Below are 456,157 nucleotides of genomic sequence, written 5' to 3'. Positions count from 1 at the left end.
ACGGAAAACCGCTACGCACTTTTCCTGGAATTGCTCTAGCTGTTGAACGCTGACGCGACCTGGTGCTGCTGCGGCACTTGGCCGTTCGGCGTCAGCTTGTCGACGATGCCGGGCAGGGCCGCGGATAGCTGTTTGAGCAGTTCCTGCTCGTCGAGCCCTGTCCGTTGGGCGATCTCGCGAATGACCTGCGGTCCGATCGCGTTGCCCAGCTCATTGGCATTGATCGACTGGTTCTGCCCTGTGCCGACCCAGGAGTCCGCGACATTGCCATGGCCGGCATTCCTAAGCTTGTCGAGCAGGCCGCCCAGTCCGCCGAGCAGGCCGCCGTCACCCGAGGCGGTTCCGACGGGTGTGGGATCGGCCGGCGCGGGAGCTTGAGGCTGGTCCGGCTGTTCGGCACTTCTGCCGCTCAGCATCTTTCCGACCAGCAGCGCACCGAGCGCGATCATCAGCGGTTTGGTGATGTTGCCGCCGGGAACGGCGTTGTCAAAAAGTCCCATAGTGGATCCTCCATTTCAACCAAGCCCAGCCCGTCGCCAACAATGGCGCATTCGGGCGGAATTTCAAGCTGGCTTGAGCTTTTGACAATCATATGAAAATGTCCGGTTGGCGGAGGGATGGAGAGGAAAAAATGGGTATCATCAGCTGGATCATTCTCGGCGTCATCGCCGGCTTCATCGGCAGCAAGATCGTCAACAAGACCGGTCAGGGCATGATCATGGATATCGTGCTCGGCATCGTCGGCGCCATTGTCGGGGGCCTGATCTTCAGCGCCTTCGGTGCTTCGGGCGTCACAGGCCTCAATATCTACAGCCTGATCGTCGCCGTGGTCGGCGCGGTCGTTGTCCTCTGGGCCTACCATCAGTTCAGCGGCAAGCGGACGATTTAGACGTGATCGGCAGATTACCAGCTCTGCCGAATCCTGAATTGCGGTAATCCGCCGTCGGTGCTGCCTGCGCCCACGGCTTTGGAATCTACAATGCCGGTGCGCCGCCGCGGATCAGGCGACCACGGCCAGGCGACGCTTGCGCTGATCCAGCGACACGATGGTCAGCCCGCTGCAGACGACCAGCAGGATGCCGCAGACCGCCAGTGCATTGGGGAATTGCCCGAACACCAGCAGGCCCGAAATGACGGCCCAGACCGTGAAGCAGTAGTAGAACGGCGCTACCGCTCCGGTCGGCCCGACGCGATAGGCCATGAAGATGAAGAAGTGGCCGAAGATCAGGAAGAAACCGGCTCCCGCCATCAGCAGCAGGTGGTGCGCCTCCGGCGCCACCCAGTGCTCGGAAACCAGATGCGCGGCGCCGGCGCCGATCAGGACCACGACGACCGCCGAGATCGCCACGATCATTCCTGGCACTTCGGCGGTGATCTTGCGGCCCGCCAGATCGCGGGCGGCGGCGAATGTCGCGTTGCCGAGCGCCAGCAAGGCGTAGACCGAAATGCCTTGCATGGTCGGCTGCGCCACCATCAGCGCGCCGATGAAGCCCAGCCCGATCAGCGCCATGCGCTGGCCGCCGATACGCTCACCGAACAGGATCGAGGATCCGACCAGCATCAGCAGCGGTGTTATCTGCCCCAGCGCGGTGGAATCGGCGATCTGCATGTTGGCGAGCGCGACGACATAACAGAGGATCGCCGCCAGCTCGAGCAGGTTTCTGCCCAGCACCCGCTTGTCGAAGATCAGCGGGACCTGCTTGCCGTAGCCGAGCGCAAACAACAGCGGAAAGCCCCATAGCGCTGCCGCGGCACCACGCAGGAAGAGCACTTCGTAGGAGGGCAAACCGGCAGTGGCGAGCTTCATCATCGTGTCGTTGACCAGATATGACCCGGTCGAGACGATCATGAACAGCGGGCCGCGAATGGCAGTCGGGATGAAATGCATCGGCGCAGGAAATCAGACGCGGATCGCCGCCGCAATGGGCCATGAACCGCAACAAATCCGACAGTGACGGATGCCCGGGCTTGCGGAATCCTCCCGTCGTTCCGCCAGGGTTTCGCCCATTCCATTTTCAATGGCGGGTCCCTATATCAACGCCATATCCCCGCAATCGGATCATGGGTTCTGGCCGAGTGAGATGGCGCTTGGCCAAAAGACGCTTGTGTTTTTTGGCCTTTCTCGTTAATCGCCCCGCATTCGACTGAACTGAAGGTCCAGGCCGTCCAAGGAAAGAGACTATGGCAAAAGGTAAATTCGAGCGCACTAAGCCTCATGTGAACATCGGCACGATTGGTCACGTTGACCATGGCAAGACGTCGCTGACGGCTGCGATCACCAAGTATTTTGGCGAATACAAGCGCTATGACCAGATCGACGCGGCGCCGGAAGAGAAGCGCGCGCGGCATCACGATCTCGACGGCTCACGTCGAATACGAGACGGCCAACCGCCACTACGCGCATGTCGACTGCCCCGGCCACGCCGACTATGTGAAGAACATGATCACCGGTGCCGCGCAGATGGACGGCGCGATCCTGGTGGTGTCGGCCGCCGACGGCCCGATGCCGCAGACCCGCGAGCACATCCTGCTTGCCCGTCAGGTCGGCGTGCCGTCGATCGTGGTGTTCCTGAACAAGGTCGACCAGGTCGACGACGCCGAGCTGCTCGAACTGGTCGAGCTCGAGGTTCGCGAATTGCTGTCGAAGAACGAATTCCCCGGCGACGACATTCCGATCGTCAAGGGTTCGGCGCTGGCAGCGCTCGAGGATTCGAACAAGACGATCGGCGAGGACGCGATCCGCGAGCTGATGGCTCAGGTCGACGCCTACATCCCGACGCCGGTTCGTCCGCTCGACAAGCCGTTCCTGATGCCGATCGAGGACGTGTTCTCGATCTCGGGCCGTGGCACGGTCGTGACCGGCCGCGTCGAGCGCGGCGTGGTCAAGGTCGGCGAGGAGCTGGAAATCATCGGCATCCGTCCGACGACCAAGACGACCTGCACAGGCGTGGAAATGTTCCGCAAGCTGCTCGATCAGGGCCAGGCTGGCGACAACATCGGCGCGCTGCTGCGCGGTGTCGACCGTGAAGGTGTCGAGCGCGGCCAGGTTCTGGCCAAGCCCGGCACGGTGAAGCCGCACAAGAAGTTCGTGGCCGAAGCCTACATCCTGACCAAGGACGAAGGTGGCCGTCACACGCCGTTCTTCACCAACTACCGTCCGCAGTTCTACTTCCGCACGACCGACGTGACCGGCATCGTGTCGCTGCCGGAAGGCACCGAGATGGTGATGCCTGGCGACAACATCACGGTCGATGTCGAGCTGATCGTGCCGATCGCCATGGAAGAGAAGCTGCGCTTCGCCATTCGTGAAGGCGGCCGCACCGTCGGTGCCGGCATCGTCGTCACCATCAAAGAATAATCGAGACCGGCTGCTGCCGGTTCGATAAGAAAAGGGTGGTCTTCGGGCCGCCCTTTTTCGTTTCGTGCGCTTGGCAGCGCAAGTATTGCGAGGGTTGGTTCAAAGCTGTTGCAAGCGCCATGGCTGCAACTAGTATGGATTGCATAGAGGGGGCTTTGCCAACAGTGGTTCCAAGGCGCCGTTTCGACGGGAAGGCATGGTGGTGGCGAGCGCTGGTCAGCATCGCGCTTGCGGTCGCCACGGGGCTGGTCTCCTTTGCAGCGCATGCCGGAGACGAGACATCGGACATGATTCCGTCGATGCGTTTTGTCGTCGTGCGCAGCAGCGCCCCCGGTTGCGAACCAAATTGCCCGGAATGGATTTCGGCGGAAGGCACCATAGAGGCGGACACGCCGGCGCTGTTCAAGCGCGCGCTCAGGATGCTCAAAGGCCGACAACTGCCAGTCGTCGTCAACTCTCCCGGCGGCAATGTCGACGCTGCGCTGGCGCTAGGTCAGATGATCCGCGAGAACAAGCTCGATATAGCCGTCGGCACGACGGCGCTTTCCGGTTGCGCGCCGGAGATCAGGGACTGCAATGTGGGCAAGGGTGTCGACTATCTCGGCATGGCTTATGACAGTGGCGCCATGTGCAATTCGGCCTGCCCGCTGATGTTTTCTGGCGGTATCCGGCGCGTGGTCGGGGATTTCGCCTATCTCGGCGTCCACCAGATCACCACCACCTACCAGCGGGAGAAGTTGCTGTACCGGACCACCTACCGGATCGTGAACGGCAAGAAGAAGATCATTAGCACCAAAGTGATCAGCCGGAAGGACGCAGGCAGCTACAAGACCTACGAAATGAGCAAGGCGGTTGAGGAGCGGCTCTCGGCCTATCTGAAGGAGATGGGGATAGGCGATGGTGTGCTTGAAACGATGAAGAACACGCCGGCCAGCGAAATCCATCAGCTGGTTCTGGAAGACATGCTCGGGATGAATCTCGTCACCTCCCTTGATTCCGTCGATCTCTTCACCGCCGGAACCGTCTGCGAGGCAAATCCAGTGCCGGCGAACTGCCGGGAGATGCCGGGTAACAAGGACGCGAGGCGGGCCGACGTCCCGACCATCGAGGCCAACACTCCTCCTCAACCGACCGGGACCGAGCCGCCCAAGGGCTCGGAAATGCGCTTCATCATCGTGCGCGGCAGCAACCCGCTTTGCAATCCCGACTGTCCGGAATGGATATCGGCGGAAGGCACGATCACCGGCGACACGCCAGAGTGGCTGCGCGCTGCACTCGATGCCGCGGGCGGGCGGAGGCTGCCGATCGTGATCAGTTCGCAAGGCGGCGACGTCGAGGGCGCGCTTGCCGCCGGCAGGCTGATCCGCGAACGCAAGCTCGACGTGGTCGTCGCCCGCACCGATTTCGTCGACTGTGAACCCTCGGCGAATTGCCTGGCCAAGGATGGCGTCCACACCGGTCTCACCATCGATTCAGGGGCCGAATGCGCTTCTGCCTGCCCGATCATGGTTGCTGCCGGCGCCAGGCGCCTCGTCGGGCCGGATGTACGCCTCAGCGTGGGCTCGCTTGAGCAGCCGCAGAAGATCAAGGCCTATCTCAAGGAGATGACGATCGGGCCCGGCCTGTTTGCGGCCATGCAACTCTCCACGAGCCAACGACAGCTCGATCAGGACACAATGCTGAAATTCGGGTTGGCGACCGGGCGCCAGTCCGCGGACGAGTTGACCGGCGCCACCATCTGCAAGTCGGCGCCGAAGCCGGACAACTGCCGGGTCATGCCGTCAGCCAACGCCGAGGCCGACGCGCACGCGAAGCTGTAGCGCGTCCGGACTGGCCATCGAGGCAGGTTGAGCCGTCCTCGGTATTTCCGCTATCGTCATCGTCACCATCGTTTCGGGGGCCGGACAGAGGAAGCGAAATGAGCCAGGACGTTCCGACACTCTACGAATGGGCCGGCGGCAGCGAGGCACTGAACCGGCTGACGCAAACCTTCTACGACAAGGTGGCACGAGATCCGGTCGTTGGCCCGGTGTTCAAGCACATGTCGCCGGATCACCCCGCCCACGTCGCGGCCTTCATCGGCGAGGTCTTCGGCGGACCGAAAACCTACAGCGAGGAATTTGGCGGCCACCGCGAAATGGTCATGCACCACCTGGGCAAGCATTTTACCGAGGAGCAGCGCCGCCGCTGGATCAATCTTCTCGCCGACGCGGCGGATGAGGTCGGCCTGCCGGACGATCCCGAATTCCGTTCAGCCTTCATGGGCTATGTCGAATGGGGATCGCGGCTGGCCAAGATGAATTCCAATCTCGGCGAGACCTGCGATCCCGAGACCGAACCGATGCCGGCCTGGGACTGGGGCGTGCCTGGCGGGCCGTACCGGGTGCCGGACGCAAAGTAGGCTGGTCGTCGACTATCCCGATTTCTGGCGCAGGGGTTAAGGCATGTTTGCTGCAAACCGCTCTTTACAGAGCGTGCGGAAGCTTTTAGGAAGCCCCTGCTGCGCCGAGGCGCGCGTGTACGGGCATAGCTCAGTTGGTAGAGCGGCGGTCTCCAAAACCGCAGGTCGTAGGTTCGAGCCCTGCTGCCCGTGCCATTTTTCCAAGATGGCAGTACAACGATTTTTTTCGGGCGGCCTTTGAAAATCGGCGACCCGCTTGCCATATTGGGCCGATTGGGGCATAAAGGCGCCATAGCCGGGACGGAACGACTGGATGGTTCCGAGGCGGCGTTTGGTCATAAAGCGGGCACTTGCCACTTGCGTGGATCAAGAATCGGTTTTATGTAGACGAAACAGACACGCGACGCGTGAAGCTGGGAAGCCGGCTTTACGCGTCTGATTTGCATGGGCGAAATGATTGCGCTGATTCGGCGCGAGATTGGGCTCAGGCGGCACGTCCCGGCCAGCGGGATCATCCAGGGGGCCCGGCCAACGGGTCTTGAACACAGGCGGCATATGGCTTCGAAAACCACAAATCCTTTCGTCTTTCTCCAGCAGGTTCGCGCGGAGACAGCCAAGGTGACTTGGCCGTCTCGCCGCGAGACGATGATCTCGACGATCATGGTCCTGGCCTTCGCTGTGATCGCGATGATCTTCTTCTTCACCGCCGATCAGCTCATGGGCCTCGCGGTCGAGCAGATTCTGGGCATTGGACGTTAAGTCCGGCGATTACGGAGAAGTCGTAAAAATGGCTACGCGCTGGTACATCGTCCACGCCTATTCGAACTTCGAGAAGAAGGTCGCCGAGGACATCGAGAACAAGGCCAAGCAGAAGGGCCTGTCTGCCGATATCGAGCAGATCGTGGTGCCGACCGAGAAGGTCGTCGAGGTTCGTCGCGGCCGCAAGGTCGACGCCGAGCGCAAGTTCTTCCCGGGCTATGTGCTTCTGAAGGCCAACTTGACCGACGCCGTGTTCTCGCTGGTCAAGAACACGCCGAAGGTCACCGGTTTCCTTGGAGATTCCAAGCCGGTGCCGATCACCGAGGCGGAAGCGCAGCGCATCCTGAACCAGGTGCAGGAAGGCGTCGAGCGGCCGAAGCCCTCGGTCACCTTCGAGATCGGCGAGGCGATCCGTGTTTCGGATGGTCCCTTCGCGTCGTTCAACGGTTTCGTCCAGGAAGTGGACGAGGAGCGGGCGCGGCTCAAGGTGGAAGTTTCGATCTTCGGGCGCGCCGTGCCTGTCGATCTGGAATTCGGACAGGTCGAAAAGGGCTGATCCGAATCCCTGATGCCGGTCTGGCGATCAGGGGAGGCGGTGCGGCAGCGCGCGGCCTCGAGAACGGTGGGAGGCGAAGGCGGCTTTAGCCGGCCGCAAGAACCGCACCACCAGACTGCAACCGCCGGTGTTTCCCAGATCGTGGGGCCGGCATAGACAAAGGCAGGAAAAGAGATGGCTAAGAAAATTGCAGGCCAGCTCAAGCTCCAGGTCTCCGCGGGATCGGCTACGCCGTCGCCCCCGATCGGCCCGGCGCTTGGTCAGCGTGGCATCAACATCATGGAGTTCTGCAAGGCGTTCAACGCGCAGACCCAGGAAATGGAAAAGGGATCGCCGGTTCCGGTCGTCATCACCTATTACCAGGACAAGTCGTTCACCTTCGTCATGAAGACGCCACCGGTGAGCTACTTCCTGAAGAAGGCCGCGAACCTGAAGTCGGGCTCGAAGGAACCGGGCAAGGTCAAGGCTGGTACCGTTTCGCGCGACAAGGTTCGCGAAATCGCGACCGCCAAGATGAAGGATCTGAACGCGAACGACGTCGAAGCGGCCATGCGTATGGTCGAGGGCTCCGCCCGCTCGATGGGTCTGGAAGTGGTGGGCTAAGATCATGGCAAAGATTGCAAAGCGTGTATCGAAGACCCGTGAAGGCATCGATCCCAACAAGGCTTACGCGCTCGGTGATGCGCTGAAGCTGCTCAAGGATCGTTCCTCGGTCAAGTTCGACGAGACCATCGAAGTCGCCATGAACCTCGGCGTCGACCCGCGTCATGCCGACCAGATGGTCCGCGGCGTGGTCAACCTGCCGAACGGCACCGGCCGCTCGGTCCGCGTCGCCGTGTTCGCCCGTGGCGACAAAGCTGAAGAGGCCAAGGCCGCCGGCGCCGACATCGTCGGTGCCGAGGATCTGGTCGACATCGTCCAGAAGGGCACGATCGATTTCGATCGCTGCATCGCCACGCCGGACATGATGCCGCTCGTCGGCCGTCTCGGTAAGGTGCTCGGCCCGCGCGGCATGATGCCGAACCCGAAGGTCGGCACCGTCACCACCGACGTCGCCGCGGCCGTCAAGGCCTCGAAGGGCGGCGCGGTCGAGTTCCGCGTCGAAAAGGCCGGCATCGTTCATGCCGGCGTCGGCAAGGTCTCGTTCGACGTCAAGGCGCTGGAAGAGAACATCCGTGCCTTCGCCGATGCGGTGACCAAGGCAAAGCCGACTGGCGCCAAGGGCAACTACGTCAAGAAGGTGTCTGTCACCTCGACGATGGGCCCGGGCCTCAAGCTCGACGTCTCGACGCTCGCCGCGTCCTGATTGGACCATTTGGATCGGCCCCTCGAAGGCCGGTCCGTGACTGAATTCCGGGCCTTGGATTTATCCTGGGCCCGGTACCGGAAGCCGGAAGGCTTCCGGACATCCTGTCCGAGATTGCGGGCGGCCCGAGTCTTGATTCAAGAGGAGGGCCTTAATTCATGTGGGCCTGCATGAGACGGGTGAAAACCGGACAACGGAGCAACAAGCTCCAATGAAAGGTTCGAACCGTGTTTGCCTTTTGTCTGCGCATCGCCGGCTTGTCCGTCGATGTGGCGAAAGGGGGCAGGATCCTCGAGCGTCGTTCGGGAGATCCGTTACTGGATGGCCCGGCCGGCAAAAGGCAACCCGACGCCTGTCCTCGAAAATGGGAATGTTCCCATCAACAGGACTGGGGTCAACTGGAGATAGGCAGTGGACAGAGCGGAAAAACGCGAACTCGTCACGGGCCTGAATGATGCGTTTTCGGGCGCAGGTTCAGTCGTCGTGGCCCACTATGCCGGTATCACCGTCGCGCAAATGAACGACCTTCGGTCGAAAATGCGCGCCGCCGGTGGCACCGTTAAAGTCGCGAAGAACCGTCTCGCCAAGATCGCTCTTCAGGGCACGGACTCCGCATCGATCATCGACCTGTTCAAGGGACAGACGCTGATCGCCTATTCGGAGGATCCGATTGCGGCGCCGAAGGTCGCGTCCGATTTCGCCAAGGGGAATGACAAGCTCGTCATTCTCGGCGGCGCAATGGGCACCACCTCGCTCAACGCCGACGGTGTGAAGGCACTCGCCACACTTCCGTCGCTGGATGAGCTGCGCGCCAGGCTGGTTGGCATGATCGCCACGCCGGCAACCCGGATCGCCCAGATCGTCAATGCGCCAGCGGCCTCGGTCGCGCGCGTCATCGGCGCTTACGCCCGGAAGGACGAGGCGGCATGAGGCCGTTCCTCGCTATCAAAAACACACGTTCGAACCTAACGAAGGAATACAACAATGGCTGATCTCGCAAAGATCGTAGACGACCTTTCGAAGCTGACCGTCCTCGAGGCGGCTGAGCTGTCGAAGCTTCTGGAAGAAAAGTGGGGCGTTTCGGCTGCCGCTCCGGTCGCGGTTGCCGCTGCTGGCGGCGCTGCCGCTGCTGCTGCCCCCGTCGAGGAAAAGACGGAATTCGACGTCGTCCTCACCGACGCCGGCGCTCAGAAGATCAACGTCATCAAGGAAGTCCGCGCCATCACCGGCCTTGGCCTCAAGGAAGCCAAGGACCTGGTCGAAGCGGCTCCGAAGCCGGTCAAGGAAGGCGTTTCCAAGGCCGACGCCGACAAGTTCAAGGCCCAGCTGGAAGCAGCCGGCGCCAAGGTCGACCTGAAGTAAGCGTATCAAGCGGCGGGCGGCCTCGCGCCGCCCGCCACTCCCTTGGGTGACCAGGGAGGCTGCGTGACGCGAGATGTACGAAAACCTCTTTCCTGAGGGCCGTAAACCGGCCTTCAGGAAACGGGTTTTCTCCCGTTTTAGCCGGTAGCCGCCAAGCAATTGGAAAGGCGGCCGGAGAACAGACAGAGAGCCGCCGCCCAGGTGGCTAAGTATGCAAGACGAACCGCGGCGAGGTTCGTCCCGAGTTTAGAGCTAAGGAGCGACGATGGCCCAGACCCAGACTTTCAATGGCCGCAGACGCGTACGCAAGTTCTTCGGAAAGATCCCGGAAGTTGCGGAGATGCCGAACCTCATCGAGGTTCAGAAGGCATCCTATGACCAGTTCCTGATGGTGGACGAGCCCAAGGGCGGACGTCCGGACGAAGGGCTGCAGGCTGTTTTCAAGTCGGTCTTCCCGATCTCCGATTTTTCCGGCTCCTCCATGCTGGAGTTCGTGAAGTACGAGTTCGAAGGACCGAAATTCGACGTTGACGAATGCCGCCAGCGCGACCTGACTTATGCCGCGCCGCTGAAGGTGACGCTGCGCCTCATCGTGTTCGATATCGACGAGGATACCGGTGCCAAGTCGATCAAGGACATCAAGGAGCAGGACGTCTATATGGGCGACATGCCGCTCATGACCTTGAACGGCACCTTCATCGTCAACGGCACCGAGCGCGTCATCGTCTCGCAGATGCACCGCTCGCCGGGCGTCTTCTTCGACCACGACAAGGGCAAGTCGCACTCGTCGGGCAAGCTTCTGTTTGCCGCCCGCGTCATCCCCTACCGTGGCTCGTGGCTCGACATCGAGTTCGATTCCAAGGACGTCGTGCACGCCCGCATCGATCGCCGCCGCAAGATCCCCGTGACGTCGCTGCTGATGGCGCTCGGCATGGACGGCGAGGAGATCCTGTCGACCTTCTACAACAAGATCACCTACAAGCGCGCCGGCGACCACTGGCGCATTCCGTTCAACGTCGAGCGTTTCCGCGGCCTCAAGGCCGTCGGCGACCTGGTCGACGCCGACACCGGCGAGATCGTCGTAGAGGCGGGCAAGAAGATCACCGCCCGCCAGGCGCGTCAGCTCGGCGAGAAGGGTCTCAAGGCGATCAAGGCGACCGACGAGGATCTGCTGGGCAACTACCTGGCTGAGGACATCGTCAACTACGCCACCGGCGAGATTTTCCTCGAGGCCGGCGACGAGATCGACGACAAGACGCTCAAGGTGCTGCTCGGCACTGGCGAGCAGGAGATCCAGGTCCTCGACATCGACCATGTCAATGTCGGCGCCTATATCCGCAACACGCTCGCCGTCGACAAGAACGAGAGCCGCCAGGACGCGCTGTTCGACATCTACCGTGTCATGCGCCCGGGCGAGCCGCCGACGCTCGAGACCGCCGAAGCCATGTTCAACTCGCTGTTCTTCGACAGCGAGCGCTACGACCTGTCCGCCGTCGGCCGCGTCAAGATGAACATGCGCCTCGAGCTCAAGGCCGAGGACACCGTGCGCGTGCTGCGCAAGGACGACATCCTGGCCGTGGTCAGGACGCTGGTCGAACTGCGTGACGGCAAGGGCGAGATCGACGACATCGACAATCTCGGCAACCGCCGCGTGCGTTCGGTCGGCGAACTGATGGAGAACCAGTACCGCGTCGGCCTGCTTCGCATGGAGCGGGCGATCAAGGAACGCATGTCCTCGATCGAGATCGACACGGTCATGCCGCAGGACCTGATCAACGCCAAGCCGGCGGCCGCCGCCGTGCGCGAGTTCTTCGGTTCCTCGCAGCTGTCGCAGTTCATGGACCAGACCAATCCGCTGTCGGAGATCACCCACAAGCGTCGTCTCTCCGCGCTTGGACCGGGCGGTCTGACCCGCGAGCGTGCCGGCTTCGAGGTGCGCGACGTGCACCCGACGCATTACGGCCGCATCTGCCCGATCGAGACACCGGAAGGCCCGAATATCGGTCTGATCAACTCGCTGGCGACCTTCGCGCGCGTCAACAAGTACGGCTTCATCGAAAGCCCGTACCGCAAGATCGTCGACGGCAAGCTGACCAATGACGTCGTCTATCTCTCGGCGATGGAAGAGGCCAAGCACCATGTCGCGCAGGCCAACGCCGAGCTCGACAAGAACGGCGGCTTCGTCGACGAGTTCGTCATTTGCCGCAGCGCTGGCGAAGTGATGATGGCGCCGCGCGAAAACGTCGACCTGATGGACGTGTCGCCCAAGCAGATGGTGTCTGTTGCCGCGGCGCTCATCCCGTTCCTCGAGAACGACGACGCCAACCGCGCTCTGATGGGCTCGAACATGCAGCGTCAGGCCGTGCCGCTGGTGCGCGCCGAGGCGCCGTTCGTCGGCACCGGCATGGAGCCGATCGTCGCCCGTGACTCGGGCGCCGCCATCGGCGCCCGCCGCGGCGGCATCGTCGACCAGGTGGACGCGACGCGTATCGTTATCCGCGCCACCGAGGATCTCGACCCGGGCAAATCCGGCGTCGACATCTACCGGCTGATGAAGTTCCAGCGTTCGAACCAGAACACCTGCATCAATCAGCGTCCGCTGGTGCGCATGGGCGACCGGGTCAACAAGGGCGACATCATCGCCGACGGTCCGTCGACCGAGCTCGGTGATCTGGCGCTCGGCCGCAACGTGCTGGTCGCGTTCATGCCGTGGAACGGCTACAACTACGAGGATTCGATCCTGCTCTCCGAGCGTATCGTTGCCGACGACGTCTTCACCTCGATCCACATCGAGGAGTTCGAGGTCATGGCCCGCGACACCAAGCTCGGTCCGGAGGAAATCACGCGCGACATCCCGAACGTCTCGGAAGAAGCGCTGAAGAACCTCGACGAAGCCGGCATCGTCTACATCGGTGCGGAAGTTCAGCCCGGCGATATCCTGGTCGGCAAGATCACGCCGAAGGGCGAAAGCCCGATGACGCCGGAAGAGAAGCTTCTGCGCGCCATCTTCGGTGAAAAGGCTTCCGACGTGCGCGACACTTCGATGCGCATGCCTCCGGGTACCTTCGGCACGGTCGTCGAGGTGCGCGTGTTCAACCGCCACGGTGTGGAGAAGGACGAGCGCGCCATGGCGATCGAGCGCGAGGAGATCGAACGCCTCGCCAAGGACCGTGACGACGAGCAGGCGATCCTGGATCGCAACGTCTATGCGCGTCTTTCCGACGTTCTCGTCGGCAAGGAAGCGATCGCTGGACCGAAGGGCTTCAAGAAGGGCTCGACGCTGTCCAAGGACACGCTCGACGAGTATCCGCGTTCGCAGTGGTGGCAGTTTGCGGTGGAGAACGAAAAGCTCCAGAGCGAACTGGAAGCCCTGCGTGGCCAGTACGACGACTCCAAGAAGGCGCTCGAACAGCGCTTCATGGACAAGGTCGAGAAGGTGCAGCGCGGCGACGAAATGCCTCCGGGCGTCATGAAGATGGTCAAGGTCTTCGTGGCGGTGAAGCGCAAGATGCAGCCCGGCGACAAGATGGCCGGCCGTCACGGCAACAAGGGTGTCGTGTCGCGCATCGTTCCGGTCGAGGACATGCCTTTCCTCGAGGACGGCACGCATGCCGATATCGTGCTCAACCCGCTGGGTGTGCCGAGCCGCATGAATGTCGGCCAGATCCTGGAAACGCATCTGGGCTGGGCTTGTGCCGGCATGGGCAGGAAGATCGGCGAGCTGATCGACACGTATAAGGCTGCCGGCGACATCAAGCCGCTGCGCAAGACGTTGGAAAGCTTCATGCCGTCCAACGACCGCAACGAGCCGGTCCGCGAATATGACGACGAGAGCATCGTTCGCCTCAGCGAGCAGATGCGCCGCGGCGTCTCCATCGCGACCCCGGTGTTCGACGGCGCGCATGAGGCTGACATCAACATCATGCTGGAGCAGGCGGGCCTGCACACCAGCGGTCAGTCGCAGCTCTATGACGGCCGCACCGGCGAGCCGTTCGATCGCAAGGTGACGATGGGCTATATCTACATGCTCAAGCTTCACCACTTGGTGGACGACAAGATCCACGCGCGTTCGATCGGCCCGTACTCGCTCGTCACCCAGCAGCCGCTGGGCGGCAAGGCGCAGTTCGGTGGCCAGCGCTTCGGCGAAATGGAGGTCTGGGCGCTGGAAGCCTACGGCGCCGCCTACACGCTGCAGGAGATGCTGACGGTGAAGTCGGACGACGTCGCCGGCCGCACCAAGGTCTACGAGGCGATCGTGCGTGGCGACGACACGTTCGAGGCAGGCATTCCCGAGAGCTTCAACGTGCTCGTCAAGGAAATGCGGTCGCTTGGCCTCAATGTCGAGCTGGAGAACACCAAGCTCGACGAAGCTCCGGTTCGACTGCCGGACGCAGCCGAGTAAAGGCTATGGCGCGTCGCGGAATGCCGCGGCGCGTCCACGAAATTCGACGGCCGGTGGGCCGACCACTCAGCGGGCATTCGGCCCGCGTTAGATGCAAGGGGTTTTCGAGGACCCCGAAAAGGAGAACGGCATGAACCAAGAGGTCATGAATCTCTTCAATCCGCAGGCGCCTGCGCAGGTGTTCGATTCCATCCGGATTTCGCTTGCCAGCCCTGAGAAGATTCTGTCCTGGTCGTTCGGCGAGATCAAGAAGCCGGAGACCATCAACTACCGCACCTTCAAGCCGGAGCGTGACGGTCTGTTCTGCGCGCGCATTTTTGGCCCGATCAAGGACTATGAATGCCTGTGCGGCAAGTACAAGCGCATGAAGTACAAGGGCGTCATCTGCGAGAAGTGCGGCGTCGAAGTCACGCTGTCGCGCGTTCGCCGCGAGCGCATGGGCCATATCGAGCTGGCGGCACCCGTCGCCCATATCTGGTTCCTGAAGTCGCTGCCCTCGCGCATCGGCACGCTGCTCGACATGACGCTGAAGGACATCGAGCGCGTCCTCTACTTCGAGAACTACATCGTCACCGAACCTGGCCTCACCGCGCTGAAGGAGCACCAGTTGCTCAGCGAGGAAGAGTACATGATCGCCGTCGACGAATATGGCGAGGATTCCTTCACCGCCATGATCGGCGCCGAGGCCATTCATGACCTTCTGGCGGGCATGGACCTGGAGAAGATCGCGGGCGACCTGCGTTCGGAACTGGCTTCGACCACGTCCGAGCTGAAGCAGAAGAAGTATCTGAAGCGGCTCAAGGTCGTCGAGAACTTCATGGAGTCCGGCAATCGTCCGGAATGGATGATCATGAAGGTCGTTCCGGTGATCCCGCCGGACCTGCGCCCGCTGGTTCCCCTGGATGGTGGACGCTTCGCGACATCGGACCTGAACGATCTCTATCGTCGCGTGATCAACCGCAACAACCGCCTGAAGCGGCTGATCGAGCTGCGGGCGCCTGGCATCATCGTGCGCAATGAAAAGCGCATGCTGCAGGAAGCCGTCGATGCGCTGTTCGACAACGGCCGTCGCGGCCGCGTCATCACCGGCGCCAACAAGCGTCCGCTGAAGTCGCTGTCCGACATGCTCAAGGGCAAGCAGGGCCGGTTCCGTCAGAACCTGCTCGGCAAGCGCGTCGACTATTCCGGCCGCTCGGTCATCGTCACCGGTCCGGAGCTCAAGCTGCATCAGTGCGGCCTGCCGAAGAAGATGGCGCTCGAACTGTTCAAGCCCTTCATCTACGCCCGCCTCGACGCCAAGGGTTACTCCTCGACAGTCAAGCAGGCGAAGAAGCTGGTCGAGAAGGAGCGTCCGGAAGTCTGGGATATCCTCGACGAGGTCATCCGCGAGCATCCGGTTCTCTTGAACCGCGCGCCGACGCTGCACCGCCTCGGCATCCAGGCGTTCGAGCCGATCCTGATCGAAGGCAAGGCGATCCAGCTTCACCCGCTGGTCTGCACGGCCTTCAACGCCGACTTCGACGGCGACCAGATGGCCGTTCACGTGCCGCTGTCGCTGGAAGCGCAGTTGGAAGCCCGCGTGCTGATGATGTCGACCAACAACATCCTGCACCCGGCCTCCGGCGCGCCGATCATAGTGCCGTCGCAGGACATGGTTCTGGGTCTCTACTACCTCTCGATCGTCAACCAGAACGAGCCGGGCGAGGGCATGGTGTTTGCCGACATGGGCGAACTCCAGCACGCGCTCGAGACCAAGGCTGTGACCTTGCACGCCAAGATCAAGGGCCGCTTCCGCACGGTCGACGCCGAAGGCAAGGTCGTGTCGAAGATCCATGACACCACGCCTGGCCGCATGATCATCGGCGAGCTTCTGCCGAAGAACGTCAATGTGCCTTACGAGACCGCCAACCAGGAGATGACCAAGAAGAACATCTCCAAGATGATCGACACCGTCTACCGCCATTGCGGTCAGAAGGAGACGGTCATTTTCTGCGATCGCATCATGGCGCTCGGCTTTGCTCATGCGTGCCGTGCCGGCATCTCGTTCGGCAAGGACGACATGCTGATCCCGGACACCAAGATCAAGTTGGTGTCGGACACCGAGGCCTTGGCCAAGGAATACGAGCAGCAGTACAATGACGGCCTGATCACACAGGGCGAGAAGTACAACAAGGTCGTCGACGCCTGGGCCAAGTGCTCGGAAAAGGTCGCCGACGAAATGATGGCCCGCATCAAGGCGGTCGAGTTCGAGGACAATGGCCGTCAGAAGCCGATGAACTCGATCTACATGATGTCGCACTCCGGTGCGCGTGGCTCGCCCACCCAGATGCGCCAGCTCGCCGGCATGCGCGGCCTGATGGCCAAGCCGTCGGGTGAAATCATCGAGACGCCGATCATCTCGAACTTCAAGGAAGGCCTGACCGTGCTCGAGTACTTCAACTCGACCCACGGCGCCCGCAAGGGTCTGGCCGACACCGCCTTGAAGACGGCGAACTCGGGTTACCTCACCCGTCGTCTGGTCGACGTGGCGCAGGACTGCATCGTCAACTCCGTGGATTGCGGCACCGACAAGGGCCTCACCATGCAGCCGATCGTCGATGCCGGTCAGGTCGTCGCTTCGGTCGGCCAGCGCGTGCTGGGCCGTACATCGCTCGACGACATCACCCATCCGGTGTCGGGCGAGGTTCTGGTCAAGGCCGGAACGCTGATGGACGAGCGTGACGTCGAGCAGATCGAAAAGGCCGGCGTGCAGTCGGTCCGCATCCGCTCGGCCCTGACCTGCGAAGTCAGGATCGGCGTCTGCGCGGTCTGCTACGGACGCGATCTGGCCCGCGGCACCCCGGTCAACCAGGGCGAAGCCGTCGGCGTCATCGCGGCGCAGTCGATCGGCGAGCCGGGCACGCAGCTCACCATGCGTACCTTCCACATGGGCGGTACCGCGCAGGTGGTGGATAGCTCGTTCCTTGAAGCCTCCTATGAGGGCAAGGTCGAGATCCGCAACCGCAACGTGGTGCGCAACTCGGACGGCCAGCAGATGGTCATGGGCCGCAACATGGCGGTGCTGATCCTCGACGAAGCCGGCAAGGAGCGCGCGACGCACCGTGTCACCTATGGTTCACGTATCTTCGTGGACGATGGCGACAAGGTGAAGCGCGGTCAGCGTATCGCCGAGTGGGATCCCTATACCCGTCCTGTCCTCACTGAAATCGAGGGCAAGGTGTCGTATGAGGATCTGGTCGACGGCATTTCCGTTCAGGAAACGGCCGACGAGTCGACCGGCATCACCAAGCGTGAGGTCATCGACTGGCGTTCGACGCCGCGCGGCAACGACCTCAAGCCCGCGATTGCCATCCTGGACTCCAAGGGCAAGGTCGGCAAGCTGTCGAAGGGCGGCGATGCCCGCTTCCTGCTCTCGGTCGAGGCCATTCTCTCGGTCGAGCCGGGTGCCCAGGTTCGCCCCGGCGACGTCTTGGCGCGTATCCCGATGGAAAGCGCCAAGACCAAGGACATCACCGGCGGTCTGCCGCGTGTTGCCGAACTGTTCGAGGCACGTCGTCCGAAGGATCACGCCATCATCGCCGAGATCGATGGCACGATCCGCTTCGGCCGCGACTACAAGAACAAGCGCCGCATCATCATCGAGCCGCACGACTCGACGCTCGAGCCGGTCGAGTACCTGATCCCGAAGGGCAAGCCGTTCCATCTCCAGGACGGCGACGTCATCGAGAAGGGCGACTACATCCTCGACGGCAATCCGGCGCCGCACGACATCCTGGCGATCAAGGGCGTGGAGGCACTTGCTTCCTACCTCGTCAACGAGATCCAGGAAGTCTACCGCCTGCAGGGCGTGTCGATCAACGACAAGCACATCGAGGTGATCGTTCGCCAGATGCTGCAGAAGGTCGAGATCACGGTGCAGGGTGACTCGACCTACATCCCGGGCGACCACGTCGACGTGATCGAACTGGAAGAGGTCAACGAGCGTCTGGTCGAGGACGGCAAGAAGCCGGCCGAAGGCCAGCCGGTGCTGCTCGGCATCACCAAGGCATCGCTGCAGACGCCGTCCTTCATCTCGGCCGCCTCCTTCCAGGAGACGACCAGGGTGCTGACGGAAGCCGCGGTTGCCGGCAAGACCGACATGCTGCAGGGCTTGAAGGAAAACGTCATCGTCGGCCGGCTGATCCCGGCCGGTACCGGCGGCACGATGAGCCAGATCCGGCGCATCGCCACCTCGCGCGACGAACTCATCATCGACGAGCGCCGCAAGGCCTCCGGTGTGGAAGTCGCCGAGCCGATGCTGGCGGACATGACGACCGCCGCGCAGTAAGCGGGACGGCAAAAATCTCAGGCAACAGAAGCCGTCGGGGCAACCCGGCGGCTTTTTCGTTTTCAAGATCGGAGGAAAGCAGATGAACACGAAGACCTGGACGGCTGTCGACAACTACATCGTTTCCTCGCTGTTCGAGGCGGATCCCGTTCTCGACGCGGTTCTGGCGGCCAACCGCGACGAGGGCCTGCCGGCGATCGACGTCTCGGCGGCGCAAGGAAAACTGCTCTCGCTGCTGGTGCGCATCAGCGGCGCGAAAAAGGTGCTCGAGATCGGCACGCTGGGCGGCTATTCGACCATCTGGATGGCGCGGGGTCTGCCCGCCCAGGGCAAGGTCGTGACGCTCGAACTCGATCCGCATCATGCCAGCGTCGCGCGTTCGAATTTCGAGCGGGCCGATGTCGCGGACCGCGTGGAATTGCGCGTCGGTTCAGCGCTCCAATCGCTCGCCGCACTCGGTGGCGAGAATGCCGGCCCGTTCGATCTCGTCTTCATCGATGCCGACAAGCCGAACAACCCGAACTATCTGTCCTGGGCCTTGCGGCTGTCGCGCTCCGGAACGGTCATCGTCTGCGACAACGTCATCCGTGACGGCGCCGTGCTGGATGAGGATGGCCGCGATGCCAATGTCGAAGGCGCACGCGCGGCGTTTTCCTTCATCGGCGGCGACAAACGCCTGGACGGCACCGCCATCCAGACCGTCGGCGCCAAGGGTTATGACGGCTTTGCCATCGCGATCGTCGACTGAGGCCAGGGGGCACCCGGTGACCTTCAGTCGAAAAACGCTTCCACCACATTGCGCTTGCCCAGCATGAACGCGTCGGCCACGTGCTGGAGTGGCGCCAGGTCCACATCCGACGTTCGGGCGTGGACGATCTCGGCAAATCGCCGATAGAGCATCGGATATTCCGCTTCCGGCTCCTCGTGTCCGATATTGCCATCGACGGCGAGCTTCGAGCCGCCACCCGAGAGCACCATCTGTCCAGCATCCGTGTCGGCCAGGATGTCCCAGCTCTGCGGTCCGGTCTGCAACCAGTCGAGATCCATCGTCACATCGGATCCGTTCGCCGCGCGGAAGACGACCTGGGCCGCGATCGGTGCATCACGGTTCTCCGGAAAATCGAGCACGGCCGAGGTGATGTACATGGCCGGCAGGATGTAGGTTGCGATCGACAGCGCGTTGATGCCGGGATCGAAGACGCCGAAACCGCCAGGCTGCCAGATCCAGTCCTGGTTCGGGTGCCAGCGGCGCACATCTTCCTTCCAGACGATCGCCGCCGATTTGATTTTGGTCGAAGCCAGGAATGTCCGCGCCGCTTCCACCGCCGGCGCGTAGCGCGAATGCCAACTGGCGAACAGCGAGACGCCTTGTTTCGTCGCGAACGCCTTCAGGTCCTCGACCTCGCTGACCGTGGCACCAGGCGGTTTTTCCAGGAAGACGTGCTTTCCGGCCTCGATCGCCTTGCGCGCGGAATCGTAGCGGAACTGCGGCGGCATGCACAGCGACACCGCGTCGAGTTCGGGAACCGCGCCAAGCATTGTCTCTATATCGGGGAAATTCGCGATGCCGTCGACCTTGCCGTGCCGGCTGGCCGCCGCGATCAGCTGGTAGTCCCGATCCTTGGCCAGTGCCGGAAGGTGTTGGTCGCGGACGATCTTGCCGACGCCGACAATGCCGATTCTTATGGGCGAGATGGATGAGGACATGAGGCTCCGCCGGGTTTGGACGACTGCGCGTCTCTTAGCAGATCGGCCATGACGGGCAAGCGTCGACCATGCCAGCTATCCGAACGAATCGGCACCATGGCGCAGGGCAGGCGAGGGGCATCACGCCTGCGATCAGATCGGCACGTCGAAGGTCACGATCGACACTTCGCCTTCGAGTGCGCCCTGGAAGGCCGAAAGATGCGGCTCATCGTCGGGCTCGCCCTCCATGTCGCCGATCTGGTCGAGTTCGGCTTCGGCGTAGCCTTCCGCCGCGAGCGATTCGAGCGCGCGGCGGACGGCCGAATCGTCATCGGGCGCCACCAGCATGACATGCACGCCTTCCGGCGTGCCGCCTTTCTTCTTCCACACCCGGCCGGTGATGATGGTGACCGGGCGTTCTTCATTGTCGTTCACGGGCCGATTCCTCCGCGGCGAGGGATTGTCTGTGTTCATGCGGCCATTTTCGCACGAAGCAAGGCCCCGCAACAACCAAAGGCCGGTCACTTTCTTCCTCGGCCTTGCAAAACGGCGAAAGAAAATTACATGCGGTTTTCGCATGGCTGCCAAGCCCCGGCTTCGATGCAATATTTGCCGCTGCGGGGTTGACGGTTCGCGGGCTTACGAGTAGAAGCCGCCCAGTCAGAACCGATGTGAGGCTCTCCCTTCCGAAGCGACACGCTTTGGAGTTTGCCTCAAACAGGGTTCGTTTTACGAGCGAAAAGACATTTCCGGCGTGCACGAAGCGGTTTCCGCTTCCTCTGCGATTTGTTCGGGCAAGACCGCGAGGCGCGGTTTGTGGCCCGAATTTGCGTATGGAAATGACGCTTTGAGCGAGCCTTGACCGGCACGAGACACGGAATTGAGAGACAAGAGGGTTTAATGCCTACCGTCAACCAGCTGATCCGCAAGCCGCGCATTGCGCCGGTGAAGCGCAACAAGGTCCCGGCCATGCAGCAGAACCCGCAGAAGCGGGGCGTCTGCACGCGCGTCTATACGACGACGCCGAAGAAGCCGAACTCGGCGCTGCGCAAGGTGGCCAAGATCCGCCTGACCAATGGTTTTGAAGTGATCGGTTACATCCCCGGCGAAGGTCACAACCTTCAGGAACACTCCGTGGTCATGATCCGCGGCGGCCGCGTCAAGGATCTTCCGGGCGTGCGCTACCACATCATCCGCGGCGTGCTCGACACGCAGGGCGTGAAGAACCGCAAGCAGCGCCGTTCGAAGTACGGTGCCAAGCGTCCGAAGTAAGATTTTCCGGCCTTGGCGCTTTCCGGCGCAAGGCTACGAGATTGAGAGACAAAAGCCATGTCGCGTCGTCACAGTGCAGAAAAGCGTGAGATCAACCCGGATCCCAAGTTCGGCGATCTGATCGTCACCAAGTTCATGAACGCCGTCATGTATGACGGCAAGAAGTCGGTTGCCGAGACCATCGTCTACGGCGCGTTGGACCAGGTCCAGTCGAAGACCAAGCAGGAGCCGGTCACCGTCTTCCACCAGGCGCTCGACAATGTCGCGCCGCATGTGGAAGTGCGTTCGCGTCGCGTCGGCGGCGCCACCTACCAGGTTCCGGTCGACGTTCGTCCCGAGCGCCGCCAGGCGCTGGCGATCCGCTGGCTGATCGCCGCGGCCCGCAACCGCAACGAGACCACCATGGTCGACCGCCTCTCCGGCGAGCTGATGGACGCGGCCAACAACCGCGGCACCGCCGTGAAGAAGCGTGAAGACACCCACAAGATGGCTGAAGCCAACCGCGCTTTCGCACACTACCGCTGGTAAAGCGCGAACAGGACTGAGAGGCAGCTACGATGGCCCGCGAATACAAAATCGAAGACTACCGCAATTTCGGTATCATGGCGCATATTGACGCCGGCAAGACGACGACCACCGAGCGCGTCCTCTATTACACGGGCAAGTCGCACAAGATCGGCGAAGTGCACGACGGCGCTGCCACCATGGACTGGATGGAGCAGGAGCAGGAGCGCGGCATCACCATCACGTCCGCCGCGACCACGACCTTCTGGAAGGGTCGTGATGGCAAGATGCACCGCTTCAACATCATCGACACCCCCGGACACGTCGACTTCACCATCGAGGTCGAGCGTTCGCTGCGTGTGCTCGACGGCGCCATCGCGCTGCTCGACGCCAATGCAGGTGTCGAGCCGCAGACGGAAACCGTCTGGCGCCAGGCCGACAAGTACCGCGTGCCGCGCATGATCTTCTGCAACAAGATGGACAAGATCGGCGCCGACTTCTACCGCTCGGTCGAGATGATCGGTTCGCGCCTTGGTGCGCAGGCTGTCGTCATGCAACTGCCGATCGGCGCCGAGACCGAATTCAAGGGTGTCGTCGACCTCGTCGAGATGAACGCACTTGTCTGGCGCGACGAGACGCTCGGCGCTGCCTGGGACGTCGTCGAGATCCCGGCCGACCTCAAGGCGCGTGCCGAGGAATATCGCGAGAAGATGATCGAGGCCGCCGTCGAAATGGACGAGACGGCGCTCGAGAACTACCTCGAAGGCAAGATGCCGTCGAATGACGAGATCCGTTCGCTGATCCGCAAGGGCACGATAGCGGTCAAGTTCTACCCGATGTTCTGCGGCTCGGCCTTCAAGAACAAGGGCGTGCAGCCGCTGCTCGACGCCGTTGTCGAATACCTGCCGTCGCCGGCCGACGTTCCGGCCATCAAGGGTGTCGATGCCAAGACCGACGCCGAGATCGAGCGTCATGCGGACGACAACGAGCCGCTGTCGATGCTCGCCTTCAAGATCATGAACGACCCGTTCGTCGGTTCGCTGACCTTTGCCCGCATCTATTCGGGCAAGCTCTCCAAGGGCGTCTCTGTCGACAACACTGTGAAGGGCAAGAAGGAGCGCATCGGTCGCATGCTGCAGATGCATGCGAATTCGCGCGCCGACGTCGAAGAAGCTTTCGCCGGCGACATCGTCGCTCTGGCTGGCCTGAAGGACACGACCACCGGCGACACGCTGTGCGATCCGCTGCACCCGGTCATCCTCGAGCGCATGGAATTCCCCGATCCGGTCATCCAGATCGCCATCGAGCCGAAGACCAAGAACGACCAGGAAAAGATGGGCCTCGCCCTTCACCGCCTGGCTGCCGAGGATCCGTCCTTCCGCGTCAAGACCGACGAGGAAAGCGGCCAGACCATCATCTCCGGCATGGGCGAGCTGCACCTCGACATCATCGTCGACCGCATGCGTCGCGAGTTCAAGGTCGAAGCCAATGTCGGCGCGCCGCAGGTGGCTTATCGCGAGACGATCACCCGCAAGCACGAGCAGGACTACACCCACAAGAAGCAGACCGGCGGTACCGGCCAGTTCGCGCGCGTCAAGGTTGTGTTCGAGCCGAATTCCGAGAGCGAGGACTTCGTGTTCGAGTCCAAGATCGTCGGCGGCGCGGTGCCGAAGGAATACATCCCGGGCGTCGAAAAGGGTATCCAGAGCGTCATGGGCGCTGGTCCGTTCGCCGGCTTCCCGATGATCGGCGTCAGGGCGACGCTCATCGACGGCGCCTACCATGACGTCGACTCCTCGGTGCTCGCCTTCGAAATCGCATCCCGCGCATGCTTCCGTGAGGCTGCACCCAAGCTCGGCGTGCAGCTGCTCGAGCCGATCATGAAGGTCGAGGTGGTGACGCCGGAAGACTACGTCGGCAGCGTCATTGGCGATCTGAACGGCCGTCGTGGCCAGATCCAGGGCCAGGAAGCGCGCGGCGTGGCCGTCGTCATCAACGCGATGGTGCCGCTCGCCAACATGTTCAAGTACGTCGACAACCTGCGCTCGATGAGCCAGGGCCGCGCGGCCTACACGATGCAGTTCGATCACTACGAGCCGGTCCCGACCGCGGTCGCTCAGGAAGTCCAGAAGAAATACGCGTAACTCGAAAGAGCTGCCGCGGTAACGCAATTCAAAGCCCGCATGGGCGAGCAGGAAATGGAGACATCACATGGCAAAAGGTAAATTCGAGCGCACTAAGCCTCATGTGAACATCGGCACGATTGGTCACGTTGACCATGGCAAGACGTCGCTGACGGCTGCGATCACCAAGTATTTTGGCGAATACAAGCGCTATGACCAGATCGACGCGGCGCCGGAAGAGAAGGCGCGCGGCATCACGATCTCGACGGCTCACGTCGAATACGAGACGGCCAACCGCCACTACGCGCATGTCGACTGCCCCGGCCACGCCGACTATGTGAAGAACATGATCACCGGTGCCGCGCAGATGGACGGCGCGATACTGGTGGTGTCGGCCGCCGACGGCCCGATGCCGCAGACCCGCGAGCACATCCTGCTTGCCCGTCAGGTCGGCGTGCCGTCGATCGTGGTGTTCCTGAACAAGGTCGACCAGGTCGACGACGCCGAGTTGCTCGAACTGGTCGAGCTCGAGGTTCGCGAGCTTTTGTCGAAGAACGAATTCCCCGGCGACGACATTCCGATCGTCAAGGGTTCGGCGCTGGCAGCGCTCGAGGATTCGAACAAGACGATCGGCGAGGACGCGATCCGCGAGCTGATGGCTCAGGTCGACGCCTACATCCCGACGCCGGTTCGTCCGCTCGACAAGCCGTTCCTGATGCCGATCGAGGACGTGTTCTCGATCTCGGGCCGTGGCACGGTCGTGACCGGCCGCGTCGAGCGCGGCGTGGTCAAGGTCGGCGAGGAGCTGGAAATCATCGGCATCCGTCCGACGACCAAGACGACCTGCACAGGCGTGGAAATGTTCCGCAAGCTGCTCGATCAGGGCCAGGCTGGCGACAACATCGGCGCGCTGCTGCGCGGTGTCGACCGTGAAGGTGTCGAGCGCGGCCAGGTTCTGGCCAAGCCCGGCACGGTGAAGCCGCACAAGAAGTTCGTGGCCGAAGCCTACATCCTGACCAAGGACGAAGGTGGCCGTCACACGCCGTTCTTCACCAACTACCGTCCGCAGTTCTACTTCCGCACGACCGACGTGACCGGCATCGTGTCGCTGCCGGAAGGCACCGAGATGGTGATGCCTGGCGACAACATCACGGTCGATGTCGAGCTGATCGTGCCGATCGCCATGGAAGAGAAGCTGCGCTTCGCCATCCGTGAAGGCGGCCGCACCGTCGGTGCCGGCATCGTCGTCACCATCAAAGAGTAATTTGGACTTAAACCGATCTGTCGCGGGCGCCGGAGTTGCCCGCGCCGCGCCAGAACAAGGAAGTGACGCATGAACGGACAGAATATCCGCATCCGCCTGAAGGCGTTTGACCACCGCGTGCTCGACGCCTCGACGAAGGAAATCGTGTCGACGGCCAAGCGCACTGGTGCAAACGTCCGCGGCCCCATTCCGCTGCCGACGCGGATCGAAAAGTTCACGGTCAACCGGTCGCCTCACGTCGACAAGAAGAGCCGCGAGCAGTTCGAGATGCGCACGCACAAGCGTCTGCTCGACATCGTCGATCCGACCCCGCAGACCGTCGATGCTTTGATGAAGCTCGATCTGGCCGCCGGCGTCGACGTCGAGATCAAGCTCTAAGGGAATGAGAGCGCGGTAAGGGGCGGTGTCCCTGGCCCGGAACTCTAAAGGAATTGAACCGATGCGTTCAGGTGTGATTGCAAAGAAGGTGGGAATGACCCGCATCTATAATGATGCCGGGGAACATGTTCCCGTCACCGTTCTCCAGATGGAGAACTGCCAGGTCGTGGCACAGCGCACGCAGGAGAAGAATGGCTACACCGCCGTTCAGCTCGGCGTTGGCCTCGCCAAGGTGAAGAACACGTCGAAGGCGATGCGCGGCCATTTCGCGACCGCTTCCGTCGAGCCGAAGGCGAAGGTTGCCGAGTTCCGCGTCTCCGCCGACAACATGATCGACGTTGGCGCCGAGATCACGGTCGAGCACTTTGTCGCCGGCCAGAAGGTCGATGTGACGGGCACGACGATCGGCAAGGGTTTCCAGGGCGTCATCAAGCGCCACCACATGGGTGGTGGCCGCGCGACGCACGGTAACTCGGTCTCGCACCGTACGCACGGTTCGACTGGCCAGCGCCAGGACCCGGGCAAGGTGTTCAAGGGCAAGCATATGGCTGGCCACATGGGCGACACCCGCGTCACCACACAGAATGTCGAGATCGTCTCGACCGACGCCGACCGCGGCCTGATCCTGATCCGCGGTGCGGTTCCCGGATCGAAGGGCGCCTGGATCCTGGTCCGCGACGCGGCCAAGGTGGCGCTGCCGGCCAATGCGCCGAAGCCCGCCGCGATCCGCGCTGTTGCGGCAGCTGCGAAGAACGAGGCTCCGGCCACAGAGGGAGCGGAATAATGGATCTCAAGATCACAACGCTCGGCGGTAAAGACGCCGGCAAGGTGGAACTTTCCGACGGAATTTTCGGCCTTGATCCGCGCGAGGACATCCTGCAGCGCGTCGTGCGCTGGCAGCTTGCCAAGAAGCAGCAGGGCACGCACAAGGCCAAGGGCCGCGCCGAAATCGCGCGCACCGGCGCCAAGATGTACAAGCAGAAGGGTACGGGCCGCGCCCGTCACCACTCGGCACGCGCTCCGCAGTTCCGCGGCGGCGGCAAGGCCCACGGCCCGGTCGTTCGCAGCCATGAGCACGAACTGCCCAAAAAGGTTCGTGCGCTTGGCCTCAAGCATGCTCTCTCGGCCAAGGCCAAGAGCGCGTCGATCATCATCATCGACGAGTTGAAGCTGACCGAGGCCAAGACGAAGGCGCTGATCGCGAATTTCGCGACGCTGGGCCTGACCAACGCCTTGGTGATTGGCGGCGCCGAGCTTGACAAGAACTTCAAGCTGGCAGCCACCAACATCCCCAACATCGACGTGCTGCCCATCCAGGGCATCAACGTCTACGACATTCTGCGCCGCGGCACGCTGGTCCTTTCGAAGGCCGCCGTCGAGGCTCTCGAGGAGCGCTTTAAATGACCGACCTCCGTCACTACGACGTGATCGTCTCGCCGGCGATCACCGAAAAGTCGACCATGGCCTCCGAGCAGAACCAGGTCGTCTTCAACGTCGCCAAGAAGGCGTCGAAGCCAGAAATCAAGGCCGCCGTCGAAGCGCTGTTCGGCGTCAAGGTGATGGCCGTGAACACGCTTGTCCGCAAGGGCAAGATCAAGCGCTTCCGCGGCACGATCGGCCGCCAGAGCGACGTCAAGAAGGCGATCGTGACGCTGGCCGACGGCCAGTCGATCGACGTCGCGACGGGTCTCTGAGCAAGGCCGCGAGGACAGGACAATGGCACTTAAGAAATTCAACCCGATAACGCCGAGCACCCGCCAGCTGGTCATCGTCGACCGCTCGGGCCTCTACAAGGGCAAGCCTGTCAAGGGCCTGACCGAAGGCCTGACCAAGTCGGGCGGCCGCAACAATCACGGCCGCATCACGGCCCGCTTCATCGGCGGCGGTCACAAGCGTTCGTACCGCATCATCGACTTCAAGCGCCGCAAGTTCGACGTTGTCGGCACGGTCGAGCGCATCGAATATGATCCGAACCGCACCGCCTTCATCGCGCTGATCAAGTATGATGACGGTGAGCTGTCCTACATCATCGCTCCGCAGCGTCTGGCTCCCGGCGACAAGATCGTGGCCGGCGAAGCGGTCGACGTGAAGCCGGGCAATGCGATGCCGCTGGCCTCGATGCCGGTTGGCACCATCGTCCACAACATCGAGTTGAAGCCGGGCAAAGGCGCCCAGGTCGCCCGGTCGGCAGGTGGTTACGGCCAGCTGGTCGGCCGCGACCAGGGTATGGCGATCCTGCGCCTCAACTCGGGCGAGCAGCGTGTCGTTCACGGCTCCTGCATGGCCACCGTCGGTGCTGTGTCCAATCCGGACCACGGCAACATCAACGACGGCAAGGCCGGCCGCACGGTTTGGCGTGGCAAGCGTCCGCACAATCGCGGCGTGACCATGAACCCGGTCGACCACCCGCATGGCGGCGGCGAAGGCCGCACCTCTGGTGGCCGTCATCCGGTCAGCCCGTGGGGCAAGCCGACCAAAGGCAAGAAGACGCGGTCCAACAAGGCGACCGACAAGTTCATCCTGCGCTCGCGCCATCAGCGCAAGAGCTAAGAAGAGGTAACGCCAAGTGACTCGTTCTATTTGGAAAGGCCCCTTCATCGACGGCTACCTTCTCAAGAAGGTGGACAAGGTTCGTGAAGGTGGTCGCAATGAGGTGATCAAGATGTGGAGCCGTCGCTCCACCATCCTGCCGCAGTTCGTCGGCTTCACCTTCGGTGTCTACAACGGCCAGAAGCATGTTCCCGTCGCGGTGAACGAGGACATGGTCGGTCACAAGTTCGGTGAATTCGCTCCGACGCGGACCTATTACGGTCACGGCGCGGATAAGAAGGCGAAGAGGAAATAATCATGGGCAAGGCCAAAGCTCCGCGCAGGCTTGCTGACAACGAAGCGCGCGCCGTGTTGCGCACGATCCGTATCAGCCCGCAGAAGCTGAACCTGGTTGCCGCGCTGATCCGCGGCAAGAAGGTCGCGACAGCGCTTTCCGATCTCGAATTCTCGGCCAAGCGGATTTCCGGCACGGTCAAGAAGACGCTGGAATCGGCAATCGCCAACGCGGAAAACAACCACGACCTCGACGTCGATGCACTGATCGTGGCGGAAGCCTATGTCGGCAAGTCGATCGTCATGAAGCGGTTCCACGCTCGTGGCCGTGGTCGCGCCAGCCGTATCGAGAAGCCGTTCTCGCACCTCACGATCGTCGTTCGTGAAGTCGAAGAAAAAGGGGAGGCCGCATAATGGGCCAGAAAGTCAATCCGATCGGTCTTCGCCTCGGCATCAACCGCACCTGGGATTCGCGCTGGTTCGCGAACACCGGCGAGTACGGCAAGCTGCTGCATGAGGACATCAAGATCCGCAAGTATCTTGAGAAGGAGCTCAAGCAGGCCGCGATCTCGAAGGTCGTGATCGAGCGTCCGCACAAGAAGTGCCGCGTCACCATCCATGCCGCACGCCCGGGTCTGATCATCGGCAAGAAGGGCGCCGACATCGAGAAGCTTCGCAAGAAGCTGATGGAGATGACGAAGTCCGAGACGCACCTCAACATCGTCGAAGTGCGCAAGCCGGAAATCGACGCGACCCTGGTCGCCCAGTCGATCGCCCAGCAGCTCGAGCGCCGCATCGCGTTCCGCCGCGCCATGAAGCGCGCAGTGCAGTCGGCCATGCGCCTCGGTGCCGAAGGCATCCGCATCAACTGCGCCGGCCGTCTTGGCGGCGCCGAGATCGCGCGCATGGAATGGTATCGTGAAGGTCGCGTGCCGCTGCATACGCTGCGCGCCGATGTCGACTACGGCACGGCAGAGGCGAATACGGCCTACGGCATTTGCGGCGTCAAGGTCTGGGTATTCAAGGGCGAGATCCTCGAGCACGATCCGATGGCTTCGGAGCGTCGTGCGACCGAGGGTGATGCTGCGCATGGCGGTGGTGGTGATCGCGAACGCGGTCGTCGTCGCGAAAACGCCTGAGACATTTAGGAATTTGGAGTTAGAACGATGCTGCAGCCAAAGCGCACAAAGTTCCGCAAGCAGTTCAAGGGCCGTATCCATGGTACCGCAAAGGGCGGCACCAACCTGGATTTCGGTGGTTTCGGGCTGAAGGCGCTTGAGCCGAACCGCGTCACCGCGCGTGAGATCGAGGCGGCCCGCCGCGCGATCACTCGCGAAATGAAGCGCGCTGGCCGTGTCTGGATCCGTATTTTCCCGGATGTGCCGGTCACCTCGAAGCCGACCGAAGTCCGCATGGGTAAGGGCAAGGGCGCGGTCGACTACTGGGCGGCGCGCGTCAAGCCGGGTCGCATCATGTTCGAGATCGACGGCGTCAATGAAGAAACCGCCCGTGAGGCGCTGCGTCTCGGCGCGGCCAAGCTCTCGGTCAGGACGCGCTTCGTACAGCGCATCGCAGAATAAGGACGGGCTGATCATGAAAGCCGAAGACATCCGGACCAAGACCCAGGACCAGCTGACCGACGACCTGGCCAGCCTGAAGAAGGAGCAGTTCAACCTGCGCTTCCAGAAGGCCACCGGCCAGCTCGAGAAGACCGCGCGCGTGAGGCAGGTTCGCAAGGACATTGCGCGTATCAAGACCATCGCTGCGGAAAAGTCCGCGGCCAAGAAGGCTTAAGGACGAAAACCATGCCAAAGCGCATTCTGCAGGGCACCGTCGTCAGCGACAAGAACGAGAAGACGGTTGTCGTCAAGGTCGAACGGCGCTTCACGCATCCCGTGATGAAGAAGACCGTGCGCATGACCAAGAAGTACAAGGCGCACGACGAGAACAACGCCCACAAGGTCGGCGACCAGGTGTTCATCCAGGAATCGAAGCCGATTTCCAAGGACAAGCGCTGGATCGTCGTGTCCTCGGACCAAGCCTGACCTCTGGGCGTAAACAACGAATTTTGGACAGACCGGGGAGGGGCTTCGAGCCCGTCCCGTTAGAAAAGAAGAAGGCGGCCAGTCATGATTCAGATGCAAACAAACCTCGACGTGGCGGATAATTCCGGCGCGCGTCGTGTCATGTGCATCAAGGTGCTGGGCGGCTCGAAGCGGAAATACGCTTCCGTGGGCGACATCATCGTGGTGTCGATCAAGGAAGCCATTCCGCGCGGCCGCGTTAAGAAGGGCGATGTGATGAAGGCGGTCGTGGTTCGCACGGCCAAGGACATCCGCCGCCCGGACGGCAGCGTGATCCGTTTCGACAAGAACGCGGCCGTTCTCGTCGACAACAAGAAAGAGCCGATCGGCACGCGTATCTTCGGACCGGTTCCGCGCGAACTCCGCGCCAAGAACCACATGAAGATCATCTCGCTCGCGCCTGAAGTGCTGTAAGGAGCCGGACCAATGCAAAAGATTAGAAAAGGCGACAAGGTCGTCGTGCTGGCCGGCAAGGACAAGGGCCGTTCGGGCGAAGTCCTCTCGGTTCAGCCGAAAGATGACACCGCGCTGGTGCGCGGCGTCAACATGATCCGTCGTCACCAGAAGCAGTCCCAGTCCCAAGAGGGCGGGATCATCACCAAGGAAGCGCCGATCCAGCTGTCGAACATCGCGCTGGCCGACCCGAAGGATGGCAAGCCGACCCGCGTCGGTTTCATCTTCCAGAAGGACGGCAAGAAGGTGCGCGTCGCCAAGCGCTCGGGAGAAGTCATCAATGGCTAAGGCTCAAACCAAGCAGGCGACTGCCAACAACACGCCGCGCCTCAAGCAAGTCTATAACGAGACCATTCGCAAGGCGCTGCAGGAGCAGTTCGGCTACGACAACGACATGCAGGTTCCGCGCCTCGACAAGATCGTGCTGAACATGGGTGTCGGCGAAGCGACCGCCGATTCGAAGAAGCCTTCGGTCGCGGCCGAGGACCTGGCGATGATCGCCGGCCAGAAGGCCGTCGTCACCCGCGCTCGCAATTCGATCGCTGGCTTCAAGGTCCGCGAGAACATGCCGATCGGCGCCAAAGTCACGCTGCGCAAGGAACGTATGTACGAGTTCCTCGACCGCCTCGTGAACATCGCGCTGCCGCGCGTCCGCGACTTCCGCGGACTGAACCCCAAGAGCTTCGATGGCCGTGGCAACTACGCCATGGGCATCAAGGAACACATCGTGTTTCCGGAGATCAACTACGACAAGGTTGATCAGATCTGGGGCATGGACGTCATCGTTTGTACGACTGCGAAGACGGATGACGAAGCCAGGGCTTTGCTCAAGGCTTTCAACTTCCCCTTCCGCCAGTAACGGCAGCGAGAAAAGGAAAAATCTGAAATGGCAAAGACCAGCTCAGTCGAGAAGAACAACAGGCGCCGCAAGCTTGCCGACCAGTACGGTCCCAAGCGCGCCGCGCTGAAGGCGATCATCATGGATCAGTCCAAGCCGATGGAAGAGCGCTTCCGCGCTCAGCTGAAGCTTGCTGCCCTGCCGCGCAACTCGGCCAAGATCCGCATCCGCAACCGCTGCGAAGTCACCGGCCGTCCGCGCGCCTACTATCGCAAGCTCAAAGTATCGCGCATCGCGCTTCGGGATCTCGGCAATAACGGCCAGATCCCGGGCCTGGTCAAGTCGAGCTGGTAAGGAGGACATAACATGTCATTGAGCGATCCTCTCGGCGATATGCTGACCCGCATCCGCAACGCCTATGGCCGCAAGAAGTCGAGTGTCTCGACGCCGGCCTCGCGTCTGCGCACCCGCGTCCTCGACGTGCTGAAGGCTGAAGGCTATATCCGCGATTACAGCCAGACCGACTTCGACAACGGCAAGTCCGAAATCGAAATCGAGCTGAAGTATTTCGACGGTGCTCCGGTAGTGCGCGAAATAGCCCGCGTTTCGAAGCCCGGCCGCCGCGTTTACGTTTCGGCCAAGTCGATCCCGCACGTCGCCAACGGCCTCGGCATCGCCATCCTTTCGACACCGAAGGGCGTGATGGCCGACCACGAAGCACGCGAGCAGAACGTCGGCGGCGAGATCCTCTGCCAGATCTTTTGATCTGGCAGCTCACCGCAAATTGGAATCCGGTCTGCGGATCGTTCCGAAGACAGAGACCTGAAACAAGAGAAGTGACGAGGACAACAAAATGTCTCGTATTGGAAAGAAACCCGTTTCGCTGCCGCAGGGCGTGACCGCGACCGTCAACGGCCAGACCGTGACGGCGAAGGGCCCCAAGGGCGAGCTGAAGTTCGTGGTGAATGACGAAGTGCTGGTCAAGATGGAAGGCAGCGAGATCGCTGTCCAGCCGCGCGACCAGACCAAGACAGCCCGCTCCAAGTGGGGCATGTCGCGCACGCAGATCGTCAACATCCTGCAGGGTGTCAAGGACGGTTTCGAGAAGAAGCTCGAGATCACCGGCGTCGGCTATCGCGCTGCCTTGCAGGGTAAGAACCTGCAGCTGGCCCTTGGCTTCAGCCATGATGTCGTCTACGAGACGCCTGCCGGCATCACGATCACCGTGCCGAAGCCGACCGAAATCACCGTGGCCGGCATCGACAAGCAGCAGGTCGGCCAGGTTGCCGCGGAGATCCGCGAATACCGTGGTCCCGAGCCTTACAAGGGCAAGGGTGTCCGTTACGCCGGCGAGAAGATCGTCCGCAAGGAAGGCAAGAAGAAGTAGTCGGCTTGGCCCTGAAAAGTCGCAGGCTTTTCGGACAGGACCAAGCCACGGAAGTGTAACGCCGCGGGGAGCGGTCGCGGGAGGCGTTTCGCCTACCGCATATGGCGGCCCCCGTTTTTTGAAGGCAAGGAAGACATCATGGGTACCAAGGAAGCCATCCAGCGCCGTGCGCAACGCGTCCGCCGCCAGATCAAGAAAGTCGCCGGCGAGCGTCCGCGTCTTTCGGTGCACCGCACGTCGAAGAACATCTACGTCCAGGTGATCGACGACGCCAAGGGGCACACCATCGCTGCCGCCTCGACGCTCGAGAAGGACCTCAAGGGTTCGCTCAAGACCGGCGCCGACACCGCCGCCGCCGCCGCGATCGGCAAGCTGATCGCCGAGCGCGCCACCAAGGCCGGCATCAAGGAAGTCGTCTTCGATCGTGGCCCGTACATCTATCACGGCCGCGTCAAGGCGCTGGCCGAGGCAGCTCGCGAAGGCGGTCTCAGCTTCTAATGCATGATCCCGAAAAGTTGCAGACTTTTCGGACAAGATCATGCAAAGGAGAAGTTCACCGCTGACGACCCAAAAGTGGCGTCAGCAATCAGCAACCCGTGCTTCCGGAAAAGAACAAGGAACAGGATATGGCACAGGAACGTAGGGAAGGCGGCCGCGGCCGCGAGCGTGAAGAGCGCGACGATGGCATGGTGGACAAGCTCGTCCACATCAATCGCGTCGCCAAGGTCGTCAAGGGTGGCCGCCGCTTCGGCTTCGCCGCACTCGTCGTCGTCGGCGACCAGAAGGGCCGTGTCGGCTTCGGTCACGGCAAGGCGCGCGAAGTGCCGGAAGCCATCCGCAAGGCGACCGAATCGGCCAAGCGCGACATGATCTTCGTGCCGCTGCGCTCGGGCCGCACGCTGCATCACGACGTCGAAGGACGCTGGGGTGCGGGCCGCGTGCTGCTGCGCGCCGCCAAGCAGGGTACCGGCATCATCGCCGGCGGCCCGATGCGCGCCGTCTTCGAGACGCTCGGCATGCATGACGTGGTCGCCAAGTCGATGGGTTCGTCGAACCCCTACAACATGGTTCGCGCCACCTTCGACGCGCTGAAGAGCCAGATGCATCCCAAGGATGTGGCTGCCGCGCGCGGCATCAAGTATTCGACCCTTCAGGCCCGCCGCGGCACCGCCGTTGCGGCTGAAGAATAGTCGATCTGACCAGGGATTTTGACCATGGCCAAGAAAGCAACCAAGACCATCACCGTTGAGCAGATCGGCTCGCCGATCCGCCGTCCGAAGGAACAGCGCGCGACGCTGGTCGGCCTCGGCCTCAACAAGATGCACAAGCAGCGCACGCTGGAAGATACGCCCTCCGTGCGCGGCATGATCGCTGCCGTCCAGCATCTCGTCCGCGTCGTGGACGAGGGCTGAGCCAGAGCGCAGGAGAAGCAAGATGAAACTCAACGATCTGCGTGACAAGGACGGCGCGACGCACTCCAAGAAGCGTCTCGGCCGCGGTATAGGCTCCGGTTCGGGCAAGACCGCCGGTCGCGGCGTCAAGGGCCAGAAGGCGCGCTCCGGCGTTGCCGTCAACGGCTTCGAGGGTGGCCAGATGCCGCTCTATCGGCGCCTGCCGAAGCGTGGCTTCAACAACATTTTCGCCAAGAGCTTCGTTGTCGTGTCGCTGGCCCGCATCCAGGAAGCCGTCGATGCCAAGAAGCTTGACGTCAAGGCGACCGTGACGGCCGAGGCGCTTGTCGCCGCCGGCGTCATCCGTCGCGTCAAGGATGGCGTGCGCGTGCTGTCCGATGGCGAACTCAAGGCCAAGCTCGCCTTCGACGTCGCTGGCGCCTCCAAGGCCGCGATCGAGAAGATCGAAAAGGCCGGCGGTTCGGTCAAGCTGCCGGAAAAGGCAGCTGCCGAGTAACGGCAATTTGAAGCGCGGTCGGCAAGAGTGGCATTCGTTTTTGCTTTCGATCGCGCTTTGATCTGCTCAATTTAGCGGCCGCGTCAACGCGGCCGCTTGCATGTTTACAGCCCGGAGCTTATCTCGTGAGCTTCGGTGAAACGCACCGCCTGACCCCACGGGCCATCAAGCGTTACCAAGCGGAGAATCAGGCATGGCTTCGGCTGCTGAACAACTAGCCTCGAATCTGAATTTCTCGGCCTTCGCCAAGGCGGAGGACCTGAAGAAACGCATCTGGTTCACCATCGGCGCGTTGCTCGTCTACCGTCTCGGCACCTACATCCCGCTTCCCGGGATCAATCCCGACGCCTTCGCCCATGCCTTCTCCTCGCAGAGCAAGGGCGTGCTCGGCATGTTCAACATGTTCGCCGGCGGTGCCGTGCAGCGCATGGCGATCTTCGCGCTCGGCATCATGCCCTATATCTCCGCCTCCATCATCATGCAGCTGATGACCTCGGTCATTCCCTCGCTGGAAGCGCTGAAGAAGGAAGGCGAACAGGGCCGCAAGGTCATCAACCAATACACGCGCTACGGCACCGTGCTCCTGGCGCTCGTGCAGGCCTATGGTATTTCGGTGGGACTGGAGAACGGCAACGGCATCGTCAATGATCCCGGGATGTTCTTCCGTCTCTCGACCGTCGTCACGCTGGTCGGCGGCACCATGTTCCTGATGTGGCTCGGCGAACAGATCACCGCGCGCGGCATCGGCAACGGCATTTCGCTGATCATCTTCTCCGGCATCGTCGCCGGCCTGCCGCGCGCCATATCGGGGACACTGGAACTCGGCCGCACCGGCGCGCTGTCGACCGGCCTGATCCTGGCGATCATCGTGCTGGCCATTGTCGTCATCGCGCTCATCGTCTTCTTCGAGCGGGCTCAGCGCCGCCTGCTGATCCAGTATCCGAAGCGCCAAGTCGGCAATCGCATGTTCCAGGGCGATACCTCGCACCTGCCGCTCAAGCTCAACACGTCGGGCGTCATCCCGCCGATCTTCGCGTCGTCGCTGCTCTTGCTGCCGGCGACCGTCGCCGGTTTCTCGCAGGCGACCAACATGCCGGCCTGGGCCAGCACCATCCTGGCCTCGCTCGGCCACGGCCAGCCGCTCTACATGGCATTCTACGCGGCGATGATCGTGTTCTTCGCCTTCTTCTACACTGCGATTGTCTTCAACCCGAAGGACACCGCCGACCAGCTCAAGAAGCATTCGGGCTTCATCCCGGGCTACCGGCCGGGCGAGCGCACCGCCGATTACATCGATTACGTTCTCACCCGCATCACCGTCGTCGGCGCCATCTATCTGGTGCTGGTGTGCCTGCTGCCGGAGTTCCTGATCTCGGCGACTGGCGTACCATTCTACCTCGGTGGCACATCGCTTCTGATCGTGGTCAGTGTCACGCTCGATACGGTTGCGCAGATTCAGGGTCACCTGATCGCGCACCAGTATGAAGGGCTGATCAAGAAGTCGAAGCTGCGCGGGGGGAAGAAAGCCAGATGAGGTTGATTTTGCTTGGGCCGCCGGGGGCGGGCAAGGGGACACAAGCACAAAGACTGGTAGAAAAACACGGCATACCCCAGCTCTCGACGGGTGACATGCTGCGTGCTGCCGTCCAGGCGGGTACCGAGGTCGGCAAGCGTGCCAAGGCGGTGATGGATGCCGGCGAGCTGGTCTCCGACGCCATCGTCAACGCCATCGTCGCCGAGCGTATCGATCAGGCCGACTGTGCCAGGGGGTTTATCCTCGACGGCTACCCGCGTACGCTGGTGCAGGCCGATGCGGTTGAATCGATGCTCTCGGAGCGTGGCATCGGCCTCGACACGGTTGTCGAACTCGTCGTCGACGACAGGGCCCTGGTCGGCCGGATCGTCAAGCGCGCCGATGATGCCAAGGCGGCCGGCCAGCCGGTGCGCAAGGACGACAATCCGGCCGTGTTCGAAGAGCGCCTGCGGGAATACTACAAGAAGACCGCTCCGCTGACCGGCTACTATTACGCCAAGGGCAAGCTCAAGACTGTGGACGGCATGGCCAGTATCGACGCGGTAACCGCCGAGATCGAAGCCGTGCTCGCGGCGGCTACAAAGGCGCGGTAAGGGAATTTAAAGATTGAGCTTGACGGAGACGGTTCGCTGCGGTATGGCGGCCCGTCTTCCTGTCAGATGCGCACTTTGCTTGTCCGCAAGGGCAAGGTAGTCGCTTTGAACTGGAAACTCCCGCAAGGGCCGGCCTCCACCGGACGCGGGGCAATGTGGACAGCGCCGGACCTGCCTTGTTTTCGAGGGTTGGCCGGCCCATATGGAGAAGAGAAGAACATGGCTCGTATAGCCGGCGTCAACATTCCGACCAACAAGCGCGTCGTCATCGCGCTTCAGTACATTCACGGCATTGGCAAGAAGTTCGCCCAGGAGATCGTCGACAAGGTCGGCATCCCGGCCGAGCGCCGCGTCAACCAGCTGACCGACGCGGAAGTGCTGCAGATCCGCGAGACCATCGACCGCGATTACCAGGTCGAAGGCGACCTGCGCCGCGAAGTGTCGATGAACATCAAGCGCCTGATGGATCTCGGCTGCTACCGCGGCCTGCGTCATCGCCGCTCGCTGCCGGTTCGCGGCCAGCGCACCCATACCAATGCTCGTACCCGCAAGGGCCCGGCCAAATCGATCGCGGGCAAGAAGAAGTAAGAGAGTGAGTAGCTGGTAGTGGGTAGTGGATTGCGGCGTTGACGCCTGCACTGTCACTACTCACTAATTCACTGCTCACTTTTCCAGGTGGAGCCGCTGGCATTACGGCGGTGTAGAGATCAATTGAAAGGACTACCATGGCCAAGGAAGCCGCACGTGTTCGCCGCCGCGAACGCAAGAACATCTCGTCGGGCGTTGCCCACGTCAATTCGACCTTCAACAACACGATGATCACCATCACCGACGCGCAGGGCAATTCGATCGCCTGGTCGTCGGCCGGTGCCCAGGGCTTCAAGGGTTCGCGCAAGTCGACCCCGTTCGCCGCCCAGATGGCTGCCGAGGACGTTGCCAAGAAGGCCCAGGAACACGGCATGCGCATGCTCGAAGTCGAGGTCTGCGGACCAGGCTCCGGTCGCGAATCGGCGCTGCGCGCCCTGCAGGCGGCCGGCTTCACCATCACCTCGATCCGTGATGTGACGCCGATCCCGCACAATGGCTGCCGCCCGCGCAAGAAGCGCCGCGTCTAAGCAATTTATCGAACGCCGCGTGAGCGCCCAGAGCGTTCCTCCACGGTATTCCAGGTCGCCCGCCACGATTGGATAGTGGCGGGTCAACGGAAGGAAAGCATCATGATCCAGAAAAATTGGCAGGAACTGATCAAGCCGAACAAGATCGAGTTCTCGTCGAAGAAGAAGACGCTGACCACGCTGGTCGCCGAGCCGCTCGAGCGCGGCTTTGGCCTCACCCTCGGCAACGCGCTGCGCCGCGTGCTTCTGTCTTCGCTGCGCGGTGCGGCCGTCACCGCCGTGCAGATCGACGGCGTTCTGCATGAATTCTCGTCCATCGCCGGTGTGCGCGAGGACGTGACCGACATCGTCCTCAACATCAAGGAAATCGCCATCCGCATGGAAGGCGATGGCCCCAAGCGCATGGTCGTGCGCAAGCAGGGCCCGGGCGCGGTTCTCGCCGGCGACATCCAGACGGTTGGCGATGTCGAGATCCTCAACCCCGACCACGTCATCTGCACGCTGGACGAAGGCGCTGAAATCCGCATGGAATTCACCGTCGACACCGGCAAGGGCTACGTGCCGGCCGAGCGCAACCGAGCCGAAGACGCGCCGATTGGCCTGATCCCGGTCGACAGCCTGTATTCGCCGGTGAAGAAGGTCTCCTACAAGGTCGAGAACACCCGCGAGGGCCAGGTTCTCGACTATGACAAGCTGACCATGACCATTGAGACCGACGGTTCGATCTCAGGCGAGGACGCGGTGGCTTTCGCCGCCCGCATCCTGCAGGACCAGCTTGGCCTGTTCGTCAACTTCGACGAGCCGCAGAAGGAAGTCGCCGCCGAAGCCGTCACCGAACTCGCCTTCAACCCGGCGCTGCTCAAGAAGGTCGACGAGCTCGAGCTTTCGGTGCGTTCGGCCAACTGCCTGAAGAACGACAACATCGTCTACATCGGCGATCTCATCCAGAAGACCGAAGCCGAGATGCTGCGCACCCCGAACTTCGGCCGCAAGTCGCTGAACGAGATCAAGGAAGTGCTGGCGGCGATGGGCCTGCACCTCGGTATGGAAGTGCCGGATTGGCCGCCGGAAAATATCGAAGACCTCGCAAAGCGTTACGAAGACCAATATTGAGCATGAACTCCAAGGATCGGCGGCGCGAGCCGCTCGATCCGACGGTCGTGCGGAAAACCATCAGAGGCCGTGGCCTCTTGAACAACTGAAGAAGGAAAAGAGCCATGCGCCACGGTTTCAAAGGCCGCCGCTTCGCCCGCAGCATAAGCCACCGCAAGTCGATGTTCGCCAACCTGGCGGTGTCGCTGCTCGAGCACGAGCAGATCGTCACCACCTTGCCGAAGGCGAAGGACCTGCGTCCGATCGTCGAGAAGCTGGTGACGCTCGGCAAGCGCGGCGACCTGCACGCCCGCCGCCAGGTGATCGCCCAGATCGGCAATGAAGGCGTCGTCAAGCGCCTGTTCGACACCATCGCCCCGCGCTATGCCACCCGCAACGGCGGCTACCTGCGCATCATGAAGGCGGGCTTCCGTCACGGCGACAATGCCGCGATGGCGGTCATCGAGTTCGTCGACCGCGACACCGACGCCAAGGGCGCCGGCGACCGCGCCCGCCTCGAGGCGGAAGGCACGGACGAAGCCGCGGCCGCATAAGGTTTCGTCTTTTAGATTGAATTCAAAAGGGGCCCGCGGGCCCCTTTTTCATATTCTGCACGCGCCAGAGCGTACCCAAACTATTGATTGGCGCGAAAATAATCGGATTTCAGCGGCTTAGCCTTTCATTTTGCACATTCGTCGGGACAATGCGCCCGAACTCGCTTGGAGGATTCGCAATGCGCGCCAAAAGACTGTCCCTTGTTCTGCTCTGCGCCTTCATGGTGTTCGCAGCCGCACCGGCAGTCCGGCAGGCGCTGGCCGAGGACGCCGCCAAGCCAGCCGATCCCGGGCTCTCCGATGTGCTGACCGACTTGCTGCATGGCGTCGAAGGCGAGAATGCCACTTCCGGCCCGGACAAGCGCGTGCCGTTCGGCCGCGAGGAGGTCCAGCTTTCCTTCGCGCCGCTGGTCAAGCAGACGGCGCCTGCCGTGGTCAATGTCTATGCCTCGCAGACGGCCAAGGTGACGTCACCCTTTGAAGGCGACCCCTTCTTCGAGGAGTTTTTCGGCCGTGCCCAGCCGCGCGCGCAGTCTTCGCTGGGGTCGGGCGTGCTGGTCGATCCGAGCGGTGTCATCGTCACCAATTTCCATGTCATCAAGGACGCCGACGAGGTCAAGGTGGCGACCGCCGACGGCCGCGAGTTCACCAGCAAGGTGATGCTGAAGGACGAGACGCTCGACCTTGCCGTGCTCAAGATCGAGTCCGACAAACCGTTCCCGGTGATCGCCATCGGCGATTCCGACGCGCTCGAGGTGGGCGACCTGGTGCTGGCCATCGGCAATCCCTTCGGCGTTGGCCAGACCACCACCAGCGGCATCGTTTCCGCGCTTGCGCGCAGCCATATCGGCGTCTCGGATTCGGGCTATTTCATCCAGACCGACGCCGCTATCAATCCCGGCAATTCCGGCGGTGCGCTGATCAACATGGGCGGCCAGCTCGTCGGCATCAACACCGCCATCTACAGCCGCAGCGGCGGCTCGATCGGTATCGGCTTTGCCATCCCCGCCAACATGGTGCGGGCTTTTGCCGATGCCGCCAAGGCCGGTCTCGATTTCTTCGAACGCCCCTATATCGGCGCCGAGTTCGAAGCGGTGACACCGCAGATCGCCGAATCGCTCGGCATGGAAAAGCCGACCGGGGCGCTGGTCTCCTCGGTCGACGCGTCGGGTCCCGCCGGCAAGGCAGGGCTGAAGCCCGGCGATGTCGTGCTGCAGATCAACGGCAAGCCGGTCGAGAGCATCGAGGCGCTGGACTATCGCATGGCGACGCTGTCGATCGGCACCAAGGCGAATTTCGCGATCCTGACCAAGGGCCAGCAGGCGGCGATGGATATCGCGCTGGAGCGTGCGCCGGAGGGTGCAAAAGCCTCGGAAGTGACATTGCATGGCCGCAGCCCGTTCTCGGGCGCCAAGGTCTCGGAACTGTCGCCGCGGCTTGCCCAGAAGCTCGGCCTGCGGACCGATCTCAAGGGCGTGACCGTGATCGACATCAACCGTGATTCGCCGGCCGCCGATTTCGGCTTCCAGCCGGGCGACATCGTGCGCGAGGTCAACGGCACGACTATCGATACGGCAGCTGTCCTGGCACAGGTCGCCCAGCAGGATACGCGCTGGTGGCGCTTTACCGTCGAGCGCGGCGGGCAGATACTACGCCAGGTGTTGCGTTACTGAGTTCGATCCCCTGAAGGATCGCGCTCCAAACCTAAAAGAAGTGCATGGCCGATCTGTTCAGCGTTGACGAACCGGAAAAGGTGTCGCCCGGGCGGCCGCTGGCCGACAGGTTGCGTCCGAAGAACCTTGGCGAGGTCGTCGGCCAGGAGCATCTGACGGGTCCCGACGGCGCGCTGACCCGGCTGATCGGCTCCGGTTCGCTGGGCTCGATGATCTTCTGGGGGCCGCCCGGCACCGGCAAGACCACGGTGGCGCGATTGCTTGCCGGCGAGACCAGCCTTGCGTTCGAGCAGATATCCGCCGTCTTTTCCGGCGTCGCCGATCTGAAGAAGGTGTTCGAGGCGGCCAAGCTGCGCCGCGCCAACGGCCGCCAAACCCTCCTTTTCGTCGACGAGATTCATCGCTTCAACCGAGCCCAGCAGGATTCTTTTCTTCCCGTCATGGAGGATGGAACGGTTGTCCTGGTCGGCGCCACGACTGAAAACCCGTCCTTCGAACTCAACGCGGCCTTGTTGTCGCGCGCGCGGGTCATGGTCTTTCATTCGCTCGGCGAAGACAGCATCGCCATGCTGATGACGCGGGCGGAGGAGACCGAGGGCAGGGCGCTGCCGCTCGATGACGAGGCGCGAGCGATGCTGATCCGCATGAGCGATGGCGACGGACGCGCATCGCTGACGCTTGCCGAGGAAGTCTGGCGCGCGGCCAAGCCTGGCGAGATATTCGATCCCGAGGGGCTGCAGCGCATCGTGCAGCGCCGCGCGCCGATCTACGACAAGGGCCAGGACGGCCACTACAATCTGATCTCGGCGCTGCACAAGTCGGTGCGCGGCTCGGATCCGGATGCCGCACTCTACTATCTCGCGCGCATGTTCGATGCCGGCGAGGATCCGCTCTATCTCGGCCGCCGGCTGGTGCGCATGGCGATGGAGGACATCGGGCTGGCCGATCCGCAGGCACTGGTCGTCGCCAACGCCGCCAAGGATGCCTATGACTATCTCGGCTCTCCGGAGGGCGAACTCGCTTTCGCCGAGGCCACTGTCTATCTCGCTACCGCGCCGAAATCCAACGCCGTCTATACGGCTTTCAAGGCAGCTACGCGGGCCGCGAAGGAACATGGCTCGCTGCTGCCGCCGAAGCACATCCTCAACGCGCCGACCAAGCTGATGAAAGAGGAGGATTACGGCGCCGGCTACCGATACGACCATGATGAGCCGGACGCCTTTTCAGGCCAGGACTATTTTCCCGAGAAGATGGGTCGACAAACCTTCTACGATCCGCCCGAGCGTGGTTTCGAGCGCGATATTAGAAAGCGGCTCGACTACTGGGCAAAGCTGCGCAAAGAGCGGGAATAACCGGTTTGCGTGGCCCGGTGGTCGTCACGCTTCGGGACGAGGCTTCGCCCTGGGGCATTTCAACTTCGGTCGTCCTCCATATACTGTTCGCCGCGACACTGGCATTGATGCCGTTGCCGAAGCGGCCGACCGGGCTGGAGGACGAGCGGGTGTCGGTCGACATCCTGACGCCTGAACAGTTCGAGGCATCGACGAAACCGCCGCCGGCCCCTGCGGCTCCAGCGGTACCGGAGGCGCGGGCGGCAGAGCCACCACCTGCTTCGAACCCGCCCAAAACTCAACCGCCCGTCGCGCCTGCCATGATTCGTCCGACGCGGATGCTGTCGGCCAAGACCCTGGCCGATCCGCGTAGCAAGCAGGCGCGCGCCGATCTCGAGACCTTCGCATCCGACGAGCGCATGGTGCAGCTTTGCAATCTGGAGGCCATGGATCAGATCCGCCAATGGCGCGCGGATTTCCGGCCAGAGCAGGTGGTCCCCTACGCAACCGCCGAGGAAAAGATCACCGACACGACGATCGCCGCTGACGGTGCGGCTTTTCGCAGCCGTAGAAACTGGTACAGTTTGAAGTTCAAATGCCAGCTTGCGCAGGACGGCGAAAGTGTCATTGGCTTTGAATTCCTGGTCGGCGATCCCGTGGCCAGGGACAAATGGGACGAGCTTGGCTTGCCGGAAGTGCATTGACAGCCCGGCAGGCTTCACCAGGCAGCCAGCCCGGCCAGCTACCATGGCCGTTGTGCGGTGATCCAAAAGACCTTATCAAGGCGCACGGTCGGGCGGTGGCCGTTGCCATGATTTGGGCACCTCATTCGCAACAGGATCGCGCTTCGCGCGTAGAAAAATGACAAAAAACCTTCGCAAATCCCTTCGCAAGTTCGCCATTGCCATCCCGCTTCTTGCCCTTGGCTTCTATTTCATCCCGATCCTGACGACGATCTTCATCGTCTGTGGCCTGATCGACGTGCTGCGCAACGACAGGAAGGATCTGGCGCTGTTCAGCGGCTACTTCCTTGGCAACGGGCTCTTCACCTGGTTGCTTTCACCCTTCAACCTGTTGGTCGATCTTCTGTGCTACAGAAATCCGGGCGTGTGGAAGCTGGAGCAGTTTCCCGCCGACTATCAGCGTGAAGTCAACGAGGTCCTTGATGTCTTCAAGGCGCGCAAGGATGAGATCATCGCCGATATCGACGCCAATTTCGGCGCCGGCCGGCGCGGCATGTATGTCTACCAGTGGTATGGCAAACACAGGATAGACAACGTTGAGGAATTCAATAAGGATTTCAAATACATCAAGACGATTGCCGTTTCCGTCTTCAGCAAGCGCGAATCGACCTCCTGGCATTTCGGGCCGCTGCGGCTCAGCCTACGCATCCTCTACAATCTGATCCCGGTGAAAGCTGAGATTTTCGTCGAATGCGGCAACGTCAAGAACTACTGGTACGACAATCCGCAGTTCATTTTCGACGACACGCTGCTGCATCGCTCGGTCAACGAGTATGATGGCCGCCGCTACTGCGTTTTCATGGATATTATCAGGCCGTCCCCGGTGCCTCGCCTGATCGCAGGCATGCTCGCGGTCGTCTCGGTGAGCGTCGAGCGCATCAATTCGATGTTCTACAAGAACTGGAAAATGATTGGCTCCACAAAGCCAAAGAAGGTCGAAACCACCTGAGTTGAATATCTATTGGTGCTGTCGGCGAAGCCGGCAGCATCCCACCATGGAATTTGGCGCAATTCCATGAAATGCAGACGACTTTCCGCAGGGAATTGCGTCAAGACAAGAGCCGCTGCCGGCGCCGGTGTATTGAGGGCCGCCAGGCTATGCTCCTCCAAGACGGGCAGCTTTAGCGTTGCGTTGGTTCAGACCTCGACCTCTTTGGGCTACCGACAATTCATTATATGAACTGTGTAGCAGGATTCGCATTTGCCCGAATGGCTACGGCTGCGTCAGGGCGTCTCGATTCTGCCGTCGGCAGTTCTGTCCCTCTTCCTTCCTTGGCGGATCCAAGTGTCAAAGAACAAAGTCTTCGGATTCTGGACGGGAGCCTACATATGCACCGTGATGCTAGGCATTGCCATCAGCGCCGCGTACATAAAGCTTGAAGAACCAGTCTATTATTGGGACAACGCTGCTTATTTCAATGTGTTCAACCGGCAGGGGGCGCTCCTGGTCGAGAACCCCTTGGACTGGCTGAGCCAGTTGGCCACCTCCATCGCCACGGAAGATTATGGTGTGGCGATCCTGGTGCCGTTGATGCCCTTTCACATCGTCTTCGGTGGTTCGAGGCTTTCCTTCGTTGCTGGAATAGTGTCGGTCTACCTGGCTCCAGCGGCTCTCTTCATAGGCAGGATAAGTTATCTCGAGGCGGTTTCCGAAGCACCTTCTCGAAGCTGGCCAGCCGTCTGGATCGCGGCCTTGCTCTACACGCCGTTCTGGGCGCCGACACTTCGTGGAATGCCTGATGTTGCCGGTTGCCTCGCTCTCACCGCGGCAACCTATTTCCTGTGGAAGTCCAAATTCCTGACCCGCGAACCGGTGGTGAGCGGAATATCCGTCGGCGCGAGCCTATGGTTGGCGTTCACGCTGCGTCGCTGGTACGCCTACGCCGCTATCGGGGTTGCCCTTTCCGCGGCGTTCCTGGGTTTGCTGCGGATCGCAAGGGACCGAGACCTTCCGGCGTTCCGTGCGGCGGTAGGGGGTGGCCTGTGCGCGACCTTCGTTATCGCCGCAACCGCATTGAGCTTTCAACTGCCGCTGATCGCCAGAATTGTGGGAACGAGCTACGGCGACCTCTACAGCGGATACAAGACGACCTTTGTCACCCAGCTCGGTGAAATGGGGAGCCGGCTCAGCTATGTAAATTGGCTGCTGATCATTGCCGGGCTTTACATCTCCATTGTCCGCCGCAACAGGTTCTCCCTATTCTGCGCCATCGTCTCGATGCTCACATTTTTGATTTTCACCCGGACGCAGGATCCGGACCGCCATCATTCACTGCCGATGTTTCTTTGGCTTTTTCCCGCATACGCCCAGGCCATCGTCGCGATCGTTTCCGTACCCGCCTTGAAATCGCGATGGTGGACCGCCGGCATGGCGGTCGTCGCTGGACTCGCTTTCTTGGGCACATTTTTCCCGACGGGTCGTCAACTCCTGTCTCCGGTCGATTTCGTTTTTGCGCGAGAGGCCACGCTCCCGCTCCATCTCGACAATCTCCCCGAATACAGGCGCATGATCGATGATCTGACCAGCAGATTGGGACCAGAGGATCGCTTTTCGGTTTTTGCCTCGGGAGCTGTGATGAGCGATGCGCTGTTGTTCGGGATGGATCGGGACCTCGTTCCTCATGTCGGCTGGATTTGCCAGGTGGACAGTCGTGATGGGTTTCGGCCGGACGCATTGCAATCCAGATTTGTGATTGTGACCGACCCGCCGGTTACTCATCTGCAACCAGGCGCGCAGATTTGCGTCACGCTTCCGAACCAATATATTCTTGACGGGCAAGGCATCGGTGCCGCCTACAAGCGCGTTGCGCGGTACCAATTGTCCGGCGCCGTTACCGGCTATCTGTATGAGCAGATTCGCCCCGTCACGCAGCAGGAACTCAACGCGCTGTACGGCGAATTCCGGAAGGAATATCCGGACTGGACAACGCCTGTCTGGTGAACCGCGATCTGGCGATGATCGCCCGATATCGCGCAACCTGGGAAGCGCGTTTCCTGACGCGGTCGACTGTCCGTGGTATCCCGAAGCGTCACCGGCTCCAAGGGCACCGGATTCAGGGGCACCGGATTCAGGGGCACCGGATTCAGGGGCACCGGATTCAGGGGATTGACGCCGGCACCCTCGCACCGGCAGCAACGGCTACGTTCAATCTGGCCTCTTGTTGTTGTCGGCGGCAGCATCCGTGCCGGCATCCGCCATTTGACCAGTATGGGCGCTCTGCGCCTCGTCGCCCCCAACTACCCCCGGGGCACGATGGCGATCAACATCATCGGCTCCTTCGCGATGGGGCTGTTGTGGGAGCGGGGGGCCACGCTGCCCGCGTTCGGTTACGCACTGGCCAGTGTCATTGTCGCCATTGTCGCCCTGTTTTTGGGTCTTTGGTTTGTAAGAAGCCTGCCATAAAGCACGCCTTGGCGTGCTTTATGGTTTTGGGCGGCATGCATTAGTGCTATTGCCGCGCCAAGCGCGGGCCAAGAGCCCTGCTCGGGAAACGGACAAGCGAAAAAACATGGCAGGCGTTGAACAGATCACGGTGGAGGCCGGCGAGGCGGGCATGCGGCTCGATCGCTGGTTCAAAACGCATTTCCCGGGTCTTGGCTTCGGCCATCTGCAGAAACTGCTGCGCTCCGGCCAGATCCGCGTCGATGGCGGCCGGGTCAAGGCCGACACCCGTGTCGAGCCGGGCCAGATGGTGCGTGTACCGCCGCTCGAGGTGGACAAGAAGGGCGAGAGCGCGCTGACGGGTCACTCGATCCGCAACCAGGGCGACGCCGATGTACTCGCCAAGATGCTGATCCATGAGGACCCTAAGGTCTTCGTCTTCAACAAGCCGGCGGGCCTCGCCGTTCAGGGCGGCTCCGGCGTCACGCGCAATGTCGACGACATGCTGGAAGCCTGGCGCAACCAGAAGGGCGAGAAGCCGCGGCTGGTGCATCGGCTCGACCGCGATACGTCGGGCGTGCTGGTCGTCGCCCGCACCAGGCTGGCCGCCATGAAGCTCTCCGAGGCGTTCCGGGCGCGGGAAACCAAGAAGACCTACTGGGCGCTGGTCAAGGGCGTGCCGCCCAAGCGAGAGGACAAGATCTCGACCTGGCTGATCAAGGAGGCTACGCCGGACGGCGACCGTGTGCGCGTCGCCGCCCATGGTGAAAAGGGCGCCGACCATGCCGTGTCCTACTACCGCATCATCGAGCAGGCGGCGCAGACCATGACCTGGTTGGAGATGGAGCCTTACACGGGACGCACCCACCAGCTCCGCGTCCATGCCGCCTATATCGGCTGCCCGATCATCGGCGATCCGAAATACTTCGAAGCCGACACCAACTGGGATTTTCCCGGCGGCATTCAAAACCGCCTGCACCTGCACGCGCGCCGCATCATTATTCCGCACCCGGACAAGGGCGTCATCGACGTCACCGCGCCGATGCCGCCGCATATGCGCCAGAGCTGGAACCTGATCGGCTTCGACGACGCCAGCGCTGAGGATTGACCGTGAGCGACGCCACCGACGCGCTCGATCGGCGCGACACGGTCGACATGGCGGCGGCCGCCATCATGGTCGGCCTGACCTTTTCCTGGGGCCTGAACTACGTCGCCGCCAAGATCTCCTATGCCGGCTACGACCCCGTCTTCCTGTCGATCGCACGTTCGGTCATCGGTGGTTTCTGCGTCTTTCTCTGGTGCCGCTGGCGCGGCATTGCGCTGTTCACCAGGGATGGGACATTGCTGGCCGGCATCGCGGTCGGCGTGCTTTTCGGCATCGAGTTCCTTTGCCTCTATGTCGGCCTGGAGCACACGACCGTGGCCCGCAACACGCTGCTGGTCAACTCGATGCCGTTCTGGATGCTGATCGGCGGCCATTTCCTGCTCGGCGAACAGATCACCACGCGCAAGTTCCTTGGCCTGCTGTTGGCCTTTGCCGGTCTTGCCACCGTTTTTTCCGACAAGCTCGGCGGTGGCGGAGACATGCTGTTCGGCGATCTCCTAAGCCTTGTTTCCGGGTTTTTCTGGGCATTGACCAATATCCTCATCAAACGATCGAAACTGGTCGAGGCAAGCGCGGAGAAGCTGCTGCTCTATCAACTCGCCGGCGCCGCAATCGTTGGCGTGTTGGTGATGCCTCTCGCCGGCCCGCCGGTTCGCGATCCAGCCTTGGTGCCGACATTGGCACTGCTTTTCCAGGCGATCTATATCGTCGCCTTTACCTACGTGCTGTGGTTCTGGCTGCTGCGCCGCTATCCCGCCGCGGGCCTGTCTAGCTTCACCTTCCTGTCGCCGGTCTTCGGTGTTTTATGCGGTGCGATCATCTTGAACGAGCCGCTGACCATCCGCATCTTTCTGGCACTTGGCTTGATTGCGGCGGGGCTGATCATCGTCAACCGGCCGGCACGCAAGCTGACACCGGTGTGAGAAAGTTTCTTCATGCGTGACATCCTCAACGACCTCGAAGCGGGCAAGTATCTTTCCGATCCGGATCCGGTGCGTCGCGCCCAGATCCAGATGAAGACACCGCTGCCCAAACGCTTCTACAAGGAGGTCTCGTTCGCGCCGGTGGAAGCCGGCTTTGCCGTGCAACTCGACAGCAGGCCGGTGCGCACGCCGGGCAAGGCTCTGCTGGCGCTGCCGACCGAGGCGGCCGCGGCGCTGGTTGCCGCCGAGTTCGCCGAACAGGGCGAGACGATCAATCCGGTGACGATGCCGGTGATGCGGCTGGTCAATACCGCCATCGATGGCGTGGCCAGCGATCTGCAGGCGGTGCTGGAAGACATTCTGCGGTTTGCCTCGTCGGATCTGCTCTGTTACCGCGCCGACGCCCCGCAAGGGCTGGTCGAGCGCCAGAACGAGCAGTGGGATCCCGTCATCGACTGGGCACGCACCGCATTTGGGGTTCGCTTCAACCTTGCCGAAGGCATCATCCATGTCGAGCAGCCGCGCGAAACCATTGCCGTGCTGGGCAGCCATATGGCTCAGCGCACCGAGCCGCTGCGCCTAGCCGCCATTCATGTCATGACTTCGCTGACCGGGTCGGCATTGCTGGCGTTGGCTGTCGATTTCGGCGAGCTCGACGGCGAGCAGGCCTGGGCCGCCGGCCATGTCGACGAGGACTGGCAGATCGCGCAGTGGGGACAGGACGCCGAAGCAGTCGCGCGTCGTGCCGCCCGCAAACGAGACATGATGGCCGCCGTCAAATTGCTCGAAGCGCTGCGGGCCTGAGCGCTTCGCGCCGCCTTCGCACTGCACCTAATACCAAAGTCATAATCCCATCGTCGCGGTGCCTTTCCCCGGCGCTTTCTGCCATTTCTCTTGTGCTGGCTGCGTTTTTTGAGTCCGCGTTCGGAGGAGAACGCGGACGGTGGCGCACAGCATCGAGGACTGGGTCTCACGGGAGGATAACTCAATGGCAATGGCATCGACCGCCCGCGGAACGAGCCGCGGCATGACGCGGGAGGAGAAGAAGGTCATCTTCGCTTCCTCGCTCGGCACCGTTTTCGAATGGTACGATTTCTATCTCTACGGCTCGCTGGCGGCTTTCATCGGCTCGACCTTTTTCAGTCCGACGATTCCCGAGGCAACGCGCAACATCTTCGCGCTGCTGGCCTTTGCCGCCGGCTTCCTGGTGCGCCCGTTCGGCGCGTTGCTGTTCGGTCGCATCGGCGACCTCGTCGGTCGCAAATATACGTTCCTGGTCACCATGACGATCATGGGTCTGTCGACCTTCCTGGTCGGTCTGCTGCCCGGCTATGCAACCTTGGGCATCGCGGCTCCTGTGATCCTGATCGTCCTGCGCATGCTGCAGGGCTTGGCGCTGGGCGGCGAATATGGTGGTGCGGCGACCTATGTCGCCGAGCACGCGCCCGATGACCGCCGCGGCTTCTACACCTCATGGATCCAGACGACAGCGACACTCGGCCTGTTCCTGTCGCTGATCGTGATCCTGATCGTGCAGGGATCGTTGAGCAAGGAGACGTACGCCGCCTGGGGCTGGCGCATTCCTTTCATCGTCTCTTTCCTGCTGCTCGCCGTTTCGATCTGGATCCGGTTGTCTCTCTCGGAGTCCCCGACCTTCCAGAAGATGAAGGACGAAGGCAGGGGCTCCAAGGCGCCGCTCTCGGAGGCCTTTGGCCAGTGGAAGAACGCCAAGATCGCGCTCCTGGCGCTGCTCGGCCTCACCGCCGGTCAGGCCGTCGTCTGGTACAATGGCCAGTTCTACGCGCTGTTCTTCCTGCAGAACGTGCTGAAGGTCGATGCCCAGTCGGTCAACATCATGATCGCCATCGCGCTGGCGCTCGGCTCGATCTTCTTCGTCGTGTTCGGCTGGCTCTCCGACAAGATCGGTCGCAAGCCGATCATCATGGCTGGCCTTGCGCTCGCCGTCGTCTGCACCTTCCCACTGTTCAAGGCGTTGACCTGGGCCGCCAATCCGGCGCTCGCCAAGGCACAACAGAGCACTCGGGCAACGGTGACGGCGGCCCCCGGCGACTGCAGGTTCCAGTTCAATCCGGTCGGAACCGCGAAATTCACGACGTCCTGCGACATCGCGACTTCGTTTCTGACCAAGAACTCGGTTCCGTACGACGTGGTGTCGACGGCTACGCCCGGGACGGCTGCGTCAGTCAAGATTGGTACAGAGACGGTGGCGTCCTACGACGCGGTCGCCGCCGGCGATCAGGCCAAGTCCAAGGACGCGGCCTTCGTCAAGGCCGTCAACATGTCCCTGCAGGACAACGGTTATCCGCTGAAGCGTGCGGCGACCAAGGTTGCGGACCAGAAACTCGATGCGTTTGTTGCCGCGAACCCGGAACTGAAGCTGGACGCTGCCGCAATCCGAGCCGGTGAGAAGGCGACCGTGCCGATTGATCAGGCGGTCAAGGACAAGCTCTTGACCATCGACGAGGCAGCGGGTGCACCCGAGGTCACCGTCTACAACATACCGGGCGGCGGTGCCTTTGCCATGTTCGCCGATCCGGCAGCGGTGAACTGGCCGATGACAATCGGCATCCTGTTCATCCTGGTGCTGTTCGTGACCATGGTCTACGGGCCGATCGCGGCGATCCTTGTCGAGATGTTCCCGACCCGCATTCGCTACACCGGCATGTCGTTGCCCTATCACATCGGCAATGGCTGGTTCGGCGGCCTGCTGCCGGCGACGGTGTTCGCGCTCAGCGCCTACAAGGGCGACATCTACTACGGCCTTTGGTATCCGGTGGTGATCGCGGCGTTCACGCTGGTCATCGGCATGATCTTCGTCAAGGACACGCTCGGAACAGACCTGCACACCAAGCAGTAGAGCCGGTCGGCCGATACGAACGAAAAGCCCGGCGCGAGCGATCGCGCCGGGCTTCTTCATATGAGATCGACGTGGAAGGGCTTCAGCTCTTCCGTTGCGGGTTTTCTGCCTCGACGGCGGCCTCGTGATACCAGCCATCAAAATCGGTATGCTCGCCGCGAAGCGCGGCAAGCTCTGCCGCGAATTTGGCCTTGGCGCCTAAAGTTAAGGCAGACTTGCGCGCTGCCAGTGGGAACATCAGGATTTTCGCCGACGGACGCGACTGCGTGACTTGCATTGCCGGTCTCCCTACTTTTTCAGAAGCTAGCCGATTCAATTCTCATCAAAATAGGTTCTGCGAGTCATTTAGGCAATATGCCTACGAAAAGATCATTATTTGCCTAGCATTTAAGCAATATTGCAGTTTGGACGATCTTGACGCATTGCTGAGACGGCTCAGCAAAATCAAAGCCTTGGCATGACCATTTTGCCGCACCCCGCGAAAGCCGAGTGGCACACGAATTGCTTTTTAATCATCGGCAGGCCGGCCTGTTTCGGCCATGCATCGACATCGCCTGCTTGCGGTGTCCAAGCAACGAGAGGCTCTAGAATGACCAAATACAAGCTCGAGTATATCTGGCTCGATGGATACACCCCGGTCCCCAATCTTCGCGGCAAGACGCAGATCAAGGAATTCGCCGAGTTCCCGACGCTCGAGCAGCTGCCGCTGTGGGGCTTCGACGGGTCCTCGACGCAGCAGGCCGAGGGGCACAGCTCCGATTGCGTGCTGAAGCCGGTCGCCGTCTATCCGGATCCGGCCCGCACCAACGGCGTGCTCGTCATGTGCGAAGTCATGATGCCCGATGGCGTTACGCCGCACGCATCCAACAAGCGCGCCACCATCCTCGACGACGAAGGCGCCTGGTTCGGCTTCGAGCAGGAGTATTTCTTCTACAAGGATGGCCGTCCGCTCGGCTTCCCCGAGAGCGGCTATCCCGCACCGCAGGGTCCGTACTATACCGGCGTCGGCTATTCGAATGTCGGCTCCGTTGCGCGTCAGATCGTCGAGGAGCATCTCGATCTCTGCCTTGCGGCCGGCATCAACCACGAAGGCATCAACGCCGAAGTGGCCAAGGGCCAGTGGGAATTCCAGATTTTCGGCAAGGGTTCCAAGAAGGCCGCCGACCAGATGTGGATGGCCCGCTATCTGATGCAGCGCCTGACCGAAAAGTACGGCATCGACATCGAATACCACTGCAAGCCGCTCGGCGACACCGACTGGAACGGCTCGGGCATGCATGCCAATTTCTCGACGTCCTATATGCGTGAAGTCGGCGGCAAGGCCTATTTCGAAGCGCTGATGGCGGCCTTCGACAAGAACCTGATGGACCACATCGCCGTCTACGGCCCGGACAACGACAAGCGTTTGACCGGCAAGCACGAGACCGCGCCGTGGAACAGGTTCAGCTATGGCATCGCCGATCGCGGCGCCTCGATCCGCGTCCCGCATTCGTTCGTCAAGAACGACTACAAGGGCTATTTGGAAGACCGCCGCCCGAACTCGCAGGGCGATCCCTACCAGATCGCCTCGCAGATCCTGAAGACGATCGCTTCGGTGCCGGCGAGCGCAGAGGTTTCGGCCGCCGCCTGATCCTCTTTGTGGCGCGGGCAACTCCGCGCCACACACGGATGCTCATTGTGGAAAAGGCCCGGACGGAAACGCCCGGGCCTTTTGCCGGATTGGCCCGGAGCGTCGAATTCCCCCAAAAAAAGTCAGGTTGAAAAGGGACGAGCAACTTTGGCGAAACCAGGGGCTTTGGTCGGCGCCTCTTGCCGCCACTCGTCTCGTGCGTTTCCGAGTTTCGTTGAAAAAGCCCGGAAAACAGCCTGTTTCAGCTCGTCCGTACACCAACGATCCTTATATAAGCCACTGTTCATACATCGAAATCAGCGATTTATGCCTCCATCTGGTGGCGTTGACAGGCCACGCCGCCGCATGCGTATTCGTGGCCTCGGGGTTACGCCAAAGCGATGCTGTTCGAACGGGGCGGGGGTTTCGTGAACGACGGCATTGGCGGGGGCGCCGGACGAGCGGGCATTGCAGCCTGAGGCAGTGTGCCGCTCGCTCCTGGCGTTTGATTGCGCCCGAAAGGCCATCCGCCAACTTGCTTGAACGGGGCGCTGGGTGGGTCTTGCCACCTTGACCTGGGGTCTTCTGCCTGCGGCCACAAAGCCTGGCTGCTCCAGCTGTGATGCGTCCCCAAAAAAAGCAAGTTGACCATCGTTGCGGGCTGGCCGCACGCCATCCATTGATGGGGCCCGTTGGATCAGCAAAAAAGCCCTTGAAGGGGGAAATCCTTCAAGGGCTTTGAAACACCTTCCGAACGGAACCTTACACCGAATAGTACATGTCGTATTCGACTGGGTGCGGGGTCATTTCGAAGCGCATCACTTCGGCCATCTTGAGCTCGATATAGCTGTCGATCTGATCGTCGTCGAAGACGCCGCCGGCCTTCAGGAAGCCTCGGTCCTTGTCGAGGCTCTGCAGCGCTTCGCGCAGCGAACCACAGACGGTCGGGATCTTCTTCAGCTCCTTCGGCGGCAGGTCGTAGAGATCCTTGTCCATCGGCTGTCCCGGATGGATCTTGTTCTTGATGCCGTCGAGGCCGGCCATCAGCATGGCGGCGAAAGCGAGATAGGGGTTCGCGCCCGGATCCGGGAAGCGGACCTCGACGCGCTTGGCCTTCGGTGAACTGCCGAACGGGATGCGGCAGGACGCCGAACGGTTGCGCGCCGAATAGGCGAGCAGCACCGGCGCCTCGTAGCCCGGCACCAGACGCTTGTAGGAGTTGGTCAGCGGGTTGGTGAAGGCATTGATCGCCTTGGCATGTTTGATGATGCCGCCGATGTAAAACAAGCAGCTCTCCGACAGACCGGCATATTCGTTGCCGGCGAAGGTCGGCTTGCCGCCCTTCCAGATCGACTGGTGGACGTGCATGCCCGAGCCATTGTCGCCGAAGATCGGCTTCGGCATGAAGGTCGCCGTCTTGCCATAGGCGTTGGCGACCTGGTGCACGACGTACTTGTAGATCAGCATCTTGTCGGCGTTGCGGACCAGCGTGTCGAACTTGATGCCGAGCTCGTGCTGGGCGGCGGCCACCTCGTGGTGATGCTTTTCGACGCGGACCCCCATTTCGGCCAGCACCGTCAGCATTTCGGAGCGCATGTCCTGTGCCGAATCGATCGGCGGCACCGGGAAATAGCCGCCCTTGATGCGCGGGCGGTGGCCGAGATTGCCGGTCTCGTAATCGGTGTCGTCATTCGACGGCAGTTCGGTCGAGTCGAGCCTGAAGCCGGTGTTGTAGGGATCGGCCTTGTACTTGACGTCATCGAACACGAAGAATTCGGCTTCCGGACCGACATAGATGGTGTCGCCGATGCCTTCCGACTTCATGTAAGCCTCGGCCTTCTTGGCCGTGCCGCGCGGATCGCGGTTGTAGGATTCGCCCGAGACCGGATCCAGGATGTCGCACAGGATGACCATGGTCGACTGCGCGAAGAACGGATCCATGTGGACCGTGTCCGGATCGGGCATCAGCACCATGTCGGACTCGTTGATGGCCTTCCAGCCGGCGATCGAGGAGCCGTCGAACATGACGCCGTCGGCGAACATGTCTTCCTCGACCTCGACGACATCCATGGTCACGTGCTGCAGCTTGCCCTTCGGGTCGGTGAAGCGCAGGTCGACGAATTTCACGTCGTTGTCCTTGATCTGCTTCATGATGTCTTTGGCTGTCGTCATGTCATGTATCCCTGTGTGCTGACGTTTTTTGATGGATGACGTTTCTTAGAGGATGGCCGGGTCGGATCAAACCGCGTCCATTCCGGTTTCGCCGGTGCGGATGCGCACGACTTCCTCGATGTTGGAGACGAAGATCTTGCCGTCGCCGATGCGGCCGGTCTGGGCCGCCTTGCGGATGGCCTCGATCGCGCCTTCCACGGCATCGTCGCCGAGCACGACCTCGATCTTCACCTTGGGCAGGAAGTCGACGACATATTCGGCGCCGCGGTAGAGTTCGGTGTGACCCTTCTGGCGCCCGAAACCCTTGGCCTCGGTCACGGTGATGCCTTGCAGTCCGGCCTCCTGAAGCGCTTCCTTCACTTCGTCCAGCTTGAATGGCTTGATGATCGCTTCGATCTTTTTCATGTAAAAAGTGGCCTCCACTGCCAAAAAAACGGGTTGTGAGCCCCCGCTTGCGCCTCAATCAAGCACGAACTGTGCCAGTCGGAGGGAACAGAAGCGGTGTGATACGATTTCAAATCCATGTCACCCCCAGATGCAAATTCGCGTCGTTCGCTGCATTGGAAGCGGCATGAATGGCCGTAGCCTATCCGGCGCCACCGTGCATGTCTGCCCAATGTCTGGGCAAATTGCTCATCTGGCGGGCAGCTTGGTGCCTTCGATCCTCGCGCTGATCGACGTGGTCATGACAGTGCCAGCTCCTCCCTGTTTGCGTCGGATCGAAAACTGGACAATGCTTGATCGAATGCGGATCGGCAATCCATGAGCCACGAACTTCTTACTTCCGCCGAGATGGGCGAAGCGGATCGGCTGACAATTGCAGCGGGTCCAACCGACGGCATTGGATTGATGCGCCGTGCAGGGCAAGCCGTCGCGGCCGAAGTGCTCAGGCGCTATCCTGCGGCGGCGCACGTCCACGTGTTGTGCGGCCCGGGCAACAATGGTGGCGACGGCTACGTCGTCGCTCGCATCCTGGCTGGCAGCGCCACCACGGTCTGGGCGTCTGGCCCGCCGAGGCCGGATAGCGACGCGGCACTCGCCGCCGCGGAATGCCCAATCAAGCCCCGGCCGCTATCGGATTTTGATGCAGGTCTCGGCTCGATCGTGGTCGATGCGCTTTACGGGGCTGGGCTGTCCAAGCCGCTGTCGGGCGAGGCCGCCAGGGCGGTCGATCTGGTCACCGACCTGCATCTGCCGGTTGTCGCGGTCGACCTGCCTTCCGGCATCTCCGGCGACAGCGGCAAGGTGCTCGGCACATCGTTTTCAGCCGACCTCACCGTGACCTTTGCGCGCAAGAAGCCCGGCCATCTGCTCCTGCCGGGCCGGGAACGATGCGGAGAGATCGTGCTCGCCGATATCGGCATCGGCGCGCAGATCATTGCAAGGCTCCAGCCCCGGACATTCGAGAACGGACCGGCACTTTGGTTGCGCGATTTGCCGGTGCCGGCCGTCGACGCGCACAAATACAAGCGCGGCCATGTCGGTGTCTTTTCCGGTGGCCCCGATGCCACGGGCGCGGCGCGGCTCTCGGCGCTCGCCGCTGCCCGAAGCGGGGCAGGGGCGGTGACGGTTCTGTCGCCGGGCAACGCCATGCAGGTCAATGCCGCGCACCTGACTTCGATCATGTTGCGCAGGGCCGACGACGCTGCCGACATTGAGACATTTGTCGGCGAGCGCCGGCCATCGGCCTTTGTTCTCGGGCCCGGCTTTGGCATCGGTGAAAAAACCCGGGCGTTCGCGCTTGCGCTACTCGCGTCGGGCCAGTCGGCGGGCGCCTCCACCGGAATTGACGGCCTGGTCTTCGACGCAGACGCGATCACTTCGTTTCGTGAGGCGCCAGATATTTTGTTCGACGCCGCCCGCAGGCCGGACGCGCCCGCGCTGGTGATGACACCGCATGAAGGCGAGTTCGCCAGGCTGTTTCCTGATATCGCCGATGACAATGCCTTGTCGAAGCTGGACAAGGCACGCGAGGCTGCCGCAGCCGCCAATGCCGTCCTCGTCTACAAGGGCGCCGATACGGTGATCGCCGCTCCGGACGGCAGGGCAGCGATCAATTCCAATGGCGCGGTGTGGCTTGCCACCGCAGGGTCGGGCGACGTGTTGTCCGGCATCACGGCCGGACTGCTTGCCCAGGGCGTGCCGGCTTTCGAAGCGGCCTGCGCGGCGGTCTGGATCCATGCCGAGGCCGGGAGTCGGTTCGGGCCGGGACTGATCGCCGAGGATTTGCCGCTGGCACTGGTGCCGGTGCTGCGCGAACTGGTTGCTGCCGAAAGCGGGCGCTGATCAACCGCAACGCCCGCGACACCAGTTCACAGCGGGATGTTGTCGTGCTTCTTCCAGGGGTTCTGCATGTCCTTGTTGCGCAGCATGCGAAGCGCCCGGGCGATACGGCGGCGGGTCGAGTGCGGCATGATCACCTCGTCGACATAGCCGCGTTCGGCAGCTACGAAAGGCGACAGGAAGCGGTCCTCGTAAGCCTTTGTATGGGCGCCAATTTTTTCGGCATCGCCGATGTCCTTGCGGTAGATGATCTCGACCGCGCCCCTGGCGCCCATCACCGCGATCTGCGCCGTCGGCCAGGCATAGTTCATATCGCCGCGCAGATGCTTTGACGCCATGACGTCATAAGCGCCGCCATAGGCTTTGCGGGTGATGACGGTGATCTTCGGCACGGTCGCCTCGGCATAGGCGAAGAGCAGCTTGGCGCCATGCTTGATCAGCCCGCCATACTCCTGCGCGGTGCCCGGCAGAAAGCCGGGAACATCGACGAAGGTAACGATGGGAATAGAAAAACAGTCGCAGAAGCGCACGAAGCGTGCCGCCTTGCGGCTGGCGTCGGAATCGAGCACGCCCGCCAGCACCATTGGCTGGTTGGCGACGAAGCCGACCGTGCGGCCCTCGACCCGGCCGAAACCGGTGACGATGTTCTTCGCGAAACTCTGCTGGATCTCGAAGAAATCACCCTCGTCGGCGACCTTCAGGATCAATTCCTTGATGTCGTAGGGCTTGTTGGCATTGTCGGGGATCAGCCGGTCGAGCGACATGTCGTGGTCGGTGACCGACTGGTAGCATTCGATCTCGGGGACCTCGGCCGTGTTGGAAGCTGGCAGCAGGTCAACCAGACGGCGCATCTGCAAGAGTGCTTCGACGTCATTGTCATAGGCGCCGTCGGCGATCGAGGATTTCGTCGTGTGGACTGAAGCACCGCCGAGGCTCTCGGCGGTCACCGTCTCGTTGGTCACGGTCTTCACCACGTCCGGCCCGGTGACGAACATGTAGGAAGTGTCGCGCACCATGAAGATGAAATCGGTCATGGCGGGCGAATAGACGTCACCGCCGGCACAGGGGCCCATGATGACGGAGATTTGCGGAATGACACCCGAAGCGAGCACGTTGCGCTGGAAGATTTCGGCATAGCCGCCAAGGGCTGCTACGCCCTCCTGGATGCGCGCGCCGCCGGCATCGTAGAGACCGATGATCGGCGCCCGGTTGCGCAGCGCCATCTCCTGCACCTTGATGACCTTTTCGGCATGGGCTTCCGACAGCGAGCCGCCGAACACGGTGAAATCCTTGGCGAAGAGATAGACGGGACGGCCGTTGACCGTGCCCCAGCCGGTGACGACGCCATCGCCGGCGATCTTGGTCTTCTCCATGCCGAAATCGGTCGAGCGATGCTCGACATACATGTCGAACTCCTCGAACGAACCTTCGTCGAGAAAGACCTCGATGCGTTCGCGCGCGGTGAGCTTGCCTTTCTTGTGCTGGGCGTCGATGCGCGCCTGGCCGCCACCCATGCGGGCGATGTCGCGCCGCCGCTCGAGTTCCTTCAGCACGTCCTTCATCGCTCGGTCCCCAGAAAACGGAAGCTGCGTTTGTGGTAATGATGCCCGTCGGGGAGCGCAAGCGTCGGCTTTTGGTCCGCTTTTGCTGCGCTGCAACATCGAGCCCTTGCATTTCGGGGCGAACTCAGCCATATGCAGCGACATAGGCGCTTGGGCCGGACTCACCGGCCTTCTCGACGAATGAGACTGGTTGCGTCTGTTTTCCCTCTTTCCGGTATATCGGCCCCTCTTTCCGGTACATCACAAAGCGGCGAAAAAGCCCCGTGGCATGACGCCTGCGGGCACGACAGCGCAGCCGCGCGGACAGTCCTGTCCGCCGCCTTGTCGTTCCATGACAGTTTATCCGACGGCAGGTTGCGCCCTGCCGCCATTGATGTTTGCGGCCAGAGGCCGCGTGAAAGAAGATTATTTTGACCAACGAAAACACTTTGCCCGGCAACGAAACCGCGGAACTCTCCGGTTTCGCGGCGCTGGGAATTACCGGTGCGCTGCTCAAGGCCACCCACAATGCCGGTTTCACCGAACCGAAGCCGATCCAGATGCAGGCGATCCCGCCGCAGCTGGAAGGCCGTGATATTTTCGGCATAGCGCAGACCGGCTCCGGCAAGACCGCGGCCTTCGCTCTGCCGATCCTGTCGAAGATCATCGCGCTCGGCACCAAGCGGCGCGCCAAGACGACCCGGGCGCTGATCCTGGCGCCGACCCGCGAACTCGCCGTGCAGATCGAGGACACCATCAAGATCCTCGCCAAGGGCGCGCATGTTTCGACGGCGCTCGTGCTGGGCGGCGTCTCACGCTTCAGCCAGGTAAAGAAGGTTGCTCCCGGCGTCGATATCCTCATCGCCACGCCCGGCCGGTTGACCGATCTGGTGCGTGAGGGCGACCTCATCCTCTCCGACACCAAATGGCTGGTGCTCGACGAGGGCGATCGCATGCTCGACATGGGCTTCATCAACGACGTCAAGCGCATTGCCAAGGCGACCGCACCCGATCGCCAGACGGCGCTGTTCTCGGCCACCATGCCGGACGAGATCGCTGAACTGGCCAAGGGCCTCTTGAAGAACCCTGTCCGTGTCGAAGTCTCGCCGCAAAGCACCGCGGCCGCCGAAATCGTCCAGGGCGTCGTCTTCGCCCGCACCAAGCAGAAGCGCCAGGTGTTGTCGACGATGCTCGCCGACGCGGCGATGAAGTCCGTCATCATTTTTTCGCGCACCAAGCATGGTGCGGACCGGGTGACCAAGGACCTAGAGCGCGACGGCTTCAAGGCCGCCGTCATCCACGGCAACAAGTCGCAAAATGCCCGTCAGAAGGCATTGAATGACTTCCGCGACGGCTCGGTACGCATCCTGGTCGCAACCGACATCGCGGCGCGCGGTATCGACGTGCCCGGCATCAGCCATGTCGTGAATTTCGATCTGCCGGACGAGGCCGAAAGCTACGTCCATCGCATCGGCCGCACCGGCCGCAACGGCATGGATGGCATCGCGATCACGCTTTGCGATCCTTCGGAGAACAGCAAGCTGCGTCAGGTCGAGCGGATCATCCGCACCAAGCTGCCTGTTGTTGCCGACCACCTCGGCAGCCCCGATCCGGCACGCAATCCGGCGGAAAAGAACGAGCGCTTCGAACCCGCCAACGATCGCAGCGACCGTAATGGTCGCCGCGACGGCCGGCGGCCGGGCGGCGAAAAGAAGCAGAACCACAGCTTCGGCAAGAAGCGCTTCGGCGACAAGCCGGCGTTTGCCGGTGAGCGTAAGCCGGAAGGTGCAAAACCCTTCAAGGGCAACAACAAACGCCGCTTCGGCGGCAAGCGTCCGGCGGCGCGGGCTGCTTGATACGTCTCATGGCGGTCGGCCAATCCGGGTGGTTGGCTGGTGACTGACTAAGCGAAGAAAAGGGCTGATGAAGCAATGCTTCATCAGCCCTTTTCGTCTTGAAGTCTACTTCGCCACCGCTGCGATCCAGACGGCAATCCGTTGCGCCAGGAACGCCGTGGTGGATGGCGACAACGCGTCGCCGGCGATGACATGATTGTCGGGATCGCCAGTGCTTTCGATGGGGACCAGCTCATGCGCTCCACCCCAGCGTGAGGCGATTTCGCGGGTCCGGTCGGGCCGCACCACTCTGTCCAAATCCGAGAAGATGAACAAAGCCGGGATGGTCGCCTTCTCCACGGGCGCGCCATAGGCAAGCTCCGTCAGGGCCTGCATCGGCATTGTCGCGGCGATCGGATATCGGCTGGTCCAGAACTTCTCGTGCAGCGCGTTGCGCGGCACGAAGCTGCGTTCCTTACCGGCGACGAGTTCGGCGATCTGCTTGCCCCATGGCATGGTCAGGATCTCGGCGCCGGATGCCTTCACGCCGAAATTGGGCGAAATGAATGCAATGGCCGCTACTCCGTCCGAAGCTCCGGGCTGCGTTGCGGCCCAGGCCGCCAGCGAGCCGCCGGTCGACGTCGAGATGACGACCACCTTATCGCCGATCGCCCGGCCGATGGCGAGCGCCTCCTCATAGTCGTTGATCCAGGCATTGACGCTGCCTTGCGTCATCGCATCGCCGTCCTGCCCGTGACCGGTGAGGCGGGTGTAGAACAGGTTGGCGTCGAGCTGGTCGGCAACGTCGTCGGGCAAGGGCCGGACCTCGCCCTTCGATGCGGAAAAACCGTGGATGTAGACGATCGACAGCGGCGTCTTGGCGTGCACCATCGGGTTCGCCCAGACGATCTCCTTTTCCAGCCCGTCGCGGATACCGGGCACGGCGGCTTCCACCTTTGCCACATAAGCCTGTGGGTCGTCACCGATGACGGAAGGATCGAAACGGATCGTGGTGTCGACGGGTACGCGTGGACCCAATAGGAAGGCCAGTGCAAGGACGGCGATCAGGCCCAGCACAGCAAGCACGATCCGTCGCCCCATCGCAGACTCCACGCAACAATATTCAAACTATGGCCATGAACAGGCAACGGCCGTTCAGGCAGCCATGCCACCAATCCTGTGGGCATCTACTGGTTGGGCGGTTTGCGCTCGTAATGCAGCGGCCGTGCCTTCCAACTGGTCGTCAGGGTGATCACCCATCTGCATAGCGGCCTTGGCAGCATGCCGAGAAATTTCAGCGGCCAGCTCGTCCGGTACGGGAAGGTGACTTCGAAGCGGCCGGACTTGATTCCCTTCACCATGCGGCGCGTCGCGCGGCCGACCGGCATCAGGCCCGGCATCGGCAGCATGTTCTTTTCGGTCAATGGCGTGTCGACGAAACCGGGGTTTATCACCTGGACGCGGATGTTCATCTTGTCGAAATCATATTTCAGCGACTCGGCCAGGATGTTGATCGCCGCCTTGGTGCCGCCATAGGCGGCCGTGGTCGGCCAGCCGAAATAGGCGGTCACCGAGCCGACCAGGACGACATGGCCACGCGCGCGCACCCGCATATACTCGACCACAGGCACCAGCCCATTGATGATACCGAAATAGTTGACCTCGAAGGAGCGGCGGAAGTCGCGGACAACGAGGGACTCTCCGGGTGTCGCGATATAATTTCCAGCATTGAATATGGCGAGCACAATCGGCCCGAGGTCCTTCTCGATCGCGGCGACCGTTCTTGCCATGCGCAGCTCGTCGGTGACGTCGCAGGGAAAGGACACGACCTTGCCCGGCATCTGCGCGGTCTCGACGATGAGCGTGTCGATCGGATCGTTGTCCAGTGCTGTCACCGCCACGGCATAGCCTTGTGACGCCAGATCCCTGGCCAGCGAGCGGCCGATACCGCTGCTGCCGCCCGTGACCCAGGCGACGCCGTGTTTCGGATCGGCCCGATAGAGTGTCATGCTGCGCCCTGCCGAGTTGTTCGTGCCTTGCTCTAGCGGCGAAGAAATCGAATGAAAAGAGTGCTTCTCGACGCCGGGTGCAAATGAACTGTCCTGTGTCCATCCGGTCCCCAGCGACATCCATACACCGCAGCGCCGGAAATGCGACTGGACCAGACGAATTCTTGCCTTGAAACCGCAGCGTTGGGTTTCTAGGGTTTCGGCGCACGTACACAAGGAATCCTGAATGCCCCGTTCTGTGATCGACGCGATCGGCAACACGCCTCTGATCCGCCTCAATAAAGCTTCCGAAGAGACCGGCTGCGAGATCCTGGGCAAGGCCGAGTTCATGAATCCGGGACAGTCGGTCAAGGATCGCGCCGGCCTTTTCATCATCCGCGACGCCGAACAACGCGGCCTGTTGAAGCCGGGCGGTGTCATCATCGAGGGGACGGCCGGCAACACTGGTATTGGGTTGACGCTCGTCGCCAAGGCGCTCGGCTATCGCACCGTCATCGTCATCCCGGATACGCAGAGCCAGGAAAAGAAGGACACGATCAGGCTGCTCGGTGCCGAACTGATCGAAGTCCCCGCCGTGCCTTACAAGAACCCCAACAACTACGTGAAGCTGTCGGGGCGGCTGGCCGAGCAGATGGCGAGGAGCGAGCCGAACGGCGCCATCTGGGCCAACCAGTTCGACAATGTCGCCAACCGAGATGGCCATATCCGCACCACGGCCGAGGAAATCTGGGCCCAGACCGGCGGCAAGGTCGACGGTTTTGTCTCGGCGGTGGGGTCGGGCGGTACGCTGGCCGGTGTCGGGCTCGGACTGAGGGCCAAGAGCAAGAACGTCAAGATTGCGCTCGCCGACCCTCTCGGCGCCGCCCTCTACAGTTTCTACACCAGCGGCGAACTAAAGTCTGAAGGCAGTTCGATCACCGAAGGCATCGGGCAGGGGCGCATCACCGCTAATCTCGAAGGCTTCACGCCTGACTTCTCCTACCAGATCAAGGATGAGGACGCGCTGCCGATCGTTTTCGACCTGATCCAGGAGGAAGGCCTGTGCGTCGGCGGCTCGACCGGCATCAACATTGCCGGCGCGATGCGGCTGGCCAGGGAATTGGGCCCGGGCCACACCATCGTGACGATCCTCTGTGACTACGGCACGCGCTACCAGTCGAAGCTGTTCAACCCCGAATTCCTGCGTGACAAGAAGCTGCCGGTGCCGGGCTGGATGGAACTGCAGAGCAAGATTTCGGTGCCGTTCGAAAAGGTCGCATGATGGCGCACAAGACAGAAGCGCTGTTTCGCGACGACGCCTATCTCAGGACGGCTGACGCCACGGTCGTCGCCATCAATGAGCGCGGCGGCATCATCCTCGACCGGACCATCTTTTATGCCACCTCGGGCGGTCAACCGGGCGATTCCGGTTATCTCGAACGCGCCGATGGTAGCCGCATCGCGATCGCCGCCACGATCACCGGCGAGACCAAGGACGAGATCATCCATGTCCCGGCACCGGAGCAGGCCACGCCGCAGATCGGCGAGCGGGTGAACCTGGCGATCGACTGGGAGCGTCGGCATCTTCTGATGCGCATGCACGCTGCCTGCCACCTGCTCACCGTCGTCTGTCCGTTCCCGATCACCGGTGCGGCGGTTTCCGAGGACGACAGCCGTGTCGATTTCGACATTCCCGACGCCAGCTTCAGCAAGGAGGAGGTGACGGCGAGCCTGATGGATCTGGTGCGGGCTGATCATCCGATTTTCACCAGGTTGATCAGCGACGAGGAATTGGCCGCGAATCCCGGCCTGGTGAAATCCAAGAATGTCCGACCGCCCGTTGGCACGGGGAAGATCCGCCTGGTCTGCATCGGCGAAAGCGCCTCGGTGGACAGCCAACCCTGCGGCGGCACCCATGTGAAGAGCACCGGCGAAATCGGCGAAATCCACATCGGCAAGATCGAGAAGAAAGGTCGGGAGAACAGGCGCTTCCGCATCCGCTTTGGTCCGATGCCGGCGGCCTGATACGACAAACTTTGCCTGAACCGGAATAGAGAGAAACAAAATGGCCGAAGACAGTCCTTTCACCGTCGATGCGGACTGGCTGCAGGAGCGCCTGGGTCAGCCGGGCCTGACGATCATAGACGCCTCCTGGTATCTGCCGGCACAAAAACGTGACGCGCGCGCCGAGTATGATGCAGCCCATATTCCAGGCGCCCGTTTCCTGGACCAGGATGCCGTTTCGGATCCAGACGCCGCCTTGCCGCATACGCTCGCGTCGCCGCGGCATTTTGCCCAGTATGTCGGCGCGATGGGCGTTTCGGCCGATGACACCATCGTCGTCTATGATGGCCCGGGTTTCTTCTCCGCACCCCGGGCATGGTGGATGTTCCGCATCATGGGCGTTTTCCAGACCTATATTCTGGACGGCGGCTTCGACGGCTGGAAGGCGTCCGGCCGGCCGGTAACGGCCGAGCCGACCAAGATCGCGCCAAGCGTCTTTCATGCCGATTTCGACGCCGGTCGCGTCATCGGTCTGGCCGACATGCGCCGGGTCGTCGATAGGAAGGCAAGCCAGATTGCCGACGCCCGCGGGCCGGGCCGCTTTACCGGCGCCGAACCCGAGCCCCGTGCCGGCATTCGCTCCGGTCACATGCCAGGCGCACGCAATATCCCCTATTCGGCGCTTTCCGAAAACGGCACGCTGCTGCCGAAGGACCGTTTGCGCAAGGTGATGGAGGACGCCGGTATCGACCTGTCCAAACCCGTCGTTACATCCTGCGGTTCCGGCGTCACCGCCGCGGTGGTCACGCTGGCGCTGGAGACGCTTGGCCATACCGACAACAGGCTTTATGACGGCTCATGGACCGAGTGGGGCGGGCTGTCCGATACGCCGGTCGTGACCGGCCCAGCCGGCAAGGAATGAATTGATGGAAGATGGCGTGTTGCAGGATATTGAAGTCACGGTGACTTTTCTCGAAATGCATGCTCCACCCGCCGCCTCGCCACCAGTGCCCTACAACCGCCAGGTCGCATTGCTGAAGACCAGGGACATACCCTTGCATTTCTACCGCTACCTGATGGACCGGGTGGGGCGCAAATGGCACTGGGTGAATGTTCTGAGGCTGAATGACGATGAGCTGTCGGCCGGAATCCACCGCGAGGATCGCGACATCAGGGTGCTCTACCTCGACGGTTCGCCGGCAGGCTTCTTCGACCTCAAGCCGCATCTGCCGGAGGAAGTCGAACTCGCTTATTTTGGCATGATGGAACACGCCACCGGGCAAGGCATCGGCCGCTGGTTCCTTGGCTCGGCGATCGCGGCAGCATGGTCGTATGGGCCGAAAAGGGTGACGGTGCAGACCTGCACGCTCGACCACCCCGCAGCCCTGCCGCTCTACCAGAAGCTCGGTTTCAAGCCGGTCGCACAGAAGAAGGAAGTCGTGCATCCCTTGCCTTTTGCCGAGCGCTCGGCCAGCGTGATGCGGCCGTAACTCCAGCTGGAATCTGACCGCCGCTTCGACGATTTCGTCAAGGAGTTGTCGAATTGATTAGCCGGCTTAAGTTTGACGATGCTGGTGATCCCTATCGAAGGTCGACGGGGACCGATCCCCAAGTCGGATCGGCTCCCGGATGGTTGGCGGGAATCGGGTGGGAAGCCCTGTCGCGAGCACGTAATTTCCGGTCGACAGCACCGGAGATATTGCCATGACCATCCAGTTCACAGCTCTGCCGACCGAAAATGTAAGGGCCTTGCAGCGCGGCGGCCCCGATGCCTATGGCCGGCCGCCCGAGCGGAAAATCTCTGACGGTGACGGCATGCCTTGCCGGCATTGCCTCAGGAATATCGCCGCCGGCGATGTCTACCTCATCCTCGCCTACCGTCCGTTTCCGAACCCTCAGCCCTATGCCGAAACGGGGCCGATCTTCCTGCATGCCCAGGAATGCGAGCGTGCCGTCGGGGCTAGGCTACCGCCGGAGATTCTCGACAGCCCGGACTATATCGTGCGCGGCTATGGCAGCGATGATCGTATCGTCTACGGCAGCGGCGGCATCATTCCAACCGACGCTATTGTGACGCGGGCAGAAACCTTGTTCGAGCGTGAAGACATTGCCTATGTGCATGTCCGCTCGGCGCGCAACAATTGTTACCAGTGCCGCATAGAGCGCGCATGAGGTCCAGGGATTGGCGGCAGAAAGCTTCTGTCGCACTGCTGTCGCATGGACGCGCTAGAAAGAGATTGTCGATCGATTGGCCGACCGCGGATGAACCGGCGGCAATCTCGATATCGAGGAAGCGGGGCCTTGGCTCCGCTTTTTTGTTGCCTGCGTTCAGCCCAAGTCATCGCCGCAAAGAAAAGCCCGCCGGCATGCCGACGGGCTTCGACTGTTTGCCTGGAGGGGCTTAGTTGAACTTGTACTTCGCGCCGATGCGAACGGTCTGGAACGAGGCCTTGTCGGTCAGCGTGCCATCCGGCGCACCGAATTCGGACGAGAAATCCTTCTTGCCAAACTGCGAGTAACGGTATTCGAGACCGACGGTCATGTTGCTGGTGACTGCGGTTTCCAGGCCGCCACCGATCGTGAAGCCGCTCTTGCCCCAATCGATGATGTCGCCGATCGGATCTGATGCCTTGAGGTCGAAATGCTGGTAGCTGTAGCCGCCGATTACGTAGGCCAAGGTCGACTCGTTGACCTTGGCGCCGACGCGGGCCAAAGCATCGAAGCCGTAGTCGGAATCGAGTTTGACGGAAGTGCCGAAAATGTCGAGTTTCGATCGAATTCCAGAATAGCGACCGTCGATTTGCACGCCGGCGACCCAAGTGCCGAAATCGTAGTCGTAGCCCGCGCTCAACTCGCCAAACACACCTTCGCTGCCAATGCCGTTGACATCGAGAGTGCCGCCACCAAGGTCGACGCCCAAGTCGTGGACCGCCGTGCCGGCTCCGAGCGCGCCACCCGCATAGAAACCGGTCCAGTTGTAGGCCGGGGCAGCAAATGAAGCGCCGCCACCGTTCTGCGCACCGAAGCGATAGTTCGCGGCGATATGGAAGGTGTGGGAGGACGGTTCCCCGTTCAACGAAGCGCCACCCAGATCGATCAGCGACTTGTCGCCAAAGTTCGCGTACCGGTATTCGGTCTTCAGCGTCCAGTTGCCGCGCAGCACGGTTTCCACGCCGACGCCGAGCACGTAGCCGCTGCGGTTTTCTGTAAAGTTCAACCCATCAGCACCGCCCGATCCATCAAGCTTGAAATGCTGCCAGCTGTAGCCGCCGAGCACGTAGCCGAGCGTGCTGGGGTTGAGCAGATAGCCAGCGCGCAGGCCGACGTCGAAACCGTAAGAATTGGTCAGGTCGATGTCGGCGCCTGGGACGCTGATCGACGGGCCGATATTCCCGAAATTGGCATCGATAAAGCCGCCGAGGAGGAAGCGTTCGTTGACCATATAGTCGTAGCCAGCGGTCAGCTCACCGAATACGCCATTCCCACCGACGCCGTTGAGGTCGAACACTGGAGCGACACTGAACTTGTGCACGTTCGCGCCGAACCCGCCACCGATGCCGACATAAGCTCCGCTCCAGTTAAAACCGGATGCTTCCACCGGCTGCACGACGTCGGCCGCATGCGCGGCTGACATAAGTGCCGCCGCCGAAACCGCACCGAGAAGAATAGATTTCGCTGGAACGCGAACAAACATAGCCCGTACCCCTAATTAATAAGCCCAAGATGTTTCTAGCAGGGAGATGGCCAATACAGGTATGACAAAAATGCAACAATGGGGGGCGAAGTGCCGTTACGGCACGTGCTTCAATGGATCTTCTGGGAAGCAGATTTGGCGCATCATCGCCAAAGAAAAAGCCCGCCGGAGCAAACCGGCGGGCAAGAGTATAAGTTGACTTTTTCTGGGTGTATTAGGCCGCTAGCACTGCTTTCGGCTCGACCAGTTCATAGCCGAGCGCTTCGGCGACCGCGCGGTTGGTGATCTTGCCCTTGTGGACGTTGAGACCGTTGCGCAGGTGATGGTCGTCGACCAGGGCCTTCAGGCCCTTGTCGGCGAGCTGCAGGCCGTAATGCAGTGTCGCGTTGTTCAGCGCATGGGCCGAAGTGACCGGCACGGCACCTGGCATGTTGGCGACGCAGTAGTGGATGACGCCGTCGACTTCGTAGGTCGGCTCGGCATGGGTGGTCGCGTGCGAGGTCTCGAAGCATCCGCCCTGGTCGATGGCGACATCGACCAATACCGAGCCCTTCTTCATGCCGGACAGCATTTCGCGGGTGACGAGCTTCGGTGCGGCAGCGCCCGGGATGAGCACGGCGCCGACGACGATGTCGGCCGAGAAACATTCTTCCTCGAGCGCCTCGACGGTCGAGTAACGGGTGTGGACCCGGCCGGCGAAGAGGTCGTCGAGCTGGCGCAGCCGCGGGATCGAGCGGTCGATGATGGTCACGTCGGCGCCAAGGCCGGCGGCCATGCGGGCCGCGTGGAGGCCAACGACGCCACCGCCGAGCACGGTGACCTTGCCTGGCAGCACGCCGGGTACGCCGCCAAGCAGCACGCCGCGGCCGCCATTGGCCTTCTGCAACGCCGTGGCGCCGGCCTGGATCGACAGGCGGCCGGCGACTTCCGACATCGGCGCCAGCAGCGGCAGCCCGCCACGATCGTCGGTCACGGTTTCGTAAGCGATTGCCGTCACGCCCGAAGCGAGCAGGCCCTTGGTCTGCTCCGGATCCGGGGCCAGATGGAGATAGGTGTACAGGATCTGGCCTTCGCGCAGCTGCGCCCATTCATTGGGCTGCGGCTCCTTGACCTTGACGATCATGTCCGACTTGGCGAACACGTCGGCTGCCGTCTTGGCAATGGTGGCGCCGGCGGCGCGATAGGCGTTGTCATCGGCGCCGATGCCGGCGCCTGCGCCGGCTTCGACCAATACTTCATGGCCATGGGCGACATATTCGCGGACCGAGCCCGGCGTGAGGCCGACACGGTATTCGTGATTCTTGATTTCCTTGGGGCATCCGACGCGCATTTTCTTCTCCTGATCCGGGCCCTCTGGGGCTCACTCCCTGTATTGCTTCAGTGAACCATGAATCGGCGCGCAGGTGTTTGCGAATGCGCTTGCAGGAGAGCGCGTCCTTCGATAATCGTTGCGCAAAATACACTGATATTCGCAGGAATCACGAAGAATGCCGCTCGACAGGATTGATATCGCCATTCTGGAGACATTGCAGAAGGATGGCCGGATGCCGAACGCAGCCCTTGCCGAAAAGGTGGGCCTGTCGCAGTCGGCCTGTTCGCGCCGGCTCGACAATCTGGAAAAATCCGGAACCATCCGCGGTTATCACGCCCGGCTTTCCAACGCAGCCCTTGGCCACCAGATGACTGCAATCGTCCACATATCCCTGTCCGGCCAGTTCGAGAAGACGCTGTCGGATTTCGAGGCGGCGATCAAACGCTGTCCGAATGTGCTGTCGTGCCACCTGATGTCGGGCGAGTACGACTATATCCTGAGGGTCGCGGCCAAGGATCTCGTCGACTACGAGCGCATTCACAAGGAATGGCTGTCGGCGATGCCGCATGTAACGAAGATCAATTCGTCCTTCGCCTTGCGCGAAATCGTCGACCGGACGGCCATGGGGCTGAAGCCGGAAATGGCCTAGAGCCCCACCGATACCTCGTTCCTATGGCCATCTGAAGGCGTTTTCTGCGCTTCCGGTGCTCATGGACCCAAATGTCCGCTGCGCTCCGGTTCTCGAAAACACCTCGATATGACTCACATGAACGAGCTTCGAAACGGGCTCCAACTTACGCCGTGGCAGCCTCCGTCACGATCCGGTCCATGGGGATGTCGTGCCACTGCGGATAGATGGTGGCGATGCGCTGCAATTCGTAGCCGACGCCGATGACCAATGGCTTGAACGACATGGCGGCCAGCGTGCGGTCGTAGAAGCCGCCGCCATAGCCCAGCCGATAGCTTGCGGGATCAATGCCGACAATGGGTGAGATGACGATGTCCGGCAGCACCGGATCGCCTTCGGCCGGGATCGGTATGTTCCAGACACCTTTTTCCAGGCGGTCGCCCGGTTTGTAGGTGCGAAAGATCAACGGCTGACCCTTTTCGACGACGATGGGCAACGCGGTGCGACCGCCACGTGCGTTGATCGACGCAATCCATGGCCGCAAATCCGGTTCGCCGCGAAACGGCCAGTAGAGGCTGACCATCCGGCCTGCCATGCCACCGATCACGGCGTCGAGGCCTTCCGCGATGCGTTGCGACATTGCCGTTCGCGCATCGGCGGAAACGGCAAGGCGCGCCGCGATCAGGCGTTCACGCTCGGCCTTGCGCCAGCGTCTGACGTCGGTCCAGTCGCCGAGCGGTGCCTGGAACGCGGGATCGAGTTCATGCATGAAGCAGGGCGGCGAGGCATACTGTGCCGGACCCTGTTCGTCATGATCTTTAGCCATGCTTCACCTCATCTCGTGTTCGATGACGCTATACCTCGCGATACGATACAACATGTGCATTCACGACATGAAACGACGAGTCTCGCGCACTGTCCCGCCATTGTTGCATTGCACAAAAACACCTACATCTAGCCAGGCAATCTTGCCCATCAAGGGTGAATGAAATGAGCGATGCCAGACATCATGTCGTCGTCGTCGGTGCCGGGTTCGGCGGCCTCGAATTCACCCGCGCTCTGGCTGGCGTGCCGGTGCGCATCACCATGATCGACAAGCGCAACCATCATCTGTTTCAGCCGCTGCTCTATCAGGTGGCAACCACGGCGCTGGCAACCTCGGAGGTGGCCTGGCCGATCCGCCATCTCCTGCGCAAGCGCAAGGATGCGACCACGCTGCTGGCCAATGTCACGGGGGTCGACCGGACCGGCAGACGTGTTTTGCTGGAGGATGGCAGCGCCGTCACTTACGACACGCTGGTGCTCGCCACCGGCGCGCGCCATGCCTATTTCGGCCATGACGAATGGGAGCCTTTCGCGCCGGGCTTGAAGACGTTGGAGGACGCCACCACCATCCGGCGCCGCATCCTCCTGGCCTTCGAGCAAGCGGAGCGGGAACCCGACCCCGCCAGGCGCCAAGCGCTGCTGACCATTGCCATCGTCGGCGGCGGGCCGACAGGCGTCGAACTCGCCGGAACCATTGCCGAACTGGCGCATGACACGCTGCGCGGCGAATTCCGCAACATCGATACGCGCCAGACGCGCGTGGTGCTGATCGAGGCCGGCGACCGCATTCTGGCCAATTTCGCGCCGAAGCTCTCCGATTATGCCGGGAAGGCGCTGGAACGGCTTGGTGTTGTGGTCGAACTTGGCCGGGCCGTTACGCGCTGCGATGCCGAAGGGGTGGTTTTTGGCGACACGGTTCTGCCGGCCCGCACGATCCTGTGGGCAGCCGGGGTTGCCGCTTCGCCAGCCGCCGAATGGCTGGGAGCGAAGGCGGACCGGGCCGGCAGGGTATTGGTCGAGCCTGATCTCAGCGTGCCCGGAAGCCCGGAAATTTTTGTCATCGGCGACGCAGCACTTGTGCTGCCCGACGGACGACCGGTGCCCGGCGTGGCGCCTTCCGCCAAGCAGGAGGGACGGCATGTTGCCGCGACCGTCAGGGCCAGGCTTGCCGGCGATACGAGCCCGCGGCCTTTCCACTACAAGCACGCCGGTGATCTGGCGACGATCGGCAAGCGCGCCGCCGCGATCGATTTCGGCTGGATCAAGCTGACCGGCTGGCTCGCCTGGTGGCTGTGGGGCATCGCCCATATCTATTTCCTGATCGGTTTCCGCAACCGGCTTGCGGTTTCGCTGAGCTGGCTATGGATATACGTCACAGGCCAGCGCAGCGCCCGGCTGATCACACAGGGTGACGACGACAAGACCTGACTTTCTTCACCGCGCTTTTCATCCGGCCGTCATCTGTTGCTGATGGATTGGCGTGCCGATGCGTGCGACTTCTTGAGTGGACTTGAGCCGATTTCGGCGCGAAGTTCGCTTCGGGGCAGGGCTTGTCAGGTCGTCGAAGAAGGAGAAACCATGTCGCAACTGCTCCATCCCGTCTCTCGCCGTGGTCTCCTTGCGGGGGCCGCCGTCACAGGGGCGCTAATCATGCTTCATCCCTTCTCCGCCCGTGCGCAGGCCAACCAGGCGCATCTGAGAATCATGGAAACCACCGATATCCATGTGAACGTGCTGCCCTATGATTACTACGCCGACAAAGCCAATGACACGATGGGCCTGTCGCGCACGGCGTCGCTGATCGATGCGGTGCGCAAGGAAGCCGCCAATTCGATGCTGATCGACAATGGCGACCTTTTGCAGGGCAACCCGATGGGCGACTACATCGCCTATGAGAAGGGGCTGAAGGAGGGCGATCTCCATCCGATCATGAAAGGCATGAACCTGCTCGGCTACGAGTGTTCGACACTTGGCAACCACGAGTTCAACTACGGCCTGTCTTTTCTGGACAAGGTGCTGGCCGGCGCCAATTTCCCGTTTGTCTGCGCCAATCTGATCCGGGGCACCGTGCTTGCCGCCAACCCACGCGACGACAAGCTCTACCTCAAGCCCTACATAATCCTGGACAAGAAGATCAAGGACGGGTCAGGCGCGGAGCAGCCGATCAGGATCGGCATCATCGGCTTCGTACCGCCGCAGATCATGGTCTGGGACCTCAAGAATCTCGAAGGCAACGTCAAGACGCGCGACATCGTCGAGGCGGCGAAGGCCTGGGTGCCGCAGATGAAGGAGGAGGGCGCCGATATCGTCATCGCGCTCTCGCATTCCGGCATCGACGTCAAGCAGGGCGACATGATGGAGAACGCCTCGTTCTTCGTCGCCGGTGTCGAAGGCATCGACGCGGTCTTCACCGGCCACCAGCACCTGGTCTTCCCCGGCAAGAAGGATTTCCAGGCGCTCGAGGGCGTTGACGCACAGAAGGGGACGCTGCAGGGCAAGCCCGCCGTCATGGGCGGTTTCTGGGGCTCGCATATGGGCCTGATCGACCTGATGCTGGAACGCGACGGGTCGAAGTGGAAAGTGGTCTCGGCGACGTCGGAGGCACGGCCGATCTTCGAGCGGGTCGACAACAAGAACAAGCCGACTGTCCCGGACGACAAGCGCATCATCGCCGCTCTCGGGCAGGACCACGAGGCGACGCTCGCCTATGTGCGCCGCCCTGTCGGCAAGACCTCGGCTCCACTCTATTCCTATTTCGCGCTGGTGGCCGATGATCCGTCGGTGCAAATCGTCAACCAGGCGCAGAGCTGGTATCTCAAGGATATCCTGAAGAGCACCCAATGGAAGGACCTGCCGACCTTGTCGGCGGCGGCGCCCTTCAAGGCCGGCGGGCGCAGCGGCGCCGACTACTACACCGACGTGCCGGTGGGCGATATCGCAATCAAGAACGTCGCCGACCTCTATCTCTATCCGAACACGGTTCGCGCGGTTGAGATCACGGGTGCGCAGGTGAAGGAATGGCTGGAGATGTCGGCCGGCATCTTCAAGAAGATCGAGGCAGGGAAGGCCGACCAGCCGCTGATCGACACCGAATTCCCATCCTACAATTTCGACGTGATCGACGGCGTCAGCTACAGGATCGACTTGTCGCAGCCGCCGAAATACGACGCCAAGGGCGGGATCGCCAATGCCGGTTCCAATCGCATTGTCGACCTGAAATTCGACGGCAAGCCAATTGATCCAGTCGCGAAATTCGTCGTTGCGACCAACAACTACCGTGCCGGCGGCGGCGGCAATTTTCCCGACATCAATGCCTCGAAGATTATCTACGAGGCGCCGGACACCAACCGCGACGTCATCGTCCGCTACGTCGTCAGCCAAGGCACCATCAACCCCTCGGCGGATGGCAACTGGTCGTTCGCGCCGTTGCCGGGAACCAGTGTCGTCTTCGAAACGGGTGTCAAGGCAAAGGACTTCATTGCCGATGTGAAGTCGCTGAAGATCGAGCCGGCCGGCGAGGGTGAAGCTGGTTTTGCCAGATACCGCATCCTTCTCTGATCCGGTCGTCAAAGCCGGAGGCGGTCAGATTTGGTCGCATCCCCAAGCCCCAGTCGGCCACGTGGCCAATGCTTCACAGGGCGATGTCGAGATCATGCCGATATTGCCGCTGGCAAGGAAGTCGACGTGCGTGCCCAGCCTACGCCTTGTAGACCACCTGGCGCACGTCGATATAGCTGGTGCGGAAACCGGCCTCGCAGTAATGCAGGTAGAATTCCCACAGCTTCTTGAAACGATCGTCGAAGCCGAGCGGCACGATCTTCTCCCACGACTCCCGGAAGCGCTGGCGCCATTCTGCAAGCGTGCGGGCATAGTCCTCGGGGAAAACGTGTTCGCGTAAATGGGCAAGGCCATGCGTGGCGCCAAGCGACTTCAAGATGGACGGCGTTGGCAGCATGCCGCCCGGGAAGACGTAGCGCTGGATGAAATCCGGCCTGGCGCGATAGGTGTCGTAGGCGGCTTCGTTGATGGTGATGATCTGGAGGCCGGCAGTGCCGCCGGGCTTCAGGCAGGTCTTCATCTTGGAGAAGAATACCGGCCAGTATTTCTCGCCGACCGCTTCGAACATCTCGATCGAGGCGATGCGATCGTAGGTGCCGGTTTCGTCGCGGTAATCCTGCAACTTGATGTCGACTTTGTCCGTCAGCCCGGCCCTGGCGATGCGCGCCTTGGCGAAGTCATGCTGCTCGCGGCTGATGGTCAATCCGGTAACCCGGCAGCCGATTTCGCGTGCCGCGAATTCGGCAAAGCCGCCCCAGCCGCAGCCTATCTCCAGCACATGATCCTTTCCGCCGATGCCCGTATCCCTGGCCAGCGCCCGGTACTTGGCGGCCTGGGCGCTCTCGAGATCATCGGCGCCATTGGCATAAAGCGCCGAGGAATAGGTCATGCTCGGGTCGAGCCATTCATTGTAGAAGGCGTTGCCGAGGTCGTAATGCGCCGAAATATTGCGCTTCGACCCTGTGCGTGTGTTCTCGTTGAACCAGTGGCGGATGCGCTGGACCGTATTGATGAGCCAGCTGGCGCCGCCCGCGACGCGTTCGCCAATCGCCGAATTGACCACGAACAGTTCGAGGAAGCTGGTGACGTCAGGGCTTTCCCAATCGCCGTCCATATAGGATTCGGCAACGCCGATCGTGCCACCGGAAAAGGCGCGGCCCGGCAGGCGCCAGTTCTTGAGCACGAGTTCGGCGTCGGGACCCGGCGCCTTGCCGCCGACGAGAACGGCGCGGCCGTCTGGCATTCTGACCTTCAGCGAACCGCGCGGCAGGTTCATGGCCGCCGACAGTACCATGCGCGCCTTGGCCGGCAGTCCCTTGACGATCTCGGCGAAGTTGAATTCATCGAGCCTGACCGCGTCGCCCGGCGCTATGCCGTGATGTTCCCCGTGTCCCATTCCATGCCCCTGGATCTCCGTGGTGTCGGTGCAATTGCCGAGCCACGGTTCTCTTGGATCATCCGCCGGGTTCGAACGCCTTGCCTCGACCGGCAGCTTGCGAATCCGGCGACAGGCGGGCTCGAACAAAGCGCACACCCCTTTTGGCCAGAGCTTCAGCGCTTCCAGTGAATGCCTGCCACAATCATCCACGTCATGAGGGGGAACTTCAAGAGGCATGCCGAGAGCTGAACTGTGCCACGCGGCGCCGGCATCCGACGCCTTGTGTAAGGTTGCAGCCCGAAATCAAAAACCCCTATGGCAGCAGCAGCGCTGGTGCGATAGCTTTAGCCATGCGTTATGTAATTGTCATTGCCGCCATCGCGTTCTTCCTGATCTGGGACGGCCTCTACAATCAGGGCCGGTATCTCGACGTCACGGTCAGGGAGGTTTCCCATGCGGTCCGCTACGTCACCGGCAAGACCTAGACATCCCCTTCAAATTGGGCAGCTGAGGTCCAGCATCGGTCGAGGCGCGTCGCAAGGACGCGTGGCGCCATGACCGGTTGACGCGAAGAGACCGCCGTCACAAAAGACCCCGACATTCAGATCGAGGAGGCGGGATTGATCCGGCATATCGTTTTCTTCAGCGCAGGGCGCAAGGAAGATGTGGAAGCAGTTCGCACGGGTCTGCTGGCGCTTGGCGATATTCCTCATTCCAGCCTCTTCGAGGTCACGTTGAACACCAAGGTCGACCCGCTGTCGGATGAAGTCGATGTCGTTGTCTACGCGGAATTCGCCGATGATGCGGCGCTGGCCGCCTACAAGGCGCACCCGCTCTATGCGCAGACCACCAGCAAGGTCAAACCAATGCGCGAACTGCGCTATTCCGCCGATGTCGTGGCCGGAAGCTGATCCAGCGCTTGCTCCAGAAGGTGCCGTTCGCGGCGCCCATGAAGTAGCCGGGCAGCACGTGAAGGCCGCCGGGAAGGTTATTGGCCTTCCGCCAGGCCCTCAATTCGGTTAGCGCGACGCCAAAGGCAAAGTCCACGCGATGCCGCCGCCGGCGATCAAGTCTTGAACCGATCTTCCGAATGATGCACATCGCGCTTCCATGACCTCATCAGGCATTCATCCGCTCGATCATCTGGTTCTGCCGACGCAGAGCCTCGATGCGGCGCGCGCCCGGCTCAACGCACTTGGCTTCGTCGTTGCGCCGGCAGGCATCCATCCGTTCGGTACGGAAAATTGCTGTGTCTTCTTCGCCGACGGCACCTATCTGGAGCCGCTCGCGATCGGTGATCGGCAAGCGGCGGCGAGGGCCTGCGCCGAGGGCAATGTCTTTGTCGCGCGCGACTGCCTTTATCGCGAAAGTCGTGGCGATGAGGGATTTTCCGCAGTGGTTCTTGGCACGGACAATGCCGATGGCGACCATGAACGCTATGTCGAAGCCGGCCTGTCGGCGGGAGACACGCTGAGCTTCTCGCGAGCCTTCACCGACACGGCGGGGAAAAGCGATACGGCGTCGTTCAAACTCGCCTTTGCTGCGGCTCATGGCCAAACGGACGCATTCCTTTTTGCCTGCCAGCGCATCAATGCCTCGAAAGTGGACCGCGCAGCATTGCAGGCTCACCCCAATGGCGTCGACGGAATTGTCGAGGTGATTGCAATCAGCGGCGCTCCCGCCGAGCAGCATCGGCTGATTTCAGTGGCGGTCAACGACCCGTCCGCCGATGCGCAAGGCGGCGCTTTTCATCTGCCGAATGCGGTCTTGACCGTGCTGGACGCCGCTTCTTTCACGGCGCGCTTTGGAATACCGGCCGGGGCGCCATCGGAATTGCGCTTCGCGGCCGTGATATTTTCGATCCGTGACATTGGCGCCGCCGCAAGCCTGCTTGCGGCCAACGCCATCCAGCACGATATGTCGGGCAATGACATCATCGTGCGGCCGGCATCCGGGCAGGGCGCGGCTTTCATCTTTCGGGAGATACAATGAACAACCCCCTGGCGCCCAATTCGTCGGTAACCGTCGGCAATGTCGTCTTCGACAATGCGGCACCCCTGGCGCTGATCGCCGGTCCATGCCAGTTCGAATCGCGCCAGCACGCCTTCGACATGGCCGGTGCGCTGAAGGAACTGACCGGCAGGCTCGGCATCGGCCTCGTTTACAAGACGAGCTACGACAAGGCCAACCGTACCTCGCTTTCGGCGACGCGGGGCGCCGGCATGGACGCCGCACTTCCCGTCTTCGACGAGTTGCGCAAGGAATTCTCGCTTCCCGTGCTGACCGATGTTCACACCGAGGAACAGTGCGCGATCGTTGCGCCGCATGTCGATGTGCTGCAGATACCGGCCTTCCTGTCGCGCCAGACAGATATGCTGGTCGCCGCCGCAAGGACGGGCAAGGTCATCAATGTCAAGAAGGGGCAGTTCCTTGCCCCCTGGGACATGAAGAACGTGGTCGCCAAGATCACCGGTTCGGGCAACGCCAATGTGCTGACCACCGAGCGCGGCGCTTCTTTCGGCTACAACACGCTGGTGTCGGATATGCGCGCTCTGCCTGTCATGGCCGAGATCGGCGCCCCGGTGATCTTCGACGCCACCCATTCGGTGCAGCAGCCGGGCGGCCAGGGCGGGTCGTCTGGCGGCGAGCGCCGCTTTGTCGAGACGCTGGCCCGCGCGGCCGTTGCCGTTGGGGTTGCCGGCGTCTTTATCGAGACCCACCAGGACCCAGACAATTCGACCTCGTCCGACGGCCCGAATATGCTGCCGCTGAAAGACATGCCGGCACTTCTGGAAAGGCTGATGGCCTTCGACAGGATTGCAAAGGGCTGAAAAGCCAACGTCTTGTAGCAAACAAACCCCAGTTGTACGCTTGTCCGGCAAATAAGCATTTGGCAGGAGGAAGCCATGTCCGTAGCCCGCGTCACCGAAATCACCTCGTCGTCCAGCAAGAGCTTTCAGGACGCCATCGAGCAGGGAATTGCGCGCGCCTCGAAGACCCTGAAGAACGTCGAGGGCGCTTGGATTCAGGACCAGAAGATCGTTGTCGAGGACGGCAAGATCGCGGCCTATCGCGTCAACATGAAGGTGACTTTCATCCTCGCGGAGTGATCAGGCAGCCGCCAAAAAAGTCGGGAACTTTCGCCGACGCCCCTCATTGTCAGGCAGAGTTCAACGACAACGAGGAGTATGATTATGACAACCCAGACAGGCCACACCGAAGCCATTGCCGCTTCGCGGGTGATCGGCACCAGCGTCTACAACACCCAAGGCGACAGCATCGGCAGCATCGAGGACGTCATGCTCGACAAGACGTCGAACGGCATCATGTTCGCTGTGATCGGGTTTGGCGGCTTTCTCGGCATCAGCGAAAAGTACCATGCCATTCCATGGGCGAGCCTCGACTACGACGAGGATAGGGGTGGCTATGTCGTGCCCTTCACCAAGGAACAGCTGAAGGCAGCGCCTGCCCATTCGATCAACGAACTGGCCGGCGCGGATGGCGAGAGCGCGCGCGACGAATCCTATCAGTATTACAAAGTCAGGCCCTATTGGCATTGACGCCACAATTGAAAAAGGGGGTCGTTTCGACGGCCCCCCTTTTCGATTCAACGCAACGCTACTCGCTAGTGTGCAAGGCCGGCAAAGGCGCGATGGCCTTTGGCGGTGACTGCTGATTGTCGCACGACGTCAGGAACGCCGCGGCGATCAGGAACAGACTGACGATACCGCTCAACTCAGACATGGCGAAACTCCTCCTGTTTCGCCCCGCGCGACAACATCTATAACCCGGAATGCGCGTCTGGTGGCATGACTTATGATGACGGAAACTTGCGCTTCGTGAATCGAGCGAACGGCAATATTCGGCCAGCGCCCGATTGCCTTTTGCGTCGCTTTGGCTAAGACGGGCGCGACCCTTTCTCCAGATCAATCGAGGACATCGCAATGACCGCCATCATCGATATTGTCGGGCGTGAAATCCTGGACAGCCGTGGAAACCCGACCGTCGAGGTCGATGTCGTTCTCGAAGACGGTTCGATGGGCCGCGCCGCGGTGCCGTCGGGTGCCTCGACCGGCGCCCACGAAGCCGTCGAGCTTCGCGACGGCGGCGCCCGCTATCTTGGCAAGGGCGTGCTCAAGGCCGTCGAAGCTGTCAACGGCGAACTGTTCGAGGCGATCGGCGGCATGGAGGCCGAAAACCAGATCCATATCGATCAGACCATGATCGAGCTTGACGGCACGCCCAACAAGAGCCGGCTCGGCGCCAACGCCATCCTGGGCGTTTCGCTGGCGGTGGCGAAGGCCGCGGCCGATGCCGCCGGCCTGCCGCTCTATCGCTATGTCGGCGGCACCAAGGCGCATATTCTGCCCGTGCCGATGATGAACATCATCAATGGCGGCGCGCATGCCGACAATCCGATCGACTTCCAGGAATTCATGATCCTGCCGGTCGGCGCGCCGACGCTGCGCGAAGGCGTGCGCTGGGGTTCGGAAATCTTCCACACGCTACGCAAGAAGCTGAAGGGGGCCGGCCACAACACCAATGTCGGCGACGAGGGTGGCTTCGCGCCGAACCTGAAGAGCGCGCCGGTGGCGCTCGACTTCATCATGGAATCGATCGAGAAGGCCGGATTCAAGCCGGGCGAAGAGATCGCGCTCGGCCTCGATTGCGCCGCGACCGAGTTCTTCAAGGACGGCAACTATGTCTACGAGGGCGAGAAGAAGACGCGTGACCCCAAGGCGCAGGCCAAGTACCTCGCCAAGCTCGCCGCCGACTACCCGATCATCTCGATCGAGGACGGCCTTGCCGAGGATGACTGGGAAGGCTGGAAATATCTGACCGACCTGATCGGCAAGAAGACGCAGCTTGTCGGCGACGATCTCTTCGTCACCAACACGGCGCGCCTGCGCGACGGCATCCGCATGGGCGTTGCCAATTCGATCCTGGTCAAGGTCAACCAGATCGGCTCGCTGACCGAGACGCTCGACGCGGTCGAGACCGCACACAAGGCTGCCTACACCGCCGTCATGTCGCACCGTTCGGGCGAGACCGAGGATTCGACCATCGCCGATCTCGCCGTCGCCACCAATTGCGGACAGATCAAGACCGGCTCGCTGTCGCGGTCGGACCGCATGGCCAAATATAACCAGTTGATCCGCATCGAAGAAGAACTCGGCAAGCAGGCGCGTTACGCCGGCAGATCGGTGATCAAGAGCTGATCCGGCCCGCACATCGTCGATACAGAGAGGCGGGACATCCCGCCCTTTTTCATTGTGCGCCCGGCATGGGGCGGCCCCCGTAACCGTCCGTTAAGCACAATCAGGTGAAAAAGGCTTCGAGCCGTTTGAGTTCGCGGCCACGGGGAATCGGTCATGTGGACGCGTCAGCACAAGCAGAGAAACACCGGGCGCCTGATCATTCCCTCGCTGTGCGTGGTGTTCCTGGCCTATTTCGGCTTCCACGCCTATCACGGCGAATTCGGCATCAATTCGAAATACAAGCTGGAGGCCGAGACGGCCGCGCTGCAGGGTCAGCTCGATGCGATCAAGGCGCGCAGGATGGAGCTTGAGCGGCGCGTCAAGCTCATGCACGATGGCACGCTGGAGAAGGACATGCTCGACGAGCAGGCGCGTAAGGCGCTCAATCTGTCCCAGGCCGATGAGATCACCATCATGCTGCCGGCTCCGACAAAATAACCGATATCAGGTTAATCACCAATATTTTCAATGATTTTAATTGCTTAGGTGCATGCCAGCTATGCAATTTCGACATGGCGGAACGCCTTTCTACGTGTTAGCCTCCCATAAATCGAAGGGGAGGGCGATCTCCCCGGAGCAGGTTCATCTTGCTCCAGTGTCCGCAAAGAGACGCCAACAGGGAGTGATGCATGGCCACCGCAGCCAGAAAAGCGCCTGCCAAATCGAAATCCGACGGCAAATCCGGTCTGTCGGCACCCAAGCCTGCTGACTTCACCAAGGACGAAGAGCTTGCCGCCTACCGGCACATGCTGCTCATCCGCCGCTTCGAGGAAAAGGCCGGCCAGCTCTACGGCATGGGCTTCATCGGTGGCTTCTGCCACCTCTATATCGGCCAGGAAGCCGTCGTCACCGGCATGAAGATGGCGCTGATCGACGGCGACCAGATGATCACGGCCTATCGCGACCACGGTCACATGCTGGCGATGGAGTTGTCGCCGCGTGGCGTGATGGCCGAGTTGACCGGACGCCGCGGCGGCTTGTCGAGGGGCAAGGGCGGCTCCATGCACATGTTCTCCAAGGAGAAGCATTTTTATGGCGGTCACGGCATTGTCGGTGCGCAGGTGTCGCTCGGCACGGGTCTGGCCTTCGCCAACCGCTACCGCGACAACAACAATGTCTCGCTGACCTATTTCGGCGACGGCGCCGCCAACCAGGGCCAGGTCTATGAAAGCTTCAACATGGCCTCGCTGTGGAAGCTGCCGGTGATCTACATCATCGAGAACAACCGCTACGCCATGGGCACCTCGGTTTCGCGCTCTTCAGCGGAGACAGACTTCTCGCATCGCGGCGCTTCCTTCAAGATTCCCGGCATTCAGGTCGACGGCATGGACGTACGCGCGGTCAAGGCCGCCGGCGATCTCGCGACCGAATGGTGCCGCGCCGGCAATGGCCCGCTGATCCTCGAAATGCAGACCTACCGTTATCGCGGCCACTCGATGTCCGATCCCGCAAAATACCGGTCGAAGGAAGAAGTGCAGAAGATGCGCTCCGAGCACGACCCGATCGAGCAGGTCAAGGCGCGGCTGATCGAGAAGAAGTGGGCGACCGAGGACGAGCTCAAGACCATCGACAAGGAGGTTCGCGACATCGTCGCCGATGCCGCCGAATTTGCCCAGAACGATGCAGAGCCGGATCCGTCCGAGCTCTGGACCGATATCGTATTGTAAGGGGAGGGCCAGGACATGCCGATCGAAATTCTCATGCCCGCTCTCTCGCCGACCATGGAAGAGGGCAATCTTTCCAAGTGGTTGAAGAACGAGGGCGACAAGGTCGTCGCCGGTGACGTCCTCGCCGAGATCGAAACCGACAAGGCGACGATGGAGGTCGAAGCCGTCGACGAAGGTACGCTGGGCAAGATCGTGGTTCCCGCCGGCACCGAAGGCGTCAAGGTCAACGCGGTGATCGCCGTTCTGCTGCAGGACGGCGAGAGCGCCGCCGATGTCGCCAAGTCCGCGGCTCCTGCCAAGGCGGAAGCGCCGGCAAAGGCGGAAGCGCCGGCCCAGGACAAGGCGGAGGTGGCAAAGCCAGCCGCCGCACCCGTCGCGGCTGCCCCGAAAACGGAAATTGCCGCCGATCCGGACATTCCGGCCGGTACCGAGATGGTCTCGACCACCGTGCGTGAAGCGCTGCGCGATGCCATGGCCGAGGAAATGCGCCGCGACGGCGATGTCTTCGTCATGGGTGAGGAAGTCGCCGAATACCAGGGCGCCTACAAGATCACGCAAGGCCTGCTGCAGGAATTCGGACCGCGTCGCGTCGTCGACACGCCGATCACCGAACATGGTTTTGCCGGCGTTGGCGTCGGTGCGGCGATGGCCGGCCTGAAGCCGATCGTCGAGTTCATGACCTTCAACTTCGCCATGCAGGCGATCGACCAGATCATCAACTCCGCCGCCAAGACGCTCTATATGTCGGGCGGCCAGATGGGCGCGCCGATTGTGTTCCGTGGGCCGAACGGCGCCGCGGCCCGCGTCGCCGCCCAGCACTCGCAGTGCTATGCCGCCTGGTACAGCCACATTCCGGGCCTGAAGGTCGTGATGCCGTATACGGCCGCCGACGCCAAGGGTTTGCTCAAGGCGGCGATCCGCGATCCGAACCCGATCATCTTCCTCGAGAACGAGATCCTCTACGGCCAGTCCTTCGACGTGCCGAAGCTGGACGACTTCGTGCTGCCGATCGGCAAGGCGCGCATCCACAAGGCAGGCAAGGACGTCACCATCGTCTCCTTCGGCATCGGCATGACCTATGCCGTCAAGGCTGAAGCCGAGCTGCGCGGCATGGGTATCGAGGCCGAGATCATCGATCTCAGGACCATCCGTCCGCTCGATCTCGACACCGTCATCACCTCGGTCAAGAAGACCAACCGGCTGGTCGTGGTCGAAGAAGGCTACCCGCAGAATTCGGTCGGCGACCATATCGCCAACCAGGTCTCGCAGCGCGCTTTCGATTTCCTCGACGCACCGGTCATCACCATTGCCGGCAAGGACGTGCCGATGCCCTATGCGGCCAACCTCGAAAAGCTGGCATTGCCGAACGTCGGCGAGGTCATCGAGGCCGTCAAAGCCGTCGCATATCGCTGAACCGGGCGGGAGGACAAAATGCCAATCAACATCACCATGCCGGCGCTATCGCCCACGATGGAAGAAGGCAATCTGTCAAAATGGCTGGTCAAGGAAGGCGACAAGGTTTCGCCGGGCGATGTGATCGCCGAGATCGAGACCGACAAGGCGACGATGGAGGTCGAGGCCGTCGATGAGGGTACGGTTGCCAAGCTGGTCGTGCCGGCCGGAACCGAAGGGGTCAAGGTCAACGCGCTGATCGCCGTGCTTGCCGCCGAAGGCGAGGATGCGGGCGCCGCCGCCAAGAGCGGTGGCGATGCCGCGCCGGCGAAAGCCGAGGCACCGAAGGCTGAAGCTGCCAAGGCTGAAGCGCCGCAGCCCGAGGCGCCAAAGACCGAGACATCGAAGCCCGAGCCCGCCTCGGCAGCTCCGGCCGCCAACGGTCATGCGGCTGGCGACCGCACCTTTGCATCGCCGCTCGCGCGCCGCATCGCCAAGGAGGCGGGGGTCGATGTGTCGGCCGTGACCGGCACCGGCCCGCATGGCCGGGTGGTGAAAGCAGACGTCGATGCCGCTATCGCCGGCAGTGGTATCAAGGCAGCGCCCGCCGCCAAGGCTCCGGCTGGCGCACCAGCCGCCGCGCCGGCAGTAAAGCCGATGTCGGACGACCAGGTGCTGAAGCTGTTCGAGCAGGGCTCTTATGACCTCGTCCCGCATGACGCCATGCGCAAGACCATCGCGCGGCGCCTGGTCGAAGCCAAAACCACCATCCCGCATTTCTACCTGACGCTTGACTGCGAACTCGATGCGCTGCTTTCGCTGCGCACGCAACTCAATGCCGCCGCGCCGGTGAAGAAGACCGACAAGGGTGAGGCCCCTGCCTACAAGCTGTCGGTCAACGACATGGTGATCAAGGCGATGGCGATGGCGCTGAAGGCGGTGCCGGATGCCAATGCCTCCTGGACCGAGAGCGCCATGGTCAAGCACAAGCATGCCGATGTCGGCGTTGCCGTGTCGATCCCCGGCGGCCTGATCACGCCGATCATCCGGCATGCCGACGAAAAGACGCTGTCCGTCATCTCCAACGAGATGAAGGATCTGGCGAGCCGCGCCCGCAGCCGCAAGCTGAAGCCGGAAGAATATCAGGGCGGCACCACGGCCGTCTCCAATCTCGGCATGTTCGGCATCAAGGACTTCGCCGCGGTGATCAACCCGCCGCATGCGACGATCCTGGCAGTCGGCGCCGGCGAGGAGCGGGCGGTGGTCAAGAATGGCGAGATCAAGATTGCCACCGTGATGTCGGTGACGCTGTCGACCGATCATCGCGCCGTCGACGGTGCGCTGGGGGCCGAACTGCTGGTCGCCTTCAAGAAGCTGATCGAGAACCCGATGGGCATGCTGGTGTAGGAAAGGAAAAGGCTGTGCGGATATTCTTCACCAGCCTTTTTGCCTTTCTCATTTCCGGGTTGGCCGGCGGGCTGATCGCGCAATGGTTGGCCGTCGCCACCGGCGCCGAGGAAGAATACATCATCGTCTTCATGTTCTCGGTGCTGGTGACTTTTGTCGTCACCTTCGTCTTCTTCGTCGCGCAATTGACGAACGATCCGGTCGCGGCCGTGGCGACGGCGGGAAAGTGGACGCTGATTGTATTTGTGGCGCTGCTTCTCCTCTTGGTCGCGCTGATCCTCTACAGCGACAGCAGCGCCGCGGTGGTCAGGAGAGACATGCCGGTGGTTGCCGGTCTTGGTCTGCCGGGCCTGGTGACGATCATCATCCATTGGTTGTTCGTGCGCTGGCGCGTGAAGCGCGGTGTGGCCGACACAAAAGCAGGTTGAACGGATGAAAACGGTTCTTTGTTACGGCGACTCCTTGACATGGGGCTACAATGCCGAAGGCGGGCGTCATGCGCTCGAGGATCGCTGGCCAAGCGTGCTGCAAGCTGGCCTTGGCGAACGCGTTCAGGTTATCGCCGACGGCCTCAACGGCCGCACCACCGCCTTCGACGATCATCTGGCCGGGGCCGACCGCAACGGTGCACGGCTGCTGCCGACGGTGCTGACGACGCATGCGCCGATCGACCTGATCGTCATCATGCTCGGCGCCAACGACATGAAGCCGTGGATCCATGGCAACCCGGTTGCGGCCAAGCAAGGTATCCAGCGGCTGATCGACATCGTGCGTGGCCACGATTATCCGTTCGACTGGCCGGCGCCGCGGATTCTGATCGTTTCGCCGCCTCTTGTCAGTCGCACCGAAAATGCCGACTTCAAGGAGATGTTCGCCGGCGGGGATGACGCCTCGAAGCAGCTTGCACCGCAATACGCAGCACTCGCCGACGAAGTCGGTTGCGGCTTCTTCGACGCTGGCACGGTGGCGCAAACAACACCTCTCGACGGTGTCCACCTCGACGCCGAAAACACGCGAAACATCGGCAAGGCGCTGACGTCGGTCGTGCGCGTCTTGCTGGAATTGTGATTGAAGGAGAAAAACCCGTGGCTGAGAACTACGACGTCATCATCATCGGCTCCGGTCCCGGCGGCTATGTCACTGCGGTGCGTTCCGCCCAGCTCGGCTTCAAGACGGCCATCGTCGAGCGCGAGCATCTGGGCGGCATCTGCCTGAACTGGGGCTGCATTCCGACCAAGGCGCTGCTGCGCTCGGCCGAGATCATGCACTATTCGGATCACCTGAAGGATTATGGCCTGAAGCTCGACGGCGGCAAGATCAGTGCCGATACCGCGGCCGTCGTCGATCGGTCGCGAAAAGTGTCGCTCAGGCTCAATGGCGGCGTCGCCTTCCTGATGAAGAAGAACAAGGTCGATGTCATCTGGGGCGAGGCCAAGTTGTCGAAGCCCGGCGAGATCGTGGTCTCCAAGACGGCCAAGAAGCCGATGGAGCCGCAGCCGCCGGTGCCGAAAGGCATCAAGGGCGAGGGCACCTACACCGCCAAGCACATCATCCTGGCGACTGGCGCGCGGCCGCGCGCGCTGCCCGGCATCGAGCCGGATGGCAAGCTGATCTGGACCTATTTCGAGGCCATGGTGCCCAAGGAGATGCCGAAATCTCTGCTGGTAATGGGCTCGGGCGCAATCGGTATCGAATTCGCCTCCTTCTACCGCACAATGGGCGCCGACGTGACCGTGGTCGAGCTGCTGCCGGCTGTGATGCCTGTCGAGGATGCCGAAGTCTCGAAATTCGCGCAAAAGCAGTTCGAGAAGCAAGGCATGAAGATCATCCTCGAGGCCAAGGTGACCAAGGTCGAGAAGGGGGCGAACTCGGTCACCGCGCATGTCGAGATGAAGGACGGCAAGGTCGAGAAGATATCAGCCGACCGCATGATTTCGGCCGTCGGCGTCCAGGGCAATATCGAGAATCTCGGCCTTGAGGCGCTCGGCGTGAAGACGGACCGTGGCTGCGTTGTCGTCGATGGTTACGGCAAGACCAATGTGCCTGGCATTTACGCCATCGGCGATGTCGCCGGCCCGCCGATGCTTGCCCACAAGGCCGAGCATGAGGGCGTCGTGTGCGTCGAGAAGATTGCGAACTTCCCGGGTGTTCACGCCATCGACAAGCTCAAGATCCCCGGTTGCACCTACTGCAATCCACAGGTCGCCTCGGTTGGCTTGACGGAAGCCAAGGCCAAGGCCGAAGGCTGGGATATTCGCGTCGGCCGCTTCCAGTTCGCGGCCAACGGCAAGGCCATCGCGCTTGGCGAAGACCAGGGCTTCATCAAGACCATCTTCGACAAGAAGACCGGTCAGTTGCTCGGCGCGCACATGGTCGGCGCCGAAGTCACCGAATTGATCCAGGGCTTTGTCGTGGCGATGAACCTCGAAACGACCGAGGAAGAGCTGATGCACACGATTTTCCCGCACCCGACGCTGTCGGAGATGATGAAGGAAAGCGTGCTCGACGCCCATGGCCGCGTCTTGAACGCATGATAGATTCGCCGCGGGAGACTCAGCTTCGAAAGCCGCAGGGTCGCGACGGCGAGGCGGTTCGTTTCCGGATGCATTTTTACTGGCGCAAGGAGAAGGCATATGCACTTGAACGGCGTGGGCTGGATCGCAGCCATCATCATCGGCGGCCTGGCAGGCTGGTTGGCCGAAATGGTCATGAAGAGCAACACCGGCATATTCATGAACATTATCATGGGGATCCTTGGCGCTGTGGTGCTGAACGCCATCCTGCAGGCGCTCAACATCGGCGTGTTCGGCGTCGGCTGGACCGCCTATCTGATCACCGGCTTCATCGGTGCCTGCCTGTTGATCTGGGTCGGTCGTCTGGTTCGCCGCTAGTCGATATCGCTCCGGCTATGCGAAAACGGTTGTGGCGGCATGCGCCGCTGCAGCCTTTTTCTTTGAGCTGAAAAGTCCTAGATGACGTGAAAGTGACGATCGCCGACGGCGGTCGCGAGAAAAACCCAGGGTTCAGATGGTCACTGTCCTCGACACGATCGCCAACGCGCCGCGGCTGCGGCACCCCGAGAAAGCGCACAAGCCCGACCAGGAAGTCCTGCGCAAGCCGGACTGGATCCGCGTCAAGGCGCCGGTGTCGAAAGGCTATGCCGAGACACGCGAGATCGTGAAATCGCACAAGCTGGTGACCGTGTGCGAAGAAGCCGGTTGCCCGAACATCGGTGAGTGCTGGGAAAAGAAGCACGCCACCTTCATGATAATGGGCGAGATCTGCACGCGCGCCTGCGCCTTCTGCAATGTCGCCACCGGCATTCCGACCGCGCTCGATCCAGACGAGCCGGCCCGCGTCGCCCATGCCGTCAAGCAGATGGGCCTTACCCATGTCGTCATCACCTCGGTCGACCGCGACGATCTCGCCGATGGCGGCGCGCAGCACTTCGCCGATGTCATCCGTGAGATTCGGGCGGCAACGCCTCTGACGACGATCGAAATCCTGACGCCGGATTTCCTGCGCAAGGACGGCGCGCTGGAGATCGTCGTGGCGGCCAGGCCCGACGTCTTCAACCACAATCTCGAAACCGTGCCGTCGAATTATCTGAAGGTCCGGCCGGGCGCCCGCTATTTCCACTCGATCCGGCTGCTGCAGCGGGTCAAGGAACTTGATCCGTCGATCTTCACCAAGTCCGGCATCATGGTGGGGCTGGGCGAAGAGCGGAACGAAATCCTGCAGTTGATGGATGATCTGCGCTCGGCCAATGTCGACTTCATGACCATCGGCCAGTACCTGCAGCCATCGAAAAAGCACCATCCGGTGATCCGCTTCGTCACGCCCGAGGAGTTCAAGTCCTTCGAGACGATCGGCAAGACCAAGGGCTTCCTGCTGGTGGCGTCTAGCCCGCTGACGCGCTCGTCGCATCACGCCGGCGACGATTTCGCCAGGCTGCGCGCGGCGCGCGAAGCGCAGCTCGCGAAATCGCTCTGATGCGTCTTCGACGCGACGCGCTCTAGAGCCGGGTTCATGCCGAAATTCGAAGCCACCCGCCACGTTGCCCATACGCCTGAGCAGATGTTCGCGCTGGTCGCCGACATCGAGACTTATCCGCAATTCCTGCCGCTTTGCGAAGCGCTGACGGTCCGCTCGCGCAAGGAGCGTGACGGACGCACCATCCTCGTCGCCGACATGAGCATTGGCTACAAGGCGATCCGCGAGACCTTCACCACGCAGGTGCTGCTGAAGCCCGACGAGAACGCCATCGATGTGAAATACATCGATGGCCCGTTCAAATATCTGAGCAATGTCTGGCGTTTCGAGCCAGACGGTGCCGGCTGTGTCGTGCGCTTCTTCATCGACTACGAATTCAAGAGCCGCATCTTGGGCGCGCTGATGGGCACGATGTTCGACCGTGCCTTCCGCATGTTCGCCGAGGCTTTCGAAAAGCGCGCCGACGTCATCTACGGCAAGACACCGGCGGCCTGACTCTCGCCAAGCGTCTGCAAGCCGAGCTTGAGCGCATGGTCGACCGTTTGCCGGCGGATGAAGTCACGGCCATTGTCGGCAAACAGCTTGTATTCGGCCGTCACGGGCTGGCCGTTCACCGCAACGCCGAACCAGACCAGGCCGACAGGCTTTTCCGCAGAACCGCCACCTGGACCGGCAATGCCGGTAACGGCCAGGGTCAGCCCTGCGCGTGAACGGGTGAGCGCGCCCTTTGCCATCTCGATGGCTGTCTCGCGGGAAACCGCGCCATGCGCGTCGAGCGTGGTTGTTCGCACGCCGAGCATGTCCATCTTAGCTTCATTGGAATAGGTGATGAAGCCGCGATCGACCACGGCCGAAGAACCGGCGATGTCGGTCAGCGCGGCGATGATCATGCCGCCGGTGCAGCTTTCGGCGGTCGCCAGCATGATGCCCCGCTCGCGGCAGGCCTCGAGCAGGGCGATTGCCGGGCCGCTGTCGGTCATTCCGGAACCTCGCCGGGAAACACCACGCTGGCGGTGGCGATCGCCGCAATGCCTTCCTCGCGGCCGACGAAGCCGAGCTTCTCGTTGGTTGTCGCCTTGATCGAGATTCGGTCGGCGGAAATGCCCAGCATCAGGGAAAGAACCGCCGTCATCGCCTCGCGGTGCGGGCCGACACGCGGTGCCTCGCAGATCAGCGTGATGTCGGCATTGGCGATGCGCCCGCCGCGCTCCCGCACCAGTCTTGCCGCATGTTCGACGAATATCCGCGACGCAGCGCCTTTCCACTGCGGATCGGACGGCGGGAAGTGCGTGCCGATGTCGCCGGCCCCGCAGGTCGCCAGCAGCGCGTCGGTCAGGGCGTGCAGGCCGACATCGGCGTCGGAATGGCCCGACAATTTCCTGTCGTGCGGAATGGCGACGCCGCAGAGCGTGACATGGTCTCCCGGCTCGAAGGCATGGACGTCATAGCCGTTGCCGGTGCGGATATCGGGGAAGTGTGCCCGCTCGCTGGAAAGTCGCTGGTGCGCCATGGCGATGTCCCGTGCCCATGTGAGTTTGATATTGTCCGGCGAGCCGGGAACGAGCTTCACCGGCATTTGCATCCATTCGGCAATCGACGCGTCGTCGGTAAAGTCGGTTTTGCCTCGGTTATAGGCTTCTTCATGCATCGTCATGATCGCGAGGAAGGGAAAGCCTTGCGGCGTTTGCGCCGCGTGCAGCCCGTTTCTGGGGACTGTTTCGCCAACCATGCCGCTGGCCGATTCGCGTTTCAGCGTGTCGGCAACGGGCAGGGCGGGAAGCGCGCCTTCACGCTCGCCGATGGCCGCGATGGTGCGGTCGATGAGATCCATGTCGACAAAAGGGCGCGCGGCGTCGTGGATGAGGACCTTGTCCGGCGCGTAGCTTCTTAACGCGTGCAGCCCGAGCCGAACCGAATCCTGCCTAGTCGCGCCTCCGGCGATTGCCGTCACCCGATCGGCATCGGTGCCCACCGCCTGCCGAAAAAGCTCCTGGTCCTCGGCATGAATGGCCACGACGATCCGGCCGATGAGCGGGTGCGCCAGAAAAATATCGATGACACGAGCGATGACGGCGCGGCCGGCAATTCGTTGATATTGCTTCGGGCCATCGGCCTGTCCGGCGCGCGCGCCGCGGCCGGCCGCGACGATAACCACCGCGACTTTGCCACCCGGATCCGAAGCCTGATTTTCAGTTGCGCCAATCATTTAGTCTGGTCCTAGTCGCGGCCAAGGCCGAAGGCCAGCATTTTCCCAATTGCGCCTTAATGTGGCGTCATTCCGCGTTGCACATTTCTCTCGATCTGGCTAGAGAATGTGCAGCGAATGGACATGCTTGGTTTTTGTGCATGGTTAACTTGATCAGATTGGCCGCGCCTCTCGACGTCGGCGGTGTGAGAATCCGGAACCGCGTCTTCCTCGCGCCGATGTCTGGGATTACCGACGAGGCGTTCAGGCAGCGCGCCCATGCGCATGGCGCCGGCCTGGTCGTGTCCGAAATGGTGGCCAGCGGCGAACTCGCCAAGGGCAGGGCCGGCTGCGACCTGCGCATACGTCATTCCGGCCTGCCCGTCCATATGGTGCAGCTTGCCGGCCGCGAGGCGATCCATATGGCCGAAGGCGCACGGATCGCCGCCGGCGAGGGCGCCGACATCATCGACATCAACATGGGCTGCCCGGCCAAGAAGGTCACCGGTGGCTATGCCGGTTCGGCATTGATGCTGGACCTCGACCACGCGCTCTCGCTGATCGAGGCCGTGGTCGGCGCGGTCAAGGTGCCGGTCACGGTCAAGATGCGGCTGGGTTGGGACGAGGCGGCACTCAACGCTCCCGTCCTGGCGCGCCGTGCCGAGCAGGCGGGCGTCAAGATGGTCACGGTCCATGGCCGCACACGCTGCCAGTTCTACCAAGGTAAGGCGGATTGGCGCGCCATCGCTCGCGTCAAGGAGGCCGTATCCATCCCGGTCGTCGCCAATGGCGATGTCTGCTCCCCGGCTGAAGCCTCGGTCATTCTCGAACAGTCCGGCGCCGACGCAGTGATGGTCGGCCGCGCCCACTATGGCGCGCCGTGGGTCGCCGGCAGCATCGCTGCGGCTGCCGCCGGGGCATTTTCGCCCGGCATTCCCGAGACCCCGCAAGCGCTCGCCGACTATGTCGTTGCCCATTACGAGGACATGCTGGCGCTTTACGGCGCCGAGAGCGGCCTGCGCCAGGCCCGCAAGCATCTGGGCTGGTATCTTGATCGACATGCCGGGTGCGTCGCTGGCGACGGTAGAAAGGCGATAATGACCGCGTTCGAACCAGCCCGTGTCATCGCCTTGCTACGCGATGTGTTTTCGCGCGATCCGCAAACCATGAACCTGCGGAGTGCCGCATGACCGCCACCGCTAGCCAGAGCGTTGAAATGGCGGATGCCGCCCAGATCGTGCTGAATACGATCCGCCGCCCGGTGATCATGATCAGCGAGGAAGGCTTCATCACCTTCGCCAACGCCGATGCTGAGGATTTCTTTCGCTCCAGCGCGACCATGCTGGCGCGCAACACCCTGTCCAAGCTCATACCCTTCGGCAGCCCGTTGCTGACGCTGGTCGACCAGGTGCGCGAGCGCCGCGCGCCCGTCAACGAGTATCGCGTCGACGTCTCGTCGCCCCGCCTCGGCATCGAGAAGGTCGTCGATCTCTATGTCGCGCCGGTGCCGGAGTTTCCGGGCTCCGTCGTGGTCATGTTTCAGGAGCGGTCGATGGCCGACAAGATCGACCGGCAGATGACGCATCGCGGCGCGGCGCGCTCGGTGACCGGCCTGGCGGCGATGCTGGCGCATGAGATCAAGAACCCGCTTTCCGGCATCAGGGGGGCGGCCCAACTGCTCGAACTGTCCGCCTCCGATGAGGATCGCGCGCTGACGCGGCTGATCACCGACGAGACGGACCGTATCGTGTCGCTGGTCGATCGTATGGAGGTTTTTTCCGACGAGCGGCCGATCGATCGCTATCCCGTCAACATCCATGTCGTGCTTGATCACGTGAAGGCAATCGCAAAGAACGGTTTCGCGAAGAAAATCAAGATATTGGAGGATTATGATCCATCATTGCCTCCAGTATTCGCAAACCGCGACCAACTGATCCAGGTGTTCCTCAACCTGATCAAGAACGCCGCCGAGGCAATTGGCAGCGATCCGCAGGGCGAAATCGTGCTGTCCACCGCCTTCCGGCCCGGTATTCGGGTTTCGGTCCCGGGCACGCAGGATCGTGTATCGCTGCCGCTGGAGTTCTGCGTGCGCGACAATGGTTCCGGCGTCTCGGAAGATATCCTGCCGATCCTGTTCGATCCCTTCATCACCACCAAGCCGAACGGCTCGGGTCTCGGGCTGGCGCTGGTCGCCAAGATCGTCGGTGAGCATGGCGGCATCATCGAATGCGATTCGACGCCGCGCGCGACAACGTTCCGGGTCCTGATGCCGGCCTGGAAGGAAACGGCGCTGGGCGCCGATCAAGACGGCGAAGGAGACCGCAAATGACCGTTCGCGGCAATATTCTCGTCGCCGACGACGACGCGGCGATCCGCACCGTACTCAATCAGGCGCTGTCGCGTGTCGGTCACGAGGTGCGCGTGACCTCCAACGCCTCGACGCTGTGGCGCTGGGTGGCCGCCGGCGAGGGTGACCTCGTCATCACCGACGTCGTGATGCCGGACGAGAACGCTTTCGACATGCTGCCGCGCATCAAGAAGGCGCGGCCGGAACTGCCCGTCATCGTCATGAGCGCCCAGAATACGTTCATGACGGCGATCCGCGCTTCCGAAACCGGCGCCTACGAATATCTGCCGAAGCCTTTCGACCTCACCGAACTCCTCAACATCGTCAACCGAGCGCTGTCCGAGCCCCGGCGGCCCAAGATCGATGCCCGGCAGGAAGAGCAGCCCGAAACGATGCCGCTGGTCGGCCGTTCGGCGGCCATGCAGGACATCTACCGTATGCTGGCGCGCATGATGCAGACCGACCTGACGGTCATGATCTCGGGCGAATCGGGCACTGGCAAGGAACTGGTGGCGCGCGCGCTGCATGAATATGGACGCCGTCGTGGCGGTCCGTTCGTTGCCATCAACATGGCGGCGATCCCGCGCGACCTGATCGAATCGGAATTGTTCGGCCACGAGAAGGGCGCCTTCACCGGCGCTCAGAACCGCTCGACCGGCCGCTTCGAGCAGGCAGAGGGCGGCACGCTTTTCCTCGACGAGATCGGCGACATGCCGATGGAGGCGCAGACGCGCCTGCTGCGCGTCCTGCAGCAGGGCGAGTACACGACGGTCGGCGGCCGTACGCCGATCAAGACCGATGTGCGCATCGTCGCTGCCACCAACAAGGACCTGCGCACGCTGATCAACCAGGGCCTCTTCCGCGAGGACCTTTTCTACCGTCTCAACGTCGTGCCGCTCAGGTTGCCGGCGCTGCGCGAGCGCTCCGAGGACGTGCCTGATCTGGTGCGCCATTTCTTCAAGCTTGGCGAGATGGAGGGGCTGCAGACCAAGCGTATCTCTTCCGGCGGCATCGAATTGATGAAGCGCTATCCATGGCCAGGCAATGTGCGCGAGCTGGAAAACCTCGTTCGCAGGCTCGCCGCGCTTTATTCGCAGGACGAGATTTCCGCTGAGATCATCGAGGCGGAGCTCAAGACAGGGGAACGCCCGGTGGTGCCAGGCGCCGGCAACCTCATTCCCGACGATCTTTCCATCGGCCAGGCGGTGGAGCACTTCCTGCAGCGCTATTTCGCCTCCTTTGCAGGCGAATTGCCGCCCGCTGGCCTCTACGAACGTATTCTATCCGAAGTCGAATACCCGTTGGTGCTGGCTTCGATGACGGCAACCCGCGGCAACCAGATCAAGGCCGCGGAGCTTTTGGGCCTCAACCGCAACACCTTGCGCAAGAAGATTCGCGAGTTGGGCGTCAACGTCTATAAGTCGTCCCGCCAGGCCTGAGCCGGCGCCGGGCACACGATCTTTTTCAGGGGACCGAACGGGGAAAGAGTCCCGTCGCTGTCACACTTGTTGCATAATCGCCACAATGCGTTGCATAGATCGGACGCAATCATTGGCTCTACACGGCGACATGGCTCCGCAGACACCTGTACCCAACCAACCGCTTTTCAGCGAACCAGGCGCGCGCGACGGACGCCGGCTACTGGCGCTGCCAGGCGTGATCGCGGTCGTCGGCGCCCTGATCATGGCGGCTATCTCGTTCGCGATCCTGGTCGGTGCGACACCGATCGCGCCGGACGCCAAGGCGACGTGGGCGCTGATCGCTCTCAACGCCGCCTTCGTGCTCGTTCTCATCGCGCTGGTCGGGCGCGAGGTGCATCGCATCGTCATGGCCCGCCGCCACGGCAAGGCGGCTTCCCGGCTGCATGTGCGCATCGTTGCCATGTTCGCGCTGGTTGCCGCCATTCCCGCCATCATGGTGGCGATCATCGCCTCGATCACGCTCGATATCGGCCTTGATCGCTGGTTCGAGATTCGCACCAAGACGATCGTCAATTCTTCGTTGTCGATCGCCGATGCCTATGTCCAGGAAAACGCCCGCAACCTGCAGGGCACGACTCTGTCGATGGCCTACGATCTCGATGCCTCCCGCACGCTGTATGGCCTCGATCGCACCGGCTTTCTCGACCTCATGAACAAGGAAGCCGTGGGCCGCTCGCTGGCGCACGCCGCGCTGATCAAGCCCGACGGCTCCTTCGTCATGAGCGCCAAGACCGATGCCGATTTCGCCATGCCGGAACCGCCGGAAGGAGCGGTTGCCACCGCCACCGACGGTAAGCCGGTGCTGATCGAGCCGCGCACGCGCAACATCATGGGCGCCATCGTCAAGTTGCGCCAGATCGAGGGCCTCTATCTCTACACCATCCGTCTGGTCGACCCAGAGGTGATCAAGGCGCGGCAGATCGTCAGGTCCAACACCGACGAGTATCGCAATCTCGAGGACAACAGGCGCACCTCGCAAGTGGCATTTGCGCTGCCCTATCTGTCGCTGACCCTGATCATCATCCTGTCGGCAATCTGGACCGGCATAGCCGTTGCCGACCGACTGGTGCGGCCAATCCGTCAGCTGATCGGCGCTGCCGATGAAGTCGCGACCGGCAATCTCGACGTCGCGGTGCCGGTGCGGCCATCCGATGGCGACGTCGCCTCGCTCGGCGATACGTTCAACAAGATGCTGCTGGAGCTCAAATCACAGCGCAACGAGATCCTGTCGGCGAAGGACCTGATCGACGAGAGGCGGCGTTTTTCGGAAGCCGTGCTTGCCGGTGTCACCGCCGGCGTCATCGGCGTCGACCCCTACGGCATCATCACCATCGTCAACCGTTCCGCCGAATCGATGCTGGCCATTTCCGCCAGCGCGGCACTCGGGCAGAACCTTTCCGCGATCCTGCCTCATGTCGGCCGCGTCTTCGAGATCGGCCGTAAGTCCGGCAAGCCGGTCTATCGCGAGCAGGTGACCTTCTATCGCGCCGGTGCCGAGCGGACCTTCAATGTGCAGGTCACCATCGAGGCCGGCGACGACGGCTCCGAGGAAAAGTCCTACGTCGTGACGGTGGATGACATTACCGACCTGGTTCAGGCCCAGCGTTCGTCCGCGTGGGCCGACGTGGCGCGGCGCATCGCCCACGAGATCAAGAATCCACTGACGCCGATCCAACTTTCCGCCGAGCGTATCAAGCGCCGCTACGGCAAGGTCATCACCGAGGACCGCGAAGTTTTCGACCAATGTACCGACACGATCATCCGGCAGGTGGAGGATATCGGCCGCATGGTCGACGAGTTCTCGGCCTTTGCCCGCATGCCAAAGCCCGAGATGAAGGCCATCGACCTGCGCGAATCGCTGCGCGAGGCTTCCTTCCTGGTCGAAGTCAGCCGTGCCGACATCACCTTCGAGCGGATATTCGGCAATGAGCCGCTCAAGGGCACTTTCGACAGCCGGTTGATGGCCCAGGCCTTCGGCAACGTGATCAAGAATGCCGCCGAGGCGATCGACGGGCTGGAACAGAACGACGGTTCGCACGGCATAATCCGGATTCAAGCCGGGCGCCAGAATGGCGCGATTCGCATCGACGTCATCGACAATGGCAAAGGCCTGCCGCGCGAGAATCGCCAGCGATTGCTGGAGCCTTATATGACCACACGCGAAAAGGGCACCGGGCTTGGTCTCGCTATCGTCAAAAAGATCGTGGAGGACCATGGCGGCAGGCTGGAACTCCATGACGCGCCTGCGGACTTCCATGGCGGGCGCGGCGCGATGATCAGCATCATCCTGCCGCCCGCGGCCGGCACGCTGCCGCGGGGCGAAAGCAGGGCGGACCACGAAAGAGAAACTGAAAAGGTCGGTAATGGCGTCTGATATTCTCATCGTCGATGACGAGGAAGACATCCGCGAACTCGTCGCGGGCATCCTGAGTGACGAGGGTCACGAAACCCGTACGGCATTCGATGCCGACAGCGCCCTGGCGGCCATCGCCGATCGAGCGCCGAGGCTGATCTTCCTGGACATCTGGCTGCAAGGTTCGCGCCTGGACGGGTTGGCGCTGCTGGACGAGATCAAGACCATGCACCCGAACCTGCCCGTGGTGATGATTTCAGGCCACGGCAACATCGAAACCGCGGTTTCCGCCATCCGTCGCGGCGCCTATGACTTCATCGAGAAGCCGTTCAAGGCCGACAGGCTGATCCTCATCGCCGAACGTGCGCTCGAGACCTCGAAATTGCGCCGCGAGGTTTCCGATCTCAAGCTGCGTAGCGGCGAGACCTTCGACCTGATCGGCATGTCGTCGGCGATGAGCCAGTTGCGCCAGACCATCGAGCGTGTCGCGCCGACCAACAGCCGCGTGATGATCGTTGGGCCCTCCGGTTCGGGCAAGGAGCTGGCAGCGCGCGCCATCCATACGCTTTCGGCCCGCAAGGGCGCGCCGTTCGTGACGCTGAGCGCCGCCAACATCACGCCCGAACGCATGGAGATCGAACTGTTCGGCACCGAATCGAACGGAGTCGAGCGCAAGGTGGGAGCGCTGGAGGAAGCCCATCGCGGTATTCTCTACATCGACGAAGTGGCCGACATGCCGCGCGAAACGCAGAACAAGATTTTGCGCGTGCTGGTCGAACAGCAGTTCGAGCGGGTGGGCGGTACAAAGCGGGTCAAGGTCGATGTCCGCATCATTTCCTCAACCTCGCAGAACCTGGAGGCGATGATCGCCGACGGGCGATTCCGCGAGGATCTTTACCATCGGCTCGCCGTGGTTCCGGTCATGGTGCCAGGGCTGGCCGAACGGCGCGAGGACATTCCCTATCTCGTCGACAATTTCATGAAGCAGATCGCCCGCCAAGCCGGCATCAAGCCGCGCCGCATCGGCGACGATGCGCTGGCCGTGCTGCAGGCGCACAACTGGCCGGGCAACGTGCGTCAGCTCCGCAACAACGTCGAGCGGCTGATGATCCTGGCGCGCGGCGAGGATGTCGACGCGCCGATCACCGCGGATCTGCTGCCGTCCGAAATCGGCGATGTCATGCCGCGCACGCCCAACCAGTCGGACCAGCACATCATGGCGCTTCCGCTGCGCGAGGCACGCGAACAGTTCGAAAAGGACTATCTGATCGCCCAGATCAACCGGTTCGGCGGCAACATCTCGAAGACGGCCGAGTTCATCGGCATGGAGCGCTCCGCTTTGCATCGCAAGCTGAAGTCGCTGGGCGTCTGACGCGCGGCGTCCATCGGCCGCGCCTGGGCCAAGCATTTGCCGGTTACGGCGGCGGCGGAATCGCATAAGAAGGCCCGAGAATTTTCCAGGGGTCGCCAATGCCGCGCATTGCCTATGTCAACGGGCGCTACGTCGCTCATGCGGACGCTTCCGTGCATATCGAGGATCGCGGCTATCAGTTCGCCGACGGCGTCTACGAGGTCTGCGAGGTGGCGCGCGGCTTCATCGTCGACATGCCCCGCCACCTTGCCCGGCTCAACCGCTCGCTGACCGAACTGTCGATCGCCTGGCCGGTGACGCGCAACGTATTGCCGCTGATCCTGCGCGAAGTGGTCAACCGCAATCATGTCGCCAACGGCCTGGTCTATGTCCAGGTGACGCGCGGGGTCGCCAGCCGCGATTTCGTTTTTCCGTCGGCGGACACGAAGCCGGCTCTGGTGGTGACCGCCAAGAAGGCGGATCCTGCCGCCGGCGCGAAACGGGCCGAGACGGGTATCGCGGTCATCACCGTGCCCGAGAACCGTTGGGATCGCGTCGACATCAAGAGTACCGGTTTGCTGCCCAATGTATTGGCCAAGCAGAAGGCCAGGGAAGCCGGTGCCCAGGAAGCCTGGTTCGTGGACACGGATGGCAACGTCAAGGAAGGCGGCTCGTCGAATGCCTGGATCGTTACCAGGGATGGCGTTCTGGTCACCAGGCCGGCCGAACATGGCATTCTGCGCGGCATCACGCGCACCACCATGTTCGAAGTCGCGGCAAAGCTCGGCCTGAAGATCGAGGAGCGTGGATTTTCCGTTGCCGAGGCCAAGGCGGCTCGCGAAGCATTCATCAGTTCGGCGACGACTATTGCCATGCCGATCGTGACCATTGACGGTGATCCCATAGCCAATGGAGACCCCGGCTCAATAACACTTTCGTTGCGGCAGGCCTTTTTTGACATTGCGGAAAAAAGTCCAGCCTGATAACCGCACAGGTGGAATGAACATCAATATATCTCGTTCTGCTTGTCGTTACTGACGGCAAGAGGGTGTTTGCGCGCTTGACATGTGCCCGGTAATTTGGCGCATTGGCTGCAAACCGAAGGGGATCGGCGAAAGACAAAAACAATGGCGGAACGATCGCAAAATCTTCAGGACCTGTTCCTGAATTCAGTTCGCAAGAGCAAGAACCCGCTCACCATCTTCCTCATTAACGGCGTGAAGCTGACCGGCGTGGTCACCTCCTTCGACAATTTCTGCGTCCTGTTGCGCCGCGACGGCCACTCCCAGCTCGTCTACAAGCACGCCATTTCCACGATCATGCCGAGCCAGCCGGTTCAGATGTTCGATGGCGAGGAAAGCCAGGGCGCCTGATTGCCACGTGAGAGAGACGCGGACGGCACGGTTCGCGGAAAATCAGCGCATCATCCCGGGACGGAAGCGGAAGCCCCGACCCGGGCCGTTGTCATTGTGCCTGTGCTTTCCCGCCAACCGCGCAATGACGATGATACGAGCCGTCCCCGGCTGACACGCTCGGCCGAGGCGCGCCACGACGAAGCAGTCGGCCTTGCCCGCGCCATCGACCTTGATCTGATCCATACGGCGGTCGTCACCGTCAACGACCCGCGTCCGGCGACATTGCTGGGCAGCGGCAAGGTCGAGGAGTTCGCCGGGATCGTCAAGGAAGGGCATGCGGAAGTGGTCATCGTCGACCATCCGCTGACGCCGGTACAGCAGCGCAATCTCGAGAAGGAATTCAACGCCAAGGTGCTGGATCGCACGGGGCTGATCCTGGAGATTTTCGGCGAGCGGGCGCGCACCAAGGAAGGCACGCTGCAAGTCGAGCTTGCCCATCTCAACTACCAGAAGGGCCGCCTGGTGCGCAGCTGGACCCACCTGGAGCGTCAGCGTGGCGGTGCCGGCTTCCTCGGCGGCCCCGGTGAAACGCAGATCGAATCCGATCGACGGCAGTTGCAGGAAAAGATCATAAAGCTGAAGCACGAGCTGGAAACGGTGCGCCGCACCCGCGACCTGCATCGCGCCAAGCGCAAGAAGGTGCCGTTTCCGGTGGTGGCGATCGTCGGCTACACCAACGCCGGGAAGTCGACGCTGTTCAACAAGCTGACCGGGGCAGGGGTGCTGGCGCAGGACATGCTGTTTGCCACGCTTGATCCGACACTGCGCCGCGTGCGGCTGCCGCATGGCACGCCGATCATTCTTTCCGACACGGTGGGCTTCATTTCGGACCTGCCGACGCATCTGATCGCGGCGTTCCGCGCGACCTTGGAAGAGGTCGTAGAGGCGGATCTCGTTATCCATCTGCGCGACATTTCCGATCCCGATACGGCGGCGCAGGCCGAAGATGTCGAACGCATCCTCGCCGACCTCGGCGTCGACGCCAGCGACACCAAGCGCGTGATCGAAGTCTGGAACAAGATCGACCTGCTGGACGAAGGCAACAGGCAACGGCTGCTCGCCGACGGCGCCGGCGGCGGCAAGGAGCCGCCAATCGCCGTATCGGCGGTATCGGGCGAAGGCATCGATGCGCTGAAGGCGATCATCGAAACGCGGATAGCCGGCGAGCTGCGAGATCTGACGGTGACGATCGAGCCGGCCCAGTTTGGCCTTCTCGATTGGCTTTACCGCAATGGCGATGTCGTTTCGCGAACCGACAATGACGACGGCAGCGCCACCATCTCGCTCCGGGCCACGCAAAGCGCCCGTGAAGAGATCGAAAGCCGATTGCGCCGCAGAAACAATGGCTAACGCGCAGCAATCCAGGAAGAAGTGCTACTTCGCGTTTTTTGCTTCCTGCCAGAGCGCTTCCATTTCCTCCAGGGTAGCTTCCTCCAGCGAGCCGCCTGCCTTTTCCAGGGCCTGCTCGACATAGTGGAAGCGTGAGCGGAATTTCTCGTTGGTGCCGCTCAGCGCCGCTTCCGAATCGAGCTTCAGGTGACGCCCAAGATTGACGACGGCAAACAACATGTCGCCGAACTCGTCCTTGATCTCAGCCGTTTCACCCTTGGCCAGAGCCTCGCGCAACTCCCCGATCTCTTCCTCGATCTTGTCCAGGATGGGAGCAGCCTCGCTCCAGTCGAAGCCGACACGGGCGGCCTTTTCCTGAAGTTTCAAGGCTCGCGTCAAGGCGGGCAGGGCGACCGGAACACTGTCCAGGAATCCCTTGCCATTGTCCTCGGGGTCGAGGCCACGCGCGAGGCGGGCTTGCCGCTTCTCGGCATTCTCCTGCGCCTTGATCTTCTCCCACATGCCCTTGGCCATGCCGGCGCTGCGAGCCTTCTCGTCGCCAAAGACGTGTGGATGGCGGCGGATCATCTTGGTGGTGATGGTCTGGACCACATCGGGGAACGCGAATTCACCGGCCTCCTGCGCCATCTGGGCATGGTAGACGACCTGCAGCAGGAGGTCGCCAAGCTCGTCGCGCAGGTCGTCGAGATCGCCGCGCGCAATGGCGTCCGCCACCTCATAGGCCTCCTCGATCGTATAGGGGGCGATGGTGGAGAAATTCTGCTCGATGTCCCACGGGCAGCCGGTCTTCGGCGCGCGCAACGCCGCCATGATCTCGATCAGGCGTGAAATGTCGTTCGATGGCGTCATGCGGCGGATGCTATCGCGCGAACCGCCGCGCGGCCAACGCTGTCAGCCGGCGAGGGGGGCTTGTCCACAGTTGCACCGTACCCGCTTCGTCAGTCCAGCACGGAAACGATCGCCTTGGCGAGGTCATCGATGCCGTCCTCGGGCAGGCCCGCCACGTTGATGCGGCTATCGCCGACCATGTAGACGGCGTGCTCGGCGCGCAGCCGTTCGACCTGCGCTTCCGTGAGGCCAAGCCTGGAGAACATGCCGCGATGGCTGGCAACGAAGTCGAAACGGTCGGAATTGGATTGCCAGCGCAGCGCCTCGGCGAACGCGACCCTGAGCCTCAGCATACGCAGGCGCATCTCTTCGAGCTCGGCTTCCCAGTCGGCACGCAGCGCGGCGTCTTCCAGCACGATGCGCACCGCGGCCGCGCCATGGTCCGGCGGCATCGAATACATGGCGCGTGCCGCCGACAGCATCTGGCTCATCGCGACGTCGGCCTGCGCGCCGTCCCTGGCCAGGACCATCGCCGCGCCGACACGGTCGCGGTAGACGGCGAAATTCTTCGAGCAGCTCGACGCGACGACCATTTCCGGGACTTTCGCGGCCAGCAGCCGCAAGCCGAGGGCGTCGGCCTCGAGACCGTCGCCAAAGCCCTGATAGGCGATGTCGACAAACGGCAGCAAGTCACGCTCGACGATCAGATCGGTGACGGCCTCCCACTGAGCTGCGTCCAGATTGGCGCCGGTCGGGTTGTGGCAGCAGCCATGCAGCAGCACCACGTCGCCGCGGTTGGCCGTCCGCAATGCAGCCAGCATGTCGTCGAAACGAACGGCACCCGAGGCCGCATCGAAATAGGGGTATTCGCGAATCTGCAGGCCGGCGGCACGCATCACCGGCATATGGTTCGGCCAGGTCGGGTCGGAGACCCAGACCGTCGCGTCCGACCGTGTGCGCTTGAGCAGTTCCGCCACCAGCCGCAGCGCGCCGGACCCGCCAGGCGCCTGTGCCGCACGGATACGCGCCATGTCGGCACCCGGACCGAAGGCGAGCTTGGCCATCACGGTGTTGAAGCCGGTATCGCCGGCAAGGCCGAGATAGGTCTTGGTATCCTGTCCTTCCAGCAGCCGCTTTTCGGCCTCGCGCACGGCGCGCATGACCGGCGTCTTGCCGTCGCGATCCTTGTAGACGCCGACGCCGAGGTCGACCTTGCCAGGGCGTGGATCGGCGCGATAGAGGCCGATCAGCGCAAGAATCTTGTCGGCGGGAGCTGGCTGCAGGTGTTCGAACATCATTATGGTTCCGTTGGCGCGGCGGAGTGATACGCAAATTGGCCAGGTTTCACCAGCGGTTTCGGTGCGCCGACACGAAAAGCGGCACCTGTCGGTATAGCTTCCACCTACTCAGAGAAAGCATTCTCCATGCTCGTCCGTCTGACCATGATCTGCGCCGGCGCCACGGCGGCGACCCGGAAAGGATCGTTTCCTTCGGATGAACCGCTGGAACCACGATCGCTGACATTGGCAAAGGCGATGCGCGGGACGCTGCGCCGCGCCGACCGTGTGTTGACGGGCCCGGCGCTTCGCGCCTGTCAGACCGCTGAGGCGCTATCGCTGGATGCGACTGTCGATACGATGCTGGCGGACCAGAATTGCGGACGATGGGCAGGCAAGAGGTTTGACGAGGTGCAGGCGCTACACCCGGACGAGATCATCGCCTGGCGCACGGATCCGAATACGGCCCCGCATGGTGGTGAATCGCTGGCTGAAGTTGCCCAACGGGCCGCTGATTTGATGGATCGATTGATCGCCGAACGTGGTCACACGATCGCCGTGACGCATGCCAGCGTCATCCGCGCCGCGATCCTGCATGTTCTCAGCGCGCCGCTTGCCGCCGGTTGGAAAATCGACATCGAGCCGCTGAGCATCACCGATTTTCGCAGCGACGGCCGCAGATGGGTGTTGCGCGCCTGCGGCGTGAGCGCTCCCAAACGGGCAAGTCCGCGTCGGGACTGAAGAGCAGCGCTGGATATCGGCGAAGAAAAGGACAGCCGCCGGGATTAGAATCCCCACATGCTCCGTAAACAGGGCATGAAACCGTCGATGCCACGCTTTGACATCATAGGACAACTCGGGTCGCTGCGGCGCTACGCGCGTTCGCTGGCGCGCGACGGCGTCGAGGCCGAGGATCTCGTGCACGACGCGCTGGTGCGCGCCTATGAGCGTCGCGGCACCTTCCGCTCGGGCGGAAATCTGCGGGCATGGCTGCTGTCGATCGTCCACAACACCTTCATCGACCGCATGCGCACGCGCCGCTCGGAAGCGGCACGTCTCGAACAGGCCGGATATCTGGCCGACGGCAGCACGCCGGCGCCGCAGGAACATTCCGTGCGCCTGGCGCAGGTGCGCGAAGCCTTTTTCAGCCTGCCGGAAGAACAGCGCTCGGCGCTGCATCTGGTCGCCATCGAGGGGCTCTCCTACCAGCAGGCGGCAAATGCCAGTGGCGTGCCGCTGGGCACGCTGATGTCGCGTATCGGCAGGGCGCGCGCGGCCCTGCGCCAGCTGGAAGAGGCGCCGGCGCGGGGCAAAAATCATCTCAGGATCGTGGGAGGTGACACATGACCGCTCTTGTGGACCCGGTTACGGACGCAGATCTCGACGCCTATGTCGACGACCAGCTCGACGTTAGCCGCCGCATCGAGGTCGAAGCTTTCCTGTCCGCGCGTCCGGAGGCGGCCGCGCGCGTGATGTCCGATCTGCGCATCCGCGACGAACTGCGCGTGGCGCTGGCCGGCTCCGAGGGCGTGGCGCGACCCGCGACTGCCGATGCCGCGCGGCGGCTGGAGAGGGGACTTGGCCGGGGCCGAGTCTTCGGCATGTTGCAACGCACGGCGGCGGTCGCCGCTTTCGTTGCCGCCGGCTGGCTGGCAAACGGCATTGTCGGGCCGATGTCGGTGACCAAGGTGGTCGCTTCGCCGCAGCCGCCCGCCTATGTCGACGAGGCGGTACAGGCACACAGGACGACGCTGCTGCGCGAAAACATGCCCTCGCAGACCGAGGCGCCCAATTACAATGCCGGCGAGATCCGCGCCGCCACCGCCATCGTCATGCCATCGCTGCCGAAGGACTGGAAAGTCCGCGACGTGCAGATCTATCCGTCGCGCTTCGGCCCGAGTGTCGAAATTGCGGTTGAAACGAAGGAGATGGGCCTGGTGTCGCTGTTCGCGATCCGGCCGGGCACTTTCGATGTGGTCAAACCGACCGTCGCGCCCTCCGGCGATATCTCCTCGGCCTACTTCCAGATCGGCGATGTCGCCTACGCGGTTGTCGCGAAGAGCGAGGTTCACGATCTCGACCGCGCCGCCGAAACGCTCGCCAGAACGCTTTACTGACCGATCCTCAAAGGAGACCTGAAAATGAATACGCCCAATCTTGGATACCGCGTCGGCGCGGGCGCCCGGACCGGAGCCGTCTATGACGAGGGCCTGCGCCAGCACATGCTGCGCGTCTACAATTATATGGGCCTCGGCCTGGTGGTTACCGGCCTTGTCGCCTTCCTGGTGTCGTCGACGCCCGCCCTCTATGTGCCGATCTTTTCCAGCCCGCTGAAATGGGTGGTGATGCTGGCGCCGCTCGCCTTCGTGCTCCTGTTCTCGTTCAAGATGCAGACCATGTCGGCGGCAAGCGCGCAGGCAATGTTCTGGGCCTTTTGTGCCGTCATGGGCCTGTCGCTGGCCTCGGTGTTCCTGGTCTTCACCGGAACCAGCATCGCGCGCACCTTCTTCATCGCCGCTACCATGTTCGGTGCCACCAGCCTCTATGGCTACACGACCAGGCGTGACCTGACCCAGTTCTCGTCCTTCCTGATCATGGGTCTGATCGGCGTGGTGATCGCCAGCATCGTCAACATCTTCCTCGGCTCGACCGCGCTGCAGTTCGCCATCTCGGTGATCGGCATCGCCGTGTTCATCGGCCTGACCGCCTGGGACACGCAGACGATCAAGGAGCAGTATGCGGAGAATTTCGATGCGGAGTCGCGGCAGAAGCTTGCCGTCTTCGGCGCGTTCTCGCTCTATCTGAACTTCATCAACATCTTCCAGCTGCTGTTGAATTTCACCGGCGAGCGGGAATAGTCCGGACCATAGCTGGAAACAGCTGCCATGATGCCGTGGCCGGAGGGAAACCTCCGGCCACTTTTCATTTGAGACGGCGCCCGGCCGGTGGCGCTGTCAACGTTCATCGCGACCGTGTGAAAGGCAAATGCGTCCGCTGCCTTGAGTTCACGCCTTGCCATTTGCTAGCCTGCCGGCCACGCCAGACGAACCGCGAGGACATATGGAACAGGACAGCCTGACGCTTCATGGCGAAGGCATATCGGCGACCATTGCCGGGCAGGGCGCCGAACTGGTTTCGCTGCGGGATGCGCAAGGATTTGAGTTTCTGTGGCAGGCCGGACCGGCCTGGCGGCGCCATTCGCCGGTGCTGTTCCCGATCGTCGGCAGGCTGAAAGGCGATCAGCTGCGCCATCGCGGCCAGGCCTATCCGATGACGCAGCACGGCTTCGCCCGCGACAAGCCGTTTATGTGGGCGGAGAGGGGGCCTCGATCCTGCACGCTGGTGCTCACCGATGACGCGGAAACCCGAACGCACTACCCGTTCGCATTCCGCCTGGCTGTGACCTATACGCTGGGCGAGGGTCAACTCGACATAGGATTAGAGATCACCAACACCGGCGACGAGCCGTTGCCGGCCTCGATCGGGGCGCATCCGGCATTCAACTGGCCACTTCTGCCCGGTGTGGCCAAAACGGATTATCGGCTGATCTTTTCCGATGACGAGCCAGCGCCGATCCGCCGGCTGAAGGATGGCCTGCTCACCGCGACGCCGCAGCCAACGCCTGTCAAAGGCAATATCCTCGAGCTCTCCGAAGGGCTTTTCGAGGACGACGCCGTGATCATGGACCGGCCGGCCAGCAACAGCATTCGCTACGGCGCCGGTCACGGTCCGGCGATTGAGGTCTCGTGGCAGGGACTTCAGGAACTGGGCATCTGGTCCAAACCCGGCGGCGCACCGTTCCTGTGCATCGAGCCTTGGCACGGCATTGCCAGCCCGCTGGATTTCGATGGAGAGTTCATCGACAAGCCGGGCCTGATGCTGATCGCGCCGGGCGCGAAGCGTTCGTTGAGTTACCGGATCAGGCTGGAGCAGGGGCCTCGGTAAAGTTTCCTGCAGACCGGACAGGGGGCATATTCGACCTCAGGTCGGGTTTCAAACCTGCCGGACCACGGCGCCGATCACATTGACGAGAAGGCGCGCGGCGATGAGCGCCGACAGGCCGTCAATGTCGGCTGGCGGATAGAACTCGACAAGATCGAATCCAGCGATCCTCGCCCGCTTGCCGAGGCCTGCGATGAGATCGATGACCTGCGTATAGGTGAGGCCGCCAGGCGTACGCGCGGCCACGCCAGGCATGAAGCCTGGGTCGAGACTGTCGCAGTCGAAGGTGACGACGACCCGCGCGCCTTCCGGAATATGGCTGAGCGCCGCTTCGACACCTTGGGCGTGGACCTCGCGGGCGGTGACGAAACGGCTGCCATAGTGCCGCGCCGCTTCGATCTCCGTGAGGCGTGCGCTGCCGACGCTGCGCAGTCCGACCTGCACCATGCCGGCGACATGCGCCATCTCGCTCGCCCGGCGCATCGGGCTGGAGTAGCCGTGGCGTTCGCCATGCACTTCGTCACGCCAGTCGATATGGGCGTCGATCTGCAGGATCCAGACAGGCCCGTGATCCGCGAAGCCGGCGAGGAAGGGACTGACCACGGAATCGTCCCCGCCGAGCAGGATGGGCACGGCGGGCAATGACAGGACTTCGCGCATCTTCGCCTCGATCCGGGCGCGGTTGCCGGCATTGTCATGCATGATGGTCAGGATGTCGCCGGCGTCGACGCAGCAGATCGGCCTGCCGTCGAACAACGGGCCGCCGAGATCGAAATCCCAATGCTCGAAGAGCTCGGCATCATCCTGGCTTGCAACACGGATGGCATCGGCGGCCAAGGCGTGGCCGCCGCTGTCTTTGCCGGGATAGGTGCTGCCGTGACCGGCACCGAAGATCACCGCACGGGGCACCGTGCCATCGGCGAGGCGATCGGGCAGGCCGAGAAAGGAAGATCGAGTGATCATCTGATTGCCTTGAAATCCAGCCGAAGCCTGATGAGCAGTTTGGGACAGGGTAATTGCTTCGCTGGCCGGATTCCATTGCCGAAATCGCCGTCCGGAGGGTTCCGCCGGTCTTGGCTTTGAGGCACCTTTTGGCTGGGACATTGAGGGTCCTGATCAGGCAGAAACGTATGTCAATCTGACCACGTCCTTGCCGATCCGGTCGCTGGCCACGAGGCGGAGCGGTGGCCGGGGACCAGCGAAGAACGGCTTGCCGTGACCGAGCACGACAGGATGGAAGTAGAGTCGATACTCATCGATGAAACCGGTCAGGCTTCGCGCCAGGTCTGGTCCGGAAACGGAGATCTCACCCGTCAGCTGATCTTTCAGCCTGCGTATCGCAGCCTCCGCGTCATCAGCGACAAGCGTGGCGTTAGGGCCGACCGACTTCAGCGAGCGCGAGACAACCCATTTCGGTTGCCGTCGCCATGCCGCCGCGAACTCGCGTAAATCCGGCGTCCACTCCGGATGGTCTTCATCCCAATAGCGCTTGACCTCATACATGCCGCGACCGTACACGCTGCCCGTCAGGCCGCGCACGTGCTCGATCCAATGACGGAAGAGCGTGGCATCGGGCCCAAATGCCTGGTGGTCGACATAGCCATCCAAGGACAGGTTCATTCCGAAGACGAGCTTAGCCATGGTGCCTCATGACAAAACGCACACCCCCGCCTGGCATTGGGCCGCATAATGGCCGCGAACTGCAAATGATGCTCCAGGGCGAGAAACCAATGGCGTTGTTCGCGGCAGAACCTGGTATGGATGCAGAAGACATCGGTGATGCGCATTTCAAACCCTTTGTCGATGATGGACGTATCCTCAAGTTCTCCTATATTGATCCTGAAACCTCTATTGAGGAACGTCGCTACTGCCTGCCAACAGAGGAGTGGCGCTGTAAGCTTAGCCAGATGATCTCACGAATGTGTCGCAACGGGGCGGCCTTTAACGTCTTCACGACGAATGATTTAGCGAGGATAGAAGGCACTCTTCTTGGCTACCCAAAGGACAGTATTGAAGCGTTCATTGCACATGCTACGGCGCTGAAAATCTAGAACTCCAAAACAGATTAAATGGCTGCCGCCCGTCTGTTGGCGCTGTCCGGCGCGGGCCCGTGCTGGCTGCCCCTCGAGGTCGCGGCCATGGCGCATTTGGGGCCGCGGTTCTCGAACTACCAATGGTGCGCGAGCCATCAACCTGCACCAGCTCGCAGAAAGTCGCATAAGATAGATTATGGAACTAGCGCATGGGGCGTAGCTCGAGAATTGCTGCGGTTTCGGCCAGTGACGGCACCATGCCGGCACTTCACGACCTCGAACCCATCGTCCAACGTTCGAGCGGCGACTGGAACAGCCGGCTGAGCTGCTGTCTCTATCGTTCTGACTCGTATGGGATTTCTATCACCATGCCATCATAGGCCGGTTCGACATTGTCAGGCGTCTCGGTCATCACGGCGGTGTAATCGAGCGGCACGTGCATGTGCGTCAGCACGGCGTTCCCAGGCGAAAGCGCCTCGATCCAGTCCAGCGCCTGGCCAAGCGAGAGATGGCTTGGATGCGTGTTGTATTGCAAAGCGTCGATGACCAGCATGTCGAGGCCTCGCAGCCGCTCGGCGGTGGTCTTGGGAAAGTCGCTGACATCGGGGCAGTAGGCGAGCCCGCCGATGCGGAAACCCAGCGAAATGATGTCGCCATGGATCTGGGGCAGCGGCTCGAAGGTGAGGGCACCCCCCTCTCCTTCAACCACAACCGGCCTGGCATGGTCGATGATGTGGGCGTCGACGATCGGCGGATAGGAGCTGCCCGGCGGCGTCTCGAAGCAATAGCCGAACGCCTCGCGCAGCCGCAGCATGGTCGGCTCGTCGGCATGGATGTCGATGCGATGCCGTTGTTCTAGCACATAGCCGCGCAAATCGTCGATGCCGTGGATGTGGTCGGCATGCGGATGCGTGTAGATCACCCCATCGATGCGCCTGACTGAAGCCATCAGCATCTGCTCGCGGAAATCCGGCCCGGTGTCGATGACGACCGTGGTGCGGCTGCCGCTAGCGGCGATGCGCTCGACAAGCGCGGCCGTGCGCATGCGCCGGTTCCTCGGATTGGCGGGGTCGCAATTGCCCCAGTCGCCGGTGATGCGCGGCGTGCCTGGCGACGACCCAGAGCCGAGAATGGTCAGGCGCAGCCGGTCGCTCATGCCTCGGGTGCCCGCTGGTCCGGGCGTGGCATCTTTCCAAACAGCCGAAAGAAATTGTCGGTGGTCAACGCAGCGATTTCAGCCGCGGTGACGCCGATCGTCTCCGCCAAAACCTTGGCGGTCTGCGCGACATAGGCCGGCTCGTTGCGCTTGCCGCGAAACGGTACCGGCGCAAGGTATGGCGCGTCGGTTTCGACCAGCAACCGGTCGTGCGGCACGTCGGCGGCGATGGCGCGCAATTCGACGGAGTTCTTGAAAGTCAGGATGCCCGAGAACGACACATAGCCGCCTAACGACACGCCGACCTCGGCGAGCCGCCGTCCCGACGAAAAACAATGCAGGATGAAAGGGAAGGCGCCCTTCCCTGTCTCGTCTTCGAGAATGGCGGCCATGTCGTCGTCGGCGTCGCGCGAATGAATGACGAGAGGCAGCCCGGTCTCGCGGGCGGCGGCGATATGGGCGCGAAAACCCTGCGCCTGCGCATCGCGTGGTGCCTTGTCGTAGAAATAATCGAGCCCCGCTTCACCGATCGCCACCACCTTTTGGTGAGCGGACAGGCGGACAAGGTCGGCAGCGGTGACGTCGAGCTCCTCGGCGGCATTGTGCGGATGGGTGCCAACGGAGCAATAGACTTCGTCGAAAGTCTCTGCAATCTCAAGGACTTGTTGAAACCGCTTCACGCGCGTTGAGATCGTCACCATACGGCCGATGCCGGCCGCCTTGGCGCGGGCGACAATGGTCGCCCGCTCCTCGGCGAAGTCCGGAAAGTCCAGATGACAATGGCTGTCGACGAGCATCAGGCGTTCGCGTCCGTCTGTTCGACATAGCGCGGAAACACGCCCTCTGGCGCAGGCAGCGCCGTGCCGGACACAAGCGCATGGTCGGCGTGGACATGCACGAAATCGCGATCGTCCGCCGGCACTGCCAGCAGGTCGAGCAGCTTGCCGGCCGAGCCCGGAATGAAGGGCTGGCATAGAACCGCCACGCGTCGCACCACTTCGGCTGTCGTCCACAGCACCGTTTCCATGCGCTCCGGATTGGTCTTTTTGAGCGCCCAGGGTTCCTGTCCGGCGAAATACCGGTCGGCTTCCGCAACCACGCCGAAGATCGCCGCCAGTGCCAGATGGATGCCCTGTTCGGCCATTGCCTTGCGCGCTGTGGCGAGGGCGTCGACCGCTTGATCCAGGATCACCTTGTCGGCCTCCGCCAGATCGCCGCGCTTCGGCACCACGCCGCCGCAGTTCTTGGCGATCATCGACAGCGAGCGCTGCGCCAGATTGCCGAGACCATTGGCCAGATCCGCATTGGTGCGGTTGACGATCGCTTCATGGCTGTAGCTGCCGTCCTGGCCGAACGGCACTTCGCGCAGGAAGAAGTACCGCACCTGGTCGAGGCCGTAATGCTCGACCATGGTGAAGGGGTCGATGACGTTGCCGACCGATTTCGACATCTTCTCGCCGCGGTTGAACAGGAAGCCGTGGCCGAAGACGCGCTTCGGCAGCGGGATGCCGGCCGATATCAGGAAGGCGGGCCAATAAACCGCGTGGAAGCGCACAATGTCCTTGCCGATGATGTGCGCATCGGCCGGCCAAAACCGCCAATTGTCAGCTTTTTCATCGGGATAGCCGATACCGGTAATGTAGTTGGTCAGCGCGTCTACCCACACATACATGACATGCTTTTCGTCGCCAGGTACCGGCACGCCCCAGTCGAACGTGGTGCGCGAGATCGACAGGTCCTTCAGTCCCGACTTGACGAAGCTCATCACCTCGTTGCGTCGCTCGGCCGGACCGATGAAGTCGGGCTGGTTTTCATAAAGCGCGATGAGCTTGTCCTGGTAGGCCGACAGGCGGAAGAAATAGCTCTCTTCCTCGACCCATTCGACCGGGGTTCCCTGCGGCCCGTAGCGGACATTGTCGGGGCGGACCTCGGTCTCTTCCTCGCCGTAGTAGGCTTCGTCACGCACGGAGTACCAGCCGGCATAGCCGCCCTTGTAGACGTCGCCATTGGCGGCCATCGCCTTCCAAATCGCCTGCGAAGCCGCGTAATGCCGCTCCTCGGTGGTGCGGATGAAATCGTCGTTGGAGGCGTTGAGCGCGGTCGCCATGCGCTTGAACTCGGCCGAGTTGCGGTCGGCCAGGTCGCGCGCCGAAATGCCTTCCTTCTTCGCCGTCTGCAGCATCTTGATGCCGTGCTCGTCGGTGCCGGTGAGGAAGAAGACCTGCTTGCCGTCGAGCCGCTGGAAACGGGCAAGCGCGTCGGTGGCGATCAGCTCGTACGCATGGCCGATATGCGGCTTGCCGTTCGGATAGGAAATCGCGGTCGTGATGTAGAATGTGTCGCGTGACATGAATGAACCGTCATGAATGTCTGAATGGAAGCCGTGGCGGTGGATATCGCATCGGAATGGCGATTGCCATCCCGAGACCAATGCATGCCGCCCAAAAGTGGCCCCGGCATTGGGGCAACGGCATGCACCAAAAAGGCCGTCACATTCGCATTGCAGAATTCAGGCGGTCGATCATGGTCAGGGCGTGCTGCTTCTTGTCGAGATTGTAGGTGTCCGTCTCAGATATAGCGTCCAAGGCCTCATGCCAAGTATCGGAGAGCGTTTTGGCCCGCTTGAGATCGCCAGCCTGCGCTGCCTGGCTTGCCGCGTCCGACAGAAGGTCCAGCGCCCGGCGGTTGAAGATGTCGAACTGGATCGCCTGGTCCCTGCCCGCGACGGCCTCGGCCAGGCGGTAGGCACCGGCAATATCGCTCTTTCCCGTCGCCACCAGGCCATCGAGCGTCTGCGCGATTTCCAGCCCGCCATACTGCGTCAGCAGGATCGCGCTGCGCGCGCTTCCCCCTGCCCGCTCGACCAGCGCGGCTCGCGCGGCCGGATCGTCGGGTGGTGGCGGGTCCGCTGTCTCCAGCACTGCCATCAGTTCGTTGGCGTCGAGCGGCGTGAATCGAACCACCTGGCAGCGCGAGCGGATCGTCGGCAGCAGACTGCCCGGCGCATGGACGATGAGAATGAACAGGGTCCGTGCCGGTGGTTCTTCGAGATTCTTCAGCAAGGCATTGGCCGCATTGGCATTCATGTCGTCGGCCGGATCGACGATCACCACCCGGTAGCTGCCGTCGTGCGAAGTCAGCGACAGGAAGCGGCTGACCTTGCGGATTTCGTCGACGGTGACGACGGTCTTGAAGCTCTTGGTCTTGTCGTTCAGGGGGCGGGTCAGATGCAGCACCCCCGGATGCGCACCGGTGGCGATCTGGCGAAACAGCGGCGAGGCCGGATCGGGAACCGCAAGGTTACCGGGCGCCTGGTCGAAAGCCGGATGCTTTAAAAGGTGGTGGGCAAGATGGAAGGCGAGCGTCGCCTTGCCGATGCCGACCGGCCCGGCGAAGATCAGCGCATGCGGCAGCTTTCCCGCGCGATAGGCGGCGGCGAGCATGGTGGCGGCCTGCCCGTGCCCGACCAGACGCGGCGTTTCGGAGGGCTCCGGCACACCGTCCAGCGTATCATGCTGTTCCGGCGCAATGCGTTCGAAGATCATACCGGTGCGACCTGCCTGTTGCGCTCGGGCGCCCTTGCCTCCAATGCCGCGAACACGGTCGCGGTGACGACATCCTCCACCGTGTCCGGATCGGCTGACGCGTCGACGACGATGCAGCGTTCCGGCTCTGCCGCCGCGATCGCCAGGAACGCTTCGCGGCGGGCCTGGTGGATGGTCAGCGTCTCCTTTTCGAAGCGGTCGGCGGCGGCGTCACTGCCGCGCCGCCATGTCGCGCGCTTCAAACCCTCGGCCGGGTCGATATCGAAGATCAGTGTCATGTCGGGCATCATGCCGTTGATGGCGACCTGTTCCAGCATGGCCATGAATGCCGGATCGATCCCGCCCGTAACGCCCTGATAGACACGCGAGGAATCCAGGAAGCGGTCACAAAGCACGATGGAGCCGCGCTCGACCGCCGGACGGATGACCTGCTCGACATGGTCGGAACGCGCGGCGGCGAAGAGCAGCGCCTCCATCTTCGGCCCGAACGGTTCGGCGGCGCCCGAAAGCAGCACATGCCGGACCGCTTCGGCGCCCGGCGAGCCGCCCGGTTCACGCGTGCGCAGGACATCATACTTCTTGGCGCGCATCTTTGTGGCCAGCCGCTCGATCTGTGTCGACTTGCCTGCGCCTTCGCCGCCTTCGAAGGTGATGAAAAATCCGCGCGCCAACCGAGAGGCCTTTATTCCTGTTTGAGTGGATTGTTGCGCTCTAGATAGTCCGCGTTCGGGGAAACGTCCATGCCGTCGGTGCTATCGCAGCCAGCCGATCGCCAATTCCTTGACGGCATCGAGCGCGCGTTGCGGCAGCGTGCCGACGCCGATCGACTCGGCTGCGAACAAGGGTGTCTCCTGGCTCAGCGTGTCGCCGATCCAGACGCGCAGTGCGCCCACCGGCTGCCCCTCCTCCACCGGTGCGGCGACCGGGCCGGTATAGACGATCCTGGCCGTCAGCTTGTCGCGGTTGGTGATCGGCAGGAAGATGTCGATCGGACCTTTTGCCTTCAGCGTCACGCCGGATTTCGCACCGCCAAAGACCTGGGCCTCGCCGACCACCTCGTCCTTGGCGAAAATCTCGGTCTTCTCGAACGAACGAACGCCCCAGTCGAGCAGTTTGCGCGCCTCTTCTGCGCGCTCCTTGTCATTGGCCAGCCCACTCATCGCCGCGATCACCCGCGTGCCGTCGTGGCTGACCGAAGCGACGATGCCGAAGCCAGATGTCTCGCTTGCGCCGACAGCCAGGCCGTCGGCGCCGATGTCCATCGCCAGCAACGGGTTGCGGTTCCTCTGCGAGATCTTGTTCCAGGTGAAATCCTTCAGGCTATAGTAGCGATAGTAATCCGGGTATTCGCGCCACAGATGCAGGGCGAGCTGCGCCAACTCGCGCACATTTGTCTGCTGGCCATCGGCCGGCAGGCCGGTCGAATTGACGAAAGTCGATGTCTTGAGGCCGATCTGGCGCGCGCGTTCGGTCATCTCCCTGGCAAAATTGTCCTCGGATCCGGCCATGCCTTCGGCTATGACAATGCAGCCGTCATTCGCGGCCTGTACGGTCACCCCCTGGATCAGGTCCTCGATCCGGATCGCCGATTTGAGCTTGGCGAACATCGTCGAGGTCCCCGACGGCGCGCCGCCTGTGCGCCAGGCGTTTTCGCTGACCACGAACGTATCGTCGAGTTTGAGGCGGCCGGACTTGAGGGCGTTGAAAACCACTTCCATCGTCATCAGCTTGGCCAGTGAGGCCGGTGGAATGGGTTTGTCGGCATCCTTCGAAAACAGCACCGTGCCGGTGTCGGCATCGATCATGAAGGCCTGTGCGGCCTTGGTTTCGAATAGCTGCGCTTGGGCCGGCGAAAGCGTAAGCAGGAGGCCGAGGAGAAAAAACCCGGCGAAAGGCTGTAGCAAGCGAAACTGCATGAAACGCGACCCATTGGCCGGCCCCTCCGGCGTGCCGAAACTATCGAGCTTTTTCGGCGAGGGATCAACTGCCGGCGGAAAGCCGGCTCCTGGATCAGTCGCGCACGACCAGCGCATCCGGCGCGCCGTGCGACCATGCCGCCTTCAACAACTCGTCCAGGCCGCCATGGCCGTCCGGATAGAGGTTGACCGCATACCAGTCATTGCCGTCGAGATCGGAGCGCTGGATTTCTATTCTGCCGAAGGGCTTCAGCGCCGAGGCCACACGTTTGGCTTCGGTGGCATCGTCGAACGTGCCCGCGGCGACATAGTCGGAGCTGGACGGCGCCGCTTGGTTGCCGGTCTTCTTCCACGACCGCAGGATGTCGGCGGGCGCCATGCCGCTTTCGTCCAGAGCGGCAAAGACATCCGCGCGATGGACGCGTTCATCGGCATAGGACAGCGAGGCCATGGCGAACGGCGATTGCGGCGGCAAGCCGATCTCCGGCCGTTCCGGCACGATCGGTCCGAAATCGGGCAGCGCCAGATCGCCGAAGACCGGCTGCGCGGACATCTGCCCCTCGACCGGGGTCGCGGCATCGGTCAGCTGACCCGGAAACGGCACGGCGGCCGCGCCGACCGGAAGGCTGGGCGAAGGCCCGTTCATGGCCACCATGACGCCGGTCGGCAAGCCATCCGAGGGATCCGGTATGCGGTTGCCTGGATGATAAGAGGCCATCAGATACTGGTCGTCATTGCCGTCGAGCGGGGCGCGGCCGACATATTCGACCTTCACCTTTGCGGTGCCGACCTTGTCGTAGTCCAGCATCTGCGCGGCTCGCTCCGAGACGTCGATGATGCGGCCCTCATGGTATGGGCCGCGGTCATTGACGCGCACGATCACCGAACTGCCGGTTTCGAGGTTGGTGACGCGGGCATAGCTGGGCAGCGGCATGGTCGGATGCGCCGCCGTCAGATGCGCCATGTCGTAGACTTCGCCGTTGGCGGTCAGCCGGCCATGGAAGGCGTCACCATACCACGAGGCCAGACCCACCTTGGCGTACCTCTTGTCTTCCTTGGGATAATACCACTTGCCGCGCACCTGATAGGGCTTGCCAAGCTGGTCGCGGCCGCCGCCGCGCCGCATGAAGGCAGCGCGCGGACTCGCCTTCACGCCATATTCGGTCTCGGCGAAATATTCCTTGGAGCGGGTCTTCTTGTAGACCATCCCCTTCGGCTCGGGCTGCGACGCGCAAGCGGCAAGCAATGCAGCGGACGCTGCAAGCAACGCAACCGTGGCAACGCGACGAAGACGCGGGTGCGTCACAGCCTGCATTCTTGATTGTCCCCTAAAGTCTCAACCAAAGACGTCGTATCCGACCATCAGAAGAGCCAAGCACTCACTCGACAATGCCAACGACGTCCCGGACCCCGATCCTTTGTGCGCAGGAATTGTTTATCACGGTATTAACCGATTGTGGCCGGAACCGGGCAAGATTGTGACGCCGCTTGCCGGATCCCAGGGCTCCGGCAAAGGCCCGTTTCAGCCAAGCCGGTTGACAGGCCTTCGCCGGGCACACTAGAGCAGTGGCCGGCAGTCACTGGAGGGATGGCCGAGCGGTTTAAGGCACCGGTCTTGAAAACCGGCGTGGGCGCAAGTTCACCGTGGGTTCGAATCCCACTCCCTCCGCCACAAAGTCAATGAATCAGGTATTTAGGCAAACTTTGCCTGCCGACGAAACGCAAAAATTGTGGAAAGTGACAGATACGGCATCCGCCCAACCGGCGAAATCGTCACGATTAACGGATCGTTGACCGCGCTGTCCTATTCTGAGACAGCGCGGTCAGATCCCAACCGGACTGCGCAGGCGGCTTCGGCAACCAGCACCCGCCCGCATTGTCGGAGCCGCCGCTACACTCTGGAATAAATACCAGCAATGGTTGAATCAACCGTTACTGCAGTTGTTGAAATTAGAACGAATATCCGCCGTCTTGCCGCCATCCACCGCCGGCGCCCCGGTTCAAAAATGGCAAGCTTCTCGCTGTAAGAGAGCCGTACCTTCTATACCGCAACCATTGTCATCCAGCAGGATGACAACAGCAGTGACGGCGGATCGCCTTCCAGCCCGGCTCCATGCAGCAGCGAAAGGCAGGGAGCCGGGTTGACCTTGTCGAATCTAGATGCGCTCGGCCTCCGGCAGGCGTACGATGAACTCGCGGGAGGGCATCTGGGAGGAGCCCTTTATGTTTGAGGTGCGGAGCTTTGTCGCCAAGATGGTGAAACGTGAGCGCATGGCTGCCAAGCAGCGCGTGACGCTGCCGATGGTGAAAACACTCGCCGATCGGCCGGTTCACATCAAACCCCGGCCCGCCAAGAACAGACCGGCTCCGCCGCAGCATCACGCCGCCAGCAACATGTAGGCTTTCAGACGCCTGCACTTTCCACACAGGACCGAGCTTGAGGATTGAGCGCCGGCGCTCGATCCTTTCGCCCTCTTTCTCCGGAACCCTGGTGCGGTGCCGGGGATATTTGCGACGTACCGGGACTGGCGGGCCTATATCACCAGGGGACGGTGCGGCCGAGATAGTCGACATAGGTCAACCCTGGGGTTCCTCGCTTGGCAAGCAAGACGTTCACGAGGCTCGGCACACTCTCCTCGATGCTCAGCCGCCCATCCGGCCCTCCCAACTTCGTACGGACCCAGCCGGGCGCCATCAGCACCATGGCACGCGGTGTTGCGGCATGGCGGGCCGCGAAGCTTCGCATGAACATGTTCAGCGCTGCCTTGCTGCCGCGGTAAACCTCACGTTGACCCGTCTCATTGTTGGAGATGCTACCCTGCCCGGATGACATCACGCCGATCAGGCCGGTCGCCGGGACAAATGGCTCCAGGCTCTCGAGGACCCGCATCGGGCCGAGTGCATTTGTGACCATTACCCGCACGAACTCGTCGGTCGCCACATCGGCGATCGTTTCAGCCGGGTTATTTGTCACGCCGGCATTGACGAACACTATGTCGAACACCCTGCCCGACAGCCGGTCGCGCAAGGCCGCGACCTGATCGGGCTCGCAGATGTCGACCGTCTCGATTTCGAGCCGGCCTTCGAACTCGTCTGTGAGGTCGTGCAACTTGGTCTGGCCGCTGCCTTTCCGGATCGTGCCGACGACGTTCCAGCCTTTCCTGAGGAACTCGGCCGCCATTGCGTGGCCGAGGCCGCGCGATGCGCCGACGATGAGGACAGTATTCGACTGGGTGTTCAAGACGCTGGGATGACCGCAGATATGGGCAACCGGAGACCATGCGCCAGACGCGCCAAATTCAAACTATGGTTGCATCCGACGCTATATCCGCCAAAACAGCTGGGATAAGGCTGTGCCATGGACAATGTGGACCTGAACCTTCTCGTGGCGCTGGACATCTTGCTTGCCGAAGGCAGCGTGACAGGGGCGGCCCGCCGGCTCGGCTTGAGCACCTCGGCGATGAGCCGAACGCTCACACGACTTCGTGCAGCCACCGGCGACCCGCTGCTCGTCCGGGCCGGACGCGGGCTCGTGCCCACACCGCACGCCACGGAATTGCGCGACCGCGTCCATGAACTTACCCGGGATGTGCGATCGGTTCTGCGGCCGCAAAACATGCGTGTGGACCTGGCCACACTCGAATTGACGTTCACCATTCGCGCCAGCGAAGCATTCCTGGAGTTCCTTTCCGGCCCGGTCGTGATTGCGGTTACCCGTGCGGCGCCCCGTGTCCGACTGCGCTTCGCACCCAAGCCCGACAAGGACGCGCGTCCGCTTCGGGAAGGTCTCATCGATCTGGAGATCGGTTTGCTTGGAACGTCCGCGCCCGAGATACGCACCCAGTTCCTGTTCCACGACAAATATGTCGGCGTGGCCCGGGCCGGACATCCGCTTCTGACGGGCGCTGGTGTCAGCCCCGAACGCTATGCCGCCTGTAAGCATGTGGTGGCATCCCGGGAAGGAAATGTCGTCGAGCCGATCGATGGAGCGTTGGTGAAGCTTGACCTTGGACGCACCGTCGTGGTTGTCGTGCCCGGCTACCCCGATGCAATGCGGATCGTGCGCCAGTCGGATCTGGTAGCGACCGTGCCGCGCTCGTGTTTCGGCAACGCTGGCGCGAGCGACCACGCCGTCGCGACGGGTCTCGAGAGCTTCGAGCTCCCGCTTCCTGTTCCGGAGTTCAAAATATCGGCGATGTGGCATCCTCGCATGGACGCCGACCCGGCCCATCGTTGGCTGCGCGATATCGTGATGTCGGTCTGCCGGGCGGCCTATCCGCGGCGATGAAGCATGATTGCGCAGCGATCGCGAGCTCACATAACGCCAAGGCGCTGACTTGCTCAGTCCGGCTGCTGTGTGCGCTCCGCGATGGCAAATGCCTGCAGGTTCCTGGCCTTGCCGATGTCCTGATCGGCGTTTGCGATGATCGAGAAGAAGGCTGCTCTGGCAATATCCTTCTTCGAGGCCTTGGGGTGCGCTTTCCGGGCGGCTTTGACAAGCTGCTTGGGAGACATGTCGGGCGTGACGATCCTCATGAGGGTGTCGCCGATCGCACTCATTTCACTTGCGTCCATGATGGGCGTCCCTGTGCTGACCGCATTGGCACAATAGCAAGGACAACTCGCGACCGGCAATATGGTTCTGGAAATGAAAAACCCCGCCGGCAGGGACCGGAGGGGTTAGTCCTGGGAGGCCGCGCGTTGCGCTGCGTTCGACAAGCGCGCGCCGACCAAGTAGCGCCAGGCTGCGACATGGATGTGACACCGGCGAGTGCATGGGCAAGCCGGGAGCACGACACAGGCGGGCGGCATCAAGCCTTTGGAAAGGAGAAATGTGGTTCTGTTCGGAAGCTGAAGCGCGGGTGGCGCTGGCCAAAGGCAAGGCGATAAGCGGTCGAATGGATATCTTTGGCATCAAGGGGCTGTTGATCTGCGCGCTGATCTTCATTCCGTTCGAGCATCTGTTCGCCGAGCGACCGCAAAAAATCCTGCGCAAGGGCCTGGGTGTCGACCTGATCTATGTGCTGTTCAACGGCCTCGTCGTAAAGGCGGTAATAATCCTGATAGCGGCCAACACGCTCGAAGCCGCTGCAATGCTGGTCCCGCAATCGGTAACGCAGGCGGTCGGCGGCCAGCCCCTCTGGCTGCAGGTCGCCGAAATCATCCTGATTACCGATATAGGCGTCTACTGGGCACACCGTGCGTTTCACGAAATCCCCGCGCTTTGGAAGTTCCATGCAGTCCATCACGGCATTGAGGAACTGGATTGGCTGGGTGCATTCCACTCTCATCCCGTCGACGCCATAGTCACGAAGGCAATTTCGCTGACACCGATCTTCTTTCTCGGATTCTCCGAGGCCTCCATCGCCGTCTTTTCCGTCATCTACTTCTGGCACACGCTGCTTGTTCATTCGAACTTGCGGATTCCGTTCGGTCCCTTGAAGTGGCTCGTCGCCGGCCCGCAGTTCCATCGCTGGCACCATGCCAACCAGCGCGAAGCCTACGACAAGAACTTCGCCGGACAGTTGCCCTTCCTCGACGTGGTGTTCGGCACGTACAATGCGACTGGCAACAAAGTGCCTGAGAAATACGGCGTCGATGATCCCGTCCCCTCCAGCTACTTCGGACAGATCGGCTATCCGCTGCGGCGCCGCAGGAAACGATCGAATCGGGCAGAGCCGAATGGCGGCGCGCTCGACGAAAATCAGCCGGCGCGAAACAGCGGGGATCGGGCGCCAACAGGTGCGGTCAATATCGGCCGTTAGGCAATACAATCTCCCCTGTCGTGTCGCCTGATGGCAGCAGAAATTCCCTCGCGGGTTGGTCTCGGCGGATGCCGGCGATAAATGTAGGTCCTGCGCAATTTGCCACGAGGCTGTTTTCGGCATGGATTATCGCGACGACGATCTCACGAAATTCGAAGCGCATGGCGCCGCTCCTTTGCCGGCCGCGGCGGACGAAGGCCAGGTTGAGCACGAGGGTGCAAAAATCTGGTACGCGACGTTTGGGACGGGGTTTCCCGTGATCCTGTTGCATGGCGGCCTTGGCCATAGCGGCAATTGGGGATTTCAGGTCCCGACATTGGTCGAGCACGGCTATCAGGTCGTCACCATCGACAGCCGTGGCCATGGACGCAGCACGCGCGACGAACGGCCGTACAAATACGAGCTGATGGCCTCGGATGTCCTGGCGGTGATGGATCGCCTGCACTTGAACAAGGCTGTCGCAGTGGGTTGGAGCGATGGCGCCTGCGTTGCCCTGATCCTTGGCATGAAGGCCGCCGATCGCATCGCGGGCGTGTTCTTCTTCGGCTGCAATATGGATCCCAGCGGCACGAAGGAATTCGAGGCCAGTCCGGTCATCGAGCGGTGTTTCAGCCGGCACAAAAAGGACTATGCCGAGCTGTCGGCCACGTCGGATCAATTCGACGCGTTTGTCAACGCCGTCGGCCTGATGATGAAGAGCGAACCCAATTATGGCGTCACCGAACTGGGACAGATCGGCGTGCCCGTGGCGGTCGTCCAAAGCGAGCATGACGAGTTTATCAAGGACGAGCATGCGATCTATCTGGCCCGCAGCATACTGGGATCGGAATTGGTCATGCTGCCCGACGTCAGTCATTTCGCGCCCTTGCAGCGTCCCGACCGGTTCAACCGCGTGCTATTGGCTTTCCTCAAAAAAATTCGTCCTTGAGCCCTGTCGCACCGCTTCCGGAATCCCAGCTCTGGGTCAGGCACGCGGGACGCCATCTCGCCTGCGAGGCTTTTCACGTCGAATCGGCTAAGCCTTGCGGTATGAACGAGACCTCACTCTATGCGCCGGTGAAGCGTTTCCTCGAAAACCTCGACTTCGTCGTGAAAGGGGAAATCGGCGGCTGCGACATCGTCGCGCTGCGCGAGGGGGAGCCGCCGATCGTCGTCATCTGCGAGCTGAAGCTGCAGTTCAATCTCGAACTGGTTCTGCAAGGCGTCGACCGCGCGGCTGCTTGCGATGAAGTGTGGCTGGCCGCGCGCATGTCGGCGCGGGGCAAGGGACGTGAAAGCGATGCCAGATTCCGCAACCTTTGCCGCCGGCTCGGCTTCGGCCTGATTGGTGTGACGGCGAACGACCGCGTCGAGGTGCTCCTGAGCCCCGTCACCGTTACGCCGCGCAAGAATCCGCGTCGCCGCTCGCGTCTGGTCGATGAACATCGGCGCCGTCGCGGCGATCCTGTCGCGGGCGGCGGATCGCGCAATCCGATCATGACCGCTTACCGCCAAAGCGCCCTCGCCTGCGCCGCGGCGTTGGCGGACGGGCCCAAGCGCCCACGCGACCTGAAGGCGCTGACGCCGCTTGCGCCAAAGATCCTGCTGCACAATGTCTATGGCTGGTTCGCGCGCGTCGACCGCGGCGTCTACGATCTCACCGACGCCGGCCGTGCCTCGCTGATCCGTTGGCCGCAGGCCTCGCACAGTTCGCCAGGATGATCGCGAACGTGCTCCATGCCGTCGCTCAGTTTGAGCCGGATTTGCCGATCGAACGAGGGGAGCATGATGATGGTGCGCGTCCAGGACATGCGAAACCTTGGCCCGGTGACGGCGCGGATGTTGGCGGAAATCGACATTGTCTCCGACGACGATTTGCGCAATCTCGGCTCGGTCGAAACCTATCATCGCCTGAAGTTTCGATTTGGCCGGCATGTGACGATCCTAGCGCTTTATGCGATGGAAGCTGCATTGTGCGATTGCGATTGGCGGAATCTCGACCCGGACATAAAGGCGTTTCTCCGACAACAGGTTGGCGCCGGCCAAGTCTTGGGGACGGCGATACGCACGCCTCGCTGATCCGATGGCCGCATTCGTCCGACGATGAAACACGACACGGGGTTTTGAATGCGCCGACCCGCCTGAACACGGAAACCTGAGAGGCCTGTTGGTTGATTTTTCAGACAAAACATGCTGCTTGTCCCGCCCATGAAGACACTCTGCATGATGGCAATTGCGTCCCTGACGCTGGCTTTTCCGGCCAGTGCGATGGACAACGCTTTGCGCGCCGGGCTGATGAAACTCGATCCGCAGACCCGCCTCGAGCAGCGTTGCGATGCCGAAATCCTGGACCGGATCACCCACGACGATCGCAAGTTCAAGGCCGACCGCGTCGTCGCATACGCCTTCGCGACGCCGGAGATGAGCGCCGACGCCATCCGGAGCCCCGGTGCGGCGTTCCGCAGCAAGGGACAGTGGTACCGGCTGAAATTCAAATGCCAGACGGGACCGGACCATATGGACGTTCTCCAGCTCCGCTATCGGATCGGAGATGAGATTCCGGAAGCTGATTGGGCGAAGTACAATCTCTACGATTAGTTTCTCGCAGGCTTGCGCCGGCACTGGCTTGCCGCCGGCGGTTGCTGAGAATCTTCTGTAGATCCAAGGCCACGAAAATGGTTTTCCAGCGTTGTCCAGCGCTGCGACTTGACGCCAGCGGACCATGCCTTTAGGCCCGTTCGGACGATCGCCGACGAACACTCGACGAAGGGCTTCCAGGTCGATGGAAATATTTACCGCCGCGGGCTTTTCGGCTCTCCTTCAGGTCATCGCCATCGACCTTGCGCTTGCGGGCGACAATGCCATCGTCATCGGCCTCGCCGCGGCCGGCCTGCCGGTCAGCCAACGCAAGCGAGCCATTCTTGTCGGCATCGCGGCTGCCACCGTTCTTCGAATTTTCTTCGCCCTGATCACGCAATGGCTGCTGACCATTGGTCCCATGCTGCTTATCGGTGGTGGCCTGCTTTTGCTGTGGGTTTGCTGGAAGATGTGGCGCGAATTACGTGTCAGCCACGATGACGAGCGCGACGCCACCGAAGCGCTGTCGAACGGCGATTTTGACAAGGATGGGGTCATTGCCGGCAAGGGGCCACGCAAGACCTTCTCACAGGCCGCCTGGCAGATCGTCATTGCCGACGTCTCGATGTCGCTCGACAATGTCCTTGCCGTGGCGGGCGCGGCCATGAACCATCCGACGGTGCTGATTGTCGGACTGGCGCTGTCGATCGCGTTGATGGGCTTTGCGGCGTCGTTCGTCGCGCGCCTGCTGCACAAATACCGCTGGATTGCCTATGTCGGCCTGGTCATCATCCTCTATGTCGCGGTCAAGATGCTGCTTGATGGGGCCGTGCAGCAATTCCCCGATCATTTCGCCTTCCTGTCACCATGGTTCGGGTCAGGCGGGCACTGACGCACAGGCCTGGGCCTAGTGCTCCGTTTGCCTGATTGAGGAAGCCGTGCTATTGCGCCGCCCGAATTGAGCTCCTGCCGGGAGCCAAGCAAACCGTTATATGTCGAGACTGCGGGCCGGATCGGTGTTTCCGGTTCGTGTCCATTGGAAAATCGCCCATGTCCGCCCCGCGCGTCAGCTTCGTCAGTCTCGGATGTCCCAAAGCCCTTGTCGATTCCGAACGCATCATCACGCGTTTGCGGGCCGAGGGCTACGAGATCGCCCGCAAGCATGACGGCGCCGATCTGGTTGTCGTCAACACCTGTGGTTTCCTTGATTCCGCCCGCGACGAGTCGCTCAACGCCATCGGCTCCGCGCTTTCGGAAAACGGCAGGGTCATCGTCACCGGCTGTCTGGGCGCCGAGCCGGACGTGATCCGCGAGAAGCACCCCAACGTGCTGGCGATCACCGGGCCGCAGGCCTATGAGAGCGTGATGGCAGCCGTCCATGAGGCTGCCCCTCCCTCGCACGATCCCTACATCGACCTCCTGCCGCCGCAGGGCGTTAAGCTGACGCCGCGCCACTATGCCTATTTGAAGATTTCGGAAGGCTGCAACAACCGTTGCACCTTCTGCATCATCCCGGCACTTCGTGGCGATCTCGTCTCGCGGCCGGCTGCCGATGTGCTGCGCGAAGCCGAAAAACTGGCCAAGGCCGGCGTCAAGGAACTCCTCGTCATCTCGCAGGACACCAGCGCCTACGGCATCGACATCAAGTACCAGACGTCCATGTTCGGCGACCGCGAAGTGCGCGCGAAATTCCTCGACCTCTCGGAGGAACTGGGCAAGCTCGGCATCTGGGTGCGCATGCATTATGTCTATCCCTACCCGCATGTCGCCGACGTCATCCCGCTGATGGCCGAGGGAAAAATCCTTCCCTATCTGGACATCCCCTTCCAGCATGCCTCGCCGCAGGTGCTGAAGAACATGCGCCGGCCCGCCCACGGCGAAAAAACGCTCGAGCGCATTCGCGGCTGGCGCGACGTGTGCCCGGATCTCGCCATCCGCTCGACCTTCATCGTCGGCTTCCCCGGCGAAACGGACGACGATTTCGAGATGCTGCTCGATTGGCTGGATGAAGCGAAAATCGATCGCGCTGGCTGCTTCAAATACGAACCGGTCAGAGGCGCCCGCTCCAACGAGCTTGGGCTGGAGCAGGTGCCGCAGGAGATCAAGGAAGCGCGATGGCATCGCTTCATGCAGCGCCAGCAGAAGATTTCTGCGACGCAGCTTGCCAGGAAGGTCGGCAAGCGCCTGCCGGTGCTGATCGACGAAGCGCATGGCATGTCGGCAAAGGGCCGTACCAAATACGACGCGCCCGAGATCGACGGTTCGGTCCACATCCAGTCGCGCCGCCCGATGCGCGCCGGCGACATCGTCACCGTCAAGATCGAGCGTGCGGACGCTTACGACCTCTACGGCGCGGCTGTCTGAGCCCTCCCGTCAGGTTCTCCATCCAAATGAAAAGGGCGCCTCTCGGCGCCCTCTCCATATCGAAATGTGCTCTGCCGCTTACTGCGGCAGCTTGTCGTCGACGCCCTTGACGTAGAAATTCATGCCGAGCAGCGTGCCGTCGTCGGCGACCTCGCCGTCCTTCAGCCATGCCGAGCCGTCCTGCTTGGCGATCGGCCCGGTGAAGGGGTTCCAGCCGCCGGCGATCTTCTTTTCGGTCGCTTCGGCCATCGCCTTCACGTCGTCAGGCATGTTGGTGAAGGGCGCGAGCTTGACCGCGCCGTCCTTGATGCCGAGCCAGACATTGTCCGGCTTCCAGGTGCCGTCGATAGCTGCCTGCACGCGGCTGATGTAGTACGGACCCCACTCGTCGGTCAGCGAGGTCAACTGCGCGTGCGGCGCGAACTTGATCATGTCGGATGACTGGCCGAAGCCGTGCAGCTTGCGCTCTTCGGCCACCTGCAGGGGAGCGGTCGAGTCGGTGTGCTGGACGATGATGTCGGCGCCCTGGTCGAACAGCGCCTTGGCGGCGTCGGCTTCCTTGCCCGGATCGAACCACGAGTTCACCCAGACGATCTTGGCCTTGAAGTTCGGATTGATCGACTGTGCGCCGAGCATGAAGGAGTTGATGCCCATCACCACTTCCGGGATCGGGAAGGAGACGATGTAGCCGGCGACGCCGGACTTCGATTCCTTGGCCGCGATCTGGCCGAGCACGTAGCGGCCTTCATAGAAGCGCGCATTGTAGATGCCGAGATTGTCCCCGGTCTTGTATCCGGTGGCGTGCTCGAACATCACCTTGGGAAACTTCTTGGCGACCTTCACTTCGGCGTCCATGAAACCGAACGAGGTGCCGAAGATGATCTTGCAGCCTTCGCGCGCCAGACGCTCGAAAGCACGGTCGGCGTCGGGGCCTTCGGAGACGTTCTCCAGATAGGCGGTTTCGACCTTGTCGCTGAGCGCTTTCTCGACCTCGAGGCGGCCCTGGTCGTGCTGGTAGGAATAGCCGAAATCGCCGATCGGGCCGGTGTAGACCCAGCAGGCTTTCAACTTGTCGGCAGCCTCCGCGGACGCCGCCAGCGACAAGGCCGCTGTCGTTGTCATCAGGGCAATAAGCAGTTTTTTCATTGTGTTACCTCTCTGTGTTAAGCCTTGGAGCTTCCCGTCTTTTTGTTGTTGTCAACGATCCGGAACGAATGGCTGCCCCAGGGAGGCCGGCGTGTTCATCATCGTCAGACGCTTGTTGCGCGAGATTAGAACGAGAACCACGACGGTTGCCAGATAGGGCAGAGAAGAAAGCATCTGCGAGGGCACCGGAATGCCAAAAGCCTGTGCATGAAGCTGGCCGATCCACACCGCGCCGAAGATGTAGGCGCCGGCCAGCACCCGCCACGGCCGCCAGGATGCGAACACCACCAGTGCCAGCGCGATCCAGCCGCGGCCAGCGGACATGTTCTCGACCCATTGCGGCGTATAGACGAGCGACAGATGCCCGCCGGCAAGACCGGCGCAGGCGCCGCCGAAGATGACCGCGAGGTAGCGGTAGCGGATGACCTTGATGCCGAGCGCATGCGCCGATGTGTGGCTGTCGCCGATCGAACGCAGCGTCAGCCCGGTACGCGTCTTGAACAGGAACCACATTACCGCAGCCGTCAGCGCGATCGAAATGTAGAATACAGGGTCCTGGCCAAACAGCAGCCTACCCACGACCGGAATCGAGCTGAGGCCGGGAATGTCGAGATTGGGCAACCTGACGCCGGGCTGGCCGACGAAACGCGTTCCCATCATGCCGGAGAGGCCGAGGCCGAGCAGCGTCAGTGACAGGCCGGTCGCCACCTGGTTGGTGGCCAGCGACAGCGTCATGACGGCAAACAGCAGGGAGAAAAGCGCTCCCACGACGATTGCCGCCAGGAGGCCGATCCAGGGCGATCCGGTCAGGTAACCGGCTCCGAAGCCGCCGACGGCGCCCATGACCATCATGCCTTCGACACCAAGATTGAGCACGCCGGAGCGTTCGACCACCAGTTCGCCGATCGCCGCGATCAAGAGCGGCGTCGCCGCAGTTGCGATGGTCAGGAGGATGTTGACCGTGATGTCCATCAGCGGGCTTCCTTCAACTTTGGTGCGGCCTCGAGCTTGGCGGGGGCTTCCTGTTTCGTCAGCGCCAGGCCGATCAAGCGGATGCGGTAATGAATGAGCGTGTCGCAGCCGAGCACGAAGAACAGCAGCATCCCCTGGAACACTCTCGCCACCTTGTCGGAAATGCCGAGCGCGCTTTGCACCGCCTCGCCGCCGAGATAGGTCAGCGCCAGCACCAGGCCCGCGGCGACGATGCCGAGCGGATTGAGGCGGCCGAGGAAGGCCACGATGATGGCGGTGAAGCCATAGCCGGGCGAAATCACGGGCTGCAGTTGCCCGATCGCGCCGGAAACCTCCGAGATACCGGCAAGGCCGGCGAGTGCTCCAGACAGCAGGAAGGCGAAGAACACCATGCGGTTGAGGCCGAAGCCGGCGAACCGCCCTGCCCTCGGGCTGGAACCCAGCACGCGGACCTCGAAACCCTTGAGCATGCGGCCCATCAGGATCCAGATCAGCACCGCCGCAACCAGGGCGAAGACGAAGCCCCAATTGGCGCGCCCGGCATCCGGCATCAGCTCTGGCAGCACGGCCGAGTCGCCGAACTGGATCGTCTGCGGAAAGCCGTGTCCCTGCGGATCGCGCCAGGGACCGCGCACCAGCCAGTCGAGGAACAGCTGCGCGACGTAGACCAGCATCAGGCTGGTCAGGATTTCGTTGGTGGAGAACCGGGTCTTCAGCAAGGCGGGGATCGCCGCGTAGGCCGCACCGCCGACCATGCCGAGCAGAAGCATCAGCGGCAGCACCAGCGGGCCTTCGAATTGCGGAAACAGCACCGGAATGATGGAGCCGAAGATGGCACCGAAGATGAACTGGCCCTCGGCGCCGATGTTCCAGATGTTGGCCTTGTAGCAGACAGACAGGCCGACAGCGATCAGGATCAGCGGTGCGGCCTTGATTGCCAGCTCATGCAACTGCCAGACCTGGCTGATCGGCTCGATGAAATAGATCTTGAATGCGTTGAGTGGGTTGACGCCGAGCAGCGCGAACATAATGGCTCCGGCGATGATGGTCAGCGCGAAGGCGATGAACGGCGACAGCATCGAAAACAGCGCCGAGCGCTGCGGGCGTTTGACGAGTTCGAGGCGCATCATGCCGTCTCCAGCGTGTGTTCGGCGTGGCCGGGTTCGGCGCCGCCCATCAGCAAGCCGACCTTCTCGAAAGTCGCTTCGGCGATCGGCATCGGCTTCGAGAGTTCGCCATTGTGCATGACGGCGATCGCGTCCGATATCTCGAACAGCTCGTCCAGATCCTGGCTGATCACCAATACGGCCGATCCGCTGCGAGAGAGCTCGATCAAGGCCTGGCGGATGTGCGCGGCGGCTCCGGCGTCGACGCCCCATGTCGGTTGGTTCACCACCATCACGCTTGGCCGGCGGTCGAGTTCGCGGCCGACGATGAATTTCTGCAGATTGCCGCCCGAAAGTGCCGCCGCTTCAGGATCCGGCGCGCTTTTGCGAACATCCATTGCCTCGATGATGCGTTGTGAGGCGGCGTAGACGGCGCCACTCTTGACCATGCCACCGGTGCCGACAAAAGCCTTGCCGTCCGTGGCATGGCGCGACAGCAAGAGGTTTTCCGAGAGTTTCATGCGCGGCGCGGCACCATGGCCGAGACGCTCTTCCGGCACGAAGGCAGCCCCCAGCAGGCGCCGCCCGGTAATGGTGAGGCCGCCGGCGTCCTTGCCGCGGATGCGCACCGAGGCGGCATCGTGCTGCAAAACCTCGCCGGAGACGGACTCGAAGAACTCACCCTGGCCATTGCCGGCGACACCGGCAATGCCGATCACCTCGCCGGCGCGGACATTGAGGCTGACGTTCTTGAGCGGAATGGAAAACGGCGTTGCCGGCTTGCGGTTGAGGCCGCGGATTTCGAGCAGCGGCTGCGCGGTTTCGATCCCCTCGACCGGCGCCCGCACCACGGCCTGCACCTCGCTGCCGACCATCATGCGCGCGAGCGATGAGGCTGTCTGCTCGCGCGGGTTGCAGTGACCGACCACCTTGCCGTGCCGCAGCACCGTGGCGCGATCGCAGATGCGTTTGACCTCTTCGAGTCGGTGCGAAATGTAGAGGATCGATTTGCCTTCCGAACGCAACCGCTCCAGCGTCTCGAACAGCTTGTCGGCTTCCTGCGGCGTCAGCACCGATGTCGGCTCGTCCAGGATGATTAGTTGTGGCGTCTGCAGCAGACAGCGGATGATCTCGATGCGCTGGCGTTCGCCGACCGAAAGGTCGCCGACCAGCGATTCCGGGTCGAGCGGCAGGCCGTAACTGTAGGAAAGCGCCCTGGCCTTGGCCGCGATGCTGCTGATCGGCGAGCCGTCATCGAGCGACAGCGCGATGTTCTCGGCTGCCGTCAGCGCCTCGAACAGCGAAAAATGTTGGAACACCATGCCGATGCCGAGCTTCTTGGCAACGCCCGGGCTGGTGATCCGCACCGCTTGACCGTTCCAGAAAATCTCGCCCGAATTGGGCTCCAGCGAGCCGAACAGCATCTTGACCAGCGTCGATTTGCCGGCGCCGTTCTCGCCGAGCAAAGCGTGGATTTCACCTTTGGCGATGTTGAGGTCGATATGGTCGCACGCTGTCAGCGTGCCGAATATCTTGGTCAGTCCGCGAACCTCGAGCAGGTTCGCCCCATCATGATTTGCACTCACAGTGCCTCCCATCCGGATTACCGGACATGTTCTGTGTTCCCGCAAGCATCGTATGCGCGGCCGGCTCTCGTGCGAAAGCAGCACCCAACTTGAAAGAGCTTCAAGAATTTCAGCGAAAACTCAAGGGTAAAGATTAGCCTTCGTCACATAAGGATACGGCTGGCCGGCTTTTCGTGCAAACCATGCCCGCCGCTGCGGCAGGACGCTAAAAACCAAGGCAAACTGTCCTCAGGGAACCAGGATGGTCGTGCCTGTCGTTCTGCGTCCCTCGAGATCCTGATGTGCCTTGCCCGCGTCTTTCAGCGCGTAGCGCTGATTGATCTTGATCTCGACCGCACCGCTGAGCACAACCTCGAATAGCGCGGCGGCGGAGGCGTCGAGGTCCTCACGTTTTGCATTGTAGACGAACAGCGTCGGCCTGGTTGCGAACAGCGAGCCCTTCTGCGCCAGCAGCGACATCGAAAACGGCGGGATGGGTCCCGAGGACTGGCCGAAGCTGACGAACATGCCGAGCGGCTTGAGGCAGTCGAGCGAGGCCGGAAATGTGTCGTTACCGACCGAGTCATAGACGACGTCGCATTTCCCGCCGCCTGTGATTGCGGCCACGCCGGCGACGAAATCCTGTTCCTTGTAGTTGATGACATGAGCGAAGCCGTGTGCCTTGGCCAGTTCGATCTTGTCGGCAGAGCTGGCGGTGCCGATGGCCGTCGCCCCGAGATGCTTCGCCCATTGGCCCAGAATGAGCCCGACGCCGCCGGCCGCGGCATGAAACAGGATCGTGTCGCCTGCCTTCACCTTGAAGGTCCGGCGCAAGAGATATTCCGCGGTCATGCCCTTCAGCATCATGGCGGCGGCCTGTTCGTCGCTGATGCCGTCCGGCACCTTGACGACCTTGCTGGCATCGATGACGCGCTCTTGCGCATAAGCCCCCGTCGTCACGGCATAGGCAATCCGGTCGCCGGGCTTCAGCCATTCGATGGCCTGGCCGACTTCCAGCACCACGCCGGCGGCTTCGCTGCCCGGAATGAGCGGAAACCCGCCGGGCGGCGGATAGAGGCCCGAGCGATGATAGACATCGATGAAGTTGAGACCGATCGCGGTATGCCTGATCAGGATCTGTCCCGAACCCGGCTGGCCGGGATCGGCGTCTTCATAGGTCAGGACTTCCGGGCCGCCATTGGCGTGGATGCGGATCGCTTTGGACATGGACGGGATTCCTTGAGGAGCGGCTGGTCAGGCCTTTTTGGCGCCGAGGTTTGGAAACAACTGCATGAGACCGCCAATGGTTGCGAGGTAGAGCCCGGTAACGGTAATGCCGATCTTGGTGAACGTGCTGACCTGCTCGCCCAGCACGCCGATCTGGTCATAGAAGGCGGCGAGCGCCGCCTGCGCGAGCGCAAGCGCGCCGAAGGCGCACCACAACAGCGTCATGCCGAGATTGATCGGCCGCAGCCGCTCCACCCGCACCGGATGGATGAAGTTGATCGGGACAAAAGTCAGAATGCCGGCCACCACCACCACCGCGAAGGAAACCCATTGTCCCGGTTCGATGACGAACAGCGTGAACACCACCATGTTCCAGACCACGGGGAATCCCTTGAAGAAATTCTCCTTCGTCTTCATGCCGGTATCGGCGTAGTAGATCGCGCTGGAGACGACGATGATCGCAGCCGAAAGGAACGACAAGCCTTCGCCCATGAAGCCGCGCTGATAGAGCGCGAAGGCCGGGATCAGCACATAGGTCACATAGTCGATAATGTTGTCGAGGAGTTCGCCGGACCAGGTCGGCAGGATTTCCTTGACCTCCAGCTTCCGGGCGATCGGCCCGTCGATACCATCGACGAACAGCGCCAGTCCGAGCCACCAGAACATGGCCGTCCAGCGCTCCTCGCTCGCCGCGACCAGTGACAGGAAAGCCAGGAACGAACCGGAGGCGGTCAGCAGATGCACCGAAAACGCGCGCGCCTGCGGCCAGGTGACCTTCTTCTTCGGCCGCGGAATCCGGTCGGTGATCTTCCCGGCGATCTTGCGGGCCTTTGTGTTCTTTCTCACGGACCCCGCCAATCCAGCTTGCAGATTTCGGCCGAGCGGCCTCCGAAATTCCAGTTGCGGCCAAAGGCCCGCATCTTGCTCTTGTCGGACCTCGCCACGATGATCTCCGGCGCGATCCAGTATTCGGAATTCGTGATCACCGTATCCTTCTCGCGGTCCTTGCCCGCGATTGGCGTGACTGCCCCGTCGATGATCTTCGGTATCTGGAAAATACGCGTCTTGTCCCGCGTCTCGTAGGTTATCGGCACCTGTTCGACGCCCAGGAATTTGCCGACCAGGATCGAGAGCAGCGACGTCGTCCCGCCGGCCTTGCCGGTAAAGATCTTGGTCAAAGCCTTGACCGCGTAGACCGAGGCCCTGATGTCGATGAACAGGCCCGCGGTCCAGTTGCCGCGGCTCATGTAGCCGGGGATTTCCATGATCAGCCCAAGATTGAGGCCGGAGAGGTCGACCTCGCCGAAATGGCCGGCGTCGATACGAAAACCCGCCCAGGTCTGGCAATAGCCCTCGGTCGGAGGATGACTGCCAAGCGACAGCACGCAAGGGCAAAAAACCGTGCAATTGCAGGAGAGTACGAGCTCTCCTTTCATTGCCCAGCTCTGATCTGCCATCGAACTTCCCCCACTCATAGCGAGACTACTAGCAGCGCGGCTGCCCAGACAAGCAGTATCGCACCAGCCAGCCGGGTTGGAAGACTACCCGTCGCCTGTTTTTCAATCAGGGTGAACATGCCGATCAGCGCCATCCAGAAGACATTCATCACGCCGACTGCGAACATCACCAGCATCAATGCCCAGCAGCATCCCAGGCACCAGATGCCTTGCGCGACGCCGAGCCGGAAGACGCGGATGGCTCTCGCGCTCCAGCTCGAAAACAGGATCGAGAACGGGTTCCGGCATTTCGTCAGACAGGCCTCCTTGAGGCCGCTGAACTGGTAGAGGCCGGCAACCAGCAAGGCGAGCCCACCGGCAACCCCAAGCACCGGATCGAATATTCCCCCGGAGGCGGCGAATGCGTGGACGGCAAGTGTCAGTGCCGCAAACAGCATCGAGGCGGCAAGCCAGACGCAGATATAGCCGGCAAACAGCACCAGCGGATGGACGACCGGCTCCCCCTTGATCCGCGCTGTATCGGCGATCTCGCAATAAATTCGGATCATTGGCGCCGCGGATGGCAGCATCGCGGCGATGGCCATGAGAAACCACATGAGGATGAGCGCCAGGGTACGCGGCCCGATGCTTGCGTCCAGCGGCGCCGGGGAAAGGCAGAGCGCGAAGAACCGTTCGAGGACGGCCGGTAACGGCAGTCGCGGCAAGTTACGCAACAAAGCGTCGCCTGGCGCGCCGATCTGGGCTTCGGCGCTACGAATCGCCATCGCGGCAAGCAGCAGCCAGGCCATCGCGATGCTTGCACCGACGACGACGTTGATCGTCAAGCGTGGGTTGCGTGCGACGTTTGCCGTGGCGCGGCCGGCGCGATCGAGGTGGCTGAAATCATCCTGCTGGCCGGTCATGACACTCGAATGGGCCGAATCGCCGCGTTGATCAAGTCGCATGATCTGCCCTATATGCGTCTCTCGACTGGCAGGTCTGATGGCCGCCTCGCGCAGCAAGCTGGAAGCCGACCTTGGAGCATCAGGAAACAGCGCGGATACTGATCGCAGGCACGGGGCCGGCGGGATTGATCGCTGCGCTTGCCTTCGCCGATGCCGGCTTTCCGGTGACGATCGCCGGGCCTGAGGTTTCGGCTCCCGATGGCCGCACCACGGCGCTCATGACACCTGCCCTGAAGGTGCTCGAACGGCTGGGCGTGCTCCAGGACATCAGGCCCCAGGCCGCACCGTTGAAGGTGATGCGCATTGTCGATGCGACCGGCCGGCTGATCCGCAGCCCCGTCGTCACTTTCCGCGCCGGCGAAATCGACGAGGAACAGTTCGGCCTGAACCTGCCCAACAGCGTCTTCGGGCCAGCGCTCGCCGGCAAGGTGGCCGCGCATTCCGGGATCGAATGGCGCAGATCGATGGTGAAGACCTGGAATCTCGGCGCCGCCAAGGCTCATGCCACGCTGGCCGACGGCAGCGAGATCGATGCATCGCTTGCGGTCGCTGCCGACGGCCGCCTGTCGCCGGCGCGCGAGGCGGCGGGCATCTCGACGGCGGCGCGCGCCTACCCTCAGGCGGCGCTCGTCCTCAATTTTGGCCATAGCCGCGAGCATGGCTTCACCTCTACGGAGTTCCATACCGAGACCGGCCCGTTCACGCAGGTTCCGCTGCCGGGCAATCGCTCCAGCCTTGTCTGGGTGGTCAAACCCGAGACTGCCAAGGAGCTTGCCGCGTTGGACGACGCAACGCTGTCTTTGCGGATCGAAAAACAGATGCAGTCGATGCTGGGCCGGGTAACCGTGGAGCCGGGCCGCCAGATTTATCCATTATCGACGGTGACCCCTCTGCGTTTCGCGGCGCGACGGGTGGCGCTTGTCGGCGAAGCGGCGCACGTATTCCCGCCGATTGGCGCGCAAGGCCTCAACCTAGGCATCAGGGATATCGACGACCTGGTTGGAATCGCAGCGGAAAATCGCGGAGACCCCGGCGCTTCCAAGGCCCTCGCGGCCTACGATTTCAAACGCCGGCCTGACATCCTCGCGCGGAGTAGCGCGGTCAATCTGCTCAATGTGTCGCTCCTTTCCGATATGTTGCCGGCGCAGATGGCGCGTGGCGTCGGTCTCGGCGTGCTTGGTGGTTTTGCACCGCTTCGCGCCTTTTTCATGCGCGAAGGGCTGCGTCCGGGCAGCGGCTTCGCGGCGCTTGCGGGCGGCCTGCGGAAGCCGACGCGGCAGCGGTAGCGATTTTGCGGGCTGTGCCGCGGTATCGCGACGTTCATCAAAACCTTTGTTGCGCATTCCGCCTATTTTGAAGGCGCTCGGACGCTCGGGATTGAATTGATGCGGAGTCTGCGCCAAATAAAGTCAAGGAATTCAGTGGTGAGTACGATGAAAACGGCCAAATTCGCGATCGGACAGGTGGTTCGCCACCGGCTGTTCCCGTTCCGAGGCATCATTTTCGACGTCGATCCGCAATTCGCCAACACCGACGAATGGTACGAAGCCATCCCCGCCGACGTACGGCCACGCAAGGACCAGCCGTTCTACCACCTGCTCGCTGAGAATTCGGAAACCGAATACATCGCCTATGTCTCAGAGCAGAATCTGCTCGAGGATCAGTCGGGAGAACCCGTCCGCCATCCGCAAATCAAGGAAATGTTCGACAAGAAGCCGGATGGGCGCTACGCGCCGAAACGGCAGTCCAGGCACTGACTTCCGGCCTACCGGGAACGACCAGACATGAAAAAAGCGGGGCATGACCCCGCTTTTTTTGACCCGATAATGACCCGATGGCGGATCAATTGGCGGTCTTCGCCTTGTCCTGCTCGTCCTTGAGCTTCTTGGCGAAGTCCTGGTTGTTCTTGGCGACGAAGTCCTGAAGCTTCTTCTGCCGGTCCTCGATGTCCGACTGCTGCAGTGGGGGGCCGTCATAGGCGCCGCTGAAACCCTGCAGCGCGATCTTGATCGGATTGGCCTGGTTCTGGAAATTGATCGAGGTCAGCGTGATCCCCTGACCCTTCTTGAAGGAAGCGACGAGCTGGTCCGTCAGCGGCACTTCGGCCACGCAACGATCCGGGAAGCAGATGACATAGTCGAGCTTCTGCGCTTTGCCGGCGTCGATTTGCAGGCCGATGCCGGGAGGCACGAGGCGGCCGGTCGGGACCGTCACCTGGAACACCTTGCGGTTCACCTTGCCCTTGAGCTCGATCAGGCTGACACCGGTGACGAGCTGGCCGTTGCCAGCTGTGACGATGTTCTGGACGTTGCAGATGTCGACGTCTTCCTGCTTGGTGCAGGCCTTGAACCAGCCCTGCGGAATCTGCGGCTGCTGCTGCGCGGAAGCAGACGGAAGTCCTGCGCAGAGAAAGCCAACCACGCCTGCGGCCATGACCGACAGGCGGTACGCGTTGCTGTTCAGGCTCGTCATGTCGTGCACTTCCTCTCAATGATCCCGGGACCGGCTTCTTCGTGCCCTGTGGTCCGCCTACCTGTTGCCAAAATGAGGCAACAGAATGACTTCGGACGGCGTGTTACACTGCAAGCGGTGTCGAATCCAGCCCGCCCACTTGTATTTCTTGATGACGCCATTGGCCGCCACGCAGTTGCCGCATGCTAGGGTGCGGACCGAATCATCAAGCCGACCTGTTAAGGAGACGGTCATGGGCCGCGTTCTTGTTTGGCTGGTCACCGCAATATCGTTTTTCACCCTGTCGTCGTCACCGGCGCTGTCGGAACCGAAATACGCGATCGCGATGCAGGGCGAACCGGCCCTGCCGCCCGACTATGCCCATTTCGACTACGTCAATCCCGACGCGCCGAAGGGCGGAAGCATCACCTATTGCGTCGTCGGCAGCTTCGACAATCTGAACCCTTTCATCCTCAAAAGCCTGCGCACGACGGCGCGCGGCATGATGGACACGATCTTCGGCAATCTAGTCTTCGAGCCGCTGATGCAGCGCAGTGCCGACGAGGCTTTTACCCTCTACGGACTTCTGGCAGACACCGCCGACATGGACCCCGAGCGCAAGAGCATCGAATTCCATCTCAACCCGAATGCCAAATGGTCGGATGGTCAGCCGGTGACGCCGGAAGACGTGCTGTTCACTTACGATGCCTATACGCAGAAAGGCCGGCCACCCTACAGCGATCGCATGGCCAGGATCGCCAAGCTCGAAAAGACCGGCGACCATAGCGTGCGCTTCACCTTCAACGACAAGGCCGATCGTGAGTTTCCGCTGATCATCGCGCTGACGCCGATCATCCCCAAGCACGCTTTCGACATAGATACTTTCGACAAGACGACGCTGAAGCCGTTGATCGGCAGCGGTCCCTACAGGATCGCGCAGGTGGCGCCTGGCCAGCGCATCGTCTTCAAGCGCAACCCCGACTACTGGGGCAAGGACGTTCCCGCCAAGCGCGGTTTCGACAATTACGACCAGATCACCATCGAGTATTTTCTCAACGCCAACGCCAAGCTCGAAGCCTTCAAGAAGGGCCTTTGCGCCATCGACGACGACGGCGATCCGGTGAAACGCGAGCGCGATCTCGACTTTCCCGCCTTCCATAGGGGCGACGTGGTTTCTGAAACCTTCGACACCGGCATTCCGCCCGTCGTGACCGGTTTTCTGTTCAACACGAGGCTGCCGAAGTTTTCCAACCCGGTGGTTCGGCGCGCACTCGGCATGCTTTACGATTTCGAATGGGCCAACAAGAATCTGTTCGGCGGCAAGTACACCCGCACGATGAGCTATTGGCAGAATTCCGAGCTTTCCGCGCTCGGCCATCCGGCTGACGACAGGGAAAAGGCACTTTTGGCGCCCTACCCCGGCCGCGTGCCGGCCGACGTCATGGACGGCACCTGGAAACCGCCGGTGACGGACGGTTCGGGCCAGGACCGCAAGGTGCTGAAGACCGCCTTCGATCTTCTGAAAAGCATCGGCTACCACGTGAACGATGGCACGATGCTCGATCCCGACGGTAAACCTTTCGGCTTTGAGATCCTGACCGCCTCGCAGGACGAAGAGCGTTTGGCCGGCATCTATCAGCGCACGTTGGAGAAGATCGGCATCAATGTCAGCATTCGCAGCCTGGACGGCGACCAGATCCAGTCGCGCAAGCAGCGTTTCGATTTCGAGGTGCTGATCGGCTCCAGCGGCTTCAACAATTCGTTGTCCCCTGGCATCGAGCAGATCGGGCGCTGGTCGTCCGCCGCGGCCAGGACCGAGGGATCGTTCAATCTCGCCGGCGTTGCCGATCCGGCGATAGATGCGGCCATCGACGCAATGCTGCGAGCCCGTTCGAAGGAGGATTACGTCGCGGCGGTTCGCGTTCTCGACCGGCTGCTGATCTCCGGCCATTACATGGTGCCGATGCAGTACAACACGCAGCAGTGGCTTGCTTACTGGAATTATCTGGAACATCCGCGAAAGACGCCCATATTCGGTTACCAGCTGCCGACCTGGTGGCGCAAACCGAACTGAAAATCCGGAGATAGAGATGAGCGAAGCGAACGCCATAACCGTCGATGTGGTGTCGGACGTCGTCTGCCCGTGGTGCTTCATCGGTCAGAAACGGCTGGACAAGGCGGTCGCCGCGGCCGGAGATGTCGAAGTGCATATACGCTGGCGGCCGTTCCAGCTCGATCCGACCATTCCGCCGCAAGGCAAGGACCGCCGCGAATACATGCTGGCCAAGTTCGGCAGCGACGAGCGCATTCGCGAAATTCATGCCCGCATCGAACCACTTGGCGAGGCCGAGGGCATTTCCTTTGCCTTCGACGCCATCAAGGTGGCGCCGAATACGCTCGACGCGCATCGGTTGATACGCTGGGCCGGTGCCGCCGGCGAGGACGTTCAGAACCGGCTGGTGCGCCGCCTGTTCCAGCTGAATTTCGAGGAAGGCGTCAACATCGGCGACCACACCGTGCTGGTCGAAGCTGCCCGCGAGGCCGGCATGGACGCCTCGGTCGTTGAAACGCTCTTGCCGAGCGATGCCGATGTCGAGGCGGTTCGAACGGAAATCGCCACCGCTTCGCGCATGGGGATCACAGGCGTGCCGTGCTTCCTGCTCGAGGGGAAATATGCCGTGATGGGCGCGCAGGACGCGGACACGTTGGCTGATGCGATCCGTCAGGTCGCGGCCGCCAAGGCGCGTGGGGAGTTGGAGAAGGCCGGCTGAGGCCAGCTTCCTCCGCCGACAACATGAGCGGACGCTGTCTCACTATCATTCCAGCCTTGCTGACGAAAATCCGTGGCCGTTGGGCGCCGGTGCAGGTCGACTCCTTGGTCGACGGAGAATGATCTTGCACGCCAAACTGTTTCCGTAGCGCCACCTGGCGACGTCGCTCCGGCAAGGACGACGACGTCAAGGAATCAGACGTCAAGAACGGCGTGCTTTCCGGAGTTTTGGTCTGTGCTCAATAAGAAAATCCGCCAGCCCAAACGTTTTTTGATTCACAAAGCCGTGTACGAAGCTTCCCTTGGGGAAGGTGGACCGCAGCAAGGTTCGTGGGTTCCAACAGACTGAAATCAATAGAAATTTCCGGATCTTTGTCAGTCGTTTCGATGGCAATCCAACCATCGATCTGTTGCCTCGGGGCAACGGCCGCGGCGGCAATCCGGTCGGCCGGGTTTAAAATTAAGAGAAAATGATCAATTGGTGTTACCATCCGTAACAAAACAAAAAAGGTTTGGGCGGGATCGTGATTCGGATCGGCAGACGATCGCAAGAGTCAGTACCGGATGGACTACACCGCGACGCCGCAGGGCAGTCGTATTTGACGCCGGTATCCTCGATGCGCAATTTCTGGGGGCTCATGCGAGCCTACTGGGTCTCGGACCGCTGGAAGGAAGCCTGGACGCTGACGCTGGTGATCGCGTTGCTCACCGCGCTGTCCAGCAAGGCCAGCGTGTGGTTCGCCGTGGCTTCGGGCGAATTGGTGAATTCGATCGCCTTCCTGCACGACGCAGCCAACACCCGCCCGCTGGAGACAATCCTGACCAACGCCGGCGTACTGGTACTGCTGGTCCTGCTCAAGGATGCCGGCTTTACCGGTATACGCAATCTCGTCTCGGCAACCTTGCACCGCAAATGGCGTGGCTGGCTGAACGACCAATTCAACCAGGCCCTGCTCGACGGCAACCATACCCATTTCCATGCTCAACATGGTGCCGCGGACGGCGGCATCGTTGCGCCCGACAATGTCGACCAGCGCATCCAGGAATCGATCAAGGACATGACCGGCGGTGCGATCGGCCTCGCCATGGGCGTGCTGGGGTTGGCGACTTCGCTCTACTTTATCGGCCAGAACCTGTTGCAATCGTCCGTGGAGGTCAAAGGTCTGGAGTTCCTTGGCAGCTACGGCAGCGCTATTCTCGCCCTTCTCGCGGTCGCCACTTACGTGCCCCTCAATACCTGGATCGCAGTCAAGCTCGGCAGCCTGCTGGAACGTCTCAATATTCGCATGCAGAAGGCGGAGGGAAGCTATCGTAGCGAACTGACGACATTTCTGCGCCGCAGTTTCCATGTCGCCGCCTCACATGGCGAGGGCGTGCAGAAAATGATGCACGACCGGCTCTACGTCGACATCGATCGCACCTGGGGACGGCTGAATGTCGTCAACACCAGCTATATGTCGTTCGAGCTGATCTACAACTTCGTCGGCGCCCGTATCGTAGCCTATGCTCCAGGCCTGCTGCCGTTCATCCACAGCCGCCTGGACTATAAAGGCTACATCACCGGCTCCGAAATGGTGGCCCAGCTCATCAGCCAGTGTTCGTGGTTTATCCATGTCATGCCCGCTATCGCCACGCTTCGCGCCAACAGCCAGCGTGTGACGGAGCTCGCCAACGCGATCGAGAATGTCCAGCACCCACAGGTATTTTACAGCCAGAGCGGCCGTTCCGATTTCCACTACGCCAGCCAGAATCCGGTTTTCGGCCTGACCATCCAGAAGCTGGAATTGGCGCATCAGGGCGAGGACGCGACGCCCTTCCTCAGCTCCGCCAACCTGCGCTTCCGGCGCGGCGAATGGACCTTCCTGAAAGGTGAATCCGGTTGCGGCAAGACCTCGCTGATCAAGGCGATCAACGGCCTGTGGCCCTATGGTCGCGGCACCATCGTCTTCCCCGAGGGCGTGAAGAGTTTTTATGCCGCCCAGGAGGTCAAGCTGCCGCAGGTGTCTTTGAAGCAGCTGGTTTGCCTGCCGGGCTCCGAACGCGACCATGGCGATGCCCAGGTCGCGTCGGCGCTGCACAAGGCTGGCCTTGGCGATTTCATCGAACACATCGCCAATGAAAGCCGCGAGGGCAAAAGCTGGGATCAGGTCCTGTCGGGCGGCCAGAAACAGAAGCTGGTGGTGGCTCGTATCATACTGCAACAACCGGGACTGTTGTTCCTCGACGAGGCGACCGGTGCTCTCGACCCTGACGGCAAGATTGCCTTCCACCAGGCCATCAAGGACAACTGCCCCGATGTGACGGTGATCAGCGTCATGCACGAAGCCGTGGCGCCGAGATCGGCTGCCGGCACCGAGTTCTACCACTCGATGGTCCTGATCGCCGACGGCGTCGCCACGAAGAAGCCGCTCGCCCCGAGCCTGCCCCTCGAACTCACCACGATCCTGGCCCAGCCAAGGCCGGTCGAGGACAAATGGACGCGTTTCTCGCGCCGGCTGAAGCAGAAATAACGGTGATGTCACCGGGACTTGCCGCGTCAAACGGCGGACAGTGATCACAGTCTTGCGATCAGCGCCGTTCGGCACTGTTTTCCTCCCTCACCGCGATTGACTCGGCAAGGCGCGCTCCTATGTTGCGCCGGCTTGCAGACAGTCAAAATCGAACCCGCAAGCGGAAAGGTCACCGCGCCATGCCTGGCGACAGTCACAGTCGAACGCAACCGCCGTCCGCCTAGACGTGACCTGAATGGTTCATGTCCTGCCGGATGGCAAGGAGTGAGCCATGAACGAATTTTTCCCCGTAGCGGACGACGAGGCCGTCGCCATCGCCCGCATCCTCGCCAATGATCACGTCGCCGACGTTGTCGAGGCGCTCAATCGTGAATCGCGCGAAACCGCGACGGAGCTGCTTTGCGCTGTACCCTTCGAACGGCTGGTCGAGATATTCGATCAGCCTGAGCTCGAGAGCGCGCCCGAACTGGCGGAGGCCCTGCCTCGTCCCAAGGCGAGTAGGCTGCTCACCGCCATGTCCGTCGACCGTGCGGCCGACATCCTGCGCGAGCTCGACGAGCCGGCACGCTCCGAGCTGCTCGGCGCACTGGCCCCGCCACTGCGCGCGACCCTGCTTTCCATTCTGGGCTATCCCGAAGGCAGCGCCGCCTCGATCATGACGACGGAGTTCGTCAGCGTTCCCTCCGACTGGACCGTCGGGCGCACGCTCGACTACATTCGCAAGGTCGAGCGGACGCGCGAGACCATCTATGCAATCTACATCGTCGATCCGCAGACACACCTCCTGGTGCGGTCGACGGGTTTACGCCGGCTCATCACCGGTGAGCCTGATGACTCGATCCTGTCGGTGGCGCCCGACCGCATGCCGGTGACGGTCAGCCCGCTGACCGACCGCGAAAACCTGGCGCAGACGATCTCCAAATACGATTTGCTCGCCGTTCCGGTGGTCGACCACGGCAAGATTCTCGGCATCGTCACCATCGACGACATCATCGACACGATGATCGAGGAGACCACGCAGGACGTGCATCGCTTCGGCGGCATGGAGGCTCTGGACGAGCCGTATATGAAGATGAGCTTCCTCGCCATGATCAAGAAGCGTGGCGGCTGGCTCTGCGCGCTGTTCATCAGCGAGATGCTGACGGCCAATGCGATGCAAAGCTATGAGGGCGAGCTGGAGAAAGCGATCGTTCTGACGCTGTTCATCCCGCTGATCATGAGCTCCGGCGGCAATTCCGGCTCGCAGGCGACATCGCTGGTCATCCGCGCGCTGGCGCTGCGCGAGATCGGCCTTCGCGACTGGTGGCGGGTGGCGTTGCGCGAATTGCCCACCGGCCTCGTGCTTGGCGCCATGCTCGGCGTGGTCGGCGTCTGCCGCATCGTGCTCTGGCAATATATGGGCTTCTACGACTATGGCCCGCATTGGCCGCTGATTGCCGCGACGGTTGGTGCTGCACTGGTCGGCATCGTCACCTTCGGCTCGCTGTCGGGATCGATGCTGCCGTTCGCCCTGAAACGGATCGGTTTCGACCCGGCCAGCGCATCCGCGCCGTTTGTCGCCACGCTGGTCGATGTCACCGGACTGGTGATCTATTTCTCGGTGGCGCTGGTCATCCTGCGCGGCACGTTGCTGTAGCGGTTGGACTGCAGCCGCCGGCCAAGGCTGGCGGCGGCGCGTCAGACGCGCTCGCCGTCCTTCACACGATAGGTCGGCTTGTACATGGTGACGAGCTCTTCTGCCGCGGTCGGATGCACGGCCATGGTGCGGTCGAAATCATCCTTGGTCAGCCCCGCCTTCAGGGGGATGCCGAGCAGCTGGGCCATTTCGCCGGCATCCGGCCCCAGTATGTGGGCGCCGAGAACCTTGCGCGAAGCGCCGTCGACGACCAGCTTGATCAGCATCTTTTCGTCACGGCCCGACAACGTGTGCCGCATCGGCCGGAAGCTGGCGCGGTAGATTTCGATATCGGCGAAACGCTTGACGGCTTCGTCCTCCGACAAGCCGACCGTGCCGATTTCCGGTTGCGAAAAGACCGCGGTCGCGATCGTGTCGTGGTCGGGCGCCGTCGGATTGCCCTTGAACGCCGTCTCGACGAAGCACATGGCTTCGTGAATCGCCACCGGCGTCAGCTGCACGCGGTTGGTGACATCCCCGATTGCCCAGATATTGTCGATGTTGGTGCGGGAATAGTCATCGACCTTGATCGCACCCGTCGCGGTGGTCATCTCGATGCCTACGCCTTCCAGCCCCATATTCTCGGTGTTGGGGATACGGCCGATGGCCAGCATCACCTGGTCGACCGTCAGCACCTGCCCGCTGATGAGCTGCGCGTCGAGCCGCCCGTCCGGTCGCTTGCTGACCGATTCGGAGACGGAATGGCAAAGGATTTTTATCCCCTTCTTTTCCATCGTCTCATGCAGCGTGCGCCGCAGGTCCATGTCGAAGCGGCCAAGAATTTCCTTGCCGCGATAGACCAGCGTGGTGTCTACGCCGAGCCCGTGGAAGATGTTGGCGAACTCGACCGCGATATAGCCGCCGCCCTCGATCATGATCGCCTTCGGCAGTTCCTCGAGGTCGAACGCCTCGTTGGAGAAAATGCAGTGTTCATGCCCAGGCAGTGCCGGATGCGCCGCCGGACGGCCGCCGGTGGCGATCAGGATCTGATCGGCGGTGACGGTGCGGTCCTCGCTCAGGAGATGGATCACGTGCGGGTCGACGATCATCGCCCGCGAATGAAAGGCCTCGCCGCCCGAGCCCTCGACGTTCTTCTTGTAGATCGCTTCCAGGCGGCTGATCTCGCGGTCCTTGTTGGCGACCAGCGTCCGCCAGTCGAAACTGGCTTCCGGCACCGTCCAGCCATAGCCGGCGGCGTCGGCGAAATGCTCGGGAAATTGCGAAGCATAGACATAGAGTTTCTTGGGCACGCAGCCCCTGATGACGCACGTGCCGCCGAAACGGTACTCTTCGGCGATGCCGACGCGCTTGCCGAGCACTGCCGCGACCCGCGCCGCCCTCACCCCGCCGGAGCCGCCGCCGATGACGAAGAGGTCGTAATCATAACCGGCCATGAAGCGGCTCCTTGAACGCCAAAAATGTGAGTGACAGGTAGGCCGCAAACCACCAAAAGAAAAGCCCGGACAGGCCGGGCTTTACAGATGGCCGCAAAGGCCGCGTTTGACATGCAGGATCAGTTCTGCGTGTCGTCGGCAGGAGCCGAACCGTCCGCGGGTGCGGCGCCATCCGCCGGTGCCGCATTGTCGGCCGGAGCGGCGCCATCGGCGGCGGGCGCAGGCGCAGCCGGCGCCTTCGCTTTTGCTGCCGCCGCCAGCGTTTCGCCGACCTGCTGGGCAAGATCGCGAGCTACGCCGTTCTGCCAGATGTCGGCGGCCTTGACGAGGTCGCGCGTCACGGTCGGGCCGCTGTCGAGCAGCTTCTTTCCCGACTCGGAGCTGTAGAAGGCCGCGATGTCGGTGAGTTCCTTTTCGGAAAACACCTTCGCATAGGCAAGAGCCGCTTCCTTCTCGAGATCCGCGCGGCGCGAGGCCATCGCCAGCGCCTTCTCGTTGATCGTCTTGCCGATCAGCTCCTGCATGTCAGGATTCTTCTGGATGAGCTGCGATTCGAGCGCCGCGGCGGCCTGCGGCAGGATGTTGTCGAACGGGTCGGTCGCGTGGATCGCAGCGACTGCCGCGCGTGCGGCCTTCAGATGCGATTCCGTGACGTCCTGCGCGAAGACAGGCGAGGAGAACGCGAAGACGGCCGAAGCCGCCACGAGGACGGAAAGACGGCGAACCCGGTTATGCAACGTCATGATCGATAGAACTCCCTGGTTTTCGGGCGGCATGGACAGTTTCGATACCGTCGCCGCCGGCGATGATGGCCGCTGACGCCAGCCCGATGAAAAGACCATGCTCGACCACGCCAGGAATGGCGTGGAGAGCATTCGAAAGCGCTCTTGTATCCGGAATGCGGCCAAAAGATGCATCGAGGATAAAATGGCCGCCGTCTGTAACAAAAGGCTGGCCTCCCGTCATCCTCAATGTCACCGGACCGGAAAGGCCGAGATTTCCAGCCGCCATGGCCACGGCGATCTCGGTCGCGCGCAGGCCGAACCGGTTGACTTCGATGGGAAGAGGAAACCGGCCGAGCGTCTCGACCATCTTCGAACGGTCGGCGATGACGATCATGCGCTGCGAGGCCGCGGCCACGATCTTCTCGCGCAGCAATGCGCCGCCGCCGCCCTTGATCAATGTCAGCTCCGGATCGACCTCGTCGGCGCCGTCAACGGTGAGATCGAGCTCGGGTGTTTCCTCCAGCGTCGACAGCGGCACGCCGAGTTCGCGGCACAGCGCAGCAGTGCGTTCCGAGGTTGGCACGCCTGTTATGGTCATGCCGGAGGCAACTTTGTCGGCCAGCAGCCGCACGAACTCCTCCGCGGTGGTGCCGGTGCCGATGCCAAGCCGCATGCCGTCGCTGACATGGACAAGGGCGGCCCGCGCGGCCTCGACCTTCAATTGTCTGGCATCCATACTGCTTGCTGCCCCGAAACCTGATGCATGTCGCCCAAAAGTGACCTCGGTTCTGGGAAAACGACATGCATGAAACAAAGACCAAAAGCGCGTCACATGGGTCCGTTTCGACGCGACGCGCTTTGGCGTTTCGGGCTCCTAGCATTTTTGCAGGTCGGGTCAAAGCCCTCGGCGACGGCGCCACCAGTCTGCTTGCCTTAACGCGTCGCAGCCGCTATCGCCTGCCGATGCACAAACCTGCTCAGGATGGATCATGAGTCGCCCGATCATCGTGTTCGATCTCGATGGGACGCTGATTGACACGGCGCCGGACCTGCTCGACAGCCTCAACCACAGCCTGGCGGCCAGCGAACTGGCGGCCGTCGACGAGGCCGGCTTCAAACGCTTCGTCGGCCATGGCGGCCGGGTGATGATCGAACGGGCGCATGCCGCGCAGCAACGATCCCTCAAGCTCGAGGAGCACGATCGGCTGCTGAAACTGTTCCTCGATCACTACACCGACAATATTCCGGGCAAATCCCGCCCCTACCCCGGCGTGATCGAGGCGATCGCCCGCTTTGAGAAGGCCGGCTATCTGCTGGCCATCTGCACAAACAAATACGAAGCCAACTCGCTGGCGCTGATAGAGGCGCTCGGCCTGACCAGGCATTTCGCGGCAATTGCCGGACAGGATACGTTCGCGTTCCGCAAGCCCGATCCGCGCCACCTGATCGAAACCATCAAACTGGCCGGCGGCGATCCGCACCGCGCCTTGATGGTCGGCGATTCGCAAACCGATATCGACACCGCCAAGGCCGCCGGCATTCCTGTCGTCGCCGTCGACTTCGGCTACACCGACCGTCATGTGCGCGAGTTCGAGCCCTCGGCGGTGATATCGCATTTTGATGCTTTGACGCTCGATCTGGCGCAAGGGCTGATCGGCGCCGCCGCACACTGAGCGCCGGCGATGAAAATCTCTCCTGAACGGGCCATGGCGGGACCGCAAATCCGATCTGTGCGGGAACACCAGACACCGCCTTGACTTAACGGGCCGGCCTCCCTTATATCGCGGCTCGCTTGGCCTTCGGGCAACGAGCGGGCGATTAGCTCAGCGGGAGAGCACACCCTTCACACGGGTGGGGTCGCAGGTTCAATCCCTGCATCGCCCACCATCCAACTTGAAGAAATCGTTGGATGTTCGGTCGCGACCAAATTCTCTTGAAAGCTTGCTGGCACGCAAGACAAAAGGTTACTGGGACGAGAGACAAATGTCGGCCCGGGTCGAACGGTTCCTTGCTCTCCGGAACCAACCGATACACCAGCGAGTTTCCCTCCGTCGAAACTTGAGGGAAAACCATGTCCAGATTTCTGCTTGCGACCTCCGTCGCCGTTCTTCTCTTCGCCGGGCCTGCTTTCGCCGCGGATGAAAATCCGCTGCCGCCACCAAATGCCAAGAAGCTGTCGGAGATCATCGCCAAGGTCGAGCAGCGTAACGGATTTCGCTACGTGAAAGAGGTCGACTGGGACAAGGACGGCTACACCGTCATCTATTACACCTCGGACAAGGCAAAGGTCGAAATCGTCTTCGATCCTGTGACGGCCGAACCAAAATAGAGTTCGTTGAACATCCTCGTCGCGAATGCGCTGCCTACGGGCATTCTCAACGACGAAACGGACGCCCAAATTGTCCATCCTGGAGTATGTTATGCGCCGGTGCGGGGCCGCGCCTTGGGCAATCCTCTTGGCTTGGGGCCATGATGCGATGTTTCATTAGAACCTATTTTCTGTCTGTACTCGCCATCGTCCTAGCTGGCGGCTTCCTTGCCGTTTCTCCGGCACGGGCCGATGGGCCATCCTTCGACTGCGCCAAGGCTGCTTTGCCTGCGGAAAACGCGATCTGCGCCGACCCGCAGCTGTCGGCGATCGATCTGCTGGTTTCGAAGGCGTTCAAGGGTTTCGAGCCGGCGTTCGGCGGCGACAAGCGCAAGATTGCCCGCGGGCTGATCGCCGACCGCAATGCCTGCAAGAGCGATACGGCCTGTATCGTCAGCGCGCTCAACAACGCCTTGCAGACCTATGGAAATGGGCCTTCCTGGGTGCAGGACTACAACATCGCGCTGATTGGCAAGAAGGCGCTCGAAGCCGCCGTTCGAAACCCCGGGGATAACGATCGGCCCCTGCCCTCGGCGATCGGCCAATGCGCATCGACGCACATCGAGACGCTGACCACGCGGCTCGGCGACGATCCGCTGGAAACAGCCGCTCCCGAAGCGGGCAGCGCGGCCACGTTCACCAATGGTGGCGGCGCTGTCTCCTATGATCGCGAGGCTGGCTTGGCCGCCTCGAAGGTCGGCGATCCCGTCGTCATGTGCTTGATCTCGATTCCCAGGGACTGCCCCAAGGACGACGACCGTGGCCGGGTCTTTTACTCCGTCGACCTCGTCGCGAAAGGCTCCTGGGCTCTGCCGGATTCGCAGCATATGTGCGGCGGCGCCTGAGCGGCGGGTTTCATCCGTCAGCATCGGGCCATCACGCTGGCAGTCTTTGTCTACCCTTGCGTCAATTCGCCATTGATGGCTGATTGCAGGATGAACGGGCCTCACGGGGGTGGGCATGTCGACTGCGAAGCACTTGATGAAGCGCGTCCTGATGATGCTCGCCGGCTATCTCGTCGCCATATTGGTTGGCCTGATCGCCGTAGTGGCGATCTATGCCGCACTGAGTTCCCTGCCCGGCGCGCCCGCCTATTTCGACCTTATGGGCGTCTCGCCGATCGCGGCCTTGGTTGTGCCGCCACTCGGCATGTTCATCTATTTCCTGACGGTTGTGGTGACCGCGCCGCAGACGCTGATCTTCGCGTTGATCGCCGAGTTCTTCTCCTTGCGCAGCGCCCTGCTGCACATGCTCTTCGGCGCCGCCGCTGCGGCCGGCGGCTTCTTCCTGATCTGGCCGGGCGCGGCGGAGGACGTGGATCCGGAGCGCTGGGCCGACATCGGCATCATCGCCGCCGCCGGTCTGGTGGCCGGGCTGGTCTATTGGCTGATCGCCGGGCGCGACGCCGGTTTCCGGCGTCCGCTGTCGGAGCGCGAGCGACTAGCTCGAGGGTGAGCGCACCGCCTCGGTTGCGTCCATGGCCTGCTTCAGCCGCGAGTCGCGGTCGTAGACGTCGCTGAAATACTCGACCTTGCCGGACATGTCGGGCCAGGCGGTGAAATAGGCGACATAGACCGGGATCTTGCGGGTCACATCCTCGGTCGAATGTCCGTGCTTCAGCTTCTCCGCGATATAGTCGACCGAGGTGCCGAGCACCGCCGCCGCCATGCCACGCGGATCCTGCAGGCGCACGCAACCATGGCTGAGCGCGCGCATGTCCTGCTTGAAGAATGATTTCTGCGGCGTGTCGTGCATGTAGATCGCATGCTTATTGGGGAACAGGATCTTCAATTCGCCCAGCGCATTGGCTTCGCTCGGCTGCTGGCGCACATTGTAGGGAATGTTGGCGCCATATGCGCCCCAGTTCACCGCCGACGAAGGGATGCGCTTGCCGCGTGAATCCGTCACCTCGTAACCGGCCCGGTCGAGATAGCCTGGATCGCTGCGCAACCTCGGCAGCATTTCGTTGACGATGATCGACTGCGGCACGCCCCAATAGGGGTGGAAATCGACCTGCTTGATCTGGTCGTAGAAGAAGGCAGTCTGGTTGGTGACCCGACCGACCACGGCGCGCGTCTTCAGCTTTTCCTGGCCGTCGTCGATGTAGCTTGCGGTGAAGGCCGGCTGGTTGATGAAAACACGCGGGCTGCCGAGATCGGAAGGCAGCCAGCGCAATTCTTCCAGGGCCACCTGAACCTTGAGCAACCTGTCGGCCTTCGACGTCCCGGCCAGTAAGGCGACGGTGCGCGGTCCGATGACGCCGTCACCCTTCATGCCTTCCTTCTGCTGCACCGCCTTGATGAGCGGGACCAGTTCGGGAACATAGACTTCGCTGGTTGCCAGCCGGGACAGAACCTCGCCATAGGTGCCACCCATCTCGTCATCGAGATTGCGCGCGATCAGCGACAGCAGCTTTGGCAGTTCGGGGCTGGTTTCGCCTGGCTTCAGCAGCAGCTTGGGATCGACGACGATCTCGTTCTCTGCACTCGCCTGCAGCGATTCCAGTTCGACGCGCAGCGCCTGATACTCCGCATTCTGCGGATGGCGCGATTCCAGATAGGTGCGAACTTCCTGTGTATGCGCAAGTGTCTTCAGCACGCCCACCATGTCGAGCGGCTTGGCCGGGAAATCGTAGTAGCCGGTCATGCGGTTTGGCTCGACACGGCCGCTCTGGGCGTCATGGGCGTAACGCAGGACACGCGCCGACAGCGCCATCTCGAAACGGACGAGTTCCTTCAACTTGGCTGCGTCGTCTGTCGGGGTCGAAATGGCGGCTGGCACGTCGACCGTGTAGTCGGCAGGCGTGAGGCCGTAGCTGGCAGCCTCGCCAAGCACCCGCACGGCATCCTGCGCACGGTTGTTGGGGCTGGTTCCGCTTACCCAGATGAAATCCGGGTTGGCCGAGTAATAGGCGATCAGCGCCTTGGCAACGTCCGGCTCGGCATAGAGTTCGTAGTCGCTGAGGCCGGCAATGGCATCGTGGAAAGCAGCCCCCGTGGCAGATGGAACGAACGCGGCGTCCTGCGGCGTCGCCGGTTGGGGCGCTGCGGACAGCGTCGAGAAGTCGACGCGCACGAGCTTGTCGGCCTTGTAGGTATAGTAGGACGGACCGCTGATCCTTACGCCGCCGCCGGCCGGCGCCTTCGGTTTGTACTTTGGCGGAGGAGGTGGAAACTCACCCTTCGGCTCATGCCTGATGCCGCCGCCGAACAGCATGTCGAAAAGCCCTTGCGCCCCTGCCTGAGGCATGCCGAAAGCCAGCGTCGCCGTAATCGCCACAAGCGGCATCACGGTTGCTTTTTTACCGAGGAATTTCATGGATCACCCGCTCCGGTCGCAACCGGTTCCCGTTCCGCACGCTAAACCGTCCCGCTCACCGCATGGCGGATGTAAGGCGCGACTATACCGATTCATACCGATTTCGTTAAGCTTTCATAAATTTCGGCGGGCCTGTTGCAGAACGGTTTCACAACATCGTGACGGCTGGAGCGGGGGCGTTTCCGCTCCAGCCCGGAGGACCCCCTGGAAATCAGGCGTTTGCGCCGCCGTCGATGGTCAGCGCGGCTCCGGTGACGAAACGGCCCTCCGGTCCGGAGAGCCAGGCAACCATGCGGCGATATCCTCCGTATTGCCGAATCGCGGGTCGACGATGGCCGGGGCAATGACCGCCTGGAAGACCATGGCCGGCAGCGTCGAGGCGTGACAAACACCGTTCGTTGTGCTCGAAATCCGCCTTGCCAGCAAAAAACCTGCGGCCGGGAGGGACGACGTGAAAAAAGGATATCGCGAGCTGCTGGATGAGGCCAATGCCGAGATCGAAGTGGTTTCGCCCGAGGAAGCGGCAGGACTGCTTGAAGATGAAGATACCATTTTCGTCGATCTGCGCGATCCTCGAGAGATCGAACGCGATGGCAGAATTCCCGGCGCCAAGCATGTCACCCGTGGCATGTTGGAGTTCTGGATCGATCCCGAAAGCCCCTACCACAAGCCCTTCTTCGCTTCCGGAAAAAGCTTCGTCTTCTTCTGTGCCGGCGGCTGGCGGTCGGCCTTGGCCACCAAGACGGCGCAAGACATGGGGCTTTCGCCGGTCAGGCACATTCTCGGCGGCTACACGGCCTGGAAGGCAGCGGGATTGCCCGTAGAGTCCGGAGAAAAGAAGAAATAGCCTGAACGCCGCTCAGTGGAGCAGCGACGGCCCGCGCTGCGTGGTCACGAAGCCGACGGCGCGCTCGACCACGCCCTTGTCGGCCAGAATGCGGCGATGGCCGAGCCCATCGGCCCAGTGCAGCCGCACATGGTCGCCGGCGCCGGCATAGCGTCGTGCATGTTCAGCCGGCACCTCACGGTCGTCAGGGGCGTGAATGACGAGCGTCGGCACGGGCGCCTGGGCGAGCTGGCGGTCGCCGGTGAATTCATGCAGCGACCGGCCGGAGAGATATTCGACACGGTCGGCCATGGCGACCTGCGAGCGGGGGCCGACATTGAGCATGCGGCTGAAGTCGGCGAAGATTGCCGGCAGCGAGCTTGGCGCCGCGATCAGCACAAGACGCGCGGCCGCCAGCGGCGGGATGCCCTTGACGGAGCCGGCGATGGCATTGGCGGCAACGGCGCCGCCGAAGGAATGGCCCACGGCGGCCACGAACGGCCCGAACCATTGGCCGGCCACTCTTGCGGCTTCGACAGCGTTGACCATATTCAGGTGCCTGCCCTGCGAATGACCATGACCGGGAAGATCGAGCGAGACGACCCTATGGCCGGCGGCGCGAAAACCTTCGATCAGCACGCGCATATATTCGGTACGCGAACGCCAGCCATGAATGACGAGAACGGTGCCGGCCGGCTCGCGGCCCGGTTCGGGCCGGAATTCATGCACCATGACGCAGCCGGTCGCGGTCTTCAGCCGGTGATGCCGCGCCTCGGCCATGAATTCCGCGGCGCGGTCGATGGCGCGGCGCTCGCCGTCGGTCAGCGTCCTGGTGCTCGGCGTACGGCAGAACAATTCGAAAGCCGCGCGCCCGGTGATGCGCGGCGCGACATGTTCGGCCGCACCGAACACACCTCGGATGACCTTCAGCCCGAATGATGCCATAGTCAGAATCCATCCATACGTTCAAGCATGAACATAATAGTTCAAAGATGAACAATAAACAAGAGCTACCCTGGGACAACCCGCGTTTTCGCAACTGGGTCGCGGTGGCGCGCGCCTGCCATGTGCTGGAGCGCACGCTGGCGGTGAAACTCGCGCCGCTCGACCTGAAGCCGGCGCAGCTCGACGTGCTGATGAACCTTTACCGCCATCCCGGCATGTCGCAGCACGACCTTGCCCGCAAGCTGCTCGTCGGCCGCTCCAACATCACCATGCTGTTGCCGCAGCTCGAGACACGTGGCCTGCTGCGGCGCGAAGGCGATGAAAAGGACAAGCGCATCTTGCGGCTTACGCTGACCGAAGCCGGCGAGGCGCTGCTGATGCAGGCGCTGAAAGTGCATATGGCGCTGATCGAGAAGGCGATGAGCCAGTCGACGCCGGAGCAATGCGACATGATCGGCGAGCAGATGCGCAAGATCTATGAGGTGCTGAACGAGGCGTGATCGCCTTTCAGTCGATCACCACATCGACTTCTTCGCCCGCTCCGGCCATTCCCTGTCGTAGGTTTCGCCGTCGATATTCTTGCGGCTGGTGATTTCCAGGATCTTTCCAGGTGTCGGCAGCGACTTCGGATCGACATGTCTGGCCGGGTTCCACAGTTCCGACCGCACGATCGCCCGGGCGCACTGGAAATAGACCGAATCGACATCGATGACGGTCACCGAGCGCGCTGGTTTGCCCTCGATAGTGAATGATGCGCAAAGCGCGGTGTCGGTCGTAATATGCGCCCGGCCGTTGATGCGCAGCGTCGTGCCGGAGCCCGGCACCAGGAACAGCAGGCCGACGCGCGGGTCGCGGATGATGTTCTTCAACGAATCGGCACGGTTGTTGCCGCGCCGGTCCGGCATCATCAGCGTTTTCGCATCGACGATACGCACGAAGCCCGCGAGATCGCCGCGCGGCGAACAGTCCAGCCCCTCCGGACCGCTGGTCGCTAGTGCGACGAAGGGCGAGGCTTCGATAAAGGCGGCGTATTCGGGGATGACATGGTCGAGTTCCTTGACCACGGAGGCTTCGCCGGGCAACCCGTAAAGGGCTTCGAGTTGTTCGACTGTGGTGATGACCGACATTTTCCGTCTCCCGATCCGCCGCGCCTACTCCCGATCGATGACGTTTTGACGACGCAACGGCGGCTAACGATCGCGGCTCAAGCCTTTCTCGGCGAGTTCCGCGAGATAGACGCTCCAGCGTGCGTCCTTCTCGTGGCCAAGCGTGTGCAGGTAATTCCAGGTGAAGATGCCGGTGTCATGGAAATCGTCGAATGTGATGCGCACGGCGTAATTGCCGACCGGCTCGATCTTCAGGATGGCCACATCGCGTTTGCCGGGGACCGTCACCCTCTGTTCCGGCGAATGGCCCTGTACTTCCGCGGAAGGCGACGCCACGCGCAGCAATTCCGCCGGCAGCTCGAACGGCTGATGGCCCGGAAACGTCACGGTGAGCAGCTTGCGGTCCCTGGAGACCCTCAGTTCTTTTGGCGCTGTCATGGTCGATCCTGTCTGAATGCCCTTCCCTACGCTGCTTCGCCCCGTACGCAAAGGCGTCGACGGTGTCCGACGCGCAATGTCGGTCGGGGAATGTTACCAAAGATCGAGGCAAGCTATCTTGAATGGCGGGCTGGATCGTATCACATAGCCGTATATAACGACGCAGCTAATGGCCACGGAAACGCTCGAACATGAACATGATCGACCCCTTCGGTCGCACGATCAGCTATCTCAGAGTGTCGGTTACCGACCGCTGCGATTTCCGCTGCACCTATTGCATGGCCGAGGATATGGCCTTCCTGCCCAAGAAGGACCTGCTTTCGCTGGAAGAACTCGACCGGCTCTGCACCGTCTTCATCGAAAAGGGTGTGAAACGGTTGCGCCTCACTGGCGGTGAGCCGCTGGTGCGCAAGAACATCATGCACTTGGTGCGCCAGCTTTCGCGTCACCTCGAAAGCGGCGCGCTGGAAGAACTGACGCTGACCACCAACGGCTCGCAGCTTTCGCGCTTCGCCGCCGAGCTCGCCGATTGCGGCGTCAAACGCATCAATGTTTCGCTGGATACGCTCGATGCCGACAAGTTCCACGCCGTCACCCGGTGGGGTCATCTCGACAAGGTCATGGCCGGCATCGACGCGGCGCAGGCGGCGGGACTGAAAGTCAAGCTCAATGCGGTGGCGTTGAAGGATTTCAACGACGCCGAACTGCCCGAGATGATGCGTTGGGCGCACGGCCGGGGCATGGACCTGACCGTCATCGAGACCATGCCGATGGGCGAGATCGACGCCGACCGCACCGACCAGTATCTGCCGCTGTCGTTGCTGCGCGCTTCGCTCGAGCGCCAGTTCACGCTGACCGACATCCCGTTCAAGACCGGCGGCCCGGCCCGCTATGTCCATGTCGCCGAGACCGATGGAAAACTCGGCTTCATCACGCCGATGACGCATAATTTCTGCGAAAGCTGCAACCGGGTCAGGCTGACCTGCACGGGCACGCTCTATATGTGCCTTGGCCAGGAGGATGCGGCCGATCTGCGCGCGCCGCTGCGCGCGTCCGAAGGTAACGAACTTGTCGCCGACGCAATAGACGAAGCCATCGGCCGCAAGCCGAAAGGCCATGACTTCATCATCGACCGCCGCACCAGTCGTCCGTCGGTGTCACGGCATATGAGTGTCACGGGCGGCTGACCTTCTCGTCTGTCTGTGCGAGAATTGTCCCGCAATCATCGGCTTCGGGGCTGACATGCGGTGGCTTTTTTCAATCGTGACATTTCTCGCGGTGGTCTCGGCGAGCGCCGCGTTTGCGGCGCAGTCCACCTACGTGAACGATCGCTTCGGCACCGTCTGCACCTTTCCCGACGATATTTTCACCGATCGCCAGCCTGAACCTGAAAATGGCGACGGCCAGGTGTGGCTGAGCGCGGACGGCGCCAGCCTGACATGCTCCGGCATGTTCAATGTCGATGACGACACGCCGAAGGGATTCATTGCCGGCGAAAAGGCGAGCTATGAGCCGGGCTACGAAATCACCTACAGCAAGGCCGGCAAGGACTGGGCGGTGTTGTCGGGTGTGAAGGATGGAAAGATCTTTTATGAGCGGCGCCTGTTTGGCAGGGATGGCGTCATCCGCACCGTCTGGGTCGATTATCCGCAGGCGCTGAAATCGAAATATGACCCGCTTGTCGGCGCCATCGCCGGCAGCCTCGAGGGGCCATAAGCCGCGAGCATTTTAGCCACACCGCAAACAAATCTTTGTCCGCGAATGTCCGTCAGATTTACTGATGATGGTTTCCCGCCTAGCCTCCCTTGCGTAGCGGTTCATCGCTTTCTCGGGGGATTACATCATGCGCAACCTTCTTCTTTCCTTCGCTTTGCTCGGCCTGGCTGCCCTGCCCGCGGCTGCCCAGTCGATCGGCGGCACCTACACCGTCGCCGGCACCAATTTCGACGGTTCGTCCTATGACGGCGAAGCCACCATTACGCTGACCAGCGGGACCACCTGCGCGATCCACTGGGAGACGGGCGGCTCATCGTCGGATGGCATCTGCATGCGTAACGACAACGCATTCTCCGCCGGCTACGCAATGGGCAAGGATATCGGCCTCGTCGTCTACAAGGTCGAGGATGACGGGTCGCTGCATGGTCTGTGGACCATCGCCGGCAAGGAGGGAAATGGCACCGAGGTGCTGACCCCCAAGAAGTAGACGACGCCTCGTCTGCACCAATGTCGGGAGGCGACGCCGCCTTCCGACAGAATTCGTGCCTGATCCGGGATGATTTCGCGTCGGCGAAGATGGATATCCGGTCCTGGCCCAGCCCTTTGCCGTTGCTGTTTCATGGCGGGCTGTTACAGGCTTGCTTGCCAAAGCAACCGGTAGATGTCTTGCCCCTTTCCCCAAATCTTCGCGGTGCGTTGTTCATGGTGGTAGCCATGGTTGGCTTCACGCTCAACGACGCCATTACCAAATACGCTTCGCAGTCGATGAACATGGCGCAGGTCATGCTGATCAGGGGGGCGTTCGCCTCGCTCTTCGTCGGCCTGCTGGCTTGGCAACGCGGCGCGCTTGCCCAGCCTCGCCTGATGCTGCAGCCGCTGGTGGCGATCCGTGTGCTGGGTGAAGCGGGCGCTACGGTGTCCTTCCTGGTCGCGCTCGCGCATTTGCCGATCGGCAGCGTTTCGGCTGTCTTGCAAGCGCTGCCGCTGGCGGTGACGATGGGCGCGGCGCTGTTTTTCGGCGAAACGGTCGGCTGGCGGCGCTGGTTGGCGATCGCTGTCGGTTTTGCAGGCGTTATAATCATCGTACGTCCGGGTTTCGAGGGCTTCAGCGTCTATTCGCTGGTGGCGCTGGCATCCGTCGCGTGCTGCACGGTGCGGGACCTCGCCACCAAGCGCATTCCCAAGACCATCCCGACGATGCTGGTCTCGACCGCCACCGCGCTTGCCATGACCGTCGTCGGCGCCGTTCTGTTGACGCCGATGGGTGGCTGGACGCCAATGACCGGCAAAAGTACGGCGCTGCTGGCGCTGGCTGCGGTGCTGGTGCTGATCGGCTACCAATTCATCATCATGGCGATGCGGTCGGGCGAGATCTCCTTCATCGCGCCGTTCCGCTACACGGCGCTCCTCTGGTCGATACTGCTTGGCTTGATCGTCTTCGGCGACATTCCGGACATGCCGATGATCGCCGGCGCGACTATCGTCGTCGGCTCGGGCCTTTATGCGCTCTATCGCGAACGGGTGGTCGGCCGGCGAAGGATCGTCGCCGAAAGCACCGGGCCGTCCATGGCACCGGACGGACTCTAGCACTCCTTTGAAGCCGCTTGCGATTTCCCGCGGCTGGCGTACAGGCTGGATGGCATGAAGCGGGATATCGCGGGGATCATTCTGGCCGGTGGCCAGTCGAGACGGATGGGCGGTGGCGACAAAAGCCTGTTGCCGCTCGGCGGCGGCTGCGTGCTCGACCAGGTCCTGTCGCGGTTTGGCCGCCAGTTTGAGACCCTGGCGCTTAGCGCCAACGGCGACCCGGCACGGTTTGCCCGTTTCGGGCTGCCGGTGCTGGCCGATACCGTCGAAGGCTTTGCCGGACCACTTGCCGGAATCCTCACCGGCCTGGAATGGGCCGCTGCCGCCACCCCTTGCAAGGCGATCGTCACCGCTGCCGGCGACACGCCTTTCCTGCCGATTGATCTCGTCGATCGTCTGGCGGCGGCAGCCGGCGAACGCCCCGGTTCGATCGCCGTCGCTTTCTCGGCAGGCAGGCGGCACCCGGCCTTCGCACTATGGCCGACCGGATGCCGCGAAGCCTTGCGGCATTTCCTCGTCGATGAGGACAACAAGCGGGTTTCGGCCTTCATCGAGCGGCACGGTTACGTCGAGGTCGAGTTCCCGCTCCTGCAGTCCGCCGGACAACCAATCGATCCTTTCTTCAACATCAATGTGCCGGACGATCTTGCCCATGCCGAACACCTGTTGCAGAGCATGACGCCATGAACAGACGCATCTTCGGCATCACCGGCTGGAAAAACTCCGGCAAGACCACACTGACGGAAAAGCTGGTCGCGGAGCTTGTGCGGCGCGGCTGGAAGGTCTCGACGGTCAAACATGCCCATCATGATTTCGACATCGACAAGCCGGGCGCCGACAGCTTCCGCCATCGGCAGGCCGGCGCAACCGAGGTTGCGATCGTATCGGGCAATCGCTGGGCGTTGATGCACGAGTTGCGCGGCGAGCAAGAGCCGCCGCTGGACGCCATCCTCTCGCGGCTCGCCCCGTGCGACATCGTGCTGGTCGAAGGCTACAAGCGCGAACCCCACCGCAAGATCGAAACGAGGCGGCTGGAAGCGAAGGACCGGACGCCGCTTTCAGCGGCTGATCCCAATATTGTCGCTGTCGCCGCGGATTTCGCCGTCACCGACGAGAGCCTGCCGGTGTTCGACCTCGACGACGCAGAATCCATAGCCGACTTCATCGAGCGCACGACCGGACTCGTTGCTTGAGCTGTAACGTAACGGCAGTATCCCATTGCCGATTTTGACGGTTTTGCAGTTGCTTTTTTCTTGGAAAGAGTGGGAGTATCGGCCCAGCGGGCGGTCAAAAGCACCGCCCCACAGAGCCGTTTCGGAACGACGGCCGGGACCATAAAGAGAGGACTATCATGCGTATTGCACTGCGTATCGCGCTCGCCGCATCGGCTGCGCTGCTGACGCTCGGCGTAGCCCAGGCCCAGGAAAAGACCCTGAGGATCGGTACCGAAGGCGCCTACCCCCCATTCAACAACCTCACCGCCGATGGCCAGCTTGTCGGCTTCGACATCGACATCGCCAAGGCGCTTTGCGATGAAATGAAGGTCAAGTGCACCTTCGTCGCCCAGGACTGGGACGGCATCATTCCCGCACTTCAGGCCGGCAAGTTCGACGCGATCGTCGCCTCGATGTCGATCACGCCGGAGAGGAAGGAGAAGGTCGACTTCTCGCACAAATACTACAACACGCCGTCTGCAATCGCCGTGCCGAAGGATTCGCCGCTCAAGGGCGTGACCAAGGAAGACCTTGCCGGCAAGAGTATCGGTGTCGCCACCACGACCACCCATTTCAACTATGCCTCGAAGACCTATACCGACAGCACCGTCAAGGGCTATCCGAGCAGCCCCGAGGAACAGGCTGATCTCGCCAACGGCCGCCTCGATGCCATCGAGGACGATATCGTCGTGCTGCAGCAGTGGCTCGATTCGCCTGACGGAGCCTGCTGCAAGATCCTCGGTCAGCCCTCGCCGCAACCGGTCGAAATTTTTGGGCCTGGGGCCGGCATCGCCGTTCGAAAGGGCGAGACCGACCTGGTCAACAAGCTGAATTCCGCCATCGACGCGATCCGCGCCAACGGAAAATACAAGGAAATCAACGACAAGTACTTCAAGTTCGACGTCTACGGCGCCGAGTCCTGATAGTCTATTGCCAAGGCGGCAGGGGGATCCCCTGTCGCCTTATTCATCTCGGGAGAGCCGTGGGGATAAGACCAGTCAATGCCAGCCCAAAGCATATGGACACTGCTCAGTTGGGGACCGGAGGGCTGGAGTGACGATATTGCATATGGCGCGTTGGTCACCATCGCGCTTGCGCTTGCAACGCTGCCGATCGGCTTGACGATCGGCTTTTTCGTCGCCTGGGCCAAGCAGTCCGAAGAACCGTCGCTGCGGGTGGCCGCCAACATCTACACCACCGTGTTTCGCGGCCTGCCGGAACTGGTGACGCTGTTCCTGTTCTTCTTCGGCATGCCCATCCTGCTGCAATACGTCATCCGCCTCTTCAAGCCCGAGGCGACGATCGACGTCGACAGCTTCATCGCCGGCATGATCGTGCTGTCGCTGATCTTTTCTTCCTATGCTAGCGAGGTGTTTCTTTCCGCCTTTCGCGCCATTCCGAAGGGCCAGTATGAAGGCGGCTACGCGATCGGCCTGTCGACGTGGCTGACCATGCGCAAGGTAATCCTGCCTCAGCTGCTGCGCATCGCCTTTCCCGGCCTCGAGAATTGCTGGCTCAGCCTGCTCAAGGACACCGCCTTGGTCTCGGTCGTCAACCTCGCCGAAACCTTGCGCAACGCCGGCGTGGCCGCGCGTGTCACGAAACACGCCTTCCTGTTCTACAGCGTGGCCGCGCTGGTTTTCCTCGCTCTGGCGATCCTGTCATCGATCGCGACCGGGTTCATCTTGCGCTCGCTGGGGCGGAGAGAGGCACGATGAGCGTCAGCCAAGCTATTTCAGTTGACCGACCGCCACCGCAGGCTCGCGGCTGGCCGCGCACCCGTATCGTCGGTTACGCGCTCGTCGGCCTCTGGATTCTCTTCGGCCTCGGTATCCTCGCCTATCTCGTCTATGCCTGGAACGGCGAGTTCTTTGCCAGATATGCGCCTGCCTATCTGCAGGGACTCTGGACCACGCTGTCTCTCGTCGCGATTTCGATGGTTGCCGGTGCGATCTTTTCGCTGCCCGTCACCTATGGCCGCATGTCGAAGAACCGGTTCCTGTCCGGCCTTGCCTACTGCTACGTCTATTTCTTCCGCGGCACGCCACTGCTGGTCCAAGTCTACCTCGTCTACTATGGCCTGGGCTCTTTCCGGCTGCAGCTTGAATCCGTCGGGCTGTGGTGGTTCTTCCGCGAGGCCTTCAACTGCGGCGTCTTCGCCTTTGCGCTCAACACCGCCGCCTATCAGGCCGAGATCCTGCGCGGCGCCATCGAAAGCGTGCCCAGGGGCCAATGGGAAGGAGCCGCCTCGCTCGGCCTGCACAAGCTGCAGACGCTGCGCAAGGTTGTCCTGCCGCAGGCGTTCATCGTGGCTTTGCGCCCCTACGGCAACGAACTGGTTCTGATGATCAAGGCTTCGGCCATCGTCGCCATCATTACCGTCTACGACCTCATGGGCAACGCGAAGCTCGCCTACGCCAAATCCTTCGATTTCCAGGCCTATGTCTGGGTCGCCATCGTCTATCTGGTGATGGTCGAGATCCTGCGCCACGGCGTCGAATGGATCGAACGCCGGATCACCATCCATCTGCATCGCTGAGGCATCGCCGAACCGTTCCTGATCGGCCTGTACCAGTCGATGCGGCGGTGCGCGCCTTGACGAATTCGTCGCATGGCCTAGAGCTTCCGCAGCTGAAATCTCTATTTCCGTCGGAAGGACAAGGCATGGCATCGGTGGCATTTCTCGGTCTTGGCGTCATGGGCTATCCCATGGCCGGACACCTGAAGAACAAGGGCGTCCACGACGTCACCGTCTACAACCGCACAAGCGCCAAAGCCGAACAATGGGTCGCTCAACATGGCGGCAACTTTGCCCCGACGCCGGCCCAGGCCGCCGAGGGCAAGGATTTCGTCTTTTCCTGTGTCGGTAACGACGACGATTTGCGCTCGGTGACGACAGGCCCGGACGGCGCCTTCAAATCGATGAAGAAGGGTTCGGTCTTCATCGACAACACCACGGCTTCGGCCGAAGTCGCGCGCGAACTGGCGCAAGCCGCGCAATCGGGCGGGTTCTCATTTCTCGACGCACCGGTCTCCGGTGGCCAGGCCGGCGCCGAGAACGGCGTGCTGACCGTCATGGTCGGTGGCGACGAGGCTGCGTTCGACAGGGCCAGGCCGGTCATCGACGCCTATGCCCGTATGGTCGGGCTGATGGGGTCGGCTGGTGCCGGCCAGCTCACCAAGATGATCAACCAGATCTGCATCGCCGGACTGGTGCAGGGACTGTCGGAAGGCATCCATTTCGGCAAGAAGGCCGGGCTCGACATCGAAAAGGTGATCGAGGTGATTTCCAAGGGTGCCGCCGGCTCCTGGCAGATGGAAAACCGGCACAAGACCATGAACGCCGGAAAATATGATTTCGGTTTCGCCGTCGACTGGATGCGCAAGGATCTCGGCATCTGCCTGGCGGAAGCCGACCGCAATGGCGCCAGATTGCCCGTGACCGCGCTTGTCGACCAGTTCTACAAGGACGTGCAGGCGATGGGCGGTAAACGCTGGGACACGTCCTCGTTGCTGGCCCGGCTGGAGAAGTAGGCGCCGATGTCCCTGCCCGCTCCGAATTGGACCGCGCAGGATATCGTCGCCCATCTGCGTTCGATCGGAACCATGGAAAACTGCACCGGCATGGCGCGGTTCGGCATCAACACCGCGACCGCGCTCGGCATCGGCAATGCGGATTTACGACCCTTGGCACGCAAGGTGAAGCGCAACCATGAGCGAGCCCTGGCGCTTTGGGACAGCGGCATTCGCGAGGCGCGGCTGATGGCGGCCTTCACCGGCGAGCCGAAAAAGATCGGCATCGAAGAGTGCCGCCGCTGGGCTGGCGATTTCGATTCCTGGGAGATCGTCGACGCGGTCTCCGACCTGTTCGTGGACACGCCGTTCTGGCGCCAACTGGTCGAAGAGTTTGCCGCCGACGAGCGCGAATTCGTCCGCCGCACTGCCTTCGCCATGCTGGCATGGGCAGCCGTGCATTTAAAAAAGGAACCGGACACGATTTTCCAGGGCTATCTGCCCTTGATCGAATCTCATTCCCGCGATGAACGCAATTTCGTCAGGAAAGCGGTCAACTGGGCGCTGCGGCAGATCGGCAAACGGTCGATGAGTTTGCATGGCCCTGCCCTTGCGCTGGCGAACAGACTTGCCAACTCCACCGACAAGACGGCACGCTGGATCGGCAAGGATGCGGTGAAAGAACTTTCGCATGCCAAAACGCACGAACGCCTCGTCGCCAGAAAAATCTGACAGGGCGAGGGGTGCTGCGGCCGGTTCTCGCCGACATGTGATGTGGCTCGAGCATTGACGCCACCGACAGCGGCGTCTCTACTTGTCCGCAAAGGACGCGGCCATGAACCATTTCACTTCGATCCTGGCGCTCGCGGCCGCGCTTGCTCTCTCCACCGCAGGTGCTTCGGCCGAGACCACGCACATTTTCTGGAAGGACCTGCGTCCGGCAACCCAGGCAGTTGCCGAAGACGCCGGTCTGCCGATGATCGCGGCGAAACTGCCGGATCATGGCGAGACGCTGTCGGTTGCCCTGCAGGACAAAACGATACAATTAGCCGGCTATGCATTGCCGGTCGACCGCGACGGCGACCTCGTCTATCAGTTCCTGCTGGTGCCGTGGACGGGTGCTTGCAGCCACATGCCGACGCCGCCTCCCAACCAGATCGTGCTGGTCACGCCTGCCCGTCCCTACAAGATGTCGGAAGCCTACCAGCCGGTCGCCATTACCGGTGCCCTGAAGCCGGACATGGAGAAAAGCCAGCTGTTCATTCTCGACGGCGCCAGCGTCATCCAGTCCGGTTATACCGTGCGCAAGGCCGATGTCGTGGGCGTCGACACGGTTCCGGACTCCGTCGTATTGCCGGTGAACTCGCCCTGGAGTTTCCTCAACAAGAAGAAAAATTGACCGGCGGGATCAGGCGGCGTTCGCGCCCGACTCCTTGTCCAGCACCATGTAGTCGAGCGGGATTTCGGTCGTGTACTTGATCTGCTCCATGGCGAAGGACGACGACACGTCACGGATCTCGATCTTGGCGATCAGCCGTTTGTAGAAGGCGTCGTAGGCGGCGATGTCGGGCACCACGACGCGCAAGAGGTAATCGACGTCGCCGCTCATGCGGTAGAATTCGACCACCTCGGGAAATTCCTGGATGACCTCGGAGAACCGGCGCAGCCATTCATGGCTGTGCGAATTGGTGCGGATCGACACGAAGACGGTCACACGCACATTGACCTTTTCGTGGTCGAGAATGGCGACGCGCCGCTTGATGACGCCCTCCTCCTCCAGCTTCTGGATGCGCCGCCAGCACGGTGTGGTCGACAGGCCGACTTTCTTGGCAACGTCGGCGACCGCGAGCGTCGCGTCCTCCTGCAGAAGGCGGAGAATTTTTCGGTCAAGGCGGTCCATCGGAGGCTCCTGGTGGAATAGTTTCGCTATATTCCCTTTTATTTGGGCCATTCACAAGAAAGAAATTCTGCTACCCATGCCGAAAGCGAGTGGTTTCTTGCTGAATGCCTAACCGAGGCGATAGCGGATTTCCGACCGCAGAAAAGGCAGCAAATCCGTTTCAAACCACGGATTCTGCTTCAACCAGCCAGTGTTGCGCCAGGATGGATGTGGCAGTGGCAGCACTTTGGGGCCGACAGAATTCTCCCAGATGGCGCGCCAGTTCATCACCGTTTCCGTCAGCGAGGCGCGCCGCGCCGCGCCCATGTGCCAGGTCTGCGCATAGATGCCGATCGTCAGCACCAGGTCGATCTGCGGCATAGACGCCATCAAGGGCGCGCGCCAGGCAGGGGCGCACTCACGCCTCGGCGGCAAGTCGCTACCCTTGGCATTCTGTCCGGGAAAGCAGAAGCCCATCGGCACGATGGCGAATTTCTCGATGTCGTAGAATTCGTCGCTGGTCACACCGAGCCAGTTGCGCAGGCGGTCGCCGGACGCATCCGTGAAGGGCATGCCCGACAGGTGCACCTTGGTTCCCGGGGCCTGGCTGGCGATCAGTATGCGGGCGCTGGAGGATGGTCGCAGCACCGGACGCGGCTCGTGGGGCAGCGGCTTGCCGATGGGATCGTCGACGCAGATGCGGCAAGCGCGGACCGTCTCGGCGAACCTGTCCAGTTCGACGCTCAAGCGGCGGCACTCGGCCGGCTGGAGACGGCGTGATGCCAACGCAGCACATTGGTGCATTCCTCCGGCACCTTGATGCGTGCCGGCTTCATGAAGTCGATCGCGATCATGCCGGTGATATCGGCAATCGAATAGCTGTCGCCGGCGGCGAATTCGCGGCTGCCCAGTTCAGCGTCCAGCAGCCTGAGAAACTCCAGCGCCTTCGGCTTGTTGGCCTCGCCCCATTCGGGAATCTGCGGGATTTCCCATTCCTTCATGGCCGGATGGATGTGGCGGAAAGCCTGCGTGACGCTGCTGAGCAGGTTGAACTCCATCCGCCTCTGCCACATCTCGACCTGCGCCTTGCCAAGCGCGCCGCGCCCGAACAATGCCGGCTCGGGATAAAGCTCCTCGAAATAGCGGCAGATGGCGACGGATTCGGTGAGGATGGTGCCATCATCGAGTTCGAGAACCGGCAGGCGCTGCAGCGGATTGCGCGAACTGACCGACTGCTGCTTGTGTTCCAGCGCGCCCATGTCGACGGGCACCAACGGAACCGTGATCCCCTTCTCTGCGAGGAAAACGCGAACCCGCCGTGGGTTGGGCGCACGACCGCCGTCGAACAGCTTCATTTCGATCCTCCTTTTCGTTCCGCCAGAAACGCTTCACCAGAAGCGAATTATCTCGCGCGCCGCGTCGCCGATCGACGCCAGCGTGCCATGTTTTCGCTCCACGACCCCGCCGTGGTGGCTGTCGCGCCAGTCCTGCGGCTGGTCGAACGTACCCGCCCAGATGCCGACCCTTGCCGCGCGCGCGGTCGCTTCCTCGCCTTCGAAGTCGCCATAGGCGACGGCCCAGCCGGCCTCGACCTGGGCGCGGTTGAGGTCGGTGCCGCCGGCCTTGCAGTCGCCAAGCAACCGGCCGTAGCGATCGCGCTGCCAGCCGCTGCAGGCGACCGGCCTGCCGGCGATCAGCCGCACCAGTGACTGGCGCGCCAGCGTACCGCAGGCATAATCGGCGCCGTTCTTGCGGCAGGTCTGGGTGTATTCCGGAGCGTCGATGCCGCGCATGCGGATGCGCTCGGCGCCGAGCGTGATCGAATCGCCGTCATTGATGATGGCCGTACCTTGCGTCTTGCGTGTCTCCACCCGGTCAAGACGCGCCGCAAGCAGGATCAGCAGCCCCAGAATGATGACGGCCAGCCCGTAGTCCAGCAGCTTGCGCCACAGGCCTCTCGGGCGTGGTGCCGCGTACCGCGGGCGCGACCTCGGCGACCAGGAACGGCTCATATGGCAAACGGTTGGTTAATCATTCGAACGTAGCTTAACACCTTGAAATCGCTGCGCGCATAAATTGAAGCTTTTGATGCCCTTGCAACGCTCGAACACAGCGGACAAGTTCATTGTGGACCGCAGGAAACGGCATCGCAACAGCGATGTCGCGCGCGCGGTGCGCAAGACGCGCGACCGTCTTTCGCAGCAGGCCGGCAATCCCGATTTCGACCGCGAACTGCTGAAGCTCCACGCCCAGGCCATGACAAGCGGCGCCGTGGTCATCCCGCTGCTCGTCCTGGCGATCGCCGCGGCCGGTCGTCTGGCCGGTGTCGGCAATGAGATCGGGCTCTGGGCGTTGTTTACACTCACCTGCTATACAATAGTCGTCTTCATGGCGCGGCGCATCGAGCGTACGGAAGCTTCCGAGCTCAACCCCTTGCAAACGCGAAGGGAATTCCTGGTAGGCCATTTTCTGTGCGGTCTCGGTTGGGCCTTGTTCGTCTGGCTGGGCTGCGACACATGTCAGGTCGACCAGTTCCAGGTGGTCAAAGCCGTGGTCCTCCTGGTCGCCATGGCGGCGACCGCAGTCATGGCGTCGTCGCTGAGCGGCGCCCTGCTGGCCACTTTTGCCGTTCCCGTGGCGCTCGTTGGCTACACAGGGGTGAACTTGTGGATGCCGGTCGAGGCGGTCATGGCGGGGCTGCTGATCGTCTCCCTGCCTTTCTTTGCCTACGTGGCGCGCAACCTCAACCGTTCGTCGGTGATGATGCTGTCGTTCCGCTCCGAACGGGACGCGTTGGTGGTGGAGCTCGAGACCGCGAAATCGATGTCGGACGAGGCGCGGCGGCGGGCCGAGGACGCCAACCTGGCAAAATCGCGTTTCCTCGCTTCGATGAGCCATGAATTGCGCACGCCGCTCAACGCCATTCTCGGCTTTTCCGAGGTGATGGCGAACGAGGTTCTGGGGCCGATGAGCAATCCCACCTATCGCGACTACGCCCATGACGTGCATGATTCCGGCCAGCACCTGCTCGACCTGATCAACGAGATCCTCGACCTGTCGCGCATCGAGGCCGGCCGCTATCAGCTCAACGAGGAGCCGGTGATGTTGCTAAACATCGTCGAGGATTGCTGCCACATGATGGAGTTGAAGGCACGCAACAAGGATATCCGCGTCGTTCAGGATTTCGAACAGACATTGCCGCGGCTGTTCGCCGACGAGCGCGCCGTGCGCCAGATCGCGCTCAACCTTCTGTCCAACGCCATCAAGTTCACCGCCACCGGCGGCGAAATCCGCGTCCGGGTCGGCTGGACGGCGGGCGGCGGCCAGTACATTTCGATCAAGGACAACGGCCCCGGCATTCCCGAGGACGAGATTCCGGTCGTGCTTTCAGCCTTCGGCCAGGGTTCGATCGCCATCAAGAGCGCCGAGCAAGGCACCGGGCTTGGCCTGCCGATCGTGCAAGGGCTGCTCGCCATGCATGGCGGTGAGTTCGAGCTTCATTCCAAGCTGCGCGAGGGCACCGAGGCGATCGCCATCTTCCCGCTGAGCAGGGTGATGGAAGAACTGCCGGCGCTGCCGACCGCTGCGGTGGCCGCGCGGCGGCGGTAACGCCGCTGCAAACCTACGTCGACACGGACTGGAAGAAGGTACGCAGACCGCAATGACGGCGGAGTGGGATGCCAGCGGCCTCGAAATCAAATCGGAGCGGCTTCGCCTGAAGCTGTTTACGGCCGACGATGCAGGGGACGTCTTTGCCGCCATCACTCCCGCGATAACCCGTTTCATGCAGTGGGAACCACCTCGATCACCAACGGCTTTTGAAGAGATATGGCGATCCTGGCTTGCGCCGATCCTTGACGGATCGGATTTGCATTTCGTCGTGCGTTCGTTGACGGACGGTCGCTGTCTCGGGCTTGTCGGCCTCCACGCGGCCATGACTGCCTGTCCGGAGATCGGAATTTGGCTAAGGGAGGACGTACATGGAAACGGCATCGGCCGTGAGGCCGTTCCCGCCATGGCGGCATGGGCGTCCGAGGAATTCAATCCGGATTGCTTCGAGTATCCAGTCGCAGAAGAAAACGTGGCGAGCAGAAGGATCGCGGAAGGCCTTGGTGGATCAATAGTCGAGACACGCTCGAATTCGAAATATACCTCGGTCGTCTACCGCATTCCCAATATCCGGCGTTGACGCGCGAGGACCGGGAGATTCTAGCCCCGCACAGCCGCCGCCATGCCTGAACTGGTCAATGCCGCGGCCTTGACCAGTCCGGCTGCCAGGGCTGCTCCCGCACCTTCGCCGTGGCCGATGCCCAGGTCGAGCAGCGGACGCAATCCGAGGTGCTCGGCGGCCCTTGCATGCGCGGGCTCGGGCGACAGGCTGGCGAGAAGACAATGGTCCAACACTGCGGAATTCGCCGCATGCAGCACCGCCGCGGCCGCCGTTGCCGCGAAGCCATCGAGCAGTACCGGTATCTGCTGCATCCGCGCGGCAAGGATTGCACCGGCTATCGCCGCGAACTCGCGGCCGCCGACCCGGCGCAGCACCTCTAGCGGGTCTTCGAGATGGTGGCCGTGAAGCGCCAGCGCCGCATCGACCATTTCCGCCTTGCGGACCTGCATCGCCGCATCGGCGCCGGATCCCGGGCCAACCCAGTCGGCACCCCTGTCCCCGAACAGCGCGGCGAACAGCGCGGCGGCCACGGTGGAGTTGCCGACGCCGAGATCGCCGAGGCAAAGCAGGTCGGTGCCGCCGGCTATCGCCTCCATGCCGAAGGCCATGGTGGCGGCGCAACCGCGCTCATCGAGCGCGGCTTCCTCGGTGATGTCGCCGGTCGGGATGTGCAGGGCAAGATCGAACACCTTCAGACCGAGGTCGTTGGCAATGCAGATCTGGTTGATCGCCGCACCGCCGGCGGCGCAAAGCTCGACCGCGTTGGCGGTCGCCGCCACGGGCCTCGGCGAAATGCCATGCCTGACAACGCCATGGTTGCCGGCAAAGACAGCCATCAAGGGCCTGGTCACGGCAGGCGGAGCGCGACCGCTCCATGCCGCGAGCCACGCGGCGATGTCCTCGACGCGACCAAGCGAATTCTCCGGCTTGTCGGCCTTGGCGAACAGCGTGCGCACGCGTGCCTCGGCTTTGAGGTCGGCAGCCGGCAAATTGTCCAGCAGGTTGCGGAAATCGTCGAAAGGCAGTGCACTGGTCATGTCGCGAACAATCGTTCCTGGATCAGAGGAGCGGCATAGCTGCCTTGCGCGGTCGGCACAACCTCCTCGATCGTCTGTCCTGATTTGCCGCAAAGGCGGCCACGGAAGGCGCTATCGCGAGGGCTTGCATTGGCTTTGCCGTTGCACCATGTGGAGGTGGAAGAGCGGATTCCGGACCGGGTCCCTCGAGAGAAAGTCATGACGGCCATCGAATCTCCCTGCATCCTGGTCTGTTCGATCGATATGAAAACCGGATTCTGCTTCGGTTGCGGCCGCACGCGCGAGGAGATCGGCGCCTGGATGGGGATGACGCCGGACATACGCCGCAGCGTGATGGCCGAACTGCCGGCCCGGCTGGAAACCGTCGAGCGCCGGCCGCGCCGGGAAACGCGCCGCACCCGCATGGCGCGTGAACGCGACGCACCCTAGCGAGGACGGATGAGCAGCCGGCTATTCTGGACTGTGATGGCGGTGATCGGTGTGGGGGTAGCGCTTCTCATGCTCAACGATTCCGCCGGCAGCACGCTCGGCGTCGAGAATTACGATTTTGGCCGGTTGATCTGGCTTGGGGCTTTCGGTGCCCTTATCGGCGCCGGCTTGCTGCGGTCGGCTCCGCTAGGAGTGGTGGCCCGCAACCTCGGCACCTGGGCTGCCATCGTGCTCGCGCTGATCGCCGGTTATCAATATCGCTACGAACTGCAGGACGTCGCCAGCCGGGTGACCGCAGGGCTCGTTCCCGGCAGCCCGCTGGCGCTCGGCGTCGAAGACGGCCACGCCACCGTGACCCTCGACAAGGCCGACAACGGTCACTTCGAGGCGCGCATCCTGGTCAATGGCAATCCGGTGCGGGCCGTTGTCGACACCGGCGCGACCAGCACGGTCCTGACTTCGGAAGACGCGCAAGCCGCCGGCTTCAATCCGGCGGCGCTCAACTACACAATACCGGTTTCGACAGCCAACGGCATCGCGCGCGCCGCTGCGGTCAAGACAGACGAGGTGGCGATCGGCGGCATCGTGCGCAAGGATATGTCGGTGATGGTCGCCGCTCCCGGCATGCTGAGCCAAAGCCTGCTCGGCATGAACTTCATCGGTTCGCTGTCGGGCTTCGACGTGCGCGGCGACCGTATGATCCTCAGGGACTAACGCATGTCGCCCGGAAGTGTCCTCGGTTCCGGGATAACGACATGCATAAAATCAGAGTCTTACAGCAGTCAGGCGAATCCTATTCGCCGCGACATGCTGTAAGGTCAGGCCGCTTCGGCGGCCGCTCCACCGAATTCGACAGCCGCGAAAGCCGTCTTCATCACGTCAGGCCCGGCTCCGGGCCGGGTCGCGTCGGTGGACAGAATCTGGCGGTAGCGGCGCGCGCCGGGCAGCCCGTGAAACAGCCCGACCATATGGCGGGTGACATGGCCGAGCCGCCCGCCCCGTTCGATGTGGCGCCCCGCGTAGTCCGCCATCGCATCGATCAGCGCCGCGAAATCGAACGCTTCCAGCCGCGCTCCGTAGAAGGCGGCGTCAACACCGGACAGAATGCCTGGCGTGTGGTAGGCAGCGCGGCCGAGCATGGCGCCGTCGACCTGATCGAGATGCATCCGCGCCTCTTCAAGCGACTGAATACCGCCATTGATGCCGATGAATTTGCTCTGTTTTCCGGCCTTCAGCCGATAGACCCTGTTATAGTCGAGCGGCGGGATGTCGCGGTTTTCCTTGGGGCTCAGACCTTCCAGCCACGCCTTGCGTGCATGCACCCACAAGGCATCGGCGCCGGCATCGAAAACCCCATTCGCCAGCGCATCGAGCGCCGGCTCCGGATCCTGTTCGTCGACCCCGATCCGGCATTTGACCGTGACCGGCACCGTCACCGCCGCTTTCATCGCGGCGACGCAATCGGCGACAAGGTCGGGCACTTTCATCAGGCAGGCGCCAAACGTGCCGGACTGGACGCGGTCGGACGGGCAGCCGACATTGAGATTGATCTCGTCATAACCGAAGGCCTCGCCAATGCACGCTGCTTCGGCAAGTTTTGCGGGGTCCGAGCCGCCAAGTTGCAGGGCGACTGGATGTTCCACCTCATCGAAGCCAAGCAGCCGCTCGCGCGCGCCATGGATGATCGCGTCGGCAACCACCATTTCGGTGTAAAGCAGGGCATGTGCCGTCAGCCGGCGATGGAAGAACCGGCAATGCCGGTCCGTCCAGTCCATCATCGGGGCCACGGCCACTCTATGATCTTGATTTTTCAGCATTATTTATTTAACATCAAATCGTTAGAACCTGCCGAGTGCACACGAATTTACGCCGGAATACGACCCTTTTCGCCACGTTTTGATCTCTCAGTGCACACGGAGCGCACACGAAAAAATGGCCACCTACACAAAACTCTCATCCGGTTCCTGGCGCGTGCAGGTTCGTCGCAAAGGTCGCTACGTCAGCGAGACCTTCCTGCGCCGAGACGACGCACGGCGCTGGGCGACCGAAACCGAGCGCCAAGTCGATCGCGGTGAGACGCCGACCAAGTCCCGTATAGCGCGCCTGAAAACGTTCGGCGATCTCATTGACCTTCATATCGACGACATGTGCGATGTAGGCAAGTCCCCTCGCCGCTCCAAGGCCGCTGCCCTCGATATGCTCCGACGGCATCTGGGGAAGTGCAACCTCGCAGCGCTCGATCGCGAACGGCTCATTCGTTTTGGTCGCGACCGGGCCGCCCAGGGTGCCGGACCGATGACCGTCGGTATCGACATCGGCTTTGTGAAACTTGTTCTGACACACGCCGCTGCGGTCCACGGCCTGCCCGTCAAGGTCGAACCGGTTGATTTCGCGCGCGTCGCCCTAACGAGGCTCGGTCTCGTTGGCAAAGGCCAGCAGCGCGATAGACGACCGACACAGGAAGAACTCGACAAGCTAATTGATCATTTCGACGCAAACCCTCGCCAAATTGCACCGATTAGCCAGATCATTCGGTTCGCCGTCGCAACCGCGATGCGCCAGGAAGAAATCTGCAAGGTGCGTTGGTCCGACTTGGAATCTCGCTCGCGCATGCTCCTCATCCGTGACCGTAAAGATCCGCGAAACAAAAATGGCAACAATCAGCGCATACCGCTGTTTGCGGCATCTGGATACGATGCATGGGCCATTGTCGAGGAGCAGCGGGGAAGGCGCAGCAATGACGATGATCGAATTTTCCCATTTAATCATAAGTCAGTAGGCACTGCCTTCCGTCGAGGGTGCGCAGAGCTGAACATCCACGACCTTCATTTTCATGACTTGCGTCACGAAGGCACGAGCCGTCTTTTCGAAGCTGGATTCACAATTGAACAGGTAGCTCTGGTAACGGGGCACAAGGACTGGAAAATGCTAAAACGGTACACGCACCTTAAGCCCGAGGCTCTGCACGCAGTGCTGGCGAATCGTGCTGCTTAGCGCGATGATCGCCACCGTGTTCGATCGATTTCAGTGGTGAGCCAAAACTTAAAACCAGACTACAAATCTGGGGCAGGACTTCGAATCCCTTTAGTCGCGCCATCCCTTCCAACTGATTTCCCGCGCCCGGGCTTTTTTGCGCAAGGCCTATGCACACACAGGCGTTCTGGCGATCACAGTCCCATCCAGTTGATGCGCTCCTGGTCCTCCTTAGCCACGGCCACCGTTGTTCCTTTCGCGTGCCGCAGGTTCTCTCGCCCGTCAAGGTCATGCTCCCTCCAGGCCTTAGCGCGCTTGCATGGCACCGGCGAGCCATCGCGGCTCAGAGTTCACAACCCAGGGAATGCGGCAAGTCCACTCTCCCAAGGCCGCGACACAAAGCAACGCTGGTTCCTCGATTGTGAACTCGGTCACGCCGCGGGGTACGGCGCAGGAAAGCAGCCATTCCGCGTCCAGCCATCGTAACGCGCTTTGTGGGCGAGCGAATGCGTGACGGCTAAACTATTCGAAAGAGTAGGTAAATCCTTCCGACGAGGCACCGACAGTGACTTTTGTCATCTTCTTGCCCTCCAGCGAGCGATTGAGCACGCCGCGGCTGAGTTCGGGCAGGAGCGTGTTGGTGAGAATTGCGTCGATCATGCGCCCGCCGGATTCGATCTCGGTGCAGCGCGCCTTGACCATGTCCATGACACCGTCGCCGATCACCAGCTCGGCATCGTTTGTTGCTTTGAGGCGCCGCGCTACCTTGTCGAACTGGTGTCTGGTGATCGCCTCTATCATCGCGTCCGAGAGCGGATAGTAAGGGATTGTCACCACGCGGCCGAGGAAAGCGGCCGGAAACACTTTCAGCAGCGGACCGCGCAAGGCGGTGTCTAGATCGTCCATGCCGGTGCGCAAGGTGCCGTTCTTCGTGCGGTCCATGATAACCTGGGAGCCGACATTCGAGGTGAGCAGGATCAGCGTATTCTTGAAGTCGATCCGGCGGCCTTCGCTGTCGTCCATCATACCCTTGTCGAAGACCTGGAAGAAGATCTCGTGCACGTCCGGATGCGCCTTCTCGACCTCGTCGAGCAGGATTACCGAATAAGGCTTGCGCCGCACGGCCTCGGTCAGGATGCCGCCCTTGCCATAGCCGACATAACCGGGCGGCGCGCCCTTCAGCGTCGAGACCGTGTGAGCCTCCTGGAATTCGGACATGTTGATCGAAATCAGGTTCTGCTCGCCACCATAGAGCGTTTCGGCAAGCGCCAGGGCTGTCTCGGTCTTGCCGACGCCGGAGGGGCCGCAAAGCAGGAACACGCCGACCGGTTTCTCCGGTGCGCCGAGGCCGGCGCGGCTGGTCTGCACACGTCTCGCGATCATCTCCATCGCATGGTCCTGACCGACAACGCGCTCAGACAAAGTGGCAGCGAGCTTGAGCGCCTTCTCGGTCTGGCTGGACAGCATCCGTCCCGTCGGGATGCCGGTCCAGTCCTGGACGACGGCAGCCACGGCATTGCGATCGACCGACGGCAGGATCAGCGGGGTCTCGCCCTGAGCCTCGGCAAGTTCCGCCATCAATTCGCGCAGTCGTGCCAGATCAGCAGTGGAATCCGGCGCGGCAACAGGCTCGTGTGCGGCAGCGGCCTCCATCTTTGCCGCCTTTGCTTTCGTGGACTTGGTCTTCGAGCCCTTGGGTTCGGCCGTCTCGGGTTGCGGAGTCTTGGCCTCAGGCGCCTTGCTTTCATGCGCCGTGGCAGCTGGCGCATCGACGGCCTCACCCGGAGCGTCTTCCCCGCCCTCCACCGTGTCGAGTGGCACGCCCTCGCCTCGGAGTTTGGCGCGCAGGTCGAGTATCTCGGAGACAAGCGCCTTTTCCCGATCCCAGCGCGCTTGCGCTGCCGCAAGCGTGGTCTCGGTTTCCGCCAACCCGGCCTCCACGCGAGCCTGTCTGTCGGCCACTTCGATGCCGATCGCTGCCTCGCGGCCGATGATGCCTTCCTCGACCTCGAGCGCCTGGCGGCGGCGCAGAATGTCCTCGACCTCCGCCGGCGTAGCATGCTGCGAGACGGCAACGCGGGCGCAGGCGGTGTCGAGGAGGCTGACCGCCTTGTCCGGCAGCTGCCTGGCCGGAATGTAGCGGTGCGAAAGCGAAACCGAGGCCTCGATCGCCTCGTCAAGGATCTGCACCTTGTGGTGCTGCTCAAGAACACCGGCGACACCGCGCAACATCAGCACGGCCACCGTTTCGGAAGGCTCTTCGATCTTGACCACCTGGAACCGACGGGTCAGCGCCGGATCCTTCTCTATATGCTGCTTGTATTCGGCCCAGGTCGTGGCAGCGATGGTGCGAAGCTCCCCGCGCGCGAGCGCGGGCTTGAGGAGATTGGCCGCATCGCCGGTTCCCGCCGCGCCGCCGGCGCCGATCAGCGTATGCGCCTCGTCGATGAAGAGGATGATCGGCGTCTCTGAGGACTGGACCTCCTCGATGACGGCCTTCAGCCGCTTTTCGAACTCGCCCTTGACGCTGGCGCCCGCCTGCATCAGCCCGACATCGAGCATGCGTACGCTGACATTCTGAAGCGTCGGCGGCACGTCGCCCTGGGCGATGCGCAAGGCAAAGCCCTCGACGACCGCCGTCTTGCCGACGCCCGCCTCGCCGGTCAGGATCGGGTTGTTCTGCCGGCGCCGCATCAGGATGTCGACAATCTGGCGGATTTCAGGATCGCGGCCGACGACCGGATCGATCTTGCCGTCGCGGGCACGCTGGGTCAGGTCGGTGGCGTATTTGGCGAGTGCGGAATCCCCGCCCGGGCCGCGTTTCACCGGTGTTTCGGCCGTAGCTACGGCAGGAGGTGAGCCGGCTTCGAGCGAGCCCTCAGTGACCTCGGCGAAGCGGGCAATGACCCCATCCGCATCGATCTTGTCGAATTCGGCGCTGATTTTCGAAACCAGCCCTTCCAGCACCGGTATCTTCAGGCAGGCGAGAAGAATGTGCGCGCTGCGCACCTCATCGACACCGAATTCCAGTGTGGCCAAGCTCCAGCCTTCCTGTATGGCATGGAAGATGTGATCGGAAAATTCCTCCACCGAGGTCGCGCCGTAGGGCAGCTTGTCGATTGCGCGGGTCATATCCGCCGTCAACCGGCTGACATCCAGCCCGGCATCGGCAACGATCATCTGCACATCCGAGCGCTCGGACAGCACCAGTTGCTGGACGAAATGGACGAGCTCGACATAGGGGTTGCCGCGCAGCTTGGCCGTGTCCGCGGCGGCCTTGAAGGCGCGCACCCCCGTGGGATTGAGCTTTGCAACGAGTTCCTTGCGCTTGAAACTCTGCGACGATCGGCGCTGTTCCATTTGAACCTGCCCCCGAGATCTGCTGACCGTACCCTGCCATAGAAGCGGCTGCTTGACAAAGCCGTGTGACGAAGGAGGCCTTCCGACCCGGTTCAGGCGGCACCTCGTGGTTACACAAGCCCTGCAAACTCCTGCAACAAACCCGGATTGCGGTCTGAACCACGCGAGCCATTTCACATACCCGGCCCGCCAACCGCGCAATGGGTTGGTCGAAAGACTACTGCAGCATTCAGCTTCTGTTAGTTTTTGAGGAAGTGCTCAATTGTCGTGGCATGGGACCGATGATAACGTTGCGTCACATGGGTCACAGGGCCCTTTGCTGGGGGTAGGTGTGATTGATCTCGCACTCTGGCTGAATCCTCTGAACGGTGCGAACCCGTCGGGAGAGGATTTGCGCAACGACCCGGCCTTTCAAGAGCTGGAGCGGCTCACGGAAGCCCAGCTCAAGGTCGTCCACGACGGTGGCAACAAGGCTTCGCAATCAACCAGCTCAGTCGACTGGGCGGCCGTCCTCGAAAAATCGGAAGAACTGCGGTCGCGCGGCCGGGATTTGCGCCTTCTGGTCATCGTCACGCGCGCGCTGGCCAATGAAGAGAAACTCGCCGGCCTCGCCCAGGGGCTAACCCTAATCGCAAGAACTTTCGACCAGTATTGGGATACGATGCATCCGGCTTTGCGGACGAGTGCCACGCCCCGCGACGCAGCGCTACGACGCATCAATGCGCTGCTCGACCTCCAGAACGGCCAGGAAGGCTTGCTGGCGAACATCAGGCAGACCGTCTTCTTCTCACCGCGCGCCATCGGGCCTATCAGCGGGCGAGACCTAGAACAGGCAGCGCTCGACGAGCGCGTCATGCTCCAGGAAGCTGCCTCCGGCCTGGGGACCGCCGAAAAGGCGGCGCTGACGGCCGCCCACAACCAGTTGCTGAACCGGGTGCGCACTGGATGCGCGGCACAGATCGATCAGGCCGCGGACGCTGTCACGACACTTTTGGCCGATGCGCACGCAGCGATTTCGGCGCTGGAGGCGGTGGATACCGCGCTTAATGCCCGCATCGACGGCAACGGCGCGGCCGTTCCGGATCTGAAGAAGTTCCTGCAGCGCTTGCTGACGACGCTGGAGCGGAATTCCAGCATCGGCGCCATGGCCAACGGTGCGGCAAACCCTGCACCGCAGCCGGCTCAACCGGCATCGACGCCCACCCAAAACGGTCATGGAGCCGAGACGATGGCAAGTGTGGCAAGCCCTGTGGAAACCAGCGCTGGCCTGCCTGACCGGATCAACTCGCGCGACGAGGTCGTCAAATGCCTCGATCTCGTGGTTGCCTTCTACGACCGCACCGAACCGTCCAGCCCTATCCCGCATCTCGCCCGGCGCGTGCGCAGGATGGTGCACATGGATTTCGTGGAACTGATGGAAGATCTCGCCCCGTCGGGGCTGAAGGAGTTCCGGCTGCTTGCCGGTGTCCCCGACCCCAAGAAGCCGGCCCAGAAGGATGAAAGGTAACAAGCATGCCAGCAGAGAGCAAAGCCAAGGTCATCGAAAGAAACCGCGCCCCGCGCGTGCAGATCGCCTACGACGTCGAAACCTACGGCAGCCCCACGACGATCGAGTTGCCGTTCGTCATGGCTGTCATGGCCGACCTTTCCGGCGCCTCGCAGACCAAGGAAGCGTCGAAGTCGGTTCTGGACCGCAATTTCGTCGAAACCGACGCCAATCGCTTCCCCAAATTCATGGAAGCGATGGGACCACGCGTGAAGGCGCGCGTGAAGAACACGTTGCCCCAAGCCGAAGGCCAGGAGCGAGACGAAGAACTGGCAATCGATCTCACCTTCGCGAAGATGGGTGACTTCGCGCCGGACAAGGTCGCCGAGCAGGTGCCGCAACTGGCCGAGATCCTCAAGATGCGGCGCCAACTCGAGGAGCTGCTGGGCTTCATGGATGGCCGGGTCGACGCCGAAAAGCGCATCGCGCAGCTTCTGAACAACGAGCCGCTGCTTAGCAAGATCGCCAGCCAGGCGATTTCCGACGGCAAGGGCGAGGAGTAAGTCATGGCCGAACAGCAAAAGACCGCAGCCGCTACCGCCGAGGCCGAAGCCATCGATCTTGGCGAATTCAGCGGCCTTCTTGAAAAGGATTTCAAGGTCAAGAAGGACGACAGCGAGAAACTGCAGCAGTTGGTGCGCAACCTGGCGCTGGCCGCTCAGTCCCGTTCCGAAACGACGACCATCTCGTCCAACGCGATCAAGTCGATCAAGTCGCTGATCGCGGGCATCGACAAGATGCTGACGACGCAGGTCAACGAAATCCTGCATGCCCCGGAAGTGCGGGAGATGGAAGGCACCTGGCGAGGCCTTTGGTACCTCATCAATAACACAGAGACGGACACCAAGCTGAAGATCCGAGTGATGAATATCTCCAAGGAGCAGTTGGCCGACACGCTGGAAGACTACGAAGGCCAGATGTGGGACCAGAGCCCGATCTTCAAGAAAGTCTACACGGACGAGTATTCGATGCTGGGCGGCGAGCCGATCGGCTGCATCATCGGCGCCTACGAGTTCTCCAACCATCCGCGCGACGTCGGCCTGCTGCGCAACATCTCGGGTGTCTGTGCCTCGGCGCACACGCCATTCATCGCGGCCGCCTCGCCGCGGCTGTTCCGCATGGACAGCTGGCAGGAACTGCCGAACCCGCAAGACCTGCAGATGATCGTGAACAACCCGGCCTATGCCTCCTGGCAGTCGCTGCGGGAGAGCGAGGATGCCCGCTATATCGGGCTCACCATGCCACGCGTGCTGGCACGCCTGCCCTACGGCTCGGAAACCGTTCCGGTGAAGGGCTTCACCTTCGAGGAAGAGGTGGGCGGCGACCACAACAAATATGTCTGGATGAACGCCGCCTTCCCGATGGGCGTCAACATCAACCGCAGCCATAAGCTCTATGGCTGGGGAACGCAGATCCGCGGCGTCGAGAATGGCGGCACGGTGCTCAACCTGCCGGTGCACGCTTTCCCGACGGACGACGGTTCGATCGCAATGAAATGCCCGACCGAGGTCGCCATCGACGACCGGCGCGAGGCGGAACTGGCGAAGCTCGGCCTGATGCCGATCTTGCACCGCAAGAACACCGATCTCGCAGCCTTCATCGGCGCGCACTCGCTCCAGGATGACGAGACGCGCGCCGGGCGCCTCGTCGACCCCGACGCCCAGTCAAACGAACGGCTGAGCGCCAACCTGCCCTACCTCTTCCCGGTGTCGCGTTTCGCGCATTACCTTAAGGCGATCGCTCGCGACAAGATCGGATCGTTCAAGGAACGCACCGATATGGAGATCTGGTTGACCGAATGGATCAACCGGTACGTGCTGGCCAATCCAGCCTTCGCGGACGACAAGGCGCGGGCAAAGCGTCCGCTTGCCGCGGCCGAGGTTCAGGTCGACAGCGTCGAAGGCCGGCCCGGTTACTACAATGCCCGTTTCTATCTGCGTCCGCACTACCAGTTGGAAGGCATCAACGCCTCCCTCCGGCTGGTATCGGAACTGCCGTCAGTGAAGGGCTGAAGTCGCAGCGAAGTCATCCTGTTTCGTTTGAAAGCGGTGGAGAAAGACAATGCCTACCACAGAGAGAAGCGAGGCTCCTTCAATGAAGATCGATGGATTTTTGAAAGTTCCGGACATCAAGGGCCCTAGCAAGCGCGACGGCCATGAAGACGAGATCGAAGTGCATGGCGTCGATTACAAGATGATAGCGCCCTACGACCCGAATTCGCTTTCGCGACGCGGCCGTGTGTCGATGGGAATGATCAAATTCATCAAGCACTACGACAAGTCGTCGCCATATCTGAAAAAGGCGCTGTTCGAGAACAAGGCGCTCGACGAGGTGGTGTTCTCGGCACGCCGCACCATTGACGGCGAGACCAGCGACTATCTGGTTGTGACGCTCACCGACGCCTCGGTCATGGAGTACGATATGCGGCAGGCCGCCGACGAGGCCGATCTTATCGAGGAAGAAGTCAGCTTCGCCTACAAGAAGATCAAGTTCGTCTACGACAAGGACGACGAGATCGAAATGGACGTCTATGTCGGCAAGTGAGGCCAAGCGGTCTGGCGCGAAGCTGCAGCTAGCCGGCAGTTCGCGGGCAAAGCGCGAGGCGGTCCAGCCCTCGCTCTGGGACCGCCTCGTCAACGACTTGCCGGGGCTGGCATCGGAGATCGACGGGCTGCGCCGTCTGCTGGATGAAGAACTCGGCGCCGAGCGCGTCGAGGCTCTTCTTGCCGGCAGCGCGCGCGCCATCGATGCCGACGCCGAACTCACGCCCGAGCAGAAACGGCGCCTGCACCGGCTGGTATTCCAGACCGAGCATCGCGCCGAGATCGAAAGCCGCGGCGTGGTGGTTTCGGCACGCGTGTTGAGAGAAGCCGTGCGGCGCGACATCGAGGCCCTGTTCAACACCGAGCGCTTCGAATCCGAACCGATGCTTTCCGATACCGAACACGAACAGCCCCTGGACGAACTGCCGTCGCTCGCCGACTTTCCGGAGGTGCGCCGCAGCGTGGTCAATTATGGGGTGCCGTCCTTTTCCGGGCGTTCTTCGCGGGATTTCGACCGCGATGCGCTGGCGCGCGAAATCCGCGCGGTGCTTGCCACCTTCGAGCCACGCCTGAAAGAGAGCGCCACGACCGTCAACGTCACGCTCGGCGACAAAAGCGTCGGCCTCAAGATCGAGATCGACGCGGTGCTGATCATGGCCCCTACACCGGAGCGTATGCGGCTGCGCACCACGATCAATCTCGACAACGGCCTGGCACGAACTGAATTCCGGGAGACCTGAGATGGATCGGGTCTTCGTGGAGTATTACGAAGAAGAACTGACCCATATCCGGGCGTTGGCCGCGGAATTCGCCGACATGCATCCTGCGGTTGCCCGTAATCTTTCCCTCGACACGGTCCCATGTCCCGACCCTTATGTGGAACGGCTGCTCGACGGCGTGGCCTTCCTGGCCGCGCGCACCCGTCTCAAGGTCGACGCGGAGCGCTCGCGCTTCTCGCGCGCCGTGCTCGATGTGCTTTACCCGGATCTGGTGACGCCGGCGCCGGCGACGGCGATGGCTGTGCTGAAACCCGGCCAGCAGGTGCAGTCGATGATTGCCGGCCACGCCGTCGCGCGCGGCACACGACTGGTCTCCGGCCTCAATCCAGGGCTTTCGACGCGTTCGACCTTCACCACCGCGCAGGAGGTCACGCTGTGGCCGATCGCGATCGCCTCGGTCAGCTATTTCCAGGATCGCAGCGCGCTCGCCGCCGCCGGAATCGCGCCGATCGGCGACGCGCGCGGCGAGGCGGCGTTTCGCGTCACCCTTGCCCGGACGGGAAAAGGCAAGCTCAGCGAACTGTCGCTCGACCGTCTCGACCTCTATTTCGCCGGGCGTGCCAGGGCAACCTTGCTTTTCGATGCAATCTTCGGCGCCTGCTCGGCTCTCGGCGCGCGGGCGGAAGGCAAGACCAATCCGCTAACGGCGCTGCCCGAGCCCGAAATGATCGGCATCCGCGACGACGAAGCGCTGATGCCGCGCACCCGTACGACCTTCGAGGGATACCGGCTGCTGCGCGAATATTTCATGATCCCGGAGCGCTTCCATTATGTACGGGTCGCCGGCCTCCAGCCCGTGGTCCGCAAGTGCGATGCGGGGATCGAGATCATCTTCCTGTTCCGGCGTCCGGTACCCGAGCTCGCCGATGTGACGGTTGCCGATTTCGAGCTGTTCGTGACGCCGGTCATCAATCTGTTCGAACGCGAATGCAACGTCATCGAGATCGATCCGCGCAAAACGCGTCAGGTGCTGCACGCCGACCGCACCCGGGCGCGGGATTTCGAGATCTTCCGGGTCACCCGGGTCGAGGACGCCGATGCGGAGAGCGGCGAGGCGACAATTCCCGAATTGTTCAGCCTGGGGCAGAACCGCGGCAGCGGCTGGGTCTATTCGACCGAGCGACGCCCGCGCCGAGCCACCGAAGATGAGCGGCGCGAAGGTCTGACCCGCACCTCCTACACTGGCGACGACGTCTTTATCGCCGTCTCACGGCCGGCAGGAAGCGTGCCAAACCGGCCGCTGAAGCGTCTCGACATCTCGGCTCTGTGCACCAACCGCGACCTGCCTATCCTGGACGACACGCCGACGCTGACTCTGGAGACGGCCGATCCGGTCGAAGCGGTGCGCTTGCTTGGAGCGTTGCGAGCGCCGCAGGCGGCCATCCCGGCGTCCCTCCCGGCCAGCGCGGCAGGCGAATCCCGCGCCGACAATCTCGCCTGGCGACTGGTGGCGCAGCTCTCTCTCAACTTCCTCAGCCTTGCCCAGGAGGGCCGTGGCGTGGATCCGCTGCATGCCTTGCTTGACCTTTATGCCGATCGGGGCGATCCCAGCCTTGCCCGCAACGTGCATTCGATCGTGCGCATCGATTCACGCCCAGTGATCGAGCGGCTCCAGATCGACGGGCCAATGTGTTTCGGACGCGGCACCGAAGTGACACTGCATGTCGACCAGTCCGTGCTGGCGGGTCAAAGTTCGCTGCTGCTTTCGGCCCTGCTTTCGCGGCTGTTCGCCCGCCATGCAGGGATAAACGGATTTGTGCGGACCCGTACCCGGTTGCTGCAGAAGCAGGAGGACGTGCCATGGCCGATGACGCCCGGCAATCGCTACCTGATCTAGCGGAGCCCGCAACAGTCGCGGCCGAACCGTTGCTGGAGAGCTTCGACTTTTTCGAACTGTTACGGCGCCTGGAGCAGCGCCGTGGATTGTTCGGCCATTCCGGAACGGCCGACCGCGAGCCGGCGAGACTTGGCCAGCATGTGCGCCTGAGCTTCTCGGCCCGCGACGTCGTCAAGCTCCAGGACGCCGGGGAGAAGGCCCCCGCCCGTGTGACCGTCGCCAATCTCGGGCTGCTTGGACCGGAAGGACCGATGCCATTGCATCTGACACGCTGGGTGCTCGACCGGCTGTCCCAACGTTGGTTCACCGGGGCCGATGCCGAGCAGACCAGCGACACGACCTTCGTCGATTTCGTCAACATCCTGCAGCACCGCATGATGGCCCTTTACTATCGCGCCTGGGCTGACGCGCATCCGGCGGTGCAGGTCGAGCGGTCCGTCGGCGGGCGTGTTCGCGCCATGCTGGAGGCAATGTCGGGGATCGGCCTCCCCGGCACCCAGGATCCCGAACTCGACACTGTGCGACTGCGACAGGCTGGATCGCTCGCTAGCCAGGTCGACGGCGTGGAGCGGCTAACGCTGTTTCTCGCCACCGCCTTCAAGGTGCCGGTGCAGGTCAAGGAATTCGTTGCCGCTTGGACCACCATACCGACGGCACTGCAGACGCGTCTCGGCAAGGCCCATGCCGGGCTCGGACGCGGCGCGACGATCGGGCCGCGGGTCTTCAGCCGCCAAAGCAGGATCGAACTGCGCGTCGGTCCGCTGAGCCTCGACGACTTCAGGTCGTTCCTGCCTGGCGAACGGCGTCTTGGCCTGTTCAAGAAGGCGGTACGCGACATGATCGGCGAGACGCTCGACGTCGATTTGCGCATCGTGCTCGCGTGCAAAGCCGTGCCGCCGCCACGGGTCGGGACTGTCCAGCTTGGCCGAACAGCCTGGCTGGCGCGTCCCGTCGAAAGGGGTGACGCCGACGATCTCAGGTTGCACGCCATCGTCGGCTGGCGGCCGGAAATGGCGGAGGCGGCCGCATGAGCCTGCTGCTGACGCTGGAACAAGGCCCGCGCTCGCAAGTGGTCAGGCAGAGCCGGCTGGACGAGGGCGAATTAGTGATCGGGCGCAGCGCCGACGCCGGCTGGCAGATCGACGACCCGGACATGTTCGTCTCGCGCGCGCATTGCAAGATCAGCGGCGACCGGGATGGCTATTTCATTACCGACACGTCGAGCAGCGGATTGTTCGTCGATGACTCCGACAGCCCCCTGGGACCTGGCAGGTCGATGCGGCTGCAGAGCGGCATGCGGCTGCGCATGGGCGACTATGTGTTCCATGTCGAGGTTCAACCCAAAACGAACCGGACGTCAGTAGGCCCGGTTCCGGTCGCGAGCCAACCCGCGCCTGCGTGGTCATCGCCGGGAGCGCGAACGCCTGCCAGCATCGGCGGCGACGACTTCTTCTCGGCCAAGGTCGAGGAAGAACCACGCCCGCCACGCCCGGCGGACCTGCCGAACCCGTTCGAGCAGCCTGTTCCTGGGGCTTATGATCGCGCATCGGGCCAAGGCAGTTCGCCTGCCTTTGACGACCCGTTCAGCCTCGACCCGGTGGCGACGTCGCAATCCGGTGATGTCGCTGCTCCAGGTCAGCCAGATCCGTTCGGGTTCGGCGAAATGCCTTCGCGCAACGATGCGTCAGGGCATGCGGCAAAGCCGGCCAGCTTCGATGACGATTTCAGCTTTGGGCCGGCGGCGACCCCGCCTCTCGCCAACGGAGCCGGCCCGGCAGGACGTGTGCAGCATCAGGCTGAAAAGCCGCGCGCCGGGCATCCCTGGGATGTGCCGGTGCAGGCAGCCGAGCCACCGCCGCCGCGACGCGCCGCTCCAACGCCTGGGCCGGCAAGCCCGGCGCAGCCCGCATCCAGCGATATGGCGCTTCGTGCCGCATTCTTGCGCGGCATGGGCGTCGAGGAGGCCGATTTTCCCGGCCGCGATTCAATCGCCGAAATGGAAAAATTCGGGCGTGAATACCGACTGATGCTGGATGGCTTGATGCAACTCCTGCGCAAGCGCGCCGAGGAGAAGGGAAGCGCGCGCGTCGCCCAGACGGTGGTCGGCGCTTCCGAGGTCAACCCGCTTAAATTCCTGCCGACGGCCGACGATGTCATTGTCACCATCATCTCGGAACGCAGTCCGGGCTTTCTATCCGGCGAGGCGGCGATCGACGATGCGGTAAAGGACCTTGCACAGCATCACGTACGCGCTTGGCGCGGCGTTCAGGCCGCGCTTCGGCGCATGATCGACCGTTTCGATCCGGCCGTGATCGAGGAAGAGCTCAAGTCCAATTCCGCCATCGGCAATCTGCTCTCCGGCGGACGTAATGCCAAGCTGTGGGAGCTCTACCAGAAACGCCATCGCGACATCGCCCAGAGCGCGGAATCGAGCTTCCTGGGCGAGATCGGCGCAGACTTCAGGGACGCATATGAAGAGGAGGAGTAGGACATGATCGACAGACGCGAATTCGTCGTGGCCCTCGGCGCTACGGGGCTGCTTGCGGCTTGCCAGAGCGGCCCGCCGAAACCCTCGGTTATCTCGGTCAACGTGACCGGGGGCGCAGGCATGAATCCAGGACCGGGCGGCGGCGACAGGCCGGTGACGGTCCTGGTGATGCGGCTTGCCAGCACCGGCAAGTTCAACTCGGCCGACTATTTCGCGCTGCAGGGCGACGCGAGCTCGGCCCTCGGTGCCGACCTCATCGGCTCCGACACGATCTCGGTCGCGCCCGGCAAGACGGCCGCCAAGACCATCACGGTCGAGCCGAACGCCACGGCACTCGGCTTCGTGGCGCTGATCCGCGAGCCAGGCGGACGCAACTGGCGCACGACCAAGTCGGTCTCGCCAGGGTCGAAATTCACCATCAATGTCAGCCTCGGCAAGGGCGGTATTTCCGCCTAGCGACAGGGGCCGCGGATGGTTGTGTGCAGAAAGTAGTGGGATGAGCGATGCAAACAGGGTGCTGTGGTCGGAGGGCCTGTTTCTCAGGACCCAGCACTTCCAGCAGCAGGATCGGTTCTTCGAGGGCATGGTGCGCGGCGCATTGCAGGCCGGCCAGCTCCATACTTTCGGCTTCCAGCAACTGACCCTCGACCAGTCGCTGCTCGATGCCGGCCAGGTCTCGATCGTGTCCGCCCGGGGCATTTTTCCGGACGGCACGCCTTTCTCCATCCCGGAACTGATGGATGCGCCCAAGCCGCTGCCGGTCACGGCGGACACCGGCGCCGGGCCGGTACTGGTCGCATTGCCGCTTGAGCCACCCGGTGGCGTCGGATTCGATCCGGCGCATGCGGCATCGACGGGCGCGCGCTACCACGGCAAGATCGTTTCGGTGCGCGACGCCGTCCAGAGCGGCGCCGATCCGGAAGAGATCGAGATCGCCCGGCCGCAAGCCGCCCTGCTTGCGCCCGGCAAGTCGGTCGGCGGTTATACCGCCTTGCCGATCGCCGACATAAAAGGTGTGCGCGCCGACGGCGGCATCTCGCTCGATGAGACGTTCCTGCCGCCGACGCTGATCACCGGCGCAGTCCACTGGTACCGGCAATTGCTGCAGGAGGTCGTCACTGGCCTCGATCAGATCGCCGAAGCGCATGGCAAGATGGTGATGGGTGGCGCCGGTCGCAGCGTCGAAGACCTTTTGATGCTGCACCTCGCCAATGCCGCTCGCCCGCGGCTTGCCCATATGCTCGCGCAGGATGTCTTTCATCCGGCCGAACTCTATCTCGAACTTGCCGGACTGGCCGGCGAGATGGCAACCTACGGCTCGAGCTCGCGGCGGCTCGGCGAATTGCCGGCCTACGATCACATGGCGCCCGGCCCCGCCTATATGGCGCTGGCCGACGCTCTGCGCTCGCTCATTCTCAGCCTGCGCTACATCGAGCCGAAATCGCGAACGCTGCCGGTCATGCGGCACGCGACCAATGTCTGGAAAGTGCGCATCGACAACCCGAAGCTCTTGGTCGCCAGCCGCATAGTCATCCGCGTCGGATCGGAACTGTCGGAAGACGCGCTGCGCAAGATCTTCGTCAACCAAGCGACGGTCGGCGCCGCTGACCAGTTCGAAGGTCTTTGGAAGTCCCGCCTGCCGGGCATTCCGCTGAAACCGCTTCATTCGCAGCCACGCGAGATTCCCTACGATGGCGACCGGCTGTGCCTGGAGCTTGACCAGAAGAGCGAGCATTGGGCCTCGTTGCTCGACGCCCCCGGCTTCGTCATCGGCGTTTCCGGTGTCCTGCCGAGCGAGCCGCAGGTCGACTGCTACTCAGTGAACAGGTGACGCCATGAGCCGGGATGATCCTTTCGGACTGTCGGAGGATCGCGAACGCACACGGATCAGGCTGGCGGGGGCTGCGCCACGGCCGATGGCGCCGCTGGCACCGGGCGTCCCGGTCAAAATGGCGCGCGCCCATCCCAACACGCTCATCAATATCTTCGCGCCATTGCTCGAATTCGCGCCGGAGCTCGAAAGCGCGCTGGCGCCGGAGAACCCGGAAGCGATGCGCACGCGCCTGCTCGACGAGTTGGTTCAGGCGCGCGACGCCGCGATGGTAGCGGGCTTCTCGCTGGAGCGCGCCGACCAGGCGGCCTGGGCCGTGGCGGCGTTGCTCGACGACCTCGCGTTGAACACGCCTTGGGGCGGCACCAGCGCCTGGCCACGCCAGCCGCTGGTGGTCATGCTGCGTGGCGACGTCGATGCCGGCACCCAGTTTTTCACCCGCCTTGACGAGCTGGAGCGTCACCCGAACCGCGACCGCGAGATGCTGGAGCTTCAGTATTATTGCCTGGCGCTCGGCTTCCGCGGCAAATATCGCGTGCCTGGCCGCGCCGGCGACCGGTCGCTCAACGCCGTGCGCGTCGCCGCGGCGCGCTTCCTGCGTAACGCCGACGCCGAAGACGCCCCGCTGTCGCCGCACTGGAAGGGCGTGATCGCTTCGGACGAGCCGCAGCGCTTCATCGTCCCGATCTGGGTGATGGCACTTGCCGCAATTGCCGCCGCCGCCGCCGCTTACATCGGTCTGTCGATGAGCTTGAGCAGCCAGGCGGTTGAACTCTCCGCACTCGTGCGCACACTGCCGCCGGCTTCACGCGGCGACGTTACCCGCGCCGCCCCCAAGCAGGACGCGCCCGAACCTGAACCGCCACAGTCGGTCGATTTCGCGCTGTTGCCCGCGTTCAAGGCCGAAGCGCCGGCCGACCTCAAGGGCGCGCTCAGCGGCACCGAGAGCGTCTCGCTAGCCAAGCTGATCATCCAGTCTTCCAACCCCGAGCTATTCCAGTCCTCGCGGCCGACGCTGTCCCAAGGCTATGAGCCGCTGATCGCCGCCATCGCCAAGGTGATCCTGGACAACAAGGAGCTGATCGGAAACATCACGATCATCGGCCATACCGACAATGTGCGCCTGCAACGGTCCAACCCACTCGCGAGCAACCAGCGGCTCTCGGAGGCGCGCGCCCAAACCATAGCGGACCTCCTGGTTCAGGCTGGCGTGCCGCAAGAGCACATCCATTCCGAAGGCCGCGCCGACACCGATCCGGTGGCCGACAACGCGACGCGCGAGGGCCGCGCGCTCAACCGGCGCGTCGAGGTCCTGGTCGAGAAGAGGCTCTGAGATGTTCATCCTGCGCTTCTTTTGGGCTGTCATCACCTCGCGTTTCCTGTGGACGCTGCTCGGCATTGCGCTGCTTTCGCTGTTGATCTGGGTGTTCGGCCCGATCGTAAAGGTCGGGCCTTACGCGCCATTCGAATCCGACAATGTGCGCATCGCAATGATCGCGGGGCTGATCATCCTGTGGCTGATCTGGCTGATCCTCGCGCAGCGGCGAGCCATCCGCGCCAACCGCATGTTTGTCGCCGAGATCGCGGCACCGGTGGCCGAAAAACAGCTCACACCCGGCGAGGAGAGCGTTGCAGCCGTTGGGGCCAAGTTCGGCGAGGTGATGGCCGAGCTCAAGCGCCGCAAGCTCGGCGGCAGAAAATTCCTGCGCGAGATGCCCTGGTATGTGATCGTCGGGCCGCCGGCCACCGGCAAGACCACGGCATTGCGGCAGTCAGGCCTCAATTTTCCAATTGATCTCACCGATGATTTGCAAGGCGTCGGCGGCACGCGCAATTGTGACTGGTTCTTCTCCGAAAACGCGGTGCTGATCGACACTGCTGGCCGCTACGTTCAGCAGGAGAGCCAGCCGGACGTGGACGCGGCTGAATGGCTGGGCTTCCTCGACCTTTTGAAAAAGCACCGCGGCCGCCGCGCGCTCAACGGGGTCATTGTCGCGCTGTCGATCGATGCGCTCTCGGAGGGCGACGAAGCGATCAAGGCGCATGGGCGCAAGATCCGCCGCCGGCTGGCGGAGCTGAACGATCGGCTGGAGATCCGTCTGCCTGTCTACCTGATGCTGACCAAGGCAGACCTTATCAAAGGCTTCGAAACCTTCTTCGGCGGCTTGTCGACGACGGCGCGCGAGCAGGTGTGGGGGACGACTTTCCCGCTCGACGCCCGTGTCGACGCCGGAACAATCCAGGCGGAACTTGCCGGGCTTGCCACCGAGCTGGAGCGGCGGCTGGTACCGCGCCTGGAAGATGAAGACAAGCTCGGCTCACGCGCCGAGATCTTCCGCTTTCCGGCGCAGCTGGCGAGCCTTGGCGAGCCGATCAAGACACTGATCGAGGCGATGTTCGGCGAAAGTCGCTACGAGGAGGCAGCCTGGCTGCGCGGCCTTTACCTGACATCGGCGACACAGGAAGGCGCTCCCATCGACCGGCTGACCGCGGCGCTGTCGTCGTCCTTCGGCCTGCCGCCGCGCCGCGCCATGCCGGCGGCGCGCGTCGAGAAGCGCAGCTTCTTCCTCAGGAACCTCCTTACCGAAGTGATCTTCAAGGAGGCCGGCCTCGGCACATTCGATCCGCTGGCGCAGCGTCGCCGCGCTTGGATCTGGCGCGGGGCGGCCGCCGCCTGCGCACTCGCGGCTTTGCTGGCGGGCGGACTGTTCACCTGGTCCTATCTCGACAACCGCAATGCGATCGCCGAACAGGCCGGCCAGTTCGAGGCACTGCAGGGCCCGCTCACCGAGGTCGCCACCATGCCGGCCGCGGTCGAGCAGCCGAGCTTGGATGGCGCGCTGGCTGCCATGGACGTGGTGGCGACGGCGCGCACCGCCCCGCCGGATGCCGTCCATAACCTGCTCGGCCCGACCGCCTCGGCGGAGCTGGTGCGGGCACAGACCGATACCTACGACCATACGCTGCGCAACGTGCTCGAGCCGCACATGGTCGCGCTGCTGGAGGCGACTATGTGGCGCCAGATCCGCGATCCGGATTTCATGCTTGGCGCGCTGAAGTCCTATCGCATGATGACCGGCCTTTCGCAGATGGACACCGATTTCGTCCAGAACTGGTGGGTGAACAGTCTGCCGCAATTCGCGCCGGCTCCGCCCTTCCCCACCGCCGACGCCGAAGAGCACCAGCTCGCCGCAATCCGCCGCATGGCAATCGACGACAGCTACGTCGCCCCGGACAAGCAACTGGTCGGCGAGGCGCTGAAGACGGTATGCACGATCTCGCTGCCCGAGCGCGCCTACAGGCAGCTCCTGGCCGACCCGGAAGTGGCGGCCGTCAAGGAATGGGTGCCGGCCAATTTCGCTGGGCCGAACGGCGCCAAAGTGTTCGCGCGCCGCTCCGACAAGACGTTGCGCGTCGGTGTTCCCGGCCCCTATACCTATGCCGGCTTCCACGACGCGATCCTCGATCGGGTCGAGGATGTAGCGGGACAGGCGGCCCTCGATCGCGCGGTGTTTGCCGGTGGCTGCGCGGAGAATTCGGAGACGTCGGTTTCAGCACTCTCGCAGGACATCTTGAAGCTCTACTATGACGACTATATCGCGCAGTGGGACTCTTTCCTGCGTGACATGCGGCTTGCCCCGCTTACCGATCTCAACATCGCCAGTGAGAACCTCAAGGATCTTTCAAGCGCCGACTCAGCGCTGAAGCGCCTGTTGACGGCAGTGGTGCAGGAGACCGACCTCACCCGCTCCGACGATGCGCCAGCAGGCGACAAAGGCGGCGCTGCCGCCAGCACGGGCTCGAAGCTGCTCAGCAAACTCGGCAAGCTGGGCAAGGTCGTGACCACAGGCGCGAAGCTCCTGCCGCGCGCCGGATCCGCCAGCCAGGTGGACATGACCGGCAGCCTCGTTGCCGAGCATTTCAAGCCGCTCAAAGGCACCATCGCCCAGGTCGACGGCCAGCCGCCAGCGCTCGACGCGGCGATAGTGGCGCTGACTGCGCTGTCGAACGTGCTGCAGACGGTCACCGCCAATCCGAACCCGCAGGATGCGATCAAGAAGCAGGGCGGCCTTGCCGAACTGACAGGCGCGGTCGCCAGGCAGGCGCAGATCCTGCCCTCGCCGATCAACGACTGGCTCGGCGGTATGGCCGGCGACACCAGCGGCCTGTCGCAGAAGGCCGTAACCAACGAGCTGAACGCCATCTGGCGGGCCGACATACTCCCCTTCTGCCAGGCGGCGCTCAACAACCGCTATCCATTCAGCGCCGACAGCGCGGTCGACGTCAATGTGCGCGACTTTCAGCGTCTGTTCGGACCCACCGGCATGATCGATGCATTCATCAACGACCACCTGATCAACTACGTCGACACCGCCAGCGAACCATGGAAATGGCGGGCCGATTTCGGCCTCGACCCGGCGGCGCTTGCAGCGTTCGAGCAGGCCAGGCATATCCGCGACGACCTGTTTCCAGGCGGCACCGGCCCGGTGATGAACTTCACGCTGGAACCCAAGGACCTCTCACCCAACGTGGCGCGGGTCACGCTCAACCTCGATGGCCAGAATCTCGTCTATTACAACAACGCGACGAGGCCGCAGCCGATGACGTGGCCCGGCAAGGATGGCACCGGCGTGATCTCGCTCGCCTTCCAGCCGGTCGACGGCTCGCCCGAAGTGATGCTCAACGAGACCGGCAGCTGGGCCTGGCTCAGAATGCTGCGCGGCGGCCGCTTCGCCGCGACCAAGCTCACCGACGTCTACAGCCTGCGGCTCGGCACGAAAGGCGTTTGGGCCGATTTCGAGCTCAAGGCGGCCAGCGTCGAGAACCCATATACGCTCGAAATGTTCAAGAAGTTCACATGTCCGCCGCAGATCTGATCCTGCCCGGCTTCTACGGCAAGATGCCCGCCACCGGCGATTTCGTGACGCGGCGGCTGCCGGCGGATTTCGTGCGCTCTTGGGACCGGTGGCTGGCGCAGCATATCGTGCCGCTGCTTGGGGTCGAAGCCTGGCGGACAGGCACGCCCTTGCGCTTCCTGGCCGGCGCCGATTCCTTCGGTGCCTCGGCCGGCATCGTGCTGAAGAGCGCCGACCGGGTCGGCAGGCAGTTTCCGCTTAGTGTAGCTGCTCGACTGCACGAAGCACCGCTGAAGCTGGCCTACTTGGACGCGTGGTTCGACGGCATCGAGACCGCCGCCCTGGCCGCACAACGAGGCGAACTGACGCCCGACGAACTGGATGCCGCCCTGATGGCCTTGCCCGTGCCTCTAATCGAGCAGGATGGCGATGTCATCGACGACCTCGTCATGTGGTCCGCGCATACGGATATTTTCGACGTCGATCCGCAGGCGCCGCAAACGACACTTGAACAGATCTTCGCCGGCCACGTGGAGGCGAGCTGATGCAGATCTGGAACCAGATGGGCTATCCTCATCAGTTCACCATGGGCATGGACAAGGCCGGCCACGAATGGATCGTGGTCGTGGTCAAGGGCACTTTCGATTTTCCGACGAAGCCTGGCGGGCTGGTGCAGAAATCGGCCGAACAGGTTCCGCTGGTCATGGCCGACACGCAAACCGGTGTGCCTGGCTATTCGGCAACGTTGTGGGAGACGGATTTCGCCTTCCGCAAGCCGCGCTGCGATGTGATCGCCAATGGCTGTGCCCATGCGCCGGGAGGACGGCCCGCGGAGCGCGTGCCGGTCGGCATCAAGGTCGGCAACTGGTCGAAGCTGTTCGAGGTCGTCGGCCACCGCGAATGGCGCGCCATCGGACCGGTCTTTACCGCGACCGCGCCGCAGCCCTTTCTGAAACTGCCTATCTGCTATGACGTTGCCTGGGGTGGCATCGACAGGCTGGATCCAGAGGACAAGCTTCCCGCCAGCTATAAGTACAACCCGGTCGGAACAGGATGGTCGCGCACCAAGAACCAGCGCCTCATCCCAGGCTTGCGGCTGCCCAACACGCAGGCGGTCGATGAGGAGATCCGCTCGCCCTTCGGCGACTACAAGCCGATGAGCTTCGGCCCAATGGGCCGCGGCTGGCCAGGCCGCATCGAGTTTGGCGGCACCTATGACGACAACTGGACGAAAAACATCTTTCCGTTCCTGCCGCAGGACTTCGACGAACGTTATTTCCAGATGGCGCCTGAGGACCAGCAGATCGACCATCCAGAGGGCGGCGAGGAGGTGACTCTGGTGAACCTCACGCCCGATGGGCGTATAAGCTTTCGGCTGCCGGCAACCGCATTGCCAATCACCTTGTTCAAAGGGAGCCAAAAGGCCTACGAAGCCGATATTTTTCCAGACACCCTCCTCCTTGACCCCGAGAGGCGCCGCTTCTCATTGGTCTGGCGCGCCTCACAGCGGATCCAGCGGACCATCCTCGATTTCTCGGAGTGCTGGGTCGGTCCGCCGACGCCGGCAATGCTGAGGGCACGCGCGACAGGCCGCACCTATATCCGCGCCAACGGCACAGCGCCGGAGGAGGAGGCATGACCTCGCCGGTCGAGATCATTGCGGTTGGTATGGTGACGGCCGTTGGCCTCGACGCGCCCTCAGCTTGCGCAGCAATGCGCGCTAGGCTCGATGGCTTCCAGGAAACCCGTTTCGTTGGCTCACCTGCGGGTTGGCTTACGGGTGCGCCGGTGCCGCTGCCACGAAACTGGATCGGCGAGAAACGAATGGCTCATCTGGCAGCCGGAGCGATATCGGAAGCCTTCGAAAATCATCCGCAAGTGCGAGGGCAGACGGCGCTCATCCTCTGCCTGCCAGAGGAGGATAGGCCCGGCCGCCCGGTTAGGGACAATCTCGCGCTGCTCCGCCTGATCAGCAAGATCGTTGAAATCGAACCTCATCTGCGCTCTCGCATCGTGGCTTTTGGTCGTCCTTCCGGACATGTGGCGTTCGATCAGGCGCGCAGACTGATTGCATCTGGCGAAGCTCCCTATGTCATGATTGTAGGTGTAGACAGCTATCTGACCGGATCAACGATTTCTCACTACCTCGGCAAGGGACGGTTGCTGACGGCGGATAATTCCAACGGCTTCATTCCAGGCGAAGCTGCCGCGGCCATTCTCTGCACGCGACCGCAGGGTAACGGTTTCAGACTGTTCGGTCTCGGTCTTACGCGCGAGGAGGCTTCTATTTACAACGACCAAGATTTGCCGTTGCGCGCCGATGGCATGGTGGCTGCTTACGATGCAGCGTTCCGCGAAACCGGGATTGACATGAACCGGCTCGGCTATCGCATCGCCGACCTGATCGGCGAGCAATACTGGTTCAAGCAGACCGCGCTCGCTTCGATCCGCCTGCTGCGAGGGCGGCATGAGTTCCAGGACCTATGGTCGCCCGCGGAGTCTTTGGGCAACATTGGCGCCGCAGCCGTTCCAATTATGGTCGGCATGGCGTGGACCGCAGTGGGCAAAGGATATGCCGCTGGCAATCCGGTTCTCATCGAGGCGTCCTCCGACGCTGGTGCGTGCGGCGCCGCGGTGTTTGCTTACGGAACGAGGGCATGACCGTCTACGCCAATGGCCTTGAGGTTGCGTGCAAAGCGCAGGCCAACCAAGTTATCGCGGCCTTCCCTTACGTCTGCTTCACGCCGCCACAAACTCCGGCAACACCGCCCGGAGTTCCGGTTCCCTATCCAACGTTTGGAATGGACAGCGACACCGACAACGGAACCGGCACAGTCAAGATCGGTGGAAAGACTGTCACGCAGAAAAACAAATCCTACTACACCAGATGTAGCGGCAACGAGGCTGGCTGCGCGCCCAAGAAGAACATCATCACCTCGGTAAATACAGGCAAGGAATACGCCCATGCCTGGTCCGGCGATGTCAAGATGGATGGCGAGCCAATCAGCCGTTTCACTGATATTTCATCGAACGATCACGCCTCCCCTACCGCGGGTGGACCTCCAATGCCCAAAGTGGCTACGGCCACACCGGCAACCTTCAAATGCTCCGATCTCGAGATAAAGCCGTACAAGGAACTGGAATGCCCGGAAGGCTACGAGAAGGAGCATACCGTTGAGGTCCAGTTCTTCACCGCCGAAGGCGTGCGCGACCTCACCTTGGACTGCTGCAAGGACTACAATGACAAGGAAGCACCATGTATTTGCATGAAGGCGAAATGGCTCGCAGGCGAAGCCGCCAAGGCAAAGGCGGCAGGCGCGCCCGGCAAAAAGGTAGTCGGTAAGAAACGTAAGACTCCACACAACCTAAAGTCGGCGGATGCTCGCAACTGGCTGAGCAACAATTCCTCCGGCAAGCTCGGCGATTTTACAGACACCTGCGTGAACAGCACGGTCAAGAATTTGGATGATCCGAAAATTCCGCCTGCGGTGCAGGCCGCTGCCACAGAGTGCCTCAAGACAGCCAACATGGAATATATGAAAAAAGCCATGAACAAATCCGAGAAGGAGGTGAAGGACAAGAAGGCCTGCCACGCGACATGTCCCAAAGCGAAGGATCAGTCTCGACTCGTGCAGGTCGCAAAAAAACGCTTGAGAAAAGCAGCGGGAGGAGAGCCAGTCGTCGTGACAGCCGCAGATGTCGCTCCCTCCAAGGTTTCTTGTTAGCCGACAAAAACGCAAGAGGATGTAGCGGATGAAGATGGACAAGGAAGACCTCGAGGGATTCACAACCGATCCGGATACTGACATCGAGTGCCTGCAGATTGCTCCGTTGAGCGGCGGCAAAGTGGCGATCCTGTTTCTGCTCAGCGACGCCGACTACGTCACCACTGTCTCTGTGATCTTTGTCGTTGAAAATTTCGACCCTAAGAAAGCTCGTGGGGCCCTTGTGACTTCTGAATGGCTGATGGCGCTCTCGGCCGCGCCTTCAGGCGAGTTGTTTGCACTTGAAGCCACCACCTGGATCTGGAGATACGGCGGTACGACTTGGACGCGTGATAAGGCCAGCGACAAAAGCCTCAGGCAGGTCTGGGCAGAGGATACCGGAGGGCCGATCACGGTTGGAACGGACGGGGTGGCTTATCGCTTGGTTGGCTCGCAGTGGCAGTCAATCACGCCCCTCCAAACTAATGAATACCTGGATATTCATGGGCATCCTAAGCATGGCATCTATGCCTGCGGTGAGATGGGCACTCTTCACCGTTTGGCGGGAACGGGCTGGCAGCCCCTGGAAACTCATCGGCACGATCGGCTGCGTGGCATCGACGTCGCGCCGGACGGCAAGATCAGGGTTGCCGGCGATGACGGCGCCTGCCTTCGAATTGCAAATGATGAAGTAACCGAGATGACCGCCGCCGCCGATATGACATATCTCTCTGTGCGAAGCTTCAATGGCAAAGCCTACTGGGGAGATGAGGCAGGGCTCAACATCGAAACGGCCGACGCGCTTCAGCCGTTCGAGGACACCGGCATTGCTTCAGATCTCCGCACTGATGGCGAGTTCCTGTACGTCGCCGGCATCGACACCGCGTGGCGGTTTGATGGCCGAAGATGGAAGACGCTTACACTCGTCTACGATGACGGCCTTCGACTTATCTGACAGTACTCAGTTAGTCGCTCGCCCCTCCACCGACAAGGTCGGACGGTGATGTGGTCATGAAGGGCTGTTCTGCGACAGATATGCCCGGACCTTGGCAAGGTCGAGTTCGGCAATGCGTTTCGGCGCCCCGTCGATCAACATGCGCAAGACGAACATTTCTCCGGGTTCGGGATACTCGGCGTAGAGGGCCTCCGCAATTTCCCGTCCCGCGTCGCCGGCGACCCGAAGGCCATCGAGATGAGCATCCAGCCTTTCAACGAGGCGCTCGAGCCGCTCCTCGTCCATGTCGGGATTCTCGTCGGGATTCAGCAAATGATGGTCATAGACGGTCCAAAGAAACGCCGCCATTTCCGCATGCTGCCGCACAATCTCGCGCAGGATAACCTTGGGCATCAGTTCAGGTTCACCGATGCCCCACGAATACGGTTCGTAGCGCTGGCATGGCTTGTCACGTAAGTGCCGCGGATCGTGATGCGTCCGTCTTTTTCCATGATGATCGTGGCCTTGCCGCAGCGAAGTTCAATTCGCTCGTTCGCATTGATGCGCACATGTTCTCCGTCGCGAACGACATGCCGCGTGTTCGATTTGTGAGCCGGGTCAATAATCCGCCCGACGATGAGCGGCCGACCTGGATCACCGTCCTGAAACAGCAACGCCACTTCGGCGCCGATCATGTCCGAGGTCAATTCCGCAAGACTTCGCGCCGGAACGGCCGTTTCATTTGGATTGCCCGGGAAGACCACAAGAGGAGCATCTTCTCCGAAACCCAAGAAAATGCCGATTGCAACGCCTTCTATCCGTTCTTTTGTCGCCGACATGATCGCCCTCAGTTCTGCTTTATTTCGGAACCCTTCATCGTGATGTCGCTCGATGCCTTCACGTTGATCTTACCGGATCCCTTGATCGAGATATCCTTGCCTTCGATCGTGATGGTCCCGTCCTTCTTCATGGTGATTGTTGCGGACCCGCATTTGAAAGCGATCGAGTCACCCGCCTCGAGCAAAAACGTCTTTCCTACATTGACGGTCGAGTCCTCGCCAACCCGAATCATGCTGCCTTTTGCGATCTTGAGTTCGTGCGCCGCGCCAATCTCGGTCACGTCGTTGTCGGCGATTTTGGAGTTGCGGTCCTTTCCTATTTGAGAAGTCTGGCTCCCGGCGATCGCAAAGCTCTGGTCCGCACCTATCTGCACGCTTTGGCTGGCACCGACATTCCAGCTGTCGGAAGCGCCAATATCGTGGCTCTGCCCCGCCCCCACCGTAACCGAACGTGAGGCCCCAATGGTGTTCATCTGCGCCGCGCCGACGCTGCGCGTCTCGGTGGCGCCCACGGTGTCGATGCGCGCCGCGCCCACTGTCACCGTCTGTACCAGCCCGACCGTCTGCGAATGGTTGGAGCCGATTGTTTCCGACGAATTGGCACCGACATGAATGGTCTCATTGGCGCCGACCGTCAGCGAGCGGTTGGCGCCCACCGTCTCCGTGTCGTTGCTGCCGATATTGGTCGTTTGATTGACACCCACCTTGACCGTCTTGTTGTTGCCGACGTCCTCGTCGAGGTTGTGACCGACGGAATGCTTGGCGTCGTGGTCGATGCGGTCGGATTGGTCGTGCTGGACCGTCTTGTTGCGGTCGTGCTTGATCAGCAGATGGTGGTCCTTCTGCGCCTGGAAATTGACCAGCTCGGAGCCGGCCTTGTCCTCGAACATCAGCTCGTTGTAGCCGCCGCCACCCTTTGACGAATTCGACTTCCAACCCGATTGCGTCGCGTTGCCCGGCAGTCCGTAGGGTGGCATCTCAGCGGCATTGTAGACGCGGCCGGTGATGATCGGCAGGTCCGGGTCGCCTTCGATGAAGTCGACGATGACCTCCTGGCCGATGCGCGGGATCTGGATGAAGCCCCAGCCGCTGCCGGCCCAGGTCTGAGACACGCGCACGAAGCAGGACGAGTTCTGGTCCTTCTTGCCGAGGCGGTCCCAATGGAATTGCACCTTCACACGCGCGTATTTGTCGGTGAAGATTTCCTCACCCGAAGGGCCGACCACCGTTGCCGTTTGAGGGCCGCGCATGATCGGTCGCGGCGTGATTCGCGGTGGCCGATAGGCCAATTTCGTGGGTGCTACGCCCAGCACTACCTTGAAGTTCTCGCTGTGTGCTTCGTTCTGGGTCCGGTAGCCCGGATCGAACAGCCGGTATTCGGCGCTGACCACCAGATAGTCCTGGTTCTGGTCGTCGCGAGGAAAACTTTCCAGCGTGAACTTGCAGCCTGAAAAAAGGCCGCGCACGGTGCCCACCGCCGTGCTGTGCTGGTGCACCGCCTGGAGTTCCTCGCGCCGGATACCCGCAATCTTATCGCCCCGCCCAACATCGAGATGCGCGCCGGGCTGGCGATAGTTTTCGCCCGAGGCTTCCTTGTGGCTGAAGGGTTGGGCCGATTTCGCCATCAGATCGGCGCCAGGCTTCTCGAAATCATAGTCGGTATGGGCATAGGCGCCTGGTCGCACCGCGCTGCCTGGGATCCATTCGGTAATGTATTCAACGTCGCGCCGCGAGCCGTGGCCTTCGAAATTATAGAGCACCTTCTCGTAGCCGGGCACAGGCTTCAGCTTGCTCATCGCATCGCACAGCACCAGCGTGTGCTTGCCCTCGTCGTGCTCGAAGAAATAGAAGATGCCTTCGTGCTCAAGTAGCCGCTGCACGAAATCGAGATCGCTCTCATCGTACTGCACGCAATATTCGCGCGAGGGATAAGACCCCTGCAGCCGCTTCTCGAATTTGGCGATGCCGTATTTCGAGAATATCTTTTCAATGATCTCGACCGCTGTCATGTTCTGGAAAATACGGCAGTCGGTGGTGTTGCCGAGGAACCAGAGCCATGGCCTGACAGTTGCCTCGTAGAACGCCAGCCGGTCCTCGATGCGGGTTAGCTTGAAATCCGACGCTAGGCCGCTGAACCAGCGCTTTGGATTGGATTCACCTTCGACTGAAACGATGCCGCCCAGCATCTTCAGCGGATCGACGTCCCGGCTCGTGCTCACGAACCCGACGGTATAGGCAAAACAACGACTGATCTCGTCACGACCGACGAGATGGGTAAAGGTCAGCACATCGGCGCCAACCGGCGTCTGCACTACCGTGGCACGTTCGTTCGGCATGGGTCGTGCCCCTCCTGGACGCGGCCGCCAGTGTGATGGATTGAAGCCCCCGCATGCGTAACTGCATCACGTTCGGGAAGTTTTCGAATTCACCGCATCGGACCATTGCAAGCCTAGCATATGTTTTCTGGCGGCCAAACAAAAGCAATGGCTAACCGTGGCGTGTATTCATGTTAAACGCACCTCTCCCACCGCGCTGGCAAGCTGCTAGAATGCCTTGGATTTCAGCGTTGACAGTGGCTTCGAATGTTCATTTCGCTCCAGATCAGCAATGTTGATGGGCTGCCGCCGGGGGTCGCGACGAGCTATGCCGCGCGCGACCGCAGTTTTGAAATCGGGCGCGAAAATTGCGATTGGACACTGTCGGACCCTGAAAAAATCATCTCGGGCCGGCATTGCGAAGTCCGCTATCAAACTGGCTCGTTCTGGCTTCATGACGTCTCGCGCAACGGCACTTTCGTCAACGGCTCCCGCCAGCGCATGAATGCGCCGCATCGGCTGGCCCAAGGCGACCGGCTGCTGATCGGCCGTTATGTCGTCGCCGTTTCGGTCGACGAAGAGCGCGTCGCCACCGGTCATCCCCAAGCCAGGACCGGTTCGACGCAACGCGAGTTGCCGCCCTCGACGGGAACGCCGCTGGAACTGGGCAGCGCACTGTTCCACAAGCCGGCGGAGGCAACGCCGGTGTCGACGTCCCCAGTGCTGCAGCCCAGCCCCGCTGTCCCGGCCAGGCAGCCAGGGGAAGCGGACGGGATACTGCGCGATATCGCCAGGGCGGCCGGCTTATCGCCGGAGTTGTTGCAGTCGCGCGACCCGAATGACGTCGCTGCCGAGATCGGTGCGGTGTTGAGAACCACGGTTGAGCAACTGTCCTTGCTGCTCAAGGCGCGCGCGGCGGCCAAGGTGCTCGCCAAAAGCGCGCACCGCACGATGATCGGCGCCGATGACAACAACCCACTGAAATTCGTGCCGGGCACCGACGACATACTCGAAATCATGTTTGCCAAGCGCCGGGCCGGCTATCTCGACGCCAGGCATAGCATCGAGGATGCGTTCCGCGACCTGAAGACCCACGAAATCGCGACCTACGCCGCCATGCAGGCCGCGCTCTCGAGGCTGCTCGACGACCTGTCGCCGGAGGCGATCGCCAAAAGAATCCCGCCTGCGTCCTTTTCATCCAGGAAAAGCCAAGCCTGGGATGCGCTCGTGGCAACGTGGCGGACGATGGAGGACAAGCACGAAAACGGTATGCTGGACGTCTTCCTCGCCTATTTCGCAGAAGCCTACGCGAAGGCTGGCAAGCAGAAATAGCCTGGCAAGCAGAAATAGCCGCGCTCGGCCAATGTCGTCAGCAACGCCCTTACGGGCTGTGTGAGGGACCGCTAGACGGAGCCGCTTCCTTGATCCTCCTGCTTTCCGATTTCAATCGGCTTCGGGTGCGACTAGGATAGCGCATGGGTGCTTGCCTGGCTGGCAAAGCGGCATGGCTTGGGGCGTGTGCAGGAATGTCATGTTTCGGCAAGATCAGTCTTTCCATCCGGCACGCTGTTGATACCCTGCCTGGTACGCCCCTATCATCCCGCCTGGAATATCCCCATAGCACCTCGACGGTGGTGCGCCGATGAGTTCGAAGGACGATCCCTCCGAGCCGCCGGACAAAACCGTCATCCGTGCGCCACGGCCAAGGCAAAAGCCGCGCGTGGCTCCCGATAGTTCCGGTGCTCCATCACCCGCCAGGGAATCGACGGTGTTCGACCCCGGCCTTGGCCGACAAATGCCCCCTGGCTGGTCGTCCGGAACGGTGGTCTTTCAGGGGGCCAGCCACGGAGCTGAGCCCTCGGCGGCACCGGCGTTGCAGCAGGACGCGTTGCTCGACGCCATCGCTGGCGTGAAGTATGCCGCGACAAATCCTATCCTTGCCGCCGCAGCCCCCTTGCTCATGCTGTTCGGTCAGTTGCGGCTGATACCGGTCCAACGGCAAGCCGCAGCCTTGGCGGAGCATATCGCAGACGCCATCGAGACCTTCGATCATACCATTGCCAAGGCCGGTATTGGGGAAGAAGACGCACGGATCGCGAAATTTGCGCTTTGCGAAACCGCCGACGATCTCGTCGGCAACCTGCCCTGGCCGAACAAGGAAACCTGGCTTCAGCACAGTCTGGTGGTGCAGTTCTTCCACACACGACCGACAGGCACCGGCTTCTATGAAGCGCTGAACAACATCCTCGCCAAGCCTGAAGCGCATTACGACCTGCTCGAATTGATGCATGCCTGCCTGTCGCTGGGGCTCGAGGGCCAGTATCGGGGATTGTCCGGCGAACGGAACAAACTCGAGAGCGTTCGGCGCGACGTCTACGACACGCTGCGCTATTTCAGACCGCGCGCCGCCGAGGACCTCTCGCCCCGGTGGCGAGGCATGGCAGCGGCGATGCCCAAGCCACGATGGCGACTGCCGCTCTGGGCGATCGCAGCCGCCGCAGCGACCCTCGTGACGGCCGCCTTTTTCGGGCTGCGTGTATTGATCACCGACGAAGGCGACGCGACCGCCGGCGCGTTGCTGGCGCTCAATCCTTCCACCCCGGTCACCATTGAACGCGCCAGCGTGGCGACACCCGCCGAACCGATGCAAGCCAACCCGCCGCCACCCGCTCCTCCAAACACCACGCAGATTGACCGCATCCGCGCGACACTCGCCCAGGAGGTCGCCGCCGGCGGACTGAACGTCGGCACGAAGGGTGACTTCATCGTTGTCGAGATCAGCAACCAGCTTCTGTTCGCATCCGGCCAGGCTGAGTTGAAGGCGCAGTTCCAGCCGATCGCGGCCGATATCGCCAAGGCCCTCGACGCCGAACCCGGACCGATCAAGATCGTCGGCCACACCGACAATGTGAAGCCGAAGAAGTCGAGCGCGTTCAAATCGAATTTCGATCTTTCCGTCGCGCGTGCAAAAGCGGTGCAGGCCATGATCGCCAAGCGATTGAAGGATTCATCGCGCCTGAGCGTCGACGGCAAGGGCGAAGACGAGCCCATCGCCGACAATGCGACGGCGGACGGCCGCGCCAAGAACCGCCGCGTCGACGTGATGATCCCGAAGGAGGAGTCGTTGTGAGCGAGCGCGGCGAGGAGCGGCTGATCCGCTGGGTGCTGCGGATCTTCAGCGTGCTTGCCTTGGTCGGCTTCTCGGCCGCCGTCTGGTATGCCGGACCGCTGATCCGCTTCGCCGATACCCGGCCGCTTGGATCCGTGTGGCTGAGGGCGGTCATCATCGGCGTGACCGTCGCGGTGCTGGCGCTGTTCTATGGCATTCGCTCCTGGCAAAGGCGCAAGGCACAAAAGGCGCTCGAAATGGCCATTGTGCGCAGCGACGAGCGGAGCGACGATTCACAGATGCTCGAAGCGCGCATGAGCGAAGCCATAGCGACGCTGAAGCGGACGAGCCGCAAGCGCAACTTCCTTTATGACGTTCCCTGGTACATCATCATCGGCCCGCCAGGCGCCGGCAAGACGACGGCGCTGGTCAATTCCGGGCTGAAATTTCCACTTGCGGGATCCGCCAATGCCCAGCCGGTGGCGGGCGTTGGTGGCACGCGGTCATGCGACTGGTGGTTTACCGATGAAGCGGTGCTGATCGACACGGCCGGCCGCTATACGACGCAGGAATCGGACCGCGAGCGCGACAAGGCAAGCTGGCTTGCTTTCCTCGGATTGCTCAAGAAAAGCCGCGCCAGGCAACCGATCAACGGCGTGATCCTCGCCATCAGCCTCGCCGATCTCATTGGCCTCGACGACCAGCATATCGAGGCACATGTCACCGAGATAAGAAGCCGCCTGCGCGAATTGCACGAGACGCTGAAGATCCAGTTTCCCGTCTATCTGCTTTTCACAAAGGCCGATCTCGTCTCCGGCTTCATGGAGTATTTCGGTGAATTCGACGGATCGCGCAGGCGCAAGGTGTGGGGCACGACGTTCCAGACCGTCGATCGCACAAGGAACATGGCCGGCGAGGCGCCGGCCGAATTCGACGGTCTGGCGAAGCGCTTGGCGGAAGAAGTTGTCGATCGCTTGCAGGAAGAGGCCGACCCGGTAGCGCGCATCGCCATCTTCGGCTTCCCGGCGCAGTTCGGTGCCCTCAGGAACCGGATAACGCATTTCATCGGCAGTTTGTTCGATGCCTCTCGATTGCGGGTGAATGTCAGCCTTCGGGGCCTCTATTTCTCCTCTGGTACCCAGGAAGGAACACCGTTCGATCAGGTGCTGGGCGCAATCGGCCGCAGCTTCGGCACCACCTCGCAGGCGCATCTTTCCGGGACAGGCAAGAGCTTCTTCCTGCACGATCTCTTGACCAAGGTGATCTTCCCGGAATCGGGCTGGGTATCCTTCGACCGAACGGCCGAACGGCGCACCAGGCTCGCGAGACTTGTCGGCCTCGCCGCGATTGCGCTGGCGGCCTTGGCGGCGCTCGGTGCCTTTGGCCTCAGCTTCTTCGCCAACAAGTCGCTGATCACCTCCACCAGGCAGGCTATGGCACAGTATCGCGACAGCGCCGATTCGCTGCTCAAGAGCACGACGGTGACCGACGTCGACCTGGAAAACGTCATCGGCCCGCTTGACCAGCTGCGCAACCTGCCCGCCGGCTTCGAGAACGGCGACCAGGCAAAGCCGATCGAGGAGACGTTCGGGCTTAGCCAGCACGAGAGGCTGCTGTCTGCCTCCAGAACTGCCTATCGGCAAGCGCTCGAGCGGACATTCCGCTCGCGGCTCTTGGTGCAGGCCGAGCGCACCATCCAGGCCAAGATGGCCGATCCGATCGCGCTCTACGAGCCCCTGAAGATCTACCTGATGCTGGGCGGCAAGGCCCCGAAGGTCGATGACGAGTTGATCGTTTCCTGGATGAGGCAGGATTGGGAAGAGAACCGCTATCCCGGCGAAAGCAACAGCGAGGGCCGCGCGCAGCTCGAAAAGCATCTGCGCGCCATGCTCGCGCTCGACGACGCCTACGATCCCGTCTTCGAACTCAACCAGCCACTGATCGAAGCCGCGCAACGCTCGCTTGGGCGCATGAGCCTTGCCGACCGCGCTTCGGCGCTGATCAAGTCGGCGGTCTACGCCGCAAGGCTGGAAGACCTCTCCGTTGCAGCGAAAGCCGGCCCCGAGGCGCAGCTGCTGTTCGAACGCATGGATGGCAGCGATCTCGCCGATCTCAACGTTCCTGGACTTTACACGCGCGCCGGCTTCAACCGCTTCTTCCTGCCACAGCTGTCGCGCATCGCGCAAATGCTCGTCAACGACCAGTGGGTGCTCGGCGGAGGCGGCGAACAGGGCGGCATCGACCAGGACCTGCCCAAGCTCGGTCCCGAATTGATCGACCGCTACGGCGAGGAATTCTCCTCCGCATGGAACCGCGTGCTCGACCAGCTGAAGTTCAAGGCGTTGCTCAAGGACAAGCCGCAATATCTCGCGCTTTCCGCCCTCGCCGCGTCGGACTCGCCTCTCGATCAGTTGTTCACGGCGATCGCCGATGAGACTGCATTGACGAAGCAGAACACCACGGCCGAGGGCGAGAGCAGGGCAGCGCAAGAGGACCCACCCAGCATGGCCAAAGGTCTGGCACGCATCGGCCTGCAGATCGCCGGCGGCAAGTCGCAGAGCCGAGCCGGACTGGACTCGGCTGTCGCGCAGAATGCCGGCGCGGGCGTCGAGGCACAGTTTCGATCGTTCCAGGCCCTGGTTAGCGGCGTCAGTGGACGGCGGCCGCTCGATGCGTTGACGCGGAATTTCCGCGACATCTTTCAAAGCCTCAAGCTTTCGGCCGATGTCCCTTCACAGACCGAACGCGTCAACGCCAACCTGCAGTTGCAGATCTCCACGCTGCGCGCCAATGCCTCCCGCCTTCCGAAGCCGCTGGCGCGGATGGTCAACGCGGCAGCGGACGAGTTTGAAGGCAATGTCGCCGAAGCCTCGGTGGCCAACCTCAACCAGAATCTCGACCAGACGGTCACGCGAGCCTGCGAGGAGACGGTCAACGGTCGCTATCCCTTCGCCAGTGACGGCACCGAAGATATCTCGATAGCGGATTTCGCCAAACTCTTCGCGCCGGGCGGGCTGATGGACCGCTTCTTCGCGCAGAACCTTGCGCCGCTGATCGACATGACCGGCCAGGAATGGACCTGGAGGCAGGATGTCCGCCGCGACCTGGCGAAGTCGACCTTGAAATCATTTCAGACGGCCGCCGAAATCCGCAGCGCCTTCTTCCCTTCCGGCGGCTCGGTGCCGTCGGTTTCGATTACCTTCACGCCTTTTTCGCTGAATAGCGACGCTAACAACGCGGTTCTCAACATCGACGGCCAGACCGTCCAAAGTAGCCAGGCGGGGAGCGCGCCAAGCACAGTGACCTGGCCAAACAGCACTGCCTCTGGTTCCGCCAGCCTCAGCCTGATGCCGGAAATGCCAGGCCGCGACTCCGCTCTCAAATTCGAAGGACCGTGGGCCTTGAGGCGTCTGTTGGACAAGGCGACCATCACCGGCAATGGCGCCAACACCGAAGCCCGTTTCGTGATCGGCGGACGAGACGTCGCTTACACGATACAGACCGGACCGGGGCCTAACCCCTTCCTGCTGCCGGCCCTGTCCGGCTTCAGCTGTCCGAAGGCGTTCTGACATGGCTGTGTTCCAGCGCACCGACGGCCGCAGCGTTCATTTCGGTACTCTAACGTATGCGCTTGTGGCAAAGTGGCCTGGGCGCCCTGCCCATGCTTGGTCACAGAGGACGCTCGCGAAGCGCTTGGTGGCAAATTGAGCTCTGTCGCCCTTCCCATCGAAAGCTTCGGCGTGAGCCATAAGGGCTGCGTGCGCGACCACAATGAGGACAACTACCTGATAGAGCCGCAGACCGGCCTGTGGGTGGTGGCCGATGGCATGGGCGGGCACGAGGCCGGCGAGGTCGCGTCGGCCAGCATCGTCGATCATCTGGCGACGATCGGCATTGCGAGCTCGGCACCAGACCTTCGTGCGCGCTTCGAAGACCGGCTGAGCCGCGCCAATTCCGAGATCCGTAACATCTCGCGATCCCGCGGCATCACCATCGGCTCGACCTTCGCGGCTTTGCTTGCCATGGACGGACGGTTCGCTGGCCTGTGGGCCGGCGACAGCCGCATCTATCTGGTCCGCAACGGCGCGATCTTTCAGGTCTCGAAGGATCACACCGAGGTCCAGGAGTTGCTGGACCGCGGCACGATCAGCGCGGAGGAAGCGCTTACCTGGCCGCGCCGCCATGTCATCACCCATGCCGTCGGCGTCAGCGATGAACTCGAGATCGATTTCCAGCAGGGCGAGCTGATGCCGGGGGATGTTTTCGTCCTGAGCACCGACGGACTGACGGCACATGTCAGCGACGCTGAGATCGAAGCCGCGGTGATATCCGCAACGCCCCAGGCGGCGTGCCGAAGCCTGCTGGAGACGGTGCTGGCGCGCGGCGGAACCGACAATGTGACCATCGTACTCGTGAAGATCGGCGGCGGGCGCAACGGTGCGCTCCATTCGGATCGGTCCGAAGCGGAGAGCCTGGCGAGATGAGCGACGACGACAAGACCCGGATATCGACGGATGCCACCTATGCTGGCGTCGGGACCCAGCTCAGCGGCATTTATGAACTCGACGAGAGGATCGCATCCGGCGGCATGGGAGAAGTCTACCGCGGCCACAACATCCAGACCGGCGACCATGTGGCGATCAAGATCGTACTGCCCGAATTCGCCCGCGACCAGACCATCCTGTCGCTGTTCCGCAAGGAAGCGTCGATCCTCAACCACCTGTCGCATGACGCGGTGGTGCGCTATCACGTCTTCACCATCGATCCGAGGATCGGCCGCCCTTATCTCGCGATGGAGTTCGTGGACGGCCAGTCCCTGTTCGACGTGATGCGTCGCGGACCGATGCCGGGGGAAGACGTGCGGCGGCTTTGCCATCGCCTGACGTCGGGGCTCGCCGCAGTGCACCAGGCGGGCGCGGTTCACCGCGATCTCTCGCCGGACAACATCATCCTGCCTGGCGGGCGGGTGGAACGCGCCAAGATCATCGATTTCGGCATCGCTCGGTCGGCGGCCGCAGGCGGTGAAACGCTGATCGGCGGGAAGTTCGCTGGCAAATACAATTACGTCTCCCCGGAACAGCTCGGCCTCTATGGCGGCGAGGTTAGCGAGCAGTCCGATATCTATAGCCTCGGACTGGTGCTCGCCGCCGCATTGCGCGGAAAGCCGCTCGATATGAACGGCACGCCGTACGAGGTCATCGAGAAACGCCGGACCGTGCCGGACCTGTCCGACATCGATCCCGATTTCCACGAGCTTATCGGCGCGATGTTGCAGCCGGATCCGCGCGATCGGCCGGCCAGCATGGCCGAGATCGCCAGGGCAACGCGTAGCGAGGATGTCGACGTGACATTGCTGCCGGCATCGTATGGTTCGCGTGAACGCTCCGGTTTGCCGCGCGCCGGCTGGACGGCGCTGACCGAGTCCAGGCTCCAGCCTTCAGTGCCTCCGGGCGAACAGCGCTTCGTTGAACATGTGCGGCCGGCGCATCTGTCGCAACCAGGGTCCGCGCCGACGCCCGCGCCGGCCAGCGCCACCACGCCGGCTGGGCCGCGAAAATCGTCGCGGATGCCGGCCATCGCTGGCGGCCTTGTGACGCTGGCGGTCCTGTTGGGCGGCGGCGTTTACTTCAGTGGCATGCTGGCGCCACCGCCGGCCGAAAAGGAACTCAAGCCCCTGATACCGAAGCCGGTGGCCCAAACACCGCGAGCGGAAGCATCGAAACCTCAGCCACAATCACCGGTGCAGCCTCGGCCGGAGCCGTCAAAACCTGACAGCGCTGCCACCGTCGAAACGGTGAAGCCACCTGCCCTGCCGGATGTACAGGTGAAGACCCCAATACCGGCTGAGAACCAGGCGGAGGCGGCGGGCGAGCAGACGCCGGAGCCGGCCAAGCCCACCGAAATCCCCGTACCGACCCCCAAGCCCGAGGTGCCGCCGGCGACAGAATCACGGCAGCCCGCCGAGCAGGCGCCGGCCGCCCAGTCCGAATTGACGGCCAACAACAATCGAGCGCAAGTGCCCTCGGGCGAGATCAAGCCTGCCCAGACGCCGGCCGCGAACCCGCCAACGGCAGTGCCGGTGCCAAAGGCTGAGGAGAGTGCGAACTCGTCAAAACCAGCCAGCGCGCCGCCGAAGGCGTTCGAGCCAAGCCAGGTGGTGGCAGAGGGCAAGCCGGCACAGGAGGCAACCCCGCCGGCGACAAAACCAAGCGCAACCGACCTCGTCGACACGCTGTCCAAATTGGCCAAGCCGAACGCCTCCTCGCCTCCGATTGCGCAGAGCCCCGTGCCGGCGCAGCCGACCAGCCCGCCGGCTGAACAGCCGGCGCCGACCCCGACCGCCAGCCAGCCGCAACCAACCGCGCCATCAGAGCCAACGCAGGCGGCGCAGCCGTCCCAACAACCGCAGTTGCCGGTAACCACGCAGCCCGAAAATACCGAAGTCGCGATCAATGTGCCCAAGCCGGCGGTTCCGCCGGCGAAGGCGGTCGACGAGACGGCGCAACGCGCCTCATGGGTGCGCGACTTCAGCGGCGGCGACTGCTTCTACGCGTCGCTGACACCGGACAATGCCAGCGCCCCCGCCATCGAGGGCTTCGCAAGGGCCGTGCAGCCGTTCGAGCGGATGCTCAATGATTTTCGGTCGAGGTTCCATGTCGAGCCGGACATCAGCGTCCGTCTCATCGAGCAACCCCAGTGTGAAGTGACAAACTTCCTGCGCTTCATCGACCGGAACCGTGCGGAAAGTCCGCAGCTCGTTCTCGACCGGACATCGGTGCCGGATGGCGCGCCGATCAGCGGCACGCTGGTAACGCATGCCGGGCTGGTTTCCAACGTCATGCTGATCGACCACGAGGGCATCGCCTTCAACCTCGACGATCGCATCGTGGCGCAAGCCGACAAGGCGACTTTCAACATCCCCATCGGTCTAGGCGCCGCCGACAAGGCGGCCGGCAAGGCCCTGCCGCAGATCATGCTGGTGATCACCGGACCGAAGGACATCCAGGCCGCGATGTTCTCGAGACCGACACCGGTCTCCGAGCTTTTGCCAAAGATCCTCGAGGAGATCGGCTCCGACGGCTCGGGGTTTTCCGCCACCGCCAAATATTTCCGGCTCGGCGGATAGATATGAACGCCGATGGACCTTCGCCCCTCGCATTCATTTTGCCAGCCCTCGTCACGCACAAAGCGTAGCTGGTTTCGATTATTGCCGGACTTCTCCCACCGCCTGGCATTTTCCGCGCTGTTCGGCGCGGCGCTGCTCGTTGTCCTCTCGACGAGCAGGGCGCATGCCGAATTCACTGTCTGCAACCAGACGCTCGACGTCGTCAACCTCGCCGTCGGACAGAAGGTTGACAATGCCGATCAGACCGATGGCTGGTGGACCATCGGCGCCAACCAGTGCGTGAACATTATCCGCGAGGAACTGGCCAACCGCTACATCTACCTCTACGCGACCGACGTGTTCGGCCACGCGATCCTCAACGGATCGACCGAGATGTGCGTTGATCGGCGCCGCTTCTCCATCCGTGGCATCGAGGATTGCTGGCAGCGCGGTCACATCGCGGCGCGTTTCGTCGAGGTCGATACGCTGGAGCAGGTGCGCTGGACCTATTTCCTGACCGGAAACAGCCCGTGACGCACAGCATCGACACGAGCTTCAAACAGAAGAAGCTGGCGCGCTTGGCCGAGCGCAGACGCAAACTCTGGCGCCGCGTTCTTGCTGGCGTTGCAACGCTCACCGTCATCGCGATCGCCACCGGCTTCTATCTTACCAAGGACAACTGGTCGTTCGGCGACGAGGATGAGGAACTGCATCCCGTCGAAGGTATGGAAGACGTGCCGCCCGACGCCTCGGTCTATGTGCCGGCCATCATCGACCTTGCCGGTGACCCGATGTGGATCACGCTGGCGCCCGATGCGGACACCGCCGCAAAGGGCCACACGGTTGCGCGCCCGGCCGAACTCGATAGTTCCGGGGCCTCGCCGCAGATCGAGATTCTGTCCGACGTGATGCTGAGCGCCAGCGAGAAGTTCATGACGACGATCCCGTCGACGCAGGAGGATTTTGCCTTCTTCAAGGCGCAGCGGCAGACTGCTCCGAAGCCTTCAACTGGCCCAGACGATCAGCAACCGACCTCGCCCGCACCTTCGCCCAACGACCAACCGGGCGATCTGGCGAACGACCTGCAGGCGCCGCCGGACGCGGGCGATATCCCCGCCGGTTCGGCGCCCAAAGCCGACGCAGACTCCCCCGAGGCCGGCTGGGGCGAGACCATCGACCAGCGAGAGGCAGCGCTCCCCGCCTTCAAGAGAACCGCTATCGAGAACAACACCACAGTCGCGACCGTCACCAGCGAATATCAGCGCTTCGCGGCGACAGAGGACACTTTCGTGAAAATCCTCAACGACCGTAGCCTGGAAAGCGTGGCGCTCGACGCGCATTTCTCCGAGGAGGACGCCAGGCTTGCGGGCGAGGCGCTGAAAGCGCTGTTCAAGCGCGATGGACTCGAGGCCGGTTTTGTAGTCGCCATGCGAGGCTTCCGGCCGAACCGCGAGACGACGACGCTGTCGCTGATGCAGGTCTCGGTCTACGCAAGGAAGGTCTATGTCGGTACGCTGACGCGCAACGCAGCGGGCGCCTTCGTTTCAGGGGTCGACCCCTGGGTGAGCGAGGACCTCTTCAACTATTCCGGTGCCTCGGACCAGGGCGGGCCCAAGCGGCAGTACCGCCTGCTCGACGCAATCTACTCGACCGCGGCACGCAACAAGGTGCCGACCAGCGTGATCGGCGAAGCGATCATGTATCTGTCGAGGGGACAGGATCTCGACGCTTTCGCCAGCGAGGACCAGCGTCTGGTGATGATCTATTCGCAGAGGCCGCGCGACCAGGGCGAGATCTCCGGACGGGTGCTTTATGTCGGCGTCCAGGGTAAGGACAAGAACCTCGACTGCTTCGTCTTCCAGCAAAGCGATGGCCAGTATGCCTGCGTGACCGGCGATGATCAGGTTCGTTCGCTGACCGTCACTAACGGCATGGTTACGCCGGTGAGCGGCGTGATGACGTCGACCTTCGGCCCACGCAAGCATCCGATCCTCGGCACGGTTCGGATCCACAAAGGTGTCGACTGGGCGGCTCCGGTCGGGACCCCTGTCATGGCCGCGTTCGACGGCGAGATTTCCTTCCAGGGCGATGGCGGCAGCTATGGCAATCTGGTGAAGATCACGCATGCCAACGGCCGCGAGACGCGCTACGCGCATATGCAAAAATTCGCCATCGCCAGCGGCGTCGGCACCAAGGTGAAGGCTGGCGACGTCATCGGCTATATCGGCACTACGGGACTTTCGACCGGCCCGCATCTGCATTTCGAGCTCTACGAGAACGGCGAGGCGATCGACCCGCTGGGGACAGTCACCGCAGTCGCCACCGCCGTTTCCGTCAGTTCGGGCGGGCCCGGCGATTCCGCGGTCGAGACGCTGACCGACCGGATCGTCCACGTCGAAAGCGGCGGCAGCGCCCGCGCCAAGAACCCCAACTCGTCGGCAACGGGCGCCGGCCAGTTCATCACCAAGACCTGGATCCGGATGATGAACACCTATCGTCCCGACCTTGCCCGATCGCTTTCGACCGCCGACCTGCTCGCGCTTCGCTATGACGCGACGCTGTCGCGCGAAATGGTGCGCGACCTGGCGCGCGAAGGGGAGGCCTATCTGCGCGCCCGCGGCCACCAGATCACCGCCGGGCGCCTGTATCTTTGCCATTTCCTCGGCATGGAAGGGGCGCACCAGGTGCTGGCGGCGCCGGGTTCGTCGCAATTGAGCGCCGTTCTGGGTTCAGCGGTGATCGAGGCCAATCCCTTCCTCATCGGCAAGACCGCTGGCTATGTCATTGACTGGGCCGAGCGGAAGATGGGACAGAAAGTGCCGCGCGTGGTGACTGATGCGAGCCAGCCGACGACAACCACGACCGAACTCCGGCAGACATCGCCGGAGTTCGAAAAATACAAGCAGGCAATAGCGGGGCTGCTCAATTCAATCCAAGGTACGCTTGAGCCAGGCTAGTAACTGTCTTGGCTCTAACTGCGCACAGATCGCCCGGTCGATCGGTTTTGACGCCTGCGGCTGGCATATTGGCAAATATTTTCAGAGGCTCAGGGCGCACCCTGTGAACCTAAACCGTGGTCGGGGTCACATAAGCCTGAGAGCCATTTTTGGCAAAAGCGACTTTGTCGCTGACGAACTGGGCATGCACAGGCATCAATAGCGCCCCATGGGGCGGAGGGCTGATCCATGAAACTGTTTGCCATCCTTTTGAGCGGACTTGTCCTTTCCATCCTTGCCGCCTTCGGCGTCCAGGCCGCAACAGCCGAGAGCAAGCGTGTCGCGCTGGTCATCGGCAACAGCAAATATGTCAACGCCGTTGCCTTGCCTAACCCGGCGAACGATGCCCACCTGATTGCGTCGACGCTGCGCAACGCCGGCTTCGAAGTGATCGAAGGCGTCGACCAGGACAATGCCGGCATGCATGGCCTGATCAGCAAATTCACCGAAGAATCCTACAACGCGGACCTCGCGGTCATCTTCTACGCCGGCCACGGCATGCAGGTCGACGGCAAGAACTATCTCATACCGGTCGATGCCGACCTTACCTCACCCGCCTATCTCAAGACCCGCACAGTTCAGATCGACGAGTTGATGGCGGCGCTGCCTGCCGATCCCGCCGCCGGCATCATCATCCTCGATGCCTGCCGCGACAATCCGCTGGCTCGCACGCTGGCCACGGCGCTGCCCAAGAGCCGCTCGCTCGGTGCCGGCCTCGCGCCGGTGGACGCAAAGGCAGACGGCGTCGGCACCGGCGGTGTCTTGATTGCTTATGCGACCGATCCCGGTGCTGTCGCTTTCGACGGCAACGGCGTCGACAGCCCCTACTCGCTGGCCTTGGCCAAGCACCTGACCGAACCCGGGGTCGAGATCCAGAGCGCGCTGACGCGCGTGCGCGGCGACGTGACTGAAGCCACGCAAGGTCGGCAGCGCCCATGGCACAACGCATCACTGGGGCGCGAGGTTTTCCTTGGCAAGCCAGCGGCACAAGCCGCGGCGGCGCCAATCGGCGATGCAGCCAAGACGCCGGCCTCGCCCGCCCCTGAGCCGGTGGCCAGCGATCCGCCGTCCTGGGAGGTCGAGCAACGCCTTTGGGATGAGGCCTCGAAAAACAACGCCATTCCCTATTACGAGGCGTATCTCGACCAGTTCCCGAGCGGCCTCTTCGCCAGGGTGGCAAGGCTCGACATCGACCAGTTGAAGGCGGGCAAGCAGACTGCGGCGCCGCCGAAGAAACAGGTCGTGCAGAAGACCCGCACCCTGAAGCCGGTGCCACACAAGCAACAGAAGGTTGTCCAGCGCAGGCTCAGCAGCGAGACCATTGCGCGCGACGAGCCGCCACCGAGAGAGAATAATGACTTCCTGGCCAGGGCGCTCATTTTCGGCAGCGGCGTTGTGATCGGCAGCGCGCTCAAACATTGATCAGAAGGCATCAAGGTGGACCCGGCGTTTGGACAAGATCCCTTGCCAGTGTCGCTGTTAAGGATCGGCCTGGCGGCGACCGCCTACTCGGTCCTGATGCGCATTTCCACGCGTCGGTTGACCGGATCGTAGGGATTGGCGACACGCGGGTGCGACTTGCCCAGGCCGATCGCTTCGAGCCGCGCCGATTCAACGCCGTTCGCTTCGAGGAACGCGGCCACCGACTTGGCCCGCCGCTGCGACAGGTCCTGGTTGTAGCGATCCGGGCCGGTTGCATCGGTATGACCTTCAACGACAAAGCTGAACGTGCTCAGCCGATTGTCCTTCAGTGCCTTGGCGAACTCATCGAGTTCGGTGCGCGCGATCTGGTCGAGTTGCGCGGAATCAAGGGCGAAATTGATCATCATGTCGAGACCAGCCTTTTGTTGGGCTGAGCCAGTCTTCTCGGCCTTGCTCTTGCACTCTTCCTCCGTGCCAACGCAGATGCCGCGCGCGGCACCCAGATTGCCGGGCTGGCCGGCGAAGAACTTGACGATGTCTTCCGACTTCTGAAGCGGATCGGCGCAGACGTGCGTCCCAAGAAGCATGGCCGCCAATGCCAAGGCTGAACTGCCCCATCGCATGACCGTCACTCCTGTGTAAGTGGATTTCGCTGGCGGCATCATATCAAATCGGGAAGCGATTGTCTGTGAACAAACGCATTCTGCTCGCGTCCGCCACCTGCTGAAGACTGACGCTTGACCGGCGCTCGGCCACAGGCTTGAGTGCTGTTCTGGTGGCTCTCGGGGTATGGCAGCCATGGCCAATGAACTCGGATACAGAACGGCACGGGATCTGTTTCTTGCTTGTCCCGCCATCGCCAGGGACATGAAATCGCTGGCCACCGGCCAGCCGCCGCTTGATTTTTGCCGAGCCCTGCTTGCCGGGCGCGTGCCGGAAGAAGCAATCACGTTCTGTGCCTACCTCCTGCCCGAGCGAGCCGCCGTCTGGTGGGGACATGAATGCCTGAGCACTCTCGCCGAGCTCCTCGCGGACCGGGATCTCGAATTGCTGGCGCTTGTCCACGACCGCGTCGGCGAACCTGACAATCCCGACCATCAAGCGGTCTTGAGCAATTCCCTGGACCTGCCGCCAGCGACGCCGGCCGCCTGGATCGCTCTGGCAGCGGTGTGGCGCGACCCGACCCTCAACATGGTGTCGACCGGATTTCCTGCCGCCCATGCCGTCAATGCCGGAATTCTGGCCGCGCTGGCCCGGGCCTCGCTGGCGGACCGGTTTGCCGTGCTTTCGGCCTTTGTCGAAATGGGCATTCAGATGGCGGAGATGGAGGCGTAACGGCATTCGCCGATCCCTACGCGCCGCCCGTCATCGCCGACATCAGTCCGGCATTATTGGCAGCCGCCTTGCGCCCACCTGGCCAGCGCGACCTTGAAGCGGGTACCGAGCGGATGCTGCAGGCGCAGGACCGAGACGTCGTTGGCGGCGAAATTCTTCGCCTGCTCGCAAAGCCGGGCCTCATTCCACTGATGGCAGGTCTCGCAGTGCTTGCCTTCCCAGACCGATTTGTCGAGGCCTTCCACCGGACTGAAAAGCGGTTCGCTCTTGATCAGTTGGGCGATGCTCTTGCCGTCGATCGCCGGGTCGCCGAACTTGATGGGACGATCGAAAAGGATAGGGCCGTCGGTAGCCAGCTTCGGGATTTTCGCGCGCAGGGTATCAAGCGCAAGCTGATCGGCATTCTGGCTTGGCGAAGCGCCGGTGTTGCGTGCGTCAGAGCCGGCTTCAGCTTGCCGGGTGCTCGCCTCGCCGACGATCAGCGGCGCGTTGAGATCGACCTTGTGCAGGACAACCTCGGTGGTCAAAGAGACGTTGATCCAGGGGCGTTGCTTGCCGGCGGTCGCGTTGAAGACGTCACTGGTCACCCTGTTCATCGCTTCGGTGATGGAGACATTGGATTCCCCAATGTGCTGGAGCAATGCCGTCGTGAAGGGCGAGTGGTCGCCAGACCCGTCATAGGCGAGCTGGTTGGGACTGGCGGCAAAGGCGACGAGCGTTCCAGCGCCGCCATTCTCGATCGGAATTTCCGCAAGGCCACTGCTTGCACCCTTGATGCCGGCGGTCTTTGCCAGCACATCGGCCAGAGGATTGTCCCGGCACGCGTCCAGAAACACCAGCCGTATGCTTGTCTCGCGAGAATCTCTGGCGCAAAATGAAATCGACCGACACGGCCTCAAAGTCGAGCGAGGTCTCGTCCTCGAGTGCGGCATCCACCGGAAGCAAATAGTTCTTGCCTGAAACCTGCAGGCCATGGCCGGCATAGAAGAAAAGCGCCACATCGGCGCCGCGCACCTGCTTGGCGAACTGGGCGACCGTGGTCTGGGTCTGCTGCTTGGTGAGATCGAAGCCAGAGACCACCTCGAAACCAAGGTTCTTCAGGCGCTCGGCCATCGCCTGGGCATCGCGCGCGGGATTGGCCAGCGGCGCGGCGTGCTGATATTGCGAGTTGCCGAGCACCAGCGCGACGCGGCGCTCGGCACTGGCGGCCGTCAAAGTCAAAAGCAGGACAAGCGCGACAAGGCCGGAGCCGCGAAGCAAGACGGTGCAAAATGCGATTGCACGGGAGCCCACCCCGACCTCAGTTCGCGAGCTTCGTGGCGGAGAATTCGATGCGCCGGTTGAGCGCCTTGTTCTTTGGCGTGTCGTTGGCGGCAACCGGGCTCTCCTCGCCATGGCCGGCGGCACTGATCTGCTGACGCGGCACGCCACCGGCGACCAACGCATCGGCAACCGCCTGCGCTCGCCGTTCGGAGAGCGCCTTGTTTGCTTCGGGCGAGCCGTCCGAGTCGGTGTAGCCGGACACCTCCACCTTCAGGGTCGGGCATTTGCCGACGACCCCTTCAACTTCGGTGAGCAGCGGACGGCTCTTGGCATCGAGCCGGGCACTGGCCGAGCGAAAGTAGATGGCGCCGGTGCGCGACAGCACGGCAAACCGGTTGAGGCACTCCTCGTCGCTGAAATTGGCCTTAGCGGCGTCGGTAGCCACGGGACCGACATCGGTGGTGCCGGCAGCGACTGTCTGCACCGCGGCCGGCTTGCTGCCGTCGGCGACAAAGACGAAGTCGAAGGACACCGAGGCGGTGGGCACGATGTTCGTCACATTGGCGGCCTGCTGCAGCTTGTCTACGTTCGGCAGCAGGCCGAAATCCTCGACATGCACCGCGACGGGAGCCTCCGACGCGACGGAAACCTGAGTGTCGCTGATCATGGTTACCACGACGCTCGCCTCCAGATCCTTGTCGACGCCGTGCAGGCTCAGCCGGAACGGTAATGTTGCCTTGATCCGGCGTTTGGCCGGCAAGTCGGCAAAGGCGGCCGGGTCCACCTTCGCCGTCAGCTCGGCCGTCGGATATTTGAATGTTTCGAAGAACAGGAACCGCATGCGCACATTGCGCAGGTCGACGCCCGTGTCGACGGAATTGAGATCGAAGCTGATCCTGGCGTTACCGGCGGAACTCAGCGTGCCGGTGATATTCCTGATCTTGTTGGTCTCGACGATCGTGTTCTTCTTGACCGACTGATAGGTGAGCACCGAGGCGTCAGGATCGAGCGTCCAGTTCGGCGCGGCACTCGCCATTGGCGGTCCAAGGACCATCAATCCCAATATTGCTGCAATGATCAGGCCAATAGGCCGCGTCACGGCTTTCGCTTGCGAGAATGCAACGACTTCGAACATGGAACGCCCCCGCCAGGACAACCCGATCTCGATACGGCACGTGGCGGGAGCATAGAGCACTTGCCTTCGATTGGCGAGCGGTTCTAGCAAGTTGCGGAGAAGCGAGACGAGTCATCTCGCTTCGGAAGAACGTGTGTCGAGGTTGCGCCGCTATCACCACCCGCCGCCGCCACCGCCGCCGGCCCCACCGCCGCCGCCCAATGGCTGTATAATAACAGGCTTGGGCCCATCGTTGACCGGTTTGACCAGTTTCTTGGCAGTCACCTTCTTCTGTTTGACCACATTCGGCGCCGTCGTCACGCGAACCTGTTTGGTGCGATGTTTCGTTGCCGGCGCCGGCTCGATCCTAGGCGTCACGGTCGTGCACCCAACGACCGCAAGAGATAAGATTGCCGCGATGACCGCCTGCTTCAATGCCCTGCCCACCATTGCCTCCTTGTTGATCAGAACAGATCGCGACGCGGATTGGCTTGCTCCCAGACGGCTCTCGCCGTCTTGACCAATTGATCGTCAACCGAGCCGCCCGCGGGGACTTTCGATTTGAGTTCCGAGCGTAGCTGCTTGAGGGCAGCCGTCTTCGGTTTAGCGCCAAACTGCGCCAGCGTGGTCCGGGCGCTCGGCAACTCGTTGCGAAGATCGAGCCCTGCAGCGAAAGCCAGATAACGGACGGCGACGACCTGATCGGATTTGCCTCCTTTCTGCATCTCGATAGCCGCGCGATCATAGGCGGCCGAATAGTCGCCGCGATCGGTCGCCAGTTCGAACAGCTTCTGCGCTTCAGCAAGATTCTGCTCCACGCCGTCACCGTCCCGGTACATGCGCGCGAGACTGCCGGGCGCATAGGGCTGGCCGAGATCCATCGCCTTCTGGAAAAGGGCCTGCGCCTGCTTTGTGTCCTTCTCTACGCCCCGCCCACTGAGATAGTTGCGTCCGAGAATGTTCATGGAATACATGTCCTGGCGCTCGACGCCCGCCTTGAGGAAGGCAACGGCCCGAGCCGGGTCGGCAGGCACGCCATTGCGACCTTCGGTGAAGATCGCGGCGAGGTCGTTCATAGCATAGGTGTGGCCCATGGCCGCCGCCTTGAGCAGCAGGTCCAGGCCCCTGCCCGTATCACGCTTAACGCCGAGACCGTTGAACAAGGCGCGGCCCCAGGCAGTCATTCCATAGGGGTCGCCTTTGTCGGACGCTTTCGCATAGAAACCGTTCGCCTTGCTCGGATCCACGGCTGCCCCGATGCCGGATGAAGCGATATAGCCAAGCTCGAACACTGCGCGGACATGCCCCCTGTCGGCAGCCTCCTGGATCGCCTTCTTCGCGTCATCAACCTTGCCGACCGCAAGCAGTGCGCGACCGAGTTGATAGTGGAAGCGAGCGACGCCCGGATAGGCTTTCACCGCCGCCCTGCAGACGTCCACGGCGTTGCCGCTGATCTCATTCGGCAACAGACCGGGGACGACGCCCTGCAGGTCAAGAGGTTCCCCGGCCTCCCTGTCGCATGGGTCGACGCTGGGCGACAGCTTCATCGTCGCCGGCTTTGGCGAGGTGTTGTCAGCCCGGATTTCGAAGCCGACTATGAGTGGCTTGACGGCGCCGATCTGTGGTTCGTAACGCAACTGATCGACCTCATCGGCCATCACGCTCGAGCCAGGCGACAAGGCCCGATCCGGCAGGGACAACGTTCCCGTTGCCGGATAGCTCGCAAGTTTCAGGCTGACCGCGGGATCCTTGGTCGGGAAATCCAGCTTCAACGGAACCGGGCCGACGCCGACGGGAACCTGGACGTCACGGTTTTCGATCGCTTCGGCGGCGCCGGTAATGTGAATGCCGCGTTCCACCACTTCCTGCTTCTGCTCGGACTCGAGCGAGGCCACAAGCTGCTTGCCCTCGGCGCCCTCTCCATTCTTGACTCGGAAGACCAGGATGCCTTGGGATTCGCCACCCCAATTGTCGCGTGTGGCATAGGCCATCATGTCGACTAGTTCCTGGATGCCGGCGCCCTTAGGGACGTCCATCTGCAATCGCGGGAGATCCTTGCCGGCGATCGGCTCACCCGCCGCAACCGGCTTGCCGTCCAAAATCAGACGCCCGAGCGCCGGCGGTCTCTCGATGCTGACGGTGACCGGGCCGCCATCGACATCCAGCGGCTCCGGCAGGTCGAGCGCGACAGGGCCGACGCCGGATGGCACGACCTTTTCCAACACGGGCGGCAGTGCGGGCCGGCTGGCGCGACGCATGAGGACGACCTCGTCGATAAGCGAGGAGTTTTCCCAAGGCACCTGCTTACCGGCCGTGGCCTCGACCACATCCCGGCGAACGGCCGCCATGACCGAGCGTATCTCCTGGTTCGGCGCCAGTGCGCGACGCGAGAAGGCGGAGGAAAAAGGACTGAGATCGCCACTTCCGTCATAGGCGACGGCACCGGGCTCGGTGGCAAAGGCAATAAGCGTGTTCAGCGAACTTTTCACCTGCGCAAGGCCGGTGTCGCCGGCAGTGATCAGTTGGTCTCGCAACCAATAGTCTTTGCGCGGAAACGGATTATTGCGGCAGGCGTCGAGGATGATCACCTGGATCTTCGATTTCGCTCTCAACTGCTGCAGCACATCGTCGAGCTTGACGGCCTGGACCTCAATGTCGGCCGCGTTCGTGAGCGATGCATCGACCGGGATGAGGAAATTTTCACCGCCGATCTGAAAGCCATGGCCGGAATAGTACACGATCGCCAGATCGGCGCCGTCCGCCGCCGCGAGGTAGTTGCGGAACTGCTTTTCGAATTCGATCTTGGTGAGGTCCTTGGCGACGAACACGTCGAATCCGGCTAGCCGGAAGGTGTTCGACACGTCCTCGGCATCCTTGTCCGGATTCTTGAGAGCCGGAATCTCGCGGTATTCGGAATTGCCTATGACAAGGGCAACCCTTCGATCGGCACAAGCTTGGAATGCCGTGAAGCACGCGAGCATCAGGGCCGCAATGAACGCAAAACATCGCAGCATGGCGCATCCTTAACTGCTCATGACCTGGAGGGCACAAGACACAGCTTGCGACAACCTGATCTGTTAAAGACTTCCAATCTGCCGAAACGGCAAGGTCGCACCCGCGATGGATGGCAGATGCTGTTCCCACAACTGCTAAAATAGCCCAGTGGCGTCGGTACCGCAATAAGCTGGGCGAGTGCGACATGCTGTGCCCGCAGCCAACCTCGTAGCAGTGGCATCGCTCGGCCATCCAGACCCCTCCTAAAAGCGCACGCAATTCGCCGGAGGTGCGAGCCAGAAAGGTCGAAAAGGTTCCAGGAACCCCAGCCAAACTGGACTCCCTGTCGGCACAGCGGTCTGCTGTGCGCCTGTTACTGCTCCAGAATGCGACCGTTTTCGCAAGTAGATCAAACAGTTGCCTGAAGACGGCGCGAACCTCGCCTTGGTCCCATTGGCCGTTCGACAGCACGAGATTCAAGAGCCGCTTTTTCTCGTGCACAGGCTGTTTCGCGAACAGTCGGCTGGCGTTGCGTGCCAGTTCCAGCAGCTGGATACCATCCTCCATGTATGATTCCTCGGCGCTACCATGGCGCTCTATCTCGCGAAGCAGCCGCGTCTGTTCGGTTCGCCACTGCGCTGACATCCGCTCGTAGAAGGCGTTGTCGATGCGGCGATCGAGCTTGTCGAGATACATGGCGTGCAGCCGATCCTCGAGCCGCTTGTACTCGACCTGGCATCGATGGATCGCCTGTTCATGCTCGCGGCGCTCGTCGGCATGGCTGGCCATGAGGGCTGCCTTGACCCATTCCAGTATCTCTTCGTCGAAATGCAACCGGTCGAGCAGGTTGGCGAATGCCTGATCGAGCACTTCCTCGCGGACATATTTGCGGCGGCAATCACCATATCCGCCCCGGCCTTTGTTGGTATGCCCCGTGCAATGATAGTAGACATATTTGCCCTTCTTGATCTCCGCCACGACGGCACAGCCGCATTCAGTGCAGGTCATCAGGCCGGTGAAGGCGAACTCGTTTCCTATCGGGTGGGTTGGCACCGCATTGCGGCCCGTCAGGACGCCCTGGACCCGCTCCCATAGCTCGATCGATACGAGAGGTTCGTGCTTGCCCTGGTGCAATTTGCCGTTCCACTGGAACAGCCCCGTGTAGAGGCGGTTGCGCAGGATCATATGCCCGGTGCTGACCGGAACCGGATTGCCGCTCTTGGGATAGATCAGCCCATCGCCATGGGCTGCCTTAGCCAAGGCCTTGAGCGAACACTGGCCGGTTGCGTAGCGCTCGAACAGCTGCGTGACGACTGGAGCCAGTTCAGGATGCGGCTCGATAACCTTTTGCCGTCCTTGCCCGTGGTGTTGACATAGCCCAGCGGAGCCTTAGTCGGCCAGATGCCCTGCTCCGCCTTCTCCATCTGCCCCTTGCGGGCTTCTTCCGACAGGTTGTCGATATAGTTCTTGGCCATCAAGACCTTGATGCCGTGCATGAATTTTTCAGATGAGCGCGAGTCTCGCGATAGAGTCACACCTTCTTTCGCGAGGTGGATTTCCACATCCAGTTCATCAAGCGTCACCCAGTCCTTCAGGTTGCGATAGAGCCGGTCGGTCTTTTCGACCAGGACGCTTCCAATGCCGGGATGCTTTCGTAGGTATTTGACCATTTCGGTGAAGTTGATCCGGCCGGTGGTTTTGGCCGTCTCGACGTCGATAAACTCCTGCACGATGTCGAACCGCTGTTGCAGGGCGTAGTCGCGTAGCAGCTTGCACTGCGCCGGGATGGAGAAGCCTTCCTTCTCCTTCTCCTTCTCCTTCTCCTTCTCCTTCTCCTTCTCCTTCTCCTTCTCCTTCTCCTTCTCCTTCTCCTTCTCCTTCTCCTTCTCCTTCTCCTTCTCCTTCTCCTTCTCCTGCTCCTTGGAGGAGACGCGCGCGTAGAGCAGCGCCTTTACAAGGCCTGCGGGCCTGGCGATCCGGACAAGTCGCTGGTTCATCTGGGGTGCGTCCTTCCCTCGCTGGTCATCGGGTTGCGGACCGACAGAGCCCGCGATCAAGCGGCCATGACGCGCCGGCTATTCGCCCCGGTCAATCCGGTCCCATTCGGCGAGGATGCGAAAGAAGCCACCGAGATTATCGACGATTTGCCGGGCATCGTCCGTTGACAGGGGCTGCTCCATTCGCGCCTCGAACAAGCGGACCGTTCGTTCCAGAAATGCTTCGTCGACGACGCGCGGGCGCGAAAACAGATCGGCCTCTGCATCGCGTCTAACGCCGCGTTTTGCCGCGCGCCGTGCTGCCTTCACTGTTTCTGTCCCGACCACATCTGCATCGGGACAAGATTCGCTGAAATTGCCCCAGCGGCGAATGGCCGTTATTTACGCTGTTGTTTCTTTTTTTACTCCGGTTTTATCCCAACGGCGGGTCGCAGCCTCAAGTCGAGATTCTCGGTTTGGGTCTGTAGACCGACCAGGTCGGCAGCCATCGCGCGATATCGCCTGCAATCCGCATCAATGGCCAACCGATCTGGCCGTTCCAGCGGCAGGCTCCCGGTGATTTCCTTCAAGTCATCAAGTATCGAAGCAATATGCGGCCAGGGAAAGTCGGTGGGATCGTCGATGTCGCGATCCGCGCCGGCGATGATTTCGAGCTTAGCGACAACACCAAGAAGCGACCGCGCCGGAGTTTGAGGCAGTTCGTCCTGAAGTTTCAAGGCAGCCGTCATAGCTTCGACCTCCGCTTGATAGGCGATCGAGTAGACGATCTTCTCGTCCACCGCTTCCCGCGGCGCCGCGCCGAGTACGCGTGTTTCCAAACGCTGTTGCAGACGACACAACACCAGCGAGACGCGTTGGGCCTGCTGCCAGCTCGTGAACAACGCAATAGCCGGATCGGAAACAGCGTCCCGGCTCTTGCCGCTCTCCCGACGCTGGGCTGGCGTTCCGCCGTTCCGACGCAAATTGGTATTCGGAGCTCCAGCCATCATTCGATCGACCATCCGTTTGTGGCTCCCGTGTTAGCTGCGAGGATGCTAGCACAACAAATCTTTGTAGAGAATACTCCGTGGTGAAATACTCTTCAAATCGTTGATCTCCCACCCATGGAGATACGTGAGGTATTCGCTCGGAATTTGCGAACGGCCCGACTAGCCAAAGGCCTGTCGCAGGAGGAGCTTGCACACCGTGCCGACATTGATCGTACGTACATCAGTTCCCTGGAGAGAGGTGTCTACAACGCCAGCATTGATGTGGCCGATCGCCTCGCCAAGGCGTTGGAAATCGAAGTGGCGGAGTTGCTCTCCAGAAAAAAGTCGACGTCGATTAACCGACATTAGGCGGGCTAATGCAGTCAACGAGGTCGGATATGGGGATGGATTTGTGCAAGCGGCGTTGGAGCTGAAATAGCACGTGGCCGTTGACCTGCGCTGCTCCTTCGGCAATTGCGACCAGCGAAGTCACATTCATCCGCAGCTAGATGTCGCAATGAGTGGTTCTGGCTAGGGGTGAAAAACGGCCGCTTTGCGCCTTGTCCGCGACATCCATGGAGACCCTTTCTAATGACCAGAAGCGGCGGTTCGGTCAGGTCGGCGGTGCATCCGGCAACCGAAACGGGACGTGGATTCAACTTTGATCAACGTCCTCGAAAATCGAGCGCGCATTCGAATTGCTTGCCTTCGTCGGTGAAGACGGAGGCGTCGCCGAATTCGTCACCAGATGGGGTCCGTGGGTCGGCTTGACGAAGGAGTTAGGTTCGTCGGGAAGGCGCCGAGAAAGTGATCATGAACGCAGCCTACCCACACCAAGGGCGTGGTGTCGGCGGACAGGATGTGGAGCCGCAGGCAAAAGGCACAGCCAACCCTTCTGACACCAATACGTCGCCCACATCTTGGCCGTCGGCAAAGAGTGAGCCACAACTTCGCCCGTAGTTGCACCTGTCGGTGCCCTCCGTCCCTGCCGGGCAAGAACACGGAACCATCTTCAACTCCACCTTCGCGGCGGCAACCAGTTCTTGGAGGCGCGCCTTCGCACGACGCCCAAGGTTCCCTCCGCTTCGCACCTTGGCTCAATGCTTTCGGGGGGCATTGAAGCCGACCAGCCGGGTACCCTTCGTAGAACCGCTGAGCCGAATGGTATCGCCGTCCGTAATGGTGAACTGTGTTCTGGCAAGTGGCACCCTGTCCCCAGCTACGTCTGATCTGGCAAAGGATGGCATGCTCGGCCAAGTTACGTGCCCGCCCTTGACAACGAACGGGTAGATCAGGGGCGCGACGACCAATGCCAGAACGATCCCAAAGGTTCTCACGAACCGGGCTGCCAAGTACCGGGCCTCACGAGCAATCGGTCTTCGCCAGCGGCGCGGTTGCCAGCGTGGCGACGATAGGGGCTTTTTCGCGCGCGGCTGCGATGGTGCGTTGGCAGTGCGGGGCCGATGGTCTCGTAGAGCTTGGACCATTGCTTCGCGCTCAGCCGCATGCGTGGGCCGTAATTCACCAGACGGTCACGCATGTCGAGGAGGAATTGACGTTACCATTGGCTGAGGTGGCCACCAACAAGCGCAGCCTCGATACGGGACATCAGATCGTCGTCAGGCCCCATCAGGATAGCCCCACTCGTCCTCACGATATCGGGCAGCCGCTTATGTGTGAATAGGTGAGGCGCAGAACCCCTTCCACTGTGGCACTGATTGTCCTCCTCAGGCCCCCTGGAGTTCTCCCCAAGGTGTGGCCGAGGGGGCCAGGGTAGTCAGGAGATCCCCAGAGAGGAAGCAGAGTTCAGCAAGGTGGCCAGCGCAGTGATAACCTGGGCCATGACGAACGGCTTGGAGATCATGATGCTGTTCGGCACCCCTTCTGACGGCCAATCGTCTGCACCATGGCCGCTCATGTAGACGATGGGAAGGGTGGGCCTAGCGACCCTTGCATGACGGGCGATATCCCAGCCGGTAGCGCCCTCCCCGAGCCTTATGTCCGTCAAAACAGCCGAGATGCGCTCTGGATCAAGATCAAACGTCTCTATCGCAGTGGCAGCGTTAAACGCTGACGCGACTTCGAACCCCGCCTCGACCAAGGATTGTTCAACGTCCCAGAGTAGAATGCCCTCATCCTCAACCAATAGGATGACACCTGATGACATACGAGTGCCGTTTTTGCTGGAGTTCCCCACGGCTTAATGGGCCGCATGAGCATTTGTTCCCCCGCGTCAATAACATTTGTTACTCAGGTAGCAGCACCCCCTCCTCCTTGGCAGCCAGCCGGAAGCACCTTCGGACCTCCTGAGGTGTCGCCTGATCGGCAAGTGATGCCATGCACACGCGCACCGCTCGGTTCCAGTGAGGGCCACGTTTGGTCCACTTCATGAGTTCTGCAGTGGCAGTCTCGGTGTTGCTGACTTGGAACCTGACGCCGGCCTGGCTGGTCGATACGGTTACCGCTGAGGAGAACCAATGGAGGGAGATGGCGGCTTCCTTTTGGTTGCAAGTTCGTGGGCGACCTCGGCCTTGTTAAGTTACTCCAGTAGAGCCCCGAATGGCGCAGGAATAGACAACTCTACGGTCAAGCCCAAGAGCCTCCGGAGCTGCGTTTGGAAGTCTTTCGAAGTGATGAGCCGAAGCCATACCGCCCGATCAATCAGAAAGATTGCAGTCATGAGGAGGTCCCGATCTGTCCTCGCTCATAACTTAACTTGGTCTAGAGTGTTCCAGAGGCGTCAGTATTTGGTTGAAATTTATCAGTGACCGCACTTGACTCGCGAAGATCGAACACCAGGAACACGTCATCCACGGTTGCGATACTGATCATCAACTCGATCAGCTCACAGTCAGTCTGGGCTAGCTGAGGACACTTCCTACGAACAGCTTCGAGGGTCGCTTTAACGGAGACGACACTGCCCACGGGGGCGTCCTTCAACACTGCATGGATGACGTCCTGAGCGGAGTGTGACCGAAGACCGGATATCTGAGTACCCATGATCGCCTCCTACCCCAGGCGGCGATTCGTGGGGTCATTTTCTGAAAAAATCAAGAGGCGAAATCGTACCAAAACGGGTCAGAATATTTGATGGAAATTTCTGAGCGGGTGATTGGATCACTGGCATGCGCGACTTCCCCCCGTACCCCCTCATCTTACCGCGCATGCTACGCAAATTGGTTCTCTAGCGTTCGTTTCGCCAATCCTGACTTGATCCCTGATTATCCGGGCCGCCTCTCATTCGGCTCAAGATGAACAAGGCGATTACGCCACCTACAATTGCGCCGAAAATGCCGCCAACGGCAAGTTCTCCCAGCGCCTTGCCTAACTCAAAGGTGCCGAATTTGTCTGCCAGAGTGGCAGTTATAACTAGACCCGTCGGAAGTCCTACGACAATTCCGAGGATAAGAACAATGACGGTAGTTGCTATTTCACCGGCAGCTTTCATTGACTTGCCCTTTGTTAGGACCTGCCGGTCTCCTATAGCGTCTGTCGAATGTAGGGCACGTTAATCCCGGCTGAACGTCGGCACGCTCGGAAGCGAAGGAAGCCTGGGCGGCATGCTGGGGGCCTTGAGCGAAGCAGATCAACGAAAATCGTATCGATGTTGCGAAATGAACATCGTTCAGTGCAAGATGGCGCGGGTTGCCCTCGGTTGGGGGACGAGAGACTTGGCTCGCAATGCCGGCGTCTCACCAGATACTGTCGCTCGGTTTGAACGGGGAGAACAACTCAAGGACGCTACCATTCCCGCCCTCCGGACCACATTTGAAGCCGCTGGGATCGAGTTTATTCCAGAGAATGGCGGTGGCCCTGGTGTTCGTTCGTCTCGCAGTCAGACCTGACGCTCAATTCGCCATGCAGCCGGATTGCCGACCCACCGATTGATATCGGATTCTCTCCAACCCGCCCCGTTTGTGCTGATCTTGATCTGAGCCGGGAACGTGCCTTCGGCGATTTTCCGGTACATCGTTGAGCGGGACAAGCCGGTCCGCGCGAGGACGGTCCGAAGGCGAATGATACGATCCGGTTCAGGCATGGCTGCTTTGCCTTTCCTTGAGAGCATTTGGCACCTGCTGAAACCAGACAGGACGACCAAGTCCGCGCGCAATCCGATTTGTCATCTCATCGATCTGGAGCGTGGAAACGGCGGCAAATCGGAGGGCTCAGAGTCCAAGGCTACGGCCTCTGCCGATGCCGTGGCTGAATGCGAGTTCCACACCAAGGCGCCGGCCGGATTCGACTTGGATACCAAGCGCTTTTTTATGATTGGCAAGCAGGGATTCAAGCTGAGGATCGCGCTCGAGGCTCTTTGCCATTTCCGACATAGCCGAGCGCGTTGATCTGTAGCCCGACATGTCGCCGGCCTGATATTGGACCTGGCTCGTTCGGTCGAGCTTTTGCCAGCGTTCCACGAAACGGTCTGCGCGGCGACCCGGATCGGTGTCCAGTCCGGTGCGGATTTCCGTTTCAAGCTGGAGAGCCAGCACGACGCGGTTGACGCGGCCGGCTCCCGCTTCACGGACCAGCTCGGGATTCTTGACGTAGGCTGCTTCGGCATCGCGCCAGCCATGAGGCCGAACCTTCTCGAACGCGGTGCGGGCATCTTTCAGTTCTTGCATCTGGTCGGGACTGCCCTGCCCGTCGGCAGTTCCGCTGCGAAGGATCACGTCGATCGCGCGCGCGTGTCGCACAAGGGCCTTCGTGCGAGCGTTGCGCAACGCCGCTTCCGCGTCCACCGGTGCATCCGTATCGCGCTGCGCGCCTCTGGTGGAAGTTTCTATTCCTGGCACGGGGCCGGGATCGCCGTATTGCCTTCCACCGTCTCCCCTTCCCGGTCGTCGGCCACGGTCCTGGCTGGGCTCGGCGTCTCCAGGCGAGCGCAACCCGTCGAGCAGCCCGTCGATCCTGTCGCGTAGCTTTTCCGGAACAATCCGGCGCACGATCTCGACCACACGCTGGCGGAAGGTGATGCCACGCCGCTCGGCATAGCTCTGCGCCGGGTCGATTTGCTCATAGTCGGATGCCATATCCTTGGCGCGGTCGCGTGACAGCGAACGGTCCAGCCGGTCCCGCGTGGCGAAGTCATCGCTCGCGTAATGCAGGTCCGTGACATCTCGATGCCGCGACAGTGCGACGTAGCTGCCATGCGCATCCATGCCTGGCGTGGCCAGCACATGGGTGCGGTCGACTGTCATGCCCTGCGCTTTGTGGATGGTGGCCGCATACCCGTGGTCGAAGTGAGCATAGTCTTTCAGGTCGAAGCGCACCGACCTGCCATCGTCGGTGTGCACGGCCATGCTTTGTGTGCTGACCTCTTCGATCATACCAAGGGTGCCGTTCTTGACGCCAAGCCCGCGCTCGTTGCGCAGGAACATGATGCGGTCGCCACTGGCAAAGGTCCTTGCACCGCGTTCGACATCCACCTGAACATCGTCGCCGAGATCGCCGGCAGCGCGCATGCGCTCGCGTGCTGCCTGGTTGAGCGCGCGCACCTCGTCGTTTGTGTGAGTGAGAATGATTCTGCTTGCTTCTGGCTCTGCCTGCCTGTCGCGATCCCAGCGTTCGACCAGTTCGCTGCGCGCCTCGTTGCGCGTCGCGGCCTGATGCACCATGCCTCTGTCGTCGTAGGCGATGATCGCAGCGCCGATCCTGCCGGTTGCCAGATCGCGCGTGGCATCTCGCTGCCAGTCCTCGCGCTGCCGGCGCACCTGGCCGATCTCGACGCCACCATGCCGCTCATGAATCGAACGGAACGCAGCGCCGGCCTCGATCGCCTGCAGCTGCTGCGGATCGCCTACGAGGACAATCTTCGCGCCAACGTTGGCGGCATGGGAAAGCACGCGCTCCAACTGGCGCGTGCCGACCATGCCGGCCTCGTCGATCACCAGGACATCGCGGGCGGTCAGCAGATCGCGTCCCTGTCCCCAGCTATGCTCCATACTGGCGATGGTGCGTGACGAGATGCCTGATCCGCCTTCCAGATTCTCGGCCGCGATACCGGAGAGTGCCGCGCCTCGAACCTCATAGCCCGCCGCTGCCCATGCCTGGCGCGCAACACCCAGCATGGCGCTCTTGCCCGTGCCGGCAAAGCCGACAACGACACCAAGACCGCAGCCATCTGTGATGTGATCCAGCGCATCAGTTTGCTCGCCTGACAGGACAAGACCGCGTTGCGCAGCCCGCGTCAGCGCTGCCTCGCGATGCGCATCACTCACCGCATGGCGCCCCTGACCAGCCATGTGGTCCGCTGCGCGATGGAGACGCTGTTCGGTCTCGATCATCTGCCTGGTGGTGAAGCGATCTTCACCGCGTCCGTCCTTGCCTAGTTCAATCAGATCGGGTGCGTTGCTGATGGCTGCCACAACCTTGTTGAACTGCTCCATTCCGTCGCTGTGGCGATGCGCGAACTTCGCAATGTCTTTTCGGGTGAACGTCGATTGCTGATGCGTGATGGCATCCAGCGCCACGGATGGATCGGCAATGATGCGCGCGCCATTGTTGCGTGAGATGTCCCGATGCAGTTCGGCGCGATCGGCTCCGATGTCGGCGGCGTCGAGGCCGCTGCCTTCAATGCGTTGGGCTGGTGCTCCGATCTGTGTCTGCGGCTCCAAGGCAATGCCCTGCGCTTCCAGACTGCGATGATCGATGCGGGCGTCGATGTCGAGTTCGGCCAGACGCTCATTGGCCAGCTCCGCCCATCGCTCGCGCCAGCGCTCGACCAACTCCGTGCGGTTCCAGTCCCGCACCTTCGCCCCGAAACCGTCCTCGTCGACCGACCGCATGGTGAGCATGACATGGGCATGCGGTTTGGGACTGCCATCCTCTGCCCTGTCCCAATGCACGTTGAGATCGGCGACCATTCCCTGGCTGACAAACTCCGCCTGAACGAAGTCGCGCGCCAAATCGATGCCCTGCGCCTGGCTCAGTTCACGCGGCAGGGCGAACTCGACCTCGCGGGCAAGCTGCGCATCCTTGCGCACCTCGAAGGCTTCAACGTCGTTCCAGAGCCGCTCGCGATCGCTCCAGGCTTCCGGCGCATTGTCCGGCAGCATCACCTCGGAATGGACGACACCGCGCTTGGCCGAGAAGTCATGAGTGCGTTCGATGCGCTCGTCACGCAGCCGCGAGGCCGAGCGGTAGGCGGCCGACGCTACGGCACTCGAGCCTGCCTTGCGGCCAATGACCTTGACGTGAAGATGATAGATCGCCATCGCGACAGGATCATTTGCACGGCAAAGCGCACGTCGGCACGACGTATAAGCGCGCCCTCCCTCGAAAAATTCTCGGGATGGACCAGCCCGTCCCGGGCTGTCTCGGCAACCCTGAAGCCTTCTCGCAGACGCTCCCCTATCATCCCTGCATCGACAATCGATGGAGACGGCCATGCGTAAACCACGGGACTTCGACGCGGAACTGAAGGCACTGGAAGACAAGGCGCGGGAACTCAAGACGCGAAAGGTGCAGCAGCTTGGCGAGCTGGTGATCGCCACCGGCGCCGATCAACTCAGCACCGACGAACTGGCCGGCGCGTTGGTCGCACTCGCCGAGACGAAGGACACTGCAAAGCGTGAGGCATGGGCCAAGCGTGGGGCGATGTTTTTCGAGAGCAGGCTCCGGCGAACTGCTCCGGTATCTCAACGCAACCTGCGCAGCGCTCCAGCGCAACCGGGCAGCCCGCTATCGCCGGCAAGCGGCACGGGCTCGGCATGACATGCGCAGCTGGCAAGTCGAGCGCCGCAAGCGCACCCGTCAGTTGATTGAACTCGGTGGACTCGTCGTCAAGGCACGTATCGTGGAGCTGACCAACGACGATCGCGCCATCATCTATGGAGCGATGGTCTGGATCGCCGCCAAGCTCCAGAGCCATGAAGGTGAGCATGCGCGGGATCTATGGATCGCGAAGGGAGAGCAGGCGTTCAATGCAGAACAGCATGAGAAGCAAAAGGGCCAGCCAACGCAACGATAGTTGGCGAGTGGCGGGCGGCGCGAAGCCCCGCGCACCGTAGCCTCGCCAGCGGACGACGTTGCGTTTAGAGATGTGGAATGTCTCAATTGGGGCCGTCTGCGAACACTCCGCTATCAAGGCATTTCTGAAAAAGCTGCCGTTGCGCACGCGACCTGCTCAGAGACGGTTTCCCAAAAAGGAGCGATAGCTCTCCGATGACATTCACTCGGATGGTCATTTGGCGCCGGTGCTCTCGGCCCATTGAGATTGAGCGAACCATCGAACGCCGAGATCGGGTGATGAGGGTGCCGCCGTCCGGAAGCTGCGCGCGAAGCCGTCGACCATGTGTCGAGATCTGCCATCGACAGGCAGAGCGGCGGGCACATTCTGATGACGTAGCGATAGGGGCCCGAGCGGCTGGCGACAAGGCCGTGGCGCCGGGTCTCTTCACAGACCTGCAGCGTTGCCTCAGGCGCCGGTTCCTTGCTTGTGCGGTCCTTCACCAGCTCGATGCCTAGCATCAGGCCTGTCCCCTTATGTCACCGATCAACGGGAATTCCTTCCTGAGGAGCTGCAGCCTTTCCTTCAGCGCGCCGCCGACCGTGGCGGCGTTCTCCTGTAGCCGCTCCTCGCGCATCACCTTGAGCACGGCGCGTCCAGCGGCACAGGCGACCGGATTGGCGCCGTAGGTATGAAACAGGAACTTGTCGGCCACGGACTTCGCGACGGCGCGCTTGGCGATCACCGCCCGGAGTGGGATGCCGTGCCGACGCCCTTGGCGACGGATCTGCGAATGCCTGTTGCCCGGAAGGCGCTCAATATCTGAGCCATTGCGACTGCAAATGTTATCAGTCCAGCGCCGATGTGAATTGTGGATCCTATGCCTATTGCCACTAATTTTAACCGACTGACGGTCCATCTCGGGCTGACATTGAAGAAGCTGAAGACAGCGGGCTGGCTGTCTTCAGCTGGTTGTAGCTGATCCCCATCTTTGACGGGCCGATCGGCGGGACATTGCCGATCGGGGTTATCCGATAGAGAGACACTGACGTTTCGATTCCTGATAGGGCCGTTCAATGTACCACGTGAAGGGGGACAAACAGCTAGCCTTCATTTGTCCGTGTTTGCGCAGGCTGGCCTTAGCCACCCATCTTCTTCGCCATTGCGCAGAAATCGGCGTGCGATTTGTTAAGTGTGGTATCGCCACAGTCTTTCAACACGGCCTTCTTTTCATCGGGCTTCATGGACATCCAAGCGGTCTTGAAATCCTTCTCCGACCTCAACGTTTTCATGCCTGCATCGGTGAAGAACGGGGACATCTTGGCAGGATCGTCGAGAGCGGATGTGTTGCTAGCGGCGAGTGCTGAACCAGTCATCATCACAACCGTCAGCGCGCCCATGGTGAGCATCTTTATGTTCATTTGATCCTCCGTACAGGTCATTGAAAATGACCATCACGGGAAACGTGCATCTCCCAACTCAGTTCCAACGCACACACGTTGGCAACGTGCCGCGTAGTCGGCCGTCATCCAAGAAAGGCGCGCATGCTAGAGGACAACCTAAACAAGAGGGCTCCTCCATGATCACGCCGCTTGACGCCCATTCGTCGGACGCTACATTTGCCGCGCGGCGGACCTATCGGAACGCCACCGGCCGGCGCTCGTTTTAGACCCCAAGCCCCCGCCCAATGAGCGCCGGCCGACCATAACCCTGATCACGAAACTTTCCTGAAGCTTAGCTATAGCTCTAGGGTGCCCTCGCCGCGTCGAAAGCCCACTGCAAGCAACAGCGGAATGTTCCACGTCCGTCGGGATGTCGTCATTTCTGTAGCCGGATGGTATGCAGGCGTCACCACGGAGCGAGAGCCTTGCGCTTCTCACTGTAAAAATGGGAACCCTGCAAACTGCCCGGCTTGGCGGTAGTGTCTCAGTTCGAATTTTGAGGGGGCAAAACCCGTTGTCGCGATCCGGCCCAAACTCCTATATGCTTAGTGCAAGCATGGGATCTTCAATGGCCTACACCGTCATTTGGTATGGGCGAAAAGGCATCATCGACAAGGTGACCTTTGACGCTGAGAAGGTGGCGAAGGATCATGCAATGGCCATGTTCCAAGCTCGAAGAGGCGACGATGGGGCTGTATCCGTTGAGGTCCGCAAGGACAACGGGACCGTTGTCTTTAGCCATGCCGAGAACTAGTGCTGGCGGAGCGCCGTCGGAATCGAGTTTGACAGCATCGCGACATGGCGGCTGTCGTCGAGAGCCGTGACGGGGAGTTCGGCCGCAACTCCGAGCAACTCGATCCCGACCAGTTCGCGTTGGTTGGAAGACCTCGACACTGATATCGCGCGCATCTAGGAAAGCCGCCGTTCGTATCGTCCGACCAATCAGTATTGTGAGGAACGCGCTTGTTGGACTGATTGCCTGGAGCCTCGAGCCGACCTGATATGATCCGTCACCCATGTTAGCAATCTCTTGACGATGAGGTTCACTGCGCCAGAATCATAATCATGGTGCGGGAAATCAAAATCGGTGACACCGTGGGGATCAGCGCCACGGCAGGCAAGAGGATCGAGGATCGCGTCACCTTGATTGTCCGGACGGCCCTGCATCCCAATTCGATCATCAATCCGATCGCCAAGCCGGGCGACAAGCTTAGGTTCGACGGCGAGGTCGTTTACGTCGACGAGGAGTTAGGCCGTGTCACAGTGCAGGCGCTTGGACGCGTCACGGTCGACACCAACACGGTCAAACTGGTGAAGAAATACAGGCCGCCGAAAGGGGCGCGGCCGCTGATTGACGCGCCGAGCTACTAGGGAGGGTCACACCATGTATCTGTCGAACCAGAGCATCATTGTCATATTGGTGGTCGGCCTTATCGCCGGATGGTTGGCTGGAAAGATCGTGCGGGGGGCCGGCTTTGGTCTGATCGCTGACATAGCAATCGGGATCATCGGCGCGTTCATCGGTGATTGGCTGCTACCTCGCTTAGGCATCCATCTTGGGACTGGAACGATCAGCTTGATAGTAAACGCCACCGTCGGCGCGATTGTGCTTCTCCTCATCATCCGGTTGGTTGCTGGTGGCGGTCGTTTCGGCAGCGCATGGAGTGGCCGATTTGGCCGTCGGTGGTGGTAGCCCACGGAATCGGCCTTCCATGTCATACCGTCGATATTCCAGCCGAGAAGCGCACGCCAAATCGCGACTGCACCGTATAGCTCCGCATCACTCAGCATCGGTTGTCGAATACCAGCCACCCTGCGGATCAACCTCATCCTTCATCGGGGCCACGGCCACTCTATGCTCTTGATTTTTCAGCATTTTTCGTTTAGCATCAAATTGTTAGAACCTACCGAGTGCACACAAATTTACGCCGGAATACGACCCTTTTCGCCACGTTTCGATCTCTCAGTGCACACGGAGCGCACACGAAAATATGGCCACCTACACAAAGCTCTCGTCCGGTTCCTGGCGTGTCCAAGTCCGTCGCAAAGGTCGCTACGTCAGCGAGACCTTCCTGCGCCGAGACGACGCACGGCGCTGGGCGACCGAAACCGAGCGCCAAGTCGATCGCGGTGAGACGCCGACCAAGTCCCGTATAGCGCGCCTGAAAACGTTCGGCGATCTCATTGACCTTCATATCGACGACATGTGCGATGTAGGCAAGTCCCCTCGCCGCTCCAAGGCCGCTGCCCTCGATATGCTCCGACGGCATCTGGGGAAATGCAACCTCGCAGCGCTCGATCGCGAACGGCTCATTCGTTTTGGTCGTGATCGCGCCGCCCAAGGTGCCGGACCGATGACCGTCGGTATCGACATCGGCTTTATAAAACTTGTTCTGACACACGCCGCTGCGGTCCACGGCCTGCCCGTCAAGGTCGAACCGGTTGATTTCGCGCGCGTCGCCCTAACGAGGCTCGGTCTCGTTGGCAAAGGCCAGCAGCGCGATAGACGACCGACACAGGAAGAACTCGACAAGCTAATTGATCATTTCGACGCAAACCCTCGCCAAATTGCACCGATTAGCCAGATCATTCGGTTCGCCGTCGCAACCGCGATGCGCCAGGAAGAAATCTGCAAGGTGCGTTGGTCCGACTTGGAATCTCGCTCGCGCATGCTCCTCATCCGTGACCGTAAAGATCCGCGAAACAAAAATGGCAACAATCAGCGCATACCGCTGTTTGCGGCATCTGGATACGATGCATGGGCCATTGTCGAGGAGCAGCGGGGAAGGCGCAGCAATGACGATGATCGAATTTTCCCATTTAATCATAAGTCAATAGGCACTGCCTTCCGTCGAGGGTGCGCAGAGCTGAACATCCACGACCTTCATTTTCATGACTTGCGTCACGAAGGCACGAGCCGTCTTTTCGAAGCTGGGTTTACAATTGAACAGGTCGCGCTGGTCACAGGGCACAAAGATTGGAAGATGCTACGGCGCTACACGCATCTAAGACCGGAGATGCTTCATACCATCCAAGCAGCGAGGGCAGCGTAGTTGGCGAAAGTGAGGTTGGTTGCTCAGCAAAGACTGCTATCTCGAGCGGGTAAGAAAGCGCATGCCCATCGATTGCTGCGGTTACGACATGCCGCTTCAAAGACAGCCTCAACGGCTCTTTTTTTCTCAGGCTGGATGTGTAGGGCGGGTCCAGTCTGTTCGCCGGCAAGCCTCATTGCGGGCGACGATCTTCACCACCGGATCATGCCGCCAGCAATACTCTCCTCCCCATAGCGCGGCGCGTGCCGAGACTACCGGGGAGATGCTTTGCGCACACATTGCCGAAGCGCTGGAGCAGCGGTACGGCAAATAGCAACTCTACTGCAGCAGCGCCGAGGCGTCGCTGGACTTCAAGTCGCACCGAGTGCACAGGAACGCACGCGGTAATGCGATGCCTTTCGCCATGACGGCTGAGCGCACCCAGCGCACACGAGTTGCCATCTAAACTTCGGCCGGTGAAAAGCCCAAATCTGTCGCAAGAGCCAGTGCCGGGAAGCCGCAGTCTGGCCCCTTAGTAACCGCTGGGCATCAGACGCGTTCCCGATCACGTAGATTCTGCACATAGACATTGATGATCAGCGCGACGAGCAGAATGATCCCCCGGATGAGGATTTTCAAAAAACTGTCGATCTGGACGTGATCGAGGCCATTGTTGAGAACGCCGAGTATGCACAGGCCGATGATCGTGTTGCCAATCCCGCCACGGCCGCCAAAGAGGCTGGTGCCACCGACCACCACCGCTGCGATGGCGTCGAGCAGATATCCGTCGAACTCGTTCTGCTGGGCGCTGCCGAAATGCGCCACGCCAATCATCCCGGCGACACCGGAACAGACCGCTGAAATGACCATCACCGCGCCTAAGACCAGTTTGACGTTGACGCCGGAATATTCCGCCGCTTCGCGGTTGCCACCGACCATGTAGATATATCGGCCGAAGCGCGTGTAGGTCAAAACAATATGACCGACCAACAGGAATACGCCCAGCACGATGATGATCCAAGGAAATCCGCCTATCGTGCCGGAACCCATCATCGTAACCAGATCGGGAACGGCATAGGCGATCTGGCCGCGCACCAAAAGCGCGCAAATGCCAGCGCCGATCTGCATCATGGCCAGTGTCATGATGAACGAGGGAATTCCAATCAGCGTCGTGCCAAAGGCGTTGACCAGGCCCAGGAAGGCGCAGATGAGCAGCGCCAACCCGATCGCCGCATAGCCTGGCAGGGGAATGTTGGGAATGTTGACGTATGATTCCTGCATTGTGAAATAAGCAACGGCAATGCCGGTGGCATTGGCGATAGCCGCCACAGAAAGATCTATCTCGGCGCAGAGGATGACAAAAGTGAGCCCCACCGCGATGACGCCCGTGACGGAAATCTGCGTCAGCACGTTGACCCCGTTGTCGACGCTGAGGAAAGATGGGCTGGCGATGCTGAAGAACGCGAGCAGGATGATCAGCGTGGCGAACGGCGCAATGTTGCGCATCCGGTTGCGCAGGAAGGCGCCGGCCCGCGACTGCGACCCTTTCAAGGTTTCTTGAACTGGCATGATCATAGGGCGTTCTTCCTCAAGCGGCGTCGAGTAGCCGGTCCTTGCTGATCGTTTCGCCGGCGAACTCGCGCACGATCCGGCCTTTCTTCATGACGATGATACGGTCGGCGAGCGACAGGACGGTTTCGGGCTCGGCCGAGACAACGATGACAGCAAGGCCCTGGTCGCGCAACGCACGCACTATCTTCACGACATCGTCTTTGGCGCCAACATCCATGCCTCGGGTCGGCTCGCTCAAGATCAGCACCTTAGGGATGTATGTCAGCCATTTCGCCAGCGCGACCTTCTGCTGGTTGCCGCCGGAAAGACTGGAGAGCAGCGCCATCACATTCGGCGGACGGATATTTAGCAGTTCGACTTGGCGGCTGGCGATCTCGCGTTCCACTGCCAGGTTCAACCAGAGGCGCGAGATGCGGCCAAGCACGCTGATCGAGACATTCTTATAGACCGGTTCCTGGTAAAACAGCATGGAACGCCGGCTCTCCGGAACGAAGGCTATTCCCGCGCGACGAGCGTGCGCCGTATTGCGGAAACGTTTCGCCGCGCCCTCGATGGCCAACATCCCGGTGCTCGGCTTGAGCTTGCCGAACAGTGTCCGCGCCAGTTCGACTTGGCCGCACCCCATAAAGCCGTAGATGCCGAGAATCTCGCCGGCCCGCGCATCGAGGGACACATCGGCGACCGCGCCTCCTACCGTAAGATTTCTCGCTGAAAGGACGACGGGCGCCTCGGACTTGCTGTTGAGGGCGATGGCGCCGGTATAGCTTTCCTCCAACTCCTCGTGACCGCTGCCGATCATACGTTCGATAACCCAGCCTTTGTCGACCGAGGCCGCGGCTTCTGTGACGACACGGCGGCCATTCCGGAAGACGGTCACCGTGTCCGAAACCGAGAGGATGTCGTCGAGAAAATGGGAAATGAAGACGATGCTGCGGCCGCTTGCACGAACACTGCGAAGCACCTCGAACAGGCGATGCACCTCAGGGGGTGACAGCGCCGAAGTAGGTTCGTCTAGTATGATGATCCGCGCCCCCGAGAAGAGCACGCGTGCGAGTTCAACTAGCTGCTGAAGGCCAATCGACAACGACCCCATCGACGCACGGGGATCGACCTCAATGCCAAGGCTGGCGAGTTGTTGCCGGGCTGCGGACACCATGCCGGGCCAATCGATCAGCCCTCCCTTCGTCGGCTGTTTGCCGAGGAACACGTTTTCAGCGACGGTTAGATCGGGAACGACGCTCAGTTCCTGATGCACCATGCCGATGCCGGCCGCAAGCGCGTCTCGGGTCGAGCGGAAATGGACCTGCTCTCCGTCGATGAACATGCGGCCGTTATATTCGGCGTGCACACCGGCGATGATCTTCATCAGGGTCGATTTGCCGGCGCCGTTTTCCCCAACGAGCCCATGGATCTCGCCGGCGCGCAACACGAAATCCACATCGTGAAGCGCGACCACGCCGCCGAAGGATTTCGATATCCCATCCATGCGAAGGCGTGGCGCGACCTCTTGCAAGGCGGCTTCAGTTTGAGCGTTCATGCTGTCCGCGTGGCGATTGTCTAGTGGCTGGGCGAATGGCTGGCGAATGATCCGCCAGCCATTTGGGACGAAGATCAGATCAGGAAATGGTCTTCCATCCATTGCATGCCGGCGGCATTTTCCTTGGTAACCACGGGACCGTCGGCTACAACGCTTTTCGGGATTCCTTCGCCCGACTTCTCGCCACCTGTCACGGCGGCGACGCCGGCGACAATGGCGCCGCCATGAATACGGCAGGATGGATTGCGCACGGTGGCGTGCATGCGACCTTCGGCAACGGCGGCTATTGCAGGGGGCATGGCGTCGCAACCGCCGATCTTGATGTTGGTCCGGTTATGGGCCTTCATGACGTTGTACGCCGCAAGCGCCATGTCGTCATTGTGGAAATAAGCCGCGTCGATCTGCGGATATTTCGTAAGATAGGTCTCCCATAGCCGCGCCACCTTGGTGACGTCCCAGTCGGCCGGCTGGTTTTCCAGAACTTCGATGTCGGGATGCTGCTTGACGACGGATTCGAAGCCCCGGTTTCGCCCTTGAGCACCCGTGTGGCCGAGCGCGCCCTGCGTGGTGATGACCTTGCCCTTGCCGCCAATGGCGGTGATGAGCGCCTGTGTCACCGATGATCCCATGAACTCATTATCCGGCGCGATGAAGCTGTGCACATTGATCTTGTCGAGTGGCGCAATCAGCGTATCCATGTCGATGACCGGGATCCCGGCGTCGATCATCTTTTGCACCGGCTGCACCAGCGTGCCGATGCCAAACGCCTGGATCGCCACGAAGTCCCATTTCTGGGAAGCCATGTTGTCGATCGCCGCGCGCTGCTTTACCGCATCGAGTTCGCCGTCGAACCAAGTCACCTCAACGTTGAACAGTTTGCCCCAGTATTCCGCCGCCGCCTTGCCCTGGGCGCACCAAGTCGCCTGAAGTCCGGCGTTCGAGAACGCTGCCTTGAGCGACTTTTCGGAACGGCCTGAGGCAGCGGCGGCGGCGCGGGCCTGGCTGATCCCGAAGCCGCCCAGAAGAGCAGCGGCGCCGCCAACAGCCGCTGCTGTCAGAAAATTACGTCGATCGTCGTCTATTGTGTTTTTCATAATTCCTCCCAGTACGGGTCATGGAAATGCGACCCGTGGAGGCATTATGGCCCCGCCGATGTTGCGGTCAAGGTTCCGAGACAACGTCGCTCGACTCGTCGCGGAATTCAGTGATTGGCGTTCGACGTCAGAGCCCTGGCGCGTCCCGGAACCGACAACCATAAACAAGTGACGCATCCGGACAGCCCACCGCCGAACCGTGGCATGTGCGTCGGCAGCCTCCAGGACCCGAGGCAACCTGTGTGCTTCGGGGGTGAGATTCATGCGTTTGGAGTGGCTATCACGAAAGCATGGCCGTCCGGGTCGGATCGTGTCCCGGTCGCGGTAGCCGTTGCGCTGGGCGAGCCGCAGCGGGTTCTTCTCGCCATAGCCGGCGCCGGTGGCCGCGCCCACCTCCATTTCCATCAGCCGCTCGGCGGCAAAGCCGATCATCTCGCGCAGCAGATCGGCATCCGGGGTCTTCTCCACGAGCGTGCGCAGGTTCATCATGTCGTCGGTCATCGGTGGTCCTTCCGAAATGGGGTTGGCGTCAACAACCAAACCCTACCGGAAAACGCCGATGACCACCGACACCCCGCTCACTCGCTACAGCGCTACTAACGGCGCGCTCGCGAGCGGCTTCGTAACCGCCAGCTACACCACTTGATGGGACACGACCAAATTAGGCGCAGTATTTGGCGATAAATCCTACGAATTCGTCGATGTCGGCTCTAGTTGTTCGGTGATTGACAATAGCGCAACGCACCACTAGCTCGCCGTTGATGGTTGTCCATGAGGGCGAAGCCAAGCCGGATTCTTGCAGGTTCATGACCAAATTGCGGACAAACTCGGCGTTGGCCCCACGAATGCCGAAGCAGACGATGTTAAGGGCCACTGGCGCCTTCAGCTCGAAAGCAGGGCAACTCGTCAGGCGCTCCGCGAGGTAATGTGCGAGCATGCAGGTGTGCGCGATCGACTCTCCTATGCGAACCGTTCCAAGCGCCTCGATCGTCATCCATGTTTTCAACGCGCGAAACCCGCGCGACAAGTCCGGACCTAGATCGCAAGGCCAGGTTTCGCCTGCGGCCAGCCCGCGTTCGCCCCGCTGTAGATAGGCGGTAGGCTGCACGAATGTACGCTTCTGGGCATCGCCATCCCGCACCAGCAGGAATCCGGCATCATAAGGAACCTGACCCCACTTGTGAAAGTCGAGGGCCACCGATGCCGACTTTTCGATGCCTTTGAACAAACCGCGCAGGGAATCTGACAACACGCCGAGTGCGCCAATAGCTCCATCGACATGAAACCAGAGTTTTTCCGCGGACGCGATATTGGCGATTTCCGCAAGTGGGTCGATAGCCCCGGTGTTTACAGTACCCGCGGTCCCTACGACCAAAAATGGCAAAAGTCCCTTCGCCCGGTCCTCCCTGATGCCTGCGCACAGTGCGTCAGGCAGCATCCTTCCGGCGTCGTCAACCGCGACGGTCCTCAGATTTGCCGATCCGATCCCGGACAATTGCATTGCCTGCGCGATGCAGGAATGAGCCTCCCTGGACGCATAAGCGACGAGCTGGCGGTCGCAGGTCCGCAGGCCGGTCTCCCGAACGGACTGACCCAGCGCTTCGTTCCTGGCGATCGTCACCGCGACGAAGTTTGCCATCGAAGAGCCGGTGAGAAACAATCCGCTCGCGCCGGTGGGGTAGCCAAGGGCTTCGCTCATCCAGCGCACGATCTGTTGTTCAACCGCCAGGCCAGCATGGTCGCGGCCGCCGCAGTTCATGTTCAGCCCGCCCGCGACGATTTCCGCCAACATTCCGATCGGCGTACCAGCACCATGAACCCATCCCATGAACAACGGATGCAGGTTGCCGGTCGCAAATGGCATGATGTGCTTGCGCACATCGTCCAGGACATCGCCCAATTCGCGAGGACCGTTCGGTAGCGGGCGGGCAAACCTCTCGCGCGTTTCATCGGTCGGTCGCTGCCATACCGGCTTCTGCCTGATCGTTTCGATGTGGGCGATCATGTCGTCCAGCAAGCCGTGCGCTACCTCGCGAAACTGATCCCAGTTCGATGGATCAAGGCTGGTGGAGGTCTCGGCCACACCTTTTCCTGCTGGGCGTTTCTGCTCAATGGACCGCGACATCAAGCATCCAGCGGATGTCGGAGGACAGCAGATAGTTTCTCGAAGAATGCATCGAGCCTTGATTCGATCGGACCGAACGCCTGATGCAACGACTGGCCCGCCGACATCCTCTTCGAGACGCTGATCACATCGTGGGCGGAGGCCGCGACGCGCAACACCGTGCGCGGACCGACACGCACGGCTTGCCCGACGTGGCAGATCGGGCCCTCGTTAAGACCGCGCATCAGCACCTGAATGGTTTGGCACTGCTCGAACGAAGCGAAGGAGCCCGCGCTGTTTGTGACGGTCAGCGGGACCATTGCCCGTGAGCCGAGATGGTCGCCGTCATCATCCTGATGCAGGGAAATACCGCTAAGCGGGCCAGTTCGTGAGCGAACCAGGCGAACAAACTGTTCCTTGACGAGGTGTTGCCGGGGTTCATCGATCTCTGCATAGGGGTCAAGATGAGCCAACGCAGCGACCCACCGTAAACCCAGGCCCAGATTCAATTCCGACTTGAACGCGAAGGTCATCCGTTGGCGAAGGGTCGCCGGCCAGTCTTGAGCCGCGGTATATTCCGCCAGGCCTGCCGGAATATCGGACCCTGCCGCAATATCTCCGGCCAATCCCGCGGGGATGAGAAGTGCGCCGGAAAAAGGAGGCCCGGCGATGAACTTGGATCCCGTCACAGCCACCACGAAACCGTCTTCCAGATCCTGCTTCAGTTGGGAAATTGAGCCACGGAACTGGCAGGCATCGACGATAACCCGCACCCGACCTGGGGCAAGAGCCGCGGCGTGGCGCGCGGCTTGTCGGGTCACGGCCGGCAAGCCGGTTTTCGATGTGTCGAGCACATGGACAAGGACATCTCGATCTAGCTTGAGCTCCAGTTCGACGATGGCGATGATGTCGGCATCGATTTCATGCTGATGTCGAGGCTTGCCTTTCTCGTCGCGGATGGCAATCGTGCGCACTTCAATGCGGCCCGGTAACAGCCCTTCGAGGGGAGCACCAGTCTCGACTGCGCTACCGAGTGCCGTCAAATCCGAGTAATGCCGCCCTGCCGCCGCCCGTGGAACCCCATTTCCTGTTTCGTCAGGTGCAACAAGCAAATTGGTCAAGGGGCGCCTGGAGAGGCCTGCAATCGTGCAGAGAGCGAGAAGCTCCGCATCCGTCCCGGAAGCGGCGAGAATGACTTGCGCTCCCGTACAGCCAAGATCGGAAACAATTCGCTCTCGAATGTCACCGAACCATCGATCGGATGCGACAGGCGAACGTGACTCGATATCAATGAGGCGTCGCAGCTCGACCCCGGCCGCCATCAACCCCTCCCGAGAGGCGTTGCTGGCCGTTGTCGACGAGAATGAGATCTCATCGTCCGCCGAAGTCGTGCGCGTTCCATAACGATTGCGCCGTGTGATTGCATCCAGCCAGATGCGCCTGTCGCCACCTGTCCCGAGCAGGAATGAAAGGGAGGCCGGCGAATGGAGCTCGCGATCCCACCCACCCATTTCCGAGGTCGGATTCGCCGGCACCTGCGGGATACCAAGCTGAATTGCAGGCATGACGTTCTCCGTAGTCGGGGCGATGGCGAACTGGTTTCGGTTAAAGCGGTTCACTGACCGCCACGGCACCGGCCAGGTAAGAGATCTTGGCGTCATGACTGATCAACGGTTCGAGATCGCTCGCCCGCTGAGTGAACTCCAACCCGCATCGGTCGACATAGGATCGATCGACGCGTTCGCAAAAACCCGGGTCGATGATCTTCTCGCCGTCCCAAAAAACGGCATGGCCGGTGTTTGGAACGGTCGGTGAAACCACGCCTATGATCGCGGGTTTGGCCCAGAGCATGTAGATACTGCTCAGAAGAACGAAACCGCACTTGTTGGCCACGCCCCGCATGATGGAATGGCTCATCGGTCCGCCGAGCGGGTATGCGGGATCGCAGCTTCGTGCGATTTCCTCGACTTGTTCGTAGGTTCGGCCCGTGAGCATCGCCAGGACACAGACCAGGCAGTCGTCATCAGTTCTCTGATAGATCGCAGGTTTTCCCGTATGGGCGCATTCGATCGCTGGCGTGGACGTCGTCCGCGCCACGCGCCGTGCCAGTGCGCCTTCGAATGCCGCGAAGAGCTTGCGCATGGCGCTTTTCTTGTAGGGGAAGATGCTCTCCCAATCCATGGAATGAACGATCATCGCGACATCGGCTTCGAACACCAGCAGACGGCCATCTGCGAGTTCGGCGCAATCGATGGCGAAGTAGTCCAGCCCGAGACGTCGATGAAGAGCATCGAATGCACGAGCGTGACGTACCGCGAAATCGTTGTCGAAGTTTGCCATCCACAACGCTTCCTCGGCGCGCCTGTCTTCGTGCTGAGTCATGCCGGCGTTGAGGTAGTGAACCATCCAATGCTCGGAGACCGCGAGATGGCTGGCATAGGGCCGCCCGTTGATGAACGCGACGCGCTGCTTGCGGAATTTGCGGTCCGTCCCGCTGTAGTCGATGAACGGCGTGATGTAGAATTCGCTCTCGTTCTGCGAATTCAGATAGGCGGAGAGTTCCGGTCGCGTGGAGATCTTCTCCATTCCCTTGCCGGCATGCGTGCCGACCGGGCGGACAATCACAGGAAACGCGGCCGCCGCGAGGATTGCGTCGACCTCGATTTCCCCCGAAGCCAGCCTCTTGATCAGCGCCCGATCAGCGCGCGCTGCGGGCGGGGCAAGGATCGAAGGCTCATGCTTCAACGCCTCCGCGACCCCGTCCCTGGACAGGGCCATGATGAGACGTGGCGCGTTGTTCATTATGGGGCCGGACCAGCCGCGCAGCAGCCGGTGAAGGTTTTCCAGTACTGGAAGATTTACCGCGGACTCTCCGACGGCCACGAAGGCGACGTCGTGCTCGGGAACATCGTTCAGGTCCGCCGTGTCAGCGTCGACGTAGTGGAGCAGCAGGTTCGCGTCGGAGCCCTCCAGCAGAAATTCAATCGGCGTGTTCGCCATGAAGTCGCCGGCCGTCACGAAAACAAGGACGTTCGGTCCTGTGCCTTGTCCGTTGCGTATCCGGTATTGTCGACTGATCTCGAGCGCGGCCTTCTGGCTGATGACAGCCTTGTCTTCCTCTCCGATTGCGTGGAGAAGGATCGATACGTCCAGGAACGCGGCGGCATCGTTGAGATCAGCAGAAACGCGCGCGAACAGCCCGTCCCATATTGGGGAAATATCCCTTCCTTCAAAGACGGCGCGGACTATGGGGGCCTTACCCAAGATGAGGTTCGAATTTTCCGACATCAGTGCCTTGGCTACCGCGCTTTTCAAAGTCTCAAGCCCTTCCGTCACGCGGTGGTGCGGCCGTCCCGGCCTCGACTCCGTTGCCCAACACGATGGCGGATTGTTGCTCTCAGCGCTTGTGCGAGCCTTGTGCATGCAGGCAAACGGGCCTTACGGATTTGTAATACCCCGGCAACGCTCCCGTATGTTTGATCGGACATAGTCGCCGACGAACCGCAGCGGCTACGTGTCCATAAGCTGGCGAGTTCGAGGGGTGACGTCCAAAGATGCTGGACCGCGGTTACTCCACCCTATCGGGCAAGTGGATCCGGATCGCCACGACCGTGGCTCTTCTCGCCATTGTCTGCCTGTTGATCGTCATGCCCGGCCATGGACCGCTCGCGGACGAACGTTCTTACGTGCTTTGGGTCTGGTAACCCAATGCTGTTGGATCAGTTCTGGGACGATACCGGTGCTGCCAGGCCGCGCGTTGCAAGCCTGGCCAAAGGCACTCCTGCTTCCCCTGTTTTCCAGCTGATTGTCGTGGTCGTCGCATTTCTGGTGCTCCGGATTGGACTTGCCTCGGTCATTCCGCTGTCGATCGACGAGGCCTACGCAGTCGTGGTGTCGCGCAGCCATTCGCTTTCATATTTCGACCACCCGCCACTGGGTTTCGCGCTGGCCCGTCTGATGGCGGATGTTTTCGGCTGTGAATGCCGGCTGGCCGCTCGGCTGCCTTATGTGTTGCTCGGCTCGCTCTCGACGTTGCTGCTTTTCGAAGTGACGCGCCATGCCTACGGCAAGGTTGCCGCATTCTGGGCCGCGGCCTGGTTCACCGTTGCGCCGTTCTTTCTTATTTCGGCAGGGCATTTCGTGGTGCCCGACGGGCCACTCGATTTCTTTCTTCTGGCCAGCGCCTGTGCCGCCATGCCCATGGTTCTGGGCGAACGGCCACGCTTCGCTTTGCTCCGCTGGATCATCGTCGGCGTCGCTTTCGGTGTGGCGCTGATGTCGAAGTACCAGGCCGGGCTGTTTGGCATCTCGGCCCTGCTTGTCTTGGTGTCGACGCAGTCCGGCCGGGCCGAACTGCGAACGCCAGGCCCCTGGATTGCCGGCGCCATCGCAACGCTTGGCCTGCTGCCCGTCATCATCTGGAATATGGACCATGGCTGGATCTCGTTTGCCTTCCAGTCCGGCCGCGGCCTTGCCGAGGATGGCCATGCCCTGCATCCTGGAAATCTTGCCATCACGTTGCTGGGCCAGGCTGGCTATTTGTGGCCGCCGACCTGGCTTCTGGCCATGGCGTGCATGTGGGGCGCAGCCCGCAGCGGTTCGGTGGCCGATCGGTTCTTCGTGACCATCGCGGCGCTGCCGGTGGCGTTCTTCGACTTGGTCGCCCTGTTCAGCGCCCATTCCCTGCCGCACTGGTCGATGAGCGGCTTCCTGTTCGCCTTTCCGCTTTTCGGTCAATGGTGCAGCCGTCTTGCCGAACGCCGACCTGGATTGCTGCGGCTGTCCTTCACTATCGCCGCCATCGTCGTTCCGCTGCTGGCGATGGGGTTTGCGGTGCAGGTCCGGACCGGCGCCTTCACGCGGGCGTTTTATGAACGAGCGCCGAAATTCGACGTCAATTGGCAACTCGTCGATTGGTCTGCGTTGACCAGTGAGCCGCAGGGCAGCGATCTCAGCGGCGCCAACGCCTATGTGGTCGCATCGAACTGGATGCAGGCGGCGCGGGCCGCCGACGCCCTTGGACCGGACGTACCGATAGAGGTGCTGCCGGGCGACCCGCGCCATTTCCAGTTCATGGACGACGGGCGCTTGAAGACGCGAAGCGCGGGCTTCTTCGTCGGCGCCCTGGACTTCGGCAAGGAAGCGGCTCGCGAGAAGGAGTATCGCGACGGCCTTGACGGACGATACGTCGTCGATGGCCCGCCCCGGCGCCTGGTACAGCGCATCGCCGGGTTTCCCGTCTTCGAAATCCTGATCCTGCCGGTCAACCGCATTGTGGCATCGCAAGCACACTTGCCGGGCGACGGCCAAGCAAACGATGGCGGACCGCGTCCTTGAACCAGGCGACATACCCAGTGCCAGACGTCGAACTGGCGGCGGATACAAGCAGCGGTGCATCGCTGCAACGCCGCGGGGCGGAACTCACGGTCGTCGTCCCAACGCTGAACGAGCGCGCCAACATCGATCTGCTGGTTGCGCGGCTGCACAAGTCGCTGCTCGGGATCAACTGGGAAGTGGTCTTTGTCGATGACGATTCAAAAGACGGGACGATTGCGGCTGTCCGCGACATCGCCAGCCATGATTATCAGGTTCGCGGCATAAGGCGCATCGCCCGCCGCGGCCTCGCCGGGGCATGCCTCGAGGGCGTCCTGTCCAGCTCGGCGCCCATCGTCGCGGTCATGGACGGCGATCTCCAGCACGACGAAACATGCCTTGCCGCGATGTTCGAAACGATGCGAGGCGGCGGCGCCGACCTGGTGGTGGCCAGTCGTTACGGAGACGATGGCGATGCTAACAGCGGACTGAGCCGGCTGCGTTCGGGCGGCAGCCGGCTGGCGACGCATCTCGCGCGGCTGTTGCTGAGGGTTCCGCTCAGCGATCCAATGAGCGGCTTCTTCATGGTGCGGCGTGACATCGTCGATGCGGTTGCGCCGCGCCTGTCGCGGCAAGGCTTCAAGATCCTGCTGGACATTGCCGCATCGTCGCCGACGCCGCTTCGCATCCGGGAAATCCCCTATGTGTTCGGTCCGCGCCTGCATGGACAAAGCAAGCTCGATTCCCTGATTGTGCTTGAATATCTGGGGCTGCTGGTCGCCAAGGCATCGGGCGATCTGATCTCGACGAGGTTTCTCGCCTTCGGTCTTGTCGGCTCGGCCGGTGTCGTGGTCCACCTCGGCGTGCTGCATACGCTGCTGGCCCATGGCCTGCCTTTCGCGGTAGCCCAGACCGCGGCCATGTTCACGGCCATGGCGTTCAACTACACGCTGAACAACACATTCACCTATCGCGACCGGCGCCGGCACGGCTGGCGCTTCGTCACCGGATTCGCGATGTTCGCGGCGTTGTGCAGTTTTGGTGTGGTGGCGGGCGTCGGCGTGTCGACGCTTCTTTACACCAGTCCGTCGCGGTGGTGGGCGGCCGGGCTTGCCGCCGCCGCCGTCGGCTCGGCTTGGAACTATATCACCAACTCCGCCATCACCTGGCGCGTGCGTTGATCGCCCGAAACGAGCCCGAAAACAGACGGAAATCCCCAAATGTACCAAATCGATGCCGCAGTGACCGCCTGGATCAACAATTGGGCGGGACATGCTCCCGCAGTCGATTTCATCATGGTCTGGATATCGACACTCGGCGTTCCGCTCATGGTACTGGCAGTCGCCTTGCAATGGTGGCCGCCCCAGCCGGACCGGACCATGCGCCATGTGGTAGTGGCAGCCGGCCTGTCGTTCTTGCTTGGTCTCGGAATCAATCAGCTGGTGTTGCTGTTCGTACAGCGGGTGCGTCCCTACGACGCTCATGTCACGCATCTGATTATCGGGCGGACCGTAGATTTCTCATTCCCGTCCGACCATGCCACCGCGAGCTTTGCCATCGCGGCGGCGTTTCTGGTGCACGGCTTGCATCGCCGCGGGCTCGCATTTCTGGCGGCCGCATTGCTGGTCGTGCTGTCACGCGTTTATTTGGGAACGCACTATGTCAGCGACATTCTCGGCGGGGCCGTCTCTGCAATCATGGCGGCTACGCTGGTGCGCGCGGCCTACAGGCAGAACACGCGGGCCGACCGTTTGATCACCGGCATATTGTAAAGAGGTATTAGTCAAATGGCGACCGGCTATCTCACCCGATTTTTGGAAAAATGCGCGGGTGGTCCGATCCTGCGCAGAATTTCCCGGAAATACTCTCAGAATTTCAGAAAATGACAGAGCCAAACCAGTCCGCGCGTCGGGGGTTTTGGAAGCCGTTTGACAGATAAACCGGAGCACCCAGCAAACTTGACTTCATCAGCGCCACGGCAGGCTCTTAGCGGTCGGTGAGGTACGGAGGCGCCGTCAGTTCCAGATGATACTGGCTGCCGTTGCTGGCCTTGAGGCCACCACGGACGAAATTGCCGCGGATTCGATACCGCCGATGCAATTCCAGACCGGCAATGCCCGATCCGACAACTGGCAGATCATGCGCCGAGATCCGACCGTGCGCCTCGTCCGAGAACAGCACGTAGTCGGAATGTCGCGCGAGCGGAAAGCCCATAAGTTCCAGTTCCTGACCAATATAGCGCTTCGGCTGCCATGTGACCGCGCCGATCCGATGCAGCGCACCGGCGGCGTCGGCCGAGGTCGCAGCCGAGGTGAGAATCATCAGTGCGGCAAGCGCCGAGCACGCGAACATTCGCCGGATGGAAAGGTTGTTCATGTCAGCCTGCCTTTGCAAGGTCCTGGTCCGTCTTGATGATGTCGAGGCCGTCAGGGATGTGCAGATAGCCTGGATTGCTTCCCTGGTGCTGCGTGACGCCATATTGCCAGAGCACCGTGTTGGTCGCCTTGTCTATGACGACCACGCGCTGGTTGAGATCATCGGTTGCAAGGACGTTGCCGTTCGGCAGCTCGATAGCCAGCGAGGGACGGTTGAGTTCTTCGTGCGGCTTGGGCTTGTACTGCCAGACGATTTTGCCAGCGCGGCTGATCTCGATGATTTTTCCGGGCTTCGTGTAGCCCGCCACTAGAAAATTTCCGGCCCTAGTCATTTGCGGATCGGAGGGATACCGGATCGGCAGCTTGAGATGCAGGATCTCCTTCCAGTTCTGGTCGAGCTCGATCAGGGAATGATCATGGATCGTGCTGACGAGCACGTGGCCGTTCGGCAGCGGCTTATCGCCGTTAGGAGAGTCGAGTGCTGGGGCTTCTCCCCAGCATCGCCCCGTGATCCCGGCCTGCCGGACGATCTTCTTGTCAGGGGAAATGTCAAGAATTCGGCAGTTGCGGATGTCGGCGACAATGACGTCCCCGTTCGGCAGCTTGTAGGCGTCGTCGGGAAAGTCGAGATAGCCCGGGTTCGAGCCGGGCCGTCCGAGGTCGCCATATTCCCAGGTCACCTTTTTTGTCTTCCGGTCGATGATGCGGATCACCTGCTGATGTTCGAGATTGGTGATGACGCTGTTGCCGCCGTCGGCGAAGAACGCGTCGTCCGCGCCCGAGCCAGGCGGAACGTCGGCGAAATGATATTCCCAGAGGATCTTCTTTTGCGGACTGATCAGGAGGAGGCGATTATTGCCGCGGTCGGCGATGAGAACGTCGTAGTCGCCGAGCGCGCTCGCGTCCGCAGGAGTGGCTGCAACTGCCGGATCCACCGGCTGCGGTTTTCTTATGGGTATTGGCGGGGTGTTGATTGGCTGATCCGGGAGAGAGCTTTCGGCTGGCGCACAATATCCGGGCCGGGCGAGCAGAAGAGTTACCGTGACCATCGTCGCGAAGAAGAGTCCCCGCCGGATCGGTTTGGTAGCTCGCATCCGTCGGGTCACGAGTCCTTTCGAGGTCGCGCTGGCTCCCTCGATTCGCCCGTAACCCATGCTTTCAAGGATTCGAAAACGACGCCCGCCTTCCGCTGGAGTATCAGCCGGTCGAGAACGAGAATGACGATCAAGACGAGCGCCCAGGACAGCAGGGTATCGCTGAGGAAGGAGGAGCACCGCGCCGAATAGGAAACTCCAACAGGGGATGGACGGGATCGTATGGGGACTTGACGTTCGGCCCTGCACCTTCCCCTCCGAAAAGCACGGTGCGATGACAGGTTGTGGCTCCAGCACGCGCCGCGCCGCCTGTGAGAGAAGCCGCAGAAGGGCACTTCGCGTACCGCTGACCTTATATACTAGAGAGTATCCTTGCCGGCAGTTGTCCGGTAACTTACGGTTTCGTAAGGATCGAGCCTGCCAATGCGGACAGGCAGAGCAATCCGGCCGTCCGGACACCTGGTCGTGGTATGGTCCTTCACCGGAGCACCGGACTTCCTGATCGCATTGACTCCTGCGATCCACTCCTCGCGGGAGCGGGCTTTGCAATATTGACCCTCGTCGGCCACGTTAGTGCAGTGGCGGCAGAACTTAGCGCGACGGCTCCGTCGTCGTCGGCGTGTGTTCGTGGTCGTAGATACCACTCCGCCAGAAAACGTCATCGCGTTCGTGATGGACAGAATGGGCTGATTGTTTTCTGACCGGCACGGCATAGAGCCTGTTCCACGATAACCGGCAATGATGGCGGCCGGCGTAGCGTTCTACCTCTCGCCATCCGGCTGATCGGTTTCGCCGTCCGTGCTCGGCCGAGCTACGCCATGTAGCGACTGGCCGCTTCCAAACCATACGGATTTGTGAGTCGCGCAATGGCTATATGTGGACTAGGCTTACATCGGTCCATGCTCCGAATTGCATGATGGCCAAAAGCCACTCTGGCGCTTCATGACTTCGCCGATCATTTGCTCGACGGGCCTATTTGTCGCCCCCGATCGTTGACTTGCCAATGACGCATCTTGGTCGGCTTCCAACCGGAAGCAAGAATGAATGTTGGATAAAACAAACCAGGAACCGCTGGTAATGCAATTGGTTCAAAGGGTCGACAGATGCACCGGAGACTATGGGCTTGGCCTTCAAGGCGCGCCTTATCCGTGCACCCCTCCGGTTCCGCAGCGTGAGTCGGTCTTGAAAACCCTTGATGGCACCCTGGGCTTGCATAACTTTATCGCCCAGCAGTTTTCTATGCCGGAGGGTATGTGCGGGCGCGTGACAGGGGCGGTTATGGGGCTGATAAATCATCTGCCCAACAGGCGCGCTATCGAAATATTGGACATCGCCGAACAGGATGATGTGCTCGAAATCGGATTCGGACCGGGTTTCGCGCTCAAGGAGATGTCCAAACGAGTCCGCAGCGGCACCATTACCGGGGTGGACCTATCTCCGGTCATGCTTCGCCAAGCGCAAGCCCGAAATCGAGCCGCAATTCAACATGGAAAGCTGAAACTGATCCAGGGGACCTTCGAGCGACTGCCGCTGGAAAGCGTCTCGGTCAACAAGGTTCTGGCCGTAAACGTAATCTATTTTTGTTTGCCGATCGGAACTGCCCTCGCGGAGGCCCGCAGGGTTCTCCGCCCGGGCGGAACAATGTCGATCTATGCGACGGATTGCTCTTCCAGGAGGAGGTTGCAATTCATTGGTCCGGAAACCCGACAAACATTTGATCGGAAAGGATTGGAAGATTTCTTGAGACAGAGTGCATTTGCAACAGATCGAATCGATATTCAAACGGTTTGGTTGCCCTTCGGTTTTCGGGGCCTAGTGGCGCGACTTTGCAAGCGGTGAATGCGGCCATCAAGATCGATGTGCTATCTCAGGCACGCCAGCAGCCATTGGGATGACTATCGTGGCAGTGTAAATTTGCCCGCGCTGAACAAACGGCTCGGCGCCGCGAGCCGCAGAAAGTTACTTGGACCCTACAACAGATAGCCCTCGCGCTGCGCTACGCCAACGGCTCCGCGCCAGCGCCCGTCGCTCCATCCGCCCAGCAGGGCACACCCAACGCCGGAAACGAACTCAGAACTGGATAGAAACTGGGGGCAACGTCAATCTCGCACCAGCTTTGCGGTGCTACGCCACCAACATCAAGCACGGCTTCCGTGATTGCCTTGTCACGGCCTCATCGGCCATCTCGTTGATGCCCTTCAGCCGCTCGATGAGCGTATGAAGCCGCTCGGTACGAATCAAGGTATTCGGCTTGGCCAACGGCTCGAACCTTCACGCCCGAGCTTCCATCAACGAGCCCTTTGGTGGTGGGAATGCTTCGCAGGCGATTCGATCCAGGTTGTTCGCGCTGCCGCTCGGCCTTCGGCAGCCACCGTTTTCATCGCATGGAAGGGAACCGTTGCACGGGCTGCCTTGTTAGACTGTCGTTAAATCAAGACCGATGGATCAATGACGTGAAGCACGCTATCGCTCGAGTTGCTGATCATCCTCGCAACGGGCCGCTCCGGGCACTTCTTGGACTGCTGCTTGCTGCTGGAATTTCAGCAGCCACGCCGGCTTGTTCCCAGAGCCGCTCTGACCGTGCCTTCCTGGAGTGGGCGATTCAAATCGAAATTCAACAGCAGGACATGGGAAGGATTGCAGAAAGGCGGGCGCAGCTCCCTGCGGTCCGAGAACTCGGCACCTATCTTCTCGGGCGGCATCGTCAGGCTGAGGCCCGGCTGAGACAGACTGCAAGCCGGTTGGGCGTTGCGCTTTCAAGCAGGCTGTCGGCGACGCATCTCAGGGTCCAAAATCGCTTTGCATCAATTCCGAGCGCAAATTTCGATAAAAGCTTCATTCGCCACGAAATAGGCGATTACCGCTATTTTATAGCCCATTTCAACGCAGCGGCCGCTTCCCACGACCGCTCAGTTCAACAGTACGCGACCAACGAATTGGCCAGCCTCAGGCAGGATCAGACCAGGATCTTGACCAAAGCGCATTAGGGGTCGTGAATTTTCGCCGACGCCATGGCTAACTCCAGAAGGTACTGGTCCAAAGAGTGAGTGCGTCAACAAAAGTTATCCGATAGCTTTTAAATCCCGACCTCCTTCACAAACGCCCGCAATTCACCTGGAGGGGCGAGGCAAAAAGTTCGAAAAGCTTCCAAGAAGCCCAGCCAAACCGGATACTGGGCAGTCAACTTCGCTCCACGAGCCTCTTCCCCAGCCCGCGTTGCCTTTTGCCCACGAAGAGAACCATAGCACATTCCGCGATATGGCTCCAATACGGCCTACCACTTGCGGTCGATCATGCGCTGCGCAATACTACCTATTGGGGAAATATAGCATTGTTGGGTAGGTCGCATGCCTGTCTATGTTGTTGCGGAAATGCACTATGATCGCGTCATTCGGTCTAAGGAAGTCCAAGCGAATAGTCCTGATTCGGCTGCATCGGAAATGAATGCCTGCAAGACTGTCTTTAAAAGATGGGCGAAGGACTGGGTCCGAGTGACCGACGAGGTTGGCGGGCAAGAATTCGCGTACACTATCGCCCGGCGAAAGAATTCTGCTTAAGCGACCGACACGTACTCTCAGAATTTGTAGTTAATTCTGGCGACGACAGTGTTCTCGGTCTCGCGAGCGCTGAGCACGAAGGCCGGATCTAGGCTGCTCGCGCCATCTTTCGAGCCAAAATCGTAATAATTCCATTCGACGCCAGCGGTCCAATGTTCATTGAAAGCGTATTCAACGCCGAGACCAGCCGTCCAACCCACCCGAGACCCACCCCCAAAAGATTGCAACAAAAGCTGCGTCTCGGCAAACTTGTACTTGCTGAATGCAACGCCGCCATCGCCATAGATAAGCACCCGATCGATTGCGTACCCAAGGCGTCCGCGCACCGAACCCAGATAGTCCTGCTTGGTTTGGCAGACCGACCCAGGCGTGGCCGGACATTGACTATCGCCCTTTACGGTAGAGCCTGCGAAGTTGCCCTCAATGCCAATGACGAATTGGTTGATCTGATAGTTGTAGCCGATCTGCCCGCCGTACACGGCTCCGGACCCGTTTGTATTAAAGGGAACAAAGCCCGGAGAGCTTGCCGGCGACCAACGGCTGTCATTCCAGGCGCCACCGACTTGAGCGCCGACATAGAAGCCTGTCCACGAGTACGGCATGGCGGCCACTGGCTCAACCAAGTCGGCCGCCAGGACTGGAGAAGAGGCTGCCAGAAACGCCGCGGAACAGATGAGCCTGAGTTTCATGCCTTCGTCTCCAAATCGTCAACTTCCAGTTTGGCGCATTTTCCCATGAAAAGTCTGCGCTACTTTTGCAACAAGGTGAAATATTTACAGCCGGGGCCACGCACCGGCCGGGCGTCGCTCCGTCGCCAGGCCTTTGATCTCCTTCAATCGCATGCTTCGCCCATATTAGCGGAAGCGCATAAGAGTTGCAGCCGACGCGACTAGGCAACAGCGCCGGTTAGGCCCGGTATTTGCTGGCCGCCCCCGCTCGCGAGTGCCGGGCCGCTGCAGAGGTGACGCTATGGGAACGTCGGCTTCCAGTCGCGGTTGAGCGCCTGCTGCTAGCCTTCGTAGTCAGGAGTGAGTGTGAAGAACACCGGCCGGCGGTCACGGCCCGCAGCCCTGCAATCCGAGCAGCCGAAGAGCCCGACGATCCGCGCTTGGACGAAGCGAGTACCGCGCCTGGAACGCCAGCAATGCTCCCCTTCGCAAACCGGTTTGGCAACGAACTGGTCATGCCTCGCGATCTCTGGCGCGACAGGTTCCGTAGCATACCTTAATGAATAGCCGCTCTCCGCACATGCGGGCGAGGTACCAGCGAGGAACGCCGATGTCGGTCAGGCCTTTTGTCCGGACTTCGCCCTTGTCGATAGCGAGCAAGACGGCGCGGTCGCGATCACGCTTTCGAACCCGCCGGAGGGCTTTGGCTTGGTTTTGAAGGGGATCGGCAGCTCATAGTTCGCAGTTTCGTCCGGCCCGGGGAGCCACTTCGAGTTGAACCTCGAACGCCGTGGGCCGCCTCTTACCCTCTCGTTTCCTCCAGACGTCCAAGAGCCTGCTGGAGCCTAGTTGTTCATCTGTACAAAACTGGCCGGTGGCGAACAGTGGATAGGCTAGCGCAAATGATCGCTCGGCAAGCGCGTATGCAATAGGGCGCGTTGAGCGGCAACTCGGCTAGTCTGTCGCAAGAACGAAAATGGAAGAGAAGCAGAACTTTCGTGTGCGATTTTTGCACACGACCTTCCGCAACCATCTGATTTTACTTATCTATCTGCCCTGTCCATCATCGGGGCGATTGCGAGTTTTGCATTCAACATGTTGTTCGGATTGGTTTTCCAGGCGATCCGTCCAGGCGGATCGGGTTCTGCCGCGACATGTAGCGTATTTATTGCCGCAATCAAACTGTCTGCCGTCCTTGGTCATCAGCGTAGGTGCGGACGATTGCTTGCTGAACCAAGGAATCCTCGACTTGCCGGGTATGTCTGAGCCAATTGCGCCGGACCCCGTCTCAACAATGGAGTTACGGCGATGAGCGACCCGAGTCTGAGAAACCCGGTCTACGATCCGCAGGAGCCGTTGCTGATTGCGCGGCAACATGCGGGCGACGTCCATGGTATGACGGCGCTGTTCGAACCGGATGGGGTGATCGACTGTGGCGGTGGATGGTTTCCGCGCGGCCACGAAGCCATTCGCAGCTACTATGCCGATGTCATCGCCTCCGGCCGCAGGTTTGCCGGGGACGGCTTGCCCCGAAGCGCAGCGCAAGCGACATCGCGCCCGCAACGGGCGCGATCCACCAACAGTAAAGGCCGCGGCGGCTACCGCCGCAGCGCGTGTATGCTTGCCTTGCTGTCGCTGCCCATCGGTAGAGCCGTGTCATCGTCGAGAAGCCGCGTGATCCGGGCAAAGCCGGTGAACGCCTTTCTTGCTTCCTCCGCCGACATCTGTCCCGACAAGGCGGCCGAGCAGCAATTCAGCGCGCACTGATACACAGGCCCGCGCCGTCCTGTCGGCCATTTGCGCAAGAAAACCATCGCCTCGGCGACGCTGTCCACTTCTTCTACAGGGTACCCCTGCCCGCGCGATATTCGCACGGGCGAAAAGAAATGCAGGTAGTCCATTGTTTCCTCCGGTCGATCGAGATGCGCTCGACCGAACCCCATGTAACGCGCCGCCCGGCGGTTGGTTCCATGCGAAAAACTGAATTTTTGAAGAATCTGGCGGTCGGATCGATGAGCGATGTCGCCTATACCGTCGGAAAGTGGCACGCCACCTTGCGGCCGGGCCTATACTCCCTCAGCTCCGGCCGCTCTGTGCGGCAGCGCTCAACCGCTATTGGGCATCGGGGATGGAACCGGCAGCCGGATGGCGGCTTGAGCGGGCTCGGTACGTCGCCTGTCAGGATGATCCGCTTGCGCGTCCCGCCGGGCGTAGTCTCGACGACGGGAACAGCCGAGATCAGCGCCTGGCTGTAAGGGTGGGCCGGGGCTGAAAACACCTCTTCCGCGGACCCCTCCTCGACGATCGAGCCGAGATACATGACCGCGATGCGGCTCGAGACCTGACGCACCACGGACAGGTCGTGGGCGATGAAGACATAGGTGAGGTCCAGCTTCTCCTGAAGGTCGGCAAGCAGGTTGACGATCTGCGCCTGTACGGACACGTCGAGCGCGGAGACCGGTTCGTCGAGAACGACGAGATCGGGATTGAGGGCGATGGCGCGCGCTATGCCGACACGCTGGCGCTGCCCGCCCGAGAATTCGTGGGGAAAGCGCATGACATGGTCCGGCAACAGTCCGACGAGGTCGAAGAGTTCCGCGACGCGGTTGGTGATCTCGCGCGATGAGAGCCTGCCATGGATGCGCAACGGTTCGGCCACGAGATCGCCGACGCGCCGGCGCGGATTGAGCGAGGCCGACGGGTCCTGGAATACCATCTGCAGGCGCCGCCGCAGGGGCCTCAGTTCGGACAGCGACTTCGAGGTGATGTCGTTGCCTTCGAACAGAAGCTCACCGTCTGAAATGTCGTAGAGCCTAACCAGACAGCGCGCCAGCGTGGACTTGCCACATCCGGACTCCCCGACCAATCCGACGGTTTCTCCGCGCCGCACCATCAGGGAGACATTGTCGACCGCGTGGACGGTTCGCCTGCCTTCGGCGGAAAAACGGGTGCCGATCGAGAAGCGCTTGCCGAGCGAGCGCGTTTCGAGGATTGGACGGTCGTTGTCGATCATCGGTCCGCTCATGTCTGCGCCACCCGAAAGCAGGCCGCCGCGTGCGTGGCGGCGCCAAGGTCGGGCTTGCCGGTTAGACAGGGTTCGTACCGGACCGGGCAACGCGGGCCGAAGGCACAGCCTTGCGGCAACCGCAGCAGCGATGGCGGTGACCCGGGGATGGCTGGCAGGCGGCGGGGTTTCGCACCAGTCAGCGGCGGGATCGAACCAAGCAATGCACGCGTATAGGGGTGTCGCGGGTCGGAAAACAACTCCGTGCGGCTGCCGCGTTCGACGATGCGGCCGGCATACATGACCATGACTCGATCGGCGAGTTCGGAGACCACGCCCATGTCATGCGTGATGAAGACGACGGCCGATTTGTGCGTGGCGCGCAGCTTGCGCACGAGATCGAGAATGCCGGCCTGCACGGTGACGTCGAGCGCCGTGGTCGGCTCGTCCGCCACCAGCAGCGCCGGGTTGCAGGACAGTGCCATCGCAATCACCGCCCGTTGGCGCATGCCGCCGGAGAGCTGATGCGGATAGCGCGACATCGCTTCGTGGGGGTTGGGGAAGTTCACCTCGGCCAGAAGTTCCTCCACCCGCTCCATTGCCTTCGATTTGCTGATGTTGCGATGCGCGCGGATCTGTTCGGCGATCTGCCAGCCGATGGTGTAGACCGGCGTCAGCGCCGTCATCGGATCCTGGAAGATCATCGCGATCTCGTTGCCCCGCAGGCGCCTGAGTTCGCGCGGCGGCAGTCCGACCAACTCGCGGCCCTTGTAGCGGATCGAGCCTTCGATGATTGCGTTGGGGTCGGTGATCAGGCCCATCACCGCAAGCAGCGACACTGTCTTGCCGGAGCCGGACTCGCCGACGACACCGAGAATTTCGCTTTCCGCGAGATCGAAGGAAACGCCATCGATGGCCCTCACCAGGCCGTCATCGGTCCGGAAGGATACCCGGAGATCACGCACCGACAATATCATGATGTCCTCAGGCGCGGATCGAGAAGGATGTAGACGAAATCGACAACCGCGTTGGCGACTACCACGAACATGGAAGCGTACATCACCGTCGCCATGATCATCGGCAGATCGAGGTTCTGCAGCGCGTCATAGGTGAGCTTGCCGATGCCGTGCAGCCCGAACACCACCTCGGTCAGCAGGGCCGAGCCGCCCACCAACGCTCCGAAGTCGAGGCCGAACAAGGTTACGAAGGCGATGAGCGACGTGCGCAAGGCATGGCGCAGCAGGATGCGGGTCTCCGACAGGCCCTTGGCCCGGGCCGTGCGGATATAGTCTTTCTGCAGGGATTCGATGATGGCCGCTCGCAACACCCGCCCATAGATGCCGATGTAGAGGATGGCCAGCGTGATCCAGGGTATGACCAGCGTCAGGAACCAGCCTTTCGGATCGTCGGAAAAATTCTTGTAGCCGAGCGGCGGCACCCAGGAGAACGCCCAGCTGTCGTGGTAGCGGCTCTGGGTGATCAGGTTCATCACCTCTCCCAGCCAGTAGACCGGCATGGAAATGCCGAGCAGACCCAACGCCATCAGCAACTTGTCCAGCCAGCTGTCGCGGCTGGCGGCGGCGACGATGCCGATCATGATCGAGACAACCACCCACAGGAGAGCCGCTCCGAACACCAGCGAGAGTGTGACGGGGATCGAATCCATCACCGCCGGCACCACCTTCCAGCCACGATTGACGAAGGAGGTCAGATCGCCGGTGACGAAGATCTTCTCCATCATCTTCACATATTGCACGTAGAGCGGCCGGTCGAAGCCGAAGCTGTGGCGTACCGCCTCCAGCACCTCGGGCGACGCATTGCGGCCGGCGATGCGCGCCGCCGGGTCGGCCCCCGGCGTCGCGAAGAAGATCAAAAAGACGATGACCGAGATGCCGAACATCACGAACAGCATCTGACCGAAACGGCGCAGGATGGCGTAGATCATCAGTCGCGCCCCAGCCGAACCTTGGAGCGTGGGTCGAGCGCGTCGCGCAGGCCGTCGCCGCAGACATTGAGCGCCATCACGGAAACCGCGATCGCCAGGCCCGGTACAAGCGCCACCAACGGCCTGGTGTAAAGCAGCGCCTGGCCGTCCTGGATGATGGTGCCCCAACTCGCCGCGGGCGGCTGCACGCCGATCGACAGGAAGGAAAGCGCCGATTCCGTCAGCATGTTCAGTGCCATCATCAACGGCACGAAGACGATCAGCGTGGTGGTGATGTTGGGCAGGATGTCGCGCCACAGGATCCGCGGCCCCGGCACCCCCAGATTGATCGCGGCGAGCACGAACTCGCTGTGGCGCAGCGACAGGACCTGCCCGCGTATCGGACGCGCCACGTAGGGTATGTAGACGATGCCGATGATGATGACCGGCAGCCACAGACTGCCGGACTCGATCTCGATCGGCCCGATCGAGATGCCTTGCGCGATGGTGACGATGGAAAGCGAAATCGCCAGGAGATAGATCGGAAACGCCCACAGCACATCCAACAAGCGCGACAGCACCGTGTCGGTGAAGCCGCCGAAATATCCCGCGATCAATCCCGCCGCCGTGCCTAGAATCAGGGTGAAGATCGTGGCCGCCCCGGAGATCAGCAGCGAGCTCAGCCCGCCATAGAGCATCCGGGCCATGACATCGCGCCCCTGGCTGTCGGCGCCTAGGAAATAATTGCCGAGCCGCCATGTCGGCCCGAGCGGCGTGTAGCCGAGCCCGAGCCCCTCTGTCGATTGTTCCATCACCGGAACGTCGGCGCCGTCGATCTGGATGACGGCGTCGAGCGTCGAGGCGAAGGGGTCCACGCCAGCCCATTTCGCGTAGAGAGGCGCACTAAGGCAGGCGAGGACGATGAGGAGGAACACGGCCAGGGATGCCATGGCAGCCCTGTCCGTTGCCAGCTTCGCAAACGCGACGGCCCAAGGCCCTCGCGTCTTGCGCGGCATGGCGACAGCTTCGTTCGACACGGACGTGCCCTTCCGCGGTTCGTTACTGCACCCAGGCCATTACTGTACCCAGGATTGGGTGATCATCCAGTTGAACTGCCGGTTGAATTTGAAATTGCCAACGCGCTTGCTGACGAAGTCGAGCCGCTTCGGCGTGAAGAGGCCGACGGCCGGTGCCTTGTCCGTGACTTGCCTGTCGATTTCGGCCCACAATTTGTCGGCGGCTTTCTGATCGGTCACGCCAAGGTCTAGTGCCTTTTGCATCTTGGCGTCGATATCCTTGTCGCAGAAGCCTGCGATGTTGATCGAAGCGTCCGAACCTTCGCGGAAGGAGGCGCAGCTGAACAGGATGTTCAGGAAGTCCGAAGCCGCGGGATAGTCCTTATACCATTGGGTGACGGACATCTGCACTTTGTTGTTGGTGTTCTGGATGTAGGTGAACTGGATGTTGGAAGAGATCGGCTTGACGTCGGCGACATAGCCGATGGTGGTCAGCACGCTCTGCAGATAGACGCCGATGGACCGTGAAATGGCCGTGTCCTCGACGATGATGGTCACCTTCTGGCCCTTGGTGCCCGATTCCTCGACGAGCTGCTTTGCCTTGTCGAGGTCAGGCGCCGACCATTTGGCGCCGGGGTTCTTGGTGAAGGGGCAGTAGTCCTCGTGGCCGGGGAAGTCCGGAGGCAGGACCTGGCACACCGGCGAGGCCAGCACCTTGCCGCCGAACAGCTTGACCAGCGTGTTGCGGTCGACCGCGTAGGCAACGGCCTGGCGCGCCTTTTCATTGTCGAACGGTGCCAGCCGATTGTTGAGCGGCGCATACCACCATGCCGAAAGCGGCGAGATGTGCAACTGGTCCATGGCCTTGGTGCCAAGTTCGCCAAGGCGATCGCTGGGCAGTGCGTCGAACATCCAGTCGGCTTCGCCGTTGTGGATCGCGGTGACGGCAGCTTCCTCGGAGAGGCCGAAATCATACTGGACGACATCAGGATAACCGTCCGGCTGGGCTTCCTCGCTCCACTGCTTGAAGTTGGGGTTGCGGGTCACCGTCATGCCTTTGTTGGGATCGAAGGCGGAGATCATGTAGGCACCGGTGCTGGGAATGGGCTTGGAGCCCATGTCTTCCGCGGGCGTGTCCGCCGGCAGCACCACGGCGTGCGGCAAGGCGAGCTTGTAGAGAATCTCGGCGTCCGGCTTGGTGAGGTTCAACGTGACGGTGCCGGCCGCTTCGTCGCCCACAACCCCGCCTTCCAGCGTGCAGCTCTTGGTGTCGGCAAGGCATTTGTCGGCGCCGACGATGCCGGCATAAAATGTACCAGAGGTCGGTCCGGAGACCTTGAAGATGCGCTGGAAGGAAGCAACGACGTCCTTCACGCCGAGATCCTTGCCGTCGGAGAACTTGATGCCCTTGCGCAGCTTGAAGGTGAAGGTTTTGCCGTCATCGCTGACCTGCGGCAGCGCCTCGGCCAGATCGGGAACGATGGTGAAGCCGTCCATGCCCTCGGCCTTGCGGAAGGCGACCAGGCCGTCATAGATCGGCTGATACATTTGCCAGCCCTGATCGGTGTAGTTGATATGCGGATCGAGCGTTCCGGCGGCCGAGCGGGCCAGCAGGCGAATAGTGCCGCCTCGGTGTTCCTTGAGATATTCGGCCTGTGCCGGAGCCAGCCACATGCCGGCCAGCAATGCCGCGGCCGACGCCGCCAAGAGCAATTTCTTCATGTCGTAGTTCCCCTTTTCTCAGTTGTCGTTGTCGTCCAGGAAGTCTCCCACCACCCGCATGCATAGATCCTGCTCTTCGACATGCGGCATATGGCTGGAATGCTCGAATATCTGCCAGCGCGATCCCTTGATGCCGTCCTTGAAGGGCTGCACTGTCGCAGGCGTGGCCTCGTCGTAACGGCCGGAGATGATCAGCGTGGGAGCATCGATGGCTGGCAAGCGGTCGATGATGCTCCAGCTCTTCAGCGTTCCGATGACGTGGAATTCGTTCGGACCGTTCATGACGTTGTAAACGGTCGGATTGCGCACGACCTGGGCGAAAGTCTCGGTCACTTCGGGCGGGAACGGCACGACCCGGCAGACATGGCGCTCGTAGAACACCATCGTCGCTGCCTGGTAGTCCGGATGATCCGTCGTGCCGGCCTGTTCGTGCCGGGTCAGCGTCTCCTGCACGTCCTTGGGCAGGTCGGCGCGTAGCCGGTTGGCCTCCTGTACCCATAGCGTCATGGACGCCGGCGAGTTGGCGATGGTCAGCGACTTCAGGCCCTTCGGCCGCGTCACCCCATATTCAGCGCCCAACATGCCGCCCCAGCTCTGTCCGAGCACGTGGAAGCCGCCTCGGATGCCCAGATGATCGACGAGGTTTTCAAGTTCGTCGATGAACAGCCTGGGCGTCCAGAAATCGGCGCCTCTGTCAGGCAGCAAGGTGGAATTGCCGCAGCCCAATTGGTCGTAGTGGATGACGGCACGGCCTGTTCGGGCAAGAAGCTTGTAGGCATCGACATAATTATGGGCGGCGCCCGGCCCGCCATGCAGGATAACGACCGGAGCCTTGCCGGCATCGAGCTCGCCGCTGACCCGATACCAGGTTTCGTAATCGCCGAAGCCGGCCCGCCCTTCCCTGGTGACGATCTCCGGTAACATCCTCGCTCCTTGCGCGGTTGAAGACATGTTGCTTGTCACTAGTTCGCCTCCCGGCTGGACCGAACCCATTCTTCCAGCATCTGCACGCCGAACGCCGTGGCGCCTTGCCTGCCAAGGGGCCGATCCGTGTCGGCCAGTTCCTTGCCGGCAATGTCGAGATGCACCCAGGGCCGATCCTCGGTGAAGTGACGCAGGAACGCCGCGGCGTAGGGAGCGTCGCCGTCTTCCATGTCCTTGGCGTGATGCCGCAGGTCCGCGAACGGCGATTGCAGCCCCTCGTCATAAGCCCGGTCGAGCGGCAGCTGCCAGAACCGCTCGCCGACCGCTTCTCCGGCCGCGATCATCCGCGAGGCGATGGCATCGTCGGTGCTGAAGAGGCCGGCGAATACCGATCCGAGACCGCGCATCACCGAATAGGTCAAAGTGGCGAGATCGACGATCACCGACGGGTTGAAGCGTGAGGCGGCATAATAGAGGCAGTCGGCCAGGATCAGGCGTCCTTCCGCATCCGTGTCGAACACTTCCACGGTCTGCCCGGATGCTGTCGTGATGATGTCACGCGGCTTGAGCGCGGTGCCTGACGGCATGTTCTCGGCAATGCCGAGCACGCCGACCACGTGCACCGGGCTGCCTTGCCGGGCCAGCGCGATCAGCAGGCCGACCACCGCGGCCGCGCCGCCCATGTCGGCCTTCATGTCGAACATCTGCTCGCCGCGCTTTATGCAGAGACCACCGGAATCAAAACAGACGCCCTTGCCGACGAAGGCCAGCGGCTGTGCGGGGCCACCCTTGCCGCGATAGCGCAGGACCGCGACGCGCGGCGGTCGCACCGAACCTGACCCCACGGCCAGGATCGCGTTCATGCCGAGTTCCTTCAGCCTTGCCGTATCGAGTATCTCGACGTCGATGCCAGCTTCGTGCAACGGCTCCAGATGATCGTGGAAATTGTCGGGATGGAGATGGTTCGGCGGCAGGTTGACCAGCGTGCGCGCATATTCGACGCCATCCGCGATGGCATTGATCCGCGCCAGTGCCGAATTCAGCTCCGAACCGCCGGCCCCGACCAGTTGCACCCGCAGGGTCCGATCCGCCCCCGCCCCTTGGCGCCGGTTGCGCATGTCGAAACGATAGCGCCGCAGCCGCATGCCAAGCGCTATTCTTGCCAGGATTTCCGCTCCCGGCAGACCTATGCCTGCAATAGGGTCCAGGACCAGGGTAGCCGCGCATTCCCCTTTGCCTTCCAGATGCGCAGCCAGCAGGCCGCCGGCGTGCGCCAAGGAGAGCGCGGTGACGGCCTCGGCCTTGCCCAGGGCAAGTACGATCACGCGACGGGCCGATACCGCCTGGGGGGCAATGACATCGATACAGGTGCCGGATTCGGCCAAGACGGTCGTATCGGCACATGCCCGGGAGAGGATCCCGCCCATTTCGGTATCCAGTGCCATTGCCCGCGGACCAAAGCCTGTCTGGGCAGTCTGCAAGATCACGACGACGGAGGTTTCCGCGGAAATCTCTTCCGCCGTTTCAAAGACCGGCACTGGCGATTGAGGCATAAGTGGGCGTTCTCCTCATTGTGGGCTTTGGCCGAAGCGCCGCTTGCAGCTTGCGCAATGCTTCACCTGCCACCGGTGGAAGCCGGCCAAGCCGGTCGCCGCCGTTGGTGGAATGGTGCCGAAGTCCCCAAATAGTCGTTTTCGTAAGACGACTTAGTTGCTCTTCCCTCTTGGGTATCCCTGAACCGGCCAAGCGATCAAACGCCAATTTTGTCCATGTCGATTGACAAAAACTCAACTGACAATTCATGATCGGCCAATGGCCCTACCCTCACTCAATGGCATGCGCGCTTTCGAGGCCGCCGCACGTCTCGGCAGCGTCAAGGATGCAGCGGAAGAACTGCATTTGACGCCCTCTGCCATCAGCCGTCACATCCGTGCGCTTGAAAGGAATCTCGGTCAGGATTTGTTCGAGCGCGGCTTTCGCCAGATAACGCCGACCATCCGGGGCTCTTACTATGCACGCAGCCTCTCCGAGGCGTTCGAGGCCATCTGGCGCGCTACCGACGATGTCAGTCTCGCCAACGGCCCGAGCCACGGCAGGACCCAGCGTGTCCGGGTCCTGTGCGTGCCGGCAGTTCTGAACCTTTGGCTGGCGGACCGGTTGCCGAGCTTTCGCCGGCAGCATCCGGCCGTGGATCTGGAGATATCGACATCGGGCAAGCGGGCCAATTTCGATTTGGCCATTGTCGACGAGTTCGTCTACAAGGCCGGCCCGGCGCTGACGCTGCTGATCCCGCTGGTTCTGACGCCGGTCTGCGCGCCCTCGCTGCTCGACGGGCCGATGCCGCTGCGATCGCCCGCCGATCTGGTCAATCACCATCTGATCCACGAATGCGAGACCATGCGATGGAAGCGCTGGCTGGAGCAGGAAGGCGTTTTGGACACGACGCCGAAATCCAGCACGACGCTGGATGATTGCACTCTGATCATGCGCGAGGCGATCAATGGCGCTGGAATAGCGCTTGCCGACACGATGATGGCCCAGGATCTGCTGCAGCAGGGCAAGCTGGTCGCCCCGTTCAGCGCCCGCCACACCTATCCGGCCGGCATCTACCTGCATCAGCGTCGCAGCATAGGCAACAAGCCGGGTACCGGCCTGTTTCAGGATTGGCTGCTTTCCGAAGTCGAGGACCACAAGCGGGTCATGGCCATCGCCTAATGCATGTCGCGCGGAAGTGTCCTCGGTTCCGGGATAACGACATGCATAAAATCAGAAGCTTACAGCAGGTCAGGCGAATCCTATTCGCCGCGACATGCTGTAGGCAGCCGCTCTCGCCGACAGATGTTGTGAACGCGGGTTCATCCAGCCTGAAGCCGTGGATCGAAAATTCGAATCGACAGGCAGGCCTTTTGAAAAGCGGCTCACCATCATGGCCCGTCGATAATCGCGGTTCGTATTGAATATCTTTAAGGCCAAAGCCGGCAAATAGCTTGCTTGTCGGTTCCCCCGCGTCAGGCGTAACCTCTGCGGTCAACGCGTGAGGGCGCGTGATGCAAGAAGGGGACATTGCAATGACGATACAAGGCGCATCGCCTGACCTGTATAATGAAGACCTCGCTCCCGCCAAGGTTCGAAACTGGGGACCGTTCTCGATCTTCAACGTCTGGACGTCGGACGTTCATAGCCTGTGGGGCTACTACCTCGCCGCCAGCCTGTTTCTGTTCTGTGGCGGCTTCGTCAATTTCATCATCGCCATCGGCATCGGCTCGCTGATCATCTACGCGCTGATGAACATGGTCGGCTACGCCGGTGTGAAGACCGGTGTGCCCTACCCCGTGCTCGCCCGCGCCTCCTTCGGCATCTGGGGCGCCAACATTCCGGCACTGGTGCGCGCCGTCGTCGCCTGCTTCTGGTATGGCGCACAGACAGCCGCCGCCTCCGGTGCGATCGTCGCATTGCTCATCCGCTCGCAATGGTTCGCCGATTTCAACGCCAATACCCATTTCCTCGGCCATTCCGGCCTGGAGGTGATCTGCTTCGTGGTCATATGGGCCCTGCAACTGCTGATCATCCAGAAAGGCATGGAAACGGTGCGCCGGTTCCAGGATTGGGCAGGCCCCGCCGTCTGGGTGATGATGCTGCTCCTTGCCGTTTATCTCTGCGTCAAATCCGGAACCTTCGCCTTCACCAGCGACATCCCGATGGACGTGCTTCTGGAAAAGACCAAGGACGCCGGCGTGCCTGGAACGCCGGGCTCGTGGACGTCGCTGTTCGCGGTGGCCGCGATCTGGGTGACGTATTTTTCGGCGCTCTATCTCAATTTCTGCGATTTCGCCCGCTATGCGCCCAATCAGGCGGCATTGCGCAAGGGCAACATCTGGGGTCTGCCGGTCAACCTCATCCTGTTCTCGCTGGTCGCCGGCGTCACCACCATCGCCGCCTACGACGTCTACCATGAGGTGCTGCTGCACCCCGACCAGATCTCGGCCAAGTTCGACAGCTTGTTCCTGGCTGCCCTTGCCGCCTTGACGTTCGCGGTGGCGACCTTGGGTATCAACGTGGTGGCCAACTTCGTCTCACCCGCGTTCGACTTCTCCAACGTCTTCCCGCGTCAGATCGACTTCAAGAAAGGTGGCTACATCGCCGCCGTCATCGCGCTCGTTCTCTATCCCTTCGCACCGTGGGAAGGCAGTGCCGCCTCCTTCGTCAACGTCATCGGCGCGACGATGGGGCCGATTTTCGGCGTGATGATGGTCGATTACTATCTGATCCGGAAGGGCGAGGTCGACGTCGAGGCGCTGTATCGCGAGGACGGCGAGTTCCGCTTCCAGGGTGGCTGGCACGTCAATGCCTTCATCGCCGCCGGCATCGGCGCCATCTTCTCCTCGATCCTGCCGAACTTCACCAACTGGCTGCCGTCCTGGTGGGGCGTTTATGGCTGGTTCTTCGGCGTGGCGATCGCCGGCGTCATCTATTACGTGCTGCGCACCGCCGCCCTGGGTGCAGGGGCCAAGATAGCAAAAGCCTGACAAGCATCTCTGGGGCGGCCCCGTGCCGCCCCGCTCTACTGCGCGACCATTTCGGCCAGCTTGCGCACCGTGTTCCAGTTGCGCGAGGTTCCGATGCCCATGCGCTTGTGATTTGCGGCCGCAAGCAGCCGCGAGCTGGGCCTCTCCCGTGAAAAGACGACCCAGATGTCGCCGCCGACCAGAAGCACCTTCTCGTCCGCTGCGGCATAGGCCTGAAAGCCAGATATCGCATCCTCGGCCACGGGTTTGCGCATCACGCGCACCACGACCTGGTTGCCGGCTTCCACCGACTCGCTCGGGAATGGATTGCCGCTTGCGAGTTTGCACCAGTCTCCGGCGGCACGGACGATGATGTCGACATGGCGGCCAAAGGTCTGCTCGAAGGCGGATTCCAGCCGCTCCTCGAGTCCGGCGACCGAGATCTTGTCGCTCTCGAAAACCAGATTGCCGGTCGCCAACAGGGTGCGGACATTCTTAAGGCCAAGGCCTTCCGCCATCGCCTTGAGGTCGGACATGACGACCCGCCGCCCCTCTCCCAGGGTGATGCTGTAGAGGAGCGCCACATAGGTCCGCATGGTAGCGATCAGACCAGCCGGCTCTGCTCCACCGCCGCCTCGATGAAGCTGGCGAACAGCGGATGCGGATCGAGCGGCCGGCTCTTCAGTTCGGGGTGATATTGCACGCCGATGAACCAGGGATGGTCAGGATACTCGACCGTCTCCGGCAGCACACCGTCGGGCGACATGCCGGCAAAGACCAGCCCGCAATCCTCCAGGCGCTGCTTGTAGTCGATATTGACTTCGTAGCGGTGCCGGTGACGTTCGGAAATCTGGGTGTCGCCATAGATATCGGCGATCTTCGAGCCCTTGGCGAGCTCGGCCTGATAGGCGCCGAGCCGCATGGTACCGCCGAGATCGCCGCTCGCCCTGCGCTTTTCCAGCATGTTGCCTTTCAGCCATTCGGTCATCAAACCGACGACCGGTTCCTTGGTCGGGCCGAACTCGGTCGACGAGGCATGTTCGACGCCGGCCAGCGATCGCGCCGCCTCGATGCAGGCCATCTGCATGCCGAAGCAGATGCCGAAATACGGCACCTTGCGCTCACGCGCGAATTTCGCCGCCAGGATCTTGCCTTCGGAGCCGCGTTCGCCGAAGCCGCCGGGCACAAGGATGCCATGCACCTTCTCCAGCCAAGGCGTCGGGTCCTCCTTTTCGAAGATTTCCGATTCGATCCAGTCGAGCTTGACCTTGACGTGGTTGGCCAGCCCGCCATGCGAAAGCGCCTCGATCAGCGATTTGTAGGCGTCCTTGAGGCCGGTATACTTGCCGACGATGGCGATGGTGACCTCGCCCTCCGGATTGTGGATGCGGTTCGAGACCGCCTGCCACGGCTCCATGCGCGGCTTAGGCGCCGGGTCGATGCCGAAGGCGGCCAGCACTTCCGAATCGAGACCTTCCCTGTGATAGGCCATAGGCACGTCGTAGATATGCGGCACGTCGAGCGCCTGAATGACGGCGCTCTCCCTGACATTGCAGAACAACGACAGTTTGCGGCGCTCTTCCTTGGGGATGGCGCGGTCGGCGCGCACCAGAAGAATGTCAGGCGCAATGCCGATGCCGCGCAATTCCTTGACCGAATGCTGGGTCGGCTTGGTCTTCAGCTCACCCGCCGTCGGGATATAGGGCATCAAGGTCAGATGCACGTAGACAGCGTTGTTGCGCGGTAGATCGTTGCCGAGCTGGCGGATCGCCTCGAGGAACGGCATCGCCTCGATGTCGCCGACCGTGCCGCCGATCTCGCACAGCACGAAATCATAGTCGTCATTGCCGTCGAGGACGAAGTTCTTGATCTCGTCGGTAACGTGCGGGATGACCTGCACGGTCGCGCCGAGATAGTCGCCACGCCGCTCGCGCTCGATGATGTTCTTGTAGATACGCCCGGTGGTGATGTTGTCCTGCTGATTGGCGGAACGGCCGGTGAAGCGCTCGTAATGACCAAGGTCGAGGTCGGTCTCGGCACCATCATCAGTGACGAACACTTCGCCATGCTGGTACGGCGACATCGTGCCGGGATCGACATTGAGGTAGGGGTCGAGTTTTTTGATGCGTGCGCGATAGCCTCGCGCCTGCAGGAGAGCCCCAAGGGCCGCTGCGGCAATGCCTTTTCCAAGTGAGGAAACCACGCCGCCTGTGATGAATACATATCGCGCCATGGGAGTCATCGCTTAACGCGGCCTGATTGATTCCGCCAGAGAAAAAACCGCCGCGAAGGCTTTTTCCCAAAAAGGCGCTCGGACCTTGATCCCGAAAAGTGGGATCCGGTTTTCGGACAGGATCACGACCAAACAGGTTTGATCGGGACCTTAGAGCAATTCCAGGAAAAGCGCGTAGCGGTTTTCCGTCCGGAATTGGCGTAAAAACAAAGACTTGGAGCGAATCGGCGATTCTATCAAACGTTGGACCGCTCCAAGCAAAACAAAAGGGCCGGCTGAGCCGGCCCTTTCGGCATGATGATGGAAACGTCAGATGATGACGACTTTGGTGCCGACGCGGACGCGGCTGTAGAGATCCATGACGTGCTCGTTCATCATACGGAAGCAGCCATTGGAGGCGCTGGTGCCGATAGACTGCGGCGCGATGGTGCCGTGGATACGCAGATGCGTGTCCTTCTTACCGTCATAGAGATAGATGGCGCGGGCGCCGAGCGGATTCTGGCCACCGCCGGCCATGCCGTCCTTGTACTGGCCATAGTGCTTGGGCTCGCGCTTCTGCATGTCGAGCGTCGGGATCCAGCGCGGCCATTCCTGCTTGTCGCCGACCGCGACCGTGCCCTTGAACTGCAGGCCTTCGCGACCGACCGCGATGGCGTAGCGACGCGCGGTCGTGGACGATTCGACGAGATAGAGCCGGCGAGCGCTGGTGTCGATGACGATTGTACCGGCATCATAGCCCGTGAATTCCACGTCCTGAGGCACGAATTCCGGCTTTACCTTGAACGGCTTCTTGGCGTTCTTCTGTGCAAGCGCCGAGTCGAGCGCGCGTGTCTCGGGCAGATAGCTGATCGATGAGCCTGATAAGGTTCCACCGAACAGACCAGCAAACAGACCGCCGCTCGACCGCTTCTGGCCACCGACGACCTCGCTGCGCAATTCGCCATTGTTACCGGTCAAAGCGACATTCATCGCCTCGGCCGGGATCGGCTCGGCCGACTGGATCGGCGTGACCGGTTCAATCGGCTCGATGACCTTGATGGTCTTCTTGGCCGGTTTGGCATCGGCCACTTCAGATGCTGATGCTTTCTGGCCCTTGCTGGCCAGGAATGCCTTCCGGTCCGCGTCAGCCCTGGCTTTCGCCGCTTCGCGCATCGCCAGCTTCCTGGCTTCGAGCGCCTTGGCTTTGGCGTCTTCCTTGCCAGCGGCGATCTTGGCCTCGATCTTCTTGATCTGGGCGAGATCGTCCGGTGTCGGGTTTTTCTTCTTCTTGAGAAGCTTCAACTGCGCCGCATCGCTCTTGGCCGCGACGGGGATGGCGTCAGTTTTTTCAAGCGACACCGACTGTTGTGCGGCCATGTTTGCCGGCATGCCGGCGAAGGCCGGGGAACTCATGCCGATTGCGGCGCAAAGTCCCAGGAAAATGAAGCTGCGAAGCTGCATGGCGAAGATCCGATCGTTCAATGCTTGTTGCCCACGGCGTCGCCCGACGTCCCCCAAGGACGCCGAAAATGCCGCGTGCAATCTATAGTCGAATAAGCGCGGATGCCTCAAGCGCGAGACCGCACTGCCGCCCGTCGAATCTTCGTGATCGCGCAGCATTTGCCGCGACTGTGTTCAAACGATCACAGATCGCGGTTTGGAAACGTGGAGGTTACTGGTTCGGAACCTGAGGCGCCGCCGGCGCGGTGCTGGTGGTCCCATTGGTCGTTGGCGCGGTGGCCGGGGCCGTTGCCGGAGGCTTTGCCGCGGCGTCGTTTCCGGACGGCGGCGTCGGCGTGGCGTTGCCGGCGGGTGCCGGCGTGGTCTTACCCGGCAGTTGGTTGAGCACGCCCTTGCCGTCCGAGGTCGTGGGAACCCGATCGAGAATGTCGATCGGCTTCTCGCCGTAGCGGGCAATGATCGACAAGGTCAGCGAGGTCACGAAGAACGCAGCCGCCAGGATCGCCGTCGCCCGGGTCAAAGCGTTGGCGGCGCCGCGCGCCGTCATGAAGCCCGATCCGCCACCAATGCCGAGACCGCCGCCTTCGGAGCGCTGCAGCAGCACCACGCCGACAAGGGCGAGCACGACCATTAGATGGATGACGATCAGTATGGTTTGCATAGTTTATCCTGGCAAGGCCTTGCCCGGCCGCGGACACGACCGGTGAATTGGAGGCGGCTCAATACAATGCTTTCACGGCATTTCCAAGCCCGTGGCCGGAATATGGGAAGCAACGCGCCCTTTGCAACGAATTTGGACGGGACGAGAGCCGCCCATCCTCGTGAATCTCAGCCTGCAATGCTGCGATAGGCTTCGGCGATATCCAGGAAATCAGCCGCTTTCAGGCTGGCGCCGCCGACCAGCGCGCCATCGACATTCCGGACGCCCAGCAGTTCCACCGCGTTGGACGGCTTGACCGATCCGCCATAGAGAATGCGCATTCTAGCAGCGGCGGTCCCCAGCTTTTCCGACAGCTTTTCGCGGATATGCGCATGCGCTTCAGCCACATCGGCGGCGGTTGGCGTCAGGCCGGTGCCGATCGCCCACACTGGCTCATAGGCAATGACGGTGTTGGAGTGCGTCGCGCTTGGCGGCACCGAGCCGGCCACCTGGCGCGACAGCACCTCCAGCGTGGCTCCAGCCTCACGCTCCTGCCGCGTCTCGCCGATGCAAACGATGGCCACCAGCCCGGCACGCCAGGCCGCGGCGGCCTTGGCCTGGACCGTCGCGTCGTCCTCGCCCCTTTGTTCGCGGCATTCGGAGTGACCGACAATGACATGGCTCGCACCCGCGTCCTTCAGCATCTCCGCGGAAATACAGCCGGTATAGGCGCCGCTTTCCTTGCTATGGCAGTCCTCACCGCCGGCATGGACAGGCGTGCGTGACAGGATCTCCGCAGCATGGGAAAGCAGCGTCGCGGGAACGCAGACCAGTGCTTCGGTCTCGGCGTCGAGCCCGCTCATGAAACCGTTGCCGATCATCCTGAGCTCGTTCAGCGAGGCGCTGGTGCCGTTCATTTTCCAGTTGCCGGCGACAAGCGGGCGAATTCCTGGCGTCATGGTGTGCTTCTCCGGGCGATATCAGGCTCTGGCCCTCACTACCAAAATCAGGCCACAAAGCAATCGACAGTGGACCGGAAGGGCGCTATTGCGCTTGTTTCAGACTCGGCGCACGCGAAAATGCGCATAAATCGGAAGTAACCATGCTTGGTGTATTGAGAAACGCGGCGGGTACCTGGGTCGCGAAGACACTGCTTTCGCTGCTGGTGGTCAGTTTCGCCGCCTGGGGCATCTCTGGACGGCTGATGGGTGGCTTTGCGGGCCACGATTCGGTGATAACCGCTGGTGGCACCAAGGTATCGATCAACGAATACCGCCTTGCCTATGACCGCCAGCTTGCCGTCATGTCGCAGCAGTTCGGTCAGCGCCTCACTCATGAACAGGCAAAGGCGCTCGGCATCGACAACCAGGTGCTGGCGCAGCTCGTTTCGGGCGCCGTTCTCGACGAACAGGCACGCAAGCTGGGCCTCGGCCTGTCCAAGGACCGGCTGGCCGAACTTACCCGCGAAGATCCGGCTTTCAAGGGCCCTGGCGGTCAGTTCGACCGACGGACATTCGACTACATGCTGCACGAGGTCGGCATGCGGCCCGAGGATTACCTGAAGAACCGCGCCCAGGTGGCGGTGCGCCAGCAGATCGTCGAGGCGGTCTCGGACGGCCTCAAGGCCCCGGATACGTTCTTCAAGGCGGTCGCGCTCTACCGCGGCGAAGACCGCACCGTCGATTATTTGACGTTGCCGAAGACGCTGGTCGAGCCGATCGAGGCGCCGAGCGACAGCGTGCTCCAGGCCTATTTCGAGGCCAACAAGAAAACCTACGCCGCGCCTGAATACCGCAAATTCTCCTATGTCCGCCTGGAACCGGTGGACATCATGGATACGACCGCGGTCACCGACCAGCAGGTCAGCGACGATTACAACAAGAACAAGGCACGCTACACCACGCCCGAATTGCGCACCATCGAGCAGCTTGTGTTCAAGACGCCGGATGCGGCCAAGGCAGCGCTCGATTCGCTCAAGGCCGGCGCCACCTTCGACAAGCTGGTGACCGCCGAAGGCAAGACTCCGGCCGACACGCTTCTTGGCACGCTCGCCAAGGACAAGATCGCCGACAAGGCTGTTGCCGATGCCGCCTTCGCGCTCAACGTCAACGAAGTCAGCCAGGTCGTTCAGGGCACCTTCGGTCCAGTGCTGCTGCGCGTGACCGAGATCAAGCCCGAGGTGGTGAAGCCGCTCGCCGAAGTATCCGACCAGATCCGCAAGGACCTGGCGCTGGGTGAGGCAAGCCGCATCCTTTTGGATGTGCATGATAACTATGAAGACACGCGTGCATCGGGCAGCTCGCTGGCCGACGCGGCCGCCAAATTGAAGCTTAAGGACATCACCGTCGATGCCATCGATCGCAGTGGCCTGAGGCCCGATGGCTCGATCGTCAAGGACCTGCCGGAATCGCCGTCGCTGATCAAGGCCGTCTTTGATGCGGAACCCAACACCGAAAACGAGGCGCTGACCACGGCGGACAATGGCTTCGTCTTCTATGAGGTCGGTTCGATCACACCGGCCCGCGACCGCACTCTTGATGAGGTGCGTCAGAAGGTTGTCGCCGACTGGACGGCTGCCGAGACCACCAAGCGGCTCGCCGCCAAGGCGGGCGAACTCGAGAAGCGCCTCAAGGCCGGCGCCACGCTCGACGTCATCGCCGGTGACCTCAAGCTGGAAAAGCAGACCAAGCGCGGCTTGAAGCGCGAAGCCGATGATGCCGATTTCGGCAAGCAAGGCGCCGCCGTGATGTTCGGCGTCGGCGAAGGCGGCACCGGCTTGATCCCCTCGCCTACTGGCGACGGCCAGATCCTGTTCAAGGTCGCCGAAGTGTTCGAACCAGCCGGCGCCGACGCCAGCTCGGTGCCGGACGACGCGCAGAAATCATTCACCTCCGGCATGTCCGACGACCTGCTCGACCAATTGGTGGCGCAGTTGCAGACGCAGTACGACGTCCGCATCGACCAGGCCGCCGTTGCCCAAGCCTCGACAAGATGAGCGCGCTGAAAGCCCATATCGCCAAGGTCGCGACCGGCACCGCCCTGTCCTTCGAGGAGGCCTGCGAGGCCTTCGACATCATCATGTCGGGCGATGCAACTCCAGGGCAGATCGGCGGCTTCCTGATGGCGCTGCGCGTGCGCGGCGAAACGGTGAACGAGATTTCGGGCGCTGTCGCCACCATGCGCGCCAAGATGCTGCGCGTCGATGCCCCTGATGGCGCCATCGACATCGTCGGCACCGGCGGCGACAATTCGCACTCGGTCAACATCTCGACGGCTTCCGCCTTCGTCATTGCCGGCAGCGGCGTGCCGGTCGCCAAGCACGGCAATCGCGGTCTGTCCTCGTTGACCGGCGCGGCCGACGTGCTGATTGCCCTCGGGGTCAAGATCGACATAGCGCCGGAGATTATTGGCAAGTGCATCCATGAAGCCGGCGTCGGCTTCATGTTCGCGCCGGCGCACCACCCGGCGATGAAGCATGTCGGTCCGGTTCGCGGCGAGCTTGGCACGCGCACCATCTTCAACCTGCTCGGCCCGCTTTCCAACCCGGCCAGCGTCAAGCGGCAGATGGTCGGCGTGTTCATGCCGGAATGGATCATGCCGGTGGCGGAGACGCTGAAGGCGCTCGGCACCGAGCATGCCTGGGTCGCCCATGGCGATGGCTATGACGAGATCACCACTACCGGCGAGACGCAGGTCGCCGAACTGGTTGGCGGCGAAATCCGCAGCTTTACGCTGACCCCGGAAGAGGTTGGACTGAAGCGCCATACCAAGGATGAGCTGCGCGGCGGCGATGCCGCCTACAATGCCAAGGCCTTGCGCGACATGCTGGGCGGCGCCGCCGGCGCCTACCGCGACACGGTGTTGATGAATGCCGGCGCCGGACTGGTGATTGCGGGCAACGCGACGACGCTCGGTGACGGCATCGCCATCGCCGCGCAGGCCATCGACAGCGGCCGGGCGCTGCAGGTGCTCGACCGGCTGGTCGAAATTTCGAACGGGTGAACCGTGTCTGACATTCTGCGCAAGATCGAAGCCTACAAGCGCGACGAGATCGCCGCCGCCAAGGCGCGCGTGTCGCTGGCCGAGATCAAGGCGCGCGCAAAAGACGCGGACGCACCGCGCGGCTTTCTCGCGGCGCTCGAAGCGAAGCGCAGATCGGGCGGCTTCGCACTGATCGCCGAGATCAAGAAGGCAAGTCCGTCCAAAGGGTTGATCCGTGCCGATTTCGATCCGCCGAGCCTGGCCAAGGCCTATGAAGAAGGCGGTGCGGCCTGTCTTTCCGTGCTGACCGATGCGCCTTCCTTTCAGGGCGCGCCGGAATTCCTCACCAGGGCAAGAGCCGCCGTCGCTCTGCCCGCGCTGCGCAAGGATTTCCTTTTCGACCCCTACCAGGTCTACGAGGCGCGGGCCTGGGGCGCGGACGCCATTTTGATCATCATGGCCAGCGTCGATGACGCCATGGCCAGCCAACTCGAATCGACCGCGTTAGAACTCGGCATGGATGCCTTGATCGAGGTGCACGACGAAGCCGAGACGGAGCGCGCGCTGAAACTGTCATCGCAATTGATCGGCATCAACAACCGCAATCTGCGGACATTCGAGACCAGCCTCGATACGTCGGAGCGGCTGCGGGCGATGGTGCCGGGTGGTCATTTGCTGGTCAGCGAAAGCGGCATCTTCTCGCATGTCGATTGCCTTAGACTGCAAAGGATGGACATCGGCGCCTTCCTGGTGGGCGAGAGCTTGATGCGCCAACAGGATGTGACTGCTGCAACGCGCTTGCTGCTCACGGGCAAGGCGTCCGATGCATCGGCCCGAAAATCGGAATCGATTTTCGGAGAGCACGATGCATAGAGTCAAAGTGATAGAGCACACTTTGTGCGTCCGAATGGACGCACGTCGCTCCATGGCGATTTGACGATGGCGGCCGGCCTCACTCATCTCAGTGCGCAGGGCGAGGCCAACATGGTCGATGTCGGCGACAAGGTCGAGACGACGCGCACCGCGATTGCCGAGGGTTTCGTCTCGATGCAGCCAGAGACGTTGAAGACCATCCTCGCCGGCAATGCCAAGAAAGGCGATGTGCTCGGCACCGCGCGCATCGCCGGCATCATGGCGGCGAAGAAGACGCATGAGTTGATCCCGCTCTGCCATCCCCTGCTGTTGACCAAGGTTTCCGTCGACATCGAGCCTGACCACGCGCTGCCCGGCCTGAAGGTCACCGCCTTGGCGCGCGTCACCGGCAAGACCGGGGTCGAGATGGAAGCGTTGACCGCCGCGTCCGTGGCCTGCCTGACCATCTACGACATGGCCAAAGCCGTTGACCGCGCCATGGTCATCTCAGGCATCCGGCTGGTCGAAAAGACCGGCGGCAAGTCCGGCGACTACAAGGCAGGTGCCTGATGGCGCTGGTTCCGGTCGCCGAGGCGCTCGAACGCCTGCTCGACGGCGCCATGCCGCTGGCCGGCGAAAGCGTCCCTCTCATCGAGGCGGTCGATCGTGTGCTGGCGCAACCGGTCGTGGCGCTACGCACCCAGCCGCCCTTCAACGCTTCGGCCATGGACGGGTATGCGGTGCGAACCGCCGATGTCGCGTCGGTACCGTCGAAACTCTCGGTGATCGGCAGGGCGCCGGCCGGGCGTGGCTTTGACGGTACGGTCGGCCAGGCACAGGCCGTACGCATCTTCACCGGCGCACCGCTGCCTGAAGGCGCCGACACCATCGTCATCCAGGAAAATGTCCGGGATATCGGCGGTGGCAACATCGAGGTGATCGAGCCCACCGCGGAGTGGCGCAACATCCGCCGCATCGGTCTCGATTTTTCCAAGGGCGACGTGGTGCTGGAAAAGGGGCGCGTGCTCGACCCGGCGGCACTGTCGCTGGCGGCATCGGCCAATCATCCCCAGGTGAGCGTGGTGAAACGGCCGCTGGTCGCCATCATCGCCACCGGTGACGAGCTGTTGCCGCCCGGAAGCCAACTCGGGCCGGACCAGATCATCTCGTCCAACGCTTATGGCGTCGTCGCGGCAGCACAATCGGTCGGTGCCCGCGCGCTCGATCTCGGTATTGCCGCCGACCGCAAGGACGCCATCGCCGGCCTGGTCAGGAAAGCGGTCGCGGCGAGCGCCGATGTCATCGTCACACTGGGCGGCGCCTCGGTCGGCGACCACGACCTGATCCATGACGTGCTGACCGGCGAAGGCATGACCCTGCGCTTCTGGAAGATCGCCATGCGCCCTGGCAAGCCGCTGATGTTCGGACGCCTCGGCGATATCAGATGCATCGGCCTGCCCGGCAATCCGGTGGCCAGCCTGGTCTGTTCGCAATTGTTCCTGAAGCCGCTTCTGGCAAGACTGGGCGGCCGCGCCTACCGTCAGGACATCCGCCCGGCGCGGTTGGGCACCGCAATGCCGGCCAACGACCTGCGCCAGGATTATGTGCGGGCGGTGGTCAGGGAAGACCACGGCGAACTGGTGGCAACGCCGTTCGGCATCCAGGATTCTTCGATGCTGAGGATGCTTGCCGACGCCAACGGGCTGGTCGTACGGCCTCCTTTTTCCGCTGCATCCACGGCCGGAGACGTTTGTAGCGTTCTGATGTTACGCTGAAGAATTTTCCCATAATGAGCTGATAACAAGACAAAAACGATCTCGGCTATTCCGAGATCAAGGTCCGCGTCAGCGCGTGCGCTGGATCGGCTAGGCCATCGACAACGTCGTAATGATGCCGGTCGGGTTCGACCACGGCGCTGGTGGTGGCGCCAAGCCCGGTCCAGATGTTGGCCAGCAACGCATTCTGGCGCAGAAATTCCGAGCGTTCACCCCCTCCGACCCAGCAAGTGATGCGGACACCATCCATGGGCCGCAGCAGTGCCGGGCTTTCCGTCAGCGCCTCATGCTCGTCGATCTTCAGCACCGCGTTCATGTCCGTGGGCATCAGCGGACGCAAATCATGCAAGCCTGAAATCGAAACGACATGGCGTATGCGCCTTGCAACATCTGGGACCAGAGGCGCTGTTTCGGTCACCATGCGGCTGGCGAGATGTCCACCGGCCGAATGTCCGGTCAGCATCAGTGGTCCCCCGACCATGGTCGCCGCCTTGCCGATCGCCGCCCCAATTTCGCTGACAATGCCGGCGATGCGTATGTCTGGGCATTGCGTATAGGACGGCATCGCCACGGCGAAGCCGCTGTCGACCCCGCCACCGGCGAGGTGCGACCACAAGCTCTTGTCGGTCTCCATCCAATAGCCGCCATGGATGAACACCACGAGTCCTCTGGGAGCGCTATTGGGAAGGAAAAGGTCGAACCGATTGCGCGGCCGATCACCATAGGCGATGTCGAGCCGTGCCCGGCCCTGCGCCGACAGTGCGTCACGAAACGCTTGCGCGGGTTCCGCCCAGGCGGCCGGCCAACGGTCGCTGCCGGCGATATTGGCGCCGTTGGCGTAGGCATTGTCCCAGTCGGCAATGCGATGGTCGAGCATCGGCACCCTCCCCGAAGCGGCATCGTTTCAACACTAGCAATGGCCGCCGCCACGTCTTGCGTCAATGCTCCACGGCAAAACATTTTAGGCTTGAAACAAATTTCGAGTGGTGCGATCCTGCCTACGGAACAGCCGACAAAATGGGAGGTCCGCTGTGCTGTCCGAACGTGTCGATGGTCACCTTTCCGGTGGCATGTCGACAAGGTGTTTTCCGGCTGCACGAAGCCTTTCGCGAGAGACAGGAATTCAGATCCACCGCCTCTGGTCACGTGTCCTGCACGCTGGCCGGGCAGCAGACAGGGACAGCGGCGACATGCTTGGGCCTTCAGCGCATACCGACACGTTCACGCGCGATCATCTGCCGCCGCCCGAGCAATGGCCGGACTTCCTGCTCGACGGCTTCGACTATCCAGAACACCTCAACGCCGGTGTCGAACTGACCGACAGGCTGGTCGAGAAGGGCCTCGGCGACCACACCGCCCTGATCGGCAATGGCCGTCGCCGCACCTACAAGGAACTGTCAGACTGGACGAACCGGCTCGCCCATGCGCTGGTCGAGAATTATGGCGTCGAGCCGGGCAACCGGGTGCTGATCCGCTCCGCCAACAACCCGGCAATGGTCGCCTGCTGGCTGGCCGCCACCAAGGTCGGCGCTGTCGTCGTCAACACCATGCCCATGCTGCGCGCCGGTGAACTCACCAAGATCGTCGACAAGGCCGAGATCACGACCGCGCTCTGCGACACCAGGCTGATGGACGAGATGACCGCCTGCGCCAAGGACAGCGCGTTCCTGAAGCAGGTGATCGGCTTCGACGGCACCGCCAACCATGACGCCGAACTCGACCGCGCCGCCCTCGATAAGCCTGTTACCTTCACCGCCGTCAGCACCGGCCGCGACGATGTCGCCCTGCTCGGCTTCACCTCGGGCACCACGGGCGTGCCGAAGGCTACCATGCATTTCCACCGCGATCTCCTGATCATCGCAGATGCCTACGCCCGTGAAGTCCTGCAGGTGACGCCCGACGACATCTTCGTCGGCTCGCCGCCGCTCGCCTTCACCTTTGGTCTCGGCGGGCTCGCCATCTTTCCCCTGCGATTCGGCGCGGCGGCGACGCTGTTGGAGCAGGCGACGCCGCCCAACATGATCCACATCATCGAGACCTACAAAGCGACCATTTCCTTCACCGCGCCGACCGCTTACCGGGCCATGCTGAAGGCCATGGACGAAGGCGCCGACCTGTCATCGCTGCGCGTTGCCGTTTCCGCCGGCGAGACCTTGCCGGCTCCGGTCTTCGAAGAGTGGACACGAAAGACCGGCAAGCCGATCCTCGACGGCATCGGCGCCACCGAAATGCTGCACATCTTCATCTCCAACCGCTTCGACGACAGGAAGCCGGCTTCGACCGGCAAGCCGGTCGGCGGCTACGAGGCGCGCATCGTCGACGACGACATGCGCGAGGTGCCGCGTGGCGAGACCGGACGGCTGGCGGTGCGCGGGCCCACCGGCTGCCGCTACATGGCCGATGACAGGCAGAAGGATTATGTGCGCGACGGCTGGAATCTCACCGGCGACACCTTCACACAGGACGAGGACGGCTTCTTCCACTTCGCCGCCCGTTCCGACGACATGATCGTCAGCGCCGGCTACAACATCGCCGGACCTGAGGTCGAGGCGGCGCTGCTGTCGCATCCCGATGTCGCCGAATGCGCGGTCATCGGCGCCGAGGATGGCGAGCGCGGGCAGATCGTCGAGGCGCATGTCGTGCTGGTGCAAGGTGTCTCGCCGGACGCGATGACCGTCAAGCGCCTGCAGGACCACGTCAAGACAATCATCGCGCCCTATAAATACCCGCGATCGGTCAAATTCATCGCAGCCCTGCCCAAGACCCAGACCGGCAAGATCCAGCGCTTCCGGCTACGCACGGAGAAAATCAATTGAGCGAGCCCTACGATCCGGCGTCCGAAGGTGCTGAGATGTCGTTCAACGAACGCATGTCCTACAGCGACTATCTGCACCTGGAGAAAGTGCTCGACGCGCAGGCGCCGCTGTCGTCGGCGCATGACGAGATGCTGTTCATCATCCAGCACCAGACATCGGAACTCTGGATGAAGCTCGCCCTGCATGAGATAGGCGCGGCGATCCGCTCGATCCGTGCCGATCGGCTCGAGCCGAGCTTCAAGATGCTGTCGCGCGTCGCCCGCATTTTCGAGCAGTTGAACAATGCCTGGGACGTGCTGCGCACGATGACGCCCAGCGAATACACCGAGTTCCGCGACGCGCTCGGCCAGTCCTCGGGTTTCCAGTCCTGGCAGTATCGCGCCATCGAGTTCATGGCCGGCAATCGCAATCTCGCCATGCTCGGGCCGCACAAGCACCGGCCGGACCTCAGCCAGAAGCTGGAGGTGATCCTGGCTGAGCCGTCGCTCTACGACGAAGCGCTGCTGCTTCTGGCGCGCAACGGCTTCGATATTGGCGCGGACGCAAAGCGCACGGACTGGCGCGAGACGCGAACGGAGAACGAAGAGGTCCTTGTAGCCTGGCAGACGGTGTACCGCGATCCGCAACGCTACTGGATGTTCTACGAACTGGCCGAGAAACTGGTCGATTTCGAGGACTACTTCCGCCGCTGGCGCTTCAACCACGTCACCACGGTCGAACGCATCATCGGCCTGAAGCGCGGCACCGGCGGCACATCGGGCGCCTCCTACCTCAAGAAGATGCTCGAGGTCGTCCTGTTTCCGGAACTCTGGAACGTCCGTACCCGGCTTTGAACTCTTTGTTTTGACGCAATTCCCGTGGGAAAACCGCGTCACAGTTTTCCCGCAGGAATTGCGCCGACTTTTCACGTCACCGCCGTCTTGACCGCGAAGCGCGCATCCTTCCAGGCGCCGGTGCGCAGGATATCTTCCAGCACCTCGACCGCCTGCCATACATCGGCGTAACCGACATAGAGCGGCGTGAAACCGAAGCGGATCGTCGACGGCGCACGGAAATCGCCGATCACGCCGCGCTCGATCAGTGCCCGCATCACCTGGTAGCCGTGCGGGTGGAGGAACGACACCTGGCTGCCGCGCTGCTTGCCATCGCGCGGGCTTTCCAGTTCCAGGCCGTAGGCGCCGCATCTGGTCTCGACGAGCTGGATGAACAGATCGGTGAGCGCGATGCTCTTCTTGCGCACCACCGCCATGTCGACATCGTCCCAAAGGTCCAGTGCTCCCTTGAGCGCCCGCATCGACAAGACAGGCTGCGTGCCGCACAGAAACCGGCGGATGCCGCTGCCGGCCGCATAACCCTGTTCGAAGGCAAAGGGCCGCGCATGGCCCCACCAACCGCTGAGCGGCTGCTGGACTCTATCGTGATGACGTTCGGCGGCGTAGATGAAGGCTGGCGCGCCCGGACCGCCATTGAGATACTTGTACGTGCAGCCGATGGCGAAATCGGCATTGGCGCTGTCGAGTTCGACCGGCAAGGCGCCGGCAGTATGGCAGAGATCCCAGACGACCAGCGCACCGACCTGATGGGCCTTGCACGTCAGTGCCGCCATGTCGCGCAGCTGGCCGGATTTGTAATTGACATGGTTGACCAGGATGACCGCAACGCGCTCGTCGATCAGTTCCTCGATAGTCGGCGCATCGACGCCCTCGAGCCGCAGCACGGTGCCGGGCCGCGTCGAGGCCACGCCTTCGGCCATATAAAGATCGGTTGGAAAACTGTCGCCCTCAGCGACGATGACCGACCGGTCCGGCCGCATGCCAAGTGCGGCATGCAGCACCTTGTAGATGTTGATCGAGGTCGTATCGCAGACCACCGTCTGACCGGCCGCCGCACCGATCAGCCGTCCCAACTGGTCGCCAAGCGCGACCGGCATGTCGAACCAGCCGGCGGTGTTCCAGGCGCGGATCAAATCCTGCGCCCACTCCTGCGTCGCTGCCTTCTGCAGCTCGTTGAAAATCGCGGGTGCCGCGGCGCCGAGCGAATTGCCGTCGAGATAGATGACGCCTTCCGGCAAAATGAACCGGTCGCGCATGGCACGCAGTGGGTCCGCCGCGTCCATGGCTTCGACGGCTGCTAGATCGAGCGTTGCGTGCATGATCTGTGACATTCCCTGGTTATTCACGTCCTGGTTACTCACGAATGGCTTCGCGTACCGGTGCGGCTCCCCGGCTGCGCTTCAGGCTGGGCAAGGCAAGCATGGCCAGCACGAACAGGCCCGTTGCAAGCTTCAGATCAGGCGGCGGCATGCCGGCGGCGAGGCAGAACGACACCAGCTGGTAGTAGATGATCGCGCCTGCGAAGGGTGCCAGCAACTGACGCCAGACCGTCTGCTTGCCGACGACTGCCTCGCCGATCATCAGCGCGGCAAGGCCGTTGATGAGAATGCCCAGGCCCATATTGACGTCGGCGAATCCCTGCGACTGCACCATCAGCGCGCCGCTTGAAGCCGAAAAAGCGCTCGCCAACCCGACACCGCCTATGGTCGCGGCCCAGACATTGATGCCTTGCGCCTCGGCCATGTCAGGATTGGCGCCCACGGCACGCACGGCAGTCCCCTTCTCGGTCCTGAAGAACATGTAGAGCAGCATGAAGGCGACAAGCGCGAGAAGACCCGCGACGGCGATCTTGCTGGCGGGGAAACCCGGCCGCGCGAACGGCACCCAGTCGAACACCGTCGGCGACCCGAACACGGAGAGGTTGGACTTACCCATGATCCGAAGATTGATGCTGTAGAGCATCGTCATCATCAGGATGCCGGCAAGAAGCGTGTGGATGCGGAAGCGCAGATGGATGAAGGCAGTGCAGCAGCCCGCCGCGAAGCCGGCAACGAGGGCGGCAGCGATGCCCATCAGCGGCGATGCGCCGGCGGCAAGGAGAACGCCGCAGACGCAGCCGCCCAGCGGAAAAGCGCCTTCGCTGGTGAGATCGGGAAAATTCAGCATCCGAAACGGGATCATGATCCCGAGCACGACAAAGGCCAGGATCAGGCTTTGCGCCAGGGTGACCGGCATGATCGCGACGAAGCTGGTGAGAACGTCCTCGATAAAGCCCATGATGATCAGCTCGCCAGCAGCATGCGGTCGGTCTTGACGGAGAAATGGCCGATCAGATCGATAACCGTGACCCTCGCCTTCTCTTCGCCTGTGACCTCCAGGAGGACACGGCCGGCGTCGAGCATGATCACCCGGCTGCCATAGTCGACGGCGTGTTGCATGTTGTGGGTCACCATCAAGGTCGTCAGCTTCAATGCGCTGACGGCGCGCACCGTTGCCTGCATGACGATCTCGGCCGTGCGCGGATCGAGTGCCGCGGTATGCTCGTCGAGCAGCAGCAGGTCCGGCGATCCGCCGACTGCCATGATCAGAGACAGGGATTGCCGCTGCCCGCCCGAGAGCAGGTCGACGCGCGTGTCGAGACGATTTTCGAGGCCGAGGCCCAGTATCGACAGGCGCTCCCTGTAGGACGCAAGCCGGGTGGCGTTCAGCCCCTGGCGCAAGGTGCGCTTGCTGCTGCGCAAATCAGCCAGCAGCATGTTTTCCGCGACCGTCATGCTGGCGGCGGTACCGCGCATCGGGTCCTGGAACACGCGAGCCAGTTTCGCGGCGCGCTTGTGCACGGGCATGCCAGTCACATCGGCGCCGTTGATCAGGATCTGGCCGGAATCGAGGATCAGGGCGCCGGAAATGGCATTGAGCATGCTGCTCTTGCCGGCTCCGTTGGAGCCGATGACGATGCCGAACTCGCCCGTGGCCAGCGACAGGCTGAGACCGTCCAGCGCGACCTTCTCGTCGGCCTGGCCCTTGTAGAACACTTTGCGCGCGGATCGGATCTCGAGCATCGTTCCTCCCTGACCTCAAGGTGACGGCGTCCGCGCCGTCACCCCTGCTGCCCCGATGTCAGTCGACGATGCAGCCGCAATCGGCCATCGAAGCCGGTATCTCGATGCCGAACGCCGCCATCGCCTTGCGCGAGATCGTCGCCATGTGGTCCTTGTAGGCGGGGCGCGACGGCGCGATCGTCTTGGGGTCCTTGCCCTTCAGGATTTCGGCTGCGATGTTGCCGGCGTTGATACCGACCTGCGTATAATTGACCGCGAAGCTTGCCGGCACGGTGCCGTTGCGGACCGCGCTGTCATCGGAATTTACGACCGGAATACCGGCCTGGCGGGCAGCCGCGGAGACAGCGGCGATCGCCGGCTGGATCAGGTTCGAAGCCGGGCCGTAGATCACGTCGGCCTTGCCGGCGAGCGAGGCGATGCGCTGCTGGATGTCATTGACGTTGTCGATGCCGACTTCCACGACCTCGAAGCCGGCGGCGGGTGCCGCCGCCTTGATCTTTTCGACCAAGGCAACGTCGTTGGCCTCGCCCGGATTGTAAGGCACGCCAAAGCGCTTGGCATTCGGCAGCAGCTTCTTGGTGAAGGCCATTACCGCGGCGACGTCCTGCAGGTCGCTGGCGCCGGTCATGCCTTCGTCTCCGGAGTCCCATGACGGTACCAGCTTGGCTGCCACCGGATCGGTGACCGCGGCAAAGACGATCGGAATGCCGGAGCCCGCGAGCGCCTTCTTGGCAATCTGCGAGACCGGCGTGGTGATGGTGTAGATCAGCTTGGGCTGCTCCGCCTGCAGCTTGGCGATCATCTGCGGCACCAGCGATGCATCGAAATTCGTATGGCTCTCCGTATAGACGACGTCCTTGCCCTCGACGAAGCCCTTGTCCGTCAGCGCCTTCTTGAAGCCGGCTATGGCGGCGTTGAGCTGGGGGTGCTCGCCGAAATTGGCGATGCCGATGCGTATCTGATCGGCGGCGGCACTGCCGGCATTCACCATCAATGCGCCGGCCAGGAACAAACCCGACAACCAAGCGGATTTCGACTTCAACATCATTTCCTCCCAGATTTGATCAGCGCCGCTTGGAGCGCGGCTACTGCAGCGATCATTGTCAATCCGCCGGCCCGTGTCAAATATTATATATAATTCTTGCCACGCCCCGACATCATATATAATTTTTCACTGCCAGACGACGGATGGACCGCGATGCAGGATCAAACCAGCTCCACAAAGACGGAGGCAGCCTATCAGCTGTTGCGGCGCGATATCCTGACCACGCGCCTAATGCCCGGCGCCCCGCTCAAGCTGAGTGCGCTGCGCGGTACCTATGGCGTTGGCTGGACGCCGTTGCGAGAAGCCTTGTCGCGGCTCGAGGCCGAACGCCTTGTCACCGCCATCAGCAATCGCGGCTTTACCGTGGCTCCGGTATCGCGGGCCGAACTGGAGGACCTGGCGCGCGCCAGGATGGTGGTCGAGATCCCCCTATTCCTCGAATCGATGGAGAAAGGCAGCAAGGAGTGGGAGGATGCTGTCGTCACCGCCCACTACCGGCTCTCCCGCTGCAAGACCGCGGTCGACGATCCCTCGGATGCGGCCGTCGACAAATGGGACGAGAACCACGAGGCTTTCCATGCGGCGCTGCTGAGCGCCGCCACATGCGATTGGCTGCTGCGTTTCCGCTCGACAATCTCGGATCAGCTGCGCCGGCATCATCGTTTTCTTGGTCTGGCGCCGACATTGCGGGCCGCGGCTGGCCTCAAGGATGGCTATGAAGAGGCGATGGAGGCACTGCGTGAAGCGATTGCGATCGAACACCATACCGCGATCATGGAAGCGGCACTCGATCGTGACGTCGAGCGGGCCAAGGCGCTGATGACTGCGCATATCGGCTACACCCTGCATGTCTATGTCCACAGCGAAGACAGCGGCGCGACCGAGTACGCCGCCCGCGCCGGCAGCTTGAAAGCTGTCGCCGGATGACTTCAGCGCTTCCGCGACGCCTGTTCGCACGCACTTGATCGGAGCCGGCCGGACGCCTGGATCCGTCGCTACCCCGAAGCTACAATCGTTGGCGTTTTGGTTTCGTTTCGTTCCGCGAATAATGGATCCATAATTTTTACGATCCATCCCCGGAAAAGCCCTCAAAAAGACTGATGCCAAGCCTCGGCGGAGGATGGGCCACAGCCCATTAACCAAAACGATTTCAATGTCCTTGCCGACAGCGGAAAGGGTCGATTGCCGTCCGCTGTCGCGGGCAAAAAACTTCAGACGCCTTAACAAATTCATTAAACTTTAAACGGTTGCGGAACACAACTGGAACAGATAGTGTTTGTTCTGGGTTTGTTTTTCGATTCTGGTTCAGACCTTCGTTCACTGCCTTGGGGGCCGCCATGCTGACACGCAAGCAACATGAACTGCTGATGTTCATCCACGAACGGCTCAAGGAAAGCGGGATACCGCCCTCTTTCGACGAGATGAAGGAAGCGCTCGATCTTGCCTCCAAGTCGGGGATCCATCGCCTGATCACGGCGTTGGAGGAACGCGGCTTCATTCGCCGGCTGCCCAACCGGGCGCGCGCGCTGGAAGTGCTGCGGCTGCCGGACTCGATCGCGCCGGGCCTCAATGCGGCGAAGAAGTTCTCGCCAAGCGTCATCCAGGGCAGCCTTGGCCAAGGCGGTCTCGGCCGCCAGATCAGGCCGGCGGCGGCGCCTTCTCGCCTGCCCGCGGCCGGTAACGACGACGATGCGGTTTCAGCCGTGTCCATCCCGGTCATGGGCCGTATCGCCGCCGGTGTGCCGATCGATGCCATCCAGCATCAGACGCATTCGATTTCGGTGCCGCCGGACATGATCATGGGCGGCGAGCACTATGCGCTGGAGGTCAAGGGCGACTCGATGATCGAGGCCGGTATCTTCGACGGCGACACGGTCATCATCCGCAATGCCGATACGGCAAGTCCGGGCGAAATCATCGTGGCGCTGGTCGATGAGGAGGAAGCAACGCTGAAGCGGTTTCGCCGCAAGGGCGCTTCGATCGCGCTCGAAGCCGCCAATCCAGCCTACGAAACACGCATCTTCGGGCCAGACAGGGTCAAGGTGCAGGGCAAACTGGTCGGGCTGATAAGACGCTACTGAACCGGTTTGCCATCGGGTTTGTCAGGCTTTTTATAGGGCGGCAGCCCCCTCGCCTCGCGTGAGAATTTTCGCTGCTCGTGCCAGGGCCGGTATGGTCCGTCGACGGCGAATTCGATCGCAGCCGGGCTCGTGGCCGACTGGGGATCGAAGAAGACGGCGGCACTCCCCTTGCGGGCCAGTTGCCGTTTCGTGACAACGAGAACCAGCGGATTGTGGCAGGCGTCATAGGCGGTCGCGTCATTGACGACGATCAGGTCGGCGAAGGCGCAGGCCTTCCAGGTGTTCTTGCGATCCTCGACATAGGCGATGATCGCGCCGGAGGGGTGCCTGGCAAGACACAGGCCTTCACGGCAATAGAACGGCGATCCCTGCGGCAGGTCGGTGGGAGCGGCGATATCGAATTGCCCGTCCGTCTTGTCGAACATTTCCGGTTTAACGATTGTTTCGGAGATCAGGGCGCGTTTCCAGTTTTCGGCTGCGAATTCGTTCGGACGTTCCCGGTTGACGGCCAGTTCGCCATTGCCGATTGGCATTGCGACCAGCCGCGCGTCTTCCGAGATCAGCACGTCGGGCGTGCGCGTGTGCGACACAGTCAACAGGCCGGCAAGCGCGAACGGCAGCGCGGCAAGCCGCAGCCAGGTCGTCGCCATCGTCGCGATGACCAGCGCGACGGTGACCAGCAGCACGGATTGCTGCGAGATCAGCCCGACCCCATCGATCGGAGAGCGCTCCGATATCCACGCCGATACGGCGATCATCGCCGTCAGGCCCTTGCCCATGAGGTAGAGAGCCGGCCAATCCAACCCGAACGGCATCAGCAACGCGCTGGCGACAGCCAGGAACATCACAACCGATACGATCGGCATGACGGCCAGATTGGCGAACAGGCTGAGCGGCGACACCCGCTGGAAATGCCAGATGGCAAACAGCGCCGTTGCGCTGCCGGCGATGATGGATGTCATTGCCAATCCACCTGTCGCCAAGAGGAACTTTCGCGTCAGGAACCCGGGCAGGGATCGCTTTGGCGGCGGTGGCCTCGTCTTTCCCGCATGGTGGTCGGCCCAGCCGGCATAGGCGCCGACCAAGGCCGCGGTTGCCGCGAACGACATCTGGAAGCTCGGGCCGACGACCTCGTGCGGGGAAACCAGGATGACGGCGATCGCCGAGATCGCCAGATTGCGCATGGTCAGTGCCGCGCGATCGAACAAGACGGCGACCAGCATCACCGCCAGCATGATGAAGCTGCGCTCGGCCGCAACGACGACGCCGGAAATGACGAGATAGGCGGCGATCGAGAAAAGTGCGGCGGCCGCCGCATATTTCTTCACCGGCCGGCGCGCGGAAAAGCCTGGAAACAGCGCGAAGACGCCGCGCAACAGGCCCATGATGGTGCCGGCCACCAGCGCCATATGCAGTCCCGAAATGGAGATGATGTGATAGATGCCGGTACGCCGCATCGCTTCGTTGATTTCATCGGGAATCCCGGCGCGCACGCCGACGATCAGCGCCGCCGCGATCTCGCCTTCGGCGCCGCCAATGCTGCCCCTGATATGGTCGGCGATGGCTTCGCGGGCATTTTCGATGCCAGAAAAAAGGCGTGCCGGCAGCGGCATCTCACCGTCGTCGGCGGAGACAACGGTTGGATTGCCGAGAAAGAAGCCGCTGCCGCCGATGCCGGCGAAATAGCTGTCGAAGGAGAAGTCGTAGCTGTCCGGCCGCACCGGACCGGTCGGCGGCAGCAGTTTGGCATAACCTGTGACAAGCGAGCCGGCGGTCATTTCCGGCGGTATCTTGCGTGCAGAAAGCCGGACCCTTTCCGGCGCATAGCGCAGTTTCGGGCGGGCCGTCGAAATCACGTCCATGGTCAGCCGGATGCGGCCGGTCTCCATTTCTTCGAGCGAGACCACGCGGCCGGTCAACTGCGTCGAGATTTCCGAGCCCAGCATCCGGGTTCCGGCTCGCCATGTTTCGACCTTCGCCGCGAGCAGGCCAAGCACACACAACAGCACTGCCATGAAACACAGATGGGTTTTCGGCCAAGAGCGGGAGACGAAGGCACAGATCGCTGCCAGCATCACGGCCGCGACGAGCTTTGCAAAATCGGGCTCGGACGCCAGCGAAAAGTAGCCGATCGCCCCGACAGCCAGGCAGACCGGCACCAGCAGGAAGGCGATGCCCCGGTCGAGTTCCAACTCCGCCGCCTTGGTCACGCCGTGACGCAGGCGAGGCAAGGCTATCAGGCCGATTTGCCGGCGCACGCGCACAATCCTGCGCGCGGCGGGAGACGGAGTTGGCGTCGGGCTGTCCGCCTGCGGCGGCTGGGTTGCCGGCGCAGCCACGAGCGGCGATGGCAGTGGGATCGCCGGAGGCGTCGCAAACAGGGACCGCTCGCTGACGCCGACAATGGCGCCCTCGCCCCGATCCGAGCCCCGGCCTCGTCCAGTCATCGGGTCTGCCCCTTGCGCCCTCGACACCCTATGCTACATGAACGCGCGACGCGCGAAAGTCCGCGCACTCCGCACCCAGCTTCAGACGTTCTCCGAGAGTTTCATGCCCGACAAGGTCATCACCCGTTTTGCCCCCTCGCCGACCGGCTATCTGCACATCGGCGGCGCACGCACGGCGCTGTTCAATTGGCTCTATGCCAAGCACACCGGCGGCACGATGCTGTTGCGTATCGAGGACACCGATCGCGAGCGCTCGACCGAGGCGGCCACATCAGCCATTCTGGACGGACTGACCTGGCTCGGCCTGTCATGGGACGGTGACGCGGTCTCCCAATTCGAGCGCGCGCCGCGTCACCGGGAGGTCGCCGAGGAACTGGTGCGCCTGGGCAAGGCCTATTACAGCTACGAGACTTCTGCCGAGCTCGAGGCGATGCGCGAGGCAGCCCGCGCCAAGGGCCTGCCGCCTCGCTATAACGGCCACTGGCGTGACCGCGTCCCGTCGGAGGCTCCCGCCGGCGTCAAGGGCGCCATCCGCATCAAGGCACCGACCGAGGGCGAGACAGTGGTGCAGGACCGGGTCCAGGGCGAGGTGCGCTTCCCCAACAAGGATCTCGACGATTTCATCATCCTGCGCTCGGACGGCAACCCGACCTACATGCATGCCGTCGTCGTCGATGACCACGACATGGGCGTCACCCACATCATCCGTGGCGACGATCACCTGACCAACGCCGCGCGCCAGACCGTGATCTACAACGCCATGGGCTGGGACGTGCCTTCGATGTCGCATATCCCGCTGATCCATGGCGCCGACGGCGCCAAGCTGTCGAAGCGCCATGGCGCGCTGGGCGTCGAGGCCTACCGCGCCATGGGCTATCTGCCGGAGGCGCTGCTCAATTACCTGGCGCGGCTCGGCTGGAGCCATGGCGACGACGAGATCATGTCGATCAAGGACATGATCTCCTGGTTCGATATCGGCGACGTCAACAAGGGCGCGGCGCGCTTCGACTTCGCCAAGCTCGAGGCGCTGAACGGCGTCCATATGCGCCGCATGGCCGATTCCGAATTGTTCGACATCTTCATCGCCACCTTGCCTTATCTGGAGGGCGGCCCGGCGATGGCGGCGCGCCTCGACGAGAAGAACAAGGCGCAGTTGCTGGCAGCACTTCCAGGCCTGAAGGAGCGCGCCAAGACGCTGGTCGAGCTCGTCGACGGCGCCGGCTTTCTGTTTGCCACGCGGCCACTGCCGATCGACGACAAGGCGGCTCTCCTGCTCAATGACGATGCTCGCAAGATCCTGCGTGGCGCTCACGAAGCTTTGAATGCGCTGTCCGGCGACTGGACAGCGGCCACGGCCGAGGCCGCGATCCGCGACTATGCGCTGGCCGGCGGCCACAAGCTTGGTGCCGTGGCCCAGCCGTTGCGGGCCGCTTTGACCGGCAGGAGCACCTCGCCGGGCGTGTTCGACGTGCTGGCCGTGCTGGGGCGCGGGGAAAGCCTCGCGCGCATAGCGGATCAAATCGATTAGGAGCAAACTGGCCCAAGAAGAAACTGGCCCAAGAAGATTGGCATTGAAAGGCGCGTTTCGCAGTGCAACATTAGGCCCTGGCCCAATCTGGCACGCACCTCCTAGAATGCGGTGGCGAATACGCGCATTGCGGTGATTTCGACGTGTCGCTCTGCGGAATTTGCCTTTGCCGGCATGAGGAAACAAGAAGGAGTTTGCAATGACCGAAGCTGCGAAAAAATTGGATGTAGGCGGTCAGGAGGCCACGGCAACGCTGGAATTCGCCGGCAAGACCCACGAATTCAAGGTGCGAAGCGGCTCGGTCGGACCTGACGTCATCGACATCGCCTCGCTCTACAGCACCACCGGCGCCTTCACCTATGACCCCGGCTTCACCTCGACGGCAAGCTGCGAGTCGGAGATCACCTTCATCGATGGTGATGCCGGCATCCTCCTGCATCGCGGCTACCCGATCGACCAGTTGGCCGAACACGGCGACTTCCTCGAGGTCTGCTATCTCCTGCTCTACGGCGAACTGCCCACCAAGGCGCAGAAGGACGATTTCGATTATCGCGTGACGCGCCACACCATGGTGCACGAGCAGATGTCGCGCTTCTTCACCGGCTTCCGCCGCGACGCGCACCCGATGGCGGTGATGTGCGGCGTGGTCGGCGCGCTGTCGGCCTTCTATCACGACTCGACCGACATCTCCGACCCGTACCAGCGCATGGTTGCCTCCATGCGCCTGATCGCCAAAATGCCGACGATCGCGGCCATGGCCTACAAGTACCACATCGGCCAGCCTTTCATTTACCCGAAGAACGAGCTGAATTTCGCCGCCAACTTCCTGCATATGTGCTTTGCCGTGCCCTGCGAGGAATACAAGATCAACCCGGTGCTGGCGCGCGCCATGGAGCGCATCTTCATCCTGCATGCCGATCATGAGCAGAACGCTTCGACTTCGACCGTTCGTCTCGCCGGCTCCTCGGGCGCCAACCCCTTCGCCTGCATTGCCGCCGGCATCGCTTGCCTGTGGGGCCCGGCCCATGGCGGCGCCAATGAAGCGGCGCTCAACATGCTGGGCGAGATCGGCCATGTCGATCACATCCCGGAATTCATCGCCCGTGCCAAGGACAAGAACGATCCGTTCCGCCTGATGGGCTTTGGCCACCGCGTCTACAAGAACTATGATCCACGCGCCAAGATCATGCAGAAGACGGCGCATGAGGTCCTGGGCGAACTCGGCATCAAGGACGATCCGCTGCTCGACATCGCGATGGAACTGGAAAAGATCGCGCTGACCGATCCCTATTTCATCGAGAAGAAACTCTATCCGAACGTCGATTTTTATTCCGGCATCACACTGAAGGCGCTGGGCTTCCCCACCACCATGTTCACCGTGCTGTTCGCGGTCGCCCGCACGGTCGGCTGGATCGCGCAGTGGAAGGAAATGATTGAGGATCCGCGCCAGAAGATCGGCCGCCCGCGTCAGCTCTACACCGGCGCGCCGGAGCGCGACTACGTGCCGATCGCCAAGCGCTGAGACAAGTTGGTAGTGAGTAGTGGGTAGTGAGATTGGAGAATGTGCTAACTCACTACTCACTACTCACTACTGCCTACTCACTCTCTTCCTCTCTTCACGCACCCCATCACCACCTGCGCTGCGATCTCACCGGACGGCTTGTCCGTTGCCATGCGCCGTGAGATCTCGGCAAACCCATCTTTCTGCCAGGCGCGCATGCCACTGTCGGCCAACAGCGCTTCCAGCTGGCGCGCCAGATTGTTCGGTTTGACATACTCGTTGTAAAATTCCGGGATCAACGCGCGATCCGAGATCAGGTTGGGCAGCAGGGCCGACCAGACGGAAACGAGATACGGCGCGACGACACGCGCGACCGGGTCGAGCCGGTAGCAGGAGATCATCGGCACCCCGGACAATGCCAGTTCCAGGGACACGGTGCCGGACGCGATCAACGCGGCGTCGGCCTTGCCAAAGGCCTGCCATTTGCGCTCGGGCTCGAGGATGATCTCGGGTTTCTCGTCCCAGCGTGTGACTGCGGACCGCACGGTATCCGCGACATGCGGCACCGTCGGCAGCATCAGGCGGAGCCGATGCCCGCGAGCCCGCAACATCGACACGGTCTCGCCGAACGGCTCGAGCAACCGCCGCACCTCGCCGCGCCGTGAGCCGGGCAGGACAAGCAGCGTCTTCACGCGGTCTGGTGAAAGATCACGCGGCTGGCCTTGAGCCTTTGCCGCCGAGAGCACGCCCGGATCATGCGTCAGGCGATGCCCGACATAGGTGCCGGGCGGACCACCCAGCCGATCGAGTTCCTTCACCTCGAACGGCAGGATGCACAGGATGTGGTCGACATAGGGCTTCATCGCCACCGCCCTGCCCGGCCGCCATGCCCAGACGCTCGGGCAGACATAGTGGACGATCGGGATCGACGGGTTGGCCGCGCGCACCTTCTTGGCGACGCGCAGCGAAAAATCGGGGCTGTCGATGGTGACGAGGCAGTCGGGCTTGGCGTCCGCAACGATCCCCGCCAGCTGGCCGATCCGCCGGACTAGGCGCGGCAGGTCACGCAGGACGGCACTGAACCCCATCAGCGCGACCTCGCCGGCGTCGAACGGCGAAACCAGCCCGAGCGCCTGCAGATGGCGGCCGCCGAGCCCGACGAGTTGCACCTCGCGACCTGTTGTCTGGCGGAGCGACCGGACGATGTCGGCGCCAAGCAGGTCGCCAGACTCCTCGCCCGCGACGATCGCGATCTTCAGCGCCCTGTCAGCCATGTTCGGACTCCGCTGCGGCCAGGCCGACGATGAACAGCCCAAGGTCATTGGCACACGAGAGAGTTGCGGGGCCTTCGAGGATCAGGGAGCGTCCCGCCTCGACGGCAATGCCGGCAAGCCCCGCGGCATGCGCTGCCTCAACCGTCTGTGGCCCCATGGAAGGAAGATCCGCGCGCAACTCCTGGCCAGGCTTGGCGCATTTGACCAGAACGCCGCGCGTCTTGCCGGCGATACGGCCGTGGCCGCGCAGCAACCTGGCGCGGTCCAGCAATCCGGCCGTGCCCTCGATGCCTTCAAGCGCAATGGTCCGGCCGCCGATCGCGATCGCCGCCTGGCCGATATCCAGCGCCCCGATGGCCTTTGCCGCGGCGAAACCCGCCTCGATGTCGCGCCAGTCCGATTTCTGAGGCGCGGCCCTGGTCAACACCCCTTCGGCGGCGACAAGGCTCGGCACGATCTCGTGGGCGCCCACGACCTTTATGCCCCGAGCCTCTAGCCCGCGCGCCACCACCTTGAGCAGCCCATCATCGCCACGCGCCAACGCCATGACAACGAGGGGTACCACGGCGAGCAGGCTGAGGCTTGGACGCAGATGTGTCAGTCTTGGCCTTCGCTTTATCTCGCCGGCAAGCACCAGATGGGTAATCCGGTTGCGCTTGAGCAGCGGAACGAGCGATCCTATCGCCTCCAGGGCAAGGGTCTCATGCTCATACTGGCGCAGCTCCGCCAGGCGGTCGGCCTCACCGTCCATGAGCACGATGAAGGGCGGATGACCCTGTTCGGCCAAACCGGCAGCGACTTCGACCGGAAGGCTGCCGCCGCCGGCAATGATGCCGACCCTGGCATCAGGCGGGAGACCAAGACCAGCCGCGGCTGTCTCAGCCTTCGTCATCGGTATCGTCGCCATCGCCGCCCTTGAGCGATGGCACCGCATAGTGCCGCTTGCCGCGACTGCTGATGAAGTCGATGATCTTCATCGCTGTCGGCGACGAGGCGAACTCCGCTTTGGCCAGTTCGATGTTCTCGCCGACTGTGCGGGAGCGGTCGAAGATCGTCTTGTAGGCCTTGCGCAGCAGATAGATCTCGGACCGCGGCAGACCAGCGCGCTTGAGGCCGATGATGTTCAAGCCGCGCAAGCTGGCGCGGTTACCGACCGCGATGGCATAGGGAATGACATCACCGACAAAAGCCGAGCACCCGCCAAGAAAGGCGTTGTCGCCTACACGCACGAATTGATGGACGGCGCTGAGGCCGCCGATATAGACATTGTTGCCGATCTCGCAGTGGCCGCCCAATGTCGCCCCATTGGCGAAGGTAGCGTTGTTGCCGACGACGCAATCATGGGCGATGTGGGCGTAAGCCAGAAAATTGCCATTGTCGCCCACCGTCGTCTCGCCGCGGCTGGTGTCGGTGCCGACATGCATGGTCACGCCTTCGCGGATGGTGCAGTTGGCGCCGATGACGAGTGTGGTGCGGCCGCCCTTGTGCTTGGTGTTCTGCGGCGGTCCGCCCAAGATGGCCATCGGATAGACCTTGGTCGACGCTCCGATAGTGGTCGCGCCCATCACCGAGACATGGCTGACCAGTTCGACACCGTCACCGATCACAGCGTCGGCGCTGACATGGCAGAACGGCCCAATGCGCACACCCTGGCCGATTTGGGCGCCTTCTACCACGACGGAGGAAGGATGGATTGACGTCTTGATTTTCATAAGCACTCGATCGTCAGTCGCCGGTGACCATCATGGCTGAAATCTCGGCCTCGGCCGCCTTGGTACCTTCGACCAGGGCTTCGCAGGCGAATTTGAGCAGGTTGCCGCGCTTCTTGATTTTCTTGACATGGATCTTCAACTGGTCGCCGGGAACGACCGGTTTGCGGAATTTGGCGTTGTCGATCGTCAGGAAATAGACCAGCGACGGTTTCGACGCCCCGAGGCTTCGGATGCAGATGGCGCCGGCCGTCTGCGCCATGGCCTCGACGATCAGGACGCCCGGCATCACCGGCTGCTCCGGGAAATGCCCCTGAAAATGCGGCTCGTTTATGGTCACGTTCTTGATGCCGATGGCGGATTCGTCACCATCGATGTCGACGATGCGGTCGATCATGAGGAAGGGATAACGGTGCGGCAGGAGCTTCATCAGCCCCAGTATGTCGACCGCTTCCAGCGTTGTCGCCGCCACCATGTCAGCCATTGTCCTTGCCCTGCTTGCGTGCCCTGGCCATCGTGCGCAACATGGCTATCTCTCGCATGGCTTCCGCCATCGGCTGTGCCGGATAGCCACCCCATATCTCGCCGGCGGGAACATTGCTCATAAATCCACTTCTGGCGGCAAGCTTGGCACCTGAACCAATCGTCAGATGATCCGCAAGCCCGACGCCGCCGCCCATGGTGACATTGTCACCCACCACGACGGAACCGGAAATACCTGAAAGCCCGGCTACTATGCAATTGCGGCCGATGCGGACGTTATGGGCGATCTGCACGAGATTGTCGATCTTGGTGCCTTGCCCGATGATCGTATCGGACATGGCGCCGCGATCGACTGTGGAATTGGAGCCGATCTCGACATCGTCCTGGATGATAACCCGTCCGATCTGTGGAACACGTTCCGGCCCCTTGGCGCCGCCGACAAAGCCGAAGCCGTCCTGGCCGATCCTGGCGCCACCATGGATGATGACCCGATTGCCGATCAGCGCGTACTGGATACTGGCGGCCGGGCCGACATAGCCGTCACGGCCAATCTGGCAGGACTGTCCGATGACGGCGTTCGGCGCAATGACGGTGCCGCCGCCGATCGAGACGCCTGGGCCGATGACCGCGCCGGCCTCGATGATAGCGCCGGCTTCGACATGCGCGGTCGGATCGATATGGGCATGCGGCGAAACGCCGGTCTCACCGGTCATTGGCCCCGGCGTGGCGGCTGTCGGGAACAAGAGGCGCCCAACCAGCGCGAAAGCCTGTTGCGGCCGTGGATGGATCAGGACAGCGATGCCGGCAGGCGCCTTGTTTGCGAAGTCCGCCGGACACAGAACCGCCGCCGCCCGCAGCGACGGCATCAGCGCAGAATTGCGTTTGCCGTCGACGAAGACGAGCGCGTTGGCGCCACCTTCATGAGCTGGCGCCAACGCTTCGATCGAAACGTCGGATTGGCCGGAATCGACAAGCACCGAGCCGGTCAGATTCGCGACTTCGGCCGCCGTATACCGGCGTGATGGCGCGAAGAACACCGGATCGGTCATTCCAGAAGCTATATCCAGCTAGGTCGGAACATTTCTCCCGGATCCAAAACCCGGGAGCATCGTTGGCCGCCGATCAGAAGCGGGTCGATATGCCGAAGTTGAATTCCTGCACGTCGTCTTTGGCTTCCTTCTTGACCGGGATCGCATAGTCGATACGGATCGGCCCGAACGGCGAGGCCCACATCAGGCCGACACCGACCGAGGCACGAAGCTTCATGTCGAGAGAAGCCTGGTCGACCGTCGTGCTGATCTTGCTGCCGTAGAGCGTCGCAGCGTCCGCGAATACAGCACCGCGGAGACCGAAGCTCTCGGGAATAACCGGCAACGGGAACTGCGCTTCGGCCGAGGCATTGAAATAGGTCACCCCGCCCAGATGGTCACCCGTATTCGGGTCCACCGGACCAATGCCGTTATAGGCAAAGCCACGGATCATGCGGTCGGTGCTCTGGAACTGATCGAAGATGCGCAGAGTACCGTTGTTGCCATAACTCTCGACATGACCGGCGCCGCCTGAAATCAGCCCGACCAGATCAAGCTGCTCGGACAGCGTCTGATAGATGCTGCCGCGCCCGGTAAGCTTCACGAACTTAGCATCACCACCAAGTCCGGCCACTTCGACGGTCGTGTTGGCGTAGATACCCTCGTGCGGGTTCTTCATGTCGTCGATCGTGTTGTAGACCAGCCCCAGGCTGATCGAAGACTTGATCCACGGACTTTGCTCGATGCCATCCAAGATGGCGGGCGAAATTGTACAACCGGCGTCAGGAATCCCGTCGCCATTGGCATCGCAATTGCTGTCCAGCTTGTACTTCTCTTGCGAGATGTTGTACGCCAGCTGGGTCGTGATGCTGTTGGTGATAGGCAGACCGAAGCGCACCGTCGCACCCGTGGTATCGCTGTCGTAGTTGCTTTTGTATTGCCTCGTCGACTTGTAGATGTCGAAACCGGCAGCGATGCGCCGGCCGAGGAAATAGGGCTCGGTGAAGGACAGGCTGTAATCGCGCGAGTTCTTGCCGCCGCCGGCGGACACCTTGATGAACTGGCCGCGACCTAGGAAGTTGCGCTCGGTGATCGATCCTTCGACGGACGGTCCGGCCGTATCGCCACCGGTCGAATAGCCGGCACCAACCGAGAATTCACCCGTCGACTTCTCGACCACATCGACCACCAGCACGACCTGATCAGGGGCCGAGCCAGGCACGGTCGAAATGTCGACTTTGTCAAAGTAATTGAGGTTTTCCAGGCGCTTCTTCGCGCGCTGGATGAGCACCTGGTTGAACGCGTCGCCTTCGCTGACGTCGAATTCGCGGCGAATGACATAGTCGCGTGTACGGTCGTTGCCGCGGATCTCGATGCGCTCGACATAGGCCTTGGTGCCCTGGTCGACCGTGTAGACCACCGAAATCGTATGGTTCTCGAAATTGCGGTCGCCACGCGGCGTCACCTGCGCGAACGCGTAGCCGGAACCGGCCACCTTCTCGGTCAGGGCAATGATGGAGTCTTCGACATTCTTGGCATTGTAGACATCGCCCTTGCGGGTTTCGACCACCGATTCCAGAGACTTGGAGTCCACTTCCGGGATCGTGCTTTCGACGCTGATGTCGCCAAAAGTATAGCGCTCGCCTTCCTGGACGGTAATGGTGACCGTGTACTTGTTAGTCGCATTGTCGAGCTCGCCGACAGCGGACACGACCTGGAAATCGGCGTAGCCGTGATTGAAGTAGAAGCGGCGCAGCAGTTCCTGGTCGGCGCGCAGCTTGTCTTCATCATAGACGTCGTCGCGCAGGATGAACGAGACCCAGGATGAGCGCTTGGTGTTGATCACGTCCGACAGGCGGCGGCTCGAATAGGCGCTGTTGCCGACGAAATTGATTGCCGCGATCTGCGTGCGATCGCCTTCGGTGATGTGGAACACCACATTCACGCGGTTGTCGCCGAGCTCCATGATCTGTGCGGTCACGCCGGCATCGTCACGGCCGATGCGCCTGTAAGCGGCCTTGACCGCCTCGACGTCCGAATCGAGCGTAGCCTGAGAGAACGTGCCGCGCGGCTTCAGCTGAACTGCCGCCTGAAGCGCGTTGTCCTTGAGCTTCTTGTTGCCCTGGAACAGCACCTGGTTGACGACCTTGTATTCCGAAACCTTGACCACCAGGGTCGAGCCGACCTGGTTGATCTGGACATCCGAGAACAGTCCGGTGCCGAACAGCGCCTTGACCGCGCTATCGACATCGGAGCTGGAGAAGGCCTTGCCGGGCTTGATGGTGATGTAGTTGCGGATGGTATCGGCGTCGACACGCTGGTTGCCGCTCACCTCCACCTTGCTTACGACAGCGGCTTCGGCCGCCGATGTGGCAACGAACTGCACTGCGAACGCACCGGGTACGACCAGAGCGGCGGACAGTGCCGCCGCTGACGCGGCGTTTAGAAACTTGGATGCTGCCTTCATCGGGCTTAATAACCTTTTCTCGTAGTCCCCACGGCGAGAAAACCGGACGTGCGGTCATTTCCCCTACCGTATTAACCGGATTTTCCCTACACGCAAGGCTTCTGGTTAATTTGTATTTACTTAACCCTGTTGCGTGGCTTTCGCGTCACTCATATCCCCGTGCATGGTAAACGGCGTCTCAACATCGACCATGCCCGGGCCAAATTCCTTCATGATTTCAGCACCCAAAGAGATCGTTCCAGAACACGAACCCCATGAAGCACAGCACCAGAAGCAGACCGGCCCGATAGGCCATTTCCATCATCCGTTCCGACACCGGCCGGCGGATGACGGCCTCCACCCCGTAGAACAACAGGTGGCCGCCGTCGAGGGGGGGAATCGGCAAAAGGTTTAGAATGCCTATCCCAACGGAGAGCAGCGCGACGAGCTGCACCAGCCACTCGAAACCGAGTTTGGCAGCCTTGCCGGCCATGCCGGCGATCTTGACCGGGCCACCCAGCTGGCACTTGTCCTCGCGCCCGACGACGAAGCGCTGCAGAAACTGGCCAGTGCGCTCGATGACGTGGCCCGTTTCCTCAACTGCCGCCGCAACGGCTCCCACCGGAGTGTATGTGATGAGACGAGGCTGGCCGAGTTCCTTGTTGTTGACGACGCCGATTACCGCGACCTTGATCTTGTTGCCGAGCGCGTCCTCCTGCTCCATCAGCTGCGGCGACGCGGTCACCGTGACCTCCTTGCCGTTGCGCAGCATGACGAAGGTGATGATATCGCCGGCGCGGCCCGAGACCAGCCGCTGCACGTCGCCGAAGGTTTCGACCTTGCTGCCGTCGACGCTGACGAATCGGTCGCCAGGCAAAATGCCGGCCTTGGCCGCGGGACTGCCTGTTGTAACCTCCGCCACCATGGGCTCCGCGACATAACGCCCATTGGAGGCAAACAGCACGGAAAAGACGACGATCGTCAGCAGGAAGTTGAACAGCGGGCCGGCCACCACCGTTGCCGCGCGCTTCCAGATCGCCTGGGTGTGGAAGGCAACCTTGCGTTCCTCGTCGGTCAGCGTTTCGAGCTCGTCCGATGTCGGCTTGCTGGAGGTGGCGCTCATGTCGCCGACAAACTTGACATAACCGCCTAGCGGTATGGCGCAAAGCTTCCAGCGCGTACCGTGCCTGTCGTTGAAGCCGACGAGCTCCGGGCCGAAGCCGATCGAGAAGGCCCTGACCCCGATGCCGCACCAGCGGCCGACGAGGTAGTGGCCCATCTCGTGAACGAACACCACCACGGTCAGTACGAAGAGAAACGGCACGAGCGTGCCGAGAAAGAGGCCTTCCGTGCTGAAAATCGCGTGAAGAATCTCGTTCAACTCAAGCCCTCAAATTCTTCCGCGGTCGCTGCATGACTGTGACATCAATACAGGCGAATCCAAGGCACGTTCGCGCCAGATCGTGGAATGACACCGTTCAAATGGGAAACAGCCCCTGTGCCGGATGATCGGCGCCCACCAAAATCCAACCGATGACGTATAGGGCAAGAGCGGCCGCGACAAGCCCGTCGACACGATCCATGATGCCGCCATGGCCAGGAATGAGCACGCCTGAATCCTTGCGGTCGTGCCGCCGTTTGACCCAGGATTCGAACAGGTCGCCAGCCTGGGCGACAACGGACAGCACCAGCGCCACAAGGCCGAGCAACGCCAGGTTGCCGGCGCCGGCAATGGCTGCCAGCAGAAGTCCCGCGACGACGCCACCGACCGCCCCGCCGAATGCGCCGCTGCGCGTCTTGCCTGGCGAAATCGACGGCGCCAGTTTGGGCCCGCCGACGGCGCGCCCGACGAAATAGGCGAAAATGTCGGTCGCCCAGACGACAGCGAACAGGAACAGGATGGCGATGAGGCCCGAATGATCGCCGTCGCGCAGCAGGGCAAGCGACAGGCCCGACACGCAGGCATAGGCAAGGCCGCCAGCGTCCCACTGGCCGATCTTGCGGATTCCCGCGGTGGCCGCCGTTATCGCAACCAGAATCACCACGAGCGGCAGCAGCCAAAATGCGGACAGGCCGGCAATCAGGGCGCCGACGAAAATGACCATCAGCGCTTCCGGAAGGAAACCAAGCCCGTCGGCCGCGGCGGACCGCGCCATGCGTGTCCACTCATAAAAGATCATTGCCGCCATGGCGGCGCACAGCAGCCGGAAAGGCAGGCCGCCCAGCCAGGTCAGGCCAAGGGCGACAATGGCCAGCACGACCGCCGAAATCACACGCAGCTGAAGGTTGCTCATCCCGCGGCCGGTCGCGAAGCGACGTCTTGCGGGCCCAGTCCGCCGAAGCGGCGCTCGCGGCCGGCATATTCACGCAAGGCCTCGGCGAAGTGCTCACGGTTGAAGTCCGGCCAGTAGCACGGCAGGAAGACGAGCTCGCTGTAGGCGGCCTGCCACAAGAGGAAGTTGGACAGGCGAAGCTCGCCGCTGGTGCGGATGACCAACTCCGGATCGGGAATGCCTTGCGTGTCGAGAGAGCCGGCAAAGCTTTCGGCGGTGATCGCCTCGCTGTCGATTTCCCCGCGCGCCACCGCCTCGGCGAGCTTGCGCGCCGTGCGAACGATCTCGTCGCGCCCGCCGTAGTTGAAGGCAATCACAAGCGTCAGCGAGGTGTTGTGGATCGTCAGTGATTCGGCTTCGTCGAGCAGCCCTCTGATGTCCGCCTGCAGCCCTGCCCGGTCGCCGATGATCCTGACCCGCACGCCGCTCTGGTGCAGCTCGGCAAGGTCGCGACGAATGAACAGCTTCAACAGACCCATAAGGTCGCTGACCTCGGACTTCGGTCGCGACCAGTTCTCCGACGAGAAAGCATAGACGGTCAGGAAGGAGATGCCGAGACCAGGGGCGGCACGCACAGCCTTGCGCAGCGCCTCGACGCCGGCGCGATGACCCGCGAGCCTCGGCATACCGCGCGCCTTGGCCCAGCGTCCATTTCCATCCATGATGATCGCGACATGCGCGGGCGTTGTCATGATCTCGCTTTCGGGTCAGCCAAGGGCCAACCCTAAACCTGCATGATTTCAGCTTCCTTGTCGGAAAGCAGATGATCGATAGTGCTGATGGTTTCGTCGGTAAGTTTTTGGACCTGGTCGGAACGCTTGCGCTGATCGTCCTCGCTGATGTCGCCGTCCTTCTCCGCCTTCTTCAGGAAATCCATGCCGTCACGGCGCACATGGCGCGCGGCGACACGCGCGTTCTCGGCATAGCCGTGCGAAATCTTGACCAGCTCCTTGCGGCGCTGTTCGTTGAGCTCCGGCAGCGGAATCCTCAGATTGGTGCCGTCGACGATCGGGTTGAAGCCCAGATTGGATTCCCGGATCGCGCGGTCGACCGCACCGACCATCGACTTGTCCCAGACCGAGACCGAGATCATGCGGGGCTCCGGCACGGTAACGTTGGCCACCTGATTGATCGGCATGGTGGTGCCATAGGCTTGCACCTGGATCGCGTCGAGCAGGTTGCTGGAGGCGCGACCGGTCCGCAGCGAGGCCAGATCATGCTTGAACGCCGCGATTGCCCCATCCATGCGTCGCTTGAGATCGTCGTACTCACCACTCATGTTAGTCTCCTCGACCCGTCTGCCGCGGGTTCACTGCTTCGGGGCAAAGCCCCGTGTTCGAGCCCGATTTCGAAATCCGGTTTCCCTTCTTCGGGCCCGGATCACTCGTCCGCGACGACCGTACAGCGGCCGCCGCCCCTCAGAATATCGCCGAAACCACCTTTTTCGTGGATCGAATAGACGATTATCGGAATGTTGTTTTCGCGCGCAAGTGCAATCGCAGCCGTATCCATGATCGAAAGCCCTCGATTTATGACCTCGGCATGGCTGATGCGCTCGAAACGTGTCGCATTCGGGTCCTTTTTCGGGTCGGCAGAATAGACGCCGTCGACTTGCGTGCCCTTGAACAGCGCGTCTGCGCCGATCTCGGCCGCGCGGAGCGCGGCAGCCGAATCAGTGGTGAAGAACGGATTGCCGGTGCCGCCGGCGAAGATCACCACCTTGCCCTGGTTCATGTAGGCGGTCGCCTGGCGCTGCGAAAAGCTCTCGCAAAGCTCGGGCATGGCAATCGCGGACAGCACGACGGCGTCGACGCCGATCTTGTTCAGAGACGTGCGCAGTGCCAGCGAATTTATGACCGTGGCAAGCATGCCCATATGGTCGCCGGTGACGCGGTCGCCGCCCTTGGAGGCGACGGCCACGCCGCGAAAGATATTGCCACCGCCAATGACGACACCCACCTCGATGCCCAGCGCGCGCGCCTCGGCGATATCGCCGGCGATACGGTCCACGACCGAGACGTCGATGCCGAAATGCTGCTCGCCCATCAACGCTTCGCCCGAAGCTTTCAGCAGAACACGTCGGTAGAGGGGCTTCGCCGTCATCTGGTTCCTCGAAAATCCCGGCGCGGCAAGCTCTGAAGGCGAAAAAGACCTCCTGGTTCGCCGGCGGTGCTGTCATGACGGGTTGACCGGATACACGAAGGGCGCAGCGATGTCACGCCGCGCCCTTGTCCAAAATTCCAGGCTTTTTGGATCAGTTGCTGCTGATGGCAACGGCCTCGCCTTCGACCACGACCGGCAATGCATAACCGGACGGCTTGTCGCCGGTCACGACACCGCCGGCGACACGAACCTGGATCTCGGGACCGAAATAGGAATGCGGGAATGGCGCCGGCGTGCCGCTCACCTTGTCCAGCCGCTGACGAAGCGCTGGCGGTATGGAGAAATCGAGCGCCGCAAGATTGTCCTGCAACTGCGAAAGCCGCGTTGCCCCAAGGATGACGGTGGCGATTCCCGGCTGTGTCGCCACCCAGTTGAGCGCCACGTGAGCCATGCTCCGGCCGAGTTCGGCGGCGACTTTTTCCAACTCCGCCACGACAGTCCAGTTGTGCTCGGTGAATTTCTGGAAGCCTGGATGGGTGGTGCTGCGGAAGCCGTCGAGCCGGCCGGCATTGCCCGCTTGCGCCGGGCGGTATTTGCCGCTCAACAGCCCGCTGGCCAGCGGGCTCCAGACCATGATGCCGGCGCCATGGCGTGTCCCGAACGGCACGAATTCATGCTCGATGGCACGCTCCGCCAGCGAGTATTCGAGCTGCAACGCCGAGATCGGCTCATAGCCGCGCAGTTCGGCGATCGCCTGCGCCCGCCCGGCATACCAGGCCGGCACGTCGGACAGGCCGAGGTGACGTATCTTGCCTGCCCGAACCAGATCGTCGAGCGTACGCAGCACCTCCTCGGCCGGCGTCAGTCTGTCCCAGATATGCATGAGATAGAGATCGATATAGTCGGTACCCAGCCGCTTCAGCGAGGCGTCGACGGCACGCATGATGTTCTTGCGGCCGTTGCCGCCGGCGTTCGGATTGCCGGGGTTCGAGTTCATGGTGAATTTGGTGGCGATCACCGCCTTGTCGCGCAAGCCCCGCTCGGCCACGAATTCACCGAGCCAGGTCTCGGCGGTGCCGCCGGTATAAAGGTCGGCGGTGTCGAAGAAATTGCCGCCGGCCTCGACATAGGCGTCGAACATCGTTCGCGCCGTGTCCCGGTCTGCGCCCCAGCCCCATTCCGTGCCGAAGGTCATCGTGCCCAGTGCCAGCCGGCTAACGCGCAGGCCGCTGTTGCCGAGTGTGTAGTAGCTCATCGTCATTGTCTTCTCCGATCCGGTTGATGCGGGCGTCATTGGCCCGGGGTCGTCTTGACCCAGGGATTGCCGCGTTCATGCGTCATGCGGAAGGTGAAGCCATCGACCTTCCAGGCTGTGCCGGAACGTGTCAGGTGGTGCTCATATGTGCCCCAGACTTCCCAGAGCGGATCGCCATTGCCCTCCATCCGGTTCCAGGCGTAGCCGTTCGACAGAACAGTCGCCGTGTCCGCCCCGAGGACGACCTGGTGATTGGTGCGCAGGTGAAGGCTGGTCTTGCTGCCCTTGAGGTTACCTGCCCAGGCGCCGATCAGATCGTCGGAGGCAATGTTGGCCGCAGGCTGCCCGGACAGGCTGCTGAAGTCGGCGGTGACCCGGTCCGCGAAATAGCTGCGCGCGCGTTTCCACTCCTGCGCGTCGACGGCGCGATCGATGGCATCGGCGATACGGATCACGGCGCGTTCATCGGCAAGCGCCTGCCAGCCGGTCGGTTCCGCACCACCGGCATCGACGGGTGCCAGCGCCATGCCAGCGGCAAAGGTAACGTATTTCAAGGCATTCATGTCTCTTCTCCTTTATGCCATCAGCCCCGATCGCCGATGTATTGGCGACAATATGGACCTTCGCCCCAGCATCGATAAGATTGCATGATCTGCATGGAATATGCGATATGGTTCATGAATGGACCGGGACCTGCTCACGCATCTGCCTGTCATCGTTGCCGTCGCCCGGCGCGGCGGCTTCGCGCTTGCCGCGGCTGAACTCGGCATGAGCCCTTCGGCGGTCAGCCATGCGGTGCGCCTCGTCGAGGAGCGGATCGGCCAGCCGCTGTTTGCGCGCACGACGCGCAGCGTTTCGCTCACCGAGGCCGGCAAGGCGCTGGTGGAAACGGCGGCCCCTGCCCTCCAGGATATTGCCGAGCGGATGGACCGTATCCGCAGCGTCAAGGGCAGGCCGACCGGCTTGCTCAGGATCAACGCCTCCAACATCGCGATCCCATTGGCGGTGACGCCGGTCGTCGCCGCGATGGCCGAGCGCTATCCCGACATTACGGTCGAGATTTTTGCCGATCAGGGATTGGTCGACATCGTCGGCGAAGGCTTTGACGCCGGCATCCGGCTCGGCGAGATGATCGCGCAGGACATGGTGGCCATCCGACTGACGCAGCCCTTCAAAGTCGTCATCGTCGCCTCTCCCGCCTATATCGGGCGACGTGGTCGTCCGCACCGCGTAGCCGATCTCGCGAACCACAATTGCATCGGGTACCGGCTCGTCCGTTCGGGTGCTCTCTATCGCTGGGATTTGACCGAGGATGGCAAGGATGTGGTCATGGAGACCAGCGGTACGGCCATCGTGACGGACTCGCTCGCCGCCATTGATCTGGCGCTCGCCGGCGTCGGCCTCGCCTATATGTTCGAGCCGCTGGCGCGCGCGGATCTTGCAGCCGGGCGTCTGGTGCAGGTCCTGCCGCAATCGGCGATCGAGGAACCCGGCCTTTTTCTCTACTTCCCGCGCCGCGCGGCGATGGCGCCGAAGCTCAGGGCCTTCATCGACACCGCAAACGAAATCGGCCGGGCATCCCTGCGGACGCCCGGCCGAAAGACACAGCCGCAATAATGCGGTAGGACGCTCACTTCTTGACTGCCGCAGCGACCTCTGCGGCGAAATCGGACTCTTCCTTCTCGATGCCCTCGCCAAGCGCGAAGCGCAGATAGGCCGTGATCTTGGCTGGCGCGCCGATTTCCTTTTCGGCATCCTTCAGCGCCTTCTCGACGGTGATGTCGGGATTGAGCACGAACGCCTGCTTCAAGAGCACGACTTCCTCATAGAACTTGCGCAGGCGACCCTCGACCATCTTTTCGATGATGGCTTCCGGCTTGCCCGACTGACGCGCCTGGTCGGAGAAGATTGCCTTCTCGCGCTCGACAGCTGCCGGGTCGATCTGCTCTGCGGTCAGCGCCATCGGGTTGGTGGCGGCGACATGCATGGCGACCTGGCGGCCAAAGGCGTTGGCGGCGTGCTCGTTGCCGGTGGTCTCGATCGCGACCAGCACGCCGAGCTTGCCAAGGCCGTCGGCAACCGAATTGTGGACGTAGGTAGCAACCGCGCCGTGCGGAACGGTCAGCTTGGCCGAGCGGCGAAAGCCAAGGTTCTCGCCGATGGTGCCGACAGCGTCCTTGATGGTGTCCGTGACCGACTTGTCCGAACCCGGATATTTCGCGGCGGCCACAGCTTCGGTCGTGCCATAGGCGAGCGCCACCTTGGCGACGTTGGCGACGATTTCCTGGAAGGCGGCATTGCGGGCGACGAAATCCGTCTCGGAATTCACCTCGACGACGGCGGCTTCACGCACGCCGTTGTCGACGCCGATCAGGCCTTCGGCGGCGGTGCGGCCAGCCTTCTTGTCGGCCTTGGAAATGCCCTTCTTGCGCAGCCAGTCGACGGCCTCTTCCATGTTGCCGTTGGTCTCGTTCAACGCCGCCTTGCAGTCCATCATGCCCGCGCCGGTCAAGTCGCGGAGTTCTTTGACCTGTGCAGCCGAAATGCTCATTGTCGCCTCTTTGTTTCAAATGCGCCGACGCACCATCGAATCTCGACGGTGCGTCTGTTTAGCGTGCCAAAATATGAGAAAGATGAAGGCCGCAAGCCGGCCTTCGATTATCAAGCCTCGGGGGCTTCCGACGCCGGAGCCGGATCGAGCGCCGGTTCGACCGGAGCTTCGACGGAAGCGCCGATGTCGACGCCGAGCGCGCCCTGCTGACGGGCGATGCCGTCGATCGCAGCCTTGGCGATCAGGTCACAATAGAGCTGGATGGCGCGGGCCGCGTCGTCATTGCCGGGGATCGGGAAGTCGATCTTGTCCGGATCGCAGTTCGAATCGATGATAGCGACCACCGGTATGCCCAGGCGCTTCGCCTCGAGGATGGCGATCGCCTCCTTATTGGTGTCGATCACGAACATCAGGTCGGGCGTCGAGCCCATGTCCTTGATGCCGCCGAGCGCCTTGTCGAGCTTCTCGCGCTCGCGGTCGAGGTTCAGGCGTTCCTTCTTGGTCAGGCCTTGCGCCTCGCCGGCCAGCATCTCGTCGAGCTTGCGCAGGCGCTGGATCGAGTTCGAGATCGTCTTCCAGTTGGTCAGCATGCCGCCGAGCCAACGCGAATTGACGTAGTACTGGGCCGAACGCTGCGCGGCATCGGCGACGATGTCCGACGCCTGGCGCTTGGTGCCGACGAACAGCACGCGGCCGCCCTTGGCAACGGTGTCGGAAACCTGCTTCAGCGCCTGGTGCAGCAAAGGCACCGTCTGCGAGAGGTCGATGATGTGGATGTTGTTACGGGCGCCGTAGATGTAGGGCGCCATCTTCGGGTTCCAGCGGTGGGTCTGGTGGCCGAAGTGAATGCCAGCTTCCAAAAGCTGGCGCATGCTGAAATCAGGCAGTGCCATTCTCATTTCCTTTCCGGTTAGCCTCCACGGACACAGGCATTTTTGGACCGAGGTCCTTGAACGCCACCGGAGGTTTCAGCCGGATTTCTCCCGGGCAGACACCAAAGTCCGTGTGTGGAATGAGCGGGCATATAGAGGGGAAGCGCGCTAAACGCAAGCGCCGCGGCGTCCGCGGCGTGACATGCGACGATCCGCGCCCTGTCCTCAGCGCTTTGCCTTGCCGTTGGGTACCCGCACGCGCCTGAGGATCGCGACGATCTCCTCGCGGCTGCATTCGATGGCGCCGAGCCTCACCGCGCGGTCGCGCTCGAAGCCGGTTATGTCATAGTGTGGCGCCGATGTCCTGGGCGGCCCCTGGTAGGACGAGCGCTTCACGCCAAGCTGGGCTGCGAACCGATGCAGCTCTTCGGTGTCGTCGGCCATCAGATGGCACCAGCGATGGCCTGCCCACTTCCAGATCGCCGCATCGACATAGACCGCCATCAGGCCCGCCGCGGCCAGCTCAGTTGCGCATCGTTGCTATTTCGATACCGGACAAGGCTTTGTCTGGTCGAACAGCGACAGGTTGACCAGCTTGCCGGTCATGGAGAAGTCGCCATAGTCCATGACGAGATCACGGGTGATGCCGTTCTCGTGCAGCTTGAAGCTGATCCGGTATTCCGGCACTTCCTCGCCCTTCTGGGCGCTGTCGTCGAAATAGGCGATGTCGACCGGCCAATATTTGTCGGTGGCAAGCTTCGCCAGTGCCGGCGCTTCCGGATCGGCCTTGTCGGCTTCGGTCTTCTTGCCGACGACAACCGTGGTCGTCATCACTTTGTTGGCGTCCTCCGAGCCGTCGAACAGGTTGGTCTGGTAGAAGGTTTCGCCTTTTTCGGCCTTGCCGATCAGCTCGACCAGATGCTGGGTCGGAAACTGGGTGGCAGCGAGTTCAAGACTGTTCTTCTCCGGCTTGTCGATATCGACCTTCAGCCCCTTGGCATTCTTGGTCGCGACGCCCTTGACCTCCTTGTCGAGGTTCTGGTCGACGAAGGACTTCGTCACGAAAGAAAACATCTTGCCTTCCGCATCCTCGAAGGTGGTGGTCTGCTGGTCGGTCAGCTTCGTGTTGTCGCTGGTCGCGATCTGCGTGACGAAACGGAATTTCACCGTATAGCCCTCGCAGGCGGAGCCGTTGAACTCGTAGACCATACGGCCGGTGATACCGGTGATGCCGGATCGATCATCCGCTTTCTTGAGCGTGAGATCGTAGACGGCGCGATGCGCCTGCAGCGCCGGTACGGCAAAAGCGGAGCCCACGGGGAAGAGCGCCGACAACAGAACGGCGTGGAATGCAAGGCGCGATGCGCGCATGAGGTACTCCAATCGTCGCGGCTGATGGCAGACCGCAGGGAAAGATGGTCCAGCTTAAAAAAAGTCATGGCGGAAGCGAGGCAAAAATAGCAATTTCGGCCCGGCCAGCGCGGCACCTTCCAGCAATAGGGAAAAGCAATGAGTGAAACAATCGAAAAGCGGCTAAGCGATCTCGGCGTCACACTTCCTGTTGCCGCCGCGCCTGCCGCCAACTACGTGCCCTATTGCAGGACCGGCAACTTGCTGTTCACGGCAGGACAATTGCCGCTCAAGGACGGCAAGCTGCAGGCGAGCGGCCTGCTCGGCCGCGACGTCGACACGGCAAGCGGCAAGGACGCGGCGAAATACTGCGCCATCAACATCCTGGCGCAAGCCAAGGCGGCACTTGGCGACCTCGAGAAGATCCGCCGTCTGGTCAAGATCACCGTCTTCGTGGCGTCGGCCCCCGACTTCGTCGAGCAGCATCTGGTCGCCAACGGCGCCTCGGATTTCCTGGTTGCCGCGCTTGGCGAAGCCGGCAAGCACGCACGCTCCGCCGTCGGCACCGCCTCCCTGCCGCTTAATGCCGCGGTGGAGATCGAAGCGATCTTCGAAGTCGATGAGTGAAGGTGCGGACATGACCGACCTCTCCTGGCTGACTGCCCGGCCGGTTGCCCATCGCGGCTTTCACGACATGAACAAGACGCGCTGGGAAAACACGCTTTCCGCCTTCGCCGCCGCGGCCGAACGCGGCTACGCGATCGAATGCGACGTGCATCTGTCGTCGGATGGCGTTCCCGTCGTCATCCATGATGACGATTTGCAACGGCTGACCGGACGGGACGGTTTCGTCTGGCAACGCAGCGCTGCCGAACTTACCGCGCTCAAGGTTGGCGGCACGGCGGATCGCGTGCCGACGCTGCAGGAAACGCTCGATCTCGTCGATGGTCGTGTGCCCATGGTCGTCGAACTGAAAGGAACTCCCGGTCGCGACGAAGGCCTGGTGGCGCGCGTAGGCAAGATGCTGAAGCGCTACAAGGGCAAGGCGGCGATCATGTCGTTCGATCACTGGCTGATCCGCGATTTCCCCCGGCACGCGCCCGGTATTCCGGCTGGATTGACTGCCTATGGGAAGGACGCCAAGCTGATCGAAGCACACTTTTCCATGCTGGCGCACGAACTCTCCTTTACCTCCTACGCCGCCGGCGATCTGCCGAACCCGTTTGTCAGCTTCGTGCGCGAAAAGCTCAAAATGCCTGTCATCACCTGGACGGTGCATGACCAGCCGGCGATCGACCTGACCTTCAGATATGCCGACCAGATGACGTTCGAAGGGTTCGAGCCCGACATGGTCAAAGTCGCCTGAGCAGGGTGCCCGAAACGTGACTTGTAGCGGCCCGAATGGAGCTTAAATAAGCCTCATGGATCAGGGCGACGACTGCGATGGACAAACGGCGAATGCGGACTATTCGATCCGCATCGCCGCGGGCATAGGAGCCTTTACCTCCGATGAATGGAACGGCTTTGCCGGTACCACGCGCGGCGACGCGGAAGCCGGATATAACCCACTCGTTTCATTCGCTTTTTTGAGCGCCTTGGAGGATTCGGGCTGCGCCGTGCGGCGCACCGGCTGGCAGGGCCATCACCTGCGGCTGGAAACCGCGCAAGGCAGGCTGCTCGGCGCTGTTCCCTGCTATCTCAAATCGCACAGCCAGGGCGAATATGTGTTCGATCACGGTTGGTCGGATGCCTTCGAGCGCGCCGGCGGCCGTTACTATCCAAAACTGCAAAGTGCCGTGCCGTTCACGCCCGTCACCGGCCCTCGCCTGCTGGTCGGCAAAGGCGAGGATCAGGACGCGGTCAAGGCGGGGCTTGCCGCCGGGCTCAAAATGGTGACCGACAAGCTCGGCATATCCTCGGCGCATGTCACTTTCGCGCAGGAGAGCGACGTCGCGACGCTGGAGGCCGCAGGCTTCCTGCATCGCACCGACCAGCAATTCCATTTCTTCAACGAAGGCTTTTCCACCTATGACGACTTCCTCGCCACGCTTGCCTCGCGCAAGCGCAAGGCGATGAAGAAGGAACGGCGCGAAGCGCTTGCCGATGGCATCACGATCGACTGGCTGACCGGCAAGGACCTGACCGAAAGGGCCTGGGACGACTTCTTCGCCTTCTATATGGACACCGGCAGCCGCAAATGGGGCCGCCCCTACCTGAACCGCCAGTTCTTCTCGCTGATCGGCGAACGCATGGCGGGCGACATCCTGCTGGTGATGGCCAGACGCAACGGGCGCTACATTGCCGGCGCCATCAACTTCATCGGCTCCGACGCGCTCTACGGCCGCAACTGGGGCTGCATCGAGGATCACCCCTACCTGCATTTCGAGGTCTGCTATCACCAGGCAATCGACTTCGCCATCGAACGCAAGCTGAAGGTGGTCGAAGCAGGCGCGCAAGGCGAGCACAAGCTGGCGCGCGGCTACCGGCCGGTGACCATGCATTCGGCGCACTACATTGCCCATCCCGGCCTGCGCAAAGCGGTCGCCGATTATCTCGGGCGCGAGCGGCGCGAGGTGGAGCGGATGGGCGAATATCTGGAAGAACATACCCCGTTCCGCAAAGATCTCGAGGAATAGCAGGCTTTTTCGACACGCCTGCCGACGCTGTTTACCCTGCGGCAGGTATCCACCAAGCCATGCCTCGGGCATGGACGCGCAAGCGTTCTCGGCTGATCGCAGCGCAGCTTCGTCTTGCCGCTCGGAGGCGGCTTCGCTACACCGGAGGGCAAGGCACACTCCGGAGCGTTCACCATGACTGAGGCCGCCTATGACACCGACAACATCTTCGCAAAAATCCTGCGCGGCGAAATACCCTCGCAGCGTGTGTACGAGGACGAAGCCGTCGTGGCTTTCATGGATGTGATGCCGCAAGGACCGGGCCATACGCTGGTGGTGCCGAAAGCGCCGTCGCGCAATCTGCTCGACGCCGACCCGTCGACATTCGGCCCCCTTTTCGTGGTCGTTCAGAAAGTGGCACGCGCGGTCAGGAAGGCTTTCAATGCCGACGGCGTCACCATCATGCAGTTCAATGAGCCTGCATCCGGACAAACCGTCTATCACCTGCATGTCCATGTCGTCCCGCGTTTCGACGGCATCCCTCTGAAGCCGCACACAGGCGCGATGGAGAATCCGGAAGTGCTGGCGCAGAACGCAGACAAGATCCGCGGCGTCCTCCAGAGCTGACCTTAATCCTTTATAAACCGGCGGATCATCTTGTCGCCTGTATTGCTGCCTGCGATTACTTTGTTCATATCTTTGCAAGCCTTCCCGATGCATCTTTTCGCTAGGGATGGGCGGCGATGCAGGACCTTTCGGAAACTATAGGCAGGCAGCCTGACGCCAGCGCGAGCGGCGCCTTTCTGCGTCTTTTGGCCGAATCATTTTTTCGCCACCGCGTTATTCATGCGGTCGCCCTGTTTACTCTCGGATTAAGTTTCGTGATTGGCGCCCGGGTCGGCAACCTGCCGGATTTCGGACTGCTTGCCGAATACGGCTTCTACCTGGTGGTGTATTTGTGGATCGCCGGATGTGTCTACGCGGCATTCCGGCTGTTATGGCTGGCGTTTGTTGACGGTGCCGCATCGCCACTCCGCCTTTTCCTGAATTCGTTCTGGCAGTTGCTGTCCGATCAAAGGCGCATCGCCAACAGCGTGAACGGACTGGTCGCGATCATGGCTTTTGTATCCGGCTTCGCGGTGCTGAAAGGGGCGATCGCGTTGCTGGCGCCTTTCTCCTGGGACCAGGCCTTTGCACAATTCAGCGTTGGCCTACATTTCGGCCGCCCTACCTACCGATGGGTCTGGTGGATCGTTGAAAGCCCCCAGGCCGTTCGTTTTCTCAATCTTTGCTACAATCTTTGGTTCGTGGTGCTGCTCTCGGCGATCTTTTCAAGCATCGCCGCCGCTCGCGATTCCCTACTGCGCCATCAGTTTCTGCTCAGCTTCATGCTGCTATGGCTGATAGGCGGCTTCGGCATTGCCCTGATATTCTCGTCCGCCGGCCCTTGCTACTACGCCAGGCTCGGCCTTGGCGATCTCTATCAACCGTTGATGGACGCACTTCAATCGGCAAATCAGCAATATCCGATCTGGGCTCTGTCCCTGCAGGACAGGCTGTGGGGCGGCTATCAGGGCTTGCCTTCGGGCAGCATGGGCATATCGGCATTTCCCTCCATGCATGTCGCGTCGGCCGTGCTCATTGCCCTCCATGCGACAAGGCTATCCGCCCGCCTTGGCATTTTGATGTGGATATTCGCGGCGCTGATCATGCTCGGTTCGGTGGTCCTTGGCTGGCACTATGCCATTGACGGCTACGCCGGCGCCCTCATCGCCCTTGCGATCTGGAAAATCACTGGCGCAGCATTGTCCCGAGCGCACGCCGGAACTGTCACGATTTCGGAAGGGCTATCCGACATCGGCGCCCCACTCATTCGCTTGAAGCCGCAACCGGATCATGTCCTGGCCATGGCGGATGGCGCTTATCCACGTGAAATCATTTGCGGACAGATGGATCAGGAAGGCCGGAGCTCGGAAAAGGACGGATCCGAAAGCCTCTGAAATGCCGTCGGCGGCATCATTCCCGTCAGAAGCCGCTGGCGGATCGCATCCGCGCATTGCCCCGGATCCAGGCGTGACGTATCGACTTCCAAATCATACACGCCAGGCCGGTGCACCTCTTCCTGCCACAGGCGTACAGGCAAAGGCACGGGATCACCGGCCATGCGTCACCCCCATTATTCCATGAAAAAAGCCCCGTTTTGAACTGACCCCCGAAGTTGTGTCCAACTTTCGGGGGTCAGTTCATTTCCGGGGCTCTTTTCGACTTTTTGTCAGGCTCAGCCCTTTCTGGGCAGTTGCGGTACGAGGCTGCGCTTACCGCCGTCCTTGCCCTTGGGCTCGGGCTTCTGCGCAACGACCTTCTTTGCCGCGGGCTTCCTGGCCACGGCCTTGGGTGGCTTCGGCGCGTCTTCCGGCTCTTCCTTCTTCGGCTTCACCGGCGCCTCGTCGGCGAGCGATTCGAGCTTGAGGCCGGTCTCGCCGGTTTCCTTCTTCTCGACGGTGACGCGCACCGTGCCGCCCTTCTTGAGCTTGCCGAACAGCACTTCGTCGGCCAGCGGCTTCTTGATGTGCTCCTGGATGACGCGGCCGAGCGGACGCGCGCCCATGCGTTCGTCATAGCCCTTGTCGGCGAGCCAGGCGATCGCGTCGGGCGACAGGTCGAAGGTAACGCCACGCTCGGAAAGCTGGGCTTCCAGTTGCATGACGAACTTCTGCACCACCTGATGGATGACCGGCACCGGCAGCGAGCCGAACGGAATGATCGCATCGAGACGGTTGCGGAATTCCGGCGTGAACAGCCGGTTGATCGCCTCGACATCGTCGCCTTCGCGCTTGGTCGAACCGAAACCGATCGCCGCGCGCTGCGCATCGGATGCGCCCGCATTGGTGGTCATGATCAGGATGACGTTGCGGAAGTCGATCTGCTTGCCGTTGTGGTCGGTCAGCTTGCCGTGGTCCATCACCTGCAACAGGATGTTGAACAGGTCCGGATGTGCCTTCTCGACCTCGTCGAGCAGCAGCACGCAGTGCGGATGCTGGTCGACACCGTCGGTCAAAAGGCCGCCCTGGTCGAAGCCGACATAGCCGGGAGGGGCGCCGATCAACCGCGAGACGGTGTGGCGTTCCATATATTCCGACATGTCGAAACGGATCAGTTCGACGCCGAGCGAGGCGGCCAGTTGCTTGGCGACTTCGGTCTTGCCGACGCCGGTCGGACCTGAGAACAGGTAGGAGCCGATCGGCTTCTCCGGTTCGCGCAGGCCGGCTCGCGCCAGCTTGATCGCCGAGGTCAGCGCGGTGATGGCGGTGTCCTGACCGTAGACGACGCGCTTGAGCTCGATGTCCAGGCCCTGCAGCACCTTCTCGTCATCGGCCGAGACCGTCTTCGGCGGGATGCGCGCCATGGTGGCGATCGTCGCTTCGATTTCCTTGATGCCGATCGTCTTCTTGCGCTTGGCTTCAGGCACCAGCATCTGCGAGGCGCCGGTCTCGTCGATCACGTCGATCGCCTTGTCCGGCAGCTTGCGGTCGTTGATGTAGCGCGCCGACAGCTCCACCGAGGCCTTGATTGCCTCGTTGGTGAACTTCACCTTGTGGAATTCTTCATAATAGGGCTTCAGGCCCTTCATGATCTCGATGGCATCCTCGACGGTCGGCTCGTTGACGTCGATCTTCTGGAAGCGCCGCACGAGCGCGCGGTCCTTCTCGAAGAACTGACGGAATTCCTTGTAGGTGGTCGAACCAATGCAGCGGATCGCACCCGACGACAGCGCCGGCTTCAACAGGTTCGACGCATCCATCGCGCCGCCCGAAGTCGCGCCGGCGCCGATCACGGTGTGGATCTCGTCGATGAACAGCACTGCGCCCGGATAGTCCTCGAGCTCCTTGACGACTTGTTTCAGCCGCTCCTCGAAATCGCCGCGGTAGCGCGTGCCGGCCAAAAGCGTGCCCATGTCGAGCGCGAAGATGGTGGCATTGTGCAGCACCTCGGGCACGTCGCCCTCGACGATGCGCTTGGCCAGGCCTTCGGCGATCGCCGTCTTGCCGACGCCAGGGTCACCGACATAGAGCGGGTTGTTCTTGGAGCGACGGCACAGCACCTGGATGGTGCGGTTGATCTCGCTCTCGCGGCCGATCAGCGGATCGATCTTGCCGGCCTTGGCCTTGTTGTTGAGGTTGACGCAATAGGCGGTCAGCGCGTCCTGCTGCTGCTTCTTCTTACCGCCTTCTTCCTGCGGCTCGGCGCCGTTCTGGCCGCCCTGCTCGTCATCGGCGCCGCGCGGGGTGCGGCTCTCGGACGCGCCCGGACGCTTGGCGATGCCATGCGAGATGTAGTTGACCGCGTCGTAGCGGGTCATCTGCTGTTCCTGCAGGAAATAAGCGGCATGGCTTTCGCGCTCGGCGAAGATGGCGACGAGCACGTTGGCACCCGACACTTCCTCGCGGCCAGACGACTGCACATGGATCACCGCGCGCTGGATGACGCGCTGGAAACCGGCCGTCGGTTTGGAATCCTCATCGTAGCCGGTGACCAGATTGTCGAGCTCGGTATCGATGTAGGTCAGAACAGTATGCTTCAGCTCGTCGAGGTCGACGTTGCAGGCGCGCATGACAGCGGCCGCCTCGGTGTCGTCGATCAGCGCGAGCAGCAGGTGTTCAAGGGTTGCATATTCATGGTGCCGCTCGTTGGCGAGCGTCAGCGCTTGATGAAGCGCCTTTTCCAGGCCTTGGGAGAAAGCCGGCATGTTACCTCACTTCTTCTCCATCACGCATTGCAGCGGATGCTGATTCTGTCGGGCGAAATCCATGACCTGGGACACTTTGGTCTCGGCCACCTCGAATGTATAGACCCCGCACTCGCCCACTCCATGATTGTGAACATGAAGCATGATGCGTGTGGCAGCTTCGCGGTCCTTCTGGAAAAAACGCTCCAGCACGTGAACCACGAACTCCATCGGAGTGTAGTCGTCGTTGAGGATGAGGACCCGGTAAAGGCTGGGCTTCTTGGTCTTGGTTTTGGTGCGCGTGATAACGGCCGTCCCGCGGCCGGCCTCATTGCCGTCGCCGCCGCCATTTTGCATCCGCGCCACTCGTCTCGTGGCAGTCAAACCGATCGTCACGTAGTCCTGCCTCTTCGAATCCTCATGCGAGTTTCACATGTAGGTGTTCGATGGACGATTTTAAGCCCTTCTGGTTAGCTGACAATATGGCTAGGTGACCAACTTGGCGGATTTTCGCGATCGTGAAGCGTTGGCATGAAAAAACCCGGCCGCGTTTCCACGACCGGGTTTCCTTCCCACGCCCAAAGGGCCGGATCTGGAATTCTCAGGGCGAAATCATCCGCCCGAGCAAAAATTACTTCGCCTTGGCAACGATCGATTCGAACGGCTTGTAGGCTTCCTTGGCGAGTTCGGCATAGAGGTCGCCAATCTTGGTGGCCTCGGCGACGAACGCCTCGTAGGACTGTTTGGCATAGTCGGATTGAATCTCGATCGCCTTGTCCAGCGACTTGGCCGAGAACAGCTTCTCGAACGCGGCGCTACCGGCTTCGAAGCTCTTCTTGGTGTATTCGCCGGCCTCGGTGGCGATCGCCTGCGCGCCCTTGGACAGCGAAGCGAAGCTCTTCAGTCCGGTGTCGGCAAACTCTTTGCCGTATTTGCTGAAATCTTCGTAGGTCTGGGTCATTTCCTGATTCCCTTGACGGTTGCCTGTTCATAGGACGCGCCCTAGCCGGGCGGCGTTTTGTGCAACGCACGTAACATATTGTGCGATGCACAAAAAGTCAACATTTCGCCCGCATGGAGGCACTACCCGAACGCCAATGGCTAAAATTCGAATAAAGGAAGGCTCAAACCACCGGAAAATGGTGAACGCGGCGGTTACCATAAACGGATTGGTAACGCTGCCCCGTTAGCTTGGCCGAAAGTGAGGCAGGATCCCTTTGCCGCCTCCAGCGCAACGAGAAATTCAAAGGAACTACCAGTGCGTCAGGCGTTGTCGGGCATCGTTTCCAAATCCGCGTCCCCTCTCAAAACGATCATGATCCTCGCCATGGCGATGACATTCGTCGTCGCGGGTGCCGCATCGTCGCTCGCGGCAAAGTCGGCAGCCATCGTCGTCGACGCCAAGACCGGCAAGGTGCTCTACTCGGCCAATGCCGATGGCCGGCGCTATCCTGCCTCGCTGACCAAGATGATGACGCTCTATCTGACCTTCGAAGCGATGGCGAAGGGCAAGATCAGCAGAAACACGCCAGTCGTGTTTTCGGCTCATGCATCCGCCGAGGCGCCGACCAAACTCGGCGTGAAGCCGGGCGGATCGGTCGCGGTAGAGACCGCGATCCTGTCGATAGTCACCAAGTCGGCCAACGACTCGGCGACCGCGCTCGGCGAAATGCTCGGCGGCAACGAAACCAATTTCGCCCGCATGATGACGGCCAAGGCGCGGCAGCTCGGCATGAACGGCACCGTCTTCCGTAACGCCAACGGCCTGCCCGACCCGGGGCAGTTCACCACGGCGCGCGACATGGCCACGCTCGGCATCGCGCTCAGGGAGCATTTTCCCCAGTACTACGGCTATTTCGCGCAGCGATCCTTTCTCTACGGTCGCCAGCGCATCAATGGCCACAACCGCCTGCTCGGGCGCATCAAGGGCGTCGACGGCATCAAGACCGGCTATACCCGCGCCTCCGGCTTCAATCTTGTCTCGTCCGTCAATGACGGCAACCGCCGCCTTGTCGCCGTCGTCATGGGCGGCACGTCGGGCGGCAGCCGCGACAACCAGATGGCAGGCCTGATCAACACCTATTTGCCGAGGGCTTCGACCCGCGGTGGCGGCGATCTGATCGCCAAGGCGGACAGCAATCCCGTCAGCGCGTTGGCTAAGGTTCTCCTGCCCAAGCATGACGCGCCGACCCCGGACGAAAAGCCGGTGGCCATGGCGGAAGCCGATACGGCCGTCACTGACGACGCGACCGTTGCCCAGGGCGACAGCGAGGACGAGGATACAGCCGAGGCGGAGGCGCCCAAGCTGGTTGTCCCGGCAACGAAGGTGAAGACGGTCATCGTCTCCGCTCCCAAGGTCGCCACTGCACAGGTCGTGGCCGCCTATGCCGAACCCACCCCGGCCGTTGATCCGGTCAGCACCGCGTCGGTTCCGTCGGGCTGGGCCATCCAGGTTGCCTCCTCGCCCAAGCAGTCCGAGGCCCAGGCTCTCCTCGACAAGACCACCAAGCAGGCTCCCAAGGTGCTGGCCGATGCTTCCGGCTTCACCGTCGCTTTCGACAAGGACGGCGTCACCTACTACCGCGCACGTTTCGGCGGCTTTGGGTCGAAGGACGCCGCCTGGAAGGCCTGCACCGCTTTGAAGAAGAAGAAAATCGAGTGCTACGCCGTCCAGCAATAGGATGGCGTGGAAGGATATCTCCCGGAAAAATTTTGCGTCGAAGGAGACTAGTTGTGATTGGAGAGCAAGACGTCCTTGGCTTCGTTAATCCGCGCCGCCAGGAAAGACGTGCCGCCGATATCGGGGTGCAGGCGCTGCATCAGGCGGCGGTGCGCCTTGCGGACATCCGCCGCGGCGGCCCCCGCTTCAAGACCAAGGACCTTGTAGGCCTCCTCCTTAGTCATGGCGCCCGGACCTGGCGCAATACCCAGCCCTTCGCCACCGTTCGTCTCAGCGTTTTTGCGCCAGACGGGAAATCTGCCGTCAAGATACGTCTCTAGCAATTGCCGGCTCTCCGGATCGCCGGAGAGCTCGCGGTAGAGATGCTGCAATTCCGCAAGGGTCATCGAGCCAAGCATCTTGCCATCGTGGCGGCCGGCCAGAACCAGCCCTTCAAGGCCGCCGGTATTATGATCGAGTTCCATCTCGAGTGCCGCTGTCCGCACGGTTGAGCGTTTTCCAGCAATTGGCGTGGCATTTGGCCGGCGCGTAAGTGTGGCGCCGTACCAGGCGATTGCCACGAACAGGATGATGCCGCCGAGGCCTTGACGCCCGACCACGAGCACGGCGCCGCCGACCAGCGCCAGCAGGATCGGCCCCAAGGTTCTCATCCCGCTTGCGAGTTGCGCCGGATCCGCGCGGAGAAAGGCGGTGGCTACCCCCAGGAGCACCAGCAACAACGCCACCACAACGATAATCGCGCCTAACATTTCCCATCGCCCCGCAGGTATCCTGTCCGCCTGGACAGCCGCGTGATGTCCTTCAACACTTTTTCTGCGCCAGAATCATGGCCTTTACCCGGGCTGGAAGAGGACCATCATGCGAACTGCGTCTTCAACGCCGCGGCCTGTGTCGATTTCGACGGTTGTTCATCGCGCATGATTCAAGATGTGGCGTTGTCGCGTCGCTTGCAAGTCCAGCGCCAGGCAAGATTGAGGGCCAGAAAGGTCCGGGCAGAAACAGGGAATCCTTCCGCTCAATGTCTAGAGCAAGCCGAGATCGGCCAGCTCGCGCCTGAGTTTCGGCGGCATCTCGACCAATCCCGCTTTGCCCTTGCCGAGATCGGACGGGGCGTCCGCTGGCTTCAGATAACGCCAGCCCTGGAAGGCGCGGCGCGGCTGCCAGTCGGTCCGCACCACCTCGGGGTCGAGCATCAAATGGCAGCGGCCGATGCCGTCGTCATCGGTGAACGGCCGGATTTCCGTGATCAATTGCCGGCATTGCACGCTGCCCTTGATCACCCAGTAGAGCGAGCCGCCATCGGTGACCTCGTCGCCACGTGTCGGCACCATGCGGGTGGTGTGCCAGTGTTCGGCTGGTTCGTCGGCGCGGCGGCGCTCTTCAAGACGGAAGGCGATCCACTCTTCGAGATCCTCGACACTGTCGCAGCCGACGCAAAGCTTTAGGAGGTTGAGAGCCATGCACCAAGGTTAGTCCGGGGCGCCGAGACGTCAACGGCCTGGCGGACTTCTCCACAGTGCCGGCTTGGGCCAGCCCTCAACACTCCACGACATTGACCGCCAGCCCGCCAAGGCTGGTTTCCTTGTACTTCTCGTTCATATCGAGGCCGGTCTGACGCATGGTCTCGATCGCGGCATCGAGCGGCACGAAATGCACGCCGTCGCCTTTGATCGCCAGGGAGGCGGCCGTCACCGCCTTCACGGCACCCAGCGCGTTGCGCTCGATGCACGGCACCTGGACCAGCCCGCCGACCGGATCGCAGGTCATGCCGAGATGATGTTCGAGCGCGATTTCGGCGGCATTCTCGACCTGTTCGGGCGTGCCGCCCATGACGGCGCACAGGCCTGCGGCTGCCATCGCCGAGGCTGAGCCCACCTCGCCCTGGCAGCCGACTTCGGCGCCGGAGATCGACGCATTGGACTTGATGATGCCGCCGACCGCCGCGGCCGTCAGCAGGAAGTCGCGAATGCTCGGCTGGTCCGCCTCGGGATGGAAATGCAGCCAGTAGCGCAGCACTGCCGGCAGCGTGCCGGCAGCACCGTTGGTCGGCGCGGTGACGACACGCCCGCCGGCCGCATTCTCCTCGTTGACGGCCATCGCATAGATCGACAGCCAGTCATTGGCTAGCAGCGGATTCGGCCGGTTCTGCTGCCACTGCTCCTGCAGCTTGTCATGGAGCTGTCTGGCACGTCGCCGCACCTTCAGCCCGCCCGGCATGATGCCGTCCTGCGACAGGCCGCGGTCGATGCAGCCCTTCATCGCGTCCCAGATAGCGTCGAGACCGGCGTCGAGCGCCTCGCGCGACATCTGCGTCTCCTCGTTGGTGCGCTTCATGTCGGCGATGGACAGGCCGCTCCTGGCCGCCATCTTCAGCATCTCGACCGCGTTCTTGAAGGGATACGGCACTTTCTTGCCCTCGGTCGTGACCGAGCCCTTGGCCTTCATCCGCTGCAGCTCTTCCTCCGAAACCACGAAGCCACCGCCGATCGAATAGTAGATGCGCTTGAGCAGCAACCGGCCGACGGCGTCGTAGGCATAAAACGCCATGCCATTGGCATGACCGGTGAGCGGTGTCTTGCGGTCGAGTACCAGATCGGTGGCCGGATCGAAATGGTAGGATGGGTGGCCGGGCGGTGAAACCAGCTTGTCGGCGGTGATGCGGCTGATGATGCCGTCGGCCTGGTCAGGGTCGACCGTTTGCGGCGTCTGACCGGCAAGGCCGAGAATCACGGCACGGTCGCTGCCATGGCCGATGCCGGTATAGGCGAGCGAGCCATGCAGGCTGGCGCCGATGCGGTCGACCTTGGCGCCGGCGGGGCGCGGCCAGTCGTCGCCCGCGACCTCGTCGAGGAAGCGCCGCGCAGCCGTCATCGGCCCCATCGTATGCGAGCTCGAGGGGCCGATGCCGATCTTGAACAGGTCGAAAACCGAAAGGAACACGCTGTCTCCTGGATCACGTCGAGGACTACATATAGGAATTCCCGGGATGTTTCCGCTCTTTTGACGATCGCGGCGCAGCACCTGCCGACCTTGTTTGCTCCGGCAGCGACATTGATTGCCCGACGCTGCGGGGGCGATCGAAGCGATCAAGATGTGATAAATTCACCCTATGGGCGATTCCTCCTACCTTTCGACGGCCGATCTCGCGGCGCTGGGCTTTTTCGTCCTCGTATGGGTGCTGCACACGCTCGCTTCCGACGGCAAGCTGGTAAGCCGCATGTCGCTGACGACCGCCATGAATGCGCAGCGCGAGGCCTGGATGCGCACCATGGCCGAGCGCGAGATCCGCATCGTCGACACCGCCATCATGAGCGGCCTGCAGCAAGGAACCGCCTTCTTCGCCTCCAGTTCGCTGATCGCACTCGGCGGCTGTTTCGCCCTGCTTGGCGCGTCCGACCGGGTGCTTGAGGTGCTGAGCACCCTGCCCTTGGGCGGCGCGCCGTCGCGCTCGGCCTTTCAGATCAAGGTGCTGGGACTTGTGCTGATCCTAGCCTTTTCCTTCTTCAAATTCGGCTGGGCCTACAGGCTGTTCAACTACTGTTCGATCCTGATCGGCGCGGTGCCGATCCCGCATGGCGAAGCCTCGCGCAATCCGGTCACGCAAACGGCTGTGTGGCGCGCGACGCAAATGAACATGCTGGCCGGCAAGCATTTCAACTCGGGCTTGCGCGGCGTGTTCTTCTCGATCGGCTATCTCGGCTGGTTCGTCGATCCGGTGGTGTTCGTGCTGTCGACGCTTCTGCTGCTCGCCGTGCTGGTGCGGCGCCAGTTCTTCTCGGCGGCGCGGCGCGCCGTCATCGGTCAGCCGCCCGGCGCCGGAAACGGCTCATCGATGCGCCCGGAAAGCCAATAGGCGAAAAGTCCGATCCACTCACGAACGGCAATGGTCGTGTTCTCAAGCGAATCGGCCGCATTATCGCGAAAGAAGCCGACGCCTTCCTTCCCCGTGGTGCGATAGTCGACCGGCCATGGAATGGTTGGAAAACCGGCCTTGTCGAATAGCCCCTTGGCGCGCGGCATATGAAAGGCCGACGTCACCAGTAGCCATGTTTCGCCCGGTTTGGGTTTGACCAGTTCGCGGCTGAAGACCGCATTCTCGTAGGTGTTGCGGGACTTGTCCTCAAGGACGAGACGATCTGCCGAAACGCCGAGCGAGCCGAGCAGGCGCGGCGCGGTGTCGGCATCACCTTCGCCATCGAGGAAAAGCGAGCCGTTTCCGCCTGATACCACCACTTTTGCCCGAGGGAAGCGCCGGGCGAGGATTGCGGTCTCGACCATACGGTCGCCGCTGCTGTTCAATTCGTAGCCGCGACGCGCGAGGTTGATGGCGCCTTCGAAGCCGCCGCCGAGCACGACGATGCCATCTACCTTCTCCGGTAGCGGCGGCTTGGGAAAGCGTTCTTCCAGCGGAATGAGCATCATGGCGCCGAGCGACGTCCAGGCCGATAGCGCAAGGATCGCAAACGCCAGCACGCTGCCGGTGACGGCAAGTCGCCGCCGGCCGATGATCCCGGCGATCAGCCCCGCCAAAAGCAGGAAGATCGTGAGGTTGAGCGGCTGGACGAAGAACCAGAAGATCTTGGAAAGATAGTAGAACATCGCTCAACCCCTACAGCGTCAAGGACGCCGTAATACTTTAGTTTTGCGCATGGCCCCCTCCGGGGAATCGATCGCGATTCTCGGGATCATGCGTCAGGCGAGCGATGCCCTTACCACCACTTCTCCGGCTGGAATATGCCGGCCGCCTGCTCGATGACGGCGGCGGTCTGGAACAATGTCTCTTCCTCGAACGGCCTGCCGATCAGCTGCAGGCCGAGCGGCAATCCCTTGGGATCGAGCCCGGCGGGCACGGCGATGCCCGGCAGGCCGGCCATGTTCACGGTGACCGTGAAAATGTCGTTGAGATACATCTTGACCGGATCGGCGGCCATGTCCTCGTCGGCGATGCCGAAGGCGGCGGACGGTGTCGCCGGGGTCAGGATGACATCGACGCCGGCAGCGAAGACGTTTTCGAAGTCGCGCTTGATCAGATTGCGCACCTTCTGAGCCTGCAGATAGTAGGCGTCGTAGTAGCCGGCGGACAGCACATAGGTGCCGATCATGATGCGGCGCTTGACCTCGCGGCCAAAGCCGGCGGCGCGGGTCTTCTCGTACATCTCGACGATGTCCTTGCCCGGCACGCGCAAGCCGTAGCGGACGCCGTCATAGCGGGCGAGATTGGACGAAGCTTCCGCGGGTGCCACGATGTAATAGGCCGGCAGCGCGTATTTGGTGTGCGGCAGGGAGATGTCGACGATCTCGGCGCCGGCATCCCTGAGCCAGGCAATGCCCTTCTGCCACAGGGCCTCGATCTCCTCCGGCATGCCTTCGACGCGGTATTCCTTGGGAACGCCGACCTTCATGCCCCTGATCGGCTTGCCGATCGCAGCCTCGTAGTCCGGCACCGGCCTGTCGACTGACGTCGTGTCCTTCGGATCGACCGAGGCCATCGACTTGAGCAGGATCGCGGCGTCGCGCACGTCGCGGGCGATCGGCCCGGCCTGGTCTAGCGACGAGGCGAAGGCGACGATGCCCCAGCGCGAGCAGCGGCCATAGGTCGGCTTGATGCCGACCGTGCCGGTGAAAGCGGCCGGCTGGCGGATCGAGCCGCCGGTGTCGGTCGCCGTCGCACCGGCGCAAAGGAAGGCTGATACGGCGGTCGCCGAACCGCCGGAAGAGCCGCCCGGCACCAGCTGTGCATTGTCGAGGCTGCGCTGGGTTTTCGTGCCACCGGCCGACACGAAGCCGCCATCACCCTGATGCGTCGTCGGAATCACCACCGTATCGACGCGCGAACGCCGCCACGGGTTGATGACCGGGCCATAGTAGGAGGTCTCGTTGGACGAGCCCATGGCGAATTCGTCCATGTTGAGCTTGCCCAGCATGACCGCGCCGTCGGCCCACAGATTGGACGTGACGGTCGATTCGTAGCGCGGCTCGAAGCCGTCGAGCACGTGGCTGCAGGCCCGGGTATGGACGCCTTTGGTACCGAACAGATCCTTGATCCCGAGCGGAATGCCTTCCAGCGCACCGCCCTCGCCCTTGAGCAGCCTGGCATCCGACGCCTTGGCCATGTCGCGCGCCTTGTCGCCGGTCACCGCGACATAGGCATTGAGCGCCGGATTGGCGCGATCGATCGCCAAGAGATAGGCCTCGGTGATCTCGGTCGCGGTGATCTCCTTGGCGCGCAGCTTGGCGCGGGCCTGCGAAATCGTCAGATGGGTCAGGTCGCTCATCAAAGGCTCTTTTCGTAAAACACCGACCACTCGGTATCGGGATAATCCAGCACCGGGCCGCAACGCGAGAACCCGGCACGTTCATAGACGGTCCAGGCGGCGGGATGGCGATCGCCGGTTTCCAGCACCAGCCGCTTCAACCCTTCGTCGCGCGCCAAGGCTTCAACGCGTTCCACAATCCTGGCGCCGATCCGCTGACCGCGATGCGACGGCCGCGTGTACATGCGTTTCACCTCGCCTGTGGCATCACCATGCCGCTTCAAGGCGCCACACCCAACGGCGATACCATTGTCGCGAGCGATGAAAACCGTCGTGTCCTGGCCCGCCATCTGCTCGACCGTCAAATGGTAGCAATGCTCCTGCGGCGTCAACTCGAGCAAGGTTTCGTTGAGTTCCCTGACTAGGCCGCGCACGTCATCCTGCAGCGGCGTCTCGATGGCGATCTCGATTGCCATCGGCGCCTTACTCCACGACCTTCGGCACGAGGAAGAAATTCTCGTCGGTCGCCGGTGCGTTGGCGACGATTTCGGCCGCCTTGTTGCCGTCGGTGACAACATCCCCGCGCTTCTTCATCTCCATCGGCGTCACCGAGGTCATTGGTTCGACGCCGGAAACATTGACCTCGTTCAACTGTTCGACGAAGCCCAGTATGGCGTTCAACTCGCCGGTCATGCGCTCGGCATCCTCTTCGCTCACGGCGATGCGGGCGAGATGCGCGACGCGCTTCACTGTCTTGACATCAACGGACATGTATTTGCCTCGGGGAAAACCAGTCCGGGCTATAGCGGCGCGGCGCGCGGCGCGCAACATGCGCCGGCCGACAATCGGGCAAACAGCTTCATGGCAGGGCAACACCCTCGCACAGATAATAGCTGCCGCTGTTGCGGCTCGCCTCGCTTTCATCGTCGATGGGCCGGACCGAGACGAGATCGAGGTGCGTCGGCCTGATCCGCGTTACCGACAGGACACGCGTCGCCTTGCTGACATGAACGAATTCGCATTGTATTCCGCGCCTTGCAGGCCATTCTTCGAAAGCACGATGTTGCCGGTATCGATCAGCGTCTGCAGCGTGTCCTTCCTGGCCTGCGCGCAAAGCTCCTCGGACTGCAGATAGACGCCTTCGATGAATTCATCGGCGGCGAGCGCGGGCGACGCCGCGACAACCATCGATACGCAAAGAGATCGCCACAACGCCATGGATTTGTTCTGTTTTCGTTGTTTCTAGATGGTTATCGTTTCACCAATCTTCGGCAATGCGACCTTGACACCGGATCCTTCCATGCCGGCTTCGAATTTCTCAGCCGTCGGATCGATCATTGGAAACGTGCCGAAGTGGCAAGGGACAACCGTGTCGAACTTGAAGAAGCGGCGGCAGGCAAGGGCTGCCACCGCGCCGCCCATGGTGAAACGGTCGCCGATCGGAACAACGCCGATCTTGGGCTCATGCAGTTCGTTGATCAGCGCCATGTCGGAAAAGATGTCGGTATCGCCCATGTGGTAGAGCGTCCTGTCTTCCGGGAAATGCAGAACCAGTCCGCCCGGATTGCCGAGATAGACGTTCTTGCCGCCGTCTTCGCCAAACGAGGAGGAGTGCAGCGCCTGGACGAAGGTGGTGGTGAAGCGGCCACAATCGACCGTGCCGCCAATGTTGCCGGGATTGATCTTCTTGTCGCTGACGCCCTTGCCGACGAGGTACATGCAGATCTCGAAATTGGCGACCAGTTGGGCGCCGCTCTTGCCGAGCACTTCTAGCGCGCCGCTGATGTGGTCGCTATGCCCGTGTGTCAAAAGAACATGCGTGATCCCTTCGGCCGGCCCTTCCCAATCGCCCGTCCAGGACGGGTTGCCGATCAGATAGGGGTCGATCAGGATTTTCGCGGCACCGGTTTCGATGCGGAAGGCCGAGTGGCCGTACCAGGTCAGTTTCATGAATGCATTTCCTCGATTTTTGCCGAGCCAGACGATAGAACGCCGATAGCCCCGATATCAAAGGGTATAGTGTCCGCCGCGTATCCGAAAAGACGCGTGCTACCGAAAAGACGAGGGAAAACCGTTGGCCGTCATCACGATTGAGCAATTGCCGGCACGGCTCACCGGCGGCAGGACCCTGGCAGGGCTCGATCTCGGCGACAAGACGATCGGCGTCGCGGTTTCCGACCGCGGTTTCTCCTTCGCTCATCCCCGCCCGGTCATACTCAGAAAGAAATTCTCGCTCGACGCCGCCGTCCTTTTGGCCTTACTGGAGAAAGAAAATGTCGGCGCGGTGGCGATCGGACTGCCGATCAACATGGACGGATCCGAGGGCCCACGCGCACAGAAATCGCGCGCCTTCGTGCGCAACATGGCGCAACTGAGCGACCTGCCCTTCGTGTTCTGGGATGAGCGGCTATCGACGGTCGCGGCCGAACGGACTCTGATCGAAATGGACTTCTCTCGCGCCAAGCGCGCCGGCAAGATCGATTCGGCGGCAGCCGCCTTTATTCTGCAGGGAGTTTTGGACCGGCTTCAGTCGCTCGACGCAGCCGATCGAACGGAACCGGACCCGTCCAGCGGCGCCTGATCCAGCCCAAAATCTCGCGACGCCTGCGAAACACCCATATCGCAACAAGCAGCAAGCCATCGAACACGCAGGCTTTTGCCACCATGCCGGGGATGATTGCCGGATCGATGCCGAGCAGCTGGCCATAGAGCTGGAACACGAAATCGTGCAGCTGCCGGGTGAGCATCACATAGCCGAAATTCATGTCGTTGAGCGACAGGTAGAACCAGCCCCAGAACAGCGCCATCGGGCCCGCCCACAATGCGAAGATGTAGCGCATCAGCGACCTACCTTGCCGTTCGGCCCGGTCCTGCCCGATATCAGGGAGAGCAGTGAATTATGCGCCGCGGCCTTTGCCATGCTGTGAGCCGTGGCGTGGAAATCGTCCTCATCCAACGCAGCCACCGAACGCCGTTCGGCGAGCATCGCGACATAGGAGGCCAGAAGTGCGGCCAATTGCACGGCCACCACCATGAACAGGCCGTCGATGCCTTGGGCCGCGCCGCCGATCAGGATCATCGACATCACGCCCGAAGCAGAAATAAAGGCGATGCGAACGACGCTGTCGGCGCCCGGGCTGGACGCGTCGTTGATCAGCGTATCGACGAAGGCCCAGAAGAACAGCACCGCCACGACCAGCAATGCGGTTGCCAGCGGAGCGACCACGACGATGTTCTCCAGATTGATCAATCGGGCGCTTTGGACGGCGACGCCGAGTACGCCAAGAGCCGCCGCCACACCTCGATTTCCATCGATACAGATCAGCGCGAGCAGAGCGAAAACGATCGCCCAGTGCACCGACAGAAAGGAGGTCAATACGTGTCGCATCGTGATTCCTGCTTCGACAGGAATGACAGTGGGCTTTGCGGTTCGTCGCCGCAATGGAAACCATTTGTTAAGGTTAACGGCGCCGGCCAAGATTACGTCATCGGACGATGAATGGCTTCGTCGTCAATTCACCGGCGGATAGAGCGTATCGATGATCATGCGCGCATCGTGACGCGAATCGAGCATACCGTAGGTATTGCGCCATTGGCCCGCGAGCCGCGTCTCGACGAAAGCATCGGCGATCCGCCCTGCCCCCAGCCGGCGCAACTCGGCGGCCGCCGCCGACAGTGCGAGTTGTTCCGTCAGCAGCCGGGCCGAGCCCTCGTCTGTCGAAGCGACCTGCATGGCCGCCTTCAGAACACCGATCGTGCCGCGCCCGCCGGTGCCGAGGTCGCGGTCGATGCCGCCCAGCACCTCGTCGAAAAGGCCCGGCGCGCGGCCAAGCACGCGCAGCACATCGAGCGCCATGACATTGCCCGATCCTTCCCAGATCGCGTTGACAGGCGCTTCACGGTAATAGCGGGCGAGCGGCGCTTCCTCGACATAGCCATTGCCGCCAAGGCACTCCATCGCCTCGTAAAGCAGCGGCGGCGCGATCTTGCAGACCCAGTATTTGACGACCGGCGTCATGGCGCGGGCGAACGCCGCCTCGCCGCGATCGCTCGCCGCCTCGTCGAAGGAACGCGCCAGCCGGAATGACAGCGCGGTCGCCGCGGCGACATCGAGCGCCATGTCGGCCAGCACGCGCTGCATAAGCGGTTGCTCGATCAGGTTGGTCCCGAACACCTGGCGATGGCGGGCATGATGGATCGCTTCGGCCAGCCCCGCCCGCATGATCGCCGAAGACGCCACCGCGCAGTCGAGCCGGGTCAGCGTCACCATGTCCATGATCGTCTTGACGCCGGCGCCGGGCTCGCCGACCATCTCGCCGATGGCATTGACGAACTCGACTTCGGAAGACGCGTTGGAGCGGTTGCCGAGCTTGTCCTTCAGCCGCTGGAAGCGAAAGCCATTGCCCGACCCGTCACCGAGCACGCGTGGCACCAGGAAGCACGACAGCCCCTCCGGCGCCTGCGCCAGCACCAGGAAGGCATCCGACATCGGCGCCGACATGAACCATTTGTGCCCCGTCAGGCGGTAGAACCCGCTTCCGACGCGTTCGGCCCTGGTCACATTGGCACGCACATCCGTGCCGCCCTGTTTCTCGGTCATGCCCATGCCGAGCGTCAGTCCGGTCTTCTCGACCGGCGGCTTTTGGCTCTGGTCGTATTTGCGCGTCGTCACGCGCGGCGCCCATTCGCGAAACAGTTTCGGGCTGGCCATCAATGCCGCCAGCGAGGCGCTGGTCATGGTGATGGGGCAAAGGTGTCCGGTCTCGAGTTCGGCGGTCAGGTAGAAACGGGCGGCCCGCACTTGATGGCGGCGGCCGATCTCGGCATCGCCATTTTCCCAGATAGAAGAGTGCAGACCGTTGGCCACCGAACGGCGCATCAGGGCGTGGTAGGCAGGATGGAATTCGACCAGGTCGATGCGCCGTCCCTGGCGATCGTGCGTCCTGAGTTTCGGCGTCTCGACATTGGCGAGACGCGCCAGTTCCTGCGCTTCTTGCGTGAGTACGAAGCGGCCAAGCCCGTCGAGATCCTTGCGCACCGGATCCGAGAAGCGCTCGGCAAGCTGGATCAGCAGCGGATCGCCTCGCCAGGCGTTGCCTCCCGTCAGCGGCGGCGGCTGGTTCGTCACGTCGTCGGTCACGCCCAATCCTTCTAGCCAATCCTTCTGGAAAGGCCCTATCGTCGGAAAGCCTCGAATCCGAGGCCATCGGCTAGATATAGCCAAGCGTTGCTGTGCGCGCGACGAAAATACCGGGGAGAACGGCGTCAATCCAACGCGGGTGCTTGCGGGCGCGAAATCCGCACCCTATAGCAGCCCCTTGAGATGACCGACGCTTCGTCCCTGCCACTCTATCCTCACCGCCATCTTCTGGGCATCAGCGATCTTTCGCCCGCCGACATCGAGCTGTTGCTCGACAGGGCGGATCGGGCGGTCGCGATCTCGCGGCAGTCCGAGAAAAAGACCTCGACATTGCGCGGCCGCACCCAGATCAACCTCTTCTACGAAGCCTCGACCCGCACGCAGTCGTCCTTCGAACTGGCCGGAAAACGGCTCGGCGCCGATGTCATGAACATGTCGGTGGCGAGTTCTTCCGTAAAGAAGGGCGAAACGCTCATCGACACCGCGATGACACTGAACGCCATGCGGCCCGATATATTGATCATCCGCCATCAGTCGGCGGGCGCGGCGGCCCTTCTGGCGCAGAAGGTCGGCTGCTCGGTGGTCAATGCCGGCGATGGCGCGCATGAACACCCGACACAGGCGCTGCTCGACGCGCTCACTATCCGCCGCGCCAAGGGTCCGCTGTCGAAGCTGATCGTGGCGATCTGCGGCGACATCCTGCATTCGCGTGTGGCGCGCTCCAATATCATGCTGCTCAACGCACTCGGCGCACAGGTGCGGGTGGTGGCGCCCTCGACGCTGTTGCCCTCGGGCATCGACAGGATGGGCGTGATCGTCTGCCGCTCGATGGCGGAAGGCCTGAAGGACGCGGATGTGGTGATGATGTTGCGCTTGCAGCGCGAGCGCATGGAAGGCGCCTTCGTGCCGTCGGTGCGCGAATACTTCCGCTATTTCGGCCTCGATGCCGAGAAGCTGAAGGCGGCCAAGGACGACGCGCTGGTCATGCATCCCGGCCCGATGAACCGAGGTGTCGAGATTGCCTCCGAAATCGCCGACGGCCCGCAAAGCGTCATCCAGGAGCAGGTGGAAATGGGTGTCGCCGTGCGCATGGCGGTGATGGAAGCGCTGCTCGATCCCCGTCGTAATCAAGACGGTCGCAACCAAGAGGGGCGCAATCCAGAGGGCCGCGGCGCATGAGCATCACGGTCTTTGAACGCGCCCGCATCGTCGACCCTTCGCGCGGGCTCGACGAAGTCGGCTCCGTAATAGTCGATGGCAAGAAAATCGTTGCCGCTGGCAAGGTGGCTCTGAACCAGGGCGTCCCCGACGGAGCCACGGCAATCGACTGCGCCGGCAAGGCGATCATGCCAGGTTTGATCGATGGCCGCGTCTTCATCGGCGAGCCGGGCGGCGAGCATCGCGAAACCATCGCTTCGGCAAGCGTCGCCGCGGCCGCCGGCGGGGTGACGTCGATCGTCATGATGCCCGACACCGACCCGGTGATCGACAATGTGGCGCTGGTCGAATTCGTGCTGCGCACCGCCAAGGACACGGCCGTCGTCAACATCTTTCCGGCCGCCGCCATCACCAAGGGCCTCCACGGGCGTGAGATGACGGAGTTCGGCCTGCTGCGCGAGGCGGGTGCGGTCGCCTTCACCGATGGTCGGCATACCATATCGAGCGCGCTGGTGATGCGCCGCGCGCTGACCTATGCGCGCGATTTCGGCGCCACCATCGTCCATGAAACGCAGGATGCCGACCTTGGGTCGTCGGGCGTCATGAATGAGGGCCTGTACGCCAGTTGGCTCGGTCTCTCCGGCATTCCGCGTGAAGCCGAATCCATACCCCTCGAGCGGGACCTTGCGCTGGCACGGCTGACGCGCGGTTCGTACCATGCCGCGAAGATATCGACGGCAATGGCGGCAAGCGCCGTGGCGCGGGCGAAGGCTGACGGCGCGGCAGTGACATCGGGCGTATCGATCCACAATCTGTCGCTCAATGAAAACGACGTCGGCGAGTACCGCACCTTCTTCCGCCTGACGCCGCCGCTGCGCGCCGAAGAGGACCGGCTGGCGATGATCGAGGCGGTGAAGGACGGAACGGTCGATGTCGTTGTCTCTTCACATGATCCGCAGGATGTCGACACCAAGCGGCTGCCCTTCGCCGACGCGGCAGCCGGTGCCATCGGCCTCGAAACCCTGTTGGGCGCGGCCTTGCGCCTCTACCACAATGGCGACGTGCCGTTGCTCAGGCTGATCGAGACCTTGTCCACCGCGCCGGCGAGGTTGTTTGGATTGCCCGGCGGCACGCTGAAGCCGGGCGCGGTAGCCGATCTCGCCATTGTCGACCTCGACGAACCCTGGATCGTCAGTGAAAGCGGCATCCGCTCCCGCTCGAAAAACACCTGCTTCGAAGGCGCACGACTGCAAGGCAAGGTCTTGCAAACGCTGGTGGCGGGCCGCACAGTATTTTCCGCCTGAGCCGGCGGTAGCCATGCGGCATCGAGCATGGTTGTGGAAAATGCGGGGGAAACAATGACTTATGGCCTGATCCTGGCGTTGGCGTTCGGTTATTTGCTGGGCTCAATTCCGTTCGGCCTGCTGCTCACCCGTGCGGCCGGCCTTGGAGACGTACGCAATATCGGCTCCGGCAATATCGGCGCCACCAATGTGCTGCGCACCGGCAACAAGGGGCTCGCCGCAGCGACCTTGCTGCTCGATGCGCTGAAAGGTACGGCAGCCGTGCTGATAGCAGGCCATTTCGCGCCTGAAACGGCGATCTGGGCTGGCCTTGGCGCCTTTCTGGGCCATCTGTTTCCGGCATGGCTGGGGTTCAAAGGGGGCAAGGGCGTCGCGACCTATCTCGGAGTGCTGGTTGGCCTTGCCTGGCAGGTGGCACTGATCTTCGCCGTCGCCTGGCTGGTGATGGCTTTTCTTTTCCGCTTCTCCTCGCTGGCAGCGCTGGCTGCGGCCGTCGTCGTCCCGATCGCCCTGTATTTCATGAGCACCCCGCGGATTGCGGTGCTGTTCGTGGTGATGAGCATCATCGTTTTCATCATGCATAGAGCCAACATTTCGCGGCTGATTGCCGGCACCGAAGGCAAGATCGGAGCCAAGGGGTGAGCAAACCGGCCACCGGGCCGCGTCTCACCGATCGCCAGCGGCTGAGCTGGCTGCGGCTGATCCGCACCCAGAATGTCGGGCCGGCCTCCTTTCGCGACCTGATCAACCGCTTCGGTTCGGCCGAGGTCGCGTTGGAAATGCTGCCGGAACTGATGATTTCCGGTGGCGCCAACCGGATCGTGCGCACCCCTTCCATCGCCGAAGCCGAGGCCGAGATGGAGGCCGCGCGGCGGATCGGGGCACGCTTCGTCGGCATCGGCGAGGCAGACTATCCGCCGCTTCTGCGCAACATGGACAATCCGCCGCCGCTGCTGGCGGTCAAGGGTAACGCCGCGGTGTTCCGGCTGCCGGGGGTCGCGATTGTCGGCGCCCGCAACGCATCGCTTGCCGGCATCAAGATGGCGCGCATGCTGGCAGCCGATCTCGGAAGAGAGGGCTACGGGATCATCTCCGGCCTGGCGCGCGGCATCGACACGGCGGCGCATCAGGGCAGCCTCTCGACCGGGACGGTCGGTGTTCTTGCCGGAGGCCTCGACCTGCCCTACCCGCCCGAAAATGCCGGACTGTGCGATGACATCGCCGAACGTGGCGCCATCATCTCGGAAATGCCGTTCGGCTGGCAGCCGCGCGCCCAGGATTTCCCGCGCCGCAACCGCCTGGTCGCGGGGGCTGCCCTTGGACTGGTGGTGGTCGAGGCGGCGCAGCGCTCAGGCTCGCTGATCAGCGCCAGGCTTGCCGGCGAGATGGGCCGACTGGTCTTTGCCGTGCCAGGCTCTCCGCTCGATCCGCGCGCAGCCGGTACCAACGGCCTGCTCAAGGACGGCGCCACGCTGGTGACAGAAGCTTCAGACGTTTCCAGGGCGATCCTTCCGCTGACCGGCATGCGAGCACCTGATCTGCCGCCGTTTGAAGATCCGCCCGATTTTTCGGCAACACCGCCACCAGGCGAGAGCGACCGGACCAAGGTGATCGAGGCGCTGGGACCGACACCGGTGCCGGTCGACGAAATCATCCGCCACACCGGCCTGCATCCCGCCCAGGTGTTCATGGTGCTGCTGGAACTCGATCTCGCCGGCCGCCTCGAACGTCACGCCGGCGGCAATGTTTCGTTGGTTTTCGGGGAAGGCTGACCGCCCTCAGTGGCGGCTGGTCTTTTTGTCCCCGGTCTCGGCGTAATCCTGCGTGTTGGCGCCAAAGAGATCCTTTTCGACAACCTGGCGCCAGACCTCGTCAGCCTCCTGCGGGCGTGGCGGATCGAAACTCGGCTCGCTCTCGTACGCATTCGGGAGCGACCGCCGGCGTAGCCAGATGGGCATGATCTCCCGGATGAGACTGGTGAATTGGGTCATCACCGACTCCTTCGTTTCAAGGAACGGAACGGACCAGACCTGTCGATCCATTCCCATTGCGCTGGCTCACCGCACCCAGCCAAGCCAAAGCCTCGCCAACGCCTGCAAGCGCATGGCGTGCGGCGGTCGGTCCGCGCGGTTTGATGCGGATCGAAATGCCGTCCATCTCATTGACGGCCTCGAAACCATTCTCGTCGGACGTGTCGTCACCCAGAAATACCGGCCGCCTCCCCTCGAAAGCCGGCAGGTCCAAGAAGCGCCTGATTGCTGCTCCTTTCGCTGCCTCCAGCGGCATCAATTCGACGCCGGCATTGCCGGCCAGCACCCGATATCCCCTGGGCAACCTGTCCAGCGCCTGCTCGACCAGTTGCGTGGCGCGCTGCAACAATTGCGGTGCCGCGCGTGTGTGGATTGCCAGGATCGGGCCCTTGCGCTCGATATAGACGTCCGCACTGTCCAGCTCCGCCTCGATTTCCTCGGCAAGCGCCGCAATGTCGGCCGGCTCTCCCGCCGCCTCGACCGGACCATCACGCGTGAGCCTGTGCTCAAGGCCGTAAAGCCCGGCAGCGCGCAGTTTAAGGGGCTGGAAAAGATGGTCGACCGCGGCGATCGACCGCCCCGTGATGAATGCCAGCGCTCCGTCCAATTGCAATTCGAGCCCTGCCAACAGCGTCCGCAACTCATCGCCGACAACCACCGCATCGGGATGCGCGGCATGTTCGAGAAGCGTGCCGTCGATATCGAGAAACAAGGCCCACGCATCCTGCGGGACGTTGGGTTCGGTCAAGTTTGACAATGTCGACATCACAGCGCTGCCACGCGCTTGCGGTCGTGCAGCGATATCACATTGCCAGGAGAACCGGGGCCGGCAGAACCGGGGCCAGCAGAACCGGGGGCACCGTTGACGGCGCGATCGACCGCATCGCGTTTGCGCAGGCGCGCCGCGTCGAACAGCATGCTGCCCGCCCATCGATAGACATTGTTTTCACACACGACCTCGCGCAAGCGCCGCATGCGCTGACGTTGCTCTTCCGATGACATGGTCAAGGCCTGCAGCAGGGCGTCGCCCATCATCGCCGCGTCGTAGGGATTGACGATCAACGCTTCCAGCAACTCTTTCGACGCGCCGGCGAACATGCTGAGCAGCAGCACGCCCTGTTCATCCTCGCGCGCCGCCACAAACTCCTTTGCAACCAGGTTCATGCCGTCGTGGAGGCTGGTGACCATACAGACGTCGGCGGCCCGGTAAATCTCGTAGACCTGCACTTGCGAGTGATGTTCGGTCACCAGCACTACGGGGGTATAGCCTTCACGACCATGGCGCTGGTTGAGATCCTCGGCATGGCGCAGACATTCCTCGTACAATTGTTGGTAGGCGGGCAAGGTGCCGCGGCTGGGCGCGGCGATCTGCAGGAACGCCACCTTGCCAATCCATTCCGGATGCAGCGTCAGCAACTCGTCGAGCGCGTTGAGACGATCGAGTATGCCCTTGGTATAGTCGAGGCGTTCGACGCCGACGCACAGCCTGACGTTTTCGGCCAAGCCGAATCTCTCGCGAATGAGTTGGCGACATTCTGCAACGGCAGGCAGTTTGCTCAGATGCGGCGGCTCCCATTCGATTGAAATCGGATAGGCGTGAACCAGGCTGATCTGGCCGCCATAGGAGATGGCGGAATCTTCGCGCTCTATCCTGCTCTCCAGGAAGCGGTCGACGCTATCGATGAAGTTGTTGCAATGAAACTGGGTGTGAAAGCCGACGATTGAACTGCCCAGCAATCCTTCGAGAATCTTCTCTCGCCATGGGCAGATGCTGAACACCTCGGAATTCGGCCACGGAATGTGCCAGAAGGTGATGATGATCGCTTCCGGCAGGCGCTCCCGGATCATCCGCGGCAACAGCGCGAAATGATAGTCCTGGACCAGCACGATGGGCCGCTCGTTGCGGGCCTCCGCGACGACGGTGTCGGCGAATTTGCGGTTGACCGCCTCATAGGCTTCCCAGTCGGAGGCGCGGAATATCGGCCGGGTAAAGGCTATGTGGCACAGCGGCCAAAGCCCTTCATTGGCAAAGCCGAGATAATAGCCTTGCTGTTCTTCCTCGCTCAGCCAGACGCGGCGCAACGTGTAGGAAGGATTTTCAGGCGGCACCTCGACGCGGTCATTTTCGTCGACGACAAGCGCATCGGCCGAACCGCCGCCATAGGCGATCCATGTGCCGGCGCAGGCGCGCGTAATCGGCTCCAGCGCGGAGACCAGCCCGCTGGCGGGCACGACCAGCTGAATGTCATCCCCCTTGCGGTTGTGGATGTAGGGTTCGCGATTTGAAACAACGATCACCTGCGCATCGGGAAGTTCCTTCGCCAAAATGTGACGCAAGGTTTCCGGCGACCACTGGACGAGCGCGGCGGTCGCGGATTGCCCGTTCTTTTCGAATTCCGGCAAAGGACCGCGAACGGGTTCTGCTTCGAGGCGGGCGAGCTTGGCGCCTCTGGCCCGAAGCCCTCGCGCCATTACCACCGCAAGCACGATGCATGAGATACCGACAATTGCGAGAATGAAGAGCCACATTGCGGCCGAAGAAACGACTAGATACGAACCGTTGTCGGGCATTTCGAATTGACTACCTTTCAATGGGACGCGGCAAATCCACCGACAGGAACTCCGGCATCCATGGCGTGGTGGTCCAACGTTCCCGACACATGATGGTTCCGATTTTTCAACTCCTGACCACCAGAGGCACCAGTCCCTCATGCGCATCGGCAAGGAAGGCGCCGACACGATCTCCCACGCGTTGAAACGTCAGATCCACCGCCACATGTCCTACCGAGAGATGACGAATGACGAGATTGTCGATGCCGATCGGCAAGCGCGGCTGGGTCACGTGAATTTCGTTCGTCCGACCGTCAATCTGAAGGCCGAGGCAGGCCTGCATAAGCATGAAGGCAGAGCCTGCGGACCAGGCCTGCGGCAAGCAAGCCACCGGATAGGCAATCGGCGCTTCGCCGGCCGCGCGCGTGAACCCGCAGAACAGTTCGGGCAGCCGCATGTTGAAATGAACCGCGGATTCGAAGGTCCCACTCATCAAGCGCACCACGCTGTCGCGGATGCCGTAGCGCGCCAATCCGGCGGCGCAGATCGCGGTGTCGTGCGGCCAGATGGACCCGTTGTGATAGGACATCGGATTGAAGAAGATCGCGTCGTCCGCCAGCGTCCTCAACCCCCAGCCGGAATGGAACGAAGCCGATAGCAGTTGGTCGGCGACAATGCGTGCGCGATCCGGATTGGGAAGGCCGACATAGAGCAGATGGCCGGCGTTGGACGTGCGCACCTTGCAGGGTTGGCCGTCGCCATCGATCGCCAGCGCATAATAGCCGAGGTCTTCGATCCAGAAATGGCGTTCGACGTGTTGGCGAATCGCATCGGCGAGCACTTCCCAATTTTCCGCCCGCTCCTCTTCGCCGCGCAGCCGTGCCAGCTTTGCCAGCCCCTGAAACGCGGCAAAGACGTAACCCTGGACCTCGACCAGCGCGATCGGTCCTTTCGGAATGCGGCCATCGGCATGGAAGACGGAATCGAAACTGTCCTTCCAACCCTGGTTGGCAAGGCCGGATTCCGCGGCGCGCTGGTAGGTGAGGAACCCCGTCGAACGGCTCGCTGTCTCGATCCACTCGGCGGCGGCGCACAGCGATGGCCACAGGCCATCGATAAAATCCGTGTCTCCCGTGCGGTCGGCATAGGCACAGGCGAGATGGATGTAGAGCGGCGTCGTGTCGACGCCGCCATAATAGCGGCCGAACGGCAACTCGCTCAGCGCCGCCATCTCGCCCTTGCGGGTCTCGTGCATGATCTTGCCGGGCTCGGAATCGCTGAAGGGAGAGGTCTCGGTCGCCTGGTGCTGGGCGAGAAACGCAAGCACGCCACGGGCGAGGCCGGGATTGAGCCAAAGCATCTGCAGAGCTGAAATCACGCCGTCCCGGCCGAAGGCGGTGGAGAACCACGGAATGCCGGCATAGGGATAAGGCCCCGTCGCCAATTCCGTCGTGAGCAACGCCACATCGGCGCGGGCCCGCTCCATCCAATCATTGAAGACGCGGCCCGAACTATGGAGCGTCGCCCCATGCCGGCGCTTGGCGCGCATGCCGAAGCGGGCGCGGGCCGCGGCGGCCCGGAACCGATCACTTTGCGGTTGCGCGTCTATCTTGCTCCCCACCTCCACATAAAACGTCTGGCGGCTGCGCTTGGTGACGGCAATGAAGAAATCCGCCCGTTCGGAGGTCAGTTGATCGGGCGGCAGTGAAAACGAGATCGCCGATGTCCGCACCACTTCGTCCAGGCCCTCGTAGCGGAGCACGACCGAACTCTGGTCGATCTCGGCCGTGTGCGCCGTGCCGCGCTTGGAGCGGGTCGAACCCCGGACTTCGAACATGTCGCGAAAATCGACGCCAAAGCGTAGCGACACCAGGACCGTCGAATGCTCCCGGCTATAGTTGGAGAGCGTGATGCGTTCATATAGCCTTTCCTCCCACAGAAGCCTGACCCGCTCGATATGGATCGCGCCCTGCGGGATCTGGCGGCCCGCCGCGCTCTCGATCGGCAGATTGGTCAGGTTGCTGGTGAACAGGACGTTGTCCTGGCTAAGCGATGCGCCAAGCAAGGACAGCGACCGCCCGCCAACGGTCAGGCGAAATTCCGAAAGCATACGCGTGTCGTCACGAAAGAAGCCGTCGCCAGCGCCGCGTATGTCGCCATAGGCATCGGCGACGGCAAAGCAATCGCCATGCTTGAGGGCGTAAAGCCGATGCGGTTCCCTGGGCGCGGTTTCGTCCAGGGAAGCCAGTGCTATTGCAGGATCAAGCTTGCGCTCGTCGAGTTGGGTAATGGTCAAGAAGACTGTCCCGTGCTGATTTCTGGACGGTGAAGGTTTACGAGGCTCTGCTCTGCTCGTGGCCACCGCTCAGCCGCGAATAGGCTGCGACATAATCCCTGGCCATTCTGACGGCGGAAAACCGCCTTTCGAAGACCGTTCTTATTCGTCGCCTGTCGAGTTGCAGGAGCGTCGGTATCGAGGCGACGGCGTCTTCGATGGTTTCGACGACAAAGCCCGTGACCCCATGGTCGACGATCTCGGGCATGGCCCCGCAACTCCAGGCCATGACCGGGGTTCCGCAGGCCATGGCTTCGATCACCGCAAGCCCGAAGGGTTCGGGCCAATCGATGGGAAACAGCAAAGCGGCCGCATTGCCCAGAAATCTGCTCTTCTGGTCCTCGCCGATCTCGCCGACATACTCGACCTGGTCGCCATCGATCATCGGCTGCACGACTTCTTCGAAATAGGCGCGGTCGCCATCGCCGATCTTGGCGGCGAGCTTCAGTTTCAGACCGGTGCGGCGGGCAATCTCGATCGCCCGGTCCGGCCGCTTGTCGCGCGACATTCTGCCGAGAAATGCAAGATAGGTACCGTCCGAGCCTGCCTCGAAATCGGGCTCATAAAGCCCAGGCGGCAAGCCGTGGTGGATTGTCGCCAGCCAATTCGCGGATGCGAACCGCGCCCGCTGGCTGCGGGATATGGAAATCATGGGGAACCGCGGAAACCGGTCATAGGCTTGCGCGAGATCCGCGTAATCCAGCCTGCCATGCGGGGTCGTCACCGTGCGTTGCGGCATATCGCGGAAAAACGGGAAATGCAGGAAATGGCTGAGATGGAAATGAACGACGTCAAAGTCGTGGGCCCGATTCCTCACTTCGTCGAGCATCGACAGATGCGCCGCGATCTCGGACTTCAGCGGACGCGGGTCGAGACGAAGCGCCCTTTCGCGGCACACCACCAGTTTGGCGGAAGTCTTCGTGTCGCCGCTGGCGAACAATGTCACGTCGTGGCCGAGATCGACGAGAGCTTCGGTAAGATATGAGATGATGCGTTCGGTACCCCCGTAAAGCCTTGGCGGCACCGATTCGTAAAGTGGCGCGACATGGGCAATCTTCATGTCCCGGCGTCCCTCAATGAGCTGGTCATAGGGCCAAAATGCATCAGGGCCGGGATCGTTCCTGAATCTTTGGAAGGTGCGTGGAATGATCGATCCGTTCCCCTGTTTGATTCGACCAGCCGCCCTATTTCCTGTCAGTAATGCCGACCTTGCGCTTAGGCAGCCGAAGGAGGTCCAGATGCAGGAACCCGGGGATATCGCAGCCCGGCGTCTGAGCATGATCGTCGAACAATATGTCGAGGCCAGAAAACGGCACTTTGGCTTTGTGTCGACGGACCAGGCCGCCCGAGTGATACGCCGAACCCTGAAACCCGATCCTTCGGAGCCGGCGCTCTCCGATCGCCACCTCGACGACATGGTCGCCGCCCTCGCCGTGAAGAATGGCCTGGCGGTCATCTTCGACCGGGGCGTGCGGGGACCGGCCGACGGCGCCGAGGCCGACTTGAACAGAAAGGAACCGATCATGCGAGCACCGACGGAGACTCCGGATGTCGCCGGCGCGGTGGACGCTATCCTGAGCGATCGCACCGTCCAGCTTTCGATGAGCGCGGTGATCTCGTTGCTGCGCCAACGGACCGGCACCAAGCGATCCGACGCGGATCTGGAAGGACTGATCGCCAAGAAAGCCGCCGTTTTGGACGTGCATCTGTCACCAGGCGTCTGACCAGTCGTTGCGCGCCGCACGGATTCACGGGCAAACCAAAAGCGCTGGCATGTCCTCAGACAGTGGTGAGCGCGATGGGATTCGAACCCATGACCTACTGATTAAAAGTCAGTTGCTCTACCGGCTGAGCTACGCGCTCCCGCGGGCTCGAAAAGGCCGCCCTCGAAATTGCGCGGAACATAGGGAGAGTGCCGCGACCGGTCAACCGGAAAAGATGGGTTCCAAACCCGCTCTTTACCCTAAATCGCTGACCCCTGCTTGTCCCCCGGATTCTGGCGAGCAGCCAGACAGTTTCGATTTCAGTCCGGCAGCGGCCGCCAGCATGGGGGAACAAATCCGACGCACTATCGTTTTTTTCCAAAGGGACGCCCGACAAACCCTTGAGGAGAATACCAATGAATAGAATCACAACGAGCCTGCTTGCCGCCACCCTCTCGGCCACATTCGTCGCGGCGGAAGTGGTGCCAGTCAACGCCCAGCCGGCGTACGTGCCATTATCCCAGGCGGCAACGCCGGACGTACAGACAGTGCAGTACCAAGAGTGGAGAAGGAACCGCTCCTTCCACCGCAATTTCTCGCGCAATCGCAGCTTTAGCCGCAACGGTGACATGTATTGGAATGGCCACCGCGGCTATCGCGAATATCGCCGCGGCTATCGCCGTCATGGCGACTACTGGTTCCCGCTGGCCGCCTTCGCGACTGGCGCCTTGATCACCGGCGCGATCGTCAACAGCGAGAACAACCGCGTCTATGAAGGCAATGCCCATGTGCAGTGGTGCTACGATCACTATCGGAGCTACCGCGCTTCGGATAACACCTTCCAGCCGAACAATGGTCCTCGTCGTGAGTGCCGTTCGCCCTACTGATGCGTGGGTAACTATGAGTGACCTGCAAGTGTGAGTGGCCCGCGGCAGAAACGGCGCGGGCCATTCCTTATGCGCTCAGCGTCCTGCGCACCGCATCGCGCCAGCCTGCCAGCTTGGTGGATCGGATCGAGCTATTCATATCAGGCTCGAACCGTCGCTCAAGCGCCCAGCTTTTCGCAAACTCCCTCGCCGCGGGCCACACGCCCGCCTTCGAGCCGGCGAGCCAGGCGGCCCCCAGCGCGGTCGTCTCCAGGATTGTCGGCCGATCGACCGGCGCGTCGAGAATGTCCGCCAGGCGCTGCATGGTCCAGTCCGACGCCACCATGCCGCCATCGACCCTGAGCACCGTTTTTGCCTTGGCGCCCTTCCAATCCTTGTGCATGGCGTCGAGCAGGTCGCGGGTCTGGTAAGCGACTGATTCCAAAGCCGCCCGGGCGAACTCGGCCGGACCGGAATTGCGGGTCAACCCAAAGATGGCGCCGCGCGCCTCGGCGTCCCAGTGCGGCGCGCCAAGCCCGACAAAGGCCGGAACCAGATAGACGTTCTGCGTCGGATCGGCCTCGGCAGCCAGCTTGCCGCTCTGCTCGGCCTTGCCGATCACCTTGATGCCGTCGCGCAGCCATTGCACCGCGGCACCCGCGATAAAGATCGAGCCTTCCAGCGCATAGGTGGTCTTGCCGTTCAGCCGGTAGGCGATGGTCGTCAAGAGGCGGTTCTTCGAACGCACCAGATCGCTGCCGGTGTTGAGCAGCGCAAAACAGCCGGTGCCGTAGGTGGATTTCATCATGCCAGGCTCGAAACAGGCCTGGCCGATAGTCGCGGCATGCTGGTCGCCGGCAACGCCGAGGATTCTTATCTCGGCGCCAAACAGGTTTTTCTCTGTGATTCCATAGTCATCGGCGCAATCCTTGACCTCCGGCAGCATTTTAGTCGGAATGTCGAGAATCGCCAAGAGCTCCTCATCCCAGGCATTCTCCGCGATGTTGTAGACCAATGTGCGTGAGGCGTTGGTGGCGTCGGTGGCGTGCACCTTGCCGCCGGTCAGCCGCCAGATCAAAAAACTGTCGATGGTGCCGGCGAGCAATTCGCCCTTCTCGGCGCGTTTCCTCGCGCCCTTCACCTTGTCCAGCATCCAGGCGATCTTGGTACCCGAGAAATAGGGGTCGAGCAGCAGCCCTGTTTTGCGTGTAAATTTCTTCTCCAGCCCCTGCTTCTTCAGTTTCTGGCACAGCGGTGCTGTGCGGCGGTCTTGCCAGACGATGGCATTGTGGATCGGCTTGCCGGTCGCCTTGTCCCAGACGACGACGGTTTCGCGCTGGTTGGTGATGCCGATGGCGGCCACCTCCGACGCATTGCAGCCAGCTTTTTTCAACGCGGCCTTCACGGTGGTCACCATGCTTGCCCAGATCTCTTCGGGATCGTGCTCGACCCAGCCGGAGGCCGGATAATGCTGGGTGAATTCCTTCTGCCCGCTGCCCACGACCTTCATCTGGCCGTCGAACAGGATCGCCCGCGTCGATGTCGTTCCCTGGTCGATTGCCAGCACAAAACCGCTCATTCCCGCATCCTCCGCCTTGACACAAAGAAGGGAGACGGCAACGCGCCGCCTCCCTCAATTTCACACGAGCGCGAACGCCCGCATAGACCGTCTTACTTCTGCCAGCTCTTGACCAACTCGTCGTAGTTGATGGTGACCGGCTTTTCCTTCTCGTTGTCTAGCTTCAGCTGCGGTGCGAGGTTGCCCTTCTTGACCGCGTCCGCATTCCAGTAAGCAAGGTCTTGCTCTTCGGCCATCTTCGGACCGATATCGCCCTGGACGCCCGACTTCTCGATGCGCTCCAGAACCTTCTCCTGATCGGCGCACAGGCCATTCATGGCCTCCTGCGGCGACTTGGCGCCCGACGAGGCGTCACCGATGTTCTGCCACCAGAGCTGTGCCAGCTTCGGATAATCGGGAACGTTGGTGCCGGTCGGCGTCCACTGTACGCGCGCCGGCGAACGGTAGAACTCGATCAGGCCGCCGAGCTTGGGAGCGCGTTCGGTGAAGCTCTTGTCGTGGATCGTGGAGTCGCGGATGAAGGTCAGGCCGACATGGCTCTTCTTCACATCCACGGTCTTGGAGATCACGAACTGCGCGTAGAGCCACGCGGCCTTGGCGCGGTCGGTCGGCGTCGACTTCATCAGCGTCCACGAGCCGACGTCCTGGTAGCCGAGCTTCATGCCGTCCTTCCAGTAGGAGCCGTGCGGCGACGGCGCCATGCGCCACTTCGGCGTGCCGTCGTCGTTCATGACCGGCAGGCCGGGCTTGACCATGTCGGCGGTGAAGGCGGTGTACCAGAAGATCTGCTGCGCCACATTGCCTTGCGACGGAACCGGGCCTGATTCAGAGAAGGTCATGCCTTGCGCCTCCGGCGGCGCATAAGCCTTCAACCAGTCGAGGTATTTCTGGATCGCATAGACCGACGCCGGGCCGTTGGTGTCGCCACCGCGCGCCACGCATGAGCCGACCGGACGAGAGTTCTCGTCCACCTTGATGCCCCATTCGTCGACAGGCAGGCCGTTCGGCAGGCCCTTGTCGCCATTGCCGGCCATCGACAGCCAGGCGTCGGTGAACCGCCAGCCGAGCGACGGATCCTTCTTGCCGTAGTCCATGTGGCCATAGACCTTCTTGCCGCCGACGTCGCGGCCGGTGAAGAATTCGGCGATGTCCTCATAAGCCGACCAGTTGACGGGCACGCCGAGGTCGTAGCCGTACTTCGCCTTGAAGTCGGCCTTGTTCTTCTCGTCGTTGAACCAGTCGTAACGGAACCAGTAGAGGTTCGCGAACTGCTGGTCGGGAAGCTGGTAGAGCTTCTTGTCCGGCGCTGTGGTGAACTTGGTGCCAATGAAGTCGTCGACATCGAGCATCGGATCGGTGACGTCCTTGCCTTCGCCCGCCATCCAGTCGGTCAGGTTTCGCACCTGCTGGTAGCGCCAGTGTGTACCGATCAGGTCCGAATCGTTGACCCAGCCATCATAGATGTTCTGGCCGGTCTGCATCTGGGTCTGGATCTTCTCGACGACGTCGCCTTCCTGGATGACGTCATGCGTGACCTTGATGCCGGTGATGGCGGTGAAGGCAGGCGCCAGCACCTGCGATTCATACTGGTGCGTGGTCAAGGTTTCCGACACGACCTTGATGTCCATGCCGGCAAACGGCTTGGCCGCATCGATGAACCACTGCATTTCCTTTTCCTGATCGGCGCGCGAGAGCGTCGAAAGAGGTCCTATCTCCTTGTCGAGAAAGGTCTTTGCTTCATCCATTCCGGCATAGGCATTGCCCGCGCCGAGCAACAGGACAAGGGCAGTCGTTGACGTTAAAATTTGCCGTCGCATTGTGTCTCCTCCGAGTTTTTAAAAGGTTTCAAGTGCGATCTGGAGCGACCATCTACGGGCGGCCGCTCCATCAGTATCCCCCTCTATACGTAGCGGAACACGCCAACGGCGTAGACCACGGAGAGAGCGAGAGCCCACCACAGGTTGGGTCCAACCAGACCCAGCCAAGCGAGATGGATGAAGGCGCTGCCAAGCAGCGAAACGAAGAGACGGTCGCCGCGCGTCGTCTCGAAGCGCAGCACGCCGATACGTGGATTGCCGCCGGGCGAGGCGTATTCCCAGACGCCCATGCCAAGCAGAAGCGCCGCGATGACGCTGAAGAACGCGGCCGTCGGCCAGGTCCATGCCATCCACGAGAAGTCGAGGTTCATGTCACACCCTCCCCAGGGCGAAGCCCTTGGCGATATAGTTTCGCACGAACCAGATCACGAGCGCGCCGGGGATCAGCGTCAGCACGCCGGCGGCTGCCAGCAGACCCCAGTCCATGCCCGACGCCGACACCGTACGCGTCATGGTCGCGGCGATCGGCTTGGCGTCGGTCGTGGTCAGCGTGCGGGCGATCAGCAGCTCGACCCATGAAAACATGAAGCAGAAGAAGCAGGCGACGCCGATGCCGCTGGCGATCAGAGGCATGAAGATCTTGATGAAGAAGCGCGGGAACGAATAGCCGTCGATATAGGCGGTCTCGTCGATCTCCTTCGGCACGCCCGACATGAAGCCTTCCAGGATCCACACCGCCAGCGGCACGTTGAACAGGCAGTGCGCCAGCGCCACGGCTATGTGCGTGTCGATGAGGCCGAAGGCCGAATAGAGCTGGAAGAACGGCAGCGCGAACACCGCCGGTGGCGCCATGCGGTTGGTCAGCAGCCAGAAGAACAGATGCTTGTCGCCAAGGAAACGATAGCGCGAGAAAGCGTAGGCCGCCGGCAGCGCCACCGACACCGAAATCACCATGTTCATGACGACATAGGTGATCGAGTTGATGTAGCCGGAATACCAGGCCTTCTGCGTGAAGATGGTGACGTAGTTGGCAATCGTCGGCGCGTGCGGATAAAGCGTCAGCGAGTTGACGATCTCGGCATTGGTCTTGAAGCTCATGTTGATGAGCCAGTAGATCGGCAGCAGCAGAACGATGATGTAAAGCGTTGGCACGATCCACCACCAGCGCGATTCCTCGCCGCGCCGGCGCATGCGCCGGTCGAGTTCGCCCTGTGACAGCGAACTGGCAATCCCTTCGGTAGCGGCAGTGCCGTTCATTGCATTGCGCTCGGTGCGTTCGTTGGCATGGGCCATGTCAGCGCTCCGCGTCGTAGTTGGTCATCACGGTGTAGAACACCCACGACAACAACAGGATGATGAGGAAGTAGACCAGCGACATTGCCGCAGCCGGACCAAGGTCGAACTGGCCTAGCGCCGTCTTGACGAGGTCGATCGACAGGAACGTCGTCGAATTGCCCGGACCGCCTCCGGTGACGACGAAGGGTTCGGTGTAGATCATGAAGCTGTCCATGAAGCGCAGCAGCACGGCGATCAGAAGCACGCGCTGCATCTTCGGCAATTGGATGTAGCGGAAGACTGCCCAGCGCGAGGCGCCGTCGATCTTGGCCGCCTGGTAGAAAGCGTCGGGGATCGAGACCAGACCGGCGTAGCAGAGCAGCACGACAAGGCTGGTCCAGTGCCAGACGTCCATGATGACGATCGTCACCCAGGCGTCGAACGGATCCTGCACGTAATTGTAGTCGATGCCGATGGCGTTGAGGTAGTAGCCCATCAGACCGATGTCGCTGCGCCCGAACACCTGCCAGATGGTGCCGACCACGTTCCACGGTATCAGCAGCGGCAACGACATCAGCACCAGGCACACCGGCACGCCCCAGCCCTTTTTCGGCATGTTGAGCGCGATGAAGATGCCGAGCGGTACCTCGATCGCCAGGATGATAAAGGAAAAGATCAGGTTGCGAACCATCGCTTCCCAGAAGCGGCTTGATGAAAGCAGTTCTTCGAACCACTCCGTGCCTGCCCAGAAGAAGACGTTGTTGCCGAAAGTGTCCTGCACCGAATAGTTGACGACCGTCATCAACGGAATGACAGCGGTGAAGGCCACCAGAACCAGCACCGGCAGCACCAGGAACCAGGCCTTGTTGTTCCAGGTCTTGTCCATCTATGCCCCCATCTCGACACGCCAGGAATCGGCATAGATGTTGATACCGGCCGGATCGAACCACACCTTCGGTTCGGCCGGAACGGTCTCGTCCTCGCCGATCACCGCCGCGATGTCGCGGCCCTCCAGCTTGGCGCGCACCACCTTGTGGCGGCCGACATCCTCGACCTTGGTGATTGAGACGGCCATGCCGTCGCGGCCGAGCCGTACATATTCTGGACGGATGCCAAGCTCGACGGCCCCGGCGCTGGCCTTCGGCACTCCAGGCAATTCGATCCGTTGCGAACCGAGTGTCGCCATCCTGCCTTCGATTGCCACCGGCACCACATTCATGCCTGGCGAGCCGATGAAATAGCCGACAAAAGTGTGACGCGGCCGCTCGAACAGTTCCGCCGGCGTGCCGATCTGCACGATGCCGCCATCATACATCACCACGACCTGGTCGGCGAAGGTCAGCGCCTCGGTCTGGTCGTGCGTGACATAGACCATCGTGTAGCCGAAGCGGCGGTGCAACTGCTTCAACTGCGAGCGCAGCACCCATTTCATATGCGGATCGATGACGGTCAGCGGTTCATCGAACAGGATGGCGTTGACGTCCGAGCGCACCAACCCGCGGCCGAGCGATATCTTCTGCTTCTGGTCGGCGGTCAGGCCCCTCGCCTTCTTCTTCGCCCAGGAGGCCAGGTCGATCATCTCCAGCGTCTCGCGCACCTTGCGGTCGACGTCGGCTTCCGGCACGCCGCGGTTGCGCAGCGGGAAGGCCAGATTGTCGTAGACCGTCATGGTGTCGTAGATGACCGGGAACTGGAACACCTGCGCGATGTTGCGCTCCTGCGTCGACAGGGTAGTCACGTCCCGGCCGTTGAACAGCAGCTGGCCGTGCGAGGGATGAAGCAGGCCTGAAATGATGTTGAGCAGCGTGGTCTTGCCGCAGCCGGACGGCCCGAGCAGCGCATAGGCACCACCATCCTCGAAAGTGTGGTGCACTTCGCGTAGCGCGAAATCGGCATCCGTGCGCGGGTTCGGCAGATAGGAATGCCTGACATGGTTGACGTCGATGCGTGCCATATCGTTCCTCCTAAGCCGCCAGCTTCGGCGCGGTCACGGCGCGGCCGTGCTCGTCGAAGACCATGATGTGACGCGGGTCGATGAACACCTCGACCACTGCATCGGTCTCGAAATCCCTGATGCCGTGGGTCAGCATCACCCAGCGCTCATCGGCAAAGTCGAGATGGATGAAGCTTTCGGACCCGGTGATTTCGGTGATCGTGACCTTTGCCCGCACCGACGCCGCGGAGGCATTGGGCCGGTCGAGCGAAAGATGGTGCGGCTGGAAGCCAATCGTATAGTTCGTATCGGTGATGCCGGCGAGTTCTGAGGGCACCGGCAGCTTGACACCACCCTCGAGCAGGAAGTCCGGGCCTTTCTTGGCCAGCACGATGGTGTTGAGCGGAGGATCGGCGAAGGTCCTGGCCGTCACCAGATCGACCGGTTTGCGGAATACGTCGATGGTCGGCCCGAACTGGGTGATGCGGCCTTCCGACAGCGTTGCCGTGTTGCCGCCGAGCAGCAGGGCCTCGTGCGGCTCGGTGGTGGCATAGACGAAGATGGTGCCGGCGGCGGCAAAGATCCTCGGCAGCTCGGCCCGCAATTCCTCGCGCAGCTTGTAGTCGAGATTGGCAAGCGGCTCGTCGAGCAGCACCAGGCTGGCATTCTTGACGATGGCACGCGCCAGCGCCGTGCGCTGCTGCTGGCCGCCCGACAGGCTGAGCGGGGTGCGGTCGAGATAGGGTGTCAGCTTGAGGAGTGCCGCCGCTTCGCGCACCTGGCTGTCGATTTTGTCCTGCTCGACGCCGGCCACCCTGAGCGGCGAAGCGATGTTGTCGTAGACGGTCATCGCCGGATAGTTGATGAACTGCTGGTAGACCATGGCGATCTTGCGCTTCTGCACCGGCGTGCCGGTGACATTCTGGCAGTCGAACCAGACCGAGCCGGAAGTCGGCACATCGAGGCCGGCCATCAGGCGCATCAGGCTGGTCTTGCCGGAAAGCGTGGGCCCGAGCAAAACGTTGAGCGAGCCGTGCTGAAGCGTCAGCGACACATCGCGGATGTGCTCGACCGCACCCACCGTCTTGGTGACATTCCTCAGTTCAAGCATGACGCCTCCTCCCAGGCTTTCCGCATCAGCTCAAAGCCCCCTTCATTCGGCAGCCGCGACATGCCGCCGGCTTATGCCGCGCATGAATTCATCGAGTGCCGCGACCTGCTCGCGGCTGAGATGCAGGCCGCGCTTGGTCCGCCGCCACAGAACATCTTCCGCCGTGACGGCCCATTCGTTTTCAACGAGATAGCGCACCTCGGCCTCGTGGAGATCGCCGCCGAAATTGCGGCCGAGATCGGCAATCGACTTGGCCAAGCCGAGCAGAACCTGTGCACGCGTCCCGTAGAGCCTCGTCAGCCGGCGCGCCAAGCGCTGGTCGAGGAAAGGATAGGCGCTTTTCAGCTTCGCCACCTGCGCATCGAAACCGGTGGCCGGAAAATCGCCGCCTGGCAGCGGCGCATCTGATGTCCACGGCTTGCCGCGCTTGCCGAGAAAACCTTCGACCTTCTCCAGCATCGATTCCGACAGCCGGCGGTAGGTGGTGATCTTGCCGCCAAACGCGTTGACCAGCGGCGCGGCGCCCTCGCCGCCATCGGCCTTCAGCACATAGTCACGTGTCGCTTCCTGCGCCTTGGAGGCGCCGTCATCATAGAGCGGACGCACGGCCGAATAGGTCCAGACGATGTCCGAACGCTTGACGGGAACCGCGAAATACTCGCTGGCCGCGGCGCAGAGATAATCAATCTCCGTGTCGCTGATCTTCACATCATGCGGATCGCCTGGATAATCCTGATCGGTGGTGCCGATCAGCGTGAACTCGTCCTCGTAGGGAATGGCGAAGATGATGCGGCCATCCTTGTTCTGGAAGAAATAGGCGCGCGGATCGTCGAACTTCTTGGCGATGACGATGTGGCTGCCCTGCACCAGGCGGACATTGTGCACGTCGTTGAGGCCGACAACGCCGGACAGCACGTGGTCGACCCAAGGACCCGCCGCATTGACCAGCAACCGTGCCTTGACCTCTTCGGTCTCGCCGGTCCGCAGGTTCTCGATCTTTATCGTCCAGATGCCGCCTTCGCGGCGGGCTCCGACCACTTTCGTGCGGGTCCGGATCGTTGCGCCCCGGTCAGCGGCGTCACGTGCATTCAGCGCCACCAGCCGCGCGTCGTTGACCCAGCCGTCGGAATATTCGAAAGCCTTCTTGAACAGTGGTTTCAAAGGCTTGCCTGCCGGGTCGCTTGTCATGTCGAGCGTCCTGGTCGCCGGCAGCAATTTGCGCCCGCCAATGTGGTCGTAAAGGAATAGGCCAAGCCGGATCAGCCAGGCGGGGCGCAGGCCCTTGGCGTAGGGCAGCACGAAGCGCATAGGCCAGATGATGTGCGGCGCGTTCTTCCACAGAACCTCGCGCTCCATGAGCGCCTCGCGCACCAGGCGGAATTCGTAGAATTCGAGATAGCGCAGCCCGCCATGGATCAGCTTGGTCGAGCCGGACGAGGTTCCGCTGGCGAGATCGTTCATCTCGGCGAGAAAGACCGAAAACCCGCGCCCAACGGCATCACGAGCGATGCCGCAGCCGTTGATGCCGCCACCTATGACGAAAATGTCCCGGACTGAAGATGTGTCCACCTAATTCCTCCACGATTTCGCATTGCACCATTTTGGGTCTTTTGCGAAACCGTGGCGGAATTATTTCGAACTCATAACGAATGTCAAACGAAATATCACAGGCCTGTGAGAGGACCGTGAATTGCCTTAGCCAAGCGATGTCTCGATCAACTGAACCTCGGCCTCCTGGCAGATTTTGCGCACCGACGCGATATCGCAACGATCGGTGATGAAGGTGTTGACCTGCGACAGGTGACCAATGCGCACCGGCGCCGTACGCTCGAATTTGGTCTGGTCGGATACAAGGATGACGTGCCTGGCATTGGCGATGATCGCTTGCGCTACCTTCACCTCTCGAAAATCGAAGTCGAGCAAGGCGCCATCATGATCGATGGCAGAGGCGCCGATAACAGCATAATCGACTTTGAACTGCCTGATGAAATCGACTGCCGCCTCGCCGACGACACCCCCGTCCGAGCCGCGCACCACGCCCCCTGCAATCACCACCTCGATCGAGGGGTAAATGCGCATCCTGTTGGCAACGTTAATGTTATTGGTGATGACCATCAGGCCGTCATGATCGAGCAATGCCTTGCTGACCGCTTCCGTCGTGGTGCCGATGTTGATGAACAGCGAGGCGTTGTCGGGGATCAACCTGGCCGCCGCGCGGCCGATCGCTTCCTTCTCGTCCGCCGCGATCTTGCGCCTGGCTTCATACTCCATGTTCTCGATACCAGACGGGAACAAGGCGCCGCCATGAATGCGCGAAAGCAGCCGTTGGTCGCACAGATCATTGAGGTCCTTGCGTATGGTCTGCGGCGTCACGTTGAAATGCGTGGCCAGGTCATCGACCAGCACGCGGCCATTGTCCTTGGCCATCTGGATGATCTCGGCATGGCGCGGCGACAGGTACATCAGACAAGCTCCCGTTTTCGTTTTTCTTGCTTATAATCGAAAACGAAACCGTTGAAAAGGCATAAGCCGGCTAATGAAATCCGATGATTGTACGAATGAACCTCCGCGCGACCTTGATCCAGCCTTTTCAGACCGTGGCACGCGCAATTTCGGTAATGACGGCGAAAGCAGTATCGACATCCTCCGCCGTCGTATCGAACTGGCCGACCTGGAAGCGGATCGCCACCCTGCCATCGACTTTCGTTTGCGTCAGGTAGATGCGGCCATCGTCGTTGATCACATTGACCAGCCGCAGATTGTGCTCGTCGGCATCGGCGCCCGAGGCAGCCTTGTGCCGGAACGAAAACAGCGACAGCATCGGCTCGCTGACAATCTCGAAATCCGGCTCCCTTGCCAGACGCGTGGCAAGGCCTTCGCTCCAGGTGACATGGTTGCGGATCATGGTTCGCAGATTTTCCAGTCCATGGGCACGCAGCAGAAACCAAAGCTTCAGCGCGCGGAAGCGCCGGCCGAGCGGCACCGACCATTCTGAGAAGTTGATGATGCCGTCATGGCCGTGCGTCTTGAGATAGTCGGGCTTGATGGCCAGCGTCCTGATATGGCTCAAGGGGTCACGCAGGAACTGGATCGAGCAATCGAACTGCGCGCCGAGCCATTTGTGCGGATTGAAGACGATCGAGTCCGCGCCTTCGACACCGATCCAGAAATGCCGGAACTCCGGACAGATCATCGCCGACCCGGCCCAGGCGGCATCGACATGCAGGTAGAGCCCGTGCCGCCGGGCAATCTCCGCGACCGCTGCAATATCGTCCGTGCCGCCGGTGCTGGTGCCGCCGACGCAGGCGATAATGCCGGCCGGCAGCATGCCGGCTTTCCGGTCGGCGATGATGGCTGCTTCCAGGGCCGCCGTGTCCATGGCGCGAAAACGGCCGGCGACCGGAATGCGCACCAGATTGTCCTCACCGATGCCTGACACCCAGATCGCCCGGTCGATCGATGTATGCACCTGGTCGGAAGAATAGATCCGCAACCTCGACTGTCCAACCAGGCCCTTTTTGTTGCCTTGCCAATCGAGCGCTCGCTCGCGCATCGTCAGCACGGCGTTCAGTGTCGCCGAGGAGGCCGAATCCTGGATGACGCCGGAAAAGCCTTCCGGCAGGCCGAGCGCCTGGCGCATCCAGTCGACGGTGCGCGTTTCAAGCTCGGTCGCCGCCGGTGACGTCTGCCAAAGCATGCATTGCGCGGCCATCGCCGACACCAGATACTCCGCCACCACCGAGACCGGCGCGGCGTTTGCCGGGAAATAGGCGAAGAAACGCGGGTGCTGCCAATGGGTCATCCCCGGTACGATCTTGGCTTCAAAGTCGGCGAAAATCCTGTCCATCGGTTCCGCCTCTTCGGGCGGCGACGCCTCGATGCTCCTGAAAATGTCGCCCGGCTCGACCAGCGGCCGCACCGGCTGCTCACGCAAATTGTTGCGATAGTCGGCACCCCAATCGGCGGCGCGTTGCGACCATTCCCGGAAATCATCATTGTTCATCTTGTCCTCCCGACATGATCCTTCGCTGCCGGTGGTTGCCGCCGGCTCTTCAGATATTAATTAACATGTGAAATAATTGCAACCGCCGTCAAATGGCGAAACAGCGGACTAGCCAGGAAAATCCGGCAAACTGGCGAAAGCCGTCTTTAGGGCATTCGACCATCCGTCGGAGATCGTGCGGTAATACTGATCGTCCTGGGCGATCCGCTTTTTCAGGCCGACCTGAAAGGCGTCCTGTTCCAGGAAAAGCAGGTCGAGAGGCAAGCCGACCGACAGGTTCGACTTCAACGTCGAATCGAACGACACCAGCAGGAGTTTCACCGTCGCGGCGAGGCTCATCGTCTTTTCGTAGGCGCGAATGATGATCGGTTTGCCGTATTTGGTTTCGCCGATCTGGAAGAACGGCGTGTCGTCGGTCGATTCGATGAAATTGCCTTCGGGATAGATCATGAAAAGGCGCGGCGGGCTGCCCTTGATCTGCCCGCCGAGGATGAAGGAGGCATTGAAATAGGAATCGGCCTTCTCGCCGGCGGGCGACGACTGCGCGATCACCTCTTTCACCGTGTCGCCAACCAACCGCACCGTCTGGTACATGGACGGCGTTTCGAGCAGCTTCTCGTGCCGGTCGGTCACCGCCTTGGTGCGCTCGTCGAGCAGGCTGACCACGGCCTGCGTCGTCGCCAGATTGCCGGCCGACATCAAGACGATGACACGCTCGCCAGGCTGTTCCCAGACATGCATCTTCTTGAAGGTCGAGATCGAATCCATGCCGGCATTGGTGCGCGTGTCCGACATGAACACGAGCCCGCGATCGATCTTGAGGCCGACGCAATAGGTCATGGAATCTCTTAAGGCAGCAATCCCTGGGGGATTACTGCTCTACCGTGACGGTGACCGCAAGCAGTTCTTCCGCCTGTCCCAGCCGAATTCCCGACACCGGCGAAGCGTCACGGTAGTCGCGGCCGGTGGCCACCTTCACATAGCGTTCGTCGGGAGAAATACCGTTGGCGGGATCGAAGGCAACCCAACCGAGGCCCGCGACATGGGCTTCGGCCCAGGCGTGGCTCGCCGCCTGCTCCACCGCATCCATCATCAGATAGCCGCTGACGTAGCGGGCCGGAAATCCCATGGCGCGCGCGGCGGCGGCAAAAATGTGGCTATGATCCTGGCAAACGCCGGTTTTCAGCTCCAAGGCCTCCTCGGCCGAGGTTGTCGCATTGGTGGTTCCCGGCGTGTAGGCGACGCGTTCGCCGATGGCGGCCATCAGCCGATGCAGCCTTTCGAGGTCGTTGCCCTTGCCGATTGCCTCGGTAAGATCACGGATGCCGCCGCCTATGGTGGTCAAAGCGGTTTCCTGCGCGAACAACCAGAGTGGCGCGAAGCCTTGATGCGGCCCGCAAACGCCCGATGTATCGCGCGTCACCACCTCGCCCAACGCTTCGACTGTGATGAAGTCGTGGTCACCTTCGACGCTCAACAGCCTGTTATCGTTGCCGAAATGGTCGGAAAATCGCACTTCCTCGCGCGCGCCTTCGACCTTCAGCGCCCAGGACAGCACGGTCTGGGTCGGACCGCTCATGGGCAGAAGTCGCAGCCTCTGAAGCAAATACTGCACCGGTGCGTCGTAGCGGTATTCGGTCCGGTGCGTGATTTTCAGCCGCATGGCTTCCTCAATAAAACCTGTAGTCCTGCGCGATCTCGTCGCCGAGCCTGGTGTTGTCGCGGATGAACCCGGCCAGGAACTCATGCAGACCGGTGTCGAATATATCCTTGATCGACCCTGCCCTCAGCATTGCCTGCGTCTTTTCCGCCGTTGCGTGACACGCATGGCGCTCGCCATAGTCGTCGGAGAGGAACTTCAGATGCTCTGCCAGGAAGCGATAGCAGAAGGTCAGCGACCGCGGCATGCGGACGTTGAGGATCAGGTAGTCCGCGATATTGGTCGGCTTGTAGTCGGCGTCGTAGACCCAGCGGTAGGAGCGATGCGCCGATACCGAGCGCAGGATCGATTCCCACTGATAGTTGTCGAGCGTCGAGCCGACCCATGAGATCGACGGCAACAGCACGTAGTATTTCACGTCGAGGATGCGCGCGGTGTTGTCGGCGCGCTCGACATAGGTGCCGAGCTGCGAGAAATCGAAAATCTCGTTGCGCAGCATGGTACCGTAGAACGAGCCACGGATCAGCGCGGTCTCGCGCTTGATCGCGTCGAGCACGTTGGGCAGGTCGCGCTCGTCGATCGGCCTCGCCAGCATCCGTTTCAGCGCCATCCAGGCTTCGTTGATGCTCTCCCAGGTCTCGCGCGTCAGCGCGGTGCGCACCATGCGCGCATTGTTGCGGGCAGTCTCGATCGACGACATCGTGCTCGATGGGTTCGACGTGTCGCGCAAAAGGAAATCAGAGACATTGGCCGCCGTATAGTCCGGGTATTTCTGCTTGAAGGCGACGTCGGAGCCGGCGCTGAGCAGCACCGAATTCCATTCCTCGGACGCATTCTGGGTGCGGGTCAGCGCCATGCGCAGCCCGGCGTCGACCAGCCGCGCCATGTTTTCCGCCCGCTCGATATAGCGGTTCATCCAGTAGAGCCCGTTGGCGGTGCGGCCGAGAAGCATGGAATGGCCCTTCGGGCTAGTGAGTAGGGAATAGCGAGCAGCGAATAGCAAGCGATTGAATTTCAACGGAATATGGCATTTCCCTGTCCCCTCTGCTTCCACTACTGACTACTGACTATTCCCTACTCACCCATTTTAATCATCCAGCACCCACGTATCCTTCGTCCCGCCGCCCTGAGAGGAATTGACAACCAGCGAGCCTTCCTTCAGCGCGACACGCGTCAGCCCACCAGGCACGATCTGGATGCGGTCGGAAACCAGCACATAAGGCCGCAAGTCGACGTGGCGCGGCGCCAGCCCCTTTTCAGTCAGGATCGGACAGGTCGAGAGCGCGAGCGTCGGCTGGGCGATGTAATTAGACGGCTTGGCCTGCAGCTTCTTGGCAAAATCCTGACATTCTTTCTTGGTCGCCGCCGGGCCGACCAGCATGCCGTAGCCGCCGGAACCATGCACTTCCTTGATCACAAGCTCGTGGATGTGTTCGAGCACATATTTCAGGCTGTCCGGCTCCGAACAGCGCCATGTCGGGATGTTGCCGAGGATGGCCTTGCGGCCGGTGTAGAATTCGACGATCTCCGGCATGTAGGAATAGATCGCCTTGTCGTCGGCAATGCCGGTTCCCGGCGCATTGGCGATGGTGATATTGCCGGCGCGGTAGACATCCATGATGCCGGGTATGCCAAGGGCCGAATCCGGCCTGAAGGTCAGCGGGTCCAGGAAAGAATCATCCACGCGGCGGTAGAGAACGTCGATCTGCTTGTAGCCTTCGGTCGTCCGCATCGCGACATGGCCGTCGACGACGCGCAGATCCTGCCCCTCCACCAGTTGCACGCCCATCTGATCTGCAAGGAAGGCGTGTTCGAAATAGGCGGAATTGAAACTGCCGGGCGTCAGAACCGCGATGGTCGGCGCGCCCTTGGTGCCTTGTGGCCGCACCGCCGCCAGCGACTGGCGCAGCAGCTGCGGATAATTCTCCACCGGCCGCACCTTGATCTTCTGGAACAGCTCGGGGAACAGTTGCATCATCGTTTCGCGGTTCTCTAGCATGTAGGAGACACCGGACGGCGTGCGCGCATTGTCTTCCAGCACGTAGAACTCGTCCTCGCCGATACGCACGATGTCGACGCCGATGATGTGGGTGTAGACGCCGGCCGGCGGCCGCACGCCAATCATTTCCGGGAGGAACGCCTCGTTCCTGGCGATCAGGTCCCTGGGGACGCGGCCGGCGCGAAGGATTTCCTGGCGATGGTAGATGTCGTCGAGGAAGGCGTTCAGCGCCTGTACGCGTTGCTCGATGCCTTGCGTCAGGCGGCGCCACTCATTGCCTGAAATGATGCGGGGAACGATATCGAAAGGGATCAGCCGTTCGGATGCTTCCTGCTCGCCGTAGACCGCAAACGTGATCCCGGTCTTGCGGAAGACGCGTTCGGCATCCTGCATCTTTTCGGTAAGTCTGGCTGGATCCTGCTCCTTCAGCCAGCGATCGTAAGCCGAATATGGTCTTCTAAGTCCGGAGACCTCCGGAAGCATTTCATCGAACGCGGCCAATCGCATACTCCCCTGTGACGCCATTTCACTGGCGTCGTCGGAGAAAATCAAGCGCAATCGGTGATTTGGGAGATGCGGACGATCAGTATGTTGCGGCTGCTTAAAATTGAGGCAGCTAAAATATGAGCTTGATCAGGCTTTGCCTCATGCCCGGGCAAATGCCTCGCGCTGCTAAAAGGCGCGGAAGGTGACGACGGTGAACGTGTCCTTGATGCCGGGAAGAATCTGCACCTTCTCGTTGACGAAATGGCCGACGTCTTCCTCATCGTCGACATAGAATTTGGCGAGCAGATCGTAATTGCCGGCGGTGGAATAGATTTCCGAGGCGATCTCGGCGTCGGCAAGCGCGCTGGCAACCTCATAGGATTTGCCCAGCTCGCATTTGATCTGCACGAAAAACGCCTTCATGGCTTCGTCCCGCTAACTTCCAGGTCCAGCGGCCCTTCTGGCAGACTGGAGGCGGCCTTTCAAGCGTTGGAATGCGCACTTGGCCGGGCACCTGCTTTGGCAACGGCCTCGCGCAGCACACGCTCTCTCCCTCGGGGTCCATCATTGGCGCCTCTGAAACCGTGAAGCACCGTCACCCATATGTTAGGATGCCTCCTGGAACAGCGTTTCTGGAGGCGGCTTTTCGAAGGGACGGTGGAGACAGGCCATGCGCCGCGGCTTTTTCGCATTCGCATTCGTTTCGCTCATGCTGGTTTCCCAGGCGTTTGCCGGCGATGCCGAGATCAAGGCTGGCCAGGCCGTCATCGACGGTCAATTGAAGGCCCTCGTCGCCAATGACGGCGCCAAGGCCTACAGCTTCGCCGCCCCGAATGTGAAGCAGGTATTCCCGACCGTCGACGCCTTCATGAACATGGTGATCAACGGCTATCCGCCTGTGCGCAGGCCACAGTCCTACTCTTTCGGCAAGGTCGAGCAGAGGGGCCCGGGTTCGATCGTCCAGCAGGTGCTGATCGTCGGCCCCGACGGCAAGGACTACGAGGCGGTCTACACGCTACAGCAACAGCCCGACGGCACGTTCCAGATCACCGGCTGCAGCCTGCGGGCGTCGAATTCGCTGAGCACGTGAATGCTGCAGCGTCGGAGCGTTACACCCCCGGGATATCGCCCCTCGCCCAGCCTTCGCTGATCTCCGCGCCGCGTGCCTCGAAGCTGCCCGCTTCGATCGCGGCCCGGATGTCCTGCATCAGCTTCTGGTAGTAGGAAAGGTTGTTCCAGGTCAGCAGCATCGCCCCGAGCGCCTCTTGCGAGCGCACCAGATGGTGCAGATAGGCACGCGAATAGTCGCGCGCCGCGGGGCAATCGCTCTCTTCGTCGAGCGGGCGCGGATCGTCGGCGTGGCGGGCGTTGCGCAGATTGACTTTGCCGCGCCTGGTATAGGCGAGACCATGCCGGCCGGCTCGCGTCGGCATCACGCAGTCGAACATGTCGATGCCGCGCGCCACCGATTTCAGGATATCGTCCGGCGTGCCCACGCCCATCAGGTAGCGCGGCTTGTTGTCGGGCAGTTCCGGGCACGTGATGTCGAGCATATCGAGCATCACCGCTTGCGGCTCGCCGACAGCCAGGCCGCCGACAGCATAGCCCTTCAGGTTCATCGCGCTCAGCGCCTGCGCCGAGCGCACCCTGAGCGCGGCGTTGTCGCCACCCTGCACGATGCCGAACATCGCCTTGCCTGGCTGGTCGCCGAACGCCGTCTTGCAGCGCTCCGCCCAGCGCAGCGACAGTTCCATGGCGCGCTCGATCTCTTTCACCTCGGCAGGCAGCGCCGTGCATTCGTCGAGCTGCATCTGGATGTCGGAATCGAGCAATCCTTGAATTTCTATGGAGCGCTCCGGTGACATTTCATAGGCCGCGCCATCGATGTGCGAACGGAAGGTGACGCCTTTCTCGGTCAGCTTCCTCAGCGTCGACAGCGACATCACCTGGAATCCGCCGCTGTCGGTCAGGATCGGGTGCGGCCAGCGGGCGAATTCGTGCAGACCGCCGAGCCGCGCCACGCGCTCGGCCCCGGGCCGCAGCATCAGGTGATAGGTGTTGCCAAGGATGATGTCGGCGCCGACGCCGCGCACCTGGTCCATGTACATGGCCTTGACCGTGCCACCGGTGCCGACCGGCATGAAGGCCGGCGTGCGGATTTCGCCGCGCGGCATGTCGATCAGGCCGCGCCGCGCCTTGCCATCGGTCGCCAGCACCTTGAAGCTGAACGTCTCAGTCATTGAATTCCTTGTCGTGGACCGGCGCATCCGGCGCCTGCCTGTCGAGCGATTGACGGTACCGGATGCAGCCTCGCATGAATTTGGGCCATGGCGGCACGGCGATCGATGGCTGGGTCTTCTCAGGCAGCAGGTCCCACAGATCGGGGTGATGCCAGCACAGATCGTGGCCTGATGTATCGCGGTGCGCGCGAATGCCGGCGCGCAGCTTTTTCACTTCCGCGATCAGGCTTTCGCGATCGAGGGTTTGCAGATCATCGTCCATCGCTCATCTCCGCTCGGTAAAGCAGGCTTGCATCGCCATAGGAGTAGAACCTGTAACGGTTCGCGATGGCATGCGCATAGGCGGCACGCATCGTGTCGAGGCCGCTGAAGGCCGAGACAAGCATGAACAATGTCGAGCGCGGCAGATGGAAATTGGTCATCAGCATGTCGGCGGTGCGAAAGCGGTAACCGGGCGTGATGAAAATGTCGGTCGGTCCGGACCATGGCGCCAGCGTGCCGTCTTCACGCGCCGCGCTCTCCAGCAGGCGCAGCGAGGTCGTACCGACGGCAACGATGCGCCCGCCCCTCGCCTTCGCGGCGTTGAGCGCCTCGGCGGTCGCCGCGCTGACCGAGCCGATCTCGGCATGCATCTTGTGGTCGGCGGTGTCGTCCGCTTTCACCGGCAGGAACGTACCGGCGCCGACATGAAGCGTGACGAAGTGGCGTTCGATGCCCTTGGCATCCAGCGCCGCGAAAAGTTCCGGTGTGAAATGCAGGCCCGCGGTGGGTGCCGCTACCGCACCCTCTTCCCTGGCATAGATGGTCTGGTAATCGGCACGATCGCGCTCGTCGTCGTCGCGCTTCGAGGCGATGTAGGGCGGCAGCGGAATGTGGCCGACCGCGTGCAGCGCTTCGTCGAGGAAAGGCCCGGATAGATCAAAGCCGAGCAGCGCTTCACCGCCCTCGCCTTTTTCGATCACGGTGGCGTCGAGCTGGCCGAGGAAACAGGAATTGCCGTCATGGCCGAAATGGATGCGGTCGTCGGCGGCGATGCGCTTTCCCGGCCGCATGAACGCTAGCCAACGGTCAGGAGCCATGCGCATGTGCAGCGTGGCCTCGACCTGCGCTTGTGCTTCGCCGCGCCGCCTGATGCCCTTCAGCTGCGCTGGAATGACCATGGTGTCGTTGAAGACCAGCACGTCGCCGGCGCCGAGCAAGGACGGCAGATCGCCAACCGTCCGGTCCTCCAGCTCCTCGCCCGGCTTGATGACGAGCATTTTGGCGCTGTCGCGCGGTTCCGCCGGGCGAAGCGCGATACGCTCCTCCGGCAGGTCGAAATCAAAGAGGTCGACGCGCATCGGGAATCAAAACAGCCGAACGAGCAGCGCTCCGGCCAGCAGAAGCACCGCGCCGGCGATCCGGCCGAGCGAGATTTCACGCACCGCGACGCCAAGGAAGCCGACGCGGTCGATGAGCATGCCGGCGATCAACTGACCGGCCACCAGGAACGCCATCAGGGCGGCGGCACCGATGCGTGGCGTCAGGATGGTGGAGAGCGTGACATAGAAGCCGCCGAGCATGCCGCCGGCGACGAACAACCACGGCGCCGGCGCCTTCCAGTCGAGCGATATGCCTTGCAGCTTCACCACCGTGACCGAGATGATGCCAAGCACGACCGCGCCCGACAGGAATGAAAACGCGGCCGCCGCGACAGGAAGACCCAGGCCGCGTGCAAGCTGCGAGTTGATCGGCGCCTGAATGGCAATGAAGGCGCCGGACAGGATGCCGAGAAGCGACCAGACGACGCCCATCATTGTCGTTTCGCCTTACTTGACGTCTGCCGCGACCTTCAGCGACACGATCTTGTCGGGATCCTGCACAGGCTCGCCGCGCTTGATCTTGTCGACATTGTCCATGCCTTCGATGACCTGGCCCCAGACCGTGTACTGGCGGTTGAGGAAAGCGGCATCGTCGAAGCAGATGAAGAACTGCGAGTTGGCCGAGTTCGGGTTCTGCGAACGAGCCATCGAGCAGGTACCGCGCCCGTGGTTCGCGTTGGAGAATTCAGCCTTCAGGTCAGGCTTTTCAGAGCCGCCCATGCCAGCGCGCGACGGCGCAAACGAGGGCTTGCTCGAATTGCCGAACTTGACGTCGCCGGTCTGCGCCATGAAGCCCTCGATGACGCGATGGAAGACGACGCCGTCATAGGCGCCTTCGCGCGCCAGTTCCTTGATGCGGGCGACATGGCCGGGGGCCAAATCGGGAAACAGTTCGATGACGACCTTGCCCTTGGTCGTTTCCATGATGAGCGCGTTCTCGCGATCCTTGATCTCAGCCATGTCAGATATCCTTTTGAAAAATTGAATTATTTGTCAGCGGCGATGCGCACTTTGATCATCCGGTCGGGCTCGGTGACCGTGCCGTTGTCCGCCTCGTCGCCCTTCTTGATCTTGTCCACCAGGTCCATGCCGCTGACGACATTGCCGACGATGGTGTACTGGCCATCGAGCGGCGGTGCCGGTGCGAACATGATGAAGAACTGCGAATTGGCGGAATTCGGATCCTGCGAGCGGGCCATGCCGACCACGCCACGCTTGTAGTGCTCGGTCTGCGAAAATTCGGCCGGCAGGTCGGGCAGGTCCGAGCCGCCGGTGCCGACGGCCTGCGCATTGAAACCCTTCTCCATGTTGCCGAACTTGACGTCGCCGGTCTGCGCCATGAAGCCGTCGATGACGCGATGGAAAGCGACATTGTCATAGGCATGATCGCGCACCAGCTTCTTGATCTGGGCAACATGCTTGGGCGCCAGGTCGGGGCGCAGCGCGACGGTCACGTCGCCATCTTTCAGCGTGATGATCATGGTGTTTTCCGGGTCGGCGGCATAGGCCGAAACGGACGCGGTCAAAAGACCGGCGAGCACAACAAAGAATGAGGCGAGCCTTTTGAGCTGCATGAGGATTTTCTCCGAGCTTATTTCGCGAATTTTGCGGTGAGCGCACCGGCCACCGCCGCCGGCACGAAGGGGCGGATGTCGCCACCCATCGAGGCTATCTGGCGCACAAGTGTGGCGGTAATGGTTCGCACCGACGGGCTGGCGGGCAGGAAAACCGTCTGCAGCTCCGACGCCATGGTTTCGTTCATGCCGGCCATCTGCATTTCGTAGTCGAGGTCGGTGCCATCGCGCAAACCGCGGATCATGATTGATGCGCCTTCTCTTCTGGCGGCATCGATCACCAGCCCATCGAAAGCAACCACTTTGATGCGGGCGCCATCGCGGCCGAATTCGGCTTTCGTGGCGGCTTCGATCAACCGCACCCGCTCCTCGAAGGAGAACAGCGGCTTCTTGCCCGGATGAATGCCGATGGCGGCATAAACGATGTCGGCAACCGCCAGCGATGCTTTCAGCACATCGAGATGGCCGTTGGTCAGCGGGTCGAATGAGCCGGCATATAGGGCGATGCGTTCGGTCATGCGGGAGCTTCTAGCGAGCCTCTCTCACAAAGGCAAATCCGATCAGCAGGCGGCCCGTGAACCTTTTCCGGCACATGAACGACAGATGAATACGCTGATCACGAAGCCTTCACGCAGCGTTCACTAGGTTCCACCCTTAATAAGATGAAACCAAACTCCCATATATCCGTTGGTAAGACGCAGGAGAACACGCACATGCTGATCTACATGCTCGCCACAGCGATGACCGTCGCCATGCTGATCGCCACAGTATTCGGGCTGCATCAGGAGGCACAGCGCATCCGCGTCAAGGCAACCACCAAGCGCTTCGAAGGCTTCGGCTCGCGCAAGCCGTATCGTCACTACTAAGTCAGTATTGACTTGCTGCCGCGCCCGGCGACTAGGCCGGCGTTGCTATGTCAAACCCGCCCCAGGAGCTATTCGGCGCTATCCGGACCGTCAGTCGTCGAATTGGGCTCCGCGCCATCCTCGACGGCCTCCTCCACTTCCTCGTCCGATTGCGGCTCCGAGATTCGCTCGACCGAAACCACCTTTTCACCTTCAGCCGTGTTGAAGATGGTCACGCCCTTGGTGGCGCGGCTGGCGAAACGGATGCCGTTGACGGGCACCCGAATGACGGTGCCGCCGTCCGAAACCAGCATGATCTGATCGTCGTTGCCGACCGGGAAAGTTGCCACCAGACGGCCGATTTCGGCCGTCTTCGAGACATCTGTGGCTCGGATGCCCTTGCCGCCACGCCCGGTCAGGCGGAAATCATAGGACGAAGAGCGCTTGCCGTAGCCATATTCAGTCACTGTCAGCACGTATTGTTCGTGCATCTTGAGGAACTCGTAGCGTTCGTCTGAAAGCTCCGTCTCCTCGCCGACCTCTTCGTTGGTCAGCGCGATCTCTTCCTCTTCACCGGCGGCGATACCGGCGGCAAGCCGCCGTTCGGCCGCCGCCCGCTTGAGATAGGCGGCGCGTTCGGCCGGCGGCGCATCGACATTCTCGATCACCGACATTGAGATGATGCGGTCGGTGTCTGCCATGGTGATGCCGCGCACACCGACCGAGTTGCGGCTCTGGAAGACGCGCACGTCGCCGACCGAGAAGCGGATGCACTGGCCGGAGCTGGCGGTCAAAAGCACGTCGTCATTGTCGGTGCAGGTCTCGACGCCGAGGATCTCGTCGCCCTCCTCCTCCAGCTTCATGGCGATTTTGCCGTTGCGGTTGACCTGGACGAAGTCGGACAGTTTGTTGCGGCGCACGGTTCCGCGCGTGGTGGCGAACATCACGTCGAGTTCGCCCCAGCTCGTCTCGTCCTCGGGCAGCGGCATGATCGTGGTGATGCGCTCGCCCTGCTCCAGCGGCAGCATGTTGATCAGTGCCTTGCCGCGTGACTGCGGATTGCCGATCGGCAGGCGCCAGACCTTTTCCTTGTAGACGATGCCGCGCGAGGAGAAGAACAGCACCGGCGTGTGCGTGTTGGCGACGAACAGCCGGGTGACGAAATCCTCTTCCTTGGTCGACATGCCGGAGCGGCCCTTGCCGCCGCGGCGCTGCGCCCGGTAGAGCGAAAGCGGCACGCGCTTGATGTAGCCGGAATGGCTCACCGTCACGACCATGTCCTCGCGTTGGATCAGGTCCTCGTCTTCCATGTCCGCGCCGCCGTCGGTGAGCTCGGTGCGGCGTGGCGTGCCGAACTCGTCGCGTACGGCGGCGAGCTCGTCCTTGACGATCTGCTGAATGCGCGCGCGAGACGACAGGATGTCGAGGTAGTCCTTGATCTCGTCGCCGATCGTGTTCAACTCATCGGCGATTTCGTCGCGGCCGAGCGCGGTCAGGCGCTGCAGGCGCAGTTCGAGGATGGCGCGCGCCTGTTCCTCGGACAGATTGTAGGTACCGTCCTCGTTGATGCGGTGGCGCGGATCGTCGATCAGAAGGATCAGCGATTCGACGTCACCCGCGGGCCAGCGCCGCTCCATCAACTGCTCGCGCGCCGTCTGCGGATCCGGCGCGGTGCGGATAAGCTTGATCACTTCATCGATGTTGGCGACGGCGATTGCCAGACCAACCAGCACATGGGCGCGGTCGCGCGCCTTGCGGAGCAGGAACTTTGTCCGCCGGCTGATCACCTCCTCGCGGAAGGTGACGAACGCCGTCAGCATGTCGGTCAGGTTCAGCAGTTCCGGCTTGCCGCCGTTCAGCGCCACCATATTGGCGCCGAAAGACGTCTGCAGCGGGGTGAACCGGTAGAGCTGGTTGAGGACGACGTCGGCGACGGCGTCGCGCTTGAGCTCGATGACGACACGATAACCCTGACGGTCGCTTTCGTCGCGGATGTCGGAAATACCCTCGACGCGCTTGTCGCGCACCAGTTCGGCCATCTTCTCGATCATCGAGGCCTTGTTCACCTGATAGGGAACCTCGGTGATGATGATCGATTCGCGGTCGTTGCCGCGCTGTTCGATGTTGACCTTGCCGCGCATGACGATGGAGCCGCGGCCGGTGGAATAGGCGCTGTAGATACCGGAGCGGCCAAGCACGATGCCGCCGGTCGGGAAATCGGGGCCCGGAATGATCTCGATCAGCGCCGGCAGGTCGATCGCCGGATTGTCGATGACGGCGATGGCGGCGTTACAGACTTCGCCGAGATTGTGTGGCGGGATGTTGGTGGCCATGCCGACGGCAATGCCGCCCGAGCCGTTGACCAGCAGATTGGGAAAGCGCGCCGGCAGAACCTTCGGCTCGGTGTCCGAGGCATCATATGTGTCCTGGAAATCGACGGTATCCTTGTCGATATCCTCCAGCAGCTCATGCGCGACCTTGGTCAGGCGCGATTCGGTATAGCGCATCGCGGCCGGCGGATCGCCGTCGATCGAGCCGAAATTGCCTTGCCCGTCGATCAACGGCACGCGCAACGACCAGTCCTGCGCCATGCGTACCAAGGCGTCATAGATCGAGGCGTCGCCATGCGGATGGTATTTACCCATCACGTCGGCGACCGGACGCGCCGACTTCACATATTTGCGGTTCCAGTGGTAGCCGCTCTCATGCGCCGCATAGAGAATGCGACGGTGCACCGGCTTCAGGCCGTCGCGGACATCGGGCAACGCACGGCTGACGATCACGCTCATGGCGTAAGAAAGATAAGAACTCTGCATCTCCTCTATGATGGAGATGGGTTCGATGCCGGTGGGGCCGCCGTCGGCGCCGCGCGGTGTCTTTTGGTCGGTCAAATCGGATCACAATCTAAACAGGAATCACTCGCTGCTTATATAGGAAGCGAGGCTGAAACTCCAATGTCCGCGGCACTTTTCCAGTGTCATTTTTAGTGGTAATTTCAAAAGGATACCACTAATTGCGACGATATGGCCACGGCGCTTTCGCCGCCAGTAAGGCAAAAGCCGGCAATGGACCGTTTCCCCCAGTCGAAAGCAGCGAGCGCGATGAGCCTGAGCTCGTGGCTGCCTTTGCGGGCGCTGCGCGGTTGGACACCGCGGGATCTCAATGGCGATCTGATCGCCGGTATGACACTGGCCGCGATCGCCATTCCCGAACAGATGGCGACAGCCAGGCTCGGCGGCTTTGCGCCCGAGGTCGGGTTTTTCGCCTTTGTCGCCGGTTCGGTGGCGTTTGCGCTGTTCGGCGCCAATCGCCACCTTTCGGCCGGCGCGGATTCGACCATCACGCCTTTGTTTGCCGGCGGCCTCGCCATGCTGGCCGCGTCCGGTTCGCCGCACTATCTGGCGCTGGCCGCCATACTGGCGCTGATGGTCGGGCTGATTGTGACGTTGAGCGGCATCCTTCGCCTTGGCTGGCTTGCCGATCTTTTGTCGGTTCCGGTCACCACGGGATTTCTGGCCGGCATCGCCGTCCATATCATCGTTTCACAGATGCCCGGACTGCTCGGCTTGCCCTCCGAGAGCGGTGAAACCTTACGACGTGTCGGCGAGATTGCCGGCAGTCTCCATCTCACCAATCCCTGGAGCCTCGGGCTCGGCCTTGGCGTGTTCGCGATCGTCCTTGGCGCCGACCACATCAGCCCACGCATTCCCGGCGCCTTGATTGGCATGGTGCTCGCCACATTGGCGGTCGCCGCCTTCGGCCTCGAGAATCGTGGCGTCGAGGTGCTTGGCGCCCTGCCCAATGGACTGCCGCACGCCGGACTGCCGCTTGCCAGTCTCAACGATGTGCAGGCGCTCGTTCCGCTGGCACTGCTGATCGCCATCGTCGTCATGGTGCAGACGGCCGCCACGTCCCGCTCCTTCGCCCAGCAGGGCGACGCGCCCGACGTCAATCGCGATTTCGTTGGTGTCGGCGCCGGCAGCATCGCGTCCAGCCTGTTCGGCGCCTTCGCCGTCAACGCCAGCCCACCACGCACGGCAATCGTCTCCCAGTCGGGCGGCCGCTCGCAATTCTCGAGCCTTGTTGCAGCGGCGATCGTTCTGGCCCTTGGCGCCTTTGGCGGCGGTCTGCTCGCCGACGTCCCGCAGGCCGCCCTCGCCGGGGTCCTGATGTTCGTCGCCCAGCACATTTTGCGCTGGAAGGTATTCGCCAGCGTCTACCGGCAGGCGCCGGTCGAATTCGCATTGATCCTGATCACCATGGCGGCCATCGTCGTGCTGCCCATCGAAACCGGCGTGGCGGTCGGCATCGGCCTCTCGCTGCTGCATGGAATCTGGAGCGCGACCCGGACGCTGCCGATCGAACTGGAACAAGTGCCGGGAACTTCGGTCTGGTGGCCGCCGGCCAAGCCGGGCGCTGGCGAAAAACTCCCCGGCGTGCTGGTCGCGGCGTTCCAGGCGCCATTGTCCTTCGTCAATGCCGACCGTTTCAAACGCGGCTTTTGCGATCTGGTCGACGCCGGCAAGGGCGATGTAAAACTCGCCGTGCTGGAGGCCAGTAACATTGTCGAGATCGACTACACCGCCGCCCAGGCATTGATCGAAACCATCGCCTATTGCCGCAATGCGGGCGCAATATTCGCCATTGCTCGAATGGAGTCGGTGCGTGCCCAAGAAGCCCTTGCAAGGTTCGGCATCATCGATCTCGTCGGCCCGCAGCGGATCTTTCACAGTGTCGATGCCGCCATCAGGGCTCTGCATTCCGGCCAGCCGGAAAACCAGGAGAGTACGCCATGGTCGTCCTGAGAGAACCGCTGGTGACCCCGGTTCCGGTCAAGGAACTGCGGCCAACGCAGATTACCGTCGGGATGCGCGAGGTGGACCTCAAACGCCAGCTGATCCGCTCGCAGAGCGCCGCGAAAACAGGCGCTTTTCTGGGCAAGCACATGATCCCAGTCGTGTTGGGGCCCAAAAAGCGCAACTACGTCACCGACCACCATCATCTCGCCCGCGCCCTGATCGACGAAGGTGTCAAGGATGTGCTCGTGACGGTGATCAGCGACCTGTCGGCCCTGGACAAGGACGCGTTCCTTTTCATGCTCGACAATCGCGGCTGGATGCACCCGTTCGATGAAAACGGCCAGCGCCGCGACTATGCCGCCCTGCCAAAGACCATCGGCGAACTCGTCGACGACCCCTACCGGAGCATGGCGGGCGAACTGCGGCGGCTGGGCGGTTATGCCAAGGACACCACCCCGTTCAGCGAATTCCTGTGGGCGGATTTCCTGCGCCGGCGCATCGACAGGAGTGCGGTGGCGAAAAATTTCGACAAGGCGATGAAGGACGCGCTCGTGCTGGCCAAGGGCAAGGACGCCGACTATCTGCCCGGCTGGTGCGGGCCGATCATGGACTGATGTCGCGGGTGTGACGCGACTTTTCAGCTGCGGCCCGCGCGCCTGGCGCGATAGCGGCCCGGCGTCTCGCCCATGACACGCCGAAACCGCCGATTGAACGTCGACAGATCATTGAAGCCGGCCCCGAAGGCAATTGCCGAGATGGCATCGTTCGACGTGCGCAATCGCACCGCCGCGCGATGCAACCGGGTCCTGAGCAGGTACTGATAGGGCGTCATGCCAGCGACCCTTCGGAAGCTGCGCAGGAAATGATAGGGACTGGTCGCGGTCTCATCCGCCAGCGCCGGAAGCGAGATCGGTCCGTCGGCATCCAGTTCGATCCGCCGTACCGCTTCGGCAACCCTTTTCTGATCGCGGCGGCTTGGGTCGCAACGGGCATGCGTGGCGCCGGAGATCGTGGTCACGGCGGCACCCGCGATGCGTAGGGCGAGCTCCTCGAATGCGCCCGTGTCGGCCATGTCGCGCGCGGCTTCCGCCTCGGCCAGCAGCGGCGCCAAGGCCTGCAACGGCGGCAGGCGTGGCGCCGCGAAGGGGAGCCTCCTGGCGCCCGGTACATCAGCCACGATCCGGTCCATATAAGCCGGCCCGAAACGGAAGGAGAGGCAGCGGTCGCCTCTGCCATGCTCGTGCCCGCATTCGTAGCATGTGCCGGAATTGCCGAGCAGGAGGCTGCCTGGCGCGAGCATTGCCGTACCTTGCTGCGCGCGGTAGCAAAATGAGCCGCTGGTGACCGCCGCGACGCAAAAATCCCGATGCGTCTCCTCGAACGGCCGATCGCCGGCGCTTGCCGTGCAGATCACATCCGCCACCTGCCAGCCAGGTCCCGATGCAAGGGTATTCGCGGTTACCGTCATGGCTGAAATATAGCAATTTTTCCCAAGCCCAGAACCCCGTCAGCGCCTATTCCTCGCGGTCTCCTGACAAGATGAGGCCGCTGCCATGTTCGATCAATCCTCGTTTGCCGAAGCCTTGCACAGTCCCGGACCGATCGAAGGTCTCGCCGAAAAACTGAACCTTTATGGCCGCTTCGTCGGTGCCTGGACGTTTGAAGCCTCGCGCCATCTCGAAGACGGCACGGTGCTGACCGGACGTGGCGAGGTGCATTTCGGCTGGGCGCTGGAAGGCCGCGCCATCCAGGATGTCTGGATCCTGCCCGCGCGTGACGCCGGCCCCTCGCCCTCGCTCGGCAAATGGACCTTTTACGGCACGACGCTGCGGGTCTATGACCCCGGCGTCGACGCCTGGCACATTTTCTGGAGCGATCCGCGCAACCAGTATTTCAGCCGCCAGCTCGGCCGCGCCGAAGGCGACACGATCGTGCAGGTCGGCGCCGATGGCACCGGCTCCTCCGTGCGCTGGAGCTTTTCGCGCATTACCGAAGATTCCTTCCGATGGCTCGGCGAGCGCTCGCACGACGGTGCGGACTGGCACCTCGAAGTCGAGTTCCTGGCGCGGCGGACGGCAACAAGATGAGGCTGTAATACATTGTAAGAATGGAGAAAAACATGTTCGATCATGTCTCAATCGGTGTCCGCGACGCCCAATATACCAGATACGAAAAGGCCTCGTGACTATGGCGATTTCTTCGTTTCTCACCGCTCTTGGATCCGAAGCTCCCACAGCCGATCGAGCGAAAGACATGGAGCTGTACGGATGGCTGATCGGAAGCTGGGAAATGGACACGGTCCGCCACCTTGACGATGGCACAATCCAGAAATGGACTGGAGAATGCCATTTCGGCTGGGTGCTTGAAGGCCGCGCGATTCAGGATATCTGGATCAGGCCAAGGCGCCCTGCGCGGTCCACTATGTATGGCACGACCTTGCGCATCTTCGATCCTGGGATCGGTGGCTGGCACATCATCTGGAGTGATCCGCTCAACCAGGATTACTCGCGCCAGATCGGGCGGGCCGACGGTAAGGACATTGTCCAGATCGGCGATGACTCGCGCGGTCTGCAAACTCGATGGCGTTTCACCGAGATCACGGCCAACAGCTTCCATTGGATCGGCGAGGAAAGACCTTCCGAGAGCGACCCTTGGCAAATCACCTATGAACATTTAGCCCACCGAACAAAGCGCGTCGCCTGAAACCGTTTCGACTCGACGCGCCATACCGCATCGAAGTCTCCAGCCTTCCGACAGTTCCCACCGACCGGGCTTTGCTCTACCAATGCGGGTACGGGCTTGTCCCGGCGGGAGGGTCAGCGATGCCGAGTTTCGACAGCCTGTTCAATGCCTTCGTCACCATTCTCGTGACCATCGATCCGCCCGGCCTGGCGCCTCTCTTCCTGGCTGTGACACGCGGCATGAACCGCGAGGAGCGCAGCCAAGTTTCCGTGCGCGCCTCGATCATCGGTTTCCTGGTGATGGCGCTGTTCGCCGTCGCCGGTGCCTCTATCCTGTCGGTGTTTGGCATCACCTTGCCGGCCTTCCGCGTCGCGGGAGGGTTTTTGCTGTTCTTCATCGCCTTCGAAATGGTCTTCGAGCGCCGGCAGGACCGCAAGGAGAAGATCGGCGACGTCGCCATCACCAAGGACATGATCCACAACATCGCCGCCTTTCCGCTGGCGATCCCGCTGATCGCCGGCCCCGGCGCAATTTCAGCGACGGTGCTGCTCTCCGGCTCGTTTCAGGGCTTTGCCGCGCAGGCGGCCCTGGTCGGCATCATTCTTGTCTGCCTCGTCATAACCTATCTGGTGTTCGTGCTGTCGGAACGCATCGACCGCATCCTCGGCCAGACCGGCCGCTCGATCCTGACCCGCCTGCTCGGCGTCATCCTGGCGGCACTGGCCGTGCAGTTCGTGGCGGATGGCATCAAGGCGCTGATGGCCGGTTGAGCGATATCCCGCTCAACCTACTTCGCCGCCGTATCGACGATCTCGAAATCATGCGTAAGCGTGGCCGTCTTGGCCATCATGGCGGAAGCCGAGCAATATTTGTCGATCGAAAGGTCGATCGCGCGCTTGACCTTGTCGCGCGACAGCGCATGGCCCTTGACGATGAAATGCATATGGATGCGGGTGAACACCTTCGGGTCGGTCTCGGCCCGGTCGGCGTCGAGTTCGACCACGCAGTCCTCGACCGCCTCGCGGCCTTTTTCGAGGATATGGACGACGTCATAGGCCGAGCAGCCGCCGGTGCCGATCAGCACCAGCTCCATCGGGCTCGGTCCCGGCGTCTTGCCTTCCGGACTGGACGCCGTGCCCAGCACGACCTTGTGGCCGCTGCCGGACTCGCCGACGAAGGTGCGCTCCTCGACCCACTTTACCCGTGCCTTCATCGCTCAGTCCTTTCAGCCCTTGATCGAGCTGGCGTCAGCTCAAAACCACCAATGCAAAACCCCGAAAGTCCATCCGGACCCTCGGGGCATATCGAGCACAAGCATTCGCCGTTTGGTACGGCTTCCGATCAGAACGGAATTTCGTCGTCCAGTTCGCGCGACGAACCACCGCCACCCCTGGGAGCGTTGCCGCCACCGCGGTTGAACCCTTCATTCGGGCTCGACTGGCCGAAATCGGAACCGCGGCTGCTGCCGCCACCGCTGTAGCCTCCGACCTGACCGCCCTCACCCTGGCCGCGCGCGTCGAGCATCTGCAACTCGCCACGGAATTTCTGCAGCACGACTTCGGTCGTGTATTTGTCGGCACCGGTCTGGTCCTGCCATTTGCGCGTCTGCAGCTGGCCCTCGACATAGACCTTCATGCCCTTCTTCAGATACTGCTCGGCCACCTTGGCGATGCCCTCATTGAAGATGACGACGTTATGCCACTCGGTCTTTTCCTTGCGCTCGCCGGAATTCTTGTCGCGCCAGCTTTCCGACGTGGCGATGCGGATGTTGACGACCGGCTCGCCCGAATTGAGGCGGCGGATTTCAGGGTCCGCGCCGAGATTACCGACCAGAATGACCTTGTTGACGCTACCCGCCATGATATTTCTCCGCGCTCATCTCTAACAAATTTTGTCGCAGCACCTTACAGGCTACCGACGTCAGCCGCCTGCCAAGGCTGGCTTTTCCCACAAGGTTTTTGTTCCCTTTTCGTTCCTATATGCACTGCCGCTGATTGTCAAGGAATGGCAGCAATGCCTCCACGCTGCATATGGGTCTCAAAACAGCGCTTGCCAAATCAATAAGTATCGACTTATGCTTTTGCCATGATCGAAGCAGAGATTTTCCGCGCCCTGGCCGACCCGACGCGCCGCGCCGTCTTCGAGCGTCTCGCGACGAGCGAGATGAGCGTGTCGGAACTGCGCAGCGGCCTCACGGTTTCGCAGCCAGCCGTCTCCCAGCATCTGGCGGTGCTGCGCGGCGCCGGCCTGGTGGTCGAACGGCGTGCCGGCCGCAACGCCTATTACCGCGCCGATCCACAGGGACTTGCCCCGCTGCTCTCCTGGATTGAACGCTATCGGACGTTCTGGCCGGAACGCATCGAAAGACTGAAGGCCGTTTTGAAGGACATGGATCAATGAAGAGCCAAAGCGAAGTCGCTCCAGATGCGCTCGAATTCGAATACGACCTTGCCGAGCCGCCGGAAAAGGTTTGGCGGGCGCTGACCGTGCCGGAATTGCTCGCCGCCTGGATGATGCCGAATGACATTAGGCCTCGGACTGGCAGCCGCTTTGCCTTCGCCGGGTCTGACGCGCCGATCGAATGCGAGATCCTCGACGCCGAGCCCGAGTGCCTGCTGCGCTATTCCTGGCGCGAGCAGTCGGACGATGCGGCGCACCCGCTCGACAGCACCGTCACCTTCACGCTCGCCCGTACCGTCTCCGGCGGCACGCATCTGCGCATCGTCCATGACGGCTTTGCCCGCAAGACGATGCCCGCAGTTGCGATGGCTGGCGCCGGCTGCCGGCTTTCGCTGCGCGGGGCCGGAAAACCTATCGCCGCGAACACACCACGCCTTCAGCTGCTGCGCGCGGCCTGAACACGGAAAATCGGAGAAGGAAAATGAGCGGTGTTGCCAGTCTAGTGCCGATGGTCATCGAGCAATCGAGCCGCGGCGAACGTGCCTTCGACATTTTTTCACGGCTGCTGCGCGAGCGCATCGTCTTCATCAACGGCGAGATCAACGACGACGTCTCGGCGCTGGTCTGCGCGCAGCTTTTGTCGCTGGAGTCGGACAATCCCGAGAAGGAGATCTCGCTCTACATCAACTCGCCCGGTGGCATGGTGACCAGCGGCTTCGCCATCTACGACACGATGCAGTATATCAGCTGTCCGGTGTCGACCGTGTGCATGGGCTTTGCCGCATCGATGGGATCGTTCCTGCTGATGGCGGGTGCGGCCGGGCGCCGCATCGCGCTGCCGAACGCCACCATCCTGCTGCATCAGCCGCTGGGCGGCTTCCAGGGCCAGGCTTCCGACATCCAGCGGCACGCCGAACGCATTGGCCAGACCAAACGCCACATGACCGAACTCTACGCCCAGCATTGTGGCCGCAGCTATGAAGAGGTCGAGCGCACGCTCGACCGCGACCATTTCATGACGGCCCGCGAGGCCCAGGCATGGGGCATTGTCGACCATGTCTTCGACACCCGCAAAAAGGCGGCGTGAAGCAGAGGCCAGATCAGATCCTGTTAGGTGTCGAAAATTTGACGACACCGATCTGGTTCCGCTGGCGGCAGGTCCCTATAACAGGGGGATGACCGACACTCATCGATCCGGAACATCGCACCGTGTCGCAGCCGCCATGGTGCTTGCCATCGTCGGCCTTGCGTCCAGTTCGGCACTTGCAGACGACGCTTCGTTGTCGGCGCAAAAAGGTGCCCTGCCTGGCGTGACCGGCGACTATCGCATCGCCAAGCCGGCCCCGGCGCCCGAACCAGACGACGCGTTCCCCAGCAGCGGCAACGGACAGTTCAGGATCGGCGATACGGATGTCAGGATTTCCGGCAGCATCACCGTCGATGTCGGAGTTGGCGGGATCAAGCCGCCCAGATAGGCAGGCCGCCAACGCAAGCCGTCGCCCAAAAAGAACAGCCCCGCCGTGCCTTGGGCAAACGGACGGGGCTTCTTTCTGGATTTTTAATCCATTCTTGCCGGGAGTGTACTGCCGGCGTTCGATTTCGGATGCTTCGCGGCATTCAGCCGACGATCCGACCATAGTCTCTGATTTTAAGGAATACGGCAGGTCACGGTTTGTCGGGCGGCGCAAACGCCTGCCTCTGGCACTTATGCCTGCCGCGGCTCCAGTGACAACTGAAGCCCTGGTGGACTATCCGGTGGCGTCATGCTCCGCTCCTGTGTCCATTGCGACATTGTCCTGGCGAAGCGCAAATCGCTAATGCCTGCGGCGTCTCGCAGGCCGCCTTGGGGCGGCGAGGCCATCGAAAGACGGCCGGCTTCGCTGACTTCCGAAGACTGCTCCCGTGAGTTGGCCGCGTCAACCATCAATAGCCGGTTACGGGAAAATGTGATCGCCGGGAGGTTACGTCCAGGTCAGTTTCCGCACAGCTTTGTCAGGAGCGTGTTCGGCCTTTGTTCTTTCTGCTTGCCCCTTCGCGCGAAAGACGGTTAAACGAGTTCTGTCGGGAGTTGTGGCGTCTCTCGACGTGGCGGCAAAAAGAACTACATAGGGGATGGCTGGGAAAACCCGCCAATCCCACGAATTCCAGATCTGAGGCGGCGACCGGCGATGGCCGACCATAAATTCCTTTCCGTTCGCGGGGCGCGCGAACACAATCTGAAGAACGTCGATCTCGACCTGCCGCGTGACAGCCTGATCGTCATGACCGGCCTGTCGGGCTCCGGCAAATCGTCGCTCGCCTTCGACACCATCTATGCCGAAGGCCAGCGCCGCTATGTCGAGAGCCTCTCGGCCTATGCCCGGCAATTCCTCGAAATGATGCAGAAGCCCGACGTCGACCAGATCGATGGCCTGTCGCCGGCCATCTCCATCGAGCAGAAGACCACGTCGAAGAACCCGCGTTCGACGGTCGGCACCGTCACCGAGATCTACGACTATATGCGGCTTCTGTTTGCCCGGGTCGGCGTGCCCTATTCGCCGGCCACCGGCCTGCCGATCGAGAGCCAGACGGTCAGCCAGATGGTCGATCGGGTATTGGCGGTCGAGGAAGGCACGCGCCTGTTCCTGCTGGCGCCCATCGTGCGCGGCCGCAAGGGCGAGTACCGCAAGGAACTGCTGGAGTTGCAGAAGAAGGGGTTCCAGCGCGTCAAGGTCGACGGCGTCTTCTATGAAATCGCTGATGTGCCGGCGCTGGACAAGAAATACAAGCACGACATCGACGTCGTCGTCGACCGCATCGTCGTGCGCGGCGACCTTGCCACAAGGCTTGCCGACTCCATCGAGACGGCGCTGAAACTGGCCGAGGGGCTGGCAGTGGCCGAGTTCGCCGACAAGCCGCTCGACGCCAGCCAGACCGGTGAGGATTCGGTCAACAAATCGAAGAACGAGACGCATGAGCGCATCCTGTTCTCGGAGAAATTCGCTTGCCCCGTGTCCGGCTTCACCATTCCGGAGATCGAACCCAGGCTGTTCTCCTTCAACAACCCGTTCGGCGCTTGCCCGACCTGTGACGGTCTCGGCAGCCAGCGCGCCATCGATCCCAACCTCGTCGTGCCCGACGAAAACGTGTCGCTGCGCGACGGCGCCGTCAGCCCGTGGGCGAAGTCAACTTCGCCCTATTACTCGCAGACGCTCGAGGCATTGGGCAAGGCGTACGACTTCAAGCTCGGCGACAAGTTCAAGGATCTTTCGACGCAAGCCCAGGAGGCGATCCTGCGCGGCACCGGCGAGCGCGAAATCACCTTCCAATATGATGACGGACTGCGCTCCTACAAAACCACCAAGACCTTCGAAGGCGTCATCCCCAATCTCGAGCGGCGTTGGAAAGAGACCGAATCCGCCTGGATGCGCGAGGAGATCGAGCGCTTCATGTCGGCAACACCCTGCCCGGTCTGCAAGGGCTACCGGCTGAAGCCAGAAGCGCTGGCGGTGAAGATCGCCGGCAAGCACATTGGCGAGGTCACGGAACAGTCGATCCGCAACGCCAACAAATGGTTCACCGACCTGCCGGCGCAGCTCAACGACAAGCAGAACGAGATCGCTGTCCGCGTCTTGAAGGAAATCCGCGAGCGCCTGCGCTTTCTCAATGATGTCGGGCTCGACTATCTCACCTTGTCGCGCAATTCCGGCACGCTGTCGGGCGGCGAAAGCCAGCGCATCCGGCTGGCCTCGCAGATCGGCTCTGGGCTGACCGGCGTGCTCTATGTGCTGGACGAGCCATCGATCGGCCTGCACCAGCGCGACAACACCCGCCTGCTCGACACGCTCAAGCATCTGCGCGACATCGGCAACACGGTGATCGTCGTCGAGCATGACGAGGACGCCATCCTACATGCCGACTATGTCGTCGATATGGGTCCGGCCGCCGGCATCCATGGCGGCGAGATCATCGCCCAGGGCACGCCACAGCAGGTGATGGCCAACCCCAATTCGATCACCGGCAAATATCTGTCGGGCGCACTCGAAGTGGCAACGCCAGCCATTCGCCGCGAAGCCAAGAAGAACCGGCGGCTGAAGATTGTCGGCGCGCGCGGCAACAATCTGAAGAACGTCACCGCCGAAATCCCGCTCGGCACCTTCACCGCCGTCACCGGCGTGTCGGGCGGCGGCAAGTCGACCTTCCTGATCGAGACACTGTTCAAGGCGGCTTCGCGCCGCATCATGGGCTCGCGCGAGCATCCGGCCGAGCATGACCGCATCGAGGGGCTGGAATTCCTCGACAAGGTCATCGACATCGACCAGTCGCCCATTGGGCGGACGCCGCGTTCGAACCCCGCCACCTATACCGGCGCCTTCACGCCGATCCGCGACTGGTTTGCAGGTCTTCCCGAGGCGAAGGCGCGCGGCTATCAACCGGGACGTTTTTCCTTCAACGTCAAGGGCGGCCGCTGCGAGGCCTGCCAGGGCGACGGCGTCATCAAGATCGAGATGCACTTCCTGCCCGATGTCTACGTCACCTGCGACGTCTGCCACGGCAAGCGCTACAACAGGGAGACGCTCGACGTGCTGTTCAAGGGCAAGTCGATCGCCGACGTGCTCGACATGACCGTCGAGGAAGGTGTCGATTTCTTCGCAGCCGTGCCTGGCGTGCGCGACAAGCTCGAAACGCTGAAGCAGGTCGGCCTTGGCTACATCCATATCGGCCAGCAGGCGACGACGCTGTCCGGCGGCGAGGCGCAGCGCATCAAGCTGGCCAAGGAACTGTCGCGCAAGGCAACCGGCAAGACGCTCTACATCCTCGACGAGCCGACCACCGGCCTGCATTTCCACGACGTAGCCAAACTGTTGGAAGTGCTGCACGAGCTGGTCGACCAGGGCAATACGGTGGTCGTCATCGAGCACAATCTCGAAGTGATAAAGACCGCCGACTGGGTGCTGGATCTCGGCCCCGAAGGCGGTGATGGCGGCGGCGAACTGGTCGCCTCCGGCACGCCGGAAGCCATCGTGCGCGAGAAACGCAGCTACACCGGCCAGTTCCTGAAAGAGCTTCTGGAGCGCCGCCCCGGAGGCAAGCGCGAAGCGGCGGAGTGATGACAGAGGATGGTCTGATCACGGTCCAGAGCCGCTTTGGCATGAGGCTTGCCCGTCCCGAAGATCTCGCCGCGATCGTCGCGCTGACGCAAGCGGCCTATGCTCCCTACAATGCGATACTCGACGCGCCACCGATCCCGGTTACCGAGGACTACGCGCCACGCATCGCCCAAGGCGAAGTCTGGCTTCTGGAAAGTGGCGACGCGCTTGCCGGACTGATCACACTGGAGCGCCATTCCGATCACGCGATGATCTTCAGCGTCGCCGTCTCCCCTGCTTTTCAGGGCAAAAAACTCGGCATCGCGCTGCTCGATCACGCGGATGAACAAGCGCGTCTGTGGGGTTTGTCGGAGGTGCGGCTCTACACCAACGCCAAGATGGAGCGGAACATCGCGCTCTATCTCGCCTATGGTTTTCACGAAACGGGTCGCCGGCCCAACCCCTATCAGCCAGGGTGGATACTGGTCGACATGGCCAAACCCGTCGACAGGCCCACCGCAGCCTGATCGCTTTGAGAAATCTGGGAGGACGACAATGAGCACATCGGGAACAATCCGCGCCGGCATGGGCGGCTGGACCTTCGAGCCTTGGGACACGTCCTTCTATCCCGAAAAACTGTCGAAGGCGAAACAGCTGCAATATGCCACCCGGCAGGTGCCGAGCATCGAGGTCAACGGCACCTATTATTCGAGCTTTAAGGAGCCGACCTTCGTCAAATGGGCCAACGAGGCGCCCGACGGTTTCGTCTATTCGCTGAAAGGCAACCGCTTCGTCACCAACAGGCGCGTGCTGGGCGAAGCCGGTGAATCGATGATGCGTTTCCTGGGTTCCGGCGTTGCAGCACTCGGCGACAAGCTCGGGCCGATCCTGTGGCAGTTCGCGCCGACCAAGAAGTTCGATCCGGACGATTTCGAAGCGTTTCTGAAGCTGCTGCCGGAAAGGCAGGACGGCGTCGCGCTGCGCCACGCGCTCGAAGTCCGCAACGACAGCTTTATCGTGCCGGAATTCGCCGCGCTTGCCCGAAAATACAAGGCGGCGATCGTCAATGCCGACCATGCCAAATATCCTGACATCGCCGATATCACCGGCGATTTCGTCTATGCGCGGCTGCAGACCGGTAGCGACGACAATCCTGATTGCTACACGCCAAAGGGCCTCGACGAATGGGCAGCGCGCGCAAAAATCTGGGCGGAAGGCAAGCAGCCGGCCGATCTGCGGCGCGCCGACCCCGCCACCGACGCCCCGGTCCTGCCGCGCGACGTGTTCGTCTACTTCATCACCGAGGGCAAGGTGCGCGCGCCCTTCGGGGCGATGGCGCTGATGAAGCGTGTGGCCGATTAAGCCGATTAAAGTGGCAAGCTTGCGCCGCGGCCATGTCTTTTGTCGCGACTTCGAGGTCGGGTGTTGGTGCGTGTTCGGAACCTGCGGGGCATCTTGACCGTTTCGCCTATCTCGCCGAGAGCCGGTTTCAATGGCGGCCGGGTGGGCAAAAGCGAGGAGAGATGGCTATCATCCTCATCGGAGCGCTGCTGACTATAGCCGGCGTTGTGTACATGGCGGTTGCAGCTCTGAGGCGCGGCCAGTTGAGCGGCGGCTCGGTGGCTGTGGGCTCGGATCAACCGAAGCCAAACCTGGCAATGACGGGTCCGACGCTTGAGCCACCCCGGCGTGGCCTTCGCTTCCTGGGCCTCTCGCAACATTGGCCGGGTTTGCTGATGATGGCGGTCGGCATCATCATGCTGTTGTCGGTGGCAATTCTCTGACACAGGGAAATCCCTGGCGTTCTCGGGCCATCGTAACCTTATCGACACTTCCTTGCCGCATGAATGCGCCGACGCCAAGCCGCAGAGATGGGACCGCCGCCGGCAGGGAAAGAGGGGCATGTCGCTCGACTACACTTCGCTTCTGCTGGCCGTCGGGTTCTCCGCCGCTTGCCTCAGCCTCACATTGTTTGGCATGTGGCTGACCGCCCGCACGGAAAAATTCCTGCTTACATGGGCGATCAGCCTGGTGTTCGTGGTCGGCGATATCTCCATCTATGACGCCTATATCGAGATGCCGGGACGCCTGCTCGGCATCGCCACCTCGGCGTTCCTGCTGATCGGCTTTTCGGCCATGCTGGGTGCTGCCTATCAGTTTCGAACCGGCGGCTCGCCCTTGCCGCGGGCGCTGTGGGGTTGCGTTTCCTTGGTGATAGCGTTGCCTCCCATGGGTTTGGGTTATGACGGCCTCGGCTTCATGTTCGAGAACATGTTCGCCGCCTTGCTCCTGTTCGCCACGGCGTTCGAATATTGGAGAGGCCGCGATGAGGCACCCGCCCTGACGATCGGCATCACCGCGCTCTATTCGGCCACGGCCACGTCCTTCGCGCTCTGCGCCATGGTTCTCGCCTGGGATGGCGAACTGGTGCTCGGACACGCACCAAGCAACTGGGCCGAGGAGTTCAGCCTCATCGTGGTTATCGCCAGCATGACGGGTATTGGCGCGCTTTCGCTTGCCCTCAACCAGGGGCGTCTGGCGCGGCACCACCGCCGTAACGCCCTGACGGATTCCTTGACCGGCCTGCTCAACCGGCGCGCTCTGTTCGAGATGCACGGCGACGTCCCGGTTGGCGCCTTTACCGCGGTGGTCGTCTTCGACCTCGACAATTTCAAAGCCATCAACGACGAATTCGGCCACGCGGCGGGCGATGAGGTGCTGAAGGTGTTCGCCAGGGAACTCGCTGGCAATCTTCGCCCGACCGACGTCGCCGCGCGCATGGGCGGCGAAGAATTCGCACTGGTGCTGAAGCGCACTCTGCCGGAAACGGTCGAGGAATCGGCAGAGCGCATCCGGGCCGTGTTCGCGACGCGGCAGATAGAAACCGAAAACGGCTCGCTGAGCTGCACGGTGAGCGCCGGTTTTGCGTTTGGCACCAAGGAAGGGCTCAGCTTCGACAAAGTGCTCAACGCCGCCGACAAGGCGCTCTACGACGCCAAGCGAGGCGGTCGCAACCGCGTCATGACCGCCTCTCCCTTCCGACGCGCGAGTTGATCACGCGTACATGCCGAGCCTGTGATTGTTGGATAGCGGAGGCCGCCCTTAGGCCGCCATGACGATTTCATTGAAGGCATCGAGGTCGACGTAGAAGACCTTGGTGATCTCCTCGATCAGATCGTCGTAGTCGCAGCCCTGTGACCTCAAGATATTGATGGCGGCGATGATGTCGACGCGTTCGGTAAGCCGCCGCTTCTGGTAGTCCTCGACGTAACGTTCCATGGCTGTCCCTTAGCCTGTGTGCCCAAACGCGTTTGAACGACAATCAGATCGGGGAAGCTAGGAAGCCTTGCTTGCGTGGAACTTGCAGAACCTTCGCCGCGCCTCGATCTGCGATAACCAGACTGATACGGAAGCGGCCGACTCACAAAGCCTGGAAAAGACTAGCATGCGATATTGCATGTGCCAGAGACGCAGATGATGGACGGAAGAAATATTGGACTTGCCAAGAACTTCAAATCTTCAAATGAAGTTCAGTGCCGATTCTAGACCGTGAGGAATTTGCGAACATCAGCCCGGTCCAAATCTTCCGCCGGGCCGGTGTGGACGATCTGGCCGCGATCCATGATGTTGACCTCGTCGGCGAGTTCGCGGCAGAAGTCGAGATACTGTTCGACCAGCAGCACCGCGATGCCGGCCTGGTCGCGCAGATAGCGTATGGCGCGGCCGATATCCTTGATGACAGAGGGCTGGATGCCTTCGGTCGGCTCATCGAGCACCAGCAGCTTCGGCCGCATTACCAGCGCCCTGCCGATGGCCAACTGCTGTTGTTGACCGCCGGAAAGATCGCCGCCACGGCGGCCAAGCATCTGCCTCAGCACCGGAAACAGCTCGAAAACGTGCGCCGGCACGTTGCGGTCGGCGCGCCTCAAGGGGGCGAAGCCGGATTCGAGGTTTTCCCGCACGCTGAGCAGCGGAAAAATCTCCCTGCCCTGCGGCACGAATGCGATGCCCGACCGGGCGCGGTCATACGCCGCGCTCCGGTCGAGCGCCTTCCCCTCGAAGGCAACGCTTCCGCTCGTCAGCCGGTGGTGGCCGACGATCGATCTCATCAAACTGGTCTTGCCGACGCCGTTACGGCCGAGCACGCAGGTGATCTTGCCCGCACCCGCCTTCAGTGACACGCCGCGCAGCGCCTGGGCGGCGCCATAGTGGAGCGTGGCATTGGAAACTTCGAGCATGTCAGCGCCTTCTCCAGAACCGGAGGAACGACATGTCGAAGTGATGGAATTGCACCCGCCAGATCATGCTCATCTCCCCAGATAGACTTCGACGACGCGCTCGTCGGCCGAGACGAAATCGAGCGTCCCTTCGGAGAGCACCGAACCTTCATGCAGGCAGGTGACCTTCACGCCGAGTTCGCGCACGAAGTGCATGTCGTGCTCGACGACGATGACCGAATGGTCGTGGGCGATATCCCTGAGCAGCCGCGCGGTTTCCTCGGTCTCGGCATCGGTCATGCCGGCAACCGGCTCATCGACCAGAAGCAGCTTCGGGTCCTGCGCCAGCAGCATACCGATCTCGAGCCATTGTTTCTGGCCGTGGCTGAGATTGGCGGCGAGCTCGCGGCGCTTGTCACCCAACCGGATGATGCCGAGTATGTCATCGATCCGCCGAGCCTCGGCGGCCGATTGGCGGTGGAACAGCGCCGGGAAGATCGAACGCGGCCCCTTTAGCGCCAGCATCAGGTTGTCTTCAACGCTGTGGCTTTCGAAGACGGTGGGCTTCTGGAATTTGCGACCGATGCCCATCATGGCGATCTCGGCCTCGTCATGCCTGGTGAGGTCCACCTGGCCGTCGAAGAATACTTCGCCTTCGTCGGGCCGTGTCTTGCCGGTGACGATGTCCATCATTGTCGTCTTGCCGGCGCCGTTGGGACCGATGATGGCGCGCATCTCGCCCTTGTCGAGCACCAGCGACAGATTGTTGATGGCGCGAAAGCCGTCGAAGGAGACCGAGACGCCGTCGAGATAGAGGATGGTGTTGGATTTGCTCATGGCCGCTTACTCCGCCGCCTGCGGTTCGGGGGCGGACCAGGACCATTCGCCCGGATTTCTCGCCGGCGAACGAACCGGCTTCGAGGTCGCGGACACGATCCCAACCTCGGTGCCGGCTTCTTCAGCGGCGGAGGCCGCGCGCAACGCCCTGGCATTGCCGCGCCAGCTGTCCCACATGCCGATGATGCCCTTCGGCAAGAGCAAGGTGACGGCGACGAACAGGCCGCCGAGCGCAAACAACCAGAATTCCGGCAGCACGCCGGTGAACCAGGATTTTCCGGCATTGACCAGCAACGCGCCGATGATCGGTCCGACAATGGTGCCCCGCCCGCCGACCGCCGCCCAGATCACCACCTCGATGGAGTTGGACGGCTCGAATTCGCCGGGGTTGATGATGCCGACCTGCGGCACGTAGAGCGCGCCGGCAATACCGGCCATGACGGCCGAAACGGTGAAGGCAAACAGCTTCACGTTCTCCGCCCGCCAGCCGAGGAAGCGCGTGCGGCTCTCGGCGTCGCGCACGGCCATCAGCAGCTTGCCGTATTTGGAGCCGACGATCGCCCAGGTGATGAAGACGGCGAGTGCGAGCATGATGGCGCTGGCGGCGAACAGTGCCGAACGGGTCGCATCGGCCTGCACGTTGAAGCCCAGAATATCCTTGAAATCGGTGAGCCCGTTGTTGCCGCCGAAACCCATATCGTTGCGGAAGAAGGCAAGCAGCAGCGCATAGGTCATCGCCTGGGTGATGATCGAGAGATAGACGCCGGTGACACGGCTGCGGAAAGCGAACCAGCCGAAGACGAAGGCAAGCAGGCCGGGCGCTGCCAGCACCATGAGGCCGGCGAACCAGAAATGGTCGAAGCCGGTCCAGAACCAGGGCAACTCCTTGTAGTTCAGGAACACCATGAAATCGGGCAGGATCGGGTTGCCGTAGACGCCGCGCGAGCCGATCTGGCGCATCAGATACATTCCCATCGCATAGCCGCCGAGCGCGAAAAACGCGCCGTGGCCGAGCGAGAGGATGCCGCAATACCCCCAGACCAGGTCGAGCGAGAGCGCCAGCAGCGCATAGCAGAGATATTTGCCGGTCAGCGCCACGATGTAGGACGGCACGTAGAAGGCGCTGGTCGGCGAAACGGCCAGGTTGAGCAGCGGCACGATGACGGCCACCGCCAGCAGGACGAAAATGGTGATGGCGATGCGGCGGTCAGCGCCCGCGGCGAAGAAGCGTCCTGACATCATGCTTCCACCGCCCTGCCCTTGAGCGCGAACAGGCCGCGCGGGCGCTTCTGGATGAACAGGATGATCAGCACCAGCACGACGATCTTGCCGAGCACGGCGCCGGCATAGGGCTCGAGAACCTTGTTGACGATGCCCAGCGAAAAGGCGCCGACCAACGTGCCCCAGAGATTGCCGACACCGCCGAAGACGACGACCATGAAGCTGTCGATGATGTAGCCGCGGCCGAGATTGGGCGAGACATTGTCGATCTGGCTGAGCGCGACGCCGGCAATGCCGGCAATTCCCGATCCCAGCGCGAAAGTCAGCGCGTCGACCCAGGGCGTCCTGATGCCCATCGAGGCGGCCATGCGCCGGTTGGCGGTGACGGCGCGCATCTGCAAACCCCAGGGCGTGCGCTTCATCACGTAGAGCAACATGCCGAACACCGTGAGCGCGAACACCAGAATCCACAGACGGTTCCAGGTGATGGCCAGTTGTCCGATGTCGAATGAGCCGGACATCCAGGACGGATTGCCGACCTCCTGGTTGGTCGGTCCGAAGATCGAGCGCACCGCCTGCTGCAGGATAAGCGAGACGCCCCAGGTCGCCAGCAGCGTCTCCAGCGGCCGGCCGTAGAGGAAGCGGATCACACCGCGTTCTATGATGAGACCGACGAACGCCGCAACCAGGAAGGCAAGCGGCAGCGCAATCACCAGCGACCAGTCGAACAATGTGGGAAAGGATGTCCGGATCACCTGCTGGACGACGAAGGTCGTGTAGGCGCCAAGCATCACCATCTCGCCATGTGCCATGTTGATGACGCCCATGACGCCGAACGTGATGGCAAGACCGATTGCGGCCAGCAGCAAGACCGACCCCAGCGAAATCCCGTACCAGATGTTCTGGCCGGCATCCCACAAGGCCAGCGTCGAATTGATACTGGCGATCGCAGCCGTCGCCGCGTCCTTGACGGTGCCGGACGCATTGGCTTCGACCGAGGTGAGCAGCGAAACCGCGTCGCGGTCGCCACGCGCACCGATCGAGGCGACTGCGGCGAGTTTGTCGGCCTCAGGCCTATCGGAAACAAGCACCGAGGCCGCACGGGCCTGTTCTAGAAGGGCCTTGACGCTGGCCACGGTCTCGCTGGCGATCGCCGTGTCGAGCGGCCCGATATTTGCGGCATCGGGCGTCTTGAACATGGTGTCGGCCGCGGCCAACCGCACAGCCGGATCCTTGGCGCCAAGCGTCAACGTGCCCAGTGCGTCGCGGATGACGCGGCGCAGCGTGTTGTTGACCTTGATCTTGGCAACGTCGTCCTTGGCAGCCTCGCCCGATGCATCGCTGCTGAGCGGATCGAAAAGCTGGACGCTTTCGCCGGTTTCCTTGCCGACGAAGACCAGGGAATCGGTCTTGCGGACATAGAGGTTGCCGTCGGCGAGTGCCGAGAGCGGGCGCTCGACGGTCGGATCGCCGGTAGCCGCCAGTTCATGGACGACAGCTCCGGTCTCCGAAAAACCCTTGGCCGTCGCGAATTTGGCGATGATGGCGCGCAGATCGGCTTCGCCTGCCCCCGACGACGACAGCGTCGCCAGCAGGAACAACAGCGTCAGGCCAATCGTGCGGATCAAGGTCATCGGCTTCCGTGAACCCTTGGAGGCTTGAAATGGGGCGTCCGGACGATGGAGGAAACCGTCCGGACGCGCGCGGTCTTGGGCATGGGCCCGAAGGCCCAGCCGGTAGACCTGGGAGGATCAGTTCGTTCCCTTGCCGCCGCACTTGCCGGTGGCAACATTGAAGTTGCCGCAGGACAGAGGCTTGCGCCAATCGGAGATCAGGTCCTTGGAGTCGGGCAGGTAATCCGACCATTCGTCGCCCATCACCAGGCCCGGCGTGCGCGAAACCGTTTCGAACTGGCCGTCGGCCTGGATTTCGCCGATCAGCACCGGCTTGGTGATGTGATGGTTCGGCATCATCGTCGAGTAGCCGCCGGTCAGGTTCGGCACAGAAACGCCGATCATGGCGTCGATGACTTTGTCCGGATCGGTGGTGCCGGCCTTCTCGACCGCCTTCACCCACATGTTGAAGCCGATATAATGGGCTTCCATCGGGTCGTTGGTGGTGCGCTTGTCGTTCTTGATGAACTTGTGCCAGTCGGCGATGAACTTCTTGTTCTCGGGCGTGTCGACGCTCTCGAAATAGTTCCACGCGGCGAGATGGCCGACCAGCGGCGCGGTGTCGAGACCGGCAAGTTCTTCCTCGCCGACAGAAAAGGCCATGACCGGGATGTCCTCGGCCTTGATGCCCTGGTTGCCGAGTTCCTTGTAGAACGGCACGTTGGCATCGCCATTGACGGTCGACACGACGGCGGTCTTCTTGCCGCCCGAGCCGAATTTCTTGATCGCCGAGACTTCGGTCTGCCAGTCGGAGAAGCCGAACGGCGTATAGTTGACCATGATGTCTTCAGCCGCGACGCCCTTGGCTTTCAGATAGGCTTCGAGGATCTTGTTGGTGGTGCGTGGATAAACGTAGTCGGTGCCTTCGAGCACCCAGCGCTTCACCGAACCGCCATCCTCGCTCATCAGGTAGTCGACCGCCGGAATGGCCTGCTGGTTCGGCGCGGCGCCCGTGTAGAACACGTTGCGCTCGCTCTCCTCGCCTTCATACTGGACGGGGTAGAACAGGATGTTGTCGAGCTCGGAGAACACCGGCAGCACCGACTTGCGCGACACCGAGGTCCAGCAGCCGAACACCGCCGCGACCTTGTCCTTCGAGATCAGCTCGCGCGCCTTTTCGGCGAACAGGGGCCAGTTGGAAGCCGGATCGACGACGACAGCTTCGAGCTTCTTGCCGAGCAGCCCGCCCTTGGCGTTCTGCTCGTCGATGAGCATCAGCATGGCGTCCTTGAGCGTCGTCTCCGAAATCGCCATCGTGCCCGACAGCGAATGGAGAATGCCGACCTTGATCGTGTCGTCGGCAGCCCTGGCCGGAGCGGACATCACCAGACCGGCGGCAACCACGCTCGCCGAGAACATTTTTGTTATTGTCGAGAAATTACCCCTCATTGCGGAAGACTCCCAAGCTGGTTGATTGCACCGCAACACTACGATGCAACCCCCATGCCAACCGCTGTGGGTATGCCGAAAATGGGAAAATAATCGAACTTTGTCAGTTAGTTATTATATTAGACTGAACAAAATAAAGAGAGCCGGTTAAGAATTGGCTGAGGGAATTTTGCGCAGCACACAGGCATTTGCCTAAATTTTGCCCAAATTGATCAAGTGCCTAGTTTTTGATCTCGACAAACAGATCGCAGACAGCGGATGTTGCGGCACGGAACGGAAATAGGGCAAGCTCGCGTTTCAACCGAGCAACGTCATGGCATCCCTGATTTCCCGCACTTTTATTGGCACAGTGCTTCTGGCGGCGGCAACCGGGGCGGCGCGGGCCGATTTCAGCGACGGCAAGATGCCCGACGGCACCTATCACTGCGAAGTCTACCTGCTCGGCATGTTCCTCAATCTCGGCGACATCACCATCAAGGGAAACATCTATACAGGCCCCGTCACCTTCGGTACCGCCCAACAGGCTTACAATTACCAGATGGACGCAAACGGTGTGATCTCCTGGCTGGGTCCACTGGGCGGCTACACTACTGGCGGCAACGCGCTCTCGATGACCCAGGCCACGCTGGACGGCGAGAGCCCGCCCTCCTTCGACATCATCATGAAGCAGCCCGATGGTGCCTTCACCGCCTCGACCTGCACCCGGGGAGGCAATCAGTAGGTCTTCCCTTGCAACGGCACCACCTCGGTGCGGTCTGCAACCCTGCCCGTCTTATCACGTCATTTGGATGTTGCCGCAACGACCGCCGGCCGGTCGGAGCCTGAGGCCGCGAACAACAAAAAATAGCGCGGAACCCGGTCAGGTTCCGCACCAGCAGGCAGTCGGGAGGTCAGTCAGATGGTTTTCGCCGACATTTGCGCAGCGATGTAATCGGCCTGGCGGATCGCCAGCGACACGATTGTGAGGGTCGGATTCTCGGCGGCACCCGTGGTGAACTGGCTGCCGTCCGACACGAACAGGTTCTTGATGTCGTGCGTCTGGCCATGCTTGTTGACGACGCCGTCGGCCGCCTTCTCGCTCATCCGGTTTGTGCCGAGATTGTGGGTCGAGGGATAGGGTGGCGTCGGGAAGGTGCGCGTGGCGCCGACCGCATCGTAAAGCGCCGAGGCCTGCTTGTAGGCATGGTTGCGCATCGCCGTGTCGTTGGGATGGTCGTCGAAATGCACATCGGCGATCGGCATGCCGTGCTCGTCCTTCTCGTCGGCATGCAGTGTGATGCGGTTCTCTTCGCGCGGCATGTCCTCGCCGACGATCCACAGGCCGGCCATGTGGTCGTAGTGGTCGAGTGCGGTGGTGAACGACCTACCCCAGCTGCCTGGGTCGAGGAAGGCAGCCATGAACGGCAGCCCGAGCGAAAGCGTCTCGAACTCGTAACCGCCGACGAACCCTCGCGATGGATCATGGCGAGCCTCGTCGCGGATGATACCGGCCATGGTGGTGCCGCGATACATGTGCACCGGCTTGTCGAAGATCGCATAGACCGATCCCGTCGTATGCCGCATGTAGTTCTTTCCTACCTGCCCCGACGAATTGGCAAGGCCGTGCGGGAACTTGGCCGATTGCGAATTGAGCAGCAGGCGCGGACTCTCGATGGAGTTGCCGGCGACGGCGACGATGCGGGCCTTCTGCTCCTGCAGCTTGCCGTCCTTGTCCGCATAGACGACGCCGGTGACCTTTCCCGAGGCGTCATGGTTGATCTTGATCGCCATGGCGTTCGGCCGGACTTCGAGATGGCCTGTCGCCTCGCCCTTGGGGATTTCGGTATAGAGCGTCGACCATTTGGCGCCCCATTTGCAGCCTTGGAAGCAGAAGCCGGTCTGCTGACAGGAATTGCGGTCGTCGCGTTCGACCGAATTGATCGCCATGTTGCCGGTATGGCACTCCTTGTAGCCGAGCTTGTCGGCGCCGGCCTTCAGTACCTTGAAATTGTTGTTGCCCGGCAGCCGCGGCCAGTCATTGGTGCCGGTGACGCCCATCTTGGCCTCCGCCTTGGCGTAGTAGGGTTCCATTTCGGCGAGCGTCACCGGCCAATCCAGAAGATTGGCGCCTTCGAGCTTGCCGTAGGTCGACAGCGCCCTGAACTCATGCTCCTGGAAGCGCAGCGATGCGCCCGCCCAGTGCGTGGTCGAGCCGCCGACCGATTTGACGATCCAGGCCGGCAGGTTGGGAAAATTCTTGGCCACGCGCCAGTCGCCGGATGTGGTGCGTTTGTCGGTCCAGGCGAGTTGGGCGAACGAATCCCACTCGTCGTTGATGAAGTCCTCATATTCATGGCGGGCGCCGGCCTCGAGGATGACGACGTCGATGCCCTTCTGCGCCAGTTCGTTGCCGAGCGTGCCGCCGCCGGCGCCGGAGCCGATGATGACGACCACGCCATCGTTTTTCAGGTCAAATGCTGCTGCCATGGTTTCCTCCCATGAAGTCAATTGAATGCGGTTGAGCGAAGTGAGGTCAGAGCCACTCGATGTCGCTGAAACCGCGCGCGATATAGCCGCCTTTGGAGTAGGATTCGCCCTCGTAGCCGAAGATCGGCCAGACCTCCTTCTGGTTATAGAGGCTGACGACGAGGCCGCCGCGCACCGCCTGAAAGAAGGGCGAGCTCTCGATATCCCGAAGCAGCGCCACACGCTGCTCTTCCCAGCCGAGCCCACGATAACCGCCCTCGCCGGCTCTCTTGTCGAGATCGGCGATGCCGTTTTCGATCAGCTCCTTGTGAGCCGGGTCCTTGGCGGCCATCTCGTCATGGCCCTTGACCGTGACGGCATAGTATTTGTCGGGAACCTGATCATGCGGATAGACGTCGCGCGCCATCTGGATCAGCGTCGCCATGGTTTCAGGCTTCAGCGCCGATGTCTCCAGCCCCCAGGCGTGTTCTGGGCTGATAACGGCACTGCCGGAAATGACGAGCAGAGCGCCGATACCACTGCGTTTCAAGAGTTCGCGACGTGAAAGTCCGGGCTTTCCGTCATAGATCGTGACCATATGTTCCTCCCTGCTTGCTGTTCGCACCGCCGAGGGTGCCGTTGCTGGCGCCGCGCCGACCCGCGCAGCCGGTTGTCCCCTATTGGAAGCGCCCTCCGCGCTGTAGGACCTCGATCTTGTAGCCGTCGGGATCCTCGATGAAGAAGAAGCGGGCGATGAGCGCGCCGTCGCGGTTGAATTCGACGATCTTCTTCGGATTGAGGCCGAGCGCGCCGAGCCGGTCGTGCTCGCTGTCGAGATCGGCGACCGAGACCGCCAGGTGGCCATGGCCGTCGCCCAGCACATAGGGCTCCTGCCGCCCTTTGTTGACGGTCAGTTCGACCTCGAAGGGTGCATCGGCATTGCTGAGGTAGACCAGCGTGAAGGTTTCGAAATCCAGCCGTTCGGCGACCTCCAGGCCGAATGCCTTGGTGTAGAAATCGATGGAGCGGGCATCGTCGAGAACCCGGATCATGGTGTGGATTGCCTTCGCCAAATCAGACTCCGCAGCTTCGTGATTTCGAGGGTGATTATGCGCGCCTGCGAAGAAAGGTGGTGGCAGCCGATTACCACGCATGAGATTGGAAAAACCGATATGTTCCCATCCTAAGGACGAAAGTCTGCTTGCCGTTGACGACCGTCCGGTCGATGATGAAACCGCAGGCAGTGTTCAAAAGGCACCGACCGCCCGTCGGTGCCCAAGACCAACAAAAATGGGAGGTAACGATGTGCAGAGTCTTTGCCGCACAGGATCCGGAAGGCTATCGCCAGATCAACCGGTCGATCCGCATCGACGGACATTCGACCAGCATTCAGCTCGAGGCCACGTTCTGGGCCTTGCTTGACGAAATCGCGGAAAGCCAGAATCTGACAACGCCGAAGTTCATCTCGAAACTCTACGACGAAGCGATCGAGATCAACGGCGAAATCCCGAACTTCGCGTCGATGCTGCGCACCACTTGCGCACTCTATCTGCGCGGCCACCGGCCATCCATGGAGGAGGTGCTGAAGCGCGAGGCCGCCTAGCGCCCTGCCGTGGCAATTTCGAGCGCCAGGCGGCTCATGTCGGTGAAAAGTTCCTGGCGTTCGGAATAGTCGGTCGGTTCGCCGGTGACCAGATCGTCGACGACGGTCAGCAGCGACAATGCCCTCGCGCCGAAATGCGCCGAGATGCGATAGAGAGCGCTGGTTTCCATGTCTACGGCCAGCGCTCCGAGCGCCCTTGCGTCGGCATAGCGGACGCGTGCTTCAGGATGGTAGAATACGTCGGTGCAGGCTGTCAGGCCGGCGTGGTGATCGATGCCGAGTTCGGCTGCCTTGACCAATGCGCAAGCGAGCAGCGCTGGATCCGGGCCGACATCAGCATCGTAAAGGCCAAAGACGCGACCGCTCTCGGTGTTTTCAGGCCGCGCCGATTGCGAGATCACAAGGCTGCGAAGCTTTGCCTCGGCGCTCAGGGTACCGCAGGTGCCGGTGCGGATCAGTGTTCGGGCGCCATAATACTCAAGCAATTCATGCGCATAGATCAGGAACGACGACACGCCGATTCCTGTCGTCTGAATGCTGACAGGCTTGCCGCGAAACGAACCGGTAAAACCGAGCGCACCGCGTCGGCGATTGACGCAACGCGGCGCGTCCAGGAATGCCTGCGCCATCCACTCCGCGCGCTGCGGGTCGCCCGGCAACAATACCGTGTCGGCGTAGTCGCCTTTGCCTGCCTCGATGTGTGGCGTCAACAGCTGCTCCCCCGAGCCCGCCTGCCGTATTGCCAATAATCATGGCGTTGTTACGGCGTTGTGCAAGGGCGCAGCATCGGAAATACCTAAGCTTCAAGCACATCCTTCACGATCGTGGCCAGTTGTTTGAGCGAGAACGGCTTTGGCAGGAAGCCGAAATGCGCCTCCGCCGGCAGGTTCCTGGCGAACGCGTCCTCGGCATAGCCGGAGACGAAGACGAACTTGATGTCCGGCTGACGTTTGCGCAATTCACCGAGCAGCGTCGGCCCGTCCATTTCCGGCATCACCACGTCGGAAACGACGATATCGACCTTGCCGCCGAGCGCTTCGAACACTTCCAGCGCCTCGACGCCCGAGGACGCCTCGTGAACGGTGTAGCCGCGCGAGGTCAGCGCCCGCATGCCGCCCATGCGCACCGCGTCCTCGTCCTCGACCAGCAGCACCGTGGCCGACCCGGACAGGTCCTTGGCATTGTCGACCGGTTTGACCGGTGCCGCGGCCGGCGCTTCGCCGGGTTCGGCTGCTTTTTTCGCTTCAGCGACGTGACGCGGCAGGAAGATGCGGAAGGTCGATCCCTTGCTGAGTTCGGAATCACAGAAAATGAAACCGCCGGTCTGCTTGATGATGCCGTAGACCATGGACAGGCCAAGGCCCGTGCCCTTGCCGACCTCCTTGGTGGTGAAGAACGGCTCGAAGATCTTCTTCAGCACGTCGGGCGCGATGCCGCTGCCGGTATCCTCGACTTCGACCACCACATAGTCGGCGGCTGCAAGTTCGCGATAGGGAAAGGTCTTGCACTCCTCGGCGGTCACGTTGCGGGTGCGCACCGTAAGATCGCCGCCGGCCGGCATCGCGTCGCGCGCGTTGACCGCCAGGTTGACCACCACTTGCTCGAACTGGCCGATATCGACCTTGACCGGCCACAGGTCGCGGCCATGGTCGATCTTGAGCTTGATGTCGTTGCCAACGAGGCGGGCAAGCAGCATCCTGAGATCGGCGAGCACGTCGGTGAGGTTCAGCACTTCCGGCCGCAGCGTCTGCTTGCGCGAGAAGGCCAGCAACTGTCTCACCAGGGAGGCCGCGCGATTGGCATTCTGCTTGATGTTCATGATGTCCGGGAAGGACGGATCCGACGGCCTGTGATTGGTCAAAAGCAGGTCGGATGCCATGATTATGGCGGTCAGCACATTGTTGAAGTCGTGCGCGATGCCACCGGCGAGCTGGCCGACGGCCTGCATCTTCTGGCTTTGCGCCATCTGCCCTTCGAGCGCCTTCTGCTCGGTCGTCTCGACAGCGTAGACGATGGCCGATTCCTCGGCTCCTTCGCCGCCCGTGCCGTCGGCGACGGCGTTGACGTAGAAACGGATATGCCGCTCTTCATTGCCGGGCAGAACGGTGTCGATCGGATCGATATCGGCCTGCCGCTGCCGGGCTTTCTCGAACGCGGCGGCAAAGGCCGGCCGGTCGCGGTCATGGATTACCGTGTCGAGCCGCACACGGCGATCCACGGCATCGCGGTCGACGACCGAGGAAAACAGCGACAGGAATGGTGCGTTGGTGCGCAGGATGCGCCCGCCGGCATCGACGCCGGCGATCGCCATCGGTGTCGAATTGAAGAAGCGGGTGAAGCGCACTTCCGAAGCCCGCAGATCGGCCGAGGCATCCTCGCCTTGCGTGCGGTTGAGCACGATGGTGCGCGTCGGCCCGCCGACACCTTCGCGGCTGGCGGACACGCGATGCATGAAGCGTACTGGCAGCGCCTCGCCGGTCATCGTCGTCAAGTCGAGATCGATGACCGCATTGCGCGTCGTTCCGGGGTCCGCCTTGACGGAGCGCACAAGCGCCATGCCGTCGCCGGCAACGATATCGGGCAAGGTGACGGCTCCGGGCGTGAAGCTGGCAAGGTCGATGCCCAGCCATCCGGCGAGCGTGGCGTTGATGTAGGTGACGCGGCCGTCCTGGTCCGCCGAAAAGAAACCGGCCGGTGCGTGGTCGAGGTGATCGATGGCTTTCTGCAGGTCGAGGAAGAAACGCTCCTGCTCGGCCCGCTCCTGCGAAATATCGGCGAGCTGCCATGCCAGCATCGGCAAGCGCTGGCCCGGAACGCTGAATGTGCGTGCGCGTGCCCGGTACCAGCGGGCGCCCGGTTCGGCGCCGGGCCGGATCGATTGCGCGAGCCGGAACTCGCCATCGCCCGGCTGCCCGTCACGCAATCCCGACGCCAGCCGATAGATGGTCACCGAGGCCTCGGGGACATCCGAGAGCAATCCTTCGACCGTCTTCAGGTCGGCAGCCGAGGCGGCTCCGGTCATATCGGCATAGGCTCGGTTGGCGTAGATGACGCGGCCCTTGGTGTCTGTGACCAGCAGGCCTTGCGACATCGAATCGACGAAAGCCTTGGACAGTTCGTCACCCGTCGAGCGCGGTGTGATCTGCACAAAGCCGATCGCGGTCGCGAACAGGAAGCCGACGCCGATCATCGCCAGCACGCCGAGCATGCCAAGCAGGAAGGGATCGCCGAGGCGCTCGCGGAAAAGGCCGAAGACGACGGCCGCGCCCGTCAGGACGACGATGAAGATGACAAGCCGGGTGACCGCGCCCGGTCGCGTATTCTGGTCGACGATCGGTACCGGATAGAAATCGGCGCGCGCTTCCTTGGCCATATGCCCCCTGCTCGTGAAATCCGAGTTTCCGACACCCGCCCCTAATGCATATCGCCCAAAAGTGACTTCGGTTTTGGGAAAACGACATGCATGAAAAACAAGGACCTGAAGCGCGTCGCATGAATCCGTTTCAGCGCGACGCGCTTTAGCCGGTTGAATCACATTCTCCTAGTCCGGAAAAGGCCCGGGCGGCAAATGTCGGATAAAAATGATGTCGGCCGGCCTTCGAGTGTTTCAAGCCTGTTCACGATGCGTGAAAGGCAACTTGCCGTAGCCAGTCGCAACGGTCTAGTGTCGCGTCACTTTCCAAAACCGATCAGGGGAAACCAATGCAGTGGCTGGATAGCGTGGCGGGTCCCGGTTATGCGGCGGCACTCCTGTGGACTTTCGCGGCGCTGATCCTGCTGGTCATCGTTCTCATCATCGTCAGGCTCGTGCGCAACCTGACCTTCGGCACGTTTGTCGCCGGCGGCCGCAACCGCAAGACGCGGCTCGCTGTCATGGACGCCACCGCCGTCGACAGCCATCGCCGACTGGTGCTGGTGCGACGCGACGACATCGAACATCTGCTTCTGATCGGGGGCCCGACCGACGTCGTTGTCGAACGCGACATCCGCCTCGCCGCGCCGCGCCGTCCGGCGTTGACCGGAGATGGCGGCCTGCAGCCCGTCCCGGCGGCCGCGGCCGCGGCCCCGGCCGCGAAGCCGCGGCCGCCGCAGCCCGCTCCCGCGCCTCCCCGACAAGCACCCGCACCGCAGCCGGTGGCAGGGCCCGCCCGCCAGCGTCCGGCTGCGCCACCACCGGCGCCCACGCCCGCGCCGAAACCAGCGACGCAAAACTACCAGTCGACCAATGTCACGCCGCTGCCTGCCTATGGCTCCGCCAACACCAATGGCGCCAGGCAAGCGCCACCGCCGCCGAGGCAGGACAGCATCGACGACACGCTGATGAAGGAGCTCGAGGTTTCGCTGGACCAGCCCCGGTCCGGCGCCTCGACAGGCAAACCGGCGGCCAAGGCGCCGCCGTCGCTCGACGATGAAATGACCAGGCTTTTGGGCGAACTCTCGAGCCAGAAGAAATGATTTGCACCTGGACCGCCCGCCAGTGAATTGAACTGGTCGACGTTCAAGCGCGCTTGGCCTGTTGAAGTGCGCGGCGACATCGAACAAAAATGGCCGGAAAACCGGCCATTTGGAAATCAATGCGGAGGCGATCTATCAGTCGTCGCGATAGACTTTTTCACGGCGCTCGTGCCGCTCCTGCGCTTCGATCGACAAGGTAGCGATCGGGCGCGCGTCGAGCCGCTTCAACGCGATCGGCTCACCGGTCTCCTCGCAATAGCCATAAGTGCCTTCGTCGATGCGCTGCAGCGCCGAATCGATCTTTGAGATGAGCTTCCGCTGACGGTCGCGGGCCCTGAGCTCGATGGCGCGGTCGGTTTCCGAAGAGGCGCGGTCGGCGAGGTCGGGATGGTTGGCGTTTTCCTGCTGCAGGATTTCGAGGGTTTCGCGCGCTTCGCGCAAGATGTCATTTTTCCAGGTGACGAGCTTCAGGCGGAAGTAGGATTTCTGCCGTTCGTTCATGAACGGCTCGTCTTCGGAGGGTACGTAATCGGCGGTAACGATGTCGTTCATTCGACTCACCCAACTGCCCCAAATTTGGCGCCTATATATTCGTCGCCTGACGCCTGTACAAGCGCAATCAGCGGCTGTCTCACGCAATTGTTAAAGTGCGTCCGCCGCCTTCTCCGGAGGGGGATGGGTCTGTTTTAATGGCGAAAGTAGGACGATCTTCACCGCTCGCCCCGCAAGTGATTCGCCGCACTGAAGAGCGCGCACCATTGTGCGTGAAGCTTTTCTCGTGGCTAATCGCGGCGGGACATCGGCTCTCGGGCGTCATTGGAGGTTGGGTGAGCAGGCTCTATCTGTTGCGACACGCCAAGGCCGGCTGGGCCTTGCCGGGCATGCGTGATTTCGATCGTCCACTCGACGCATCCGGCCGCGCCGATGCCGAAAAGATGGGGACCGCGATGCGATCCCGTTCCTATGTGCCGGACCTGACGCTGTGCTCCAATGCCAAACGCGCCAGGGAAACGCTCGAGGGGCTGGCCAGCCAGACAGACACGGGCAAGGTGCTGTTTTTCGACTCGCTCTACAGCGACGACGCGGCCGGCTATCTCCGCCTCGTCCGGGATCATGGCGGATCCGGCTCATTGCTGGTCATAGGCCACAACCCGATGACGGAGGATCTCGCCATGGCGGTTTCGGGCGATGGTGGCGAGACGGCGCGGGCAATGCTCAATCATGGCTTTCCGACCTCGGGCCTCGCGGTCGTCCGTTTCCCCGGCAACCTGGCGAAAGCGGCCCAGGGAGCGGGCTATCTCGAAGCGTTCCTGACACCGGTCGATCTCTGATGCCGATTTCCGGCGCCATTTCAAAGCCGGGTTCCAGCGCCTATATCGGGCGGACGCAAGTCCGAGAGATCATATTTTGGCATCATCGCTGACCACCTTCACCGACGAGGCAAGAATTGCCCTCGACACATTGTCGGGACGTGCCACCGGACTTTTTTCTCCATCGCTGCGTTTGGGTGTCACCGGTCTCTCCCGCGCCGGCAAGACCGTCTTCATTTCGGCCTTCGTCCACAATCTGATCCACGGCGGACGCCTGCCGCTGTTCGAGGCGCAGAAATCGGGGCGTATCGCGCGCGCCTTCCTCGAACAGCAGCCCGACGACGCCGTGCCGCGCTTTCAGTACGAGGACCACATCGCCGCTTTGGTCAACGATCGCGTCTGGCCGGACTCGACCCGCGCCATTTCGGAGCTGCGGCTGACGATCGAATATGAATCGGCCTCCGGCTGGAGCCGCATGTTCTCGTCAGGCAAACTGTCGGTCGACATCGTCGACTACCCCGGCGAATGGCTGCTCGACCTGCCGCTGCTCGGCAAATCCTTCGCCGATTTTTCGCGCGAGGCCCTCGAAATGGCCACGCTGCCGGTGCGCGAGGAGCTTTCGCGGGACTGGCGAGCGATCTTGGAGGAAATCGATCCGAATGCCGACGCCGACGAAATGACGGCACGCCGGCTGGCTGAAAGCTTCGCCGCCTACCTCAAGGCATGCAAGCTGGACGAGCGGGCGCTTTCCACCTTGCCGCCCGGACGCTTCCTGATGCCCGGCGACCTCGAAGGCTCGCCCGCGCTGACCTTCGCGCCGCTGGCAGGCCTCGGCGACAGGCGCGCGCGCAACGGTTCCCTGTACGCCATGATGGAACGACGCTACGAGGCCTACAAGACACATGTCGTCAAACCGTTCTTCCGCGAGCATATCACGCGTCTGGACCGCCAGATCGTGCTCATCGACGCCATGCAGGCGCTGAACGCCGGGCCTGGTGCCATGGCCGACCTGGAGCGCGCCGTCACCGAGATCCTGAGCTGTTTCCGTCCCGGCCGGGGCAGCTTCCTCACCGACCTTTTCTCCCGGCGTATCGACCGCATCCTGGTTGCAGCGACCAAGGCCGATCATCTGCATCACGAGAGCCATGACCGGTTGCAGGCGATCGTGCGGCGCCTTGCCGACCGCGCCGTGGCGCGGGCGAATTTCACTGGTGCCGATGTCGACGTGGTCGCCATGGCGGCGATGCGCGCGACCCGCGAGGGCACCGTAAAGCAGGGCCGCGAAACATTGCCTGTCATCATCGGCACGCCGATAGCCGGCGAGAAGATCAATGGCGAAGCATTCGACGGAAAAACGGAAACAGCTATATTTCCTGGTGATTTACCAGAAAACATTGATGCTGTTTTCGACCTTTCGGGGCCGGACCACAGGCAGGACTCCACGGACCCGGCAATCCGCTTCGTCCGGTTCCGCCCGCCGAAACTCGAACGCACGGCCGAAGGTGGCACGCTGTCGCTGCCGCACATCAGGCTCGACCGCGCCTTGCAGTTCCTGATCGGAGACCATCTGGCATGACCGCGCCCCGCAAACCGGCGGCATTCCGTATCGAGCCGGAAGCCGCGCCGAAACAAAACGCGCCACAAGCACGCCAGGCCGAACCGTCGCGCAGACCGCGCCCGATGAAGGCCGATGTGGCGCTGGTCATCCCGGCGGAGGTCGATGTCTTCGACGAACGGGACATCATTGCAGCCGAGCCGCCGCCGTCGGTCGCCCCCAGAAAGCGCTCGGTTCTCGGCAGCATTTTCTTCGGCGCCTTCGGCGTGCTGGTTTCGCTGGCTGTCGGCCTGTGGACCGACCAGCTGATACGCGATCTCTTTGCCCGCGCCGAATGGCTGGGCTGGCTGGCCGCCGGCATGGCGGCCATTGCACTGCTGGCGCTCCTGGTGATCCTGATACGCGAATTCCTGGCGATCGCCCGTCTCGCCGAGGTCGAAAAGCTGCAGAAGCGCGCGCTCGATGCCACCGCGCGCGACGATCCGAAGGCAGCACGCGCGGTGGTCGACGAACTGTCGGCCTTTGTCGCGGCCAAGCCCGAGACCGCGGCCGGCCGGCGCGCGCTGGCCGAATTGCGCGGCGAGATCATCGACGGCGCCAATCTGGTGCGCCTGGCGGAAGCGGAAATCCTCGGTCCCCTCGATGTGAGGGCCAAGGCGATGATCCTCGAGGCCGCCAAGCGCGTCTCCCTGGTGACGGCGGTCAGCCCGCGCGCGCTCGTCGATGTCGCCTATGTCGTCTTCGAGGCCGGGCGCCTCATCCGCCGGCTGTCGGAACTCTATGGCGGACGGCCCGGAACGCTGGGTTTCTTCCGCTTGGCGCGCAGCGTGCTGGCGCATCTGGCGGTCACCGGTTCGATCGCCGTCGGCGACAGTTTTGTCCAACAGATCGTCGGCCACGGCCTGGCGGCGCGTCTCTCGGCAAAGCTCGGCGAGGGCGTCGTCAACGGCATGATGACGGCGCGCATCGGCATCGCGGCGATGGAGACGGCGCGCCCCCTGCCCTTCAGCGCCGCCAGGCGCCCGGGACTGGGCGATTTCCTCGCCGCCCTGACATCGTTCGCGACCAAGAAAGACGCCGAAACAGCCGGCCCCGGCAGATAGCGTCCAGCTCTTTGGGACGACGCTCGGATCGCGGTTTCGAAGGCTCCCGGTGACGAAGCATTAACCAATCTTCTTCATGGTCGAACCGGTTTCAAACAGCCTCGTTGTTGCCGGGTGTCGTCGATGAAAAGCGTAATTCTGTCCAGCATCCTGCCCCTGGTGGTGGCGATCACAGCAGTGGCCGGTATTGCCTCCGGGGCTTGCGCCGGAGAGCCGGACAAGCAGTTTTTCCAGTCAGCCGAAGGCAAATGGGTCGGCCCCGGCGAAATCGTCGCCGGCAAGTACAAGGGTACGAAGTTCAACTGCAGCTTCACCGGCTCCACGCCCGACGGCAAGATGGGCATGACGCTTGACGGCGGTTGCCGGGTCGGCGTGTTCACCCAGCCGATGTCGGCCAGGATCGAGCGCAAGGGCCGCGACTACAAGGGTTCCTTCATGGGTGGCTCGGCCGGCGCGGGCCTCGACATCATCGGTGGCAACGTGGTCGATGCCCGCAAGGTGGTCTTCACCATCAACCGCAACCAATTGCGCGGCGTCATGCAGGCACGCATTCCCGACGACAATTCGATGACGGTGACGGTCGCCGTGCGCGTTCAGGACCAGTTGGTGCCGGTCATCGGCATGAGCCTTAAGCGGGTCGATGCCGTCGAAGTCGGGTCCATCGCGCCGAACTGAGCGCACCCCGCCTCTGTTTCTTTACGCAATTCCCGACGGAAAACTGCCTCACACTTTCCCCGGAATTGCTCGAATACCCCCCGAAAAACCAAAGAGGCGGCAGCCCATCGCCACCGCCTCCTTTGAAACAGACGAACCGAGCGTCAGCCCTTGATCGCGGCGGTCACCTCGTCATACGCCTTGCAGGCGTCGGCCAGGGTCGTGGAGCCCTGATACTTGGTCGTCACCGCCTAGACCTTGGCGGTCAGGTCAGCCGCCTTGGACGGATCCTTGGTGATTGCCTCCTGCAGCGCGGCGGCCATGTCCTGCGCCTTCTTGGTCGCCATCTCGGTCGTGCATTCCGACGCCTTCGAACAGGCCGAACCGGCAAGCACCGCCAGCCCGACGGCGACGAGCAAAAACTTCTTCATGTCAGTCATCTCCTCAAAAGGGTGCGACTTGATCGCCGCTCACCCCCGATGGCCGAAGCCGAGCGTGCTTAGCCTTCGATTGTGGCAAGATGCAACGCGTTACCGACGTCAACTTGTGTAAGCGCCTGCAACATCGCCAACGGCCGGATTCAGGCTACTGTGTCGGCGGCGGCAAAGTTCAGCTGCGCGGTTGTAGCAGCGCCAAGACGGCCGTCGATGCGGCAAGGATGGCAGTCGCCGTCAAAGGCGCTGTCGGGCCATAAGTGTCCACAACATAGCCGCCGACAACCGCGCCGATGGTGATGGCGACCTGAAAGGACGCGACCATCAGGCTGCCCGCTGCTTCCAGCGCGTCCGGCGCCGCGCGAGACAGATTTGTCGGCAGCACCACCGGCGCCATGCCGAAGGCGAAACCCCATAGCGTGGCGAAGCCAAAGGCAACGCCGATGTGCACGCCCCAAAGCACCAATGCCAGCGCCGCGAACGCCATCAATGCGGCCGTAACCACGAGAGCCACGTGGATATTGGCGTCGGCCATGCGGCCACCGGCAATATTGCCGATCACAGCCGCGATGCCGAATCCGAGCAACGCCAGGGCGATTGGCCCGGTCGCAAGGAGCGTCACGTGTTCGAGAAACGGACGCACATAGACCGAGCCGGCAAAATGCCCCGTCATCAGCAAAAGGATAGCAAGCATACCGAGTTGAATGCCACGCCGCCGTGTCAGGCGAAGGACGTCTGCAAGACTATTGCTTGCCGTTGCAGGCAAGGTCGGCAGGCTGAGTAACTGCAGCAGCATGGCAAGCAAGGCCAACCCCGCCGTCATGGCCATGGCGCTGCGCCAACCCAGCCAGTCGCTGATCAATGCGCCCATCGACGGTGCGGCAATTGTTGCGAGCGAGACGCCGAGGGTGACGATAGCCATGCCCCGCCCCGTCGCATTGGCGCCAACCAGCCTCGCCACGACGGCTACCGAAAGTGCCCAGAAAGCGCTGAGAGCGATCCCCAGCCCGGCCCGGCCCAACAATAACAGCCAGAAATTGGGCGCCAGCGCCGCAAGAATGTTGGAACCGACCGCCAAGGCCATGAGGCCGACAAGCACCGTCTTGCGGTTCAATCGGCCGATGAGGACATTGCTCAACATGGCCGTCACGGCGCCGACGGAAGCGGTGGCGGTGACCACCTGCCCGGCCGTCCCCTCGCTGATGCCGAGATCGCGCGCCATCGGCGTCAACAGACCTGCCGGCAGGAATTCGGCGGACACCAGCGCAAAGCTGGTGGCCGCCAACGAAAGGACCGCGAACCATGTGGTTGCGCTCCATGTGGCCGGCGCGGCGGCATCAAGGTCTATCGCCGCGTCTTCAAGCTGTAATGTTGTGTCAGTCACGGAAGGATCTCCAAAGTTTGGAGATCTTCATAAACGAGTCTTTCCGGATGATATGTATCTTAAAATCCGAAATTCATGTCTATTCGTCCGGGAGTTATGCGACGCACAACGCCCGGCGACACATTGGTGATGCGCTTGAAGGCGCGAGCGAAGGATGCCTCGGAATCATAGCCCAGGCGGGTAGCAACCTCAGCCACCGACAAGCCGTTTTGCCCCAACAACTCGCGGGCAAGTTGCATGCGCAGACGGGCTAGATAGTGTGCCGCGCCTTCTCCCAACACGGCACTGAAGCGCTCCGCGAAAATCGAGCGAGATTGGCCTGCCAGGCCGGCGAGGCTTTCGAGCGTCCAGTTATGGCCGGGGTCTCTGTGCATGGCTGCCAGAGCGCGGCCAATATGGGGGTCGCGGATGGCCGCGAGCCAACCGGAGGTCGAAGCCCCCGTGCAATTGACCCAGCAACGAATGAGCCGGGCTGTCAGCAAGTCCGCCATCCGAGACAAGATGGTGGCGCTGCCCATCTGCGGTTGCGCGGCTTCCGCGGTCATAGCCGCCAGTAAAGGACCAACGACCGGGTCATTGCCGGCCACGTCGCAACCCTTGATGATGGGCGGCATCAACGTAATCAACGGGTTTAGCGCACAGGCACCCAAGGCCATCGAGCCGCAGAAAAGGGTGCTTGTCGCGCCCGTGCCTTCCCGCACCACTTCGCAGACGTTGCCCCCCAACTTGGTCACCTGGCAACCCTCGAGCGAGTCGCCCACGACGTCCGGCGCACTCGCCAGCCGATGGGCGATACCTTGCGGCAGCAGCACCAGATCGCCATCGCGCAACTCCTGCCAGCCTTGCGCTTCGGTATGAATCCAGCATGGACCCTGACCAACAAAGTGAAAACGAAGCAGCGATTGTTGCGGAAATTCTATGCTCCAAGGATGTCGGAGCTCGCAGCGGCCATAATTGACTCCACTCAAGCGAAAGTCCTGTAGAACTTCGCTGAGCGCATCCATCGGGATGTGAGGCGGGGGACCCGGCCGGGACGAATGGTCAGTCATCCCGCCAATATAGATACCAAACGTCCGGAAGGCAAGCGGAGACCGCTGTTCCACCAGGGGAATCGCTTCAACGGCACCCCCTGCCTGTCCTGGCAGGCTCCCCGCCCTTGCCTCCCGCTCCAACTGCATGCAAGGAGTGCTGTCGGACACAGGGACAAGAGGCATGGCAGCGGAAGCATCGGGCAGCGATCTAGTTCAGGTGGTGGCGTTGTTGGCGGCAGGCGTGGTGGCCGTCCCGATCTTCAAGCGCATGGGTCTCGGTTCGATTCTCGGTTACTTGGCCGCCGGCGTGGTGATCGGCCCGTTCGGCATCGGCGTCTTTTCCGAATCGGGAGCCATCCTCCATGTCGCCGAACTCGGCGTCGTCATGTTCCTGTTCATCATCGGCCTGGAAATGCAGCCGTCGCGGCTGTGGGGCCTGCGCCGCGAGATCTTTGGGCTTGGCGCGCTCCAGGTCGGGGTCTGCGCCGTGCTGCTGACCGGTGTCGGCATGGCCGGAGGGTTTCCGATCGCGCAATCCTTCGTCGCCGGCGCCGGTTTCGTGCTGACCTCGACGGCCATCGTCATGCAGCTTCTGGAGGAGCGCGGCGAAATCGCCTCGCCCAAGGGCCAGCGTATCGTCTCCATCCTGCTGCTGGAGGATCTGGCCATCGTGCCTCTGCTCGCCCTGATCGCCTTCCTGGCGCCCGGCGGTGCCGATACCAGCCTGTCGGAGCGGCTGACCGAGGTCGGTATCGGCCTCGCCGCGATCGTCGGACTGGTGGTGGCGGGACGCTACCTGCTCAACCCCTTCTTCCGCATCCTGGCGGATGCCCGTGCACGCGAGGTGATGACGGCCGCGGCTCTGCTGGTCGTGCTCGGGTCGGCGCTCGCCATGCAACTCAGCGGCCTGTCGATGGCGATGGGCGCGTTCCTGGCCGGCGTGCTGCTTTCGGAATCGACTTTCCGCCATCAGCTCGAAGCCGACATCGAGCCGTTCCGTGGAATCCTGCTCGGCCTGTTCTTCCTTGCGGTCGGCATGTCGCTCGATCTGCATGTGGTGGCCGCGAACTGGAAGCTGATCGCCATCTATGTCGTCGCCTACATGGTGATGAAGGCCTTCGGCATCTACATCGTCGCCCGCATCCTGAAATCAGGCCACCGCGAGGCGCTCGAGCGCGCGGTCTTCATGGCGCAAGGCGGTGAATTCGCCTTCGTGCTCTATTCCGCGGCCGCCGCAGTCGGCATCATCGACGGCCAGGCAAACGCGACGCTGACGGCGATCGTCATCATCTCCATGGTGCTGACGCCGCTGGCGATCATTGCCTTGCGCTATTTCACGCCGCGCGACGAGCAGTCGCTGGACGGCGTCGAAGTCGCCGACGGCCTCACCGGCAGCGTGCTGATCATCGGCTTCGGCCGCTTCGGCCAGATCGCCAGCCAACCGCTGCTCTTGCGCGGCATCGACGTCTCGATCATCGACAATGATGTCGAGATGATCCAGGCGGCCGCCGATTTCGGCTTCAAGGTCTATTATGGCGACGGCACGCGGCTGGACATCCTGCACGCTGCCGGGGCCGGCCGCGCGCGGGCCGTGCTCATCTGTGTCGACAAGCCCGACGCCGCCATCCGCATCGCCGAACTCGTCAAGGCGGAATTTCCCTTGCTTACGGTGCTGGCACGTGCGTTCGACCGCGGCACGGCGTTGCAGCTCATCCGCGCCGGCGTCGATTATCAGTTGCGCGAGACCTTCGAATCGGCGCTCGTCTTTGGCGGCTCGACGCTGGAAGCGCTGGGCGTTGACCCCGAAGACGTCGCCGAAACGATCGAGGACGTCAGGCGCCGCGACACGGCCCGCTTCGAGACCCAGCTCGCCGAAGGCATCCGCTCGGGACAGCGTTTCCTGAAAGGCAATATCGGCACGCCAATCCCGACTCCGCTCTCCACGCCCCGCCGTCCTGGCCAGGCGCTCAACGAGGAAACGGCCGGCGTACTGCATAAATCCGAACGGGCGGATTGAACGAGAGAATCAGGCATGGAATTGGACAGCAGAGCCCTGTCGGTCACCAAATTCTGGCGCGACGCCGGCGAGGATGCGTGGTTCGAGAAGAACAACGCTTTCGATGCCGATTTCCGCGATCGCTTTCTCGACCTCCACTACGCTGCGGCGCGGCGCGAGTGCGACGACTGGTCAAACCATGCCGACGGCTCGCTGGCGCTGATGATCCTGCTCGACCAGTTTCCGCGCAATTGCTTCCGCGGCACCGGCCACATGTTCGCGACCGACCCACTGGCAAAGCACTTCGCGCAAAAGGCGGTCGATGCCGGCCATGATGTCGTGCTGGAGCCGGAGGTCCGCGTGTTCCTTTATCTGCCGTTCGAACATTCGGAAAACCTTGCCGACCAGGACCTGTCCGTCGAACTTCACACCGCCAGGGCCGAGTTCAATCTGAAATACGCGCTGGAACATCGTGACATCATCCAGCGCTTCGGCCGCTTCCCGCACCGCAACAGAATGCTCGGCCGCGAGACGACGGCTGAGGAAAAAGCATTCCTGGATGACGGTGGTTTCTCCGGCTGATACCGCCGATCTAAGCCAGCCACCAGTCGCGGCCGGATGGCAGCCGCTCGATGCCCGCCGCATCGACCGCGCCCAGGCGATCGACAACGCGTTTGCCGTCTACGGTAAGGTCAGGCGCGATCTCGGCCAGCGGCGCCAGCACGAAGGCGCGCTCCAGCATGCGCGGGTGCGGCACTTCCAGGCCCGTTTCATGGATGATGCGGTCGCCGAACACCAGGATGTCGATGTCGATCAGGCGCGGTCCCCACCTCTCCTCGCGCACGCGTTTGAGCTTTCGCTCGGCATCGAGGCACAGGTCGAGCAATGCCCGCGGCGACAGCCGCGTCGACAATTCGGCGGCCGCGTTGAGGAAATCCGGCTGGTCGAGCTTTCCCCAGGGCGGCGTCCGGTAGAGCGAGGAAACGGCGGCCACGTCAGTATCGGGATCGGCGTGGAGCAGGCGTAACGCAGCCCCCATCGACTTCGTCGGATCGCCGAGATTGCCACCGAGGCTCAGATAGACGGTGTTACTCGGGCCAGACAACGGTCACCTCGACGTAATCGAGCACGCCAGGCACCGGCGCATTGGGCTTGCGAACGGTGATCTCGGCTTTCCTGATCTGGGGAAAGCGCCCGGTGAGAGCCTTTGCGACTTCCAGGGCCAAGGCCTCGATCAGGAAGCGCCTGTGTCCAGTGATGATTTCCTCGATGACGGTGAAGGCAACGCCGTAATTGACCGTTTCCCCGATGGCATCATCGACGAGCGCGCGTCCGGGCTCGACGGTGAGCGAGGCATCGACATAGAAGCGCTGCCCCAGCGCTTCTTCCTCATCCAGCACGCCGTGCCGGGCAAAGAAGGCGCAATTCTTCATGCGGATGACATACATGGCTCAGCGTTCCGATCCGGTTTCCCGCGCCAGCATAGCATCCGCCACGGCCAGCGCGTCCACGTTGATTGCGACATCATGGACGCGAAACAGATGCGCGCCCTTGAGTCGGAGAATGACGCTGGTCGCCGCTGTCCCGGCAGCCCGGTCGGCGGCGTCGCGACCGGTGACGGTGCCGATGAAGCGTTTTCGCGACGTGCCGGCCATCAGCGGGAAGCCGAGTGCGCAGAGCTCGGAGAACCGCGCCATCAGGTCGAGGTTTTCCTCCGCGGTCTCCTTGGCGAAGCCGAAGCCGGGGTCCAGCACGATGTGGTCGTCGGCGACACCCTGCCCGCGCCCGATCTCCAGCGATTTTCCCAGGAACGCCAGTTGGTCGGCGATCACGTCGGGCAGCTTCTCGCGATCCCGGCCGGTATGCATGATGACAAGCCCGGCGCCGGTTTCGGCCGCCACCCGCGCAATGTCGGGTTCGCGCTGCAGACCCCAGACATCATTGACGATGTGCGCGCCGGCAGCCACCGCGAGCCGCGCTGTCTCCGCACGATAGGTGTCGACCGAGATCAGCACGTCGCCGGCATGCGCCAGTGCTTCGATCACGGGCAGGATACGGGCCTGCTCCTCGCCGGCCGATATCGCGGCGGCGCCCGGCCGGGTCGATTCTCCGCCGATATCGATGATCGCGGCGCCTTCCCCGATCATGCGGTGCGCCTGGACCATCGCGGTTTCGGGAGCATCAAACAGGCCGCCATCGGAGAAGCTGTCGGGCGTGATATTGAGGATGCCGACGACCACGGCCTTGCCGCCAAGCTCGAGATGACGCCCATGCGCCAGCTGCCATCGCCTCGCCGTCATTGCGCATCAACCATGGGTTCATCAACCAAGGGCCATCAACGATGTGTGATCCGCATCGGATCAGTTCCGTTGCGCCGGCAAAGGCCGTAAAGCAAGGTGACCGAAGAGGCAACATGATGACACGATCCCTGCTCTGCGCACTGCTGCTTACCGTCGCCGTTCCGGCGGATGCGGCTAATCTGGTGAAGACATACAGCTATTTCGCCATTGGCGGCAGAACGCTGGAGGATATCGAGCAGCAACTCGCCAAACACGGGCCGCAGGTCAAAAGCACGGGGTCGCGCCACCCTGGCGCCACCCAGATGGCCTTCACGACACGCATCAGCTACGCCAGCCAGTCCGGCTCCTGCCGGATCGCCGACGCGGTCGTCACCGTCAAGGTCAAGGTGATCCTTCCCGAATGGCGCCGCCCGCGCAAAGCCGACGCCGATGTGCGGCTGTTCTGGGATACATTGTCGGCCGACATCAAGCGCCATGAAGACCGCCATGTCGAGATCGCCAAGAACCACGGCCGCGCATTGGAAGATGCGCTCAAGGCGACCTATCCGCAGAAGGATTGCGATGCGGCAAAGGCCAAGGCCGCCGAGATCACGGCGGCTGAGCTTGCCAGACACGATCAGGACCAACTGCGGTTCGACCGTGTCGAAGGTGTCAATTTCGAAAGCCGCATCCTGCGGCTGATGCGCTACCGGATGGAACGCATCGGAAGTGGCCAATTGCAGCCGCCGACCTGAATTTCCTCGCCGCCTCCATTCGCCAGGGTCCAAGCCAACCGGGTGGAAGCGTAGAGCCAGTTTCGATTTTTTTTCGAGCACCAGGCGAAATCGGCCTATACGGAACGACATATCCAGGGTTGCCACGGGCACGAACTGGAAGCACGGGCATCACGATCGATCGTGACGCGGATGCACCAGGCAGACCCGATGCGGCAGCGCAAAGCGCGTGGACGAGAAGACATGGACCAGGCTGTCGACAAGCAGGCCGTGGCGGCAGCGAGCGCGCCGCTGACAGAAAGCGAAAAGAACGCCATCATCGGCGGCGTTCTCCTGTCGATGCTGCTGGCAGCCCTCGACCAGACCATCGTCGCGCCCGCCATGCCGACCATCGGGCGCTCGCTCGGCCATGCCGAATATCTGCCATGGATCGTCACCGGTTATCTCTTGACCGCAACCGCCGTGGCACCGCTCTACGGTAAGATTTCCGACGTCCATGGGCGTCGGCCGACCGTCTACGCGGCAATCCTCATCTTTCTCGCCGGATCGCTGGTCAGCGCACTGGCCCCCAACATGTTCGTCCTTATCCTGGGGCGCGCGATCCAGGGGGCCGGTGGCGGTGGCCTTTTCGCGCTGACGCAGACCGTGGTCGGAGACCTCGTCCCGCCGCGCGAGCGGGCGCGCTATGCAGCGTGGTTCTCAGGCACCTGGGCCGTCGCCAGCGTCGCCGGTCCGCTGCTGGGCGGCACTTTTGCCGAGCATCTGCACTGGTCACTCATCTTCTGGATCAATATCCCGCTGGGCTTTGTTGCGATGGCGATCATCAACAAGCCGCTCAAGAAGCTGCCGATCGTGGCCAAGAATCACAGCATCGATGGTCTCGGCGCATTGCTGCTCATCGTCGCCACGGCGCTGTTGCTGCTGGCGCTGAACTGGGGCGGCAGCGCCTATCCCTGGTCATCGCCGGAAGTCATTGGCGTCCTGGCGTGCTCCGTGCTTTTCTGGGGCGCCTTTGCCCTGCGGCTGACGCGGGCGGCCGAACCGCTCATTTCGCTCGAGGTACTGGGCAACCCGATCGTCCTGGCTGGCACTCTGTCGATGTTCCTGCTCCAGGCCTCCAGCGTCGGCCTCGCCGTCTATCTGCCCGTCTATCTGCAATCGATCCTTGGCCTGACGGCCAGCGAATCGGGCATTGCAATGCTTGGCCTTCTGCTTGGAACCGTGGCCGGCGCCGCTTCCAGCGGCCGCCTGATACCGCGCTTCATCCACTACAAGCGCATCGCCATGGTCGGCGTCATCTTCGCCATCCTGTGCATGGGCCTGCTGGCCTTTGTCGCCGGCGATGCATCGCTGCTTATCGTCGAAGTCCTGACCATCTGTATCGGACTGGGGACGGGGACGACATTTCCGGTAACCACCGTATCCGTGCAGAACGCCGTCGACCGCATGCATCTTGGCGTAGCGACGGGAGTGCTGACCTTTCTACGTTCGCTCGGCAGTGCATTGGGGGTCGCGATGCTCGGCGCCGTCGCTCTCGGATTTGGGTTGCCGCTGGCCGGCGAAGGCATCGAGGTGGCTGGACATGTCGTATCGGCCGAGCCCTTCGTGATGATCTTTCTCGTCGCGGCCGGCACTCTGGTACTGGGCCTTATCACGCTGACCCTGATGCCCGAGAAAGAACTTCGAGGCCACGTCGACGATCCGGCGCCGATCCTGCCGGAATAATTAGCCGGAGACGCCGAGCTTCTTCTGCAGGCTGGTCGACGAAGTCGTATACTGGAACACGATGCGTTCGCCGGGGCTGATGACGCGCTTGGCGGCCTGCGCCATCAGCGCCACCTCGTGGAAACCCGACAGGATCAGCTTCAGCTTGCCCGGGTACCAGTTGATGTCGCCCACCGCGAAAATGCCGGGCACCGATGTCTGGAATTTCTCGGTGTCGACCGGAATCAGGTTCTCATTGAGATTGAGCCCCCATTCCGCGATCGGGCCGAGCTTCATGGTCAGGCCGAAGAACGGCAGCATGCGGGTACAAGGCACCTCGATGTCGCCATCCGGGCCGCCCTTGATGGTGGCCGATGCCAGTTGGCCATCGGCTCCAGTGAGCCCGGCCACCTGGCCGACCTTGAATTCCAGCTGCTTCATCTCCTGCATGGCGTACATCTTGTTGACGCTGTCGGGCGCCGCGCGAAACTCCGCCCGCCGGTGAACGAGTGTCACGCTCCTTGCCACAGGCTGCAGGTTCAGCGTCCAGTCCAGCGCCGAGTCGCCGCCGCCCACGATGACCAGGTCATGGCCCCGAAAATCCTCCATCCGGCGGACCGAATAGAAAACGCTCGTGCCTTCATAGGCTTCGATGCCGGGAATTGGCGGGCGCTTCGGCTGGAATGAGCCGCCGCCGGCGGCGATCACCACCACCTTGGCCTCGAACACCTCGTTCTCGTCCGTGGTCACGCGAAAGCCGCCGTCGTCCAACTTTTCGAGACTGGAAACCATGCGGTTGTAGGTGAAGTCCGGCTTGAACGGCGCAACCTGCTCGAGCAGCTTGTCGACGAGCCCTTGCGCCGAGATCGAAGGCCAGCCGGGAATGTCGTAGATCGGCTTTTCCGGATAGAGTTCCGCGCATTGGCCGCCGGGCTTGTCGAGAATGTCGATCAGATGGCACTTCAGGTCCAGCAAGCCGAGCTCGAACACGGCGAACAGGCCGACCGGCCCTGCCCCGACAATGAGGACGTCTGTGCTGATGATCCCGGTCATTGATGCGCCTCGCTGCGAAAGTCCGGGCGAGACTGCATGACCATTGCCCCGCTGCCAAGCGTCAGCGGGAAAAATCGCCGATGCTGGATTTCAGCCCTGACGTTCGGGCACCCGCACGATCAGGCCGTCGAGTGCGTCGCGCACCTTGATCTGGCACGACAGGCGCGAGTTCGGCTGGACCTCATAGGCGAAGTCCAGCATGTCTTCTTCCATCGCCTCGGGCTCACCGACTTCTGCCGTCCATGCCTCATCGACATAGACATGGCAGGTCGCGCAGGCGCAGGCGCCGCCGCACTCCGCCTCTATGCCAGGCACGGCGTTGCGGATGGCATTTTCCATGACCGTCGAGCCGTTTTCGGCATCCATGTCGAAATGTGTGCCGTCATGGGCGATGAAGGTCAGTTTGGTCATTTGTCACCTGAAGGGAGTTTCGCCCGAGACGAAAGGAATTTCGCCCGGGACGAAAGCGAGTTTCGCCCGAGATAATCACTCCGGCAAACAAGTCAACTGCCGCGCGAAAGCGCCGCTCCGTGACGTTTTTGTCGCAAACCGGAATCAGCGATTGATGGCGGCGATGAAGTCGCGCACTTCGTCGATAAGCTTGCCGAGCCGATTGAGCGTCTGGAGGTTCTCCGGCTGGTGCTCGATATCGGTGGTGCAATCGGCGATGGCGAAGGCGCCCACGCCGCGGGCCGATCCTTTCAAGCCATGAGCCAGCAGAAGCCGGTCCTTGATGTCGGCATCGACTATTTTGTCGCGCACCGACAATGCCTGCTGTACAAACAGCGCCAGCACCTCTTGCTCAAGGGCGCGGTCGCCCATCGTTTGCCGGGCAAGGTGTGCCAAATCGACCGGCCGGGACTGCCTCGTTCCCGACACGTCGCCCCCCGGCATTGAGAAGGCAATGCCGCTTTCGCCACGCATGAACTCGAACTCCATTTTCTTCGGCCGCCTGAAAAAACTAGGCGATTCCAGTGGACAACGGGTTAATGAATGGCCCGGAAAAATGTTGCCAAAGCGGCGCCCAAATCACGCTTCCGTTAACCTTATATTTAAAGTTTTACGTATCCCGCGGAATGCATGTTTTCTTTACCCCCCTGTGTCATTACGATACGAGGGTCCATTTTCAGCCTCCTGCGCGGGGGTAAGACAAACAGAATTATAAGCCCCCGCGGCAGCTAGTACAGGGTAGCGAAGGCATGGCGAAGAAACCAAATACGACCAGAAATCTCGACAGCGACGTAGCCAGGGAACTCGAAAAAGCGCTCGATCTCGACCTGAGCGGCGATACCGACAGTGGCGACCTCGATATCGCGGCTTCGATGGAAGATCTGGAAGCGCAGATATCGCAGGCCGCCGACGAGCTGGCACGCGAGGGACGCAATCAGCAGCCGGCGGCGCCCGTCGTCAATCAGGCTCAGGCCGAGAAGCCCGCGCCAAAGGCCAAGCCGGCCGAACTTCGCCCGGTAGAGACGCGCAATGGTGGCCAGCCCGCCGGCTTCGCGCCAGCCAACGACGATCGCCAGAAAGATTACAAGACCCTTCTGCACAGCCTGAACAGGCGCGCCTCCAACACCATCTACTGGGTCATCGCCTTTGTCTCGCTCGCCTGGATCGCCGGCGCCGGCGGACTGGCCAACCTGCTTTTTGGACCGAGCATCTGGCGGATAGGCACGCTGGACCAGTTCTTTGCCCGCCCCGAACTGATCGGCCTGGCCGTCGCGGCAATCGTGCCCGTCATCCTGTTCTGGGCCTTCGCGGCGATGATTCGCCGCGCCCAGGACATGCGCATCGCCGCGCAATCGATGACGGAAGTGGCCTTCCGCCTGACCGAGCCGGAAAACATGGCTCAGGATCGCGTCATGATGATCGGCCAGGCCGTCCGCCGCGAGGTGGCCGCCATGGGTGAAGGCATCGAACGCACCCTTGCCCGTGCCGTGGAACTGGAAACGCTGGTTCACAGCGAGGTCAACCAGATCGAGCGCTCCTATTCGGAAAACGAAACCCGGATCAGGTCGCTGGTCGACGGACTGGGCAGCGAACGCGAAGCGGTGGTCACCCATGCCGAACGCGTCCGCGCCTCGATCTCCGGCGCGCACGAGACGTTGCGCGATGAAATCGGCGCGGCAAGCGACATCATCCGCGACAGCATCCTCAATGCGTCGACCAAACTGTCGATGACGATCACCAATTCCGGCGACACGCTGATCGACCGCATCAACGAAAGCTCGCTGTCGATCTTCGACTCGGTGGAGGGCCGCCTCGACAACATCACCGACCGGCTTTCGACCTCCGGCGAGGCTTTCGCCAGCCTGCTCGACACCCGTATCGCCAAGCTGACGGACACCACGGACGGCTTGACCCGCTCGTTGACCGACCTGCTCGACGACCGCACCACCGGCATGGTGTCGCTGCTCGGCGGCGCCGCGCGCACCCTCAATTCCGAGTTCGAGGCTAGCCTCGACGGCATCGAGCGTACCTTGGCCGAACGCGGCCAGGCGCTGATCAGCGAGTTCCAGACCCGCGCGGAAGCGCTGGATACCGGCACGCAGAAGCTCAATGCCGCGCTTGAGGCCCGTGCCCGCCAGATCAACGAAACGCTGGTCGAGCGTGCGCGTGAAATCGCCCACACCTTCGCCGAGAGCAAGGACACGTTGTCGGCCATGATCGATCAGGGCAAGACCCAGATCGGCACCGACATGGCCGACATCGTCACCTCGACCTCATCCATGCTCGAAGCGCGCGCCAGCGATTTCGCCGGCCGCATGGAGGCAGCCCGCCACGTCGTGTCGCGTTCCTTCGACGCCGATATCCAGAGGCTTGCCGATGCCCGCGTCGGCATCGAGGAAGCCGTCGAAAACCACAGCCGCAAGCTCTCCGAGAGCCGCGAGCGCATGGCTGCCGCCATGGAGGCGGACCTGGAGAAATTCGCCGAGGGCCGCGCCGGCATCGATGCCGCCGTGACCAATCAGGTGCAGAAGCTGGCCGAAGGCCGCAGCCTGATAGCGCGTGCGCTCGAAGAAGATCTGCGCAAGGTCAACGAATCGCGCGCCGCCATCGATGCGTCGCTCGGCAGCCATCTCGAACGATTGGAGGAAGGCCGCAACCGGCTCTCTCTGGCTCTCAACGAAGACTCTGGTAAACTGGTGCAAGCTCGTACGATCATTGATGAAATGGTCGCCGGACATGTCGGAAAATTGGCAGAAGGCCGCAACATCCTGTCGCGTGCGCTGGAAGCTGATCTCGGCAAACTGTCCGACAGCCGCGCCGACATAGACGGCCTCGTCGCCGGCCAGGTCGAGAAGATCGCCGAGGGCCGCGCGGTGCTCGCCAAGGCGCTGGAAAACGACATTGCCGGTATCAAGAACCTCATCGAGGCGCATTCGGCAAAGCTGGCCGAAGACCGCACGCAGCTAGGCCGTTCGCTTGAAAGCGACCTGTCGGGCATACGTGGCCTGATCGACAGCCATTCCGGGCGCCTGGCGGAAGACCGTAGCCTGCTGTCGCAGACGCTTGAAGCCGACCTCACCAAGCTGGCCGAAAGCCGCTCCAGCATCGACGGTCTGGTCGCCGGCCAGGTCGAGAAACTGGCCGAGGGCCGCGACATTCTCAAGCGCGCCCTGGAATCCGATCTCAACACAATCAAGAACGTCATATCGAGCCAGTCGGACAAACTGGCGGAGGATCGCGGACAGCTCTCGCGCGTTCTGGAAGCCGATCTGCAGAATGTGAACAGCGTCATCGCCGACCACATGAACAGGCTGGTTCAGGATCGCTCGACCCTGTCGAAAGCGCTGGAGGACGATCTCGCCAAGCTGGCCGAAAGCCGCTCCAGCATCGACGGGCTGGTCGCCGGCCAGGTGGAGAAACTCGCCGAAGGTCGCGACATCCTGCGCCGCGCATTGGAAGCCGACCTCAACACGGTCAGAAACACCGTTGCCGATCAGTCCCAGAAACTGGTCGACGACCGCACCCAGTTCGCCCGTGCGCTGGAGGCCGATCTCGAAACCGTCAACAGCCTTGTCAACAGCCACTCGGACCGGCTTGTCCAGGAGCGTTCGACACTATCGAAAGCGCTGGAAGCCGACCTCGAAGCTGTCGGCAACCACGTCGACAGCCACACCGAGCGGCTTGCCCAGGAGCGTTCGACCTTGTCGAGAGCTCTCGAGGCCGACCTGCTGACCGTTAGCGGACACGTCAACAACCATGCGGAACGGCTTGTCCAGGAGCGTTCGACCTTGTCGAAGGCCCTTGAGGACGACCTTGCCAAGCTGGCCGAGAGCCGTTCCAGCATCGACGGTCTGGTCGCCGGTCAGGTCGAGAAGCTGGCCGAAGGCCGCGATGTCCTCAAGCGGGCGCTGGAGGCCGATCTTGCCAAGCTGGCCGAAAGCCGCTCCAGCATCGACGGTCTGGTCGCCGGTCAGGTCGAGAAGCTGGCCGAAGGCCGCGATGTCCTCAAGCGGGCGCTGGAGGCCGATCTTGCCAAGCTGGCCGAAAGCCGCTCCAGCATCGACGGTCTGGTCGCCGGCCAGGTCGAGAAGCTGGCCGAAGGCCGCGACATTCTCAAGCGCGCTCTCGAAGCCGACCTGCAGAAGCTGACCGAAAGCCGCGGCGATATCGACGACATCATCGCCGGACATGTCGGCAAGTTGTCCGAAGGCCGCAATATGCTCAGCCGCGCGCTGGAAGACGATCTCGGCAAGCTCGCCGAGACCCGCAAGGACGTCGATCGCTCGCTGTCGGGCCACATCGACCAGATCGCCGCCAGGAGCACGGACATTTCCGCCGCGATCGCTGCCGATGTCGACAAGATCGAGCAGGCGTTCAGCCGCCAGACCGGCATCATCGAGGAACGCGCCGGCACCATGGAGCGCGCGCTGTCGACCGGTGTCGACAACGTTCGCAGCGTGCTCGAGAAGAGCGCGGTCTTCGTCGCCGGCGCCTTGCGCGAAAAGGTGCTGGAAGTCACCAGCACGCTGCACGAACAGGCGGGGGCGGCCTTCAGCGACGCCGATCGCAAGATCGCCGAGCGCGCAGAACAGACGTCCGCTGCCCTGCTGGCACGGGCCGAAGACATTGCCCGCACTTTCGAGGAGGCCGATCGTCGCCTCCACGCCCGTGCGGAAGATACGACGAACGCCTTGCTCGCCCACGCCGACGACACCTCCAGCTCGTTGCTGGCCCGCGCCCATGAAACCGCCGATCAGCTCGCCGCTCGCGCTGGCGAGATCGCCGGCGCCTTCGATATGGCCGACCAGAAGCTGGCCGCCCGCACACAAGCAACCACTGATCAACTGGCCGCTCGGGCTCAGGAGGCCGCCGATCAGCTTGCCGCCCGCGCTAGCGAGATTGCCGGCACGTTCGACGCGGCCGACCAGAAGCTCGTCGCCCGGGCCGTGGAGACGGCGCAGTCGCTGGCCGCCCGCGCCGGCGACATCCTGCGCAACTTCGAAAGCGCCGACCAGCGGCTCGGCATGCGCATCGGCGAATCCGCCGAGGCGCTCGCCGCCCGCGCGTCGGATCTCGGCCGCATCTTCGATGCCGCCGACCAGCACTTGGTCTCGCGCATCGCCGAAGGCTCGGACGCGCTGTCCAGCCGGGCATCCGAAATCGCCCGCATCTTCGACGACGCCGACCAGCGCCTGGTTTCGCGCATCGCCGACAGCACCTCGACGATCGGCGAGCATGCGCAGACCATTGTCGGCGCCTTCGCAAGCACCGAACAGAGGGTCGCCGATCGCGCGCGCCAGACCGGCCAGGAACTGGCCGTGCATGCCCGCGAAATCGAGCAGGCGCTTGCCGGCGCCGACGAGCGTCTCGCGTCGAGCGCGGCGGCTGCGGCCGCCCGGGTCGAAGAGCAGATCGCCGGTGTCGAAAACCGGCTTGCCTACACTGCCGAGACGATGGGCCAGAAGCTCAACGAGCAGGTATCGACCGCCGAGGCGCAACTCGTATCGCGTGCCAACGTGATCGCGGAGACCTTCACCGCGGTCGGCCAGCATATCGGCCAGAGCACCAACGACGCCGCCAAGACGATCGGCGCCAACACCCGCGAGCTCAACACCATGCTCGCGGCGCGGTCCGCCGAGATGTCGAAGATCCTCGACGAAACCGCGCGGCCTTTGGTCGAGCGCTTCGCCCAGGGCGGCTCGGAACTGCAAAAGAGCATGGAAGAGGTCACCGAACGCGCGACCGAGAAGCTGCGCAGCGAGAATGCGACCCTGGTCAACGCGCTCGCCAACCGTACCGCCGAAACCCTGTCGGCGGTCGAAGGCGCCCGTTCGTCGCTGTCCGACAGCGTCGCCGATCTCATCGGCCGTATGACCAAGTCCAGTTCGCAGCTCGGTCAGCTGATCGAGCAGGCCGCGGTCAACCTCGGCGAGGTCGACCAACGCCTGACCGGCAGCACGCAAAGCTTCGCGGCGACCACCGAAAAGGCGGCGCAGACCTTTGCCAGCTCGGCTCGTCTGGTCGATTCGAACACGACAAGGCTGACGGAACTGTCGTCGTCGACCTTGCGTGAAGTCGCCTCGATCGCCACCAAGTTCGACGAACACAGCCGCCTGCTCGCCGGCGCTTCCGACCTCCTGAGCTCGGCCCAGAGCAACCTCGAACACACGCTGGAAAGACAGTCGTCGCTCGAGGATCTCGCCGTTGGCCTGGTCAAGAAGTCGGAAGATCTCGAGAGGGTCATGCGTTCTTTCGAAAACCTCGTCGGCCAGACGCTGCAGAACGCCGAAGGCAAGACGCTGGAATCTGCCGACAAGATCCGCAACGCCATCACCGATGTCGTCGAGTCGGCAACCAAGCGCTTCGCCGATGCGACCGAGGAAATGCGGCGCACAGCGGGCTCGATCAAGAGCGAACTCGACCTCACCCGGGCCGAACTCAAGAAAGGCGTCATCGAGATGCCGGAAGAGGCCAAGGAATCGACCTCGGCCATCCGCCGCGCCGTTTCCGAGCAGATAAACGCCTTGAAGGAGCTTTCGGATATCGTTGCGAAATCCGGTCGTGGCGGCGACTCCTCGGAACCGCGCCCCTTGCGCCCGGCCCCGCAGGCACCGGCCGCACGGGCCGCCGAGCCGCCCCGTCGCGCCCCGGCACCGCCGCAGGCGGATTTGCGCCCGCCGCAGGCACCGCTGGGCGGCGCGGGACTGCGTGGCACGCTCGATCTGGAGCGTCCGGCGGAGGCGGCACCGCGCCAGCGTGCCGCCGACACCACTGCCCGCGCGCCGCAAGGCGGCTGGGTGCGTGATCTGCTGACCGCCGCGTCGAACGATGCCGACCTCCAGCCGGCGGCCCCCCAGGCGCCTGCCGAAGCCCCGCGCCCGACCCCTGCCCAGCGTTCGCCGCTGCATGTCGTGGAATCGCTGAACTCGCTGTCCGTCGATATCGCACGGGCGATCGATCACGATGCCTCGATCGAGCTGTGGAACCGCTACCGGCGTGGCGAGCGTGACGTGTTCACACGCAGGCTCTACACGCTGAAGGGCCAGCAGACGTTCGACGAAATCCGCCGTAAGTACCAGGCGGAGGCCGAATTCCGAGCCGCCGTCGACCGCTATTGCGACGATTTCGAGAAGCTGCTCAAGGATGTCTCGCGCAACGACCGCGACAACATCATGGCGCAGACCTATCTCACGTCGGACACCGGCAAGGTCTACACCATGCTGGCCCATGCCAGCGGCCGCCTGCACTAAGCGGTCGACGAGCCAAAACGAAAATGGCGGGGGACTCCCGCCTTTTTTCTTGAAGGCGCTGATGTCGCCACCCGGAAGACGCATCCGGGTTTTGTCTCGTTTTCCCGGAACCGGATCCTGAGTTGTGAAGACGGCAATCATCTTCGACTGCGAGTTTCTCTGCCTCGAGGGCTCACAACGCAGATTCTGGTGCGCGGCGCATGACCCCGATCCGATCATCGCACAAATCGGCGCGGCAAGGCTCGGCCTCGAAGGCGACTTCCCCGTGCTGGGCACGCACAAGGCCTACATCAGGCCGATCGACCGATTTGGCGAGAGATACGCGCTCGATCCGTTCTTCACCAGGCTGACCGGAATCACCGAAGAAGTCATCGAGGCCGAGGGCGTCGAGCTGGAAGAAGCTCTTGCCGGCATCGATCGTTTTTCCGATGGGGCTCGGTTCTGGTCCTGGGGCAAGGACGAATTGAACATGATCGCCATCAGTTGCTATGTCGCGGGCATCGAGCCTTCCATCCCGGCCAACCGGTTCGACAACGCGGTCAAGTTGCTGATCGCGGCCGGCATGCCGATCGAGGACCTGGCAAGGACGCCGAGCAACAAGCTTGCGGATTACTACGGCGTCGAACACCCGCCATTGCAGGGACATGACGCGCTCGACGATGCGCTGTCCGTGACTTACACCCTGCAGCACCTGATGAAGACTGGAAAGCTGCGGCCGGACGTCTTTGACCGTCCGTAGCCTGAAAGAGTTTGGTGGAATCCCTGCGCGCCTGACGCTCAGATCACCGAATCGGTCCACCGGACGATCTGTTTGGCAGCATCGCCGAAGGCCGCGTCGAGAGCGCCGACATAGGCCGGGTTGCCGCTGCCCGATACCGGTGCCGATGCAGTGAAACTCTTGGAAGCCTTCACTTCGCCGTTTCGATCGTTGAGCACGCGCACGAACAGCTCGACCTCGGCATGTTCGCCGCCGTCGACACGCACTTCGAAGGACCGGACCTCGACGATCACCTGATAGTCGATCGCCAGCCCCTCGCCCGGCTTCCCGACGCCGGCAAAGCTGCCCGAGCGCTGGAACGTCTCGGCCAGCCGCGCCTGCACGACCAGCGGCAGGCGGTCGGCCCATTGCGCGCCCTTCAAATACTGGATCGAGTGATCCGAGGGTTTGATGACGATGTTCTGGCTGTCCAGCGCCTTCAGCGCCGAAGGCTGCGCGATCAGGATTTGCTTGCGGCTATGGCTATGCGCGTCGACGGATGGCGCTGACAGTTCGAACGTGTCGAGCGGTGTCGGCTTGGCGCCCAGCACCGCACAACCGGCAACCGCCAGGACAAGCAGCGCCGCGGCTGATTTCAACCCGCCCGTTCCAAGCCTACTCAAAGTCACGCGTGATCCCCGTTGTCCCCGGATCGTAAGATCAACCCGCATTCGCGAGCAATGTTCTTGCGGCGGGCCGGCGCCGAAGTCAACGCCGCGCCCTGCCGTCGAACTGCCGAACCTCGCCTTCGCCACCCGAAAGGATGCGCTGCGGATTTCGGCTGAGATCCGTCACCGCCTCCTCGATGCGATTGATCGAGCGGCGGCTGTCCTGCACCAGCGCCTCGACATTCTGCAGCCCCTGACCGGAGAAGCGCGCCAGATTGTCGGTGATGACCCCAAGGCGGGCATTCAGCGTATCGGCGACCTGCTTGAACGATTTCAGCGTATCCCTTGCGTCGGCCAACACGCCGTCGGCCTGGCCCGAGCCGAGCAGCTTGTCGACCTTGGCGAGGATGCCGTCGACCCGCACCGAGGCGTCGTTGAGCCGTTGCGCCAGGTGCCTGGCGTCCTTGATCGTCTGGTCGATGTCGTCGGCCCGATTGGCGATCTTGCCGGTCACCTGCGCGATATCGGCTGCCGCCTTGTTGGCGCTGTCGCTGGCCTTCTGGATGTTGGCTAGGGCCGTGCGGACCTGCGCCGGGTCGATACCGTCGAGCACGCCGTCGACCTTGGCCAGTGTGCCTTGCGTCTGCTTGGCGAAATCGTTGACCGATCCCACCGCCGTATCGACGTTCTTGATCACACCGTCGAGCTGCCGCGAGGTTTCCTTGAGGTTCCCCGTCACCGTATCGACATTGGCAACGATGCTCTTGATCTTGTCCTTGTCGACCGCGTTGAGCAGGCCTTCCGCCGCCTTCAGCGTGCCGTCGAGCTTTCCTGAAACGCCTTTCAGCTCATCGGACAGCGCGCTGACGGCGGACAGGAATTTGTCGATACCGTCGGAATTCCTGGCCAGTGCATCGGAAAACGTCTGCACGTTGTGCACGGTCTGCGTCAGCGGCCCGCGGACGTCCTTGGTGAAGCCTTCCAGCTCCGTCAGCACCTTGTCGGCGCGGGTGAAGATGTTCTGCGCCGTCTGCAGCAAATTGGTCACCGCCGATGGATTGGCGACGATCTCGGCGACCTTGCCTTCCTTTTCGGCCTGGTCGAGCAGCTTCACTTCCTTGGGGTCGGCGCCCTTGAGCTCGATATTGGCCTGCCCTGTGAGGCCGGCAAGGCCGATATCGGCCTGCGTCGACTTGGTGATCGGCGTCATCCGGTCGATCTCGGTGTCGGCGATGGCGACGGTCGGATTGTCGACGTCGATATAGACGCGCTTGACGTCGCCGACTTTGACGCCGTTGAACAGCACGAAGCTGCCGCGGCCGAGACCAGAGGCCGAGCCCGGAATGCGCACCCGAAGCAGCGTCGTCTCACCCCTGTTGCCGATCGCGGCCGTCCAATAGACGAAGCCGAAAGCCGCCAGGATCGCAACCAGCGTGAAAATGCCGACAATGACGTAGTTGGCTCTGGTTTCCATTGCTTCACTTATGGCTATGCACGTGCGGCAAGATCAAGTTGCCGGGCGCGTTTTCCGCGGAAATAGGATTTCACCCACGGTTCCTCGCTCTTCAGCATGTCGTCGATAGTGCCTTCGACCAGCACCTTTTTCTTGCCGAGCACCGCCACGTGGTCGCAGGCGGTAAACAGCGTGTCGAGGTCATGGGTCACCATGTAAACGGTCAGGTCCATGGTGTCGCGCAGCTTGACGACGAGCTCGTCGAACTCGGCCGCGCTGATCGGATCGAGGCCTGATGTCGGCTCGTCGAGAAAGACGATGTCCGGATCGAGCGCCAGCGCCCTGGCAAGGGCGGCACGCTTGATCATGCCGCCAGAGAGCTCGGAGGGGAATTTCAGGGCCGCGTCCGGCGGTAGCCCGACAAGTTCGACCTTGAGCAGCGCCAACTCGTCCATCAGCTTCCTGGGCAAATCGAGATATTCGCGCATCGGCACCTGCACGTTCTCCATCACGGTCAGCGACGAAAACAGCGCACCATGCTGGAACAGCACGCCAAGGCGCATGTCGATGCGCAGCCGCTCCATATCGCTTGCCTTGTCGACGTCGACGCCGAACAGTTTGATTGTTCCCGACTGCTTGGGCATCAACCCGAGAATGGTGCGCAACAGCACGGACTTGCCCGCGCCCGAGGCACCGACGAACCCCAGTATCTCGCCGCGCGCGATGTCGAGCGACAGCTTGTCGAGGATCAGCTTGTCATCGATGGCAACGGTGACGTCGCGCACCGAAAGCACGATCTCGCTCTCGTCCGGCACCTCACTCGTGACTCCGTTGCCTTTTGCCATGTTACTAGAACTGGATCGCTGCGTAGAACATGGCAAAAAGCCCATCGAGGATGATGACGACGAAGATCGATTTCACCACCGAAGCGGTCACGTGCTGGCCGAGCGATTCGGCACTGCCGCCGACCTTCATTCCCTCGACGGAGGCGATCGTGCCGATGATCATCGCCATGAATGGCGCCTTGATCAGCCCGGCGAAAATCGTGCTGAGATCGATTGCGACACGCAACCTGTCGATGAATGCGGCGGGTGGGATATCGGAGTAGAGCCAGGCGGCGACAATGCCGCCGCCGAGTGCGGCGAAATTGGCGATGATCGTCAGGCAAGGCAAGGCGATCACCAGGGCAACCAGACGTGGGAAGACCAGGACGCCGATCGGATTGAGGCCGATGACCTTCAGCGCGTCCACCTCCTCGCGCATCTTCATCGAGCCGATTTCGGCGGTGATGGCGCTGCCTGAGCGGCCGGCGATCATGATTGCCGTCATCAGCACGCCGAGTTCGCGCAGGATCAGCACGCCGACGAGATCGACGACGAAGATGTCGGCGCCGAAATAGCTGAGCTGATAGGCGCCCTGCTGGGCAACGATGGCGCCGACGATCGCCGACATCAGCACCACCACGGGTATCGCGCCGACGCCCATGCGATCGATCTGGTTGAAGATCGCCGCAGGGTTGACGGCATGACCGCGGCCGAGCTTCATCTGCGCGCCACGGATGGTGGCACCCAATATGTTCATCGAGGCGAGGAAATCGTCGCGCATCTCGTAGACGCGCCGGCCAACCGCCTCCAGCGCCCGAATGACGATGTTTGGCGGCCGCGCCGGTCCGGATTCGGGTTCGCGCCGGACAGCTTCGTTGACCGCGTCGAGCAGGATGGAAGCGATCTCGCTCTGGCCTTGCAGCCGGACCTCGACGTTCTTCTTCTCGAAGGCGCTGACCAGCCGGTCAATCAGCCAGGCGCCGGCGGTATCGATCTTCTCGATTTTCGAAAGATCGAGCGCCAAAGTCTTGAAACCGCTTCGCTTCTCGATTTTGCGCATGTCGGCGTCGATCGATGCCACGGTCCGTGTCGTCCAGATACCGGAGAACGCGCAGCCGAGGACATCACCCTCCTCGCCGACCGCCACGCGCGGGTCGTGGTCAGCCCCCGAGGCGGCCGTGCCGCTTGCGTCGCGTTTGCCGATGGTCAACATGGCGTCCTGTTTAACCTGATGGGTCCGACCTTGTCGATTTGCCGACAACCCTTCTCGCATAGCCGGAGCAGAAAAATATGGCGCGTGTCATTTCGGTCGAGGCCGAGCGGTTTCCGATCGCCGGAACCTTCACCATTTCGCGCGGCTCCAAGACCGAGGCCGAGGTGATCACCTGCACGATCAGCCAGGGTAGTCATAGCGGGCGCGGCGAATGCGTTCCTTATAAGCGCTATGGTGAGACCATGGACGATGTCCGTGACGCGATAGAGGCGATGCGCGACCGGATCGCCGGCGGGATGGACCGGACCGCACTGCTTGACGCAATGCCTGCCGGAGCGGCGCGCAACGCCATAGACTGTGCCCTTTGGGACCTTGAAGCCAAGATCAGCGGCAATCCGGTGGCGGACGCAATCTGGCCGGCCCCGTTGCATCAACTCGAGACCGCCTACACGCTGTCGCTCGGCGAACCCGAGGCGATGGCGGCACAGGCTCGCGCCAATGCCGGCCGGCCGCTGCTCAAGGTCAAGATCGGCGGCGACGACGACATCGCCCGCATCCGGGCGGTGAGACAGGCCGCGCCCGAGAGCCGACTGATCCTCGATGCCAATGAGGGTTGGACCGACGACAACATTGTTGGCAACTTCGCCTTTGCCGCCGAACAGGGAATCGCCCTGATCGAGCAGCCGCTACCGGCGGGCCGGGACGGCATTCTGCGCCACATAGCGCATCCGGTGCCGATCTGCGCCGACGAGAGCGTTCATGAAGCAAGCAACCTCGAAGCGCTTGTCGGTCTCTACGACGCCGTCAACATCAAGCTCGACAAGTCCGGCGGGCTGACAGCGGCGCTCACCTTGCGCGACCGCGCCCGTGAACTGGGTTTTGGCGTCATGGTCGGCTGCATGGTCGGCACGTCACTGGCAATGGCGCCGGCGGTGCTGCTCGCGCAAGGAGCCGATTTCGTCGACCTCGACGGTCCGCTGCTGCTTGCCCGGGATCGTGTGCCGGGCCTCGTTTACCAGGGATCGCTCGTCTCACCCCCGGATCGGGCGTTGTGGGGCTGAGCGTGCGGCAAGCCCGATCAGCACGAGGCCAATGATCGCGATCGGGATCATCGCCAGGAACCCGTCGACGCCAAGGCGGTCATAGAGCGGACCGGACACAAGCGTGACGGCGGCCATGAAGAAGCCGTTGAAGAAGTAGGCAACGCCTTGCGCGGCACCCGTGCGCTCTTCGGAGACGGTCTCGGCGATCATCTTCTGCAGGCCGATCAGCACCATTGCGACAGACACCGAATGCAGCGACTGCACGGCGAAGAAGCCGCCGACGCCAAAGCCGAGCGGCCACACCAGCGGAAAAGCGATCCAACGCACGATCGAACCGATTCCGGCAATGAGCATGACCCGGACGACGGGTACGGAGGCGAATATGCGATTGAAAAACAGGAACATGCAGACCTCGGACACCACGCCCCATGCCCATAGCAAACCGACGAGGGAATCGCTGATGCCGATCGATTTCCAGTAGATCGAGACGAAGCCGTAGAGGAAGGCATGGCTGGCGGTGATGATGCCAACGCCAAGCGTGAAATACAGAAAATAAGCATTGAATAGCCCCGGCGCCGCGTGCTGGATTTCCGCCGCCGACAACGGCGATGCCTTGCGCGGCCGCCCCAGGCGCGGCGCCATGAGGCCTGCGACAAGTGCCGCGCCAAGGGCAAGGAATATGATCACCGGAACGGCTTGAGGGCCGCTGGCCGCCAGGATGAAGCCGCCCGCGACATTGGCCAGGAGATAGCAGATCGACCCCCATTTGCGCATGCTCGCATAATTGGAGCCGAAGCGGCGCACGCCCGAAAGCGCCAGCGAATCGGCGATCGGCGAATGCGGCGTCCAGACAATGGTCAGCAACAACGACACTGCCAGCACAGTCGCATAGGTCGGTGTCAGGAAATACCCCGCGGAGAGCAGCAGCGAGGCCGCGACCAGCACGACATAGACATCGGCGCGGTCCCTGGCTCGATCGGCGAGCGTCGTCAGCAGCGGCGTCGTCACAACGCGCAGGAACATCGGCGCCGACAGGATGACCGCGATCTGTTCGGCGTGAAATCCCTTAGCCTGCAGCCAAAGCGGGAAATAGGGCAAATGGGTGCCAAGCGATATGAACAACGTGCCGAAGATCAGGCTCATGCGCAGCTCAAAACGGCTCGGCTTCACGAGTTGTTCGGGCGAAAGCGGTGGCAGCGGCATGAATCGATCCAAGGCGCAAACCGATCCTTAACATGAGGAAAAACCGGGCGAAACCGGCTGGACCAGTCGATTGGCACCAGAAAGTTCAGGGCCGGCTTCCGCCTCAGGCGGCCTGCACTACCCTGTCCTCGATGAGCATCGGGATGAAGGGCTCGTCAGGCGCTTCAGGCAGGATATGCGCCCATGTCAGGATTTCCATGCGGCCGTCGAAATGCTCGACCACGGCGGTGCAGCTCTCCACCCAGTCACCGGTGTTGATATATTGCACGTCGCCATAGCTTTCGATGGCGGCATGGTGGATGTGCCCGCAGATGACGCCGTCGACATGCGAGCGTCGCGCTTCCTCGCTGAGCACCGTCTGGAACGAGCCGATGAAGTTCACCGCCTTCTTGACCTTGACCTTGGCCCAGGACGAAAACGACCAGTAAGGCAGGCCGAGCAGCTGTCGCAGCCGCGTGATCACCCGGTTGACCTGCATGGCGGCGTCATAGGCATGGTCGCCGAGATAGGCTAGCCAACGCTGGTTGTGGACGACGGTGTCGAACTGGTCGCCATGGATGACCAGCAGCCGCCGGCCATCGGCGGTTTCGTGGATAGCACGGTCGGCAACGACGATGCCGCCGAAATGCACGCCCTGGAACTGGCGGGCGAATTCGTCGTGATTGCCGGCGATATAGGTGATCGAGGCTCCCTTGCGCGCCTTGCGCAACAGTTTCTGCACCACGTCATTGTGGCTTTGCGGCCAGTGCCAGCTGCGCCTCAGGCGCCAACCGTCGACGATATCGCCGACAAGGTAGATGATGTCGGCATCGTGGTAGCGCAGGAAATCGATCAGGAAATCGGCCTTCGCCGCCTTCGAGCCCAGATGGACATCGGAAATGAACATGCTGCGGAAAGTGCGGGGCTCTTGGCCTGGCATCGCGGATCACCCTTGCTTTCGAGCAGCCTATGCCCCGATTCATGCAACAACCGTATGACGGTTGCGATTGGTCCAGCGCTGGCGCTAGCCTGCCGGGCAAATCAAAGGAGAAATCGTCATGGATCTCGGTATCCGCGGAAAGAAGGCCATCGTCTGCGCTTCGAGCAAGGGGCTCGGGCGTGGCTGCGCCATGGCGCTGGCCGAAGCAGGCTGCGACATCGTCGTCAATGGGCGCAATGCGGAGCTGGTCGCCAAAACCGCCGCGGAGCTGCGCCAGCGCCATGGCGTGACGGTGACGGAAGTCGTCGGCGACGTTTCGAAGCCGGAGGTACAGAAGGCGTTGCTTGCCGCCTGTCCGGAACCCGACATCCTCGTCAACAACAATGGCGGGCCGCCGCTTCGCGATTTCCGCGAGCTCGATCGTGGAAAAATCCTCGAAGGCGTTACCCAGAACATGGTGACGCCAATCGAACTGGTGCAGGCGGTCATCGATGGTATGGCGACGCGCGGCTTCGGGCGCATCGTCAACATCACCTCGCTGTCGGTCTATGTCCCGATTCCCGGCCTTGACCTCTCATCGGGCGCGCGCGCCGGCCTGACGTCGTTCCTTGCCGGTGTGGCGCGCACGGTGATCGAGCGCAACGTGACCATCAACAGCCTGCTGCCGGGCAAGCTCGACACCGACCGGCTGCGCGGCCCGCATGAGGCCGGTACGCCAGAGGATCCGAAGGCGGCCGCGGCGCGCAAGACCCGCATCAGTGCCGACGTACCGGCCAAGCGGCTCGGCACGCCCGAGGAATTCGGCCAGATCTGCGCCTTCCTGTGCTCTGTCCACGCCGGCTATCTGACCGGGCAGAACATACCCGTCGATGGCGGTCTCTACGTCAGCGCCTTTTGACCGGCGCGCCTGCGAAGGCGCGCAACCTGATTTCGCATGAAACAACCGTAACAACCTGATAAATATCCGATTTTTGCGCGCCGGCATTTAAAGCTGCCGGCGCGTCAATTAGCGTCGCGAAAAACCTTGGCCTCATGCTAAAAGGACTCCCAAAGCAGGTTTCGAGGAGCGGCCGCATGGAAGGCGAGAACAAGAAGACGGCACGTTCGGACCTCGACGAAGCCGCCCTCTACTTCCACAAGCACCCGACGCCGGGAAAGCTCGAGATTCAGGCGACCAAGCCGCTCGGCAACCAGCGCGACCTGGCGCTCGCCTATTCGCCCGGCGTCGCCGCCCCTTGCCTCGAGATCCGCGACAATCCGGCGACCGCCGCCGACTACACGGCGCGCGCCAACCTGGTCGGCGTCGTTTCGAACGGCTCGGCCGTGCTCGGCCTCGGCAATATCGGGCCGCTGGCGTCCAAACCGGTGATGGAGGGCAAGGCGGTCCTGTTCAAGAAGTTCGCCGGCATCGACGTCTTCGACATCGAGATCGACGCGCCGGAAATAGAGCGCATGGTCGAAACGGTTGCCGCACTGGAACCGACCTTCGGCGGCATCAACCTCGAGGACATCAAGGCGCCGGAGTGTTTTGAAGTCGAAGAACGCCTCAAGGCTCGCATGAGCATACCGGTGTTCCATGACGACCAGCACGGCACCGCCATCATCGTCGCCGCCGCCGTGCTCAACGGGCTGGAATTCGCCGGCAAGACCATTTCGGACATCAAGGTCGTCACCTCCGGCGCGGGTGCCGCCGCCCTTGCCTGCCTCAACCTGCTCGTTTCGCTCGGAGTGCGCGTCGAGAACATCTGGGTCACCGACCGTTTCGGCGTCGCCTACAAGGGTCGTGTCGACGAGATGGACCGCTGGAAAGACCCTTATGTAAAGGACACCGAGGCGCGCACGCTGGCCGACGTCATTGCCGGCGCCGATGTCTTTCTCGGCCTCTCGGCCGCCGGCGTGCTGAAGCCGGAGCTGCTCCAACACATGGCGCCGAAGCCGTTGATCCTGGCGCTGGCCAATCCCAATCCGGAGATCATGCCGGAAGTGGCGCGCGCGGCGCGTCCTGACGCCATGATCTGCACCGGCCGCTCCGATTTTCCCAATCAGGTCAACAACGTCCTTTGCTTTCCTTACATCTTCCGTGGCGCGCTCGACTGCGGCGCCAGCGCCATCAATGAGGAGATGAAGATGGCGGCGGTGCGGGCGATCGCCGCCCTTGCCCGCGAAGAACCTTCCGATGTCGCCGCGCGCGCCTATTCGGGCGAGACACCGATCTTCGGACCCGAATTCCTGATCCCCTCGCCCTTCGACCCGCGCCTCATCCTGCGCATCGCGCCGGCCGTCGCCAGGGCAGCCTGCGAGACCGGTGTGGCGACGCGGCCGATCACCGACTTCGCCGCCTATATCGACAAGCTCAACCGCTTCGTCTTCCGCTCCGGCCTGGTGATGAAGCCGGTGTTCTCCTCCGCCAAGGCTTCCAGTGCCAAACGCGTCATCTACGCCGACGGCGAGGACGAGCGTGTCCTGCGTGCCGCCCAGGTTGTGCTTGAGGAAGGCATCGCCGAGCCGATCCTGATCGGCCGGCCGCATGTCATCGAAGTCAGGCTGAAGCGTTATGGCTTGCGCATCAAGCCTGGTGTCGATTTCGGCCTGATCAATCCAGAGGACGATCCGCGCTACCGCTACTATGTCGATCTCCTGATCGAGCTCGCCGGCCGCCGCGGCGTGACGACGGAGGCCGCGCGTACCATGGTGCGCACCGACAACACAGTGATCGCGGCGTTGGCACTGAAGCGCGGCGATGCCGACGCCATGGTCTGCGGCCTCGAAGGCCGTTTCGAGCGGCATTTGCGCAACGTGACGCTGATCATCGGGCCGCGCACCGGCATCAAGGACCGGGACCTGTCGACCCTTTCCATGCTGATCTCGCAGCGCGGCATCATCTTCCTCACCGACACCCACGTCTCCGTCGACCCGACGGCGGATGAAATCGCCGAGATGACCGTGCTGGCGGCGGAAGAAATCCAGCGTTTCGGCATCGAGCCGAAGGCGGCACTGCTGTCGCATTCGGATTTCGGCTCGCGCGATTCGCCGAGCGCGCTGAAGATGCGTCAGGCCGCGGCCATTCTGGCGCGCATCGCGCCGGAGCTGCAGTGCGACGGCGAAATGCATGCCGATTCCGCTTTGTCGGAGCATCTGCGCCAGCGCGTCTATCCGCATTCGCGTCTGAAGGGCGAAGCCAATCTCCTGGTGTTCCCGAACCTCGATTCGGCCAACATCACGCTGACGGCGCTGCGAGCCATGATGGATGCCCTGCATGTCGGCCCCATCCTTCTCGGCACCGACAAGCCGGCCCACATATTGACGCCCTCGGTAACCTCGCGCGGCGTCGTCAACATGACGGCGCTGGCAGTGGTCGAAGCCGCACACAAGGCGCAGGCGATCGCCAATCTGGACTGAACCGGCTCTCGCGACCGGATTGGTCCAGCCCCAGTTGATCAAAGCTAGGTAGCGCCGCGGACCGCGTTGGCCGGATTGAGTGTTGCGAACCAACAACTCTTAACCGTGAAGTCCGGCATCGAACGAATGCGGATTTCACGGGAAGGAGCAATTTGATATGGTCACGCCGTCTGATTAGGCGGTGAGAGTGTCATGAGAGCCCTGTTGCTCGCTTCGGCAATGCTGACTGTGACTGGCGTAGAGGCGTTCGCCGCCGACGCCATCGGGTTGGAGCCGGCCGTGTATGACTGGTCCGGCGTCTATGTCGGCGGGCATCTTGGCTATGGTTTTGGCAGCACCGACGGGACCTACAACCTGCCAAACACGCCAACGATCCGGGGCACGCAGGATTACGACATCGACGGCTTTCTGGGCGGCGTCCAGATCGGCTACAATTACCAGGTCAACTCCGCGGTTCTGGGGATCGAGGCCGATATTTCGGGCGCCGATATCAAGGGACATTCCGACGAGGTCAATGTAGGCGGAGGCGATGTCTACGACACCAAGGTGGATTGGTTCGGAACGATCCGTGCCAGGGCGGGCTACGCGTTCGACAGCACCCTTGTTTACGGGACCGGCGGCCTCGCTTTCGGAGGTGTCGAGAACCAATATCTCGATGGGCCCGCCAACAGCTATTCCGAAAAGAACACCAAGGTTGGCTGGACGATTGGCGCGGGGCTGGAGCAGGCAATCACCGATCATTGGTCGGCAAATGCCGAATATCGATATGTCGATCTGCGGGACCAGACCATCAACTACGGACCCAACTCCAATACGACCTTCGACAACACGTTCAGTACCGTCAGAATCGGGATGAACTACAAGTTCTGACGGCCCGCCCGGCCATTGCCGGGACTGATGGGCGCCATCCAATGCGCGCCGCTTCTCAGCCGGCGACAAGGCGACTTCCGAAATGGACGATTAACCGCGAACGGGTTAGCCTTGGCGACCAGAAGACAAGCGGGATCGAGACGGATGGCAAGCGGAGGTTTGAAGCAGGCGCATGCTGCCGTGCTGCTCGGCATCCTGCTGTCCGGCGCAGCGGTCAGCGAGCCGCAGGCCGCTTCACGGATCTGCCGGCAACTGGAGGCCGACCTCGCCGCGGCCTCACGCGGCGGTGGCGGTGGCCCGGCACTGGTCCGGAAATATGACGCCGCGATCGAAAGGCAGCGCGAACAGATCTCGAAGGCTCGCGGTCAGGCGAACAATGCCGGCTGCGGGTTCTCGTTGTTTTCGCGCAACATCAACCAGTGTGCCGGGCTGAATGCCACCATCGAGCGCATGAACGCCAATCTCGACAGTTTGCAAACCAAGCGTGCCCAACTCGCCGGCGGCGGCGGTTCACGCCGCGACCGGGGCCGCATCCTGGCGGCGCTCGATGCCAATGACTGCCGTGACGATGCGGCGGCACCCCGCCGCGCGCCTCCGCAGGAAGCCAATCGTGAAGAAGGGGGTAATGCCAACCTCTTCGACCAGCTTTTCGGCGGCAACCGGCAGATCGATACGCTGGACCAGCCTGACGATTCCGGCGAGGAACGCGATGTCAGCCGCGTCCTCAACCAGCCCGGCATTCCTGACGTTGCGAGCAACGGCGGCGAATTCCACACCAGTTGCGTGCGCACTTGCGACGGCTATTTCTTCCCCATGTCGAACGCAGCCTCGGCCGGCGATTTCGAGCGCGACCAGAAGAATTGCGAATCGGCCTGCCCCGGCACGGAGATGCAGGTCTTCTATTCGCGCGGCATGGACGACGATTCGGCATCGATGACGTCATCGGTCACCGGCAGGCCCTATGGCGAACTGCCGACCGCCTATCTCTACAAACAGGCCAACATGTCGCGGCCACCCGCTTGCGGCTGCAATGCCGCGCAGAATTTCCAGATCATTGGCGGCAACCCGCCAAGCCAGCAACAATCACCGCCCGAACCGGATACGGCGCCGATTGTTCCGGTGCCGGCCTCGAAGCCTGATCCGGGTGCCGACCCCGAGACCTTGGCCAATATGGATGGCGGGCTCGATCGTGAAGCCATCAAGCGCCTTTCGGCCAAGCCGGTGGCATCGCCCGTTTCGGCCGTGCCCCCGGAACAGCGCAAGGTCAGGGTCGTCGGGCCAACGTTCCTTCCCGACCCATCAGCGGCAATAGATCTGCAAGCTCCGGCCCCGAAGGCAGTCCGGTAAGGGCAAGCCTGAGCGGCATGAACAGCGATTTGCCCTTGCGGCCGGTCGCTTCCCTGATCTTGCCGGTCCAATCCTTCCAGACCGTCCCGTTCCATGGCTCCTCAGGCAGGAGATCGAGCGCATGGTGCAGAAAATCGCGGTCGTCGTCGGAAAATTCGGGCTTCTCCTGCGGCCCTTCGCGCAGGACACGCCACCAGGCAACCGCATCGGCCAGCCGGTCGATATTGCCGCGCACCGCCAGCCAGAACGGTTCGGCGTGTTCGCCGGAAATACCCAGCACCATCAGCCGGTCCCGCGCCTCGTCGAACGGCATACGATGCAGCAGCACCCGGTTGAGCACGAACAATTCGGCCGGATCGAACTTGGACGACGATTTCGAGGTCGCGGCCGGGTCGAAATGGCCGGCGAGTTCGGCCAAGTCATGCGCGGCCGCGACATTCTCCGACGTGCCGACCAGCACGGCCAGCGAAGCGACGGCCATCGGCTCGATGCCGTCCTCGCGCAGGCTCTCGATGGAAAGCGCGCCGGTGCGCTTCGACAGCCCCTCGCCCGAGACGGTGGTCAGGAGATTGTGGTGGCCGAAGACCGGCGGCTCGGCACCCAGCGCCTTGAACAGCGCGATCTGCACGCCGGTGTTCGTGACATGATCGTCGCCGCGGATGACGTGGCTGACGCCCATCTCGATGTCGTCGACGACGGAGGGCAGCGTGTAGAGATAAGTGCCGTCCTCACGCACCAGAACCGGATCGGACAGCGAAGCCAGATCCACCGTCTCCTCGCCACGCACCAGATCGTCCCAGTGGATATCGGTACGCACCGGCTGCAGCGGATCGCTGGAGAAATTGGGCAGCAGGAAACGCCAGTGGGGCCGGCGCCCGTCGGCCTGATATTCGGCCACCTGCTCTGTCGTCAGCGCCAACGCCTCGCGGCCATAGACCGGCGGCAGGCCTCGCGTGCGGCGCACCTTGCGCCTGAGATCGAGTTCTTCCGGCGTTTCGTAGCAGGCGTAGAGGACACCCGCCGCCTTCAGCCGCTCGACCGCCGCGTCATAGATTTCGAAGCGCCGCGACTGATACTCGGTGGCATCCGGGAAAATCCCCAGCCAGTGCAGGTCGTAAAGGATGGCGTCGGCGAATTCCTGCTTCGAGCGGGCGATGTCGGTGTCGTCGAAGCGCTGGATGAAGCGGCCCTTGTTGTTGAGGGCAAACAACCAGTTGAACAGAGCGGTGCGCGCATTGCCGATATGGATGCGGCCGGTCGGTGACGGGGCGAAACGAACGGTAACTGTCATGAGCGGGGCGTACCGGATGCCTTTGTGATTGACAAGATGCGCCCCCGCGCCGTGCCGCAGACATAGAACATGGCGGCTGGAATGAAAAGACCGGCCGGATGCGTCTCTGGCGGCGCACATGGGCAGCGGCCAGTCTGGCAGCGCCGACGATGAAGATGGCCCCCGGCCGAAGCCGGAGGCCATGTCAGGTCAGCTGACCAGACCTTTGGTCAGCTCCAGCGCCTGGCGCTCGAACAGGCGGCGGTAGATGCCGCCCTTCAGGCGGATCAAATCGTCATGCGAGCCTTCCTCGACGATCTTGCCGCGATCGAAGACCAACAGCCTGTCGAGCGCCCTCACCGTCGAAAGCCGATGCGCGATGACCAGCGTCGTGCGGCCGACCATCAGCCGTTCCATCGCCTGCTGGATCAGCACCTCGGATTCCGAATCGAGGCTCGACGTCGCCTCGTCCAGGATCAGGATGCGCGCATCGGCCAGGAAAGCGCGGGCAATCGCCACACGCTGCCGCTCGCCGCCCGACAGCTTCACGCCACGCTCGCCGACCAGCGTGCCATAGCCCTTCGGCAGGTTGGCGATGAAGTCGTGCGCGCTCGCCAGCCTGGCGGCATGCTCGATCTCGTCCTGCGTTGCGCCTGGCCTGCCATAGGCGATGTTTTCCGCCAGGGAACGGTGGAACAGGATCGGTTCCTGCTGGACGATCGCGATCTGGCCGCGCAGCGACGCCTGGGCGACCTGCGAGATATCCTGGCCGTCGATCACGATCTTGCCCGCGCCGACGTCATAGAGCCGCTGGATGAGCTTGACGAATGTCGTCTTGCCCGAACCCGAGTGACCGACCAGCCCGACACGCTCACCCGGCGCGATGTCGACCGAAAAGTCGTGGTAGAGCGGCGACCGGTGATTACCGTAGTGAAAGGTGACGTCGTCGAAGGCAATGTGGCCCTGCGTGATGGCAATCGGTCCGGCGCCGGGCTGATCCTCAATGCCCAGCGGTTCCGACTGGAAATCGACCAGTTCCTCCATGTCGTTGATCGAACGCTGCAAATTGCGGATATGCGTGCCGATATCCCTGAGATAGCCTTGCAGGACGAAGAACGAGGTCAGTACGAAAGCGACATCGCCGGCGCTCGCCTGCCCCCATGACCACAGCATCAGCGCCAGGCCGATCACCGCGGCCCGCATGACCAGCAGCAGCGCCCCTTGCGTGGTGCCGTTGATGGTGCCGCGCACCCAGGTCCGCCGTGTGCGGGCGCGCCATTTGGCGACCACCCTGGCGAGGCGGCGCTCCTCGCGTTCCTCTGCGCCAAAGCCCTTGACCACGGCGTTGCAGCTCACTGCGTCGGCCAGCGAGCCACCGAGACGCGTGTCCCAGGTGTTGGCAAGCCTTGCCGCCGGCGCGACATAGCCGAGCGACAGCATCGCCGTCACCACGATGAACAGCACCGAGCCGGCAGCAACGACCGCGCCCATCAGCGGCCAGAACCAGCCGAGCAGCAGCGTCGAACCAGCAAGCATCACCACCGACGGCAACAGCGCGATCAGGACGGTGTCGTTGAGCAGGTCGAGCGCCCACATGCCGCGCGTCACCTTGCGCACCGTCGAGCCGGCAAAACTGTTGGCATGCCAATCGGTCGAAAAGCGCTGAACGCGATGGAAGGCGTCCGCCGCGATGTCGGCCATCATCTTGAGTGTCAACTCAACGATGCCCATGAAGGCAAGATTGCGCAACACGACACCAGTCAGCGCCAGGGCCATCAAGATGAAAAATGCCGTCATCGCGGCGTTCCAGGCAATGGTATCCGCTCCGGCGCTGCTGGCGACGGCGTCGACCAGCCGGCCGGAATAGAGCGGTGTCAGCACGTCGGCCAGTGTCGACAGCAGGAAACCGCCCATGATCAGCGAAAGCCGCCAGGGCTGGCGCCGCCAATGGGTTAGTGTGAAGCCAAGAACGCTGCGAAAGGCGCTCGCGCGCAAATCGATCTTGAAACGAGCCATGATGTCATCCGGGCGCAAACGAGCCCGATCCCAGTAAGGTCGAAAGTTGAAAACCGCGCGGGGCTAGTTGCCCGTGAATGCGGAGGTTCGACTATGGTAGGTTGCCTGCCCATGGGCGGCGACCGGCAGCGGCAAATGCCTTTTCTGCGTCCGGTATGGTTCCGATACTTCGGAACACCGGCGCAGACCTAGGCCTCGCGGCCTCGCATAACGATGTCAAATCCTGGCATTCGGTCCTCCCTGAAGGGAATCGCGGAAATGCCCTTATAGGGATGCTTCGATCGCTCGCCAAGGCAAGCCACGGCCAAAAGCACTTCTGGCCCAGCCGATGAGGCGATTTTGCAACAGTCGAGGCTTGTGCCTATCGTCGTTGCAGGGTGTTCACCCCGCACGCCATCAGCAGGTCGCAGGTCGCTCGGAAATCGATCCGCGACAGTCGGCATGGTTGCACACTCGCCCGCGGCATCGCGCAATCGCGCTCAGCAAGCGAAAGGACGCCTATCCACGATCCCTGAAACGGTTGGTGATGGGATAGCGGCGGTCGCGGCCAAAATTCTTCCTGGTGATCTTCACACCCGGCGCCGCCTGCCGGCGCTTGTATTCGGCGATGTAGAGCAAGTGCTCGATGCGCGTCACCGTCGCCCGGTCATGGCCGCGTGCGACGATGTCGTCGACGCCCATCTCGTTCTCGACCAGGCATTCCAGAATATCGTCCAGCACCGGATAGGGCGGCAGCGAATCCTGGTCGGTCTGGTTCTCGCGCAGTTCGGCCGACGGCGCCTTGTCGATGATGTTCTTCGGGATCACCTCGCCCGAAGGTCCGAGCGCGCCCGGCGGCACATGGCTGTTGCGCCAGCGCGACAGCGCATAGACCTGCATCTTGTAAAGGTCCTTGATCGGATTGAAGCCGCCATTCATGTCGCCATAGAGTGTGGCGTAGCCGACCGACATCTCGCTCTTGTTGCCCGTGGTGACCACCATCGAGCCGAACTTGTTGGAGATCGCCATCAGGATGGTGCCGCGCGCGCGGCTCTGCAAATTCTCCTCGGTGATGCCTTCCTTGGTGCCTTCGAACAACTGCGTCAGCGTGTGCAGAAATCCTTCGACCGGCTCGAAGATCGGCACGATGTCATAGCGGCAGCCGAGCGCACGGGCGCAGTCCTCGGCATCCCTCAGCGAGTCCTTCGAGGTGTAGCGATAAGGCATCATGACGGCACGCAGCCGCTCCTCGCCGAGCGCGTCGACCGCAAGGGCGGCACAGATCGCCGAATCGATGCCGCCGGACAGGCCAAGCACCACATTCTTGAAGCCGTTCTTGTTGACGTAGTCGCGCAGGCCGAGCATGCAGGCGCGATAGTCGGCCTCCTCCTTGTCCGGGATTTTCGACATCGGTCCTTGCGAACAGATCCAGCCGCTATCAGTACGTTTCCAGGTGGTGATGTCGACCGCGTCCTCGAACTGGCTCATCTGGAAGGCGAGCGTCTTGTCGGCCCCGATAGCGAAGGAGGCGCCGTCGAAGATCAGCTCGTCCTGGCCGCCGAGCTGGTTGGCATAGATCATCGGTAAGCCGCATTCGATGACTTGCTTGATGACGACCTGGTGGCGAACGTCGATCTTGGCGCGATAGTAAGGCGAACCGTTCGGCACCAGCAGGATTTCCGCGCCGCTTTCGGCCAGCGTCTCGCAGATGCCGACTTCGCCCCAGATGTCCTCGCAGATCGGTATGCCGATGCGCACGCCACGGAAGTTGACCGGCCCCTGTATCTCAGGCCCGGCCTGGAAGACGCGCTTCTCATCGAACTCACCGTAGTTCGGCAGGTCGAGCTTGTAGCGTTCGGCGATGATCTTGCCGCCATCGGCGAAGACGATGGAATTATGCGTGCCGCTCTTGCGCTTCAGCGGCGTGCCGATGATGACGCCAGGACCGCCATCGGCGGTATCGGCTGCAAAGTCCTCGGCGGCGCGCTCGCATGCCCTGAGGAAGGCCGGCTTCAGCACCAGATCCTCCGGCGGATAGCCTGCAAGGAAAAGCTCGGTGTAGAGCACGAGATCGGCGCCCTGCCGGGCGGCATCCGCCCTCGCCTCGCGCGCCTTGGCGAGATTGCCGGCGACGTCGCCGACGGTCGGGTTGAGCTGGGCGATGGCGATACGCAGTATGTCGAGCTTCCTGATCATGCTGCTGACTTAGCGCGGCAGAATTCACCTCGCAATGGCGTTCGCTTGGACCAATTCAGGCCGTCAATCGTCGCCCATATAGTCGCGCAACGATTGCGGAGAGTGGTTTTCGCCGATCGACATCGCCAGGATACGCGAGATGTGCCGGCGCGGCAGGCCCGTGTCGGCCACCCATCGGTTGATCTGGATCTGGATCTTGTCGAGGTCCTTCTTCGATGTCGGATTTTCGGCGATGTCGAGGTCCGCGTCGCGAAGGGCGGCCGCCATGTCGGCCGAAATGACGAAAGCATCCCAGCCCAGCCAACGCAGGAAATACTGGCCGGTGTTGCCGCCGAGCCGGCTGCCATGCTTGCCCAGATAGGCCATCAGCCCGACCTGATCATCGGCGGGCCATTCGGCGAGAAAATTGCCGAAGCCGCCATGTTCCCTGGACACGCGTTCGACGAAAGCGGCGTTGTCGCGAACGGATTTGATCTTTTGCGGATTGCGCACGATGCGTTGATCCGACGCCAGGTCGTGCCAGAAATCGTCAGGCTGGAACAACAGCCGCTTGGGCTCGAAGCGTAGGAACGCCTCTTCGAATCCAGGCCATTTCTGCTCGATGACCCGCCAGACGAAGCCGGCCGCGAAGACCCGCTCGGTCATCGTCGAGAGGATACGGTCATCGGTGATGTCGGCCACCGCCGCATTGTCGGGCATCGGCCCCAACAGGGAGGTCAGTTCCGCCTCACCGCCCTTGCGATTTGCCGCGCGATCGCGAATTTTCTTGAAGTCGGCCATCGGTCCCCTCGGTTCGCTTCAATCTAGCACTTCCCGCCCGGACCGGCAGCCTCTACCTCTAGCGCAGCAAAGCGCTTGGAGACGGCCATGAACAAGACGATCGACGATCTGGCGAACCGCTGGCTGAGGCGAAAGCCCGATGGGCTGAGCCAACTCGAAAGCCGGGTGCTGCAAAGCACCATCGAGCGTACCACCATCACCAGGGACATCAACAAGGCCGTCGCCTTCCACCAGACCTTTGGTGACCGCCTTGCCGATGCGATCGCCCGCATCGGCGGCTCCTGGTCCTTCATCCTGACCTTTGTCGCCTTCCTGATCGTGTGGACATCAGGCAATGTCTGGCTGTTGTCGCGCGATGCGTTCGACCCCTACCCCTTCATCTTCCTCAACCTCGTGCTCTCTATGGTCGCCGCCTTGCAGGCGCCGGTGATCATGATGGCGCAGAACCGCCAGACCGAACGCGACCGCATCGATGCCGCCCACGACTACGAGGTCAATCTGAAAGCCGAGATCGAGATCATGGCGCTGCATGAGAAAATGGATGAGCTGCGCCACAGCCAGATCATCGGCATGCGCGACGAGATCGTGCGGCTGGCGGAAGTGGTCAAGCGGATCGATGAAAGACTGTCGCAACAGTCGGCGTCATGACCGAGACGATCCACCATTTCATCGAACAATACGGGTTGCTGGCGGTTTTTCTCGGTTGCGTGGCCGAAGGCGAAAGTGCCGCGATCCTGGGCGGCTTCTTCGCTCACCAGCATGTCTTCGTGCTGTGGCATGCCTTTGTCGCGGCGGCGCTGGGCGCCTTCGCCGGCGACACCTTCTTCTTCATCCTCGGCAGGAGTTTCGCCGATAATCGCCATGTCGTGAAACTGCGCCGGCGGCCAGGCTTTCGCCGCGCCTACCGCCTGCTCAACACCCATCCCAACATCTTCGTGCTGTCGAACCGCTACGTCTACGGCATGCGCCTGGTCGGCGGCGTCGCGGCCGGCCTTTCGACCATAGCGGCGCCGCGCTTCGTCGTTCTCAACGCCATTTCATCGGTGATCTGGGCGGTGCTGTTCAGCACGATCGGCTATGTCTTCGGACTGGGAGCCGAACAGTTGATTGGCCAGGCGCTGCTGCGCCACGAGCGGCTGTTCGTCGGGCTTGGCATCGGCCTTGCCGTGGCCGTGCTTGCCTGGCTTGTCGCCCGCCACATCGCCAAGCGGGAGCGCGACCGGGAGCAGTGAACCGCTTCTCTCCTCGCGAGGAAAATCAGATGGAAGCGCCGGTGATCCGCTCGATGAGAGCGATACTCCAGACGCCGGCAACGATCACGACCGAAATCAGCACCGCCAGCGAGCCGCAGTCCTTGGCCAACTGGATATCGACATTGAACTCGCGGCTGAACGCGTCGCAGGCCGCCTCGATGCCGGTGTTCAGCACCTCCACCATGATCAGCAGCAGCACCGCACCGATGAGCAAGGCGTAACCGCGCCAGGAGACCGAGACGAACCAGCCAGCGGGCAAGGCCAGCACCAGGAGCATCAGTTCCTGCTGGAAAGCCTTCTCGCTGACCGCAAGCTTGCGAAATGCCCGCACCGAATTGATAAAAGCATCGATCAGCCGCTGCATGCCAAGGCCCCTCTCGGAATCACCGGCCCGGGATAAAGCAATGCCCCGATCAATGGAATAAGGCTGATCGCCCAAAATTCATTTGCCCGACAGTACCTTGATCGACGGTGTCGACATTTCAAACTGGGGCAGCCCGTCGTCGATCGAATAGTAGTCGCCTTTGTCGCCGACGAAGATATGGCATTCGCCCTTGAGCTCTGTCGGCGTGTCGAACGATCCCGCCAGGACCGAGATATAAGCGTCGTCCCGTGGCTTCCAGAACAGCAGCGAGCCGCATGTCTTGCAAAAGCCGCGCTTGGCAAAGGAAGAAGCCTCGTACCAAGTGATGCTTTCCGTGCCGTCGATCACGATGTCGGGGTCGGCGACATTGGTCGCGGCATAGAAATGCCCGCTCTGTTTACGGCATTGCGAACAATGGCAGTAGACAACCCCACGCAGCGCGCCACTTGTGCGGAAGCGGACCGCTCCGCACAGACATGATCCCTGGTGACTGTTGCTCATTTCGCCACTCCTCGAAGAAACCTCTTCCAGCATCACTGTCAGGATTCCAGCTTCGCCGTGATTACGCGCAAGCAAATACGACATCGACTGGCGTGACGAATTCGAAATTCAGTTTCATTTGCGACAGCACACCGCGGAACTTCGAATTCAAGACCACCAAACTGAGTGCTGTCCCGCGATGGCAATGCAAAACTTTACGCGCGTACAGCGACACGTAGAGAAAATCTGTGGAAGTCGTGCGAATTAAGGAAACTTTAGCGCTGACGCAACTATGATCTCACAAGCGAAGGGTGCGGATGGGGCCGCGCCTCTTCGCAAGTTGTTCTGGAGCATTGGGTAGCGCTCCCCAGGTCGGCGATCAATGGAACCCGCGAATTCTGCGTCGGGATCCGACGGGAAGAGTGAATCAGACATGCAGCCGGCAGCAGCCCCGACCGAACGAAGCACCGATATCGCAACCACCGTTGTCGCCACCATGCGCCAACTTGGCGTACTCGGTGTGCCACGCAACTACGAGATTTTCTATGAGGCCTTGAGCGGTACCAACCGCGAGCTCAGCCTCGCCGTCGTATCGCTGAGCAACCGGCCGACGCAGGACGAGATCGACCAGATCGGGCGCACCTTCTTCGCCCATAACCATGGCCCTGGCATCGTCGAGCATGCCAGAGACATCATCGCCCGAGAACTCGAGGAGGTCGCGTCGCTCCTGCGCAGCGAGCGCAGCCACATCGAAAAATACGGCAGAATCCTCGACGAGACATCGAGCGGCCTGAGCAACCGCAGCCTTCTCTCCCAGGATCTTCTGCAAAAGATCGCCAACGCAATGACGACCGCGACCAATTCGACGATCGATCACGGCCGGCAGATCGCCTCGACGCTCAGCGACAAGACGGCAGAGCTCGAGAGCGTCAAGTCGAAGCTCGAGGAATACAAGCGGCTGGCCGACACGGATCCGTTGACCCAGATCTGGAACCGCCGCGCCTTCGACAAGGAAATCACCAGGATCTACAACAGCACCAAGGGTATCCTGTTCAATGCCCTGGTTCTTGTCGATATCGATCGGTTCAAGGACATCAACGACCGCTACGGCCATCCTGTCGGCGACAAGATCATCCAAATCATCGCCGAGATTTTCCAGACCAGCATTCGCAGCGACATGTTCGTCGCCCGCACCGGCGGCGAGGAGTTCGCGCTGATCATCGAGGGCGCCAGCGAGGACGCAACCTACGAGATCGCGGAACGCATTCGTGCCCTGATCGAGCAGACGCCGTTCACCAGTAGCCAGACCGGGATGAACTACGGCACGGTGACGGTGTCGATGGGCATCTGCATGGCGTCCGAGGCCGAAGGCCCCGAAGACCTCTACACCAAGGCGGATCGCGCGCTCTATCGCTCGAAAGTCGGTGGCCGCAACCGCATTACCAGGCATTCGGCCATGGCAGGGCGCACCGGCAAGAGCTGGCTGCTCTACAAGCAAGACTGAAGCCTTTGCTTTTTTCCGGTCGCGCCAGCGCGGTCGAAGGAACAAACAAAAAAGCTGAAAATGGAAAAGGCGCCGGGTTTCCCAGGCGCCTTTCCTTTATCGATCCAATTGGCCAGGCTCAGCCGTTCGCGACTTGCCTGTGCTGCACCGGGTGGCTCTTCTTCAACAAGTCCGAGACCAGGAAGGCCAGTTCGATCGCCTGGTCGGCGTTGAGGCGCGGATCGCAATGGGTGTGGTAGCGGTCCTGCAACTCCTCGGCGGTGATGGCACGCGCGCCACCGGTGCATTCGGTGACGTTCTTGCCGGTCATCTCGACATGGATGCCGCCCGGATGGGTGCCTTCGGCGCGGTGCACCTCGAAAAAGGTCTGCACCTCCTTCAGGATGCGGTCGAAGGGCCGTGTCTTGTAGCCGGCCGCTTCGATCGTGTTGCCATGCATCGGATCCGACGACCAGACCACGCTGCGGCCTTCCTTCTGCACCGCGCGCACCAGCTTCGGCAGATGGTCGGCAACCTTGTCCGAACCGAAGCGGGCGATCAGTGTCAGCCGCCCCGGCTCGTTCTCGGGGTTCAACAGGTCGATCAGTTCCAGCAGGCCGTCCGGCGTCAGCGACGGACCGCATTTCAGGCCGAGCGGGTTCTTGATGCCGCGGCAATATTCGACATGCGCGTGGTCGGGCTGGCGCGTGCGGTCGCCGATCCAGATCATATGGCCCGACGTGGCGTACCAGTCGCCGGAGGTCGAATCGACACGGGTCAGCGCCTCCTCGTAGCCGAGCAGTAGCGCCTCGTGGCTGGTGTAGAAGTCGGTTTCGCGCAGCGCGAAATTGGTTTCGGACGTAATGCCGACCGCGCGCATGAAATCCATCGTCTCGGTGATGCGGTTGGCGAGCGACTCGTATTTTTCGCCCTGCGGGCTATCGGAGACGAAACCGAGCATCCAGCTATGCACATTCTCCAGGTTGGCATAGCCGCCTTGCGCGAAGGCGCGCAAAAGGTTGAGCGTCGCCGCGGACTGGCGGTAGGCCATTTCCTGGCGCGCCGGATCGGGAATACGCGACTTGGCGTCGAACTCGATGCCGTTGATGATGTCGCCGCGGTAGCTCGGCAGCGTCACGCCGCCCTTGGTCTCGTTGTCGGACGAGCGCGGCTTGGCGAATTGGCCGGCGACGCGGCCCACCTTCACCACCGGCTGCGCACCGGCAAAGGTCAGCACGACCGACATCTGCAGGAAGACGCGGAAGAAGTCGCGGATGTTGTCCGCGCCATGTTCGGCAAAACTCTCGGCGCAGTCGCCGCCCTGGAGCAGGAAGGCGTCACCGGCGGCGACAGCCGCGAGTTGCTTCTTCAGCTTGCGCGCCTCGCCGGCGAAGACCAGCGGCGGAAAGGTGGCGAGTTGGGCTTCCGTGTTCTTCAGCGCGGCAAGGTCCGGATAAGCGGGAACCTGCTTGATCGGCTTTGCTCTCCACGAATTCGGCGACCATTTCGTCATCGCTGCACCCAACGCTCTTTCCGGCGAACACCCTTGCCCGCCATTTCAGCCCCTAAATGGGGTGGCGGCTCCATACACGAAGCCGATTTCCTATTCTAGACTGGAATTTCGGTGGTGGCGAATGGCTTGACGCCCCCAGCACGGCCCGAAAGGCGAGATCAGGCCGCCTTCTCCGCCAACTTCGCCAGTTGCGTCATGACGACAGCCGAGCCCGCCAGGCGCTTCTCAGCCGTCGGCCAGTCGCGGATGAAGACCACGCTATGATCGGCCCGGATCTTGGCCAGCGAACCCTGCTCGCCAATATACTTGACCAGTCCGACCGGGTTCGAAAACTCGCGCATGCGGAAATGGATGACGACGCCCTTCGGCCCGGCGTCGAGCTTCTCGACATTGGCCTTGCGGCAGAGGGCTTTGATGAAGACGATCTTGAGGAGATGCTTCACCTCGTCCGGCAGCGGTCCGAAACGGTCGATCAGCTCGGCGCCGAAGGCGTCGATCTCCTCGGTGGTTTCGAGATCGCCGAGACGGCGATAAAGAGCCAGCCTGAGCTGCAGGTCCGGCACGTAGCCTTCCGGGATCATCACGGCGGTGCCGACGGCGATCTGCGGCGACCAGCCGCCATCCTGGACCTCGCCGGTGTCCTTCACCTCGGCCACCGCTTCCTCCAGCATCTGCTGGTAGAGCTCGAAGCCGACCTCCTTGATATGCCCGGACTGTTCTTCTCCGAGAAGATTGCCGGCGCCCCTGATGTCGAGGTCATGGCTGGCGAGTTGGAAGCCGGCACCGAGCGTGTCGAGCGATTGCAGCACCTTCAGCCGGCGCTCGGCCGTGTCGGTCAGCTTGCGGTTGGCCGGCAGGGTGAACAGCGCATAGGCGCGCACCTTCGAGCGCCCGACGCGGCCGCGCAACTGGTAGAGTTGCGACAGGCCGAACATGTCGGCGCGGTGGATGATCAGCGTGTTGGCGGTCGGGATGTCGAGACCGGATTCGACGATGGTGGTCGACAGAAGCACATCGTACTGGCCGTCGTAGAAGGCGTTCATGATGTCGTCGAGTTCGCCCGGAGGCATCTGGCCGTGGGCCACCGCGACTTTCAGTTCAGGCACGGATTCCTTCAGGAAATCATGGATTTCCGAGAGATCGCTGATACGCGGAACCACATAGAAGGAATGGCCGCCGCGATAGCGCTCGCGCAGCAGCGTCTCGCGAATGACCAACGGATCGAACGGTGAGATGAAGGTCCGCACCGCCATGCGGTCAACCGGTGGCGTGGCGATCAGCGACAGTTCGCGCACGCCGGTCAGGGCCAGTTGCAGCGTGCGCGGAATTGGCGTCGCCGACAGCGTCAGCACGTGGACGTCGGTCTTCAGGTCCTTCAGCCGCTCCTTGTGCTTGACACCGAAATGCTGCTCCTCGTCGATGATCAGCAGGCCGAGATTCTTGAACGAGATCGCGGCGCCCAGCAGCGCATGGGTACCGACGACGATGTCGACCTGCCCTTCGGCAATGCCCTTCTTGGTCTCGGCCAGGTCCTTGGCACCGACCAGCCGCGAGGCCTGGGCGACACGGATGGGAAGCCCTGAGAAACGCTGCGAGAATGTCTTGAAATGCTGGCGCGACAACAGTGTCGTGGGCACCACCACCGCGACCTGAAACCCTTCCATCGCCGCGATGAAGGCGGCGCGCAGCGCCACTTCGGTCTTGCCGAAGCCGACGTCGCCACAGATCAGCCGGTCCATCGGCTTGCCGGCGCCAAGGTCATCGCGCACCGAGTCGATCGCCGTCTGCTGGTCGTCAGTTTCCTCGTAGGGGAAACGGGCGGCAAACTCGTCATAGAGGCCTTCGGCTGGCACCAGCGGCGGTGCGGCGCGCATCTGCCGCTCGGCGGCGATGCGGATCAGCTGTCCGGCCATGTCGAGCAGGCGCCGTTTCAGCTTGGCTTTGCGCGACTGCCAGGCGCCGCCGCCGAGCTTGTCCAGCGTTGCCTCGGCTGTGTCGGAGCCATAGCGCGACAGCAGCTCGATGTTTTCCACCGGCAGGAACAGCCGGTCGTCGCCGGCATAGTGGATTTCCAGGCAGTCATGGGGCGCGCCGACCGCTTCGATGGTGCGCAGGCCGATAAAACGGCCAATGCCGTGGTCGGTATGGACGACAATGTCACCGGCCGACAGCGCCGAGGCCTCGGCAATGAAATCGGAAGCACGCTTCTTGCGCTTCGAGCGGCGGATCAGCCGGTCGCCCAGAATGTCCTGTTCGGCGACAACGACCAGCTTTTCAGTCTCAAAGCCGGATTCCAGTGGCAAAACCGCCAATGCGGCCTGTCCCGGCTCGAGCTGTTCTGCCTCCGCCAGCGTCCCGACCTGTTTGAGATTGCCGAGATGGTGCTCGGCCAGGATCTGGCCAAGCCGGTCGAGCGAGCCTTCGGTCCAGCCGGCAATGACGACCCGGCGGCGCGCCGCGCGCTCGTCGGCTATGTGCCGGACGACGACATCGAAGACATTGACGTTCGGATCGGCTCGCTCCTCGACGAAGCTGCGACCGTGGCGCGAGCCGGCGTGGAAGACTTTCTTACCCCCAACGTCGGGCGCATCGAACACGGTAAAGTCGATGTCCTCGCGCTCGCCAAGCGATGCCTTGAGATTCTCCGGCGAGAGATAGAGCAGGTCCGGCGCAACAGGCTTGTAGGGCACCGCATCCCTAAGCGCCCCTTCAGCCTGCTTTTTGCGCGCCTCGTAGTGGTCGAGGATCAGCGTATGGCGTTCGGCAAGCGCCTCATGCGCCAGATGGTCGAAAACCACAGGTGCGTCGGGCAGGTAGTCGAAAACCGTCTCCAGCCGCTCATAGAAGAACGGCAGCCAATGCTCCATGCCGGCGAAGCGCCGCCCTTCGCTGACCGCCGCGTAGAGCCCGTCGTCACGCGATGGCGCACCAAAGGCTTCGATATAGGCGCGGCGGAAGCGGCTGATGGTTTCGGGCGTCAGCGCCACTTCGCTCATCGCCTGCAGCGCCATCGACTTGCGCTGGCCGGTGGTGCGCTGCGTGGCGGCGTCGAAGACGCGGATCGATTCCAGCGTGTCGCCGAAGAAATCGAGCCTCAGCGCCTCGGTCCAGCCGGGTGCGAAGAGGTCGAGAATGCCGCCGCGCACCGCGAATTCGCCGATGCCGCGCACGGTCGGCACCCGCTCGAATCCCGACGTCTCCAGCCGCGCGATCAGCGCATTCATGTCGATCTGGTTGCCGGGTCTGGCGTGGAAGGTCTGCGCCTCGACAAGCTCAGCGGGCGGGATGCGCTGCAGCAGCGCATTGGCGGTGGTGAGAATGACGGCACGGTGCGGTTTCTTCGCCAGCGCGATCATGGCGGTCAGCGCATCGAGGCGCTTGGCGGCGGCATCGGAACCGGGCGACACACGATCGTATGGCAGGCAGTCCCAGGCAGGCAGCTCCAGCACAGGCAGGCCGGGCGCGACGAAGGACAGCGCCTCGACGATGGAAGGCAGGCGCTGACCGTCGCGGGCCACGAACAACACCGGCTTGTCGGGTGCGATCTCGAGCGCCGTCTGTACCAGCGCGAAGGCCTCGTAGCCGTCGGCGACACCGTCGACGATGAACTGGCCGGCGCGGCCCTTCGGCAAGCCAATGGTGGGAATGAGAGCCATCAAATCACGGTCTTGTTTATCGCAATTCCGGACGGAAAACCGCTTCGCACTTTTCCTGGAATTGCTTTTGTTCAGAATGTCATGGTCCGGCGGGACGCCAGGATTTTTTGCAGGACGGCACAATCGATCTCCGCCGGCACCGGGCGTTCGCCCGTGACCAGCGGCAGGAAATCTGTGTCGACAATATCGAGGAGCCTCTCATATTGGTCGATTTCCTCGGCGGTCAAGGTGCCGATCTCGGCATCGGCGAAGGTGCCGAGGATGAGGTCCATCTCGCGCATGCCGCGATGCCAGGAACGGAACAACAGCTTGCGGCGGTGGGCGTCCAGCCCCTCGCTTGATCGTTTCGTTCCGGTCATTGTGCCGCATCCTCGCTTCAAGCGGCGCATATAGCGTGGATAGTGGGCGGTGTCAGCCTTGCGCTGCGGCCGTCGCGACATAAGCTGACATCATGCGTCCTTCCATCCTCGATCCCCTGTTTGTCCCGATCACCTCGCTTGCCGGCGTCGGGCCGAAAGTTGGCGTGCTTATCGAAAAGGTGGTTGTGGCCGATCTCGGCGATCGCGCCGCGCGCGCCGGCGATCTTCTGTTCGTGCTGCCGCACACCGTCATCGACCGCCGCAGCCGGCCTGGCATCGCGCTTGCCGCGGAAGGCGCCATCGTGACGCTCGAGCTGCGCATAGACCGCCACCAGCCGCCGCCGCGCGGCAACAGGTCGGTGCCCTACCGGGTATACGCCCATGACGATACCGGCGAAATCGGCCTGACCTTC

438 protein-coding genes, 4 tRNA genes and 8 pseudogenes (1 of these 450 cut by a window edge) are annotated in these 456,157 nt (G+C 62.2%); 244 read left to right on the top strand and 206 right to left on the bottom strand.

Translation table 11 applies throughout. The features are described from left to right. Positions 1-35 precede the first annotated feature (35 nt). Positions 36-500 carry a YidB family protein gene (locus FJ970_RS20735; RefSeq protein WP_140760263.1) on the bottom strand — a complete coding sequence of 155 codons (465 nt, stop codon included), beginning with the start codon at positions 498-500 and terminating at the stop codon, positions 36-38. Between the two features lie 131 nt (positions 501-631). On the opposite strand from FJ970_RS20735, the gene FJ970_RS20730 reads away from it, so the two are divergent. Then, positions 632-889 (top strand): GlsB/YeaQ/YmgE family stress response membrane protein, encoded by a 258-nt coding sequence (locus FJ970_RS20730; protein WP_127279958.1) that lies wholly within the window; start codon positions 632-634, stop codon positions 887-889. Positions 890-1,000: 111 nt separating this feature from the next. On the opposite strand, the gene FJ970_RS20725 is transcribed toward FJ970_RS20730, so the two are convergent. Continuing rightward, a complete protein-coding gene (locus tag FJ970_RS20725) occupies positions 1,001-1,888 on the bottom strand; it encodes a DMT family transporter (RefSeq protein WP_140760265.1) in 888 nt (295 codons plus the stop codon). Positions 1,889-2,181: 293 nt separating this feature from the next. On the opposite strand from FJ970_RS20725, the pseudogene tuf (FJ970_RS20720) reads away from it, so the two are divergent. The 13 genes and pseudogenes from tuf (FJ970_RS20720) to FJ970_RS20660 all read left to right on the top strand — a co-directional run bounded on the left by tuf (FJ970_RS20720) (position 2,182) and on the right by FJ970_RS20660 (position 19,219). Then, positions 2,182-3,358, top strand: a pseudogene (gene tuf, locus FJ970_RS20720) (elongation factor Tu). Between the two features lie 287 nt (positions 3,359-3,645). Beyond that, positions 3,646-5,178 (top strand): hypothetical protein, encoded by a 1,533-nt coding sequence (locus FJ970_RS20715; RefSeq protein ID WP_415752047.1) that lies wholly within the window; start codon positions 3,646-3,648, stop codon positions 5,176-5,178. Positions 5,179-5,276: 98 nt separating this feature from the next. After that, a complete protein-coding gene (locus FJ970_RS20710) occupies positions 5,277-5,759 on the top strand; it encodes a group II truncated hemoglobin (protein ID WP_140765467.1) in 483 nt (160 codons plus the stop codon). Positions 5,760-5,878: 119 nt separating this feature from the next. After that, positions 5,879-5,954 (top strand) — tRNA-Trp (locus tag FJ970_RS20705). 360 nt (positions 5,955-6,314) lie between these two features. Beyond that, entirely contained in the window at positions 6,315-6,518 is a 204-nt protein-coding gene (gene secE, locus FJ970_RS20700; RefSeq protein ID WP_027146633.1) for a preprotein translocase subunit SecE, read from the top strand. Positions 6,519-6,546: 28 nt separating this feature from the next. Then, positions 6,547-7,074 (top strand): transcription termination/antitermination protein NusG, encoded by a 528-nt coding sequence (gene nusG / locus FJ970_RS20695; protein WP_015317996.1) that lies wholly within the window; start codon positions 6,547-6,549, stop codon positions 7,072-7,074. A 174-nt stretch (positions 7,075-7,248) separates the two neighbouring features. Further along, positions 7,249-7,677 carry a 50S ribosomal protein L11 gene (rplK, locus tag FJ970_RS20690; RefSeq protein WP_010909262.1) on the top strand — a complete coding sequence of 143 codons (429 nt, stop codon included), beginning with the start codon at positions 7,249-7,251 and terminating at the stop codon, positions 7,675-7,677. 4 nt (positions 7,678-7,681) lie between these two features. Further along, on the top strand, positions 7,682-8,380 hold the full coding sequence (rplA, locus tag FJ970_RS20685) for a 50S ribosomal protein L1 (RefSeq protein ID WP_140765469.1): 699 nt from the start codon (positions 7,682-7,684) through the stop codon (positions 8,378-8,380). A gap of 411 nt (positions 8,381-8,791) precedes the next feature. After that, the gene (gene rplJ, locus FJ970_RS20680) at positions 8,792-9,310 is read left to right on the top strand and encodes a 50S ribosomal protein L10 (RefSeq protein WP_027146631.1); all 519 of its coding nucleotides are present in this window, start codon (positions 8,792-8,794) and stop codon (positions 9,308-9,310) included. Positions 9,311-9,364: 54 nt separating this feature from the next. After that, on the top strand, positions 9,365-9,742 hold the full coding sequence (gene rplL / locus FJ970_RS20675) for a 50S ribosomal protein L7/L12 (RefSeq protein ID WP_006202136.1): 378 nt from the start codon (positions 9,365-9,367) through the stop codon (positions 9,740-9,742). 265 nt (positions 9,743-10,007) lie between these two features. Further along, positions 10,008-14,144, top strand: a complete 4,137-nt coding sequence (rpoB, locus tag FJ970_RS20670; RefSeq protein ID WP_140765471.1) for a DNA-directed RNA polymerase subunit beta — start codon at positions 10,008-10,010, stop codon at positions 14,142-14,144. Between the two features lie 130 nt (positions 14,145-14,274). After that, positions 14,275-18,471 (top strand): DNA-directed RNA polymerase subunit beta', encoded by a 4,197-nt coding sequence (gene rpoC, locus FJ970_RS20665; RefSeq protein WP_140620685.1) that lies wholly within the window; start codon positions 14,275-14,277, stop codon positions 18,469-18,471. 82 nt (positions 18,472-18,553) lie between these two features. Next, complete coding sequence (locus tag FJ970_RS20660; RefSeq protein ID WP_140765473.1) at positions 18,554-19,219, top strand: O-methyltransferase; 666 nt, start codon at positions 18,554-18,556, stop codon at positions 19,217-19,219. A gap of 23 nt (positions 19,220-19,242) precedes the next feature. Here FJ970_RS20660 and FJ970_RS20655 read toward each other — a convergent pair whose 3' ends face one another. Both FJ970_RS20655 and FJ970_RS20650 read right to left on the bottom strand, forming a co-directional pair. Beyond that, positions 19,243-20,166, bottom strand: coding sequence for a Gfo/Idh/MocA family protein (locus FJ970_RS20655; protein ID WP_181178830.1), 924 nt, complete (start codon positions 20,164-20,166; stop codon positions 19,243-19,245). Positions 20,167-20,310: 144 nt separating this feature from the next. Beyond that, positions 20,311-20,592, bottom strand: coding sequence for a transcriptional regulator (locus tag FJ970_RS20650; RefSeq protein WP_140765477.1), 282 nt, complete (start codon positions 20,590-20,592; stop codon positions 20,311-20,313). 465 nt (positions 20,593-21,057) lie between these two features. On the opposite strand from FJ970_RS20650, the gene rpsL reads away from it, so the two are divergent. The 41 genes from rpsL to FJ970_RS20445 all read left to right on the top strand — a co-directional run bounded on the left by rpsL (position 21,058) and on the right by FJ970_RS20445 (position 52,114). Further along, positions 21,058-21,429, top strand: coding sequence for a 30S ribosomal protein S12 (rpsL, locus tag FJ970_RS20645; protein ID WP_006333356.1), 372 nt, complete (start codon positions 21,058-21,060; stop codon positions 21,427-21,429). 57 nt (positions 21,430-21,486) lie between these two features. Continuing rightward, entirely contained in the window at positions 21,487-21,957 is a 471-nt protein-coding gene (gene rpsG / locus FJ970_RS20640) for a 30S ribosomal protein S7 (RefSeq protein WP_008875664.1), read from the top strand. 29 nt (positions 21,958-21,986) lie between these two features. Beyond that, a complete protein-coding gene (gene fusA / locus FJ970_RS20635) occupies positions 21,987-24,077 on the top strand; it encodes an elongation factor G (RefSeq protein ID WP_140765479.1) in 2,091 nt (696 codons plus the stop codon). 67 nt (positions 24,078-24,144) lie between these two features. Continuing rightward, positions 24,145-25,320 carry an elongation factor Tu gene (tuf, locus tag FJ970_RS20630; protein WP_013895701.1) on the top strand — a complete coding sequence of 392 codons (1,176 nt, stop codon included), beginning with the start codon at positions 24,145-24,147 and terminating at the stop codon, positions 25,318-25,320. Positions 25,321-25,389: 69 nt separating this feature from the next. Next, positions 25,390-25,698, top strand: a complete 309-nt coding sequence (gene rpsJ, locus FJ970_RS20625; protein ID WP_010909272.1) for a 30S ribosomal protein S10 — start codon at positions 25,390-25,392, stop codon at positions 25,696-25,698. A 61-nt stretch (positions 25,699-25,759) separates the two neighbouring features. Continuing rightward, positions 25,760-26,482, top strand: coding sequence for a 50S ribosomal protein L3 (gene rplC, locus FJ970_RS20620; RefSeq protein ID WP_023757978.1), 723 nt, complete (start codon positions 25,760-25,762; stop codon positions 26,480-26,482). Then, positions 26,482-27,102, top strand: a complete 621-nt coding sequence (rplD, locus tag FJ970_RS20615; protein WP_015317984.1) for a 50S ribosomal protein L4 — start codon at positions 26,482-26,484, stop codon at positions 27,100-27,102. Before rplC ends, rplD begins: the two co-directional genes overlap by 1 nt. Next, on the top strand, positions 27,099-27,392 hold the full coding sequence (locus tag FJ970_RS20610) for a 50S ribosomal protein L23 (protein WP_010909275.1): 294 nt from the start codon (positions 27,099-27,101) through the stop codon (positions 27,390-27,392). Before rplD ends, FJ970_RS20610 begins: the two co-directional genes overlap by 4 nt. Before the next feature lie 22 nt (positions 27,393-27,414). Next, a complete protein-coding gene (gene rplB / locus FJ970_RS20605; protein ID WP_027145574.1) occupies positions 27,415-28,248 on the top strand; it encodes a 50S ribosomal protein L2 in 834 nt (277 codons plus the stop codon). A 16-nt stretch (positions 28,249-28,264) separates the two neighbouring features. Then, complete coding sequence (gene rpsS / locus FJ970_RS20600) at positions 28,265-28,543, top strand: 30S ribosomal protein S19 (RefSeq protein WP_027044977.1); 279 nt, start codon at positions 28,265-28,267, stop codon at positions 28,541-28,543. A gap of 2 nt (positions 28,544-28,545) precedes the next feature. Further along, positions 28,546-28,935 (top strand): 50S ribosomal protein L22, encoded by a 390-nt coding sequence (gene rplV / locus FJ970_RS20595; RefSeq protein ID WP_006205462.1) that lies wholly within the window; start codon positions 28,546-28,548, stop codon positions 28,933-28,935. Further along, entirely contained in the window at positions 28,935-29,660 is a 726-nt protein-coding gene (gene rpsC / locus FJ970_RS20590) for a 30S ribosomal protein S3 (RefSeq protein ID WP_013895697.1), read from the top strand. Before rplV ends, rpsC begins: the two co-directional genes overlap by 1 nt. Before the next feature lie 27 nt (positions 29,661-29,687). After that, the gene (gene rplP / locus FJ970_RS20585; RefSeq protein WP_006205460.1) at positions 29,688-30,101 is read left to right on the top strand and encodes a 50S ribosomal protein L16; all 414 of its coding nucleotides are present in this window, start codon (positions 29,688-29,690) and stop codon (positions 30,099-30,101) included. A gap of 13 nt (positions 30,102-30,114) precedes the next feature. Further along, positions 30,115-30,315 carry a 50S ribosomal protein L29 gene (gene rpmC / locus FJ970_RS20580; protein ID WP_006205459.1) on the top strand — a complete coding sequence of 67 codons (201 nt, stop codon included), beginning with the start codon at positions 30,115-30,117 and terminating at the stop codon, positions 30,313-30,315. A gap of 11 nt (positions 30,316-30,326) precedes the next feature. Beyond that, the gene (gene rpsQ, locus FJ970_RS20575) at positions 30,327-30,566 is read left to right on the top strand and encodes a 30S ribosomal protein S17 (protein ID WP_010909280.1); all 240 of its coding nucleotides are present in this window, start codon (positions 30,327-30,329) and stop codon (positions 30,564-30,566) included. An 84-nt stretch (positions 30,567-30,650) separates the two neighbouring features. Further along, complete coding sequence (gene rplN, locus FJ970_RS20570) at positions 30,651-31,019, top strand: 50S ribosomal protein L14 (RefSeq protein ID WP_006205457.1); 369 nt, start codon at positions 30,651-30,653, stop codon at positions 31,017-31,019. Between the two features lie 12 nt (positions 31,020-31,031). Beyond that, positions 31,032-31,346 carry a 50S ribosomal protein L24 gene (gene rplX / locus FJ970_RS20565; RefSeq protein WP_006205456.1) on the top strand — a complete coding sequence of 105 codons (315 nt, stop codon included), beginning with the start codon at positions 31,032-31,034 and terminating at the stop codon, positions 31,344-31,346. Beyond that, complete coding sequence (gene rplE, locus FJ970_RS20560; protein ID WP_127278265.1) at positions 31,339-31,917, top strand: 50S ribosomal protein L5; 579 nt, start codon at positions 31,339-31,341, stop codon at positions 31,915-31,917. The genes rplX and rplE overlap by 8 nt, the downstream gene beginning before the upstream one ends. A gap of 27 nt (positions 31,918-31,944) precedes the next feature. Then, entirely contained in the window at positions 31,945-32,250 is a 306-nt protein-coding gene (gene rpsN, locus FJ970_RS20555; RefSeq protein WP_010909282.1) for a 30S ribosomal protein S14, read from the top strand. Between the two features lie 12 nt (positions 32,251-32,262). After that, positions 32,263-32,661, top strand: a complete 399-nt coding sequence (rpsH, locus tag FJ970_RS20550) for a 30S ribosomal protein S8 (protein ID WP_006205453.1) — start codon at positions 32,263-32,265, stop codon at positions 32,659-32,661. 88 nt (positions 32,662-32,749) lie between these two features. Further along, positions 32,750-33,283 (top strand): 50S ribosomal protein L6, encoded by a 534-nt coding sequence (rplF, locus tag FJ970_RS20545; RefSeq protein ID WP_013895694.1) that lies wholly within the window; start codon positions 32,750-32,752, stop codon positions 33,281-33,283. A 138-nt stretch (positions 33,284-33,421) separates the two neighbouring features. Then, the gene (gene rplR, locus FJ970_RS20540) at positions 33,422-33,781 is read left to right on the top strand and encodes a 50S ribosomal protein L18 (protein ID WP_027145576.1); all 360 of its coding nucleotides are present in this window, start codon (positions 33,422-33,424) and stop codon (positions 33,779-33,781) included. A gap of 128 nt (positions 33,782-33,909) precedes the next feature. After that, complete coding sequence (rpsE, locus tag FJ970_RS20535; protein WP_032933400.1) at positions 33,910-34,473, top strand: 30S ribosomal protein S5; 564 nt, start codon at positions 33,910-33,912, stop codon at positions 34,471-34,473. Positions 34,474-34,497: 24 nt separating this feature from the next. Further along, positions 34,498-34,695 (top strand): 50S ribosomal protein L30, encoded by a 198-nt coding sequence (gene rpmD, locus FJ970_RS20530; RefSeq protein ID WP_006205449.1) that lies wholly within the window; start codon positions 34,498-34,500, stop codon positions 34,693-34,695. Between the two features lie 22 nt (positions 34,696-34,717). After that, positions 34,718-35,191: a 50S ribosomal protein L15 gene (gene rplO / locus FJ970_RS20525; RefSeq protein ID WP_140758598.1), complete on the top strand. Its 474-nt coding sequence runs from the start codon at positions 34,718-34,720 to the stop codon at positions 35,189-35,191. Between the two features lie 193 nt (positions 35,192-35,384). After that, complete coding sequence (gene secY, locus FJ970_RS20520) at positions 35,385-36,725, top strand: preprotein translocase subunit SecY (RefSeq protein WP_140758599.1); 1,341 nt, start codon at positions 35,385-35,387, stop codon at positions 36,723-36,725. After that, positions 36,722-37,318 (top strand): adenylate kinase, encoded by a 597-nt coding sequence (locus tag FJ970_RS20515; protein ID WP_140758600.1) that lies wholly within the window; start codon positions 36,722-36,724, stop codon positions 37,316-37,318. Before secY ends, FJ970_RS20515 begins: the two co-directional genes overlap by 4 nt. Positions 37,319-37,537: 219 nt before the next feature. Continuing rightward, positions 37,538-37,906: a 30S ribosomal protein S13 gene (rpsM, locus tag FJ970_RS20510; RefSeq protein ID WP_006205445.1), complete on the top strand. Its 369-nt coding sequence runs from the start codon at positions 37,538-37,540 to the stop codon at positions 37,904-37,906. A 137-nt stretch (positions 37,907-38,043) separates the two neighbouring features. Beyond that, positions 38,044-38,433, top strand: a complete 390-nt coding sequence (gene rpsK / locus FJ970_RS20505) for a 30S ribosomal protein S11 (RefSeq protein WP_006205444.1) — start codon at positions 38,044-38,046, stop codon at positions 38,431-38,433. Between the two features lie 102 nt (positions 38,434-38,535). Next, positions 38,536-39,546, top strand: a complete 1,011-nt coding sequence (locus FJ970_RS20500; RefSeq protein ID WP_006205443.1) for a DNA-directed RNA polymerase subunit alpha — start codon at positions 38,536-38,538, stop codon at positions 39,544-39,546. A 104-nt stretch (positions 39,547-39,650) separates the two neighbouring features. After that, positions 39,651-40,079, top strand: a complete 429-nt coding sequence (rplQ, locus tag FJ970_RS20495; RefSeq protein ID WP_127279754.1) for a 50S ribosomal protein L17 — start codon at positions 39,651-39,653, stop codon at positions 40,077-40,079. Between the two features lie 179 nt (positions 40,080-40,258). After that, positions 40,259-41,752 (top strand): DegQ family serine endoprotease, encoded by a 1,494-nt coding sequence (locus FJ970_RS20490; protein ID WP_140758601.1) that lies wholly within the window; start codon positions 40,259-40,261, stop codon positions 41,750-41,752. 44 nt (positions 41,753-41,796) lie between these two features. Continuing rightward, positions 41,797-43,104, top strand: coding sequence for a replication-associated recombination protein A (locus FJ970_RS20485; protein ID WP_140758602.1), 1,308 nt, complete (start codon positions 41,797-41,799; stop codon positions 43,102-43,104). A 5-nt stretch (positions 43,105-43,109) separates the two neighbouring features. Then, the gene (locus tag FJ970_RS20480) at positions 43,110-43,787 is read left to right on the top strand and encodes a DUF930 domain-containing protein (RefSeq protein WP_227791861.1); all 678 of its coding nucleotides are present in this window, start codon (positions 43,110-43,112) and stop codon (positions 43,785-43,787) included. 157 nt (positions 43,788-43,944) lie between these two features. Next, the gene (locus FJ970_RS20475; protein WP_140758603.1) at positions 43,945-44,775 is read left to right on the top strand and encodes an aspartyl/asparaginyl beta-hydroxylase domain-containing protein; all 831 of its coding nucleotides are present in this window, start codon (positions 43,945-43,947) and stop codon (positions 44,773-44,775) included. Positions 44,776-45,111: 336 nt separating this feature from the next. Further along, positions 45,112-46,767 (top strand): hypothetical protein, encoded by a 1,656-nt coding sequence (locus FJ970_RS20470; RefSeq protein WP_140758725.1) that lies wholly within the window; start codon positions 45,112-45,114, stop codon positions 46,765-46,767. Between the two features lie 165 nt (positions 46,768-46,932). Then, positions 46,933-47,229 (top strand): hypothetical protein, encoded by a 297-nt coding sequence (locus FJ970_RS20465; RefSeq protein WP_140758604.1) that lies wholly within the window; start codon positions 46,933-46,935, stop codon positions 47,227-47,229. Between the two features lie 106 nt (positions 47,230-47,335). Beyond that, the gene (locus tag FJ970_RS20460) at positions 47,336-48,316 is read left to right on the top strand and encodes an RluA family pseudouridine synthase (RefSeq protein WP_140758605.1); all 981 of its coding nucleotides are present in this window, start codon (positions 47,336-47,338) and stop codon (positions 48,314-48,316) included. 47 nt (positions 48,317-48,363) lie between these two features. After that, positions 48,364-49,236 (top strand): DMT family transporter, encoded by an 873-nt coding sequence (locus FJ970_RS20455; RefSeq protein ID WP_181178569.1) that lies wholly within the window; start codon positions 48,364-48,366, stop codon positions 49,234-49,236. A 12-nt stretch (positions 49,237-49,248) separates the two neighbouring features. Next, positions 49,249-50,040, top strand: a complete 792-nt coding sequence (locus FJ970_RS20450; protein ID WP_140758607.1) for an ATP12 family chaperone protein — start codon at positions 49,249-49,251, stop codon at positions 50,038-50,040. Between the two features lie 184 nt (positions 50,041-50,224). Next, positions 50,225-52,114: an MFS transporter gene (locus tag FJ970_RS20445; protein ID WP_140758608.1), complete on the top strand. Its 1,890-nt coding sequence runs from the start codon at positions 50,225-50,227 to the stop codon at positions 52,112-52,114. An 82-nt stretch (positions 52,115-52,196) separates the two neighbouring features. On the opposite strand, the gene FJ970_RS20440 is transcribed toward FJ970_RS20445, so the two are convergent. Then, a complete protein-coding gene (locus FJ970_RS20440; protein WP_140758609.1) occupies positions 52,197-52,391 on the bottom strand; it encodes a DUF2735 domain-containing protein in 195 nt (64 codons plus the stop codon). A 312-nt stretch (positions 52,392-52,703) separates the two neighbouring features. On the opposite strand from FJ970_RS20440, the gene FJ970_RS20435 reads away from it, so the two are divergent. Then, positions 52,704-53,744: a glutamine synthetase beta-grasp domain-containing protein gene (locus FJ970_RS20435; RefSeq protein ID WP_140758610.1), complete on the top strand. Its 1,041-nt coding sequence runs from the start codon at positions 52,704-52,706 to the stop codon at positions 53,742-53,744. 741 nt (positions 53,745-54,485) lie between these two features. Here FJ970_RS20435 and glnA read toward each other — a convergent pair. After that, positions 54,486-55,895: a type I glutamate--ammonia ligase gene (gene glnA / locus FJ970_RS20430; RefSeq protein WP_006205431.1), complete on the bottom strand. Its 1,410-nt coding sequence runs from the start codon at positions 55,893-55,895 to the stop codon at positions 54,486-54,488. Positions 55,896-55,961: 66 nt separating this feature from the next. Next, positions 55,962-56,300 carry a P-II family nitrogen regulator gene (locus FJ970_RS20425; protein ID WP_006205430.1) on the bottom strand — a complete coding sequence of 113 codons (339 nt, stop codon included), beginning with the start codon at positions 56,298-56,300 and terminating at the stop codon, positions 55,962-55,964. 357 nt (positions 56,301-56,657) lie between these two features. Between FJ970_RS20425 and FJ970_RS20420 the strand changes: the two genes are divergently transcribed. Next, on the top strand, positions 56,658-58,181 hold the full coding sequence (locus FJ970_RS20420) for an NAD(P)H-hydrate dehydratase (RefSeq protein WP_140758611.1): 1,524 nt from the start codon (positions 56,658-56,660) through the stop codon (positions 58,179-58,181). Between the two features lie 26 nt (positions 58,182-58,207). Here FJ970_RS20420 and FJ970_RS20415 read toward each other — a convergent pair whose 3' ends face one another. After that, positions 58,208-59,740: an acyl-CoA carboxylase subunit beta gene (locus tag FJ970_RS20415; RefSeq protein ID WP_140758612.1), complete on the bottom strand. Its 1,533-nt coding sequence runs from the start codon at positions 59,738-59,740 to the stop codon at positions 58,208-58,210. A 410-nt stretch (positions 59,741-60,150) separates the two neighbouring features. On the opposite strand from FJ970_RS20415, the gene FJ970_RS20410 reads away from it, so the two are divergent. Then, positions 60,151-61,575, top strand: coding sequence for a DEAD/DEAH box helicase (locus FJ970_RS20410; protein ID WP_140758613.1), 1,425 nt, complete (start codon positions 60,151-60,153; stop codon positions 61,573-61,575). A gap of 105 nt (positions 61,576-61,680) precedes the next feature. Here the strand turns inward: FJ970_RS20410 and FJ970_RS20405 are convergent, their stop codons facing one another. Then, positions 61,681-62,655, bottom strand: coding sequence for an alpha/beta hydrolase (locus FJ970_RS20405; protein ID WP_140758614.1), 975 nt, complete (start codon positions 62,653-62,655; stop codon positions 61,681-61,683). An 86-nt stretch (positions 62,656-62,741) separates the two neighbouring features. Further along, complete coding sequence (locus tag FJ970_RS20400; RefSeq protein ID WP_140758615.1) at positions 62,742-63,563, bottom strand: SDR family oxidoreductase; 822 nt, start codon at positions 63,561-63,563, stop codon at positions 62,742-62,744. 226 nt (positions 63,564-63,789) lie between these two features. On the opposite strand from FJ970_RS20400, the gene FJ970_RS20395 reads away from it, so the two are divergent. The 5 genes from FJ970_RS20395 (at position 63,790) to FJ970_RS20375 (ending at position 67,718) form a co-directional block, all read left to right on the top strand. Further along, positions 63,790-64,824 carry a cysteine synthase A gene (locus FJ970_RS20395; RefSeq protein ID WP_140758616.1) on the top strand — a complete coding sequence of 345 codons (1,035 nt, stop codon included), beginning with the start codon at positions 63,790-63,792 and terminating at the stop codon, positions 64,822-64,824. Next, entirely contained in the window at positions 64,824-65,567 is a 744-nt protein-coding gene (locus tag FJ970_RS20390) for an alanyl-tRNA editing protein (protein WP_140758726.1), read from the top strand. The genes FJ970_RS20395 and FJ970_RS20390 overlap by 1 nt, the downstream gene beginning before the upstream one ends. A gap of 40 nt (positions 65,568-65,607) precedes the next feature. Then, on the top strand, positions 65,608-66,468 hold the full coding sequence (sseA, locus tag FJ970_RS20385; protein ID WP_140758617.1) for a 3-mercaptopyruvate sulfurtransferase: 861 nt from the start codon (positions 65,608-65,610) through the stop codon (positions 66,466-66,468). A gap of 4 nt (positions 66,469-66,472) precedes the next feature. Next, on the top strand, positions 66,473-67,036 hold the full coding sequence (locus FJ970_RS20380) for a GNAT family N-acetyltransferase (protein ID WP_140758618.1): 564 nt from the start codon (positions 66,473-66,475) through the stop codon (positions 67,034-67,036). Between the two features lie 214 nt (positions 67,037-67,250). Then, positions 67,251-67,718: a DUF1203 domain-containing protein gene (locus tag FJ970_RS20375; protein ID WP_140758619.1), complete on the top strand. Its 468-nt coding sequence runs from the start codon at positions 67,251-67,253 to the stop codon at positions 67,716-67,718. 229 nt (positions 67,719-67,947) lie between these two features. Here FJ970_RS20375 and FJ970_RS20370 read toward each other — a convergent pair whose 3' ends face one another. Together FJ970_RS20370 and ald are read right to left on the bottom strand one after the other, a co-directional pair. Further along, positions 67,948-69,180 carry an outer membrane protein gene (locus FJ970_RS20370; protein ID WP_140758620.1) on the bottom strand — a complete coding sequence of 411 codons (1,233 nt, stop codon included), beginning with the start codon at positions 69,178-69,180 and terminating at the stop codon, positions 67,948-67,950. A gap of 274 nt (positions 69,181-69,454) precedes the next feature. Further along, complete coding sequence (gene ald, locus FJ970_RS20365; RefSeq protein WP_140758621.1) at positions 69,455-70,570, bottom strand: alanine dehydrogenase; 1,116 nt, start codon at positions 70,568-70,570, stop codon at positions 69,455-69,457. 157 nt (positions 70,571-70,727) lie between these two features. On the opposite strand from ald, the gene FJ970_RS20360 reads away from it, so the two are divergent. Then, positions 70,728-71,201: an Lrp/AsnC family transcriptional regulator gene (locus FJ970_RS20360; RefSeq protein WP_140758622.1), complete on the top strand. Its 474-nt coding sequence runs from the start codon at positions 70,728-70,730 to the stop codon at positions 71,199-71,201. Positions 71,202-71,346: 145 nt separating this feature from the next. Here the strand turns inward: FJ970_RS20360 and FJ970_RS20355 are convergent, their stop codons facing one another. Beyond that, positions 71,347-72,006, bottom strand: a complete 660-nt coding sequence (locus FJ970_RS20355) for a 5-formyltetrahydrofolate cyclo-ligase (RefSeq protein ID WP_140758623.1) — start codon at positions 72,004-72,006, stop codon at positions 71,347-71,349. 164 nt (positions 72,007-72,170) lie between these two features. Between FJ970_RS20355 and FJ970_RS20350 the strand changes: the two genes are divergently transcribed. Further along, positions 72,171-73,433 carry an NAD(P)/FAD-dependent oxidoreductase gene (locus FJ970_RS20350; protein WP_140758624.1) on the top strand — a complete coding sequence of 421 codons (1,263 nt, stop codon included), beginning with the start codon at positions 72,171-72,173 and terminating at the stop codon, positions 73,431-73,433. 150 nt (positions 73,434-73,583) lie between these two features. After that, on the top strand, positions 73,584-75,563 hold the full coding sequence (locus tag FJ970_RS20345) for a bifunctional 2',3'-cyclic-nucleotide 2'-phosphodiesterase/3'-nucleotidase (RefSeq protein WP_140758625.1): 1,980 nt from the start codon (positions 73,584-73,586) through the stop codon (positions 75,561-75,563). Positions 75,564-75,702: 139 nt separating this feature from the next. On the opposite strand, the gene FJ970_RS20340 is transcribed toward FJ970_RS20345, so the two are convergent. Further along, positions 75,703-76,959, bottom strand: a complete 1,257-nt coding sequence (locus FJ970_RS20340; protein WP_140758626.1) for an SAM-dependent methyltransferase — start codon at positions 76,957-76,959, stop codon at positions 75,703-75,705. Between the two features lie 332 nt (positions 76,960-77,291). On the opposite strand from FJ970_RS20340, the gene FJ970_RS33680 reads away from it, so the two are divergent. From FJ970_RS33680 to FJ970_RS20315, 6 genes are all read left to right on the top strand, one after another. Then, positions 77,292-77,426, top strand: a complete 135-nt coding sequence (locus FJ970_RS33680; protein ID WP_263489212.1) for a hypothetical protein — start codon at positions 77,292-77,294, stop codon at positions 77,424-77,426. 135 nt (positions 77,427-77,561) lie between these two features. Beyond that, positions 77,562-77,852, top strand: coding sequence for a Dabb family protein (locus tag FJ970_RS20335; RefSeq protein ID WP_140758627.1), 291 nt, complete (start codon positions 77,562-77,564; stop codon positions 77,850-77,852). Between the two features lie 199 nt (positions 77,853-78,051). Beyond that, complete coding sequence (locus tag FJ970_RS20330) at positions 78,052-78,933, top strand: VOC family protein (RefSeq protein ID WP_140758628.1); 882 nt, start codon at positions 78,052-78,054, stop codon at positions 78,931-78,933. After that, positions 78,930-79,772, top strand: a complete 843-nt coding sequence (kdsA, locus tag FJ970_RS20325) for a 3-deoxy-8-phosphooctulonate synthase (RefSeq protein WP_140758629.1) — start codon at positions 78,930-78,932, stop codon at positions 79,770-79,772. Before FJ970_RS20330 ends, kdsA begins: the two co-directional genes overlap by 4 nt. A 75-nt stretch (positions 79,773-79,847) precedes the next feature. Beyond that, a complete protein-coding gene (locus FJ970_RS20320) occupies positions 79,848-80,051 on the top strand; it encodes a dodecin family protein (RefSeq protein WP_140758630.1) in 204 nt (67 codons plus the stop codon). An 84-nt stretch (positions 80,052-80,135) separates the two neighbouring features. Then, complete coding sequence (locus tag FJ970_RS20315; RefSeq protein ID WP_140758631.1) at positions 80,136-80,501, top strand: PRC-barrel domain-containing protein; 366 nt, start codon at positions 80,136-80,138, stop codon at positions 80,499-80,501. Between the two features lie 58 nt (positions 80,502-80,559). Here FJ970_RS20315 and FJ970_RS33675 read toward each other — a convergent pair whose 3' ends face one another. Then, the gene (locus FJ970_RS33675) at positions 80,560-80,685 is read right to left on the bottom strand and encodes a hypothetical protein (protein ID WP_140758632.1); all 126 of its coding nucleotides are present in this window, start codon (positions 80,683-80,685) and stop codon (positions 80,560-80,562) included. 200 nt (positions 80,686-80,885) lie between these two features. Between FJ970_RS33675 and eno the strand changes: the two genes are divergently transcribed. The 11 genes from eno (at position 80,886) to FJ970_RS20260 (ending at position 91,153) form a co-directional block, all read left to right on the top strand. Next, positions 80,886-82,160: a phosphopyruvate hydratase gene (eno, locus tag FJ970_RS20310; protein WP_140758633.1), complete on the top strand. Its 1,275-nt coding sequence runs from the start codon at positions 80,886-80,888 to the stop codon at positions 82,158-82,160. A 153-nt stretch (positions 82,161-82,313) separates the two neighbouring features. Then, entirely contained in the window at positions 82,314-82,637 is a 324-nt protein-coding gene (locus tag FJ970_RS20305) for an FtsB family cell division protein (RefSeq protein WP_140758634.1), read from the top strand. Between the two features lie 191 nt (positions 82,638-82,828). Next, positions 82,829-83,866, top strand: a complete 1,038-nt coding sequence (gene pdhA, locus FJ970_RS20300) for a pyruvate dehydrogenase (acetyl-transferring) E1 component subunit alpha (RefSeq protein WP_127869335.1) — start codon at positions 82,829-82,831, stop codon at positions 83,864-83,866. A 15-nt stretch (positions 83,867-83,881) separates the two neighbouring features. After that, positions 83,882-85,279, top strand: coding sequence for a pyruvate dehydrogenase complex E1 component subunit beta (locus FJ970_RS20295; RefSeq protein ID WP_140758635.1), 1,398 nt, complete (start codon positions 83,882-83,884; stop codon positions 85,277-85,279). A gap of 18 nt (positions 85,280-85,297) precedes the next feature. Next, entirely contained in the window at positions 85,298-86,665 is a 1,368-nt protein-coding gene (locus tag FJ970_RS20290) for a pyruvate dehydrogenase complex dihydrolipoamide acetyltransferase (RefSeq protein WP_140758636.1), read from the top strand. A gap of 14 nt (positions 86,666-86,679) precedes the next feature. Continuing rightward, entirely contained in the window at positions 86,680-87,093 is a 414-nt protein-coding gene (locus tag FJ970_RS20285; protein WP_140758637.1) for a hypothetical protein, read from the top strand. A gap of 4 nt (positions 87,094-87,097) precedes the next feature. Further along, positions 87,098-87,733 carry an SGNH/GDSL hydrolase family protein gene (locus FJ970_RS20280; RefSeq protein ID WP_140758638.1) on the top strand — a complete coding sequence of 212 codons (636 nt, stop codon included), beginning with the start codon at positions 87,098-87,100 and terminating at the stop codon, positions 87,731-87,733. A 17-nt stretch (positions 87,734-87,750) separates the two neighbouring features. After that, positions 87,751-89,199, top strand: a complete 1,449-nt coding sequence (gene lpdA, locus FJ970_RS20275; protein WP_140758639.1) for a dihydrolipoyl dehydrogenase — start codon at positions 87,751-87,753, stop codon at positions 89,197-89,199. A 99-nt stretch (positions 89,200-89,298) separates the two neighbouring features. Continuing rightward, positions 89,299-89,556, top strand: coding sequence for a GlsB/YeaQ/YmgE family stress response membrane protein (locus tag FJ970_RS20270; RefSeq protein ID WP_140758640.1), 258 nt, complete (start codon positions 89,299-89,301; stop codon positions 89,554-89,556). Positions 89,557-89,692: 136 nt separating this feature from the next. Then, positions 89,693-90,658 carry a lipoyl synthase gene (gene lipA / locus FJ970_RS20265; RefSeq protein WP_140758641.1) on the top strand — a complete coding sequence of 322 codons (966 nt, stop codon included), beginning with the start codon at positions 89,693-89,695 and terminating at the stop codon, positions 90,656-90,658. Between the two features lie 36 nt (positions 90,659-90,694). Continuing rightward, the gene (locus tag FJ970_RS20260; protein ID WP_140758642.1) at positions 90,695-91,153 is read left to right on the top strand and encodes a type II toxin-antitoxin system RatA family toxin; all 459 of its coding nucleotides are present in this window, start codon (positions 90,695-90,697) and stop codon (positions 91,151-91,153) included. Here FJ970_RS20260 and FJ970_RS20255 read toward each other — a convergent pair. Beyond that, complete coding sequence (locus tag FJ970_RS20255; RefSeq protein ID WP_140758643.1) at positions 91,129-91,638, bottom strand: CinA family protein; 510 nt, start codon at positions 91,636-91,638, stop codon at positions 91,129-91,131. The genes FJ970_RS20260 and FJ970_RS20255 overlap by 25 nt on opposite strands. Continuing rightward, entirely contained in the window at positions 91,635-92,864 is a 1,230-nt protein-coding gene (locus tag FJ970_RS20250; protein WP_140758644.1) for a bifunctional 2-C-methyl-D-erythritol 4-phosphate cytidylyltransferase/2-C-methyl-D-erythritol 2,4-cyclodiphosphate synthase, read from the bottom strand. The genes FJ970_RS20255 and FJ970_RS20250 overlap by 4 nt, the downstream gene beginning before the upstream one ends. A gap of 140 nt (positions 92,865-93,004) precedes the next feature. Here FJ970_RS20250 and dusB point away from each other — a divergent pair, with 140 nt between their 5' ends. The 8 genes from dusB to hflX all read left to right on the top strand — a co-directional run bounded on the left by dusB (position 93,005) and on the right by hflX (position 103,140). Next, on the top strand, positions 93,005-94,033 hold the full coding sequence (dusB, locus tag FJ970_RS20245; protein ID WP_140758645.1) for a tRNA dihydrouridine synthase DusB: 1,029 nt from the start codon (positions 93,005-93,007) through the stop codon (positions 94,031-94,033). After that, positions 94,030-95,172, top strand: a complete 1,143-nt coding sequence (locus FJ970_RS20240) for a two-component system sensor histidine kinase NtrB (protein WP_140758646.1) — start codon at positions 94,030-94,032, stop codon at positions 95,170-95,172. The genes dusB and FJ970_RS20240 overlap by 4 nt, the downstream gene beginning before the upstream one ends. Next, positions 95,169-96,629 (top strand): nitrogen regulation protein NR(I), encoded by a 1,461-nt coding sequence (gene ntrC, locus FJ970_RS20235; protein WP_140758647.1) that lies wholly within the window; start codon positions 95,169-95,171, stop codon positions 96,627-96,629. The genes FJ970_RS20240 and ntrC overlap by 4 nt, the downstream gene beginning before the upstream one ends. Before the next feature lie 85 nt (positions 96,630-96,714). Continuing rightward, entirely contained in the window at positions 96,715-99,045 is a 2,331-nt protein-coding gene (locus FJ970_RS20230) for an ATP-binding protein (protein WP_415752008.1), read from the top strand. Beyond that, entirely contained in the window at positions 99,035-100,396 is a 1,362-nt protein-coding gene (locus tag FJ970_RS20225; RefSeq protein ID WP_140758649.1) for a sigma-54-dependent transcriptional regulator, read from the top strand. Before FJ970_RS20230 ends, FJ970_RS20225 begins: the two co-directional genes overlap by 11 nt. 98 nt (positions 100,397-100,494) lie before the next feature. Next, the gene (locus tag FJ970_RS20220; protein ID WP_140758650.1) at positions 100,495-101,358 is read left to right on the top strand and encodes a D-amino-acid transaminase; all 864 of its coding nucleotides are present in this window, start codon (positions 100,495-100,497) and stop codon (positions 101,356-101,358) included. Between the two features lie 144 nt (positions 101,359-101,502). Then, a complete protein-coding gene (gene hfq / locus FJ970_RS20215) occupies positions 101,503-101,748 on the top strand; it encodes an RNA chaperone Hfq (protein ID WP_006202172.1) in 246 nt (81 codons plus the stop codon). Next, entirely contained in the window at positions 101,749-103,140 is a 1,392-nt protein-coding gene (gene hflX / locus FJ970_RS20210; protein WP_140758651.1) for a GTPase HflX, read from the top strand. A gap of 24 nt (positions 103,141-103,164) precedes the next feature. On the opposite strand, the gene mazG is transcribed toward hflX, so the two are convergent. Both mazG and FJ970_RS20200 read right to left on the bottom strand, forming a co-directional pair. Next, the gene (mazG, locus tag FJ970_RS20205) at positions 103,165-103,989 is read right to left on the bottom strand and encodes a nucleoside triphosphate pyrophosphohydrolase (RefSeq protein WP_140758652.1); all 825 of its coding nucleotides are present in this window, start codon (positions 103,987-103,989) and stop codon (positions 103,165-103,167) included. Between the two features lie 89 nt (positions 103,990-104,078). Further along, positions 104,079-105,263: an aromatic amino acid transaminase gene (locus FJ970_RS20200; protein ID WP_140758727.1), complete on the bottom strand. Its 1,185-nt coding sequence runs from the start codon at positions 105,261-105,263 to the stop codon at positions 104,079-104,081. A gap of 129 nt (positions 105,264-105,392) precedes the next feature. Here FJ970_RS20200 and FJ970_RS20195 point away from each other — a divergent pair, with 129 nt between their 5' ends. The 5 genes from FJ970_RS20195 (at position 105,393) to FJ970_RS20175 (ending at position 109,190) form a co-directional block, all read left to right on the top strand. After that, positions 105,393-105,986, top strand: a complete 594-nt coding sequence (locus FJ970_RS20195; protein ID WP_140758653.1) for a histidine phosphatase family protein — start codon at positions 105,393-105,395, stop codon at positions 105,984-105,986. Between the two features lie 87 nt (positions 105,987-106,073). Beyond that, a complete protein-coding gene (locus FJ970_RS20190; RefSeq protein WP_265336191.1) occupies positions 106,074-106,592 on the top strand; it encodes a sigma-70 family RNA polymerase sigma factor in 519 nt (172 codons plus the stop codon). Further along, on the top strand, positions 106,589-107,362 hold the full coding sequence (locus FJ970_RS20185) for an anti-sigma factor family protein (protein WP_140758655.1): 774 nt from the start codon (positions 106,589-106,591) through the stop codon (positions 107,360-107,362). The genes FJ970_RS20190 and FJ970_RS20185 overlap by 4 nt, the downstream gene beginning before the upstream one ends. A gap of 24 nt (positions 107,363-107,386) precedes the next feature. Next, positions 107,387-108,103, top strand: coding sequence for a Bax inhibitor-1/YccA family protein (locus tag FJ970_RS20180; protein WP_140758656.1), 717 nt, complete (start codon positions 107,387-107,389; stop codon positions 108,101-108,103). Between the two features lie 202 nt (positions 108,104-108,305). Continuing rightward, positions 108,306-109,190, top strand: coding sequence for an aldose 1-epimerase family protein (locus tag FJ970_RS20175; RefSeq protein ID WP_140758657.1), 885 nt, complete (start codon positions 108,306-108,308; stop codon positions 109,188-109,190). Positions 109,191-109,238: 48 nt separating this feature from the next. Here FJ970_RS20175 and FJ970_RS20170 read toward each other — a convergent pair whose 3' ends face one another. Then, entirely contained in the window at positions 109,239-110,150 is a 912-nt protein-coding gene (locus FJ970_RS20170; RefSeq protein WP_140758658.1) for an agmatinase, read from the bottom strand. 153 nt (positions 110,151-110,303) lie between these two features. Then, on the bottom strand, positions 110,304-110,828 hold the full coding sequence (locus FJ970_RS20165) for a dihydrofolate reductase family protein (protein ID WP_140758659.1): 525 nt from the start codon (positions 110,826-110,828) through the stop codon (positions 110,304-110,306). 89 nt (positions 110,829-110,917) lie between these two features. Here FJ970_RS20165 and FJ970_RS20160 point away from each other — a divergent pair, with 89 nt between their 5' ends. Further along, positions 110,918-111,238 (top strand): hemin receptor, encoded by a 321-nt coding sequence (locus tag FJ970_RS20160; protein ID WP_227791860.1) that lies wholly within the window; start codon positions 110,918-110,920, stop codon positions 111,236-111,238. Positions 111,239-111,554: 316 nt separating this feature from the next. On the opposite strand, the gene FJ970_RS20155 is transcribed toward FJ970_RS20160, so the two are convergent. The 7 genes from FJ970_RS20155 to FJ970_RS20125 all read right to left on the bottom strand — a co-directional run bounded on the left by FJ970_RS20155 (position 111,555) and on the right by FJ970_RS20125 (position 119,152). Continuing rightward, positions 111,555-112,376: an MBL fold metallo-hydrolase gene (locus tag FJ970_RS20155; RefSeq protein WP_140758661.1), complete on the bottom strand. Its 822-nt coding sequence runs from the start codon at positions 112,374-112,376 to the stop codon at positions 111,555-111,557. Continuing rightward, positions 112,373-113,173 (bottom strand): TatD family hydrolase, encoded by an 801-nt coding sequence (locus tag FJ970_RS20150; protein ID WP_140758662.1) that lies wholly within the window; start codon positions 113,171-113,173, stop codon positions 112,373-112,375. The genes FJ970_RS20155 and FJ970_RS20150 overlap by 4 nt, the downstream gene beginning before the upstream one ends. After that, positions 113,173-114,726: a methionine--tRNA ligase gene (metG, locus tag FJ970_RS20145; protein ID WP_140758663.1), complete on the bottom strand. Its 1,554-nt coding sequence runs from the start codon at positions 114,724-114,726 to the stop codon at positions 113,173-113,175. Before metG ends, FJ970_RS20150 begins: the two co-directional genes overlap by 1 nt. Before the next feature lie 139 nt (positions 114,727-114,865). Then, on the bottom strand, positions 114,866-115,921 hold the full coding sequence (locus tag FJ970_RS20140) for a DNA polymerase III subunit delta' (RefSeq protein WP_140758664.1): 1,056 nt from the start codon (positions 115,919-115,921) through the stop codon (positions 114,866-114,868). Then, entirely contained in the window at positions 115,918-116,592 is a 675-nt protein-coding gene (gene tmk / locus FJ970_RS20135; protein ID WP_181178554.1) for a dTMP kinase, read from the bottom strand. Before tmk ends, FJ970_RS20140 begins: the two co-directional genes overlap by 4 nt. A gap of 81 nt (positions 116,593-116,673) precedes the next feature. Beyond that, positions 116,674-117,837, bottom strand: coding sequence for a D-alanyl-D-alanine carboxypeptidase family protein (locus FJ970_RS20130; RefSeq protein ID WP_140758666.1), 1,164 nt, complete (start codon positions 117,835-117,837; stop codon positions 116,674-116,676). A gap of 94 nt (positions 117,838-117,931) precedes the next feature. Further along, positions 117,932-119,152 carry a septal ring lytic transglycosylase RlpA family protein gene (locus tag FJ970_RS20125; protein ID WP_140758667.1) on the bottom strand — a complete coding sequence of 407 codons (1,221 nt, stop codon included), beginning with the start codon at positions 119,150-119,152 and terminating at the stop codon, positions 117,932-117,934. Between the two features lie 267 nt (positions 119,153-119,419). On the opposite strand from FJ970_RS20125, the gene FJ970_RS20120 reads away from it, so the two are divergent. Both FJ970_RS20120 and FJ970_RS20115 read left to right on the top strand, forming a co-directional pair. Next, positions 119,420-119,509: transfer RNA gene (locus FJ970_RS20120), tRNA-Ser, on the top strand. Between the two features lie 515 nt (positions 119,510-120,024). After that, positions 120,025-120,237, top strand: coding sequence for a hypothetical protein (locus FJ970_RS20115; RefSeq protein WP_140758668.1), 213 nt, complete (start codon positions 120,025-120,027; stop codon positions 120,235-120,237). A 139-nt stretch (positions 120,238-120,376) separates the two neighbouring features. Here the strand turns inward: FJ970_RS20115 and FJ970_RS20110 are convergent, their stop codons facing one another. Beyond that, positions 120,377-121,078, bottom strand: a complete 702-nt coding sequence (locus FJ970_RS20110; protein WP_210243047.1) for an SDR family NAD(P)-dependent oxidoreductase — start codon at positions 121,076-121,078, stop codon at positions 120,377-120,379. 117 nt (positions 121,079-121,195) lie between these two features. Between FJ970_RS20110 and FJ970_RS20105 the strand changes: the two genes are divergently transcribed. Further along, a complete protein-coding gene (locus FJ970_RS20105; protein WP_140758669.1) occupies positions 121,196-122,125 on the top strand; it encodes a LysR family transcriptional regulator in 930 nt (309 codons plus the stop codon). Positions 122,126-122,178: 53 nt separating this feature from the next. On the opposite strand, the gene FJ970_RS20100 is transcribed toward FJ970_RS20105, so the two are convergent. Then, a complete protein-coding gene (locus FJ970_RS20100; RefSeq protein ID WP_140758670.1) occupies positions 122,179-122,412 on the bottom strand; it encodes a hypothetical protein in 234 nt (77 codons plus the stop codon). A 257-nt stretch (positions 122,413-122,669) separates the two neighbouring features. Here FJ970_RS20100 and FJ970_RS20095 point away from each other — a divergent pair, with 257 nt between their 5' ends. From FJ970_RS20095 to rimO, 7 genes are all read left to right on the top strand, one after another. Then, the gene (locus FJ970_RS20095) at positions 122,670-123,602 is read left to right on the top strand and encodes a sterol desaturase family protein (RefSeq protein WP_181178556.1); all 933 of its coding nucleotides are present in this window, start codon (positions 122,670-122,672) and stop codon (positions 123,600-123,602) included. 121 nt (positions 123,603-123,723) lie between these two features. After that, complete coding sequence (locus FJ970_RS20090; RefSeq protein ID WP_140758671.1) at positions 123,724-124,530, top strand: alpha/beta fold hydrolase; 807 nt, start codon at positions 123,724-123,726, stop codon at positions 124,528-124,530. A gap of 101 nt (positions 124,531-124,631) precedes the next feature. Then, positions 124,632-125,303 (top strand): DUF2161 domain-containing phosphodiesterase, encoded by a 672-nt coding sequence (locus tag FJ970_RS20085; protein ID WP_140758672.1) that lies wholly within the window; start codon positions 124,632-124,634, stop codon positions 125,301-125,303. Positions 125,304-125,423: 120 nt separating this feature from the next. Beyond that, positions 125,424-125,660 carry a TfoX/Sxy family protein gene (locus tag FJ970_RS20080; RefSeq protein WP_265336190.1) on the top strand — a complete coding sequence of 79 codons (237 nt, stop codon included), beginning with the start codon at positions 125,424-125,426 and terminating at the stop codon, positions 125,658-125,660. 111 nt (positions 125,661-125,771) lie between these two features. Then, positions 125,772-126,179: a DUF930 domain-containing protein gene (locus FJ970_RS20075; protein WP_181178558.1), complete on the top strand. Its 408-nt coding sequence runs from the start codon at positions 125,772-125,774 to the stop codon at positions 126,177-126,179. A gap of 184 nt (positions 126,180-126,363) precedes the next feature. Beyond that, entirely contained in the window at positions 126,364-127,050 is a 687-nt protein-coding gene (locus tag FJ970_RS20070) for a TerC family protein (protein ID WP_140758675.1), read from the top strand. A gap of 158 nt (positions 127,051-127,208) precedes the next feature. Next, a complete protein-coding gene (rimO, locus tag FJ970_RS20065) occupies positions 127,209-128,522 on the top strand; it encodes a 30S ribosomal protein S12 methylthiotransferase RimO (protein ID WP_140758676.1) in 1,314 nt (437 codons plus the stop codon). A 78-nt stretch (positions 128,523-128,600) separates the two neighbouring features. Here the strand turns inward: rimO and FJ970_RS20060 are convergent, their stop codons facing one another. The 8 genes from FJ970_RS20060 to FJ970_RS20025 all read right to left on the bottom strand — a co-directional run bounded on the left by FJ970_RS20060 (position 128,601) and on the right by FJ970_RS20025 (position 136,939). Next, positions 128,601-129,668: a BMP family ABC transporter substrate-binding protein gene (locus FJ970_RS20060; protein ID WP_140758677.1), complete on the bottom strand. Its 1,068-nt coding sequence runs from the start codon at positions 129,666-129,668 to the stop codon at positions 128,601-128,603. 51 nt (positions 129,669-129,719) lie between these two features. Next, positions 129,720-130,640, bottom strand: a complete 921-nt coding sequence (locus tag FJ970_RS20055; protein ID WP_140758678.1) for an ABC transporter permease — start codon at positions 130,638-130,640, stop codon at positions 129,720-129,722. Then, positions 130,640-131,770, bottom strand: a complete 1,131-nt coding sequence (locus FJ970_RS20050; RefSeq protein ID WP_140758679.1) for an ABC transporter permease — start codon at positions 131,768-131,770, stop codon at positions 130,640-130,642. The genes FJ970_RS20055 and FJ970_RS20050 overlap by 1 nt, the downstream gene beginning before the upstream one ends. After that, on the bottom strand, positions 131,767-133,344 hold the full coding sequence (locus tag FJ970_RS20045; protein WP_181178560.1) for an ABC transporter ATP-binding protein: 1,578 nt from the start codon (positions 133,342-133,344) through the stop codon (positions 131,767-131,769). Before FJ970_RS20045 ends, FJ970_RS20050 begins: the two co-directional genes overlap by 4 nt. A gap of 216 nt (positions 133,345-133,560) precedes the next feature. Beyond that, entirely contained in the window at positions 133,561-134,538 is a 978-nt protein-coding gene (locus FJ970_RS20040; protein WP_140758681.1) for a quinone oxidoreductase family protein, read from the bottom strand. Positions 134,539-134,565: 27 nt separating this feature from the next. Continuing rightward, positions 134,566-135,384, bottom strand: coding sequence for a phosphatidylcholine synthase (gene pcsA / locus FJ970_RS20035; RefSeq protein ID WP_181178562.1), 819 nt, complete (start codon positions 135,382-135,384; stop codon positions 134,566-134,568). Further along, positions 135,381-135,995 carry a DUF1326 domain-containing protein gene (locus FJ970_RS20030; protein WP_140758683.1) on the bottom strand — a complete coding sequence of 205 codons (615 nt, stop codon included), beginning with the start codon at positions 135,993-135,995 and terminating at the stop codon, positions 135,381-135,383. Before FJ970_RS20030 ends, pcsA begins: the two co-directional genes overlap by 4 nt. Before the next feature lie 14 nt (positions 135,996-136,009). Further along, positions 136,010-136,939, bottom strand: coding sequence for a DUF2182 domain-containing protein (locus FJ970_RS20025; RefSeq protein ID WP_140758684.1), 930 nt, complete (start codon positions 136,937-136,939; stop codon positions 136,010-136,012). Positions 136,940-137,010: 71 nt separating this feature from the next. Between FJ970_RS20025 and FJ970_RS20020 the strand changes: the two genes are divergently transcribed. Together FJ970_RS20020 and hspQ are read left to right on the top strand one after the other, a co-directional pair. Then, the gene (locus FJ970_RS20020) at positions 137,011-138,225 is read left to right on the top strand and encodes a UbiH/UbiF family hydroxylase (RefSeq protein WP_140758685.1); all 1,215 of its coding nucleotides are present in this window, start codon (positions 137,011-137,013) and stop codon (positions 138,223-138,225) included. Between the two features lie 147 nt (positions 138,226-138,372). Then, the gene (hspQ, locus tag FJ970_RS20015; protein ID WP_027142695.1) at positions 138,373-138,696 is read left to right on the top strand and encodes a heat shock protein HspQ; all 324 of its coding nucleotides are present in this window, start codon (positions 138,373-138,375) and stop codon (positions 138,694-138,696) included. An 85-nt stretch (positions 138,697-138,781) separates the two neighbouring features. Here hspQ and FJ970_RS20010 read toward each other — a convergent pair whose 3' ends face one another. Further along, positions 138,782-139,411 (bottom strand): invasion associated locus B family protein, encoded by a 630-nt coding sequence (locus FJ970_RS20010; RefSeq protein WP_140758686.1) that lies wholly within the window; start codon positions 139,409-139,411, stop codon positions 138,782-138,784. Positions 139,412-139,643: 232 nt separating this feature from the next. Between FJ970_RS20010 and FJ970_RS20005 the strand changes: the two genes are divergently transcribed. Together FJ970_RS20005 and FJ970_RS20000 are read left to right on the top strand one after the other, a co-directional pair. After that, positions 139,644-141,464 carry an extracellular solute-binding protein gene (locus tag FJ970_RS20005; protein ID WP_140758687.1) on the top strand — a complete coding sequence of 607 codons (1,821 nt, stop codon included), beginning with the start codon at positions 139,644-139,646 and terminating at the stop codon, positions 141,462-141,464. Between the two features lie 16 nt (positions 141,465-141,480). Then, the gene (locus tag FJ970_RS20000; RefSeq protein ID WP_140758688.1) at positions 141,481-142,161 is read left to right on the top strand and encodes a DsbA family oxidoreductase; all 681 of its coding nucleotides are present in this window, start codon (positions 141,481-141,483) and stop codon (positions 142,159-142,161) included. A 238-nt stretch (positions 142,162-142,399) separates the two neighbouring features. On the opposite strand, the gene FJ970_RS19995 is transcribed toward FJ970_RS20000, so the two are convergent. Next, a complete protein-coding gene (locus FJ970_RS19995) occupies positions 142,400-142,711 on the bottom strand; it encodes a hypothetical protein (RefSeq protein WP_181178564.1) in 312 nt (103 codons plus the stop codon). Positions 142,712-142,777: 66 nt separating this feature from the next. On the opposite strand from FJ970_RS19995, the gene FJ970_RS19990 reads away from it, so the two are divergent. Together FJ970_RS19990 and mgtE are read left to right on the top strand one after the other, a co-directional pair. Further along, a complete protein-coding gene (locus FJ970_RS19990) occupies positions 142,778-144,670 on the top strand; it encodes an ABC transporter ATP-binding protein/permease (protein WP_181178565.1) in 1,893 nt (630 codons plus the stop codon). Positions 144,671-144,941: 271 nt separating this feature from the next. After that, positions 144,942-146,306, top strand: a complete 1,365-nt coding sequence (gene mgtE, locus FJ970_RS19985) for a magnesium transporter (RefSeq protein ID WP_140758690.1) — start codon at positions 144,942-144,944, stop codon at positions 146,304-146,306. Between the two features lie 41 nt (positions 146,307-146,347). Here mgtE and gor read toward each other — a convergent pair whose 3' ends face one another. The 3 genes from gor to rpiA form a co-directional block, all read right to left on the bottom strand. Next, a complete protein-coding gene (gene gor, locus FJ970_RS19980; RefSeq protein WP_140758691.1) occupies positions 146,348-147,739 on the bottom strand; it encodes a glutathione-disulfide reductase in 1,392 nt (463 codons plus the stop codon). A gap of 119 nt (positions 147,740-147,858) precedes the next feature. Next, positions 147,859-148,482: a DUF2059 domain-containing protein gene (locus tag FJ970_RS19975; RefSeq protein ID WP_140758692.1), complete on the bottom strand. Its 624-nt coding sequence runs from the start codon at positions 148,480-148,482 to the stop codon at positions 147,859-147,861. Beyond that, complete coding sequence (gene rpiA / locus FJ970_RS19970; protein WP_140758693.1) at positions 148,469-149,200, bottom strand: ribose-5-phosphate isomerase RpiA; 732 nt, start codon at positions 149,198-149,200, stop codon at positions 148,469-148,471. The genes FJ970_RS19975 and rpiA overlap by 14 nt, the downstream gene beginning before the upstream one ends. Before the next feature lie 253 nt (positions 149,201-149,453). Between rpiA and FJ970_RS19965 the strand changes: the two genes are divergently transcribed. The 5 genes from FJ970_RS19965 (at position 149,454) to FJ970_RS19945 (ending at position 152,287) form a co-directional block, all read left to right on the top strand. Beyond that, positions 149,454-150,137, top strand: a complete 684-nt coding sequence (locus tag FJ970_RS19965; protein WP_140758694.1) for a phosphoglycolate phosphatase — start codon at positions 149,454-149,456, stop codon at positions 150,135-150,137. A 139-nt stretch (positions 150,138-150,276) separates the two neighbouring features. Then, a tRNA-Val gene (locus FJ970_RS19960) sits at positions 150,277-150,351 on the top strand. A gap of 184 nt (positions 150,352-150,535) precedes the next feature. Next, a complete protein-coding gene (locus tag FJ970_RS19955; protein WP_140758695.1) occupies positions 150,536-150,793 on the top strand; it encodes a PepSY domain-containing protein in 258 nt (85 codons plus the stop codon). A 140-nt stretch (positions 150,794-150,933) separates the two neighbouring features. After that, the gene (locus FJ970_RS19950) at positions 150,934-151,677 is read left to right on the top strand and encodes a lysozyme inhibitor LprI family protein (protein WP_227791859.1); all 744 of its coding nucleotides are present in this window, start codon (positions 150,934-150,936) and stop codon (positions 151,675-151,677) included. Positions 151,678-151,792: 115 nt separating this feature from the next. After that, positions 151,793-152,287 carry a hypothetical protein gene (locus FJ970_RS19945; protein ID WP_140758697.1) on the top strand — a complete coding sequence of 165 codons (495 nt, stop codon included), beginning with the start codon at positions 151,793-151,795 and terminating at the stop codon, positions 152,285-152,287. On the opposite strand, the gene FJ970_RS19940 is transcribed toward FJ970_RS19945, so the two are convergent. Together FJ970_RS19940 and FJ970_RS19935 are read right to left on the bottom strand one after the other, a co-directional pair. Beyond that, positions 152,273-154,150: a L,D-transpeptidase family protein gene (locus FJ970_RS19940; RefSeq protein ID WP_140758698.1), complete on the bottom strand. Its 1,878-nt coding sequence runs from the start codon at positions 154,148-154,150 to the stop codon at positions 152,273-152,275. The genes FJ970_RS19945 and FJ970_RS19940 overlap by 15 nt on opposite strands. Positions 154,151-154,361: 211 nt before the next feature. Next, positions 154,362-154,474: pseudogene (locus tag FJ970_RS19935) on the bottom strand (SDR family oxidoreductase); the annotation flags it as partial. A 127-nt stretch (positions 154,475-154,601) separates the two neighbouring features. On the opposite strand from FJ970_RS19935, the gene FJ970_RS19930 reads away from it, so the two are divergent. Beyond that, positions 154,602-154,997 carry a rhodanese-like domain-containing protein gene (locus tag FJ970_RS19930; protein ID WP_140758699.1) on the top strand — a complete coding sequence of 132 codons (396 nt, stop codon included), beginning with the start codon at positions 154,602-154,604 and terminating at the stop codon, positions 154,995-154,997. A 12-nt stretch (positions 154,998-155,009) separates the two neighbouring features. Here FJ970_RS19930 and FJ970_RS19925 read toward each other — a convergent pair whose 3' ends face one another. Continuing rightward, on the bottom strand, positions 155,010-155,921 hold the full coding sequence (locus FJ970_RS19925) for an alpha/beta hydrolase (RefSeq protein ID WP_140758700.1): 912 nt from the start codon (positions 155,919-155,921) through the stop codon (positions 155,010-155,012). 47 nt (positions 155,922-155,968) lie between these two features. On the opposite strand from FJ970_RS19925, the gene FJ970_RS19920 reads away from it, so the two are divergent. Further along, a complete protein-coding gene (locus tag FJ970_RS19920) occupies positions 155,969-156,421 on the top strand; it encodes a MarR family winged helix-turn-helix transcriptional regulator (protein ID WP_140758701.1) in 453 nt (150 codons plus the stop codon). Between the two features lie 15 nt (positions 156,422-156,436). On the opposite strand, the gene FJ970_RS19915 is transcribed toward FJ970_RS19920, so the two are convergent. Together FJ970_RS19915 and FJ970_RS19910 are read right to left on the bottom strand one after the other, a co-directional pair. Further along, entirely contained in the window at positions 156,437-157,048 is a 612-nt protein-coding gene (locus FJ970_RS19915; protein ID WP_140758702.1) for a pyridoxamine 5'-phosphate oxidase family protein, read from the bottom strand. Positions 157,049-157,111: 63 nt separating this feature from the next. Beyond that, positions 157,112-157,465, bottom strand: a complete 354-nt coding sequence (locus tag FJ970_RS19910) for a gamma-butyrobetaine hydroxylase-like domain-containing protein (protein WP_140758703.1) — start codon at positions 157,463-157,465, stop codon at positions 157,112-157,114. A 191-nt stretch (positions 157,466-157,656) separates the two neighbouring features. Here FJ970_RS19910 and moaA point away from each other — a divergent pair, with 191 nt between their 5' ends. The 12 genes from moaA (at position 157,657) to FJ970_RS19850 (ending at position 166,894) form a co-directional block, all read left to right on the top strand. Beyond that, on the top strand, positions 157,657-158,652 hold the full coding sequence (gene moaA, locus FJ970_RS19905; RefSeq protein ID WP_140758704.1) for a GTP 3',8-cyclase MoaA: 996 nt from the start codon (positions 157,657-157,659) through the stop codon (positions 158,650-158,652). Between the two features lie 76 nt (positions 158,653-158,728). Continuing rightward, positions 158,729-159,181 (top strand): hypothetical protein, encoded by a 453-nt coding sequence (locus FJ970_RS19900; RefSeq protein ID WP_227791858.1) that lies wholly within the window; start codon positions 158,729-158,731, stop codon positions 159,179-159,181. A gap of 127 nt (positions 159,182-159,308) precedes the next feature. Further along, positions 159,309-159,668, top strand: coding sequence for a hypothetical protein (locus FJ970_RS19895; protein ID WP_140758706.1), 360 nt, complete (start codon positions 159,309-159,311; stop codon positions 159,666-159,668). Between the two features lie 179 nt (positions 159,669-159,847). Further along, a complete protein-coding gene (locus FJ970_RS19890) occupies positions 159,848-160,768 on the top strand; it encodes a DMT family transporter (protein ID WP_140758707.1) in 921 nt (306 codons plus the stop codon). Positions 160,769-160,822: 54 nt separating this feature from the next. Beyond that, on the top strand, positions 160,823-161,455 hold the full coding sequence (gene mobA / locus FJ970_RS19885; protein WP_140758708.1) for a molybdenum cofactor guanylyltransferase MobA: 633 nt from the start codon (positions 160,823-160,825) through the stop codon (positions 161,453-161,455). Next, positions 161,452-161,961: a molybdopterin-guanine dinucleotide biosynthesis protein B gene (mobB, locus tag FJ970_RS19880; protein ID WP_140758709.1), complete on the top strand. Its 510-nt coding sequence runs from the start codon at positions 161,452-161,454 to the stop codon at positions 161,959-161,961. Before mobA ends, mobB begins: the two co-directional genes overlap by 4 nt. A 158-nt stretch (positions 161,962-162,119) precedes the next feature. Then, the gene (locus FJ970_RS19875; protein WP_140758710.1) at positions 162,120-162,905 is read left to right on the top strand and encodes an ABC transporter substrate-binding protein; all 786 of its coding nucleotides are present in this window, start codon (positions 162,120-162,122) and stop codon (positions 162,903-162,905) included. Between the two features lie 78 nt (positions 162,906-162,983). Continuing rightward, a complete protein-coding gene (locus tag FJ970_RS19870; protein WP_127872456.1) occupies positions 162,984-163,700 on the top strand; it encodes an ABC transporter permease in 717 nt (238 codons plus the stop codon). After that, a complete protein-coding gene (locus FJ970_RS19865; RefSeq protein ID WP_140758711.1) occupies positions 163,697-164,521 on the top strand; it encodes an ABC transporter permease in 825 nt (274 codons plus the stop codon). Before FJ970_RS19870 ends, FJ970_RS19865 begins: the two co-directional genes overlap by 4 nt. Before the next feature lie 125 nt (positions 164,522-164,646). Continuing rightward, complete coding sequence (locus FJ970_RS19860; RefSeq protein WP_140758712.1) at positions 164,647-165,516, top strand: NAD(P)-dependent oxidoreductase; 870 nt, start codon at positions 164,647-164,649, stop codon at positions 165,514-165,516. Positions 165,517-165,522: 6 nt separating this feature from the next. Further along, positions 165,523-166,227 (top strand): DNA alkylation repair protein, encoded by a 705-nt coding sequence (locus FJ970_RS19855; protein ID WP_140758713.1) that lies wholly within the window; start codon positions 165,523-165,525, stop codon positions 166,225-166,227. A gap of 103 nt (positions 166,228-166,330) precedes the next feature. After that, positions 166,331-166,894, top strand: a complete 564-nt coding sequence (locus FJ970_RS19850; RefSeq protein WP_140758714.1) for a DUF3299 domain-containing protein — start codon at positions 166,331-166,333, stop codon at positions 166,892-166,894. A 9-nt stretch (positions 166,895-166,903) separates the two neighbouring features. On the opposite strand, the gene FJ970_RS19845 is transcribed toward FJ970_RS19850, so the two are convergent. The 4 genes from FJ970_RS19845 to FJ970_RS19830 form a co-directional block, all read right to left on the bottom strand. Next, the gene (locus FJ970_RS19845) at positions 166,904-167,395 is read right to left on the bottom strand and encodes an Lrp/AsnC family transcriptional regulator (RefSeq protein WP_006205209.1); all 492 of its coding nucleotides are present in this window, start codon (positions 167,393-167,395) and stop codon (positions 166,904-166,906) included. A 108-nt stretch (positions 167,396-167,503) separates the two neighbouring features. Further along, positions 167,504-168,178, bottom strand: coding sequence for a uracil-DNA glycosylase family protein (locus FJ970_RS19840; protein WP_140758715.1), 675 nt, complete (start codon positions 168,176-168,178; stop codon positions 167,504-167,506). Further along, positions 168,118-168,729, bottom strand: a complete 612-nt coding sequence (locus tag FJ970_RS19835) for a glutathione S-transferase (RefSeq protein ID WP_140758716.1) — start codon at positions 168,727-168,729, stop codon at positions 168,118-168,120. The genes FJ970_RS19840 and FJ970_RS19835 overlap by 61 nt, the downstream gene beginning before the upstream one ends. Before the next feature lie 33 nt (positions 168,730-168,762). Further along, positions 168,763-169,386 (bottom strand): thermonuclease family protein, encoded by a 624-nt coding sequence (locus FJ970_RS19830; protein WP_140758717.1) that lies wholly within the window; start codon positions 169,384-169,386, stop codon positions 168,763-168,765. A 76-nt stretch (positions 169,387-169,462) separates the two neighbouring features. Here FJ970_RS19830 and FJ970_RS19825 point away from each other — a divergent pair, with 76 nt between their 5' ends. Further along, positions 169,463-170,983, top strand: coding sequence for a sensor histidine kinase (locus FJ970_RS19825; RefSeq protein ID WP_140758718.1), 1,521 nt, complete (start codon positions 169,463-169,465; stop codon positions 170,981-170,983). Between the two features lie 52 nt (positions 170,984-171,035). Continuing rightward, positions 171,036-171,563 (top strand): GNAT family N-acetyltransferase, encoded by a 528-nt coding sequence (locus FJ970_RS19820; protein WP_140758719.1) that lies wholly within the window; start codon positions 171,036-171,038, stop codon positions 171,561-171,563. Positions 171,564-171,583: 20 nt separating this feature from the next. Here FJ970_RS19820 and FJ970_RS19815 read toward each other — a convergent pair whose 3' ends face one another. Beyond that, a complete protein-coding gene (locus FJ970_RS19815; protein WP_140758720.1) occupies positions 171,584-172,582 on the bottom strand; it encodes a nicotinate-nucleotide--dimethylbenzimidazole phosphoribosyltransferase in 999 nt (332 codons plus the stop codon). A 198-nt stretch (positions 172,583-172,780) separates the two neighbouring features. Between FJ970_RS19815 and FJ970_RS19810 the strand changes: the two genes are divergently transcribed. Together FJ970_RS19810 and FJ970_RS19805 are read left to right on the top strand one after the other, a co-directional pair. Then, positions 172,781-173,011 carry a DUF1289 domain-containing protein gene (locus FJ970_RS19810; protein ID WP_140758721.1) on the top strand — a complete coding sequence of 77 codons (231 nt, stop codon included), beginning with the start codon at positions 172,781-172,783 and terminating at the stop codon, positions 173,009-173,011. 9 nt (positions 173,012-173,020) lie between these two features. Next, positions 173,021-173,725 (top strand): TIGR02281 family clan AA aspartic protease, encoded by a 705-nt coding sequence (locus FJ970_RS19805; protein WP_140758722.1) that lies wholly within the window; start codon positions 173,021-173,023, stop codon positions 173,723-173,725. Positions 173,726-173,829: 104 nt separating this feature from the next. On the opposite strand, the gene dusA is transcribed toward FJ970_RS19805, so the two are convergent. Continuing rightward, positions 173,830-174,828, bottom strand: coding sequence for a tRNA dihydrouridine(20/20a) synthase DusA (gene dusA, locus FJ970_RS19800; protein ID WP_140758723.1), 999 nt, complete (start codon positions 174,826-174,828; stop codon positions 173,830-173,832). A 115-nt stretch (positions 174,829-174,943) separates the two neighbouring features. Between dusA and FJ970_RS19795 the strand changes: the two genes are divergently transcribed. Continuing rightward, a complete protein-coding gene (locus tag FJ970_RS19795) occupies positions 174,944-176,005 on the top strand; it encodes a tyrosine-type recombinase/integrase (protein WP_227791857.1) in 1,062 nt (353 codons plus the stop codon). Positions 176,006-176,506: 501 nt separating this feature from the next. On the opposite strand, the gene tssH is transcribed toward FJ970_RS19795, so the two are convergent. Then, positions 176,507-179,344 (bottom strand): type VI secretion system ATPase TssH, encoded by a 2,838-nt coding sequence (gene tssH, locus FJ970_RS19790; RefSeq protein WP_140763779.1) that lies wholly within the window; start codon positions 179,342-179,344, stop codon positions 176,507-176,509. A gap of 331 nt (positions 179,345-179,675) precedes the next feature. Here tssH and tssA point away from each other — a divergent pair, with 331 nt between their 5' ends. The 17 genes from tssA (at position 179,676) to FJ970_RS19705 (ending at position 199,883) form a co-directional block, all read left to right on the top strand. Continuing rightward, positions 179,676-180,851 carry a type VI secretion system protein TssA gene (gene tssA, locus FJ970_RS19785; RefSeq protein ID WP_140763776.1) on the top strand — a complete coding sequence of 392 codons (1,176 nt, stop codon included), beginning with the start codon at positions 179,676-179,678 and terminating at the stop codon, positions 180,849-180,851. Positions 180,852-180,856: 5 nt separating this feature from the next. Beyond that, on the top strand, positions 180,857-181,393 hold the full coding sequence (gene tssB, locus FJ970_RS19780; protein ID WP_140763773.1) for a type VI secretion system contractile sheath small subunit: 537 nt from the start codon (positions 180,857-180,859) through the stop codon (positions 181,391-181,393). Positions 181,394-181,396: 3 nt separating this feature from the next. After that, a complete protein-coding gene (gene tssC / locus FJ970_RS19775; protein WP_010910844.1) occupies positions 181,397-182,902 on the top strand; it encodes a type VI secretion system contractile sheath large subunit in 1,506 nt (501 codons plus the stop codon). 82 nt (positions 182,903-182,984) lie between these two features. Beyond that, complete coding sequence (locus FJ970_RS19770) at positions 182,985-183,434, top strand: Hcp family type VI secretion system effector (protein WP_027047140.1); 450 nt, start codon at positions 182,985-182,987, stop codon at positions 183,432-183,434. Further along, the gene (gene tssE, locus FJ970_RS19765; RefSeq protein WP_140763770.1) at positions 183,421-184,173 is read left to right on the top strand and encodes a type VI secretion system baseplate subunit TssE; all 753 of its coding nucleotides are present in this window, start codon (positions 183,421-183,423) and stop codon (positions 184,171-184,173) included. The genes FJ970_RS19770 and tssE overlap by 14 nt, the downstream gene beginning before the upstream one ends. A 1-nt stretch (position 184,174) precedes the next feature. After that, positions 184,175-186,049: a type VI secretion system baseplate subunit TssF gene (gene tssF / locus FJ970_RS19760; protein ID WP_140763767.1), complete on the top strand. Its 1,875-nt coding sequence runs from the start codon at positions 184,175-184,177 to the stop codon at positions 186,047-186,049. Next, positions 186,013-187,080, top strand: a complete 1,068-nt coding sequence (gene tssG / locus FJ970_RS19755) for a type VI secretion system baseplate subunit TssG (RefSeq protein ID WP_140763765.1) — start codon at positions 186,013-186,015, stop codon at positions 187,078-187,080. The genes tssF and tssG overlap by 37 nt, the downstream gene beginning before the upstream one ends. Further along, on the top strand, positions 187,077-188,537 hold the full coding sequence (gene tagH / locus FJ970_RS19750; protein WP_140763762.1) for a type VI secretion system-associated FHA domain protein TagH: 1,461 nt from the start codon (positions 187,077-187,079) through the stop codon (positions 188,535-188,537). The genes tssG and tagH (FJ970_RS19750) overlap by 4 nt, the downstream gene beginning before the upstream one ends. 3 nt (positions 188,538-188,540) lie before the next feature. Then, complete coding sequence (gene tssJ / locus FJ970_RS19745) at positions 188,541-188,993, top strand: type VI secretion system lipoprotein TssJ (protein ID WP_135864760.1); 453 nt, start codon at positions 188,541-188,543, stop codon at positions 188,991-188,993. Positions 188,994-189,033: 40 nt separating this feature from the next. Beyond that, entirely contained in the window at positions 189,034-190,368 is a 1,335-nt protein-coding gene (tssK, locus tag FJ970_RS19740) for a type VI secretion system baseplate subunit TssK (protein ID WP_140763760.1), read from the top strand. A 4-nt stretch (positions 190,369-190,372) separates the two neighbouring features. Further along, the gene (gene tssL / locus FJ970_RS19735) at positions 190,373-191,701 is read left to right on the top strand and encodes a type VI secretion system protein TssL, long form (RefSeq protein WP_140763757.1); all 1,329 of its coding nucleotides are present in this window, start codon (positions 190,373-190,375) and stop codon (positions 191,699-191,701) included. Position 191,702: 1 nt separating this feature from the next. After that, on the top strand, positions 191,703-195,245 hold the full coding sequence (gene tssM, locus FJ970_RS19730; protein WP_140763755.1) for a type VI secretion system membrane subunit TssM: 3,543 nt from the start codon (positions 191,703-191,705) through the stop codon (positions 195,243-195,245). Further along, on the top strand, positions 195,227-195,769 hold the full coding sequence (gene tagF, locus FJ970_RS19725; protein ID WP_140763752.1) for a type VI secretion system-associated protein TagF: 543 nt from the start codon (positions 195,227-195,229) through the stop codon (positions 195,767-195,769). The genes tssM (FJ970_RS19730) and tagF overlap by 19 nt, the downstream gene beginning before the upstream one ends. Next, a complete protein-coding gene (locus FJ970_RS19720) occupies positions 195,769-196,863 on the top strand; it encodes a DUF2169 domain-containing protein (RefSeq protein WP_140763750.1) in 1,095 nt (364 codons plus the stop codon). Before tagF ends, FJ970_RS19720 begins: the two co-directional genes overlap by 1 nt. Beyond that, on the top strand, positions 196,860-197,885 hold the full coding sequence (locus tag FJ970_RS19715) for a 3-oxoacyl-ACP synthase (RefSeq protein ID WP_140763747.1): 1,026 nt from the start codon (positions 196,860-196,862) through the stop codon (positions 197,883-197,885). Before FJ970_RS19720 ends, FJ970_RS19715 begins: the two co-directional genes overlap by 4 nt. Then, a complete protein-coding gene (locus FJ970_RS19710; protein WP_224590317.1) occupies positions 197,882-198,949 on the top strand; it encodes a PAAR-like domain-containing protein in 1,068 nt (355 codons plus the stop codon). The genes FJ970_RS19715 and FJ970_RS19710 overlap by 4 nt, the downstream gene beginning before the upstream one ends. A gap of 28 nt (positions 198,950-198,977) precedes the next feature. Further along, positions 198,978-199,883, top strand: a complete 906-nt coding sequence (locus FJ970_RS19705) for a hypothetical protein (protein ID WP_140763744.1) — start codon at positions 198,978-198,980, stop codon at positions 199,881-199,883. 54 nt (positions 199,884-199,937) lie between these two features. On the opposite strand, the gene FJ970_RS19700 is transcribed toward FJ970_RS19705, so the two are convergent. Genes FJ970_RS19700 through tssI form a run of 3 tightly spaced genes read right to left on the bottom strand, consistent with a single transcriptional unit; the run spans position 199,938 to position 203,037 of the window. Next, positions 199,938-200,276, bottom strand: coding sequence for a hypothetical protein (locus FJ970_RS19700; RefSeq protein ID WP_140763741.1), 339 nt, complete (start codon positions 200,274-200,276; stop codon positions 199,938-199,940). After that, entirely contained in the window at positions 200,276-200,701 is a 426-nt protein-coding gene (locus FJ970_RS19695; RefSeq protein ID WP_140763738.1) for a DUF6484 domain-containing protein, read from the bottom strand. Before FJ970_RS19695 ends, FJ970_RS19700 begins: the two co-directional genes overlap by 1 nt. 8 nt (positions 200,702-200,709) lie before the next feature. Then, positions 200,710-203,037, bottom strand: coding sequence for a type VI secretion system tip protein TssI/VgrG (gene tssI / locus FJ970_RS19690; protein ID WP_140763735.1), 2,328 nt, complete (start codon positions 203,035-203,037; stop codon positions 200,710-200,712). Positions 203,038-203,283: 246 nt separating this feature from the next. Here tssI and tagH (FJ970_RS19685) point away from each other — a divergent pair, with 246 nt between their 5' ends. The 9 genes and pseudogenes from tagH (FJ970_RS19685) to FJ970_RS19650 all read left to right on the top strand — a co-directional run bounded on the left by tagH (FJ970_RS19685) (position 203,284) and on the right by FJ970_RS19650 (position 217,648). Further along, positions 203,284-204,348, top strand: a complete 1,065-nt coding sequence (gene tagH / locus FJ970_RS19685) for a type VI secretion system-associated FHA domain protein TagH (RefSeq protein ID WP_140763732.1) — start codon at positions 203,284-203,286, stop codon at positions 204,346-204,348. A gap of 310 nt (positions 204,349-204,658) precedes the next feature. After that, the gene (gene tssL, locus FJ970_RS19680) at positions 204,659-206,146 is read left to right on the top strand and encodes a type VI secretion system protein TssL, long form (protein ID WP_140763729.1); all 1,488 of its coding nucleotides are present in this window, start codon (positions 204,659-204,661) and stop codon (positions 206,144-206,146) included. Positions 206,147-206,166: 20 nt separating this feature from the next. Further along, positions 206,167-209,694: a type VI secretion system membrane subunit TssM gene (tssM, locus tag FJ970_RS19675; RefSeq protein WP_140763791.1), complete on the top strand. Its 3,528-nt coding sequence runs from the start codon at positions 206,167-206,169 to the stop codon at positions 209,692-209,694. Between the two features lie 135 nt (positions 209,695-209,829). Then, positions 209,830-210,609 (top strand): PP2C family protein-serine/threonine phosphatase, encoded by a 780-nt coding sequence (locus FJ970_RS19670; protein WP_140763726.1) that lies wholly within the window; start codon positions 209,830-209,832, stop codon positions 210,607-210,609. Beyond that, a pseudogene (locus FJ970_RS33925) lies at positions 210,606-211,367 on the top strand (serine/threonine-protein kinase); the annotation flags it as partial. The gene FJ970_RS19670 and the pseudogene FJ970_RS33925, both read left to right, overlap by 4 nt. 388 nt (positions 211,368-211,755) lie before the next feature. Beyond that, positions 211,756-211,803 (top strand): hypothetical protein, encoded by a 48-nt coding sequence (locus tag FJ970_RS33920; protein ID WP_415752046.1) that lies wholly within the window; start codon positions 211,756-211,758, stop codon positions 211,801-211,803. A gap of 1,460 nt (positions 211,804-213,263) precedes the next feature. Continuing rightward, a complete protein-coding gene (locus FJ970_RS19660) occupies positions 213,264-213,764 on the top strand; it encodes a DUF1036 domain-containing protein (RefSeq protein ID WP_181178779.1) in 501 nt (166 codons plus the stop codon). Further along, the gene (locus FJ970_RS19655; protein ID WP_140763721.1) at positions 213,761-216,187 is read left to right on the top strand and encodes a M23 family metallopeptidase; all 2,427 of its coding nucleotides are present in this window, start codon (positions 213,761-213,763) and stop codon (positions 216,185-216,187) included. Before FJ970_RS19660 ends, FJ970_RS19655 begins: the two co-directional genes overlap by 4 nt. A 228-nt stretch (positions 216,188-216,415) precedes the next feature. Then, positions 216,416-217,648, top strand: a complete 1,233-nt coding sequence (locus tag FJ970_RS19650; RefSeq protein WP_140763719.1) for a caspase family protein — start codon at positions 216,416-216,418, stop codon at positions 217,646-217,648. Between the two features lie 83 nt (positions 217,649-217,731). Here FJ970_RS19650 and FJ970_RS19645 read toward each other — a convergent pair whose 3' ends face one another. After that, positions 217,732-218,271: an OmpA family protein gene (locus tag FJ970_RS19645; RefSeq protein WP_227791856.1), complete on the bottom strand. Its 540-nt coding sequence runs from the start codon at positions 218,269-218,271 to the stop codon at positions 217,732-217,734. A 175-nt stretch (positions 218,272-218,446) separates the two neighbouring features. On the opposite strand from FJ970_RS19645, the gene FJ970_RS19640 reads away from it, so the two are divergent. Then, positions 218,447-218,983 (top strand): DUF6931 family protein, encoded by a 537-nt coding sequence (locus FJ970_RS19640; RefSeq protein ID WP_224590307.1) that lies wholly within the window; start codon positions 218,447-218,449, stop codon positions 218,981-218,983. Positions 218,984-219,036: 53 nt separating this feature from the next. Here the strand turns inward: FJ970_RS19640 and FJ970_RS33670 are convergent, their stop codons facing one another. The 9 genes and pseudogenes from FJ970_RS33670 to FJ970_RS19600 all read right to left on the bottom strand — a co-directional run bounded on the left by FJ970_RS33670 (position 219,037) and on the right by FJ970_RS19600 (position 227,352). Continuing rightward, the gene (locus FJ970_RS33670; protein WP_265336184.1) at positions 219,037-219,819 is read right to left on the bottom strand and encodes a caspase family protein; all 783 of its coding nucleotides are present in this window, start codon (positions 219,817-219,819) and stop codon (positions 219,037-219,039) included. A 136-nt stretch (positions 219,820-219,955) separates the two neighbouring features. Next, positions 219,956-220,378: pseudogene (locus tag FJ970_RS33665) on the bottom strand (caspase family protein); the annotation flags it as partial. Continuing rightward, positions 220,284-221,381, bottom strand: a complete 1,098-nt coding sequence (locus tag FJ970_RS19630; protein ID WP_140763711.1) for an OmpA family protein — start codon at positions 221,379-221,381, stop codon at positions 220,284-220,286. The pseudogene FJ970_RS33665 and the gene FJ970_RS19630, both read right to left, overlap by 95 nt. A 153-nt stretch (positions 221,382-221,534) precedes the next feature. Further along, positions 221,535-221,795 carry a hypothetical protein gene (locus tag FJ970_RS19625; protein WP_224590305.1) on the bottom strand — a complete coding sequence of 87 codons (261 nt, stop codon included), beginning with the start codon at positions 221,793-221,795 and terminating at the stop codon, positions 221,535-221,537. A 29-nt stretch (positions 221,796-221,824) separates the two neighbouring features. Next, positions 221,825-224,341, bottom strand: a complete 2,517-nt coding sequence (locus tag FJ970_RS19620; RefSeq protein WP_227791855.1) for a caspase family protein — start codon at positions 224,339-224,341, stop codon at positions 221,825-221,827. 916 nt (positions 224,342-225,257) lie between these two features. Then, a pseudogene (locus FJ970_RS19615) lies at positions 225,258-225,656 on the bottom strand (recombinase family protein); the annotation flags it as partial. Beyond that, complete coding sequence (locus FJ970_RS19610) at positions 225,584-226,351, bottom strand: recombinase family protein (RefSeq protein WP_227791854.1); 768 nt, start codon at positions 226,349-226,351, stop codon at positions 225,584-225,586. The gene FJ970_RS19610 and the pseudogene FJ970_RS19615, both read right to left, overlap by 73 nt. Before the next feature lie 78 nt (positions 226,352-226,429). Then, a complete protein-coding gene (locus tag FJ970_RS19605) occupies positions 226,430-226,660 on the bottom strand; it encodes a hypothetical protein (RefSeq protein ID WP_181178849.1) in 231 nt (76 codons plus the stop codon). Positions 226,661-226,752: 92 nt separating this feature from the next. After that, the gene (locus tag FJ970_RS19600; protein WP_224590304.1) at positions 226,753-227,352 is read right to left on the bottom strand and encodes a hypothetical protein; all 600 of its coding nucleotides are present in this window, start codon (positions 227,350-227,352) and stop codon (positions 226,753-226,755) included. Positions 227,353-227,454: 102 nt separating this feature from the next. Between FJ970_RS19600 and FJ970_RS19595 the strand changes: the two genes are divergently transcribed. Further along, positions 227,455-227,688: a helix-turn-helix domain-containing protein gene (locus FJ970_RS19595; RefSeq protein ID WP_140765736.1), complete on the top strand. Its 234-nt coding sequence runs from the start codon at positions 227,455-227,457 to the stop codon at positions 227,686-227,688. Positions 227,689-229,096: 1,408 nt separating this feature from the next. On the opposite strand, the gene FJ970_RS19590 is transcribed toward FJ970_RS19595, so the two are convergent. The 3 genes from FJ970_RS19590 to FJ970_RS19580 form a co-directional block, all read right to left on the bottom strand. Beyond that, positions 229,097-229,486, bottom strand: coding sequence for a response regulator (locus tag FJ970_RS19590; protein ID WP_140765738.1), 390 nt, complete (start codon positions 229,484-229,486; stop codon positions 229,097-229,099). A gap of 79 nt (positions 229,487-229,565) precedes the next feature. After that, positions 229,566-229,808 carry a DUF982 domain-containing protein gene (locus tag FJ970_RS19585; protein WP_140765760.1) on the bottom strand — a complete coding sequence of 81 codons (243 nt, stop codon included), beginning with the start codon at positions 229,806-229,808 and terminating at the stop codon, positions 229,566-229,568. 695 nt (positions 229,809-230,503) lie between these two features. Continuing rightward, positions 230,504-230,767 carry a hypothetical protein gene (locus tag FJ970_RS19580; protein ID WP_140765740.1) on the bottom strand — a complete coding sequence of 88 codons (264 nt, stop codon included), beginning with the start codon at positions 230,765-230,767 and terminating at the stop codon, positions 230,504-230,506. Between the two features lie 166 nt (positions 230,768-230,933). On the opposite strand from FJ970_RS19580, the gene FJ970_RS19575 reads away from it, so the two are divergent. Beyond that, positions 230,934-231,164 carry a helix-turn-helix domain-containing protein gene (locus tag FJ970_RS19575; RefSeq protein WP_227791853.1) on the top strand — a complete coding sequence of 77 codons (231 nt, stop codon included), beginning with the start codon at positions 230,934-230,936 and terminating at the stop codon, positions 231,162-231,164. On the opposite strand, the gene FJ970_RS19570 is transcribed toward FJ970_RS19575, so the two are convergent. Together FJ970_RS19570 and traA are read right to left on the bottom strand one after the other, a co-directional pair. Beyond that, positions 231,155-231,358: a helix-turn-helix transcriptional regulator gene (locus FJ970_RS19570; protein WP_140765742.1), complete on the bottom strand. Its 204-nt coding sequence runs from the start codon at positions 231,356-231,358 to the stop codon at positions 231,155-231,157. The genes FJ970_RS19575 and FJ970_RS19570 overlap by 10 nt on opposite strands. A 127-nt stretch (positions 231,359-231,485) precedes the next feature. Then, the gene (gene traA, locus FJ970_RS19565) at positions 231,486-234,533 is read right to left on the bottom strand and encodes a Ti-type conjugative transfer relaxase TraA (RefSeq protein ID WP_140765744.1); all 3,048 of its coding nucleotides are present in this window, start codon (positions 234,531-234,533) and stop codon (positions 231,486-231,488) included. 172 nt (positions 234,534-234,705) lie between these two features. On the opposite strand from traA, the gene FJ970_RS19560 reads away from it, so the two are divergent. Both FJ970_RS19560 and FJ970_RS19555 read left to right on the top strand, forming a co-directional pair. Further along, on the top strand, positions 234,706-235,032 hold the full coding sequence (locus FJ970_RS19560; RefSeq protein ID WP_140765746.1) for a conjugal transfer protein TraD: 327 nt from the start codon (positions 234,706-234,708) through the stop codon (positions 235,030-235,032). Position 235,033: 1 nt separating this feature from the next. Then, the gene (locus FJ970_RS19555; RefSeq protein WP_140765748.1) at positions 235,034-235,288 is read left to right on the top strand and encodes a conjugal transfer protein TraD; all 255 of its coding nucleotides are present in this window, start codon (positions 235,034-235,036) and stop codon (positions 235,286-235,288) included. Positions 235,289-235,401: 113 nt separating this feature from the next. Here the strand turns inward: FJ970_RS19555 and FJ970_RS19550 are convergent, their stop codons facing one another. The 3 genes from FJ970_RS19550 to FJ970_RS19540 form a co-directional block, all read right to left on the bottom strand. Next, the gene (locus FJ970_RS19550) at positions 235,402-235,788 is read right to left on the bottom strand and encodes a hypothetical protein (RefSeq protein WP_210243085.1); all 387 of its coding nucleotides are present in this window, start codon (positions 235,786-235,788) and stop codon (positions 235,402-235,404) included. Next, on the bottom strand, positions 235,788-235,982 hold the full coding sequence (locus FJ970_RS33660) for an aminotransferase class III-fold pyridoxal phosphate-dependent enzyme (protein ID WP_265336183.1): 195 nt from the start codon (positions 235,980-235,982) through the stop codon (positions 235,788-235,790). Before FJ970_RS33660 ends, FJ970_RS19550 begins: the two co-directional genes overlap by 1 nt. A gap of 424 nt (positions 235,983-236,406) precedes the next feature. Continuing rightward, a complete protein-coding gene (locus FJ970_RS19540; protein WP_140765750.1) occupies positions 236,407-236,688 on the bottom strand; it encodes a hypothetical protein in 282 nt (93 codons plus the stop codon). Positions 236,689-237,277: 589 nt separating this feature from the next. On the opposite strand from FJ970_RS19540, the gene FJ970_RS19535 reads away from it, so the two are divergent. The 4 genes from FJ970_RS19535 (at position 237,278) to FJ970_RS19520 (ending at position 239,762) form a co-directional block, all read left to right on the top strand. Then, positions 237,278-237,463 (top strand): hypothetical protein, encoded by a 186-nt coding sequence (locus FJ970_RS19535; RefSeq protein WP_140765752.1) that lies wholly within the window; start codon positions 237,278-237,280, stop codon positions 237,461-237,463. A gap of 311 nt (positions 237,464-237,774) precedes the next feature. Then, a complete protein-coding gene (locus FJ970_RS19530; protein WP_140765754.1) occupies positions 237,775-238,080 on the top strand; it encodes a hypothetical protein in 306 nt (101 codons plus the stop codon). Between the two features lie 13 nt (positions 238,081-238,093). After that, a complete protein-coding gene (locus FJ970_RS19525) occupies positions 238,094-238,402 on the top strand; it encodes a GlsB/YeaQ/YmgE family stress response membrane protein (RefSeq protein ID WP_140765756.1) in 309 nt (102 codons plus the stop codon). Positions 238,403-238,700: 298 nt separating this feature from the next. Then, positions 238,701-239,762 carry a tyrosine-type recombinase/integrase gene (locus tag FJ970_RS19520; RefSeq protein ID WP_227791851.1) on the top strand — a complete coding sequence of 354 codons (1,062 nt, stop codon included), beginning with the start codon at positions 238,701-238,703 and terminating at the stop codon, positions 239,760-239,762. Between the two features lie 528 nt (positions 239,763-240,290). Here the strand turns inward: FJ970_RS19520 and FJ970_RS19515 are convergent. Next, positions 240,291-241,316, bottom strand: a complete 1,026-nt coding sequence (locus FJ970_RS19515; RefSeq protein ID WP_140765541.1) for an ABC transporter permease — start codon at positions 241,314-241,316, stop codon at positions 240,291-240,293. Positions 241,317-241,329: 13 nt separating this feature from the next. Then, the gene (locus FJ970_RS19510) at positions 241,330-242,742 is read right to left on the bottom strand and encodes a sugar ABC transporter ATP-binding protein (protein WP_265336235.1); all 1,413 of its coding nucleotides are present in this window, start codon (positions 242,740-242,742) and stop codon (positions 241,330-241,332) included. Here FJ970_RS19510 and FJ970_RS19505 point away from each other — a divergent pair. Continuing rightward, on the top strand, positions 242,719-242,874 hold the full coding sequence (locus tag FJ970_RS19505) for a hypothetical protein (RefSeq protein WP_227792221.1): 156 nt from the start codon (positions 242,719-242,721) through the stop codon (positions 242,872-242,874). The genes FJ970_RS19510 and FJ970_RS19505 overlap by 24 nt on opposite strands. A gap of 50 nt (positions 242,875-242,924) precedes the next feature. Here FJ970_RS19505 and FJ970_RS19500 read toward each other — a convergent pair whose 3' ends face one another. The 5 genes and pseudogenes from FJ970_RS19500 to FJ970_RS19480 form a co-directional block, all read right to left on the bottom strand. Further along, positions 242,925-243,944, bottom strand: a complete 1,020-nt coding sequence (locus FJ970_RS19500; RefSeq protein ID WP_140765539.1) for a sugar ABC transporter substrate-binding protein — start codon at positions 243,942-243,944, stop codon at positions 242,925-242,927. A 312-nt stretch (positions 243,945-244,256) separates the two neighbouring features. Beyond that, positions 244,257-244,445: pseudogene (locus FJ970_RS19495) on the bottom strand (transposase); the annotation flags it as partial. 160 nt (positions 244,446-244,605) lie between these two features. Continuing rightward, positions 244,606-246,027, bottom strand: coding sequence for a pyridoxal phosphate-dependent decarboxylase family protein (locus tag FJ970_RS19490; RefSeq protein ID WP_227791850.1), 1,422 nt, complete (start codon positions 246,025-246,027; stop codon positions 244,606-244,608). 41 nt (positions 246,028-246,068) lie between these two features. Continuing rightward, positions 246,069-247,613, bottom strand: coding sequence for a hypothetical protein (locus FJ970_RS19485; protein WP_140765535.1), 1,545 nt, complete (start codon positions 247,611-247,613; stop codon positions 246,069-246,071). 40 nt (positions 247,614-247,653) lie between these two features. After that, positions 247,654-249,384, bottom strand: coding sequence for an ATP-grasp domain-containing protein (locus FJ970_RS19480; RefSeq protein WP_210243083.1), 1,731 nt, complete (start codon positions 249,382-249,384; stop codon positions 247,654-247,656). 372 nt (positions 249,385-249,756) lie between these two features. Here FJ970_RS19480 and FJ970_RS19475 point away from each other — a divergent pair, with 372 nt between their 5' ends. From FJ970_RS19475 to FJ970_RS19465, 3 genes are read left to right on the top strand one after another with little or no spacing between them, the layout of a single operon-like run. Next, on the top strand, positions 249,757-251,385 hold the full coding sequence (locus FJ970_RS19475) for an ArnT family glycosyltransferase (protein ID WP_181178832.1): 1,629 nt from the start codon (positions 249,757-249,759) through the stop codon (positions 251,383-251,385). Between the two features lie 17 nt (positions 251,386-251,402). Beyond that, positions 251,403-252,542 (top strand): glycosyltransferase family 2 protein, encoded by a 1,140-nt coding sequence (locus tag FJ970_RS19470; protein WP_227791848.1) that lies wholly within the window; start codon positions 251,403-251,405, stop codon positions 252,540-252,542. 39 nt (positions 252,543-252,581) lie between these two features. Then, positions 252,582-253,133: a phosphatase PAP2 family protein gene (locus FJ970_RS19465; protein ID WP_140765529.1), complete on the top strand. Its 552-nt coding sequence runs from the start codon at positions 252,582-252,584 to the stop codon at positions 253,131-253,133. 214 nt (positions 253,134-253,347) lie between these two features. Here the strand turns inward: FJ970_RS19465 and FJ970_RS19460 are convergent, their stop codons facing one another. Further along, the gene (locus tag FJ970_RS19460) at positions 253,348-253,737 is read right to left on the bottom strand and encodes a hypothetical protein (RefSeq protein ID WP_140765527.1); all 390 of its coding nucleotides are present in this window, start codon (positions 253,735-253,737) and stop codon (positions 253,348-253,350) included. 1 nt (position 253,738) lies between these two features. Beyond that, positions 253,739-254,842, bottom strand: a complete 1,104-nt coding sequence (locus FJ970_RS19455; protein WP_140765525.1) for a hypothetical protein — start codon at positions 254,840-254,842, stop codon at positions 253,739-253,741. A 1,032-nt stretch (positions 254,843-255,874) separates the two neighbouring features. On the opposite strand from FJ970_RS19455, the gene FJ970_RS19450 reads away from it, so the two are divergent. Together FJ970_RS19450 and FJ970_RS19445 are read left to right on the top strand one after the other, a co-directional pair. Beyond that, complete coding sequence (locus FJ970_RS19450; RefSeq protein WP_140765523.1) at positions 255,875-256,669, top strand: class I SAM-dependent methyltransferase; 795 nt, start codon at positions 255,875-255,877, stop codon at positions 256,667-256,669. 614 nt (positions 256,670-257,283) lie between these two features. Next, entirely contained in the window at positions 257,284-257,817 is a 534-nt protein-coding gene (locus FJ970_RS19445) for a DUF4142 domain-containing protein (protein ID WP_181178831.1), read from the top strand. A 587-nt stretch (positions 257,818-258,404) separates the two neighbouring features. On the opposite strand, the gene FJ970_RS19440 is transcribed toward FJ970_RS19445, so the two are convergent. The 9 genes from FJ970_RS19440 to FJ970_RS19400 form a co-directional block, all read right to left on the bottom strand. Beyond that, positions 258,405-259,076, bottom strand: coding sequence for an outer membrane protein (locus tag FJ970_RS19440; protein WP_227791847.1), 672 nt, complete (start codon positions 259,074-259,076; stop codon positions 258,405-258,407). Positions 259,077-260,653: 1,577 nt separating this feature from the next. Continuing rightward, positions 260,654-260,956 carry a DUF982 domain-containing protein gene (locus FJ970_RS19435; protein WP_140757616.1) on the bottom strand — a complete coding sequence of 101 codons (303 nt, stop codon included), beginning with the start codon at positions 260,954-260,956 and terminating at the stop codon, positions 260,654-260,656. Between the two features lie 125 nt (positions 260,957-261,081). After that, a complete protein-coding gene (locus FJ970_RS19430) occupies positions 261,082-262,068 on the bottom strand; it encodes an ABC transporter ATP-binding protein (RefSeq protein WP_140757617.1) in 987 nt (328 codons plus the stop codon). A gap of 8 nt (positions 262,069-262,076) precedes the next feature. Beyond that, a complete protein-coding gene (locus tag FJ970_RS19425) occupies positions 262,077-263,036 on the bottom strand; it encodes an ABC transporter ATP-binding protein (protein WP_140757429.1) in 960 nt (319 codons plus the stop codon). Then, the gene (locus tag FJ970_RS19420) at positions 263,033-264,004 is read right to left on the bottom strand and encodes an ABC transporter permease (RefSeq protein ID WP_140757430.1); all 972 of its coding nucleotides are present in this window, start codon (positions 264,002-264,004) and stop codon (positions 263,033-263,035) included. Before FJ970_RS19420 ends, FJ970_RS19425 begins: the two co-directional genes overlap by 4 nt. Continuing rightward, positions 264,004-265,020 carry an ABC transporter permease gene (locus FJ970_RS19415; RefSeq protein ID WP_140757431.1) on the bottom strand — a complete coding sequence of 339 codons (1,017 nt, stop codon included), beginning with the start codon at positions 265,018-265,020 and terminating at the stop codon, positions 264,004-264,006. Before FJ970_RS19415 ends, FJ970_RS19420 begins: the two co-directional genes overlap by 1 nt. 39 nt (positions 265,021-265,059) lie before the next feature. Beyond that, positions 265,060-266,721 (bottom strand): ABC transporter substrate-binding protein, encoded by a 1,662-nt coding sequence (locus tag FJ970_RS19410; protein ID WP_140757432.1) that lies wholly within the window; start codon positions 266,719-266,721, stop codon positions 265,060-265,062. A gap of 18 nt (positions 266,722-266,739) precedes the next feature. Then, positions 266,740-267,645, bottom strand: coding sequence for a proline iminopeptidase-family hydrolase (locus FJ970_RS19405; RefSeq protein ID WP_140757433.1), 906 nt, complete (start codon positions 267,643-267,645; stop codon positions 266,740-266,742). 38 nt (positions 267,646-267,683) lie between these two features. Beyond that, positions 267,684-269,198 (bottom strand): leucyl aminopeptidase, encoded by a 1,515-nt coding sequence (locus FJ970_RS19400; protein WP_140757434.1) that lies wholly within the window; start codon positions 269,196-269,198, stop codon positions 267,684-267,686. Between the two features lie 259 nt (positions 269,199-269,457). On the opposite strand from FJ970_RS19400, the gene FJ970_RS19395 reads away from it, so the two are divergent. Both FJ970_RS19395 and FJ970_RS19390 read left to right on the top strand, forming a co-directional pair. Further along, positions 269,458-270,360, top strand: coding sequence for a LysR substrate-binding domain-containing protein (locus FJ970_RS19395; RefSeq protein WP_140757435.1), 903 nt, complete (start codon positions 269,458-269,460; stop codon positions 270,358-270,360). A gap of 353 nt (positions 270,361-270,713) precedes the next feature. Next, positions 270,714-272,171 (top strand): NCS1 family nucleobase:cation symporter-1, encoded by a 1,458-nt coding sequence (locus tag FJ970_RS19390; RefSeq protein WP_140757436.1) that lies wholly within the window; start codon positions 270,714-270,716, stop codon positions 272,169-272,171. A gap of 35 nt (positions 272,172-272,206) precedes the next feature. Here the strand turns inward: FJ970_RS19390 and FJ970_RS19385 are convergent, their stop codons facing one another. From FJ970_RS19385 to tpiA, 5 genes are all read right to left on the bottom strand, one after another. Beyond that, positions 272,207-272,746 (bottom strand): DUF1697 domain-containing protein, encoded by a 540-nt coding sequence (locus FJ970_RS19385; RefSeq protein WP_140757437.1) that lies wholly within the window; start codon positions 272,744-272,746, stop codon positions 272,207-272,209. Between the two features lie 8 nt (positions 272,747-272,754). Continuing rightward, positions 272,755-274,392, bottom strand: coding sequence for a CTP synthase (locus FJ970_RS19380; RefSeq protein ID WP_140757438.1), 1,638 nt, complete (start codon positions 274,390-274,392; stop codon positions 272,755-272,757). A 300-nt stretch (positions 274,393-274,692) separates the two neighbouring features. Then, positions 274,693-275,823 (bottom strand): L,D-transpeptidase, encoded by a 1,131-nt coding sequence (locus FJ970_RS19375; protein WP_140757439.1) that lies wholly within the window; start codon positions 275,821-275,823, stop codon positions 274,693-274,695. 211 nt (positions 275,824-276,034) lie between these two features. Further along, complete coding sequence (secG, locus tag FJ970_RS19370; RefSeq protein WP_140757440.1) at positions 276,035-276,484, bottom strand: preprotein translocase subunit SecG; 450 nt, start codon at positions 276,482-276,484, stop codon at positions 276,035-276,037. A gap of 167 nt (positions 276,485-276,651) precedes the next feature. After that, positions 276,652-277,422, bottom strand: a complete 771-nt coding sequence (gene tpiA / locus FJ970_RS19365; RefSeq protein ID WP_140757441.1) for a triose-phosphate isomerase — start codon at positions 277,420-277,422, stop codon at positions 276,652-276,654. Between the two features lie 143 nt (positions 277,423-277,565). Here tpiA and FJ970_RS19360 point away from each other — a divergent pair, with 143 nt between their 5' ends. The 5 genes from FJ970_RS19360 (at position 277,566) to glp (ending at position 283,071) form a co-directional block, all read left to right on the top strand. Next, positions 277,566-279,458 (top strand): SurA N-terminal domain-containing protein, encoded by a 1,893-nt coding sequence (locus tag FJ970_RS19360; RefSeq protein ID WP_140757442.1) that lies wholly within the window; start codon positions 277,566-277,568, stop codon positions 279,456-279,458. Continuing rightward, on the top strand, positions 279,455-280,465 hold the full coding sequence (trpD, locus tag FJ970_RS19355) for an anthranilate phosphoribosyltransferase (RefSeq protein WP_140757443.1): 1,011 nt from the start codon (positions 279,455-279,457) through the stop codon (positions 280,463-280,465). The genes FJ970_RS19360 and trpD overlap by 4 nt, the downstream gene beginning before the upstream one ends. A gap of 3 nt (positions 280,466-280,468) precedes the next feature. Next, positions 280,469-281,317: an indole-3-glycerol phosphate synthase TrpC gene (gene trpC / locus FJ970_RS19350; RefSeq protein ID WP_140757444.1), complete on the top strand. Its 849-nt coding sequence runs from the start codon at positions 280,469-280,471 to the stop codon at positions 281,315-281,317. A gap of 66 nt (positions 281,318-281,383) precedes the next feature. Further along, complete coding sequence (gene moaC / locus FJ970_RS19345) at positions 281,384-281,866, top strand: cyclic pyranopterin monophosphate synthase MoaC (RefSeq protein ID WP_140757445.1); 483 nt, start codon at positions 281,384-281,386, stop codon at positions 281,864-281,866. Beyond that, entirely contained in the window at positions 281,866-283,071 is a 1,206-nt protein-coding gene (gene glp / locus FJ970_RS19340) for a gephyrin-like molybdotransferase Glp (RefSeq protein WP_140757446.1), read from the top strand. The genes moaC and glp overlap by 1 nt, the downstream gene beginning before the upstream one ends. Positions 283,072-283,117: 46 nt before the next feature. On the opposite strand, the gene FJ970_RS19335 is transcribed toward glp, so the two are convergent. Beyond that, positions 283,118-283,948 carry an alpha/beta hydrolase gene (locus FJ970_RS19335; protein ID WP_140757447.1) on the bottom strand — a complete coding sequence of 277 codons (831 nt, stop codon included), beginning with the start codon at positions 283,946-283,948 and terminating at the stop codon, positions 283,118-283,120. Between the two features lie 313 nt (positions 283,949-284,261). On the opposite strand from FJ970_RS19335, the gene FJ970_RS19330 reads away from it, so the two are divergent. Next, the gene (locus tag FJ970_RS19330) at positions 284,262-285,887 is read left to right on the top strand and encodes an AMP-binding protein (RefSeq protein ID WP_140757448.1); all 1,626 of its coding nucleotides are present in this window, start codon (positions 284,262-284,264) and stop codon (positions 285,885-285,887) included. Continuing rightward, complete coding sequence (kynA, locus tag FJ970_RS19325) at positions 285,884-286,720, top strand: tryptophan 2,3-dioxygenase (protein ID WP_140757449.1); 837 nt, start codon at positions 285,884-285,886, stop codon at positions 286,718-286,720. Before FJ970_RS19330 ends, kynA begins: the two co-directional genes overlap by 4 nt. 71 nt (positions 286,721-286,791) lie before the next feature. On the opposite strand, the gene kynU is transcribed toward kynA, so the two are convergent. The 4 genes from kynU to FJ970_RS19305 are packed head-to-tail and all read right to left on the bottom strand — an operon-like array spanning position 286,792 to position 290,827. Beyond that, entirely contained in the window at positions 286,792-288,039 is a 1,248-nt protein-coding gene (gene kynU, locus FJ970_RS19320; RefSeq protein ID WP_140757618.1) for a kynureninase, read from the bottom strand. Positions 288,040-288,073: 34 nt separating this feature from the next. Further along, positions 288,074-288,997, bottom strand: a complete 924-nt coding sequence (locus FJ970_RS19315) for an ABC transporter permease (RefSeq protein ID WP_140757450.1) — start codon at positions 288,995-288,997, stop codon at positions 288,074-288,076. Positions 288,998-289,002: 5 nt separating this feature from the next. Then, positions 289,003-289,782: an ABC transporter ATP-binding protein gene (locus FJ970_RS19310; protein WP_140757451.1), complete on the bottom strand. Its 780-nt coding sequence runs from the start codon at positions 289,780-289,782 to the stop codon at positions 289,003-289,005. 58 nt (positions 289,783-289,840) lie between these two features. Further along, positions 289,841-290,827 carry an ABC transporter substrate-binding protein gene (locus FJ970_RS19305; protein ID WP_140757452.1) on the bottom strand — a complete coding sequence of 329 codons (987 nt, stop codon included), beginning with the start codon at positions 290,825-290,827 and terminating at the stop codon, positions 289,841-289,843. A gap of 153 nt (positions 290,828-290,980) precedes the next feature. Between FJ970_RS19305 and FJ970_RS19300 the strand changes: the two genes are divergently transcribed. Next, positions 290,981-291,754, top strand: a complete 774-nt coding sequence (locus FJ970_RS19300) for a GntR family transcriptional regulator (protein WP_140757453.1) — start codon at positions 290,981-290,983, stop codon at positions 291,752-291,754. A 410-nt stretch (positions 291,755-292,164) separates the two neighbouring features. After that, positions 292,165-292,908, top strand: coding sequence for a transcriptional repressor LexA (gene lexA, locus FJ970_RS19295; protein ID WP_140757454.1), 744 nt, complete (start codon positions 292,165-292,167; stop codon positions 292,906-292,908). Here lexA and FJ970_RS19290 read toward each other — a convergent pair. After that, complete coding sequence (locus FJ970_RS19290) at positions 292,902-295,355, bottom strand: ComEC/Rec2 family competence protein (RefSeq protein ID WP_140757455.1); 2,454 nt, start codon at positions 295,353-295,355, stop codon at positions 292,902-292,904. The genes lexA and FJ970_RS19290 overlap by 7 nt on opposite strands. A 103-nt stretch (positions 295,356-295,458) precedes the next feature. Between FJ970_RS19290 and gltX the strand changes: the two genes are divergently transcribed. Both gltX and gltA read left to right on the top strand, forming a co-directional pair. Beyond that, complete coding sequence (gene gltX / locus FJ970_RS19285) at positions 295,459-296,883, top strand: glutamate--tRNA ligase (RefSeq protein ID WP_140757456.1); 1,425 nt, start codon at positions 295,459-295,461, stop codon at positions 296,881-296,883. Positions 296,884-297,082: 199 nt separating this feature from the next. Then, a complete protein-coding gene (gltA, locus tag FJ970_RS19280; RefSeq protein ID WP_027029024.1) occupies positions 297,083-298,405 on the top strand; it encodes a citrate synthase in 1,323 nt (440 codons plus the stop codon). Positions 298,406-298,482: 77 nt separating this feature from the next. Here the strand turns inward: gltA and lpxB are convergent, their stop codons facing one another. The 13 genes from lpxB to FJ970_RS19215 all read right to left on the bottom strand — a co-directional run bounded on the left by lpxB (position 298,483) and on the right by FJ970_RS19215 (position 311,578). Then, complete coding sequence (gene lpxB, locus FJ970_RS19275) at positions 298,483-299,658, bottom strand: lipid-A-disaccharide synthase (protein WP_140757457.1); 1,176 nt, start codon at positions 299,656-299,658, stop codon at positions 298,483-298,485. Next, positions 299,651-300,565: an LpxI family protein gene (locus FJ970_RS19270; protein WP_140757458.1), complete on the bottom strand. Its 915-nt coding sequence runs from the start codon at positions 300,563-300,565 to the stop codon at positions 299,651-299,653. The genes lpxB and FJ970_RS19270 overlap by 8 nt, the downstream gene beginning before the upstream one ends. After that, positions 300,537-301,370, bottom strand: a complete 834-nt coding sequence (gene lpxA, locus FJ970_RS19265; protein WP_140757459.1) for an acyl-ACP--UDP-N-acetylglucosamine O-acyltransferase — start codon at positions 301,368-301,370, stop codon at positions 300,537-300,539. The genes FJ970_RS19270 and lpxA overlap by 29 nt, the downstream gene beginning before the upstream one ends. A 13-nt stretch (positions 301,371-301,383) precedes the next feature. Then, positions 301,384-301,851, bottom strand: a complete 468-nt coding sequence (fabZ, locus tag FJ970_RS19260) for a 3-hydroxyacyl-ACP dehydratase FabZ (RefSeq protein WP_140757460.1) — start codon at positions 301,849-301,851, stop codon at positions 301,384-301,386. Further along, positions 301,844-302,899, bottom strand: coding sequence for a UDP-3-O-(3-hydroxymyristoyl)glucosamine N-acyltransferase (gene lpxD / locus FJ970_RS19255; protein WP_140757461.1), 1,056 nt, complete (start codon positions 302,897-302,899; stop codon positions 301,844-301,846). The genes fabZ and lpxD overlap by 8 nt, the downstream gene beginning before the upstream one ends. A 73-nt stretch (positions 302,900-302,972) precedes the next feature. After that, entirely contained in the window at positions 302,973-305,345 is a 2,373-nt protein-coding gene (gene bamA, locus FJ970_RS19250; RefSeq protein WP_140757462.1) for an outer membrane protein assembly factor BamA, read from the bottom strand. A 217-nt stretch (positions 305,346-305,562) separates the two neighbouring features. Beyond that, complete coding sequence (gene rseP, locus FJ970_RS19245; protein ID WP_140757463.1) at positions 305,563-306,705, bottom strand: RIP metalloprotease RseP; 1,143 nt, start codon at positions 306,703-306,705, stop codon at positions 305,563-305,565. Between the two features lie 97 nt (positions 306,706-306,802). Then, on the bottom strand, positions 306,803-307,618 hold the full coding sequence (locus FJ970_RS19240; RefSeq protein ID WP_140757464.1) for a phosphatidate cytidylyltransferase: 816 nt from the start codon (positions 307,616-307,618) through the stop codon (positions 306,803-306,805). Continuing rightward, positions 307,615-308,349, bottom strand: a complete 735-nt coding sequence (locus tag FJ970_RS19235) for an isoprenyl transferase (protein WP_140757465.1) — start codon at positions 308,347-308,349, stop codon at positions 307,615-307,617. The genes FJ970_RS19240 and FJ970_RS19235 overlap by 4 nt, the downstream gene beginning before the upstream one ends. 32 nt (positions 308,350-308,381) lie before the next feature. Further along, the gene (gene frr / locus FJ970_RS19230; protein WP_027142617.1) at positions 308,382-308,936 is read right to left on the bottom strand and encodes a ribosome recycling factor; all 555 of its coding nucleotides are present in this window, start codon (positions 308,934-308,936) and stop codon (positions 308,382-308,384) included. 101 nt (positions 308,937-309,037) lie between these two features. Next, a complete protein-coding gene (gene pyrH, locus FJ970_RS19225; protein ID WP_140757466.1) occupies positions 309,038-309,760 on the bottom strand; it encodes a UMP kinase in 723 nt (240 codons plus the stop codon). A 151-nt stretch (positions 309,761-309,911) separates the two neighbouring features. Further along, on the bottom strand, positions 309,912-311,021 hold the full coding sequence (locus FJ970_RS19220) for an aldo/keto reductase (RefSeq protein WP_140757467.1): 1,110 nt from the start codon (positions 311,019-311,021) through the stop codon (positions 309,912-309,914). A gap of 29 nt (positions 311,022-311,050) precedes the next feature. After that, positions 311,051-311,578 (bottom strand): nuclear transport factor 2 family protein, encoded by a 528-nt coding sequence (locus tag FJ970_RS19215; RefSeq protein ID WP_140757468.1) that lies wholly within the window; start codon positions 311,576-311,578, stop codon positions 311,051-311,053. A 118-nt stretch (positions 311,579-311,696) separates the two neighbouring features. On the opposite strand from FJ970_RS19215, the gene FJ970_RS19210 reads away from it, so the two are divergent. Then, a complete protein-coding gene (locus tag FJ970_RS19210; RefSeq protein WP_140757469.1) occupies positions 311,697-312,632 on the top strand; it encodes a LysR family transcriptional regulator in 936 nt (311 codons plus the stop codon). 13 nt (positions 312,633-312,645) lie between these two features. Here the strand turns inward: FJ970_RS19210 and tsf are convergent, their stop codons facing one another. The 4 genes from tsf to FJ970_RS19190 all read right to left on the bottom strand — a co-directional run bounded on the left by tsf (position 312,646) and on the right by FJ970_RS19190 (position 315,809). After that, positions 312,646-313,566: a translation elongation factor Ts gene (tsf, locus tag FJ970_RS19205; protein WP_027142611.1), complete on the bottom strand. Its 921-nt coding sequence runs from the start codon at positions 313,564-313,566 to the stop codon at positions 312,646-312,648. 110 nt (positions 313,567-313,676) lie between these two features. Continuing rightward, positions 313,677-314,459, bottom strand: a complete 783-nt coding sequence (gene rpsB, locus FJ970_RS19200; protein ID WP_023777441.1) for a 30S ribosomal protein S2 — start codon at positions 314,457-314,459, stop codon at positions 313,677-313,679. Between the two features lie 204 nt (positions 314,460-314,663). Continuing rightward, the gene (locus FJ970_RS19195) at positions 314,664-314,942 is read right to left on the bottom strand and encodes a DUF4031 domain-containing protein (protein WP_140757470.1); all 279 of its coding nucleotides are present in this window, start codon (positions 314,940-314,942) and stop codon (positions 314,664-314,666) included. Positions 314,943-314,978: 36 nt separating this feature from the next. Then, on the bottom strand, positions 314,979-315,809 hold the full coding sequence (locus FJ970_RS19190; RefSeq protein WP_140757471.1) for a cell envelope integrity EipB family protein: 831 nt from the start codon (positions 315,807-315,809) through the stop codon (positions 314,979-314,981). 138 nt (positions 315,810-315,947) lie between these two features. Between FJ970_RS19190 and FJ970_RS19185 the strand changes: the two genes are divergently transcribed. The 5 genes from FJ970_RS19185 to FJ970_RS19165 all read left to right on the top strand — a co-directional run bounded on the left by FJ970_RS19185 (position 315,948) and on the right by FJ970_RS19165 (position 320,403). Continuing rightward, a complete protein-coding gene (locus tag FJ970_RS19185; RefSeq protein ID WP_140757472.1) occupies positions 315,948-316,415 on the top strand; it encodes a RidA family protein in 468 nt (155 codons plus the stop codon). 10 nt (positions 316,416-316,425) lie between these two features. Continuing rightward, entirely contained in the window at positions 316,426-317,154 is a 729-nt protein-coding gene (locus FJ970_RS19180; RefSeq protein ID WP_140757473.1) for a glycerophosphodiester phosphodiesterase, read from the top strand. A gap of 55 nt (positions 317,155-317,209) precedes the next feature. After that, the gene (locus FJ970_RS19175) at positions 317,210-318,424 is read left to right on the top strand and encodes a GNAT family N-acetyltransferase (protein WP_140757474.1); all 1,215 of its coding nucleotides are present in this window, start codon (positions 317,210-317,212) and stop codon (positions 318,422-318,424) included. Positions 318,425-318,598: 174 nt separating this feature from the next. Continuing rightward, on the top strand, positions 318,599-319,030 hold the full coding sequence (locus FJ970_RS19170; protein ID WP_140757475.1) for an HIT family protein: 432 nt from the start codon (positions 318,599-318,601) through the stop codon (positions 319,028-319,030). A gap of 116 nt (positions 319,031-319,146) precedes the next feature. Next, the gene (locus FJ970_RS19165; RefSeq protein ID WP_140757476.1) at positions 319,147-320,403 is read left to right on the top strand and encodes a phosphatase PAP2 family protein; all 1,257 of its coding nucleotides are present in this window, start codon (positions 319,147-319,149) and stop codon (positions 320,401-320,403) included. On the opposite strand, the pseudogene FJ970_RS19160 reads toward FJ970_RS19165, so the two are convergent. The 4 genes and pseudogenes from FJ970_RS19160 to FJ970_RS19145 all read right to left on the bottom strand — a co-directional run. Then, a pseudogene (locus FJ970_RS19160) lies at positions 320,358-320,558 on the bottom strand (phosphotransferase-like protein); the annotation flags it as partial. The gene FJ970_RS19165 and the pseudogene FJ970_RS19160 overlap by 46 nt on opposite strands. Before the next feature lie 123 nt (positions 320,559-320,681). After that, positions 320,682-323,150: an ATP-dependent Clp protease ATP-binding subunit ClpA gene (gene clpA / locus FJ970_RS19155; protein ID WP_140757477.1), complete on the bottom strand. Its 2,469-nt coding sequence runs from the start codon at positions 323,148-323,150 to the stop codon at positions 320,682-320,684. Between the two features lie 6 nt (positions 323,151-323,156). Beyond that, the gene (gene clpS, locus FJ970_RS19150; RefSeq protein WP_010909565.1) at positions 323,157-323,486 is read right to left on the bottom strand and encodes an ATP-dependent Clp protease adapter ClpS; all 330 of its coding nucleotides are present in this window, start codon (positions 323,484-323,486) and stop codon (positions 323,157-323,159) included. A gap of 274 nt (positions 323,487-323,760) precedes the next feature. Beyond that, a complete protein-coding gene (locus tag FJ970_RS19145; RefSeq protein WP_095774324.1) occupies positions 323,761-324,090 on the bottom strand; it encodes a phasin family protein in 330 nt (109 codons plus the stop codon). A 297-nt stretch (positions 324,091-324,387) separates the two neighbouring features. Here FJ970_RS19145 and FJ970_RS19140 point away from each other — a divergent pair, with 297 nt between their 5' ends. Beyond that, positions 324,388-325,809 (top strand): D-alanyl-D-alanine carboxypeptidase, encoded by a 1,422-nt coding sequence (locus FJ970_RS19140; RefSeq protein WP_140757478.1) that lies wholly within the window; start codon positions 324,388-324,390, stop codon positions 325,807-325,809. Positions 325,810-325,856: 47 nt separating this feature from the next. Here FJ970_RS19140 and FJ970_RS19135 read toward each other — a convergent pair whose 3' ends face one another. From FJ970_RS19135 to FJ970_RS19125, 3 genes are all read right to left on the bottom strand, one after another. Further along, positions 325,857-326,558 carry a DnaJ domain-containing protein gene (locus FJ970_RS19135; protein WP_140757479.1) on the bottom strand — a complete coding sequence of 234 codons (702 nt, stop codon included), beginning with the start codon at positions 326,556-326,558 and terminating at the stop codon, positions 325,857-325,859. 273 nt (positions 326,559-326,831) lie between these two features. Then, complete coding sequence (locus FJ970_RS19130) at positions 326,832-327,269, bottom strand: DUF1489 family protein (RefSeq protein ID WP_140757480.1); 438 nt, start codon at positions 327,267-327,269, stop codon at positions 326,832-326,834. A 76-nt stretch (positions 327,270-327,345) separates the two neighbouring features. Beyond that, positions 327,346-328,749 carry an L-serine ammonia-lyase gene (locus FJ970_RS19125; protein ID WP_140757481.1) on the bottom strand — a complete coding sequence of 468 codons (1,404 nt, stop codon included), beginning with the start codon at positions 328,747-328,749 and terminating at the stop codon, positions 327,346-327,348. Between the two features lie 169 nt (positions 328,750-328,918). Here FJ970_RS19125 and FJ970_RS19120 point away from each other — a divergent pair, with 169 nt between their 5' ends. Next, on the top strand, positions 328,919-329,662 hold the full coding sequence (locus FJ970_RS19120) for a DUF599 domain-containing protein (protein ID WP_140757482.1): 744 nt from the start codon (positions 328,919-328,921) through the stop codon (positions 329,660-329,662). Here the strand turns inward: FJ970_RS19120 and FJ970_RS19115 are convergent. The 6 genes and pseudogenes from FJ970_RS19115 to FJ970_RS19090 all read right to left on the bottom strand — a co-directional run bounded on the left by FJ970_RS19115 (position 329,611) and on the right by FJ970_RS19090 (position 334,013). Continuing rightward, positions 329,611-330,408, bottom strand: coding sequence for a YdcF family protein (locus FJ970_RS19115; protein ID WP_140757483.1), 798 nt, complete (start codon positions 330,406-330,408; stop codon positions 329,611-329,613). The genes FJ970_RS19120 and FJ970_RS19115 overlap by 52 nt on opposite strands. A gap of 110 nt (positions 330,409-330,518) precedes the next feature. Then, a complete protein-coding gene (locus FJ970_RS19110; protein WP_140757484.1) occupies positions 330,519-332,084 on the bottom strand; it encodes an amidase in 1,566 nt (521 codons plus the stop codon). Beyond that, positions 332,084-332,539, bottom strand: a complete 456-nt coding sequence (locus FJ970_RS19105) for a GNAT family N-acetyltransferase (protein ID WP_140757485.1) — start codon at positions 332,537-332,539, stop codon at positions 332,084-332,086. The genes FJ970_RS19110 and FJ970_RS19105 overlap by 1 nt, the downstream gene beginning before the upstream one ends. A 7-nt stretch (positions 332,540-332,546) precedes the next feature. After that, positions 332,547-332,834, bottom strand: a complete 288-nt coding sequence (gene gatC / locus FJ970_RS19100; RefSeq protein WP_140757486.1) for an Asp-tRNA(Asn)/Glu-tRNA(Gln) amidotransferase subunit GatC — start codon at positions 332,832-332,834, stop codon at positions 332,547-332,549. Between the two features lie 88 nt (positions 332,835-332,922). Continuing rightward, positions 332,923-333,281, bottom strand: a pseudogene (locus FJ970_RS19095) (hypothetical protein). A gap of 24 nt (positions 333,282-333,305) precedes the next feature. After that, on the bottom strand, positions 333,306-334,013 hold the full coding sequence (locus FJ970_RS19090; RefSeq protein ID WP_140757487.1) for a metal-dependent hydrolase: 708 nt from the start codon (positions 334,011-334,013) through the stop codon (positions 333,306-333,308). Positions 334,014-334,137: 124 nt separating this feature from the next. Between FJ970_RS19090 and ruvX the strand changes: the two genes are divergently transcribed. Then, positions 334,138-334,644 (top strand): Holliday junction resolvase RuvX, encoded by a 507-nt coding sequence (gene ruvX / locus FJ970_RS19085; protein ID WP_140757488.1) that lies wholly within the window; start codon positions 334,138-334,140, stop codon positions 334,642-334,644. On the opposite strand, the gene FJ970_RS19080 is transcribed toward ruvX, so the two are convergent. The 3 genes from FJ970_RS19080 to FJ970_RS19070 all read right to left on the bottom strand — a co-directional run bounded on the left by FJ970_RS19080 (position 334,562) and on the right by FJ970_RS19070 (position 337,203). Continuing rightward, positions 334,562-334,903, bottom strand: a complete 342-nt coding sequence (locus FJ970_RS19080; protein ID WP_140757489.1) for a DUF6105 family protein — start codon at positions 334,901-334,903, stop codon at positions 334,562-334,564. The genes ruvX and FJ970_RS19080 overlap by 83 nt on opposite strands. Continuing rightward, on the bottom strand, positions 334,903-335,451 hold the full coding sequence (locus tag FJ970_RS19075; protein WP_140757490.1) for a hypothetical protein: 549 nt from the start codon (positions 335,449-335,451) through the stop codon (positions 334,903-334,905). Before FJ970_RS19075 ends, FJ970_RS19080 begins: the two co-directional genes overlap by 1 nt. 123 nt (positions 335,452-335,574) lie before the next feature. After that, on the bottom strand, positions 335,575-337,203 hold the full coding sequence (locus tag FJ970_RS19070) for a DNA alkylation response protein (protein WP_140757491.1): 1,629 nt from the start codon (positions 337,201-337,203) through the stop codon (positions 335,575-335,577). A gap of 183 nt (positions 337,204-337,386) precedes the next feature. On the opposite strand from FJ970_RS19070, the gene FJ970_RS19065 reads away from it, so the two are divergent. Genes FJ970_RS19065 through dprA form a run of 4 tightly spaced genes read left to right on the top strand, consistent with a single transcriptional unit; the run spans position 337,387 to position 341,437 of the window. Continuing rightward, entirely contained in the window at positions 337,387-338,382 is a 996-nt protein-coding gene (locus FJ970_RS19065; protein ID WP_140757492.1) for an aspartate carbamoyltransferase catalytic subunit, read from the top strand. After that, complete coding sequence (locus tag FJ970_RS19060; protein ID WP_140757493.1) at positions 338,379-339,665, top strand: dihydroorotase; 1,287 nt, start codon at positions 338,379-338,381, stop codon at positions 339,663-339,665. Before FJ970_RS19065 ends, FJ970_RS19060 begins: the two co-directional genes overlap by 4 nt. Positions 339,666-339,719: 54 nt before the next feature. Then, entirely contained in the window at positions 339,720-340,307 is a 588-nt protein-coding gene (gene plsY / locus FJ970_RS19055; protein ID WP_140757494.1) for a glycerol-3-phosphate 1-O-acyltransferase PlsY, read from the top strand. Then, positions 340,304-341,437, top strand: a complete 1,134-nt coding sequence (dprA, locus tag FJ970_RS19050; RefSeq protein ID WP_140757495.1) for a DNA-processing protein DprA — start codon at positions 340,304-340,306, stop codon at positions 341,435-341,437. The genes plsY and dprA overlap by 4 nt, the downstream gene beginning before the upstream one ends. 6 nt (positions 341,438-341,443) lie before the next feature. Here dprA and FJ970_RS19045 read toward each other — a convergent pair whose 3' ends face one another. From FJ970_RS19045 to FJ970_RS19025, 5 genes are all read right to left on the bottom strand, one after another. Then, positions 341,444-341,656, bottom strand: a complete 213-nt coding sequence (locus FJ970_RS19045) for a hypothetical protein (RefSeq protein WP_140757496.1) — start codon at positions 341,654-341,656, stop codon at positions 341,444-341,446. Positions 341,657-341,672: 16 nt separating this feature from the next. Continuing rightward, positions 341,673-342,461, bottom strand: a complete 789-nt coding sequence (otsB, locus tag FJ970_RS19040; protein ID WP_140757497.1) for a trehalose-phosphatase — start codon at positions 342,459-342,461, stop codon at positions 341,673-341,675. Continuing rightward, positions 342,461-344,266, bottom strand: coding sequence for an alpha,alpha-trehalose-phosphate synthase (UDP-forming) (locus FJ970_RS19035; protein ID WP_140757619.1), 1,806 nt, complete (start codon positions 344,264-344,266; stop codon positions 342,461-342,463). Before FJ970_RS19035 ends, otsB begins: the two co-directional genes overlap by 1 nt. Before the next feature lie 106 nt (positions 344,267-344,372). Continuing rightward, positions 344,373-346,535 (bottom strand): amylo-alpha-1,6-glucosidase, encoded by a 2,163-nt coding sequence (locus FJ970_RS19030; RefSeq protein ID WP_140757620.1) that lies wholly within the window; start codon positions 346,533-346,535, stop codon positions 344,373-344,375. Between the two features lie 43 nt (positions 346,536-346,578). Continuing rightward, on the bottom strand, positions 346,579-347,640 hold the full coding sequence (locus FJ970_RS19025) for a glycosyltransferase family 4 protein (RefSeq protein ID WP_140757498.1): 1,062 nt from the start codon (positions 347,638-347,640) through the stop codon (positions 346,579-346,581). Positions 347,641-347,725: 85 nt separating this feature from the next. Here FJ970_RS19025 and FJ970_RS19020 point away from each other — a divergent pair, with 85 nt between their 5' ends. Then, a complete protein-coding gene (locus FJ970_RS19020; RefSeq protein ID WP_227791845.1) occupies positions 347,726-348,304 on the top strand; it encodes a hypothetical protein in 579 nt (192 codons plus the stop codon). A gap of 63 nt (positions 348,305-348,367) precedes the next feature. Here FJ970_RS19020 and FJ970_RS19015 read toward each other — a convergent pair. Beyond that, positions 348,368-348,443, bottom strand: a tRNA-Lys gene (locus tag FJ970_RS19015). Positions 348,444-348,699: 256 nt separating this feature from the next. Here FJ970_RS19015 and FJ970_RS19010 point away from each other — a divergent pair. Beyond that, positions 348,700-349,170, top strand: a complete 471-nt coding sequence (locus tag FJ970_RS19010) for a BA14K family protein (protein WP_140757499.1) — start codon at positions 348,700-348,702, stop codon at positions 349,168-349,170. A gap of 67 nt (positions 349,171-349,237) precedes the next feature. Here the strand turns inward: FJ970_RS19010 and glpK are convergent, their stop codons facing one another. From glpK to FJ970_RS18935, 15 genes are all read right to left on the bottom strand, one after another. Next, positions 349,238-350,728 carry a glycerol kinase GlpK gene (gene glpK, locus FJ970_RS19005; RefSeq protein ID WP_140757500.1) on the bottom strand — a complete coding sequence of 497 codons (1,491 nt, stop codon included), beginning with the start codon at positions 350,726-350,728 and terminating at the stop codon, positions 349,238-349,240. A 92-nt stretch (positions 350,729-350,820) separates the two neighbouring features. Further along, positions 350,821-352,545, bottom strand: coding sequence for an ABC transporter substrate-binding protein (locus FJ970_RS19000; protein ID WP_140757501.1), 1,725 nt, complete (start codon positions 352,543-352,545; stop codon positions 350,821-350,823). An 83-nt stretch (positions 352,546-352,628) separates the two neighbouring features. After that, positions 352,629-352,916 carry a DUF2160 domain-containing protein gene (locus FJ970_RS18995; protein WP_140757502.1) on the bottom strand — a complete coding sequence of 96 codons (288 nt, stop codon included), beginning with the start codon at positions 352,914-352,916 and terminating at the stop codon, positions 352,629-352,631. A 1-nt stretch (position 352,917) separates the two neighbouring features. Beyond that, complete coding sequence (locus FJ970_RS18990) at positions 352,918-353,838, bottom strand: carbohydrate ABC transporter permease (RefSeq protein ID WP_140757503.1); 921 nt, start codon at positions 353,836-353,838, stop codon at positions 352,918-352,920. A 1-nt stretch (position 353,839) separates the two neighbouring features. Beyond that, on the bottom strand, positions 353,840-354,706 hold the full coding sequence (locus tag FJ970_RS18985; protein ID WP_140757504.1) for a carbohydrate ABC transporter permease: 867 nt from the start codon (positions 354,704-354,706) through the stop codon (positions 353,840-353,842). Beyond that, the gene (locus FJ970_RS18980; RefSeq protein ID WP_140757505.1) at positions 354,707-355,774 is read right to left on the bottom strand and encodes an ABC transporter ATP-binding protein; all 1,068 of its coding nucleotides are present in this window, start codon (positions 355,772-355,774) and stop codon (positions 354,707-354,709) included. Between the two features lie 10 nt (positions 355,775-355,784). Continuing rightward, positions 355,785-356,864 carry an ABC transporter ATP-binding protein gene (locus tag FJ970_RS18975; RefSeq protein ID WP_140757506.1) on the bottom strand — a complete coding sequence of 360 codons (1,080 nt, stop codon included), beginning with the start codon at positions 356,862-356,864 and terminating at the stop codon, positions 355,785-355,787. Positions 356,865-356,906: 42 nt separating this feature from the next. Further along, the gene (gene glpD, locus FJ970_RS18970; RefSeq protein WP_140757507.1) at positions 356,907-358,433 is read right to left on the bottom strand and encodes a glycerol-3-phosphate dehydrogenase; all 1,527 of its coding nucleotides are present in this window, start codon (positions 358,431-358,433) and stop codon (positions 356,907-356,909) included. A gap of 126 nt (positions 358,434-358,559) precedes the next feature. Then, a complete protein-coding gene (locus FJ970_RS18965; protein ID WP_140503763.1) occupies positions 358,560-359,327 on the bottom strand; it encodes a DeoR/GlpR family DNA-binding transcription regulator in 768 nt (255 codons plus the stop codon). Between the two features lie 127 nt (positions 359,328-359,454). After that, positions 359,455-360,867 (bottom strand): pyridoxal phosphate-dependent decarboxylase family protein, encoded by a 1,413-nt coding sequence (locus FJ970_RS18960; RefSeq protein WP_140757508.1) that lies wholly within the window; start codon positions 360,865-360,867, stop codon positions 359,455-359,457. Between the two features lie 108 nt (positions 360,868-360,975). After that, the gene (locus FJ970_RS18955) at positions 360,976-361,707 is read right to left on the bottom strand and encodes a peptidase (RefSeq protein ID WP_140757509.1); all 732 of its coding nucleotides are present in this window, start codon (positions 361,705-361,707) and stop codon (positions 360,976-360,978) included. A 31-nt stretch (positions 361,708-361,738) separates the two neighbouring features. Further along, entirely contained in the window at positions 361,739-362,530 is a 792-nt protein-coding gene (locus tag FJ970_RS18950; protein WP_140757510.1) for a transglutaminase family protein, read from the bottom strand. Between the two features lie 7 nt (positions 362,531-362,537). Next, the gene (locus FJ970_RS18945; RefSeq protein ID WP_140757511.1) at positions 362,538-363,479 is read right to left on the bottom strand and encodes an alpha-E domain-containing protein; all 942 of its coding nucleotides are present in this window, start codon (positions 363,477-363,479) and stop codon (positions 362,538-362,540) included. 135 nt (positions 363,480-363,614) lie between these two features. Beyond that, positions 363,615-365,027 (bottom strand): circularly permuted type 2 ATP-grasp protein, encoded by a 1,413-nt coding sequence (locus FJ970_RS18940; protein WP_181178405.1) that lies wholly within the window; start codon positions 365,025-365,027, stop codon positions 363,615-363,617. A gap of 171 nt (positions 365,028-365,198) precedes the next feature. Beyond that, a complete protein-coding gene (locus FJ970_RS18935) occupies positions 365,199-365,435 on the bottom strand; it encodes an Lrp/AsnC family transcriptional regulator (RefSeq protein WP_010909609.1) in 237 nt (78 codons plus the stop codon). A 247-nt stretch (positions 365,436-365,682) separates the two neighbouring features. On the opposite strand from FJ970_RS18935, the gene FJ970_RS18930 reads away from it, so the two are divergent. Then, positions 365,683-366,102, top strand: a complete 420-nt coding sequence (locus FJ970_RS18930; protein WP_140757513.1) for a DUF4864 domain-containing protein — start codon at positions 365,683-365,685, stop codon at positions 366,100-366,102. A 19-nt stretch (positions 366,103-366,121) separates the two neighbouring features. On the opposite strand, the gene tgt is transcribed toward FJ970_RS18930, so the two are convergent. From tgt to coaD, 7 genes are read right to left on the bottom strand one after another with little or no spacing between them, the layout of a single operon-like run. Continuing rightward, positions 366,122-367,252 (bottom strand): tRNA guanosine(34) transglycosylase Tgt, encoded by a 1,131-nt coding sequence (gene tgt, locus FJ970_RS18925; protein WP_140757514.1) that lies wholly within the window; start codon positions 367,250-367,252, stop codon positions 366,122-366,124. Then, positions 367,245-367,514 (bottom strand): hypothetical protein, encoded by a 270-nt coding sequence (locus FJ970_RS18920; protein ID WP_140757515.1) that lies wholly within the window; start codon positions 367,512-367,514, stop codon positions 367,245-367,247. Before FJ970_RS18920 ends, tgt begins: the two co-directional genes overlap by 8 nt. Continuing rightward, positions 367,504-368,592: a tRNA preQ1(34) S-adenosylmethionine ribosyltransferase-isomerase QueA gene (gene queA, locus FJ970_RS18915; protein WP_140757516.1), complete on the bottom strand. Its 1,089-nt coding sequence runs from the start codon at positions 368,590-368,592 to the stop codon at positions 367,504-367,506. Before queA ends, FJ970_RS18920 begins: the two co-directional genes overlap by 11 nt. Positions 368,593-368,598: 6 nt before the next feature. Next, a complete protein-coding gene (locus FJ970_RS18910; protein ID WP_140757517.1) occupies positions 368,599-369,048 on the bottom strand; it encodes a DMT family transporter in 450 nt (149 codons plus the stop codon). Between the two features lie 12 nt (positions 369,049-369,060). Then, a complete protein-coding gene (locus FJ970_RS18905; RefSeq protein WP_015317720.1) occupies positions 369,061-369,573 on the bottom strand; it encodes a peptidylprolyl isomerase in 513 nt (170 codons plus the stop codon). A gap of 26 nt (positions 369,574-369,599) precedes the next feature. After that, a complete protein-coding gene (locus tag FJ970_RS18900) occupies positions 369,600-370,187 on the bottom strand; it encodes a peptidylprolyl isomerase (protein ID WP_140757518.1) in 588 nt (195 codons plus the stop codon). A 17-nt stretch (positions 370,188-370,204) separates the two neighbouring features. Then, positions 370,205-370,705: a pantetheine-phosphate adenylyltransferase gene (gene coaD / locus FJ970_RS18895; protein WP_140757519.1), complete on the bottom strand. Its 501-nt coding sequence runs from the start codon at positions 370,703-370,705 to the stop codon at positions 370,205-370,207. A gap of 195 nt (positions 370,706-370,900) precedes the next feature. On the opposite strand from coaD, the gene FJ970_RS18890 reads away from it, so the two are divergent. Further along, positions 370,901-371,053 (top strand): hypothetical protein, encoded by a 153-nt coding sequence (locus FJ970_RS18890; protein WP_084636784.1) that lies wholly within the window; start codon positions 370,901-370,903, stop codon positions 371,051-371,053. A 68-nt stretch (positions 371,054-371,121) separates the two neighbouring features. On the opposite strand, the gene gyrA is transcribed toward FJ970_RS18890, so the two are convergent. After that, positions 371,122-373,923 (bottom strand): DNA gyrase subunit A, encoded by a 2,802-nt coding sequence (gyrA, locus tag FJ970_RS18885; protein WP_140757520.1) that lies wholly within the window; start codon positions 373,921-373,923, stop codon positions 371,122-371,124. Between the two features lie 210 nt (positions 373,924-374,133). Between gyrA and FJ970_RS18880 the strand changes: the two genes are divergently transcribed. Continuing rightward, positions 374,134-375,837 (top strand): SulP family inorganic anion transporter, encoded by a 1,704-nt coding sequence (locus FJ970_RS18880; protein ID WP_227791844.1) that lies wholly within the window; start codon positions 374,134-374,136, stop codon positions 375,835-375,837. Continuing rightward, on the top strand, positions 375,825-376,445 hold the full coding sequence (locus FJ970_RS18875; protein ID WP_140757522.1) for a ParB-like protein: 621 nt from the start codon (positions 375,825-375,827) through the stop codon (positions 376,443-376,445). Before FJ970_RS18880 ends, FJ970_RS18875 begins: the two co-directional genes overlap by 13 nt. 23 nt (positions 376,446-376,468) lie before the next feature. Here the strand turns inward: FJ970_RS18875 and FJ970_RS18870 are convergent, their stop codons facing one another. Beyond that, positions 376,469-377,299, bottom strand: a complete 831-nt coding sequence (locus tag FJ970_RS18870; RefSeq protein ID WP_140757523.1) for a helix-turn-helix transcriptional regulator — start codon at positions 377,297-377,299, stop codon at positions 376,469-376,471. Between the two features lie 85 nt (positions 377,300-377,384). On the opposite strand from FJ970_RS18870, the gene FJ970_RS18865 reads away from it, so the two are divergent. The 3 genes from FJ970_RS18865 to FJ970_RS18855 all read left to right on the top strand — a co-directional run bounded on the left by FJ970_RS18865 (position 377,385) and on the right by FJ970_RS18855 (position 379,283). After that, positions 377,385-377,918, top strand: a complete 534-nt coding sequence (locus FJ970_RS18865; RefSeq protein WP_140757524.1) for a hypothetical protein — start codon at positions 377,385-377,387, stop codon at positions 377,916-377,918. Positions 377,919-378,018: 100 nt separating this feature from the next. Further along, the gene (locus tag FJ970_RS18860) at positions 378,019-378,534 is read left to right on the top strand and encodes a hypothetical protein (protein WP_227792185.1); all 516 of its coding nucleotides are present in this window, start codon (positions 378,019-378,021) and stop codon (positions 378,532-378,534) included. A 119-nt stretch (positions 378,535-378,653) separates the two neighbouring features. Continuing rightward, positions 378,654-379,283 carry a MarC family protein gene (locus FJ970_RS18855; RefSeq protein ID WP_140757525.1) on the top strand — a complete coding sequence of 210 codons (630 nt, stop codon included), beginning with the start codon at positions 378,654-378,656 and terminating at the stop codon, positions 379,281-379,283. A gap of 17 nt (positions 379,284-379,300) precedes the next feature. On the opposite strand, the gene FJ970_RS18850 is transcribed toward FJ970_RS18855, so the two are convergent. After that, positions 379,301-379,726: an OsmC family protein gene (locus FJ970_RS18850; protein ID WP_140757526.1), complete on the bottom strand. Its 426-nt coding sequence runs from the start codon at positions 379,724-379,726 to the stop codon at positions 379,301-379,303. A 128-nt stretch (positions 379,727-379,854) separates the two neighbouring features. Beyond that, positions 379,855-380,373 carry a single-stranded DNA-binding protein gene (locus FJ970_RS18845; protein ID WP_140757527.1) on the bottom strand — a complete coding sequence of 173 codons (519 nt, stop codon included), beginning with the start codon at positions 380,371-380,373 and terminating at the stop codon, positions 379,855-379,857. Positions 380,374-380,598: 225 nt separating this feature from the next. Here FJ970_RS18845 and FJ970_RS18840 point away from each other — a divergent pair, with 225 nt between their 5' ends. From FJ970_RS18840 to FJ970_RS18800, 9 genes are all read left to right on the top strand, one after another. Then, on the top strand, positions 380,599-380,913 hold the full coding sequence (locus tag FJ970_RS18840; RefSeq protein WP_136092063.1) for an ArsR/SmtB family transcription factor: 315 nt from the start codon (positions 380,599-380,601) through the stop codon (positions 380,911-380,913). Then, positions 380,910-381,371 carry an SRPBCC family protein gene (locus FJ970_RS18835; protein WP_140757528.1) on the top strand — a complete coding sequence of 154 codons (462 nt, stop codon included), beginning with the start codon at positions 380,910-380,912 and terminating at the stop codon, positions 381,369-381,371. The genes FJ970_RS18840 and FJ970_RS18835 overlap by 4 nt, the downstream gene beginning before the upstream one ends. Positions 381,372-381,394: 23 nt before the next feature. Continuing rightward, the gene (locus FJ970_RS18830; protein ID WP_140757529.1) at positions 381,395-382,000 is read left to right on the top strand and encodes an ATP-dependent Clp protease proteolytic subunit; all 606 of its coding nucleotides are present in this window, start codon (positions 381,395-381,397) and stop codon (positions 381,998-382,000) included. A gap of 88 nt (positions 382,001-382,088) precedes the next feature. Beyond that, complete coding sequence (locus FJ970_RS18825) at positions 382,089-382,388, top strand: hypothetical protein (protein WP_140757530.1); 300 nt, start codon at positions 382,089-382,091, stop codon at positions 382,386-382,388. Between the two features lie 693 nt (positions 382,389-383,081). After that, on the top strand, positions 383,082-386,003 hold the full coding sequence (gene uvrA / locus FJ970_RS18820) for an excinuclease ABC subunit UvrA (RefSeq protein ID WP_140757531.1): 2,922 nt from the start codon (positions 383,082-383,084) through the stop codon (positions 386,001-386,003). A gap of 41 nt (positions 386,004-386,044) precedes the next feature. Next, the gene (locus FJ970_RS18815; protein ID WP_140757623.1) at positions 386,045-386,509 is read left to right on the top strand and encodes a GNAT family N-acetyltransferase; all 465 of its coding nucleotides are present in this window, start codon (positions 386,045-386,047) and stop codon (positions 386,507-386,509) included. 28 nt (positions 386,510-386,537) lie between these two features. Then, positions 386,538-387,344: a DUF72 domain-containing protein gene (locus FJ970_RS18810; RefSeq protein WP_140757532.1), complete on the top strand. Its 807-nt coding sequence runs from the start codon at positions 386,538-386,540 to the stop codon at positions 387,342-387,344. 161 nt (positions 387,345-387,505) lie between these two features. Then, positions 387,506-387,766 (top strand): hypothetical protein, encoded by a 261-nt coding sequence (locus FJ970_RS18805; RefSeq protein WP_140757533.1) that lies wholly within the window; start codon positions 387,506-387,508, stop codon positions 387,764-387,766. A 118-nt stretch (positions 387,767-387,884) separates the two neighbouring features. Beyond that, entirely contained in the window at positions 387,885-389,036 is a 1,152-nt protein-coding gene (locus FJ970_RS18800; protein WP_140757534.1) for a GGDEF domain-containing protein, read from the top strand. A 48-nt stretch (positions 389,037-389,084) separates the two neighbouring features. Here FJ970_RS18800 and FJ970_RS18795 read toward each other — a convergent pair whose 3' ends face one another. The 6 genes from FJ970_RS18795 to urtA all read right to left on the bottom strand — a co-directional run bounded on the left by FJ970_RS18795 (position 389,085) and on the right by urtA (position 395,289). Beyond that, entirely contained in the window at positions 389,085-389,261 is a 177-nt protein-coding gene (locus tag FJ970_RS18795; protein ID WP_084636783.1) for a hypothetical protein, read from the bottom strand. A 263-nt stretch (positions 389,262-389,524) separates the two neighbouring features. Further along, entirely contained in the window at positions 389,525-390,220 is a 696-nt protein-coding gene (urtE, locus tag FJ970_RS18790; protein WP_140757535.1) for an urea ABC transporter ATP-binding subunit UrtE, read from the bottom strand. A 69-nt stretch (positions 390,221-390,289) separates the two neighbouring features. Further along, the gene (urtD, locus tag FJ970_RS18785) at positions 390,290-391,036 is read right to left on the bottom strand and encodes an urea ABC transporter ATP-binding protein UrtD (protein WP_140757536.1); all 747 of its coding nucleotides are present in this window, start codon (positions 391,034-391,036) and stop codon (positions 390,290-390,292) included. A gap of 6 nt (positions 391,037-391,042) precedes the next feature. After that, positions 391,043-392,278: an urea ABC transporter permease subunit UrtC gene (urtC, locus tag FJ970_RS18780; RefSeq protein WP_140757537.1), complete on the bottom strand. Its 1,236-nt coding sequence runs from the start codon at positions 392,276-392,278 to the stop codon at positions 391,043-391,045. Next, on the bottom strand, positions 392,275-393,891 hold the full coding sequence (urtB, locus tag FJ970_RS18775; RefSeq protein WP_140757538.1) for an urea ABC transporter permease subunit UrtB: 1,617 nt from the start codon (positions 393,889-393,891) through the stop codon (positions 392,275-392,277). The genes urtC and urtB overlap by 4 nt, the downstream gene beginning before the upstream one ends. A gap of 117 nt (positions 393,892-394,008) precedes the next feature. Next, positions 394,009-395,289, bottom strand: a complete 1,281-nt coding sequence (gene urtA, locus FJ970_RS18770) for an urea ABC transporter substrate-binding protein (protein WP_227791843.1) — start codon at positions 395,287-395,289, stop codon at positions 394,009-394,011. A gap of 343 nt (positions 395,290-395,632) precedes the next feature. On the opposite strand from urtA, the gene FJ970_RS18765 reads away from it, so the two are divergent. Then, positions 395,633-396,040, top strand: a complete 408-nt coding sequence (locus tag FJ970_RS18765) for a hypothetical protein (protein WP_140757540.1) — start codon at positions 395,633-395,635, stop codon at positions 396,038-396,040. 173 nt (positions 396,041-396,213) lie between these two features. On the opposite strand, the gene FJ970_RS18760 is transcribed toward FJ970_RS18765, so the two are convergent. The 3 genes from FJ970_RS18760 to FJ970_RS18750 all read right to left on the bottom strand — a co-directional run bounded on the left by FJ970_RS18760 (position 396,214) and on the right by FJ970_RS18750 (position 398,837). Then, on the bottom strand, positions 396,214-397,785 hold the full coding sequence (locus FJ970_RS18760) for a GMC family oxidoreductase (RefSeq protein WP_140757541.1): 1,572 nt from the start codon (positions 397,783-397,785) through the stop codon (positions 396,214-396,216). Between the two features lie 46 nt (positions 397,786-397,831). Then, entirely contained in the window at positions 397,832-398,362 is a 531-nt protein-coding gene (locus FJ970_RS18755; protein ID WP_140757542.1) for a gluconate 2-dehydrogenase subunit 3 family protein, read from the bottom strand. A gap of 79 nt (positions 398,363-398,441) precedes the next feature. Beyond that, entirely contained in the window at positions 398,442-398,837 is a 396-nt protein-coding gene (locus tag FJ970_RS18750; protein ID WP_140757543.1) for a VOC family protein, read from the bottom strand. A gap of 230 nt (positions 398,838-399,067) precedes the next feature. Here FJ970_RS18750 and FJ970_RS18745 point away from each other — a divergent pair, with 230 nt between their 5' ends. Next, entirely contained in the window at positions 399,068-399,367 is a 300-nt protein-coding gene (locus FJ970_RS18745; protein ID WP_140701458.1) for a ribbon-helix-helix domain-containing protein, read from the top strand. Here the strand turns inward: FJ970_RS18745 and FJ970_RS18740 are convergent. Further along, positions 399,364-400,077 (bottom strand): DeoD-type purine-nucleoside phosphorylase, encoded by a 714-nt coding sequence (locus tag FJ970_RS18740; RefSeq protein WP_140757544.1) that lies wholly within the window; start codon positions 400,075-400,077, stop codon positions 399,364-399,366. The two genes, FJ970_RS18745 and FJ970_RS18740, sit on opposite strands and share 4 nt — an antisense overlap. 86 nt (positions 400,078-400,163) lie before the next feature. Continuing rightward, a complete protein-coding gene (gene cckA / locus FJ970_RS18735) occupies positions 400,164-402,740 on the bottom strand; it encodes a cell cycle histidine kinase CckA (RefSeq protein WP_140757545.1) in 2,577 nt (858 codons plus the stop codon). 329 nt (positions 402,741-403,069) lie between these two features. Between cckA and FJ970_RS18730 the strand changes: the two genes are divergently transcribed. Continuing rightward, positions 403,070-403,822, top strand: coding sequence for a flagellar biosynthetic protein FliO (locus tag FJ970_RS18730; RefSeq protein WP_140757546.1), 753 nt, complete (start codon positions 403,070-403,072; stop codon positions 403,820-403,822). Positions 403,823-403,957: 135 nt separating this feature from the next. On the opposite strand, the gene dksA is transcribed toward FJ970_RS18730, so the two are convergent. Continuing rightward, complete coding sequence (dksA, locus tag FJ970_RS18725; protein ID WP_006202025.1) at positions 403,958-404,374, bottom strand: RNA polymerase-binding protein DksA; 417 nt, start codon at positions 404,372-404,374, stop codon at positions 403,958-403,960. A 275-nt stretch (positions 404,375-404,649) separates the two neighbouring features. Between dksA and FJ970_RS18720 the strand changes: the two genes are divergently transcribed. From FJ970_RS18720 to FJ970_RS18705, 4 genes are all read left to right on the top strand, one after another. Next, positions 404,650-405,153 (top strand): SixA phosphatase family protein, encoded by a 504-nt coding sequence (locus FJ970_RS18720; protein WP_140757547.1) that lies wholly within the window; start codon positions 404,650-404,652, stop codon positions 405,151-405,153. A 76-nt stretch (positions 405,154-405,229) separates the two neighbouring features. Beyond that, entirely contained in the window at positions 405,230-406,708 is a 1,479-nt protein-coding gene (locus FJ970_RS18715) for a YcjX family protein (RefSeq protein ID WP_140757548.1), read from the top strand. After that, a complete protein-coding gene (locus FJ970_RS18710) occupies positions 406,705-407,790 on the top strand; it encodes a YcjF family protein (protein WP_140757549.1) in 1,086 nt (361 codons plus the stop codon). Before FJ970_RS18715 ends, FJ970_RS18710 begins: the two co-directional genes overlap by 4 nt. A 123-nt stretch (positions 407,791-407,913) precedes the next feature. Next, complete coding sequence (locus FJ970_RS18705; protein WP_140757550.1) at positions 407,914-408,465, top strand: hypothetical protein; 552 nt, start codon at positions 407,914-407,916, stop codon at positions 408,463-408,465. Between the two features lie 230 nt (positions 408,466-408,695). Here the strand turns inward: FJ970_RS18705 and FJ970_RS18700 are convergent, their stop codons facing one another. From FJ970_RS18700 to FJ970_RS18690, 3 genes are all read right to left on the bottom strand, one after another. After that, positions 408,696-408,875, bottom strand: coding sequence for a hypothetical protein (locus tag FJ970_RS18700; protein WP_227791842.1), 180 nt, complete (start codon positions 408,873-408,875; stop codon positions 408,696-408,698). A 178-nt stretch (positions 408,876-409,053) separates the two neighbouring features. After that, complete coding sequence (locus tag FJ970_RS18695; RefSeq protein WP_140757551.1) at positions 409,054-410,262, bottom strand: MFS transporter; 1,209 nt, start codon at positions 410,260-410,262, stop codon at positions 409,054-409,056. 59 nt (positions 410,263-410,321) lie between these two features. Beyond that, positions 410,322-411,311 carry an AraC family transcriptional regulator gene (locus FJ970_RS18690; RefSeq protein ID WP_181178415.1) on the bottom strand — a complete coding sequence of 330 codons (990 nt, stop codon included), beginning with the start codon at positions 411,309-411,311 and terminating at the stop codon, positions 410,322-410,324. A gap of 163 nt (positions 411,312-411,474) precedes the next feature. Between FJ970_RS18690 and FJ970_RS18685 the strand changes: the two genes are divergently transcribed. Next, a complete protein-coding gene (locus FJ970_RS18685; protein WP_140757552.1) occupies positions 411,475-413,310 on the top strand; it encodes a monovalent cation:proton antiporter-2 (CPA2) family protein in 1,836 nt (611 codons plus the stop codon). A 15-nt stretch (positions 413,311-413,325) separates the two neighbouring features. Then, the gene (locus FJ970_RS18680; RefSeq protein WP_140757553.1) at positions 413,326-413,871 is read left to right on the top strand and encodes a DUF924 family protein; all 546 of its coding nucleotides are present in this window, start codon (positions 413,326-413,328) and stop codon (positions 413,869-413,871) included. 10 nt (positions 413,872-413,881) lie between these two features. On the opposite strand, the gene folK is transcribed toward FJ970_RS18680, so the two are convergent. From folK to folP, 3 genes are read right to left on the bottom strand one after another with little or no spacing between them, the layout of a single operon-like run. Continuing rightward, on the bottom strand, positions 413,882-414,394 hold the full coding sequence (gene folK, locus FJ970_RS18675) for a 2-amino-4-hydroxy-6-hydroxymethyldihydropteridine diphosphokinase (RefSeq protein WP_140757554.1): 513 nt from the start codon (positions 414,392-414,394) through the stop codon (positions 413,882-413,884). Beyond that, positions 414,378-414,737: a dihydroneopterin aldolase gene (folB, locus tag FJ970_RS18670; protein WP_140701472.1), complete on the bottom strand. Its 360-nt coding sequence runs from the start codon at positions 414,735-414,737 to the stop codon at positions 414,378-414,380. Before folB ends, folK begins: the two co-directional genes overlap by 17 nt. 3 nt (positions 414,738-414,740) lie before the next feature. Continuing rightward, positions 414,741-415,589, bottom strand: coding sequence for a dihydropteroate synthase (folP, locus tag FJ970_RS18665; RefSeq protein ID WP_140757555.1), 849 nt, complete (start codon positions 415,587-415,589; stop codon positions 414,741-414,743). Between the two features lie 113 nt (positions 415,590-415,702). Here folP and FJ970_RS18660 point away from each other — a divergent pair, with 113 nt between their 5' ends. After that, complete coding sequence (locus FJ970_RS18660) at positions 415,703-416,323, top strand: DUF922 domain-containing Zn-dependent protease (protein ID WP_181178407.1); 621 nt, start codon at positions 415,703-415,705, stop codon at positions 416,321-416,323. A gap of 222 nt (positions 416,324-416,545) precedes the next feature. Further along, positions 416,546-418,027, top strand: a complete 1,482-nt coding sequence (locus FJ970_RS18655; protein WP_140757557.1) for an MDR family MFS transporter — start codon at positions 416,546-416,548, stop codon at positions 418,025-418,027. Here the strand turns inward: FJ970_RS18655 and FJ970_RS18650 are convergent, their stop codons facing one another. From FJ970_RS18650 to FJ970_RS18640, 3 genes are all read right to left on the bottom strand, one after another. Continuing rightward, on the bottom strand, positions 418,028-419,059 hold the full coding sequence (locus FJ970_RS18650; protein WP_140757558.1) for an NAD(P)/FAD-dependent oxidoreductase: 1,032 nt from the start codon (positions 419,057-419,059) through the stop codon (positions 418,028-418,030). Positions 419,060-419,149: 90 nt separating this feature from the next. Continuing rightward, positions 419,150-419,470 carry a 2Fe-2S iron-sulfur cluster-binding protein gene (locus FJ970_RS18645; protein ID WP_140757559.1) on the bottom strand — a complete coding sequence of 107 codons (321 nt, stop codon included), beginning with the start codon at positions 419,468-419,470 and terminating at the stop codon, positions 419,150-419,152. A 144-nt stretch (positions 419,471-419,614) separates the two neighbouring features. Continuing rightward, entirely contained in the window at positions 419,615-419,983 is a 369-nt protein-coding gene (locus FJ970_RS18640) for an Hpt domain-containing protein (RefSeq protein ID WP_140757560.1), read from the bottom strand. Between the two features lie 275 nt (positions 419,984-420,258). Between FJ970_RS18640 and FJ970_RS18635 the strand changes: the two genes are divergently transcribed. Beyond that, complete coding sequence (locus FJ970_RS18635) at positions 420,259-426,759, top strand: kinesin (protein WP_227791841.1); 6,501 nt, start codon at positions 420,259-420,261, stop codon at positions 426,757-426,759. 124 nt (positions 426,760-426,883) lie between these two features. Beyond that, a complete protein-coding gene (locus tag FJ970_RS18630; protein ID WP_140757562.1) occupies positions 426,884-427,498 on the top strand; it encodes a 3'-5' exonuclease in 615 nt (204 codons plus the stop codon). Between the two features lie 38 nt (positions 427,499-427,536). On the opposite strand, the gene FJ970_RS18625 is transcribed toward FJ970_RS18630, so the two are convergent. Genes FJ970_RS18625 through FJ970_RS18610 form a run of 4 tightly spaced genes read right to left on the bottom strand, consistent with a single transcriptional unit; the run spans position 427,537 to position 431,614 of the window. Further along, complete coding sequence (locus tag FJ970_RS18625; RefSeq protein WP_140757563.1) at positions 427,537-428,187, bottom strand: ABC-type transport auxiliary lipoprotein family protein; 651 nt, start codon at positions 428,185-428,187, stop codon at positions 427,537-427,539. A gap of 37 nt (positions 428,188-428,224) precedes the next feature. After that, a complete protein-coding gene (locus FJ970_RS18620; RefSeq protein WP_140757564.1) occupies positions 428,225-429,598 on the bottom strand; it encodes an MCE family protein in 1,374 nt (457 codons plus the stop codon). Positions 429,599-429,612: 14 nt separating this feature from the next. After that, positions 429,613-430,422, bottom strand: coding sequence for an ABC transporter ATP-binding protein (locus tag FJ970_RS18615; protein ID WP_140757565.1), 810 nt, complete (start codon positions 430,420-430,422; stop codon positions 429,613-429,615). A 4-nt stretch (positions 430,423-430,426) separates the two neighbouring features. Beyond that, complete coding sequence (locus FJ970_RS18610; RefSeq protein ID WP_140757566.1) at positions 430,427-431,614, bottom strand: ABC transporter permease; 1,188 nt, start codon at positions 431,612-431,614, stop codon at positions 430,427-430,429. Positions 431,615-431,691: 77 nt separating this feature from the next. Here FJ970_RS18610 and dgcA point away from each other — a divergent pair, with 77 nt between their 5' ends. Then, a complete protein-coding gene (gene dgcA, locus FJ970_RS18605; protein ID WP_140757567.1) occupies positions 431,692-432,675 on the top strand; it encodes an N-acetyl-D-Glu racemase DgcA in 984 nt (327 codons plus the stop codon). On the opposite strand, the gene FJ970_RS18600 is transcribed toward dgcA, so the two are convergent. Next, on the bottom strand, positions 432,646-433,860 hold the full coding sequence (locus tag FJ970_RS18600; protein ID WP_140757568.1) for an MFS transporter: 1,215 nt from the start codon (positions 433,858-433,860) through the stop codon (positions 432,646-432,648). The two genes, dgcA and FJ970_RS18600, sit on opposite strands and share 30 nt — an antisense overlap. A 103-nt stretch (positions 433,861-433,963) precedes the next feature. Next, positions 433,964-434,746, bottom strand: a complete 783-nt coding sequence (locus FJ970_RS18595) for a UDP-2,3-diacylglucosamine diphosphatase (RefSeq protein ID WP_032936358.1) — start codon at positions 434,744-434,746, stop codon at positions 433,964-433,966. 151 nt (positions 434,747-434,897) lie between these two features. Between FJ970_RS18595 and FJ970_RS18590 the strand changes: the two genes are divergently transcribed. From FJ970_RS18590 to FJ970_RS18575, 4 genes are all read left to right on the top strand, one after another. Next, positions 434,898-435,677, top strand: coding sequence for an SDR family oxidoreductase (locus tag FJ970_RS18590; protein WP_140757569.1), 780 nt, complete (start codon positions 434,898-434,900; stop codon positions 435,675-435,677). 176 nt (positions 435,678-435,853) lie between these two features. After that, the gene (locus tag FJ970_RS18585) at positions 435,854-438,178 is read left to right on the top strand and encodes an NADP-dependent malic enzyme (RefSeq protein ID WP_140757570.1); all 2,325 of its coding nucleotides are present in this window, start codon (positions 435,854-435,856) and stop codon (positions 438,176-438,178) included. 192 nt (positions 438,179-438,370) lie between these two features. Beyond that, positions 438,371-439,048 carry an outer membrane protein gene (locus FJ970_RS18580; protein WP_140757571.1) on the top strand — a complete coding sequence of 226 codons (678 nt, stop codon included), beginning with the start codon at positions 438,371-438,373 and terminating at the stop codon, positions 439,046-439,048. A 144-nt stretch (positions 439,049-439,192) separates the two neighbouring features. Then, entirely contained in the window at positions 439,193-440,395 is a 1,203-nt protein-coding gene (locus tag FJ970_RS18575; RefSeq protein ID WP_140757572.1) for a DUF2865 domain-containing protein, read from the top strand. On the opposite strand, the gene FJ970_RS18570 is transcribed toward FJ970_RS18575, so the two are convergent. The 4 genes from FJ970_RS18570 to FJ970_RS18555 all read right to left on the bottom strand — a co-directional run bounded on the left by FJ970_RS18570 (position 440,313) and on the right by FJ970_RS18555 (position 446,636). After that, entirely contained in the window at positions 440,313-441,686 is a 1,374-nt protein-coding gene (locus FJ970_RS18570) for a glutamate--tRNA ligase (RefSeq protein WP_140757573.1), read from the bottom strand. The two genes, FJ970_RS18575 and FJ970_RS18570, sit on opposite strands and share 83 nt — an antisense overlap. 189 nt (positions 441,687-441,875) lie before the next feature. Next, positions 441,876-443,681 carry an ABC transporter ATP-binding protein gene (locus tag FJ970_RS18565; protein WP_140757574.1) on the bottom strand — a complete coding sequence of 602 codons (1,806 nt, stop codon included), beginning with the start codon at positions 443,679-443,681 and terminating at the stop codon, positions 441,876-441,878. A 498-nt stretch (positions 443,682-444,179) separates the two neighbouring features. Further along, positions 444,180-445,856 carry an NAD+ synthase gene (locus FJ970_RS18560; protein ID WP_140757575.1) on the bottom strand — a complete coding sequence of 559 codons (1,677 nt, stop codon included), beginning with the start codon at positions 445,854-445,856 and terminating at the stop codon, positions 444,180-444,182. A gap of 63 nt (positions 445,857-445,919) precedes the next feature. Continuing rightward, complete coding sequence (locus tag FJ970_RS18555) at positions 445,920-446,636, bottom strand: DNA-3-methyladenine glycosylase I (protein WP_140757576.1); 717 nt, start codon at positions 446,634-446,636, stop codon at positions 445,920-445,922. Between the two features lie 87 nt (positions 446,637-446,723). Between FJ970_RS18555 and FJ970_RS18550 the strand changes: the two genes are divergently transcribed. Together FJ970_RS18550 and FJ970_RS18545 are read left to right on the top strand one after the other, a co-directional pair. Continuing rightward, a complete protein-coding gene (locus FJ970_RS18550; RefSeq protein WP_140757577.1) occupies positions 446,724-447,284 on the top strand; it encodes a DUF1003 domain-containing protein in 561 nt (186 codons plus the stop codon). Continuing rightward, the gene (locus tag FJ970_RS18545; protein WP_140757578.1) at positions 447,281-447,868 is read left to right on the top strand and encodes a DedA family protein; all 588 of its coding nucleotides are present in this window, start codon (positions 447,281-447,283) and stop codon (positions 447,866-447,868) included. The genes FJ970_RS18550 and FJ970_RS18545 overlap by 4 nt, the downstream gene beginning before the upstream one ends. A gap of 25 nt (positions 447,869-447,893) precedes the next feature. Here FJ970_RS18545 and FJ970_RS18540 read toward each other — a convergent pair whose 3' ends face one another. Then, on the bottom strand, positions 447,894-448,253 hold the full coding sequence (locus FJ970_RS18540; protein WP_140757579.1) for a diacylglycerol kinase: 360 nt from the start codon (positions 448,251-448,253) through the stop codon (positions 447,894-447,896). A gap of 78 nt (positions 448,254-448,331) precedes the next feature. Continuing rightward, complete coding sequence (locus FJ970_RS18535) at positions 448,332-448,754, bottom strand: GFA family protein (RefSeq protein ID WP_140757580.1); 423 nt, start codon at positions 448,752-448,754, stop codon at positions 448,332-448,334. 412 nt (positions 448,755-449,166) lie between these two features. Here FJ970_RS18535 and FJ970_RS18530 point away from each other — a divergent pair, with 412 nt between their 5' ends. Then, positions 449,167-450,237 (top strand): GGDEF domain-containing protein, encoded by a 1,071-nt coding sequence (locus tag FJ970_RS18530; RefSeq protein WP_140757581.1) that lies wholly within the window; start codon positions 449,167-449,169, stop codon positions 450,235-450,237. A 118-nt stretch (positions 450,238-450,355) separates the two neighbouring features. Here the strand turns inward: FJ970_RS18530 and FJ970_RS18525 are convergent, their stop codons facing one another. From FJ970_RS18525 to FJ970_RS18515, 3 genes are all read right to left on the bottom strand, one after another. Beyond that, a complete protein-coding gene (locus FJ970_RS18525) occupies positions 450,356-451,729 on the bottom strand; it encodes a class II 3-deoxy-7-phosphoheptulonate synthase (RefSeq protein WP_140757582.1) in 1,374 nt (457 codons plus the stop codon). Positions 451,730-451,887: 158 nt separating this feature from the next. After that, positions 451,888-455,385, bottom strand: coding sequence for a transcription-repair coupling factor (gene mfd, locus FJ970_RS18520; protein ID WP_140757583.1), 3,498 nt, complete (start codon positions 455,383-455,385; stop codon positions 451,888-451,890). Between the two features lie 71 nt (positions 455,386-455,456). Beyond that, positions 455,457-455,744: a succinate dehydrogenase assembly factor 2 gene (locus FJ970_RS18515; protein WP_140757584.1), complete on the bottom strand. Its 288-nt coding sequence runs from the start codon at positions 455,742-455,744 to the stop codon at positions 455,457-455,459. Between the two features lie 92 nt (positions 455,745-455,836). Between FJ970_RS18515 and recG the strand changes: the two genes are divergently transcribed. Next, a protein-coding gene (gene recG, locus FJ970_RS18510) for an ATP-dependent DNA helicase RecG (RefSeq protein ID WP_140757585.1) crosses the window boundary here: on the top strand, positions 455,837-456,157 show its 5' end (the start). The gene runs 1,788 nt beyond the window's last position; the window shows 321 of its 2,109 coding nt (coding positions 1-321); its start codon is at positions 455,837-455,839; its stop codon lies off the right edge, out of view.

This window comes from Mesorhizobium sp. B2-1-8 (genome assembly GCF_006442545.2).
Taxonomy (GTDB): Bacteria; Pseudomonadota; Alphaproteobacteria; order Rhizobiales; family Rhizobiaceae; genus Mesorhizobium.
The sequence above is the reverse complement of the archived record's forward strand: the minus strand, read 5'-3'. Positions and strand labels throughout refer to the sequence as shown.

Bases quoted from the DNA above. Each gene is read 5' to 3' on its own strand.
- FJ970_RS20150 (WP_140758662.1), bottom strand. From the start codon at position 113,173: ATGCTCGTCGACAGCCATTGTCATCTGGACTTTCCGGACTTCGCCGAG.
- gor (WP_140758691.1), bottom strand. From the start codon at position 147,739: ATGGCCGGTTATGATTACGACCTCTTCGTCATCGGCGGCGGCTCCGGC.
- urtD (WP_140757536.1), bottom strand. From the start codon at position 391,036: ATGAGCAAATCCAACACCATCCTCTATCTCGACGGCGTCTCGGTCTCC.
- FJ970_RS20380 (WP_140758618.1), top strand. From the start codon at position 66,473: ATGGAAGATGGCGTGTTGCAGGATATTGAAGTCACGGTGACTTTTCTC.
- tssK (WP_140763760.1), top strand. From the start codon at position 189,034: ATGAGCGATGCAAACAGGGTGCTGTGGTCGGAGGGCCTGTTTCTCAGG.
- FJ970_RS18620 (WP_140757564.1), bottom strand. From the start codon at position 429,598: ATGGAAACCAGAGCCAACTACGTCATTGTCGGCATTTTCACGCTGGTT.
- FJ970_RS19825 (WP_140758718.1), top strand. From the start codon at position 169,463: ATGCCCTTGCAACGCTCGAACACAGCGGACAAGTTCATTGTGGACCGC.
- FJ970_RS20280 (WP_140758638.1), top strand. From the start codon at position 87,098: ATGAAAACGGTTCTTTGTTACGGCGACTCCTTGACATGGGGCTACAAT.
- FJ970_RS18840 (WP_136092063.1), top strand. From the start codon at position 380,599: ATGATCGAAGCAGAGATTTTCCGCGCCCTGGCCGACCCGACGCGCCGC.
- FJ970_RS19165 (WP_140757476.1), top strand. From the start codon at position 319,147: ATGCAGGACCTTTCGGAAACTATAGGCAGGCAGCCTGACGCCAGCGCG.
- FJ970_RS20340 (WP_140758626.1), bottom strand. From the start codon at position 76,959: ATGGGACACGGGGAACATCACGGCATAGCGCCGGGCGACGCGGTCAGG.
- eno (WP_140758633.1), top strand. From the start codon at position 80,886: ATGACCGCCATCATCGATATTGTCGGGCGTGAAATCCTGGACAGCCGT.
- FJ970_RS19270 (WP_140757458.1), bottom strand. From the start codon at position 300,565: ATGGCGACGATACCGATGACGAAGGCTGAGACAGCCGCGGCTGGTCTT.
- FJ970_RS19705 (WP_140763744.1), top strand. From the start codon at position 198,978: ATGAAGATGGACAAGGAAGACCTCGAGGGATTCACAACCGATCCGGAT.
- FJ970_RS18755 (WP_140757542.1), bottom strand. From the start codon at position 398,362: ATGGTCACGATCTATGACGGAAAGCCCGGACTTTCACGTCGCGAACTC.
- FJ970_RS19645 (WP_227791856.1), bottom strand. From the start codon at position 218,271: ATGCGATGGGGCAGTTCAGCCTTGGCATTGGCGGCCATGCTTCTTGGG.
- FJ970_RS18960 (WP_140757508.1), bottom strand. From the start codon at position 360,867: ATGAACAATGATGATTTCCGGGAATGGTCGCAACGCGCCGCCGATTGG.
- FJ970_RS20140 (WP_140758664.1), bottom strand. From the start codon at position 115,921: ATGATCTTCGAACGCATTGCGCCGGAACAGCATGATACGCTGGACGGT.
- FJ970_RS18995 (WP_140757502.1), bottom strand. From the start codon at position 352,916: ATGAACCTCGACTTCTCGTGGATGGCATGGACCTGGCCGACGGCCGCG.
- FJ970_RS19395 (WP_140757435.1), top strand. From the start codon at position 269,458: ATGGCCCTACCCTCACTCAATGGCATGCGCGCTTTCGAGGCCGCCGCA.
- hspQ (WP_027142695.1), top strand. From the start codon at position 138,373: ATGAAAACGGCCAAATTCGCGATCGGACAGGTGGTTCGCCACCGGCTG.
- FJ970_RS20420 (WP_140758611.1), top strand. From the start codon at position 56,658: ATGAGCCACGAACTTCTTACTTCCGCCGAGATGGGCGAAGCGGATCGG.
- FJ970_RS19845 (WP_006205209.1), bottom strand. From the start codon at position 167,395: ATGGACCGCCTTGACCGAAAAATTCTCCGCCTTCTGCAGGAGGACGCG.
- FJ970_RS19695 (WP_140763738.1), bottom strand. From the start codon at position 200,701: ATGTCGGCGACAAAAGAACGGATAGAAGGCGTTGCAATCGGCATTTTC.
- tssE (WP_140763770.1), top strand. From the start codon at position 183,421: ATGTCGGCAAGTGAGGCCAAGCGGTCTGGCGCGAAGCTGCAGCTAGCC.
- FJ970_RS19465 (WP_140765529.1), top strand. From the start codon at position 252,582: ATGTACCAAATCGATGCCGCAGTGACCGCCTGGATCAACAATTGGGCG.
- FJ970_RS19600 (WP_224590304.1), bottom strand. From the start codon at position 227,352: ATGGTCGATCGAATGATGGCTGGAGCTCCGAATACCAATTTGCGTCGG.
- FJ970_RS19945 (WP_140758697.1), top strand. From the start codon at position 151,793: ATGTCGACTGCGAAGCACTTGATGAAGCGCGTCCTGATGATGCTCGCC.
- dgcA (WP_140757567.1), top strand. From the start codon at position 431,692: ATGGCGCGTGTCATTTCGGTCGAGGCCGAGCGGTTTCCGATCGCCGGA.
- dusB (WP_140758645.1), top strand. From the start codon at position 93,005: ATGGTTAACTTGATCAGATTGGCCGCGCCTCTCGACGTCGGCGGTGTG.
- rplN (WP_006205457.1), top strand. From the start codon at position 30,651: ATGATTCAGATGCAAACAAACCTCGACGTGGCGGATAATTCCGGCGCG.
- FJ970_RS19915 (WP_140758702.1), bottom strand. From the start codon at position 157,048: ATGTCGGTCATCACCACAGTCGAACAACTCGAAGCCCTTTACGGGTTG.
- folB (WP_140701472.1), bottom strand. From the start codon at position 414,737: ATGTATGTCATCCGCATGAAGAATTGCGCCTTCTTTGCCCGGCACGGC.
- moaA (WP_140758704.1), top strand. From the start codon at position 157,657: ATGAACATGATCGACCCCTTCGGTCGCACGATCAGCTATCTCAGAGTG.
- FJ970_RS19170 (WP_140757475.1), top strand. From the start codon at position 318,599: ATGACTGAGGCCGCCTATGACACCGACAACATCTTCGCAAAAATCCTG.
- FJ970_RS20500 (WP_006205443.1), top strand. From the start codon at position 38,536: ATGATCCAGAAAAATTGGCAGGAACTGATCAAGCCGAACAAGATCGAG.
- FJ970_RS19710 (WP_224590317.1), top strand. From the start codon at position 197,882: ATGACCGTCTACGCCAATGGCCTTGAGGTTGCGTGCAAAGCGCAGGCC.
- FJ970_RS19375 (WP_140757439.1), bottom strand. From the start codon at position 275,823: ATGCAGCTTCGCAGCTTCATTTTCCTGGGACTTTGCGCCGCAATCGGC.
- rplP (WP_006205460.1), top strand. From the start codon at position 29,688: ATGCTGCAGCCAAAGCGCACAAAGTTCCGCAAGCAGTTCAAGGGCCGT.
- FJ970_RS20390 (WP_140758726.1), top strand. From the start codon at position 64,824: ATGGCGCACAAGACAGAAGCGCTGTTTCGCGACGACGCCTATCTCAGG.
- rplR (WP_027145576.1), top strand. From the start codon at position 33,422: ATGGGTACCAAGGAAGCCATCCAGCGCCGTGCGCAACGCGTCCGCCGC.
- FJ970_RS19405 (WP_140757433.1), bottom strand. From the start codon at position 267,645: ATGTTACCGGAGATCGTCACCAGGGAAGGGCGGGCCGGCTTCGGCGAT.
- rpsC (WP_013895697.1), top strand. From the start codon at position 28,935: ATGGGCCAGAAAGTCAATCCGATCGGTCTTCGCCTCGGCATCAACCGC.
- FJ970_RS19120 (WP_140757482.1), top strand. From the start codon at position 328,919: ATGGGCGATTCCTCCTACCTTTCGACGGCCGATCTCGCGGCGCTGGGC.
- FJ970_RS18635 (WP_227791841.1), top strand. From the start codon at position 420,259: ATGGCGAAGAAACCAAATACGACCAGAAATCTCGACAGCGACGTAGCC.
- FJ970_RS19305 (WP_140757452.1), bottom strand. From the start codon at position 290,827: ATGTTGAAGTCGAAATCCGCTTGGTTGTCGGGTTTGTTCCTGGCCGGC.
- FJ970_RS19820 (WP_140758719.1), top strand. From the start codon at position 171,036: ATGACGGCGGAGTGGGATGCCAGCGGCCTCGAAATCAAATCGGAGCGG.
- FJ970_RS18875 (WP_140757522.1), top strand. From the start codon at position 375,825: ATGGTCGTCCTGAGAGAACCGCTGGTGACCCCGGTTCCGGTCAAGGAA.
- FJ970_RS19580 (WP_140765740.1), bottom strand. From the start codon at position 230,767: ATGAAAGCTGCCGGTGAAATAGCAACTACCGTCATTGTTCTTATCCTC.
- FJ970_RS18760 (WP_140757541.1), bottom strand. From the start codon at position 397,785: ATGGCAGCAGCATTTGACCTGAAAAACGATGGCGTGGTCGTCATCATC.
- folP (WP_140757555.1), bottom strand. From the start codon at position 415,589: ATGACGGCGAGGCGATGGCAGCTGGCGCATGGGCGTCATCTCGAGCTT.
- FJ970_RS19540 (WP_140765750.1), bottom strand. From the start codon at position 236,688: ATGAACATAAAGATGCTCACCATGGGCGCGCTGACGGTTGTGATGATG.
- rpsE (WP_032933400.1), top strand. From the start codon at position 33,910: ATGGCACAGGAACGTAGGGAAGGCGGCCGCGGCCGCGAGCGTGAAGAG.
- secY (WP_140758599.1), top strand. From the start codon at position 35,385: ATGGCTTCGGCTGCTGAACAACTAGCCTCGAATCTGAATTTCTCGGCC.
- FJ970_RS20225 (WP_140758649.1), top strand. From the start codon at position 99,035: ATGGCGTCTGATATTCTCATCGTCGATGACGAGGAAGACATCCGCGAA.
- FJ970_RS19075 (WP_140757490.1), bottom strand. From the start codon at position 335,451: ATGCGACACGTATTGACCTCCTTTCTGTCGGTGCACTGGGCGATCGTT.
- rplV (WP_006205462.1), top strand. From the start codon at position 28,546: ATGGGCAAGGCCAAAGCTCCGCGCAGGCTTGCTGACAACGAAGCGCGC.
- FJ970_RS18595 (WP_032936358.1), bottom strand. From the start codon at position 434,746: ATGTTCATTTCCGATGTCCATCTGGGCTCGAAGGCGGCGAAGGCCGAT.
- FJ970_RS19360 (WP_140757442.1), top strand. From the start codon at position 277,566: ATGCTTGGTGTATTGAGAAACGCGGCGGGTACCTGGGTCGCGAAGACA.
- FJ970_RS18560 (WP_140757575.1), bottom strand. From the start codon at position 445,856: ATGATCAGGAAGCTCGACATACTGCGTATCGCCATCGCCCAGCTCAAC.
- FJ970_RS19910 (WP_140758703.1), bottom strand. From the start codon at position 157,465: ATGACAGCGCCAAAAGAACTGAGGGTCTCCAGGGACCGCAAGCTGCTC.
- FJ970_RS19020 (WP_227791845.1), top strand. From the start codon at position 347,726: ATGATCGATCCGTTCCCCTGTTTGATTCGACCAGCCGCCCTATTTCCT.
- FJ970_RS18865 (WP_140757524.1), top strand. From the start codon at position 377,385: ATGTTCGATCAATCCTCGTTTGCCGAAGCCTTGCACAGTCCCGGACCG.
- mfd (WP_140757583.1), bottom strand. From the start codon at position 455,385: ATGGCTCTCATTCCCACCATTGGCTTGCCGAAGGGCCGCGCCGGCCAG.
- FJ970_RS20230 (WP_415752008.1), top strand. From the start codon at position 96,715: ATGCGTTGCATAGATCGGACGCAATCATTGGCTCTACACGGCGACATG.
- FJ970_RS18585 (WP_140757570.1), top strand. From the start codon at position 435,854: ATGGAAGGCGAGAACAAGAAGACGGCACGTTCGGACCTCGACGAAGCC.
- FJ970_RS20000 (WP_140758688.1), top strand. From the start codon at position 141,481: ATGAGCGAAGCGAACGCCATAACCGTCGATGTGGTGTCGGACGTCGTC.
- FJ970_RS20515 (WP_140758600.1), top strand. From the start codon at position 36,722: ATGAGGTTGATTTTGCTTGGGCCGCCGGGGGCGGGCAAGGGGACACAA.
- FJ970_RS20370 (WP_140758620.1), bottom strand. From the start codon at position 69,180: ATGTCAGCCGCGCATGCGGCCGACGTCGTGCAGCCGGTGGAAGCATCC.
- FJ970_RS19990 (WP_181178565.1), top strand. From the start codon at position 142,778: ATGCGCAATTTCTGGGGGCTCATGCGAGCCTACTGGGTCTCGGACCGC.
- FJ970_RS20345 (WP_140758625.1), top strand. From the start codon at position 73,584: ATGTCGCAACTGCTCCATCCCGTCTCTCGCCGTGGTCTCCTTGCGGGG.
- FJ970_RS19035 (WP_140757619.1), bottom strand. From the start codon at position 344,266: ATGCCCGACAACGGTTCGTATCTAGTCGTTTCTTCGGCCGCAATGTGG.
- FJ970_RS33675 (WP_140758632.1), bottom strand. From the start codon at position 80,685: ATGTCTGAGTTGAGCGGTATCGTCAGTCTGTTCCTGATCGCCGCGGCG.
- FJ970_RS20305 (WP_140758634.1), top strand. From the start codon at position 82,314: ATGTGGACGCGTCAGCACAAGCAGAGAAACACCGGGCGCCTGATCATT.
- FJ970_RS19010 (WP_140757499.1), top strand. From the start codon at position 348,700: ATGAATAGAATCACAACGAGCCTGCTTGCCGCCACCCTCTCGGCCACA.
- FJ970_RS19865 (WP_140758711.1), top strand. From the start codon at position 163,697: ATGAGCGTCAGCCAAGCTATTTCAGTTGACCGACCGCCACCGCAGGCT.
- FJ970_RS19525 (WP_140765756.1), top strand. From the start codon at position 238,094: ATGTATCTGTCGAACCAGAGCATCATTGTCATATTGGTGGTCGGCCTT.
- FJ970_RS18965 (WP_140503763.1), bottom strand. From the start codon at position 359,327: ATGTACCTGTCGCCGCGCCATGCCGAGATCATCCAGATGGCCAAGGAC.
- FJ970_RS19315 (WP_140757450.1), bottom strand. From the start codon at position 288,997: ATGGGCTTTATCGAGGACGTTCTCACCAGCTTCGTCGCGATCATGCCG.
- FJ970_RS20295 (WP_140758635.1), top strand. From the start codon at position 83,882: ATGCCGATCGAAATTCTCATGCCCGCTCTCTCGCCGACCATGGAAGAG.
- frr (WP_027142617.1), bottom strand. From the start codon at position 308,936: ATGAGTGGTGAGTACGACGATCTCAAGCGACGCATGGATGGGGCAATC.
- FJ970_RS20195 (WP_140758653.1), top strand. From the start codon at position 105,393: ATGCTCGTCCGTCTGACCATGATCTGCGCCGGCGCCACGGCGGCGACC.
- rpsJ (WP_010909272.1), top strand. From the start codon at position 25,390: ATGAACGGACAGAATATCCGCATCCGCCTGAAGGCGTTTGACCACCGC.
- secE (WP_027146633.1), top strand. From the start codon at position 6,315: ATGGCTTCGAAAACCACAAATCCTTTCGTCTTTCTCCAGCAGGTTCGC.
- FJ970_RS20730 (WP_127279958.1), top strand. From the start codon at position 632: ATGGGTATCATCAGCTGGATCATTCTCGGCGTCATCGCCGGCTTCATC.
- FJ970_RS20400 (WP_140758615.1), bottom strand. From the start codon at position 63,563: ATGACACTCTATCGGGCCGATCCGAAACACGGCGTCGCCTGGGTCACG.
- dusA (WP_140758723.1), bottom strand. From the start codon at position 174,828: ATGCTGAAAAATCAAGATCATAGAGTGGCCGTGGCCCCGATGATGGAC.
- rplD (WP_015317984.1), top strand. From the start codon at position 26,482: ATGGATCTCAAGATCACAACGCTCGGCGGTAAAGACGCCGGCAAGGTG.
- FJ970_RS20155 (WP_140758661.1), bottom strand. From the start codon at position 112,376: ATGAGCGACCGGCTGCGCCTGACCATTCTCGGCTCTGGGTCGTCGCCA.
- FJ970_RS20025 (WP_140758684.1), bottom strand. From the start codon at position 136,939: ATGCGACTTGATCAACGCGGCGATTCGGCCCATTCGAGTGTCATGACC.
- clpS (WP_010909565.1), bottom strand. From the start codon at position 323,486: ATGCAAAATGGCGGCGGCGACGGCAATGAGGCCGGCCGCGGGACGGCC.
- secG (WP_140757440.1), bottom strand. From the start codon at position 276,484: ATGCAAACCATACTGATCGTCATCCATCTAATGGTCGTGCTCGCCCTT.
- FJ970_RS18625 (WP_140757563.1), bottom strand. From the start codon at position 428,187: ATGCGGGTTGATCTTACGATCCGGGGACAACGGGGATCACGCGTGACT.
- FJ970_RS18855 (WP_140757525.1), top strand. From the start codon at position 378,654: ATGCCGAGTTTCGACAGCCTGTTCAATGCCTTCGTCACCATTCTCGTG.
- FJ970_RS18825 (WP_140757530.1), top strand. From the start codon at position 382,089: ATGACCGACACTCATCGATCCGGAACATCGCACCGTGTCGCAGCCGCC.
- FJ970_RS20050 (WP_140758679.1), bottom strand. From the start codon at position 131,770: ATGATGCGCCTCGAACTCGTCAAACGCCCGCAGCGCTCGGCGCTGTTT.
- FJ970_RS19290 (WP_140757455.1), bottom strand. From the start codon at position 295,355: ATGACTGGACGAGGCCGGGGCTCGGATCGGGGCGAGGGCGCCATTGTC.
- dksA (WP_006202025.1), bottom strand. From the start codon at position 404,374: ATGAACGACATCGTTACCGCCGATTACGTACCCTCCGAAGACGAGCCG.
- FJ970_RS19235 (WP_140757465.1), bottom strand. From the start codon at position 308,349: ATGACAACGCCCGCGCATGTCGCGATCATCATGGATGGAAATGGACGC.
- rpsL (WP_006333356.1), top strand. From the start codon at position 21,058: ATGCCTACCGTCAACCAGCTGATCCGCAAGCCGCGCATTGCGCCGGTG.
- FJ970_RS19105 (WP_140757485.1), bottom strand. From the start codon at position 332,539: ATGGCAATCGAGATCGCCATCGAGACGCCGCTGCAGGATGACGTGCGC.
- gltA (WP_027029024.1), top strand. From the start codon at position 297,083: ATGACCGAAGCTGCGAAAAAATTGGATGTAGGCGGTCAGGAGGCCACG.
- FJ970_RS20355 (WP_140758623.1), bottom strand. From the start codon at position 72,006: ATGGCTAAAGATCATGACGAACAGGGTCCGGCACAGTATGCCTCGCCG.
- FJ970_RS18550 (WP_140757577.1), top strand. From the start codon at position 446,724: ATGAACAAGACGATCGACGATCTGGCGAACCGCTGGCTGAGGCGAAAG.
- FJ970_RS19190 (WP_140757471.1), bottom strand. From the start codon at position 315,809: ATGCGCGCATCGCGCCTTGCATTCCACGCCGTTCTGTTGTCGGCGCTC.
- FJ970_RS18935 (WP_010909609.1), bottom strand. From the start codon at position 365,435: ATGAAGGCGTTTTTCGTGCAGATCAAATGCGAGCTGGGCAAATCCTAT.
- plsY (WP_140757494.1), top strand. From the start codon at position 339,720: ATGACTTATGGCCTGATCCTGGCGTTGGCGTTCGGTTATTTGCTGGGC.
- cckA (WP_140757545.1), bottom strand. From the start codon at position 402,740: ATGGCCAAGGAAGCGCGCGCCGATTTCTATCCGGTACCGATCGTCGAC.
- rplC (WP_023757978.1), top strand. From the start codon at position 25,760: ATGCGTTCAGGTGTGATTGCAAAGAAGGTGGGAATGACCCGCATCTAT.
- clpA (WP_140757477.1), bottom strand. From the start codon at position 323,150: ATGCCGGCTTTCTCCCAAGGCCTGGAAAAGGCGCTTCATCAAGCGCTG.
- FJ970_RS20270 (WP_140758640.1), top strand. From the start codon at position 89,299: ATGCACTTGAACGGCGTGGGCTGGATCGCAGCCATCATCATCGGCGGC.
- FJ970_RS33680 (WP_263489212.1), top strand. From the start codon at position 77,292: ATGCGTTATGTAATTGTCATTGCCGCCATCGCGTTCTTCCTGATCTGG.
- FJ970_RS20175 (WP_140758657.1), top strand. From the start codon at position 108,306: ATGGAACAGGACAGCCTGACGCTTCATGGCGAAGGCATATCGGCGACC.
- FJ970_RS19240 (WP_140757464.1), bottom strand. From the start codon at position 307,618: ATGAGCAACCTTCAGCTGCGTGTGATTTCGGCGGTCGTGCTGGCCATT.
- FJ970_RS20200 (WP_140758727.1), bottom strand. From the start codon at position 105,263: ATGTTCGAACACCTGCAGCCAGCTCCCGCCGACAAGATTCTTGCGCTG.
- FJ970_RS19720 (WP_140763750.1), top strand. From the start codon at position 195,769: ATGCAGATCTGGAACCAGATGGGCTATCCTCATCAGTTCACCATGGGC.
- rplQ (WP_127279754.1), top strand. From the start codon at position 39,651: ATGCGCCACGGTTTCAAAGGCCGCCGCTTCGCCCGCAGCATAAGCCAC.
- rpmD (WP_006205449.1), top strand. From the start codon at position 34,498: ATGGCCAAGAAAGCAACCAAGACCATCACCGTTGAGCAGATCGGCTCG.
- FJ970_RS20115 (WP_140758668.1), top strand. From the start codon at position 120,025: ATGAACTCGCGGGAGGGCATCTGGGAGGAGCCCTTTATGTTTGAGGTG.
- FJ970_RS18975 (WP_140757506.1), bottom strand. From the start codon at position 356,864: ATGCTTGAACTGAGGAATGTCACCAAGACGGTGGGTGCGGTCGAGCAC.
- urtB (WP_140757538.1), bottom strand. From the start codon at position 393,891: ATGACCTTGATCCGCACGATTGGCCTGACGCTGTTGTTCCTGCTGGCG.
- FJ970_RS18980 (WP_140757505.1), bottom strand. From the start codon at position 355,774: ATGGCACGCATCGACGTCAACCATGTCAGGCATTCCTATCTGCCGAAC.
- tssC (WP_010910844.1), top strand. From the start codon at position 181,397: ATGGCCGAACAGCAAAAGACCGCAGCCGCTACCGCCGAGGCCGAAGCC.
- FJ970_RS19950 (WP_227791859.1), top strand. From the start codon at position 150,934: ATGATGCGATGTTTCATTAGAACCTATTTTCTGTCTGTACTCGCCATC.
- FJ970_RS20185 (WP_140758655.1), top strand. From the start codon at position 106,589: ATGACCGCTCTTGTGGACCCGGTTACGGACGCAGATCTCGACGCCTAT.
- FJ970_RS20220 (WP_140758650.1), top strand. From the start codon at position 100,495: ATGCCGCGCATTGCCTATGTCAACGGGCGCTACGTCGCTCATGCGGAC.
- FJ970_RS19515 (WP_140765541.1), bottom strand. From the start codon at position 241,316: ATGATCATGCCAGTTCAAGAAACCTTGAAAGGGTCGCAGTCGCGGGCC.
- FJ970_RS19330 (WP_140757448.1), top strand. From the start codon at position 284,262: ATGCTTGGGCCTTCAGCGCATACCGACACGTTCACGCGCGATCATCTG.
- FJ970_RS19830 (WP_140758717.1), bottom strand. From the start codon at position 169,386: ATGAGCCGTTCCTGGTCGCCGAGGTCGCGCCCGCGGTACGCGGCACCA.
- FJ970_RS20090 (WP_140758671.1), top strand. From the start codon at position 123,724: ATGGATTATCGCGACGACGATCTCACGAAATTCGAAGCGCATGGCGCC.
- FJ970_RS18870 (WP_140757523.1), bottom strand. From the start codon at position 377,299: ATGACGGTAACCGCGAATACCCTTGCATCGGGACCTGGCTGGCAGGTG.
- FJ970_RS19875 (WP_140758710.1), top strand. From the start codon at position 162,120: ATGCGTATTGCACTGCGTATCGCGCTCGCCGCATCGGCTGCGCTGCTG.
- FJ970_RS19435 (WP_140757616.1), bottom strand. From the start codon at position 260,956: ATGGACTACCTGCATTTCTTTTCGCCCGTGCGAATATCGCGCGGGCAG.
- sseA (WP_140758617.1), top strand. From the start codon at position 65,608: ATGGCCGAAGACAGTCCTTTCACCGTCGATGCGGACTGGCTGCAGGAG.
- tssL (WP_140763757.1), top strand. From the start codon at position 190,373: ATGAGCCGGGATGATCCTTTCGGACTGTCGGAGGATCGCGAACGCACA.
- rplF (WP_013895694.1), top strand. From the start codon at position 32,750: ATGTCTCGTATTGGAAAGAAACCCGTTTCGCTGCCGCAGGGCGTGACC.
- glpK (WP_140757500.1), bottom strand. From the start codon at position 350,728: ATGAGCGGTTTTGTGCTGGCAATCGACCAGGGAACGACATCGACGCGG.
- FJ970_RS18850 (WP_140757526.1), bottom strand. From the start codon at position 379,726: ATGAAGGCACGGGTAAAGTGGGTCGAGGAGCGCACCTTCGTCGGCGAG.
- FJ970_RS19550 (WP_210243085.1), bottom strand. From the start codon at position 235,788: ATGCTAGGCATCGAGCTGGTGAAGGACCGCACAAGCAAGGAACCGGCG.
- FJ970_RS20725 (WP_140760265.1), bottom strand. From the start codon at position 1,888: ATGCATTTCATCCCGACTGCCATTCGCGGCCCGCTGTTCATGATCGTC.
- FJ970_RS19620 (WP_227791855.1), bottom strand. From the start codon at position 224,341: ATGCTCGCGTGCTTCACGGCATTCCAAGCTTGTGCCGATCGAAGGGTT.
- FJ970_RS20125 (WP_140758667.1), bottom strand. From the start codon at position 119,152: ATGCAGGCTGTGACGCACCCGCGTCTTCGTCGCGTTGCCACGGTTGCG.
- otsB (WP_140757497.1), bottom strand. From the start codon at position 342,461: ATGTCGACATTGTCAAACTTGACCGAACCCAACGTCCCGCAGGATGCG.
- FJ970_RS19220 (WP_140757467.1), bottom strand. From the start codon at position 311,021: ATGACGATGAGCTACTACACACTCGGCAACAGCGGCCTGCGCGTTAGC.
- FJ970_RS19300 (WP_140757453.1), top strand. From the start codon at position 290,981: ATGCAGGATCAAACCAGCTCCACAAAGACGGAGGCAGCCTATCAGCTG.
- FJ970_RS18765 (WP_140757540.1), top strand. From the start codon at position 395,633: ATGGCATCCCTGATTTCCCGCACTTTTATTGGCACAGTGCTTCTGGCG.
- rpsG (WP_008875664.1), top strand. From the start codon at position 21,487: ATGTCGCGTCGTCACAGTGCAGAAAAGCGTGAGATCAACCCGGATCCC.
- FJ970_RS18685 (WP_140757552.1), top strand. From the start codon at position 411,475: ATGGCAGCGGAAGCATCGGGCAGCGATCTAGTTCAGGTGGTGGCGTTG.
- FJ970_RS19835 (WP_140758716.1), bottom strand. From the start codon at position 168,729: ATGAAGCTGTTCGACGGCGGTCGTGCGCCCAACCCACGGCGGGTTCGC.
- trpD (WP_140757443.1), top strand. From the start codon at position 279,455: ATGAGCGCGCTGAAAGCCCATATCGCCAAGGTCGCGACCGGCACCGCC.
- FJ970_RS19210 (WP_140757469.1), top strand. From the start codon at position 311,697: ATGGACCGGGACCTGCTCACGCATCTGCCTGTCATCGTTGCCGTCGCC.
- FJ970_RS19115 (WP_140757483.1), bottom strand. From the start codon at position 330,408: ATGTTCTACTATCTTTCCAAGATCTTCTGGTTCTTCGTCCAGCCGCTC.
- FJ970_RS19390 (WP_140757436.1), top strand. From the start codon at position 270,714: ATGACGATACAAGGCGCATCGCCTGACCTGTATAATGAAGACCTCGCT.
- FJ970_RS19570 (WP_140765742.1), bottom strand. From the start codon at position 231,358: ATGCCTGAACCGGATCGTATCATTCGCCTTCGGACCGTCCTCGCGCGG.
- tpiA (WP_140757441.1), bottom strand. From the start codon at position 277,422: ATGACGCCAGGAATTCGCCCGCTTGTCGCCGGCAACTGGAAAATGAAC.
- FJ970_RS20085 (WP_140758672.1), top strand. From the start codon at position 124,632: ATGAACGAGACCTCACTCTATGCGCCGGTGAAGCGTTTCCTCGAAAAC.
- FJ970_RS19135 (WP_140757479.1), bottom strand. From the start codon at position 326,558: ATGTTAGGCGCGATTATCGTTGTGGTGGCGTTGTTGCTGGTGCTCCTG.
- rimO (WP_140758676.1), top strand. From the start codon at position 127,209: ATGTCCGCCCCGCGCGTCAGCTTCGTCAGTCTCGGATGTCCCAAAGCC.
- FJ970_RS19385 (WP_140757437.1), bottom strand. From the start codon at position 272,746: ATGCGGACCTATGTGGCGCTCCTCTACAGCATCACCCTGGGAGAGGGG.
- FJ970_RS20350 (WP_140758624.1), top strand. From the start codon at position 72,171: ATGAGCGATGCCAGACATCATGTCGTCGTCGTCGGTGCCGGGTTCGGC.
- FJ970_RS18950 (WP_140757510.1), bottom strand. From the start codon at position 362,530: ATGCGGCTGAAAATCACGCACCGGACCGAATACCGCTACGACGCACCG.
- pyrH (WP_140757466.1), bottom strand. From the start codon at position 309,760: ATGACGGCGAAGCCCCTCTACCGACGTGTTCTGCTGAAAGCTTCGGGC.
- FJ970_RS20395 (WP_140758616.1), top strand. From the start codon at position 63,790: ATGCCCCGTTCTGTGATCGACGCGATCGGCAACACGCCTCTGATCCGC.
- mgtE (WP_140758690.1), top strand. From the start codon at position 144,942: ATGAACGAATTTTTCCCCGTAGCGGACGACGAGGCCGTCGCCATCGCC.
- FJ970_RS20315 (WP_140758631.1), top strand. From the start codon at position 80,136: ATGACAACCCAGACAGGCCACACCGAAGCCATTGCCGCTTCGCGGGTG.
- rpoC (WP_140620685.1), top strand. From the start codon at position 14,275: ATGAACCAAGAGGTCATGAATCTCTTCAATCCGCAGGCGCCTGCGCAG.
- FJ970_RS19630 (WP_140763711.1), bottom strand. From the start codon at position 221,381: ATGTTCGAAGTCGTTGCATTCTCGCAAGCGAAAGCCGTGACGCGGCCT.
- FJ970_RS18930 (WP_140757513.1), top strand. From the start codon at position 365,683: ATGCGCCGCGGCTTTTTCGCATTCGCATTCGTTTCGCTCATGCTGGTT.
- tagH (WP_140763732.1), top strand. From the start codon at position 203,284: ATGTTCATTTCGCTCCAGATCAGCAATGTTGATGGGCTGCCGCCGGGG.
- FJ970_RS18835 (WP_140757528.1), top strand. From the start codon at position 380,910: ATGAAGAGCCAAAGCGAAGTCGCTCCAGATGCGCTCGAATTCGAATAC.
- FJ970_RS20375 (WP_140758619.1), top strand. From the start codon at position 67,251: ATGACCATCCAGTTCACAGCTCTGCCGACCGAAAATGTAAGGGCCTTG.
- FJ970_RS20010 (WP_140758686.1), bottom strand. From the start codon at position 139,411: ATGACGAGCCTGAACAGCAACGCGTACCGCCTGTCGGTCATGGCCGCA.
- mazG (WP_140758652.1), bottom strand. From the start codon at position 103,989: ATGACGCCATCGAACGACATTTCACGCCTGATCGAGATCATGGCGGCG.
- rpmC (WP_006205459.1), top strand. From the start codon at position 30,115: ATGAAAGCCGAAGACATCCGGACCAAGACCCAGGACCAGCTGACCGAC.
- tssG (WP_140763765.1), top strand. From the start codon at position 186,013: ATGGCCGATGACGCCCGGCAATCGCTACCTGATCTAGCGGAGCCCGCA.
- tssH (WP_140763779.1), bottom strand. From the start codon at position 179,344: ATGGAACAGCGCCGATCGTCGCAGAGTTTCAAGCGCAAGGAACTCGTT.
- FJ970_RS18990 (WP_140757503.1), bottom strand. From the start codon at position 353,838: ATGGCCCATGCCAACGAACGCACCGAGCGCAATGCAATGAACGGCACT.
- FJ970_RS18640 (WP_140757560.1), bottom strand. From the start codon at position 419,983: ATGCGTGGCGAAAGCGGCATTGCCTTCTCAATGCCGGGGGGCGACGTG.
- FJ970_RS19810 (WP_140758721.1), top strand. From the start codon at position 172,781: ATGACGGCCATCGAATCTCCCTGCATCCTGGTCTGTTCGATCGATATG.
- tsf (WP_027142611.1), bottom strand. From the start codon at position 313,566: ATGAGCATTTCGGCTGCACAGGTCAAAGAACTCCGCGACTTGACCGGC.
- FJ970_RS19430 (WP_140757617.1), bottom strand. From the start codon at position 262,068: ATGATCGACAACGACCGTCCAATCCTCGAAACGCGCTCGCTCGGCAAG.
- FJ970_RS20095 (WP_181178556.1), top strand. From the start codon at position 122,670: ATGTGGTTCTGTTCGGAAGCTGAAGCGCGGGTGGCGCTGGCCAAAGGC.
- FJ970_RS19965 (WP_140758694.1), top strand. From the start codon at position 149,454: ATGAGTCGCCCGATCATCGTGTTCGATCTCGATGGGACGCTGATTGAC.
- FJ970_RS18985 (WP_140757504.1), bottom strand. From the start codon at position 354,706: ATGGACAAGACCTGGAACAACAAGGCCTGGTTCCTGGTGCTGCCGGTG.
- FJ970_RS18570 (WP_140757573.1), bottom strand. From the start codon at position 441,686: ATGACAGTTACCGTTCGTTTCGCCCCGTCACCGACCGGCCGCATCCAT.
- tssM (WP_140763755.1), top strand. From the start codon at position 191,703: ATGTTCATCCTGCGCTTCTTTTGGGCTGTCATCACCTCGCGTTTCCTG.
- FJ970_RS19185 (WP_140757472.1), top strand. From the start codon at position 315,948: ATGAGTGAAACAATCGAAAAGCGGCTAAGCGATCTCGGCGTCACACTT.
- FJ970_RS20660 (WP_140765473.1), top strand. From the start codon at position 18,554: ATGAACACGAAGACCTGGACGGCTGTCGACAACTACATCGTTTCCTCG.
- FJ970_RS20030 (WP_140758683.1), bottom strand. From the start codon at position 135,995: ATGGCAGATCAGAGCTGGGCAATGAAAGGAGAGCTCGTACTCTCCTGC.
- FJ970_RS19555 (WP_140765748.1), top strand. From the start codon at position 235,034: ATGCGCAGCTGGCAAGTCGAGCGCCGCAAGCGCACCCGTCAGTTGATT.
- FJ970_RS20075 (WP_181178558.1), top strand. From the start codon at position 125,772: ATGCTGCTTGTCCCGCCCATGAAGACACTCTGCATGATGGCAATTGCG.
- FJ970_RS19805 (WP_140758722.1), top strand. From the start codon at position 173,021: ATGAGCAGCCGGCTATTCTGGACTGTGATGGCGGTGATCGGTGTGGGG.
- FJ970_RS18905 (WP_015317720.1), bottom strand. From the start codon at position 369,573: ATGGCTGAGATCAAGGATCGCGAGAACGCGCTCATCATGGAAACGACC.
- FJ970_RS18555 (WP_140757576.1), bottom strand. From the start codon at position 446,636: ATGGCCGACTTCAAGAAAATTCGCGATCGCGCGGCAAATCGCAAGGGC.
- FJ970_RS18910 (WP_140757517.1), bottom strand. From the start codon at position 369,048: ATGATGGGCGTCGTCTGGTCGCTTCTCGGCATCCTGTCCGGCGCCTTC.
- lpxA (WP_140757459.1), bottom strand. From the start codon at position 301,370: ATGAAAATCAAGACGTCAATCCATCCTTCCTCCGTCGTGGTAGAAGGC.
- FJ970_RS19195 (WP_140757470.1), bottom strand. From the start codon at position 314,942: ATGGCGGTCTATGTCGATGCGGCGATCTGGAAGTGGGCAGGCCATCGC.
- FJ970_RS20475 (WP_140758603.1), top strand. From the start codon at position 43,945: ATGACAAAAAACCTTCGCAAATCCCTTCGCAAGTTCGCCATTGCCATC.
- FJ970_RS19920 (WP_140758701.1), top strand. From the start codon at position 155,969: ATGAACAATAAACAAGAGCTACCCTGGGACAACCCGCGTTTTCGCAAC.
- FJ970_RS19045 (WP_140757496.1), bottom strand. From the start codon at position 341,656: ATGACCCAATTCACCAGTCTCATCCGGGAGATCATGCCCATCTGGCTA.
- tgt (WP_140757514.1), bottom strand. From the start codon at position 367,252: ATGACTGAGACGTTCAGCTTCAAGGTGCTGGCGACCGATGGCAAGGCG.
- FJ970_RS20165 (WP_140758659.1), bottom strand. From the start codon at position 110,828: ATGGCTAAGCTCGTCTTCGGAATGAACCTGTCCTTGGATGGCTATGTC.
- FJ970_RS20160 (WP_227791860.1), top strand. From the start codon at position 110,918: ATGGCGTTGTTCGCGGCAGAACCTGGTATGGATGCAGAAGACATCGGT.
- glnA (WP_006205431.1), bottom strand. From the start codon at position 55,895: ATGACGACAGCCAAAGACATCATGAAGCAGATCAAGGACAACGACGTG.
- FJ970_RS18515 (WP_140757584.1), bottom strand. From the start codon at position 455,744: ATGACCGGAACGAAACGATCAAGCGAGGGGCTGGACGCCCACCGCCGC.
- FJ970_RS20715 (WP_415752047.1), top strand. From the start codon at position 3,646: ATGATTCCGTCGATGCGTTTTGTCGTCGTGCGCAGCAGCGCCCCCGGT.
- fusA (WP_140765479.1), top strand. From the start codon at position 21,987: ATGGCCCGCGAATACAAAATCGAAGACTACCGCAATTTCGGTATCATG.
- FJ970_RS19595 (WP_140765736.1), top strand. From the start codon at position 227,455: ATGGAGATACGTGAGGTATTCGCTCGGAATTTGCGAACGGCCCGACTA.
- FJ970_RS18700 (WP_227791842.1), bottom strand. From the start codon at position 408,875: ATGAAGAAGTTTTTGCTCGTCGCCGTCGGGCTGGCGGTGCTTGCCGGT.
- FJ970_RS20425 (WP_006205430.1), bottom strand. From the start codon at position 56,300: ATGAAAAAGATCGAAGCGATCATCAAGCCATTCAAGCTGGACGAAGTG.
- FJ970_RS19180 (WP_140757473.1), top strand. From the start codon at position 316,426: ATGACCGACCTCTCCTGGCTGACTGCCCGGCCGGTTGCCCATCGCGGC.
- FJ970_RS19590 (WP_140765738.1), bottom strand. From the start codon at position 229,486: ATGTCATCAGGTGTCATCCTATTGGTTGAGGATGAGGGCATTCTACTC.
- FJ970_RS20415 (WP_140758612.1), bottom strand. From the start codon at position 59,740: ATGAAGGACGTGCTGAAGGAACTCGAGCGGCGGCGCGACATCGCCCGC.
- FJ970_RS18705 (WP_140757550.1), top strand. From the start codon at position 407,914: ATGAAAAGCGTAATTCTGTCCAGCATCCTGCCCCTGGTGGTGGCGATC.
- FJ970_RS19640 (WP_224590307.1), top strand. From the start codon at position 218,447: ATGGCCAATGAACTCGGATACAGAACGGCACGGGATCTGTTTCTTGCT.
- traA (WP_140765744.1), bottom strand. From the start codon at position 234,533: ATGGCGATCTATCATCTTCACGTCAAGGTCATTGGCCGCAAGGCAGGC.
- pdhA (WP_127869335.1), top strand. From the start codon at position 82,829: ATGGCCACCGCAGCCAGAAAAGCGCCTGCCAAATCGAAATCCGACGGC.
- FJ970_RS20240 (WP_140758646.1), top strand. From the start codon at position 94,030: ATGACCGCCACCGCTAGCCAGAGCGTTGAAATGGCGGATGCCGCCCAG.
- FJ970_RS19420 (WP_140757430.1), bottom strand. From the start codon at position 264,004: ATGATCTACGCCATCCTGCGCCGTTTCGGTCAGATGCTGTTCGTGATG.
- urtE (WP_140757535.1), bottom strand. From the start codon at position 390,220: ATGCTCGAAGTTTCCAATGCCACGCTCCACTATGGCGCCGCCCAGGCG.
- tssI (WP_140763735.1), bottom strand. From the start codon at position 203,037: ATGCCGAACGAACGTGCCACGGTAGTGCAGACGCCGGTTGGCGCCGAT.
- glp (WP_140757446.1), top strand. From the start codon at position 281,866: ATGGCGCTGGTTCCGGTCGCCGAGGCGCTCGAACGCCTGCTCGACGGC.
- FJ970_RS19380 (WP_140757438.1), bottom strand. From the start codon at position 274,392: ATGACTCCCATGGCGCGATATGTATTCATCACAGGCGGCGTGGTTTCC.
- FJ970_RS19080 (WP_140757489.1), bottom strand. From the start codon at position 334,903: ATGCGCTACATCTTCGCATTGTGGGCGGGCCCGATGGCGCTGTTCTGG.
- FJ970_RS19870 (WP_127872456.1), top strand. From the start codon at position 162,984: ATGCCAGCCCAAAGCATATGGACACTGCTCAGTTGGGGACCGGAGGGC.
- FJ970_RS19500 (WP_140765539.1), bottom strand. From the start codon at position 243,944: ATGAAAAACACAATAGACGACGATCGACGTAATTTTCTGACAGCAGCG.
- FJ970_RS20405 (WP_140758614.1), bottom strand. From the start codon at position 62,655: ATGGGGCGACGGATCGTGCTTGCTGTGCTGGGCCTGATCGCCGTCCTT.
- FJ970_RS20005 (WP_140758687.1), top strand. From the start codon at position 139,644: ATGGGCCGCGTTCTTGTTTGGCTGGTCACCGCAATATCGTTTTTCACC.
- FJ970_RS18580 (WP_140757571.1), top strand. From the start codon at position 438,371: ATGAGAGCCCTGTTGCTCGCTTCGGCAATGCTGACTGTGACTGGCGTA.
- FJ970_RS18655 (WP_140757557.1), top strand. From the start codon at position 416,546: ATGGACCAGGCTGTCGACAAGCAGGCCGTGGCGGCAGCGAGCGCGCCG.
- FJ970_RS19610 (WP_227791854.1), bottom strand. From the start codon at position 226,351: ATGAACCAGCGACTTGTCCGGATCGCCAGGCCCGCAGGCCTTGTAAAG.
- FJ970_RS19425 (WP_140757429.1), bottom strand. From the start codon at position 263,036: ATGATATTGTCGGTGCGTGATCTCCGGGTATCCTTCCGGACCGATGAC.
- FJ970_RS19955 (WP_140758695.1), top strand. From the start codon at position 150,536: ATGTCCAGATTTCTGCTTGCGACCTCCGTCGCCGTTCTTCTCTTCGCC.
- FJ970_RS20190 (WP_265336191.1), top strand. From the start codon at position 106,074: ATGCCACGCTTTGACATCATAGGACAACTCGGGTCGCTGCGGCGCTAC.
- FJ970_RS20490 (WP_140758601.1), top strand. From the start codon at position 40,259: ATGCGCGCCAAAAGACTGTCCCTTGTTCTGCTCTGCGCCTTCATGGTG.
- rpsH (WP_006205453.1), top strand. From the start codon at position 32,263: ATGTCATTGAGCGATCCTCTCGGCGATATGCTGACCCGCATCCGCAAC.
- rpiA (WP_140758693.1), bottom strand. From the start codon at position 149,200: ATGGATGCCAGACAATTGAAGGTCGAGGCCGCGCGGGCCGCCCTTGTC.
- FJ970_RS20040 (WP_140758681.1), bottom strand. From the start codon at position 134,538: ATGTCCAAAGCGATCCGCATCCACGCCAATGGCGGCCCGGAAGTCCTG.
- rpsM (WP_006205445.1), top strand. From the start codon at position 37,538: ATGGCTCGTATAGCCGGCGTCAACATTCCGACCAACAAGCGCGTCGTC.
- FJ970_RS19815 (WP_140758720.1), bottom strand. From the start codon at position 172,582: ATGACCAGTGCACTGCCTTTCGACGATTTCCGCAACCTGCTGGACAAT.
- FJ970_RS18890 (WP_084636784.1), top strand. From the start codon at position 370,901: ATGCTGATCTACATGCTCGCCACAGCGATGACCGTCGCCATGCTGATC.
- FJ970_RS18525 (WP_140757582.1), bottom strand. From the start codon at position 451,729: ATGACGAAATGGTCGCCGAATTCGTGGAGAGCAAAGCCGATCAAGCAG.
- rpsK (WP_006205444.1), top strand. From the start codon at position 38,044: ATGGCCAAGGAAGCCGCACGTGTTCGCCGCCGCGAACGCAAGAACATC.
- ntrC (WP_140758647.1), top strand. From the start codon at position 95,169: ATGACCGTTCGCGGCAATATTCTCGTCGCCGACGACGACGCGGCGATC.
- FJ970_RS20460 (WP_140758605.1), top strand. From the start codon at position 47,336: ATGGCAGGCGTTGAACAGATCACGGTGGAGGCCGGCGAGGCGGGCATG.
- FJ970_RS18795 (WP_084636783.1), bottom strand. From the start codon at position 389,261: ATGGAACGTTACGTCGAGGACTACCAGAAGCGGCGGCTTACCGAACGC.
- tssF (WP_140763767.1), top strand. From the start codon at position 184,175: ATGGATCGGGTCTTCGTGGAGTATTACGAAGAAGAACTGACCCATATC.
- FJ970_RS19650 (WP_140763719.1), top strand. From the start codon at position 216,416: ATGAAACTGTTTGCCATCCTTTTGAGCGGACTTGTCCTTTCCATCCTT.
- FJ970_RS20130 (WP_140758666.1), bottom strand. From the start codon at position 117,837: ATGCAGTTTCGCTTGCTACAGCCTTTCGCCGGGTTTTTTCTCCTCGGC.
- FJ970_RS18845 (WP_140757527.1), bottom strand. From the start codon at position 380,373: ATGGCGGGTAGCGTCAACAAGGTCATTCTGGTCGGTAATCTCGGCGCG.
- FJ970_RS20260 (WP_140758642.1), top strand. From the start codon at position 90,695: ATGCCGAAATTCGAAGCCACCCGCCACGTTGCCCATACGCCTGAGCAG.
- lexA (WP_140757454.1), top strand. From the start codon at position 292,165: ATGCTGACACGCAAGCAACATGAACTGCTGATGTTCATCCACGAACGG.
- tssB (WP_140763773.1), top strand. From the start codon at position 180,857: ATGCCAGCAGAGAGCAAAGCCAAGGTCATCGAAAGAAACCGCGCCCCG.
- FJ970_RS18810 (WP_140757532.1), top strand. From the start codon at position 386,538: ATGAGCACATCGGGAACAATCCGCGCCGGCATGGGCGGCTGGACCTTC.
- FJ970_RS18615 (WP_140757565.1), bottom strand. From the start codon at position 430,422: ATGGCAAAAGGCAACGGAGTCACGAGTGAGGTGCCGGACGAGAGCGAG.
- FJ970_RS19400 (WP_140757434.1), bottom strand. From the start codon at position 269,198: ATGCCTCAATCGCCAGTGCCGGTCTTTGAAACGGCGGAAGAGATTTCC.
- tuf (WP_013895701.1), top strand. From the start codon at position 24,145: ATGGCAAAAGGTAAATTCGAGCGCACTAAGCCTCATGTGAACATCGGC.
- rplX (WP_006205456.1), top strand. From the start codon at position 31,032: ATGCAAAAGATTAGAAAAGGCGACAAGGTCGTCGTGCTGGCCGGCAAG.
- FJ970_RS19860 (WP_140758712.1), top strand. From the start codon at position 164,647: ATGGCATCGGTGGCATTTCTCGGTCTTGGCGTCATGGGCTATCCCATG.
- FJ970_RS20055 (WP_140758678.1), bottom strand. From the start codon at position 130,640: ATGGACATCACGGTCAACATCCTCCTGACCATCGCAACTGCGGCGACG.
- nusG (WP_015317996.1), top strand. From the start codon at position 6,547: ATGGCTACGCGCTGGTACATCGTCCACGCCTATTCGAACTTCGAGAAG.
- FJ970_RS18600 (WP_140757568.1), bottom strand. From the start codon at position 433,860: ATGCCGCTGCCACCGCTTTCGCCCGAACAACTCGTGAAGCCGAGCCGT.
- FJ970_RS18590 (WP_140757569.1), top strand. From the start codon at position 434,898: ATGGATCTCGGTATCCGCGGAAAGAAGGCCATCGTCTGCGCTTCGAGC.
- FJ970_RS20060 (WP_140758677.1), bottom strand. From the start codon at position 129,668: ATGAAAAAACTGCTTATTGCCCTGATGACAACGACAGCGGCCTTGTCG.
- FJ970_RS20440 (WP_140758609.1), bottom strand. From the start codon at position 52,391: ATGCAAGTCACGCAGTCGCGTCCGTCGGCGAAAATCCTGATGTTCCCA.
- rpoB (WP_140765471.1), top strand. From the start codon at position 10,008: ATGGCCCAGACCCAGACTTTCAATGGCCGCAGACGCGTACGCAAGTTC.
- FJ970_RS20360 (WP_140758622.1), top strand. From the start codon at position 70,728: ATGCCGCTCGACAGGATTGATATCGCCATTCTGGAGACATTGCAGAAG.
- FJ970_RS18610 (WP_140757566.1), bottom strand. From the start codon at position 431,614: ATGTTGACCATCGGCAAACGCGACGCAAGCGGCACGGCCGCCTCGGGG.
- moaC (WP_140757445.1), top strand. From the start codon at position 281,384: ATGGCGGCCGGCCTCACTCATCTCAGTGCGCAGGGCGAGGCCAACATG.
- tagH (WP_140763762.1), top strand. From the start codon at position 187,077: ATGAGCCTGCTGCTGACGCTGGAACAAGGCCCGCGCTCGCAAGTGGTC.
- FJ970_RS19560 (WP_140765746.1), top strand. From the start codon at position 234,706: ATGCGTAAACCACGGGACTTCGACGCGGAACTGAAGGCACTGGAAGAC.
- FJ970_RS19520 (WP_227791851.1), top strand. From the start codon at position 238,701: ATGGCCACCTACACAAAGCTCTCGTCCGGTTCCTGGCGTGTCCAAGTC.
- FJ970_RS19855 (WP_140758713.1), top strand. From the start codon at position 165,523: ATGTCCCTGCCCGCTCCGAATTGGACCGCGCAGGATATCGTCGCCCAT.
- FJ970_RS18690 (WP_181178415.1), bottom strand. From the start codon at position 411,311: ATGACTGACCATTCGTCCCGGCCGGGTCCCCCGCCTCACATCCCGATG.
- FJ970_RS20105 (WP_140758669.1), top strand. From the start codon at position 121,196: ATGGACAATGTGGACCTGAACCTTCTCGTGGCGCTGGACATCTTGCTT.
- FJ970_RS20180 (WP_140758656.1), top strand. From the start codon at position 107,387: ATGAATACGCCCAATCTTGGATACCGCGTCGGCGCGGGCGCCCGGACC.
- lipA (WP_140758641.1), top strand. From the start codon at position 89,693: ATGGTCACTGTCCTCGACACGATCGCCAACGCGCCGCGGCTGCGGCAC.
- tssJ (WP_135864760.1), top strand. From the start codon at position 188,541: ATGATCGACAGACGCGAATTCGTCGTGGCCCTCGGCGCTACGGGGCTG.
- lpxB (WP_140757457.1), bottom strand. From the start codon at position 299,658: ATGGCTGACAGGGCGCTGAAGATCGCGATCGTCGCGGGCGAGGAGTCT.
- FJ970_RS19770 (WP_027047140.1), top strand. From the start codon at position 182,985: ATGAAGATCGATGGATTTTTGAAAGTTCCGGACATCAAGGGCCCTAGC.
- FJ970_RS18530 (WP_140757581.1), top strand. From the start codon at position 449,167: ATGCAGCCGGCAGCAGCCCCGACCGAACGAAGCACCGATATCGCAACC.
- FJ970_RS18805 (WP_140757533.1), top strand. From the start codon at position 387,506: ATGGCTATCATCCTCATCGGAGCGCTGCTGACTATAGCCGGCGTTGTG.
- urtA (WP_227791843.1), bottom strand. From the start codon at position 395,289: ATGTTCTCGGCGAGCGTGGTTGCCGCCGGTCTGGTGATGTCCGCTCCG.
- FJ970_RS19850 (WP_140758714.1), top strand. From the start codon at position 166,331: ATGAACCATTTCACTTCGATCCTGGCGCTCGCGGCCGCGCTTGCTCTC.
- FJ970_RS18860 (WP_227792185.1), top strand. From the start codon at position 378,019: ATGGCGATTTCTTCGTTTCTCACCGCTCTTGGATCCGAAGCTCCCACA.
- mobA (WP_140758708.1), top strand. From the start codon at position 160,823: ATGAAGCGGGATATCGCGGGGATCATTCTGGCCGGTGGCCAGTCGAGA.
- FJ970_RS18730 (WP_140757546.1), top strand. From the start codon at position 403,070: ATGCAGTGGCTGGATAGCGTGGCGGGTCCCGGTTATGCGGCGGCACTC.
- FJ970_RS20330 (WP_140758628.1), top strand. From the start codon at position 78,052: ATGACCTCATCAGGCATTCATCCGCTCGATCATCTGGTTCTGCCGACG.
- coaD (WP_140757519.1), bottom strand. From the start codon at position 370,705: ATGACCGAACGCATCGCCCTATATGCCGGCTCATTCGACCCGCTGACC.
- FJ970_RS19215 (WP_140757468.1), bottom strand. From the start codon at position 311,578: ATGAATGCCTTGAAATACGTTACCTTTGCCGCTGGCATGGCGCTGGCA.
- rplK (WP_010909262.1), top strand. From the start codon at position 7,249: ATGGCTAAGAAAATTGCAGGCCAGCTCAAGCTCCAGGTCTCCGCGGGA.
- fabZ (WP_140757460.1), bottom strand. From the start codon at position 301,851: ATGGCTGACATGGTGGCGGCGACAACGCTGGAAGCGGTCGACATACTG.
- FJ970_RS20435 (WP_140758610.1), top strand. From the start codon at position 52,704: ATGACCAAATACAAGCTCGAGTATATCTGGCTCGATGGATACACCCCG.
- FJ970_RS18880 (WP_227791844.1), top strand. From the start codon at position 374,134: ATGAGCCTGAGCTCGTGGCTGCCTTTGCGGGCGCTGCGCGGTTGGACA.
- FJ970_RS19530 (WP_140765754.1), top strand. From the start codon at position 237,775: ATGGTGCGGGAAATCAAAATCGGTGACACCGTGGGGATCAGCGCCACG.
- FJ970_RS20070 (WP_140758675.1), top strand. From the start codon at position 126,364: ATGGAAATATTTACCGCCGCGGGCTTTTCGGCTCTCCTTCAGGTCATC.
- FJ970_RS20250 (WP_140758644.1), bottom strand. From the start codon at position 92,864: ATGATTGGCGCAACTGAAAATCAGGCTTCGGATCCGGGTGGCAAAGTC.
- FJ970_RS20170 (WP_140758658.1), bottom strand. From the start codon at position 110,150: ATGATCACTCGATCTTCCTTTCTCGGCCTGCCCGATCGCCTCGCCGAT.
- FJ970_RS19450 (WP_140765523.1), top strand. From the start codon at position 255,875: ATGTTGGATAAAACAAACCAGGAACCGCTGGTAATGCAATTGGTTCAA.
- kdsA (WP_140758629.1), top strand. From the start codon at position 78,930: ATGAACAACCCCCTGGCGCCCAATTCGTCGGTAACCGTCGGCAATGTC.
- FJ970_RS19660 (WP_181178779.1), top strand. From the start codon at position 213,264: ATGGACCTTCGCCCCTCGCATTCATTTTGCCAGCCCTCGTCACGCACA.
- FJ970_RS20455 (WP_181178569.1), top strand. From the start codon at position 48,364: ATGGCGGCGGCCGCCATCATGGTCGGCCTGACCTTTTCCTGGGGCCTG.
- FJ970_RS19460 (WP_140765527.1), bottom strand. From the start codon at position 253,737: ATGAACAACCTTTCCATCCGGCGAATGTTCGCGTGCTCGGCGCTTGCC.
- rplE (WP_127278265.1), top strand. From the start codon at position 31,339: ATGGCTAAGGCTCAAACCAAGCAGGCGACTGCCAACAACACGCCGCGC.
- FJ970_RS19090 (WP_140757487.1), bottom strand. From the start codon at position 334,013: ATGAAACTGACCTGGTACGGCCACTCGGCCTTCCGCATCGAAACCGGT.
- urtC (WP_140757537.1), bottom strand. From the start codon at position 392,278: ATGATGTCAGGACGCTTCTTCGCCGCGGGCGCTGACCGCCGCATCGCC.
- FJ970_RS19145 (WP_095774324.1), bottom strand. From the start codon at position 324,090: ATGACCCAGACCTACGAAGATTTCAGCAAATACGGCAAAGAGTTTGCC.
- FJ970_RS19940 (WP_140758698.1), bottom strand. From the start codon at position 154,150: ATGAAATTCCTCGGTAAAAAAGCAACCGTGATGCCGCTTGTGGCGATT.
- FJ970_RS19025 (WP_140757498.1), bottom strand. From the start codon at position 347,640: ATGAAGATTGCCCATGTCGCGCCACTTTACGAATCGGTGCCGCCAAGG.
- FJ970_RS19895 (WP_140758706.1), top strand. From the start codon at position 159,309: ATGCGCAACCTTCTTCTTTCCTTCGCTTTGCTCGGCCTGGCTGCCCTG.
- FJ970_RS18710 (WP_140757549.1), top strand. From the start codon at position 406,705: ATGACCGCGCCCCGCAAACCGGCGGCATTCCGTATCGAGCCGGAAGCC.
- FJ970_RS18565 (WP_140757574.1), bottom strand. From the start codon at position 443,681: ATGGCTCGTTTCAAGATCGATTTGCGCGCGAGCGCCTTTCGCAGCGTT.
- rpsN (WP_010909282.1), top strand. From the start codon at position 31,945: ATGGCAAAGACCAGCTCAGTCGAGAAGAACAACAGGCGCCGCAAGCTT.
- FJ970_RS19440 (WP_227791847.1), bottom strand. From the start codon at position 259,076: ATGAAACTCAGGCTCATCTGTTCCGCGGCGTTTCTGGCAGCCTCTTCT.
- bamA (WP_140757462.1), bottom strand. From the start codon at position 305,345: ATGAAGGCAGCATCCAAGTTTCTAAACGCCGCGTCAGCGGCGGCACTG.
- FJ970_RS19925 (WP_140758700.1), bottom strand. From the start codon at position 155,921: ATGGCATCATTCGGGCTGAAGGTCATCCGAGGTGTGTTCGGTGCGGCC.
- FJ970_RS20485 (WP_140758602.1), top strand. From the start codon at position 41,797: ATGGCCGATCTGTTCAGCGTTGACGAACCGGAAAAGGTGTCGCCCGGG.
- FJ970_RS19535 (WP_140765752.1), top strand. From the start codon at position 237,278: ATGGCCTACACCGTCATTTGGTATGGGCGAAAAGGCATCATCGACAAG.
- FJ970_RS19475 (WP_181178832.1), top strand. From the start codon at position 249,757: ATGCTGTTGGATCAGTTCTGGGACGATACCGGTGCTGCCAGGCCGCGC.
- FJ970_RS19335 (WP_140757447.1), bottom strand. From the start codon at position 283,948: ATGCTCGACCATCGCATTGCCGACTGGGACAATGCCTACGCCAACGGC.
- FJ970_RS19000 (WP_140757501.1), bottom strand. From the start codon at position 352,545: ATGCGACGGCAAATTTTAACGTCAACGACTGCCCTTGTCCTGTTGCTC.
- queA (WP_140757516.1), bottom strand. From the start codon at position 368,592: ATGCGCGTCGACCTCTTTGATTTCGACCTGCCGGAGGAGCGTATCGCG.
- mobB (WP_140758709.1), top strand. From the start codon at position 161,452: ATGAACAGACGCATCTTCGGCATCACCGGCTGGAAAAACTCCGGCAAG.
- FJ970_RS19715 (WP_140763747.1), top strand. From the start codon at position 196,860: ATGACCTCGCCGGTCGAGATCATTGCGGTTGGTATGGTGACGGCCGTT.
- FJ970_RS18745 (WP_140701458.1), top strand. From the start codon at position 399,068: ATGTGCAGAGTCTTTGCCGCACAGGATCCGGAAGGCTATCGCCAGATC.
- lpxD (WP_140757461.1), bottom strand. From the start codon at position 302,899: ATGACCGATCCGGTGTTCTTCGCGCCATCACGCCGGTATACGGCGGCC.
- FJ970_RS19575 (WP_227791853.1), top strand. From the start codon at position 230,934: ATGAACATCGTTCAGTGCAAGATGGCGCGGGTTGCCCTCGGTTGGGGG.
- FJ970_RS18645 (WP_140757559.1), bottom strand. From the start codon at position 419,470: ATGACCAAACTGACCTTCATCGCCCATGACGGCACACATTTCGACATG.
- FJ970_RS18540 (WP_140757579.1), bottom strand. From the start codon at position 448,253: ATGCAGCGGCTGATCGATGCTTTTATCAATTCGGTGCGGGCATTTCGC.
- FJ970_RS19795 (WP_227791857.1), top strand. From the start codon at position 174,944: ATGGCCACCTACACAAAACTCTCATCCGGTTCCTGGCGCGTGCAGGTT.
- FJ970_RS18575 (WP_140757572.1), top strand. From the start codon at position 439,193: ATGGCAAGCGGAGGTTTGAAGCAGGCGCATGCTGCCGTGCTGCTCGGC.
- FJ970_RS19410 (WP_140757432.1), bottom strand. From the start codon at position 266,721: ATGAAGAAATTGCTCTTGGCGGCGTCGGCCGCGGCATTGCTGGCCGGC.
- tagF (WP_140763752.1), top strand. From the start codon at position 195,227: ATGTCCGCCGCAGATCTGATCCTGCCCGGCTTCTACGGCAAGATGCCC.
- kynU (WP_140757618.1), bottom strand. From the start codon at position 288,039: ATGCACGCAACGCTCGATCTAGCAGCCGTCGAAGCCATGGACGCGGCG.
- FJ970_RS20255 (WP_140758643.1), bottom strand. From the start codon at position 91,638: ATGACCGACAGCGGCCCGGCAATCGCCCTGCTCGAGGCCTGCCGCGAG.
- FJ970_RS19065 (WP_140757492.1), top strand. From the start codon at position 337,387: ATGACCGACGCTTCGTCCCTGCCACTCTATCCTCACCGCCATCTTCTG.
- FJ970_RS19310 (WP_140757451.1), bottom strand. From the start codon at position 289,782: ATGCTCGAGATCCGATCCGCGCGCAAAGTGTTCTACAAGGGCCAGGCC.
- FJ970_RS20320 (WP_140758630.1), top strand. From the start codon at position 79,848: ATGTCCGTAGCCCGCGTCACCGAAATCACCTCGTCGTCCAGCAAGAGC.
- gltX (WP_140757456.1), top strand. From the start codon at position 295,459: ATGCCCGACAAGGTCATCACCCGTTTTGCCCCCTCGCCGACCGGCTAT.
- FJ970_RS19505 (WP_227792221.1), top strand. From the start codon at position 242,719: ATGGATCTCGCCGGCGCGCAACACGAAATCCACATCGTGAAGCGCGAC.
- FJ970_RS19840 (WP_140758715.1), bottom strand. From the start codon at position 168,178: ATGCACCAATGTGCTGCGTTGGCATCACGCCGTCTCCAGCCGGCCGAG.
- FJ970_RS18830 (WP_140757529.1), top strand. From the start codon at position 381,395: ATGAGCGGTGTTGCCAGTCTAGTGCCGATGGTCATCGAGCAATCGAGC.
- rpsQ (WP_010909280.1), top strand. From the start codon at position 30,327: ATGCCAAAGCGCATTCTGCAGGGCACCGTCGTCAGCGACAAGAACGAG.
- FJ970_RS20735 (WP_140760263.1), bottom strand. From the start codon at position 500: ATGGGACTTTTTGACAACGCCGTTCCCGGCGGCAACATCACCAAACCG.
- FJ970_RS18945 (WP_140757511.1), bottom strand. From the start codon at position 363,479: ATGCTTCTCGGCCGCACCGCCAACGGGCTCTACTGGATGAACCGCTAT.
- FJ970_RS19060 (WP_140757493.1), top strand. From the start codon at position 338,379: ATGAGCATCACGGTCTTTGAACGCGCCCGCATCGTCGACCCTTCGCGC.
- FJ970_RS20610 (WP_010909275.1), top strand. From the start codon at position 27,099: ATGACCGACCTCCGTCACTACGACGTGATCGTCTCGCCGGCGATCACC.
- FJ970_RS19175 (WP_140757474.1), top strand. From the start codon at position 317,210: ATGGATCAGGGCGACGACTGCGATGGACAAACGGCGAATGCGGACTAT.
- metG (WP_140758663.1), bottom strand. From the start codon at position 114,726: ATGTCACGCGACACATTCTACATCACGACCGCGATTTCCTATCCGAAC.
- FJ970_RS19485 (WP_140765535.1), bottom strand. From the start codon at position 247,613: ATGCCTGCAATTCAGCTTGGTATCCCGCAGGTGCCGGCGAATCCGACC.
- FJ970_RS20445 (WP_140758608.1), top strand. From the start codon at position 50,225: ATGGCAATGGCATCGACCGCCCGCGGAACGAGCCGCGGCATGACGCGG.
- FJ970_RS20290 (WP_140758636.1), top strand. From the start codon at position 85,298: ATGCCAATCAACATCACCATGCCGGCGCTATCGCCCACGATGGAAGAA.
- FJ970_RS18650 (WP_140757558.1), bottom strand. From the start codon at position 419,059: ATGACCGGGATCATCAGCACAGACGTCCTCATTGTCGGGGCAGGGCCG.
- FJ970_RS19110 (WP_140757484.1), bottom strand. From the start codon at position 332,084: ATGAGCGACCTGACCCATCTGACGATTTCGCAGGCCCGCGCCAAGCTG.
- FJ970_RS18815 (WP_140757623.1), top strand. From the start codon at position 386,045: ATGAGGCTTGCCCGTCCCGAAGATCTCGCCGCGATCGTCGCGCTGACG.
- FJ970_RS18535 (WP_140757580.1), bottom strand. From the start codon at position 448,754: ATGAGCAACAGTCACCAGGGATCATGTCTGTGCGGAGCGGTCCGCTTC.
- FJ970_RS20045 (WP_181178560.1), bottom strand. From the start codon at position 133,344: ATGGGAGGCACTGTGAGTGCAAATCATGATGGGGCGAACCTGCTCGAG.
- rplB (WP_027145574.1), top strand. From the start codon at position 27,415: ATGGCACTTAAGAAATTCAACCCGATAACGCCGAGCACCCGCCAGCTG.
- tssL (WP_140763729.1), top strand. From the start codon at position 204,659: ATGAGTTCGAAGGACGATCCCTCCGAGCCGCCGGACAAAACCGTCATC.
- FJ970_RS19975 (WP_140758692.1), bottom strand. From the start codon at position 148,482: ATGACGTTGCATAACCGGGTTCGCCGTCTTTCCGTCCTCGTGGCGGCT.
- hfq (WP_006202172.1), top strand. From the start codon at position 101,503: ATGGCGGAACGATCGCAAAATCTTCAGGACCTGTTCCTGAATTCAGTT.
- FJ970_RS18680 (WP_140757553.1), top strand. From the start codon at position 413,326: ATGGAATTGGACAGCAGAGCCCTGTCGGTCACCAAATTCTGGCGCGAC.
- rplL (WP_006202136.1), top strand. From the start codon at position 9,365: ATGGCTGATCTCGCAAAGATCGTAGACGACCTTTCGAAGCTGACCGTC.
- gatC (WP_140757486.1), bottom strand. From the start codon at position 332,834: ATGTCCGTTGATGTCAAGACAGTGAAGCGCGTCGCGCATCTCGCCCGC.
- FJ970_RS18900 (WP_140757518.1), bottom strand. From the start codon at position 370,187: ATGCAGCTCAAAAGGCTCGCCTCATTCTTTGTTGTGCTCGCCGGTCTT.
- rplA (WP_140765469.1), top strand. From the start codon at position 7,682: ATGGCAAAGATTGCAAAGCGTGTATCGAAGACCCGTGAAGGCATCGAT.
- FJ970_RS18660 (WP_181178407.1), top strand. From the start codon at position 415,703: ATGATGACACGATCCCTGCTCTGCGCACTGCTGCTTACCGTCGCCGTT.
- ald (WP_140758621.1), bottom strand. From the start codon at position 70,570: ATGCGCGTCGGATGCCCCAAGGAAATCAAGAATCACGAATACCGTGTC.
- FJ970_RS20100 (WP_140758670.1), bottom strand. From the start codon at position 122,412: ATGGACGCAAGTGAAATGAGTGCGATCGGCGACACCCTCATGAGGATC.
- FJ970_RS20710 (WP_140765467.1), top strand. From the start codon at position 5,277: ATGAGCCAGGACGTTCCGACACTCTACGAATGGGCCGGCGGCAGCGAG.
- rpsB (WP_023777441.1), bottom strand. From the start codon at position 314,459: ATGGCACTGCCTGATTTCAGCATGCGCCAGCTTTTGGAAGCTGGCATT.
- uvrA (WP_140757531.1), top strand. From the start codon at position 383,082: ATGGCCGACCATAAATTCCTTTCCGTTCGCGGGGCGCGCGAACACAAT.
- FJ970_RS19700 (WP_140763741.1), bottom strand. From the start codon at position 200,276: ATGCCCAAGGTTATCCTGCGCGAGATTGTGCGGCAGCATGCGGAAATG.
- FJ970_RS20450 (WP_140758607.1), top strand. From the start codon at position 49,249: ATGCGTGACATCCTCAACGACCTCGAAGCGGGCAAGTATCTTTCCGAT.
- FJ970_RS18955 (WP_140757509.1), bottom strand. From the start codon at position 361,707: ATGACCTATTGCGTCGGCCTCAAGATCGATCGCGGGCTCGTGTTCATG.
- FJ970_RS19130 (WP_140757480.1), bottom strand. From the start codon at position 327,269: ATGGCTCTCAACCTCCTAAAGCTTTGCGTCGGCTGCGACAGTGTCGAG.
- FJ970_RS18920 (WP_140757515.1), bottom strand. From the start codon at position 367,514: ATGGACGATGATCTGCAAACCCTCGATCGCGAAAGCCTGATCGCGGAA.
- rplO (WP_140758598.1), top strand. From the start codon at position 34,718: ATGAAACTCAACGATCTGCGTGACAAGGACGGCGCGACGCACTCCAAG.
- FJ970_RS18545 (WP_140757578.1), top strand. From the start codon at position 447,281: ATGACCGAGACGATCCACCATTTCATCGAACAATACGGGTTGCTGGCG.
- FJ970_RS18800 (WP_140757534.1), top strand. From the start codon at position 387,885: ATGTCGCTCGACTACACTTCGCTTCTGCTGGCCGTCGGGTTCTCCGCC.